Below are 457,500 nucleotides of genomic sequence, written 5' to 3' on the forward strand. Positions count from 1 at the left end.
AGCGTTGTGTAAGCGGTTGAAGGTGTGCCGGGAGGCATGCTGGACGTATCACAAGTGCGAATGCTGACATGAGTAACGATAAAGGGAGTGAGATCCTCCCTCGCCGGAAGACCAAGGGTTCCTGCGCAACGCTAATCGGCGCAGGGTGAGTCGGCCCCTAAGGTGAGGTCGAAAGACGTAATCGATGGGAAACAGGTTAATATTCCTGTACCCCTTTTGACTGCGACGGAGTGACGGAGAAGGCTAGGCCAGCACGGTGATGGTTATCCGTGTTTAAGGTCGTAGGCTGTGGGTTCAGGCAAATCCGGACCCACAAAGCCGAGAACTGATGACGAACCGGCTACGGCCGGGAAGTGGTTGATGCCATGCTTCCAGGAAAAACTTCTAAGCTTCAGGTCAAAAGGGACCGTACCCCAAACCGACACAGGTGGTCAGGTAGAGAATACCAAGGCGCTTGAGAGAACTTGGGTGAAGGAACTAGGCAAAATGGCACCGTAACTTCGGGAGAAGGTGCGCCGGCTGGTGTGAAGGGCTTGCCCCGTAAGCACCGGCTGGTCGAAGATACCAGGTGGCTGCGACTGTTTATTAAAAACACAGCACTGTGCTAACACGTAAGTGGACGTATACGGTGTGACGCCTGCCCGGTGCCGGAAGGTTAATTGATGGGGTTAGCTTAGGCGAAGCTCTTGATCGAAGCCCCGGTAAACGGCGGCCGTAACTATAACGGTCCTAAGGTAGCGAAATTCCTTGTCGGGTAAGTTCCGACCTGCACGAATGGCGTAACGATGGCCACGCTGTCTCCACCCAAGACTCAGTGAAATTGAAATCGCTGTTAAGATGCAGTGTATCCGCGGCTAGACGGAAAGACCCCGTGAACCTTTACTACAGCTTCACAGTGGATCTTGATGTTGCTTGTGTAGGATAGGTGGGAGGCTTTGAAGTGTGGACGCCAGTCTGCATGGAGCCAACCTTGAAATACCACCCTGGCAATATTGAGGTTCTAACCCAGGTCCCTTACCGGGATCGGGGACATTGTGTGGTGGGTAGTTTGACTGGGGCGGTCTCCTCCCAAAGAGTAACGGAGGAGCACGAAGGTTGGCTAAGCACGGTCGGACATCGTGCGGTTAGTGTAAAGGCACAAGCCAGCTTGACTGCGAGACGTACATGTCGAGCAGGTACGAAAGTAGGTCTTAGTGATCCGGTGGTTCTGAATGGAAGGGCCATCGCTCAACGGATAAAAGGTACTCCGGGGATAACAGGCTGATACCGCCCAAGAGTTCACATCGACGGCGGTGTTTGGCACCTCGATGTCGGCTCATCACATCCTGGGGCTGAAGCCGGTCCCAAGGGTATGGCTGTTCGCCATTTAAAGTGGTACGCGAGCTGGGTTTAGAACGTCGTGAGACAGTTCGGTCCCTATCTGCCGTGGACGTTGGAAGTTTGAGGAGAGCTGCTCCTAGTACGAGAGGACCGGAGTGGACGAACCACTGGTGTTCGGGTTGTGTCGCCAGACGCATTGCCCGGTAGCTAAGTTCGGACGGGATAACCGCTGAAAGCATCTAAGCGGGAAGCCCCCTTCAAGATGAGACTTCCCTTGGCCCTAGAGGTCACATAAGAGACGTTGAAGACTACGACGTTGATAGGCTGGGTGTGTAAGCGTTGTGAGGCGTTGAGCTAACCAGTACTAATGACTCGAGAGGCTTGACCATATAACGCCAAAGCGATTTGGTGCCATGCACTAGAGAGTGTAGAGCAAGAAATACAGCTTAAGTTGAAGATTCCAGAGTAACTAGTAACTAGCTTCTAGACACTAGAGACTCAAACCAGTTTTGCCTGGTGACCATAGAGTGTTGGAACCACCCGATCCCATCCCGAACTCGGAAGTGAAACGACACATCGCCGATGGTAGTGTGGGGATTCCCCATGTGAGAGTAGGTCATCGCCAGGCACTTATTAGAGAACCCTGATAGAGAAATCTGTCAGGGTTTTTGCTGTGTGTGGAAAAAAAACGACACATCGCCGATGGCAGTGTGGGCTTTTTATGGAAGAGCCCATGTGAGAGTAGGTCATCGCCAGGCACTCAATTAGAAAACCCCAGTCGAGAAATCGATTGGGGTTTTTGCTATGTGTGGAAAAAATACAACAACAGAAAAAGTATCGCCGGTTTCTGTGTCGTCTGGCACTATTGGTGAGCGTGCAAAATTTCTATTCTGACAAAACTAATAAGAAGTGCAGGTGGTAGGATGAAAAGGGTTTTTGAACCGTTGTGGCTATTGTGTTGTGTATTATTTTTGGCGGGTTGCCAGACAACCTCCCAGTATCGAAACAGTAGTGTTGTTGACTACCTTTATCCAAAGTCGGATCAGCATGTAGTCAGTGAAGAAATACCCCGCTTAGTACTGCCTCTTAAAGTTGGGGTTGCGTTTACCCCGGGAAGCCATGGAACCAGCCTGACAGAAGCTAGCAAAATGGAACTTATGTCTGATGTCAGTAAGCATTTTGAGAGTCTGGATTTTGTTGATTCAATTGAAGTCATCCCTTCGGGTTACTTGCGGCCAGAAGGAAGTTTTGCAAATCTTGAGCAACTGAAGCGAATGTTTGGTATTGATGTCATTGCTTTGATCTCTTACGACCAGACTCGTTTCACCGATGAGGGTTTTGCGTCTATAGCTTACTGGACTCTTGTTGGAGCTTATCTGGTTCCTGGGGAAAAGAATGCAACCCATACGCTGATTGATGCTGTTTTATACGACATCGATAGTCAGAAGTTACTGTTCAGAGCGCCCGGGGTGAGTGTAGTAAAAAGTAAGGCGACACCTGTAAATCTCAAAGAGCAGGTCAGAGAAGATTCTCTGGAAGGGTTTCAGCTGGCTAGCGAAGACCTGGTTGGGAATCTGAAAGTACAGCTTGATAGATTCCAAACACGTGTAGAAAGTACCCCGGAGCAATTTGAGGTAATCAGAAGCGAGGGATACAGGGGAAGCGGCTCGTCCGGCTATGGCTTCTTATTGTTACTTGGACTTCTATTTCTAAGATCCCGCAAAGGATGAAAAGCCCAATTCCGAAGGCGACATTACTGCTGCTGTTGCTGAGCATTGCTATCTATAGACTGGATAGTAATGCTCAGTGGGCTATCTACGACAGAGAAAAACCGGTTGAGATCTGGCGTTATCTGCTGGCTTCATTTGCTCATTATGACTTGAAGCACCTGACGCTTAACCTGATGGTTTTTGCCATTCTGGGAATAAGGCTGGAGCAGCGAACCGGGTCTGACTACTTTTGCGTCTCTGTGTTGCTCACAGCAATTAGCTCAACCTTCATTCTTCATTGTTTTTTTTACGAATACTCAAACTATGCGGGAATTTCTACCATCAATTACGCAATGTTGGGTTTTTTGCTGATATCCATGTTTTACAGACGACGGATTGAGCTCGCTGTCTATGCGCTGTTGATTCTCTGCTATCAGGCACTCAGTGTGCGGTTTGCAATAATGGAAATGCATTCGCTGGTTCAGCCTGTTTGGCAGTTGCATGTGTTAGCTTTAATTTGGGGTATTGTTGCTGGCCTCTATTGTCTACGAAATCGTTCAGGTAATGTTGTATCATGAAAGAAACAGAGTCTCAAAAAATTGCTGTTGTCATTGGGGCAACGGGGCTGGTTGGTTCAGAGCTTATTAATCAGTTAATTTCCAGTAAAGAAATAAAAACGATCATCACCCTGAGTCGCAGGCCATTAAAACAAAGCGCTGACAAGCTGCAAAACCACGTCATTGATTTTGATGATCTTGGCCAATATAAAGACCTGATAAAAGGCGACCTGTTTTTCTCTTGCCTTGGTACTACCAGAAAACAGGCAGGCTCCACAGCAGCTCAGATTAAAGTCGACTTTGAATATCAGCTCAAAGCAGCTCAAATAGCTTCAGAAAATGGCATTCCTCACTATTTGCTGGTCAGTTCCAGCGGAGCCAATGCCAACAGTTCGTTCGCTTATATGAAAATGAAAGGTGCGCTTGAGGAGCAGGTTAAAACACTGCCGTTTAAGCGGGTTAGTATCTTTCAGCCTTCGCTATTGCTGGGCAACAGGACAAAAGCAAGGGTGGGAGAGTTCATGGCAGGAATGGTTATGCCTACGCTATGCAAAATTCCCGGTCTGCATTCTTACCGCCCGATTTCTGGTAAACAGGTTGCCAGCAAAATGACTGAAGTGGCTTTGCGTGAAGGGGCGGCACTTGAATACTTTGTTCTGAATGACGTGTTTCCTGAAAAGGATGACAATTTAAGACGTTAGAGAAAGCCACTCTGTGCATCGGTTTATGCACCTTGGTTTATAAAAGCGGGTTGTATATAGTCCGCAGCCTTAGTTGTTTCCGGAATGTAAAACGATATGCCTCAATCAAAACCTCTGCTGTCTGAATACGATGTCATCGTTATTGGCGCTGGTGCGTCCGGTTTGATGTGCGCCCTGACGGCGGGTGAAAGAGGCAGGCGGGTTCTGGTGCTTGACCATGCCAACAAGATCGGCAAGAAAATTATCCTTTCCGGCGGTGGTCGCTGCAACTTTACCAATCTCTATACCGAGCCGGGAAATTACCTCTCCGTTAACGGTCATTTCTGCAAATCAGCGCTTTCCCGCTATACACAGTGGGACTTTCAGGCACTTGTAGATAAGTACCAGGTGGCCTGGCATGAAAAAACATTAGGCCAGCTTTTTTGCGATGATCGCTCACAGCAAATAGTTGACCTGCTGGTGAACGAGTGCCGGGATGCCGATGTCACTATTCGCGCCAGAACAAAAATAGAAAGTATTGAACACCAGGACAATGGCGAAGCGCCGGTTTATCGTCTGGAGACATCTTCCGGTCACTTCTCCACCCAGTCTCTTGTTGTCGCAACAGGTGGCCTGTCATTCCCAACGATGGGTGCTACGGGTTTTGGCTATCAGGTGGCTGAACAGTTTGGGCATAACATCATTTCGACCCGCCCTGCCCTTGTACCTTTGACCATGTCCAAACAATGGCTGGAGCAGTTTGCCGACTTGTCAGGAGTCAGTGCTGAAGTTATAGCCACCTGCAATGGTCAGTCTTTTAAAGAGAATGTATTGTTTACCCACAGAGGGATGAGTGGCCCTGCAATTCTGCAGGTATCTTCTTACTGGAAAGAAAACGACAGCGTATTTATAAACTGGCTGCCTGCTGTTAATGCTTACGATTTTTTAAAGGAAGCACAACAACGCCGTGCAAAAGCAGAAACCCAGACGATTCTGGCTGAACATCTGACAAAACGCCTGGCAAATGCTCTGTGTGAACACGGTAAACTAAGGCTGCTGACCGGGAGTGGTCGTAAAACCATCAGTCATTACAGTCACTCAGAGTTGGAACAACTGGCAAACGAGTTTGAAAACTGGGAACTGAAACCAACAGGTACCGAGGGTTATAAGAAAGCAGAAGTGACTCTGGGAGGCGTTTGCACCAGCAAAGTGTCGTCTAAAACATTTGAAAGCCGATTACAGCCAGGGCTGTTTTTTATCGGAGAAGTACTGGATGTCACTGGTCATCTGGGAGGCTTTAACTTTCAATGGGCATGGGCATCCGGACATTGCGCCGGACAATTTGTCTGAATAAAACAAATCCGGTTGGCTTGATATTTGTTTCAGCGTTACCCTTGCAGCATCCCATGATTTGTTTCAAGGAACCTTGAATGAAGTTCATTAACCGTTGCGTTGTAAGCCTTAAACCTGCCCAGCCATTTATTGACTGGGTTAAATCCCTTGGTACCGATCTGCCTGAAGACTGGTCTCTGGAAGGTGGCGCTTATCTTCTGGACGAACAGGATACCGAAGAGGCACTGCACATCATCATCGACCAGAACGCTCGCGATATGATGGAAAACGAACTGTCTGCCTGGGAAGAAGACCCGGCTCGCTGGCCGAAAGAGCGAAATGCCGAACAGTTGCGCAGCTGGTTCCAGGTGCATGTTGCAGTGGCGGGCTTTGATCTGGGCAGAGATGACCTGATGCGTGCCGATCTGGCTGATCTTGAAGTCATGTGAATTGGGGAGTAGAGAATGCTTAGACGGGTTGCTTTTCTGTCCCTGTTGTTTCTGATGGCAGGTTGCCAGATGCTGGAACAGCAACAGGCGAAATTTCCTCTTTCAATTGTTGTCAGTGCCTCTCCGTCGGGTGGTGTTAAAGTAGAAAGCTACTACCCGGATGGTTCAAAAGTTATGGCAGGCCGTGTTGTTGTTAAAACGGCTAATAACCTTAAAGTGGCAGATAAAGCCATTGGGAAAGATGGCACAATGCGTTTTTTCTATTCCGTACAGAATATTCAGCTGCATATCCAGGTTCAGTCTGATGATGGTTTACGGGGGCGGAGAACGTTAAACATTGGTCAGGCATTTCCCGGATTTGGCAACCAGGGGGGCTTTGTTCCCAGTCACTAGAGCATCAGCTCCAGTCCTGGTCCGATCTCTCTGAAGCCCTGTCGTTTATAGAATGACAGGGTTCTTTCCCATTTCGGCTGTTCTGGTGAGCCAACTTCCAGAAAAGGCCAACACTTACTTCGGGCAAAATCTTTTGCTGCTGTAATAAGCAATGCCCCGACTCCATCCGGAAGACCATGGAGACAACGGTGACTGCATCAGTATCGGAAGCTGGCCGGACTGTGTATAACTCCGGCACAGGGCGCTTGTCGCCCATGTGTTTGCCTGTGGATAAAAAAGCGAAGTTTACCAGATTTGAAACTTGCTGAATGATCCGTAAATACGTAACGTGCGCTCCTTTGAATGACCAGTGTGTATCAGGCGATGAGTGAAGACGCAGCACAAACCCTTTCCAAAAAGCACGACCTTTCTGAAAAACGCTACTTTTTTGAAAAAAACTATGAGCCCCTGGAGATCCTTTATAAGGATGACTGTCTGGTTGCTGTGAATAAGCCTTCAGGGTTGCTGGTTCACCGCTCCATGATTGACCGGCACGAAACTCGTTTTGCCTTGCAGGAAGTCAGGAATCAGATTGGTCAGCGGGTTTACCCACTGCACAGGCTGGATAAGCCTACATCCGGTGTTCTGTTGTTCGCATTGTCTCCGGAAATAGCGAAGCGGATGGGGCAGCAGTTTGAGTCAAACAGTGTGAAAAAAAACTATCTGGCGGTTGTGCGTGGTTACGCTCCGGAGTCTGGTGTTATAGACCATGCTCTCAAAGAAGAGCTGGATAAAATGACGGACCGTAAAGCTCGGCTGGACAAGCCTGCCCAGGACGCTCTAACGGAGTTCACAAGACTGGCGACGGTTGAGATACCTGTCGCGATTGACCGTTATCCACAGAGTCGCTATTCACTGGTTGAAGCCCAACCGAAAACAGGGCGAAAACATCAGATCCGTCGCCACATGAAGCACATTGCGCACCCGATTATAGGAGACGCAAAACACGGCAAGGGAAACCACAACCGTTATTTTGCTACACACTTTGGTGCAGATCGCCTGTTGCTGGCCTGTATTGAAATGGAAGTTATTCACCCGGTCAGTGGCCAGCCCCTGTTTTTAAGAGCATCGCTGGACAAACGTTTTTCAGATCTTATAAAACACTTTGGCTGGGCTGACAGAGTGGCTGAATATTTGCACAATGAAGAGCAACAGAACAGATAATACCTCTTAATTACACGTTTTTCGTTATTTTAGCTCCAAAGCTAGAGCTAAATGAAGTTATTGGTTATTCTTATGTTTCTGTTATTTTTGCTAAGAGCTGTAAACGATAATTATCCGTTTAGCTCACGTGATTGCTACTGAGTTCGATGTATGAATACTCTGGAACGTTTATCTGAATACCGCTTTACGGCTTCCCAGCTCGCTCGCTTTCGTCGGCTTGGAGAGTTTCTGGGACGTCAGCCGCTGGTGATTCGGCAGCAGCCTGAAGTGCTTGATACCCTGCGTCAGGTGGCAACGCTGGAGTCGGTGGAATATGGCAACAGCCTGGAAAATATCCTTGCGCCGAGAGAAGTCATCCGGAAACTGGTCTTACAGGAAATACGCCCGAGAACGCCGGTTGAACGTCAGGTAGCCGGTTATCATGACGTGCTGGAAATGGTGGTCGATCCAGCAGAGCACACCAACCTCTCGGTCAGTCTGGTCAGCCAGTTGCACGCCCTGCTCTACAGTTATCTGCCCCACGAGGGAGGGCGCTGGAAAGCGACGAACAAGGATATTGTCGAGCGCGATGCTGACGGTACCATCAAGGGGGTGCTTTACCGTACAGTGCCAGCGGCTGAAACGTCCGCCGCCGTGCAAAAAACCATTGAGCTGTATCATGGCGCTCTGGATCGTACGGTTGAGCCGCTGCTGGTGATCAGCTGTGCGGTGCTGGATTTTCTGTGCATTCATCCATTCAGTGACGGCAACGGCCGAATTGCCCGTTTACTGGCCTTAATGATGCTGTCGTTGAACGGTTATCATGCCGGACGTTTTATCAGCCTGGAACGAATCTTCGCTCAGAATCAGCCGGCCTATTTTGATGCGATGCAACGCAGCGTAAAAGGCTGGCATGACGGCACACACGACCCAATGCCGTGGATTAATTTCTTTCTTGATGCTTTGATTCAGGCTTATGAGGAGCTGGAAGTCCGCGTAGAAGCTTTGCAGGGGCAAAGTAGCCGGGCGCCCAAATCACAGTTGATCACCGTAGCGATTGAAGAGCGGGAAGAACCATTTTCTGTGGCGGATATCTGTTTGCAGATTCCCACCGTCAGTCGTGAGTTGGTGAAGAAAGTGATTCAGGGGCTTCGGGAACAGGGACGTCTGAAACCCATCGGCAAGGGTCGGGGTTCGCAATGGAAGAAAGTGAGTTAGTATAAACTTACTTTGCGTTTCAGTGATGAGCCGGACGGCGTTTTTCAAGATAGCTGCTCCGGCTCAGTTCTGTCAGAGCATTTTTTTCAAAACATCGTTTTCCGGAGAATCCATAAAGCGATGCCTCAAAGCACCCAGAATATGCAAACCAATGATTCCAAGAAGGACGAAGGGAATGGTGGTGTGAATACTATGCAGCAGCCCGGCCAGTTCTTTATTGTTTTCGATGACTTCGGGCAGCGTTAGTCCAAAGAATGGGATCGCGTGACCACCAAATTCCGACATAAGCATGCCGCTGACAGGCACCGCGAACATCAGCAGATACATCGAAAAGTGGGCAAATTTTGCCAGCACTGTTTCAAATGCAGGCAAATTTGCAGAGAGTCGGGGAAAGTTGCTTGAAAAACGAATGATGGTACGGGCAATGATCAGCATTAGCGCCAGTACCCCAAACGATTTGTGCCAGAAGTAAATATCGTATTTGTAGGGTGCTGTGTCCGGGTCCAGACCTGTCATAAACCAGCCACTGCCGATTATCCCCAGAATGGTGATGGCCATCAGCCAGTGCATGAAGCGCATTAAGACAGGGTATTTTTGAGTCTCCACGGGCAGTGTTCCTCTTGTTATTGGCAGCTTCACAAATCAGCGACGTTGTTGCCAATTTGTAAGTGCTAAGGGAGTAGAGTAGCAAGGGTATGTAAGAGAAACCAGAATGGTTCTGAAGCGTCACACAATCATTGTTTGCTGAAAGCTGTGTTCTGATAGAGAACACAGCTCAGAGGTGGTGGGGCAGGAGGTATCAAAGCTACTCTGTTTCAGTAACGTCTGAAATTTTATCAACAATGGCGGCTAGAGAACTGTTGTGGAGTGGCTCCAGCTCCTCAGGTGCCGTAACACACATCCCCAGATCCCTGAGCAGGCCATCTTTAAGACCGTAAATCCAGCTGTGTACTGCCAGATCCTGTCCCCGGTCCCAGGCATCCTGGACAACAGTGGTCTGGCACACGTTCACTACCTGTTCCAGAACATTCAGTTCGCACATTCTGTTAAAAAGGGTCTGGTCACTGGTAATCCGATCAAGAGCTTCTTTGTGTTTGTGCTTAACATCCTGAACATGGCGAAGCCAGTTGTCGATCATGCCCAGCTTGCTGTTTCTGGTGGCTTCAACCACGCCGCCACAGCCATAATGACCACAGACAATAATGTGCTTAACCTTCAGGTAGTCCACAGCGTACTGGATAACGGACAGGCAGTTCAGGTCGGTATGAATAACCTGATTAGCAACATTACGGTGAACAAACAGATCGCCGGGGAGCAGGTCGGTAATCTGGTTAGCTGGTACACGGCTATCGGAACAGCCGATCCACAGGTACTCAGGAGCCTGCTGTTGTGACAGCTTCTCAAAGAAGTCCGGCTCTTTCTGGCGGACTGAGGCTGACCACTGTCTGTTGTTATCAAATAAATTTTGCAGTCGACGCATAAACCGAATTCCGTATCTTTTACCTAATTGGAGTTCATCGTAGCAGACAGCCCGGAGCTGAAAGAGTTCCGGACTGTAGCAATTTGTTATCGGTACTGGTTCACCTGATCGCGCAGCTCAATGGCGGCTGCACGGGCAGCTTCAGCGAAATTCTCGTCGTTACCCGCGTAGATAATGCCACGGGATGAGTTAACGATAATGCCTTCACCAGCACTGTTCAGGCCGCTTTTAACCGTCGCTTCAACGTCACCGCCCTGGGCGCCCAGTCCCGGAACCAGGAAAGTCATGTCGCCAGTGATTTCACGGATACGCTTCAGTTCATCCGGGTTGGTGGCTCCTACAACCAGCATGATGTTGTTATTGCTGTTCCAGTCTTTCATGGCGGTTTCAGCAATCACTTCATACAGGAACTGGTCACCAATCTTCAGGTTCTGGATAGCCCCAGCACCCGGGTTAGACGTACGGCACAGCAGAATGGTGCCTTTGTCTTCATAACGGGTGAAGGGCTCTACGGTATCAATGCCCATGTAAGGGTTAATGGTAACGGCGTCGGCACCATAGCGCTCAAAGGCTTCTTTGGCATACTGGTCAGCAGTGCTGCCAATATCACCCCGTTTGGAGTCCAGAATGACCGGAATATCCGGATAGTTATCTTTGATGTACTCAATGGTCATCAAGAGCTGGTCTTCTGCACCACGGGCGTGGTAGTGAGCTGCCTGGGGTTTATAGGCACAGACCAGATCATGAGTTGCATCAATGATGTACTTGTTGAACTCAAAAACAGACTGATCCAGCTCTTGAATATGAGCCGGGAATTTTTCAGGCAGAGGGTCGAGGCCAACGCAAACGAGAGAGTTGTTTTTGCGCACAGCCGCTCGGACTTGATCCAGAAAACGCATAGCAAAGCCTTATTACATAATCTGGGCGCGCAGTTTAACAGAATTTTTTTGTTATCGCCTCTGCTGGCAAAATCAGGTATGGTCTGCGCCTTCTGAATGAACCCCTTTACAGGACGCTGTTGCATGCATGAACTTTTAATACCGGACGTCGCACAGATTGAAGCCTGGCTGAGACAGGCCGGTTATGAGTTCTGGATGTGTGATCGCTGCGACGGCCTGCATATTTCGGCCCTGCAACAGTTGGACGGTGTGCTCGACAGTCGCCTGTTTATTGAGCCTTATGGCATTCTGTTCAGTACAGAAATGGACTTGAAACTGTCCACGGTTATGAAACTGAATGCAGAACTGGGACGGTTTAACGCTTCTCTGCCCACCATGAAACTGTTTATGGAAATCATGGACAACGGCGGTGCGTTACTGGTGTCCAGCGATGCCCTGATTACCACTAAAGGTGTCACTTACGATCAGTTTTACGATTTTCTGGATATGACCGTTGAGGCTAAAAAGTGGCTGCTGAATGAGTGCCATGACCTGCAGGTGATTTTTCAGGGGGAAGCCGGATCAACGGCGCATCAGCCAGAGGTGGCGCCTTCTTTGCATTGATCGTCCCGGGCGAATGAACTTTCCTGACTGCTAACAGTCTTAAGTGCTGTTGAAATCGGTTACAGGAAAAAAAGCATGGAAGCAACAGGTCTGCCGCCACATCAGTTTGATATGGGCGAACCAATGGATATTGATGATCAAGCCACAGGTGTTTCTGACTCTGGTCATCACTCTGTCTTTAACGGCCATAAAGTTTGTCTTAACCCCAATGCGAAGAAAGTGACAGAAAGAGTCAATGATAACTGCGCTATCTGTTGGGAGCCGATGACAGAAGGTATGACCTTTACGGCGCCTTTGACGGTGTTGCCCTGTTACCATGCCTTTCATAAAGATTGTATTGAAACCGCTCTGAAAGAAAGAAGTGTTTGCTCAATCTGTCAGGCTTCTGTTCATGAGGTCAGGACCTTCAGCACCCCGGATGAACTGAATAAAAGCCTGTCTCTGGAGTGTTCCAAAGATGGTTGTGACGTAAAAAATGGAGCAGAGGCGAATCATTTCCATTGCCCTTACCCACTGAGCGCTATGACCCAGATTCAGCCCAGGTGGTTCGTTCAGGAGAATATATTTGTTATTTGCCGCTGGTTAAAAAGTTTCTTTGCGTCAGCGGGTTATGAAGATTGTGTTATAGACTCCACAAGCAGTGATTCATGCATAAACGTTAAAATCAACATCAGTAAGAACGAGCCCGCCCAGAACCTGTATTATCCTTTCGAAGATATCAATAAAGCGGGAACGAAAGAGCAGTGCTTTAATGCCCTCCGGGGCGATGTTCAGAACGATCTGATGTTTTTGGATTTTCAGAAGAAATACCCTGCGTATTTCAAGCCCCCTCAAATGCCAGAGACGGCATACCTGGGTCCAGTGATAAGAAGTTGGGACTTTCACGAGGGTAAAGTTAACTTTCGACAGGGTCTCTCAACCGATTTGAGCAGTATTACTGGGGGTTCATCAGAAATCAGTCTGGAGTTGCTTAATAATGAGCTGAAGAGGCTTGGCTTATATCCCAAAGCTAGCTTAACGCAGTTTTAAAGCTCATTTTATGCTGCCTGTGGCCCGACCCGAAGAGGCGTGGGCAGCTTTAACCATTTTACGCCTCCCCTATCGGAACTTTTCCAACTATACAAAGTCTTTCTGAAGACAAACTTATCCCTGAACATTATGAGATCAGATCATGAACACAGTTTCGCTGTTTTTGCTTTGTTCCCTGATCTGGGGGTCAACCTGGTTCGCCATTACCTTCCAGTTAGGGGTTAACAGTCTATGGTCGGTGTTTTACCGCTTTCTTCTGGCTGGCGTGATGCTGGCGGTGTACTGCTGTCTGCGAACCGGGTTTCCGCGCTTTACGGTTTCCCAGCATATACGGCTGTTTATACAGGGAGCCTGCCTGTGTGGCCTGTCGTACTGGCTGATTTATGAAAGTGAGCGTTATATCACCAGTGGTCTTAGTGCTGTGTTATGCACCAGTGTGTTGTACTTTAACATAATGATCAGGTGCCTGTGGCTGGCAAAGCCTGTTGAAACAAAAGTTGTGGCGGGCGGGGTTCTGGGGAGCCTTGGTGTTTTGCTGGTTATGCTGCCGGAACTGGATGTTCAGTCGGTTGTCGATGCCGCAGGCTGGGGCATGCTGATAGCTGTTTTGGGTTCACTGGTACTGGCCTTTGGTTGTGTCGCCTGTGAGCGCAATGAAGAAGAGAATTTGCCGATACTGCCAACGATCACGCTGAATATGCTCTACGGTTCTGCAACGGTGGCGCTCATTGCTTTAGTGCAGGGGGTTATGCCGGAATTCAATTTCTCTTCAACCTACATAGGTTCTCTAGTCTATCTGGCAGTGTTTGGTTCCGTCGGTGCTTTGTCGTCGTATGTTGTACTGATTCGCAGAATCGGGGCAGACCGGGCTGCCTTTATTGATGTCGTTTACCCGGTCATTGCCCTTTGCCTGTCTTCGCTGGTGGAAGGATATCAGTGGAGTCTTATGGCTCTGTTGGGTGTCACCTTTATAGGTGTAGGCAATACGGTTGCATTAAAACCGTCGAAAACCACTTCCGGGGAGGGACTGTCGGGGAATCAGGGCTAAACTCAATCTGCGCTATTCACCTTTTATAACAGACTGAGTTAAGCCTTATGAGTGAGCATAGCCACTATATTTCCCGGACTATCGAGTTGGCAAACCATGCAATGGATAAAGGCAATCATCCATTTGGTGCCCTGCTGGTACACGACGACAAGGTTCTGTTAGAGGCGGAAAATACCGTCATCTCTGAAAATGATGCGACCCGTCATGCTGAACTGAACCTGGTCAGTCATGCCAGTCATCAGTTAGCACCTGATGTCCTGAAAGAATGTACCCTGTATACCAGCACTGAACCCTGTGCCATGTGTGCCGGAGCTATATACTGGGCAGGCATTCGCAGGGTGGTTTATGGTGGCAGTGCAGAAGTGTTGCAACAGATTGCCGGACCGGGCATTGGTATCTCCGGGCAGGAGGTTTTTTCAACCTGCCATCAACCTGTTGAAATCATCGGACCAGTGGCAGAAGAGCTGTCCAACGAAGTTCATCTGCGTCATTGGCCGCATCCCTCTTAAACCGTCATTTGCAAACAGAACAATACGGGCGGGTCGACCTGCCCATCAATTGCTATGACTGCCACTATGCGGGTTGCCGCATACGTTTTTCCAGCTTTCTGGCCAGAAAAGAAAACAGTAAAACCAGCACCAGATATTCCATCACCAGAAAGGAATAGATTTCCATTGCACGGTATTCAGACACCTGCAATTCATTGGCCCGGCGGGTGAGTTCCTGAACACCAATAACGGAAGCCAGTGAAGACATCTTCAGCATATAGACAAACTGGTTAGCCAGGGGCGGCAGCATATTACGAATGGCCTGCGGTAATACGATGAGCTGCATTTTTCTGGCATACGACAACCCAAGGCTATCCGCCGCTTCAAACTGCCCGGAGTTCACGGCCTGAATGCCACCACGGAAAATTTCGGCATGAAAAGCGCTTTCGCACAGGGCAAGGGCCACAACAGCTGCCGCAAACGCCGGCAACTCAATGCCGGTGACAATAGGCAACCCATAATATATCCACAGAATCATAACCAGAACGGGAATCGAGCGCAGGGTTTCGACATAAATACGATTGATTAACCGAACGCCTTTCAGTTCTGACAGCCCGGGAAGTGCCACCAGGAGCCCGGCAAACATAGCCAGCACAAAAGCCGTCACACTGATTCCAAGAGTGAAAAGAAAACCATCTATCAGGAAGCTGAGATTGGTTCGTCCTGTCTCCGTTTGTGGAGAGAGAATGTACCAGCCCCATTCATAATCGCTGTTGCAACCTGCCAGCAACAGGGCAGTCAGGATGATAATGATCATTTTGAGTTGAAAGGCCACTGGCTTCAAAAGACATCTCCAGTCGTTTATTAGAGTAGTAATGGAGACCAAGGATAAAGCTTTTGTAGGTAAAAACCGAATTTGGCGTTTTATCACAGACTTTGTCATAAATTTACGCTAGGGTGTATGCCATCAGGCAGTCTCCTGAAGCGAAAAAATAACACGAGAAACGCTTTATATGTTCAAGGGAAGAAAGACGTCACGGCTTGCGGTACTGTCCGCTTTTTTGCTTTCGGCAACGGTTATGTGGGCAAACTCGGTATATGCCAGCTCCAGACTTCATACCATTCTTAAACGCGGTGAACTCAGGGTTGGAACCACCGGTGACTGGGATCCAATGACCGTTCGAAATCCTGCAACTAATAAGCATCAGGGCTTTGATATTGATCTTGCCAGAGAACTGGCAAAGGATATGGATGTGAAGCTCAAACTGGTACCTGCCGACTGGAAGACGCTGGTCAATGGTCTGGCCGCTAACAAATACGATATGACCACCAGTGCTTCTAAAAATATGAAGCGGGCCAGAGTGGCGGGTTTTTCAGACAGTTATTTTTCAGTGGGTACCGTACCCATTACGCAAAAGAAACATCTGGATAAATATCAGCGCTGGAGCGATATCAATCGAACCGGCGTGCGTGTTGCCGTCACCCTGGGAACCGTATTTGAGCAGGAAGCCAGAGAGTATTTTCCCAATGCCGACATCCGCACAGTTGAGTCGCCAGCCAGGGACTTTCAGGAGCTGCTGTCCGGTCGCTCTGAAATAGCGGTCACCTCAAACCTTGAAGCCAGAAAGCTGGTGGCGAAATATTCCCACCTTGCGGTTGTGCCAGTGAACAAACCTCGCAAAGCCAAACCGTTGTCCATTATGCTGCCGCAGAATGATCAGGTCTGGATAAATTACATCAATCACTGGATTGAGATGAAACAGGCGCAGGGTTTTTTTGACCAGCTTGAAGCGAAGTGGATGAGGTAATACCAGTTGAACAGGGAAGAATAAAGCAGTGGCTGAAACATAGTTTTCAACCACTGCCAAAGTGGTTCAAGGTACGTGATAGCCAGCCGGTTTGTTGTTGTCGTGTTGCAGCCAGACTTTATTCAGCCAGTCATCTTCGCCCAGCCATTCCAGCACCCATCTTAGACCATTACCCATATTTTCCTTGTTCCAGGCCAGATAGCAGCTGTCGCTCATGGGAATGTCCACCACGTCGCAGCGCACCAGTTGTCCGGCGTCGATATAAGGTTTGGCAAAGTGCGAGGGAAGAATGGTTGAACCCAGACCTTTAATCAGGCACTCAATTGCCATGCGGAAACTGGGAACCGTTAATACCTGCTGGTCATCCAGCAAAAGGTTATAACCGTGCTGGAACACCCGGGAGGTATCCTGAATACAGATCGATGTATGCTCGCGGATAATATCCTGGGTCAGCGGCGCACTGATTTCTGCCAGTGGGTGATCAGGAGAAACCACAAAGTCCCAGTTCAGGCTGCCCATGGGTTTCCATTCAAAACGGTCATTGGCAAGAATGTTATCGGGTATATTTTTAGGCGCTCCCAGTACCAGCTGGCAGCGGTTATGAAACAGTGCGTCCCAGGAACCGTTATGAACCTCGGTATTAATAATCAGGTTGGTTTCCGGGCGCACCTCCTGAAAATCCCTGACCAGGTCGTAGACCATGCCCTGATTCACCACGTTGTCCAGGGCAATGCGCAGTTCCTGCTCCCAGCCGGTGGCCATTTGCCGGGTACTCATTTCCAGCTCTTCCAGCTCCAGCAGCAGGCGGTCAGTGTGTTTGATAAAGTGTTCACCGGCTGGTGTCAGTTCTACCCGTTTGCTGTCTCTCAGAAACAGCTGTACATCAAGGCGCTCCTCCAGCTTACGCACGGTATAACTGATAGCAGATGGCACCTTGTGCAGGTGTTTCGCTGCAGCGGTGAAGTTTCTGAAATGGGCGACAGCCCTGACGATTTCAAGTGAATCCGTTGGGATCATAAGGCGTTACTACTTACTTAAGGGGTAGACTGCCGGCAAGGATATAACTAATCCCATCATTCTGCGAACCCTGACAGGTTAAGACTGGGTGATCAGAAAGCATTCTGATTCAAAAATAAAGAACCAGTATGCAAAACAAGTTAATGTACGTATTGGAACGATTCCCCTAATATACATCCCTCGCTTCGATGCGCAGCGCAACATGCCTGGTTGCCTGACGCAACAGCTATGCAATCTGAACTACACTGTTGCCTGTTCCCGTAGTTCAGAATCCGCAGGCAGAAGCGAATGAGTCTGCACTCAAAAGCAGACTCAGGTGGATGATCAGCAAAAAACCTCTGTAACTTTGGTACAGGGGTTTTTTTGTATGTGCTAAATTCGAGACAGGCTATTTTCCAGACAGATTATTTTCAAAACAGACTAATCTTGCCGGATAACAGCGTCTTTCCCAATCTTTTTCCTCTCTGTTGTCGCGGCTGTAGCCGCAAATCCTGCACTCCACAGGACTCTCAATAGGACCAGACACATGACCGACCTCACCGCTACCAGTCGCCAGGCTCTTCAGCTGATGGACCTGACTTCCCTGAATGAGAACGACACGCCGCAGGTTATTATCGACCTGTGCCACAAGGCGAAAACCGCTGCTGGCAATACGGCCGCTGTGTGTGTTTATCCCCGCTTTGTGCCTGTCGCAAAAAAGACCCTGAAAGCGCTGGGTCTGAATGACGTGACCGTTGCGACAGTGACTAACTTTCCGGAAGGTGGCAATGACATAGACATCGCCGTGACTGAAACCCGTGCTGCTATCGTTTACGGAGCCGACGAAGTAGACGTTGTATTCCCTTACAGAGCATTCATGGACGGTAATGAAACCGTTGGGCGCGAGCTGGTGGCTCAATGCAAGAAAGCCTGTGGCGACAAGGTGATGCTGAAAGTCATCATTGAAACCGGCGAACTGAAAGACCCGGCACTGATTCGCCGTGCCAGCGACATCTGCATCGAAGCAGGCGCTGACTTTATTAAAACTTCTACCGGTAAGGTCGCTGTCAATGCGACGCCGGAATCTGCCCGTATCATGCTCGAAGCGATTCGTGACAGCGGTAAGCAGAACGTTGGCTTCAAGCCTGCCGGTGGTATTCGTACCGCTGAAGATGCTGCTGAGCATCTGGCCATTGCTGCCGACATTATGGGTGCGCAGTGGATCAACCGTGACCACTATCGCTTTGGTGCCAGCAGCCTGCTCGGAAGCCTGCTTACAGCCCTTGGTTTGCAGGAAGCTGAGGAAGATACAGGAGCTTACTGAGATGTTTTTGCCACAGGAAGTGATCCGTCGTAAGCGTGAAGGCGAGGTTCTGGCCGCTGACGAGATCAGACACTTTGTGCGTGGTGTGACAGACAACAGTGTTTCTGAAGGCCAGGTCGCTGCGCTGGCAATGGCCATTTATTTTCAGGGCATGAACATTGACGAGCGAGTGGCGCTGACCTGTGCCATGCGTGATTCCGGAGAAGTTCTGGAATGGGCGTCGGCCAACCTGAACGGCCCTGTTCTGGACAAGCACTCCACAGGAGGGGTAGGCGACGTTGTCAGCCTGATGCTGGGACCCATGATTGCTGCCTGTGGTGGCTATGTCCCCATGATTTCCGGACGTGGCCTCGGGCATACGGGCGGAACTCTGGACAAACTCGACAGTATCCCCGGCTATAACACTCATGCTTCTGAAGAGCTTCTGCGCAAGGTGGTTAAGGAGGCCGGAGTTGCCATTGTTGGCCAGACCAGGGAGCTGGCGCCTGCCGACAAACGCATTTATGGCATTCGAGATGTCACGGCAACCGTTGAATCCATTGATATGATTACCTCATCCATTCTTGCCAAGAAGTTGGCTGAAGGTCTGGATGCCCTGGTGATGGATGTCAAAGTCGGCAGCGGCGCCTTTATGCCTACCTTTGAAAAGTCCGTTGAACTGGCTGAAAGCATTGTTCAGGTGGCTAATGGGGCTGGCGTGAAAACCACGGCACTGTTAACGGATATGAACCAGTGTCTGGCATCCAGTGCCGGTAATGCCGTTGAAGTGCGGGAAGCGGTTCATTTTTTAACGGGTGATTTTCGCAATGAGCGCCTGCTCGAAGTGACCATGGCACAATCGGCGGAACTGCTGGTGTCTGGTGGCCAGGCGTCCGATGCTGCAGAAGCGCGTGACAAATTGCAGGCGGTTCTGGACAACGGCAAGGCGGCAGACATTTTTGGCCGGATGGTGTCCGGGCTTGGCGGGCCTGCTGATTTTGTAGAGAACTGTGATCACTACCTGCCCAAAGCAACCATCAGCAAGCCGGTTTATGCGCAGGCTTCTGGCTTTGTGACAGCAATGAATACCCGTAATGTGGGTATGGCGGTGGTGAAGCTCGGTGGCGGTCGCTCCCACCCTGCAGACACTCTGGATTACAGTGTTGGTATAACGGGTATCTGTCGTCTGGGTGATCAGCTGGATAAGTCAGCGCCGTTAGCGATGTTGCATGCCAGTGATGAGTCATCCTGGCAGGCAGCGGCAGAGATGTTGCGAAGCGCTGTCAGCCTGGGCGACCAGAAGCCTGAATCTCAACCCTGTATTTACAGACAGATTGGCTGAATGTCTTGAAACGCCCGACAGGGATTGTCGGGTAGATTGCCGGGTGAATTGTTCGGCAGTATCAGCTAATGGAAGTATTGACCGCGTCCAGCAGTTCTTCTGCCAGAAACGGTTTGCTCAGGATGGAGGTAAACAGCCTGGGCGGACAGAATGACTTGATGCGGTCTGCATCGCCGATACGCCCTCCTCCGGTCATGCCCAGAACCGGTAGTTTCGGGTTGTCCTGACGTATGGCATGAGCAAGCTGGTTGCCGTCCATTTCAGCCATCATGATATCGGTAATGGCGAGATCAAACGGCTCTTTAATATGAGGCATGGCATAAACGGCATCACTGTATTCCGTTACCTGAAAACCTTCAGATTCAAGAACTTCTCTGACAGACTCCCGAAACGGTTGGTCATCATCAATCAGTAAAATCCTTTTTACCATGGCTTAGCTCCTTGTCAGTGGGATGGAAACGATAAAGCAGGTGCCTTTATTGGCAGCGGTCCTGAAACTGATATCGCCCTCGTTCTCCAGAACCATGCTGTAACACATGGACAGCCCCAGCCCGGTTCCTTTACCGATAGCCTTGGACGTGAAGAATGGCTCGAAAATTTTGCTCTGGTACTCTTCCGGAATGCCTGAACCTGTGTCTTCAATTTCAATGATACCGTTACCCTCTTTGATATAGCTGCGCAGAGTAATGACTTTCTCCTCTGCATCCTCCAGGGCATCCCGGGCATTGGTGAGAAGGTTGGCAACGACCTGCCCCAGCTGAACCGGTGAGGCGTAAATATAAATATCCGGGGACAACTCTTTTTTGAGTTCGATCCTGTTCATTGTCAGGTCTTCTTTTATCAGAACTTCAGCTTTGCGAATCACCCGGTTGAGTTCGATGCTGGTTTTATCTTCGGGCCTGGCGTCACGGCTGATAATACGCAGAGAGTCCATAATTTCCTTGGCTCGTACGGCCTGGTCCCTGATATCTCCGACAAACTTTAAACTCTTCTCATAATCCCTTTGATTCAGGGCTTTTGGAAGCATCTGGCACTTAAGAAGAATGGTGCCAAGAGGCTGACTCAGTTCATGGCCAATGCCAGCAGACATTGCTCCAAGTGATGCCATTTTGTTCATTTCGATCATTTTGTTCTGGAAGTCTTTGCTGGCTTCCTGCGCCTGAATCAGGTCTCTGGTCTGCTCTTTTACTGTGCGATGAATGACGCTGTTACGTTTAATTAACAGCCCTGCATAGAGGGTGATCATGGTAGTGAACACAATCCCGAACAGTAGTACGACGAAGGGAAGCGGCGAGATATTGCTGGAAATATAATGTTGAGACGGGTGAGAGGTTACGCTCCATTGACGCCCCAGCAGGGGAGGAAGGTCTTTTTCGTAGTAAAAAGGCTGCTCATGATGTTCAAGGTGGTCGTGTTCGATTTCAGAAAAATTTTCACTCAGCCTGTCATTGTTCTGGTCGGTTTTATCCACCATGACCATGTGAATATCGGAAATCTGACCTGAAACTCTGGATTGTCTGAACAGGTCGTTCGTTTTGTAAATTCCCAGTACAAAGCCAGCCAGGTTTTTTCTGCGGGCAGCAAGGGTATTGTGCGCCCCTTTGTAGACAGGCATCACGGCCAGAAAGGCTTTTTGTGTGGATTTGTCCTGGATCAGCGTAATACTGGCAGAGGCTTGTGGAAGTCCTGTATCCCGGGCCGTTTCCAGTATTTCACGCCGGGCCTGATTGGTAGAAAGATCAAATCCCAGTGCCATTTCATGGCCTTTATACGGCTCTACGAAGTACACAGGAAAGTGCTCATCTTTAGGTGGAGCCGGAACCATTGCTCCCTGCTGGTACTGGGTAATTTCAAAACCGGGATAATGCTTCCTGATGGTCTGTAACATTTTTTCCTTATTGTCAGAAGTCACTCTGGGAATCCACTCCAGCGCCTGGATGTGTGGCAGATGCTTTAAAATTTCCCTGGCCAGCGCCCTGAATTTGTCGTGATCAGGTAAAAAACCTTCGCCAAAGAAAATACCCAGATCTTGCAATGCCTCAAAGTTTACGGTCAACTCCCGGTGCAGCGATGTCGCCCGCAGGTCAACCTCCCTCTGGAAAGAGATGATCAGGCTTTTCTTTTCCATCTCATAAAGCCAGAAGGCAGTAAAAGCTGAAATTGCTAAACCAATTGCCGTCAGCAAGGGAGTAATGGCCAGTTCTTTTTTCTTTTGCATGCGGTTGTCCTTAACCGGGATGCCTGAAATAACCAGATAAATTATAAAGGCATTAGTTAGTAATCGGTTGGTTTCACGGTCAATAAAGAACAAAAATGGCTACCCTATCCGGTAGCCTATGGGACTGGCTGAGCTATCAGTGGCAGCTATTTTGAAAAACTCCGTAAGCGGTTTTGCTAATGGGTGGGAATGTCTCAGAGTTTAGTGTCCTGATACAAATACCCTGACAGCTTTTTGACGATTTCCTCGAAGGCTTTGGCTAACAATTTATACCTGCCTCCAGTGATTTGAACGACCTTGGGGTGTTGAAGTGATCTATCAATCGTCTCGTTTTTAATCTCTAGCAGGTTGCTCTCATGTTCTGGATCATTGAGTACGGTACTGGTTAACCATTTGGGATTACCGTCGGTTAAATCGAGTGTTGGTAGCTCTGGAACAGACATATTGGCATTACTGTTAATACATTCAATATCTTTCCCTCTTTGAATTTCTGCTGTTGGGCTTGTTGCACCAAGGCTGGCAATTTCCAGGTCAGGTCTGATAAAGGGCAGGTTGGAATGTTTGGAACCCAGCATAAACATTACTGTTTCCTGCTTTAATAAACCGGCCTTTCGTAACATTTCAATGGCTATTCTTAACCCCGTTCCTTCATTGACCAGGTAAAGATTAAACATAATGGAAATGGGTTCCTGAGTGCCAGACTGACTAACTTCATTAAGAGTAACGGCTTGTATTGCTCGTCCAGTTTGCAGACTGGGAATAATTCGATTTTTCCAGTTTCCAATGGTTCGTTCATTAACAAAAACAAAAACTGTCGTTAAATTTGAATTGTAACTGGCTGATTCATGTGTGCCTGGCATGCTATCTTTCAGAAGTTGTGTATACTGCCTTGTTTTTTCAAACAGTATGGTGTTTGTCCTATCAACACTGTGTCTGAGTTCCTCTGTTAGTAGTGAAGAATTTATTTCAAATTTCATACCTGTCTGACTGACAATCAGATGTGGTACAGGTATGCCGTAATGTTTTGGTAGTTCGTCAGATTCTTCACTATCTACTTTTAACATTGTGATGTTCTGGTGAAATGGGGGCTGAGTATTACTCCTGTTTCTAATATTGATTGTATTGTTGAGTATGGAGTTTGGTTCACCTCCTGTTCTGGAAAGAGTGTCAAAGTTGGTAATGTACACGATGATAAAGTTGCTGTTTTCTTCCTTGATGTTATTAAGTGCAACAAGCATATCTTGCTGAGCCTGATGCTCAGCTACAGTTGTAGCCTCAAAAAACAGGGTGTCATGAATACTGGTAACCCATATAAAATTAATGTCTTTATGTCTTTTTAAAATAGCGTCTAATTGATTTATGTGTTCGTTAAATGCTAAATGAGTTTCGTCATTGTTTTTACTTGCTTCTTTATTATGTTTTTTAAATTTGGGTTGCTGTTCCGCCTGATTACTTGTTGTGTGTTCAAATGAATACTTACCGTGTTTTTTACCAAAAAGTCCTGTTTGTAAAAAACCGGCAGGATAATGAGTTTGATAGATGACAGAACCAACCTGATATATGCTCAGAATACTGGCAAATATTAACGACTTGTCGTTAATATTCTCAGAGGGGCTATGCGATTTTGTGTCGCTGCAAAAGAATAGAAACAGCAATAGAACAAATGATTTCTTATGCATTTTAAACAGCTTCTGAAAAATAAATAACAATTCTAAAAAAAGACTGCCCGAGAAGTATAGCTGTCGCCAATGGTTCCTGCGTGATGAGGTTAGCACCCTATCCACAGACCCTTCAGAACACATGCAGAATAGGATATTTCTGCTTTGCATCCTGATACTGGACGATCAGCACAGCCTGACTAATACTGAATTTTTCATAAGAAGTCAGCCCCAAGGCTACCTTAGTCTCTGACCTGTAAATCTTCAGCTTAACCAGACTTTCCAACTATGTTGCTGGATACCAACATGACGATCATTACTGAAGGTGCAAACCGTCTTTACTGCCTCTTATTCAACAGCTGTTCTAACAGCTTTGCTGCGGTTTCTTTGGGGATACTGTTTCTTGCAGCTGCGGAACGAGTCAGGGCTTATGAAGCTGAAAATTTGCACTTTGAGGTGAGACTGATGCCGGCTCCCCAAGGATTCGGTTGTCTGAAAATTTATCCCGAAAATGAGTCAGCCATAAAACTGCAAAATGCCGCTAAAAACTCAGGTTGGTTTATCCGGAAAGGTTTCTACCCTGATGTTGTTTCTACCGTACATATCGGGTTTACGTTTTTATCTACACACATTGGTACAAGTGGCCTGGTTGGGGTCATTAACTTGTCGTACCGATACTGGCACTACAACCCTGCAGCACTCTGGAAGATGATTACACATGCTGTTGGAGCTCACCTTCAGCAGGAGGAAGTGAGGTCCGGCTCTTTACCGGCAGAAAATACTCTGGATGTTGTTCAGCTTGATAATCATATTCGTTTCAAATCCGCAACTGGTCGTATTGAAGGGCAGCGTAAGCGTACCAGCAATCGTAACTTCGGGGGAGCCGCCTCACTGCCTGGACAATTCGTTTCAAATATCGCTTCATCCTCAGGCCATTCCGATAATGGGGGGGATCAACCACCACCCTACGGTCACCATCATACCGGAACGTCAGTTTGCCCTTTATGCTCGGGTCCATGTAAAAAGAAAAATGAGTGTGATGCAGGACAGGCAAGGAGAGAGAAAAAAGCAGCACATGAAAAAGACAAGAGAAGTGACATGGCTACTGCCTTTGATGATCTGGCAAAAGCTATGGGCCGTACGATAATAAAAACGAGTTCGGATACAGGCACTTATATTTCCCGGCTTGAGCTTCTTCGCAGTGTTCGAAGGTTTATCCTGCAAATACCACCGCCAGTTTTAGAGGGCCTTCTGGCAGGACAGCCATCAGCCTCTTCTCCCAGTGCGATTCCCGTTGCAAACCAGAATAGCGTGTCAGAGCCTCATACAATATCTGAGGTAAACACTCTTCGCTCCAGAAACCTTGAATTGGCATTTCAGGTTGTACGTTTACAGGAAACTATCAGAAGTTTAGGTACGCAGCTGAGTGAGTTCAGGAACCAGGCTCACAATCAAAACTGCGCTCTGGCAGAGGAACCAGACAATGCACAGCAGCAATTTGCAAGAAATACTGCTTTAGAGGGTCGAGTTGAAGAATTAACCGCTGGATCGGACGATCTCCTGACATCAAATCTGGATCTGATCGACGAAAATGAAGCACTAACCGCTGAAAATAGAAGGCTGAACGCCCAGATTGAAACACTGAGTGGTGAGGTTATTGAGCTATCCAACCTCCTGGTAGCAAGCCAGGCAGCTCAGCGTCACTGTTTAGAACACCATGGACCTCAACCGGGAAGCTCACAGGCAAACCTGAATGAGAATAATTCTGACCCAGGGAGATTTCCAGATGAAAGTGTCACACCAGGCGGAGGTAGCACAACAGTCTGCTGGAAAAATCAATAATCCGGCTCTACGGCTCTATCTCTGGCGTTGATTAAAGAGGCTCGCAGCGTTCCAGCATTTACATAAATAAATGTGGCCCGAGGAGCCTGCTCTAAAAGGCTGTGAGTGTGGCGACTATCCGGAGAGCTATAGCCACTCACACTGCTGTTTTTTAATCCGTCAGGCAGGTTTCCGTAAATTGAAATGTTGTTACATCAAACAAACCATTAGACGTCAATTTCAGTGTAGGAATCACCGGCAGGCTCATAAACACCAGAGTCATCAACGGCTGAATATCAGCATTGATACCAAACTCATGCTTCGCCATTGCCAGCAGGTCGCCCATGCGGGCAGCCACTTCTTCGGCAGGCTTGTCGGACATCAGACCACCCACCGGCAGAGGCAGGTCACCGATCACCCTGCCATCTTTTACCAGTACAAAACCACCGCCGATGGTTTCAACGTGATTAACGGCAGTGACCATATCCGCGTCGTTATCGCCCACGACCACAATATTGTGGGAATCATGTGATACAGTGGTAGCAATCGCGCCGCCCCTCAGACCGTAGTTAGCCAGAATCGCTACAGACATATTGCCAGAAGCCTTATGGCGCTCAATAACAGCCAGCTTATTCAGGCCCTTGTTCTGGAAAGTGTTCAATCTGGCGTCAAACAGACCTTCCTCATTGGCTTTCACTTCAACTTCTACAGCGTCAGTCAGAACACCGCCGGGACAAACGCCGATGGCACGGGCTTTTTCTGACGTCAGTGGCAGGTCGAAGTGATTTTCAGAAACCGGGGCAATGTTGACGGTATTCAGAACGGAGTCACTGGTGTAATCCTGAATATCGACCAGCATTTCACCGTTGCGGGCCACTTCCTGACCTGCGCAGAACACGCGTCTGGCAGCAAAGGCTTTCAGGTCATTAACAATAACAATATCGGCATCGTAGCCCGGAGCAATGGCTCCCTTGGACTTCAGGCCATAGCATTCTGCTGCATTCAGGGAACCGATGGTGACCGCAGTGACCGGGTCCAGACCTTCTTCAACCGCCACACGCAGGTTCTTGTTTACATGACCGTCTTCAAAGATATCCTTTGGCTCCCGGTCATCGGTGCAGAACAGGCAGCGACGGGCATTATTGGCGTTCACGCCCTGTACCAGAGTCACCAGATCCTTACAGGCAGAGCCTTCACGAATCTGGACGTACATGCCCATGCGAATACGTTCGACCATGGCTTCAACCGTTGAACATTCGTGGTCGGTCTTGATGCCGGACATGGCATAAGCCTGCAGAGCCTGACCCGTCAGACCCGGGCTGTGTCCGTCAGCAACAAACCCGTTATCCAGAGCCAGCTTTACTTTCGCCAGCATATCGTCATCGCCATTAATCACACTCGGGAAGTCCATGACTTCACCGACACCCAGAACGTTAGGATGGTTGATCAGCTCGGCCAGATCATCAGCCAGCAGTCTGGCACCGGCTTCTTCAAACGGCGTTGCCGGTACGCAGGATGGCAGCATCACTTTAACGTTCAGAGGCAGATCTTTAGAGGAATCCAGCATAAAACGGATGCCGTCCAGTCCGCAGACGTTGGCGATTTCGTGAGGATCAGCAATGATGGTGGTGGTGCCGTGAGGCAGCACTACACGGGAAAACTGTGGTGGCGTAATGGAAGACGACTCAATATGAACATGGCTATCGATCAGGCCGGGGATAACCACGCCACCTTCAGCGTCAATCACCTCTCTGGCTTCGTACTCACCAAAACCAATTACCTTGCCATTGCCCAGAGCCAGAGGCCCGTCAACAAGGGTCTGGTTAAAGACGTCAACGACCTTACAGTTGATGATCAGGGTATCTACCGGAGTACGGCCGGCGGCCATGTCGATAAGCTGTTTCATAATGTGTGTTTTGCCAGAATCTGAAAAAGAAAACGTCGATGGATAACCATCGACGTGATCAAAGAGTTACTCAGCCGCACCCAGAACCGGGTTGAATGTATCCTGAGTGTGGAAGTCCACTGCACCCAGATCAGTCATTGCGTAATCAGGAATGGCAGTGATCTGCAGACAGCACATGTAAAATACCGGATCAGGCAGGTCACAACCCAGCTCGCGGGCTACCTCTTTCATTTTGCGTTCTGCTTCAGCCATGGCTTCTGGCTCAATATCAGAAGTGATACCGCAGATTGGCAGATGGATGAAATCCAGGATTTCACCGTCTTTCACGATCACCTGACCGCCGCCTTTTTCAGCGATGTAGTTAATCGCCAGCGCCATGTCTTCGGAGTTGGTACCGATACACATAATATTGTTGTCGTCTGGTGCCTTGGAGCTGGCCATTGCGCCGCCTTTCAGTTTCCAGCCGGAAACAAAGGCAACAGGCTTGTTACCGTTTTTACCAAAGCGCTCAACAACTGTCGCATAAAGAACGTCGTTTTCTACGTCTGGCAGAACCACGCCATTCTCAACGTTCAATTCAACATCACGACGTTTGCGGACGAACGGCACGTCGTAATCCACTTCCATGGACAGAACCTTCACACGATCCGCATCGATATCGGTGCGAACTTTCATGTCTTCAGCCGTGATCGCAGGAATTTTCAGCCTGGAAGACAGGGTTTCGGAACGCGCAGGCGCTTTCAGGTCTACCGCCATTTTGCCATCATCAACCACCAGTTTGCCTTTAGCGATCACCTTGTCGATGCTGAATTCGCGCAGGTCGTCAACGAACAGGATATCTGCGATTTTTCCCGGAGAAATAGAACCGACCAGGTGGTCAATACGATAAGCTTCCGCACTGTTCAGGGAACCCATCTGGATAGCCGTGATCGGGTCAACGCCAGCGGCTATGGTCATGCGGATCAGCTTGTCCATGTGACCGTTTTCCAGAATCTCGGAAGGAATCACATCGTCAGTACAGAAGCTGACACGACGAGCAACACGTGGGTTGATATGGGTAACAACCTTCATATTCTCGTTCAGGAAGTGAGAGATGGAAGACTCACGAATCAGCAGGAACATACCCTTGCGGATTTTTTCCATGGCTTCCTTGTGGTCATAGCTTTCATGGTCCAGACGTACGCCAGCACTCAGAATGCCGTTCAGTCGTTCACCGGTTGTCATAGGAGCGCAGCCGAACACTGGCAGGTTGTTTTCCTGCGCCGTTTCAATAGCACCCATCACACCGTCGTGTTTGTTTTCAACAAATTCAGAAACGGTTTCCCATACGCCAAACACTTCCGGCCACTTCTGAACTTCTTTATGAACCTCTGGGGTTACGTCAAAGCCAACGGTGGATTTTGGCAGTGTGTAAGGTGTGGTGAATGGCAGACCCCAGAACACTTTCAGAGGACCTTCGCTGATTTCGTCCAGCACCTCGCGCACCCCTTCCAGGCCAGCGGTCACCAGATACTGGTCCAGACCGGACACGATGCTGGTGGTACCGCAGGGTACAACTGCCTTGGCAAAGCTGGTCATGGACATCTTGCTGCACTCAATGTGCAGGTGACCGTCGATCAGACCCGGACACAGAAACTTGCCTTCTGCGTCGATGATCCGGGTGTTGTCGCCGATGTAAGCGTCGCACTCTCCAGTTGCTACAATACGGGAGCGATAGATGGCTACGTCCGCAGGGTAGATTTCAGAAGAGGTTACGTTAACCAGCTGGCCGTTTTTGATCACGATATCCGCAGGGATTTTTGCCATGCCGGCATCGATCATGTCGCGCAGGTTTTCTTTGATCATGGGTCAAACTCTCAACAGGCGTTGTCCGTTGCAAAGGAGGACAACGACTTTAAAAACAGATTAAAAGGCGGCAGATAGCCGCAAAAGCATGTACAGGTTCAGAAGGCTTTGAGCCAGATGAAGTACATATCAGGGCAAGGCAGTCACAGGCTTCAGAATGAAGCTGGCTACCCGGAGAGCATGACAGGTGTCAGATCCAGCCGGTCTTTTCAGGCTGGGGGCAGGATGATTCTGTAAGGTGGCGAGTCGCCTGAACAGCAGAATTAGTCATCACAAACTCGAACGAAAAACGAAAGTGTATGTCAGAACACTATATAGAACGCTATGTGCAAGATCATTATATGGTCGTTCGATAAATTTTCACCTCAAAAATACGAAATTTCGGAAAGTCCTTAAGGATTCAAAGTGGCAGACAAGAGTGGTCGATCACTGGCAGACTTTGCCAATATCATTGAGAGCCTGACATCAGACATGACCCCCGGGCAACGTTACCAGACATTGCTGTCCGGGTTGTCCGGCCTGTTTCCCTGCGATGCCACCTGTCTGCTGAAACTCGATACCAACCTGCTCTACCCCGTGGCTTCGGTGGGCCTGTCAGCAGATGCCAGAAGTCGCCGCTTTCCCATTGACAGACATCCCCGCTTTGCAGAAATACTGGCGAGCCCTCTGCCTGTCCAGTTTTCAGTAGACAGCGCCCTGCCAGACCCCTTTGACGGGCTGATGGCGACCGGTAACGAATGCACAAAAATCCATAACTGCATAGGGATAAGGCTTATGGTCGATGGGCGTATATGGGGCGTCCTGTGCCTTGAAGCCCTGAATACCGGGGCATTTTGCCAGATGAAACCGGAGTCTTTCAGGACGGCTGTTGCGATTGTGACAGCGACCATCAAAATGGTGACCCTGATTCATCAGCTTGAAGAAAATGTGGCTTACGAGCATGAGTTGAACCAGCGTCTTTTATCATCCGGCCGAACGTCTGCCCCTTCAGACCTGATCGGGGAAAGCCCGGCGATGAAAGCCTTAAATAAGGATATCGAGGTGGTGGCGGGCTCAGGGTTGGCAGTACTGGTACAGGGAGAAACCGGTACCGGCAAGGAACTGGTCGCCAGAAAGATTCACCGTTTATCTGACCGCAACGGTTCTGCCATGATTCAGGTTAACTGCGCGTCACTGCCTGAACATATTGTTGAAAGCGAACTGTTTGGTCATGTACGGGGAGCTTTTACCGGGGCTGTGAAAGACCGTCAGGGCAAGTTCAGGCTGGCTGACAATGGCACCATTTTTCTGGACGAGATCGGTGAGCTGCCCCTGAATACCCAGGCAAAACTGCTTCGGGTGTTGCAGACCGGAGAGGTTCAGCCCGTGGGTAAGGACCAGTTGCTGAAGGTGAATGTCAGGGTGATTGCCGCCACGAATCGTGACCTGATGACAGAGGTTCGGGAAGGGCGTTTCCGGTCAGACCTGTATCATCGGTTGAATGCCTATCCTCTGGAAGTTCCCCCCTTACGCAGCAGGGAGGGCGATATACTGTTGTTGGCTGGTTTTTTTATGGAGCTGTATACCCATCGCTTTCATTCGGCGGTGTTGCGTCTGGACGAGGCGAGTAAACAATTATTACAGGCATACCAATGGCCGGGTAATGTCCGGGAGCTGGAGCATGCCATTAACCGGGCAGCACTGAAAGCCTGCCATGACCAGAACACTGACAGACTGGTGATTATTACGCCTGAACATCTTGGTCTTGATAGCCCGGCTGAAAGGATCAACCGTCCGGAACAGGTTGTTAATGAGTCCGGTGATTTGCGATCCGCTCTGGACACTTATCAAAAGCAGATGATTACGCGTCTGCTAAATGAAAAAGACAATAACTGGTCTGAAGTTGCAAGATACCTGAATATGGATCGCGCCAACCTGAACCGCTTGGCGAAACGACTTGGCCTGAAGTGATCAGGCATAAAACTCAACATAAAATTCGGCGTAACCCTCTAACTCCAGATGGTGTCTGGCACTGGGTTTAATCACAATGCTGTCAGGTTCAGCGACTTTAATTTTTTCCTGTGTTTCATCGTCACAGAAAATCAGGCTTCCTTTTTGCACCGTTAGCACTCCCCATTTATCTTTCGCCGTTGAGTGCTGTTTCAGAAAAGCATCAGGAACATTGTCGGATGTGAACAGCCCTGTGCGTTTATAAGGGGTGACAGAATCGGGAAGAACTCTCATAACGACACCTGTTGTTTGTATCAGGGGGATTTGTAAACCATCCAGGCCAGCCAGAGCAGGGCAAACAGTTTGAGCAACTCAGTAATAGCAAACCCTGTGTGGCTGTTTGACGGCAACACCGGTTGCCCGGAAATAATCTGCTCTGCACGGCTATTCAGAATGGGAAGCAACCAGAGCGTCTGAACAAGCTGGCAGAGTGCAATAAGGGCAGCTGCACAAAGAATTGCCTTTGTCAGGGGAAGCCCAAACAAGATGCCAGCCAGAATCACCAGAAATACCCATTGCACCTTTTCAAAGACCCCAAAAACATGCCGGCCCACATCGACTCCTGTTGCCAGCGTCAGGCTGGGGGCATGAAATTTAACAGGTGCTTCCAGAAAGGAGATGCCCAGGATCATGCCACTCCAGATCAGTACCAGAAAAAGTGCCAGCGGCTTTAGCATAAGTACTACCGTTGTCAGGGTTGTTGCAGAACGTCCGCCGACTTCTGAACCGCCGCCTTTTCAGGCAAAGCGAGTTTGATCAGAAACAGAGCCAGCGCCAGTACGCCTGCTGAAAAAATGATATCTCCTATCATACGTAACCAGACCAGAGTATGGATAATGGGCTGGTGGATAAATTCCGGTGAGCGGGCATACCAGTAGCCATGATCAATGCTGGCTATGGCCTGTAAAACACCCACCGGCAATAGTGTTGTCAGTGCCATGGCGGCCAGCCCGAGGTTGAAACTCCAGAAAGCCCATTTTAAAAGACGGTTGTCCCATACCCGATTATCAGACAGACCTTTCATGCAGAGAGTTAACAGGCCAATGCCTAACATTCCATAAACACCAAACAGTGCCGTATGACCGTGGAGAGGTGTCGTATTCAATCCCTGTATGTAATAGAGGGAGACAGGTGGATTTATTAAAAATCCAAACACCCCGGCACCCACCAGGTTCCAGAAGGCGGTCGCGACGAAAAATAAAACCGGCCACTGATAGTCTTTCATCCAGCCAGTGACTTTGCGCAAGCGATAATTCTCATAGGCTTCAAACCCGATCAGGCTCAGGGGAACGACTTCCAGCGCAGAGAAGCAGGCTCCCCAGGCAATCACTGACGTGGGAACTCCGCCGAAGTAAAGGTGATGCAGCGTACCTATGATGCCGCCTGCCAGAAAGATGATGGTGGCGAAAAGAACAGCACTGCCAGCGGTTTTAGCCCTGACCAGCCCAAGCCGGACAAACAGTATGGCAATAACCGCCGTTGCGAACACTTCAAAAAATGCTTCCACCCAAAGGTGGACAACCCACCACCGCCAGTATTCTGCTATTGCCAGATGGGTGCGCTGTCCCATAAACAGCCCCGCACCATAAAACAGACCTATGGCGATGGCGGACAGGAAGAACACCCATAACACATGCCTGTCTGCCTTGCGGGCTTTCAGTGCCGGAAGTATGGCGCGGCTGACCAGCAGCAGCCAGATCAGCAGGCCGGAAAACAGTAACAGCTGCCAGAATTTGCCAAGGTCTACAAACTCCATGCCCTGGTGACCAAACCAGAAGTTGTCATTCAGGTTAAAGTACTGCTGAATCCCCAGCCACTCTCCGGTCATGGAACCGGCGACCACGATGACCAGCGCAACATAGAGACAATTGACACCGGTCTTTTGCCATTCTGGCTCAAAGCCGGACAGCAACGGGGCAAAATACAATCCGGTCCCGAGCCAGATGGTGGCTATCCAGAATACGCCGAGCTGAGTATGCCAGGTGCGGGTAAGAGCGTAAGGAATAATTTCGCTGATATTAATGCCGTAAAATTCATGCCCTTCTACGGCGTAATGGGCGGTAATGGCCCCCATGACCACCTGCAACAGAAACAGCGCAACAGCCGTCCAGAAAAATTTACGGGTTGCCAGCATTGATGGCGTTGCGGCTATTTCCCTTAGAGGGTCCCGGTCAGGCAGCTCCGGGGCTGGTGTGTGGCGGGCAGTGGCTGCATGGTACCAGGCCAGTGCGCCGATGCCGGCAATGAGCATGATAATGCTGACGACAGACCAGAACAGAAGCGAGCCGGGAGGCTGGTTATCAATCAGGGGTTCATGGGGCCAGTTGCTGGTGTAGGTAAAGTCTTTGCCCGGACGGTTGGTGGATGTCGCCCAGGTGGTCCAGAACAGGAAAGCACTCAGCCATTGCCGGTGCTGAAGTGTGGGAATGGGGTTGTCGCGGATGGCGTATTGTTCCCTGAGAGCGTGAAATGCCGGATCATCACTGAATAACCGTTGATAGTATTGCGACAGGTGTCTGACAATTTCAGCCCTCTGCCCGTTGAGCTGGATCGAGCCATCTTCCGGATCAAAGGTATTGGTTCTGATTGCCTGTTTTGCCTGTTCCCTGATCGCAGCCTGCTGTGGGGCTGGCAGTTGTTGCCAGGGCTGGTTATGTACCTTCAGGGCCATAGCGTCCAGCAACATTTCTGCTTCCCGGTGCAGCCAGTCGGCATTCCAGTCTGGCGCCACGTAACTGCCATGTCCCCAGATTGAGCCGGTTTCATGACCGCCAATTGAGCGCCAGACCTGCTGACCGTTGCGAATGTCTTCACCGGTGAACAGCACGGCACCTGACTCATCCACGACCTGTGCAGGAATCGGGGGAGCGTGCCGGTATATTTCCTGCCCCATCATCAGCAGCACAAAAAATGAAGCCACAAACATCAGCCCCAGTATCCACCAGGCGGTTTTATTGCTGTCTTTATTGTTCTTGGACATCTTTGCTCTCCAGGTCGTGTTTTGTCGTTTTCGGAGGCAAAGGCAGAAAGCGTGCCAGTTTCTAAAAGGCGATAATTCAGGAGGGATTCTGACAGGAGCTGAAAAAAAGCAGGGAGTGGTATCAGTAACAGAGTCATTCTGACCCGCATCTCTGGTCAGAATGACTACACGACAAACCACTATGAATGGAAAGCCGGGGATCTGGCCGACATCAGCAGGAAATGTTGCGCTCAGCCAATGTGGCACAGGTTATGTATGCTCAATACAAAAAAAGAGGAGCCTGCGATGAATGATCTGTGTAAAAAAGAAGATGTGCGGCTGCTGGTGCATGAATTTTATGCTGCGGTCAGAAAGGACAGTATCCTTGGCCCCATTTTTAATGACGTTGCTCAGGTTGACTGGGACGCTCACCTGCCCATCATGGTGACTTTCTGGGAGTCACTGCTGCTGAAAACAGATCGTTACCGGCGCAACGCCCTTGAGCCTCATTTGAAGCTGTTTAAGGAAATCGCCTTTCGGCAGGAGATGATGGATCGCTGGCTGATGAATTTTGATGCGACCATGGACAGTCATTTTCAGGGGGAAACCGCAGAGAAGGCAAAGGACTGGGCAAGAGGGATTGCTCATAACCTTCAGAGACAGATACGGAAACAGGGAGGGTTGCAGATAAAAGAGCCTGGTGGATAACTCCCCGAAGCGATACTCCGGGGAGTTTGCCGAACGGCTTACAGGAAAGCGTAGCGGAGCAGGAATACAACGGTCAGCAGGGCGCAGACCGGAGATATTTCTTTATAACGACCAGACACGATTTTCATAAACGTGTAAGCGATAAAGCCTGTTGCGATACCTTCTGTCAGGGTGAAGCTGAAAGGAATCATGATGGTAGCGGCAAAGGCCGGTACTGATTCAGTAAAGTCATCCCAGTTCACTTTGGTCAGGTCAGCGGTCATCAGCAGACCCACATAGATCAGGGCGCCTGCTGTCGCATAAGCTGGAATCATGCCTGCCAGTGGCGAGAAGAAAATAGCTAGCAGGAACAGGATACCAACGACAACGGCCATCAAACCGGAACGACCACCATCAACAACACCTGTCGCACTTTCAATGTAAGGGCAGATGGACGATGTACCCATGAAGGCTCCACCGGCAGAACCCAGGCTGTCGATGTACAGGGATTTGGTGGCATTCGGGTAGTTGCCGGTAGAGTCGGTCAGACCCGCTTTATCGGTGACTGCGATAAAAGTACCGGCCGATTCAAACAGGCTGACCAGCATCACCGACAGAATCACACCAAACAGACTCATATCCAGAGCGCCCATGTAATCCAGCTGTCCGACAACCGGTGCAATGCTTGGAGGCATAGAAGCGATTCCGGTGTACTGCACATCACCAATGGCCAGGCCAATCAGGGTGATGGAGGCGATAGAAACGACAACTGCCGCCTTAAAACCCCGGTGTACCAGACCCACCATCATCAGGAAACCCAGACAACCCAGTACAAATTCGGCAGAGCGGGGGTTGCCGATGGTGACCATTGTGGCAGGGTGACCCACAATAATGTGGGCGTTATGCAGGCCAATCAGGGCAATAAACAGGCCGCAACCTGTTGCAATGCCGACGCGCAGACTGGTCGGGATGCTGGTGATAATGTAGGCGCGGAATGGAGCAGCTATAGCAAACAGCAACGAACCCCAGAAGATAACCGCCATGCCGGTTTGCCAGGCCAGCCCCATGCTGCCCACCAGAAAGAAAGCAAAGTAGCTGTTCAGGCCCATCGCCGGTGCCATGGCAATTGGCAGGTTGGCAAAGACACCCATGGCGATACTGCCAATGGCGGCAATCAGACAGGTGGTGACGAACACCGCCTGAGCATCCATACCGGCAGCGGACAGGATTTGAGGGTTTACAAAAATAATATAAGCCATGGTGAGGAAAGTGGTCACGCCTGCCATGCTTTCCTGTTTTATGCTGGTGCCTTTTGCTGACAGGTCGAAGAAGCGTTCAATCCATCCGGTTTTCTCTGGCTGTGGGCAAGACGACTGGGAGAGATGACGGGTTTCCCGAATAGCAGAAGTGGTCATAACAAACTCGGATGGCTGATCAAAAAATGTACGAACTTAGTTCGATCAAAAACATTATATTGTCGTTCAAATATTTTTCACCTTAAAAGTGTATCAGTCACGGAAAGTACTGATGATGAATCGGTGTTTGCTTGGTCGGTTGTGAAAAAGGTTGAAATGAGGAATATAGATTATTTTTTGATCACGAATTACTGCGACGAACAGCACTAATCTGGGTAATAATGAACCATTATGAACACAGATGCTTCAGGTGTCGCAGATGAAACGAGCTATCGTTCTGGTCATGGATTCTTTTGGTGTAGGCGCCACAGAGGATGCTGGTAAATTCGGAGACAAGGGGTCTAACACCATCGGGCATATCGCCAAAGCCTGCGCTGAAGGCAAGGCTGATATTGGTCGTCAGGGACCTTTACAGCTACCTGTACTAGCCAGTCTGGGGCTGGTGCATGCAGCTCAGGAATCGGCAGGTGAATTTCCTGCCGGTATGAACACCGATGTCGACATTGTCGGGGCTTACGGGCATGCGAAAGAGCTGTCCAGCGGCAAGGACACCCCCAGTGGTCACTGGGAGATGATGGGGGTTCCGGTGTTATATGAATGGGGATACTTCAAGGATCTGAAAAACAGTTTTCCTGCGAAACTGCTCAAGGAAATTATGGCAAAGGCAGACATCCCCGGTTATCTGGGTAACTGTCACTCGTCGGGTACCGTGATTCTGGAGCAGCTGGGTGAAGAACACATGCAAACCGGCAAGCCGATTTTCTACACATCGGCCGACAGTGTGTTCCAGATTGCCTGCCATGAAGAAACGTTCGGGCTTGAGCGCCTCTATAAACTCTGTGAACTGGTCAGGGAGATTCTGGAGCCTTACAATATCGGGCGGGTGATTGCCCGTCCCTTTATCGGTGATGATGCCGGTGATTTCCAGCGCACCGGTAATCGTCGTGATTATTCCGTACTGCCTCCTTCACCTACCCTGCTCGATAAACTGGCCGAAACAGGTGGTGAAGTGGTCAGTGTGGGCAAAATTGCCGATATTTTTGCCCATCAGGGCATCACTAAAAAGTTGAAAGCCAACGGAATTGCCGGACTGTTTGAAACCACCATGCAGGCGTTTGAGTCGGCTGGTGATCAGTCCCTGATCTTCACTAATTTTGTTGATTTCGATTCGTCGTTTGGCCATCGTCGTGACGTAGCCGGCTATGCTGGCGCACTTGAACAGCTGGATGCCATGCTGCCCCGCCTGCTGAAAGAGATGGAAGACGATGACCTGTTAATTATCACGGCGGACCACGGTTGTGACCCAACCTGGGTCGGCACTGACCATACCCGTGAACACATTCCTGTGCTGGTGTTTGGCCGTAAGATCAAGCCGGGCTCTCTGGGACGCCGCGAGACTTTTGCGGATATCGGGCAAAGCCTTGCCAGTTATTTTGGACTGGAGCCGATGGAATACGGCACCAGTTTTTTAAAATGAGTTAAAGAGGTAAAAAGAGTGACTCCTCATATTCACGCTAAACCAGGTGCCTTTGCTGACGTTTGTCTGATGCCTGGTGACCCTCTGCGCGCAAAATACATTGCTGAAACCTTCCTCGAAGGCTCTGAGCTGGTTAACGAAGTTCGTAACATGCTGGGTTATACCGGTGAATATAAAGGTCGCAAGGTGTCTGTGATGGGGTCCGGTATGGGCATCCCTTCCGCATCCATCTATTACAAGGAACTGATTACCGAGTACGGTGTGAACAAGCTGATTCGTGTGGGTTCCTGTGGCGCGATTTCTCAGGATGTCAGGCTGCGTGACATTGTTATTGGTATGGGTGCCTGCACCGATTCAAAAGTTAACCGCATGCGTTTCAACGACCATGACTTTGCGGCTATTGCCGACTATGGCCTGCTGGAGAACGCTGTCAGTACCGCCCGTGACAAAAATCTGCCGGTGAAGGTAGGCAACCTGTACTCTGCTGACCTGTTCTACAGTCCCGAGAAAGATATGTTCGATATCATGGAGCGACACGGCATTCTGGGGGTAGAGATGGAAGCAGCGGGTCTTTATGGTGTATGCGCTGAATACGGTGCCAAAGGTCTGGCGATTTGCACAACCAGTGACCATATTCGCCGTGGCGAAGCCCTGTCTCCGGAAGATCGTCAGCTGTCGTTTAATGAAATGATTGAAATTGCACTGGACTCTGTGCTGCTGTAATCAGCCTGAGCCCGATGCAACATCGGGCTCAGCGAGCCATTTGATTGATCACCGGGTCAATATCATAGCTGGCAGCCTGAATAGGCGTATTTTGTTCAATATATGACCATAATGCATCCGCATCGGTTCGCTTCAGGTTGATAAAACCCGGATGGTCAATCAGCTTGGGATAACCGTCTTCACCGGCTGCCAGTGCCGTATTAATGGCCATGCGGTAATTGGCTTTTTCTCTGAGGTCGGTATTGTGAATCCTGATCTTCAGTCCTTCTTCTTCTGTCAGGCTGAAGGTAACGCCGGCAAATTGCGCAAAGCCACTCTGGCCTTTAGGAATCAGGAAAATCTTTCGAAGGTAGTTCTCTACTTCAAAGCCTTTCATCTCAACCAGCCCGATCATATTGTTGTCTGGCTGTACAGAAAGAATATCCTGATAAGTAATATTACCTTCCGGCAGGCTTGCCTTAATGCTGCCTGCATTGACCACGGCAAAATCGGCTCTTGCCATTTCCTGCTGGGCGCAGGCGATAAGGTTGCCGAGGTTCGTATAATCTTCCCGAACTTCGTCAGCTTCACCTTTCAGACGTTTATCTGAAATACCAATCGTCTGCTGCAGACGAAGTTCACCGTCAAGTTTGTAAGGGGCTAACAGCTCCAGCATTTCCGGAGCTTCAGGCCAGATTTTTTCGTCACCTTCATGATTGACCGGAATCAGCTGATAGCCAGTCAGCGACAGTTCGCCATTGTTCAGTTCAAAATCAGCCCTGCCAACATATTGCCCGCGGCTGCCAGCCTGAACAATCCAGGTACCGTTCTGTCGGATGGGTTCAAAAAGGACGCTTTGTGAATGCCCACCAACAATCAGGTCATAGCCTTTTACTTTATCTGCAAAGGCAATATCGCCTGGCGAGTTGAGACTTCCGCTGTTGGTTTCAAAATGCCCAAGATGGGCAAGGGCAATCAGCACATCGACTTCGTCACGAAGAATGTTAGAGGCGACACTGCCTGCCCTGATCGGATCAATAAAATCAATGCCTTTGGTATTTTCCGGATGCCCGGTTCTCAGGGTGTCTGGCGTTGTAATGCCTACGATGGCGACAGAGAGCCCGTCGAAGTTAAAGGTTTTAAATGAGTCAAATCCTGGCTGCCCGGTTTCCGAGTCAAAGATATTGGCAGCCAGCATGGGAAAGCTGGACAGCTCCTGCTGCATTTTGAGGATATTGGGCGGGATATCGAACTCGTGGCTGCCAATGGCCATGGCATCGTAGCCAAGCAGATTCATACCCAGAATATCAGGAATGCCGCTTTGCAGGTCGGATTCCGGTACACCTTTGTTGATGTTGCCGCCGGACAGCAGAAGAACATGCCCGCCTTCGCTTTCGACCTCTTCACGAATGGAGTCTATGAGCGTTTTTCGGGCAGCCATGCCCCACTCACCCTTGTCATTACGCCAGAACTGACCACTGTTGTCGTTTGTATGCAGGACGGTCAGTTTATGGTTTTTGCCTTCGTCATGGCGACTGTTTTCTGCAGCCGGAGAGCATCCAGCCAGCATGGCTGACAGGGAAAGCAAGGCTGTGATCAGAGAAAATCGACGAAGTATGGACATGGATTGTCTTTATCGCGTTGGTTTTAGTGCAGGGTGGAATATATCACTGCCGTTCCAAAGAGAGTGTCGGGGAAAGGAGGGTGCTACGAAAAGTCTGTGTAAAGAACTTTCGATATGAATAATAAATTTATCAATAACAAAGACTTATAAAAGCAGTGTCGCTTTTTGTTCAGTATCAGGATGTCGGGGGGTATTATCCGCCGGTCTTCAACACAGGAGTATGAACCATGCTCAGACAGCGCCTTGTGTCTCTATTTCTGATGGGTATTGCATTATTACTTATCGGTTGTGCGAACGACCAACCTGTCCCTACATCAGAAAAGCTGAAGTCTGTAAAATTTACTGTTGTCCATACCAACGACAATCATGGGAAGTTCTGGAGAAACCGTCACGGTGAAATGGGAATGGCAGCCCGCAAAACCCTGATTGACCGCATTCGCAGGGACGTTGAAAACGAAGGCGGAAAGGTGCTGGTGCTGTCTGCGGGCGATGTGAATACCGGTGTGCCAGAGTCTGATATTCAGCAGGCTAAGCCAGATTTTATTGGTATGAATATGATCGGCTACGACGCCATGGCGCTGGGCAACCATGAGTTTGATAACCCTCTGGATGTGTTACTGGAACAGGAACGCTGGGCTGACTTCCCTTTTCTGGCTGCCAACATTTTCTATAAAAACGACGATAACCTTCTGTTCAGACCCTACATCATGAGAAACCTTAAAGGGGTTCGGGTCGCTATCCTGGGGCTGACCACTGAAGACACCGAAGCTCTGGTGATGCAGGACAATGTGAAAGATATCTATTTCACCAATGCCGTGAGTGCGGCAAAAGAGTGGGTGCCTAAGCTGAAAAGGGACGAAAAAGCGGATGTTGTCATTGCCCTCACGCATATTGGTCATTACCTCAATGCACAATATGGCTCCAATGCGCCCGGTGATGTGACTCTGGCAAAAGACGTCAATGGTATAGATATTATTGTGGGCGGACACTCTCAGAACAAAATGGAAAAGCCGGATATCAAGAACAGCACGTATATCCTGCAGGCATGGGAATGGGGCAAGTATGTAGGGCGAGCTGATTTCGTGTACTACTACGTTGATAACTTTGACGGTAAAGGAAACCGTAGTGGTGTATTGAAAATGGTCAACTACCGGTTGATTCCTGTGAACCTGAAAAGGCAGGTTCTGGTGGACGGCAAAAGTGAGTGGGTTAGCATTGAGCCGGAGATTCCGGAAGACCCTGATGTGTTGAGAGTGCTGAAGGTTTATCAGGATAAAGCGTCAAAAATGCTGCTGCGAAACGTTGGCGAACTGGATAAATCTATGCCCGGAGAGCGTGAACTTGTTCGTAGCCGCCCTGCTGCTATTGGGGTGTTAATTGCCAGGGCGCAAATGGAGAAAACAAAAGCAGACCTGGGCGTTGTAAACGGCGGAGGCATCCGGACCGGCCTGCCTGCTGGCAACATTACTGAAAAGGATGTTCTGAGTGTTCAGCCATTTGGCAATATGGTTTGTTTCCTGGAGATGAATGGCACAGAGCTGAAACACTTTGTAGAAGACATTGCCAGTATTGAACCAGGCAATGGCGGCTTCGCTCATTTCAGCGACAACGTTCGTTTGACTATCGCGGGTGGCGATAATCTGACCCGACTTGAGATCAATGGGAAGCCTGTTCAGAAAGACAAAACCTATCGACTGGCGATCAATGAATTCTCAGCCGGTGGCGGCGATAAATGGCCTGAAATTGATAACAATCCGACATTTATCAATACCGGCTATACCGATGCAGTGGTGCTGAAGGAATACATTCAGAAACATTCACCGTTGAAGCGGGTTAATTTTGAGCCGCAGACGGGGGACATCGTCAGGAAGTGAGTCTGCAGAAAATCGATCTTAAGCGAAGATCGCTGCTATTCAAGGTTTGCAACCATAATCGGGGTAAAGTAGAGCTTATGGGTATCTATATGGCAGACCTGGAAAAAGGAGATCTTATTTTCCAGCATGTGGCAAATGCCAATCTTGAAAGCACTTTTGTATGTCATGCGGCAGTTGTTGCCCAGCAGGTTGTGAGGCTGAAACCCCTGATATTTGATATTGCGAATCCAGCGGGGTTTTGCAAAAGACCCCTTTCTTCTTCTCCGGCGCCTTTTTGGTCAGCTTATCGCGTAAGCGACCTGTTGCTGGCTGCAAAGGCTGCTTTGATAGGCAACTACTGGATTAGCAACTGCCCCCGCGTAGTCTATAGCACTAAAAAAAATCGGCTCACCAGTCACGGGGCGTTCAGTATTTTATCAATGGCGACTGCATTTGCGGGGCGCTCTTATTTTGGTACCCATTCTATGGCCTATGCTAATTACCTCTGTACACAGTGTTTGACGACACTACCACGTGAAATTCATCCGGATAATACCAGTTTATTTTCGGGAGAGGTTTGTACTTACCTTCCCATTGCCTTGTACCAAGCGGCTTCCGGAGCAGAAGTTGTAAAATACATGGCTTTAGATGCAAGGAAGTCTATATCAAGGGATCTGGTAAAGTACCTGAATAAAAATCCTGAGTGGCGATTTTTGGGTACCCTGGATATGACCAGGCCTGAAATGTAGGGTACTTTTTTAGGGTCAACCCATGGTTCAGGCTAAAAAATCACAAAATTGTAATCCAGCCAGACCCGCAGATCATTTTCCTCTTTGTTGATCGCTTTCATCAGCTCCCTGTCATTTCGATAGATGCCGTATTCTAGCTTGAACTCCAGACCTTTCAGCACCTTCTGCGGGAAAATGTATTTGACCCATATATCGTGTTCGTTCTCAGAGACTCCCACCTTTTTGCTGCTTTTTTTGTCAGAAACAATTACGTCCATGCCAGAACCATAGAAATAGCCATAGCCCAGGTGTAAGCCTTTGGCTCCAAGAGAGGAAAAGTCATAGCTGACGCCTGCCATCCAGACGGTTTCGCCATCGTACAGCATATCTTCAGCAAAAGGGCTGGTCGGCATTCCCCAGATACCGTGTGTATTTTTGCCGAGGTCGTAATAATACACGGCTGGCGCAGCATACAATGCGCCGTTGTCTGCCCGGAACTTGTGGGTTTTTGACTCAGCCTTAAATGTGCTGACTGCGGCATCAAAACTCCAGCTGCCAACGGTCAGGGTGGCATTCAGGTTGCCTGCTGTCGCTTTGTCGTCAAATGATTTTTTACCAAATACTTCGCCTGACCACAGGTTGCCGTCTTTCCTGGTGTGGAACACTATTCCTCCTAACCGGAGATTCATGGTTTCGGATAACGGGGTTTTCCAGTTGATTTCGGCATTATGTGCCTGCAGGAAGCTTTTGGAAAAAGCGTTGCGGTATTTCAGCTCCAGACTCTGCTGGTTGGTCAGGTCAGAGGTATGGGCCAGCTCGGCAGCCAGGATATAATCAATTCTTCTTCCGTTGAAGTTTTCGATCCTGTTGAATTTGTCCTCGTTTCGCAGGGATATTTTATTCACCCAGGCAAACTTGAACTGTGTTTCATACAACCGGGTGTTCAGGTTAACCCCTTCCCAGGTACTGGGAACGGTACGTGAACCAGAGCTTGAAACCAGCCCTGTGTATAGCGACTGGCGACCCACTTTCAGCCTGCCGGAGAACGGGTTGCCTTCCTGTTCACATTTCAGTTCAAACCAGGCCTGGCCCAGTTTGGAAAACCCTTCCTGCTTGCCGTTTTTACCGGTTTTTAACAGCTGGTAGGAATCTTTGAACCGGTCTTTGTCGTAATGGAGCTTCGCCGCGCCATAGAATGAGCCACCAACAGCGAACAGGTCACCGAGGTAACCTGAGCGTACATTCAGGTGCAAACCTCCGGTCCAGGCACCTGCCCGGTAGGGTTTGACCCCCTGGTCTTTGCTGTAAGTGTTTTCTACGTCGTAGTACACCGTACGAATTTTGCCGTCTATTGCTCCGTCGTCTATAAACGGCGTACCGGTGACGGCCAGACAACTGCCGGAAGCTATCATACATGAGGCTATCAGGCATGAGGGCAGGGGGAAGAGAGCAGGCTTTAGAGCAGGCACAACGAGCTACCTGTTGTGTGACAAACGTTGACAACTCAGTATAGTGGCTCGTTGTTATATGCCCTCCTCCCTGAGGAAATGAAAAGCTATTGAGCGATTAATTTTCCGCAAACGTTTCTATATAAAGCTTCTCAACCTTTTCCCGCGCCCATGGGGTTCGGCGAAGGAACTTCAGGCTGGATTTAACAGAAGGCTCATGGGTAAAGCACCCGATGTTGATCAATTGCCCGAGGTTTTTCCAGCCAAAATGTGACTGAAGGTCCGTGACTATTTTTTCCAGGGTAATTCCGTGGAGGGGGTTGTTAGGTTGTTGCAACTGCATATCGGGTCAGTCCTGCTTTATGAAATATCAACAGGAGTTTAATGCATATTCTGATCACGGATTAATATTCTGCTGATTCGCTGCCATCTTGTTTCTAACAGGCAAAAAAAATGCTCTCAAGGCGAGAGCATTTTTTGAATCAGTACACTTCTATCAGAGCGCTTTCATCAGAGCGCTTTGATCAGAAATTGTATTTCAGGCTGTAGATGACGCCGTCCTGATAAGTGGCATTACCCAGCTTGTCATCAGCGTAGCGGTACTGCAGACCAGCTGTGATGCTGTCGGTTGCATTCCACCAGAAACCAACACCACCGTTGTGACCCGATTTTTTAGAGGAACCGCTTGCACTGCGCAGGTAGTTGGAGTTGCGACCGAACTCGTATTCGTGCCAGTTAGTCACCATGAAGTCTTCGCCCATGGCTTTAAAGTTGTAACCGGCTACCCAGCCCAGCATGTAACCGTTGTTACCACTGAAATAGGTGGTTTCAGCGTTGTGCAGGGCAAGAACAGGCTTGAAGAAGTAGTTATCACCAGCGAAGTTGTAACCGAAACCGACAAAGCGGTTCTGTTCGTCAAAATCGTGGGTGCTCAGGTCGTAGATTTGAGCAAACAGGTTGAAACCAGAGTCACCCAGATTGATACGGGTGTTTCCTTTCATCGCGACACGGCGGCCACTTTCGCTGCTTTTGTGTGGGTTTTCCAGATCAATGAAACCGTACACTTCACCCCAGGTAAAACCGGCACCACCTTCTACTTCAAGATAAGTGAAATCGTCGTGAGCTGTGTTCTTTTCGGTTTTGTTGGTCCAGTCCAGGCGGTTGATGCTGACGTTACCAAAGCCGTACAGGTAGTCGGCGCTGGCGGTGGCAGCAGCGGTCATTGTTGCCAGGGCAATCGTAGCGTTACGCAGCAGTTTCATGAATGGCCAGTTCCCAGTGTGAAGTGTGTCAGCCACAAGAGGCATTGCCTATGGGCGACAAGTACCTGTTGTGGTCAAAATTCGTTGGGCAGAATTTATAGAGTCTGTAAATAAATAGGCATGGTTGATTTCCGATCAATTCGACTAAAAAGTATACGACCTGGCGAAGCTGTGTAGTGCAAAAGTGTGGCGGATTGAGTGATATTCTCTGGCTTATGGTGGTCAGTTCTTATCTGGATATTGATGATCTTCGTGCGTGTCGAATCTGCGTTCAGTTTTTTTGCATTATTAGCACTTCCATCGGTCAAAATGGAATAACTGGACTATGCTTTTGCGCCTGTGATTACAACTTTCAGCAAAAATGCGATGTTTAACAAAAAAAGATTATTCTGCCATATTTCTGCAGCCTGCCTTGCTATTTTGGCACTTGTTAGTTTGAATCTTCCAGCCAGGGCCGTTGAAGTGAAAAGTCAAACGGTTCACAACCTGGCTCTGATACCTTTCGCAATTGGATTGTCGTGGTTATCGGTTAAAAACAAACCCTGCAATAAGAATAAAAAGCTGTACCCGGTTATTTTTCCTGACTGCGATAGCGCGCCAAAAGCACTGGAGCTAAATAAAAACGCAGTGGTAACAGGTCTTTCTGAACCGTTTCAGGTAATGAGTCTTATCATTCAGCCTGAAAGTGGAAGTCAGAACCTGATGGCCCGGTTACCAGATGTCGCTCTTATTAGTAATGGACATTCAGCGTCTGATTTATTGCTGCTGGTTGATCGGCAGTCACCCTTCTGTAACAGGGAAGACGCTGCTCTGACTCAGCTTCAGCACAACTGGCTGAATTTAAAAGCGGTCTCTTCATCCGGTCGTCAACACTCTGACAAAAGTCACAGGCAGGATAGAGATCTGCCTGATAAGCCAGAGCTGCTGGTCGGTATAAATGAAGAGGGTGTTGTTGTATTCATTATTGTTGAGATTGATGAACGTGGAAAAAGCCATGTTAAACAGCTAAAAACCAATGTTCTGGTGACAGACCCTCATGCTCAGGATTTCATACAGAGGCTGGTTGAGTATCAGAATGTTGCTATTACTCCAGAACTTTCCAGGCGGCTAAATCAAAAGTGGCCTATAACATCCCACGGGAAGAATGATAATTATTACCCAGGATCAGGCTCTGAGGAAAAAACACACACTGTGACCAGCCTTCAACCTGTTCGCCCGCTACTCAGTACGGGGGATAGCGGTTTGATGTCAGGAACAGCTTCTGTCATCCAAAGCCCGGCAGACAGAGGTCGTTCATCGAGGTTCCGCTATGACGAAGAATATTATGAAAGCAACACTGAAGACTGGAGAGCCAGTCAGCCCAGTGGTTCGTTAACCGCTCACGAGTCTTTCAATAATATTGATAGGTATATCGATCACATCAATGAATTGCTGGGAGACTTAAGACTCAAAGTGCTGCTTCCGGAAATTTTAGAGTCTTTGAAAGCCGAGGTTGACTTCACTGGAGGAGATGCACGACAGCAATTAACATTTAGACGACATATGAACTTTATACAGAAAGTTGTTGATGCTGACACTGAAGAGGAGATCAAACAGTTGCTTGATATCGAGCTTAAGGAACTCCAGAAAAGACATCAGCACATCACGCATCTCGAACATTTCTGGTGGTGGGCGGTTTCTATTTTCGAGCAATCTGGTTTAGATTGGGTAGCTGAAGAGTTTATGAGAAAACTGCTGGGTCTCTGGCCTGATAATAGTGACCTTGGTGGTGCTCTTGTCTGGCACCTTATTCACAGAGACAAAGTTAAGTCGGCTAAAAATTTGGTTGAAAAATGGGAGCGAAAACAGCGCTTTAGTAGTGAGTCAATCGACTGGATTAAAAAGATGTTTTCTAAAAACAGCATCAGACGGATAAAATCCACGGCTTACTCCAATTTCAAGCCATTTTCAAAGATAGTAAGAGGCCAGACAACGGTAAATTTATCAGATCCGGGTGGGCGGTAAACTTATAAAGTACTCCACAGCGTATCAAAGATAATTTGCTGGGTACTGGCGATTTCGCCGGAGTCAATCACCACTGCAACCGGGTAGTCCTGAGAGGCCAGTGAAATCATCGCGACTTTCGGCGGGTAGATGGCAATATAGCTGGCATCTATCTTGCCTTTCGCGTCAATCCACTTGCGTTCAGATAATTCTGCATCTTCCCCGCCTTCACCTATTGCAATCACCCTCACGTTTATCTTCTTGCGAATGCGCTGCTGGGTGTAGTTTGGGAATGGCCGGTACAAATGCTGACGAATAGGCTTGGATGAAAATACGGAATACTGTTTGCTGTCCTGCTGTTCGACGGTATTAAGGATATCCTTCAGCACAAATTCAATACCGGCGTCGCCTTCATAAAAACGAACATTTCCCGGATTAAAATCGGGTTTGAGATGGTTCAGCTGTGGAATCAGGGTATGCTTCATCTCTTCAATGCCCTGCTCAAGGGATTGTCGCTTTTCCTCTGCCAGTTCCAGCAACCTTTCCGGCGGCTCGGCACAGAAAACCCGTCGCTTGCCTTTGGGGAAATAACTGACAATGCCTTTGCCTGCCAGGTCTTTCAGGGTTTCATAGGTGGTGCCACGGTTGATACCGGCTTCGGCAGCAATATCCCGAATAGAGGCTGTCCCCATTTTTAACAGGGCCAGGTAGATGCTGATTTCACGGGCGCTCAGCCCCAGCTGTTCCAGTATTTCAAGTTTCATATATTGTCAATTATTTAATGACAAAGACGGTTGTATTTAAGATGCTATAGGATAAGCTAAAAAAGTTACAGTCAGGAAGTGTCACAAAACAAAATGACAAATATTTCTGACGATACTGAATTACTGCTCACGCTGCTTTTAACAGATAGCTTTAACAGATTGCTTCTGACAGATCATTTGCTTTCCTTCCGTATTGCCGGGTAAATAGTGCCGGGTCAATAGTTGTGATGAAGTTTGATGGCTTCGTCAGGCTACTGTTTTCAGTGATGCTGGCGACATATAGAAGCAGCGGAGTGCAAAAGTGCAGCGATGTCCTGTAAACAGGAACGCTGCATTTTTAAAAATGCATTGCAAGGTACCACCATGAGAGCCGACATTGTCATTCTTGCTGCCGGACAGGGCAGCCGCATGAAATCCAGCCTGCCAAAGGTGCTGCACCCGATAGCAGGCAAGCCAATGCTTGAACACGTTATTCTGAGCGCACAGCAAACCCAGAGGCGGATTGGTAAAGGCGAGATTCATGTGGTGATTGGTCACGGGGCAGAAAAAGTTAAAGAGGCTCTGGGGCATTATGACCTGAACTGGGTCGAGCAGACCGAACAGCTAGGTACGGGTCATGCGGTGCAGCAGACCGTTCCGGGATGTAAAGATGCTGATGTGGTTCTGGTACTTTATGGTGACGTCCCCCTGATTCATTCCTCCACGCTTCAATCCCTGCTTGCTGCCAGCAACGGTGAACGACTGGGCCTGTTAACCATTAACCTGCCAAATCCGTCAGGCTACGGTCGTATTGTCCGGGACGGCTTTGGCAATGTGCAGGCTATTGTTGAAGACAAGGATTCAACTCCGGAACAGCTGGCCATTAACGAAGTCAATACAGGCATCATGGCCATTCCCGGCAAAAAGCTGGGTGACTGGGTGATGGGGCTGGATAACAACAATGCCCAGCAGGAATATTACCTGACCGATGTCGTTGCTAAAGCGGTGCAGGAAGAAACCCCGGTCGTTCATGTTCAGCCCCAGAAAGCGACTGAAGTTGAAGGCGTAAACAGCCGCGTTCAGTTGACCGAACTGGAACGATCCCTGCAAAAAGAACTGGCAACCAGCCTGATGACGTCCGGTGTCACCATTGTAGACCCTGCCCGCCTCGATATTCGTGGCAACATCAAAACCGGCCGTGACATTTTCCTTGATATTAACGTGGTACTGGAAGGCGATGTAGAGCTGGCCGACAACGTCATTATCGAGCCTGGCTGCATTATTCGTAACTCCAAAGTGGGTGAAGGTGCAGTTATCAAGGCTCACTCTATTCTGGAAAATGCAGTGGTTGCTGCGGACTGTGAAGTAGGTCCTTTTGCACGACTTCGACCGGGTGCCAACCTGGCGGAAAAAGCCAGAGTGGGTAACTTTGTAGAAATTAAAAAAGCTAATGTTGGTCAAGGCAGTAAAGTAAACCATCTCAGCTATGTGGGCGATGCTGAAATTGGTTCCGGTGTCAACGTCGGTGCCGGTGTAGTGACTTGTAATTACGATGGTGTAAACAAACATCAGACGGTTATCGGTGATGACGCCTTTATCGGTACTAACAGTTCTCTGGTCGCTCCGGTGGCTGTCGGCAGTGGGGCAACCACCGGTGCCGGGTCCGTGATCACAAAAACTGTTGAAGATAACCAGCTGGCTGTTGGACGAGCCAGGCAGCGCAATATTGATGGCTGGGAACGTCCGGTTAAAAAGGCGTAAACAGAAGCTGTAAGAAAGTGGGCAGACCGTCTGCCCTTCTTTTTTTAAATCGAATTCAGGTAAAGAGTTATGTGTGGGATTGTTGGTGCGGTAGCGCAAAGGGATGTGGCGCCTATCCTTTTAGAAGGACTTCGTCGTCTGGAGTACCGGGGCTATGACTCCGCCGGTGTTGCTATTGTTGATAATCAGGGCGAACTGCAACGGGTTCGTCGTACTGGTAAGGTGGCGGAACTGGCTGACGCTATTGCTGAAACGCCGGCTCCGGGTGGTACAGGTATTGCCCACACCCGCTGGGCAACCCATGGTGAACCTAACGAGCGCAATGCCCACCCCCATGTTTCCGGTGAAGACATTGCTGTGGTTCATAACGGTATCATTGAAAACCATGAAGAGCTGCGTGAATTCCTGAAGGGTGAAGGTTATGTCTTCACTTCGGACACTGATACAGAAGTGATTGCCCACCTGGTCAGCCTTGAGCAGAAATCTTCAGACACCCTGCTGGAAGCTGTTCAGAAAGCGGTAGATAAGCTGGAAGGTGCTTATGGCATGGTGGTGATGGATCGTACCGATACTGAACGTCTGATTGTTGCCCGTTCCGGCAGCCCTCTGGTCATTGGTCTGGGTCTGGGTGAAAACTTTATTGCTTCTGACCAGCTGGCGCTGTTCCCGGTCACCCGTCGTTTTATGTTCCTGGAAGAAGGTGATGTGGCTCAGGTCACCCGCACCAGTGTTTCTGTTTTTGATGACAAGGGCAATGCGGTTCAGCGTGCTGCCAAAGAAAGTGACATTGAGCACGATGCCGGTGACAAAGGCCAGTACCGTCACTACATGCTGAAAGAGATTCACGAACAGCCGGATGCCATTGCCAACACGCTGGAAGGTCGTCTGGGTGAAAATAAACTCAATCTGGACAATCTGGGCAAAGAAGGTCTGGATATTCTCAGCAAAACCAAAGCCGTACAAATTGTTGCCTGTGGCACCAGTTATCACGGTGCCATGGTGGCCCGTTACTGGTTCGAGGAACTGGCAGGCATTCCGTGTCGTGTAGAAATTGCTTCCGAGTTCCGTTACAGAAAATTCTTTGTACCGGAAAACTGTCTGTTTGTAACGATCTCCCAGTCTGGTGAAACGGCTGACACTCTCGCAGCCCTGCAACTGGCGAAGGAACAGGGTTACATGGCGTCTCTGAGCATTTGTAACGTACCGGGGTCTTCTATGGTACGTGAATCTGATATGTCACTGATGACCCGTGCGGGGGCAGAGATTGGTGTAGCGTCTACCAAGGCTTTTACCACCCAGCTGACCGCCCTGCTGATGCTGGTTACTGCGGTAGGTCGCCACACCGGTATGACGGAAGCGCAGGAAGCAGACATTGTTAAGGCGCTGCGGGAACTGCCGCATCACATCAAAGATACTCTGGCACTGAGTGACGATATTGAAGCACTGGCAGAAGACTTCGCCCACAAACATCACAGTCTGTTCCTGGGGCGCGGCACTCAGTACCCGATTGCGATGGAAGGTGCGCTGAAACTGAAGGAAATTTCCTACATTCACGCTGAAGCTTACGCTGCCGGTGAACTGAAGCATGGCCCGCTGGCTCTGATTGACGACGATATGCCGGTTATCGTGGTGGCACCAAACAACGATCTGCTGGAAAAACTGAAGTCCAATATGGAAGAGGTTCGCGCCCGTGGTGGTCAGTTGTATGTGTTTGCCGACCGTCACTCCAAGGTCGCAGAGGCAGACGGTATGAAAGTACTGCCTGTCGATGAAGTGCCTGAGATTGTTGCACCGATTCTCTACACGATTCCTTTACAGCTGCTGTCTTACTACGTCGCCATCCTTAAGGGTACCGATGTTGACCAGCCCAGAAATTTAGCGAAAAGCGTGACGGTCGAATAATACTGTTGTCAGTTTTTTGAAAATTGTGGGTGAGTAATAAAGTTGGAAACAAAAACCGTCCAGATTCACTCTTCGCTATAAGGAGTAAATCCGGGCGGTTTTTGTTATAGCAAAAAACAGTGTGGTAACACAGCAGCAAGCCTGCACGAAGATCAGCTAATCTTGTTTGATCTGTCATCAATTGAAAGCGCTCCCCAAAAAACTGTGTTGTTAACAGCCACATGTCGACATGTCATCAATGCCTGAATTTACTGGCTTCGAACACTTCGTCTCGTACATCACTTTATGAAAGTATCCCAGCTAGAAATGTTGCTGTTATGCATTGAGCTTGGCTCTATAGCTGCTGCAGCAAGAAAATTAAACAAAAGCCGGAGTACAGTCAGTACGGCACTGAATGCTCTGGAAGACGACCTTGGCGTGGCATTGCTCGAACGTACGGGCAATCGGGTCAAACCTACCGATATAGGTCTTTCTATTCTGGATGAAAGTGAACACATTATTCACTCCATGCACCAGATAAAGACCAAGTGCGAGCATTATCTCAACGGTTATGAAACCACTTTGCGCATTGTGCGGGACGATACCCTGCCCGAACAGTTCTGGAGAGAGACAACCAATGAGTTAAAAAAACGCTATCCCGGCACCAGCTTTTTTATGTATCTGGCTCCGTCCCCGGAGATAGTTAATTGCATGGAGTCCAATATTGCGGATGTAGCGTTTTGTACGAGTTTTGGCTGGAAAGAGTCTGACAGTTATCAACACGAACAACTGGGCAAGATTCTGTTCCTGTCCGTGGTTCATCACCAACACCCGCTGAATCAGTTGCGTTCAGTGACAGAGCTGGACCTGCGGCGGTATACAGAAATTATTCAGACTTATATGGATCAGGAGCGCCTGACGGCTTTTTCGCCGGTGTCCGGTAATTACCATGGCTTGCCGTTTTTTGAACTGATGCGGGATGTTGCGATGGATCAGATTGGCTGGACCAGCATTCCCTCTCTTCTTTTGGAAAGTGACGAGCATCGAAAGACCCTGAAGGTCATTAAATGTCCGGAAGCCATGACCTGGAGACCTTATCTGGCACTGATGCGCGAGTCTGTTGAGGGCGGCGTAATCATGAAAGAGCTGTGCCAGAAGGTTAAAGACTACCTGTATAGCGCCCAGGTATAACAATGAGCTTGCTGGGTATCGTTTCACTCCACCCAACCTGCACATAAAAACTGGTGACGGTTTTTTCAACGCTCAGAGGTTTTGCACGCTGCTTTCCGTCAAATACCATAACGCCAGTTGGAGCAAGCTCAGCTCCAGATACACAAAAAGAGTAGACGACGATATGAAAGAGTTTGATCTGGCTATTATCGGAGCCGGTGCCGGTGGTTTGAATTCTGCTTATGCCGGTCTGGCTATGGGTAAAAGCGTTCTGTTAATTGACAAACATAAGCCTGGTGGCGAGTGTACATGGTTTGGTTGCATCCCCAGCAAGGCGCTGATTCATATTGCAGATGAAATCCATACCGCTACAAAATACGCTGATGTTACTGTGGATTCAAAAGCCATTCTGGGCAAAGTCCGGGCTTTGACAGAAAGGGCTCATCAGGCAGAACATCCGGATGTTCTGACCAATGCAGGGATTCACTATATCAACGGTTACGCCCGGCTCAAAGATGCCAGAACCCTGGATGTTGACGGTGAAGAATATACGGCAAAAAAAATTATAGTAACGCCGGGTAGCTCTCCAGCCGTGCCACCTGTCAAGGGGCTTGATCAGGTTGAGTACCTGACCAATGTAAACGTATTCCATCAGGACGAACTGCCAGAAACCATGATTGTGCTGGGGGCTGGTGCAATCGGGGTGGAGCTTTCCCAGGCGATGAACCGGCTGGGCGTTCGTGTGACACTGGTTGAGTTAAGCGACACTATCCTTCCAAAAGAAGACAAAGAGTTATCAACCGCCCTGCAGGAAACACTGATTTCGGAAGGTGTGAATATTCTGACCTCCGCTGAAGCCGTTTCCGTCAGCAATAACACCAGGGGCATCAGCCTGACGGTGATGAAAGACGGAGCATCATTAGAAATAGAAGGTGAACGTATATTGCTGGCTCTGGGGCGTAAACCGAATGTCCACGGCATGGGGCTGGAGACCATTGGTGTCGATTTTGACCACAGTGGCATTAAAGTCGATGAATATCTGGAAACCACTGTGAAAGGTGTTTATGCCATCGGGGATGCTGTTGGGTCGTACCAGTTTTCTCATATGGCAGGCTTTCAGGCGAGGCTTGCCATAAGCAACGCCTTCAGCGACAGCAAAGAGGCTGTGGATTACCAGAATAAGGTCTGGAGTACCTTTACTCATCCAGAGCTTGCCCGTTCTGGTATGACAGAGGAAGAAGCAAAAGCGGCTTATGGCAACAAGATTAAAGTGGTTCGCTTCGATTTCAGCGACCTGGACAGGGCGGTGGTTGATGAAGCAACGAATGGCATGATCAAGATTATTGTTGACGAAAACGATCACATACTGGGTGCCAGCATTCTTGGAGAACGGGCCAGCGAGCTAGTGAGTGAGCTGCAGGTGATTAAAACCTTTAATCACAAGTTATCTGACCTGAAAAAAGTAATACATCCTTATCCGTCTTACAGTAGTGTATTGCAGGAGCTGGAAGACTGATACACAACAGACGGCGGAGCATTAGCCTGAGAACCTATCGCCATGCACCCAATGCCGGTTCCAGAAAAAGCTGGACTACCGGTGATGCCACGTCCAGGGCGGTAAGGCTGGCTGATATAGCTATGGCTGATATAGCTATGCGCGGCGAGATGGGAATCCCCGGTGTTCTCAGCGCACCTCAATGGGGCTTCTATGATGTATTTTTTTCCCGCTCTTTTTCATCAAAAGGCAAAGAGTTAAAGCTTAATCAATATAAATCCTGAAAGGATGGACTGGGTTAACGGCAGCCTGCCTGCTCATTCAGCTGGCAGGCAGGTGTGGTGATGGCGTCAGACCTGCTCAGTCAACAATAACCTTAATAAAAATTATATTGTCCTTTATGTATTGCCTGTTTTGCATGTTATCAAGGGGCATAAAAAGCGGGGAACCGCTGGCAATGTTCATATCGTTCTTGGGCCTTTGGAAAGAGGTGCTCTGCGGATCGCTGTGAAAGGCATCAACCATATGGTTGCCACTCCCCTGATCAAGCAGCATAAGGGTTATCTTTTTCTGGAAAGGCCAGGTCTGCAAAGCATCATATTCACCTTTCATGACAACAAAAAAGAGTGACAAATGGCTACCCTTGCCAAAACCATCCCCGTTCATGTAGATTTTTGCACACATCTTGTAGCCATATTGACCTGAATAGAAAACTGGGCTGTACAAAGCTGTCTTAACACCGTTAATCGCGTCCTGTCGACTTCGCTGGTAGTTATCAATTCTCCACAATAGTTGACCGTTGTAACTGTGAACCAGATTTTGAGGGTTGGAGCGAGACTGACCCGGCGATGAGCTGGACAGTTCAACAAGCTGTGCCCTCAACTGCTCAATTGTACCTTCTTGCTCCCGGTTCTGTACCCTCAACTGCTCAATTGTATTTTGTTGATTCAGGCTCTGTTCCTGAAGCCGGTTCAGTCGCACTGTAATCTCTGTGACACTGACAGAATTGGCCCCATTTATTTCAAGATTGTGCAGTCGCGTTGTAATCTCTTCGAGATTGAAAGAAGAGGTACTAACCTGTGTTGCTGGGGGACTGGAAGAGCTCTCACCTTCTTGCAGCCTCTTTAGGTCATTATGAATTATGGTTAACTGTTTATTTAATGCGTTAATAGCTGCATTTACATACCTGCTGCGGGCCTTTATTTGATCGTGTACCAGGCGATAGAATTTCCCGTCTCCAAGTAGCACTTTTAAAGCTTCTGCAACCTCTTTCAGGGAGTCGGGTAAGTCATCAGGAAAGCTGATGTCAATAAATTCTTTGGGAATCCGGTCATCATCGCCTCCACCGTCTCCATCACCTCCGGACGCCCCTCCGCAGGCACCTCCTTCACTGGCACCACCTCCTGATGTACCTGTGCTGCTCGTGCTTTGTGCACCCTGAGAGTTTGAACTTGTGGGATTTTTTTTTGTTTCGGTTTTTTTCTCTCCTGTGTGTGGTACTTCTCTTGGCGCCCATTGGTTAGGCAACGGGGCTGCCAGCTCGTTTTCAGAATGTAAGCCAGGGGAATAGTAAACGACTACGAACTGGTTGTAGGAGTTCTCTGCGGAGTCAGTTTCAGAGTTTACGCCTTCTGCATCATCGGCTTCATCCGTGATTTCGTCGTAAAGCAAAGCCTGCAAAACCAGCCATAATGCCTTTCCCTGGTTCAGCAGCGCCCAGTCAGACAATCCAGAGTAAGCACTCTCCGGTGCGCTCTCTAGGCTGATCAATGAATGCGGTGATGCAGCCTTCTGAATACCAGACAACGCCCTGGCCCGGGAGAACAATTGTAATGGTGTGTGGCTATCGGACAGAACCGGACCATCCCATGCTGGCAGCAGTGGACAGAATACAGAAAGGAAAAAAACGCAGAACAATAAGGGACACTTTGTCAATATCTGCTGAGTTGTTTTTTCAAACATTGTTCGGAGGGGTAAACTTCCTGATTCAGAAAAGGGGGCTATGCAAACGGACATACGATTACCTCTTTTGCTTCTTGTTGTGGAAGAAATCCCTTAAAGCTGGCGTTTGTTCTTTTAGAAAGCCAGCGGAACAATTTGATTCCAGTGCTTCAAATGAGCCGGAGCTTTTTGTAGAGCTTCTTTTGGGCAAGAACCAAAACAAAGCATATTATAAGATGCTGAGTTTTCAATAAATTAACTCCCGCCTTTAGTGCTCTGGGTTATACCTGCGCCGGAGCATCATCAGTAAGAGGCTAGTGCCTGATTCAGGGTTTTGCTGGCTGAAACGACTTCGTCGACTAACTCATTGATTTCCGCCAGACGACCGTGGTCAAGGTCTCCGGGATGAATACGAAGGGTATAATTATGTTGCTGGGTTTCTGAATGTTCCCACAAGACATACGTCATCGAGGTCGGGGAAAGCAAAAAATAACCACTCAGGCAAGAAATTCAGTTACGCTGGTAAGGTGAGCCTCAAGACGAAACGCCGGGGTTCCGAATGTATGCAAAGCCTTACCCAGCTCAAGAATGAAGTCTCGCTTCTGAGCGTAATCGCCATGTCCCACTGACAGTCACTCCAAAAAAAAAGCACATCCTACAGAGATTCCCGGTCAACAAGTAGATGGAACTGGTTGATTACAGAATGTTGCTTTCCCAGCCACAGATAGACACAGGGCAGTACAAACAGCGTAAACAGGGTGCCAATCAACATGCCACCCACAAGAATAATACCGATGCTGTTACGGGCTTCAGCCCCGGCTCCGGTCACCAGAACCAGTGGGAAATGTCCGAGTACTGTCGCCAGTGTTGTCATCAGTACCGGACGAAGCCGCGTCCGGGCTGACTGACGAATAGCGTCCAGTTTGTTAAACCCTTTCTTCTGTAACGTATCGGCAAACTCGGTAATCAGAATGCCGTTTTTAGCCACCAGGGCAACCAGGGTAATCAGGCCAATCTGGGCATAGATGTTCAGTGTCGTTAGTCCCAGAAAACTGAGCATCAGTGCGCCAGACAGTGCCAGAGGCACAGAACCCGCCAGAACAACCAGTGGTGAGCGGAAGTTGTTGAACTGTACTGCCAGCAACAGGTACACCACCATAAGCGACATCAGCAGTACAGACATCATACTGTTGCCTTCTTTCCGGAGCTGTCTGGATATGCCGGCATAATCAAGGCTGTATCCCTGTGGCAGAATGTTTGTTGCGGCTTTTTCCAGGGTAGCCAGAGCCATATCGTTCGTGATGCCGGGAATGACGCCACCCTGGATACGAAAAGCTTTCTGCTGGTTGAATGAACCAAGCGCCTGAGGACTGACTTCTGGTTCCAGATGGGCAATAGCTCTCAGTGGTATCCTGTCCCCTGCTGCATTCATCAGCGTTACATCCATCAGCTTTTCGGGTTCGGAACGGTCTTTGCCCTCCAGCTGGGTAATCACCCGGTACGCTTTGCCATTGGAATTAAACCGGTTAACGTACTGTTCGGAATTCATCGCCTTGAGCTGACTGTTGACCGATTCCATTGTCATACCAAGATCGGCCATACGGTCGCGATCAAACACCAGACGAGCCTGAAGCAGCTCGATCTTCAGGTCTGTGCTGACAAACATAAACTGACCACTGGCATAGGCTGCTTCGATCAGCTGGCGGGCATATTTAACCATTGTCAGGTAATCGTCGGGTCCCTGTACCACCAGTTCAACGTCGAACTGGCCCGCTGTAGGCAGTGCTGGTGGCAGTACCGGAAAGACTTTCAGGCCACTGATTCCCGAGAGTATCTGGAATAATTGTGGCAACAGCTCCTGAACGCTCTGGCGACGGTCGTCGTAATCAACAAACTCGACACCGCCGAAGCCGTTTGACGGAGTGACCACCTGCCAGATCCCTGTTTTCCCCTCCAGACCTTCCAGCGAGTTAACGACGCTATCCATATAGTGGCTGGTGTACTCTATTGATCCGGTGGCGGGCGCTTCCACAATCATCATAATGCCACCTTCATCTTCAACCGGTGCCAGTTCTTTACTGGAAAACAGGTAGAAAGGCACCATCAGCAGAGAAAGCAGACAGGCGGCTGTTAGTAACTGGGCTTTCCAGCCGAACACCCGACACAGGGCATTGTCGTAGACGGTTCGAAGGTGTTCAAAGTAATCGTTGACTCTGCGGGTCAGTTTTCCTTCCCTGCCTTTTTCCGGGTTAACCCGTGCGCTCATAACAGGGGACAGAGTGATGGCTACCAAACCGGAAATCAGTACAGCGACGGCCAGCGTAAAGGCAAACTCCCTGAAAAGACTGCCCGTCAGCCCCGACACAAAGCCAATGGGCGCATAGACGGCGGCCAGGGTGAGCGTCATGGCAATGATCGGGCTGAGCAATTCTCTGGAGCTTTGCAGTGCGGCATCCAGACGGGATTGCCCCTGTTGCATGTGCCGGGCGACGTTTTCCACCACCACAATAGCGTCGTCAACCACCAGACCCACAGACAGAACAATAGCCAGAATGGTCAGCAGGTTAAGGGTAAAACCTATCATCCAGATAACCGCCACCGCACCGAGAATCGACAGTGGAATGGTGACCAGTGGAACCAGTGCCGTACGCAGGGAGCCCATCATTGCCAATACCACAATGCCTACCAGTACAATGGTTTCCAGCAGGGTGGTGAAAATTCCGGTCAGGGCTGCCCGCATGTATTTGGTGCCGTCGTAACCAATGCTGATGTGCATGCCGTCAGGCAGAGTTGCGTTGATGTTTTCCAGCATGGGGTAGAGTTCATCGCCAATCCGGATTTCATTGGCTCCGGGTTGTGGCCAGACGGCAATGAATACCGATTGTTGCAGATCAGTTCGGGCGGTTTCTGTGCCGGTATCTTCACCCAGCTCGACGCTTGCTACATCTTTCAGGCGGATCACGGCATTCTGGTCTTTTCGTATAACCAGTCTGGCAAAGTCGTCTGTTGTTTTAAATGTGGCGTTACTGAGAAGGTTGATCTGCTGCTGGTCGTTTTCCGTTTTTCCAAGTGCTGCAATCACGTTACTGGCTTCCAGTGCCGACCAGATTTCGCTGGCTGGCATATTGAGAGCAGCCAGTTTGACCGGGTCCAGCCAGATTCGCATGGCCGGGTTTCTCTCTCCGTGCAGGCCAATTCGCTGAACACCACTAATGGTGGCTAATCTGGGCGACACCCGTCGTTGCAGATAGTCAGTGACTTCTGACCGGCTTTTTTTGCCACCATCCACACTAAGATAGAAGGCTGCGCCTGAACGATCCGCCCTTTGCAGGGTGACTGACGGGTCTTCTGCCGCAGCGGGAAACTCGGATTTGATCTGGTTGAGCTGGGTGTTCAGTTCCGTTAGTGCCGCGTTGCTGTCTTCATTAAGCTTCAGCCATACGGTTACCAGACTCTGGCCAGCGGTGGTTTTTGAATCGACATAATCAACGCCGGGAACAGTCATAGCTACCCGTTCTATCGGGTCGGTGATAAACCCCTGTACCACCGCCGCAGGAGAGCCTTCAAATCGGGTGTTGATCACCAACGAGGTGCTTTCTACCTGGGGAAACTGTAGCACGGCAATTTTTTTGGTGGCTATGGCACCAGACAGTAAGAGCACCAGGGCAATCACCAGGGCAATCACTGGACGTTTGACAAAAATATCCATGATGTACCTCAGATTCCGGAAACCGTCTGGCTGTTGTCGTTTTTATCCGGGTAAACCAAAAGCCCTGGCTTGAGTTTAAAAGCACCGTCAGCAGCGAGGATTTCACCCTCCTGCAGCCCTTCTGTAATCATCACACGGTTGTTGTCGTGCGTGTCGACCGTTACCCTACGGCGTTCGGCACGAAAACCACCTGCTTTGTTGTCAGGGTGCAATAGATAGACAAATGCACCTGTCTCATCGTACTGGACTGCTTCCAGAGGAACAGCAATGACAGCCTGTGGCTTCCCGTCAGGCAGTGTCACCAGAACAGAGCTGTTGTGGGCAAAGTGGTTATAAGCATGGCTGTTCTCGGCTGTTGAAAAGCCCGCCCGGTATTTATGGGTGCGGGTACCGGGCGAGACGACCGGGTCTCTTGCAATGACTTCAGCTTTAATACCTGCAAACGGGGAGCCGGCTAACTGAACGACAACAGTCGTTCCGTATTCCAGTAGCGCATAAAACTGTGGAACCGAAAACTCTACCCACGACCATGAACTGTCACCGACAAAACTGGCGATATCTGTATTGGGCTGAAGATAACTGCCCTGCTCCAGCTGATGGATACCCATCACACCATCGAAAGGCGCCTTAAGCGTTTTCTTACTGATGGCAACGTTCAGCACTTCCAGCTCAGACTCAATGACCTGCAACTGAACCGTCGCTTTGTCCAGTTCGGCCTGACTGGCACTGTTGCTTTTACGCAGTTTACTCAGCCGCTGGTATTCCAGCTGTGCCAGTTCAAGCCGGGCCTTGGCTGAATTGATTTTTGCCCTTTCCTCGCTGGTGTCCTGTTGCAACAGAACCTGTCCCTGCCTGACCGGTTCTGAAGGCTTTGCCCTGATGGCAACAATACGACCCGACAACTCATTGCGGAGGGTAAGGTGTCCAGGCTGTACCACCTCTCCCATTACCTGAATGGCTGGTTGATGAGTAACGGCACGAGCCCGGGCCGTCTGCACCGTTTCTGAGTATTCAGGAAGGCTTTCGGCAAAGGCAATGGCGGAACGGATCTCAAGAATTTTATAACCGGCAAGACTGCCGGTCAGAAGGGTACACAGTAGCAGGGTCAGTATCCAGCGACCTGATTTCATGGGATGCCTCTTGTCTCATGACTGGCGATATTTTAGTCGCCAGTTCGCGTTTATTTTTATTGTTGCAATACATTGTGCGAGACATGTCGACCCGGCTGCCACCAGTCCCGTTGTTTAACCGTTTAAAAGTTTAACCGTTTAAAAGTTTAACGGGAGCTGGCTTACACCCTGGATTGTGTTTTCAGACAGCTTTTCAGAAAGAAAAGAAAACACAAATTTGACCGGTCAAACTGTCTGGAATGGCCAGAGAAGTTGAACCGGCATTATTACGCTACTCGTACCATCAGTCGCCCAGGTAACTCTTCTTTTAAATAGTCTGGCTAAAAAAACCAGATAGTCAGGATTATAGAACTTCAAGCCATCTGAAGGTCAAGAGTATTTATCTCTCAGACCGGCAGCCAGTCAAATGATCGATGGAAATCATACCACCGCCCCAGAACAGGTTGATCAGCATCATAAGCCCCCATAACTGGTGATCGAGGAATCCTTTCTCCCATAGCACCGGGTAAGACATTACCGTAATGGTATTGAACACGAACAGTGCCAGTGCTGCTGGTCGGGTGAACAGGCCCAGAGCCAGAAAGACTGGCAGGATCAGCTCAGCAGCAGCGCCTGTGTAAGCGGCGATTTTCCAGGGCAGCAGCGGTACCTGATATTCGTACTGGAACAGGTAAAGTGTGCTGTCCCAGCTATTGTATTTCACCATCCCGGACTTGAAGAAGACCCAGGCGACCCAGATTCGGGTGAATAAAAGAAATAACGGGATCAATGGTCCTGTGATGCGCTGGAAAATAATGTCGGTGATTTTGAGAAGGTTCAATCTGCGTACTCTCCTTCAGGCAAGCCGTGGATTCGGGTGAAAAGGTGTTGTTGAACCAGCTCGCTCAGCTGTGTCAGCATGGAATCATCGGCTTCACCCAGTGGCTGACCCTGCTGGCATAGACGCAGAAGTTCGGTCGCGGAAGGGGTTGTTGCGATCACCTTCATCCCCTGTTGACGGTGCTGGATAATGACCGACTCTGGTCGTGTAATATCCATTGATTCAATCTGGTCGCTGGTGATCATCTGCCATAAGCTGGCGACAGGATGTTCCGAGTCGAAGAAATAGACAGGCTCGGCAACCTCAAGTGCCAGTTGGCTGAAATTATCTTCGGTGATCAGGGCCAACTGCTCAAACGGGAAGTGTGACGCATTGGCAACATGCTGGCTGGCTCTGTCGACCAGCCATTCAAGCCGGGCTAAATCGGCAATATAAGGCACAGCTTCAATCACCGGTGTTTGGCTGGAAATCGTCTCGACAAAATGATCACCGTAATCGGTCACGTTCCCTTCCTTCAAAGGCAGGGTCAGGACATGCTGGCGGGCGAGTTGGGCAAAGCACTCGTCTCCCACCACGGCCTTGCAACAAGGATAGGTAGCTTCCAGCACCTCCGACAGGCTGATAATAAAATTATTGCGATATATCTGTATCCGCTGCTCCGGAGCAAGCCGCCCGGCCGCAACCCTCTTACTGACCGGGCTTGGCCGGTAGTGTAAGGCTTCGGCAAAGTCCTGCTGTAGCTGCTGAAGGTTATCCTGTTGTTGGCATCCCATGGACTCTCTCCTCAATAAGAGTTTCCTCAATAAGAGTTCCCTCAAAAAAAGTCTCCTCAACAAGAATTTGCTGCGCTTTGCTGGCTTCGCCGAGCAGGATGTCGAGTTCGGGAATATCCAGATCCCACTCAATCAAGGTAGGAATACTCCCCAATTGGCTCAAATGCTGGCGAACCCAATGTCGATAGAGCTGCCAGACCGGTTCACTGACTGGACGACTATGGGTATCTATCCAGACCTCCCCCTGTTCTAGTTGCCTGACGGTAAACCCTGCCAGATGGATCTCTTTGACTGAGAGCGGGTCAATGGCATCAAGGTAAACCTGGCAATCAAAATCGTGGTTGAAGCTGCTGACATAGATATTGTTGAGATCGAGCAGCAGTCCGCATCCGGTGCGTTTCTGAACTGCGCTCAGAAACGTCCACTCAGGAATTGTTGAATGGTTAAAACTCAGGTAGCTGGACGGATTTTCGACCAGAAGCTGACGGTTCAGGGTTTCCTGTACCTGGTCAACCTTCAGACAAAAGTGGGTCAGCGCCTCCTCGGTATAGGGCAGGGGCAGCAGGTCGTTAAAGAACTGCCCATTGACTGAACTCCAGCTCAGGTGTTCGGAAACGGCTATAGGATTAATTTCATTCACTAGCCGCCTGAGTTGGGCCAGATGTTGTTTATCCAGCTTGTCGGCAGAGCCAAGTGACATCCCGATCCCGTGGCAGCTGACCGGGTAGAGACTGGCGATATCCCTGAGCTGCTGCCGGGCGACCGAGTGGGGAGTAAAGAAGTTCTCGCTGTGAACTTCCAGCCACCCGATCTCCGGCTGCTCAGAAATAAACTGATGGATGTGGGGTGAGCGAAGCCCTAGCCCTACCATCTTGTGAGGGGATAGCTTGCTCACAGGTAAATGATCAGGTTGTGGGGAAATGACTAAGGATTTTTTGGTTTGGCTGAACCGCCCGCAAGACGATCACACAAGCCTTTTGGAACCATAATGAAAGCATCTCCCTGGCCATCGGTTTTCGATGTACCGGAGCAGGAGCTGGTTTTGGTGGCGCAGTCATTCATGCCTGCTTTTGCCACTCCATAGCATTTTTCTTTTTTATCTGATTTGTCTGCGGCTGACGCGGTCGTTACGGCGGTACCGGCTAGCGCGACCAGGCTGGTTATAGCAGCGGCCAGGGCAATGTTGGTGGCCTTTTTCATGCTCATCCCTCCTACGAAACTGTAGAGAATTTTCAGGCAGGTGGACTATGAAAGACAGAAACTACAGTAAAGACTGCTATGGGCAGGATGTCCATGTTCAGTTTTCTCCTGAGCCGGGCATAAGTATTACACCCAGTACGGAGCTTTAGCTTCTGGACCAGGCGCGAATCTGCCTGATCTCTTCTTTATCGATACTCAGGGACTCAAGAAATTCCTGATGAGCTTCCGGCTCCATTTTTTCAAACTGCTTATGCCAGTTCTTCATAGCTTCTTCATCAAAACCTGCCGCTTTCATGATGTCGGTCCAGCGCTCTTTATTAACCATTTGTTGCTCCAGTAAAGTAGGTTGTTCCAGTAACAGCACAATCGCTTTTTGCTGCTGACGCAGTTTTTGAATCTCCTGTTCAAGAGAAGCAAACTGATTTCGCAAAATGCGCTCCTGCTCTATGTCTTCATCACGATCGAGAATCGATGCTATCTCCCGGATTGGCACACCATAGGAGCGATAAGCCAGAATCGTTTCCAGTTTTTTAAGTTCATTGTCTCCATACCAGCGATAGCCATTCTGCGACCGGGAATGGGGCAACAACAGCCCTTCACGCTCGTAGTAAAGAATGGTGGTTCTGGATAGATGATACTTTCTGGCCAACTGGGTAACAGTAAGCATACGACTTCCTTCGTGGACACAGGTGGCTATTGTCAGCCCTGCACTGGTAGACGGGTCAACAGACGATAACAGGTGGCAGGTCTTTTTCCATAAAGCGTTTATCTTCGGGAACTTCTGGAACGGGACAAAGAGCCAAAAGCACGCCTGGTACTTCCTGACGTACCTTCGCCCGACGCTACATCTATAAAGTCAGATTTAAATAAGCAGGCATTCGTATAGTTCATCCCCCTCTCAACTTCTGAAAGGGTATTAAAAAAATATGACAACAAACCCGTATCGAGCCTGCATTCACCGAACTCATGAACGAAAAGCCGCACCTCTCCCTGCTCTTTCCTTACACCAATAGCACCCGTTGATATCGATAGGGGACTTAGTCTGAGTATAATCCCTATAAAATCTGAGCTTCTGTTGATCAGTTTCTCAATATCTTTGATGGGTACAATCTGAACTTGCTTCGGTAAGCGAAGCTGAAAGCCCAGCCCATATCGGGTACATACCTCGCTGATAACAGCACATACCAGATTGACATCATAGGTAGCGCTTTTCGTTGAATAAGTATCCAGACCATAGTGTGCGTTGATACGTCCGGCAAAATCCTGGTCAATCTCATAGGCTTTTTTTACGACACTTCTTGAAGACAGTGCAGCCCAGGTTGAGTCGTCATCCTGATAGAGCTGGCTGTGTTTCAACCACAGAAGCACTATCCCAACGCCTATGTGCTTATAGATCTGCCTTAAATTCGGTATATGCAGAGGATCATCACCTGGAGCATTAGGACGATTTGCGAGCATGTTTTGCTCAATCCTGTGCTTCATGGCCTCATGTTTGCGCTTGTTGTCTGCCACTTCCACTCCGTGAAGCCTGATACTCTCGGCGTAGTTGTACAGCCTGAGTCTTTTGTATCCTATTTTAAGTAGATCTTCTTTGTTCATCAGGGATTTTTCCTGTTGGTCAGCGAACACGAAGCTGGCGTAGAGTGGTCCTGATGGTAGATGGAAATCATCGAAATATTCAGCTTTACAGCTGTTTATATAGAGAGCTGACTCACTTCAACAGACAATTCCTTTCAACAGGCTATTTCTTTCAAAAGGCAATGACACCCTGACCATGAAAATGGAGAACTGCTGTTTGTTGATGAGTCAGCAACCAGGTGGTAAGTGAAATAAATATACGAATTTACATTCATTATTGTCTCTTCAGGCCATTGGCTCAGGCCAGACAAAATCAGGACGTAAGCCTTCATAGACAGGACGACCGTCTTTGGGAGTCTCTGCGCCGGTGGCAGGGTCAAAAAAAGCATGGTAAGTCGCAGGCATCTGTTCAGCGTTGTACCCCATAAGATTAGGAACAATAGCACGAATGCGGCCCAGCTTATCGTTCAGCATAATAGGGGTTCCACAGGTGGAGCAGGTACAGAGTTCCAGAGGGCCGTCCGGATTGTTCTTATTAAAGGGTTGCCGATTTAAGTGATCGAGGTTGTCTGAAACAATATCGCCGTGTTTAAAGAAAACAACGTGAGTGGTGTCCTGTCCGGTGACCTGTTTGCATACCGAGCAATGACAAATGTGATTGTCAATCGGTTCAGCGTTAGCGTGGGTGTGAATGTGATTACAGCCACCAGAATATTTAGCCATATCCCTCTCTCCTGACTACTGAGTTGACAGTCGCCCGATGAGTATAGGTTATATTCAAAGAGCTCATGCCTGTCTCTGATTGTGTTAGCCAATCTTCACACTGCTGTTTCTGTCAGTTCTCAGCCTTACGCTGGCAGCCCTGATTCAGACAACTATATTTGATGCTGGTTCACGAAGGTTTAGTACCTTTGACGGAACTTTGAGGTCAGTTCTTTATCCAATGCCATGCTGGTTTCAGCTCAGTCAGCGGCTGGGACTTTTTTAAATGACCTCTGCGAAAAGAATGTTGAACAATAAAACAGGACAACATCGATGACCCTTGTGCAAATTATCATGGGTTCCCGTTCAGACTGGCCCACAATGCAAAAGGCCGCTGAACTGTTAGATCAGCTTCAGGTTCCCTGGACCGCCAGGGTGGTGTCTGCACATCGTACCCCTGACCGACTATCCAGCTTTGCCAGACAAGCTGCGGATAAAGGTTGCAAAGTCATTATTGCCGGTGCTGGTGGTGCTGCCCATCTCCCCGGTATGGTGGCTGCCATGACACATCTGCCGGTGATTGGTGTGCCGGTCAGAAGCAAGGCCCTGAATGGTCTTGATAGCCTGCTCTCCATTGTTCAGATGCCCAAAGGCGTTGCTGTAGCGACTCAGGCCATTGGTGAAGCCGGTGCAGCCAATGCCGGCCTGATGGCAGCCCAGATTCTTGCCACCTCGGATGAAAGTCTTGCCCGGCGGCTTATTGAGTGGCGTCGACAGCAGACAGAGCAGGTACCGGAGGATGTCGAGTAATGAAGGTTGGAATCTTAGGTTGTGGGCAGCTTTCAAGAATGCTGGCACTGGCAGGCTGGCCTATGGGCTTCCGGTTCAGTTTTCTCGCCGATCCGGACGAGCCGGTTCGCTGTGTAGAGGGGCTTGGGCCTGTTGTCCGGCAGGATGGTTTGATGACTGCCCGCGATGTATATGTGGCGATGGGTAGCCCGGATGTTATTACGGTTGAACGGGAGTCAGTCTGCGTACCGCTGTTAAGACAGTTGAAGACGTTTTGCCCTGTTTACCCGGATCCGGAAATTGTCTGGGCGATACAGAACCGACACCGGGAAAAAACGCTGGTGGCTGATCTTGGCATTCCTTTGTCGCCGTGGGAAGTATTCCGGGAGCATGAACCTGTTCAGGAGGCTATTGCCAGAATTGGCGGATTTCCTGTGGTTATTAAATCCACAGAAGATGGTTACGACGGGCATAATCAGTGGGTTATCGACAACAGTGAACAGTTGGAAGCGTTCGAAAAAGAGCGTGAAACCCTTCTTCAGAAACCAGCCTCTAAAGGCATCCATGAATGGATTGTCGAAAAGAAAATAGTGTTTGATCGTGAGATTTCAGTGATTGGTGCGCGTACGTCTAATGGGAATATCGTGATGTATACGTCGGGTGAAAATCATCACAACAAAGGCATTCTTGTCCATTCAGTGATTCCGGCTCCGGACCTGTCTGAACTACTACATAATAAAGCCCGGGATTATATCAGTCGTTTGTTGCAGGAGACCGGTTATGTAGGCGTGCTGGCAGTAGAGTGTTTTGTTGCAGGTAATGAATTGCTGGTTAACGAGCTGGCACCACGGGTACATAACAGTGGTCACTGGACGATGGATGGCGCTGCCACGAGCCAGTTTGAAAACCATCTTAGGGCAATTGCCAGCTTACCGCTGGGCAGTACTGCTCATCAGGGCGGAGTGGTTGGTATGTATAACCTGCTGGGGCAGAAGCATTCAGACGACAGCCGGGTACCTGATCAGTTCATTGCACAGGGAACCTATCTTCACTGGTACAACAAAATTTCAAGACCAGGGCGCAAGCTGGGACACCTGAATATTCTTGCTGAGAATGAGGAAGAACTGGGCGGCTCTTTTGAGTCTCTGAAAAGTCAGTGGACGTAACCTTGCTCGGAAAACAGGTATTTCGTGAACAGTAGCGGTTCAGATATTATCCCGAACTTTTTGCGAGCCTGTATGCACATTCTTCGAACCAGCCAGCATCCGGATATTAATGACCTGACCGGCGCAATACTGCACAGAAAAGCTGCCCGGGGCATTATTCTGGATGGCAGCAATATTCTGCTGATGTATACCGAAAGGTATCACGATTACAGTTTGCCCGGCGGTGGAATTGATGAAGGTGAGGCGCTCGAAGAAGGACTGGTTCGGGAACTGGAAGAAGAAACCGGCGCCCGAAATATCCGGGATATTGAGCCTCTGGGTATCTACGAAGAGTATCGTCCGTGGCATAAGCCGGAACACGCTGTTATGCACATGTTGTCGTATTGCTATTTCTGCACCATTGATACCGAATTGGGCGAACCCCGGTTTGAAGACTATGAAATAGCCAATGGAATGCAGGTGGTGTGGATCAATATCCACGAGGCCATAGAACACAATAAAGCCATTATTGCGAACAGCGACAAAAAAGGTCTGTCGGTTGAACGGGAAACCTGGCTGCTGGAGAAGGTTGCTGATATACGAAGATTGTAGTCAGAAAAAAATCTGTAATTCATGAGTTGTAACAAAATCCGTTATTTCCAATAAAAATGCTGGAATGCTTCTAATAACTTTGCTGTGAAAGTTTTCTGTAAATAGCGAAATGATTATAGGTTGCCTGACTAATACCAATCAAAGTTATTAGCTTCGTCATGAGCATGATTTTTCACCCCGTTAGGCAATACCCTAAAGGGGATAAAGGCGGCGTGAGGAATCATGGCCATTGCTATGGCGACGATTGCCAACGCAGAATAACGGGCTGAAAAGTCAGCGCAATAGAATAGCTAATCACTGCGATTGGTATAATCACTGGTCGTATGATGATTCTGCTCAGGTCATTAAGCATACGCTTCCTTACAATTTGTAAATTTCATAATTTCACACGATTGATCAATATCAAGGTATAAGTCGCAATATTCTTACATTCTACAGCGCACAATTTGTACTGAAGAAACAACTAGTTATGTCACGTAAGCATTTTTTCTGAAAATGGATTACGTGACATAACTGTGACTGACAACCACTCCCTCAGGTGAATCGCTGTTTTATGAAGCATGCTACGTCTTTGCATTTTGCGCACAATCCCCTTTCCCGCGCACTGAAAGCCTGTCTGCCCATCGGTATGGGCATTATGTTGACCACCAGTGGGCTGGCTTCAGCAAACGCTGAAGTGCCGGCAGAACAGCAACTGGATGGCAGCATTATGCTGACCAGCTGGGAATATAACGGCGACAAAGCGGGAGCAGTCGCTGCGGCACAGGTATCCGGTTTGTACGCTGTAGCCGGTGAAGCGGATAACTCTATTGAAATCCGCAATATCGCCGAGCAGCTGAAATCTGCCATCAGCCATGATGAACTTCTGAAAGTACTGCCGGAAGCTGACCTTGATAAAGGCATTTGCGGTATGACCTTTACCCCATCGGGTCGTTTCCTGTTCTTTGCGGTGTGTGGCAAAGGCAAAGCAGACGACGCAGTGATGGCATTCAACACCAACACGAAAGAGTTGTCTGTATTTGACCGTGTCAGCCTGTCTGACGGTGATGCAGGCATTGGCATGACCTATTTCAAGGATCAGCTGTTTGTTGGCAGTGATAAAGGCATTTATGTTTACGAAGCAGGTCGTAACACGGTCTATGAAGGCGGAGCCAGAGGTCGTACAAGACAGATTTCGTCCAGAACACCGGTAACCGGCATGACCATGGACCTGATGGAAGGTCAGCTGTACGCGACGACGGAAGATGGCATGTACCGTCTTGACGGTCGTAACCTGAAACAGGTAGCTAAAGCTGAAAACCTTCAGTCCGTTACCATGGGGCGTGTGTACGGAGGCGAAGACAACAGCGGTCTTTATCTGCTGCAGAATGATGGTGAAGAAGCTCGTATTCTGACTGTTTCACTGGAAGAACTTCGCAAAGGCAAAAGTGTTGAACTGTCTGTTTACACCGACAAGGTGAGTGCTGAACTGCAGGACATTGCTGCGACCGCTGATGGTCGTATGCTGCTGGCGCAGGAACAGGTGCAGGTCATGTTCGACAGCAGCGACAGCCGCCTCAGCTATGAAGAGTGGTTGCACGACGAACTGGATGAATACCTGAAAGCCATCAAAAGCCTGATTGTTGACGGTGATATTGAAGGTACTAACAATCTGGCAGGTGGACACTCCGGTCAGATCACCCGAATGCTGCTGCGCGATAGCGCCAATGGTACGCCGATTGCTGACAACGTAGGTTGGGCAATGTACCTGCTGATGGCTATTGACCAGGTCAAGAACGATCCGGATATCGAAATCCTGCTGGAGCGAATCATTGAGACCCATGCTGGTTTGTCCGAGCATTTGTACGGCGGTACTCGTACAGTAGATGGCCACTTTGTGCGTGTTTACAACCGTGACGGCCTGCCTAACCCGGGCGTTAACGGCCGTGGCTATCTGAGTTCTCAGCCACAGGTGTATGTCAGCATGAAGTATCTGCCAGCCGCCTATAAGGCTGCTGAGCTGTATCCTGACAACGAGAAATTCAAGGTTTACGCTGAATACCTGCGTCAGCTGGTGAAGCGCTCCAGTGATACCATTCGTGCCGAACAGCGAATCACCTGGACACTGGACGACCATGGTCCACTGGATATTAACAACCTGATGGCCAACGAGACCTGGATCTTCGGTGATATCGGTGCCGCGCAGGACCCTTATGTGTCCACTGACTATGAAGCCTATTCTTATCACCGCGACAGCTTCCGTACTGATGACTGGCTGAAAGGTGAGCCAACCATTATGGCTTCCCATGCGGCGTTTATTGTGAATGGTGCGACCCTGATCCTGAACCACCACTTCGACGGCGAAGGCTGGCTGGAACAGAACCACAACTATTACGCCACCACCATGGCGGCCACTGATGAAATGGGTGCGCCATACTTTGGTGGTTTCTCTGCCGGTAGTCACCCATCCTGTCGTGGTGGCAACAAGAACAAGCTGCCTGCCTGCGGTTACTACAATGACGGCCCTTCCGACCGTCCAAACCAGTTCCTGCACTTCCCGGCAGTACTGGGCTTCGGCCAACACGGATTCTCTGCATCCAGCGTGGGTGGCTACATGGCTTACCGCGACGGTCGTCGTCAGGAAATGTATAACGCTGCCGGTGGTGACCCCATTAACATGCTGAGTCGCTGGTCCATGGACTTCCCTGAATACGGTGCAGACGGCATCGGTATTGCAGACTTCTGGTTTGGTGGCATTGGCCTGGTTGAAACCATCAAGCCGGGAACGGTTGAGAAATTCCGTGGTGACTTCTACCGTCCTTACGTGAAAGAGGAAGACGGTCAGCTGATCTACTCCAACATGACCCCTCGTCGTGTAGTAGGTATTGATGCCGACGGTACCCGGACTGACTACGGCTTCCAGATGGCACCGTACACCCTGCCACAGACCCATGCCGAGTACGACGTGATTGACCCGGAAGGTGACTGGATTGAGCTGGAAGACCTTGTTGCCCAGCTTGACGGAAAGCCTATGCGCTTCACCAACCCGCATTTTGCCCGTGACCTGGATAACTGGACGGTACTGGGTAACGGTAATGCAGAAGTCATTGATGGCATTGGTTCCAAAGCGGTAGCCCTGACCGCTAATGGCGAGACCGCCATCAGCCAGCCGTTGGAACTGGCAATGGACCTGGACGACACACGCTTTGTTGTACGTGCCATGGGTCAGACCCTGAATGCAGATAACGGTGAAGGCTACCTGCGTCTGCGCTGGTCTGAGGATGATGACCTGGCGAATGTTGTGGGTGAGACAGAAATCAGTGACAAGCTGAATGCTGATAACCAGCAACAGTCGTTTATGATCAAGACCCATAAACCTCGTGGTGCCAACTACCTGCACATTGAGTATGTAGCGACAGGCGACAGCGACCAGTTTGCCTTTGAAAACATTGCTGTTATGCGTCGCGGTGCCGATGCCGGTCTGGAAAACGGTGATTTCTCAGAAGGCGATCAGCACTGGACGGTTCGCGGTGGTGCAAAAGTCGAGCGCAACAGAAAGATGGCAACGGCTGGTGACCGTGTACTGAAGTTCTCCCGTCGTGCAGGACAGCAGGGCTGGCAGAACGTAACCCGCGATATCGACATTTCACAGGACCCGCTGGGTACCCGTTACCTGTTCCGTTTCGATGCGAACACTGTGGGTGAAGACTTTAAATTTGAAGTGGTTGCAGAGGCTTTCGACCGTAATGGTCAGCGCATGGTAGAACGTCGTGACATTGGTGACATTCTGCCAGGGCATGAAGGGGAGTACACCTTTACCCTGCGTAAGCGTCCGGACTACGACTATCTGACCCTGACCTTCCGTATGCGTCGCAACGACCGCAACAGCAAAGGCACCGCCGAAGTGTATGTGGATAACTTCCGCATGGATCTTGAGCGGGTGTTTGATGAAGCGGACTGTATTGAAGGCAGTGCGACAGCCTGTATGCCAACTCGTCTGGATCTGTCCAGCCGATAAAAGCATGTGCTGATGAATAAGGGAGAGCCGGGGCTCTCCCTTATTCGTATTTCAGGCCAGTTTTACCAGCATCTTTCCGGTATTCTTGCCAGTAAACAGTCCCATAAAGGCCTCTGGCGCTAACTCAATGCCTTCATAAACGGTTTCCCTGTAGCGAACCTTTTCTTCAAGAATCCATTGACTCATTTGTTGGACAAACGCAGGGTATTCATCCCAGTGTTCAAAGACGATAAAGCCCTGAATCTTTAGTTTCTTTATAATGATCATTGCCAGATTGGTTGGTCCAGGCACCGGTTCTTCGGCATTGTACTGATCAATCATCCCACACACTGCAATACGTCCGTGGTCATTTATAACGTTGAGAGCGGCTTCCAGATGTGCGCCACCAACATTTTCAAAATAAACATCAATTCCATTCGGACAGGCAGCTGCAAGATCAGCAGACAGGTCTTTACTGGTTTTGTAGTTAATGGCTGCGTCAACTCCCAGTTCACTGGTGAGGTACTCTGCCTTGGCATCTGAACCCACGCTACCAACTACATAACAACCTTTCAGTTTGGCAATCTGGCAGACGATCGAGCCCACAGCGCCTGAAGCAGCTGAAACAAATACGTTGTCGTTTTGTTTCAGCTCACCGATTTTCAGCAGGCCGGTGTAAGCAGTCATACCCGGCATGCCCAGAACACCAAGAAATGCCTGATCAGGAACCGGGGACTCCGGCAGAGGCTGAAGGTCTTCACCGTTGCTGATGTAATATTCCCGCCAGCCACTCATATGAGCGACTTTCTGACCAACTGCAAAAGCCGGATTGTCGGACTCGATCACTTCACCAATTGCACCGCCCTCCAGTACGGCACCCAGTGCAAAGGGGGGTATATAACTTTTGCGGTCAATCATTCGACCACGCATGTAGGGATCAACCGACATCCACAGGTTTCTGATCAGCACCTCGCCTTTTTTCACCCCGGCAAGAGGTGTTGACACCAGCTTGAAGTCTTCAGCGACAGGCATGCCTGACGGACGGCGTTGTAAATGAATTTCCCGATTATTTTTAATAGTCATAACGGCCATTCCACTCTGGTTTTTCTGATGTGGGTTGTTCTGATGTGGGTTGTTCAGCTGTGGTTGTTCAGATAGAAACTTACTCTCTTAGGTCGTGTGCTTCAAATACATTTCATATCTGGCACAAACTTTTCAGATCAGTAAAGGTTTCGCAGGCCGGTAAAATAAAGACCGGAGTGAAGCTGACTGGCTTCACTCCGGTCTGGTGGGCTACATCGCTGATATAAACGACAACTAAGCCATATCCATTACAATACGACCAGTAATCTCGTTTTTCTCCATCTGATCAAAAATCTGGTTAATCTCATCCAGACTTCTGACCTCGATATTGGTTTTAACTTTACCCTGGGCGCCAAAATCAAGGCATTCAGCCAGATCCCTTCGGGTTCCTACGATGGAGCCGACAATAGTGACACCGTTCAGAACCGTATCAAAAATGGGGATTGGCAGCTCATCGGGTGGCAGACCAACCAGCACCAGTGTCCCTCCCCTGCGGGTTGAAGCGTAGGCACTGTCAAAACCTGCTTTAGAGACTGCGGTACAGATAGCAGCATGGACACCGGTATTGAGAAGCTTCTGAATCTTTTCTTCCGGCTTTTCCTTCATAAAATCAATAAAATGATCGGCACCCAGATCCAGACAAAGCTTCTCTACGTCGGCTCCGGTATCGACTGCAACCACATTCAGGCCCATAGCCTTGGCATACTGAATGGCCAGATGCCCCAGACCACCGGCACCCACAATAGACACCCAGTCACCTGGCTTGGTGTTGCTGACCTTCAGTGCTTTATAAGAGGTGACCCCTGCACAAAACAGCGGTGCGGCATCAATAAACGACAGGCCATCAGGAATTTCAACGACATAGCGGGCATCGGCAAGACAGTATTCGGCATAACCCCCATTCACCATATATCCACCGTAGACGACATCCGGGCAAAGTGTTTCTTTGCCTTCCAGACAGTAGTCACAATATCCACAGGCTGAGTAGAGAAATGGAACACCCACGCGACTGCCTTTTTTCAGGTGAGTCACCTGACTGCCAACTTCAGTGACAACGCCTACACCTTCATGCCCCGGAATCAGCGGCATGGTAGGTTTTACCGGCCAGTCACCATGGCAGGCATGAAGGTCTGTATGGCAGACACCACATGCCTTGATATTAACCAGAACATTATTAGGACCGACTTCCGGTACAGGTACGTCTTCAATTTTTAACGGTTCTTTAAAGTTATGTGCAACGGCAGCTTTCATAACGAGTTTCCTCTGTGTCCAGTTGACCAGCAGAGATTTGAAAACTGATCAACTCCAATCGTGAAAAACAGACGGGCTTCAGCCAGTGAGTTTGCTTGCATGAAACTCAAGATGGTTGTCGATAAAGCTGGATATGAAATAGTAACTGTGGTCATAGCCAGCCCTCAGGTTCAGCGTTAAGGGAACATTGGCTTTAGCACAGGCTGTTTTGAAATGATCAGGCTGCAGCTGCTCTTCAAGGAATGAGTCACTGCTGCCCTGGTCGATAAGAATTGGGGCACTGGCCTTAGCCTGCTGCACCAGCAGGGTTGCATCGTAGTTGCCCCAAAGGCTTTTATCGTCTCCCAGATAGTTCTGAAAGGCTTTCTGTCCCCAGGGTACGACCGTGGGATGAACAATAGGGGAGAACGCTGATACCGAAGTATAGGCTCCGGGGTTTCGCAGGTAGATCACCAGCGCACCATGCCCACCCATCGAATGCCCACTGATGGCTTTCTTTCCGGAGACCGCAAAAGAGCCCTCAATCAACGCTGGCAACTCCTCGACGACATAACTGTACATCCGGTAATGATCAGACCAGGGAGACTGAGTGGCATCGACATAAAAGCCTGCCCCGGAGCCAAAGTCGTAGCTGTCGTGTTCGCCAGGCAGATCCAGCCCCCGGGGGCTGGTATCAGGGCAGACTATCGCCAGGCCCAGCCGGGCTGCCATTTTGAATGCACCGGCTTTCTGGGTGAAATTTTCATCAGTACAGGTTAATCCCGAAAGCCAGTAAACGACAGGAACTGGATTTTTCTTTGCCTGTGGGGGCAGATAAATAGCAAACACCATGTCCGTTGAAGTCGACGACGATGAATGCTTATATCGATGCAGATCGCCTTCAAAGACTCTGGTGACAGATAACTGTTCCATTGACTGATCCCTGTTAGTAAAGAATCACGGTGCGGATACTTTTACCCTCATGCATCAGGTGGAATGCATCATTTATTCTGTCCAGCGGCATGGTGTGGGTGATCAGTGGATCAATGTCGATCTTGTTCTGCATATACCAGTCAACGATTTTAGGAACATCGGTGCGTCCACGGGCTCCGCCAAAGGCACTGCCTTTCCAGCTGCGGCCAGTGACCAGCTGGAATGGACGTGTTGAAATTTCCTGACCCGCTCCGGCTACCCCAATGACGTAAGACTCACCCCAGCCCTTATGGCAGCATTCAAGTGCCTGGCGCATGACATGTACGTTACCGATACATTCAAAGCTGTAATCCACGCCACCACCGGTGAGGTCGACGATAGCATCGACAATATTGTCAACGTCTTTCGGGTTCAGGAAGTCAGTCATGCCAAAGTCTTTGGCCATGGGAACCTTGTCAGGATTCAGGTCAATACCAATGATTTTGTCAGCACCGACCATCCGGGCTCCCTGAATCACATTCAGTCCAATGCCGCCCAGGCCAAATACGGCAACGGTACTGCCCGGCTCAACCTTGGCATCAAACACCACAGCACCCAGACCGGTGGTGACTCCGCAACCGATATAGCAGACCTTGTCAAAAGGCGCTTCCGGGTCAATTTTTGCCAGTGCTATTTCAGGCAGAACGGTAAAGTTGGAAAACGTTGAGCAACCCATGTAGTGCAGGAGTGGTTTTCCATCAAGAGAAAAACGACTGGTGCCGTCGGGCATCAGCCCCCGTCCCTGAGTCGAACGAATTGACTGACAAAGATTGGTTTTAGGGTTCAGGCAGAAATCACACGTCCGACACTCTGGTGTGTAAAGAGGAATAACATGGTCACCTTTTTTCAGCGAGGTGACACCTTTGCCGACATCGACCACAATGCCCGCACCTTCATGACCAAGAATGACCGGAAATTCCCCTTCCGGGTCATCGCCCGACAATGTGAATGAATCAGTATGGCAAACGCCTGTTGCTTTCAGCTCTACCAGAACTTCTCCATCCTGTGGTCCCTGTAAATCAACATCATGAATTTCCAGTGGCTTGCCTGCGGCAAAGGCGACAGCTGCACGAGTTTTCATCTTGGATCGCTCCTCAGTAGAAACCTGAGCAAGTATAGATGGTGTTTTATATGACACGCTGGTCGTTACTTGTAAGGGCAGTTCCGCAAAATGTACATTTTGCGTCGTTTAAATGCCTGCTGGCTGGCTGTCAGATAGAGGCATTCATTTTTTTTATTGAGAGAACATCATTTATCGCAATGACTTCAGGATTTTTCAGAGGGGCAGACTCACGTATGTATCAGCCTGTTTTCCAGCTATTTCGAGTGTGCCGGGAATTGACTGGTCAGTTTGTACAAAAAACATGTTCGTTCATGAGGGGGCGTTATTCTTGGTCTGTAGCCGTATCATACTATGGTCGAATAGACACTATTTTTCTAGCATGATTTCAAAATGTACCCAGAAACTGCCAGTGTGGGTTGCCATTCAGGTAGTTGACTAAATTTCTTGGCAAAGACCGTCTTGCATCAATGGCCATATAAGCATTCACCAGAGCAATGGAACGACAGGCCGCCTGATAAAGAGCAATAGGTACGTAAGTGCAAATCGTTCCCGCAAACCATCCCGATGCACCTGGCTGAAGTTCTGTAGGTGGTTTATCGGCACATTGTGAACAAAGGTATTCAGCATAAAGCATGGCTTTTGGGCCGAAGGAGGAGCTTCCTAAAAATGATGAGACCGTGGATGAAACACTGTATACACCTTTAACCGATGTCTGGCCGAAGCTTTCGGCATATGTTCCAGAGTCGTGCATGCACACCCAGATATGGCCAATGGAAGCAGCTTTTGCCGCAATCACCTCATCGTTGAGACGATAAGCCGACCAGACATCAGTAAACGCACCTTCTACGGATAACTCACAGGGCAAAGTCCTTTTGGACAACCCCAGGGATCTGACAAGGTCGAAAATAGTAGGAAGCCGCTTCGGCGTCGCCTGGGCAAGGACTGCCACATGGGTTTGAAAGGCTTTGGCAATGTCTTTGTTCTTTCCATGACGAATCAGGATGTCTCCCTTTTGTAAGCTTAATATTTTGTCCAGATTCATAGGTAAATCCACCTTATGATGCGTTAACTATCTGTAGACAGCAGCAGAAAGAACAGCAGTAAAAATCATTATATATGGAATATAGAGTGGTGTTATTTCTATATTTTTAGAAATATAGTTGACATGCTGAGGGTGATGAATAAAATGCACCGCATGAAACAGAGTTTTCAGAACAGCAGTGTGAAGAGCCATGCTGTTGAGTCAATTGAATAACAGGAGTTCATTCGGTGGCCCGTCGCTTTTCTGTTGGAGTGAAAGTGGCTGGCTGGTGTACTCCTGATTTTTTTTGGATTTATATTTCGATATTTCTAGGAGCATTAAATGAATGAGGAAGTACTCGCAAAAGCCGGACAGGCTTTTGATATGTTCCTGTTTCTTGCCGTTGAACTGACCTTATTGTTTCTGGTCATCAGCTTTATTATTGGCGTCATTCTTGACTGTATGCCTGCTAAGCGGATTCAGAAAATCCTTGGCTCGAAAGGTGGTAAAGGCTATGTTTCTGCCGGCTTGCTGGGAGCCATGACACCCTTTTGCAGTTGTTCCACCATTCCCATGCTGGCCGGACTGTTAAAAGCCAGGGCAGGTTTTGGACCAACCATTACCTTCTTGTTTACGTCACCTCTGATGAACCCGATCATCATTGGTCTGTTCCTGGCGACTTTCGGGTTTAAGGTCACTGCCGTGTATTTTGTTATTGCACTCGCAGTGTCTGTTATCGGTGGCTATGTTCTGGAGAAACTTGGTTTTGAACGGTATGTTCGTGAAGATGTGGTTCATGGCAAAACATCCTCAGGTTGCGGCAGCAAAAAAGCCTCCGGGTGTAGTGACAGCAAGCCTGTACAGAAACCTGCTTATAAAGAATCGTCCGGCTGCGGTGCTGATACCGGATGTGGCTCGGCTAAGCCGGTAAAAGACAGCCGTTGGACACGCATCTGGGCTGAAACCTGGAGACAGTTCAAAAAAGTTTTCCCGGCGTTAATGGCAGGTATTGGTATTGGTTCATTCACCTATGGTTTTGTACCGGCTGATTTTATTGCCCAATATGCCGGGCCGGAAAACCCTCTGGCCATTCCATTTGCTGCCGTGATTGGTGTGCCACTGTATATCCGGGCTGAAGCCGTTATCCCTCTGGCTTCTGCACTGGGTGCCAAAGGCATGGGAATGGGCGCACTGATGGCGCTGATTATTGGTAGTGCCGGAGCCAGTCTGACGGAAGTGATACTGTTGAAATCACTGTTCCGTAACCAGATGATTGCAGCATTTCTGGCCGTGATCTTCTCAATGGCTGTAACAGCAGCGCTGGTGTTCACCCTGATTGCATAATGACATAAACAATGCCCGGATCTTTTAAAAAGCTTCGGGCATTTGTCGTTTTAAAGGAGTGGGTTTTACAACGCCCTTTCACTATTTTCGGTATTATCGGAATAATTTTTTTGAGGGTTTTCCACCATGAAACTTGAACTGGAAGATTACGCTAAGGCCCTGAAAGAACTGGGGCATCCATCCCGGTTGAAAGTGTACAAGCGCCTTGCCAAAGCCGGACGGGATGGCTTACCGGTAGGGACTTTGCAGAAAGAGTTGGAGATTCCGGGCTCTACGCTGTCGCACCATATATCTGCGTTGGTGTCGGTGGGGCTGGTAAAGCAGAAAAGGGAAGGACGCATTTTATATTGCATCCCACAGTTTGAACGCTTTGATGCGGTGATTGCGTTTTTATGTGAAGAGTGTTGTGCCGATGAAGGCATCGCTCAGCCTGAATAATCCTGTTAGGGTATGGAAAACAGCTGACTCAAAGGCCATACCCATGAAAAAAATAATAACTGGTGTTGCTCTGCTTCTTACCCCGCTTCTTGTTATTGCAGAAGAGGTGCTTCCTGACATTAAGGTTTATAAATCCCCCACTTGTGGCTGCTGTGCCAAGTGGGTCAGGCATCTTGAAGACAGTGGTTTTTCAGTGGATGCGAAGAATGTTGATAATGTGCACGACTATAAGCGGAAAGCCCACCTTCCCCACAGCCTGAGTTCCTGCCATACCGCCTTTGTTGATGGTTATGCGATAGAAGGCCATGTACCGGCATCAGATATTAAAAAACTGTTAACAGAAAAGCCTGACATTCGCGGTCTGGCGGTTCCGGGTATGCCCGTCGGGTCTCCGGGGATGGAATACGGCAGCCGTAAAGAGGCTTACCAGACGATCAGTTACACCAGAGAAGGCGTAACGGCGGTGTTTACTTCCCACTGAATAACAATCAACGTATGAACTTGCATCGTTGTGCATTTGATAGGTTGTTATCGATTATTTCTGGTATAGAGGAATGAGTCTTTTCGATAATTACCTATGCTTTCTCATTTGAGAATAATTCTTGTTAAGCTTGGAGCGACGCAGCTTCCGGCTTTAACTCTCAAATGAAATGTCGCTTATAGCAACACTTTCAGGGAGTTCGCTGGACAATCTACTTACTTGACAGTAAACAGCCCAAACTAAAAAATCACTGCTATTAAAACGATTTCCCCGTTGGGGAATTTACAGATTTATTGTTAAAAGGCCGGTATGCAGTGAGCAGTCAGACGTTAAAAAAAGCAGGACTCAAGGTCACACTTCCCCGACTAAAAGTACTGGAAGTAATGGAGTCACTGGTTGGAAACCATGTCAGTGCAGAAGATGTTTATAAACTGTTGCTGGAAACAAAGACGGATATTGGCCTGGCTACGATTTACCGCATTCTGAATCAGTTTGAAGAAGTAGGATTATTAACCCGTCATCATTTTGATGGTGCGGTCGCCCGGTTTGAGCTGAAGTCATCCTCACACCACGATCACATGATCTGCACCGACAGTGGCGATATCATAGAGTTTAATGACCCGGTCATTGAGGCGAGACAACAAGAGATTGCCAGAGAAAAAGGGTATGAGTTATTGGGTCATAGTCTTATATTGCGTGTTAAGCCAACAGAAAGAATCGCTTAGCAGTAGCTTTTTTCTCCAGTACGGTCTTCATAAATCAGGCTGTTCAGTTTTGTACTGACTGGTTCTTTTTACTGTAAAACTTTCAAAAAAAAGCAACAAATAGCCATTTGTTGCTTTTTTTTGGGTTAGCCTATTGAAATAAAAGTATAAATAAGAATAATTAGCATTTACAAAATCAGAAGTAATACACGGTAGTACCAATGCTCCGCCCACACACGCAATTCAAGCTCCAGATTCTGTCACTGGCTGTAGCTGCCAGTCTGTCACCGTCCCTTGTCGCTGAAGAAGTTGATGATGCAGGGCTGCAAGACCAGCCCTCTTATATGATGAACCAGGTGGTGGTGACCGCTACAAAAACTGAAAACAACCTGGCCACAGCTCCCGCTTCCATGTCGGTGATCAGTAGTGAAGAAATACAGTCACGCCCGCACACTGCATTAAACGACATTGTTGCAGAAGCTGTAGGTGTTGAGAGTATGAAAACCGGCGGTCGTGCAGGGCGCGAGCTGATCAGTATTCGGGGAATGGACAGCAAGTACACCATGATTCTGGTCAATGGACGTAAGGTGAGTTCTTCCAACGCTATCATCCGTGGTAACGACTTTGACTACGCTTCCATTCCTCAGGATAACATTGAGCAGATTGAAATTATTCGTGGACCTATGTCGGCACTGTATGGCTCGGAAGCCATGGGTGGAGTCATTAACATTATTACAAAGGTTCCTGACAACGAATGGCGCAGCAGCATAAGTGGTGACTACTCCCGCCCCACCAGTGGCGGTGATGGTGGTGCAGAGTTCATGATTGGCCTGAACAGCGGTGGCGCACTGATTGATGATGAGCTGTATATGAACTTTTCCATCAATAAAAGTGCAAGAGATGCCTGGAAACCTTTTGATGGTGATCGCTCCGGGGTTACCGCTCTGGAAGAACGCGACACACTGAGCCTTTCCGGTGGTCTGAACTGGTTGATCAACGACAGACAAACCCTGGATTTTGATGTTTCCTACAGTAATGACGAGCGGGAAGGACTCATTGAGTCAACCATTAACCACAACCCGACCGACCAGAAAGTAAAACGTAACAGTATTGCGATTACCCATGGTGGCGAATGGGATTGGGGTGACAGTCAGTTACGCTACAGTCGTGAAGAGGTTGAAATTGGTGAGTATGATTTTGGCAAGTTCAATCGTGATTATGTGACTGAAACCAACAATGCTGTCGATGGTTCTGTGACAACTGAAATTAATAGCCATCGACTGACACTGGGTGGTGAAGTTCGCAAAATTGAGCTGGACAATAAAAGGGACCTGCTCAGTACCGGTAATGCCAGAATTCAGGAACAGGCTCTGTTTATTCAGGATGAATGGAGCCTGAATGATGACTGGATGCTGACCTACGGTACTCGTGTGGATAACCATGAGGAATTTGGTACCGAGTTCAGTCCCCGGGCGTATCTGGTTAATACGGTAAACGACAAGCTGACAGTAAAAGGCGGGGTTGGTAAAGCGTTCAATGCGCCAACATTGTTGCAGCTGAGTGAGGAATATCGTCTCAGCAGTCGTAAAGGAACAGCTTGGATAATTGGTAACCCTGATTTGAAGCCAGAGACCAGCACGAGTTATGAGTTGGCAATGAATTATCAGGAAGAGAACTGGATGGTTGAAGCTGCCATCTTCCGTAATGACGTTGATGATCTGATTATGCGGGACTTTGACAATTTGCTTGGTATCATTGATGGTCGTGAAGCTTTCACATACAAAAATGTCGACAAAGCCCGAATTGATGGCCTGGAACTGGGCGGTCGCATCAACCTGAGCAGTACCCTGTCGCTTAAAGCCGATTACACCTACATTGATGCAATGGACCGTACCAATAACCAGAAACTGACCAACCGTCCGCAGCAGACCCTTTCATCCACTCTGGACTGGAAGGCCACCAACAAGCTGAACACCTTTGTCAAAGCCTCTTATCAGGGCAAACAGGTAATAAGCCATAGCGATAATGTTGACGTGGATGGCTATACCCTGGTCGATCTTGGTGTGAATTACCGACACAGTGACGACCTGCGTTTCCGCGCAGGTATCAGCAACCTGACCAACAAAAGCCTGAAGCATGAAGCAGAGACCCGCGGTGTTACCGTTGACCCTCGTACATGGTATGTCGGCTTTACCACTGACTTTTAATTCATAAGCAACAGAGCGACAAAAAAACAGGGCATCTCCAGTGTGGCAGGGGGTGTGCCTGTTTTTTCCAGACTAATCACGAGGTATTTTTCAATGGCTGTTACACGTAAACTCCGACAGCTGCTTCCAATAATGGGACTGGCTGCTTTTCTGGTGGGTTGTTCGGGCAGTACACCTGAGCAGATGGACACAGCAGCAGGAATGACCCGTAATGTTACCCATGCTATGGGAGTAACAGAAGTTCCCGAGGCTCCGGAACGCATTGTTGTCCTGTCGGTAGAAGCCACTGAAACACTGCTGGCTTTAGGTCTTAAGCCGGTTGGCGCTGTTCGCTCGAATACCGCTAACCCGGCGGATACCTGGTTTGCCCATATTCGCGACGGTATGGAAGGCGTGGCCGTTGTGGGCAGTGAAGGCCAGGTCAATCTGGAAGCGGTTGCCAGCCTTCAACCGGACCTGATTCTTGGTCTTAAATCCCGGCAGGAAAGTATTTATCCACAGTTAAGTGCCATTGCTCCCACTGTGTATGCTGACCAGTTTAATGGAATGCTGCGTGAGAATCTGGCATTGATAAGCGATGCCGTTAATCGCAAGGATGATGGAATGAAGATTCTTGCTAACCTCGACGACACGATTCGTGACTTGTCTGCCCGCCTTGATGACAGGGACTTATTAGATCAGGAGGTCGCTGTTATCCGCTTTCAGGTAACCGGAGCCCGTTATTACTACAATGAGAGTTTTGCCGCAGGTCTGATTAAGGAGCTGGGTTTTGCCCGGCCTGAACTGCACGACAAGGATGATTTTGCGGAGCCTCTGACCATGGAACGCATCCCTGAGGCCGATGCCGATATTCAGTTCTATTTTACATTTGCTTCTACTGACCCTGAAGCCGGTGCTGAGAATACAAACAACTGGTTGGAACATCCGCTCTGGCAGGAGCTTCGTGCCAGCCAGAAAGGTCAGATCTATCAGGTGGACAATGATATCTGGAACAAGTCTTACGGTATTCTTTCCGGCCAAATGGTTTTGCAGGACATTGAAAATGTCTTGTTAAAACAGCAACCGTTAGCGCAGGAAGGCTGATAATGACGGTTGCTTCCCGACAAATGATGATGTCAGTACAGGTTCCAAGGAGCCTTGTACTGATTACCCTGTTTTTTGCAGTCATTGCACTGGCACTGTGCAGTATGATTTTAGGTTACACCGGCATCACCTGGCAGGATGTGACGGGTGCTTTTACTGCATTCGACGGCAGTCGTGAACATATTGTTGTGCTGGAGATGCGTTTTCCCAGAGCGGTTCTGGCCACACTGGTGGGGGCCAGCCTGGGGGTTGCCGGTCTGTTTATGCAGGGGCTGACCCGCAACCCGCTGGCATCACCCTGTATTTTTGGTATCAATGCCGGTGCGTCGCTGGCGATTGTTGTCGCAACTGCATTCTTTGGTGTTACCAGTCATGAGTTTTTTGCCCTGTTTGCCATGGTGGGGGCCGCAGCTACGGCTTGCGTCGTGTACTTTCTGGGTATGTCCACCGGCAACCTGACGCCACTGAACCTCACGCTGGCGGGCGTTGCTGTTAACGCGTTTCTGGCTTCTGTGACCTCCGGGATACTGGTGTTTAACGAATCGGTTCTGGATGAGGTACTGTTCTGGCTATCCGGTTCAATTGAAGGGCGTCGTCTGGATCTGGTGACTTCCATGATTCCGGCGATGGTCGCTGGCTGGGTGGTTGCTTTCCTGCTGGCTAAGTCCATGAACGCCCAGGCGCTGGGTGATGATATTGCCAGAAGCCTGGGGCAGAAAACCCTGTGGGTGAAACTGGCGGCCTGTCTGGTGATTGTTTCGCTGGCGGGGATGTCTGTAGCGATGGCCGGGCCTATCGGTTTTGCTGGCCTGGTTGCTCCACACTTTGCCCGAGCGGTGCTGGGGCTTGATTATCGCTGGCTGGTTCCCGGCTCCATGCTGATTGGTGCCAGCCTGCTGTTGTCGGCTGATGTGCTGGCCCGATTTATTGTCTGGCCTCAGGAGGTTCCCGTCGGGGTGGCTATGTCGCTGATTGGCGCGCCTTTCTTTATCGCTTACGCACGACGGAGCCTGACAGCATGAGCCAGAACGCTTTATTGAACGAGTTATCAGGCGAGCTGCCGGGCAAGTCTTCTAACTACCTCTTGATCCGTAATGCCTGGGTTTCCCACCTCTTCCCACGCCGGGATGTTCTGATGCTGGGAACCATTGCACTGCTGATGCTGGTGGCGACGCTTGTAGCGCTGGGAACCGGCTCCAGCATGATCAGCCCGTGGCGGGTTGTGCAGACGCTGGCGGGTCAGGGCGATGTGACGGAATCTTTGATTATTAATACGTTCCGTCTGCCCAGAGTCCTGATGGCCATTATGGTGGGTACAGGTCTGGGCATTGCCGGTGTCATTATGCAGGGGCTGGTACGTAACCCTCTGGCATCGCCCGATGTACTGGGTGTGACCGACGGTGCCAGCTTTGTGGCAGTAGCCATTATCACAGTGTTTGCCGGATCGGTCAGTCTGTTCTGGATGCCTGCGTTTGTGTTCGCTGGTGGTGTGGTCACCGTCATGGCCATCTATTTTATTGCCTGGAATGACGGTGTCGCGCCAAGACGGATGATCCTTATCGGTATTGGTATGGGTTCTCTGCTGGTGGCTGCCCGTACGGTGATGATGACCCAGAGTTCCATTGATAAAACCGCAGCGGCACAGGTGTGGCTGAGTGGCAGTCTGAATACGGCGAACTGGCAGCAGGTGCAGATTCTTTCAGTCTGGTATTTGCTGCTGGTGCCGTTTTTAATTCTCGCCATGCGCAGCCTGACGGCTCAGAGTCTGGGTGATGATGTGGCAAGAGGCCTTGGCAGCAGGCTGACCCCGGAACGTTTTGGCCTGATCATGCTCAGCACCGCCCTGGCAACGGGCAGTGTCGCCTTTTGTGGCAGCATTGGTTTTGTTGGCCTGATGGCACCGCATATTACCCGACGACTGTTGGGCAATATGCCGGAGCTGCTGCTGCCTGGTGCCGCCATGGTGGGAGCACTGCTGGTGGTGGTCAGTGATCTTGCTGGTCGTATGGTGCTTGCACCACTGGAAGTGCCGGTGGGTATCTTTACCGCATCCATTGGCGGTCCTTACTTTATTTATTTGTTGGTGACTAAGAAATGAGCCGTCCCGTTCTCCAAAGTCAGAAACTGTCACTGGGTTACGGTGACAAAACCATTATCAACAATATTGATCTGGATATTCCGGAAGGCAAAATCACCACCCTGATTGGCGCCAACGGTTGTGGTAAATCAACCCTGCTGCGCTCCATGGCGCGTCTGCTGAAACCAAAGTCGGGTTGTGTGCTGCTGGATGGCCGGGAAGTATTTACCAGTTCCACTAAAGAGATTGCCAAACGTCTGGCGATTCTGCCCCAGGGACCGGTAGCGCCTGAAGGCATGTCGGTGATGCAGTTGGTTCGTCAGGGGCGTTACCCGCACCAGAGCTGGCTGAAGCAGTGGTCGGAAGAAGACGAACGTTGTGTCATGGAAGCTCTGTCTGCCACCAACATGAGCGAGTTTTCTGAACGTACCGTGGATTCCCTGTCTGGTGGTCAGCGCCAGAGGGCCTGGATTGCCATGACTCTGGCACAGAACACTTCGGTGATTCTGCTGGACGAGCCGACGACCTATCTGGACATGAGCCATCAGATTGAAATCCTTGACCTTCTGTTTGACCTGAATCGAAACTCAGGGCGCACGGTGGTGATGGTGCTGCACGATATGAACCTTGCCAGTCGCTTCAGCGATAATATTGTGGCGGTAAAGGATGGTGAGATTTATGCCAGTGGCGCGCCGGAAACGGTGATGACCGCTGAACTGGTGGAGCAGGTGTTTGGTCTGGATTCACAGATTATTCCCTGTCCGATGTTTGGTACGCCCACTTGTGTGCCTGTGGGTAAAGGACGCCGGGTCAGTAATCCGCTGCATCTGGTTGAGCCGAAGCTGCTGGTAAAAACAGCCTGAATCGTTTAAACGAGTTTCCGGCAATTAACAGCATCACGCTGTCTGAACAGAAGCCCGGAAGATTCCGGGCTTTTTTATCTATTTCAGGTTCCCTCAACTCCCCCCCCCCTCAATCACTTCTTTGTCACCACCTTGCTAGCTAGCTCTAAATAGACTTTACTGACGTCTGACCAGAGAGTACGACCTGCGATTTATCACAACCTGTTCGCCTTGTACTCAGGTTCTTTAACTCTGACCCGCTTTCCAAGAAACAGATTATTAAGGATGAAGGTATTTTAAGGAGGGGTAACCCCGTATAAACAACTGTTGAGCCTACCGCACAAGTCGGATATGAATAACTTCAATTAATAATAATGGTGTTAAGAATTGTGTATAAACTATTTAGCCATGGATCGTTATTGACCACTCTTTTTCTGGTATCAATTCATTGTTCAACAGCATTACATGCACACTCTCCACCGCCTCCAAAATTTTTCGCTATCTTCCCTACCAGTGAATACCTGAAGACAACCTGTACTAATGAATCAGCCCCTGCTTTAAATGACACTACTTCCCTTCAGAAGCCAGACGAGATAAACCATTCAATGACGGTGATGAAAAACTATTTATCACCGCACCCAAAGGGTTTAATAGACTGGAATACCCTGAATCTTAACCGACAACCTTCTGCCCCTGAACTGAAAAAAGCGCAAAAAAAGCTGAAAATTCTGATTCCAGTTCTCACTCTTGCAGCACTGAGCCAGTATGTTTTTGCAGGGGGGTTCATTGATGCGAAAGGCTCCTCGTATTCACAATACTACGATTCAATACTGGTGCTCGGAGGTTCAAACTATCTGGCTGACGGCATGGCAGAACTGTTGAACGATGCGGGTCTTGATCTTATTCACTCGCGTGGAGCAGTATTAATCATCATGCTGGTACCGGCAGAGTCCAGAGCGATTTATAACGACATCACTCTGAATATGAAACAGCTCAGCTTTCATGAAGCACTGAATCATTATGCGATTAAAAGTGCAGCTAACCAGGCCAGTCATGTAGCGGTTGAACTGGCTTTACCCTATGTCAGAAAACATCTTGAAACTGGAAAATACCCCGGCCTTGATAAAATGCTGGCAACGGCTGCAGCTTCCACAGCCCTTTTGGTTCCACCCCTGTTATTACAGATTGCCATTGGGATGGCCAGCGGAGGCAACATTAAGGCAGGAAAAATGTTCATCGACTCCACTATAGGGTTTATGTACACAGCAGCAGTGAATAATGTTAAAAAGATAAGTCAGCAAGCTACCCATGCTTATCTTGATGGTTCGAAAGATAAGCCCTGGTGTAATCCCGAACTTCAGAATTGTAAAAAAACTGATAAAGACGAATTCTACTCTGAGCTATTTGCCGGAGCTTTATGCCTCGCCAGTGCGAAAGTGGTCGATCTGGCTACATCCATGATTCCTTCCGGTATGGCTTTAAAATCTATCCCAATACCAGTGCTTTCGAGACTGATTAATGTCGGAATGGCAAACGGGGCGATAAAGGCAACTCCGAAAATAATGGCAGAAACATCAAAAATTCTCAGGAAAGTATCAGCCTATGCGGTTTCTGATGCTTTTAATAAAAGGCTAAAGCACACTACCCTGCCTTCGTATACTTCCGAACCAGAATCTGTCAGCAACCTGATTACCATCATCACCAACCTGGGGCTGTCTTATGTTGCTTTTTCACACCACTCAGGGGAACCGTACAAAATCGGTTTTGCCGTAAGGAGTATGAATGCCGCTCAGAACCTTGGCATAATGGCAGCGGTTAAAATCGCTTTCTCTACGGGCCTGGACCAGGCTTTTGGTTTATCGGAACCATTAAATATTCCATCGGATTACTATGCAAGGTATCCCGGAACATCTCTGACAAATAAAAAACTACATGGACAAATGGTTCCCACCCCGGTACTGAAATTGTCGGAATCACCCTGAAACCAATGTTTCAGGGCTTCTTCTCAAACCAGCAAACCTGTCCACTTCCACCAGGTGGCAGCAAACAGGGCAAAGGTTAGCAAACTGGCAACTGTCAGCTGCAAACCAATTCGCGCAAAGGTTCTGGTATCAAAATACCCTGTCGAATAGGCCACCATATTTTGCGGTGCATTCACCGGCAGAATCATTCCAAAGCTCACTGCAAACAATTGTAGAAGTACCAGCCCCATTGCATTTTCAGACATTGATGGTGGCAGGGTACTCGAAAATGCCAGAAACACCGGAAGCAAAGCCACCGTCACGCTCATTGCACTGGCAAACCCCAGATGCATGATGATTGAGAAACTGGTCATAGCAACGACCAGAAGAGGAATAGAAAATAATGATATATCCAGCGCCGAGAAGCAGGATTCTGCTAACCAGGCAGCAGCTCCGGTATTAACCAGTTGTTGCCCGAGGCTGATACTGACACCAAACATCACAATCACGCCCCAGGGCAGACATTTTTCAACCTCTTTCCAACTACTGAATACACCAAGTCCCGGAAGTAACAGGCAAACAGCCATAATCAGCATGGTCGCAGGCACAGTGATATGATGCAGGAAACCTTCTGTAACCCAGCTGGTAATCAAAATCAGAGTAAAAAGAGCCAGTCGCTTCTGCTGATGGTTTAAAGGCTCCCGATTACCGGTAAGAGAAATGGTGTCTGAACCAAAGCTGACACCATTCAGTTCACGTCGAAGAATCACAAACAGAATAATAGTCATCAAGGCAGACCAGGGACCGGCATAGAGCAACCATTTTGCCCAGGTGAGAGAATATCCACTATGCTCTGCCATCAGCTCCAGTCCGGCAACATTGTGTCCGGTAGCCGTCATGACCCCGACATTCCAGACCGTACTGACCTGCGCTGCGCCAATCACCAGAATGGCGGCAAACCGGCTTTGGGCCCCCAGCCCAAGCGTCGCAACCACTCCGGCAAGGATCGGGACCTGGACAGCAGTTCTGCCGGTGGGTGAAGGCACCAAAAATGAGAACACTACTCCGATCAGAAGGCATCCGGCAAGAATCGCACCAGGGGAAGGATGAACCCGGGATAAAATAGCCCGGGCAATTCGCCGGTCAAGTTCCGTTGCCTGCATGGCTGCCGCCATAATCAATGCGCCGGAGATGACAATAATGCTGGGCGAGGAAAATCCTTTCATCGCCTGAAGAATGGCTTTACTGGTACCAATAACAGAACCCGTATCCGGGTTTGGGATCAGTCCAAGAAACAGAGTCATTAGCAGGGCAATCAGCAATGCACTGATGGGATAAGCCATTGCCTCTGTCACCCACAGGATAACAGCCATTGCCAGAATACCCAGCATTGCCTGACCGGCAGGCGTAAGCCCCTGCAAGGGTAGAAGGAGAATTGCAACCAGAGCACAAAATGAGACTGGAATCGCAATTCGGCCAACCAGTAATTTGATTGGGCTGCGTTCTATCGGTACGTCTGACACTGAATACCCCTCTCGATTGATAGTTCTCAGGGGGTTCAGTCTAAGCAAGAGTTTGCAGTTCTGTGGGCTTTATTATCAAAAATAAAAAAAATGAGGAGATTTTCCCGAAAAGTGGAGCTATTAATCCATTTGAAAGGTACTGAACGCCTGACTATTCAGTGCCTTTCAACCAGCCTGCCTTCCTCGGCAAAACCACAGCTGTTATAGAGATGAATCGCTTTTTCGTTCTCCTGTGCAACCACAAGATAGATTTTATGCAGGTTCAGGATGTTAGAGGCGTAGTCCAGTGCTGACCGGATCAGGGTTCTGGCGTAGCCCTTGCCCTGATGTTCCGGTGCAATAATGATCTGGAACTCGGCATTGCGGTGGATGTAATCAATTTCAATCAGCTCAACCAGTCCGATAGACTCATTGCTCTGGTCAACCGCTATAAAACGACGTTCCGAGTTGTCATGGACATGCCGGACGTAGAGGTCTTCCAGTTCGCCATAGGATTCAAAAGGTTCCTCAAACCAGTACGACATGATACTGCGATTGTTGTTCAGCTGGTGGACAAACTGCAGGTCGTGTTTTTCCAGTGCTCTCAGATTGATTTGAGTGCTCATACAATCTCTTATGTTGTCTTTACAGGTTTATGCTTTTAGCAGTGAGACAGTGATTGGCCCTGACAAACGACAATGATCTGTTTATTTGGAAGCTGTTGCCGGTCATTCAGCAAAAATGGACACGAATCAGGATGAAATTCTGGATAGTGTGGTTCTATTATATTTTCACCAGGACGATCAGCGCTTGAACCTATGGGAACAGGGAATCGAATCAATGGAGCTGAATGGACGATTGGGGCTGAAGACTCTGTTCCGGCATTACACACTCAAAGTAATCACAACCTGGGGGCTGGTATTGCTGGAGAATGTTCAACTGGCATTAATACCGCTTCTGATTGGACTGGCGATAGATGGCCTGCTGTCCGGAGATGTCCGGGAGCTTGGAATACTGGCAGGTGTTATGGTGGTTTTAACCGTGACATCTGTTATTCGGCGGCGCTATGACACCAGAACCTATGGCACCATCAGGGTTACCCTGAGTAAAACGCTGCAGCAACGCTATGCACAACTGCCCGTATCGGCCCGAAGTGCTCGCATGGATATGGCCCGGGAGCTGGTTGACTTTCTTGAAGATGACGCGCCGGAGCTTCTTACCTCTGTTGTACAGATCATTGTTGTATTTATTGTTCTTCTTACTTTTCATGTCTATCTTGGGTTGGCCGCCCTGGTCACGCTGGCTGCGGTTATGCTTTGCTACGCATTGTTTCATGGTTGTTTTTACCGGTACAACGCAGCCATGAATGAACAGCTTGAAAAGCAGGTGAATGTTCTCGAGGCAGGTCAGCATGCTTCTGTGTTGAAGCATTTCAGCCGGTTAAGAAAATGGGAAATAAAACTGTCGGACGCAGAGGCAACCGTTTACGGCCTGATCTTTTTACTGCAGATTCTATTTATTGTATTCAACCTGTGGCTCAGTTCCGGGATCGCTGATATATCCGCAGGAAAAATTTTCTCTATCGTACATTACTCGTGGGAGTTTATCGGAGCAGTGCTGGTTATACCGACTTCGCTGCAGGGTTTTGCTCGTTTGCATGAGATAACGGAACGAATTAATCCTGAGCCCACATCGACGGATACTGATGCCTGTATTACCGGGGATGAGGTGCTTCGGACGTAAGGAACAACCGCCATGAGTGAAGCAAACAAGGCTCTGGTAAACTGGCAGCACCAGAAGCCGAGTTTGCGGTAAATAATGAACCATAGCCAGCCTTTCAGCCTGATACCTGAAGAACAACTTCTGTCGTCTTTATCGCCACTCTGGAAGAAACGCTTCAGGCGTGCTATTGATTACCTGAAGAGCACCCTTGACCGGCTCCCTCCCCCTTCCTGGGATGAAGTGGCAGCCCATGCTGCGATTTCACCCTACCATTTTCACCGTATGTTCCGAACGGTTTTTCAAGAACCTCCTGGTCAATACCTTCGGCGGCTGCGTCTTCAGGCCGTGCTTTATGATCTCGTCATCTATCCTGACAGGTCTGTGACTGAAATAGCACTAAGCTGTGGCTTTTCTTCTTCCCAGTCCCTGGCAAAAGCATTGCGCAGAGAGCTGGACACATCGGCTAAAACTATCCGGTTCCGGTTTCTGCAGGAGGGGTGGGACGCCATTGAACAATTACTGCTTCCAACAGGGCGAAAGGAGACGGGGCTGGAACAGAGCATAGCCAGGGATATTGAGTTCCATATCCAGTATTACCCAGCCAGAGCTTTATCGGTCAGACATTACCCGCAGACTCGTGACTGGGAAAAGGTTCTGGAAGCTGGTTATGGGTCCGGCACGGATGTGTATGGTCTGTTCCCCATGAAAGACATGGATAAGCCCGAAAAAGAACAAGCCTATCGGATTGGCAGGCTGGCAGACTCTGAGGCAGAGGCTAACCTGATTCTTCCGGCGGCCACTTATCTCTGCTGTCGGGTCAGGTTAAACAGCCTGGTGGCTTATTTTACTCTCTGGGACGCGGTGTATAGCAGGGTGCTGTCTATGGACACTGAACCTGACCCTGCAGGTTATGCAATTGAGGTCTTTCACTATCAGGACGAGTGGCAGAAAGACATTATGGATATAACGATCTGTCTGACAATAAAAAGTGAATGATAAGAATTGGAAAAAAGCCCGGAGCGAATCCGGGCTACTCTTCCATCAAGCTATTCAGATCAGGCAGTATGATGTTGTTGTTTTCTGGAACTGAGGTTAATGGTTTTACCGGTTTTTGACAGACCAAGCTTTTTCCATTCCGCCCCCATCATTAACAATACAACCAGCGACAGGGCAATATTCGACAGAGGCACCGCCAGCCAGATACCTTTGACATCCAGATACATAGGCAGCACCAGCAGGAATGGCAGCTGTATCAGCATGTTTGCCATGGTAACAACGGTGGCCTTGCGACCCAGTCCCAGTGACTGGAAAAATACGCCCGCACTGAAAATCAGACCATCCAGGAACACAGCCGCCAGGTGCAGGCGTAACCCCAGTTTAGTGGCATTGAAGAAGACCGGATCGTCACTGTTAAACATCAGGATAATCGGGTCCGCAAACAGATTGACGACAATGACCGTCAGTACTCCGGAACCCACTGCGACCAGAAGCATCCGGTTTACAAACTGCTTCATTCGGGCATAACGTTCAGCGCCATAGTTGTAGCTGATCAGGGGCTGAGTACCCGCTGCGACGCCTTCCGCAAACATGTAGTAAAGCGTAGCAATGTATCCGACCACTGCAAACGCACCCACATTGACTGCGTCACTGTATTTCATAAACAGATAGTTATGAACTGCTGTTATAAAGCTGAAGTAAGAGTACATCAGCAGGCTCGACAGGCCGATGTTACAGGTGTGCAGTGACAGCTTGAACTCCGGAGTCAGGTCCTTCAGGGACAGGCGAGTGTTCGCTCTGGCAGAGAAGAAATACATAAGCCCCAGAATAACAACCAGCAGCTGGGAAATCGTTGTACCCAGTGCCGCACCCGCCAGCCCCAGCTGCAGATAGACAATAAAGACAGCGTTGAGGATAACGTTGGCAACAGCGCCAACGACAATCAGCCAGGTAGCGACGGTTGGAGCGTCGTCATTTCGTACCATAAACGGTAATGCCAAACTGCCCATGGCGAATGGTGAACCAAATACCACTACCCAGAGGTAGTTGCTTGCATGCTCAAAAGCAGCACCGCTGGCATCCTGCAGCGTCAGTAACCATTGTCCGGAAAGGAACAAAAGAAAGGAGCCCAGCAAGCCGAATAGCAGCAGCAATGTCAGACCGTTTCCAAGGGCGCGTCGGGCTCGATGCAGCTTTTTTTCGCCTCTGGCCATAGAGCTGATGGCACCGGAGCCAACCCCAAGCATCATCCCCAGTCCATACAGTGTGCCTATGATCGGCCAGGCCAGGTTAATCCCCGCCAGACCTTCTGCACCGATATAACGACCGATAAAAATGCCGTCAATGACCTGATACAGGCCGCTGACCAGCATGGCCCCAACCGTTGGCAGAACATAGCTCCAGAACTGACGGTTAACGCTCGGCAATTGTTTTTGTTCCTTTATGGTGGACATTGCTTTCTCAGTATTGGTTAGAAATGCTAACTAAAAAGATAAAAAAATACGCCTGCTCAGTCATCGGCAGGCTTTAGTAAATGCTCATACCAATTCCAGCTTCTAAACATGAATGGCTTGCTCATGATCATACTTAGAAGGCGGAACTGGTATTACCTGTCGCTGATTTAGCCCTGAAAGGCTTTGGCTGCGACCTTGCCCAGCAGTTGTTCCAGCTGCTTCTGATCCTTTGCTGACAGGTTTTTCAGCAGATTTGAAATCAACTCTCCGTAAAAAAGACGATCACTGTCTACCAGTTCCTGCCCTTTTTTGCTTAAGACAACATGAACTGCCCGTCCGTCTTCAGGGCATGGCTGTCGTTTAACCAGCTTTTTTCTCTCCAGTCTTGCGACCATATTGCTGGCAGTGGGCTTGCTGACACGCATTAATTCAGCCAGCTCAGACAGGCGCATCATTCCTGACTCTTCCAGAGTTTCCAGATAATCGTATTCTGTATAGGTCAGGTTACAGTCTCCAAAGCTGGGTTGTTCACGCCAGCAACGACTGATATAGCGCTCTATCACCATTAAAGATTGTTCAACTTTCATAGGTGATATTTTATTAGTAAGGCTAACTAATTTTCAAGGCTGGGATATTGCGTACAGAGCAGCGCTGGCAGTGATGACTGCCAGCGCCTTATGAGAGGTCAGGCTTTTTCAGCTGTAACCGGGGATTTTGCAACAATCTGGCTGTCGTCGCTTGCATCCAGTTTGGCAAGGTACTGGTTGACCAGTTCCTGAAAGGCGATCATCTGCGAGGAATCAAGCTGTTTGCCTTCCGGTAACGAGTAGGTCATGTAGTTGACGGGTGTGCTGTTGGCGTGCAGCTCAAAGTGCAGGTGTGGTCCGGTACTGCGACCTGTATTACCTGTTAAGGCGACAATATCACCGATGTTAACTCTCTGACCTTGTTTCACCAGAATTTTGCTCAAATGCAGGTAGCGGGTGCTGTAAGTTTCGGTGTGCTGGATGGTGATATGAAGGCCGGCTGCAGGATGATTACCAACCCGGGTGACAACACCATCGCTGATAGCCTTGGCCCGGGTACCCGTCGGTGTGGCAAAGTCAGTACCATTGTGTGGAGAAATTCTTTTGGTGATAGGGTGCAGGCGTCTGGGGTTAAAGTGGGAACTGATACGATATCTCTCGGAAACAGGTCTGCGCAGGAAGGCCCGGTTCAGACTTTGCCCTGTTTCATCATAATACTGACCATCGTCGTGCAGGAAAGCAGCCAGTCGTTTACCCCGGTTAACAAAGATGACAGCTTTCAGGGTTGAGCGACCGGTGTGAGTGTCTCCCACATAGATATCGTCATACAGCATCTGGAAGGTGTCACCTGCCCGCAGGTCTCTGGCAAAGTTGATTTTGTCTTCAAACAGGCGGGATATTGACTCGATTTCTGCCGGGCTCAGTCCTACCCTGGAAGCACTCTGGTAGAGGCTGTTGTTAATAACACCATCAACCTGTCGTTCAACAATATTGGTGACATGGGAAAGCATTTCGCCGGTGTAGTCATCACCATCCCGAATAAATTCCAGCGTGTTAATACTGTCGATGACTACCTGCATGCGGGTAACCAGCTGGTTTTCACCTTCTCGTATAAAGAGCAGCTGCTGACCTGGCTTTAAATTATCGAGCTGAAGAAAGTCCAGATCTGCTTCAAGCAGTTTGTACATTGTCGCTTGAGGCAATTGCAGTTTGGCGAAGATGGAACCCAGGGTGTCGTTGGCTTCAATGGTGTAACCAATTCGCTGTATCTGCTCTTCCTGAACGGTCCCCACAGGTCCGGTTTCAGGCTCTTCAATGGCAGGACTGGTTGTTAATGGTAATACAACTTCACGGTAAGGGCTTGAATCACCCGATGGCCAGAGTATTGCTGTTGTGGAAGCCAGTAAAGCCGTTAACACGACAGGTTTACGGTTCTTTAGACAGAAATACTTTATCGATGCCATTCGTTGTTGCTCTTAAGCCCGGGGGAAATATCCAATAAAACTAAATACAGAGGTTGGTCGCCAAGCGGTGTTTACTCGTATTGTTCTCGTACAACTGACCGTCTTTGTCAGTTATTAGTACGATAGTCTACCACTTAGTGGATAATTTTACGCTGCCTGAAACGGTCATTGTCACAGAGTCGGTAGCACTTACTTACTGATAAGGCTTCGACAATGAATTTAAAGAAAATGTTATAATATAACGTTTGGGTTTTGGCAACTGGCTTCCTGCCCTGTTACCTGTTTTTCAGGCAGGGTAGCAAATAATGTTGTGGAAAACGGCGGTGTCTGTTTTTGCCCTGTAGCTGTGGGGCTGGTCAGCATGAAATTTCAGGCTTTCACCTTTTTTCAGAAGGTGGCTGGAATTACCGGTTTCAAGTTCAATCTCACCTTCAATAACACAGCAATGTTCAATGACTCCGGGTGCATGGGGTGAGGACTGCTGGCGGTGAAATTTCATCAGTGTAATTTCAAACATTTCCATGCGGGTATCAGCGCTGAAAGGAAAAAGCGTTTTGATTTGCATGGATGGGTCACAGGGAAACGTTGTTTCACTGTTTCTGAGCGACTCTCTGGTGGCAAAAAACGCAGAGAATGATGTTTCAAGACCGCTGGCAATTTTCCAGAGTGTTGCAATGGTCGGGCTGGATTCCTGACGTTCAATCTGCCCGAGCATTGCTTTGGAAACACCCGTTGCCTGTGCCGTTTTGTCGAGACTCCAGCCTCTGGCTGCCCTTATGGATTTAAGATGACTGGCAATCTGGGACTTGAAGATGTCTGTGCTCATCAGGAGTACCGGTTTGGTTTTTGTGTAAAGTCTTTGTGCGCTATTGTTTTTGTACGCTATTGTTTTTGTGCGTAATAGCGCACAATGCTATTCTTCTTGTGCGTAATAACGCACATATAAGAATAACAGATTTAAGGTCTGGCTTTTATCAGATGGAGCCATGCAGGTGAAAAGACTTCTCAACATACGTCATATCTCGGCGGGTTTAACAGCGGTTGTTATTGGCTATACAGGCTCGGTCATCATTATCATTCAGGCAGCAATGGCTGCAGGTGCAGACAGTGAACAGGTTGCCAGCTGGCTGATGGCCCTGGGCATAGCCATGGGAGTGACTTCTATTGGTTTTTCTCTGCGCTATAAAATTCCGGTGGTTATGGCGTGGTCTACACCGGGCGCTGCGATGTTGATAGGGGTTCTGGATCAATACGACCTGGCTGTTTCTATTGGGGCGTTTGTCATGACGGGCGTCATGATTGCCCTGACCGGATGCCTGAAACCGGTCGCAAGAGCCATTCAGGCAATACCCCAGCCAATGGCGACTGCCATGCTGGCAGCGATTGTTCTGCCGTTCTGTATGAATGCCTTTTTACCGGCGGAGTCGGATTTTGGCATTTTCATGGTGATGTTTACGACATTTCTGATGGCAAAGCGATGGTTGCCACAATATGTGATGGTTTTGTTATTAGTCGCAGGTTTAACCCTTGCCCTGTGGGATGGTGTGTTTGATGATCAGAGCGTTGAGTTCTCACTGGCAGCCCCCGTTTTTGTCGCCCCTGAGTTTACCCTGCAAGGGCTGATTAATATCAGCATCCCTCTGTATCTGGTCACAATGCTCTCGCAGAACCTGCCGGGTATTGCCATGCTGCGTTCTTACAACTATTCCCTGCCTCTGCCCCAGGTCCTGATCGGTTCAGGTATCACGAATGCGGTGCTGGCACCGATTGGCGGTTTCAGCGTTAACCTTGCTGCAATATCTGCGGCGGCCTGTATGAATGAGAATGTCGATGCTGACCCGTCCCTGCGTTATCGCTCAGCCATCTGGGCAGGGATTTTTTACCTTCTGGCCGGAGGGTGGGCGACAGCTGTTGTTGTTCTTTTTGTTGCTCTGCCTGATGCAATAGGGCAAATGATGGCTGGGTTTGCAGTACTTGGAACCTTGTTAATGTGTTTGCAGAACGCTTTCAACGATACCCGTTATCATGAGGCGGCACTGGTTACATTTCTGGTCACGGTGTCGGGAATAACGCTGTTAAACGTTGGCTCGACCCTGTTGGGGTTGATGGCAGGAGGCGTGGTTTTTTTAAACAAAAGTTATCGGTAACAACCAAAGTCATTACCGATAATTTTAGCCATTAGGAACACCGTGATGATTGTTGTCCTACTCCGGTGGAAGAGAGACAAATATTTTACTTGGGAACGGACATGTCGGGATCGTATACCTTCCCTATCATGGCTTCTTCATCATCATCATTAGTACCAGCTGTAAAGCTTGACTGATAAGCTACGTTAGCAGTTGCACTAAAGATGCCCGCAAAAGTAGTCCATATTGCTGCCCGGTATTTATATCCCAAAATAGTTAAGGCGACACCAATCGCAGTGCCTATAGCTATTCCTGCTATTTCTCCACCACTCAAACCAGAATCATCATCACCTTTTCGCCTCTGGACACTTGGGGAGGAGGTGTAGTTGGGAATGAAGGGAGAGTTGGAAGTAGAGACATTAACGGTTGGGCTTATCAAGCCCGGGAAGATGACTTTCAGGTTATAAAATAAATCATCGCCACTGACTATCTGCACTCCCGGTTTATTAGCAATCTGTCGGATGTAATCATTGTCTTCAATAGTCACCTGCCCGGTTATTTTTGTAGTGTCGGCAGGAGAGCCTGCCCTTGTTGACAGGCTCAGGATATGCCGGTTAACAGGCCATTCTTCAGGAACTGTAACATGTTCACGAGTTTTATCTCCTGTGTATACCCCGGGGTGCAGTCCTTTCATTAATGCGTTAACAGCGCTGCCACCAGTCCGTGAATTCTTTTCCATATCACTAAAAGCCAGGCCTATGTAAGCCATATCCTGAGACGACCACCAGTTATTTGTCAGCCCGATAGATATACCGTCAAAATCAATCTCCTCAGGGTTGAGAATATCGATAACATTAAGGACTGCCGAACTGAGAGTAACATCGAATACCCAGACATTCTTTGCCTTGATTTTGGAGCAGTTATGCAGAGTAATTGCACTTTCGTATAAGACAGATGGGTTTGTAAACCTGTTTTCAGGCTCAAAACTGGTTCCAACATTTTCCAGAGTAATTGATTTAGCACTTGTGGCATAAAGCAAGCCTCTACGGGAGTGCGTCGCATGGATATTCCTGAACTCTATCTCTGTATTTTCTCCGGAAACCTGAAAAGCAAGTGAGTGAGCGTTGTTCGTTGTTGGATCAATATTAACATTGGCCAGCATGCAGTTTTGGCAGTTTATCCATTCAAGCATCGTGCTGTCTGTTTTACTTCCTCTGAGGGTTGGGTAATTTCCATCAGCGTCAGCCTCCCCTATAATGGCGACATTTTCAGCATTTGTGATTCTGATGACATCATTAAACCAGATTTCTCCCGGGGGAAGAATATAAACTGTAAAGCTATCATGCTCCCAGAAAAGTTCATTTTTTCCAAGATAACGAACACTATAGCTACCTTTAGAGTCAGTAAAATTTTCGCATAGCGTTCGGGAATCGGGGTTTTTCAACTTACTGCATGAAAAATTGCTTATAGTGTGCGCTTTATTATTATTGTGAATCAAAGTACTGTTTGGGTCTAAAGATTTATCACTGCCATGTGCTGTATTTATAGCTGTACGATTCAGGCATGAACCGGTGCCATCGGCGCATATGTAGCTACCATTGAAGTATATAGGAGGTTCAATATAACCCGTAGAGTTTTTATTGCCGTAGACCTCGGCAATGATGGTAGCTGTATTACCTAAATCTAAACCGCCTATTCCCGAAGTATCTAAGTCACTGGCATTAAATGCTCCACCCAAAAAAGCTGTCGCATAGCTCGGTATTAAGAAAAGAGAAAAAAAAGCGCTACTAAAAAAACCTCTTTTTTTATAAAATTGATTATCGGTACGTTGTTCACTAACAGGAGCATGAAGATAGTTACTTTTTTTTTCAGGTCGTTTATGATTGTTAAAGTTTTTCGACGAATTCTTTTCCTTTCCTATCTTAAAAACAAACATCATTAAAACCTCGGTAATAACTGTATGCCAGTTTATAGCTATTTATGTCGTCTAAGTAGTCATGCTGTTGAAACCGGATATTTTTCTGTCTGTAGCGCAGATTTTATCGGTTACAGATTGGCAAAAGCAATCATCGGACTACTTATAGATTTCCATAATTTTAATACAGCTTAAAAAAGCAAATAAATTCCATTAAACTGTTTCTCAATAAATATGCACTTTATTATTACACTTGATCTCAAATCATAAACAGCTACAAATTGGAACGCTGAAATGCCTTCTTTAGAAGACGACTATTGTTTATTATTTATTAGTACGATAATAAACAACGCTATAATAAAGTAGACTATGTAAAATTAGTTTATCAACTTCTAATTAACTTTTTATCTGTTACCGCACTCCCAAAAGGATCAGGCAGTTTTTGTCAGGCTCAGATGATTGCCGGTATGACGACCTTTGCCATGAGGAGCGCAGGCCGACGTACCTAAGCATAAACTTCACCGTCAGACCGCAAATGCCTTATCCAGTGTGCTGTAACCCAGCCCCACTTCCTTGCTGACATGAATCTGCATGGGAATGCGCTCTTTCAGGGACTCAACATGAGAGATGACTCCGACCATTTTGCCGCTGGCATTCAGGCTGTCCAGGGCGTTCAGGGCGATTTCCAGAGTTTCCTGATCCAGGGTTCCGAACCCTTCATCAAGGAACAGGGAATCAATGCTGGTCTTATGACTGACCAGATCCGATAACGCCAGTGCCAGTGCCAGACTGACCAGAAAACTCTCGCCCCCGGAAAGGGTTTTGATATCTCGCTGAACCCCGGCCTGCCATTCATCGAGAATTTCCAGACTGAGTTCTTCCGATTTTTTACGGTTCAGCTGATAGCGACCATGCAGGCGCTGAAGCTGCTGGTTGGCAAGATAGATCAGGTGATCCAGCGTCAGCCCCTGGGCAAACTTACGGAACTTGTCGCCTTTGGCAGAGCCAATCAACGTATTGAGATGATCCCAGAGTTCAAACTGCTTTTTCTGTGCTGAAATCCGGTTGAACAATTCAGACTGCTGCTGACGTTTGTTTCGATCATCAGTCAGGGCCTGCCGGATCTCTCCCTGGCGCTGGTTAACCAGCCGCTGTTCATTGTCCACATTGTGAATTTTTTCCTGTAATGCGTCGGCTGTTTCTTCCGTTAAAGGGTTGGACTGAAGCATCGTCAGCTTTTCTTTTATCAGCAGCTCCCGTTCTGTCGTACGGGTAATGGCCTCTTCCAGGTTTTGTTTCAGGTTTTGCAGGGTTTCACGCTGCCCGGCTGGCAGGATAGCCTGTTCAAAAGCCTGAGTGTCTGCAAAAGGGCTGCCTTTCAGCTGTGTTTCCCAATGATGGGTCACTTTTTCCAGTTCGTCACCCAGACGCTGTAAAGCCTGTTCCTGCTGTTGTAAAAAACCAGACTGTTCACTGAATGTTTTCTGAGCCGACCGGGTATGGGCTTCTGTCTGTTTTAATGACTGGTCAGCCTCAGCCACTGAAGCTTCCAGACGCTGGCGTTCCTCTGCAACATCCAGATCGCCCAGTAACATGAAACGTTGGGTTCTGAATTCTTCCAGCTGTTCAGTAAGCTGTTTCAGCTCGTTCTGCCGTTCATCAAGCTGCTGTTTACTGTGGTTCTGTTTCTGCGTATTCAGGGCAAGGTCGTTTTCCAGTGCCTGTAGAGACTGTTGCAGGGTTTCTGCCTGTTGTTCCATGGCTTGCCAGGTGGTCTTCATGCTCTCCTGATGACTCAGCCACTGGTTTTGCTGACTCAGATCTGGCAGAGGTTCATTCAGTGACCGGGCAATCTGCTGTTCCAGATGGCTCAGTTCCTTTTGCAGTTTCTCTGTTTCCTGATGTTGTGCGTCCTGCTCTTTCTGTCGCTGTTCATACTGCTGGCTTTGCAGCTCCATTTGATGCTGGAGGCTGGTGGTGTTCTGCTTCTGCTCTGTCTGGATTTGCTGTAGCTGAACGAGGTTGTCGTTAATCTGTTTTAGCTGCCGAGTCATTGTTTTCAGGCTGATGCCCTCTTCTCTGGCATTTTGCAGCCAGATGGCTATGGCGTCGGGCTGTTGAATATCGAGTGTTTCCCCAATCGATGCACAGAGTGTTTCCCATCCAGCCAGACAGGTGGCCTGCTGCTGACTGAGTTCGGTGATGCGTTTTTCTGACGTCTGGCAGAGTGTTTGCAATTCAGCCTGTCGTGCTTTTTTCTCAGAACCTAGCCGTTCCATCTGGCTGAGAAGCTGACGCTTTTCTTCAACCCTTTTCCGGGTTGCGTTGCTGTCGATATGGCTATACACGTCGATGGAAGGATGTTCCCGTGAGCCGCACAACGGACACGCCTCGTCCTTCTTTAAACGATTTCTGTGTTCTGTCAGGCTGGCAATTTTCTGTTCCTGAAACAGCAGGGTTTCCAGATCATTCAGATGTTGTTTTTCCTGTTTGTACTGTTCCCGGTTTGCCTGTAATTCTTTGCTTAGAGGTTCAAGAGCCTGCTGGTTCTGAGAAAAAGCAGCCTGTTCAGCCAGTAAGGTCTGAGTCGTGTCACGATACTGCTTTTCAGTGTTTTTTATTTCCAGATACAGGGGGGCGATGGCATCAAAGCGTTCTTCCTGTTTCAGTAGTTGTTGCTCATTGGTGTCTTTCAGAAGTTCGGCTTTCTGGTTCACTGCCTGTTGATACGATGCCTGTGCCTGTTCACTGTCGTGCAGGCTTTGCTGAACCTTTTTCTGACTCTGTTGCATTGCCCGATGCAGTGTTGTTAATTCTTTTTGCCACTTTTGCAGATCGGTTTGTGTCTGTTGATTTTGCCGGTTGAGTGATTCCCGACGTTCAAACTGAGCGCGCCAGAGAGGCAGTTGTTCAGCCAGAAGCCGGTGATGGGCATTGTCATTCAGATACTGGCTGGTGGCTGCCTGCTGTTCTATAGACGACTGGCGTTGTTGTTGTAGCGAGTTAACTGTTTGCAGATGCTCTGACAGTTCTTTTTCAAGGCTGGCCGCCTGCTGGTTGCCGGTAGCCAGCTCTTCTCTTTTCTGCTGAATCTGCTGGTCGAGGGGAACCACCTGCTCGTTGATCAGGGTTTCTGTTTCAACCTTTTGCTGTTTAACCGTAGCAAGGTTTTCCTGTGCTGCTGTCGCTTCGGATTGAGCCGATGCCAGTCTGTCGGACGCCTGCTGTAACTCCGCCTGAAGCTGCTGGCACTTTGTTTCTGAGTGATTAACCGCTTCTCTGGTGGACTGAAGCTGGTCGAAAGCGGGCTTGAGATCCAGGGCTGGCAGTGCATGGGCAAGGCGTTCAAGTTGTTCAGCCTGTGCCGCTTTATCGTCAATCGCTTTCTGTTTGAGCTGCCCGGCTTCTTCAACGTCAGTTGTCAGCTTATTGACCTGTTGCAGCCATTCAAACTGTTCCTTGAGCGTTTTTTGCAAGGTTTCCGTTTGGTTGGCTTTTTCTGACAGGGTGCTTTGTTCCTGTTCGAGCTGCTTAATGACTTCGTCATCCAGCAGTTGAACCCCTTCGGATTTTGCCTGCAGCAGCTTCAGTGTTTCCTGTTCCTGACGCATCCGTTCGAATACTCGACGGGAAATATCACCGTAAATTTCAGTCCCCGTCAGCTCTTCCAGCAGTTCGGCACGATCGTTGGCAGAGGCTTCCAGAAACGCGGCAAAGCCACCCTGAGCCAGCATCATCGACTTGGTAAAACGGGCAAAGTCCAGCCCGGTAATGTCGCTGACCCGGCTGAGTTTCTCATTGATTTTGTGCGTGATAATGGTGCCATCCAGCTTTGCCAGCTCAACCTGCGGGCTTTGCAGCTTGCCTTCAGCCTTTCCTCTGGCCCGTCTCTGGGACCAGAACGCCCGGTAACCTTCACCTTTGACTTCAAATTCCACTTCCGCCAGCGACTCGGCCGTGTGGCGGGTCATCAGCTCATTGCTGCTCTGGGAGATTGTGCTTAAACGGGGTGTCTGGTGATAAAGCGCCAGGCAGATAGCATCCAGCAGCGTGGTTTTTCCTGCGCCGGTCGGGCCGGTAATGGCAAACAGGCCGTTATCGGCAAAGTCTGTTGAAGTGAAGTCGATTTTCCACTCCCCTTTCAGGGAGTTAAGGTTTTTAAGACGCAGGCTCAGAATTTTCATTGGGCGACTTCCTTTTCAGACACTACTTTTCCGGCGTTCAAATCATCGTTTACATCATTGTGTATAGTATCCAGCACTTCATTAAAAGCACGGGTTAATGCCTGAACTCTGTCGTCTTCCAGAGGTTCGTCTTCAAGGCGTTTTGTGAATACTTCGGAAACGTCCAGTTCTTCAAGGGTTTCACGGGCTTCCCGAACCAGACTGGCTGACTGGGTGTTACGTTGCCGTCTGACCCGGAGTACTTCCAGAGGAAGATCCGCCACCATGTCCTGAACCGGGCTCTGGACATCACTCAGGTAGTCATCGGACGCCACTTCTATTTCCAGCCAGGGTGCCAGGCCGGAGTCTGTGCTGATCTGTTTGATCTGTTGTTCGATCGCTTCGAGTGAACCTTTGATGCTTAACAGTGGGCGAAAGACCGGAACCGGTATTTCTGTGATTTCGGGTTTTGGACTGCCGTTAAACGACACCATAACGACCTGTTTGGCAGTGGCGGTTTCATCAAAACTGAGTGGAATCGGTGAGCCGGAATAACGAACATGTTCCTGTCCGGAGACTTTCTGGGGCTTATGCAGATGCCCCAGTGCAATGTAAGCTGCGGGTGGAAAACCACTGGCAGGGAAGGCGTGCAGTGTGCCGATATAAATCTCCCGGACAGACTCGGACAGTTGACCATTGACAGTGGTCAGGTGTCCGGTGGCGACAACGGGCAGCTTATGTTCAGCGGCTTTGCTGAATACAGTCTGGTAATGCGCTGGCAATGGCATTTTGCAGAGCCAGCTGTTTGTCCGAGTCGCTGTCTCCCGAACGGCTTTCCAGAACATCACGGGGGCGAATATAAGGTATTGCGCACAGGGCAACAGCAGGTTCGCCTCTGGCATTTTTCAACAGTACCACCTCGTCGTCAGGGGTTTCGGATACGCCTCCGACAACCGTGGTGTTCAGGAACGCCAGTAACTCCCGGGATTCATTGAGGGTCGCGACAGAATCATGATTCCCGCCCACAATCACCAGCTGTTGGCAGCAGGTTTGTCGCAGGTTCACAATAAACTGGTTGTACAGGGTTCGTGCATAGCTGGGAGGAGTTCCGGTATCAAACACATCTCCGGCAATAATCAGGGCATCAATGTTGTGTTTATTGACCGTCACCTGTAGCCATTGCAGAAAAGCCCTGTGCTCCGCTTCCCTGCTTTTGCCCATGAAATGCTGTCCAAGATGCCAGTCGGATGTGTGAAGAATACGCATGATCGATTGTAGGTACTGTCTGTTGTGAAGCCTCTGAGAGTACAGCAGATTTTTCAGCGACAGGATAGCTTTGCTGTCAGACCTTCATTAGAAGATTTCTAACAGACTGAGAACCATCATCCTCAATGCCAGCAGGGTAATAATCCAGCGGAAGATCGTTTTAAAGTTAATCTCCGGTATGACGGGCCTTATCCGTGTGCCAAACCATGAGCCAAGGATCACGCTGATGCTCATCAGCAGCATAAGAGGTAGCCACGCCATAAAATCGAACCCAAGCGCCGTAAAAGCGGATACCTTAAGCAAGTGGGAGGTACTCATAAACGCAGCAAAGGTGGCCACCAGGGTGTCCCGGTTAAAACCTTCCCTGGATAAAAAAGCAGCCAGCAACGGTCCTGCTGCTCCACCCAGTGTACTCATCAGGGAGTGAATAATGCCAAAGGAGAAGAATCTGGCGGGCAAATGTTGCAATGATGGGATGGGAGCCCAGGTAATGATAAGAAGAAACAGCCCCAGTACCAGCGGTATGTAATCCATATTGATACTGAGTACAAACTGTGAGGCTAACACAGTGCCAACAATGGCTCCGGGCAGAAAACGCTTCAGGTAATCCCAGCGAATAAACCGACGACCGAACCATGCACGACTGACGTTGCTGGACAACTGAACCAGACCATGTACGGGAATGATTGCCGTTGCAGGTATGGCGCCAGGCATCAGGCCAATCAGCATGACGCCTCCACCAATGCCAAATACGGCGGTCATGGTCGAAGTAAAGAATGCGGCAAAAACCAGCCATAGTTCGGGGATAGATAGCTCGGGGATAGATAGCTCAGGAATAAACAGGTCAGGCACAACTCAGTCCTTTGTATTGTTCTATTTATTGCTCGATAGAAGTCTGTATTGAAGGGGCTCAGGCTCGTCATGGTATCGCTTTCGCTGTCGGTTATGCAAAAAAGCCTCAGGATAAGCAACCCTCACCTTCCGGGATGGTCTATATCTTTTCTTCGCAGGGAGTTTTGCTAATAAGTATTGACCTGTGTGGTAGGTACGTTATTTTTAAACTGGTAATGTGACCGGTTACATAAAGGTGTAAAATGTCATGAGACATGGTCGCCAGCCCGGCCCGGGTAAGAATAAATTTCAAACAAACGGTTCAAGATTGGAAGGTGAAGATATGCGTTTAATTCCTGTTGCCAGTAGAGAAGATGTCGGCAAGTGGTCTGCGAAACACATTGTGGACAGAATTAATGCATTTGAGCCAACCGCAGACCGTCCATTTGTGCTGGGACTGCCTACCGGTGGAACACCTCTCAACACCTACAGGCAACTGATAAGAATGCATCAGGCTGGCAAGGTCAGCTTCCGGCATGTAGTGACCTTCAATATGGATGAATATGTAGGTATTCCGGCGGATCATCCCGAGTCATACCGCACTTTTATGTTTGAGAATTTCTTTGAACACATTGATATTCCGCTGGAAAACATCAACCTGCTCAATGGCAATCCCGATGACCTGGAAGTCGAGTGCGCCCGCTATGAAGCGAAAATAGAAGCCCTGGGAGGGATTGAGCTGTTTATGGGTGGTGTTGGCCATGACGGACATATTGCCTTTAATGAGCCTGGTTCGTCACTGGCGTCCCGTACCCGCCCTAAAACCCTGACTGATAAAACCCGTCAGGCAAACTCACGGTTCTTTGAGGGGGATATTAATCAGGTACCCAAACTGGCTCTGACCATTGGTGTGGGAACTTTGCTGGATGCCCGTGAGGTGATGATTCTGGTAACGGGTTCAGAGAAAGCCCATGCCCTGAAAGCGGCTGTTGAAGGCTCCATCAACCACCTCTGGACGGTTTCCGCTTTGCAGATGCACCCGAAGGCCATGATCGTCTGTGATGAAGACGCAACCATGGAACTGAGGGTTAAAACCCTCAAGTATTTTGCGGAGCTGGAAGCGGAAAATATTCGTAATCTTTAATGGTTAACAATCGAGCATTTTGTTGACCAGTCCTGTGTAAGCCAGGCCAAACCAGAAAGTAAAGGTACCAGCCGCAAGCAAACTTATGCCCACAGGAACCGTGGCAAAGCAAATGAGACCTCCTGCCACGGTTGAGACTCCGCCAAGGACGGTGATTTTTCCACAGTTCCGGTCCATAAATGATGGCTGTTTTTCTTTGGGTTCTGCTTTTGCTTTTTTAGTGGAGCCGTCTGGCCTGTTGGAGTTGCCTGGCCTGCGAGAAAAATCCGGCTGACTTGAAGAACCGGTACGGGTTACCGGTTGCCTTCGCCCCCTTGCAGGTTTGCTGTAAGGGGGTGGGGGATAATATTGGTGAGGAGAATGCCCCGGAGAAACACCATACATAACAGAAATCCTTTTCTTTGCTCTTTGACGGTATTAGATAGACAGAGTCAGGAAAAGTTCCCGCTGATGGTTTCTACCTGGCCTTAAGTGTATTTTTCAGCCAGAGATAGAACTGGTTGACTTTCGGCGTATAAATATCCTTGTTTTTGCAGCTGAAGTAGTAAGAAGGGGCTTTGCTTCTGTCAAAGTCAATTGAGAAAGGGATCTGCAGATGCCCTTTCCGAACCAGCTCTTCTGAGTTATGGCGGTTTGCCAGGGCAACGCCGTGTCCGTGAACCGCAGCGCTTAATGCCTGATGAGTATATTTCACAGAGATAACCCGGCAGGTATCAAGCCAGTTGTATTGACTCAGAATAGCTTTCCAGGAGAAGAAGCGCCGTTCTGTCACAATCAGCGTTAAACCCCTGAGCCTGTCCATTGAATCCAGACGACAGGATTTAACCATTCCGGGGCTGGCTAACGGCACAATATCGTCGTTAAACAGTTTTTCTGAAAAGCGGTCGTGTACGGTATTAAATCGGTACTCTATGCCGCAATCAACATCGTTTTCGCAGTCGGCAATGGTGAGTTTATCAATCAGCTTTATATTCAGCTGTGGCGTATCACGCAGAAAGTCAGAGAGATTGGGCAAAAGCCAGAGCGATGAAAAACTGGGGGGGGATGCAATGACTAATTGTTCTGACTTTCTATTTTCATAAGCGTCCCAGGTGGCGGACTCTATCTGACTAAAAGCCCTTTTCACGTGACCCAGATACTTTTTTCCTGCATCAGACAACAGTAATCGACCATTCACCCGGTGAAACAGGGCGCAGTCCAGAAACTGTTCCAATTTGGCAATCTGGTGACTGACGGCAGAGGGGGAAATACACAACTCTCTGGCAGCTTCACGGATGCTGCCACAGCTGGCGGTTATTTCAAAATAGTGGACGGCATTCAGAGGAGGTAAACGTCGCATACTGTATTGGTTGTTCTAATTATTAGTACAGAAGGTTCAGTTTATATCATTTGACAGAATATGTCGTTCATATGGAGTATATGGAACAAAGAATAACAATCAGACACGCGAGCTGAGGATAATAATAATGATCGAGTATCAGGAAATCCGTAACAGCGTCAGCAAACTATGCGAACGTTTTCCCAATGAATACTGGCGTGAGCTGGAGAAATCGAATGGTTATCCTGATGACTTTATCCGGGTTTTGAACGACGAAGGTTTTTTATCTGTCCTGATTCCTGAAGAGTACGGCGGTGTAGGTCTTGGTATAGAGGCTGCCGGTATTATTCTTGAGGAAATTTCCCGATCCGGCGGTCATCCCGGAGCTTTCCATGCCCAGATGTATACCATGGGGACGGTATTACGGCATGGCTCTGAGGATCAGAAAGCCCGCTACCTGCCAAAAATTGCTTCCGGCGAGTTGCGTCTTCAGGCATTTGGTGTCACGGAACCGGTTGCGGGTACTGATACCACATCTATTCGCACGTTCGCTGAAAACAGGGGCGACCATTACATTATCAATGGCTCTAAAGTCTGGATCAGTCGTGCAGAACACTCTGACCTTATTTTGCTGTTGGCTCGTACCACTCCGGCTGGTGAAGTAAAACGCAAGACCGAAGGGTTGAGTGTATTCCTGATTGATATGCGTGAAATTGTGGGTAATGGCCTGACCATTCATCCCATTGAAACAATGATGAATCATCATACGACAGAGTTATTCTTTGATAATTTGAAAATTCCTGCCGATTGCCTGGTGGGGGAAGAAGGTAAAGGATTCCGCTACATCCTGGACGGAATGAATGCTGAACGTATTTTGATCAGCTACGAATGTATAGGGGACTGCAAATTCTTTATTGAACGAGCAAAGACCTATGCCAGTGAGCGAGAGGTTTTTGGTCGGCCTATTGGCAAGAACCAGGGGGTGCAGTTCCCGATTGCCCGGAGTTATGCCGAGATGCGGGCTGCCGAGCTGATGGTCAATGAAGCAGCAAGAAAGTTTGATGCGGGAGAGCATTGCGGCGAAGAAGCGAATATAGCCAAGCTTCTGGCTTCGGAAGCATCCTGGAAAGCGGGCGATACCTGTCTTCAAACCCATGGCGGTTATGGCTTTGCCAAAGAGTTTGATATTGAGCGGAAGCTGAGAGAAACCCGCCTCTATCAGGTGGCACCCGTATCAACGAACCTTATTCTGTCGTACATCAGTGAACACGTTCTGGGTCTTCCCCGTTCATTCTGATCCACCTTTCAGGGAGTGAAAAGCAATGTCTGATGCAAAGCCTCTGGAAGGTGTGCTGGTGGTTTCTATTGAGCAGGCGGTAGCAGCACCCTTATGCACATCACGGCTGGCTGCCGCCGGGGCCAGGGTGATTAAGGTTGAACGCCCTGAAGGTGATTTTGCCCGGGGATACGACGGGTTTGTTAAGGGAGAAGCCAGCTACTTTGTCTGGATTAACCATGGCAAGGAATCCATTTGTCTCGACCTGAAACAGAATGAAGACAGGCTGTGTCTGGACCGGATACTGGCCGAGGCTGATGTGTTTGTACAAAACCTCTCTGTGGGGGCGGTGGCTCGATTAGGGTTTGGAGAAGAAGAACTCAGAAAAAAATACCCGCGCTTAATCACCTGCTCCATTTCCGGTTATGGCGAACAGAATGAATACCGGGATATGCGTGCCTACGACATGCTGGTTCAGGCTGAATCGGGGCTGTCCGGTATCAGCGGTGATGGTCGAATGGGCATCTCCGTGGCAGATATTGTAACCGGTATGAATGCTCATACAGCCATTGTAGAAGCGCTGCACTACCGGGAGAAAAACGGTAAAGGGTGTTCTCTGTCACTTTCCCTGTTTGGCAGTATGACGGACATTATGGCTGTACCTTTGTTGCAACAGGCTTACTCTGGTTCAGGCCCTGATTACATAGGTATGCGACATCCGTCGATTGTTCCTTATGGAGCCTTTCCAACCTCGGGTAGTGATGTTGTTATTTCGATACAGAATGAACGGGAGTGGCAGCGCTTGTGTTTGGACGTTCTTGAATCAACGGAGCTGGCAAGCCATCCGGATTTTGCCTCAAACAAATTGCGCACTCAGCATCGACAGGATGTTGAAAGTGCCATTGGGGCTATCACACGACAGTTTTCACAGCAGGAATTACTAAACAGGTTACGGCAGGCAAAAATTGCCTGTGGTGTCAGTAATACCCTTGCGGAAGTTCTGGAACACCCTGCTTATCAGTCTGTTCAGACAACGCTGCCTGACGGGCAGGTGGCTGATATTCCCGCCCTGCCCGCGCAGACGCCCTGGCTGACCGATAAAGTGAAAGGTTGCCCGGAACTGGGAGCGGATACGGATCGAATCAAAGCAGAATTTGATAAGGAGGTCAGAGCATGAGCGTGTTACAGCCCTGTGAAGTAGACCTGTCTGCCCTGCAGAAATGGGAGGGACGACAGCAACTGAAAACCGAGGTTATTCATAGCAGACCGGTGGTTGCCATGGCTGCCACGCTTGATAAAGAGCTGTTTTCTTCTGAACAGGGTGCCTGTCTGGCGCCTTTGTGGCACTGGCTTTATTTTCTGCCCGAAACACCCAGCGCAGGTCTTGCAGAAGATGGACATCCGGTGTTGGGAGGCTTCCTTCCGCCAGTACCTCTATCCCGTCGTATGTGGGCGGGAGGAAGGCTCGAAATTGGCTCACCCTTGAGGATTGGGGAATCGGTTGAGCGGCTGTCTGAAATTCGCAGTGTCCGCTATAAGGAAGGACGTTCCGGACCTCTGGTCTTTGTCGAGGTGCATCATCACTTTGAGGGTGAGCATGGCGGCAGTATGCGGGAAGAACACGACATTGTTTACCGACAGCCTGTCAAACCGGGTACACCCGGTACAGCCCCTGCCGCTCAACAGCCTGATCTTCAGGCTCAGTGGTCAGTTACAGTAACCCCTGACCCAAAGCTGCTGTTTCGGTATTCAGCCCTGACATTTAATACACATCGTATTCATTATGACCGGAGTTACTGCAATAATGTCGAGGGCTATTCGGGGCTGGTTGTTCATGGCCCTTTACTGGCGACGTTACTGTTAGTAGAAGCAGGCAGGGCGATTCCTGATATTAAGGTTTTGTCGTTTTCTTTTCGTGCTGTCAGTCCCATTCTGGACATTAACGACTTTACCGTGAACGGTCGCCGTGATGGTCATACCCTGAGCCTGTGGATAGCGAATCACCGTGGTGAGCTGGCCATGCAGGCAGAGGCTCGAATACGGTAACTACCCCGCAATCCAATAACAATAACAACAAGAATGAGAAGGCGATGATAAAAAGAATAATAACCGCAGCAGCTTTGATCCTTTCCACACTGGCAGCGTCTGCCTTTGCCCAGGACCCGATTGTTATCAAGTTTTCCCACGTAGTCGCGGAAAACACGCCCAAAGGCCAGATGGCAAACAAGTTTCGTGACCTGGTGCATGAACGCTTGGGAGACCGGGTAAAAGTTGAGGTCTATCCCAACTCCCAGCTCTACGGGGACAACAAAGTACTGGAAGCCATGCTGCTGGGTGATGTCCAGATGGGGGCTTTGTCGCTGTCCAAGTTCAAGCGTTATACCAAGAAGCTTCAGGTCTTTGACTTGCCCTTCCTGCTGGAAGACCTTGATGCGGTTTATCGTTTTGAAAACAGTGATACCGGTAAAAATCTGCTTCGCTCCATGGAGCGTCGCGGCATTTTAGGTCTTGGTTACCTGCACAGCGGCATGAAACAGTTTTCTGCCAATAAGCCGCTGCGGGTTCCTGAAGACGCTGCTGGTCTGAAGTTCCGGATTATGTCGTCTGATGTGCTGGCATCACAGATGCATGCCCTGAACGCCACCCCTCTCAAAAAGCCCTTCTCGGAAGTGTTCACCCTGTTACAGACCAAGGCGATTGATGGGCAGGAAAATTCCTGGTCCAACATTTACTCCAAGAAATTCTATGAAACCCAGGAATACATTACCCAGACCGACCACGGCATTATCAACTATATGATCGTGACTTCGGATGAGTTCTGGAAAGGGCTGCCAGCCGACCTTCGGGGTGAGCTGCAAAAAGCCATTGATGAATCCATTGATTTCGGTAATGCCGTTGCTAAGGAAAAGGCGACATCCGACCGTGTGGCTGTAGAGCAATCAGGACGGAGCAAGGTACTTGATTTAACACCCGAAGAGCGCAAACAGTGGGTTGAAGCGATGAGACCTGTCTGGAAAGAGTTTGAGCGTGATATTGGTAAGGATGTGATTGAAGCGGCCTTAAAGTCCAACGGATAAACGTCAGTCACGGGTCAGGGCAGGTACCCTGACCTCCTTTTCAGGCTGGAGGTGTTATGGCCACATCAAAGCTCATATCAAAACTAGAGCGATTCGAAGAAAACTGCATCTGTCTGCTGTTTGTCAGTATGGCAGGTTTAACGTTTTATGAAGTACTGATGCGCTTTGCATTTAATACCGGCCTCATGTGGGTGAGTGAACTGACCTTACATGTAGCGGCGTGGTTTGTGCTTTTTGGCGCTGCCTACGGGGTAAAAAAAGGGTCACGCATCAAACACGTTGATACCACGTTCGTGAGATGAACTCCCCGATAACCTTATCATGCAGTTCGTCTGATCGAGAGAAACAGATCGTTCTACGTGTTAACCGCTTCAGCCGAGTGCGAAGCGTTAGGTTTGTTCTCTCGATGCTCTGGGTCAGCTTCTTACTGATAACATGGCTATCTTCCGGCAGTTCTGATCCGTAGGGCTTCCAGTCATCTGTGCAGTAAAATTTGAACTTGTAAGGTTTGACCAGCTTTATCAGTTTCTTCAAGGTCTTTTTCGTTCTTCGACCAAAAACATGAGCGATCACCCTCTGGTAGCGAGGTTCCCACGCATAGAATAGCCAACGCTGATTCTTTTTATTGCCGACATAAGACCATTGCTCATCCATCTGGCAGATGAGCACCAGCTCTTCATTGTCGAAGGGGAGTGATGTCACCTGTCGCGGGACGAGTTTTTTAAGTGGCTGATGACCGTCGTTGGACTGATGCCCAGAACGCGTCCCGTATCTCTGACACCGGAACCATTCATGGCCATATCCACTATGCGCTCGTGAGCACCGGGCTTGTTGGCGTTGTAGACAAATTCAAGCTGGAAGCTTTGCCTGCAATTTCGACACAGATAGCGCTGTATGCCTGAGGGCGCTTTACCATTTTTCACGACACCATCTGTGGTATCACAGTGAGCACAAACGACTTTAATAATTGCCATAGGAAAATCGGCAGGATAACAGCAAGTATTGGTCGTTAGATATACGAGATCAACGCATTTGATTCATGACCAAAAAAAGGGACTCATATTGGCGTGGACCTGCTGATCAGGCAGCTGGCTCCGGCAACCCGAAGAATAGTCAGCCTGTTTGCATTAACCGGATGTCTCGCTTACTGCGCAATGATGGTTTATGGCGCCTGGGTCTATCTGGACAAAATATACGGCATTGGTCTGGGCATGGAGGATGTGCGTCTGCCCTACTGGCTTGCCCGGAGTTTTAGTGATGATTTCGCCTGGGAAGTTTTAAAGCTTGATACTGAAGACCCAATGTTTCCTTTATGGCTTGCCCACAGCGGTTTGCTGCTTGGCTTTCTGTTAATCGGGTGGCGTTTTTTTCAGGCTTTCTGGAAACTGTTAACCGGTGAAATCGAGCAGTTTGAGTTAGCCGATGAAGCCAGGGATGCCCTGAAAGAAGTAGAAGATAAGGGGGCAGAAAAATGACCATTGCTTTTCTATTTATTGGTTTGTTTACCTTCATGCTCATAGGTATTCCCATTGCTGTGTCTCTGGGTTTGTCGAGCATGCTGACCATCTTGCTGTTTTCTCAGGACAGTCTGGCTTCAGTGGCTTTGAAGATGTTTGAAGCCTTGTCTGAGCATTACACGTTGCTGGCAATTCCTTTCTTTATTCTGTCATCCGCTTTTCTTTCAACAGGCGGGGTGGCACAGCGGATGATCAATTTTACGACAGATATTATTGGTCACGTTCGCGGTGGTCTGGCCATGGCTTCCGTGATGGCGTGTATGATTTTTGCGGCGGTTTCTGGTTCTTCGCCTGCCACCGTGGCAGCGATTGGCAGCCTGGTGATTGTCGGTATGGTGCGTGCCGGTTATCCAAAGCCTCTGGCCGCAGGTGTAATAACCAATGCCGGAACCCTGGGCATACTCATTCCGCCGTCTATCGTCATGCTCGTTTATGCAGTGTCTACCGAAGTGTCAGCGTCCCGCATGTTTATGGCTGGATTGATTCCGGGTCTGCTGATGGGCGGCCTGTTAATGGTGGCCATTTATATCTATGCCTGTTTCAAGAAGTTGCCGTCACAACCATTTCCGGGCGTTCGTCAGGTGATGCGCTCAGGACTGTCAGCGTCCGGCGGATTGCTGCTGATTATCCTGATTCTTGGTGCCATTTATGGCGGTGTGGCTTCACCAACAGAAGCTGCTGCCATTGCGGTGTTTTACGCCTTTTTTATTGCCGTATATTTTTATCGGGATATCGGGCCACTGAGTGGTGTGGCGTGGCGCAAAGAGAGTGAATCATTGCCAGTGGCAGCATTGCGCAATGTTCTCTTGTTGCCGGTTGTAACCGTAAAGTCTTTTGCACACCCGGAAGTTCGTAAAACGGTTCTGGATGCGGCTAAAGCCAGTATGATGCTGTTGTTTATTATTGCCAACGCCATGCTGTTTGCTCACATCCTGACCACTGAACGAATACCTCACGCGGTTGCAGAAATCATTACTGATATGGGATTGCCTGTCTGGGGCTTCCTGATTGCGGTTAATATTATTCTGCTGATTGCCGGTAATTTTATGGAGCCGTCAGCCATTATTCTGATCATGGCACCGATTTTGTTCCCGATTGCAACTCAACTGGGAATTGATCCGATTCATCTCGGAATCATCATGGTCGTCAATATGGAGATCGGGCTGTTAACACCTCCTGTCGGACTGAACCTGTTTGTTACCGCAGGCATTACGGGTGAAAGTATCGGCTGGGTGGTCAAGGCGGTTCTGCCATGGTTGCTGCTGATGCTGGGCTTCCTCATGCTGATTACCTATATACCGCAGATTTCACTGTTTTTACCTGAACTGTTTGATCAGCTGAAAGGCTATCGATAACGTGCGAAAGTGCTTCGGCGCTTTCCTTGAAGCAATCCCTGAAACAATAAGAATAAAAAGAGACAGCGTATGCATACACTACATGATGGTCTTAACTGGCGTTCACTGTTGTTTATTCCGGCCAGCAACCGGTCGTTTGTTGAAAAAGCGGCAAGCCGTGGGGCAGATGGCATTATTCTTGATCTTGAAGACAGCATACCCCCTGAACAAAAACACGACGTCCGGTTTGTTGTTGCAGAACACATGCTGATGCTTGCACAGCAGCAGTTGCCAGTGGTGGTTCGGATTAACAATGATTTGCGTAATGCGGTTCGGGATCTTGAAGCGGTGGTATCTCCAAACCTTACCGCCATTATGGTTCCCAAAACGGAGTCGGCCGGTTACCTTCGACAGCTGGATACACTGATCAGGCAACTTGAAGCAGAGCGAGGGCTGGCTCCCGGTCATATTCGCATGCTCGGGCTGATTGAAACCGCTGGCGGTATTGTTAATTTGCCTGATATTGCCAGAGCAACGCCACGTTTGTGTGCTCTGGCTCTGGGTTCTGAAGACCTGATTGCAGAGCTGGGTTGTGTTCCCACTACTGAGCGGTTGCTGGGGTATTCTGAAACTCTGCTGGTGAATGCCAAGGCTAATCATCTGCAGGCGATTGGAATTCCTGGTGCGCTGGCTAATTTTAATAATCTTGAGTTACTGAAGGAGCAAGTGCAGATTGCCCGTGAAATGGGATTTACCGGTGCGTTAGCCATTCATCCCAGACAGATTAGTCTGTTTAACGAAGGGTTTGCAGCTACCGAAGATGAAGTCAGCTGGGCAAAAACTGTCGTTGAACGCTTTGCTGCTGCACAGGCCGAGGGGATTGGGGTTATAGCCATTGATGGCCAAATGATTGATGCGCCCGTTTTACAGAGGGCAAAGGACATACTCACTTACAGTTAATTTTATGGCGTTAACTCAAGCCTTAAACTCAGAAGCAGGCTGATCAGGAGGGATCAGACTGAAAGATACCTCTTCCAAACTCTGTCAGTATGGAAGAGGTATCAAGGGATACCGGTTAGTAAAGCACCCGACAGCGAATGGTTCCTTCAATTTCCCGCAGTTTTTCCTGCGCAATTTCACTGCGCTCCGCATCCACATCAATCACCACGTAACCGACCTGCTCGTTAGTTTGCAGGTACTGACCACTAATGTTGATGTTGTTGTCAGAAAAGACCTGGTTGACAGAGCCCAGAACGCCTGGAATGTTTTTGTGGATGTGCAGTAAACGGTGCTTGCCGGTATGGGTTGGCAGTGCTACTTCCGGGAAGTTAACAGACGACAATGTCGTACCAGTATCACTGTACTTGATAAACTTGTCGACGACTTCACCACCAATATTTTCCTGAGCTTCCTGTGTGCTGCCACCAATGTGCGGTGTCAGAATAACGTTGTTCATACCGCGTAACTGGCTAATGAACTCATCGTTATTGGAGCGAGGTTCTTCAGGAAATACGTCGATGGCTGCCCCAAGCAGTTTGCCGTCTTCAAGAGCTGAAGCCAGTGCCTCAATATCGACTACAGTACCTCTGGAAGCATTGATAAATACACTGCCGTCCTTCATGGCTTCAAGCTGCTCTTTACCCATCATCCATTTAGTTGCAACGGTTTCCGGTACATGCAGGCTGACCACGTCAGACATTGCCAGCAGCTGGTTAAGGTCTGACACGGGTTTGGCATTACCCATGGGCAGTTTGGTGACGGTGTCGTAGAAATAGACGTCCATGCCCAGAGACTCAGCAAGAATGCTCAACTGGCTGCCAATGTTGCCATAGCCGATAATGCCCAGCTTTTTGCCACGGCTTTCGTAAGAGTTGGCAGCGCTTTTCAGCCATCCGCCACGGTGGGCCAGGGCATTCTTTTCGGGAATCCCGCGTAGTAGCAGAATCGCTTCTGCCAGCACCAGTTCGGCCACAGAGCGGGTGTTGGAATAAGGTGCGTTGAAGACCGGGATGCCCCGGGCTGTAGCGGCCCTGAGGTCAACCTGATTAGTGCCAATACAGAAACAGCCTACTGCAATCAGTTTCCGGGCTGATTCGAAAATATCTTCCGTCAGCTGGGTTCGGGAGCGGATGCCAAGAAAGTGAGCGTCTGCTATGCGCGCTTTCAGTTCTTCCGTGGGCAGGGACTTGGTGACATAGTCAATATTGTTGTAACCGGCAGCTTCCAGCACTTCTACGGCTGAAGGGTGTACACCTTCAAGCAGAAGGAATTTGATCTTGCTCTTGTCCAGAGATGTGGATGACATAGTGTTCGCTCAGTTGTTTTATTCTATGGCTCCGTCGGCACAGGCGCTGGTTTTAATGGGGGGCCGTGCATCCGGTTCAGGGCATAATAGCTGGAGTCCGTGCCAGCAGCCTGATGAGAATGTATTTATGGTTGTCCGGGCAGAAAATGATACCACAGCGACAGCCGGAAGCTGCCGTTTTTGCTTATGATTTCAAGGATCAGCTGTCGCTTTGTGGTTTTGCTAATTATGAATTTACTACTTAAGGAGGCTTAAACCTGTGGGCAGGAAAGGTTAACATACCCCGCAGGACTTAAATGCCGATACTGGACAGGGTGGTCATCACCTGCCTGATAGCCTGGGATAGTGCAGGATGTGCTTCGCTGAAGCGTATGGCCTCCTGTTCCAGCTGTTCGTTGTACTCCTGCAGTGGAATGTCACCTTCTGCCTGCGCCAGAGCAATCTGGATTTCGTCGGTGATCTGTTTCAGGGAACCAGCCGTGCAATCATCAACAGGCTGACCTTCCAGCAAGTCGTGCAGATCCTGGATATTGAGATGGAGTTCTTCTGACATGGTTCTCTCCTCCGGCTTGGAAGCCTGATGGAATGATTCAGGGCCGATGGTTATCTTGTTGGGCTCCGGACTGCCGGGAACGTATCGGCCACATTATAATGATAAGATAAAAGGGAAGCCTAGATGAAGTACAGGCACCGCTGGCTTAGTGGCGACCGCATTGATCTTCCAACGGGTAAAATTGTCTGCGTTGGCAGAAACTATGCCGAACACGCTGAAGAACTGAACAACCCGCTGCCGGATGATCCGGTGTTGTTTATTAAACCAACAAGCTCTGTCGTACACCTGGAGCTGCCGTTTAAAATTCCCCGGAACCGGGGCGACGTGCATTTTGAAACAGAGATTGCCCTGCTGATTGATAAACCTCTCTGCAATGCCAGTGAGCATGAAGCGACCGATGCTATCAAGGCGTTAGGGCTGGCTCTGGACCTGACCCTGAGAGACCTGCAGGCGAAAATGAAAAGCCGGGGACTGCCCTGGGAGGTAGCCAAGGCTTTTGATGGCAGCTGCCCGGTTTCATCGTTTGTCGCGAAAGAACATCTGCCTGATCTGGAAAACATAGCCTTCAGTCTGAAAATAAATGGTGAAGTCCGGCAGCAGGACACCAGCGCTAATATGCTGACGTCTATTCCGGGGCTGCTGAGTTACATCAGCCGGCATTTCACTCTGGAACCCGGGGATATTGTGCTTTCCGGTACCCCTAAAGGGGTGGCACCGCTGTATGCCGGTGATCGTCTGGAACTGGCAATAGCGGATGTCTTCTCTGTCGAAACCTCGTGCCGGGCACCCTAAAGATCTGGCTGTGGTGCCAGATAGTTAAATAGGTAGTTAATAGCTAGTTAATAGATAGTTGGATAAGTATTTTCAGGAAAGGGCTATCCATTGTCAGAAACACTGCCTGACTTTAAACTCCATATCCTGGTAGTAGAAGACAATTCGGTCAATCAGATGGTGGCGCAGACACTGCTGGAAAAACTGGGTTGCTCTGTGGTCATCGTGGATAATGGAGAAGCTGCCGTTCAGAAAGTAGCGCAGGAATCATTCGATCTGGTGTTGATGGATTGCATCATGCCGGTTATGGATGGCATGGAAGCCACCCGAACCATCAGGGCATCCGGCCAGCCTTACGACCGGATCCCTATTATTGCTTTTACCGCTAACGCTACGGATGAAGACCAACAGGCTTTTCAACAGGCCGGCATGGATGATTTCATCGACAAGCCCGTGACGGTTGATAAAATGACCGGGCTGTTACAACGCTGGTCTGACAAACTCAACGGTTAATGCGCTGAGTACTGCCTGAGCCATCAACCGCCACAAAGACCATTGAGGTATCTGTCAGCTTTTTCTGCGAAACCGAGTCGCCGTTGTCGTTCTCTATCCAGGCTTCCACAATCACCCGGATGGATGTTTTGCCCACTTCAGTTACCCGGCTGTACAAGCCAATAATGTCACCAATCTGTACCGGCCGCATAAAGCTCATAGCACCAATGCTGACCGTAACGACCCTGCCTCTGGCGACTTTTCTGGCCTGAATTTCCCCAGCCTGGTCGACATTCATCGCTACCCAGCCAGCAAACACATCGCCGGTGTAATTGGTGGACTGGCTATCCGCCAGTACCTTCAGAGTCAGTTCCCCCTGAGGTACAGGATTGTCATCGTTCACGAGATTCATTCATTCTCTCCCGGTCTTCTTCTTATTTTCTGCTGCGGGTTCAGCTTTTGCTCTTTTAACATAAATCGTTTTATGGTGCATCAGCCATAGATTTGTGCTGGCAGCCAGGTGGCCAGCTGTGGCCAGACTGCCAGTGCGATCAGCATGATCAGCTGAATGGCTATAAAAGGCACAACGCCTTTGTAGATATCCGCTGTTGCCACCTCTTCTGGAGCAACCCCTCGCAGGTAAAACAGGGCAAAGCCAAAAGGGGGGGTTAAAAAAGAGGTCTGTAAGTTAACAGCAATCATAATGCCAAGCCAGACCGGGTCTACGCCCATAGCCAGCAGGACGGGTCCCACCATTGGCACGATAACAAAGGTGATTTCAATAAAATCAAGAATAAAGCCGAGCAGGAACATTACCACCATCACCAGCAGTACCGCTGTGAAAACACCGCCGGGCAGGCTTTCAAACAGAGACTGGATCAGTTCTTCACCACCAAAGCCCCGGAATACCAGCGAAAACACCGATGCCCCGATAAGAATCAGGAACACCATACAGGTGATTTTGGTGGTACAGGTCACCACTTCATACAGAATCTCTCGATGAATCTGTCGTCGGGCAGCGGCAAGGGCAATAGCACCTGAAGCGCCGACGCCTGCAGCTTCTGTGGGTGTGGCAATGCCAGTGAGGATAGACCCGAGTACGACGATAATCAGCAGTACCGGAGGCAGCAGCGTCATCAATAATGAGGTCTGGCTGCTTTCATCAAACTGTTTAATCTCCTCATCGGTTAACGCTGGCGCTGATTCAGGCTTCAGCCATGCCACCACCATGACGTACACAGAGTAAGCCAGCACCAGCAGTAACCCCGGAATCAACGCTCCCACAAACAGGTCGCCAACCGATACGGTTTTGGGAGAGAAAATTCCCATATTCAGCTGAGCCTGCTGATAAGCGGTGGACAACACGTCACCTAACAAAACCAGTGCGATGGAAGGAGGGATAATCTGTCCAAGGCTGCCTGTTGCACAGATAGTGCCGGTCGCCAGCTGGGCAGAATAGCCTCTGCGCAGCATGGTCGGTAGCGATAACAGCCCCATGGTGACCACTGTGGCACCGACAATACCGGTACTGGCTGCTAACAACATACCCACCACTGTTACGGAAAGCCCCAGCCCCCCACGCAGCTGACCAAAGAGCCGGGCCATGCTTTCCAGCAGGTTTTCTGCGACTCTGGATTTTTCCAGCATGACACCCATAAAAACAAACAGTGGAACCGCCAGTAACGTCTGGTTGCCAATAATTCCAAATAAACGACTGGGTAAGGCTGTCAGGAAAGAGCCGTCAAAGTATCCTGTCAGTGTACCGATGGCTGCGAAAATCAGGGCGGTTCCTGCCAGGGAAAAAGCGACCGGATAGCCAATCATCAGCACAGCGCAGACACAGGCGAACATAATCAGGGGGATAAACTCAGCCATGCTGCACCTCCTGAACATCAGCCAGTAGCATTAACGAGCGGAGGAGTTCAGCAATGCCCTGTAAAAACAGGGTGAAGGCCAGACACAGGATCAGGCTTTTCAGCAGGAAAACAGCGGGCAAGCCTCCCGGGTCCGTGGAGGTTTCCATAATGCTCCAGGACTGCATGACGTATTCCCAGCTCATAAACCCAATGAACAGGCAAACAGGAATGAGCAGAAATAGCGTACCCATACTGTTCACCAGGGCCTGACCTTTTGGCGACATGCGCCGGTAAAATACATCAACTCTGACGTGTTCCTGGTGTTTAAGGGTGTAACCACTGGCTCCCAGAAAGATCAGCGCATGGAAGTACATGGCAGTTTCCTGCAGGGCAATAGAGCCAACATTAAGAAAGTAACGCAGCAAAACAACAAGACAGACAGATAAAACCAGTAAGAGGTTAAACCAACTGATCAGCTGACCGGTTTTTTCCGTCAACTGATCGATCCCGGCTACAACTCTGTGCAGCATAATCCAGCCGGATTTCATGAGATGCCCCTGATTTATTATTGTTATTGTGGCTTTACCATGACCGTTAGATGGTAAAGTCTTGAAAATTACATTTCTGTCGTTATCTGAATACTGTAATTTTTGCCATTGATTATACCCAGTCACCACCTGAATCTGCAAAACGATGCACAGGTTTGTTAGCTATTGACGGTTCGTTTTTCTGCAGGTCACAATATTGTCATATTCCCTCCCTATGATTTCAGCCATCAGACAATCTTATTTCCATGAACATTTGTCCATGCCTGCAGTGCAGACGAATTCGTTCATGACTGTTGGGTCTGTATCGTCTCTATCGCGGAATGGAACCGCAGCGAATAACAAGAACCCTCTTAGGAGAGACTATCAATGAAACTGAAAGCGCTCATCACTGCTGTGGCTCTGGTAACAGGAGTTGCAGGAATGCAGACCGCAGTGGCCAGCCAGATCGACGCCGATATGCCGGTCTATAAAAAATCCAGTGGCGTATCCGGAAACCTGTCCAGCGTTGGTTCCGACACTCTGGCCAACCTGATGACCCTCTGGGCTGAAGACTTCAAACGCGAATACCCGAACGTCAACGTACAGATTCAGGCTGCCGGTTCTTCGACTGCGCCTCCTGCCCTGACGGAAGGCACTTCCAACATTGGCCCCATGAGCCGCAAGATGAAGGATAAAGAGCTGGAGGCTTTTGAAAAGCGTTACGGTTACAAGCCTACGCCGGTTCCTGTAGCGATTGATGCCCTGGCCGTCTTTGTTAACAAGGACAACCCCATCAAGGGGCTGACCATGGCGCAGGTGGACGCTATCTTCTCCACAACCCGCCGGTGTGGTGGCGACCAGAACATCACCACCTGGGGACAGACAGGTCTGGAAGGTTCCTGGAAAAATCGTTCTATCCAGCTTTACGGACGCAACTCTGTATCCGGAACCTATGGGTACTTCAAGAAAGTGGCACTGTGTAAAGGTGATTTCCGCAACAATGTCAACGAACAGCCCGGTTCGGCATCTGTCGTGCAGTCAGTTTCAGCCTCCATCAACGGACTTGGTTATTCGGGCATCGGTTACAAGACGTCCAGCGTCCGTACTGTGCCTCTGGCGAAGAAAGACGGTGGTGAATTTGTTGATGCAACGCCAGCTAATGCCGTAAACAGCAGTTACCCTCTGGCCCGCTTCCTGTATGTTTACGTGAACAAGCAGCCAAACAGGGCGTTACCTCCGCTGGAGCGTGAATTCCTGAAGATGGTTCTGTCCCGTCAGGGACAGGAAGTAGTGGTTAAGGATGGTTATATTCCACTGCCAACCACTGTCGTTGAAAAATACCTGAGTGAGCTGGAACTCTGATCACTCCAGTTTGCTGAGATAAAAAAAGTCCCCGCATGCCTGAGGCAGTGCGGGGACTTTTTTATTCAGTGTTTTTACAGCACCATTGCCGCAATCCAGCCAAAGATAATCATTGGCAGGTTGTAGTGCAGGAAGGTCGGAAGAACAGAGTCGCGAATGTGGTCGTGCTGTCCATCAGCATTCAGACCTGCTGTTGGGCCAATGGTGGAGTCAGACGCCGGAGAGCCCGCATCACCCAGACCACCTGCAGTACCTACCAGTGCAGCAGTTGCCAGTGGCGAAAAGCCCAGCGCCATAGCCAGAGGGACGTACAGGGTAGCGATGATAGGCACTGTGGAGAAGGAGGAGCCGATACCCATGGTGATCAGCAGACCAACCAGCAGCATCATAAAGGCCGCCAGCGGCTGACTCCCGCCCACAAGATTTTCAACCATGTTCACCAGAACCGGAATGTCACCGGTGGTACGCAATACTTCGGCAAAACCGGCTGCGGAGATCATGATAAAACCACAGGCGGCCATCATCCGCAGACCCTGGGCAAACACGTCATCCGCTTCACGCCAGCACACAACCCGGCCCAGAATCATAATGATGAAGCCGGTAGCGGCACCCAGAGCCATGGAGCCTGTACTGAGTTGAATGCCCAGTGCTGAAGCAACGGCCAGTACGACAGAAACGACACTTGCCTTGTTCAGGGTCACCTCTTCGTCCTGAACCAGCTGGCTTTGTTCAACGTGATAGGAGCGAGGTTTACGATAGCTGACAAACAGCGCAAACAGCAGGCCCAGGAACATACCACTCACTGGGATCATCATGGCAGAAGGCATCAGACTCAGGTCGATATCCAGGCCGTTTTTCTGCAGATTGCCACCCAGAATCTGCATCAGGTAGATATTACCGAAGCCAACGGGTACAAGCATGTAAGTGGCTGTCAAACCAAACGTCAGGAGACAGGCAATCTGACGACGGTCGATGTTCATCGCACTAAAGGCAGACAGCAACGGTGGAATCAGTACCGGAATAAAGGCAATGTGGACAGGCACAAGGTTCTGGGAGGCAAACGCCATCAGAAGAACCATGACGAACACGCCATACTTCAGTGAATTTCTGCCATTTGTCCTGGCGTCACTTTTCACTTTTTTGATAATCTTGCCTGCCATCCACTCGGGTACGCCAGAGCGTGAAATGGCAACGGCAAAAGCACCTAGCATGGCGTAGCTCAGGGCAATGCCAGCACCGCCGCCAAGGCCTTCAGAAAAAGCGGTTATGGTTTCGTGGATATCCAGTCCACCGGACAGTCCACCTGTGAGGGCTCCCAGAAACAGGGCTAACACAACGTTTACGCGCATTAAACTCAGCGCAAGCATTACTGTAACAGCCAGAATTACTGCGTTCATCGAATTTCCTGATTGTCATTTCCAGCTAACTGAATGTTTGTTTATATTATTTATTGCAGTCAGCTTTTACTTAACCACTATCCAATATGGACTAATTTTGTGGCGTTGAATGTTTTAAAGAATGTTGTAACGCAAGGTTTCCCGAAGGGAATCAATGATGGGAGTGATGATGTCGGTGGGAGTGCAGAGAGGTAAGAGCGACAGACATTGCATCAGCGCTGGTATTTAAGCAGGAAAGATATTCCTGATAATATTGCCCACTTTGTGAGCTTAATTGTTTTATTAGCATGGCTTTTATTAACATGAAAAGTCTCGATTAATGTACTGCGTCCTTAGCGCGAGTTACTTAAAATACTGATTTTTCCAATTCTGTGCAAACCTAATATTCGCACCGGTTAAAGTTTGGGCGAATTCAGAATGTTTTGACAATTGGCAACGTGGCTGATCGCTTATTTTCCGGTTGTAACATTTTTGTAATACATTCGTTTTATTGTACGCTCATTAATCCGTGCGACCAGAGCCATGTACCAAAAAATGATAGAAAACAGCCCTGGTGTCGACTTCAACACCCCGGCCCTTAGACGGAAGCGCTCTTTGCGTTTTCTAAAAGACAATTTTGCCCGATGGGCAGTTGCTGTAGGTGGGCTTGGGGTTATTGCCGCCATAACCCTTATATTTTTCTACCTTGTTTACGAAGTAGCGCCATTGTTCAGGGGAGCTGCGGTTACCCCGCAAAGCACATGGACCCAGAGTATTGATCAGGATAATCCTCCGCTCTATCTGAGCATGGAAGAACAGGGTGAGATAGCCCTGAGCATCAACCGCCTTGGTGAGTTTGATTTTCGCTCAACCCGGACTGGCGACAATAATTCGCGGTTTTATCTGCCTCTGCCTGCCGGTACAGAAGTAGCAACCCTGACCAGTGATCCTGCGAATTCAAACCTGATGGCCGCTGGATTAAGCAATGGTCAGGCGATTGTTTTCAAGGTTGGGCATAAAATCAGCTGGCCTGATGATCAGCGTATTATTACGCCTGTTGTTGAGTACCCTTATGGCGAACAGCTTCTGACGCTATCAGACAATAGCCTCAGTGACATCACTCTGGCTGATAATGACAGGCAGTTATTTATCGCTGCGGTCAGCAGTGGCAGGATGGTTGCGACAGCGTTCAGCAAGGAAGAAAACTTTCTGACAGAAGAAGTGACCCTGGAACAACAGGCCGTCACGCTGCCGGCCATTCCCGGTAAGCCTGAACAGTTAAAAATTGACCCTGACCAGCGCTGGCTGTTTGTAAGAATGGCTGGTGATGAAATGGCTGTCATCAATATTGACAGGCTGGGTCAGCTGCATTTGCATTCAGTGACTGACCTGACGGTTGGGGACGCCACTATCACTGAAATTGAGTTTCTGCTAGGTGGAGTCTCGCTCCTTACAGGCGACGATAGTGGTTTAATCAGTCAGTGGTTCATGGTTCGTGATGAGCAGAATGAATGGTCTTTGCAGCGGGTTCGTGACTTCAAACTGCTGGATAGCCCGATTACCTCGATAAAACCTGAACATCGTCGTAAAGGATTTCTTGCGTCTGATACAGAAGGCAATGTTGGGGTGTTTTATACGACCGCCGGTCGAACGCTTATAAGACAACAGTTGTCTGATGGCCCCATTAATCAGATGGCGATTTCACCAAGAAGTAACTACCTGCTGGTCGACGGGCAGGAAGGTGTTGAATTTTTCAGGGTTAAGAATGAACACCCTGAAGTGTCGTTTTCTGCTTTATGGCAAAAGGTCTGGTATGAAGGCTACGAACAACCTGAATACATCTGGCAATCCTCGGCTTCAAACAACGACTTTGAGCCGAAGCTCAGCCTGACCCCACTCTCTTTCGGTACCCTGAAAGCAGCCTTTTATGCCATGTTGCTGGCAACCCCCCTGGCGATAGCGGGTGCCATTTATACCGCTTACTTTATGGCTCCGGGTATGCGCCGAAAGGTGAAGCCAATGATTGAACTGATGGAGGCGTTGCCTACCGTTATCCTTGGCTTCCTGGCGGGTTTATGGCTGGCACCACTGATTGAGAATAATTTGCCGGGCATTTTTGCACTGCTGCTGTTTGTGCCGGTGGGTATTCTTCTGTTTGCTTTTATCTGGGATTCATTACCGGGCAAAATTCGTCATGCCGTTCCGGAAGGCTGGCAGGCGGCGTTGTTGATACCTGTCGTCCTGTTAAGTGGCGCTGTTGCCTTCTCAATGAATGGCATACTGGAAGTCACTTTCTTTGATGGCGATATGCGTACCTGGCTGACATCGGAGCTGGGGATTCCCTACGATCAGCGCAATGCCCTGGTGGTCGGGCTGGCGATGGGCTTTGCGGTGATTCCCACCATTTTTTCCATTGCCGAAGACGCTATTTTCAGTGTTCCCAAACACCTCAGCTACGGCTCTCTTGCACTGGGCGCAACCCCCTGGCAAACCCTGGTTCGGGTGGTTCTGCTGACCGCCAGTCCGGGTATTTTCTCTGCCGTCATGATTGGCATGGGACGAGCGGTGGGTGAAACCATGATTGTGCTGATGGCAACGGGCAATACCCCCATTATGGATGCCAATATCTTTGAAGGTATGCGCACACTGGCGGCCAACATTGCGGTAGAAATGCCGGAATCAGAAGTGGGCAGCAGCCATTACCGCATTCTGTTCCTGGCGGCACTGGTTCTGTTCCTGTTTACCTTTGTCGTTAATACCGCAGCTGAAATTGTCCGTCATCGTCTGCGCAAGAAATACAGCTCACTGTAAAAGGAATCACGTTAATGAAAACAGTGACAAACAAAACGTCGGTGGGAAGGTGGTTCAGCAGTGGTTCTCCCTGGGTCTGGTTAAACGCCGGAGCCGTAGCAATCAGTGTGATTCTTGTGGTGGGTCTGCTGGCATTGATCGCCGTTCGGGGGCTTGGGCATTTCTGGCCGGGCAGTATTATTGTGACGGAATACCAGATTCCCGGGCAGGAGCCCAGAATCGTTGCCGGTGAGATTGTAGAGTCTGAAGTAGTCCCGGCTGCACGTCTGAAAGCAGCGGGCTTACCCATTGAAGATAATGAAGGTGAAGTGGTGCGTGACCTGTTGAAAGTTGGCAACCGGGATATCTATGGTTCCGACTTTGCCTGGGTTGTGGATCGCTGGCTGCTGAAGCGCAAACACCCTGAAGACATTATGGCGCTTGAGCGCCGTGAATGGGGTAACTTCTATGGCTATTTGCAGAGCATCAAGGAAGACGGTGTTGTGGTCGCTACAGGGGCAGAGGCATGGGATGAACTGCAAAACCGTCTGGATAGAGCCCTGGGCATCCACAAAGCCATTTATGCCATTGAGAAACACGATATCGGTTCGGTAAATGCCAGGCTGGAACGGTTACGACTGCAACAACGAAGCCTTGAGTTAAATAACCGGCTGACACCAGAACGGCTGATTGATATAGAGGCTCAGCGTCGTGTTTATCAGGCGGAATACAAAGTCATGGAAGAACGACTGGCGCAGCTTTATACCGCCTTTAACCGCGATAGCTTTGTCGCTACCACGGTTGAAGGGCGCGAAACCGAGCAGTATTTCAGTAAGATTGTCAGGGCATACCGGCCAAATGCCATGTCGGTGTGGCAGAAAATCGGTTTTTACTTCAGCAAGCTGAAAGAGTTCATCACAGAAGATCCCCGTGAAGCCAACACTGAAGGCGGGGTGTTCCCTGCTATCTTCGGTACCGTCATGATGGTGATCCTGATGTCGATCATTGTGACGCCCTTTGGTGTGGTGGCTGCCGTTTATCTGCGTGAGTACGCTTCTCAGGGCTGGCTGACCCGTGCTATTCGTATTGCTGTGAACAACCTTGCCGGTGTGCCATCGATTGTTTATGGCGTATTTGGTCTGGGCTTTTTCATCTATTTCGCAGGTGGCCAGATCGATCAGTTATTCTTCCCGGAAGCTTTGCCGGCCCCAACCTTTGGTACGCCGGGCCTGCTCTGGGCATCCATTACACTGGCACTGCTGACCCTGCCGGTGGTAATTGTGGCAACGGAAGAAGGTTTATCGCGCATTCCGCGCTCGGTACGTGAAGGCAGTCTGGCGCTGGGGGCGACGAAAGCAGAAACCCTGTGGCGCGTTGTACTGCCCATGGCGAGCCCGGCGATGATGACCGGTTTGATTCTGGCGGTGGCCCGTGCGGCTGGTGAGGTGGCGCCATTGATGCTGGTCGGTGTGGTGAAACTGGCTCCCAGCCTGCCGCTGGACGCTAACTATCCTTTCCTGCATCTGGATCAGAAGTTTATGCATCTGGGCTTTCATATTTACGACGTTGGCTTCCAGAGCCCGAACGTTGAAGCGGCAAGACCGCTGGTGTATGCCACAGCGTTGCTGCTGGTCGTTGTGATTGCGGTGCTGAATTTGTCAGCGGTGGCTATCCGCAATCAACTGCGCGAGAAGTACAAGAGTCTGGAAGCATGATGGCCTTGAATAAGAGGGTTGCTTCCAATCACAGAATAAAACTTTTAAATGGTATATGGTGTAGGTAATCACATGCTGAATGAGGCACTGGACGTGAGCACATCATCCCGGACTGGGGAGGGGCAACAGACTGCCCGGACTGCGACAACTGAATCCTCCAGCCCGGCGTTTAATCTGGAAAGCCTGGGGCGCAGCCGTCGCAAGCTGTATCTGGATCAGGAAGATACCTGTTTCAGTGTCGAACAGCTGAACCTGCTGTATGGCAGGAAGCAGGCCTTGTTCGATATTTCCATGAAGATTCCCAAGAAGCGGGTGACTGCTTTTATCGGGCCCTCTGGTTGTGGTAAATCAACCTTGCTGCGGACAATGAACCGCATGAATGACCTGGTTGAAGGTTGCAGTGTCACCGGCAAAATTCTGCTGGATAATCAGGATATCTATGAAAAAAGTGTGAATGCTGCCGACCTGCGCCGACGGGTAGGGATGGTTTTCCAGAAACCCAACCCGTTTCCCAAGAGCATTTATGAAAACGTCGCTTATGGCCTTCGTATTCAGGGGATCAATAAAAAGCGGGTTCTGGATGAGGTGGTTGAGTGGGCGCTGAAAAGTGCTGCGCTCTGGGATGAAGTCAAAGACCGTCTGCATGAAAGCGCTTTAAGTATGTCTGGTGGTCAGCAGCAGCGACTGGTGATTGCCCGTACCATTGCGGTTGAACCTGAGGTGTTGCTGCTGGATGAACCGGCTTCAGCGCTGGATCCGATTTCAACGTTGAAGATCGAAGAGCTTATCAACAAACTGAAATCAAAATTTACTATTGTGATCGTGACGCACAACATGCAACAGGCAGCCCGTGTGTCTGATTACACTGCTTTTATGTACATGGGCAAGTTAATAGAGTTTGGCGATACCGACACGGTATTCACCAACCCGGCCCGGAAGCAGACTGAAGACTATATTACCGGCCGTTACGGCTGAGGCAGAATAAGTATATGGATACGAAAACAGACCTTATGAGTCATCATATTTCCCAGCAGTTCAACACTGAACTGGAGGAACTGCGGAATAACCTGTTATCCATGGGGGGGCAGGTTGAGAAGCAGGTGTCGGATGCCATTGACGCCCTGATCAATGCAGACAGTGAAGGGGCGATTTCGGTGTGTGAAAAAGACACCGATATCAACTCCATGGAACTGACCATTGATGAAGAGTGCAGCCGCATTCTGGCCCGTCGCCAGCCTGCTGCCAGTGACCTGCGACTGGTACTGGCCTGCACCAAGGCTTCGACAGACCTTGAGCGTATTGGTGATGAAGCCGCCAAAATTGCCCGTTTCGCCATTTCCCTGACAGAGCAGGGTGAAGCGCCGAAGGGTTATATTGAAGCCCGCCACATTGGCAATCATGTTCGTCAGATGGTTCAGGACGCCCTGAACGCCTTTGCCCGTTTTGACGCGGACCTGGCTTTAGCGGTGGCTAAAGAAGACAAGTCTGTGGATCGTGAATACAAAAGCGCGACCCGTGAACTGGTGACCTACATGATGGAAGACCCCCGCTCTATCACTCGTGTGCTGAACATTATGTGGGTGCTGCGTTCACTGGAACGTATTGGCGACCATGCCCGTAATATTGCAGAGTACGTGATTTATCTGGTGAAGGGTAAGGATGTTCGGCATATCGGCATCAAGCGCATTCAGGCAGAAGTGTTTGATAAATAATAACCGGGCCTGAATGACCGCACTTTACATGACTGAAAAATCAACTATGGTAACGAGCGACAAAATAACCTGAGATGCCCCCGTCTGCGGAGCTTTAGAGGCACTGCCTCCAGGATCATTTTATGCTTGGGCGTTTGCATGATTTTCTAGCGTGTTGCTGCAAAACAATGTTTCTACCAGCCCTGTTTTTTGCCACGCAGGGACACGGTTTTTCTAGTTACAAAACAGGGGCGCTTCGTGAAGCACCCCTGTTTGTTTTTACGGCCTTCTTTATGGAGTACCACTGGGGGCGGACTCCGACCCCATTGATAAAACCAAAGTGTGAAATCCATATTAAGCCTGGCGATACCCGGGACCTGCGTAAAAAAAACAGTCAATATCAGGGGTGTGTACTGGCACTCTCTGGCTCATACAGCATCAGCCGGCCGCTTGTTCTCAGAAATGTTCTGACTAGTCGCGATACAGGCGTACATGATGGAGCCTCCCGATATATTGGCATTGATGTTGGCCCGAATGAAAGGGAGCAGACCAGACAGTCCGTTGTCGTGAAAACGTTCTTCTCATCTCTTGAAAACTCACCAGTAACGCCTGCCACACTGGTGCTAAAAGGCGATGACGTACCCCCCCTGATATTAGGCGATGAAAGTGCTATCAAAGGGGTTGCCATAGACCCGTCCCATCTTGGTCTGGATGATCAGGGGTGCTGGCCAATAGGGTTTGCATACCGCGACCAGCTTGCCAGGAGATCGCCAGACCTGATTTACCAGGATGTCAACTTTTTAAATACTCAATGCCTGACAAATAATGGCGACGTGCCGGCAAGGCAGGCTCCCTCAAATTCAAGGAAAAAAATCAGAAGTGGGTCAGGAGTATCAGACTCAAGAAAAAGTGGTAATCCCTATAAACCGAAGTCATGTGATAAGGTTCACGGATGTCGCCCAGCTATTGAACCTAACAGAAACTACGATTTAGGCCATGTTGTCTCTTTATCTGCGGGAGGTGGCGGTGATGACAGAGATAACAACAAAAAGAAGGATCGAAAAAAACGTATCCAGGGGCTGATTGCCATCATTGAGAAAATCCACAATGCTCAAGTCAATGGCGATAAGCAATTAGAGGATGAACACAGGGGTGAGTTTTCTCAACTGTGGGGCTCCACTGATGAAATAGTTCAGAATATGTTCCGGCAACAACACCCCGGTATTCTGGATCGATACGGGCTTTAAGCGTACCCATCCGGGTATTTTTGTTGCCAGACCCAGGCATGCCTGACCATTTCCTCCAGACCGTATCGGGCTTTCCAGCCCAGCTCTGCCTCTGCTTTGCTGACATCGGCATAGCAGATATCCACATCCCCTTCCCTTCTGCCTTCTTCCTGAACGGGGATGTTCACATGGTTGTATTCCTGAAAGGCGTTTAATACTTCATAGACACTGTAGCCACGACCAACACCAAGATTCCATGTGTGTACGCCTGAAGAATCCTGAAGCTTTTCTATGGCTTTAACATGACCTCTGGCCAGATCGACAACGTGAATGTAGTCCCTGATGCCGGTGCCATCAGTGGTTTCATAACCTTTATAGACCCGCAGGTAAGGGCGCTTCTTTGCAGAGACCTGTGTGATATAAGGCATGAGATTATTGGGTATGTCTTTAGGGTCTTCCCCTATGTAGCCGGACTGATGGGCTCCAATCGGGTTGAAATATCTCAGTAAAGCGATGTTCCATGAGGAATCGAGACGAAGGGCTGCCTGGTGCTGATACTGGAGCATTTCTTCAATCAACAGTTTGGTGTGGCCATAAGGGCTCGTGTGGGACAGGCTTGCGGTTTCGGAAATAGGCATGGTTTCCTGCTGTCCGTAAACGGTTGCTGAAGAACTGAAGACAATTTTCTTTACGCCTGCTTTTTCCATGGCGGCAAACAGGGTGTTACTGCCATAAACATTATTGTTGTAGTATTCCAGAGGCTTTAACACGGACTCCGCTACCGCCTTAAAACCGGCAAAGTGAATGACGGTTTCTATGGGGTAAGTGGAAAACACATCATCAAGAAGCGTTTGGTTGCGAATGTCACCGTGGATAAATATCAGCTTTTTTCCGGTAATTTCCTCTACTCTGTTCAGCGACTCCCTTGATGCATTACTCAGATTGTCGAGCACAATAATGTCATAACCCGCTTCCAGTAACTCAACACATGTATGACTGCCAATATACCCCGCTCCTCCGGTGACTAGCATCATTGTTCCACATAGAGATGTTCCGCTCCGTAAATCCGGAACATAACGTTTTGCAGAACCGTTGGACAGAGCAGGAAGAAGACTGCCCGCAACAAGAGTGGATGCGGCTTTTAACAGTGACCGTCGTGTCTTTGACTCAGGGGATTTGTTCTGCATTTTGAATCCAGTAAAAAACGTTCTATTGCCAGAGCAATATAGTTCGCCCATTCAGTTATTTGACGGAAACGAACCAAACTTTCTAAAAAGAAAAAGATTGCGACGATCTGTACAAGAGCAGTCTTTTACCGGCTATCGTCATTACTAATAAAGTTGATTCTTTTTCACTTTTGCAGAGAGTCAATTTTGGCAAGCAGTCTGTTTTAATTTCGTATTCATTGGCAGGGATCCATGGATCAGACAATTGCAGCAACCGAGGACTGGGGCGTACCAGAGCAGGACCAACTGGAATTTGATCCTTTACTGGAGTGCCTGGCTTTCCTGACACGTCATTACGGTAAACCTTATTCTCACGACTCTCTCAGGGCAGGACTGCCTCTTGAAGAGGGTTTATTTAATGCCGATCTGTTTATGCGTTCAGCCAACCGTGCCGGTTTGGCCAGTAAGGTACATAAACGGGATCTGGTGGACATTTCCCCGCTGGTCACCCCTGTGGTTCTGTTTCTCAAGAAACGAAAGGCCTGTATTCTGCTGGACATTGATCACGAAGAAGGTCATGCCAGAGTGGTACTGCCTGAAACGGGTGACGGGGTTAAGCGTATTTCTCTGGACGACCTGACTGAGCATTACACAGGCTATGCGATTTACGTTCGGGAAAAACATCGTTACGACAAGCGCAGCCCAACTACTCTGAATGTGAAATCCAGACACTGGTTCTGGGGAACCATTCTGGGTTCCTGGCGCATTTATCGTGATGTATTGCTGGCTTCCCTGATGATTAACCTGTTTGTCGTCGCAAGCCCGCTGTTTGTGATGAACGTGTACGACCGGGTGGTTCCCAATCAGGCTTTTGACACCCTTTGGGTACTGGCCGTGGGGGCGATTATTGTATTCAGCTTCGATTTCATTCTGAAAATGATTCGAAGTTATTTTATTGATCTGGCAGGGAAAAAGTCCGATATCCTGTTGTCGTCCAGAATCATGGAACGGGTTCTGGGGTTGAGCATGTCAGCACGCCCGGCCTCTGTTGGTTCTTTTGCCAAGAACCTTCAGGACTTTGAAAGTATTCGGGAGTTCATTACTTCTTCAACCGTTACGGCTCTGGTGGATCTGCCTTTCACCTTTATCATTCTGATGGTTATTTTCATGCTGGGTGGGCCACTCGCCTTTATCCCGCTGTTCTGTATGTTCCTGATTGGTGTGTACAGTTTTGCCATTCAGGGACCTCTGCGTCGTTCGGTTGAAAAGACCCTGCGTTCTAATTCCCAGAAAAGTGCCACGTTGATTGAGAGTCTGACGGGCATGGAAGCACTGAAAATTGCCCAGGCTGAAAGTGATATTCAGTACAAATGGGAGAAGTCTGTTGGTCATATTGCGACCTGGAGCATACGGACAAAATTACTGAGTTCATCAGCTTCAACCGTCAGTGCCTATGTTCAGCAAATGTGTAATATTGGTCTGGTGGCTACGGGTGTTTTCCTGATTTCAGAAGGTGAGTTGAGTATGGGGGGGCTGATTGCCACCGTCATGCTGGCAGGTCGCTGCCTTGCTCCCATGGCTCAGGTAGCCGGTCTGGCGACACGGTACAATCAGGCAAAGTCTGCGCTTGATGGTTTGAACCAGGTGATGGATATGCCTGTTGAGCGCCATGAAGACCGGGATTATGTCAATCGCCCGGAACTGAAAGGCAGCATTGAATTTGACCAGGTTGACTTCACCTACCCTGAGCAGGAGATTCAGGCTCTTCGTGGCGTTTCCCTCAAGATCAAGGAGGGTGAAAAAGTTGCGATTATTGGTCGTATAGGCTCAGGCAAAACCACCATTGAAAAGCTGATTCTTGGCCTTTACGAGCCAGAAAATGGCGCAATTCGGATTGATGGTATCGACCTGAGACAGCTTAACCCTTCTGACCTGCGCAGCAGTATTGGTTGTGTCTCTCAGGACATCACCCTGTTCTACGGCTCCATCAAAGAGAACATCACTCTGGGTGCCAGCTTCATTGATGATGCGGCTCTGTTGAAAGCAGCTGAAATCGCCGGTGTTACCGAGTTTGCCAACAAACACCCCAATGGTTTGGATATGGTGGTGGGTGAACGTGGACAGAACCTTTCCGGAGGTCAGAGGCAGAGTATCGCCCTGGCAAGAGCCCTGTTGATGGACCCACCGATTCTGGTACTCGATGAGCCCTCCAGCTCGATGGACAATACGACTGAGCAGCACATGAAAGAGCAGCTCAAGACTCGTTGTAAGGATAAAACCATTGTTCTTGTTACTCACAAAGCCTCCATGCTGGATATGGTGGACAGGCTGGTCGTGGTGGATAACGGCAAAGTGGTTGCAGACGGACCCAAGGAACAGGTACATGCTGCTCTGAAACAGGGCAAGCTGAAGATTGAATAACGAATGGTATTCCAATGAGCGATCAAAAGGACACTGATCCAGGCAAGCAGAATGAGCAGGCAGCCCCGCAGGAGCAGGAAGCCTTGCAGGAGCAGGACGTTCTGGAACCTGATGAAACGGCAGCAGAGGCTGATGGGGAAGACACTGCTGAATCTTCTCTGGAAGAGCATGTAAAGCCTGAAGACCTGGAGTACATGTCAGACACCAGCGCCGCTATGCTGATGAAAACCCCAAGAGGTGGCCGTTTGCTGATTTACATGATGCTGCTGGCGGTCTTTTCTGCTGTTATCTGGGCCAGTGTGGCTGAGCTTGACGAAATCACCCGTGGCATGGGTAAAGTGATTCCCTCGTCCCGGCTACAGGTCGTTCAGAATCTTGAAGGTGGCATTCTTCAGGAACTTTATGTTCAGGAAGGTGAACTGGTTAAAGAAGGACAGTTGCTGCTCAGGCTGGACGACACTCGTTTTCGTTCCACTTACCGGGAAAGTGCGGTTGAGTACTACAGTGAACTGGCCAGGGCGGCACGTCTGAAAGCCGAGCTGAGTGGCCAGGACATCTATTTCCCGTCAGAACTCGATGACTATCAAGAGTACATTGATCGTGAAGAAACGATATACGAAAACCGAAAAGATGGTTTAAGGGCAGAGCTGGATATTGCTAACCGCCAGTCCAGCCAGGCAAAGCACGAACTGTCAGCTTCAGAAGCCCAGCTGGAATTTCTTACAACCAGTTTTGAGCTGGGAGAAGAAGAACTGGAGTTAACCAAACCGCTTGCCAAACAGGGTGTGGTGTCTCACGTAGAGATGATTCAGTTGAAACAGCGGGTTAATGACCTTGCTTCCGAGAGGAAAATGACGGAATTGTCTATTCCCAAACTAAAGTCAGCCTATGAAGAAGCACTTGCCCGAAAACGAGAGCTGACGGTTAAATTCAGGGAAGAAGTGGTTCAGGAGCTGAGAGAAACAGAATTAAAGCTCGACCAGATGACGGAGTCTCATACCAGTCTTGAAGATCAGGTTAAGCGGACACTGGTTCGTTCACCGGTTCCCGGTATTGTTAAGAAAATCAATATTAATACCATCGGTGGTGTCATTCAGCCAGGCATGGATTTGCTGGAGATTGTGCCGGTTGAAGATAATTTGCTCATCGAAGCAGAAATCAGCCCTAAGGATATTGGTTTTTTACGAGAGGGTATGACTTCGGTCGTGAAATTAACCGCTTATGATTTTGCTATCTATGGTGGTCTGGAAGGAACACTGGAGCATATTGGTGCCGATACGGTTGAAAACGAAAAAGGTGAAAGCTTTTACGTCGTCCATATTCGTACAGACAAAAACTACCTTGGTAATGAAGAAACACAGTTGGAAATTATTCCCGGAATGAAAACCAATGTTGATATCCTTACCGGAAAGAAAACCTTAATGGATTATTTGCTTAAACCTATCCTGAAAGCCAAGCGAAATGCATTAACTGAGCGATGAAGTCTGTTACCAGTCTGTAAAGCAATCTAAGTTGATCCCTATAGAACTCAATAAATTGTTTCGTGTGGTTTATTTAAAATAAACCACACTGTTGCTATTTATATATCTATTTTAATTTCAATTTACTATATAAATCAGGGCGCAGTACACGCTTATATCTGGCTATTCTGAAATTAATAAACGTTTTATTAATTTTTAATAAAAAGGTGCGAAGGGAATTCGCCCTACCCTGCGTTTAATTTTCCTGCCACAACGCTTAATTCGAATTCCCATTGCTCCTATGGATTGAGAGTGAGCATAAACAATATGAACTCTAACTCAGGAAACTCTACGCCTGTTATCGGTGAAATCACAGAGGCTACAGGCACAGTCATTGTTATTAAACCGGATGGAACTCAAAAAATCCTCGAGAAAGGGGCAAAAGTCTACCTTAATGACCGGCTTGTTACAGAGGATGGTGGTTCCGTTGTTATTACAACCGTCAACAATCAGGTTATGGATCTGGGCTCACAACAGCAGCTTATTCTCACTGATAGCATGCTGTCCACAAAGGGTGATGAATCCGATGAGGATCTGTCTTTTGAGGAAGTTCAGGCCGCTATTGCTGAAGGGGCTGACCCTGCCACTATTGCTCAGGCCGCCTCCGCAGGGGATGAGCCGGGATCATCGGACGAAGGAAGTTCTGATGTAGTAACGATTCAGCGTAAACCCCTTGATATACCGATTATTGAGAATGAAGGGATTTTGCAGAGAGAGTTAAGTCAGGATGATGACCCTTCAGTAGCCGCTTCTGGCTCAGAGGATACGGCTGTTACCAGTCAGCCTGGTGATCAGCTTGAAGAGGAAGTTGAGGAAACTGATCGAATTTCCTACAAGCCAGTAGCCCAAAACTCCGAAATGGTTGCCACCGAAGATGCTGTTGTGCTTAAGGGGCAGTTGTATGCAACGGATGAGAATCCTGATGAGATAATGACGTTCTCGCTGGTTTCGCCGCCAGAAGCAGGTTCTCTTAGAGTGGCTGCTGATGGTTCGTTTGAATTCAGCCCTGAGGGCGATTTTGAATTTCTGGCAGAAGGTGAAAGCCAGACCGTTACTTTTGTTTTTGCAGTAACCGATTCCCAGGGAAACACGAGTCAGTCATCCGTTGATATCAAAATAGAAGGCGTCAATGATACACCTGAGGTAGAGGTGCCGATTATTCTTGATGCCACTCAGAATGATGTCAGCATTAACCTGGATCTCCTGCAGGGTGCCAGTGACAGGGATGTCACAGATGAACTTTCAGTCACCAACCTTCGTCTGGTTTCCGGTAATGAATCTGGTGTCAGCATCGGTGAAAATGGTTCTGAGCTGGTTATCGATCCTGAGGCTTACAAGTATCTTGCTGTTGGAGAGACAGAAACCCTTAGTTATGAATACCGGGTAACGGACCCACAGGGAGATTACACCACTCAAACCGCTACCATTACTCTGGCTGGAAGTAATGACCTTCCGGTGATTGATAATGCCGTTGTACTGAGGACTGACCAGAACTCGGCATTACAGGATATTGATTTACTTTCAGGTGCCAGCGATGTTGATGGTACAGACACGATCAATGTGGTGAACCTGCAGCTGACCGCCGGTGATCCGGTAGGTATCAGTATTTCGGACGATGGCAATAACCTGTCACTGGATGCGTCCAGTTATGACCATCTGGCGGAAGGTGAATCAGAAACACTCGAATACACCTATGACGTTGATGATGGTCATGGTGAGACGGTCAGTCAGACCGCTTCAGTGACGATCGAAGGTCGCAATGATGCCCCTGAAGACATACAGCTGAACAATACTGTCGTTGATGAAAATGCTACAGGCGCTGTTATAGGCACTCTCTCAACTACAGATATTGATGTTTCTGATAATCACACCTACACAGTGGATGATAACCGGTTTGAAATTGTAGATAACGAACTCCGGCTGAAAACCGGTATCTTCCTTGACCATGAAACAGAAGAAACCGTCACTGTTAACGTTACCACGACAGATAACAACGGAGCTGCTTTTACTGAGCCATTTACGGTTAATGTCAATGACATTAATGAAGCACCCGAAACCTTCGCCAGTTCTCAAACCATACCGGAAGACAGCCTGTATCGCTTTAAACTTGCCGATTTTCCCTACAGCGATACGGATGATGGAGACATTCTTGAATCGGTATTCATTGACGCACTGCCCGGCAAAGGCATTATTGAGCTGGATGGCCGTGCAATCAGTGCCGGTGATGAAATCAGCCGTGCAGATATTGAAGCGGGCAAGCTGACCTTCCTGCCTGATGCCCATGAAAGCGCTACGGATTATGCCAGCTTCCAGTTTCGGGTAAACGATGGTGAGCTTTCATCACTCCCTCAGGCATTTACCTTCTCTGTCACCCCGGTTGTTGATGCTGCTGAGCTGTCATTGAATCTTCCAGATACAGCGGCAGTTTACTCAGACCCTGCCTATGACTACAGCATCCGAAGCCTTGAGGATGCCCCCATATCTTTAGAGCTGAGCCAGTCTCTGGCAGACACTGACGGCTCCGAAAGCATCAGTTTAAAACTGTCCGGTTTGCCTGCTGACAGCGTTCTAACAGATGGCACCAACACTGCCACGTCTGACGGAAGTGATCTTGATATCAGTAACTGGCAACTCAACCAGTTGCAAATGACGCCACCGGCTAACAGCAATACTGACTTTACGCTGACGTTCACTTCTACAACCACTGAGTCTGCAACCGGAGAAACAGCTTCCATCGTCAAGAGTCTGCATGTTGACCTGATTCCGGCTAATGATGCTCCGGAAACGGTCAGTGCAGCAGCAACTATTGATGAAGATACGCCCTATATTTTCTCATCCAGTGACTTTGCATTTACCGATATTGATGCCGGTGATGCCTTTGAGGGTATACAGATTGCCAAGCTCCCTGTTGCAGGGAAGCTGTTATACAACGGTTCGGAGGTAGCCGTTGGCCAGGATGTTTCGAAGCTGGATCTTCTTACAGGACGTTTAAAATTTGAGCCGGACCTGCATGAAAATGGTACGAACTATGCCTCGTTTGAATTTAAAGTCAGCGACGGTGAGCTTCTTTCTGAGGCAGTCAGTTTTGGCGTCGATGTTACACCGGTCAACGATGCCGCAGTGATTGGTGGTGTTGATACCGCCTCTGTCACGGAAGACGACGCTGCAACGTTAACGACTTCCGGCATGCTGACGATTGCTGATGTCGACACTGGCGAAGCCGTCTTTGCTGTAGAAACCGTCACAGGCAGTTATGGTTCCCTGACTATCGATGTCAGTGGCAACTGGAGCTATTCTGCGGATAACAGCCAGGCAGCTATTCAGGCACTGGGTGATGGTGACAGCCTGACAGAAACTATCTCGGTTAAGTCCGTAGATAACACCACGCACGATATTGTTATCACCATCAATGGCACCAACGATGCCGCAGAGATTGGTGCCGTTGATACCACTTCAATAACGGAAGACGATGCGGCCACATTAACCACTTTCGGTGCGCTCACTGTCAGCGATACCGATACTGGCGAAGCCAGTTTCGCCGCAGAAACGGTTACCGGCACTTATGGCTCCCTGATCATCCATGCCAGCGGTAACTGGAGTTATTCAGCGGATAACAGCCAGTCAGTCATTCAGGCACTGGGCGATGGTGATAGCCTGACGGAAACGATCACGGTTAAGTCTTCCGATAACACGACGCACAATATTGTCATCACCATCAACGGCACCAATGATACCGCAGTGATTGGTGGCGTTGATACCGTCTCTGTCACAGAAGACGACGCGGCCACATTAACCACTTCCGGTGTACTGACGGTTACTGATACGGATACTGGAGAATCTGTCTTTGCTGCAGAAATAATTAGTGGTAGTTATGGCTCCCTGACCATCGATGCCAGCGGTAACTGGAGCTATTCAGCGGATAACAGCCAGGCAGTTATTCAAGCACTGGGTGACGGCGATAGCCTGACCGAAACGATCACGGTTAAGTCTGCCGATAACACGACGCACAATATTGTTATCACCATTAACGGCACTAACGATGCCGCAGTGATTGGTGGCGTTGACACAGCCTCAGTCACAGAAGACGACACAGCCACATTAACCGCTTCTGGTGCGCTCACTGTCAGCGATACTGATACCGGTGAAGCTGTCTTTGCTGCAGAAACAGTCACAGGCAGTTATGGTTCCCTGACCATCGATGCCAGCGGTAACTGGAGTTATTCAGCAGCGAATACTCAGGCAGCTATTCAGGCACTGGGTAATGGTGACAGCCTGACCGAAACCATCACGGTTAAGTCTGCCGATAACACGACGCACGATATTGTTATTACCATCAATGGCACCAACGATGCCGCAGTGATTGGCGGGGTTGACAAAGCCTCTGTCACAGAAGACGACACAGCCGCATTAACCGCTTCTGGTGCGCTCACTGTCAGCGATACTGATACCGGTGAAGCTGTCTTTGCTGCAGAAACAGTCACAGGCAGTTATGGTTCCCTGACCATCGATGCCAGCGGTAACTGGAGTTATTCAGCGGATAACAGCCAGGCAGTCATTCAGGCACTGGGCGATGGTGACAGCCTGACCGAAACGATCACGGTTAAGTCTGTTGATAACACCACCCAAGATATTGTTATTACCATCAATGGCACCAACGATGCGGCAGTGATTGGTGGCGTTGACACAGCCTCTGTCACGGAAGACGATGCTGCGACCTTAACCGCTTCCGGTGCCCTGACGGTGTCTGATACCGATACCGGCGAAGCCAGCTTCACCGCAGAAACCGTCACAGGCAGTTATGGTTCCCTGACCATCGATGCCAGCGGTAACTGGAGTTATTCAGCAGCGAATACTCAGGCAGCTATTCAGGCACTGGGTAATGGTGACAGCCTGACCGAAACCATCACGGTTAAGTCTGCCGATAACACGACGCACAATATTGTTATCACCATTAACGGCACTAACGATGCCGCAGTGATTGGTGGCGTTGACACAGCCTCAGTCACAGAAGACGACACAGCCACATTAACCGCTTCTGGTGCGCTCACTGTCAGCGATACTGATACCGGTGAAGCTGTCTTTGCTGCAGAAACAGTCACAGGCAGTTATGGTTCCCTGACCATCGATGCCAGCGGTAACTGGAGTTATTCAGCAGCGAATACTCAGGCAGCTATTCAGGCACTGGGTAATGGTGACAGCCTGACCGAAACCATCACGGTTAAGTCTGCCGATAACACGACGCACGATATTGTTATTACCATCAATGGCACCAACGATGCCGCAGTGATTGGCGGGGTTGACAAAGCCTCTGTCACAGAAGACGACACAGCCGCATTAACCGCTTCTGGTGCGCTCACTGTCAGCGATACTGATACCGGTGAAGCTGTCTTTGCTGCAGAAACAGTCACAGGCAGTTATGGTTCCCTGACCATCGATGCCAGCGGTAACTGGAGTTATTCAGCGGATAACAGCCAGGCAGCTATTCAGGCACTGGGTAATGGTGACAGCCTGACTGAAACCATCACGGTTAAGTCCTTCGATAACACCACCCACGATATTGTTATTACCATCAACGGCACCAACGATGCCGCAGTGATTGGCGGGGTTGATACCGCCTCTGTCACAGAAGATGACGCAGCCACATTAACCGCTTCCGGTGCCCTGACAGTGTCTGATACCGATACCGGCGAAGCCAGCTTCACCGCAGAAACCGTTACCGGCAGTTACGGTTCCCTGACTATCGATGCCAGCGGTAACTGGAGTTATTCAGCGGATAACAGCCAGGCAGTCATTCAGGCACTGGGCGACGGCGATAGCCTGACAGAAACGATCACGGTTAAGTCTGCCGATAACACCACCCACGATATTGTTATCACCATTAACGGCACCAACGATGCCGCAGTGATTGGCGGGGTTGACACAGCCTCTGTCACAGAAGACGACACAGCCACATTAACCGCTTCTGGTGCGCTCACTGTCAGCGATACTGATACCGGTGAAGCTGTCTTTGCTGCAGAAACCGTCACAGGCAGTTATGGCTCCCTGACCATTGATGCCAGCGGTAACTGGAGCTATTCAGCAGCGAATACTCAGGCAGCTATTCAGGCACTGGGTAATGGTGACAGCCTGACCGAAACCATCACGGTTAAGTCTGCCGATAACACCACCCACGATATTGTTATCACTATAAATGGCACCAATGATGTGGCAGTGATTGGCGGTGTAGATACAGCCTCAGTCACAGAAGACGACGCAGCCACATTAACCGCTTCTGGTGCGCTCACTGTCAGCGATACTGATACCGGTGAAGCTGTCTTTGCTGCAGAAACAGTCACAGGCAGTTATGGTTCCCTGACCATCGATGCCAGCGGTAACTGGAGTTATTCAGCGGATAACAGCCAGGCAGCTATTCAGGCACTGGGTAATGGTGACAGCCTGACAGAAACGATCACCGTTAAATCCGTTGATAACACTACCCACGATATTGTTATCACCATCAATGGCACTAACGATGCCGCAGTGATTGGCGGCGTTGACACAGCCTCAGTCACAGAAGACGACACAGCCACATTAACCGCTTCTGGTGCGCTCACTGTCAGCGATACTGATACCGGTGAATCTGTCTTTGCTGCAGAAACAATTAGTGGTAGTTATGGTTCCCTGGCCATCGATGCCAGTGGTAACTGGAGTTATTCAGCGGATAACAGCCAGGCAGTCATTCAGGCACTGGGTGATGGTGACAGCCTGACCGAAACCATCACGGTTAAGTCTGCCGATAACACGACGCACAATATTGTTATCACCATTAACGGCACTAACGATGCCGCAGTGATTGGTGGCGTTGATACCTCTGCTATCACGGAAGAGGACGCTGCGACCTTAACCGCTTCCGGTGCCCTGACGGTGTCTGATACCGATACCGGCGAAGCCAGCTTCACCGCAGAAACCGTTAACGGCAGTTACGGTTCCCTGACTATCGATGGCAGCGGTAACTGGAGTTATTCAGCGGATAACAGCCAGGCAGCTATTCAGGCACTGGGTGATGGCGACAGCCTGACAGAAACGATCACCGTTAAGTCTGTTGATAACACCACCCACGATATTGTTATCACCATTAACGGCACCAACGATGCCGCAGTGATTGGTGGTGTTGATACCGCCTCTGTCACAGAAGACGACGCAGCCACATTAACCACTTCTGGTGCGCTCACTGTCAGCGATACTGATACCGGTGAAGCTGTCTTTGCTACAGAAACAGTCGCAGGCAGTTATGGTTCCCTGACCATCGATGCCAGCGGCAACTGGAGTTATTCAGCGGATAACAGCCAAGCAGTCATTCAGGCACTGGGTAATGGTGACAGCCTGACCGAAACCATCACGGTTAAGTCCTTCGATAACACCACCCACGATATTGTTATTACCATCAACGGCACCAACGATGCCGCAGTAATTGGTGGCGTTGATACCGCGACGGTCACGGAAGAGGACGCTGCGACCTTAACCGCTTCCGGTGCTCTGACGGTGTCTGATACCGATACCGGCGAAGCCAACTTTACCGCCGAAACCGTTACCGGCAGTTACGGTTCCCTGACCATCGATGCCAGCGGCAGCTGGAGCTATACCGCGGATAACAGCCAGTCCGTTATCCAGGCCCTGGGGGACGGTGACAGCCTGACAGAAACGATCACCGTTAAATCCGTTGATAACACTACCCACGATATTGTTATTACCATCAATGGCACTAACGATGCCGCAGTGATTGGCGGGGTTGATACCGCCTCTGTCACGGAAGACGATGCAGCCACATTAACCGCTTCCGGTGCCCTGACGGTGTCTGATACCGATACCGGCGAAGCCAGCTTCACCGCAGAAACCGTTACCGGCAGTTACGGTTCCCTGACAATCGATGCCAGCGGTAACTGGAGCTATACCGCGGATAACAGCCAGGCAGTCATTCAGGCACTGGGCGATGGTGACAGCCTGACCGAAACGATCACCGTTAAGTCTGTTGATAACACCACCCAAGATATTGTTATTACCATCAATGGCACCAACGATGCGGCAGTGATCAGTGGCGTTGATACAGGGTCTGTGACAGAGGATGACGCTGCGACGCTCACCGCTACCGGGACGTTAACTGTCACGGATGTCGATAGTGGCGATGCCAGCTTCACCGCAGAAACCGTTACCGGCAGTTACGGTTCCCTGACCATCGATGCCAGCGGTAACTGGAGTTATTCAGCGGATAACAGCCAGTCCGTTATTCAGGCACTGGGTGATGGTGACAGCCTGACCGAAACCATCACGGTTAAGTCTGCCGATAACACCACCCACGATATTGTTATCACTATAAATGGCACCAATGATGCGGCAGTCATTGGCGGTGTAGATACAGCCTCGATAACGGAAGACGACGCGGCCACATTAACCACTTCTGGTGCGCTGACGGTTACTGATACGGATACTGGAGAAGCTGTCTTTGCTGCAGAAACCGTCACAGGCAGTTATGGCTCCCTGACCATCGATGCCAGCGGTAACTGGAGCTATTCAGCGGATAACAGCCAGGCAGTTATTCAAGCACTGGGTGACGGCGATAGCCTGACCGAAACGATCACGGTTAAGTCTGCCGATAACACGACGCACAATATTGTTATCACCATTAACGGCACTAACGATGCCGCAGTGATTGGCGGTGTAAATACAGCCTCGATAACGGAAGACGACGCTGCAACGTTAACCACTTCCGGTGTGCTGACAGTTTCCGATACGGACACTGGCGAAGCCAGTTTCGCCGCAGAAACGGTTACTGGCAGTTACGGTTCCCTGACCATCGATGCCAGCGGTAACTGGAGTTATTCAGCGGATAACAGCCAGTCCGTTATTCAGGCACTGGGTGATGGTGACAGCCTGACCGATACCATCACTGTTCAGTCTGTCGATGGCACAACCAAAGATATTGTAATTACTATTGATGGCACTAACGATGTGGCAGTGATTGGCGGCGTGGATACTGCTTCGTTAACCGAAGATGACGCTGCCACATTAACGGCTTCTGGTGCGCTCACAGTCAGCGATACTGATACCGGCGAAGCCAGCTTCACCGCAGAAACCGTTACTGGCAGTTACGGTTCCCTGACCATCGATGCCAGCGGTAACTGGAGCTATACCGCGGATAATAGCCAGGCAGTCATTCAGGCACTGGGGGATGGTGACAGCCTGACTGAAACCATCACGGTTAAGTCCTTCGATAACACCACCCACGATATTGTTATTACCATCAACGGCACCAACGATGCCGCAGTGGTTAGTGGCGTTGATACCGCTACGGTCACGGAAGAGGACGCTGCGACCTTAACCGCTTCCGGTGTCCTGACGGTGTCTGATACCGATACCGGCGAAGCCAGCTTCACCGCAGAAACCGTTACCGGCACTTACGGTTCCCTGACGGTTGATGCCAGCGGTAACTGGAACTATTCAGCGGACAACAGTCAGGCAGCCATTCAGGCACTGGGCGACGGTGCCAGCCTGACTGAAACAATAACGGTTCAGTCTGTTGATGGTACAACCCATGATGTGACTATTACCATCAATGGCACCAACGATGTACCGGTGGTCAGTGCGGTTGACCTTGGCAGTACCAGCGAAGACACCGCTATCGTCATTACTGAAGCTGACCTGCTGGCCAATGCCAGTGACATTGATGGCGACAGCCTCAGTGTGAACAGCTTGACCCTGAATGATTCCAGTCAGGGGGCACTGGCTGATAACGGCAACGGTACCTGGACATTCACACCGGCACCTGACTTCAATGGCAATGATGTTGCGTTCAGTTACAACGTTAACGATGGAACCGTTGATACCGCAGGCAGTGCCATCATCGATGTGACTGCTGTCAACGATGCGGCTACCACATCACAAGTTGACCTTGGTACCACTAACGAAGACACCGCCATCGTTATCACCAAAGATCAGCTTCTTGCCAATGCGGCAGATGTTGAAGGCGATACGCTAACTGTCAACAGTCTCACACTGACCGACAGCAGCCACGGCACACTGGTGGACAACGGTGACGACACCTGGACGTTCACCCCGGCTGCTGATTTCAACGGTGACGATGTCGCATTCAGTTACAACGTCAATGATGGAGCTGCAGACACCGCAGGTAGTGCAGTGGTTGATGTCACAGCAGTCAATGATGCCCCAATTACCGCCGATCAACCAGTGACACTGCAGGGTATCGAAGACACAGTTCTGGTGATTACCAAAGATCAGCTTCTGGCCGGATCCTCGGATGTTGAAGGCGATACTCTGACCATTAGTGATGTGTCGTACAGTGGTTCAGATGGCACGCTCTCTGAAGTGAATTACATGGTTTTTGGTAGTGATACTGCCAATGACATTCAAGTTGCTGACAAACTTCAAAGCTTTGATGCGTTTTCACTGGAATTTGAGTATACGTCAACAGGCAGCCATACAGGTGGGCTGGACGCACTGGTCAGCATGTCTGTTCCAAATAATTCGAACGCCCTGCTGGTCTGGCACGATAATAATAGTAATGACATTGTTATTGAGTCTGCAGCCGGTGGTACCCGTTTTTCTGGAATTAATTTAAATGACGGGGCAACCCATAACCTGACTCTCACCTGGGATAGTGCGACAGGTGAAATGAAGATGTTTGACAACAACCAGTTGGTCGACACCAGATTGTTAACCCAGGGGAGGACTATCCCGGCAGATGGCTGGCTGGTCATAGGTCAGGAGCAAGACAGCTATGGTGGCGGTTTTGATGCCTCGCAATCATTAACCAACGCCAGGCTGGGTGATATTACCTTGTCTTACGACGCTGTCAGCCAGTCTGATATAGAAGCCGGTATCAGTGTGGCAGACGCCAGCTCAAACCTTGCGGTGAATATCCGGTCAGTCGATGGACAAATTGTAGATTCGGCTAACGGTTATACGCTGACAACCGCGGGCAGTGTCAGCTCCGGGGATAATAATTATTATGAATTTACGCCAGGCAGCAACTTTACCGGCGATGTTACGCTGGATTATGAACTGTTCGACGGTACGGATACGACGGCGACACAGGCAACGCTGAGTTTCTCTGATACGAGTGACGCTGCTGTGATCGGTGGAACCGATGCTGGCAGTGTTACAGAAGACGACGCAGCAACGCTAACAGCTTCCGGTGCGCTGACCATTACCGATGCCGACAGCGGGGAGGCCAGTTTCACGGCCGAAACCGTCTCCGGCACTTATGGCTCTGTCACAATAGAAGCCGATGGTAACTGGACTTATACCGCCGACAACACCCAGACTGCAATTCAATCACTGGGCGATGGTGATACCCTGACCGACACAGTGACGGTTCAGTCCGTTGATGGCACTACCAAAGATATTGCCATCACCATCAGTGGTACCAACGATGCGGCCGTGATCGGCGGCGTTGATACCGGTTCTGTGAAAGAAGATGACGCCGCAACGCTCACAGCTACCGGAACACTAACGGTTACTGACGCTGATACCGGCGAAGCCAGCTTCACTGCAGAAACGATCAATGGTACCTACGGCTCAGTCACTATTGATGCTAACGGTAACTGGGCTTATACCGCCGACAACACCCAGACTGCAATTCAATCACTGGGCGACGGTGACACCCTGACCGACACAGTGACAGTTCAGTCCGCTGATGGCACTACCAAAGATATTGCCATTACCATCAGTGGTACCAACGATGCGGCCGTGATCGGCGGCGTTGATACCGGTTCTGTGACAGAAGATGACGCCGCAACACTCACAGCTACCGGAGCATTAACAGTTACTGACGCTGATACTGGCGAAGCCAGCTTCACCGCAGAAACGATCAACGGCACCTACGGCTCAGTCACCATCGACGCTGACGGTAACTGGACTTATACCGCTGACAACATACAATCAGTCATCCAGTCACTGGACGACGGCGAAAGTCTAACTGAAACCATCACGGTCCAGGCTTTGGACGGTACGCCTCACGATCTGGATTTCACCATCAACGGCGCAAACGACGTAGCGATCACCACTCAGGTTGACCTTGGTGCTACCAATGAAGACACTGCCATCGTTATCACCAAAAATCAGCTGCTGGCGAATGCAACGGATGTCGATGGCGACACACTCAGCGTCAACAGCTTAACGTTGACTGATGCCAGCCACGGCACCCTGACCGACAACGGGGATGACACCTGGACGTTTACACCAGCGGCTGACTTTAACGGCAATGATGTCGGGTTCACTTACAACGTGAATGACGGTACAGCGGATACTGCGGGCAGTGCCGTGATTGACGTGACAGCAACCAGTGACGCTGCTGTTATTGGGGGAGCAGACTCCGGCAGTGTGACAGAAGACAACGCCGCCACACTGAGCACCTCTGGCACCCTGACCATCACCGATGCTGACGCCGGTGAAGCCAGCTTCACGGCGGAAACAGTTAATGGCACTTATGGTTCAGTCACCATCGACGCTGACGGCAGCTGGACTTATACCGCCGACAACACCCAGACTGCAATTCAATCACTGGGCGATGGTGATACCCTGACCGACACAGTGACAGTTCAGTCAGCTGATGGCACCACTAAAGACATTGCGATAACTATCAGTGGTACCAACGATGCAGCGGTGATCGCCGGTGTTGATACCGGTTCTGTGACAGAAGATGACGCCGTAACACTCACAGCTACCGGAACGCTAACGGTTACTGATGCTGATACCGGCGAAGCCAGCTTTACCGCAGAAACAATAAACGGCACCTACGGCTCAGTCACCATTGACGCTAACGGTAACTGGACTTATACCGCCGACAACACACAATCAGTCATCCAGTCACTGGACGACGGCGACAGCCTTACCGAAACCATCACGGTTCAGGCTTTGGATGGTACGCCTCACGATCTGGATTTCACCATCAACGGCGCTAACGACGTAGCGGTCACCACTCAGGTTGATCTTGGCACTACCAACGAAGACACCGCCATCGTCATCACCAAAGACCAGCTGCTGGCCAATGCAACAGATGTCGATGGTGACACCCTCAGCGTCAACAGCTTAACGCTGACGGATGCCAGTCACGGTTCTCTCACCGACAACGGTGATGATACCTGGACGTTTACACCGGCTACTGACTTCAATGGTTCTGTTACGCTGGATTACAATATCTTTGACGGTACTGACACTACATCGACCCGGGCCACATTGGACATTGCTGCGGTAAATGATGCTCCGGTATTTGAGTCTGCTACAAACATCAATGCCCCGGATGACGAAGTTATTCATAGCTCGACTGCAGGGGACCAGAATTCCTCAGACCTTTCCCGTTTGGAGGACGGTGGTTACATTTCAGTGTGGGTATCTGAAACTAATGCAATCAAGGCTCAGAAATTTAATGCTGACATGATACCGGATGGTACAGAATTCCAGATTAATTCGACAACACCAACAGGTGATGATTACCTTAGAAACCCCTCCGTTGCCGTTCTGGATAATGGCAACTATGCCGTCCTCTGGGAGCACCTTGATCCGGGGAACACTCCCGGGTCGCGTATTCGTGTCTTCGATAGTGCTGGCAACGAAGTGAAAGCCGAGAGCAGCTTTGCAGGTGATTACTACTATGACAACAACATTGTTGCTCTGAAAGATAACCGCTTTGTCTCAATTGGTATCGATAGCGCCAACAGCCGGAAGCCAACCATACTCATACTGGATGCCAATGGTGATACGCAAACAACGATTATCCATGAGCAGGGTTTTGGTTCTTATCAATGGGGTGATCCTGATATCACTGCACTGGACAATGGTGGTTTTGCTGCAGTCTGGAGAGATAGCAACAGCAATGATGATAACGCCGTTCTGAAGATTTATGCCGCTGATGGCTCTGATGTATCAGGCACGATCAACTTTGGCAATACAGCACCTGCCAACAGTAAGGATGTAAGCATTACTGAACTCAGCAATGGCAATATCGCCGTTGCTTATCAAAGCGGCGATACAGTCTATATTCAGCAGTGGAGCAGTGATGGAAGCAGTGCAGGCACACCAACGGTTGTCAATAGCTCTGCCGGTGACGAGAGTTCGTTCAGGGTTCAGGCATTGCATAATGGTGAGTTCTTTGTCACCTGGCAGTCTCAGGCTGATGGGCAGACAGACTGGAATATCCTCGGCAGGCATTTTGATGCCAGTGGTAACCCGATTTCTGATGAGCAGATAATCAATTCAAGCACCGGCTCGAATCAAGTTGACCCTCAAATCATTCAGCTTGAGAGTGGTGAACTGAAAGTAGTATGGACATCAAATCACTCTGGCAGTAATGACATCGTGCAAACGACCATTGGCGTACGTCAGGTGATTGAAGGTGCCAGGAACGGAACATTGGTCGGAAAAGCCACTGTTACAGATGCAGAAGGCGATAGCTTAACCTTTTCTTTAAGCGATGATGCCGGGGGACGGTTTACCATTGATAGCAACACAGGTGAGATCACCGTTGCTGATGGCTCCCTGCTGGATCATGAGACGGCAGAAACCCATACCATTACGGTGGAAGTGTCTGATGGCAGTCTCAGCAGCACACAGAACTATACCATCCGGATCATAGACCAAAACGACGCAGCCACCACCACGCAGGTTGACCTTGGCACTACCAACGAAGACACCGCCATCGTCATCACCAAAGACCAGCTGCTGGCGAATGCAACGGATGCCGATGGCGACACGTTAAGTGTCAACAGCTTAACGTTGACGGATGCCAGTCACGGCACCCTGACCGACAATGGCGATGACACCTGGACGTTTACACCGGCGGCTGACTTCAACGGCAATGACATCGAGTTCACTTACAATGTGAATGACGGCACAGCAGACACAGCAGGCAGTGCCGTGATTGACGTGACAGCGACCAGTGACGCTGCTGTTATTGGGGGAGCAGACTCCGGCAGTGTGACAGAAGACAACGCCGCCACACTGACCACTTCCGGCACCCTGACCATCACCGATGCTGACGCCGGTGAAGCCAGCTTCACGGCGGAAACAGTTAATGGCACTTATGGTTCAGTCACCATCGACGCTGACGGTAACTGGACTTACACCGCCGATAATACCCAGACCGTGATTCAGTCACTGGACGACGGCGAGAGCCTGACGGAAACCATTACGGTTCAGGCTTTGGATGGTACGCCTCATGATCTGGATTTCACCATCAACGGTGCAAACGACGTAGCGGTCACCACTCAGGTTGATCTTGGCACTACCAACGAAGATACCGCCGTCGTTATTACCAAAGACCAGCTGCTGGCCAATGCAACGGATGTTGATGGCGATACGTTAAGTGTCAACAGCTTAACGTTGACGGATGCCAGTCACGGCACCCTGACCGACAATGGCGATGACACCTGGACGTTTACACCGGCCGCTGACTTCAACGGCAATGACATCGAATTCACTTACAACGTGAATGACGGCACAGCGGACACTGCAGGCAGTGCCGTGATTGATATCACAGCATTGAATGATGCCGCTGTCATTACAGAAGTACCTGACCCCAATCCTGATGTAGTCGCCGCCTACGATATGAACAGTGCTAATGACATCTCCGGTCATAACCACACCGTCAGCTTTGGCAGTGGGGCGGTTATCGCCGGTGGTGCCGTTGACCTGAATGGTGCCGGGGGTAATCTTGGTGAGATACAAATGGGTGGTGCTATCACCATCGCCACTTCATTTACTTTTGATAGTTACCATGCAAACGCAAGGATCATTGATTTCGGTAATGGTCCCGGAGCTGACAACATATTAATTCACTCCATTAATGAAGGTGACATCTCGCTAACTGCTATTGATGCAGATGGCAACTGGGGTAGAGTGACGGCTAACGACGTTTATACAGTGGGTGAAGAGTTCCACCTTACTGCAACCATTGATGATAATGGTCATATGAGGCTGTATAAAGATGGAGTGTTGATGGGTGAAAACCCAAACGGTGCTGTACCTGAAGATGTAGTCCGTACCAATAGTTACATTGGTGAAAGTAATTGGGGCGAGGCTAACACCGATGGCTCTGTGAGTGACCTGATCCTTCTCAACCACAGTCTGGATGCTGACGGCGTTACTAACCTCTATCAATCAGTCAGCACCAACGATTTAAGCGCTTATGCCGCACTCCCAGCCGATTATACCGTGACGGAAGATGACGGCGTAACGCTGACCACTTCTGGCAAACTGGCTGTCTCTGATGTTGATACCGGCGAAGCCAGCTTTACCGCAGAAACGATCAACGGCACTTACGGCTCAGTCACCATCGACGCTGACGGCAACTGGACTTACACCGCTGATAACACCCAAACAGCTATTCAGGCATTAGGCGACGGCGAGAGCCTGACTGACACCATCACCGTTCAGGCTCTGGACGGTACGCCTCATGATCTGGATTTCACCATTAACGGCACTAACGACGCAGCCGTCACCACACAGGTTGACCTTGGGGCTACCAGCGAAGACACCGCCATCGTTATCACCAAAGCCCAGCTGCTGGCCAATGCAACGGATGCTGATGGCGATACCCTCAGCGTCAACAGCTTAATGCTGACGGATGCCAGCCACGGTACCCTGACCGACAACGGCGATGACACCTGGACGTTTACACCGGCTGCTGACTTTAACGGCAATGATGTCGGGTTCACTTACAACGTGAATGACGGCACAGCGGACACTGCGGGCAGTGCCGTGATTGACGTGACAGCAGCCAGTGACGCAGCCGTTATTGGAGGAGCGGATTCAGGCAGTGTGACAGAAGACAATGCCGCCACACTGACCACTTCCGGCACCCTGACCATCACCGATGCTGATGCCGGTGAAGCCAGCTTCACTGCGGAAACAATTAATGGCACTTATGGTTCAGTCACCATCGACGCTGACGGCAGCTGGACTTACACCGCCGATAATACCCAAACAGCTATTCAGGCTCTGGGCGACGGTGACACCCTGACAGACACAGTAACGGTTCAGTCCGTTGATGGCACCACTAAAGACATTGCTATAACCATCAGTGGTGCCAACGATGCAGCGGTGATCGCCGGTGTTGATACCGGTTCTGTGACAGAAGATGACGCCGCAACACTCACAGCTACCGGAACGCTAACGGTTACTGATGCTGATACCGGCGAAGCCAGCTTCACTGCAGAAACGATCAACGGCACCTACGGCTCAGTGACCATTGATAACAATGGCAGCTGGACTTATACCGCCGACAACACCCAGACTGCTATTCAATCACTGGGCGACGGTGACACCCTGACTGACACAGTAACGGTTCAGTCCGTTGATGGCACCACTAAAGACATTTCTATAACCATCAGTGGTGCCAACGATGCGGCCGTGATCGGCGGCGTTGATACCGGTTCTGTGACAGAAGATGACGCCGCAACACTCACAGCTACCGGAGCATTAACGGTTGCTGACGCTGATACCGGCGAAGCCAGCTTCACTGCAGAAACGATCAACGGCACCTACGGCTCAGTCACTATTGACGCTAACGGTAACTGGACTTACACCGCCGACAACACACAATCAGTCATCCAGTCACTGGACGACGGCGACAGTCTAACTGAAACCATCACCGTTCAAGCTTTGGATGGTACGCCTCACGATCTGGATTTCACCATCAACGGCGCTAACGACGTAGCGGTCACCACTCAGGTTGACCTTGGTGCTACCAACGAAGACACCGCCATCGTTATCACCAAAGACCAGCTGCTGGCCAATGCAACGGATGTCGATGGTGACACGCTCAGCGTTAACAGCCTGACTCTAGCAGACAGCAGCCACGGTACGTTGACCGACAATGGCGATGACACCTGGACGTTCGCACCGGCAGAACATTTCAACGGAGACGATATAGCGTTCAGCTACAACATTAACGACGGCACCGCTGACACGGCTGGCACCGCAGTTATTGATGTGACCGCTGTGAACGATGGGCCTGATGCCGCAGACACACCGGTGACACTGCAAGGTTCTGAAGACACGGTTCTGACGATCAGCAACGACCAGCTGTTGGCGGGAGCGACAGATATCGATGGTGATACCCTGTCCATCAGTGATGTGTCGTACAGTGGCACCGACGGCACCCTGACGGAAGCACACGGCTTTGTGTTTGGGACGGATACTGACAATAAAATTGAACTCACGGAGAGGATGCAAAGTTTTGATGCTTTCTCCCTGGAGTTCGAGTACACATCCACTGGCGCTCATACCGGCAGCATTGATTCACTATTTAGTATGTCTACAAGCAACAGCAGTGATAACGAGATTCTGCTGAGACAAAATAACTCAACCGGAGAGATGTACCTCACGCTTAACAACGGAGCGACAGTAAACTTCTCAGGGCTGAACATTAATGACGGTGACACACACAACATCACCCTGACATGGGACAATACGACGGGCGAGGTGAAGCTGTTTGACAATCATCAATTGGTGAGTACGCATACCCTTTCTCAGGGCACCACTCTGGATGCTAATGGTTGGGTCATACTGGGTCAGGAGCAAGACTCGTACGGAGGTGGCTTGGATTCGAGCCAGTCCCTGACTAATGCGAGGATGGAATATGTCACCCTCTCTTACGATGCTGTCAGTCAAGCCTCTATCGAAAGTGGCATGAGCGTAGCAGATGCCAGCACAAACCTGGCCTTCGACCTGAGGGCTGAAAACGGACAGGTGGTTGATAAGGCTAATGGTCATGGAATCGCCACTGCGGGCAGTATCACGGTCAATGACCACCATTATGAATTTACCCCCAACAGTAACTTTGATGGCAACGCGGTACTGGATTACACCCTGTCCGACGGTACTGATACCACTGCCACCCAGGCGACTCTCCGCTTTAATGGTACCAATGATGCGGCAGTGATCAGCGGAACGGATACCGGGGCCGTTACAGAAGAGGCAGCCGCCACCTTAACAGTCACAGGCAAACTGGATATCACGGACCAGGACGCTGGCGAGGCAGTCTTCTCTGCCGGAACCATGAACGGCACCTTCGGCTCAGTCACCATTGACGCTGACGGTAACTGGACTTACACCGCCGACAACACCCAGAGCGCTATCCAGTCACTGGGCGATGGTGACAGCCTGACGGACACGCTGACAGTTCAGTCCGTTGATGGCACCACCAAAGGCATTACCATAACTATCAATGGTACCAACGATGCGGCGGTGATCAGCGGCACAGATATCGGCAGTGTGACAGAAGATGGCGCAGCCACCTTAACTACAACTGGCAAACTGAATGTTACTGATGCCGACACCGGCGAGGCCAGCTTCACCGCAGAAACGATCAACGGCACCTATGGCTCAGTCACCATTGACGTCAACGGTAACTGGACTTACACCGCCGACAATACCCAGACTGCTATTCAATCACTGGGCGACGGCGACAGCCTCACTGACACCCTGACGGTTCAGTCTGTTGATGGCACAACGCACGATGTCACTATCACCATCGACGGCATTAACGATGCTGCTGTGATCACCGGTACTGCCTCTGCCTCTTTCACCGAAGACGACGCAGCCACCTTAACCGCAACCGGCACGTTGGGTGTTACCGATACTGACACCGGCGAAGCCAGCTTCACTGCAGAAACGATCAACGGCACCTACGGCTCAGTTACTATTGATACTAATGGCAACTGGACTTATACGGCAGACAGCACCCAAACGGCCATCCAGTCTCTGGACGACGGCGACAGTCTAACTGAAACCATCACGGTTCAAGCTTTGGATGGTACGCCTCACGATCTGGATTTCACCATCAACGGTGCAAACGACGTAGCGGTTACCACACAGGTTGACCTTGGTGCTACTAACGAAGACACCGCCATCGTTATCACCAAAAATCAGCTGCTGGCCAATGCAACAGATGTCGATGGCGATACCCTCAGCGTCAACAGCTTAACGCTGATGGATGCCAGCCACGGCACTCTCACCGACAACGGTGATGATACCTGGACGTTTACACCGGCTACTGACTTCAATGGTTCTGTTACGCTGGATTACAATATCTTTGACGGTACTGACACTACATCGACCCGGGCCACATTGGACATTGCTGCGGTAAATGATGCTCCGGTATTTGAGTCTGCTACAAACATCAATGCCCCGGATGACGAAGTTATTCATAGCTCGACTGCAGGGGACCAGAATTCCTCAGACCTTTCCCGTTTGGAGGACGGTGGTTACATTTCAGTGTGGGTATCTGAAACTAATGCAATCAAGGCTCAGAAATTTAATGCTGACATGATACCGGATGGTACAGAATTCCAGATTAATTCGACAACACCAACAGGTGATGATTACCTTAGAAACCCCTCCGTTGCCGTTCTGGATAATGGCAACTATGCCGTCCTCTGGGAGCACCTTGATCCGGGGAACACTCCCGGGTCGCGTATTCGTGTCTTCGATAGTGCTGGCAACGAAGTGAAAGCCGAGAGCAGCTTTGCAGGTGATTACTACTATGACAACAACATTGTTGCTCTGAAAGATAACCGCTTTGTCTCAATTGGTATCGATAGCGCCAACAGCCGGAAGCCAACCATACTCATACTGGATGCCAATGGTGATACGCAAACAACGATTATCCATGAGCAGGGTTTTGGTTCTTATCAATGGGGTGATCCTGATATCACTGCACTGGACAATGGTGGTTTTGCTGCAGTCTGGAGAGATAGCAACAGCAATGATGATAACGCCGTTCTGAAGATTTATGCCGCTGATGGCTCTGATGTATCAGGCACGATCAACTTTGGCAATACAGCACCTGCCAACAGTAAGGATGTAAGCATTACTGAACTCAGCAATGGCAATATCGCCGTTGCTTATCAAAGCGGCGATACAGTCTATATTCAGCAGTGGAGCAGTGATGGAAGCAGTGCAGGCACACCAACGGTTGTCAATAGCTCTGCCGGTGACGAGAGTTCGTTCAGGGTTCAGGCATTGCATAATGGTGAGTTCTTTGTCACCTGGCAGTCTCAGGCTGATGGGCAGACAGACTGGAATATCCTCGGCAGGCATTTTGATGCCAGTGGTAACCCGATTTCTGATGAGCAGATAATTAATTCAAGCACCGGCTCGAATCAAGTTGACCCTCAAATCATTCAGCTTGAGAGCGGTGAACTGAAAGTAGTATGGACATCAAATCACTCTGGCAGTAATGACATCGTGCAAACGACCATTGGCGTACGTCAGGTGATTGAAGGTGCCAGGAACGGAACATTGGTCGGAAAAGCCACTGTTACAGATGCAGAAGGCGATAGCTTAACCTTTTCTTTAAGCGATGATGCCGGGGGACGGTTTACCATTGATAGCAACACAGGTGAGATCACCGTTGCTGATGGCTCTCTGCTGGATCATGAGACGGCAGAAACCCATACCATTACGGTGGAAGTGTCTGATGGCAGTCTCAGCAGCACACAGAACTATACCATCCGGATCACAGACCGAAACGACGCAGCCACCACCACGCAGGTTGACCTTGGTGCTACTAACGAAGATACCGCCATCGTCATCACCAAAGACCAGCTGCTGGCGAATGCAACGGATGCCGATGGCGACACGTTAAGTGTCAACAGCTTAACGTTGACGGATGCCAGTCACGGCACCCTGACCGACAATGGCGATGACACCTGGACGTTTACACCGGCGGCTGACTTCAACGGCAATGATGTCGAGTTCACTTACAACGTGAATGACGGCACTGCAGACACTGCAGGCACTGCCGTGATTGACGTGACAGCGATCAGTGACGCAGCCGTTATTGCGGGAACAGACTCAGGCAGTGTGACAGAAGACAATGCCGCCACACTCACCACTTCCGGCACTCTGACCATCACTGATACTGACGCCGGTGAAGCCAGCTTCACTGCGGAAACAATTAATGGCACTTATGGTTCAGTCACCATCGACGCTGACGGCAGCTGGACTTACACCGCCGATAATACCCAAACAGCTATTCAGGCTCTGGGCGACGGTGACACCCTGACAGACACAGTAACGGTTCAGTCCGTTGATGGCACCACTAAAGACATTGCTATAACCATCAGTGGTGCCAACGATGCGGCAGTGATCGGCGGCGTTGATACCGGTTCTGTGACAGAAGATGACGCCGCAACACTAACAGCTACCGGAACGCTAACGGTTACTGATGCTGACACCGGCGAAGCCAGCTTCACCGCAGAAACGATCAACGGCACCTACGGCTCAGTCACCATCGACGCTGACGGCAACTGGACTTATACCGCCGACAACACCCAGACTGCAATTCAATCACTGGGCGACGGCGACAGTCTGACCGACACAGTGACAGTTCAGTCAGCTGATGGCACCACCAAAGACATCGTCATCACCATCAGTGGTACCAACGATGCCGCGGTAGTTGGTGCCGTAGACCTGGGGAGTATTAATGAGGATGCCAGCATCACTATCACGGCTGCCCAACTGTTAGCCAATGCTTCTGATATTGATGGTGATAACCTGAGTATCTCTGGCCTGACCCTTGATAACGTCGCCCATGGCTCACTGACCGATAACGGTAATGACACCTGGACGTTCAATCCGGTCGCTAACTTTAATGGTGATGATGTCGGCTTTAGCTTTGCAGTATCCGATGGAACAACAACGACCTCCGCCACGGCTGCTGTCGATGTTCTGGCAGTCAATGATGCCCCAGAAGCTCAGGAGCTGACCCTGACAGTCTCAGAAGACGATGCGAGGCAGACGGCTCAGTTGACTGCCACGGATGTAGAAGGAGACAGCTACAGCTTTAATATTCTCAGTCAGCCATCAGAAGGTCAGGTCACTAGCAGCTTTGTAGGCCATTACAAGCTGGCAAATGACAGCTCCGACACTACCGGGCAAGGACCTGATGGAAGCAGTAATGGTGGTGTCAGCTTTGTTCAGGATCCAGACCGCGGGCCAGTCGCTGACTTTGACAACAGTGGAATGATCACCCTTGCCTTGGACAACGATGCCGTAGACGCTTTGCCCGCGCAGTCGTTATCCGTTGGGGGGTGGGTTAAAGTCGACAGTGCTGACTCGTGGGGTGGCTTTATGGGGCTATTCCAGGACAACGGTACTTTTGAAAAAGGTTGGGTTCTGGGTAGCAGTGGGAACAAGTTCAGCTTTGCCCTGAAATCCAGTGATAGCAGTAGTATGACTTATCTCGTTAATAATGAGAGCTTCAATACTGGAGAGTGGTACCACGTTGCTGCAACTTATGACGGCTCGACCATGAAGCTGTTTGTAAATGGCGATCTCAAGGCAAGTTCGACAGCACAAAGTGGTGATATTGATTATCCGACTTCAGGCGTGTACCAGATAGGTGCTTATAAGGATGACAACGAGTTTCATGGTCATGATGGTCAGCTCAGTGACCTCAGGGTATACAGCGAAGCTCTGAGTGAACCGCAGATTCAGCAGGTCATGGGGGGAAATGATCTCGGGAATTTCCAATTTGAGCTGGGAGATGACTTTCAGGATCTGGCAGAAGGAGAAAGCCGGGATGTAAGCTTCACGTATGAAGCCGTCGACAGTCATGGACAAGCCAGTGACCCGAAAGTGGTGACCATTACTGTTACGGGAACTAACGATGCGGCTGTCATCACTGGCACTCAGACAGCCAGCCTCACAGAAGACGACGCAGCCACTTTAACCGCAACCGGCAAACTGGATATCACTGATGTTGATACCGGCGAAGCCAGCTTCACTGCCGAAACGGTCATTGGCACCTACGGCTCAGTCACCATAGATACTAACGGTAACTGGACTTATACCGCCGACAATACCCAGACCGTCATTCAGTCACTGGACGACGGCGAAAGCCTGACGGAAACCATCACCGTTCAGGCTTTGGATGGTACGCCTCATGATCTGGATTTCACCATTAACGGCAGCAATGACGTAGCGGTCACCACGCAGGTTGATCTTGGAACTACCAACGAAGACACCGCCATCGTCATCACCAAAGACCAGTTAATAGCCAATGCAACGGATGTTGATGGTGACACGCTCAGCGTTAACAGCCTGACTCTGGCAGACAGCAGCCACGGTACGTTGACCGACAACGGCGATGACACCTGGACGTTTACACCTGCAGAACATTTCAATGGTGACGATGTTGCGTTCAGCTACAACGTTAACGACGGCACCGCTGACACGGCTGGCACCGCAGTTATTGATGTGACCGCTGTGAACGATGGGCCTGATGCCGCAGATTCTCAGGTTACATTACAGGGAACAGAAGATACGACGCTGGTCATCACTAGAGGCGAGCTCCTTGCCGGAGCATCGGATGTTGAAGGCGATACCTTAACCATCAGTGATGTGTCGTACAGTGGTGCGGATGGTACGCTCACTGAAGTGAGTAATTTTGTCTTTGGCAGTGATACGGATAACAAGATAGAAGTCACCGAGAGTCTGGAGAGCTTTGATGCCTTCTCACTGGAGTTTGAGTACACGTCAACGGGCAATCACTCGGGAAGTGTTGATGCCGTGGTCAGCATGGCAACCTCAAACAATTCGAACTCATTGCTGGTTGAAACTATTAACAGTGATGGTTCGATCAGAGTTTGGGTTAATGGCTCTCACACTAGCTTCTCTGAGATCAATTTTCATGACGGCGCAACGCACAACATCACATTAACCTGGGATAATACAACCGGCGACCTGAAACTGTATGACAACAACCAGCTGCTGGCTACTAAAACAGTGTCGCAGGGCGACACTATTCCTGAGGATGGCTGGTTGATCCTGGGGCAGGAGCAGGACAGTATTGGTGGTGGCTTCCAGTCTGAGCAATCCATGACCAATGCAGAACTTGGTAATGTCACCTTGTCGTATGATCTGGTGAGTCAGACTGATGTAGAGGCGGGTATCAGCGTGGCCGATGCCAGCTCTAATCTGGCTGTGAACCTGCAAGGCCAAAATGGACAGGTGGTTGATACAGCCAATGGTCATGGGATTGCCACTGCTGGCAGCATTCATCACGCGCATGCCCATTATGAATTTGCACCCAACGCACACTTCAACGGCGATATATTACTGGATTATGAGCTGTCTGACGGCACGGATACGACAGCGACGCAGGCAACCCTGACCTTTGCAAACACCAATGATGCTGCAGTAATAAGCGGTACGGACACCGGGGCTGTTACGGAAGACGACGCAGCCACCTTAACCGCAACCGGCAAGCTGGATATCACTGATGTTGATACCGGCGAAGCCAGCTTCACAGCGGAAACGATCAACGGCACCTACGGTTCAGTCATCATTGACGCTGACGGCAGCTGGACTTATACCGCCGACAACACCCAGGCTTCTATTCAGGCATTGGGCGACGGCGACACCCTGACTGACACAGTGACAGTTCAGTCCGCTGATGGCACCACCAAAGATATTGTCGTCACCATCAGTGGTACCAACGATGCGGCAGTGATCGGCGGCGTTGATACCGGTTCTGTGACAGAAGATGACGCCGCAACACTCACAGCTACCGGAACACTAACGGTTAACGACGCTGATACCGGCGAAGCCAGCTTCACTGCAGAAACAATAAACGGCACCTATGGTTCAGTCACCATCGACGCTGACGGCAGCTGGACTTACACCGCCGATAATACCCAAACAGCTATTCAGGCTCTTGGCGACGGTGACACCCTGACAGACACAGTAACGGTTCAGTCCGTTGATGGCACCACCAAAGACATTGCGATAACTATCAGTGGTACCAACGATGCAGCGGTGATCGCCGGTGCTGATACCGGTTCCGTGACAGAAGATGACGCCGCAACGCTCACAGCTACCGGAGCATTAACGGTTACTGACGCTGACACCGGCGAAGCCAGCTTCACCGCAGAAACGATCAATGGCACCTACGGCTCAGTGACCATCGACGCTAACGGTAACTGGACTTACACCGCCGACAACACACAATCAGTCATCCAGTCACTGGACGACGGCGAAAGCCTGACGGAAACCATCACGATCCAGGCTCTGGACGGTACGCCTCATGATCTGGATTTCACCATCAACGGCGCTAACGACGTAGCGGTCACCACTCAGGTTGATCTTGGCACTACCAACGAAGACACCGCCATCGTCATCACCAAAGACCAGCTGCTGGCCAATGCAACAGATGTCGATGGTGACACCCTCAGCGTCAACAGCTTAACGCTGACGGATGCCAGTCACGGTTCTCTCACCGACAACGGTGATGATACCTGGACGTTTACACCGGCTACTGACTTCAATGGTTCTGTTGCGCTGGATTACAATATCTTTGACGGTACTGACACTACATCGACCCGGGCCACATTGGACATTGCTGCGGTAAATGATGCTCCGGTATTTGAGTCTGCTACAAACATCAATGCCCCGGATGACGAAGTTATTCATAGCTCGACTGCAGGGGACCAGAATTCCCCAGACCTTTCCCGTTTGGAGGACGGTGGTTACATTTCAGTGTGGGTATCTGAAACTAATGCAATCAAGGCTCAGAAATTTAATGCTGACATGATACCGGATGGTACAGAATTCCAGATTAATTCGACAACACCAACAGGTGATGATTACCTTAGAAACCCCTCCGTTGCCGTTCTGGATAATGGCAACTATGCCGTCCTCTGGGAGCACCTTGATCCGGGGAACACTCCCGGGTCGCGTATTCGTGTCTTCGATAGTGCTGGCAACGAAGTGAAAGCCGAGAGCAGCTTTGCAGGTGATTACTACTATGACAACAACATTGTTGCTCTGAAAGATAACCGCTTTGTCTCAATTGGTATCGATAGCGCCAACAGCCGGAAGCCAACCATACTCATACTGGATGCCAATGGTGATACGCAAACAACGATTATCCATGAGCAGGGTTTTGGTTCTTATCAATGGGGTGATCCTGATATCACTGCACTGGACAACGGTGGTTTTGCTGCAGTCTGGAGAGATAGCAACAGCAATGATGATAACGCCGTTCTGAAGATTTATGCCGCTGATGGCTCTGATGTATCAGGCACGATCAACTTTGGCAATACAGCATCTGCCAACAGTAGCGATGTAAGCATTACTGAACTCAGCAATGGCAATATCGCCGTTGCTTATCAAAGCGGCGATACAGTCTATATTCAGCAGTGGAGCAGTGATGGAAGCAGTGCAGGCACACCAACGGTTGTCAATAGCTCTGCCGGTGACGAGAGTTCGTTCAGGGTTCAGGCATTGCATAATGGTGAGTTCTTTGTCACCTGGCAGTCTCAGGCTGATGGGCAGACAGACTGGAATATCCTCGGCAGGCATTTTGATGCCAGTGGTAACCCGATTTCTGATGAGCAGATAATTAATTCAAGCACCGGCTCGAATCAAGTTGACCCTCAAATCATTCAGCTTGAGAGCGGTGAACTGAAAGTAGTATGGACATCAAATCACTCTGGCAGTAATGACATCGTGCAAACGACCATTGGCGTACGTCAGGTGATTGAAGGTGCCAGGAACGGAACATTGGTCGGAAAAGCCACTGTTACAGATGCAGAAGGCGATAGCTTAACCTTTTCTTTAAGCGATGATGCCGGGGGACGGTTTACCATTGATAGCAACACAGGTGAGATCACCGTTGCTGATGGCTCTCTGCTGGATCATGAGACGGCAGAAACCCATACCATTACGGTGGAAGTGTCTGATGGCAGTCTCAGCAGCACACAGAACTATACCATCCGGATCACAGACCGAAACGACGCAGCCACCACCACGCAGGTTGACCTTGGTGCTACTAACGAAGATACCGCCATCGTCATCACCAAAGACCAGCTGCTGGCGAATGCAACGGATGCCGATGGCGACACGTTAAGTGTCAACAGCTTAACGTTGACGGATGCCAGTCACGGCACCCTGACCGACAATGGCGATGACACCTGGACGTTTACACCGGCGGCTGACTTCAACGGCAATGACATCGAGTTCACTTACAATGTGAATGACGGCACAGCAGACACAGCAGGCAGTGCCGTGATTGACGTGACAGCGACCAGTGACGCTGCTGTTATTGGGGGAGCAGACTCCGGCAGTGTGACAGAAGACAACGCCGCCACACTGACCACTTCCGGCACCCTGACCATCACCGATGCTGACGCCGGTGAAGCCAGCTTCACTGCAGAAACCATCAACGGCACTTATGGTTCAGTCACCATCGACGCTGACGGTAACTGGACTTACACCGCCGATAATACCCAGACCGTGATTCAGTCACTGGACGACGGTGACACCCTGACAGACACAGTAACGGTTCAGTCCGTTGATGGCACCACTAAAGACATTGCTATAACCATCAGTGGTGCCAACGATGCGGCAGTGATCGGCGGCGTTGATACCGGTTCTGTGACAGAAGATGACGCCGCAACACTAACAGCTACCGGAACATTAACCGTTACTGACGCTGATACCGGCGAAGCCAGCTTCACTGCAGAAACGATCAACGGCACCTACGGCTCAGTGACCATTGATAACAATGGCAGCTGGACTTATACCGCCGACAACACCCAGACTGCTATTCAATCACTGGGCGACGGTGACACCCTGACTGACACAGTAACGGTTCAGTCCGTTGATGGCACCACTAAAGACATTTCTATAACCATCAGTGGTGCCAACGATGCGGCAGTGATCGGCGGCGTTGATACCGGTTCTGTGACAGAAGATGACGCCGCAACACTCACAGCTACCGGAGCATTAACGGTTACTGACGCTGACACCGGCGAAGCCAGCTTCACTGCAGAAACGATCAACGGCACCTACGGCTCAGTCACCATCGATGCTAACGGTAACTGGACTTACACCGCCGACAACACTCAGACAGCTATTCAATCACTGGACGACGGCGACAGTCTAACTGAAACCATCACCGTTCAAGCTTTGGATGGTACGCCTCACGATCTGGATTTCACCATCAGCGGCGCTAATGACGTAGCGGTCACCACTCAGGTTGACCTTGGTGCTACCAACGAAGACACCGCCATCGTTATCACCAAAGACCAGCTGCTGGCGAATGCAACGGATGCTGATGGCGATACGTTAAGTGTCAACAGCTTAACGTTGACGGATGCCAGCCACGGTACCCTGACCGACAACGGCGATGACACCTGGACGTTTACACCGGCAGAACACTTCAACGGAGATGATATAGAGTTCAGTTACAACGTTAACGACGGCACCGCTGACACGGCTGGCACCGCAGTTATTGATGTGACCGCTGTGAACGATGCGCCTGATGCCGCAGATTCTCAGGTTACATTACAGGGAACAGAAGATACGACGCTGGTGATCACTAAAGGCGAGCTCCTTGCCGGAGCGTCGGATGTTGAAGGCGATACCTTAACCATCGGTGATGTGTCTTACAGTGGTGCGAACGGTACGCTCACTGAAGTGAATAATTTTGTCTTTGGCAGTGATACGGATAACAAGATAGAGGTCACTGAGAGTCTGGAGAGCTTTGATGCCTTCTCACTGGAGTTTGAGTACACGTCAACGGGTAGTCACTCAGGAACTATTGATGCTGTGGTCAGCATGGCAACCTCAAGCAATTCGAACTCATTGTTGGTTGAAACTATTAACAGTAATGGTTCGATCACTGTTTGGGTTAATGGCTCTCACACTAACTTCTCTCAGATCAATGTTCATGACGGCGCAACGCACAACATCACATTAACCTGGGATAATACAACCGGCGACCTCAAACTGTATGACAATAACCAGCTGCTGGCTACTAACACAGTGTCGCAGGGCATCACTATTCCTGAGGATGGCTGGTTGATCCTGGGACAGGAGCAGGACAGTATTGGTGGTGGCTTCCAGTCTTCACAGTCCATGACCAATGCAGAAATTGGTCGTGTTACTTTGTCGTATGATCTGGTGAGTCAGACTGATGTAGAGGCAGGTATCAGCGTGGCCGATGCCAGCTCTAATCTGGCTGTGAACCTGCAAGCCCAAAATGGACAGGTGGTTGATACAGCCAATGGTCATGGGATTGCCACTGCTGGCAGCATTCAGGCGAATGACCATTACGAATTTGCACCCAACGCACACTTCAACGGCGATATAGTACTGGATTATGAGCTGTCTGACGGCACGGATACGACAGCGACACAGGCAACCCTGACCTTTGCAAACACCAATGATGCTGCAGTAATAAGCGGTACGGACACCGGGGCTGTTACAGAAGACGACGCAGCCACCTTAACCGCAACCGGCAAGCTGGATATCACTGATGTTGATACCGGCGAAGCCAGCTTCACTGCCGAAACGGTCATTGGCACCTACGGCTCACTCACCATCGATACTAACGGTAACTGGACTTATACCGCCGACAATACCCAGACCGTCATTCAGTCACTGGACGACGGCGAAAGCCTGACGGAAACCATCACCGTTCAGGCTTTGGATGGTACGCCTCATGATCTGGATTTCACCATTAACGGCACCAATGACGTAGCGGTCACCACGCAGGTTGACCTCGGCACTACCAACGAAGACACCGCCATCGTCATCACCAAAGACCAGTTACTAGCCAATGCAACGGATGTTGATGGTGACACGCTCAGCATTAACAGCCTGACTCTGGCAGACAGCAGCCACGGTACGTTGACCGATAATGGCGATGACACCTGGACGTTTACACCGGCAGAGCATTTCAACGGAGACGATATAGCGTTCAGCTACAACATTAACGATGGCACCGCTGACACGGCTGGCAGTGCAGTCATTGATATTACCGCTGTCAATGATGCGCCTGATGCCGCAGACACACCGGTGACACTGCAAGGTTCCGAAGACACGGTTCTGACGATCAGCAACGACCAGCTGCTGGCGGGAGCGACAGATGTCGATGGTGATACCGTGTCCATCAGTGATGTGTCGTACAGTGGCACCGACGGAACCCTGGCGGAAGCACACGGCTTTGTGTTTGGGACGGATACTGACAATAAAATTGAACTCACGGAGAGGATGCAAAGTTTTGATGCTTTCTCCCTGGAGTTTGAGTACACATCCACTGGCGCTCATACCGGCAGCATTGATTCACTATTTAGTATGTCTACAAGCGACAGCAGTGATAACGAGATTCTGCTGAGACAAAATAACTCAACCGGAGAGATGTACCTCACGCTTAACAACGGATCGACAGTAAACTTCTCAGGGCTGAACATTAATGACGGTGACACACACAACATCACCCTGACATGGGACAATACGACGGGCGAGGTAAAGCTGTTTGACAATCATCAATTGGTGAGTACGCATACCCTTTCTCAGGGCACCACTCTGGATGCTAATGGTTGGGTCATACTGGGTCAGGAGCAAGACGATTACGGACGTGGCTTGGATTCGAGCCAGTCCCTGACTAATGCGAGGATGGAATTTGTCACCCTCTCTTACGATGCCGTCAGCCAGACCTCTATTGAAAGTGGCATGAGCGTAGCGGATGCCAGCACAAACCTGGCCTTCGACCTGAGGGCTGAAAACGGACAGGTGGTTGATAAGGCCAATGGTCATGGAATCGCCACTGCGGGCAGTATCACGGTCAATGATCACCATTATGAATTTACGCCTGACAACAACTTTATTGGTGATGTTGCTCTGGACGTTGTCCTGTCCGATGGTACGGAGACCACGCCAACACAGGCAACACTGTCGTTTAGTAATGTGGATAATGACGCACCGGAAGTGGTCACTGCCCTGACAAACCAGTCAGCCACGGAAGATGCATCGTTCAGTTACACATTGCCAGCCAACGCTTTTGCTGATCCTGATAGCGATACCATTACCTTCTCTGCCAGCCTGCCAGATGGCAGCCCGTTACCGGCATGGTTAAGCTTTGATGCAGCCACCCGCACCTTCAGCGGTACGCCTGAACAACAGGATACCGGCTCTCTTGCAGTACAAATTAGCTTGTCGGATGGCACTGAAACCACGGATGTTCTCTGGTCAATTGACGTTACAGAGGTTAATGATGCGCCAGAGCTTGCTTCTCACTCATTGGTTGAAGAGATCGTCGCAGCTTATAGCTTTAACGACAACGAAGATGCCACAGGCAATGGTCATAATCTGACACTGAGCGGCAGTGCTACCACAGGCACCGGATATAACGGTTCCGGAACCGCCTTTGAAATGGATGGCACAGACGGGGCTGGCGAAATTGCCGGGCTGGAAACCGGTGGTGCAATGTCGGTATCGACATGGGTACGATTCGACAGCTTTGACGACAACTGGTCAAGAATCTTTGACTTTGGTGATGGAGCAGGCAATAACAACATCTTGCTGGGGCATGTCGGCAGAACCAATGATCTGGGCTTCCATGTTATCAATGACACGAACGCTGGAACGTACAAGTTTGAAATACCGGACTTCTTTACAGCGGGTGAGTGGGTTCATGTAACGACCACCATTGCCGCTGATGGCACCATGAGTATCTATAAAAATGGAGAGCTGGTCGAGGCAAGGGCGGGGGTTGTTCCCACAGAAACGGTTCGGAGTAACAACTATATCGGCAAGAGCCACTGGAGTGTTGACGGTGAGCTTGACGGAGCCATTGATGAGTTCGCTGTTTACAACAAGGCACTCAGTGCCGCAGAAGTGAAAGCTGTTTTCCAGGCGGGTGATATTGACAGCCAATTGGGCGATGCGTTGCATATTGAAGAAAACAGCGCCAATGCCAGTGTGGTCGGAACCGTGTCAGCCCAGGATGAGGAAGGCGCTGCAGTGAGCTATTCGCTGACAGATGATGCCGGGGGACGCTTTACCATTGATGCGTCAACAGGTGAAATCACGGTAGCGGATAGCTCGCTGCTTGATCATGAGTCCGGAGCCAGTCATACCATTACTGTTGAAGCCAGTGATGGAGGCGTAAGCTCAACGAAGGATTACACCGTTTATGTTACGGATGTAAACGAAGTACCGGTGTCTGCCGATAATGCCCTGTTGCTCAATCAGGGCGACAGCCATAACTTCAGGGAAAGCGACTTCAGTTTCAGTGATGATGATCATGATGACAGTCTGCAGTCGATCACCATTACCGCAGTGCCTGACACCGGCTCACTGCTTCTGAACGGGGTAGCCGTGACAGTCAACCAGACCATCAGTCAGGCTGATATTCAGAACCTGTCTTATACGGCACCTTCTACCGACACAGACAGCAGTAGTAGCTTTAGCTTTACCGTGAGTGATGGCAGCTTATCCAGTGCCACGCAAACCTTCTCTTTAAATGTTCGTGGCACTGTGTCAGACAATTTGTTAACCAACCCCGGTTCTACTAGTGGGTTGTCAGGCTGGACGGTGACTGAAATTAATGATGGTGGCTGGACTGCAGGCACCGGAACCAGCCACGACGGGGATGGTTCCAGCTGGGCGGTGTCTGATAACTGGAACAGAAAAGCCCAGACGGTTGATCTGTTAGCAAAAGGCTTCTCAGCCGAGTTCCTGGATACCGTTCCAACCATTGATATAAGCGACTGGTTCCGTCAGCGCGGCAGCGTTGCTGATGAATATCAGTTGCGTGTTGAGGTACGTGACGCTGACCAGAATGTGATTGCCTCCTACGATTCGGGTGAACTGACTGCTGCCGGAGGCTGGCAGGAAGCGAGCCATTCATTTGCCAATTATGGTGCCGGAGCCCGTTACATTCACTTTGAACATGGTGGTCGTGATGGCGAAGGTGAAGGAGGGCATTCCGGAACCCTTATTGATGACGCCAAAATCATCATCTCCCAGAATGACACTGCCTATCTGGTTGGAACCGATGGCGCAGAAATGATTAAAGGTTCAGGGGGCAGTGATGTTATTGAGGGCAAGGGAGGCGCTGACCTGATTTTCGGTGGAGCAGGCGATGATATTCTGACCGGTGGTGACGGCTCTGATCACTTTATCTGGCATCTTAATGATGTGGGTACGGCTGCTGACCCTGCAGAAGACACGATTACTGATTTCCATACGGGTGAAGGCGGCGACGTTCTGGACTTGAGTGATGTGCTGGTGGATGAAGAAAATCACCAGCTGGATGAGTATCTGCACTTCAATTTCGAAAATGGTGATACTACGGTGGAAATCAGTAGTCAGGCCAATGGCGATGTGACCCAGAAAGTGACACTGAAGGGTGTGGATTTATCGTCTACGGGGGGCTCTGATGCAGAGATTATCAATAACCTTCTGGATGACGGTAACCTTCAGATCGATCAGTGATCGGTCTGATAACCTTTTCTTGTTTGGTACTGTTGCCCCATAGCGATTGAAGAACTATGGGTCGCCCGCTGTATGGAAAGGTTTAGTGGCAGGCAGAAGGTGATGAACCTGCCATTTTCAGACAGGCTCATGGGGTCGTGAGTTATTCGTCTTCCAGTACATGATTCGCCAGATCCAGAACCACATGGCGAATGTGATAATCGTCCAGTTCATACAGCATCTGCTTTCCCTTCCGGGATGATTTAAGAATACGCGCCTCTCGCAAACCTCGCAGGTGGTGGCTGGTGAGGGGCTGGGACATACCTGCAATTTCAGACAGGCAACATACAGGTTGCGGAGCATCAAGGCAGGCCATGACGAGCCGTAATCGTCCTTCATCACCCAGCAGGCGAAACAATGAGGCGAGTCGGGTCAGACGCTCATCGGATAAACCGGGGATTTCTGTAAAGCATGTCTGCTGGGAGTCAGTCATAGGTTACATTTTCTGGGTTTTACTGATTGAGGGCTCCAAGGGAGTCTAACCTCTTCAATCGAATAGAAAAAGTCTTTATTCATTCGGTTTGAAGAGTCGTTGAAATAGACTGTGTACATTAAATCGCAGATGTAATGTCATCTCTGATGTATAAAACGATTGATGACCCGAAGAGGGCAGACCATTAAGGGTAAGCTTTGAAGTAGAAGTAAGAGGAAAAAAACAGGCAGTTTTATTATTCTTATTATTCCGCTGCACGACTGCTATAAGGTAGTTATTATTATTTAGGCTTTTATTGTTTTTATACCTCATTACTATACAAGCAGCGTGCCAGTTTCGAATCATTACAATAAAATCCAAGATGTACGTACTATCCACTAGTAGGCTTGATCGGTACTGCGCAAAAAACAATCTGATGTATGTTACATCACAGCACAAATAGTGTAACTTTGGGTTGCAAGTGTTACGTCGTCGAAACGCTAAAAGTCTTAAGTCGTCTAATAAGGGGCGGTTTTTCTTAAAAACTGACCTTTGCAGGCAGTGAAGAAAATTTGCATAAACAAGTTTATTTCCTGTTCTACTCAAGGCAATGCGGTGCATTCACGCATGACGTTGCGGCATGTCCTGTCTGTTTAATGATCACTGCTAGCCCTAGTATTTACACACAAACTCTTTTCTGAACACGAGTGAGCAATTTCGAAATGAGCCGAGCCGAATCCCACAGCATCCATACAGGTTTATCCGGACGGATGCTGTTAGAAAACCCACTGCTGAACAAAGGTACAGCTTTCACTCTGGAAGAACGGAGTGAGCTGGACCTGCATGGCCTTCTGCCACCTCGTGTTGAAACACTGGAAGAACAGTGTCGTCGTGCTTACAAGTCGTTTTCGATTAAACCCACCCCAATTCTGAAGCACATTTATCTGCGCTCCCTGCAGGACACCAACGAAACGCTGTTTTATGCCCTGGTGCAGCGCCATCTGGAAGAAATGCTGCCCATTATTTATACGCCGGTGGTTGGGCAGGCGTGTCAGCGTTTCAGCGATCTGTATCGTCGCCCACGTGGTCTTTACATCTCCTATCCGGAACGTGCCCGTATGGATGCTATGCTGGCCAACTTCAAACGCAATATTGAAGTGATTGTAGTAACCGACGGTGAACGTATTCTTGGCCTGGGTGACCAGGGTGTGGGTGGTATGGGCATCTGTATCGGTAAACTGTCGCTTTACAGCGCTGTTGGTGGTATTACGCCAAACCAGACTCTGCCGATTATGCTTGATTGCGGCACCAACAACCAGAAGCTGCTGGAAGACCCGAACTACCTGGGTTGGAGACATGAGCGAATTGACGATGAGCAGTACTACGAGTTTGTAGACAGCTTTATTAAGGCTCTGAAGCGTCGCTGGCCAAATGCCCTGCTGCAGTTTGAAGATTTTGCCATTAACCATGCAACTCCGCTGCTGGAAACTTACCGCGACGAGCTGTGCAGCTTTAATGATGACATTCAGGGTACTGCCGGGGTTACTGCCGCAACGCTGCTGGCGGCTGCCAAGGCGGCTGATAAATCCATTGAGGATATGAACGTTGCATTCCTTGGTGCTGGTTCTGCAGGCTGTGGTATTGCGGAACAGATTATCCGCCTGATGATGGCGAAAGGTCTGTCTGAAGAAGAAGCCCGCAAGCGTATCTACATGGTGGATCGTTTTGGTCTGGTACACGATGAAATGTCTGACCTGCGTGCATTCCAGCAGAAGCTGGCGCAAAAGCACGATGATATTCAGCCATGGATGACTGATGGTGCGGTTTCTCTGGCTGACGTTGTGAAGCATGCCAAACCTGATGCCATTATTGGGGTTTCCGGACAGCCGGGTCTGTTCACTCAGGAGATTATCGAACAGATGTCTCAGAACCACGAACGGCCCATTATTTTCCCGCTGTCTAACCCGATCAGTCAGGTTGAAGCCGCTCCTGAAGATATTATCAAGTGGAGTAAGGGTAAGGCTCTGGTTGCTACTGGCAGTCCGTTTGATCCGGTAAGCTTTGAAGGTCGCAGTTACCCAGTCGCCCAGTGCAACAATATCTATATTTTCCCGGGTCTGGGTCTGGGCGCACTGGCTAGCGGCGCACGTCGTATTTCTGATGGCATGCTGGACGCTGCGGTTCAGACTCTGGCACTGTCCTCCCCGGCACTGATCAACCGTAAAGCGCCTCTGCTGCCAACTCTGGACAGCATTCAGCGAGTGACAAACGACATTGCGCTGGCAGTGGCTTTGCAGGCTCAGAAGGAAGAACTGGCTCCGGAAACCGAACGTACGGAAATTGAACAGCGTATTCGTGAAAAGCGCTGGAGCCCGGAATATAGACGTATTCGTATGTCTTATTGCTGATCAAGGCATCTGAACGGGTCGGGCTTTCAGGGTCTGGCTTGTCTTCAGGAGGCTGAAATCAGGAGAGATAAAAAAAAGAAAGTAAGTGGATTGGTTTTCAGACCGTTGTGATCAACCCTGCAAACCAATCCACTTAACACCAGCCTTTATTATTATTTTTATTATTGGCTGATCCACTGCCTTATTATTATTTTTATTGCGGCAATGTTTGCTTTCAGTCATCTATAATCAAACGTTGTGCCAATGTTGTGACAACGTTGTATAAATTGCCCGAAGCCCAGGTTTCATAGGCACTTTTTATAAATCTCATCTTTCTCCTCATTCATCGCTCGCTCATTAGTGGCGGCATAAAGTGTTACCTGTTTCGCTCTTTCGTGTCACTTTGTGGCTTTGTGTAGCACTTTATTTAAAAAAAATGATGTTTTTGAGTTTTTCCGGATAATCTTCCTTGGTTGGGTCAACTGCTTGAATACCATAATAAGCTGCTGAATTCCGATGAAAAAAACTATTATCAATCAAATAGCAGTGCTTGAGTACAGGAGCGTCGACTCCATAAGGCAAGCGGTTTGAGCCAATACTTTCATGAGTCCCATAGTTGCGAACGGGAGCGATTGCTGATGACCATAATCTTGGAAGTGTTGGTGATCGCCATTCAGGAGAGTTCAAAAAACCATATTGACCCAATATATGCATGACCCGAGTGCCCTTCGAAACGGAGATTGGATACATATTTCGATTAAAAATCGGTATCGTTGAAAAAAAATGATCACAGTGAAACATTTTAGTTAGCCACTGACAAATCCGTGTCGGACTGTACGAAGAATCGGTCACTATAAAAGTGTAGTTATCATTTCGAGTCAACGAGAGGTATTGAAACACAATATGATGAAGCGTCGCATAAAGCCCAATCATTCCCGAAGAAGTATTTTCTTTATCAGTAAAGTGGACGATGCATGCATTATTTTCTCCACGATCCAAATTGTTGCACTGGGTTACAGTTAACTTTTCAAGACGGTGTTCATTAACAAAAAGAGTTTCATCCAAATCAAAGAAGAATATTTTCATAGTCATTTCTATAAACTGAAGTGTCAAAAAACATCAGAAGTCTATTCCAAACCATTAACAAACGGAACTGTTCAAAATTCACTGACAGATTCAGAGTAAACGCCTTTACAGCCCGGTAAAAACGTTATGAGGAAGGCTAAAAATGAAAATTGGGAGTAAAAAAATGAGTAGTTATTAACAAACTTAAGCTACTCTCTGGGGGTGGCAAAAATATGGACGTATTTTGAACAGCACAACGGCTTCGAAAACGGTAGAATGAAATCTTTTACATGGTAATAGCTCTGAGACTGGTCAATATGTAATCCTAAATCATGAAATACCTGCGCCTCACCTTTGCAGCGTTTTTCCTGCTTACTGCCTGTCACAGGCACCCTGTACCAGAATCTTCTGTTTCAGCTACATCGAAGACATCGTCAACATTTACAGAAGACAGGTATCGACAATGTGTAAGGGAAAACGACAGTGATAACGCCCCCCTTCCAGCTCTTGCTGATCTTAAATATGGGCAAGCTGATTTAAATGGTGACGGGCGCTTAGAAACACTCGTGCTTATGACTGATATCAACTACTGTGGCAGTGGTGGTTGCACCGCTTTTTTATGCAGTGTCCAGGGGGGGCGAATTAGTCGAATGACGGTGACCCGGGAGCCTGTTCTTCTCTCTGATCATACGAGCAATGGCTGGAAAGACTTTTATGTCTGGAGCAATGGTTCGCTCAGGCTGATGGCTTATGACGGGAAACGCTATCCGGATAACCCATCAGTGGTACCAAAATATGATCAGAGTACCCGGATCAACAAGGCTGAGCAGTTAGTCAGGAACTCTGAGATATTTATTCAGGACGGTTATCAGCTTAAGCGGGTGGAAGATGTACCCATCTTTCAGCCGGCAGACGTTTTTATCTTTTCATTTTTGCACTATGGTGACCCTGACTTTCAGTACCTTATCACTGTAAATGTGAGAACGGGGCATATGGAAATATCGACCCGTCCACTCAGGTGAAAGCAGCGAACGATCAACCAGTGCAGGGAGCCTTGCAGGACATACATCCCTGCCAGAAACTTTAAATAATAAATACTGACCCAATATACAAAACAGACGGGTTCCGATCTTGGAGTAAAGGGTATGACAACAGATACACACTTTGACTATCTGGTAATTGGTGGTGGCAGCGGTGGCATCGGCACAGCAAACCGCGCGGCTATGCACGGTGCGAGAGTGGGCCTGATCGAGGCTAAACACCTTGGCGGCACCTGCGTGAATGTTGGTTGTGTTCCTAAAAAAGCTATGTGGTTTGCCGGTCAGATATCCGATGCGGTGAAGTATGGCCCGGATTATGGCTTTGATCTTGACCATGATTCTGTACTTAAAAACTTCAGTTGGAAAAAACTGGTTGAAAGTCGCGAAGCGTATATCGGGCGCATCCATCAGTCCTATGACCGGGTACTGGGTAACAACAAAGTTACGGTTATTAACGGCTACGGTCGTTTTGTTGATGCAAAAACCGTTGAAGTCAATGGCGTACAGTACACCGCTGATCACATTACTATTGCCACCGGTGGCGAACCAGCCATTCCGCAGATTCCCGGAGCTGAATACGGTATTGATTCTGATGGCTTCTTTGATTTGAACGAGCGGCCTGAACGGGTGGCAGTGCTGGGGGCTGGATATATTGCTGTTGAGCTGGCAGGCGTGCTTCATGCGCTGGGCAGTGAAACGCACCTGCTGGTTCGCAGACATAAGCCTTTGCGCAGTTTTGATGACATGTTGTCTGATACGCTGGTGGACATTATGGAAGCAGAAGGCCCCGCCCTGCATACGCACTCTGTACCAGAAAAAATCACCAAAGAAAGCGACGGCAGCCTGACGGTTCATCTGGAAAATGGCAACAGCCTGAACGTCGACACAGTCATCTGGGCCGTGGGACGGAAACCTCATACCCACAGTATTAATCTTGAATTTGCAGGTGTTGAGACCGATCAGCGTGGTTATATCCCTGTGGATAAATTCCAGAATACCAATGTACCAGGCATTTATGCGGTGGGTGACAACATTGGCAAGATAGAACTGACACCAGTTGCCGTTGCTGCTGGTCGTCGCCTGTCTGAGCGACTGTTTAATAACAAGCCGGAAGAACATCTGGATTACGACAACGTAGCGACGGTGGTCTTCAGCCACCCAACCATCGGAACCGTCGGTTTAACTGAAAAAGAAGCCGTTGAGCGTTACGGTGAAGATAATATCAAAGTGTATAACAGTGGTTTCACCGCGATGTACTCAGCTCTGACCAGTCATCGGCAGCCCAGCAAAATGAAGCTGGTAACAGCAGGCAAGGAAGAGAAAATTGTGGGTATCCACAGTATCGGTCATGGTTCCGATGAAATGCTGCAGGGCTTTGCTGTTGCTTTGAAAATGGGGGCAACCAAGGCAGACTTTGATAATACCGTTGCTATTCATCCGACGTCGGCGGAAGAATTCGTTACCATGAGATAGTTTTTGGATTGGAGAATTAAAAAAGACATATATCCATAGTGGAAAAAAAGTACTAAATGTTGATTTAGCATCTAAAAGGAGTCTTTTTCAGGCTCCTTCCATATTGGAAATGACTGCTGTTTGGAGGTAGTGAAAAGAGCATCAGCTATTCATCAATTGCGTTATCAGATCAAAGGATACAGCCTCATAGAATACCCCACACGCCCCGTATCTGACATCAAAGCTCTTAGTCTGGCACCATAAGCGTTATAGGCTGGCTCAGGATAAAAAGTCACAACAAGAGCCGTTTCAAATCGACTTAAAGAAGGGTTCGTTGGTACAAGAGAGTGATCACTCATTAGAATATTTGATATATCGCAGGCTATACAAATAAGCACCTTGTTTTCGGGCATTATACAAAAAGACATACCACGATCTGTTCTATGATGAGTTAACAGTTCTATCCTGAAATCAAATTTATGGTGCCAGCTGGCATTTCGACATTGTTTTTTGGCTTCGTAAATCATTTGAACAACGCCCTGATGAAGAATTGATGATAATTCTTCTAAATACTGTATAACCCACCTATAACGGGGATCCTTCAGAGCATTAGAAAAGTTTAGCAGGGTCTGTTTAGCGTTACCGAAATCTGTAATTTCTTTTTCGCCAACATAGTATCTTAATCGTGGCAAATCCAGTTTCATATCGGTATTAAGCCTTTCTTCACTGTATGTGAGCCTCAGATCATCTTCTACTATGCTGTGTACTTTAGACATTTCAATATTCAAAATATGAGTGAAATTAGTTAAAAATTCTCTGTCGTAAGAATTCGCCACCTCAATAGCTTCATTGAACGGAAACACTACTATCTAACCTCAATTGCCGAATGGAATGGAGGCAGTTCTTGCATGGTACACAAGCCCAGCTCATCGTCGTACAATATACACCAGAATAATTTGACATTTCTGCAGTTTCTCAAAGTCTGCAAGGCAGGAAGGGATGGTGCTGATAAGAGGGTTAAATCTGTAGAAGGACAGTGATGGACCTCACTGAAAGTTGCCAAACCTTTACTGACAAAGAAAGGTATTAAGGATTCTAAAAAGATATACTGCAGCTCACCCTTAATGGTCTTTTTTTGATCAACTGATAAGTAAGCTGACCGGTTGGTAAAATAATAACCACCTTTCCCATTTACCGACTATTTCTCTGGTACGTGTCCCAAGGTTTTTTATGGTTCCCAGATTGCTATTTTATTGTAGAAGATTCAATACGCTGGTCTGCCTGGCAATTTTTGTTTTTATGTTCTCAGGCTCTCCCCCTGCCCTGGCACACCCGCATTCATGGGTCGATATGAAAACTCATATTGAAGGCAAAGAGGGTGTGATTACTGGTTTTCAAATGGAGTGGACTTTTGATGCCATGTCCTCAGCCTTTATGCTTGAGGGAGAGAAGAAGTCTCCACAGGAGCTACAGAAAGCTCTGGAAGAGCTTGTTGCGTCTGTAATGGAAAACATAAAGAAAGAGCACTATTTCACACATTTCCTTGATGGTGACAGAACTATCGGGCTCAGCACCGCCACTGATGCAAAATTCCATCGTAACCGCGCTCGACTGGTTTTGACTTTTAACCTGCCACTGTTAAAGCCTGAGCCTTTGAAAAAAGACTCACTGAAGTTACAAATTTTCGAGCCAACTCACTATACCGATATGAGCTGGCCTGCCAAAAGCAGCGTCAGCTTATCGGACGAATTAGCAAAACAGTGTGAACTTGAACTGGTTCCCCCCAATCCGACACCACAACAGATGAGTTATGCCCTTACACTGTCTGAAGATGCCGATCCGGATAACACCCTCGGACAAATATTTACCCAAAGCATTCGTTTTCATTGTTCCGTAGAGTCAGGTAAGGAGGTAAGGCCATGATACGAGACACTTATTCAAGCAGTGCCACTCCAACCGGGTTTCACCGGGTTGCTTTAACCAGTCTGATCGTTGTCATGGCTATGATCTGTTACCAATTGTGGCAGGCATGGCCCACATTAGTGTTAAAAAGTACCGAGTGGCAACGCATTGTAAATAACCAACTGGCTGATCTGCTCTATGATGCCAGGGAAAACCCACTGGTATCTGGCGGTTATCTGGCAGGATTCAGTTTTCTGTATGGCATTCTGCATGCACTGGGACCCGGGCACGGTAAAGTGATTGTGACCACCTATCTGGCAACACAGCCAGCCAAGGCAAAAACAAGCCTGATTCTTACCGCTGTTTCAGCCTTTTGTCAGGCGATGGTGGCTGTCGCATTGGTCAGTGTCCTGTTGTGGGGGCTAAGTGGCTCAACCCGGGACGTTAACCGACATGCACTGAGTTTTATGACGTTGAGCAGCTTTCTGATCAGTGTTCTGGGTGTAATGATCTGCTGGCGGGTATTCAGACAACTCTTTCAGAAAAAAGTCACCCGAAAAAAAGCATGCAGCAGTCACCATAAAGAACATGATCACTCATGTGGCTGTGGTCACCAGCATGTAGCATCTCCGGAAGCCGTTAACCAGGCTTCCTCATTGCGTGAATATATCAGTGTGATTATGAGTATCGGCTTGCGCCCCTGCACCGGAGCTATCATGGTGCTGTTCTTTGCGAACATGGTTGGGCTTTACTGGATGGGGGTAATCAGTGCTTTGTTGATGTCCATGGGAACGGCTATCACAACCTCGACTCTGGCACTGATGACACTGTCGGGCAAACAAATTGTCCGTCGTTACCTGTCATCAAAACATGCTCATCAACAACAACGCTGGCAATGGGCTGGATACAGCTTACAACTATTGGGAGGTACCCTGCTGATTTTGCTGGGATTACTGTTAATGAACTCTCAAAGCACAGGGTTATCACCGATGTTGACTATGTGATCCGGTTTTCCGGAAGAGATACTTTGAAAGCCTTCATTAAAGATCGGAGGGGGAAGAGCGAGGAGCTGCTTGCATTAAGTTGCTTCTCACATTTTTTCAGGCTCTGTATGTAGTGGAAGATAAAAGTGATGTGCCGTTTAGTTGCGCTTGATTATCTCTGTTTGCTCTTGTCATTTCCCGATCTTTTTTGTGACGCACTCTGAAGAAATGACCATTTCTTTAAGTACTCGTCCTCTTTGCCCTGGTTAATTACCACTTTTTATGAAAATCACATAGTATGTGCGATCCAGTGGAGATCTTAGACGTTTGTCTAAGTTATCCGGCCGTGATTCATGGAGGGAATGCGGCTAATAAAAAAAAGCCATGGTTGATACGCCAGGCGCATACTAAGAGCTGTTATGTTGGTTGAGCTGCCATGCTGGCTGACGTCTGCTTTTTTTGCGATATAAACGACTGCGGTATAAACGACATTAGTCATTCGATCACACCCCCTGATCATGTCTTTGATAATAACCAGGTGACCGATATGCGAATAGGGATCCCTGAAGAGATTCAGGATAATGAAAACCGGGTGGCGGCAACTCCCGACACCGTCAAGAAGTTAATCAAGCTCGGTTACGACATCGTTATTGAAAGCGGAGCTGGCAGTAAAGCCAGTTTTGACGATACGGCTTATACAGAAGCCGGCGCTGAACTGGCAGAGCGTAGCTCGGTTTGGGCTTCTGACATCGTTATGAAGGTGAATGCGCCAACGAACGATGAAATTGCCCTGCTGAAAGAGGGTGCTACCCTCGCCAGCTTTATCTGGCCCGGCCAGAACGAAGAGCTGATGAAACAGCTCAGCCAGCGCAACATCAATGTGTTGGCTCTGGACAGCGTACCCCGCCTGTCACGTTCCCAGTCTCTTGATGCCCTCAGCTCTATGGCTAACATTGGCGGCTATCGCGCTGTAGTTGAAGCCTCCCATCATTTTGGTCGTTTTTTTAATGGCCAGATTACCGCAGCCGGTAAAATTCCACCCGCAAAGGTTCTGGTCATTGGTGCCGGTGTTGCGGGGCTGGCGGCTCTGGGGGCTGCCGGTAGTATGGGAGCCATTGTTCGTGCCTTCGATACGCGCCCTGAGGTTAAGGAACAGGTTGAAAGCATGGGGGCAGAGTTCCTGGAGCTTGACCTTCCATTGAGCGAGGAAGAAGAGCAGGACTCTTCCGACGGTTATGCAAAGGAAATGAGTCAGGCATTTATTGATGCAGAAATGGCACTGTTTATGGAGCAGGCCAAAGACGTCGACATCATCATCACCACTGCCCTGATTCCCGGTCGCCCGGCACCAAAACTCATCACCGAAGACATGGTTAAAGCCATGAAACCCGGCAGTGTGGTGGTTGATCTGGCGGCACAAACCGGTGGCAACTGCGAATGCACTGAGAAAGACCAGGCCGTGGTAAAACACGGTGTTACGGTGATCGGCTTTACCGATATGCCAAGCCGTTTGCCAACTCAGTCTTCCCAGCTTTATGGTACTAATCTCGTCAACATGCTGAAGCTGATGACTCCGGAAAAAGACGGCAACCTTGTGATCGATTTCGATGATGAAGTGGTTCGTGGTCTGACGGTCATCAAGGAAGGCAACATCACCTGGCCACCTCCGCCAGTGAAAGTCAGTGCGGCACCCGCTGCTAAACCAGAACCGGCTAAAACACCGGAAGTGAAAGAAGAAAAAGCCAGCCGCCCATGGCTCAAACCGGCATTACTGGCGGTCGGTGTCGCTTTGTTTGCGTGGGTTGCTGATGCTGCTCCACACAATTTCCTTGAGAATGTGACGGTCTTTGTGTTGTCGTCGATTGTCGGCTATTACGTAATCTGGAATGTGACTGCAGCACTGCACACACCATTGATGAGTGTGACGAATGCCATCAGTGGCATCGTTGTTGTAGGGGCATTGGTACAGATGGGCAGTGACAGTCCGGTTGTACTGGCACTGTCGGGTATTGCGCTGGTGGTCGCCATGATCAATATCGTCGGCGGCTTTGCCGTTACCCAGCGTATGCTGAAAATGTTCATCAGGGACCAGTAAGGAGTCAGTGGAAATGTCCGAAGGATTACTTGTATCCGCTTATCTGGTAGCAGCCCTGCTGTTCGTTATGAGTCTTGCGGGTCTCAGCCGTCAGGAAAGCGCAAGAAGTGGCAGTCTCTATGGCATGGTGGGTATGGCCGTAGCCGTTCTGGCTACCCTGGCTCATGCTCATGTCACGGGTATTACCCTGGTGACTGTGCTGATGATTGCTGGTGCAGGCATTGGCTTGTACCTGGCGAAGAAAGTGGAAATGACCGAGATGCCTCAGCTGGTCGCCATCCTGAACGGTTTTGGTGGTCTGGCTGCGGTACTGATTGGTTTCTCCACGGCCATTGAAGGCATGAATGTTTCTGTTGTTGAAAGTCTGGTGCCTTCTTCTGAAGCGCTGATACACGACATTCAGGTCGCATTTGGCGTCATTATCGGTTCTATTACCTTCAGTGGTTCTGTGGTGGCCTGTCTGAAGCTGCATGGCAGAATTTCCAGCCGCCCTGCTTCTTTGCCGGGTGGTCACTGGAGCAACCTTGCCATTATCGGTTTTGCGGTACTGATGGCCGTGGTTTATGTACAGCAGAACAGTCTGCTGGCCCTGTTGCTGATGACTGCCTTTGCGCTTGTCTTTGGTATAACGCTGGTTATGGGGATTGGCGGTGCGGATATGCCTGTGGTGGTATCCATGCTGAATGCCTATTCTGGTATTGCTGCCGCAGCCACCGGTTTCATGCTGAATAATAACCTGTTGATTATTACCGGTGCCATGGTCGGTTCTTCCGGTGCGATTCTGTCTTACCTGATGTGTGCTGCTATGAATCGCTCATTTGTCTCTGTGATTCTGGGTGGTTTTGGTGCTGAAGAAGGAGCCATGGCCGAAGGTGGTGAGCAGGGGGAGCATACGGAAGTGAATGTGGAAGATGTGGCTGAAATGCTGAAAAACGCATCCAGCGTCATTATCACTCCCGGCTATGGTATGGCTGTGGCTCAGGCGCAACACCCTTTGCGTGAACTGGTTACTAAACTGCGTGACCAGAACGTTAACGTTCGTTTTGGCATTCACCCGGTTGCGGGACGTTTGCCAGGTCACATGAACGTACTGCTGGCAGAAGCGAAAGTGCCGTATGACATCGTGGAAGAAATGGATGAACTCAACGACGATTTCACCGATACCGATGTGGTACTGGTGATTGGTGCAAATGACACCGTTAACCCGGCTGCAGAGGAAGATCCGGGCAGCCCGATTGCCGGAATGCCGGTCTTGCGCGTCTGGGAAGCAGGTCAGGTCATTGTGTTTAAACGCTCTATGGCGACGGGCTATGCCGGTGTGCAGAATCCGCTGTTCTTCAGGGAAAACTCCAGTATGTTGTTTGGTGATGCCAACGACACGGTACAGGGTATTTTGAAGCAGTTCTGAGTCACTCATTATGACAGGAGCAGATGCCAGTCTGCTCCTTTTTTTCGCACATTCCCCAAAACTCCAGGTTTTTATCTATATTCATTGCGTGACGTTTTTTGCAGATTTTGTGGACTCCGGTCAGATTCATCCTGACCACCTCATCTGCTTTGTGGCAAAAAAGACAAAAGATAAATAGTATGTTTGGGGTTATTTCTGTGTTAGCGCATAGTCAGTGCGGAGCTTGTGGCTGCAGTAACAGGCAGAATAAAAAAAGTTATGAGCCGGTAAGCAAACACAAAATCATTTTGCTTTTTGTTTCATTAACTTTGCTTAGTTTCCAGATTAAGGCTGAAGTTACGCCGGGTTATCTATTATTCCATGGGCCGCTAATCAACAAACCCTTTCTCGAAGAGATAATTCCACCGGAAAAAAATATTCTTGATAGTAATGCTGGCTTTAATAAAAAAAGCAGAGGGGATATGAACTCCTACGATGTCATTCGTAACTTGCCTCCCCCTCCCTGGCAAACTGATTTTTATATATATCCGGTCACGCATGGCCAGGAGCAAACCGTTGATCAGGACAGCACACAGGATGACGACGCTACAGCTACAGTGGTCCAGGAAACAGAAGTCGGGGAAAATGCGCCGGAGGAAGGAGCCACCGCAGTTCTGGAAGAAGAAATATCGTCTGGTCAGTCACTGGCATTAAGCCTGATCGACTTCACACCACAAACTGCGGGTACATATATTGGCATTCTGATAAGCATGATCAGTTCCGGTGCGGAGTTTGCTGATTTGACCACGAGAGTAATAGTTGTTAATGGCGTTGTATATAATTTAGATCCTAGGATTTTTGCTTTTTTATTGTACTGGACGAGGTTTGCCTTGATTCTAAACCGGTACGGAAGAGAGGAGGCATTAAGATACCTTCAGGATTTTCGTGATCGCAGGCTTGGTGTTGAAAGTCCTTCCAGTGCGGCAGAAGAAAGAGTCTGGGTGGAGAGTTCCTACTTTACAGACTTGACTAACGGGGTATTGCCTGCTGGTCAGCCAATATTAGAGATGGCGTTTTTACCCAGACATTTCACGCAGGATTACCGGGAGTATTCGCCATGTTGGGATTGGTTCGCCAAATATCTCAACAGCCACACTGTAGAGGAATCCTTCGAAGAGCTGAGAAAGACCTATCAGGTTATAGCAGGCGCTGATGATAGCCGGCTGCGAAGAGAGTATGGTATGTATTTTACTCCTTCCCTTGAGTGGCTGAGGCCTGTTGTCCGGCAACTTAATAGCTGGGCAACAAGTCGGAATATAACCCTTTCCGGACTTGAGATTTTTTCTGGCAATGCCGCGTTATCGTTTTTTTTACAAAGTCTGGGAATCCCCATGCTGGCCACCACTATGCAGAAGGATACCCACTTTCAAGTCACCAGTAACCGTGTAAACGATAATTTGAACTTTCCTGTTACCATGGAAAGCGCCCAGTCTGCAGTAGTAAATCATCCCGAAGCCAACTTTCTGGTCATAAGCTGGCCAGATGAGAGGTTTGACCCGAGAGTGTTTGATGTAGTTGAGACAGAAGTCGTGGATTTTAATGGAACATGCTGGCGTCAGCCATCTTTCAAGCCGGGACACCCTTTTTGCGATGACAGAATGCTGCCAGAGCTTGATAAATTCTACCCTGTCCTGGCCGCCATCGTTCGTTGGCAACAAAGAGGGCCGATTTTATTTATTGGGTTGCTTAGTGATTCAGGGGATACCCATATGCCACTACTGTTTGATTATCTTGACCATTACTACGAGGCCACATCATTTGAAGAACATTACCAATCCTCAGTCTGGGGAAATGACTACCCGACGCTTTACCTGCCCAGACTCCCCCCTGATGGAGAAGGTTCAGGGCAGTGTTCGGAAGATGAAGTTGGTTTGGTGCTTATTTTTCAATACTTTTACAGACAACTACAAAGATTATTCTTTTTCGCACAACCCTAAAAATTCCCAGTGTTTATTGCTATGAAGGTATTTTGCCAGATCCTTGGGTAATGATTTTCTGGCATCTATCGCCATAAATTCTTCGGAGCCAGTGACACCAAGGATGGTTTGATAAAGAGCAATCGGCAGGTAGGTGCAGGTCACTCCCGAAAACAACCCTGCCTTACTTTTCTGTAATTCATCCGGGGGAAAGTTCCTGTGATTTTCGCATAGCTTCCTGGCATATTCCGCTGCTTTAGGCCCAAAATTTGGGCTACCTAAAAAAGCTGTCACGAGAGATGTGCGACTATATACACCGCGTATAGTCGTTGCCTCCCTTTTCGGGTTTGGCGTAACGACTTCACTATGGCCGAACCACAAATATCCTGTTGTAGCCACCCTGAAGCCGATATCTCTTACTTTTAGCCGGAAGACTGAGTAGGGAAGCTGGCGCGACCTTGGCATTGGTATCTTTTGGAATCCATAGGTACCGATGATATCGAACACTATAGGGATTCCTGCTCCCCCCTCATTCGTCGTGGCCACAACAGCTGCGTGGCTGTGTATCAACTCTCTTGTGGCATCACTGTTCACACCGTGCATGAGGAGGATATCGCCTGGTTCCAGGTCGAATTGACTGATGGGCATACCCAGTACCTGTTTAAACGCAGAGTTAAACGCAGAGTCATCATTGGGTGAGTGCTGTTAAGAAGTATATGACTAAACAGGCCGGACCATTGAAAAAGCGTAATTTTTCAGCTCAGCCAGACATTCATCAGGCTCGAACTGTTCCCCCTGTACCTGTAAACTCCCGTTTCCAACAATTTAAGATCAAAAGTGATTAATTGATTATGCCGTTCAAGCACGTAATCGGACTGGGCGTTGCCGGTAACTTTGCCGGTCATCTGGAGCAGGCGGGTGAGGCTGCAGATTTTGTGGCAGTAAAAACAGAAGAAGCGATAGCTCCTAAAGCTATTTTCCCGTTCTATGTACCGTCTGAAGAAGCTGGCTTTCTGGCTACTTACCCTCTGTGTAATAGTACAATTGTTCCGCCTAATGATGCGGACAACCTGCAGATTGAGCCTGAGGTTGCCCTGCTGTGCGATATTCATTACGACAAAGGCAAAGTAACAGCGCTGACACCGGTTAAGTTTGCAGCCTATAACGACTGTTCTATTCGTAAACCCAATGCTAAAAAAATCAGTGAAAAGAAAAACTGGGGACAGCAGACTAAGGGGGTTTCCGGCACCATGATTGAGCTGGACCATCTGGCGCAGGGTGGTGTTCTGGATCGTTTCCGTATTGCCAGTTTTCATAAGCGTGGTGACCGCGTTGCCCGTTATGGTGAAGACAGTCCGGTGGTGGGTTACAGCTACTTTCATGAGAAGCTGCTTAACTGGATTATCGATCGCATGAATAACCAGAAAGACGTCGGTCCGGCAGAAGATATTTCTGGTTACCTGGCTGATGCAGGTTATCCACATCAGGCGCTGATCAGCATTGGTGCGACCCGCTATACCGAATACGGTGAAACCAACTTCCTGCAATCTGGTGACACCAGCATTGTGGTGGTATACGACGGTGAGCAATATTCTCAGGATCAGATCACTGAAATGGCCCGGAATCAGACCTTTGCAGAAAAAGGTATTTCTACCCTGATTCAGGGCGTCGCGTAATTTTTATTGCGTACTGAAAGTGCCTGCTTTGGTGGCAGGCACTTTCAGAATTACCCTGGCATCATTTTTAATATCAAATTCCAGAACCCAGTCCTGATACCGATACTTTCACACTCATTTCTTTAAAAACCTTCTATTCTTCTATCTCTCAGTCAAACAAACAGCAAAGAGCCTTTACATTATATCTGATTGTAATTTTTAAACTTTCGTACTTATTAAAACTTTTTCAGGAACCCTCTATCAATAATGCCTGATTCAAAACTACACTCAGCTTCGTTTGCTCTGGCCTTGGTTTTAAGGTTTCATGAAAAAAATGTTGATATCAACTCTTTGCAACACGAACTGTCCGGAAAAGACTCGGATATTGAGATACATGATCTCGTGAGGATTTCCCGCCGCCTTGGTTTAAAGGCCAGAAAAGTCAATGTTAAACAACGCAGGTTACATAAATCTCCGGTGCCTTTTATCGCAAAGGGACGTAATAACGATTATTTTATCATTGCTGATATCAGCGCCGAAAAAAACGTTGCCATGGTGCAATTTTTTTGGGCAGGAGCCGTCCATATTACCCCTGAAAGAGCTCTGGGAACTGTGGAGCGGTGAAGCACTCTGGATGACCAGGCGCTTTGATTTAACCTATTCCATGAAACGTTTTGGTATCAGCTGGTTTCTTCCCGTTATTGTCAAATACCGTCGGGTCTTGGGTGAAGTCGTTCTGGCCTCATTCTTTTTACAGCTGTTTGCCCTGATCACACCCATTGGTTTTCAGGTGGTCATGGATACGGTTCTGGTTCATCAGGCGCTTTCCACCCTTAATGTTATAGTCATTGCCCTGCTGGTGATGTCGATGTTTGAAATTGCCCTGGGTACATTGCGACTGTACCTTTTTTCCCACACCAGTTGCAGGGTCGATGTGGAGCTGGGCAGTCGGCTTTTTGAGCATCTTTTGAAAATCCCTATCGCTTATTTCAGCTCCCGTCCGGTGGGGCAGGTGGTGGCCCGGGTTCGGGAGCTGGAAAATATCCGGGAATTTCTCACCAATAACGCCATGACTTTGATCCTGGATCTGTTTTTTACAGTGGTTCTGTTTGCGGTTATGTATTTTTACTCGCCAACCCTGACCTGGGTGGTTATTGGCTCGATTCCTTTTTACATCTTACTCTCGGTCCTTATCAGCCCCGGATTGCATAATCGTGCTAAAGAGCGTTTTGAGCGCAGTGCCATTAACCAGGCTTTTTTGACTGAAACCATCACGGGTATGGAAACCCTGAAGTCAACTGCGGTTGAACCCCGTATGCAGTCCCGCTGGGAGCGTTACCTGTCCAGTTATGCCAAAGCCACTTTCAGCAGCAGTGTTTTGGGTACAGTGGGCAGCCAGCTGGTACAGCTGATTAATAAAGTTGTTACGGTGGCACTGTTGTGGTTCGGGGCTAAAGAGGTGATTAGCGGAAACCTGACCATCGGTGAATTGATTGCGTTTAATATGTTGTCCGGCCAGGTGGCTCAGCCTATCTTAAGATTGTCCCAGTTGTGGCAGGAATTCCAGCAGTTCCGGATCTCTATCGCCCGCCTGGGTGATGTCCTTAATACGCCTCGGGAGCCGCAGCAGAGTCTTGATAAACCCCCCATGGCCGAGCTGCGTGGCGCGATTGAAATGGAACATGTTAATTTCAGCTACAGCAGTGAACTGCAGTACACGCTGACGGATATCAACCTTTATATCCCGGCGGGGCAGAGGATAGGCATTGTTGGCGAGTCAGGTTCAGGGAAGTCGACACTGGCAAAGCTACTGCTCCGACTTTATGTGCCTAACAGCGGCAAAGTCTTAATAGACGACAACGACATTTCATTGCTGGATCCGTCATGGCTGCGCCGACAACTCAGTGTTGTATTGCAGGAGAATACGTTATTTAACGGTACTATCCGTGAGAACATTGCTCATGCCGATCCGCTACTGCCTATGGAAGCGGTGACTGAAGCCGCCAGGCTGGCAGGAGCTCATGAATTTATTACCCGTCTCGCAAGGGGTTACGATACGGAACTCGGGGAACGGGGAATCGGCCTGTCGGGAGGACAACGGCAGCGCATTGCTATCGCCCGGGCCCTGATTAGCAACCCCCGTATTCTTATCTTTGATGAGGCAACATCGGCGCTGGATTATGAATCGGAATATATTCTGCAGCAAAATATGGATGCCATATCGGAGTCCAGAACCGTGATCACCATTGCACACCGGTTGTCGACCATAAGGCGTTGCGATCGAATAATAGTGATGCAAAACGGCAGAATTACAGAAGATGGCCCCCATTACGATTTAATAGAGCGTAATGGCTATTACGCAAAACTCTGGAATATTCAGTCAGGTAACCAGGACAATGGCTAAGTATTTAAAAAAGTGGTTATCTGTTTTTTCATCAAAAGAAGAAAATGATTTTTTGCCTGCGTCTGTGGAGATTCTGGAGACTCCGGCATCCCCCCTTAAACATGTACTGACCGTAGGTATCTGCATGCTATTTGTGATCGCTTTTCTGTGGTCATGGTTTGGTAAAATCGATGTTATCGTCGAAGCGGAGGGCCGAATAATTCCGGACGGATATTCAAAAAAAATAAGCCCGATTCAGGTAGCCCGGGTTGAGAAAGTGTATGTAAAAGAAGGTTCCATTGTTCAAAAAGGCGATACCCTGATTGAACTGATGCCCAACCCGTCTGATATGGAAGCCAATACCCAGCAGCCGACCCAGGATATCATCAGTGCGACCTTATCCGTTTTAAGGCAAGAAACCCTGTTAGCCATCATGAACAATCCTGAGCGACTGGCACTCCCTGTTTCTATAGATCTGAATCAGGAAGCGGTGAAAAAGGGCATTTCTTTTTCTTCTGCTCCTTCGCCGCAACGATGGGCGGCAGAAAACAGCGCATTAAAAAGCGAGCTGGAAGCGTTCCTGTCATCGGATCTGGCCATGGATAAAAACATTGAAGAACTGGCCTCTACCCTGGTAGCCGATAATGAAGAGCTGACCCGGTTAAAACTGCTCAGCCCTATCCACGACAAACTGGCGGCATCCAGCAAAGCATTGTACGACAAAAAGATGATGTCAGAAGTTGACTGGTTGATACGCAGGGAAAAGCAAATTGATACTGCTCAACAACTGAAGGTCATGACGCAGCGTCATAAAGAGCACCAGGCGCGGTACCAGTCGTTGCTGGCCGATAAGCAGCAAAAACGCCAGGCTTTTATATCTCAGCACCTCAGGGAATATCTGGGATCTATCCAGCAAATTGATCACGCATCCCTGATCGTATCAAAAGCACAACAAAGAGAAAAAAACCAGATTTTAACGGCACCCATTGACGGGATCGTGCAACAAATCCAGATCCATTCAACCGGGGATGTTGTACAACCGGGCCAGCCGGTTATGGTCATTGTACCGCTCAATTCCAAACTGATCGTTGAAGCGATGGTGCAAAATAAAGACATTCGCTGGATAGAGCCGCAACAGAAAGTCCAGATAAAACTGGAAAGCTTTCCTTACACTCGTTACGGTTATCTGGATGGCATTGTTGACCAGATATCAGGGGATGCTATTAATGATGAACAGAAAGGCTGGTTTTACCAAGTTTATATCAACCTGGATCGGGACTGGTTTCAAATAGAACATAAAAAAATAAAAGTACAGCCGGGCATGACATTGACGGCTGATGTTATCGTTAGCTATCGACGCTTACTGGAATATTTCCTCTCCCCCCTGTTGCGCTACCAGAAAGAGGTCTTTCGGGAAACCATGTAGTTCACGGCCTTATGACCGGGTTAAAAACGAATCTGTTATTTATACGTTAATCGTTGTTCATTTGGTTTTATGGTGTACCTTAAACTATTCTCATATGTCGAGTGAGGTAGCCAACCTGAAGCTGTTGTTCATCTAAATCCCACCGAGTAAGTTATATGCCAAGCGATAATAGAAAGCGCAAGGGTGATTCTTCTGACGGCTCTGATCAGAACGGAAATAAAAAAGCAAAACCCAGTCAAGCACCCGATCGGCCAGAATTAACGAACCCATCTGCTGAAGATGCAACGAACAAAAAAGCGGTTGAACAGCCCAAGGGGCACTTTGTCGATAATTTCCAGGTCAGGTCTGACCTGACCTTGGAAGAACTGCTTGATGATAAGCCATCATCTTCGTCTTCATCATCTTCGTCTTCATCATCTTCGTCTTCATCATCTTCGTCTTCGTCTTCGTCTTCTGCGTCTTCACCCTCGTTATCCTTATCTGCAGACCTGGACGGCATACCATTGGGTCAGGCATCAAGACTAAATATAGAAACCATGGATCTTAAGTTCTATATCTATGATTATTGGAAAGGGAAAGAAGATCATAAAAAAGTTAGGGCCTATATAGAAAAAAATGCGCCTCCTGAGTACAAGCTTGGTCTTTTAGCTATAGCCGTTGATGATTATTTTGATCTTGATGAAATAACCTATGACTTTTTGCCGAGAGTGAGTGCAGGGGATCGACCAGGTACATCAGGTACATCAGGTACATCAGGCACATCAGGCACATCAGGCACAAACAATATAATGCCTGATAACACTCGAGCCCCTGTTTATATAGATATTACTGATGACGGTAAAGTAGAGATCATTGGCCTTACTAATACAGGATCTCAAACCGAGGATGTGCTATCGCAATCAAAAGGCGGAGGCAAATCAAAAGGGAGAAGTAAATCAAAATCCCAAGCTGAATCCAGTACTCAGGTCAGACCTTTGCTTCAATCAGCCCCACAACCAGTGGCTCAACCGGCAGATCAACCAGCCCCTCAATCAGTGGCTCAACCGGCAGATCAACCAGCCCCTCAATCAGTGGCTCAACCGGCAGATCAACCAGCCCCTCAATCAATGGCTCAACCGGCAGATCAACCAGCCCCTCAATCAGTGGCTCAACCGGCAGATCAACCAGCCCCTCAATCAGTGGCTCAACCGGCAGATCAACCAGCCCCTCAATCAGTGGCTCAACCGGCAGATCAACCAGCCCCTCAATCAGTGGCTCAACCGGCAGATCAACCAGCCCCTCAACCAGTGGTTCAACCGGCAGATCAACCAGCCCCTCAACCTGTGGTTCAACCGGCAGATCAGCCAGCCCCTCAAACGAATAATCAGAACACGGATGACAGCTTGGGGCTGGATGCTTTTTTTCAAAATTGTCGTCAGCAATTAAGCGACGACCTTGGGCTGCCTATTGAGATGTTTAACGCTCCCCTGTCTCCAGACTGCGATAGCAGTAAAAAAAGACGTAAACGTCGATCAAGCTGTAGTCTTAAAGACCGACAAACGAGAGAAGAAATCACCCGGTTTGTCAATGACGTTGAAAAACAAAGCAGAAGTTTCAGAACCAAAATAATACTGTCTGATACTAAGGGAAAAAAGGTAGACATCGCTTTATACGCTTCAAAACCTGGAACGATATTGGCTGAAATACAAAAACAGATTAGTCATTTTCGAAGAAAGAAAGCTGATTTAGTTTTCGATCAACGGGATATCCGGGGTTTCCATAGTATTGTTGTTTTCGATAAGACATCATTAAGTAAGGTGTTGAGTCAGGCAGACAATAAACCTGATACTGAAGTTTTATATTTTGACGCTGAAAGTAACCTTTTATTATCAAAGAATGATGAAGTCATAACACGGGTTCCCGGAGGGGAATACAACAGCCTTTCGTTTATAGGGGCGGAAGGTGACTTGACAAAAGTAGATCCATCCACCGCGACGGGCAAGAGTAAACCAAGCTTACTAGAAGCTTTTATCAATAAGTTCTGCCATAAAAACAGCATCGGAAGTGTCCTGATTCAGCCCACGGACAACACCTCTAAAAGCCTTAAGGCATTGATGCAGAGGTTTGAAGGCATCCGCCATAATACGCTCAATTTTATTGGCAGCATCCGTGTCAGGTCAGCCAGGGGTATCGGTTCAGAATGCCGGCTTTTCCCCGGTGAAACCAACGCATTGCAACAACCCCGGGTATTACCGGGTACAGTCGGTTCAAAAGTAATCAGCGCCGACGCAGTCGCCAGTATAATGAAAAAAAGCAGTCTGCCTGCCAGTGCCTTTAATCCCCCGACTCGTCCGACCGGGGACAACGATCCCGATCTTAACAGAATCTCAGATTTCAGGGCCGAGTTCACCCAGCGCACCCTGGAATTCAATGAAGCCTTCGATACGCTTAAAGCCGCGCACAACCTGCCGGACGATACCCTGCCTAAGTTCGACACACTTGAGAGAAGCGGTGATGGCTGGCGCATGGATTTTATCCGGCCGGACACTGACGTTAAACAGTCCATCACCTTTGATTCCGGTGCCTTTGACCGGTTCAATAGATTCATTCAACGCACCCAGAACAACGGCATTAAGCGATCCGGCCAGGGCAGGTCCAGGGCTTTGGGCGCTATGGAGAATTCACAGTCCCTGGCTGATTTTGGCAGTATGGTCAGCGACCTGGTCAGGGGGGGGCAACTGTCCAAGAAATCCCGTCCAGCCGGTATGACGGACTCGCAGTATAAAATCTACCTGGGTCAGCAATACCTTGGTTATATCGGGATGTCCTTGCAGACCGTCGAAGTGGTGGACCTGGGCATCTCTGGCATAAAAATAATAGCGCCGGGCATTAAAAGTCTGGAATTACCCAAAATCAAGCTACCCAAATCGGTCGATAAGCTTGGACAACTGACGCTCCCGTCTTCCATCAAGAAGTTCTCCAAAATGGCCAGCAAGGCTGGCCGGTATGCGCCCGGCATAGGGACCGGTTTTTCGTTTGCCAACCTGGGCCTGACGATGGCTGCGTACGGCGAGGAAGAAGATGCTGATGTCCGGGAGCTGATGAAGTCCAAAATAGCCTTTGATACAGCGGATGCGTATATATCGCTTATTTCAGAACTTGCCGGTCCCGCTGGCATCTTGATCGACCGCATTATGGATTTTGCCCGGGATCTTTTTGAATCCTGGTATGAAGACGAATATAAAGACCTGTATTTTGAGAGGCTGCTGGACGTCTCAAAAGAACTGGCCAAAAACTTCAATAACCTGCACAAAAACCTTAACCCTGACGACTTTATGTACGATGGCATGTTCCTCAATTTCCTGATGAGCACGCCGGACAAAAAGTTGCTGCCCATTAACATTAAGGATATCGATCTTGCCCAGGGAAAGCTGCGTTACGGCGGCGTTTATGCCGATGAGCAGACGCATGATGCGGGCAAAAAGGACAACTGGGACACCTGCCCCACGCTAAGTTACACCAACCAGGGTGAGTGGTACACGGAAGAGTGCGCCGATGATATCAACGAGATCAAGTACGGCGAACCGTTTGATCTCGTCGGCAATGCACTGAAGACCCTGTGCAAAACGGAAAGCCGGCTTGCACGGTTTAAGTGCGCAGACGGGGTATACAAAAAAATCAATTTTCTCAAGCACTACAACACGATCCTCATGCCCGCAGCCACCGACTGGAAGCTCAAGCCGGAATATTCGGCCTATGACAGGCGCAAGCCATCAACTGAAACACTCTATCAGGATTCCCCCGGCGCGACCTTGCTGGACGCCGTCGATGATGAGTACTTCAAGCGGCACTACGAAGCAAAAATCATCGATTTTAAATCCGTTAAAACAATGGCTTTTAAAAGCTCGACAAAAGAAATTTACAAGCATGTGGGCCAGGTACTGACCAACATTACGGATATCAGCAATCTCGAAACGACCAGTACGCTGCGTATGGGGGATAATGATTACAAAGTCATTTTCCATAGCATCAATGATGAAGCCAGCAAACTCCTGACCTATGATATTCACGCCCTCGCCAGTGCCAGACAAAAAAAATACACGATGGTCTCCGATGCGGCACACACGATCAACTTACACCCTGCCGAAAGAAACGACTCTGTATGGATGCTTTCCTACACAGGGAAAACCCCTTACACCTGTATTGCCGAGAATGACAGCGACGTTAACAATTGCAGTCTCCAGCTGGGGGGAGCCGGACCCCGGGATCCGGCTTATGTCCGGAAAGTTGTGCTGGGTGAGGCAACATTTAATTTCAGGGCTTCCAACACCGGTCATTTTACCCACAAGGTCATGGCCTCGGACAAAAATGCCCTGTTTGAGTTTTTACCGGACGGCGGCAAGCAAATTCACCTCCTCCGGTTTGACGGTGATATCAGTGAAACCAGTCGGAGGGTTGCCCGGTTCAAAAAGCTCAGCGCCCGCTATTCGTTCCCGTCACGCTTTACCCACGTTGCGGTGACAGGATGTACCAATGCCCGGAAGCATAACTACAACTGCCACCCTCTTCCTACGGAGGGGACACCAGCACAGTTGCGTCGGGCTGACAGGCTGATGGTCTGGTTTGACAAGGAGAAACAGACTGAGCTGAAGCTGGTTGTACCTGGAGACCAGATCGAGCCCATCCAGGGTGATCTTGAAACGGGTTACTATTTTTACAACAGAAGGGACGGCCGGGTTTTCTTCAAGAAAGCCGGGTTCCTGATTCGGGACCAGGTTGAGTTCAGACCCTTTAATTACGACAGGGAAGGCTCCCGTTTCGGCAGTGTAACGGATGTAAAAAGAACGGATGTTCCCAATAAACTGGTGGTCTACAGGTATCCCATTCACTACCAGTTAACAGCGGATGATTTCGGAAACATTACGCCCAAAGAGATTGCCGTAGAGACCAGTGACGTTAATATCCAGAGCAGTCTTGGCGATGTGTTTTATAACAAGGGGCTTGTTCCACTGCGGATAGTGAATGATCGCTTCAACAAGAGAAACCTTCTTCGTACCGGTTTTTTTGACCCGAAAACAAAGCGGTATATTGCGTACCGGGTCAGCCTGCTTGATGGTGGCAGCAAAACAGCGACCTCCGGGAACGCCCTGGTGATTGACGACGGTGTACGGAGTCGCCTGAACGACGAACACCTGCCGGTGCATAAAGTCGTACAGGGGCAGACAACCCACTACATTATGTTCAGTAAACACTCGGGCCAGCTGTTTTACCTGACCGCAGAGCCCGGGGGAGAAGCCGAAGCCGAAGCAGAAGTACAAAAGACCTTTCACAGGATCGATTCCGGTTTTAAAGTGATTCGCCCTGTCAGCGTGGGACAGACGGTATCTGAAGTCATTCGTCAGCCAGCCTTTGTTAAAGTGCAGGGGTTCAGGGACAGTGTACTGGCCGAAACCGTTAGCGGTGACCAGTTACGCATACCAGACAGTGCATGGAGTGATAACCGCCTGGTGAAAAGTGGCCTGTCGTTGGAGGCCCAGCCCTTTGAGAACTGGCAGGTCAAAAAGACCGGACAGACCTTCCCGAAATCCAGCGATACCCTGAGCGTGCATACGTTTAAAACCAGCTCCGGCATCATGCTCGAGGGACTGGAGTTCGGGGCAATAGTCAACAGAGCCTATGCCGCAGTTTTCAACAGCGAAACGCCGTCTGACTGGACGGATACCACGGCACAGTCGTTTGTTACCTCCCTGAAAACCTTAATAAAAGACAGGATTCGTACGATACAGGCGAAATATCCGGCCACGGCAAACCGGGTTCGGCTCTCCATAAAAACAGAACTGAACAGCAGCGCGCTGCTGTCGTTTATGAAGCAGCAGGATTTCTGGTACCTGCCCTCTGACAACGCCCTGTTAACCGCAGATTCTCGGGACCATTTCAGGATTGCCGGTAACGATGGCGAGAAACTGGTAGTGGCATCGGACAACCAGCGTGCGTTTTCCAGTGTGTTTTACCCCAGGCCTGAACGTTCTGAAGACGGGCACCCCTTCTGTGGCAGTCAGGCGCTGAACGTGATAAGCGGTTTCCCAACGGAATTTTCAAGCCTGATATCCGTTCCCTGTCAGCTCCCGATGTTCAAAGGTATCCCCCAGAGCGCCCAGTTCCAGTGGGACCGGGACAGCGGGTCGTGGAATATTGAGGCCGATGGACAGAGCTTTAAAGCCCGGGGGAAACAACTGCAGTTAACAGCGGTTGACTTCAGGAAGGCCAAGAGTGACATCATTGGTACCAGGCCGCAATTTAAGGATATGTCCCTGGCGTTTTTCACCCGGGAGTACTGGAAATGTGTTATGGATAACCTGTCAGAGAGACAGTTACTGGGGAAGCTGTACACGACCGACGTTGTTTCGTTAAACCTGCAGACAAAGTACACTCCGGACAGTAAGGTCAGGACAGGCTGGATTAATTATCAAACGAACAAATTTTACCTCGGCCTTCCCGATGAAGACCACGAAACACAGCAGCTGGTTGGGGGGAATAGCAACTGGGTACCGTTTTACATGGTCAACCAGGGCGTCGTCTATAACACGAAAACTAAAACGCTGACGTCCACTAACGGAGATGAGAGGCGTCCTCTGTCCACGGGGCCTTTTGACAGGGTCGAGATGGTCAACAAGGTGCTCATGCTAGTGGGGACCGCCAACAGGGACCAATTTAACCTGGATGGTCTGCACCTTGATACTTTTTTCCGTGGTCCCCGGACGTCCCTTGTGGGTGAAAAGGGTGAATCCCCGGGAGTTATCGGTGTACCTCGAGGGCAATGGCGGGGCAGACCATTTTGACCTGAGAAAAAATGACCTGGCGTTTTTTTCCGGTATCGCGATACATCCGGGACTGCCGGAGGGGGACGACAGACGGGCCAGCAAGATCCGGATAAGACAGCCATCTTACCGGTTTGTTGCGTACCGTGACCCACAGGAGCCTCAGGACCTGGTTCTGTTTGATCGTTTTGCCCCCCGAAACGCCAGCATCCGGATAAAGCGGGCCTGGTCAACACTGCACGACCAGTCCCTGCGACCCACCCGGGTCCAGTTCCAGGACATCAGTTTGCCTCTGGCGGAATTAACACAACAGGTGACGGACAACGGGGGTAAGATTATTTTCCCCCTTGTTATTGCCAGGGAGACCGACCTTCACCCCCACCACAGAATCCCCGCCACCCCGGAAAACCCGTTGTTTGTCCAGCTCAGTGAAGGGTACCGGTTGCTGCCCGTACAGGACCGGCAGGGTGTTACCCATATTTTTTACGGCACCGGTGACAACTCCGGAGAAAAAACCAGGGTGCTGGTTAACAACCAGTCGTTTGCCCCGGGCAGTGTATACCACTGCACCTCCGGACAGTCAGGCTGCCGGAAGGTGTTGCCCCGCTTAATAAAGGTGTCAGGCACGTTCCAGAAGAAAACGGCGACAGGCAACCGGCTGGACAACGTCATCTATATCGATTCACAGTCAAGCCCGAAATTCGAACTGACCCGGGTACAGGGTCGTGGTGGAGATGACCTTATCATCGCGGCAAGCCGGGAGAGGGGGAACGATAAAGCGTCCCGGCTACGGGAGCCTGTCGCGGACAATAATGAGTGTGATAACCGGGTCGTGTTCCTCAAGATGGGGGAGGGCTCTTTTTCCAGGCCGGTGTCCGGGCTGCCGCTTATCCTGGACGGGGGAAAAGGCGACGATGTGTACATCCCCGGGGAGTTCCGTGATGTTTCGGTGGTGGACAACCAGGGCAGTCACTTTGTTTTCCTGCTGCCAGGTTCAACCGCCAACCTCAGGGGGCTGTCCGGAAGAAAAAGTACCACCCTGCTCCTGCCGGAGCTGGCGCCTGACCAGGTGACCTTTTCCCTGTGTAACAAGTCCACGGGAGAAACCGTCACCCCTGAAAATAAAGCCGATATCAGGCCATGCGTCGTGCAGGTGATCAATAAAACGTCCGGGGAGACAATGGCGCTGGTGAACCCTTCGGTATTGAAGAGTCTTTATTTTAAAGGGGGCAAGGTCAGCCACCATCCCCTTGACCATATCCTCGAGAATAACAGGGAACTGGAAGAGAGTGACAACACCAGCGGCGCACTGGCCTTCCTGAATAAAGTCATCCGTAGGAGCAGGAACCTGGTCAGTTATTTCAAAAGGGACAGCGCGCAGAATGACAGCAATCCGATGATCGCGTTGGAACGCCTTGTTAATGGGAATATGGCCCGGGATCACCAAAGACTGGTTCAAAGCATGAGTGCGCTGGGAGGCGATCCGGGTGGTGTAAGCCTGTCGTATACCCCCCGGGCTAACCAGGGCACAGCACAGAACCTGACTTCACCCTCGCCGCTGGCGCATACGATGGTGGGGCTGGGGGTAGGGTAATCGTTACCCGACCGCTTAACCCGTTGGATTAAGGAGCTGTGTCCAGGTTGCGGTTAAACCGGTGTCGAACACTTATGGCTCCTTTTTGACAGCAGGGAAATGAGCTTCCAAAAGCTTGTACACAATTCCTTTATATCGCCATCATCTTCAGTGCTTCAATTTCATCCGCCCAGATCGTGTCATCAATGGTTTCCAGAACCATGGGGACACGGTCAAAGCGAGCATCCTGCATAATATACTGGAACACATCCCAGCCGATTTCACCCTGCCCCAGGCTGTGATGGCGGTCCTTACGGGAGTTCATTTCGGTTTTGGAATCATTCAGGTGCATCCCTTTCAGATATTGGAAGCCTACTATTTTCTCAAATTCAGCAAAGGTGGCTTCACAGGCGTCAGGTGTCCTCAGATCATAACCTGCGGAAAAAGTGTGACAGGTATCCAGACAAACACCTATACGGCTTTTGTCTTCCACCTGGTCAATAATCTCTGCCAGTTCTTCAAAACGCCAGCCAAGGTTGCTGCCCTGCCCGGCAGTATTTTCGATAACGGCTATTACACCTTCTGTCTGATCCAGCGCAAGGTTGATGGACTCAGCGATACGGCTAAGACAGGCTGGAATCTCAATTTTTCGTAAATGGCTGCCCGGGTGAAAATTCAGCCTGTCCAGCCCCAGCTGCATGCACCGGTGCATTTCATCAACGAAGGCTTCTCTGGATTTTTGCAAACCTTCTTGTTCAGGATGACCAAGGTTTATAAGATAGCTATCGTGTGGAAGGATCTGCTCAGGCTTGTAACCGTATTCCTCACAGCGTTCTTTGAACAGTTCAATGTTTTTGTCAGTCAGTGGTTTGGCTTTCCACTGACGTTGATTTTTTGTGAAGAGAGCAAACGCAGTGGCTCCGAGTTTGTGGGCGTTGACCGGGGCATTTTCGACCCCGCCTGCAGCGCTGACATGGGCGCCGATATACTTCATAAACAATCCTTTATAGGTTGATCTGGGTCAAAAAACGTACAGAGGTAATCATAAGAAAATCGTAAATACGATCAATTTTCAGCTCATGATAATAAGGCGATATTAGTGAAAAAAATATTATCCGCATTTTGCTTGATGTTAGCTATGCCTCTGTCAGTGATGGCGGCCAGTTTCTCAGAAGGTACGCACTACAACGTACTGTCCGGTTTCCAGAAGTCAGAAAAGCCAGAGGTTCGTGAAGCCTTTTCTGTTTATTGTCCAGCCTGCTACCAGTGGGATCAGGGTGTTGTGGGTGATCTGGAAAAGCGCCTTGAGTCAAAGGACATTCCTTTCAATCAGTCACACGTTGCCTTTATGGGTAATTACGCTGACAAAATCAGTCAGGCACTGGCGATTACCAAAGGTACTGAGAAATACACGCCTGTGAAGAACGCGATTTTTAAAGCGCTGCAGGAAGACCGTATTGGTGACTGGAAAAATGACGATGACTTTTTCAAGGTGCTGGCTGAGGCTGGCCTGAGCAAACGCGAATGGACGTTTGGTGTGAACGATCCGGTGGTTCGTGAACGTATGAAACGCTGGTCGCATCTGGAAGGCAGTGTACGCAGTGTGCCAAGTTTTATCGTCAATAATAAGTACATTATCAATCTCAGCAGTATCAAATCGTTTGATGAGTTTTACGGTCTGATTGACTACTTGTTGCAAAAATAAGTTACTGGAAAAATAAGTTGTTGGAAAAAGAACGAGCTGCTGGAAAAGTGATGAAAGGTTATAACCATGGCGAATGCAGACGTGCCGGATAGCGCCCGGAAAGGCCCTGTGAAAAAGGTATGGCATGAGTTCCGGGCTCAGCCGCTGGCTACTGTCAGGGCGTGGCAGAACTACCGGCTAACCTGGAGCATTATGCTGGGGTCGGCGGTTTTTCTGGAAGTTTGCGCCCTGTATTTTCAGCACGGGATGGACATGCACCCCTGTGAAATGTGTGTTTATCAACGGCTTGCTGTGCTGATTCTCGGGCTTGCTGCCATGGTTATGCTGGTGGCTCCACGAAACAGGGTTGTCAGAGGGGCGGGTTACGCTCTTTGGATCAGCGGAGCGGTTTATGGGTTACAGTACGCACTTGAACAGATCAAAAATTATGCGGACTTTAATCCGTTCTTCAGTTCATGTAACGCCTTTCCTGTATTTCCTTTTGGGCTGCCCCTGCATGAGTGGTGGCCCGGGATGTTCTTCCCGACAGGCATGTGTGGTGAAGACAGCTGGACTTTCCTGAGCCTGAATATGGCGAACTGGATGACTATTATTTTTGGTATCTATATTCTGGCATTTGCTGTCTGTGTACTCAGTGTGGTTGCTGGTAAGCTGACAGATAAGTAATTTTGCCGTTGGGACAAGCGCTATGCCTTGTCCCAACTTACGATGTTTAAATATACGACGATAGCCATTCTGTATATTTTTCCCGGGTCTCATTTAGCTCATTAGGAAGATGGTGTCGTGCATCTTTCAGCATCAGAACTTCCGGGTCAGTAAACAGCTGTCTCAGTTTTGCGATATTGTATTTCGCATCAACGGTCCGGTCACAGGTACCCTGTATAACCAGAGGTTTGTACGGGCTTTTCTGACGATAACGTTCAATCTTCCGAATCCAGCGATCCATGGCGGATACCCACTGTGTGGGTAACACCTTCGGGGCAAGAGGGTCGTTGTGTGCCTTTTTCAGAAAGTCCGGGTCACGGGAATTATCGGTAAACGTTCGTGGCAACTGTTTGATAAACGGTCTGGCAAGATAGAGCTGAAACCGGCTGAGAGACCACATCCACGGTCGCACCAGAGGGGCCGAGAAAATCACTTTATCCAGTTCGGGCTGTTCACCGGTCAACTGCTCATGGGTCAGAAGATAGTCTGTCAGGATGGCGCAGCCTGTACTTTGTCCATAACCATGCCAGGGTCTGGCTAATCTGTCAGTGCTGGCTTTCATAATATCAGTCAGTATCTGCGTATAAACTGAAAAGTCCGCAATCGTGGCAGGCTCACCGCTCGATAGTCCGTGACCGGGCAGGTCAAAAGCCAGTACGTTGTAACCCTGCTGCAGTAAAAACGTCAGGATATGACCAAACAGCCCCACATGATCGTAGTAACCGTGCAGAACAAAAAACGTTCCTTTGGCGCCGTCCTGCTCGAAGAGATGGCTGGCAATCCGGTAGTTGCCGCTATCAATAACACCAAACCGGTGTTGTACGCCTGTCAGCTGATTCTCAAGGTCGATGCCGTAGTAAGCGAAATACTCTTGCTCAATAGCGGTACACTCCGGCACCTTTCTGACCTGCTCTTTACTGAAAAGAGGCTTCGGCTCCTGTTGTAAAGAGCGTTTTAATGTGTCGAAGTCCATCAGGCCTTTTCCAGATCATCCAGGCGTACTTTCATACGTTGTTTTTTAACAACGGTTTTTTGGGTTGAGCCGTCACTCAGGCGTTGTTCCTGAATATGGCTGATCAGAATCTCACCACGAAAAGAACCCAGATTTTTTTCAAAGGTCATTTCCAGGTGCTTGAACAGCGGATGGTTCATGACCACCTTGTCGCCAGGCTCCAGGGCATCAGGTTTTATACCATCCGCTTTGTTGTTAAGGACTTTGACGATTTTTCGAATCTCATCAATAATCTCGTCACCGTTGGGTATGGGTTTGGGCAATAAATCAGACTTCGCTTTTTCTTCTTCTTTTTTGGACATTCGTCCAGAGCTGACCAGATGGCGAGTGATTCGGTTGAAATGCACCATTTCATGAACGCCGCGACAGGAGCGAATGGTGTGAAATTTTCCCAGATCTTTTTCCAGATCCAGCAGCAGAAACAGATAGCCGGGAAACAGAATTTCTTCCTTAACCGTTCCTTTGCTTTTCTGCCTGAACACAGGGCAATAGGTGTCAAAACCGAGGTTGTTCAGATTTTCCGTGGCTCTCAGTTCCTGACGGACCTTGCTCTTGAGCAGGTACCAGCCTTCTTCTAACAAGCACTCTCTATTAGACATTAAAATTCCCTGAATGCTTTAGGTTTTCATAAAATTGCATGTCCAGCCGCAGGGCAGAACTGAAGGTCATTATAAAGATCCTTGGAGAAATGTGGACACTTTTATCTCGGGATCGAGTGTGTCCGGATTGAGGTATAATAGTTGAAAAATGTAAGTTAGCGGTTACATATTGTAAACGGCGATGCTAGCGTACCATCATTTTTTATTTTTTGTCAGTGCAATCGAATAATTCACAAAGGGCATTGAAAAATGAGATGGGAAGGGCGAAGTAAGAGAGGTATAAGAGCTGGGCTGACGCCCGGAGAACCCGGGCGTCAGCAGGGCTAAGTGCTATAAGAAAGCTATATAGCCCGTTGGACAGAGAGCTTATTTGGAAGCTTCTTCCAGCATAGCAACAGCAGGCAGTTTCTTGCCTTCTACGAACTCCAGGAACGCACCACCACCAGTAGAGATGTAGGATACCTTGTCCTTGATGCCGTACTTGTCGATTGCAGCCAGAGTGTCACCACCGCCAGCGATGGAGAACGCTTCAGATTCAGCGATCGCCAGAGACATGGAACGTGTGCCTTCGCCGAACTGGTCGAATTCGAATACGCCTACCGGGCCGTTCCACAGAATAGTTTTGGAAGACTTCAGTACTTCGTTGAACAGCTTCTGGGTTTCCGGACCAACGTCGAAGATCATGTCGTCGTCTTCTACTTCGGAAACCAGTTTAACCACCGCAGGCTCGTTCTCGTCGAACTTCTTGCCGCAGATCACGTCAACAGGCATTGGCACGTCAACCTTTTCCATCAGCGCCCTGGCGTTAGGGATCAGGTCTGCTTCGTACAGGGACTTACCAACGTTGTGACCAGCAGCGGCCAGGAAGGTGTTGGCGATACCGCCACCAACGATCAGCTGGTCGCAGATGTCAGACAGGGACTCCAGAACGGTCAGCTTGGTAGACACCTTGGAGCCACCTACGATGGCGCACATTGGACGCTCAGGCTTACCCAGAGCTTTGCCCAGCGCGTCCAGTTCACCCGCCAGCAGAGGACCTGCACACGCAACGTCAGCGAATTTGCCAACACCGTGAGTGGAAGCCTGGGCGCGGTGTGCAGTACCGAATGCGTCCATTACGTAAACGTCACACAGAGCGGCCATTTTTTTGGACAGTGCTTCGTCGTCTTTCTTTTCGCCTTTGTTGAAGCGAACGTTTTCCAGAATAACCAGCTCGCCTTCAGCCACTTCAAAGCCGCCTTCAACCCAGTCTTTGATCAGACGAACTTCTTTACCCAGCAGGTTGCCGATGTAGTCCGCTACTGGCTTCAGAGAGAACTGCTCATCGTATTCGCCTTCAGTTGGACGACCCAGGTGGGAAGTCGCCATCACTTTAGCGCCAGCTTCCAGAGCCATTTTGATGGTTGGCAGGGAAGCCAGGATGCGGGCATCGCTGGTGACCTTGCCGTCTTTTACTGGAACGTTCAGGTCTTCACGGATCAGGACGCGTTTACCGGCCAGATCCAGGTCAGTCATTTTCAATACGTTCATGAGGTCTCTCTCTCAATGACGAGTCAGACAAAGTGGCAGGTTTGTGGCTCAACAGGATAACTCCCGTACAATCACCACAACCCTTAAAAATGCGGGGACGATACCATAATCTGCTGAGGGTAGGTACGTAGGTGACTGCCAATACGGTTAGAAAATTGATATGGATCATGGTGGTTATCAAGGGTTAACGACAGGCAACGAAGTTACTCGCAGAGCATCCCCGGATAACACCTTCAGTTCATCTCAACCCCTGATAAAATCAGAGCTTTGAGTGATCCAGCCAGTGACAGGCAACATCCAGCATACGGTTTGAGAACCCCCACTCATTGTCGAACCAGCATAGCAGTTTCAGCAGTTTCCCGGAGGTCACTTTGGTCTGGGTGCCGTCGATCACACAGGAGCGGGCATCGTGATTGAAATCTACAGAAGCATGCGGCTCATGGGAAATGCCCATTATGCCTTCCAGTCGTCCCCAGGTGGCTCTTTCCAGAATAAGGTTGACTTCTTCTTCCGTGGTTTCACGCTGGACGTGAACGGTTAAATCCATGCAGGAAACGTTGATGGTAGGAACCCGCACAGAGTTTGCCTTGAAGCGTCCTTTCAGCTCCGGCAGCAAACGGTCAATACCTTTTGCCAGCCCGGTATCGACCGGAATGATGGAATGCAGGGCGCTGCGGGTCAGGCGCAGGTCGCTCTTGTGATAGGCGTCAATAACTGGCTGGTCATTCATGGCTGAATGAATGGTGGTAATAGTTCCGTAATCAATTCCCAGCGCGTCGTTCAGGGTTTTCAGTACCGGCACAATACAATTGGTGGTACAGGATGCGTTTGAGACCACCCGGTCTGAGGGGCTGATGGATTCTTCGTTGATGCCATAAACAATAGTGGCATCAACATCGGTTTGGGCTGGTTGGGAAAACAGCAGCTTTGGGGAGCCGCTTTCCAGATGCAGCTCGGCGGTATGCCGATCCTTGAATGAACCGGAACATTCCAGCAACAGGTCTATGCCATGGGCTTTCCAGTTGATGCCCTGTGGGTTGGAAGCATTAAGAATGTTGATCCGGTCTCCGTCAACAAACAGATCACTGCCGGAATGTTCCACCCTTGCCGGAAAGCGGCCATGTGTCGTGTCATAACGGGTGAGATACGCCAGGGTTTCAATATCAGATAACTCGTTAACAGCTACCACCTGAAGCTTGTGTCGGTAGCCATTTTCATAGAGAGCCCTGAGAACACACTGGCCTATGCGACCATAACCATTAATAGCAACCTTGTAAGCCATGGCACTTCACCCCCTTGTCCCTGCGACTTTCCCCTGCGAAGGCGGCAATTATAAGCGGGTTTTGCTGAACCTGTCATCGGGCCGGTTTTCTAGCACTATCGGTTTTCTAGCACTATCGGTTTTCTGGCACTATTCATTTTCAGGCGCTATGGCTGACTGCCGGAATCTGAGCCGGGTGACGAAATCAGTACATACACGGTCCAGTCATCCGAAAACAGCCCTTTGGTGTTAACCAGTTGAGTTGAGCCACGAACCTGTCCGTTCAACAGGTATTCTGTTTTTTCACCTTTGTTGTCTGGAAGCTGTTCATGTCGTGTCGCAACGCTGGCAGCTTTGACGCATTGCTGGATGGTGCTGTTGGTTTCATCGTAAATGGCCTGTGCAGACTGAGCGTCGGGCAGGACTTTGCTGCAGACAAAACTATAGCGGTTTGCCCATTGCCAGATTTCACAGCTGGTTTTCAGTGGCTGGTAAGTCGATTTCCAAAGGGTGATTTTGTTCTGGAAGTTTGGCTGTGAACGAATGGCCCGGAAGCCGTTGCTGCTGTTGTCGAACACATAATTAATCTGCCCACAGACATCCTGCTGATCGGGTTGTTGTGCAGTCAGCTGTCTTTCTTTTTCAAGATGAGAGGCGCAGCCTGTCAGCAGTGCAACCGACACGGTAAGGAAGGCAAAGGGTTTAGGGGGTAATCGAACAGACATTGACAACTCCTGAGACCTGATTTTTATAGTGCTCTCTATCAGCTATGCAAACTATCAAGCTATGCAAACGATGCAAGAGTGCAGGAGGAATACCGAACGTACAGTGTCTGGTATTCTAACACAGGCTTGTTTTTTTGCCCGAACGCCCTCTGATCAAAAGCGATAATTCAGCTGTGCCGCCGCAATGTGCGAACTGGTTTTGTATTCACCTGTAATTTTGCCATAGTTTTCGTCAACAGCGTGTGGTGCAGTGCCTTTATATTTAGATTCGGAAATTTTGCCTTTATCCAGCACCACATAGGCGTAAGACACGTCAATGCTCAGACTTTCTGTCGCCTGCCAGTTTACTCCGCAGGTAAACCAGTTCCGGTCAGCATCCGGAGAGCGGACTGTACGGTTTTTGTCGTCAACCGGAGAGTTGTCTCTCATGTAGCCAAAGCGCAGTAGCCATTGTGGCGACACCTGCCAGGATGCTCCAATTGAGTAAGCCCACACGTCTTTCCAGTTCATGGGAATATAGGACGATGGGTTGGTTGTTATTTCAGGAGGCAGGCTGGGAAAGCCTCCTGACAGACTGACCTTCATCTTGTTTTTAGCTTTGACGTAAAACTCCTCAAAATGACTCCAGCGGGTCCAGGTGGCATCGGCCATCAGGGTCCAGCGAGGATCAACTTTGTGGGTAATGCTCAGTGCGGCCCGTTCGGGCATGGTGATATCGAGTTTGGCACCGACCTTGTCATTGACCGTTGCATTAATCAGTGGATTTTCGGGAATCGCCAGCCTGCCATGGGCCTTGATATCGCCATCCAGGGTAAAATCCAGCTTTGAATGGTAAACAGCGCCAACCTTCGTTTGCTCATTCACCTGCCATATCGCACCGATATTCCAGCCAAAGGTATTATCATCGCCCTCTATCGTCGCATCTATGGGCAGAACGTCCGGTACACCAGAGCTTTGTGTCAGTTTGCCATTGACGTGTGAACCAATCAGGCCAATACCGATAGCAAAGTCTTCACGTAATTTAAACGACAAAGTACCTTGTAAATTAATCACTTTAACACTGGTTTTGTCGGCGAAGTATTTACCAGGCCAGTCATTATCGTAGTCCAGTTCAATACCATAGGGACCATAAGCACTCAAACCAAAAGTCAATTGATCGTTGAAAGGCATTGAGAAATGGCCGAAGGGAACCGGCGTCGTTTTTTGATAGTCTGTGGATTTGCCGACAAGAGTTTCCCCGCTGACAATACCCCCAAATCGCGGGGGACGGGTATACTGCCCTTTAAACTCACCCCCTTTAAAGATCACTGCTGAACCGGCAGAGAGTATCGTATGGGTAACAAAGCTGAGTCCGGCAGGGTTGTTTGCCGCTATGGAAGCGTCGACAGGGTTTGAGGCACGACCGGCAAAGGCTGTTCCCATATAGCTGGCAGAGTTTTCATTGATACCGTAGCCTGCTGCCAGACAGTGCGCAGAGTATGCAATAACACAGGATAGTGAGGCTGATCGGTATAAACTGGCGGAGAGGTGATGCATGGTAAACCTCGACATAGAGGACTGACAAAGGAAGCCTGGTCAGGTGAGCGATAGCCGAAATATAAAAAGCATCAGAGTTTTATAGTTTGTCTGGTGGAAAACGCAGAAGAAAATGTTTTGAATGGTTGTTTGAAAAGACGGCCCTGAATGTCTGCAAAGCCGTCTTTTTATGGATTATTTGGAGACTTGCGGCAACTGAAAACGTGGCAGGGAAATATTGTTATACAGCGCGAACAGTCGCATAAACAGAACTAAACTCGCAGAAATAACGGTTGTTGCTGCGTAACCCAGAACTGGATTCAGAAAAACAAATACAGCTCCGCCAGCAATGGCTGCTGAGGCATACACCTCTTTGCGCAGCACGTTAGGCATTTCATCAGCCAGCACATCCCGGATAGCACCACCGCCACAGCCGGTCAGGACGCCCATCATTACCGCAACAACAGGCTCTGCACCATAAGCCAGAGCTTTGCCCACACCAATCACAACGAAGACAGCCAGCCCTAGTGCATCGGCAACCTGAAGTGGCCACTGAGCCTTTTCATGCCAGTTACGCAGTGCAATGGCGAGCAGGGTAGAAGCAAAAATAACCGTTATGTACAGGGTGTCCTGAAACCAGAAGACAGGTGTCGAACCTAACAGCAAATCACGAATGGTTCCGCCGCCCACTGCGGTCACGAAAGCCAATACCATGGCACCAAATATATCCATGTCTTTACGACAGGCGACCCAGGCCCCGCTGATGGCAAAAACAGCGGTACCAAATAAATCCAGGCTATATAACAGCATGTTCAGACTGACTGCGCAGGTTAGAAAACAGACGCGATTATATAGCCGGTAGTTGATGGTCAAATATAGCCGGAAACCGTTGTGTGGTGCGGGGCGCACCTACCTGAAATGATCAGGCAGATATTTTTTCTTTGCTGGTCAGAGTTTCTTTTTGCGGTTCCAACTCTGTTGCAGGAGCGCCGCCATTCGATACCAGCAACAGGCTCATAACAGACAACGTACCACAAGCTGCCATGACCATAGCCATTGGCATGGCCGTACCGTCATGTAGCAGACCAACAATAGCGGTTGTTGCGGCACCAATGCTAAAGCGCAGTGCGCCTGCCATAGCATTGGCGGTACCTGCTGACCTTGGGAAGTGGGCCAGGGCCAAAGCGTTGGAGTTTGGTCCTGTTAAACCAATACAGCCGACATAAACGACAACCGGCAAGACAATACCGGCCAGCCCGGCGCTTCCTGTTTTGGCAGTCAGAAGCAGGGCAAAGGCAGCCACTGCAGCGCTCATGCTGCCGGTTCGGAGGATGTTAAACAGGGGCATACGACCAATCAGGCGGATATTGATCATATTCATAATGCCCATAGCAACCATGTTCAGGCCAAACACCAGCCCATAACTTTCCGGACTAACACCATAAAGTTCGATATAAACAAAAGGCGATCCGGCAATAAAGGCAAACATGCCACCAAAGAAAAAGCCATGGCACAGAATACAGCCCATGGCATTACGGTTTTTAAGGATGCTGATATAGGTTGCAGCCAGTTTTTTTGCCGGAACAATTAAACGGCGATCTTCTGGTAATGTTTCAGGCACTCGCCACAGGGCCAGACACATGGCCAGAAAAGCCAGTGCTGCCAGGAAGATAAACAGGCTTTCCCAACCGAAGAATCTTAAGATCTGCCCACCCAGCAATGGTGCCATAAGCGGAGCAACCGTCATTACCAGCAGGATAGACGACAATGCCTTTGCGCTTTCCTGTCGGGGAAACAGATCCCGAACCATGGCGGGAATGGTCACCATAACAGCAGCCCCCGCCATCGCCTGCAATACCCGCACGACAATCAGCTGGTTGGCATCGGTACACATGGCGGCCAGTATGTTGGTAACGATATAACCAACCAGCCCCGGCAGCATCACTTTCTGGCGGCCAAAGCGGTCCGATAAAGGCCCGTAGAGTAACTGCCCCAATGCAAAGCCGATAGTGTAGGCGCTGAGGGTAAACTGGATTTTACTGAGGGGTTCTCCCATATCGTCGGCAATGGCTGGCAGAGCCGGAAGATAGAGATCAATGGCCATAGGGCCAAGCATGGTGAGAGCACCAAGGGTCAGAATGAAGAGCATCCTTTCATTCTTGTTGTGTATATCGATGGTCATATAACTGCCTGAGATAATCGTTATTTTGACAACTTTGTCGTTATAAGCTCCTTCTGTTTAGGTTAGTTATTTGAATAAACGTCTTATGTCGTAAAACAAGGGTCGTAAAACAGAGGAGGCAGACAATTATAAAATTAATCAGAATATAAATATATCAGCTTAGATAGAAATGATTATTATTTGAAAATTTAGCCTCGTCGTTCCCGCGCAGGCGGGAACCCACCACGAACAGTGGATCCCTGCCTGCGCGGGGATGACGATGGGGATTACATTGCCGCTGCGAAGATAGCAGTGATCTCTTCTGCAGTAGCCTGTTTAGGGTTGGTCAGGCCACACGCGTCTTTCAGGGCGTTTTCTGTCAGGGTCGGGAAGTCTTCTTCCTTAACATTCAGAGCCTTCAGACCGGCCGGGATGTCGATGCGGGCAGACAGTGCCTTGATCGCTTCAACGGCTTTCTGAGCCGCTTCCTCAGCAGTCAGACCTTCGATGTTTTCACCCAGTGCTTTGGCGACATGAGCCAGACGCTCAGGAGCCACCTGCGCATTGAATGCCTGAACGTGTGGCAGCAGGACAGCATTGCAAACACCGTGTGGCAGATCGTAAAAACCACCCAGCTGGTGTGCCATCGCATGAACATAACCCAGGCTGGCGTTGTTGAATGCCATACCAGCCAGCAGCTGTGCATAGGCCATCTGCTCACGGGCTTCCATGTCGTCGCCGTTGTTTACGGCAGTTTCCAGGTGTTCGCTGATCAGCTCAATGGCTTTGATGGCGCAGCAGTCGGTCACTGGTGTCGCAGCAATGGATACATAAGCTTCTACGGCGTGGGTCAGGGCGTCCATACCGGTTGCGGCTGTCAGGGACTTAGGCATACCTGTCATCAGCGCAGGATCGTTAACGGACATCAGTGGGGTGGTGTTTTTGTCAACGATAGCCATTTTTACATGACGTTCTTCATCAGTGATGATGCAGAATCGGGTGATTTCACTGGCGGTACCGGCAGTGGTGTTAATCGCAACCAGCGGGAACTGTGGCTTTTCAGAAACGTCTACACCTTCGTAGTCACGAATATTGCCACCATTAGCTGCAACCAGTGCAACACCTTTGGCACAGTCGTGTGGAGAACCACCGCCCAGGGAGATAACGAAGTCACAGTCGTTTTCCTGCAGTAGTTTCAGGCCGGCTTCTACGTTGCCACAGGTCGGGTTTGGCTGGGTGCCATCAAATACTACGGAGGTGATGCCTTCTTCGGCAAGTTTTTCAACAACAGAGCCAACCAGGCCAATGTCGTTCAGTACCTTGTCAGTAACGATCAGGGCTTTTTTGAAACCCAGCTTGGTGATGTCGGAAATAGAGGCTTCCAGGCAACCATTACCCATCTGGTTAACCTGAGGCATGAAGAATTTCATTGCAGACATGGAAAAACTCCCAAAATAAGAAAACGGGTTCAGCTGAAATCGCAGTAACAGCACTGAAAAATGAATACCTTTTCATCATATTGAGAGGCAAGAGGGGTGATATTGATACAGGTCAATAACTATACAGACTATCAAAGGTACACATTGATTAGCGTCATATGTGTGTTTTTTAGAGGGTGCTTGTCGGGATTTAGCTATTGGTTAACATGTTTGTTAATTTTGTAACAGGTAGCCTGTGTTGAAGATAAAAAGCCATGAGCTCATAAAAAACCATGAGCGGATGAATAGCATGAGTGAATAAAAAAAGAGCTTCTAAACAGAAGCCCTTTTATGCGACGCAAGCTATACGACAAAATGCAGTGGAAATTAATCCAGCATGTCTTCAGCCGCTGCCACAATGTTTTCTACGGTGAACCCAAAGAATGGGAAGAGATCGCCTGCTGGTGCAGACTCACCGAAGGAGGTCATTCCAATGATACGACCGTCCAGACCTACGTACTTGTACCAGAAGTCAGCATGAGCGGCTTCAACAGCGATACGGGCCGGAACTTCCAGAGGCAGAACCTGCTGCTTGTATTCTGCGTCCTGAGCGTCAAACACTTCCGTAGAAGGCATGGATACAACGCGAACCTTACGACCCCGTTCGGTTAGTTTGGCTTCGGCGTTCATAGCCAGTTCGATTTCAGAACCGGTAGCGATCAGGATCAGGTCAGGTGTGCCTGCACAGTCCTTCAGAATGTAACCACCACGGGCAATATTGGCGATTTTCTCTTCATCACGAGCCATGCATGGCAGACCCTGACGGGAGAAGATCAGCGCGCTGGGGCCATCGTTACGCTCAATGGCGTATTTCCATGCCACCGCAGATTCAACGGTGTCACATGGACGCCAGGTGTTCATGTTTGGCGTGGAGCGCAGGTTCGCCAGCTGTTCAATAGGCTGGTGGGTCGGACCGTCTTCGCCCAGACCGATGGAGTCGTGGGTATAAACGAAGATGGAACGCTGCTTCATCAGGGCAGCCATACGAACCGCGTTACGGGCGTATTCCATGAAGACCAGGAAGGTTGCGCCGTAAGGTACGAAACCGCCGTGCAGGGCGATACCGTTCATCATGGCGCTCATGCCAAATTCACGCACGCCGTAGTACAGGTAGTTACCGGCAGCGTCGTCTTTTTCAACGCCCTTGCAACCACTCCACAGAGTCAGGTTGGAACCGGCCAGGTCAGCAGAGCCACCCAGCAGTTCAGGCAGAAGCGGGCCAAAAGCGTTCAGAGTGTTCTGGGACGCTTTACGGCTGGCAACTTTCTCGGCTTTTTCCTGGCACTCACGAATGTAAGCGTCGGCTTTTTCAGAGAAGTCAGCAGGCAGTTCGCCAGTCATACGACGCTTGAATTCAGCAGCCAGCTCCGGGTGAGCCGCAGCGTAAGCTTCGAATTTCTCGTTCCAGCCTGCTTCTTTGGCAGCACCGGCTTCCTTCGCACTCCAGCCTTCGTAAACGTTGGCAGGTACTTCGAATGCACCGTGGTTCCAGCCCAGACGTTCACGAGTCAGTTTGATCTCGTCATCACCCAGAGGCGCACCGTGGCACTCTTCCTTGCCTTCTTTGTTAGGAGAACCAAAACCGATAACGGTCTTGCAGCAGATCAGGGTTGGTCTGTCAGTTTCAGCACGACCGGCTTCAATCGCAGCCTTGATGGCTTCAGAGTCATGACCGTCAACACCTGGAACAACGTGCCAGTTGTAGGACTCAAAACGCTTAACGGTGTCATCGGTGAACCAGCCTTCTACTTCACCGTCGATGGAAATGCCGTTGTCGTCATAGAAGACAATCAGTTTACCCAGACCCAGAGTGCCGGCCAGGGAACAGGATTCGTGGGAAATACCTTCCATCATGCAGCCGTCGCCCATGAATACGTAGGTGTAGTGGTCTACGATGTCATGGCCTTCACGGTTGAACTGGCCTGCCAGTGCTTTTTCAGCAGCAGCAAAACCGACAGCGTTGGCAATACCCTGACCCAGAGGACCAGTGGTAGTTTCGATGCCAGGCGCATAACCGTATTCCGGGTGACCAGCGGTTTTAGAATGCAGCTGGCGGAAGTTTTTCAGGTCTTCGATGGATACATCGTAACCGGAAAGGTGCAGCAGGGAGTACAGGAGCATGGAACCGTGTCCGTTGGACAGGACAAAACGGTCACGGTCTGCCCACTCCGGATTAGCCGGATTGTGGTTCATATAGTCGCGCCACAGCACTTCGGCGATGTCGGCCATACCCATTGGGGCGCCTGGGTGTCCGGATTTGGCTTTTTGGACAGCATCCATGCTCAGAGCACGGATGGCATTGGCTAGCTCACGACGTGAGGACATAGAAATCAGGGCTCCTGATGATCAAGTCATTGCGATGTGTGAGCGTATTCTAATCGGTATCCGGGTAAAGCGGTATTGCAGAATGTACCAAAAATGGTCGATGAGTGATTTTTACTGTGAAATGCCTGTGAAGTACACGGGGGGATCGCCAGCCTTGTCGCTGCGGTTATTTATTTGGCGAGTAAAGTCAAACACATCCAAAGCGACCTGTTTCCATTCTGTATAAGGTATATGGCGACGCATTTGACGCAGTTCCAGAATAACCCCCGGATGCCGCCTGTTTTCGTCGCTTTTTTTGGGTAAACCAACCTGGTCGAAGGTATTGCCGAGCTTGCCTAATGCACTTAACCGGTGAATGCCATCTGCCATGTGCATAGCGGGTGTGTTTGTCCCCCGCTCAGAGAAACGATCAATGGCATTAATGCCCAGGGCCATGTCCCGCAGCCACATTCCGCGTGTGATAGGGATACGTACAGGGTGGTCCAGAGTGTGAACATCAGAAATTCTGGCCTGCACCAGAAATTCCCTGGCGGCCTGATCAGTATTTCCGGCATTGTCCAAGCCGGCAGTCACAAGGGCATAATGAACCCAGCGATCCGGGTTCGCATTGAAATAGCTTCGCTCGGAGTATGGCAGTTGCGCGAACATGCTGGCGAAGTCTGTTCGGGCCATGGCCCAGGTTAGACTCTTGGTATAGCTTCTGGTACCAGATTTTGCACCGCCCAGCAGGTACTGGGTTGTCATTGTCAATAACCCTTTCAGCTTATTGCTTGGCGGTTGCCCCGAATCTGTGGGCAATGGTCCGGCGGCAGCTTTTTCTGCAGCGCGCAGGTATTGATGTGAGTAATACGGTGATTGGCCTGCACCACTGTCGAACAACGAATTGGAGCAAGGCTGCAGCCCCAGACGACCCATTTCCATCACAAATTCCCGGATACGGCCGAGTCTTAAGCCGATGGTAACTTGTGGTTGCGCACTGGTCGGCCTGTTGCCATACGGCATAATCACGACATCCGGTGGAGCGTTCGCTGAAAATACCTGGGGGTGGGAGCTTTTCCTCATTGAACAGTTATAGCTATCCATCATGGCAATGTGGGCCGTTAAATTATCCATGACCTGTATGAGACGAGCGCGCCCACTGTCAGTCTCATCAAACGGAGGCTCAACAACGAATTCTACTTCATTGCTGTCGGTCTCCATGCTATAGCCGGGTATTCCGGTTCTTGATCCGAACAGGGGGGTGGTCTTTGGATATTCTTGCAGACTGGGAGGTGCTCGATGTTCTGTGTTTGCCTCCTGATAAACCTGCCAGTTGGTCTGGAATTCTATACCGATCGCCATACTTCCAGTCCTGCTTTATTCCTGCCATGCCGCAACAGTTAAGCACAGTCATTTTGGAACACAAGAAGGTACAAAATGTCTAATCCAAAGCGTCACCGGCAGTAAACATACCTTTCCTGTTGTCAGCGCGGTATTTCCTTTCCGGGCAAAAAACGACTACCTGAATCTCAGGTTATTTCTACTAAGTTCCTGAATGTTTTTGCAGCCCATCAGTTTCATATCCCTGACCAGTTCTGCGTGCAGGCATGAAAGCGCCTTCTCTACACCGGCCTGCCCGGCTGCTGCCAGCGCATAAAGGTATAGTCGCCCTCCGGAACAGGCTTTAGCTCCAAGGGACAGGGCCTTTAATACATGCGTACCTCTTCGAATGCCACCGTCACAGATGACGTCGATTTTATCACCTGTGGCATCAACGATTTCAGCCAGCTGATCAAAAGGCGAGCGTGATCCGTCCAGCTGACGGCCACCATGGTTGGAAACCATGATACCTGCTGCACCGATATCAACGGCTTTGCGAGCATCCTCCACCGACATAATGCCTTTGATGATAAACGGTTTTCCCCAGTATTTTGCCAGTGCTTCGGCATCCTGCCAGTTCATGGACTGATCCAGCATGGTATTAAAATAATTGGCCACTGATAGCGGAATGCTGGAGCCTTCTTTCACATAAGCCTGTAATTGGGGGAGTTCGAACTTCTGCCGGAAGCAGTAGTTGAAAGCCCAGGCGGGATGCAGGGCAAAGCTGATCAGGCTTTGCAGGGTCGGTTTAGGAGGTACGGTAAAACCGGTCACAAGATCTCTTTCGCGGTTGCCACCAACCGTGGTATCAACCGTCAGTGCCATGACATCGAAGTGAGCGGCTTTGCATCGATCGATCATGTCTCTGGTCAACCCTTTGTCTTTATGGACGTAAAGTTGAAACAGTTTTGGCGTTTTAATCAGCGTGCTGATTTCCTCAATGCTGACGGTACCAAGAGATGATAACCCAAACATGGTTCCAAACTGTTCGGCTGCCCTGCCTACAGCCAGCTCACCCTCGTAATGAAACAGCCGTTGCAGGGCTGTGGGAGAGAGAAACAGCGGCATATCCAGCTGTTGCCCGACAACAGTTGTTGATAGATCCACGTTATCGGCTCCCCTGAGCACATTGGGTACAAGATCGCAGCGATCGAAAGCCCGGGTGTTTTGTCGGCAGGTCTTTTCATCATCAGCAGCGCCATCAATGTAATGAAAGATGGGAGAAGGCAGACGTCGTTTAGCCAGTTGGCGAAAGTCATAAACTGAATGGCAGTGTTTCAGCCGCATGGGTTAGCCAGCCTGAAGGTGCAAAGCAAACGTTATAGAAGGTAGTAGTTATAGAAGGTTTTCAGGAAGCAGGGGGGCTATTTATTGAAGAAGAGTTACTGAAGAAGAGTTGTTGCGGGAAAGCGGTCAGCCTGGGAGCGTTTTTCAAGGTGGTGATAAAACAAAGGCAGCTTAAGAAAGCTGCCTTTGTGAGACTGAATCGAAGTTACAGAACAACGATGTCTTCAGCCTGAGGGCCTTTCTGGCCTTGAGTTACGGTGAACTCAACGCGCTGACCTTCTTTCAGGGTTCTGAAACCTTCGCCCTTGATCTGACGGAAGTGAGCGAAAACGTCTGGTCCGCCATTTTCCTGAGCGATGAAACCAAAACCTTTCTCTTCGTTAAACCACTTAACAGTACCTGTGGAAGTAGACATATTTATATCCTGACAGTTGATAAATTTGTTTTGCCTCACTATTCACTAGAAAAGAGTAAGGCGGTTGAGCTAGAAGTTTTGTTATTGTTTATGAAAAGCAGGATGCGCTACGACACACAGTACATCTGAATTAAACATAAAGAACTAAACACACTTTTAACCCATTCATTGTATAGCACTGTATCGAATGCACAATGAGTATTTCTTTCAATGTTCCTCTGGAATTATCCTATAAGGCACGATTTCAGAGGAAAAATGAGGAGTATACCAGTTAAAATTCTCAGCTTCATCGTGTGTATTGCCGAAAAGAGCCTCTACAGACAGGCAGGCTCTTTCGTCTCAGCAACCATAACGACGATACTGTTTCGATAAAGCATCCACTGATACCAGCCAGACAATGGTAATGACCATAAATATACTGGCCAGCCAGTGCATCGAGGCGGTCAGCGAACCCAGGGTAACGATCAGGAGCTGCTGCACAAGAGCGCTGGACGATTTTCCCGCGCGGCTGACAATCAGTTCGATGGATGCCTTGCCTTTCAGCTTTTGTTCATTATTCAGGGGGATAAAAGCCATCTCCTTGGTGGCATCAAACAGAGTGTATTTTGCCGATTTACTGGTGACATTGCACAGTGCTCCAATGCTGATACCTGCCAGCAGCATTGGGGCTGAAAGTGCTTCAGGCAGCCAGTTGCTGTTCGATAACGCAACAACAAGGAAGAAAGGAATGCCGGTGCATGCCATCAGCAGCGGAGTTCCCAGGGCGGCAACTCGCCAGCCATAGCGGATCAGCCGCGCCGTTATTACTGACATCAGTAAGCAACCCAGACCGGTATAAAACGTTAACTGTCCCATCAGCATGGAGTACTCGGATTCGGTAGGGTACACACGCACGAGCTGGCTCTTCCATGCGACTTCCGCCATGTTAATGGCGATACAGTAGCCCAGCATGATCAGGGCGATATTTCTCAGGTAAGGACACTTTGCCAAATAAAGAAAGCTGTTTTTTAAAGGCAGCCGGGTAGCGGTATTGCCATGTTTTTTTTGTGAGGTAGCGGTAGAAGGGGAAGGGGCCAGCTTCATGCTGTGATAGTAAAGCCAGATAATCGTCAGCCCGCAGACCACAAAAATAATTGAAAGATAGGTCAGGCTTATTTGCCAGCCATCGTCATTGTGTCCGGTCAGCTGGTGAACCAGTAACAGGATCATTGGACCGGAGAGCAATGAGGCGCTGTTTCCAACCAGTGTCAGCAGTGGGTACTCCCTTGATGCTGATTTCACCGTACTTGTGTCGTTGACCGTAGACCAGAACAGTGTGCAGAGAACTCCGGTACTCCAGAGTTCGGCACAGGCAAACAGAATGGTTAAAGGCCAGTTTTCCAGTAGCCCGCTGATCAGGATCAGGTTGCCTGGCAGGTAGCTGGACATCATCTGACATAAAGAGCTGGGGGCGAGTTCAGTCAGATTAGGGTAGAGATACAGCGAAAAAACAGGCATCCACACCAGAAATGGCACAATGGTAAAAACAAACAGATACTGTTTGGAAAGCCGGTTCGCCAGAAAACTGTAACAGAAGACAAAGAGAAAGGCTGATGGCGTAACAACCCACAACTTGATAAATGGAATAACTTCTGCGCCCAGACGGGTGACCAGCAGAGATTCTTTCAGATTACGGAGTATGTCGAAGTTTATGATGCATAAAAACATCATAAAAGCGTGATTAAGGAAAAGAGGGTGTTGTTGCAGGCATCCCGGAAGCATGGATGAACCTCTCGCGTTGAGTGGCATACGTTTTGACACGATCAGAGCTATATCAAAAAATTTTGATATACATCATAGTGCTTGCTAAAATTCGCTATGAAGTAATGGATGCGAAACTAAAAGGCCGCAGTAACCGCAGGTCTTTCTTCGGGCTTTTTTCATGGTATGAGGAGCATAGCTTGTCAGATACTGGAATGGTCGATCAGCTTGCCATTTTCGGCAAAGCCGTTGGTGACGCTCTCAGACTGCAGGTGCTCAGGGTGCTCAGCACCGACTCTTTCGGGGTGCTGGAGCTAAGCCATGTCTTTGGCATGCGTCAACCAGCCATGAGTCACCATCTCAAAGTACTTTCCCAGGCCGGACTGGTTTCGACACGCAAGGAAGGTAATACCGTTTTTTACCGCAGGTCTCTGCCTCCATCTGTCGAAGCTTTTGGTGACGCGGTTCGTTCCCTGTTCAGGGCGGTTGACGGGGTAGTCCTGCCTGCGGAGCTGGAACTCCGGCTTGAAGCCATCAGGGAGCAGCGTGCAGAACAGTCCATGGCGTTTTTTGCCCGGCATGTGGAGGAGTTTCGACAGCATCAGGAACTGATTGCTGACCACGAGCTTTATGCCCGGTGTGTTGCCGATGTACTGAAAAGCACAGAAATACCTGAGCGGGCTCTGGCTCTGGAACTGGGTCCGGGGGAAGGAGAATTTCTGCAAACCCTTAGCCAACGCTTTAATCAGGTCTATGCTGTTGATAATTCTGGAGAGATGCTCGCCAGCAGCCAGCGTTTCGCTGAAAAACACGCTCTGAAAAACATTGAGTTTATTCACGGGGAGCTGAAAACACTGCAACATCTTGAAGAGCAGTTCGACTGTATTGTCGCTAACATGGTGTTGCATCATATACCCAGCCCTTCAGGGATTTTCAAACAGGTGGCCTGCCTGCTAAAGCCCGGTGGCAGTTTTCTGATCAGTGACCTGAGTCAGCACGATCAGGACTGGGTACGGGAATCCTGCGGTGATATCTGGCTGGGTTTCAGTAGCGACGATCTTGATAACTGGGCTCAGGACGCAGGACTGAACTCCGGAGAATCTCAGTATCTGGGGTTACGTAACGGGTTTCAGATTCAGGTTCGCCGCTTTTATCGATAAACGACGATTATCTAATGAATCAGAGGCTGGCTGGGAATAGTTTTAATGATTTTATTCTCAGCCAGCTTCAACGTACTAATTTTCCGTGAGGCTGTTCTATCCCGGTAAAGGATAAACGGAATCATGGTTGTTTAATGAGGCACAAGAAGACAATGGCAGATTATTCTCTGTTTACCTCCGAGTCTGTATCAGAAGGTCATCCGGATAAAATTGCGGATCAGATTTCTGACGCGATTCTGGATGCAATCCTGAAAGACGACCCGGATGCCCGCGTTGCGGTTGAAACCATGGTTAAAACCGGCATGGTGATCGTGGCGGGTGAAGTTCGTACTGAGACTTACGTTGATATTGAAGACCTGGTGCGCAAGGTCGTGACGGGTATCGGCTACAATCATGGCGACCTGGGCTTTGACGGTGAATGCGTTGCTGTACTGAACGCCATTGGTAAACAGTCTCCGGACATTGCTGTTGGTGTTGACGAAACCGAAGAGCACGAAATGGGTGCTGGCGACCAGGGCCTGATGTTCGGTTATGCCACCAACGAAACACCGGTTCTGATGCCTGCACCAATCCACTACTCCCACATGCTGGTGAAGCGTCAGGCAGAGCTGCGCAAGAATGGCACCCTGCCATGGTTGCGTCCGGATGCCAAGAGCCAGGTTACCATGCGTTATGATGCACAGGGCAAGGTTCAGAGCGTTGATGCAGTGGTTCTTTCTACCCAGCACGATCCTGAAATCTCTCAGGAGCAGCTGCAGAAAGATATTCTGGAACACGTTATCAAGCCGGTGCTTCCGGAAGAGTGGCTGCATGAAGATACCCAGTACCACATCAACCCAACAGGCATCTTTGTTATCGGTGGCCCTGTTGGCGACTGTGGCCTGACCGGTCGCAAGATCATTGTTGATACCTACGGTGGCATGGCTCGTCATGGCGGTGGTGCGTTCTCCGGTAAGGATCCGTCCAAGGTTGACCGTTCCGCTGCGTACGCAGGTCGTTACGTAGCTAAAAACGTTGTAGCTGCCGGTCTGGCAGACAAGTGTGAGATTCAGGTGTCTTACGCGATTGGTGTGGCTGAGCCGACTTCTATCTCCATCAATACGTTCGACACCGGCAGGATTGCTGACGAGAAAATTGTTGAGCTGGTGCGTGAACACTTTGACCTGCGTCCTAAAGGTCTGATCAGCATGCTGGACCTGAAGCGTCCGATCTATCAGAAAACGGCTGCTTACGGTCACTTTGGTCGTGAAGACGAAGAGTTTACCTGGGAGCGTACCGACAAGGCTGACGCCCTGCGCGCTGCCGCAGGCCTGTAAACCAGACCTTTGTTCTGATCCCTCTTTGAAGGCTGCCATCTGGCAGCCTTTTTCTTAAGAGCATAAAAAAGCTCAGGCTGATGGTCAGAGTCACTAACTCAGTGGTTAGTGTATTCACCGCTCTCAGGCTTCATTATCTGGCAACACTAAAAAGCATTATTACCAGATAATGAAGACAAGGAGTCGAGCTATGAACAGAACAGGAATGGATTCAGTAAACACAGCCCAGGGTTATCCACAGGTAGCTGAAACGGAAGTAAAGGCTAAAACTGGGCAAAGCAGAAATGGTTATGAGGTGACGGAAACTGCTCCCACCCCGGTTCTGACTTCTCCTGAACTACAGGTACCTTCTTTCAATCCAGCCCCTATAAAAAAAGTAACCATAGGTCAGAGGCTGGCGTGTCCGTTTACTACTGCTGGTAACCTCTTCACCAGAACCCTTTTTAACACTGTTCACCGGGCAGTAGAACTGGCCAGCATTCCGGGACTTCTGGTTGGGGGCATTGCAGGAGCAGCTGTCAGTATTCCTGTCGCAGGAGTGGTTAAACTGGTTGAAATGCTGGCTCGAACCAACACCAACTATGGTCCAAAGGTGATTCTGGGCGGTGCTGTTATGGGAGCCGTTTTAGGTGCTTCGACGACGGGTCGCATTGGAGCCTTTGCTGGGGCTTTAGCTGGCGCAGGTCTGGGTATTGTGGGCGGCCTTATTGGGTTTGGCAAAGGTGTTCGTGATGCTGTTACAGGAGACGTTCAGCGCCTGAAGCGTGAAAAGTTAACGCTCAATGACTTCTTTGAACAACTCCGGGAAAATGAAAAAAAGACAGACAAAGAGTTTGAAGCACATCTGAATAGGTTTTTCGCATCAGGACATGATGATATGGCAAATCAGTCAGGCTCTCCGGCAGTTGCTCTGGAGTCCCCCTCCAGGGTTTTAACGAATGGTCAGGATCAATTTGATTTTTCTACTGCCAATCTTGGGCTCCTGCAGGAAAATGAGGCAAATAGCGCAGTGTAATGATTGGTTCGTGCATCCGTTCAGGCGGGTGCATCCTTATCACAATCGACCTGTACAGCTCCCGCTATGTTCTAAACTTTCGCAAACCGTTAAAATACGAGTGCCTGATGGCACACACCTGTCAAAAAAGAGAGGCACAGTTTATGGAACTGAATCACCCTGAACGCCTTGAACCTCATATCCTGCTTGGAATCGCTAACGAACGGTTGCGTCATGACTGCAAAAACCTCCAGCAACTGTCTGATGATCTGGATGTTCCGGTCAAACAGCTGGAACGGCTGATGAAACAGATTCATTACCACTACCAGATCAAAAATAACCAGTTTACCCACGATTGACGGCCTCCTGCATACAGTAAACCCTGAAACCTATATCAAATTTCATTGATATAGGTTTTTTGCACTGCTAGACTCCTCTGTATCCTTCGGAAAATACGCAGACAGGTTCTACCTATGAGCGCCATTCTTGAAACACAGGCAACGTTTACTGACTATCGTGTGGCTGATATCAGCCTGGCAGACTGGGGACGACGTGAAATTCAGATCGCTGAAGGTGAAATGCCTGCCCTTATGGCGATCCGCAATAAGTACCGTGATCAGCAACCACTGAAAGGCGCCCGCATCATGGGCTGTATTCACATGACTATTCAGACCGCCGTATTGATTGAAACACTGGCGGAACTGGGCGCTGAGGTTCGCTGGTCATCCTGTAATATTTTCTCGACACAGGATCATGCCGCTGCTGCTGTTGCTGCCGCTGGCATTCCTGTCTTTGCCTGGAAAGGCGAAACCGAAGAAGAGTTCTGGTGGTGTATTGAGCAAACCATTCTGAATCAGGATGGCACACCCTGGGATTCCAATATGATTCTGGACGACGGTGGCGACCTGACTCTGTTGTTGCACGACAAGTATCCTGAGTTACTGGATAACATTCACGGTATTTCTGAAGAAACCACCACCGGTGTTCACCGTCTGCTGGAAATGCTGGAGAAAGGCACCCTGAAGGTGCCAGCCATCAATGTAAACGATGCGGTTACCAAGAGTAAGAACGATAACAAATATGGCTGTCGCCACTCCCTTAACGATGCCATCAAGCGTGGTACTGACCATCTGCTGGCTGGTAAGAAAGCCCTGGTTATTGGTTACGGAGATGTTGGCAAAGGGTCTGCCGCTTCCCTGCGTCAGGAAGGCATGATTGTTAAAGTCACCGAGGTCGATCCAATCTGTGCCATGCAGGCCTGCATGGACGGCTTCGAGGTCGTATCGCCCTACATCAACGGTGAAAACGACGGCACTGAAAACAGTATTAACAAAGGGCTGCTGGCGACAACGGATCTGCTGGTCACGACCACCGGTAACGTACACGTGTGCGACCGCAATATGCTGAAAGCCCTGAAGAGCAGCTGTGTGGTTTGCAATATTGGTCACTTTGATACCGAAATAGATACTGCCTTTATGCGTGAACACTGGGAGTGGGAAGAGATTAAACCTCAGGTGCATAAAATATGGCGCAATAAAAACGACAATGATCATTTGATTCTGTTGTCAGAAGGCCGGCTGGTTAATCTGGGTAATGCTACAGGACACCCGTCGCGTATTATGGACGGCTCCTTTGCTAACCAGGTACTGGCTCAGATTCATCTCTATGAAGCGGGTTTTGCCAGTCTGCCGGCTGAAGACAAGGCAGCGAACCTTTACGTCAGTCTGCTGCCCAAGAAGCTGGATGAAGAAGTGGCCAGTTACATGGTCGAAGGTTTTGGCGGTGTCGTGACACGACTGACGCAGGAACAGGCGGATTACATAAACGTGCCGGTTGAAGGCCCGTTTAAAGGTGATGACTACAAATACTGAGTCGTCACACCTGCCACGGAAGGCGGGTTATGCGTGATGGCTGCTGACTGCCAGTCAGTCTCAGCCCACGGTTAATAACAAAAGCATACAGCTGTAAAGAAGATGACAATGACAACAAGCACGCTGCCCATCAGTTTTGAGTTTTTTCCTGCCAAGACCGCAGAGGGGGCGAAAAAACTCGAAATCACAGCCAGCCAGCTGGCCGAAAACAAGCCGGAATTTTTTTCGGTGACCTACGGGGCCGGTGGTTCAACCCGGGACCGTACCCTTGAGACGGTTACAGGGTTAAGTCAGGTGACGGGTGTCAGTACGGTGCCTCACCTCTCCTGTATTGGAGACACCCGACAGGAACTGAGAGCATTGCTCAAACAGTACCAGCAACTGGGTATTAACCGGCTCGTTGCCCTTCGTGGTGACCGGCCTTCCGGTATGGGAGGGTTTCACGGTGAGCTTCAGTATGCCAACGAGCTGGTCAGCTTTATTCGTGAAGAGACCGGTGACCACTTTATTCTTGAAGTAGCCGCTTATCCTGAATCACACCCTCAGGCACAGAACTTTGAGCAGGATCTGCTGAACTTTAAACGTAAAGTTGACGCTGGCGCCAACTCGGCGATTACCCAGTATTTCTTCAGTGCCGAAGCCTATTTTTATTTCCGCGACCGCGCAACGGCCCTGGGTATCGAAATCCCTATTGTTCCCGGCATTATGCCGATTACCAATTACACCAGGCTGGCCCGGTTCTCGGATGCCTGTGGCGCTGAAATTCCGCGCTGGATTCGTAAACAGCTGGAGGCTTATGGTGATGATGTACAGAGCATCAGGCAGTTTGGTGAAGAAGTCATTACTAAACTGTGCGAACGACTGGTTGCTGATGGTGTGCCGGGGTTACACTTCTATACCCTGAATCAGGCAGCTGCCACACAGACGATTTGCCAGAACCTCAAGCTCTAAATCGCTCTCGAAAACAGCTATTCGTGATTCCGTATACGGGGTGTATGGAATCCATTGTTTGTGAGTACGCAGACACTGCTGACTTGAGGACGCTTTATGCTATCTTTTTGTGGTGTTGCCAGCAGTGTTTGAAAAGTTACAGTAGAAGGCTTCGATAATATTAGCGGTTGCCGCTTACCTTCTGTTTAGGCTGGCGAATGCTTTTTCAGGTTTCCTTATGTCTCTGTTTGCTGCTCAAGAACTGGTGAAGTTAACTCGTCTTTTCTATAAAGGGTCTCTGAAATCCTCAAACAAACGCTATTCCTGCGCTTATGGAACAGCTCCCTTAGATCGAAAAAACCGACGCAACATCAACTGCGATAAAGCAAATAAAGCATTGGCAGCCATGAAATCACCGGGAGAGATATACAAAATTTTAGAAGGATGTGATCCACAAAACCGATTTGGCAACTGCACTCAATATTCAATGATTGCTGCTAAATATGGTCTTATGAAAAAAGTTCCAAATATCTGGATAGCAGCTCATGAGGACAGAGTGCATGTTTTTTTGGTGCTGACACAGGAATCGTTTCAATTTAAAAGTCTGACCATCGCAGACTTCAGCAAAGTGGGCGACAAAGCATTTTTTATATGCGACCCATGGTTTAACGTCGCCTGCGAAGTGGGTCTTTACAAAGCCATGATCATGACGAAATCATCTCAGTGGGCACAGCAGGGTAAGGAAATATTTTCAAACCTTGTTCCCGATCCTGAACCCGTTCTTGAATGGGTTAACAGGTTATTTGTTGGTCGTATATGGTTTCAGCAATTGACTGATAAGGACGGAAAACCCACCCAGTTTTATACGGAGCGCTTTTTAAATTTCTGATTTCAAATATTTACTCCAGTCGTAGCATTTTCTAATCCTGAAATGATCCTGAAGGTTAGTAGTGATACCTATGTCTCAGCTCTGCCGTTCATGAACTGACTTAAACAGTTTTTCTCTGGCCAATTGCAGTTGTCTGGCCGCTTCATTATCGGTCATAAATGTCGCTTTTTCCTCCAGCTGTTTAATCGCTCATAACGCTGGTCGCCTTGTTGAGAGGATCGTTCGCAGATTTTCTTGATCGCTACCCCATTGAGATCGCAGTGTAATTGATCCGTTTCAACAAGTAGCCTGATGTCCGCTTTGGTAAATGGAGTGTGGAAACCGTTGGAGGTACACTGTCGTCGTTTGACGCTGGCGCTTGATGTATTGCCGAATCAGGCGGGTTATCTGTGCCCTTGAGTAGCCGCTGGCTACCATCAGGTAGCGACGGGTGAGGCCTTTATCCTTTTTACTCAACGATTGGTACTTGAAGTAGCTGAGGGTTTGCTCAATCCAACGGTAGCATTCATCCTTTGATTCCCAACCCGGCTCAAGGCCGGGAGTGTTTGGGAGGAGTGTTTCCACATCCTCCAGCGTTTTGATAAAGGCGGTGTTCATGATGATTTTCATCTCCTCATCATGAACGACTGTGCTGGAACTGCAGGCTCATTTCACGTTGGAAATAGGGGGTACCTTCAGGCTCATTTCATAATGGAAGAGACTGGTTGAGGCAAAAATCTCAATATACGGCTATTCTCTTAAATCTGCATTTCCCTTTCCCACTGTGGATGACCAGCAGTATGGTCTCATCGATAATTGGCTTGTCAGGTTTCTTTATGTCTTTGTCTGCTGCTCAAGAACTGGTGAAGTTAACTCGCCTTTTCTATAAAGGGTCTTTGAAGTCATCAAACAAACGCTATTCTTATAATTTATGGAACAACTCCCTTTGATCGAAAAATCCAACGCAACATCAACTGCGAAAAAGCAAATAAAGCATTGGCAGCCCTGAGCAAATTACCGGGAAAAGAATACAAAGTTTTAGAAGGATGTGAACCACAAAGCCGGTTTGGTAACTGCTCTCAATATTCATTAATTGCAGCTAAATATGGCCTTATAAAAAAAATCCCAAATATTTGGATAGCCGTTCATGAGGACGGAGTACATGCTTTTCTGGTACTGGCACGGGCGTCGTTTCGATTTGAAAGTCTGACTTTTGAAGACTTTAGCGAAGTGGGTGACAGAGCATTTTTTATATGCGATCCGTGGTTTAACATTGCCTGCGAAGTGGGTCTTTACAAAGTCATGGTCATGATGAAGTCATCCCAGTGGACACAACAGGGTAAGGAAATATTTTCAGACATTTTGCCCGACCCTGAGCCCGCTCTTGAATGGGTCCAGAGGTTATTTGTTGGCCGTATAAAGTTTTATCAATTGACCGATAATAGTGGAAAGCCTACCCGTTTTTATGCGGAGGAGTTTTTAGGCTTGTGATTCCAAATATTTGTTCCTGTTGTTGTACCATCACTTTTCCGCTCAGTTATAATTCAGCCTGTTACTGAATAAACCACTGTCATACGAATGCGTAATCCCCGAATTTATTTTCCCTGTTCTATGAGTGCTGGCGCAACGGTTGAGTTGACCGACAGCGCGGCAAACCATGTAGGCAAAGTTCTGCGAATGAAACCTCAGGACTCCCTGATATTGTTTGACGGCGACGGTTCTGCTTATCAGGGGAAGGTTGAGTCCGTCAGTAAAAAAAGCGTGGTGGTGATGCTTGAGCATCCCATTGAAAAGACGGTTGAATCGCCACTGTCAATTCACCTGGGCCAGAGCCTGAGTCGTGGCGAACGCATGGATTATGCGATTCAGAAAGCGACAGAGGTAGGCGTTACGGAAATAACACCGCTGTTCAGTGAGCGCTGTGAAGTCAAACTGAACAAGGAGCGGCTGGAAAAACGTTTACGACACTGGCAACAGGTAGCCATCAGTGCCTGTGAACAATGCGGCAGAAATCGTGTGCCTGTGATACATCCGGCTGTTTCTGTGGATGAATGGGTCACGCAGCAGACTTCGGATTTGAAGTTTGTGCTGCATCACCGCACAGAGCGCAGGCTGGAAGGCTATGACCAGCCTGCATCGGTTTCCCTTCTGATTGGTCCTGAAGGTGGGCTGACGGCTGATGAAATAGAGCGTGCGGAGCAAAATGGTTTTAATGCGCTGGCCCTGGGACCAAGGGTATTGCGCACTGAAACCGCACCGGTTTCAGCCATTACACTGATGCAGTATCTGTGGGGTGATGTTCGGGGAGATCTCCGGGGGGAGAATGCGTAAGCGTCTTAAGCTTTTCATCAACCAGCTCAAGATTCGGAATGCAGGAGGGTAGCCGGTTAACGATGACCTGTGCCTTTTCTGCAACGCCTGTTTCTGCTTCAGCCGTTTGAACATCGGAAAACTGCAATTCAATCGACTGCGGCAACCCCTGGATAACCATTCCGTAGAAAGAAGTTTCTGACCCTTCTGTCATGGTATTGAAAATAGCCAGTCTGGCACTGGGTGAAAACTCAGCAAACCGCCGCTGATTAAGACGCTCAAAAGCAATCAGGGGAATCTGCTGCCCACGCCAGACGATATCGCCCAGATACCAGTCTTCAGGGTGGTTTTTACCGGTGGGTCGGGAATAGTCGATGATATCCACCACACACACCGCAGGCACCAGTAATGGCTTTTGCTGCATGGGAATCAGCAGTGACGAAAGGGTTCTGGTTTCCATCATGGTTTAAACCTCTTGTTTTGTCATTGCCGGTCAAGCGTGTGATGGTTGATGATCATAGTACTGATTGACTCTGAACTTACGAATCAGTGCCGCCGGGTCAATAATAATCACAACCCGGCCATCGCCCAGAATTGTGGCACCATTAACACCGGACAAGGATGCAAACTGAGGGCCAAGGTTTTTGGTAACAATATCCCTGCTGCCAATCAGTCCATCTACATGCAGGGCGTATTTCTGCCCACCCCGGTCAAGCAGAACTATGGGACAACGGTCTTCCTGAATCCCTGGCTCTGTATTACCTGTCAGTTGTCCCAGGAATAGCACCTGATACTTCTCCCCTCCGAACTCAAGGGGAAGTGTGTCATGAAAGCAGCGTAACAGGGTGTCTGGTGTAATGGTGGTGACACCATCAATAGACTGCAGTGGCAGGGCGTACAGGCTTTCACCGACCTGCACCATAAGGGCGCGGTTCATCGACAGGGTGAAGGGCAGTCTGAGCCTGAAGCAACAGCCTTTACCACGGGTGCTTTCAATCTGCATACTGCCGCCCATCTGCCTGATTTCAGTGTTGACCACATCCAGCCCAACGCCACGGCCTGAGATCTGAGTGACGGTGTCAGCGGTTGAAAAACCGGACTCAAGAATTAACTGAATCAGGTCGGTATCAGACAGCTGGTCATCAGGTGCAATCAGATGTTTTTCCAGAGCTTTTGTCCGGATGGCATCGACATCAATACCCTCACCATCGTCGTGCAATTCCAGAACAATATCGGCTCCTTCCCTTTTAACCACCAGTTCCAGCTGTCCGACTTCAGGTTTTCCTGTGGCCCTGCGATCATCAGCGTTTTCAATGCCATGACTGACTGCATTACGGATCAGATGCTCAAGCGGTGAAAGAATCCGGTCCAGCATGGTTCGGTCCATTTCACCTTCTGCATTTTGAACGTTCAGGTTTACAGGTTTTCCTAACTCCTCAGAAACCTGGGTTGTTATTTTTTTCAGCCTAGGCAACAAGCGGGCAAACGACACCATTCGTGCCTGTATCAGTTTGTCCTGCAGCTGAATTTGTGTTCTGGACTGCTGCATAAGCAGGGATTCGGTTTCACTGCTCTTGTCTGAAATGGCCAGCCGGAGGTCGGCAAGGTCTGTGGCTGATTCCATCAGGGAGTGTGACAGCTGTGGGTCCAGCCGCCTTAACTGTTCCGTGACCCGGGTGATGGTGTTTTCCATTTCATCCAGGGTATGACGAATGTTAGTCACTTCCTGCTCAATACGGGAGCGGTTAATGCTGGACTCACCTGAGAGGTTTATAAGGTGTTCAAACAACTCTGCAGAGACCCGAACCATCTCCCGGTTCTGTTTTAGCTTCCGGGATACGGGGGTTGATAGTGGTATTGATAGTGGTGTGGCTCGTTCTTCAGCTTGTTCTGGGGATAGCTGTGTAGCGGTTGGCAATCTGGCTTCAATCCGAATATCAGGTGCCTGTTGTACTTGACCGGAGTCTTCAGTACCGACTTCTGTCTGTAACTCAACAACGTGTGAATCCTGTTGTATATCACTGGCTGGCTCGCCAGCCGATGGTCGGGCAAGATAATCTGGCAGATGATGAGCTTCATCTGTCGTCGAAAGTTCAGGTTTAACGGTTAACGCCTCAGGCTCATTGTTCGACGCATTTTGATGTTCTGCCTGCCATTCATTCAGTTTTTGTATGTAGATTGAGGCCGCCGGAACAGGCTGGTCAGACTTAAGGGCCTGAAGCATCTGGTCAATATGGTCGTGGGAAGCCTGCATTAAGCCCAGGGGGATATCGCCTGTCCATGTTTGTCTGGTGAACAGCTGGGAAACAATTAACTCGTAGACGCCCTCCAGAGCATGGCTGAGGTCTGCCAGATCAGGCTGCTCTGACATTCGCGCACCGCCTTTTAATGAATGCAGCAGACGCTGAAGTTCTTTGACGGGTTCCTGACTGGATGTTTCCTTAACCCAGTCTTCCAGAGCCTGGTGGGCATCTTCGCTGATCTCAAAGGCTTCATCGAGGAAAAGGTCCAGCAGTTCTATTTCTTCAACTTCGATGCTGTGTTGAACATGGCTGACCGATGTTGTTTTTACCGGTTCTTCATGCCCTTCCCCTTCATGCAGAAGCAGTGCTTCCAGGGCATGACGGAGTTCCGTGAAAACGGCCTGAGAGGGTTCGGGGGGCTGCTGTCCTGCCGTGTGGTTAAGCATATTCAGTAATGCGTCAAAACCGTTTGTCAGTGGCTTTACCAGTGGCTCCGGAAGGGTATTTGTATGCAAGTCCAGGTAGTTGCAGATGTCTTTTAAAATATCACTCAGTTCGGCAACGGGTTGCAGCTGTTGTTCCCGGCAGCGCTGACCCAGTGTGTCCAGTTCTTCCTGCAACTGCTTCAACTGAGGGTGGTCAATACCCTGCTGCCAGAGTTCAGGCAAGGTATCTGCCAACAGCAGATACTCAAGCCCTTCAGCAGGCAGGAGGCGTGGCTCAGGCTGGGCTTCGGGTTGCTGGACAGGTTGTGGGATAAGCTGCTGGTGCAGTATATCCAGCCATGAAAGATAACCGTCGCTATCCAGATATAATTCTGTTGGGTTGTCACTGAGCTGGTTAAGCGCGTCAGCGATCAGAAGGCAGCCTTCCTGCAGTGTCCGGGTGACTTCCTCATCAGCGAGGACCTGGTGGCTTCTGAACTCTTTGACATGGTATTCCAGAGCATCAACCAGCTGTGCCAGCGTATCAAAACCGGACATTCTGGTAATACCCTTGAGAGTATGCAAAGCCCTCTGAACGCTGTCACTGACCTGCAGGGGACTGCCGGTGTTCTGGACGTTGTTAATGAACGTTTGAACGGTCTCCAGATGATCTCTGGCTTCTGTCTGGAATACCGTCAGGAGTTGATCTTCGGCTGAGGTAATGTCAGCCGTTTCAGCCTGCTGTGGCAGTATTGATTCCACAGGTGCAGGCTGGTCGTTGATCACTTCTCCGAACTGGACTGCAATACTGTCATCGTCGTCTTCATCTGGCGCATCGGGGTGTTCTGGAGCCAGATACTGTTCACCGTTAGCCAGGGCATCTGCCATTTCCATGCAGACCAGTACATCAGGAGTCAGAAGCTGGTTATCCTGGATGTAATCGTCCAGTAATGCCGGAAGCATGTTATTGGCCCGGGCAACCAGGTTCTGCATATCCGGGTTAAAGGCCGTGGTACCCTCAATCAGACGGTTGAGCATATTTTCAACTGACCAGGCCAGTTCGCCAATGACATTGGCTTCAACCATACGTCCACTGCCTTTCAGGGTATGAAAGGAACGTCGTATATCAGACAGTATCGCCGGTTGTAGGTCCGATGATGACTGCCACTGGGGGATAAGACTGGCCAGTTGCGCCTGAACATCACTCGCTTCTTCTCTGAAAACCTCCAGCAAATCTTCATCGATCAGGCCCGTTGTTGTTGCAGGCTCTGTCTCGTGCTTTTCAGGGGTGAACGCTATAGCCCTATCCAGAATAGCGCTATCCAGATCCTCAGGTAATTCAGGTAAAGGCTCTGGCTGTTCCTCCAGTGGGTCATCAATCTGAAAAACAGCTCTTGATGAATGTTCAGGTTCAGTTGTGTCCTGTTCAATTTCAACCAGCGTAAGCTTGCCGGAAGTAAAAGCGGAGAGATCATTCTCTACAGGTTCCGGGGTATAAGTTGCTATTCCGGCCGGATCTGGAGTGACTGGAACTTCCAGCAGTTTCGACAGACTCTCCTGAGCCATTTCCAGAATCGCGTCCGAATGTTCGGTGTCAGGATCGGCGAGTCGATCCAGATAATATTCGATGGCAGTAACAACATCTGCAGTATTCTCAAGCGCCTGCTTGTCAGGCAGATTCCCCGGGTTGTCTATCCACTGGCTATTTATAAAGTCTGCACATTGACGAATAACGTCGGCAGCCCTGGTAAAAGGGGTCATCCCCAGACCACCATAAGCGATTCGCAGAAGATCGCAGGCACTTTGCAGATAGCTCTGATCGAACTGATGGTCTACATACTCAGTAATGGCGTCTTTGGTTTGCTTCAGGTTCTCACGTGTTTGTTCAATGATGCTGGTAAATACTTCATTCAGCAGCGGTGTGGAATCAGCCGGTTGTCCGCTGGCAAACTGATGAACAACGGCCTCCAGTTTCAACAGTCCTGTTGCGATCGCCACAAGTGCCATTTCGGCATCGTTGCCCCGGGAGCTGTGTCTGGTTTCAATAACATCATGAAGCTGTTGTTTAAATTGCAGAACCTGCTGCCCCTGCTCTTCCAGCCCAAGCGCCAACAGGGTGTCGCTCACCTGCTGAATAATCGGGAGCTGGTTCTGGAGGATCAGTGGATCTGGCTCTGTAGCCAGCAGGTACAGGTCAAAGGCATCCTTGATGCCTGCCAGTTCATCATTCAAAGCCTGTATGACGGGGGTGGCTGCCTCGTTTCCAACAAAGGTACTGGCTTCACTGTTTTTCAGTGCCTCATGGAGTTTGTAGCGAGCTTTCATGGCGCTGCCAAAGCTTCCATCGTCATCAGACAGGGCAATAAAATACAGTAACCCCCTGAATAACTGGTCGTCGGGTGTTGTGTTGATAAACGACGACCCTTTGACGACAAAAGCCCGAAGTTGCAGATCTACGGATCGCAGAAGATTGGTGATGTGCAGGGTTTGCTTAATGCTGTCGTTCTGTAAACCTTCGACCAGGGCAATACAGGCTTCCCATAATGGGCTCAGGGGAGCATCCCAGCACAGATTCTGCAGTTTGGCGAAGATACGAGCCATCACCTGCAACTGTTGTTCTCTGTGCTGCTCACGCAGATAGGCTGCCAGTACAACCTGATATTTCTGGCGTATTTTAGGCAGCAGGCTGGTGAGGCCGGACTGTTCCAGCTTCTGAATCTGTTCATCACTGAGAGAAGGGGGAAAGCCGGGTATCTGTGGATAGAAAAAGGCAGCTCTGGATAATGCGTCTGCGCCGCGCAGGCTGCGCATTTCATTAATTAATGGCAGCAGGGGCATTGGACGGTCCATGCCGGAATGAACCACCTGTTCTATATAGGCGGGGAGCTGCAGAATCGAGTGCATCAGGCATTCATGGACAGCATCCAGGTCCTGAACCGCTTTTCGGCTTAACGCCTCCAGCAGTTTTTTCAGCTCTTCTGCAAGCAGCGTTGCACCACCCTGCTGCAGCATTTTCAGAGTATTGTGAACCTGTCCGGCAGAGTTCAGGCAGGCTTCAAGGTGAGCCGGATTACCAGGATCGCCCAGATGCTTTTCCAGTGCCTGACGGGTTTCTGTCAGGACTTTGTTTATTTCCCCACTGACCCAGCCAAGCTCTGCATGCTTCTCGATAGTGCTCTTATCAGGAAGGCTCTTATCAAGATGGTTATTATCGGCATAGCCCTGTTGTTCTGCCATGAACGGCTCCGTTAAAAGCAACCCTGTTTTCAGCGTATTGTTGTCAACGCATCGTTTTCAGCATTTTTATATCAGGCGGTCGCGCTGAACTCATCGTCGTCAATGTCCGGGTTGATTTCAGCTCCAACGGACTGCCCTATAAAGGCTTCAGTGGATGAATCCAGTCCCGGGTCAGGGAGCCGGAAGCCGGAGACGGACTGACGCATTTCTACCGCCATTTCAGCCAGAGTTCCTACCGAATTCGCGGTTGCTGTGGTTCCGGAGGCTGTCTGGTTTGTGATGTCGCGAATCGTTAACATGCGCTGGGAAATCTGTACAGCGGATTCTGTCTGGTTTCTTGCTGTGGCAGAGATATCTCTGACCAGCGTTGCCAGATTACCAGACACCTGTTCAATTTCTGCCAGCGCTATACCAGCGTCCTGAGCCAGTTGAGCACCGCTGACTACCTGAGAAGTCGTCTGTTCCATGGACGTAACGGCTTCGTTGGTATCGTTCTGGATGGCGGTGACCAGCGTTTCCACCTGTCGGGTTGCACCGGACACTCGCTCAGCCAGACGCTGCACTTCGTCTGCCACTACCGCAAAACCCCGGCCCGCTTCACCCGCCATGGAGGCCTGAATGGCTGCGTTCAGGGACAGGATGTTGGTCTGGTCAGCGATGTCGTTGATCAGTGAGATGATGTCACCAATTTCCCGGGAAGACTCACCCAGTCGTTTAATTCGCCTGGAAGTATCCTGAATCTGTTCCCGGATAATGTTCATACCGTTGATGGTGTTACGAACCACCTGAGCACCGTTGGTGGCAATATCCACAGAGCGGCTTGCCACTTCGGCGGATTGAGCCGCGTCCCTTGATACCAGACGCATGGATTCGGACATATCGTTAACGGATTGTGTGGTAATGCTGATTTCCTGGGCCTGGTTTTCAGCAGCCTGTGCCATCTCGATAGCGGTGCTCTGGGTTTTCTGGGCGGAGTTGTCCACCTCAACCGCAGACTGGTTAATGGTTTTGACCAGGGCGCGAAGCTGCTCAATGGAGAAGTTGATCGAGTCTGCAATGGCACCGGTAAAGTCTTCTGTCACAGTGGCGGATACAGTCAGGTCACCGTCTGCAAGGTTTTCCATTTCATTCAGCAGACGCATGATGGCTTTCTGGTTGGCTTCATTCTGAGCCCGGGTTTCAGCCAGTCGCAGCTGGGTGGCGCGGTTAATGCTCATGGCAACCAGCACCAGTGCAATAAAGGCCAGTACTCCAATAACAATCGCAAAGGTTTCGTTAACAAAGCGGGATCGGGCTGTTTCTTCAAAGGTGTCCTGCAGGATGGAAGTCTGTTGCAGCAATTGCTGGGCATCGGTGAAAATCATGTTGGATGCCGCACGCACCTGAAACAGCTCCGGCGAGATTTCCAGAATGTCGTCCACGCTGCTCTCTACAAAACTGAACAGGTCGGCAATTTCTGCCAGCCTGTCCAGCGCTTCATCATCGGTGATCTGGTTGATGCGCATGGCCTGGTTTCCATACAGCATACCCTCAAGAACCCGACCAAAAAGTTTAGCGTCACGGCCAAAGGTATCTGCAGCCATAATCGCATCTTCGCCACCGCGCAGTACTTTGGAAACGTTGGCCACAATTCTTTCAGCCAGCCACGGCTGGCGTTGTGCCAGGGCAACCTGGTCTGCCGGGGTACCGTTTTCCAGAAGAATATCGATGACTTCGTCGTATTCCACCTGCAGTTGCGGAATGGTATCGCTGAGAGTGCCTGCCATATCGTGCAGGTTCAGAACCGTTTCTTCGGCAGCCAGAATATAGTCGGCTCCGGCTCGCAACTCTGCCCATGAGGCTTCAATGGATTTAAGCTGGCTCAGGGCTGAGATATCGCCGGGCTGCATGTAGGGAGAGACGGTTACATCAGAGCCGTTCAGCGAATTGAATGTTTTGTCGAATTCATTGCGGGCCTCCCTCAGCAGGGTAAAGGCTTCTTCCTTTCCCTCGGCAGCTTCAGAGGAATTGGTGGATATTCTCTGGGACAGTACCCGCAATTCACCGGAGCTGGAAATCAGTTGCTGGCTGAGGCTGTTTTCCTGGCTTATATAAACAAACGCTGCCGACATAACCACAAGCGATACGATTAACAGTGTAATAGCCCCGGCAGTTGCGCGATTGCCTGATCTCCTCTGGGCGCTGTCTGCATTGATGCCTTTCATTATTATTATTCCCGGTTATGTTATTCGCTGGCCGCCATCAGAAAGTCGGAATGGCTGACCAGTTTGTCGATGCTGAAAACTGGGTGGCTTTTTTCCAGGTTGTAACAGCCTTCAATGAAATAGTTAACAGCTTCTGTATTGTCAGCAGTGGTTGCCTGAGCTTCTTCAGTAAAACGCTCTGACGGAAACTGTACCATCCCCTGCACCTCGTCAACGATCAGGCCGACAACCAGCTGTTTCCGGTCAACCACCATAATTCGTCGTGTGGTTCTGTCTGATGGTGCCGGTAAGCCAAGAAATTCTGGCAGGTCGATAATGGGAACCAGACGTCCACGAACGTTAGATACACCTTTTGCCCAGCTCTTTGTTCCGGGCAGCGGTGTTATATTCGGGACAGGCAGAATTTCGGTGACGTCCCCAATACCTGTGACGTAGTGCTGCTGGTTCATTCTGAAGCCAATACCCACCCATGGTGCCTTTTGCTCCCTGTATTCCGGAGGCTCTTTGGCATGCAGAATCACCTGGGTTTGTATCTGCTGAAGCAAATCAAACGGCTTTAAAACCGTTGCTTTGTTATTGTTTGCAGGCGCCTTTTCGTCTGTTGGCATGGCTGTTTTTTCGCTCATGGCTGCTTTTTTTTGGGGCTCATGACTGCTTTTTTTGGGCTCATGGCTGTTGATCAGACAGCTACCGGGCTGGTGACTCTTGTCAGTGTATTCAGCAGCACTTTTTCATCAATGGGTTTGGTCAGGTAGTCTTTTGCTCCCTGTCGAAGCCCCCATACTTTGTCGGTTTCCTGATCTTTAGTTGTGATGATGATAATGGGAATTTGATGAGTTTCTGAGTCTTTAGACAGTTGTCGTGTTGCCTGAAAACCGTTTAATCCTGGCATGACAATGTCCATCAGGACCGCATCCGGTTTTTCCTGTCTGCACAGCGCCACCCCATCGGCACCATTCTCTGCGGTAATGACGTTGTAACCATTTTTTTCCAGTATGGCTTTTAGTCGATACAGCTCTGTGGGCGAGTCATCAACGATTAAGACATTGGCCATTTTGCCCCCTTGCTCAGGTTTACCTTATGTTTTTTTAATCATTCCTTCAGCTCTGGAGCCGGTCGGCAACAGAGTATTTTTATACGCAGGGTTGTTTTTAATCTGTGTGCAGGTCTGGTAGCCATCGGTAGTCTTGCTGTCATCGATAACTATTCTTTTGAGATGCTTTCTGGATTCATCCATGGATTTCCCCCGGATTCCGCCGTATACAGAGTACGGCTTCAGGCTATTACCTGCCCTTCTGTTCTGGAATTCAGCTTTGGTCCCCAGCTGTACCAGCATCTGCATTTTTTAGCACATAAGTATTACCTGTGACCAGAGAAAACCAGAGGTTTATTCACTGACCAACGGTCAGGATTAAAGGTTTCTGTAAGCCGGTCGATGCTGCCAGTATTCAAATCCAAACAAAAACGCAGGGAATGCTAATGAAAATGAGAGTGTCGCTGGCAGCTGGGGTATTCCTGGGTTGCCTTTCAATAAGTGCTGCCAGTTCTGCTGAAACCCTTCAGGATGTGCTGAATAAAGCGTTGAAAACAAATCCTCAGGCTCTTGCCAGCCTGAACCGTTACCGTGCTGAAATGGAGAATGCGGATGCGGTCTGGGGAAGGTATTTCCCTACAGTGGATGTAACAACAGGGGTTGGCAAGCAAAAGAGGTACGTTGATAACCTTGATAACAATGACAAAATTGTTACTCGTAGAGAGGCCTCCTTTTCTGTAAAGCAAAACCTGTTTTCAGGGTTCAATACCCAAAACAGCGTTGATCAGGCCCGTCATCAGGCTAAAGCCGAATTTCTGCGCTTGAAGAATACTCTGCAGGATGTAAGCCTGAAGATTGTCGATGCCTATCTAAAGGTGCTTGAACGCAGGGATATGATTAATCTGGCTATTGAAAACCTGAAAACGCACGATGTTATTTTCCAACAGATTCAGCAGCGTGCTCAGCAGGGAGTTGCCAGAAGTTCTGACCTCGCCCAGATAGAAGGACGTCGCGCCCGTGCCAATGCCAATGTCATCAATGCCCGTAACAATCTGGCAGATGCCGAAAGCGAGTTTATGGCCCTGGTTGGCTCAATGCCTGCCGATCTCGAACAACCGGGTTCATGGAAGCTCAAAATGCCAGAGTCGCTGGAAGTCGCCTTGCAGAGCGCCATTGACTCTCATCCTAATGCTCTGGCATCAGCCCATGAAATCAAGTCTTCGCAATCCCAGTATGAATCGTTGAAAAGCAGTTTCTATCCAACACTGGATATTGAACTGGATCAAAGCTGGAAGAAAAATGCAGACGGTCAGGCAGGCAGGGTTCGCGATGGTACCGCAGTGATGAAATTAAGGTATAACCTGTTCAAAGGGGGGGCTGACAAGGCCCGCCTTGATGAAAGTGCCTACCGTGCTGAAGAAAGTCGGGCCCAGCGTGACAGAGTGTTGCGTACCCTCGAAGAAACCCTTCGGATAGCCTGGGCTGCATACGAATTTAATATGCAGCAGCAGAAGTTTCTCCGCCTGCACGAAGAATCCAGCCGCGAGAGTGTCGAGGCTTATCGGGAGCAGTTCAATATTGGGAAAAGGACCCTGCTGGATCTGCTGGACAGTGAAAATGAACTGTTTCAGTCCAGTCGCAGCCTGACTTCAGCCATCTATCAGGAAGCCTTTGCCCGTTACCGGGTCTTTGCGGCCACCGGAGAGTTGATGGATGTTCTTGAAATCAATATGCCGGCAGGTTGGGAGTAAAATCTGCCACGATCAGCCATCATCACTTTGCGAGAGCCGGATCAATTGATCCGGCTTTTTCTTTTCATAGTGTCCAATCTTCTACTAGCCTTATCCTCCGAAGGAAAACAGCAGTAGGGCTGCCTGTTATCGGTCAGACTCTATCTGTTCACCGTTTAAAGAATAAATTCCAGACAGGTAATTATGAGAACTGATAACGCTGGCTTTATCTCAATTGCCTTGAAGCTGATTGCACGTCAGATACAAATTTTTGAAGGCTCGCAATACTTTTGTGGCTTGCAATACTTTGATGGGCTGCAATGCAAGAGGGCTGTTTTATGAAAGTGGTTGTAGTAACCGCCTGTCCCACAGGTATTGCGCACACCTATATGGCAGCGGAAAAGCTGACAGAAGCTGCTTTATCACAGGGACATGATGTAAAGGTTGAAACTCAGGGGGCGATGGGGATTGAGAATGAAATCACACCTCTCGATATTGAAGAGGCCGACATCGCCCTGTTTGCCGTTGATATTGCCGTTGAGGGCGAGGATCGCTTTGGCGATCTGAAGGTTGTCAAAGTACCTGTTGCTGAAGCTATTCGAAACCCGGACGCTGTGATGACCCAGCTGGGGCGAAGTGTGTCTGTATCCTGAGTGGAGGGGTGCGGTATTTTACTTTTCTGCTCACTGTTGCAGAGGTTTAGGGACGATTGTCAATTATTAAAACAGAACAACAGGAGATGCCGGGGGTAATGAGCAGTAAGGAACTAGTGTTTACCTGTGAGTTGATTAATGGGCTGCATGCCCGACCAGCCAGTGCTTTCGTTAAGGAAATTCAGGCGTTCAACGTTGAAGTGGTACTCGAAAACCAGCGAAATGGCAGGACTGCAAACGGCAATAGTGCTCTCTCTTTAATTTCTGCAGACATTTCTCACCGTGACGTGTGTAAGCTGATCATTACGGGGGTGGATGCCAAGCGGGCATTAGCCCGCCTGCGGTATTTTATTCAAAAAGAACTCCCCGGAAGCGACATTCCCGCCACCTCCGCCCAGGGTACTTCCTATCTGCCCCCTTCGTTGCGAGTCCTGAAAATGAATGTTGCGAAAGGACATGCAACGGGGGAAGGCTGGGCCAGAGGGGCTCCGGTCTGTCTGAAAGAATACCGTTTTCTACCCGCCCAGGACCATGCCGTTTATGCTGGAGTGACCGGGGAACGGTTGCGGCTGATGGGGGCTCTGGAACAGGTACAGAAAAATCTCTTTCAGACAATCGAAAATACTGAGCTGGTTGCAGAGCGTGAAGTACTTGGGGCTCACTACACGCTTGCCTGTGACCCGGACTTTAAAAGACGAATGCTTGATCATGTGAATAATGGTCTGTCGGTCGTAGAAAGTATTGAAGCCACCCTGGAACATTTTTCCCATGCATTGAAAAGCGGCGACAGCACTTATCTGCAGGACAGGGTGATTGATATCCGGGACCTGTGTGATCAGCTGATGCATTTTTCCTACGGCAGTGGTTGCTTGTATACCCCTGACGTTCTCAGCCAGCACAGTATTTGTCTTGCCGACAACCTGACTCCCAGCCAGTTTCTGGCCCTTGATCACCGTTATCTTAATGGCCTGGTGCTGGAATCAGGTGGCAAGGCGTCGCACACGGTACTGATTGCGCAGGCGAGAGGTATTCCTGTTGTCGTGGGAGCGGAAGGAGCCAGAGAGCTAATGAATGCGTCCAGCGAAGTCATTCTGGATGCCGGGCTGGGCATACTGATTGGCGACCCTTCCAGAGAGGTTGGGCGGTATTATCAGCAGGAGCGTCGAAAGCAGCAAAGGATGAATGAGCGCTATCACCCTTTTATTGACAGGCTGGCCGAAACCCGTGATCGTCAAAGGCTGGAAATAGGAGCCAATATTGTCGGGGTAGAGGATGCAGAGCAGGCTTTTGGGCAGGGGGCTGAGAGCATAGGGCTGTTTCGCACTGAAATGATTTACATGCAGAGAGAACAGGCTCCGGATGAAAAAGAACAGGTGACTACCTACAGCAAAATCCTGACGCTGGCTGAAGAACGTCCCGTTATTATTCGCACAATGGATGTTGGGGCGGATAAACCTGTTGATTATTTTGAGCTGGAAGAAGAAGAGAACCCTTTTCTGGGTTACCGCGCTATCCGTTTATATCCGGAATTTCTTGATCTCTTTCGCATACAGGTTCGTGCCATTCTGATAGCTGCCCGTCAAAAGTCTGTACTGGTTATGATTCCGATGGTCAGCTGTCTGGACGAGGTACTGTGGGTCAGGGATGTTATCCACACTATTCAGGAAGAGATGGGTCAGGACAATGAAGTCTATGGAAGCATCCGCCTGGGTATTATGCTGGAGGTTCCTTCAGCCTGCCTGATCATTGACCAGCTGGCACCCTGGGTCGATTTTTTCAGCATCGGCAGCAACGATCTTGCACAGTACTTTCTGGCAGCAGACCGGGACAATGAAAAAGTTGGAGATTTATACAGCTATCTGCACCCGTCTTTCCTGCGACTTCTGAAAATGGTAACGCATGAAACCCGGCAACATCAGCGCTGGACAGGGCTTTGTGGCGAGATGGCTGCTGATCTTGAAGCCTTACCTCTTCTGGTCGGTCTGGGGTTGGATGAAATCAGTCTGCCAGGCACTTTTATCCCCGCGATTAAAGAGAAACTCAGCCATCTGGACTCTTCAGAGTGCCGGAAACTGCTGGATCAGGCGATAGCCTGCAACAGTATTCAGGCGGTGCAGGCTTTACTGCGGGCATTTCGCAGCGATGTGACTTCCAGGACCGTATTTGATACGGCCATCGTCAACCTTGATTATGAAGCGCTCAGCAGGGAGGAAGCGGTTAAAGAGCTGGTTGATATGATGTTGATGGATGGACGTTTATCGGATGGTTGCCATGTGGAAGAAGCTGTCTGGGCTCGTGAAGCGCTATATTCAACAGGGATGGGAAGTGGAATTGCGATTCCCCACTTACAGTCCGAACATGTGTTGTGTCATTCCGTGGGCATTTTGCGGTTACGGGAGCCTTTGCACTGGCAGGAGGGCAGTGAAGAAGGTGTGAAAACGGTATTTTTACTGGCTGTTCCGGACTCTGGCGCGAAAGATCAGCACATGAAAGTGTTTTCCCGGCTGGCGAGAAAACTGGTTAAACCTGAGTTTATTGAGCGTTTTGACCAGTGTGACGATAGGCAGCAGGTCATTTGGTTGCTGGAAAAAGAAATCGAGTTGTCAGACTGACCCCGGTGGTCTCTCAGAGTTGTGCCAGTTGTTTCAGGAAGCGGAGTTGTCCGTCGCTGTTCAGCTGTTCCAGGTGTTTGGCATAGGGGTTATGGTCTTCTTCGATCGGCTCCCGCTTGTTTCCATCGTCTTCTGGCTGATAGTCAGCAGTGAGGGGCGTTATGCTCTCTGCCCGGTTTATCAGGCGGGCAGCCTTATTCAGTTCGCCTTCATTTGCCAGCAGCTTCCGCCATTGATCACAAAACCGGGTCGCCAGTTTTTTTTGTGCGGCGGGAACCGGATACCCTCTGTTGCTTTCAAGGCTGTCGATATCAAAGTCATCTGAAAAACGCATTTCCTCAAGACGAATGACATCGCGCATAACTTTTGCTGCAAGGCTGTCCCGATGTTGGGTTCCTGCAACAATATCAGCAACAAAAGCGGCAACGGGAGGGGTTACATTCTCTGCCTGCAGAAGGAAACTCAGACACTCCTCTCTGACCAAGGGGTCTGCTTTCCTGTTCAGAAGGTTTTGCTCCGAAGCGGCAGTAGCCATAATACCCAGCTGGATAAGCCGGATTATATCGGTATTTAAATATTTGGCTTCATCGTGATCAGAGAAGCGATGCAGGCTCATAAGCAGTTCAAACAGCAGTGCTTTTCGAGTGGTATGGGCGTGGCGGTAACGAATACCTGCTGAAACTTTGTGCGATGGGTCAACAGCCTGCAGGGCAAACGGAGCGGAGTTGACAACGGAGTCAGGCTGTTTGGCAGGGTCTGTAAATATTCGACATTTATTTATTTCCGCCAGATAAGGTGGTTGTCCTGTCAGATTACCGGGGGAAACATCAGTATTCGTATAATCCGGCGGGGGCGGAAATGGTTCATCGTCATCTTCCGGTATGGGGTGAGAAGACGGGGGATGAGAAGACGGAGGGGGGGGCATGGTTATATCTGAAGCGGATGGCGACTCAGAAGGCCCTGAGGGGTTAGTTCTTCCAAAAACAGGCTCACCGGCTTCAGGCTTATGGACGGGTTTTGGCTGGTAGTGAAAGTGATCCTTTACTCGGGCAGGAGCAGGCTGAGGAGGTGTTGCAGGCTGCCTCTCAGGGGTCGTGTCTGGTACACGGGTTCGAAGAAATTCAATGATCGAGGTGGGCGCAAAGCCTTTGGGGATTGGAGGTGCTGTCACGCCAGCAGCCTGAAGTTGCGCTCCCAGCCCTATGAGAGTTGCTTCTTCTTTACCAAGTTCCTGCCTGAATTTGCTGGTTCGTTCCCGGTTATAGTGACTATCAATGGTTCTCATGCTCTCAATCAGTTGATTCCTGGCGTTTTCAGCTTTGCTGGCCTGCTGTTGAAAGGCGTTGTCATCAGCAGGCACCAGACGATTCATGTTTCCGTTGTCATCAATGTGGATAATGATAAACGGGAGAGCATTCCGGGGTGACTCAGGCGCATTGAGACTGTGGATTATGGCATCAAGATACTCAAGCATGTGGTTTTGGGTACGCATGGCCTGAACGGTTTTCCACTGCCCGGCAAACGTATTTTTTAAAAGCTCAGTGTGCGCGGCTTCATTAACGACTGATGTTGTTGCGTGAGGGGAAACGGTTCTTTCCCTGACCGGGTTAGTAACAGGCTGTTCCGATGGCAGAGTCGGGAGAGAGGGAATATGCCGTGTTCCTTCTGCCGGGGATACCCCGCCTGTGTCAGGAGGTGTGGTTGCTGGACGTTTGCTGTCGTGAGTCGACGGTGTGTAGGAGTGAGCCGGTACTCCTCTGGAGGGTTTTCCTGGTGGAGAGCTCATAATTATTAGTCCTTTTTACCTTTCACCCGCTGCACATTGCGGAAATGCTGGTCTGCTGTTTCTTCGTACTGAATTTCTGAAATGGCGACTTTTTCAATATGAGCCAGTGCTTCATCAAATCCAGCCTGAATAGCAGCGGCCAGCTCGTTTTTATCAGCCTTTGGATGTTTAAAAAAACCGCCTCCCACCATAGGCGATCTTAGAACGGGTAAAACAGGAAGGTATTTTTTTTCAGCATGAAGATTCCAGGTATTCTGTACTGCCAGAATATTGCCGCTGAATGTTTTCATATCCAGAAGCCATTGTCGTTTACCATCCTCCGTATCAGGGTAGGAGCCATCGGTACCATTGGGGGCAATAGCATAGATCATGGCACCGTTTGCCTGGTCTCCTCCCGGAGGCTTATTAAAGACATCAATGAAAATGGTTCCCGTATTATCCGTGGCGTCTTCGGGTCTGTAGATCGCAGCGCCTACTAATGCTGAATTGTTGTCAGGAAAATGATTCGGGCCAAAGGTTATAAAACCGCCACCTGCAGCATCCGCTTTCTCGACCATGCGTTCGTGAACTTTCTGGTAGGACGCAGCTTTGTGGATCTGGTCAGAAAACTCTCTGTTGATTCCTCCATGTCCGACAGCCAGATTCGGATTGCCGGAGTTGACCGATGCAATCTTACCCTTGGCATGGGGTTCAGAGGGGGTATGGTAAATATTGGCAAAGCCTGTTGATGGAGAAGGCTGCAGGAATGTTGTCTGAACTTTTTGCAGTCCCTGACCGGTTGGGCGAATCTCTTCAGCTACCTCCCCGGGTGAAACAGGGTTGGGCGGTTCTGCCTTTGAACGTTTTCTCAGCCTGTGCTGTGACAGTTCTGCCGGGTCAACATCGTCCGGCAAGACTCTTGTTGCTGGCTGACCTGTTGGAGGGCGGGGTGGGGCAGGTCGTGCAGGTGGATCAGGGAGCAGTACAAACTCACCGTCCTCGATCGTGGAGCTGTCAGTCACCGCGCTTGCCGGTTGTGTGGAGGGTGTTGCGTTCAGTAGCGAACTGAAGGCAAACAGGATGGGGGTGTAGGGGATTGCAGGTTCCGGGATTCCGGCCTGATCTAATTCATTACGACAGGCTTCCAGTCTGGCTTCTGCTCTCAGGGCTTTTTCCCCAAGCGCTGTTCCTTCCGAGCCTTGGTAATGCTGATTGATCGCGTTTAACTGTTCTGCAAGCTTTGCTTTGAGAGCCTGATATTTTTCTTTGTTTCTTACCAGTTCCGGATCGGGAGGAATAAGCCGGACCTGTTTGCCGCCGTCATTCACAAGAATGAAGAACGGGGTGTTAACAAAGGCTTGCTCCGGTTTTTCCAATTGTTGCAGCAGCATCGGAATCGAGGACACAAAGTTCACCTGAGCCTTAAGCTCCCGGACTTCCTGTGTCTGGCTTGTGAAGTTCTGTATGGCTCGTTGTGGTGTGTTAACGTTGATTGCAGGTGTAACGGTAGATAGGGCGCGGTCTGCAATGGGCTTCCGGGGTGGCTGTAAAGCACTGGGTGGTGGCGGAGGAAATGAGGACTTTGCCGGTACTGTGGTCACTTCGTCACCATTCTTTACTCCGGGCGAAGGTGGTGGTGATGGGGGAGGTGTTAACAGGCCGTCGATAGAGTACGGAGAGCCTCCAACTGAAGAAGAGTCGTTAGAACTCATAAAGTCATCCCGAAGAGAGGGGTTATGGACAGGTTATCGGTCAGTAGAAGCAACAAATGAGAATCAAAAAGCGAGTCGCTATAATCTCCTGATCCAAAATTCTTTTTAAGAAAACAACAGAGGCTGTAAGCCTGAATGATGAGTAAAAACTCCGCTCAACGCTTTTTGTTTGAAAACGCCGATATTCGTGGCGAAATCATTTCCATGGACAGCTGCTTTACCGATGCGCTGGCTGCCCATGACTACCCACAGAACGTGCGTGAACTGCTGGGCGAGCTGGCAACCGCTGCTCTGCTGCTGAGTTCCACGCTGAAGTTTGAAGGCATTCTCAGTCTGCAGGCAAAGGGTGAAGGCCCTCTGTCCCTGCTGATGGTGGAATGTACTGATCAGAAAACCTTCCGGGCGCTGGCTCGCTGGGAGGAAGGTGCCGACCTGTCTGGTCACGGGCTGAAAGCCTTGCTGGGCAAAGGTACGCTGGTGATGACTATTGATCCTCACAAAGGCAACCGTTATCAGGGGATTGTGCCTCTGCATCATGAGTCCCTCGCAGACAGCCTGAAAGACTATTTCCAGCAGTCAGAGCAGTTGCCGACCGAGTTCTGGATTGCCAGTAATGGCGACCAGTGTGCGGGTATGCTGCTGCAGGCTCTGCCAGCGGGTGTCGAGGCGTCCGGTGATGTCCGTGAAGAGTCGTGGAATCGACTGTCTATCCTGGCGAACACGGTGACCAGCGATGAACTGCTGTCTCTGGATCATGAAACGTTGTTGAACCGTCTTTACCACGAAGAAGACGTTCGTCTGTTTGATGAAGAACCGGTTGCTTTCAGCTGTAACTGTTCCCGCCCAAGAAGTGCCAAAATTCTGCACAGTCTGGGGCGTGCAGAAATTGACGCGATTCTTGCAGAAAGTGGTGAAGTGGCTATGGACTGTCAGTTCTGCAACCAGAAATACGTTTTCTCGGAAACCGATGTTGCGGAAATCTTTGCGGGTCAGGAGCCCAAAACGCACTGATCCGGCTTGTTTCTGATCTATCTGTAGCAGCCTGATGCAATGTCAGGCTGCTGTTATTACTTTGCATACCAGGAAGTACCAAAAAACAACGCCAAAATGCTCACCTATTGTTCTATTAGTGCCTTCGATTAACAAGCTTTGACTTCAGACAACGTTTTCTAACCTGATAACAGTTAGCTTATTAACTAAATGGAGTGGTCAGGAAATAAGCTAAGCCTTTTAGATAACATTTGTAGAGTCAATATAACGAACAATAAGTTTAAGTTGGCGTATTTATAACTTAAGATATGCGCAGCCACACAGAATAACAAAGTTTTTCACAATAGAGCATATATAACTACTACAAGCCTGGGAGAGCTATTGCTATGAGTGAAGTCAATGTAAATGTCGTGCTGGACCCCGAAGCCCTGGCAGAGGTCGGTATCAGAGATGTTCAGGAAATCGTTTACAACCCGTCGTATGATGCCCTGTTTGAAGAAGAAACCAGGCCGGAGCTGGAAGGTTACGAAAAAGGGGTTGTTACTGAACTCGGTGCTGTAGCCGTGGATACCGGCATTTTCACTGGACGCTCTCCCAAAGATAAATGGATCGTTAAGGACGAGACCACCAAAGAGAACATGTGGTGGACTACGGAAGAATCCAGAAACGACAACAAGCCAATTAATCAGGAAGTATGGACGCACCTGAAGGGTCTGGTAACCAGTCAGCTGTCTGGCAAGCGTCTGTTTGTTATCGATGGCTTCTGTGGCGCTAACCCGGATACCCGCCTGAGCATCAGGATTGTGACAGAAGTGGCCTGGCAGGCTCACTTTGTGAAGAACATGTTTATCCGTCCAACAGAGGAAGAACTGAAGGTATTCGAGCCTGACTTTGTTGTAATGAACGGTGCCAGAACGACGAACCCGCTATGGAAAGATCAGGGTTTGAATTCTGAAAACTTTGTTGCTTTCAACCTGACAGAAAAACTGCAGGTTATTGGTGGTACCTGGTACGGTGGTGAGATGAAGAAAGGGATGTTCGCCCTGATGAATTATCTGTTACCTCTGCGCGGCATTGCTTCCATGCACTGCTCTGCCAACGTAGGTGAGAAAGGCGATGTTGCCGTGTTCTTTGGTTTGTCCGGTACGGGTAAGACGACACTGTCTGCCGATCCTAAACGGGCATTGATTGGTGATGATGAACACGGTTGGGATGATGACGGTATCTTTAACTTTGAAGGCGGCTGCTATGCCAAGACCATCAAGCTGACCGAAGAAAACGAACCCGATATCTATCGTGCTATCCGTCGTGACGCTTTGCTGGAAAACGTGACCGTCAGTGCTGACGGAAAAATTGATTTTGATGACGGTTCCAAGACTGAAAACACCCGGGTGTCCTATCCACTGGATCATATCGAGAATATTGTAAAACCTGTTTCTAAAGCGGGGCATGCCAAACGGGTTATCTTCCTGACAGCTGACGCCTTTGGTGTCTTACCGCCTGTGGCTAAGTTGACGCCGGAACAGACCAAGTATCATTTCCTGTCTGGCTTTACCGCTAAACTGGCTGGCACCGAGCGTGGTATTACCGAGCCTACACCCACCTTTTCTTCCTGCTTCGGTGCAGCCTTCCTGACTCTGCATCCTACCAAGTATGCTGAAGAGCTGGTGAAGAAGATGGAAGAGCATGGCGCTACGGCGTATCTGGTGAATACGGGCTGGAATGGCACCGGCAAGCGTATTTCCATCCAGGCCACCCGCGCTATCATTGATGCCATTATGGATGGCTCTATTGATGAAGCTGAAACAAAGACTATGCCGTATTTTGGTTTGCATGTACCTCAGAGCGTCAACGGGGTGGACGATGCCATCCTGAATCCTCAGGACACCTATGAAGATAAGGCAGACTGGAAGCGCAAGACCCAGGATCTGGCGGATCGCTTTATTACTAATTTCAACAAGTTTACTGACAATGAGGAGGGGAAGGCTCTGGTGGCTGCCGGTCCAAAGCTGGATTGATTAACCGCCTTTAGAAAAGAGTTTCAACGTCTTTTATACCTTTAGTACCTGAATAAAAACGGGAGCCCTGGCTCCCGTTTTTATTGGTAGGGGTCTTGGTAATCATCAAGAGCATCTAGTTGGTCTTCATAGGCGGATTTCATGCGGTTTTGTAGTATTTTGAAAGCGTGCAGGGCAGGTTCCAGACGATTCTGAAAGTCAGGATAATCTCCAGTCATTTGGATTAACTCAGACAAGGAGGTTGTTAACTGTATAGCAATAGGTGTTAAACCATCGACGGTTTGTGGTGGTTTATCCATATCCCTGATATGTGCTACGAGTTCTCGAATTTTAGATTCCCATTTGCTGGACATGGTGTATTTCGAGGGTAATGATTCTAAGGTTTTGCATATATAACTTAAAGAGAATTCAGGCTCATTTGGAACTGCATAACGTTTGATCGCTTTATTTAACCCGTCAACAGTCGAATTTAGTTTATCCAGTGTTTCTAGTAGCCTGATTGAATATTTCTCCAGGTCGCCTTGTGTTGTGACGAATGAAGTGGAAAGAGTGTTGTAAAGCTCTGAACCTCCTGCTTTCAGAAGTGATAAGCACATGCCTGAACAGTTATGCGTTTTGCTGAGAGTTTTATAGAAGTTATCAGGGTGGTCTGGATCCTGAACTTCTTCCCAGCGCTGGCGCATTTTGTCCAGATCAAGACCAAACATAGTGAACTTTTCCTGACCGGTTTGCTGGTGCTTGTCAAAACCGACACACGGTAAATAATGCTTTTCTGCCCGCCTTTGCCATTCAGAATCGTCTTTGCTGGATGTTTTTTGGAACGGTAAGGGGCGGAAATTGGATTCTTTGATTGTTTTGTCCGTTATTTCCGGTATATCACCTTGATGGGTTTCGGACTGAGTTAATAAGGTTTGGGAAGGTGCTCTTTCAACATTACGGCTCTCTAGAGAGTTTTCTGTTTCGCTACTGTTCGATTTGGCCATCAACTTGCGGGCATTCGCGCCAGCTTGAAGCTTGAACTTTGTATCAGTACGAACATACATAGCCTTTTCCTGCCGATAGCTCGAAGGGGCTAGAGGAAAGTCCTTTGCAAGGAAGTTATCTATCTTCATTCGAACCGGGGCTAGTAGCCGTTTAAGTGGGTTTTTAGACCGACTCCAGTTAATCAGTCGGATTTCTTGTGGTGTCCAGCTAACATAATCATTAAATCCAGCTATCAGATCTTTCATCGATAGACCTGTATGTCGGCTGGAATTTTTTTTACCGGGCGTTGTCCAGTGCCTGACAACAATATGCCGTGACATACTTTTTGCATCCCCACGACTCCAGCGAAAATCAGGGGGAATATCAAAAACTGAAGCTTTTCGAGCGCAGAGTTTCCTTTGTTCCAGATCCTGCAAATCAGAAACCACCGGTTTCATGGCATTGAGTTCCGCCACCGTGGTTGATGAAGGAATCTTGACCTGACGCGTTATACCGCTTTTCAACTTTGCCCAGCCAACGGATAAAAAGCCTGCTTTTTTGCCCCGCGCCTTATTTTGTGCATTTGAGACCTGTGCGGCAAAGCTGGCAGCATCAGCCCTGCTCTTGAAAACATAGGTAGTAAAGCCTGCTTTGCTCATGCCTTTAGCCTTGTGGATAGAATTAACCTGCTAGTTGCATCGGCTATGGCATAAAATTATGAAGATTTACTGGTGATCTGTATGTTCAGTCAGGCTGAATAAGACACTTGCTTACCAGATGTTGCAGGGATTTAAAAATTTTGCCACTCAGGGTATGGCTGATCATCAGGCGTTCTTCGTTACCATCTTCCTTTGTTTCTTTATCTGGAATAAGGTAGCCCATACTATCGTGAGTCAGCCCAAGCACTGCCACGGGATTATGTTCGACCAGTCTCATAAGCAGTCTTCCCATTGAAGTGACGGGTTCTCCGGGTGTTGTCAGGAATACAACCTTACCCAGTGCGATGACCGATGCCCGGGTGCGGTAGGATTTGCTGAACGGGTCATTCCAGTCCACAGTGCCGTTTCGAAGCGCCTTGGTCGCCATGATTAATGAGTAGTTGTCAGCTTTGTCTTCAATGGTTTCAGTACAGTATTTCAGGGAGGATTCAAGTGGTTCGCTGTTCTTGAGGCTATTAATAATAAGACCGGCAATTTCTGTCCCATACGTTTCTGCATAGGCAAAGGTTCTGGGATTATCCTGTCCCGGAAGTACGTCGCCCAATGTCCCGTTTATAAACATGGCAGGAGAGCCCTGCTGTTCTGTGAGTTTTGTCCTTGCGTAATGCACCCAGTCGGATGAAAGCCTGGTATTGTCTTTGCCCAGAACAACCGGGTGGGAGCCCAGGGTAAAAACAGTGACAAACGGTTTATTCTGATCATTCAGTAATTGAATGGTCAGAATCTGTGGGATGATATCGTTGTTTTTTGTACGACGATTGAAGCCTTTTAAGCCATTGCTGGTAGCAGTATGCAGCGACACTTTTTGTGTTTTGCCCCAGGCATTTTTTGCCGTTTCAACAATGGCTTCGGCAATGGCTTGCTCCTGTTGTTCATTCAGACCACCCCACAAACCCTGCAAATCAATGCTGCTGTGGGTGTGAGTGGCTGTGAGAAGAATGTTTTCTTTTGCCAGCAGGGTTTCTGTTGACAGTCGTTCGCGTACAGTTTTTGCCAGTGTCTGGCTGAAACCAATGGCGTCCAGTGAAATAAATACCAGCGAGTCGTTTACTTCATCGGTCAGGAACAGTGCCTGTACGCCAACGGAATCATGGGAACCAGTGGCATGACGCCAGCAGAGCATGCCATAACCAGCCATACAGGCAGCCTTGTCGCTGGTTTCAGGGTGTTCAGTATACGGAAAAGACTGGTTGCTGAAGCCTGCCCGCCAGGCATGTGCATTCTGGCAGATAACCTGACAGATCAGCAGAAAGGCAATACACGAACTCAGGACTTTTGTTTTACTCATAACCATCTGAATACATTTCTGACCGCTAACTCTAAAACTTCCCATAGCAATTGATCCAGCCCTGCACACAGGAGCCCGACCGAGAATAGCACCTATAGCGAAAACCATTTAAAATTAAGACCGAAAGCCTGGTTTTGGGAAGCATATAGCAGAAGAGTATAAAAACGCCGCAGGAACAATTGCCAGCAGGGCAGACAATTCCTAACCACTACTCAACTGCTAATCCTCAATCGCTACTCGTAAGCCACTATAGAAGCCGTATAACCTGTTATCAGTGCATATGTTCAGAAGGTGCTCGGGAGGTGTGGCTTGCAATGTTATCACTTGAAGAAGTTTTGGAAGCCCGTAGAGATCTGTGGGAGCTGGATTGTCTTGATCCGGGGCTGGACAAAGTTGCACCCAAACGTCTTTTGTTCGAATTATGTCGATCTGGAGAAGTTTATTATTTAAAGAGAACGTTTGATGAAAAAATAGTTCATGTTCACGTCTGGCAAGTGTTTATTTTCGTGGTTCTCGTGTCACGTCCCACTCAAGTCTTCTGCGTTCCCTTATATAACCGAAGTACTACAGAAGAGATCAATTTCTGGAATTTTCCACCTACTTTTGAATTGGCTCACACATCAATCACTCGTACCAGCCAGGTTTATTATGCAGGAGAGCTTGTCCTTGAGAAGGACAGTTTGTTTGGCTGGGATAATCATAGTGGTCATTACAAACCAGGTACCTTTATGCATCGTGAAAATTTTCTCCCTCCTGTGAAGCATCTTTTGCCTGTGAGCAAATATAAGCTTGGGGCTGGGGCTGAGGGCGCTTATTTGTTCGAGCATGGCATAAAAAATTATGACCCTTATGCGTAAATAAGGTAAAAAAAGAGGTAATTAGTGCGCCCTGTACAGACAAAGCGTTATGAACCGTTATAATTCTCCATCCAAATTCAAAGCGTTATAAATAACGAGTAAGGTTTTATGGAGATCATCTTTCAGCGTATAGCAGAAGAGCTGAATGTTCGGACAGCGCAAGTGGTTAGTGCTGTTAATTTGCTGGACGATGGTGCGACCGTGCCGTTTGTCGCCCGTTATCGTAAAGAGGCTACCGGTGGTCTGGACGACACCCAGCTTCGGGTTCTGGAAGAAAGGCTGCGCTACCTGCGTGAGCTGGAAGACAGAAGAGCGACCATCCTCAACAGTATTCGCGAGCAGGACAAGCTGACTCCGGAACTGGAAAAAGACATTCTGGACGCAGACACCAAAACGCGCCTTGAAGATCTCTACCTGCCTTACAAGCCGAAGCGCCGCACCAAAGGTCAGATTGCGGTTGAAGCCGGTCTGGAGCCTCTGGCAGACAAACTGTTTGAACAGCCGGACACCGATCCGGAGACCGAAGCCGCTGGCTATGTAAGCGCCGACAAAGGTATTGCGGATACGAAGGCTGCCCTGGAAGGAGCCCGCTACATCCTGATGGAGCGCTTCAGTGAAAACGCTGAACTGCTGGGCAAACTGCGTAACATGCTGTGGGAAGAAGGCATTCTTTCCAGCCGTGGCATTGAAGGCAAGGAAGAAGAAGGCGCCAAGTTCCGTGACTACTTTGAACACGACGAAGCGATTAAAAACGTTCCTTCCCATCGTATGCTGGCGATCCTGCGTGGTCGCAACGAAGGCGTTCTGCAATCCAGCCTGAAGCTGGCGAATGAACCGGAATCCCGTCTGGAAACCCATCCGTGTGAAGGTGTGGTCGCTGATTTCTACGACATCGTTCATCAGGGGCGTGCTGCCGACAAATGGCTGAAAGATGTTGTGCGCTGGACCTGGCGCATCAAGCTGCTGCCACAGCTGGAAACGGAACTGATGGGGACTGTGCGTGAAAGTGCAGAGGAAGAAGCCATCAAGGTCTTTGCGAAAAACCTGAAAGATCTGCTGCTGGCAGCCCCTGCAGGTTTGCGCCCGACCCTGGGGCTGGACCCGGGTCTGCGTACAGGCACCAAAGTGGCTGTGGTTGACGGTACCGGCAAGCTGGTGGAACACACAACGATTTTTCCTCACGCCCCTCAGCGCCAGTGGAAAGAGGCTCTGGGTACGCTGGCAACCCTGTGCCTGACTCATGGCGTCGAGCTGGTGAGTATTGGTAACGGTACGGCTTCCCGCGAAACTGACCGTCTGGTGGCCGAACTGATGCGCGCCTATCCAAAACTGGGTCTGACCAAAATTGTTGTCAGCGAAGCGGGTGCCTCGGTTTACTCGGCTTCTGAACTGGCTGCCCGTGAATTCCCGGACCTGGACGTTTCCATTCGTGGTGCCGTATCCATCGCCCGTCGTCTGCAGGACCCACTGGCAGAACTGGTAAAGATTGAGCCAAAAGCCATTGGTGTTGGTCAGTACCAGCACGATGTCAGCCAGACCCAGCTGTCACGCTCTCTGGAGGCGGTTGTTGAAGACTGTGTAAACGCCGTGGGTGTTGACGTGAACAGCGCTTCCAGCGCATTGCTGACCCGTGTATCCGGCCTGAACCGTACGCTGGCAGACAACATTGTTGCTTTCCGTGACCGCAACGGTGCGTTCAAAAGTCGTGAACAATTGAAAGACGTTGAACGTATGGGTGCCAAGACCTTCGAACAGGCGGCAGGCTTCTTGCGTATTATGAACGGTGACAACCCGCTGGACGCTTCTGCGGTTCACCCGGAAACCTATTCTGTGGTGGAAAAAATCGGTGGCAGGTTTGAACGTGATGTTCGCAGCCTGATTGGCGACAGTGGTTTCCTGAAAGCCCTTGACCCGAAAGAGTATACCGATGAAGCCTTTGGTGTTCCGACGGTAACCGACATCATTGCAGAACTGGACAAGCCGGGCCGTGACCCACGCCCTGAGTTCAAGGCACCGGAATTTGACGACAGTGTTGTAAAAATCAGTGACCTGAAGCTGAATATGGAGCTGGAAGGTGTGGTGACGAACGTAACGAATTTTGGTGCGTTTGTTGATGTGGGCGTTCATCAGGATGGCCTGGTGCATATTTCTGCGCTGTCTGAAAACTTTGTCAAAGACCCGGCTGAAGTAGTTAAGGCGGGTGACATTGTTAAAGTGAAGGTCATGGAAGTCGACGTTTCCCGCAAGCGTATTGGCCTGTCCATGCGTATGAAGGACAAGGCGGAAGAGGTAGCTGAAGCCCGTCAGCAACCACGTCGTGAACGTTCTGCGGGTGGTGCCGGAAAACCACAGCAAAAGCAGCAGGCCCGGGGCGGTAATCGTCAGAAAGAAAAGGCAGCAGGTTCTTTTGCAGACTTGTTTGCTAATGCTAAAAAGCTTAGAAAGTAAAACTTAGCAAAGTGATAAAAGCTGCGTAAATAAACGGATGTGAGTCCTGCTATCTGAGCCTGTTTAAATAACGGGCTCAGATATTCCATTGAGAAATCTGTGGAAAACAAGGCGTTATCAGGATTAACGGTTACTGATATCGTAACTGATTAGATAAGGATCATACCGGGGCGACCCTGTGAGAAAAGCCATGGGGTTCGGAAGTAATGTGGCTGGCTCGCTGTCGTCTATTAATAACCAGCCTTCTGGTATTTTCTCAAGCGTTACATAATGCCCGCTTCTCAGGTCGGTTCCCGTATGCAACAGAATACAGCAGGGAGAAGCGTCTACCTGTGTAATCTCAGTCGTGTCCGGGTCTTCGACGGGAATAGAAACCGGTTGAAAAACCTGCTGTATCAATTTCTTACAGGCTTTGTGGTTTTTTTTCTGGGTATTACCTTCCAGAAGTTGCAATTCAAGACGCACATTTAACCGGGTTAAAGGTCCAGAGAGTCTAAGTCGGTTGATTTTGCTGCTGGCATAGTAGCCGGGAGGTAATCGTTCTCCTGATACTGCTGGACGAATGTCGTCCGATGCCCTCCATTCAACCTGGTTGTTTTTATCCGGTGGCATAGTGGCAAAATAATCGTTGATTGACTGCTGTACAGAACCTTCTCTGCTGAGCTGCAAGTTAAGGAAGGGAGCTGACTCACCTGCTTGCAGACTTTTTTTAACAAACTCGATTCCATTCAGGATAGTACGAGACTCTGTATGAATCTGCAGTTTTGCCTGGGAAGGCAAAAGTGCAGTCAGTATTAACCAGATATCCATCAGGAACAGGCTGGCATCATTATGCTCCAGTAATTTCAGGGTTTGGGATTCTGGCGGTTGTTTAACGGATTTTTTTAATCTTGCGGTTTTAAACTGAATACTGTGCCTAAAGCCTTCACTTTCTCTACAGGCCGTAATCAGATGTTGCAGGGCTTCAGTCACCTGATAGTGCGCTCCCTCACTGCCCTTCTCAAACTGCTTTATCTGATCAATGAGTTTTGACAGAGGCGTCAGTACCTCTGGGTAACCAGTACGTAAGCTGATATCCCTGCTATGAAAACCAGCCAGTGCCTCAAGTTCCTCTGTTGCCAGAGTAGCATTCAAGAAGTGAATGACGGCGTTAACAAAACAGCAGTTTTTATGAGGGTTGGTTAAGATTGCCCGTGAACTTTTGAGGGAACTCACGGATTTTTGGCGTGGCGATTTGGCGGGCTTCTTACCAGATTCTGAAACAATGGACAGTGGTGATGATATAGATAGCGAGGATGTTTCGGAACTATAGCCTGTATCGGTTGAGGAACTGAGGGCTGGAGAAAGAGGTGAGCTGGAGTGTGTTGTTATTTTTTCAGTCGCAGAATCGTCAAATTCAAGGGATATCTGTTTTTTATTTAGCATGATCCGTCTGTATCTGACTTTGTTCAGAAGGGCAAGCAGGTCATTTTGCTTTGAAAGAGACGTTTTTTCCAGGGTCTGCGGATCCAGATATTTACCGGCAGCTGTGGCGGGACCGTAATTAGAAATTTCCCAAAGCTCTCTGGCTGAAATAGGTTTATTGAAAGTGGAGCTCATAGTGGCCGCCCAGTTTTCAAACTCGGTGCGATACGTTGTCGGCTGTCCTCTCGCTACTTGTTTACGGACGACATGTTTCGGTGGCCAGACTGGAATGTCGGTTTGTTTTTTGTCGTTACCGTTTGATGATTTCATGCGTTTTGCAGGAGGGGGGAATAGAGGCTGAGGAGGAGTGTATAGAGACTGAGAAGGGGGCGTAAAAGGGATGCTGTATGGAATTACTGATCCCATTTGATCAAAAAAACGGGGCTTTATTTTATAGTCAGGCAGGTCGGGCAGACTTTTCAGAAGTTCATCCTCGTAGTCTTCATCATCAATGGATAGGGAAACGGGTTGCTGGGTGTTTTTTGAGGATGGTTTCGGGCTGAGTGTCGCAGAGTACCCGCTATCAACTGGCTGATGTGCTTCCAGACGTTCAGTGACCCACGCGCTGTCACATTGCAACCAGTTTGTGGCTGAATCTGTTCTTGCCACCTTTCTTGCAGGCAGCTCTTTGTTACTGGCGAGTCGTTTGCTTCCCGCTTCAGGCAGTTGCGACTCCAGTCCTGGCAGGGCATGAGTGCCTGTCCGGGTCTTTTCGGTATCCGTATCCTGACTGGAGTCTTTGTCCAGAGGTGTGGGGTTGGATAGAGGATTCGCTGCTGAACCAGGTCCTTCCGGTCTCATTATTGGCTCTTTTAAATCTGGACTCTTAAGAGCTATCGGCAATAGGTCGGCTGATTTTTGTTTTCACAGGGGTGCAATTAAAAGTGTTCCCCGGTCAGCAATTTCCCAGAACTTGGCCATAATGCTAAGAGTTCATTTTTCACCCGATGCGTTCCATGTCTACTTCCAAAACCCTTGCGGAAAAACTTGCTGCCCATCCAGAGCTTGAAAAAAGAGTATCTGAATTGATCAGTCTGGTAGAAGCCAAGTCCGGTCATCTTGACCGGGCTGATGAAGCAGAGGAAGCTGTCATTGAAAACCTTAAAGAACTGGGGAATGAGCTTCTGACGGACTGGGGAGCCCATAAAGAGAAGCAAAAGTTTGAAGAGGCCCACGATCTTCACTCTGAATCAAATACTAAAAAAAAGACCTCCACTGGATGACCACTTACGGCAAAGTTCGTCTCTGTGAGCGATGCTTGACCGTTGCAGGGCATCGTATACGCCCTTTTTCCGAGAATGCCCATATCCACTGTCGTGACTACTCTTTACCGTTACAACGGCGATTGGTGGATTTTGCATCAGACAGTTCTTTTGCAACAGCTTCACAGAAAATGGAAGAGCATTATGGCGTTATCGTACCTGAGTCATCAGTACGAGCCATTACCCTGGGTCACGCCCGCTGCATGAGTGAGCAATCTAAAGCTTCCCTGAAAAATTGTCAGGAATGTGTAGGAGAAGGCAAGCAGCTGATTGGTGAAATGGACGGCAGCATGATTCCAGTGGTTCTTTTTGATGAAGAAGCTGAAGGCGACAAGCGCAAGGCCAGAAAAGTTGACTGGCAAGAGGCCAAGCTTTGCTTGGTTTATGAACAAGGAAGTTGCGATAAGCGACATCGTGTAGTTATGGGAGAGCCCGGTGAAGCAGGCGATCAGTGGTTGAGTTGCGCTATTGAGCAAGGTTTGAATCGGCAGTCATCTATTCATTGTGTAAGTGATGGGGCTAAGTGGATTGCCAGCCAGGCAGACCGCGTATTCGCATCTCAGGGAAGTTTTCTGGTGGATTACTATCACCTTTGTGAGTACATCGCAGATGCTGCTAAAGAGTGCATTGGAAAAGATGAAAAAGCCCGTAAAAAATGGACTGATGAACAAAAAACAAGAATGAAAGCAGGTGAGTCAGAGAGAGTTCTGGCAGAGCTTGAGCCTTATCGTAACGGTAAGGTTGGAAAGGAAGCCAACAAATCGGAAGAGTGTCATCGCTATATCAGGAATCGTCCCGGACAATTTGATTATCAGGCGGCAGAAGCTGCCAATTTGCCTATCGGTTCAGGTGAAATAGAGAGCTCCAATCGTTCTGTTGTTCAAACCCGGTTGAAACTTCCCGGAGCATGGTGGAAACCAGAGCATGCTCACGATATGTTGAACCTTAGAACTTTAAGGGCTAATGGTGACTGGAATAAGTACTGGAAAGCCACTGGATAGAACACTTTTAATTGCACCCTTTTCACAGTGAACACTGGATAAGAGAGTATGGCAGGGGTATGATCCCCACATTTTGCGAAATGTTTCTAAAATAATTATTCCAGTTTCATTACCCATGATCAGTATTGTGTACCATGGTCGCCCCTGTAAACAGCGCTTCTCATTACTTCAGGTCATCAGAAGCTCTTTGTGCTGCCTGTTTGCCTGGGGATGGGTTACCGGTAGCGCAGTGGCTGATCCGATTTATCATCTGTCCGGGCAGGTGTCTTCTGATCGGGCTGACCAGACAGAAGACAATGCAGAGCCGGACTATGGTGTGCCGATTTTAAGGATTGATGATTCCCGCTGGTTTGACATTACCATCGACCTGCCCGACCACCCGGAAACCGCCCAGGAGGTAGAAGAGCAGAGAAACCGCAATGCTCAATCCCGTAAATCGGGCAAACCTGAAACTCCAACCTTTTTCCCTGATGCCAACGACATAACCGAAGGCATTCGCCTTCGTTTTCATTACCGGTTCAACTGATTTCTTCCCCTGTGTCTTGAAAACACAATAATCGATACCATTTATCAGTGAATGACTCTTTGAAGTGCATGCTTCATCGTGTTTTCACAGACTGCTGGCTCATTCCTGCAGGTGCATATTAAGCGTGAACGCTATATAGTCCGCCTGGTAGCATAAGTACTTTCATTGAGAACCTAAGTCGTGTTGCTGCTGTTTCCGGCTCAGGCTGTTTCGCTCACGATACGCTGGAGTTTCCGGAGTCATTGCAATCGCAGCAGGACAGTCTTAAGTCCGACAGGCTCCCGGTATAAACAGAATTGGAACTGATCTTGACTACTCTTTACGAGCGTCGCCTGAAGCTTTTGCAGCGACCTGAACATCACAAGTTATTCAGCGGTATACGACATGGGATTGAGAGAGAAGGTCTGCGGGTCAGTCCGGATGCCCGACTGGCGCAAACGTCGCATCCGGAGGCTCTGGGCAGGACTCTGACCCACCCCTATATCACCACCGATTACTCAGAAGCGCTGCTGGAATTTATCACACCGGTCCATAACCGGATTGATGATACTCTGGACTTCCTGAATGAGCTGCATATATTCACCAGCAAAGTGATGGATAGTGAACTTTTATGGGCAGGGAGCATGCCATCCATTCTGGAAGGTGAGGCTCGCATTCCTATTGCCCGCTATGGTCATTCCAATCCGGGCATCATGAAGTCGGTTTACCGGGAAGGGCTTGCACATCGCTACGGCAAGGCAATGCAGACTATAGCCGGTTTGCATTACAACTTTTCCCTGCCTGCTGAGTTCTGGCACCTTCTTGGTCGGGAAGAATCTGGCAATGGCAGTGAACAGGCTTTTCAGTCTGGATTTTATCTGGGGCTGATCCGCAACTTCCGCCGTTATTCCTGGCTGCTGATGTATCTGTTCGGTGCCTCGCCTGCTGTCAGCAAAAGTTTTTTTGCTGAGTCAAAGGAGGCTCACAGTCTTCAGAGTCTTGATGAGGACTCTTTCTTTCTTCCCTACGCCACCTCTTTGCGTATGAGCGACATGGGTTATACCAATAATGCCCAGTCATCGCTGAACATCTGTTACAACACAGTGGAAGAGTACGTTGCGAGCCTGTCAGAGGCCATCAGGACACCGTATCCGCCTTATGAGGAAATAGGTGTTAAGCAGGGAGACAAGTATTTGCAGTTAAACGCTAACCTGCTGCAAATAGAAAACGAGTACTACAGTAATATCCGACCCAAGCGCATTGCCCGTCGTGGCGAAAAGCCTCTGACAGCGCTGGGCAGCAGAGGTATTGAATATATCGAAGTGCGATGTCTGGATATCAACCCGTTTGAGCCGCTGGGGATTTCCTCAGCCGATGCGCATTTTCTGGATGTTTTTCTCGTTTACAGTGGCTTAAAAGATAGCCCGGCTACGACCACAGACCAGGAGTGCCGTCGTACCACTGAGAACTTCCGCAAAACCGTTGAAGAAGGTCGCCGTCCGGGTTTGATGCTGGAGTCTGAACATGGGGAGATGTCTCTGCAGAGTTGGGGGCTGGCGTTGCTGGAAGAGATGCTTCCTGTTGCTCAAATGCTGGATAAAGCCAATGAAACCAGCGGCTTTACTGACAGCATAAGGCAGCAGCAGGACAAGCTTAACAATGTAAATCTGACGCCATCAGCTAAGCTGATGGATGCTCTGCAAAAGGATTCGCAAAGCTATACGGATGCCATCCTGAATCTTTCCAGGCTCCATCAGGCACATTTCATGAACAATGAAATAAGCCAGGAGAGGCAGAAGTATTTCGAATTGCTGGCTGAGGAGTCCGTCGAGAATCAGAGGCAGCTGGAAGCGGCTGATATCCTGAACTTTGATGAGTTTCTGAAGCAGTACCACGAGTCCGATTAAGACTTTCATTATTGAATGGCAGGGCTCTTGTAACGTTTGTAAATAATGAAGTTAAGGTCGGATTATGAACACCTGATCCGGCTTTACTAACAAAACAGCAACGCAGGCCCAACAATAATGACCACTCCCCCCCATTCAAGGCTGATCTTTTTATTCGTGTCAGCCGTCTGTGCGGCGCTGATGGCGTTTTCATTTTACCTTCAGTTCGCTTTAGAGCTGGAACCCTGTCCGCTGTGCATTTCGCAGAGAATCGTTATCACGGGACTTGGAATCGTTGCGCTGGTGGCAGCCCTGCATAACCCGGTCAACAGAGGCTATCGCCGGTATGGAGGTTTTCTGGCCCTGTTCAGCCTGGCTGGCGCATTACTGGCGGGCAGACAGATATGGATACAGAACCTGCCACCGGAAAAGGTGCCTGCCTGTATGCCCGGTATTGAGTATCTTGTCGATATTCTTCCTGTTACAGACCTTCTGAGAATCATGCTGACAGGGACAGGCGATTGTGCAGACGTTCAATGGGTTTTTCTTGGACTGACAATACCTGGCTGGACTTTGATTCTTTTTATTGGCTTTATCGTTGCAGGTTTATTTGAATGCCTGAGAAAAAGAGACAGTGTTGTTTAATATTCTGTGCAGCTTGCTTTTGCTTTCTGCACTGGCTGTTAATGAATAAATGGCATCGTCTAAATGGAACTAACGACTCAACTGCAAATAATTTTTTATAATTAAAGATTTTTTTTATATTTTGAATTGCAAGTTGAAAACGAAATGAGCCCTAAAATACAAGGGTTTCACCGTGGTGATTTTGTTTTAGGGAAAAAAACGTTTGGATATTTTGCAATTTGCCTCTTGCCGCAAAAATTTCACTGTCATAATCTAGCAACTGAATCATCAAATAACCGGTGACTAAGTGATGCCGTTTCCATATCGATGATAAGATCCAACCGTCAAGAGGAACTGCCATGCTGGAGGGTTGCAAATCGGCCAAAGAGCGTTGGGGAGGCGTATCGCATATTATTGATCGCTGGCTCGGCGAACGTCAGGAATTGATTGTTCTTTTCTGTTCAGTTAATGGAATGGATCAATTTCACGATGACAAGCGCCCTGTCGCCAATAAATTAGAAGAAATGTGCCAGATTCTGGTTGACTATGCATCATCCGGGCATTTCGAAGTCTATGAGCAGCTTGTACGGGAGGGTATGGAGTTTGATGATGGTGGTATTGAAGTTGCCCAGTCCATCATCCCAAAGCTGGAAACAAATACGCAGGTTTGCCTCAGGTTTAATGATACCTGTGAAAGTATCAGCAGTGTTCAGATGCTGCATAACTCGCTGTCTGAACTTGGGGAAGCACTGGAAGAACGTTTCGCACTTGAAGATAAACTGATCGAAGTTCTGCACGAATCCCACCGGGATCTGGTTACATAGGCTGACAGAGTTTACAGTGCGCGTTACGGTTAGTCAGTTTAATGCAATATCTCAGGGACAGTATGAAAAGACCGGACTTATAAGTCCGGTCTTTTCATACTGGAACGCTATTTTTTCTCGTCTTTTTTAGCGTTGTCCTTTTTCACTTCAATTAGCTCCACTTTGAAGGTAAGTACTTCATTGGGGCCAATTCTGCCCGGAATTCCTCCAGGGCCATACGCCAGGTCAGCAGGAATAAATAACTCCCAGGTTGAGCCTTCAGGCATAGCCTTCAGGGCTTCTGTCCAACCACGAATCACCTGATTGAGTTTAAACGTCGCAGGTTGTTTTCGTTCATAAGAGCTGTCAAAGACGGTGCCGTCCAGCAGTTTACCCTCGTAATGAACAGTGACTTCACTGGTTTCAAGAGGCTTTTCGCCTTTACCTTCTTTAATAATTCTGTATTGGAGGCCGCTTTCCATGGTTGAAATGCCGGGCTTTTTGCCATTTTCTTTCAGGAAAGCCTGCCCTTTTTCAAGGTTTTTAGCGGCTTCTTCCTGCAGTTTCTTCTGTTGTTTTTCTTCCTGTTCTTTACGGGCTTTTTCAATAAGCTGGAACATCTCCTGCTTTTCCAGCTCCAGAGGCTTGCCTTCCAGAGTATCTTTTATGCCTTTGGAAAGGGCATCAGCATTGACTCCTTCAAACTGCTTAAGCTGCTCAGCAAGAATCGACCCCAGACTATAGCTGACTTTATCAGCTTCCGATTCCAGTGCAGCAGAAGACTGTAGGGTATATGACATCAATGCGATGCCGACCAAAGCTTTTAATCTCATGGAGTGTCTCTTTATGTAGGTTGTCCGGGATGCAAAAATAGCTTTTTTTGTCCTTGCATCGTAATTTTTCCATCTTTGTGCATATATTAAAAGATATCAAGCGGTCTGTATCATTTTTTTGTAAAAAACCCTTCTTTTATAGTGTTATTGTTATTTTAATGCTACGTGCATAACTCAATTTTTAAAAAGTTACGAATGTTTTTTTGGAATTTAATTAAGAAAAAATTTGCAGTCCTGTAATAAGCGCTCTATGTTTTTACTTAAAACTGGGTATTAATTATTCAGATTTTTTATATGCAGTAATTTACGAAGTAATGGAGTACTTAATAAAGGCAATGACGAGGGACGACAAATGCCTGTAGCCAAGAGAAAACCAGTAGCTAAAAAAGCTGCTAAAAAACCAGCTGCCAGGAAGACAGTTAAAAAAGTAGTTAAAAAGGCAGCTACCCGTAAAGTTGATCCGGTTAAAAAGCTTGAGAAAGAAATTGATGCTCTCAAGAAAAAACTGGATAAAGCCAAGGAGTCTTTGAAAAAGGCCAAGGCTAAAGCAAAAGCTTCTACCAAGAAGACTGCTGCTAAAAAGTCTACCGCCAAAAAGACGACCAAAAAAGCCGCTACCAGAAAGAAAGCTGCTACGAAAAAGACGGTAGCCAGAAAAAAGCCTGCGGCTAAAAAGGCTGCTGCCAAGAAAACCACAAGAAAGGCTGCTACCAAGAAAAAGGCACCAGCTCGTAAGACGGCTGCCAAGAAAAAGGCACCAGCCAAAAAGGCCGCTAAAAAGACAGTAGCGAAGAAAAAAGCGCCTGCCAAAAAAGCTACCCGTAAAGTAGCTGCCAAGAAGAAAGCTCCTGCTAGAAAAGCTGCCAGCAGAAAGAGAGCGACTAAAAAGCGTTAAGCCTTTTTGCCTGTAGGCTTATCCGGCAGGGGGGCTTCCCCCCTGCGTTTTTCCTATAACGATTTTCATTCCCTCTCGCTTGCATTTTGCGAGTGCTTCCTTAGTGGTGGTATAGCGGCGATATCGTAGCGATACCAGCCACTCTTTTTATTGAGCGGGTTTTATTGAACGAGTTTTATTCCCCAGCCTTCCTCCCTCCGGTAAATTCCTTATAATGCGCGGCATGATCACATTGAATTCAGTCAGCTTACAGCGCTCTGGAAAAGTCCTGCTTGAAGACACCAGTGCAACAATTCATCACGGCCAGCATGTCGGGCTGGTGGGAGCCAACGGTTGCGGAAAGTCCAGCCTGTTAGCCCTGCTCATGGGAGAGCTGCAGCCAGACCAGGGCGATGTATCCATTGATCCGGGGCGGGGCATTGCCCACATGGCTCAGGAAATCAAGGCGCTTGAGCGCAAGGCGGTCGAATACGTTCTTGACGGGGATGAGCAGCTCCGTGCCATTGAGCAGAAGATCAATGACGCTGAAACCGCAGGTCAGCACGAAAAACTGGCCGAGCTTCATGAGCAGCTGCTGCAGGCCGACGGTTATACGGCTCGCTCCAGGGCTGAACAGATGCTGCATGGCCTGGGGTTTGGTAATGACCAGATTGAAAACAGTGTCAAAGACTTCTCCGGTGGTTGGCGTATGCGCCTGAATCTGGCACGTACCCTGATGAGCCCGTCTGACGTTCTGTTCCTTGACGAGCCGACCAACCACCTGGACCTTGATGCCATTGTCTGGCTGGAAGGTTTCCTGCAACGCTACCAGGGAACACTGGTGGTCATTTCCCACGACCGGGATTTTCTCGATGCGGTCACCGATATCACCATTCATATTGAACACCAGAAAACCAACGCTTACCGGGGCAATTACTCTGCCTTTGAACGAATGCGTGCTGAACGGCTGCAACAGCAGCAGGCTGCGTTTGAGAGACAGCAGAAGCAACGGGAGCACATGGAAAAGTTCGTAGAACGTTTCCGCGCCAAGGCCACTAAAGCCAAACAGGCCCAGAGCCGTTTAAAAGCGCTGGCCCGGCTGGAAGACATTGCTCCGGCACATGTGGATTCGCCTTTTACCTTCCGTTTTCCTGAACCGGATAAAATGTCTTCCCCCCTGCTATCGATTGACCAGGGAGAGCTGGGTTATGGGGATAAGGCACTGCTGAAGCTTAAACTCAGTGTTTTGCCAGGTTCCCGTATCGGTCTGCTGGGGGCCAATGGTGCCGGTAAATCCACCCTGATTCGCACACTGGCGCAGGAGCTGCCACTGATTGCCGGTAAACGACAGGACGGTGAGCATTTGAAAGTGGGCTATTTTGCCCAGCACCAGCTGGAAAGTCTGGACTCTCATGCCAGTCCTGCCCTGCATCTGCAGAGGATCAGCCCGGATGCAAGAGAACAGGAACTGAGAAACTTTCTGGGTGGTTTTGGCTTTCATGGCGATAAAGCGACAGAAACCATTGAAGGCTTCTCCGGTGGCGAGCAGGCACGGTTGGCTCTGGCGATCGTTGCCTGGCAGAAACCTAACCTTTTGTTGCTGGACGAACCAACCAACCACCTTGATCTGGAAATGCGCCATGCGCTGACTATGGCGTTACAGGAATTCGAAGGGGCGATGATTCTGGTTTCTCACGACAGAAACCTTTTACGCAGCACGACGGATGAACTGCTGCTGGTGCATGATGGCTCAGTGGATGTGTTTGCAGGTGATCTGGACGATTACAGCGACTGGCTGACAAAACATCGTACGCAGGCTACTGAGCAGCAGAACGAAGGTTCTGAAGAAGTGACAGCGCATTCAGCCCAGGGAAGAAAAGACCAGAAACGCCTTGCTGCTGAGCGCCGTAACGCCATGCGACCATTGAAGAAACAGGCAGAAAAGCTGGAGTCACAACTGGACAAACTGCAAACCCGTTTGGCGGCAGTGGAAGATGAGCTGGCGGATTCATCGATTTACGATGCTGCGGAAAAAGACCGACTCAAAAACCTGCTGGCAGAGCAGACAGACCTGACCAGAGGTATCAATAACACCGAAGAAGAGTGGATGATGGCTCTTGAAGAGCTTGAGGCACTTGAGCGGGAACTGTCGTAGATAGGCGGTACCATGCTCACCCGACAAGGTTCACCCGACAAGCATTTTTCCGGGTGAACCTTGTCGGGTGAGCAAGAGCATCAGGCTTCGTAAGCCGCTTCTTCTTCCGCAACGTCTTCAGAAACGTTGTCCAGTTTACCCAGTAAAGCACCAACGCGCTCACCCCAGGCACTTAATTCCTGCTTCAGCTCAGCGTTTTCCTGCTCCATACGGGTATTGGCAGTGCGCAGCTCTTCCAGTTCCATACGGGTCAGTTCGAGCTTGTCGATCAGGTTTTGCAGCTTGGATTCCAGATGGCCTAAGGATTCAATGGACATATGTGTTTCTAGCACCAGCATTTTGTCAGTTAACAGGGCTCTCTGCGGATACGCATACAGGCGGGTATAGCAGCAGAGTTTCGTACTCAGCCATACGATAGCACATAGTTTTAATAAGTACCTCGTTGCAGAGCCGGTTTGCTTATCCGTACTTTTACCTTTTTACTTTATGCACCGTGAAAAAGGTATTTCGTAAGGGAATGGTAAGTTCTGGTGATCTGGAATTTATGGTGGATTTAGCAACTATACTTTGCGAAATTGAATAGCGAAAATAATCGCTATCTGACATGTAAATGGGCCATATTTGTCAGGTGTCTTGTTATTTGCATCACCATACACGCTGTCACTGATGCTGGCAGTTTCTTCTCGATCAGGCAGCAGCATGTCTGAACGCTGTATTTCCGGAAGAGAGATGGCGGTGTACCCGGGGGCTTTTGCCTCAAGGAGTATTGCATGAGCGAGACGACACAGCCCTGTGCCAGAATCGTTTCTGTGCTCAATGTTGAAGATGAAGCCATGCGCGCTTTTTACAACTCTCTCACACACGACCAGAGTGTCGAAGATTACATCTCTGCACGGCATCTGCATTTTGCTTCACAGGTTGTCGAAGGTGTGTTTCTTAATCATTTGTTGGCTCTGACCGAGCTGGCTCTGGATCATTGCAGTTCTGCCAGCTGACAACCATCGCCATTGCCGATAAACTGCAACGTCCTGTTCCTGTGATGTCTGCTGACTCTGGTAGATGCAGGAGCGGGAGGGGGCGGAATACTTCGAATAAAACCTGGCTCCGTAAACAGCTTTAAAAAAAGCTCCGGGAATGGAGCGCATAAGACCAGATAAGACTAAATAGAACGACAGGAAGTATTATGCCAGAAGTCATACCTGCCCATTCGGTAGGGCTGGTTACACCTCAGACCCTCCATTTTGATGAACCTCTCGAACTGAGTTGTGGTCGTAGTTTGCCCGGTTTTGATCTGGTGATCGAAACTTATGGAACCCTTAATGCCGATCACAGCAATGCTGTGCTGATCTGTCATGCCCTGAGTGGACATCACCATGCTGCCGGTTACCATTCCATGGACGATCGTAAGCCCGGGTGGTGGGATAACTGCATTGGTCCCGGCAAGCCCATTGATACTGACCGTTTTTTTGTGGTCAGCCTGAATAACCTTGGTGGCTGTCATGGCAGTACAGGACCGGTCAGTATCAACCCGGATACCGACAAACCCTATGGTCCGGACTTCCCGATCGTCACGGTAGAAGACTGGGTACAGAGCCAGGCTCGTTTATCTGATCGCCTTGGTATTGAACAATGGGCTGCTATTGTGGGCGGCAGCCTCGGAGGTATGCAGGCTCTGCAATGGTCTGTCGCTTATCCGGATCGTTTGCGACATGCAGTTGTGATTGCTTCTGCGCCCAAGTTGTCAGCACAGAATATCGCCTTTAACGAGGTGGCACGTCAGGCGATTATGTCCGATGAACAGTTCCGTGAAGGTCGTTATCTGGAACATGAAACCATTCCGCGCAGCGGGCTTGGGCTGGCTCGAATGGTGGGTCACATCACCTATCTTTCAGATGATGCCATGGGCGCTAAATTTGGTCGGGAACTCAAGAACGATGTGTTCAGTTTTGATTATGACGTTCAGTTTCAGATTGAGAGCTATCTGCGTTATCAGGGTGAAAATTTCTCCGGCCACTTCGATGCCAATACTTACCTGTTGATGACCCGGGCGCTGGATTACTTCGACCCTGCCAGCCAGCATAACGATAACCTTGCCAAAGCCCTGTCAGCGGCCAACGCTCAATTTATGCTGGTGTCGTTTACAACCGACTGGCGTTTTTCTCCTGAGCGTTCCAGGGAAATTGTGGATGCGTTGCTGGATGCCGGGAAAGAGGTCTCCTATCTCGAAATTGATGCGCCCCAGGGGCATGATGCCTTCCTGATGGATATACCCCGCTATATGCAGGCGATTTCGGCGTATATGAACCGTGTTGCGGTTGATTGTGGTGCGGTGAGTAGTGGTGCGGTCAATACTGATACGGTCAATACTGGCGCGATCAATAGTGGTGCTTCGGTTAAAGCGAGTCAGAGCAGGGAGGAGCTGGCATGAGCAGACGTAATGATTTCGATATAATACGACAGTGGATAAAACCGCAGAGTCGGGTTCTGGATCTTGCCTGTGGCAATGGCGAACTGTTGAAATCTCTGAAGCAGGAAAAGCAGGTAAAAGGCTACGGTCTGGAGATCAACCCCCAGAATATTGAACGCTGTATTGTTAATGGCATCAATGTCCTTGAGCAGGATATTGACCAGGGGCTGGGGAATTTCCGTGATGGCAGTTTCGATACCGTCATCATGACTCAGGCATTGCAGGTTCTTCGCCACCCTCACCTCGTTCTGGATGAAATGCTCAGGGTGGGCAGGGAGTGCATTGTGACCTTTCCAAACTTTGGGCATTGGCGCTGTCGCTGGTACTTATCCACACAAGGTAAAATGCCGGTATCCAGATTTATGCCCTATACCTGGTATGACACGCCAAATATTCACTTCTGTACGTTCAGGGATTTTGAAGAACTCTGTCGGCAGAAGCAATTAACTGTCATTGAGCGGCTGGTAGTGGATAATGCTCACAAAGGGGACTGGAAAACTAAATGGTTCCCAAACCTGATGGGCGAGATTGCGATTTATCATCTAACCAGGTGATCAGGAATTAACCCTGTGATCTGGGAGTAACTCTGTGACCTGGAAATAAAGAGGTGCAGCATGAAAATAATAAACACCAAAAAATCGTTTTTAGTACTTCTGGCCGGTTTGCTGATACTTGGCAGCGCATGGGCTGCCCCTGTTCCTGAGGCGAGGGTGTTGAAAAATGAGCCCCTGCGCTTCGGTGATTACGAGGTGTATTTTTCCGCATTCAACAGTACGTTCATAACACCGGAAATTGCCAGAGTTTACCAACTGGAGCGGGGCCCGAAACACGGTCTTGTGAATATTGCGATTCGCAATGTTAAAGACAGTGAGGTCGGCAAAGCAGTGACTGCACAGTTGGAAGGTCAGCAGAAAAACCTTCTGCAACAGTCAGTGTCCCTGCAGTTTAAGGAAGTAAAGGAAGGCTCTGCAGTCTATTATCTGGCAAGTTTCCGGTTCAGTAATGAAGAGCTGCTGGAATTCAGCATCGACGTAAAGCCTGAAGGTTCGGACACCAGCTATCTGGTTAAATTCAGGCAGACTTTTTATCAGGACGGTAAATAACCGCCCTAAATCAAGAGAAGATAATATCGTGAGTGGTGAACATCGCCAGGTTGTTCTGGCCAGTGGTAATCAGGGTAAACTGCGGGAATTCCAGCATCTGCTGGCTAACCTGAACATCGACATGCTGCCACAAAGTCAGTTCAATGTGGATTCTGTGGAAGAGACGGGACTGACCTTTGTGGAGAATGCGATCCTCAAAGCCCGCCATGCCGCTAAAATTTCCGGGCTGCCAGCCATTGCCGATGACTCTGGCATTGAAGTGGACGCACTCAACGGTCAGCCAGGCATTTACTCTGCCCGCTATGCCGGTGAAGACGCTTCTGACACTGAGAACAACGCCAAACTGCTGAAGAACCTTGAAGGCTTGCAGGAGACACAGCGAACCGCCCGTTTCCATTGTGTACTGGTTTACCTGCGCCATGCGGATGATCCGACACCTCTGGTGTGTCACGGTGCCTGGGAAGGACGAATTCTTGAAGCCCCCAGCGGTGACCATGGGTTTGGTTACGACCCGTTGTTTTATGTGCCGTCTGAAGGCTGTTCCGCAGCGGATCTGCCAAAGGAAGTGAAGAATAGTATCAGCCATCGTGCCGTTGCCATGGCAAAACTGGCAGAGCAACTTCAGGCGTAATTGATAATGTTGCAACTGCCCCCCCTGAGTCTTTATGTACACATCCCCTGGTGTGTCAAAAAATGCCCTTACTGCGATTTCAATTCCCACGCCCTGAAAGGCGGGCTGCCTGAACAGACTTATGTGGATGCCCTGCTGCAAGACTTTGATCAGGAGCTGGAAGCCATTCAGGATCGGCCTCTGCAAAGTATCTTCTTTGGTGGAGGAACGCCCAGCCTGATGTCGGCGGAGGGTTTTGACCGGTTGTTGCAGGGCTTGCAGCAACGGATAGCCTTCGCTGACGATATTGAAATAACGATGGAAGCCAATCCGGGTACCTATGAGCACGATCGCTTCAGGCGTTACCGGGATGTGGGCATCAACCGTCTGTCTCTGGGGGTGCAGAGTTTTCAGGATGAAAAGCTGAAAGCCCTGGGGCGAATACACTGCGCTGCAGAGGCGCGGGAAGCCATTGCCTCTTTGCAGGCCATTGGCTTTGATAACTTCAATATCGACCTGATGCATGGCCTGCCGGGGCAAACCACAGAGGATGCGCTGTTCGACCTGAAAACGGCGATCGACCTGAAGCCGACTCATCTGTCGTGGTACCAGCTGACCATTGAACCGAACACGATTTTCTATTCAAAGACGCCGGTATTGCCGGAAGATGATGAACTCTGGTCTATTCAGGAAAAAGGCTGGGAACTGTTGGATCAGGCCGGTTTTGAGCAGTATGAAATTTCGGCATACAGTCAGGCTGGACGACAGGCGCGCCATAACCTGAACTACTGGCAGTTTGGCGATTACATCGGTATTGGTGCAGGTGCTCACGGCAAGCTGACCGACCGTGACGCCGGCAGGATTTATCGCAACTGGAAAACCCGTATGCCCGCCGACTACCTGAACGTTGAAAAGCCTTTTGAGGCCGGTCGCAGGGTGCTGGAAGCGGATGAGCTGCCGATTGAATTTATGATGAATGCCCTGAGGCTGAATGCTGGTGTTCATGAGCAACTGTTTGCAGAACACACAGGTATGAACCTGAACGTACTGGCAGAACAACGAGGCTTTGCCATTAAACAGGGATTGCTGGAAAATAGCGACAGGCTGCAACCTACACGACAGGGGCGGCTGTTTTTGAATAATCTGTTAGAAATGTTTGCCTGAGCCAGGCTCTTGCAGGGGTAACAACCAACGTACAGGTAACCACCATGGACGGGATTGCACAAATTATTATAACTGTGTCGCAGTTTTGCCGTAACAACCTGACTCTGATCGCCATTGCGTTAACGGCAGTGGCCGTCGTGTTTGGTGGCAGGACATTGTCAGCCTTATGCAGTAACTGGACTTCACGGATGCACGGTGTGTTGAGGGTACCGGTTCGGGCGGCGTTCAATCTTGCCCTGTTTGGCGCGGTTTTTTCTTTTGTGCCTTACTGGCTGGCGAGCCTGCTGGCATATTTCAACAACTATACGCTGGCGCCGGTATTGCTGGTCCTGTTCATTCTGGTGGGGCTGGCCTCAGATCGGTACGCCCGCTGAATGTTGATCATTTTGCGTCTATTCTGGAGAGATTGAACTGATTTATGCAAGCAGCTTCAAATGACGATGTATGATCTGGTCAGGCAATTCAAGGGCGTTACAGTTTGGACATTCTCTCAGAGCAGAGGAGAGATGTCCCTGATATCAGGACATACTGGCGTATGTGGAGCTCTAAGTGCCAGCTGGATAAATTATCATGCCCATAACGACTGTCTGGCTAACCATTTACAGCCAGATGAGAATGGAGCACTGGATGCTCTTACACTACAGAGTGTGCTGCATTTGCAACACTCCTTTGTGAATTCGGGAAACGAATTTTCTGCCGTTGAGACATGGCTGGAAATGCATGGCATGGTCTCCTTAAAGATGAACATCAAATCTTCTGTTGATAAGGACACTGAATTCCATATTATCACCTCACTTGGGAAAAATTTTAACTGCTATGCCTATGTTATTTTTTGCAGGAGCAGGAGGGGGGCGAATCATGCTGTCGCTATCTGGATTGGAGGCTCCAATTATATCAATGGAGACATCTGTTTTTTTGATCCGAATTATGGTGAAGCCTGGTTCGTCATAACTTTTGCGCTGTCGAACAGAGCATTATAACGCGCTATTTCATACGACAGCGGTTTGTATTTCCAATGTCGTTTTTCTCCATAGATTCATTTTCGTTAAATGAACCATCTTTCTAATTGTGCTATTTTAAGACTCCCGGTCAAAGTAATGAGACACGCCTGGTTTGAGGGGTGCAAACTGATTAGCGCAGGTAGTTCCGATGGATTTGTATGAGTTGGTCAGACAATACAATGGCGTTGTTAGTTGGAAGTTCTCCCAAAGCAACATAAAAGCAGTAAGGCTTGGGGGGGCTGGCATATGCTCTGCCCTGAGTGCCAGCTGGATAAATTATCACGCTCACAACGACAGCCTTGCTAATCATTTCAGGACAGGGGGGGTCGGTCGCGCGGATATTCTTGCAATACATAACATGGTGTTTTTGCAGGACAGTTTCGATAGCCACAAGACTCAACTTACCAAAGCACAGACTCAGCAACTGACTAACGCACAGGATCATCAACTGGCTGCCGTACAGGAATGGTTTAAAATGCACGGCATGATATTCTTGACGATAGCCAGAGGGCATTCTGCCCATCAGGACGTTGAGTACAGTATTATCACCTCTCTTGCAAAAAGTTATGCCTGCTACGCCTATGTTGTTTTTGGCGATATATTTGATTGCCATTCTGTTGCAATCTGGCTTGGAGGCTCCAACTATATCAACGGAGATATCTGTTTTTTTGAACCGAATTACGGTGAGTTCTGGTTCGAAAGCAAACAGGATTTTTTCCGGTTTTTTCCCGCTGCTTTTTGTCAGCTCCGGAACTCAGACCGTAAGTGGAATGAAGGCTGGATCGTCATGACTTATGCCCTGTCGAACAGGGCATTTTAGTACCTCAGGTTAGCAAGGCATCAACTAATCAGCTGGTTACGCAATAGCAGTTTGTCCAACCATCGCAGTGCTTTTCCATTGATTCAGCTTTTGCTTTAGCAGAATAATACCCACCATAAAGGTTGCTATCTCGCTGACGGGGGCAACGACCCAGATACCCTCAGAACCCATCATTACTGGTAGAGCCATCAGCAATATAAAGCTCAGTACCCCCCCTCTCATTAACGACAGCGTTCCGGCAAGGCGTGGCTGTTCCAGTGCCGTAAAGAAGCCGGAAATCACAATGTTGGCACCCATCAGGATAAACGCCAGGCAGAAGACCTTCATAAACTGGTGCGACAGGCTGATCAGTTCCGCATCATTCAGGAACAGTGCTGCCAGATAGTGACCAAAGAAGAAAATACCTGCGTAAGCTGCCGTACATATCACCAGAGCTGTTCGAAGAGTCAGGTTAATGGCTTCAGTGATACGAATATAATCCTGTCTGCCACGCAGAAAGGTGACGATAGGTTGCATGCCCTGAGTCAGGCCAATCATAGTCAGAAGCATCAGGTTGTTGGCGTAGCCAATGACACTGAATGCCGAAAGCTCAGACGTTCCCAGGTAAGCCAGAATCATGTTGTTGAACAGGAGCAGAATTAGTCCTGCAGACATTTCGGTAATGCAGTCCGGCCCGCCAATTTTCACAAAGCGGAATAGCTCTCTGAGTTTAGGCATGACCCTGACAAATTTCAGAGTTCCGGTTTTTCCGAGATAACCAGTGAAGTGCAGCAACAGCAGGGTAGCCTGTGTCATCTGGGCGCACCCTGTGGCGATGGCTGCTCCACGCAGACCCATACCCAGCCGGATCACCAGTATATAATCCAGAACAATGTTCATCACTGCCGCCATGCAGATCACCATGAGTTCCAGTCTGGGGAAACCGTCGACCTTAACGAACACTTCCATGGAATAGGCAACAAGATAAAAAGTATTGAATAGCAGTAGGGTTTGCAGGTATTCCACCACCATGGGAATCAGCTCATCCTTTGCACCCAGCAAAACAGCAATCTCTTCAATAAAGATATAACTGAGCGTACAAACCAGAGCACCGAAAATCAGCAATGCATAAATGGTGCTGGAGAACAGACGACTCGCGTCTTCGTGTTTGCCTTCACCGCGCTTGGCACCCACAATCGTGGCTGAACCAATGGTGACCAGAATGGAAATGGCGAACATGATGCTGATATACGGCATCGACAGATTAACAGCCGCCAGGGCATCAGCGCCGACACCCCGCCCTACAAACATGCCATCGACCATGGTGTAGAGTGCAAAAATCCATACGGCCATCGTGGATGGAACCGCGTATCGAAAGAGGGTTTTTCCTATGCTGCCTGATTGCAGGTCAATGGTTTGAGACATGTTTAAATAAGCTTTTGGTGGAGTTATGGCTTTCAGCCAACCTGCTATTAGCTTAAAGTCTTGAACGGTTCCAGAGTCAAGCGATTGCCTAAGTGATGTTATTTTAAGAAGCCTGAACTGTATGAAGTTATATCGAATCGGAGAAATCAGTCAGCTGTACGGCATCAGTGTCGATACCCTGCGCCATTACGAAAAGCTGGGCATTCTTATGCCTGAGCAGGTGAGCGACAGTGGTTATCGTTATTACTCCAACCGGCAGATCTGGCAGCTGAATATCATCCGTACCCTGCGGCAGCTCGGCATTGGGCTGATGGACATTCGCGACTACCTGAGCCATCGGACTCTGGAGAAAAGTCAGGCACTGGTGGAATTTCAGCTGGATACCATTGACCAGAAACTGCGGGAACTGAGCCGTTTGAAGCAGGAGCTGGAAGACCGGCACTATTACTTTCAGGAGTCGCAACAGGTGAAGGTTAGTGAGATAAAGCTCAAAACACTGCCTGCACGAAAAGTCTGGATTGAGATGTGTGAAGCTCAAACGATCTGGGAGATCGATCGTCTGCACAAAGAGATAGAGCTGAATACCGAAGACTCAAGACTGAGCTATTTTGCCTGGGGACGTGCCGGTGCTTTTATCAGTGAAGGCGATTTTCACAAGGGCAATCATGCTCACTACAGCGGCTCATTTATTATCGACAAACTGGCTGATAAAGAGATTCCAGCAGGTGACTACCTGTGTATGCATTTTCAGGGTGAATACAGTCGGCAGAATATTGATGAACAGTATTTTCGAATAAAAGATTACATGCAGTTCCATTCACTGACGCTGGCTGGTCCTGTAGTGGAAATCTACAAATTAGATATCCACGAAACTGATGATGAACGGGAATATCTGACCGAGATACAAATCCCTGTCAGTCTCTGAAAATGTTGCGAAAGTGTTCTTGCTGACATTCAGCACACCCGTTCTTATACCAATTGCACCCTCTAAACATGAATTGCGCAGCCATTTTGAACCGCTGGATCTGCGTTGGCTCTCGTTGTGAAAAGCCTCGCAATAGCTCGCTATTACTCGTCATTCCGCCTTTATGCCCTTCAGGGTATTGCTCAGCAGTCCAAAATGACTTGCTCATGGTCACATTTAGAAGGCGGAATTGGTATTAGTCTGTGTTCACAGTCTGAGTGAGTACCAGTTCGAATTTCTGAACTATACTGCGTTGCGGTTTACGAACTAAAAATGTGAATAATGATAACTCTTAACGAACTTCTGACTGGCCTGTCAACCTCGATGTTCGTCCTTATATTTCTAACGATTCGTTGGCGAACACCAGCTTTCATAGCACTTCTTCTGGCATGTTATGTGGCTGGTTTTGGATTTGGAATGGCACCTGGCTCTATTCTGTTGCTCGTAACAACAGGCTTTGGAGATACTTTGGGTGCAATAGGGCTGACTATTGCCCTGGGAGCCTTTCTTGGTGTTGTTCTGGAGCATTGCGGTGCAACCACCATCATTGCTAATGGAATCATCTTACTATTTAAAGATCGTTTTCCCGGTCTGGTTCTGGCTGTTACCGGGTATATTGTCTCAATACCTATATACTGTGAATCAGGATTTATTATCCTGGACTCTGTAAGAAAACAGCTGGCTCGTTCCCACAAAGTTTCTCCTGTCTTTCTGAGTACCGTACTGGGCTGTTCGTTATATGCGTCCCACACTCTGGTGCCTCCTACTCCGGGGCCTCTGGCAGCCATTACGAACCTGAATCTGAATGACCATATTTCACGGGTCATGCCACTGAGCCTGCTCTTCTCAATGGTTGCGGTATTTGCGGGTTATGCTTGGAGCATGCGTTTCTGTAACACGCCAGTTTCAATGGCAGTGAATGAAAAAGAGAGTAGCGTCGCGGCTTCACCTTCTTTCAGCTATCCATTCTTTCTGGCCATACTGCCCATTGTAATTCCAATCGTTCTTATTACCCTTGGTGGTATTGCAGCTGGTTTTCCAGAACTTTCATGGCTTACATTTACGGGCCATCCTGTGAATGCTTTATTGGCTGGTCTTATTTGCTGCTGGCCTTTACAGCGAGCTGCGGGATTACAGCCTGACTGGAATCTTGCAGTAAAAAAAGCGTTGGAAACTGGTGGGCGAATCCTGCTCGTTGTCGGTTCTGGAGGAGCGTTTGGTTATGTGCTTCGACACGGCGGTATGAGCGAGTTTATTTCCGGGCTTCCTGATCTGGGTCATTTGGGGCTGCTGCTTCCTTTCTTGATGGCTGCATTGATAAAAACAGCCGAAGGCTCCGCGACAGTTGCCATGATCACCTCCAGTGCCATGGTAATGCCTTTGCTGACGACTTTGGGACTCGAAAGTAACGAAGGGCGAATTCTGGCATTTTTAGCCTGTGGGGCTGGCGCTATGACGGTTGCTCATGTCAACGATAGCTTTTTATGGGTGATTTCAGAATTTACCGGAATGGACACAGCAACCGCTCTCAAGTCTGTGACGGTCGCCACTTTTTTTCAGGGCATTTCGGTATTAATAGCCCTGGAGTTTTTTGCACTGTGGATACTTTAGGCACACTGTTGGGGGATATCGCCGAAGGGCAGAGACACCCTGAATAATAGGAACTGTTGTTTCGTTCAAAGACGAGACAACAGTTCTTCCATACAGCTTTCAGGCAGTTCGCTCAAACAACAGATCCCAGACACCATGACCAAGACGGTGACCACGTTTCTCGAACTTGGTCAGAGGGCGGTAATCTGGACGTGGAGAATATTCCTGATCTCCAGCCATGTTTGTGAATCCTTCTGCGCCACTCATGACTTCCATCATCTGCTCAGCGTAGTTTTCCCAGTCAGTTGCCAGATGAATCACGCCGCCGACTTTGAGTTTCGGACGCAGCAGTTCAATAAATTTTGACTGAACCAGGCGACGCTTGTTGTGGCGCTTTTTGTGCCACGGGTCAGGGAAATAAATCTGTACCCGGGACAGGCTGGCGTCTGGAATACACTGTTTCAGCACCTCTACAGCATCGTCATTGTAAGTGCGAACGTTTGTGAGCCCGGCGGTACTGGCTTCATTCAGCAGGCTGCCAACGCCGGGACGATGCACTTCAACACCGATAAAGTTTTTGTCGGTTTCTGCACCGGCCATGGCAGCCAGAGACAACCCCATGCCGTAGCCGATTTCAAACACAACGGGAGCTTCCCGACCGAAGGTGGCAGCCATATCCAGAGTGCCGTCTTTCAGCTCCAGACCCCATTTGTCCCAGCATTCATCCATGCCACGTTGCTGACCCGTGGTCATACGACCCTGACGCAGCACAAAGCTTTTGATTTCCCGGCGCTTGCCGGGCTCGACGGTTTGTTCGGTCTCTTTTACAGAGTCCAGAGCATCGCTGGAGTTGATAGAATCACTCATGAGGCATTCATAGTTCTAGGTGGAAAAAATCTAAATGGAAAAACCGGCGTAAGATACCGGTCAAAGGATCATTTGAAAATAGCAAATAGTGCCAATGCCAGCCAGCCCAGCAGGAACGCCACTCCGCCCAGGGGCGTAATCATTCCCAGCCAGCCGATACCCGTTAAGGCCAGTGCATAGAGACTGCCGGAAAACAGAATAATGCCTGCCAGAAAACTGTTGGCACTCCAGCGCAGAAGTTTTGAGTCAGTAAAGTGCAGGCCAAGCAGGGCAATAAGGATCAGGGCAAGGCTGTGATAAAACTGATATTCAGTACCGGTTATCCAGACATTAAACAGTCGCTCGGGTAGCTGTTGTTTCAGGCCATGAGCACCGAAAGCCCCCAGGCTGACAGCAATGAAACCACTGATCGCACCGGACAGAAGATAAGGGTTAGCCATAGTGTTGAGTATTTTTGTTGTTGAGTCGTATCAAAGCCACCCACTTCTATTAGCTATAAAAGTATTAACTATAAAAAGTGGATGACCAAAGTGATCAGATCTTGAATGACTGTATTGATTTGCCAGTGTCTGGCAAATCAATCACGGTATCTGCTGCCAGTAGTAAGCCGTCCTGAAAATAACGGTTGCTGGTTTCATGCTCACCCAGATGTGCCAGAAGCCTGCCCAGTTCATTGTAGGTATCAGCGCGTTTGCTGAATCTCAGGCTGGCTTCAAAGTACTCACGGGCTTTCCCCCAGAGTTCGTTACGAAGTGCCAGACGACCGGCGCTTAATAAAAGATCCGGATCGTTTGTACGTTCTTTCAGTAATGACTCCGTGAACAGAAGTTGTCGCTTCAGGTCATTGCTGCGAATTTTACCGTACAGAAGAATCAGGTCTGCGCTATAACATTTGGGCAGGTATTCCCGCAGGATAGGTGCTGCTTTTTCTTCCAGTCCGAGCTGAACCAGACTGCTGGCATAGCGATACAGAATAACCGGGTCTTTGCGCTGGGCGGAACTCAGGTCGTTCCAGATACGTTGCAGAGGTTTTGCCCGTTCATCGTCAGACATCGCCCCACGGCTGTTACTGCAGGCCTGTTCAAACAGGGCTTCAAACGATTGCAGTTCCAGTTCCCGGTACTCATTATCATCCACGACTTTGAGCCGTTTCAGTTTCGGCAGCAGAGCGGCCAGCGACTGCCAGTCATTTAAACGACAATAAACCTGTTTCAGGAGTTTAAGCACAAAGGCGTGACGGGGCTCTTTTTTGTGCAACCGTTTAATGGTGGCCAGAGCCTGCTCCAGCTGTCCGGCAGACAGCTGGATCTGTGCCTGGGTAATACCAATTGCCAGGTCCGCACCGGGTGCTTTGTGGTCAGCCCGGCGAAGGTAGTCGGAGCAGGCATCGTGATTACCGGCTTCATGGGCAGCACGGGCTGCAGCCAGATAGGTCAGCAGAGGTGTTTCACCGGCTTCTGCCGCCTGAACCAGCAGCTTTTCTGCTTTCTTCCAGTGACCATGGGTGAACTCGGCAAAGCCACGAATGCTCAGCTTGCGGGCCTGTCGCTGTTTAGCATCGGCAGTGAACGGGTAGATAAAACTGGTGGCACCAAACATCATGCGTACCAGCCCGGACACCAGCCAGACGACACCTGTTAACAGCAGTATCATCAGGCACAGACCCCAGAGTGTGCTTTCAAAGGTCATGTTTTCATAGGCGATTAGCACATAGCCTGTGTCGTTTACCATGATGTTGGCTAACAACAGACAGCCGAAGAGCAGAAGCAGGAACAGGGCAAACGCTTTCATGAGTTTTGTACCCCGCTGCCAGCCTCTTGTTTATTGTTGAGAAGCGCTTCGTTATCAGGAGCCGTTTCGGGTGATTCCGGAGAGTCTGACGGCTTTTCTGAAGACTGGAACTGCTTGATGGCATCCAGAGCCCGGTTAACATTCGGCAGGTTTGGATTGACCGTGACAGACGACAGGGATTGCAGTTCTTCCAGCATACCCAGGGAAGCATCGCCTGACATTTCAAAATAACGTTCCACCCAGTGTTGCGCCTGCTGCAGGGATTCATTGTAGATCCCCTGCTCTCTTGCCAGCAGTGCCAGCTTTGCCTGTTCGATAAGGAGCCTCAGGTTCTGGCGCATCAACACATTGTCTTCAGCCGTCAGCAGAGGCGTTACAGGGGAGGTCCGGTCGGTTGTGAAACGGAACAGGCTGGTAAAACTGTCCCAGGTGTTTTTGAGCATGCCAAGCAGAACGGTTTGCCAACCACTACTTTCTGTTTCTGTCGCGCTAGCTTCCGTCGAGACCGCAGTGGTCTGGCTGACAGGCTCTGATTTATTAAAGCCCTCATGTTGCAACAGGGGCAATCCTGCAACCTGACGGCTCAGGGCGGAGAGACGCAGGTAAATACCTTCCTGATCCAGATGCGGCACCATGCGCAATACCGCAAGGTCTTCGGCCAGTGCTTCACGAATCGGGAACAGACTGTAGTCGTCCAGCTCCAGAAGAATAGTGTCGGCATCCTGCAACAATGCCTTGGCACTGATAACGTCGGAGGTCATTAACAGCTTCTGGTTGGCAAGACGCAGCAGGTATTCCACTTCTGCCAGCTGCCAGCCATCGCGGTTGCTGCCTGCCAGCTCGCGGACATGACGGGAAAGAACGTCAATACGGTTTAGCAAACGGTCATTACGCTTTTGCAGGGCTTCTATCTGCTGGTCTACGGGAGAGAGGTTTTGAATGGTTTCCGTCAGCCTTGCCTGCTGGCGGGCTATCTGGGACTGCAACTGTTCCTGTCCGCTTTGCAGAGCAGGCTGACTGTCTTCCAGTGTTTTGCCCCGCCAGCCAATGTAAGCCGTGGATGCCAGTGCTGTCAGCGCAATCAGTAACGCCAGCAGTGCGACCAGCAGTGGGAACCGGGAAGGTCTGGCAGTAGTGGTTGCAGCCGTTTTACTGCTTTTTTTGTTTTTACCTGAAGAGTCCGGTTTTGCATCCGTCACTTCAGGGTTTTTGGCTTGTTCGGAGTCTTTAGACTGTTTGCTCACATTATTATTGCTCACAAGATTGCTCACAAAAAAGTTTCATCGTTGATCTTCTCGAGAACCGATAGCATGGCGGCATGGTCGGCACCTGTTGCTGTATAAACCTGCCTGAATCCCAGTGTTTCTGCCAGCCGGGCGACTCGCTGGCCGGGAATCACCAGCCGACAGTGTTCAAGTATGGTTTGAGGCAGATACTGGCACAGGTTCCGGACGGTTTCGCCACTGCCCGCAAGAATGACATTAATACCATGATCTGCCAGCTGTTGTCGCACTTCATCGGGCTGATAGTCCGGGCAAAGGCGTTGATAGACCTCAAGAGTATCCACCTGTGCGCCCTGCTGGCGCAATGTCTTTTCCAGAAAGTCTCTGCCGCTTTTTCCCTTGATCAGTAACACGCGCTGCCCCGTGATGTCCTGAAAACCGTTCAGGGCCAGCAGGCTTTCGCTGTCGTTGCCTTGTCGGGAGCAGACGGCGGGTACATCCAGTTGAGCCAGAGTGTGGCGGGTTGTTTCGCCAATGGCAAACCATTGCTGATGAATGGGTCGTTGTGGCCAGTAATTTTCGATCAGCTCCAGCCCGAAGCGTGCGGCGTGCTGGCTGATGACGACCACCTTTTCGTAACGATCCAGCTGCAGCACACGGTCGCGAACCTCCTGAGTCTCAGCTAATGCAACAATGCTCAGCATGGGCAGGACAAAAGCCCTGCCGCCCTGCTGGTGGATACGTTCAGCCAGCCTGCCGCCCTCTGGTTGAGGACGGGTAACCAGGGCGCGAATCTGGTTGAGTGTTGCGTCAAAAAGGCAATCAGTCATGCATTAATTCACTGAGGATTCTGTCGGCACCTTGTTGTAGCAGTTTTTCCGCTACCTGAATACCTGCCGTCTCGCCTTCACTGCGGTGACAACGGGTCTGAGCTTCCAGCAGTACACGGCCATCGGGTTGACCGACCAGTCCCCGAATAAACAGTTCATCGCCCTGCAATTCGGAATAGCAGGCAATCGGCACCTGACAACCTCCGTTCAGGCGACGGTTCATGGCACGTTCAGCCAGTACCCGGTCGGCAGTGTCCTGATCGTGCAAAGGGGCAAGCAGTTGTCGGATGACGTTATCGGCAGTGCGAATCTCAATGCCAACAGCGCCCTGCCCGGCCGCTGGCAGACACTGTTCGGTGGTCAGGCAGTTGCGGATTCGATCGGCCATGTCCAGACGAATAAGACCGGCGGCAGCCAGAATGATGGCGTCGTATTCGCCATTATCAAGTTTGGCGAGTCGGGTGTTGACGTTACCACGCAGAAAACGAATGGCCAGATCCGGGCGGAGCTTCAGTAACTGGCACTGACGACGCAGGCTGGAGGTTCCCACGACAGCGCCTTCCGGTAATTCGTCAAGACGGCTGTAGTGGTTGGAAACAAAAGCATCCAGCGGGTTTTCCCGTGGACAGATGGTGGATAGCCCCAGACCATCAGGAAACGACATGGGAACGTCTTTCATCGAGTGTACGGCAATATCAGCACGCCCTTCCAGCAACGCGTTTTCCAGCTCTTTGACAAATAGCCCTTTGCCACCAATCTTTGCCAGGGGAGCATCAAGGATACGGTCGCCTTTGCTGGTCATTTTCACCAGTTCTACAGTGAGTCCCGGATGGAAATGCTCCAGACGTTCTTTGACGTATTCGGCCTGCCAAAGAGCCAGAGCGCTTTTTCGGGTAGCGATTCGGACGGTCTTCATGAATGGTTTTACTGCCTGTCTGACCGGCAGTGTGCCGGACTTGTTATTAATAATGGTTATTAGTAATGGTTTTTTGAATGGTTCAGATAATACGACAGGAAGGTGGCAGACCCCAACCGCTCTACATGGACTGCATGACTTTTTTCATCAGGGGAACATGACGTCGGCTGACAGAGAGTGGTTTATCGACGTGGGTCAGCTGGAGGCTGTAATGCCCGTTTTCATCCCGCAGCATGCGTTCGATCAGGCTTTTGCGCACCAGGGCGTTGCGGTGAATCCGAACAAACGTGGAACTGAACTCCACCTCCAGCTCTTTTAGCGGGTCGTCAATCAATGTTTCGCCATTTTCATGGTAAACGGTCACGTATTTGCTGTCGGCCATAAAGTAATAGACGGAATCCAGCGGTACCAGTTCGATACCTTTCAGGGTTTTGGCTGAAATATGGCTGCGCATACTGCTGTCCGACAGCGAACCCTGCAGCTGGTTCAGCTGAGCCCGGTTAATGCTGCCGGCACGATTGAGAGACTGATGCAGGTCTTCTGCCTTCACGGGTTTGAGCAGGTAGCCCACAGCCTGCACGTTAAAGGCTTCAATGGCGTGGTTGTCATAAGCGGTGCAGAAAATAATGGCAGGAGGTTGTTCCATTTCGGTCAGAAGACCTGCGGCTTCCAGTCCGTCCATGACCGGCATGCGAATATCCATCAGTACAATATCGGGCTGATATTCCCGGGCGAGCTCTATGGCTTCGTAACCGTTGCTGGCATCTTTTTCCAGCGGCTGAAATCCTTCCAGGCGGTTGAGCAGATGGCGAACCCGTTCACGGGCGAGAGGTTCATCATCGGTAATCAGTATTTTCATGCTGTGGATAACTTATTTTCCGGGTAGCTGATAATGGTTTCGTAAATCTCTGCTCCGTTGTTCAGGGTCAGATGCGTGTCTACGCTGGCATGGTTGCCATAGAGCAGCTGCAACCGTGACCTGATGTTTTCCAGTGCCAGCCGGTTACCCTGTTCTACCGCCTGCTCGCTGTTTTCCGGCACCGGGTTCTGCACCCTGATAGTTACTTTATCGTTATCCAGCGCAATATCTACACTCACCGTGCCGCCCTGCTGCCTTGGCTGGATGCCGTGGTAAACGGCGTTCTCGACAACAGGCTGCAATGTCAGGGGGGGAATGGACAGAGTGGCTGGCAGGGTTTCAGGTAAATTGTGAAACCGCCACTCACTGTCGAGACGGTCGCCCAGCCGGTGCTTTTCAATTCTCAGATAACCTTTGCACAGTTCGATTTCCCGGCTCAGGGAGATCAGGTTTCCGGCTTCCTGAAGGCTGGAACGAAACAGGTCAGACAGGTCTTCCACCGCTTCTTCGGCTTTGTCCTGATTGATATGAATCAGGCTGGCAATGCTGTTCATGCTATTAAACAGAAAGTGCGGGCGAATACGTGCCTGCAATGCTTGGAAGCGTGCGTTGGCGTTGGCGATTTCCTGTCGGGAGGCTTCGTGCTGAATATAGAAATAGCGCAGCAGCATGGCAGTCATGATGAGAGCGATAACGCCGTGGCGTAACAGCTGAGCCCAGTCAGGGTAGGTCAGCAGAAAAGCATCTCTCCACAGAAACCACTGTGCCAGCAAGGTAACGACAAGGGTGATGGTCAGAACGGTCACCAGTACCGCAGAAACAATCACAGCCGTTGGCGAGTTGCGCAATAACAGCCGAAGCCGGCAGAGTACCGCCGCACTGCACAGTACAATCCATTGCACAAACAGCGAGGTGGTGGCCAGCCGGTTCCAGTCAAAGCCGTTGCTGCCGGGAAAAGCCAGTACCTGGGTTAAAACAAACAGTTCGGCAACCAGTACCAGTATAAAAACCGCCGAGGTGTGACAAAGGTCGGGAATAAACAGGCTGTCTCTGTTTTTGTTATTAAGGGTGGAGTCCGGCATGGGCTGATTAAATTGTTCTTATTGAAGCCTGTTCTTATAATGCCGTAGCCGGAGCTGTAAGTACAAAGCTCACAGAAGAAAGAAAAGAGGTTAGACATGTCTGATAACAGTAATCAGCAGTGGGGCGGACGGTTCAGTGAGGGGGTGGATGCGTTTGTAGCACGATTCACGGCATCCATTGATTTTGACCGTCGCCTGTATCAACACGATATTGCTGGTTCCATGGCTCACGCCCGCATGCTGCATAAGGCAGGCATTCTGACCCGTGAAGAACAGGACGCTATCATCAGCGGCCTGAAAGGCATTCTGGCGGACATTAAACAGGGCAGTATCGACTGGTCCGTTGAGCTGGAAGATATTCACATGAATATCGAGGCGCGCCTGACGGATCGTATCGGGGATGCCGGTAAAAAGCTGCACACAGGACGTTCCAGAAACGATCAGGTGGCCACGGATATACGTCTCTGGCTGCGTGATGAGATCGACACTATTGATCAGGAGCTGAACCGTTTTCAGCATGGTTTGCTGGATCTGGCGGAGCGTGAAGCTGAAACCATTATGCCCGGTTTTACTCATCTGCAAACGGCCCAGCCTGTTACCTTTGGTCACCACCTGATGGCCTGGTATGAAATGCTGACACGGGATCGTGAGCGTTTGCAGGATTGTCGTAAGCGTGTGAATGTTTCTCCCCTGGGCGCAGCGGCACTGGCGGGTACCACTTATCCGATTGACCGTGAATTTACTGCACAGCAACTGGGCTTTGACCGTCCGACCCGTAATTCGCTGGATTCTGTCAGTGACCGGGACTTTGCCATTGAGTTCTGTTCTGCAGGAGCCTTGATCATGACGCACCTGTCCAGAATGTCGGAGGAGCTGGTGTTGTGGACTTCCGCCCAGTTCAATTTTATTGACCTGCCAGACCGTTTCTGTACCGGGTCATCCATTATGCCGCAGAAGAAAAATCCGGATGTTCCTGAACTGGTGCGGGGCAAAACAGGCCGGGTTAATGGTCATCTGATCTCGTTGCTGACCCTGATGAAATCCCAGCCCCTGGCTTACAACAAGGATAATCAGGAAGATAAAGAGCCACTGTTTGATACGGTAGACACACTGAAGGATTGTCTGCGGGCATTCGCTGACATGGTTCCACATATTGAGGCGAAAAAAGAGCCGATGGCAGACGCCGCCCGTCGTGGTTTCAGTACTGCGACCGATCTGGCGGATTATCTGGTGAGAAAGGGTATGCCTTTCCGTAATGCCCATGAAGTGGTGGGTAAGTCGGTGGCTTATGGTATTGAGCAGGGCAGAGACCTGTCGGAAATGACCCTTGAGGAATTACAGGTATTTTCCGGCACCATTGAGGCCGATGTGTTTGATGTGCTGACTCTGGAAGGTTCGGTCAGCGCCCGTAATCATATTGGCGGCACTGCGCCGGAGCAGGTACGGCAGGCGGTTCGTCATGCCCGTGAGTTGTTGAAAGTCTGAGGTTGTCTATCCGGCTGGATTCGAAACGGTATTTGCATCCAGCCTTCCTTTCAGGTCAGATTGCAGCTTGCCCTTTTGCCTTTAATCAGCACGAAGGGGGTGTTACTTATGCGCTCACTGCTATTATGTCTTTTTCTTTTTTTACCCACTTACGTATCTGCCTTTGGTTATATTATTCTGAATCCATTCAATAAGCAGGGTTATGCGTATTTAGAACAGGTTGATAGTTATCAGTGGGTTATTATATTGCCAGCTAATATCACACACTTATATTATCTTTCAGAGATCTCATTTTCAGAAAATTCTGTAACTTATACTTTCAACCATGGAACGTATACCTCAACTGTTGTTTATTCTTATAGTGATTGCTTAACAAATACGTCATGCGGCCAAACCTTTGAATATTGCTTGTAAAGCCTATTCATCAACTATCAGTATCCGGGCAACATTCACGACGTATATGTAATAAAGTCCTGGAAAAAGAGTACAAGTCTTGCGATTGCTTGCGTTTACTAAAACAGGGTGTTGGCGAAACAGACTGATGTTGATGTACGTCAGCCAAAGTGCTGAACGATATTTTTCTTTGTCCGGCAGGGCATTAGAGTACGTGACTGAAACGAATTGGTTGAAACGCACGCAATACTCTGACGAAGACACACGAATGCACAAGATAAAGAAGTTAGCCCTCGCTATGACGGTCTCTGCTGCTGCGGTAAGCGCAGTGGCCAAACCTGTTGCACTCCCTGAGCCTGTAACGGGTGAACAGCCCAATGTCGTTATTATTTATACCGACGACATGGGTTGGGGGGATGTGGGCTACCATGGTGTTGAAGACATTCGTACCCCAAACATCGATAAGCTGGCAGCTAACGGTGTGCATTTTCCTCAGGCTTATGTATCGGCTTCGGTATGCGGCCCTTCCCGCTCCGGTATGTTGACGGGGGTTTACCAGCAGCGCATGGGGGTTTACGGCAACTTCAAGGAAAACACCATTCCCCGGGACCAGCCCCTGGTCATGGAAATCATGAAGGACCAGGGTTACACCACGGGTGTGATTGGTAAGTGGCATCTGGGTGATGGAACCGGTAAGCCTAACGACCGGGGCGCAGACTTCTTTTATGGATTCCTTGGTGGAACCACACGACTATTTCCGCTCTCAAACTGAAGACGATGGTCGTGTGATGTTCGCGCCCATTTTCCGTAACGATCAGGTTGAGTCTCCGATTCAGGAACAGGATGGCTACCTGACGGATATGTTTACAGATGAAGCGGTATCCTTCATTAAGCAGGCCACCGATAAAGATGAACCGTTCTTCCTGTACCTGGCCCACCTGGCGGTACACCACCCGTGGCAGGTGCCTGACAGCTATCTGAAAAGACTGGAAGACCTGCCTGTTAAAGAAGGTTCAGCAGGTGATGAACGTCGTGTATTTGCCGGTATGACTCTGGCGCTGGATGATGGCATTGGCGCTGTAATGGATACTTTGAAAGAGCAGGGAGTGTACGACAATACTCTGGTGTTCTTTATGAGCGACAATGGTACCCCTGCTGGTCAGGGCTTTGAGCGCCCACGTCGTAAACAGCGTGGTGAAACCACCATGTCCAGCCCGGGGCCATTTAACGGCTTTAAAGGAACCACTTATGAAGGCGGTGTCCGTGTTCCCTTTGTTATGCACTGGCCTGGTAATGTTCCGGAAGGGCTGAAGTATGAGAACAAGGTGAGTTCACTGGATATTGTGCCAACGATTGCTTCGCTGTTTAAAGGTACCAATACTGGTCAGTTCCCATTCGATGGCACTAACCTGCTGCCCTACCTGAGAGGTGAAGTGGCTGAGGGTGCGAAGCCCCACGAAACACTGTACTGGCGTCGTGATGAAGACTACGCCATTCGTGATGGTGACTGGAAACTGACCCAGAACCGCAACCATGGCCCACAAACCATTCGACTGTTTGATATGGCGAATGACCCGGGTGAGTGGAAAGACCTGGCCGCTGAAAAACCGGAAAAGGCTCAGGAGCTGAAAGACAAGTTTGATGCCTGGGAAGCAACCCTGCCCATTAACCAGTTCAGCCCCAAGCCAACCAACCGTAACTTTGATTACAACAAGGGTAACCGGGTGGATGTTCAGGACAATAACAAGGCGGTTTTGTCCCGGGCTAAATAATAAGGCAGGGAGGCCAGACTCAGTGTCTGGCCATGTGCGCCCTGACCGGGTTGTGTTTCCAGGATAACCCGGAATCAATTTGAGTGATTTCAAACGACAGAGCGCATACGATCTCACCTCTGGCATTAACGGGCTCCAGCCAGTCAAGCAGGAGCCTGTTGATGTCCTCTCCACTTTGCTTGAGCTGCTCTGACGTTCTGCCTGCTCCGATTCTGAAGTTGACATGAACATAAGCGTATCTGGGATCACCGCTGGTGACATGAAAACAGTCACTGGCAAATGCACGACAACGCAGACCTGTTATCGGAAACAGTGAAGACTGTTCAATATAACCCTGGAACTGTTCAAACAGTTTGTCAAAATCTGCGTGAGGTTTAAGATTATCGGAATAGTCGATGATTAAATGTGGCATAGTTTTTAAATCACTCCGTTGGTTGACTTTCCTGCGAATTTTATACAGCTATACTGCGCAAGACGACGCAGCGACTTCAGTTTGAGGTAGACGACAAGGCATACCTTTTAGATTATCTTTTTTGCGACGTAAGACCTCCCGGGATGGCGCTTTAAGAAAATATCATGAGCCATACGAAGGTGTTCATCGTATTCAAAGGGGCTTAATAAATATCGGTTAGATAAATTCAAATACTCAAGTTTCCAGGAATGGAAGCAAGAATAACTGGTTAATAAATCAACAGCCCTGCTGGAAACCGGAGGGAAGAGTATTAAACCTCTTTTTTGACAAAAAAAATCAAGGTTTTCGTAGAAAACAGGTGATGAAAAGACTGTTATAGGCAAATACTCACATAAAATAAAGCTGTACCTTTCGTACATTTCTGTGTGCATAAGGCAACTTTCAGTAATATCACCTAAAATGCCCGGCTTCATTGCGCTATCAATATCCAGCGTGTCACAACCTAAATGGGAACCAGGGTGGTGAAGCCCGGAACCACAACCAATGACCAGCTTATTGCTATTGCATATTTTATTAAAAATCAGCATGACAGAATCCACCGCTTGGCAGGCTATTTATCTGACGGGCATCAGCAAAGACATACTGGCATGATAGTCCAGACGCTTCTACCCGTTTCAGATTAAATGACCAGAAAGCACTAACCCTTACCCATACAACAGCTGTGGCAAGAACAGGGAAATCTGGGCAACCAGCACAATAATCGCAAGACGAATAAGGTCGGCTATCCAGAACGGTGTTACCCCACGGAAAATGACACCGGTATTGATGTCTTTTAATATGGCGCTGAGAACAAACACATTCATGCCGACGGGGGGCGTTACCAGACTGATTTCAGTGACCACCACGACCACTATCCCGAACCACACCAGGTCGAATCCAAGGCTGGCGACCAGTGGAAAAAACACTGGAACCGTCAGAAGCAGCATGGACAGCGACTCAAACACCATGCCCAGCAGCATGTAAATCACCAGAATGGCAAGGATCACCAGCATCGGTTGCAGATCCATATCGATTACAAACTGCAACAGGTCGTCAGGCAGGCCGGCCCGGTTGATGAAGTTCGAAAAGATCAGAGCGCCAATCAGAACACCAAACAGCATGGTCGTTGTGCGGGTAGAGTCGGTGATGACTTCAAACAGGGTTTGTAGCGTCAGGCTTTTACGGAACAGGGCGATCAGAAACGCGCCACCGGCACCGATGCCCGCGGCTTCGGTCGGTGTAAAGATACCACCATAGATACCCCCCATTACCAGTGCGAACAGAGCAACAATGCCACGCACTTCCTGCATGCTGTGCCAGCGCTCTTTCCAACTCAGCTTCTCACCACGCGGACCGGCTTTCGGGTTTCTCCAGACAACGTACTGAACTGCAGCAAGATAGAACAGAACCCCCAGCAGACCTGGGATAAAGCCTGCTGCGAACAGTTCCCGGATACTGGTTTCGGTCAGCAGACCGTACATCACCAGAATAACACTGGGAGGAATCAGGATACCCAAAGTGCCACCGGCAGCGATAGAAGCGGTCGCGAGTCCGTCGGAATAACCAAACTTGCGCATGGGTGGCATGGCAACTTTTGCCATGGTGGCAGAGGTCGCCAGACTGGAACCACAGATGGCCGAAAAACCACCACAGGAGACGATGGTTGACATTGCCAGTCCACCCCGTCGATGTCCCAGGAATGCATAGGCGGCGTTGTATAGCTGCTGCGACATGCCTGAATGGGTGATCAGGTTACCCATCAATACAAACAGGGGAATGACTGACAGATGATAATCCTGTGCGGTGTCAATCACCCGTCGTGAAGCCATGGTCAGAACCGGACGCCAGTTAAAGTCGGCAATATTGCCCGGGCTCAGCCCCTGCATGGCGGCAAAACCGAAGAAACCCACCAGACCCATTGCCAGGGCAATGGGCATCCGGACGACGATGATCAGGATCAGCAGGACGGCAAAACCAATTAATGCTGCTTCCATAAATAAGTCTCCTTTACCGGCCGGGTTCGCTGACCTGGTGATCAGAATGGTGAGGTTTATTCAGCCATAGACGCCAGATTCCCCACAGCAACATACCTGCGGCGGTTGCCCAGCTCATAATGGCGATGTACTGAACGACAATGCCCACAGGAAACGTGAGAAACTCGGTCACTTCATTGCGTCGTATAGAACGGGCTGCCAGCTCCCAGATGCGATTGGCCAGGGCGTAGAACGCGAAGCTGATCAACAGGCCGGAAAGGGTTCCCAGTACTTTAATCAGTAACGGTGGCAGGAAACGATCAAGGATATCAACCACCACATGACCGCCGCGCCAGGTAATCACGGGCATTTGCGCGAACACCAGCAGGGCAATGCCGATTTCAGTCATTTCCGTGGCACCGTTGAGCGGGTTGCTGAAGAAATAGCGACCCACCACGTCGATACAGGTCACCAGCATAAGAATCAACAGTGCCAGTCCCGCCAGAGCTTCAAGCAGCAGAGCAACCCAGCGCAGTGCGCCGGGCTCCTCGTAGTTTATTGTTAGCCATTTACTAAAACTCATACGGGCTTACTCGCTGGTTTCAGAGGTATAACCGGTGGCAAGGGCCAGATATTCGTCGAGAACTTTCTGACCATCGACACCACGGGATGTGGCTTTTTTAACCCAGTCACTGCGGACTTCACTGGTGATACGATCCATGGTCTGATAGATCGGTGTTGCCTGATCCGCTTCGGTGTAGGTCACGCCGGATTCTGAAGCCACCGCAAAGCCATCAATATTCGCCTGCTCCCAGACCTTTCCCGCCATGGCTGAGAACTTCTCGCCGGATACGGACAGAATGGCGTTGCGGTCTCTGGCACTGAGACCATCAAGAAAATCTTCACCGGCAAAGAATGAGAAGCTGCCCCGGAAAACACCACCGGGGACGCTTATCATCTGATTAATCACTTCATTCAGGCGTAGCGATTTTTGTGTCATTGGTGAAATCATGACTCCGTCCACAACGCCCTGTTGCAGAAGCTCGTAGACCTTGGGGGCAGGTGCGCTGACATTGGTCACGCCCAGCTCATGCCCGATTTGAGAGGCAATGCCTCCGGGCGCACGTATTTTCAGACCCTTCAGGTCATCCAGTGTTTCAACCGGCCTTCTCAGTTGCAGGGCTGCGGCACCTTCAGTAAACAGACCCAGCAGGGTTATGCCTTCGTGTTCACCGGCTTTTGCCAGATACTGTTCATTAATGCGCCAGTAAGCGACCGAGGTGCCTTCAGCGGTTGCGTCGGTCATGGGCATTTCCGACAGTTCAGTCAGTACAAAACGACCAGGGACGTAAGCATGCAAAGACCAGCCTGCATCGGCTACGCCGTCTTCTACCAGGTCAAAGTAACTTCTTGGATGACCAAGGTCGTATTCCAGCTTGACCTCAACCCTGCCTTCCGTAGCTTCTTCAACCCATTGCGCCCAGGTTGGCAGGACTTCTGCGTTCATAGGGTGTGTAGGTGCCAGCCAGGTGGCGATCCTGAGTGTGGTGGCTGCGCTGGCAGACAGGGAGAATAAGGCAGAGGCAACCGCTATAGTTGCCAGTGCAAAGACGCGTAATAATGATTTCATGCAGGGCCTCGTTATTCTTGTTGTATAAGGTCACTTTATGAAGGTCACAGATGAGACCTTCATCGGGCTGTCATGGTTAAAACGGGTGGGTCAGGCTCCCCATTTTGGGATGTGATGGGAGCCAAGAGAAATGCAGACATTTTTGGGTTCTGCAAATACCTCGTAGCTGTATGTTCCGCCTTCCCGGCCTGTGCCGGATGCTTTGACACCACCAAAGGGCGTACGCAGATCGCGAACATTCTGGCTGTTGACGAACATCATTCCGGTATCAACGGCTTTGGCAATTCTATGTACACGACTGCTGTCATTAGTCCACAGATAGGAGGCGAGGCCGTAGTCATTATCATTGGCCTGTCTGATCACGTCTTGTTCGTCTTTAAATGGAATCAATACCGCAACAGGGCCAAAGATTTCTTCCCTGGCGATACGCATGTCATTGGTGACATTGGAGAAAACGGTTGGGGCGACAAAATGCCCGTTCTTCAGGCTGTCTGGCAGATAGTCTGGCTTTTCCGGGCCGCCAGCCAGCAGGGTTGCGCCTTCTTCGAGACCGATACGGATGTAACCCGTGACTTTGTCGAAATGCTGTTTTGAGATCAGCGAGCCAACTTTCGTGTTGGTATCCATGGGGTCGCCGCAGCGAATGTTGCGGGCTCTCTTGGCAAACTCGTCACAGAATTTGTTGTAGACCGTTTCCTGAACAAAGATTCTGGAGCCTGCTGTACAACGCTCGCCGTTAATGGAGAAGATACCAAATACAGCGGCATCCATGGCGCGGTCCCAGTCACAGTCGTCAAATATCATGACGGGTGACTTGCCGCCCAGCTCCATGGAAAATTTCTTTAGTCCCGCGTTGGCAATAATGTGTTCACCTGTTGAGGTACCGCCTGTAAAGGAGATCGCATTAACTTCCTTATTGGTAATCAGGGCCTGGCCGGTGGTGGAACCATAACCGTGAACGATGTTGTATACGCCTTTGGGGACACCGGCTTCTTCCATGATTTTACCGAGTAAGTCGGTGGTCAGTGGTGACAGTTCAGACTGCTTCATCACCGCAGTATTACCCAGTGCCAGACAGGGGGCAGATTTCCAGGTACCGGTCATAAATGGCACGTTCCATGGTGAAATCAGGGCGCAGACACCGGTTGGCTGGTACAGGGTATAGTTCAACAGCTGGTCATCCATTGGGTAGGTATGGCCATTCATCTGTTTGGACATTTCAGCGAAAAAATAGAAGTTATTCGATGCTCTGGGAATCAGTGCATTGCGGGTCTGGTAAAGTGGTAGGCCAGTGTCTTTTGTTTCCAGTTCTGACAGGGTTTCGACATTGTCAGCAATTAAATCACCGATACGGTTAATGATTTTTGCCCGTTTCTGTACCGGCATGTTGGCCCATGCCGGAAAAGCCGCCCTGGCTGACTCACACGCAAGAGCGACCTGTTCCGGTGAAGCCTGTGCGACAGTTGCCAGGTGTTCACCTGTCGCCGGATTGACGGTTTCAAAGGTTTCTGAACTCTCTACCCATTGACCATTGATATAGTTTTTAATCATGACATTCGGCCTTGCATTTACGGTTTTATTTTTTTTATGCCGTTTGACTATCCCTGCTCAGGCATAGAATGTTCTGGAGTCCACCAGTGTATTGGTGACGGAGCCAATTCCGCTGATTTCGACAGTCACCTCATCGCCCGCTTCGACATTAACCAGTCCGCCGATGGTTCCCATGGTGATCAGGGAGCCGGGTGCCAGCGTCATAAAATCGCTGATGTAGGCAATGGCGTCCGCAACACTGTGAATGTAATCAGCGGTAGAGCCGGAGCTGACCACTTTGCCATTGACGGTAGTGGTAACAGACAGAGAATCGGGATTTTCAATGTCATCGGCACTGACAATCCAGGGTCCCAGTACACCCGATCCGTCGTAATTCTTTGCTTTCACCGGTGGGCGGTAATAGCCTTTGACAAAATCCTGAGCCGTAAAGTTATTCAGTATGGTGTAACCAGAAACATACTTGAGTGCGTCTTCTTTCCTGACCCGGTGGGCGGCCTTGCCAATTTCGACAACCAGTTCAGACTGAGGCGTATAAAAGCTGACATTGTCTGGACGCTGTACAGAGGATTTATCCCCCGTCAGGCTGTTGGGTAGTTTGAAGTAAAGAATTGGGTTGTCTGGAATATTGACTTGGCATTCATCCCCATGGCGGGCGCTGTTCACAGCCAGACCAAGAATTTGTGCGGATTTTGGTGGCAGCCATTCGACAGAGTTTGCATCAATTACAGAACTATCGTCAGTCAGCCAGAGTTTGCCGTTTTCGCTGGTTACGTTGACGACGGTATTATTGAGCAGAATTCGAGCGCGTTTCATTATTGTTTTACCCCTGGTCAGCCTTAGATTGTTTTTATTGTTGTCGCGTTGTTTGTTGCAGCTTTTTTATAGCAACAAGCAGACAGTGGAGTTTTGCAGAAATAGCTTGAAAATTTACTTGTTAATTAAATTGTTAAGAAATTTATTCTGATCATCGATTAATGTCAATATTTACTTGTGAATGTTTGTTGTTAAAAGATAAATCGAAAAGCAAGAAAGATATAAAATATACTTAATATTCAATAAGATAAGTTAGAGTGTAATGATGAGTTCAACATGAATATTTTGTGACTGTTGTTTGTTACGACAAACAGAACAACATGCAACAAAGCTTGACATAGCTCGAAAAACTCAAAGATAATTAATATAGTAATTAATGTAGCAAGCAGTGTAGATAATAAATAGTCAATAAGCCCGATCAATGTTTAAGCAGACATTGGCAATAATGTTAATAAGAAAAAGGGTTTTTCCATGCTATCACCACAAGTCATAGAACAGTCCGCCCGCAGTTTGCATCAGGCGGAAACCAAACGTGAACAGATTCGACAGCTGTCCCTGCAGCACCCCGGGATTACGATTGATGACGCTTATGCGATCCAGAGATGCTGGGTTGATATCAAGCTGGAAGAAGGTCGTTCGGTCATTGGGCATAAAATTGGGCTGACGTCCAAAGCCATGCAGTATTCGTCACAGATTGATGAACCGGATTACGGTGTTCTGCTGGACGATATGCTGTTTGAGGACGGCGCGGAAATACCCACCGATCGCTTTATTGTGCCGCGTATTGAGGTGGAGCTGGCTTTTATTCTTGGTAACCCATTGAAAGGGCCGAACTGTACAATATTCGACGTTTATAAAGCGACCGATTATATCGTCCCTGCTCTGGAGCTGATTGATGCTCGCAGCCACTCTCTTGATCCTGACAGTGGCCGCCCACGAAAGGTGTTTGACACCATTGCAGATAATGCCGCAAACGGTGGAATTATTATGGGTGGGCGCATCATCAAACCTGAAGAGGTTGATCTGCGCTGGGTGTCTGCACTGCTGTATCGCAATGGTGTGATAGAAGAGTCCGGGGTGGCCGCTGCTGTCCTGAATCATCCAGCGAATGGTGTCGCCTGGCTGGCGAATAAACTAGCGCCTTATGATGTTGAGTTAAAGCCCGGCCAGATTATTCTGGGTGGTTCGTTTACCCGTCCGGTGCCTGCCCGAAAAGGCGACACGTTTACAGTGGACTATGGCGAAATGGGCTCTGTCAGCTGTCGTTTTGTTTGAGCCTTCAGAGGGAAAAATAATGACTAATCCTTTTAAGCAGGCACTGTCTGATGGCTCACCGCAGCTGGGCATGTGGCTGGGGCTGGCGAACAGTTACAGCGCTGAACTGATTGCAGGCAGTGGTTTTGACTGGTTGTTGATTGATGGTGAGCATGCACCCAATGATATTAATACGATTTTATCCCAGCTTCAGGCCGTGGCATCGTATCCATCTGAACCCGTGGTTCGTGCGGTCTGGAAAGACAGCGTATTAATCAAACAACTGCTGGATATAGGCGCCAGAAACCTGCTGATTCCCATGATTGAAACCATTGAGGAAGCCCGTGAAATGGTCGCTGCGACCCGTTACCCGCCCGAAGGGATAAGAGGTGTAGGCAGTGCGCTGGCAAGAGCTTCACAATGGAACCGTAAAACGGATTATCTGCACAATGCCAACAATGAAATCTGTCTGTTACTACAGATTGAAACGCTGAAAGGGCTGGAGAATCTTGACGCTATTGTGGATGTCGAAGGAGTTGATGGTGTGTTTATTGGTCCCGCAGACTTGTCAGCGGCATTAGGGCATCTTGGTAATCCGGGGCATCCGGATGTGCAGGCTGCTATTGAGCAGGCCATTACCAAAATTGTGCAATCCGGCAAAGCGGCGGGCATTCTCAGTGCCGATGAGACTCTGGCCCGAAAATATCTGGAACTGGGAGCAACCTTTGTTGCCGTTGGTGTTGATACAACGCTTTTGGCAAGAACTTCAGAAGCCCTTCTGGAAAAGTACAGAGCCTCAAGCAAGAAAAAAGCAGGTAAGGCATCAGGTCCTTCTGTTTACTGACCGACCTCTTAGGGCTGCGATAAATATAAATAAGAGATTCGATTCAGGATGAGAAAGTTTGATGATTCCGTTGCACTGAAGCTGCTAAAAGCCAGAGATGGTGTTATGAGCTTCTTCCGGCCGTTGTTGCAGGAGCATGGCTTAACTGAACAGCAGTGGAGAATACTGCGAGCGTTGTATGAATTTGACGAGTTGGAACCCAACCAGCTGTCACAGAAATGCTGCATCCTTGCCCCTAGCCTGACGGGGATGATCAGTCGGCTGGAACAGAAAGGCTATGTTGTACGCCGTCGTCCAATGGAAGATCAGCGACGTACATTGATTCGTATGACCAGAAAAGCTAGGGATTTATTCGCTGAACTCAGTCCTGAAGTGGAGAAGCAGTATCGGCGAATGCGCAAACGGTTGAGCCCTCAACTGGTCGATCAGTTAATTGAGCTGTGTTCTGAAGTAGAAGACCGCATGAAGCTGTAAACAAAAACAATAAATAAGCATTTAAAAGGCGTAAAAGAATTATGAAGCATGCTCGTGTTGAAATTAACGCTGTGGTTGAACAGGTCACCTGTGATGATGCTAATCCGGATAGTTATCAGGTGATGACCCGGGATGGCCGAACCTATTCAGAAACTGAAGTTACCTGGTTGCCCCCCAAAAGTGGCGTGATTATTGGTTTAGCGCTGAACTATGCAGATCATGCTGCAGAGCTGGACTTTGATAAACCGGAAAGCCCGATTCTGTTTGTAAAGTCTCCATCCAGCAGCAATGCGCACAACAAAAAAGCCTACCGTCCGGATAATGTTAATTACATGCACTATGAATCTGAACTGGTGGTGGTAATCGGTAAGACCGCCAGCAAGGTAAAGGCTGAAGAAGCTATGGACTATGTGGGTGGCTATACCGTTTGTAATGAACTGACGGTGCGGGATTACCTTGAAGATTTCTCCCGTCCACCCATTAAGGTTAAGAATGTCGACAGCTTTGGCCCACTGGGTCCCTGGGTGGTGGATCGTGATGATATTGATGACCCCCATAATCTGGCGGTCAGAACCTGGGTAAATGGTGAACTGCGGCAGGAAGGCAATACCAGGGATTTGATTTTTAATATCCCCGAACTGATTGAGTACATCAGCAGTTTTATGACCCTGCAACCCGGAGACATGATTGCAACCGGCACACCCAAAGGGTTGTCTGATGTAAAACCGGGCGATGAAATTATTGTCGAAGTGGAAAGCGTTGGGCGGCTCAGAACCTGGCTGGTGTCAGAGGAAGAGTATTACAGTCAGGCGAGCTAAAAAAACAGATAACAATAAAAGCGAGGAGTCAGGCATGGGCGAAATCGTACTTGCTGCCAAAATTACTCATGTGCCTTCCATGATCATTTCTGAACAGCCCGGCCCTCATAATGGCTGCAGGGATGCTGCGATCAATGGGCTGAAAAAGCTGGGGGATATGGCCAGAGAGCTGGATGTAGACACATTTGTTGTTCTTGATACTCACTGGCTGGTCAATGCGGCTTTCCATATCAATGGCAATCGGCGTAATGAAGGGGTGTATACCAGCCATGAGTTTCCGCACTTCATTCAGAATCTTGGCTACGACTATACCGGTAATCCGGAACTCTCCCATGCTATCGCTGAAAAGGCTGTAGCCAGGGGCATTAATGCTATGTCCCATGAAGTGCCGAGCCTGGATCTGGAGTACGGTACGATTGTCCCGATGCGCTATATGAATGAGCCGGGCGATATTAAAGTCGTCTCTGTTGCTGCCTGGTGTACACGACATGAGCTGAAAGACTCCCGTCGTATTGGTGAAGCCATTGCTGAAGCTGTAAAAGAGAGTGACAGTCGTGTGGCTTTGCTGGCCTCAGGTTCTCTGTCTCACCTGATCTGGGAAAACCGGCTGGTAGACAAAGGACTCTTTACCATTTCCAGTGAATTTAACAAGCAGATGGATTTGCGGGGTGCTTGACCTCTGGAAGCAGGGAGACTTTAAAACGTTTCTGAAAATACTGCCTGAATACGCTGAGAAGTGTGATGGTGAAGGAGGAATGCACGACACAGCCATGCTGTTTGGCGCGCTGGGGTGGGATCAGTATGAGGGAAGAATTGAAATGATCACGCCTTACTTTGAAAGCTCGGGTACAGGACAGGTGAATGTTTTGTTCGAAGTGTGAGCCTATAAAAAGTGTAAGCCTGTAAATTTTATATTACGACAGTCTCCTGAAATTGGCTGTCGTATGTTATTCAGGAGTGGCTATGATTCCAGACGTTAATAACATTGTTTACGCCTCTGACCTGCAACCCGGGTCACGTCCGGCTTTCAGAATGGCTGTCAGGCTGGCGCTGAGTAATAATGCCCGATTGCTTTTTATAACGGTGATTGAAGACAGTAACGAATACGCCAAAAGGCGAGTCAGCCTTGCGGTGACCGATAAAATGCTGAAAGAAATGGAAACGGAAAGCATGGACCGGTTGCAATCTAAAATGATAAACAGGCTGGAGCGCTTTATAGAAGAGGAAATGGAACAGGGCATTGAATTTCCTCAGGGCAAACCGGAGCTTCATGTCATTGAAGGGACGCATGCCGGGCAGGCGATCGTTGGGTTTGCTGACCGGGTCGATGCTGACCTGATTGTGATGGGCAAGCGAAGAAAGCATGGAATGGATAAGCTGTTGGTGGGTTCAGTGGCTAACAAGGTGCTTAAGTCCAGCCATATTCCTGTGTTGATGGTGCCGTTGCGGTAATCGTTTCTTTCAGGGGCGGTTATCCGCCCTGCTATAGATTCTTTTCCTGCCTGAACTGATTAGGTGATACCCCGGTCATTCGCTTGAAGAAACGGGAAAAGTACGCAGGATCTTTAAACCCCAGCTCATAGCTGATCTGGTTAATGGTCTGACCAGTAAACAACATCAGCCGTCTGGCTTCTACATACAGGCGGTCATGAATAAGTTGTTTGCAGGACTTGCCGGACAAACGCTGACAGATAGTATTCAGGTGAGTGGTCGAGATTCCCAGCTCAACAGCGTAATCTGTGATTGCCCAGTGCCGGGTATAATGGGATTCAATCAGTATATTAAATCGGGTAAAGGTGCGGCTGTCGGCGGTTCGGGTATTCAGGACCGGTGTATCACTCCCAGTCATTCTCAGAAGATTTATCAATAACAGCTTTGCCCAGGCGGCCTGTGTGTGGTGCTGGTATATTTCTTCGTGTTCAAACTCATACTGAAACAGTCGGCACAACTCCAGAAAATGTTGTGCTGTAGCATTGTTGTGTTTTAGTGAGAAACATTTTGGCTGGTCATATAAAAGACCAGAATCTTTTAATAACTGCCAGACTGTCTCCTGTTTAACTGTCAGAACATAGCCGGGTGCATCGTCGTCCGTCACAAAGGCGTGTGGCGTGGCGGGCGGTGTATAGATGCACATGGGAGCATTCACCCTGTAGTAGCGGTCATCGAGTTGAACTCTTGCTGTACCCTGTAGAATAACATGAACCTGAAAGTATCGGTCATGGTGGTGTACAGGCATATTACGCCCAAAGAATAACGCCATTTTTTCGTGGCGTTCATAGTGAATATCAGCGTTTTCATACCGCTGGTCATAGGCCTGACCAATGTTGATATTGGGAATGGACTGTATGTTGTTGTCGATTTTCAGATCTGGCACTGACTGTTTCTCTCAGAGGCTCTGCCAGAGGACAGAGCCTTACGTCATTATTATCCCTGGGGCGTATAATTTTCAGCGTATTTGCGATAAGCCTGAAGCGCGGCGTTACCATCCACTCCCCGTTTTTTAGCATTGTCGAGCCATTTATTTTCAACCAGGGGAAGAATTCGGATCAACTCTTTTGACATGTCATCGTCTTCCGTCAGGTTAATAATTTCAACACCATTGGCTAAGGCAACATTGATTCCGTCAGCGTCGGCTTCCTGCCAGACCTGACCAATACGGGCTGAGAGTTTTTCCCCGGACAGGGCCCGAATAGCTTGCTGGTCCCTGGCAGACAGGCCTGCCATAAAATCTTCACCGATAAAGAAAGAGAAGCTTGCCCGGTACAGACCTCCGGGGAAACAGATAACCTGTTTAGTGACTTCACTCAGGCGCAGGGCCTTCAGGTCCTGCAGTGAGATAATGGTACCATCAACCACGCCCTGCTGTTGCAGCTCGTAGATTTTGCTGGCTGGAGCACTGATGCCGGTAACACCGATCAGTTCGCCCAGTCGTGAGGCAATACCTCCGGTGACACGGATTTTCCGACCTTTGATGTCGTTAAAGTTGTTGGCTGGACGGGTCAGGTACAGGCAGTTGCCGCCATTGGTAAACAACGCCAGCAGTTCAATGCCGTCGTGTTCGTTCTGTCTGGCAAAGAACTCTTCATTGACCTTCCAGAAAGCGGCTGAAGAGGCTCGGGCATCGGCTTTGACATAAGGCATCTCTGCGACTTCAGTCATCACAAAACGACCAGGTATGTAACCGTGAACCGACCAGCTGGCATCGGCAACGCCATCTTCCACAAGGTCAAAGTAACTCTTCGGATGACCAAGGTCGTATTCCAGCTTGACCTTTACACGACCTTCTGTCGTCTGTTCAATCTGGTCTGCCCATTCAGGGAACACCGTTGCGTTCATGGGGTGTGACGCTGGAAGCCAGGTGGCCAGTATCATTTCTTTCGATGCCTGGCTGACGCTGGCAACAGCGGTTAAAGCCAGGGCGGACAATAATTTCAGGCCTTGTTTTGCAATGGAGAGTTTTACAATGGGGAGCTTTACCTTGAAAAGTTTAATCATGCAGAGTTCCTGATCTTATTCTTGTTGTGGAACAGTATGGTTTAGTTGTTCGAATACTTAAACAGAAAAAGGCTGTCAACAGACAGCCTTTATGGGTATTACATGAAGCCTTTTTTCAAGTCTTCGCCGTTGTTGTAGGCAGGGTCATTCCAGCCTTCAATGTCGTAGTCGCTCATGCATTTTTCAACCAGTGCGCTCATTTCCGCCATAGCTCCAGTGTTGCGCGCCCAGCGCAGGCATTGCATACGGACTTCTTCAGCGCTACCGGCATAGTTGATTTCATACAACTCATGACGTCCACCAAATTCGGTACCTACAGCGTCCCACAGCAGCTTCATGATTTTGATGCGATCAACATGATCTATGCCCCGGGAACCGCGACAATATTGCGCAAGGTATTTATCCAGTTCCGGATTCTTTAAGTCCTTCGCACCACTGGGCATATAGATCAGGCCGCTGGCGGCAGTCTGCTGAATGATATTCATGATCTTCGGATAAGCCGTTGGCGCGAATACCCGGTAGGACTGCAAAGCGGCTACGTTGGGCAGGTAAGCGTCTTCTTGCCAGGGTTCCGCTTCGGCGTACATTGAGTCCGTTAATGACCAGAACATGTTTCGCCATGCCACAACTTCGCCAAGGTCAGCAGAGACACCACGGAAATCAACGACACCGGTACACTCCAGCGCCTTTTCCAGAAGACCGGCAAGGAAGTCCAGCTTGACGCACAACCTGACGCAACCCTGCATGGGGAATAGACGACCAAAGCCTGCGACCGGGAACCAGGAGCGTAGTTTGTCGAAATCCCGGTAAACCAGCACGTTTTCCCAGGGAACAAAGACGTTATCAAAAATCAGGATGGCGTCGTTTTCATCAAACCGGCTGGAGAGTGGGTAATCAAAGGGTTCACCCACCCGGCTTGAGTTCATTTCATAAGAACCACGGGAAATCAGTTTAACGCCTTTGGTGTTCATTGGAGTCAGGAACATCAGGGCAAAATCGGTGTCATTACCAATCACCTGGGCAGAACCCTGAGCAATAAAGTTGTAGTGGGTGAGTGCAGAATTGGTGGCAACCACTTTGGCACCGCTGACATAAATGCCTTCATCGGTCTCACGTTCAACGTGTACATAAACGTCACGCACCTGGTCAGCTGATTTGTCCCGGTCAATGGGTGGGTTAACAATCGCATGGTTCAGATAGAGGCAGGATTCCTGAATACGTTTGTACCAGCGCCGGGCGTTGTCTTCAAACTTGCCGTAAAATTCTGGAAATGCCCCCAGTGAGCTACCGAACGCGGCTTTGTAATCGGGGGTGCGACCCATCCAGCCGTAGGATATTCTGGCCCATTCTGCGATAGCGTCCCGTTGTTCCCTGAGCTCATCTTTGCTGCGGGCATAGCGGAAGAATTTGTGAGTGTAACCGCCATTGCCTGTATCGGTTTCACAGCAGAGTTTCTCTTTGGTTTCGGGGTCATGGAGGGCATCGTAGAGTTTGGCGACAGTGGCGGCAGAGTTGCGGAATGCCGGGTGTGTGGTAACGTCTTCAATCCGTTGTCCGTCGATATATATTTCCCGACCGTCTCTGAGAGAGGCAAGATATTCTTCTCCGGTAAGAGGGCGGTTGGATTCAGCACGATAGTCTTCGGGGCGATAGTCCTGAGGGCGTATACTCATTATTTCCTACCTTGGTTATTGTTGTTCTGGATCAGGCGGTATGAGTAGATTATTTCCGTTGTGGAAAGTACATGGAATGGCTTTTTGGAGGGGTGTCTTGTACTTTTGGCAAGTAGCTTTAGGTTTTGAGTAATTCTACTTATCAGAGAATAGTTTTTTATAGATGGCTAAATATTGGACTATAGTACCTTAAAATTGAATAGACTGTAGATTAGGAACACGCACTGATTACAAGTGCTCTGTTTGTTACAATACTCCGTTATTTCTCCTTTAGTTGGATCGATGTATGAGTCAGCTTCTCCACCAGTTGCTTCTGGATCAGGCAGAGAAAACACCTGATGCCCGGGCGTTAGGTGTCAAAACACAATGGTATGATTATGCATCTGTTGCCAATCATGTGAAACGTGTTGCCACTGGTTTGCAGCAGCTTGGGCTGGCTCGTCATGAGAGGGTTGCCATTTATCTGCCTAAAACGCCAGAAGCCGTATTCAGTTTTTTTGGTGCAACCGCTGCGGGCGGTGTCATGGTTCCGGTGAATCCGGTGCTGAAGGCTCCACAGGTCGTACATATTTTAAAAGACTGCAATGTTCGTATTCTGGTGACAAATAAAGCCAGATATAAACAGCTTCAGCCGTTGCTCAATGAATGTCATGATCTGGTTCAGGTCATTGTAGTCGATCCTGTTGATGTCGATGGTTCGACACTGGCCTGGAATGATTTTCTGGGAAGGGCTGAACAATGGTTGCCTCCATCCAGTATTGACGCTGACATGGCTGCCATCCTCTACACTTCGGGCAGCACTGGTAAACCCAAAGGTGTCGTATTATCCCATCGTAATATGGTGACAGGTGCTCACAGTGTGGCAGAGTACCTGCATAATACGGCTGACGACCGTTTGCTGTGTGTGCTGCCATTCAGCTTTGATTACGGCTTCAGTCAGCTGACCACGGCTTTTTCTGTGGGGGCGGGTTGTTATCTGCTCGAATACCTGCTGCCAAGGGATATTGTAAAAGCGGTTGAAAAGCAGGGCATTACCGGTTTGGCGCTGGTTCCGCCACTGTGGGTTCAGCTGGCTGACCTGGAGTGGCAGGAAGCGGGTCATGGTTTGCGCTACTTTACTAATTCCGGTGGCGCTATGCCGACCGCAACCTTGTCTGCTCTAAGAGAAAGATTACCCAATGCCTCTCCGTATTTGATGTATGGCCTGACCGAAGCATTCCGTTCGAGTTACCTTGATCCATCTGAAGTAGACCATCGTCCGACGTCTATGGGCAAAGCGATTCCGAATGCCGAATTGTTGGTGGTTAATGAAGCGGGGGAGGAGTGCCAGCCCAATGAGCCCGGCGAACTGGTTCATCGGGGTGGTCTGGTGTCAATGGGGTACTGGAATGATACAGAGCGTACTGCTGAACGCTTCAAACCTGCACCCATGGCTTTTAAGGAAATTCCGACGCAGGAACTGGCAGTCTGGTCGGGTGATGTTGTGAAGCGGGACGACGATGGTTTTCTGTATTTTATTGGGCGTCGTGACGATATGATCAAAACGTCTGGTTATCGTGTCAGCCCCAGCGAGCTAGAAGAGGTGGTTTACGCTTCTGGTCTGATTTCAGAAGTGGCTGCCATTGGCCTTGCCCATGCGCGTCTGGGACAGGCGGTTGTTCTGGTGGTCGTGTGCGGTGACGAACAGGTGTTCGATGAAAAAGCCATTACCAAATATTGTCAGCAGCATTTACCCGCCTATATGGTGCCTGCAAAGGTGATCGAAAAGCAGAGCCTTGCCCGCAACCCGAATGGCAAAATTGACCGTAAAGTATTGACTGAAGAGTACAAAAGCCTGTTCAGTGCAACAGGAGTGAAGCAATGAGTAAAAAACATGACCGGCTTGAGCGAATCAATGTTAATAACAATGAACTGCTGATAGCTGACAGGAAAGCTTCAGAGCTGGTTGACATTGTTGGGGGGACACCGGTTTATGTTTACAGCCGGACAGAACTAAGTGACAGGGTTAAAGCATTGCGTGCCGCCATGCCGGAAGCTCTGAAGCTGCATTATGCGATTAAGGCAAATCCTATGCCAGCGGTTGTGCAACACATGTCTTCCATGCTGGATGGTCTGGACGTTGCCTCACACAAAGAGATGCTGGTGGCTCTGAGTACTGGTATAGCACCGGAAACGATAAGCTTTGCAGGCCCTGCCAAGCAACCTGGCGAGCTGTGGGCTGCGGTTGTGGCAGGAATTGTTGTGAATGTTGAATCAGTTCTAGAGCTGGAAAGGCTTTATGTCATCAGTGAAGATCTGGGCATCCGGCCCAAAGTGGCATTCCGTGTGAACCCGGATTTTGAACTGAAATCTTCTGGCATGAAAATGGCCGGAGGACCTAAGCAGTTTGGTATTGATGCGGAATTAATGCCGGATATTCTGTCAGGTCTGGATACGGCAAAAATTGATTTTAAGGGTTTTCATATTTTCTCAGGTTCACAGAACCTGAAAGCTGATGCACTGATAGAAGCCCATGACAAGACATTTGAGCTGGCTGCCAGGCTAACAGCTATTGCACCCGCTAAAGTGGAGCACGTCAATATCGGTGGTGGTCTTGGTATCCCCTATTTCCCGGGTGAAAAGGCGCTGGATGTGACACCTGTCGCTGAAAACCTTCAACGTTTGCTGGATTCCCGTAGTGGTGATTTTCGTGACACTGAAATTGTCATGGAGCTGGGACGTTACTTCGTCGGAGAAGCCGGTTATTACATCTGCAAGGTGACTGACAAGAAAGTGTCGAGAGGTCAGGCCTACCTGATGACAGATGGTGGTTTACATCACCATCTGTCTAATTCGGGTAATTTTGGTCAGGTCATTCGGAAGAACTATCCTGTCTTGATCGCTAACCGTGTCGATGGTGATAAAACAGAAAAAGTCGAAATAGTTGGCCCTTTGTGTACGCCACTGGATATTGTCGGCGCTAAACTTGAACTTCCTGAAGCGGAACTTGGCGATCTGGTGGTTGTATTCCAGTCTGGTGCTTACGGCGCAACAGCCAGTCCGCAGGACTTTTTGAGTCATCCACATGTCCGGGAGTTACTGATCTGATGTCTGCACCTGCATTGCCTAAAGCAAAGGTCAGGGCTGCAACGGCTGAAGACTTTGATGCAGTTTATCCATTATTACAGGAACTGAACAGCACGCGCTTTACCCGTGAAATCTGGCAGAGACTGTTTACCAACCTCTGGCATCAGGAAGACTGGAGTCCGGGCTATGTGCTGGATAATGGTGAGAAAGTGGTCGGTTTTCTGGGTGGGCTGAACTCGACGACTGTACTGGATGGGGAAACCCACATCGTTTGCAATCTGACGGCGTGGATTGTTAAGGATGAATACCGTAACAACTCTATCATGCTGCTTATGCCGTTTCTTAAGCGCAAGAATACCAGCCTGACCAGCCTGACCTCTTCTCCTGAAGCTTATAAGGTGTATAAAAAGCTGGGGTTTAAGGATGTAGAAACAGATTGCCGGATTATTTATCCACTGCCGTCTTTTAGCAGACAGTACAAAGTGCTTTCAGCAAAAGATGAAGTGCAGGAAATATTAAGAGAGAAGGAAAAGAAGGTATTTATTGATCATGAAGGGCTGGATGTAAAGCAGATAGTGATCAGTGATGGACAAGAGCATTGCTATCTTTTAATGACCCGTCGTTTGGGGCGTGGGCATATTCAGATGATTAGCAATGTTAGCTTGTTCAGGAAGGCAGTTGGGGCAACGTGTGGATCAATCTGTAAGAGTATTGATGTTAAGTCGTTGCAGGTCGATGAGCGTTTTTTGGCGGGGCAAAAAATACTGCTGTCTCGTAGAAAGGTGTTTCCACAGCCTAAGCAGGTTCGGGGTAAGCTGCCTGCTTCTGAGGTAAATGCTGCTTATTCTGAGCTTTCAGTACTGGCTACACCCTGAGGTGTAGCCAGTCTGGTATGTTGATCAGGAATGGGCCTGATTCACATACTCCAGCAGACTGCCAACGGTTTCGAAAATAGTCGCGTCGATATCATCGTCTGCAACGTCAATTCCGAAAGACTCTTCCAGAGCAGTGATAACGCCGACAACTGCCATGGAATCGAATTCAGGGAGTGCGCCGAGAAGTTCTGTGTCTTCGTTAAATTCACTGGCATCCAGTTCGAGAACAGTTTCCAGTAGGGATTTAATTTCATCAATTTTGGGCATTTATATTACCTGATGCCGTTCAAAGTCAGCTTTGATTACTTGTTAAATATTATTTAAAGAGATGGCTGTGTGCAGTTAGCCGAAAATGTCTTTATCAAAAAAAGGCTAGCGTACTTTAATAGGTTTGAAAATTTGGTTCAAGTGTTGATTTGTATGAGAAAATTATTTGCCATATTTTAGAGTGTCATAAAAAATTTCCCATTCTGATTTTGTTAGTTTTCCAGTATCGAGAAGATCTTTTTTGAGGACTTTAACCTTAACTCTTAGTTTATCTTCAATTTTATGGTAGGATCTTATGTATTTCAATGCAGTATCGATCCAGCAAATCTCCCCTAACTCAGTTGACATGACATTTTGGAAGTGAAGATCTCTATATATAGCTCCATTTTCAGCCATCAGATTGATATCATTTGCTATATCGATAAGAATTTTTTCAATAACTTTGTTTTCTCGAAATAGTTTTGTATGGTGTTCAATAGGTAAGTAAGATTCAAGCTTTTCTGTTATGAGAAGCTCGTTAACATCGCGACTTAGTGGCGCAACTCCCCAGAATTGAATATTATGTACTCTTATTCCTAACTTACTAAGAAAGATATTACCTTTAATCTCGTCATACGATTTTGATCGATAAGTTAGCAATCTGAAGTTGTCTCGAATGAAATTACTTACTTTAACTGTTTTGTAAACACTGCGTTCGTGCATGTAAACTCTTGAATACATGCTCTCATAAATTTTGTTGTCTGAGTGTATGTTTTCTTTACCAGTATAGGGCTTGATTTTTTTACTGTAGAATTTTTTATTTCGAAATGTTACTGAGTCAATTGGCATGATGAAGGATTCTCTATAAATCCAGCTAACATATTAGCAATTTTTTGGGCTGGTGGCTGAAATAGTTACTTTATAAAAGTAGCACTCAGTTTTTAAAAGGTGGAAATGGAAGTAAGTTTATTTGGATAAAGAATGCTGACTGCGGGACAAAAAGTTCAAAGCCTGTTTAAATCCACGTTTCAATTTATCAGGATTCAGAAGTAGTTCCTGTAGATACTCCAAGCCTTGATGGAAAATGCTTTCTGCTGGCCATGATGCACCAAAGCGCGTTTTCGCAATTCTTGATGGAGAAATTGCTTGCCTCTTCAACCCTTCGGTGTAGCTCCAGCAGAATGCCAAAGCCAGCAAAGCCGTCAGCTTGTCCGTCCTCTCTGGTGCGGTCAGCCTGCAAGCTTCCATGTCAAACCCTCTGGTTTTAAGGCAACTGAACAGAGACTCGATTTCCCAGCGGCAATGGTAGTCGGGAATAATCGTATCAGGCTTATCCTGGCTGACAACAAAGCAGTAGCCTTTATGGGACAAACTCCCTGCAACATAAAGCTTCAAGCCCCAGATTTTGCAAGGCTTCGAGATTGCATCCCAAGTGCCAGTCTTCAATGAACGAAACTGCAACCGCACGGAGATGGCAGAGCTTCCGGGCTTAGCTACTTGTGTATTCTTCTTGATACGTATCCTGAACAGTATTCCTTGTTCCATGAGCCAGCTTAGCCAGCTGTGTCCATGAAACTCCCGGTCTGCGGTCAGGCAGGCAACTGGCTGATCCGGAAAAGTTGCCAAAAAGCGTTTCATGAGGGCAATTCTCTGATTCGACTCGGAGCAACCAGCTTTATCAAGGTTGCTCCAGAACAAAGGAATGGCAACACCCTGACAACAAACAGCCAGAACCAGATGGTTAATGTCCTGACTTCCGAGTTTCCAGTTGGTTCTGTCGAGACAGAGAGTCCACTTAGGCTCAAGAGGCACTAACGTGACAATCAAGCGAGCAATAGCGGAGTAGTCCAGTGAGTAGCTTCTGAAAAAACGTTGAATCCGTTTGTAGCTTGAGTCGGGGGAGGCCTCTCTGACAAAGGCGACACGGAGTCTGTATAGAGAGCTGGTTCTGAGTTTGATCAGACCAAGGATAAATTGAGCAATAAATTCACAACGAGCCTTGTTCCAATCGAGATGAACACTAAGCTTGTTCTGGAGTGCTGTGACAGGGTTCATTGGCATCAAAGAAAGTTTGTGTGAGAACTACTCTCTTAGCTCATGCTGCTGACCTTGCCAGCACTCTCCTCAAAAAATGTCCCGTAGTCAGTAAAGAATGATATTGTATAAAATACTTTATTTGATTGGTTCTACAAAAAAAAGCTCATTGCTTCTAACAGCTTTACGGAAATATGGATCAGCACCATAAGAAGTGATTTTCCGATTGATAATGAGTGACTGAATTATAGCACGTATTTTTTTCTTAAATTTTATTGGTCGACGTAAATCGTGCATCATTTCCAAAGAAATTGCTTTATCTGTTTGAACTTTCTTGTCAAGAGGAACAGAAAACAGACTGTTAACTTTAGTCATTTCGAATGATGGTGGGAGCGAAGCATTACTGTGAGCAGGACCATAAGGATGCATGTCAGTTGTCGTCAAATGGTTTGCATAGAGCAAAAGATGATCAGGCTGATGCTTTGTTTTGGACAGCGCCTCTTTTAAGGCTCTCGTTGCAAAAATATGGTCTGAGTGAGCATCAATCTGGTCATGAGGAGTGACGATTGAAGTAGGCTTTATCTGCTCAATAAGATCAGCCAGATCCTGAACCAGGTTTTTCCAGGTTGATTTACCATCCTGATCTGAAGTCAAGGTTTTCGTGTTAAAGATTCTGAATGTACGGGTGTCATTAATGGGGGATGTAAGGGACTGCACGGGCAGGTCTGGTGAGTCATGCATCTTCGCAAGTTGCTTACAGAAATAACCCAATTGAATGGAGTTGGTGTATGGCTGATTACCCCATAAAGGAACTGCCAGACTGTCCCAAGCCCTGACAAGGCCTTTTAGCTTTGAAGCTTTTTCTAAGTCATTAGAAAAGTGCTTAAAAGTTTCTGGTTCAATTTCCCCGGCGGTAAGCGTGATTATGTGGCTGTTTGTACGGCTATACAGACCATAAGCCGCAATTTCAGCATCATCTGCATGAGGGGCAATGACCATTAGTTTATCAATGCTGATTCGAGAGTTATCAAAGGTATGTAGTATGCATGAGCTAGAGATAGTGCAATGCGATATTTTCAGATTAAGAGTTAACGATCCCCCGTGATCATTGCATAAAGAAGAAATATTTAAATAGCGTTTGCCACTAACACTTCTTTCAAAGTACTGCTTTACTTCATTTCCTTGGGAAGTGATTGTTATATAAGGGTCTAGAAAATTCCCGCTAAAAGAAGAAGTTACATTAGCTTCAATGATATAAGTAGACTGCTTAGAAGAAGCTTCAAGCAATATTGTATTATCTTGAATAACTATTGTTTTTTTTCGGGATGATTGGAGATTATACTGGTAATTTTTTTTAGGGTTGTATAAAATGTGGTCAGAAAAAAATGACTGATAAACCAACCAAGCAATAAATATTGATGGAATCAGTGCAGATAAGCCAAAAGCAAACATAAAAAGAATAGGAATGGTTATTAAAATATATTTAGGAATCTTATGCATTAAATGACTCTGTTTTTATGTTTGTATTAATATTTTTAGGTACTATTTAAAATAGTATTTTGTTAATTTAGTCAGGTTGTTGATGTCGATAGATAACCCCCCCCTAGTAATATATTTTACACTTTTGCTGAGTTTTGACTTGTTCCCTTTGTTCCAGCTACCATCGAACAGGTGTTCTGCGTAAATCGTTTCTGGTTTTACGAGCTGTTTATTTGCAGACCCAAAACTACCTATTGGTAGCTTGACTTGGTTGCTGATCGTCTCTATGTGGTTGTCTGGTTTAAAACCAGCTTCTAGTAGCAAATTACTCACCATTGTAACATTGACCATTTTTTTTAAATCTGACGCATCAAACTCTAAGGAGTCATATAGATTTAGCATTTTTTCAGGAAGCCAATGTTTGGCTCTGCATCCAATCGTTGAGGTGCCGAAACGACCAATGTTTTCTAACCCTATAAAAAAATCAGATGTTAATAGTGGATTAAAACTTTTGAATACTTCAACATCAGTATCCAAATAAATTCCACCTTCCTGGTGGAGTGCCAACATCCGAACATAGTCTGAAACAAAGGCATATTTTTTGTTTTTGTAAGCAGACTCTACGAATTTATTAGAACTAATATCAAAGGTATCTTCATTCCATAGGCATAGTTCATAGTCTGGAAGGTTATGATTCCATGAGGCGATACATCGCCTTATAGTTAAGTTGAATTTTGATTCACCAAACCAGCAATAGTGTATCTTTTTTGGTATTTTATTCAATGTCCTTGCACCCAATATAGGAAATAAGAGCAGCTCTTCATAGAAGAGCTGCTAAAAATCAATCTTGTGTTATTTGTTTTTTCTTTGCTTCGACTTCGTAAGAGTATTCTAACTCAGATTTGACTTGTCTGGATGAACTACTATCGTCTGCGTTCATAACTCTTTCACGTTTAGCGGCAAGAATTAAGCCTACAGGTAACCAGAGGAAAACCCAATATTCATGAGGGCGTGTGACAACTTTATGTACATCCGTCAGCATTGCTATAAAGGAGAAAGCTAGCAATCCAAGCGCTATTTTTACATGTTGTACATTCAATAGCTTAAAACTTGCAATAATTACTGAACCCATTGAAAGAACATAAAGAAACAATCCAGCTAAGCCTGTTTCATAAGTAACAAGAACAAAGCCACTATGAGGATGGTAGTAAGTGAAATTAATAAGGGGGTTATAGAATGCCATATGAGCATCAGCACCAAAACCAATAACTGGCCGCTCTGCTAGAACATTAGCTATTGCTTTTTCCCAAACAAACCATCGATCGCTGGTCACTGACGCCATAACGCTATCAAAATTTTCAGGATTTATATTAAGAGAAGATACATCGGTTGTAAGTACAATAAGAGCTATTATACTTGTAATCGAAATAAGGCAAGCAGGTAAAATTAGCTTGGGACGAAGAGTTAGCAGACAAGCAATAATAGCAAAGACTACACCGACAAGTGGGCCTCTTGAACCAGTTAAGAATACATAGGAGAAAAAAATAAATGTTAATAAAGAAAAAATAACTACTTTTACTTTATTATTTTCATTTAGCAATCTACCAAACGCCAGAATAGTGAATGCTCCAAAATAGTTAGCTGACTGGAGAGGAGTGCTGAACTTACCAAACTCACCAATCCCCATTTCATGTATTCGTGTCTCTCTGTATGAAAGGCTTGCTTCAGCACCAAATACTTGAAGATAAAAAGTAATAATTGCTCCTATTGCAACGACCAGCATGGCAACATCAATAGAGTGCAATAGGTACTTAGGTTTTTTTAGATAAATTAAAGTGATTCCGGCCAGATAAACCAGGACGTATGCTCCATATCGAACGTACTTGTTGAAGACACCAGATTTGTCAGAGGTTGTCCATAACGCACTAATAACAAACCAGAGTATAAACAAGACGATAAATAATTCTTCTCTTGTTTTGATTACATCTGTGAACCTGTTTGCGTATGTTGCAAGCAGCAAAAGACAGGGGAGCATAAACCACAAGTTAATTTGTGCTGCATGGCTACTCCCTGATGGGAGCCACATATTGCCTGATAATTGTACAAAAAGACCTATGGATAACCAGACAAGCAGAATTGCTCTAAAGCGCTGCAAGAGCGGCCGCTGGTCAGTTTGAGGATATGACATGAAAAAGTACTACAACTTACTGTTAAGGGGATAGGAATTAATCGTGGATTGCTTGCTGATAATATTATGTATCAGTTTGGTTGAGATATTTAAGCCATTGCATCCGTGTTTTAAGTGGAAGCTGGAAAAATCATCAGTTTTTTCTATAAACTGAATATAGCTGTTTGAATACTCCGCAATTTTCTTAGTGAATGAGTTTTTATCACTTACTCGATTTCCAAAAAAAGATTCCAATGAAAAAATATCTTCAGAATCTAACGCATTCAAGAATAGGATTGGACGTTTTGCCAAGGATGCTTCCAGTACTGCATTAGACTCAATAGATATGACAATTCCCGATGTTTCAAGTGCTTGTGCGAGAGAGCTTTTCTTGGATACTAGATCAATATTATTATACTTTTTAGCAGCATCATCCCAAAATGTAGATGTGCTTCTTGGATGCCGTTTAATAAATAATTTATGTTCTTTGTGTTGGATTGCCCAGTCCAGTAGTATCTGATAATTCAACTGCGCCAACTTGGTTTTTTCTCTGTCTGGCCCCATTCCAAGTAACAAAAGCTTATTATTATATGCCTTCATAGGCTTTAAGTTATAACTGTTGTCAACCATATGGGAACCGCTCAAAACAACTTTAGAGTCTCCGAAAATAAGATTCCTTTGCTTTAGTTTCTCATAAGAACTCTGTCCAAACAGAAAATAATAATCATAATCATTCATAGAGAACTGCCAGTTATCTTCTACTGTAGTAGCATGGGCAAGTTGTATCAATTTTGCATTTCTACGATTTAAAGACTCTCTTAGAAATGGACTCAACAGCATGCCGTTTCGATCATTAAGCATTAGTTTTGGGTTATATGTTGAAACAAGATATTCGGCGTAAGCTGCTAGGTAAAGGTATTTAAAACTGACAGGGTAAGAAGGCTTTTTTACTAACCCTTTGTTTAGTACTTTTTGGCCCTTGTAAAAAGGTATTTCAGCTAAGGAATAATTGATTTTTTGTAATTCAGCTTTCAGTGCTTTTTTTCGGTTTAGCCTTATAACTTTTTCTGAGTGCTGAAAGAGTAGTATGTCAACGTTTTCAGCTCGAATTGGACTCGACTGAAAGGTTATTTTCAACCAGGTAAGAATACTTAAAAAGTATAAATTTAGTGTTTCAAGCCAGTATTTGGTTGTTTTTTTTATTCCCTTTTTTCGCTCGGCTGCAAGAGCCTGCCTATAACGATCTAGTGCTTTAAGTTTTGTTACTTGCATTTTGGCTGTTGACTCAAAGGTATTGTTCTGACTACGGGACATTTTTTGAGGAGAGTGCTGGCAAGGTCAGCAGCATGAGCTAAGAGAGTAGTTCTCACACAAACTTTCTTTGATGCCAATGAACCCTGTCACAGCACTCCAGAACAAGCTTAGTGTTCATCTCGATTGGAACAAGGCTCGTTGTGAATTTATTGCTCAATTTATCCTTGGTCTGATCAAACTCAGAACCAGCTCTCTATACAGACTCCGTGTCGCCTTTGTCAGAGAGGCCTCCCCCGACTCAAGCTACAAACGGATTCAACGTTTTTTCAGAAGCTACTCACTGGACTACTCCGCTATTGCTCGCTTGATTGTCACGTTAGTGCCTCTTGAGCCTAAGTGGACTCTCTGTCTCGACAGAACCAACTGGAAACTCGGAAGTCAGGACATTAACCATCTGGTTCTGGCTGTTTGTTGTCAGGGTGTTGCCATTCCTTTGTTCTGGAGCAACCTTGATAAAGCTGGTTGCTCCGAGTCGAATCAGAGAATTGCCCTCATGAAACGCTTTTTGGCAACTTTTCCGGATCAGCCAGTTGCCTGCCTGTCTGCAGACCGGGAGTTTCATGGACATGGCTGGCTAAGCTGGCTCATGGAGCAAGGAATACTGTTCAGAGTACGCATCAAGAAGAATACACAAGTGGCGAAGCCCGGAAGCTCTGCCATCTCCGTGCGGTTGCAGTTTCGTTCACTGAAGGCTGGCACTTGGGACGCAATTTCGAAGCCTTGCAAAATCTGGGGCTTGAAGCTTTATGTTGCAGGGAGTTTGTCCCATAAAGGCTACTGCTTTGTTGTCAGCCAGGATAAGCCTGATACGATTATTCCCGACTACCATTGCCGCTGGGAAATCGAGTCTCTGTTCAGTTGCCTTAAAACCAGAGGGTTTGACATGGAAGCTTGCAGGCTGACCGCACCAGAGAGGACGGACAAGCTGACGGCTTTGCTGGCTTTGGCATTCTGCTGGAGCTACACCGAATGGTTGAAGAGGCAAGCAATTTCTCCATCAAGAATTGCGAAAACGCGCTTTGGTGCATCATGGCCAGCAGAAAGCATTTTCCATCAAGGCTTGGAGTACCTGCAGGAACTACTTCTGAATCCTGATAAATTGAAACGTGGATTTAAACAGGCTTTGAACTTTTTTGTCCCGTAGTCAGGGTATTGTTTTAAGAATTGACTCAAACTGATGAACAACAGCTTCATCGGTGAAATATTGTCGAATTCGCTTTTGCATTTCTTGTGCTTTTGCTGTTATTTGTAAGCTGTTCAGCGCCTGAAGTTTAAGCATTAATTCCGATAGCTGCAAATCGTTTCCAAACTGAAATTTTAAAGCTGTATTTCCCGTTACTTCCGGTGCCCCACCACAATCAGCAATGGCAATTGGCAGACCTGCAACCATGGCTTCCAGCAAAACCATCCCAAAAGGCTCACGATCGGAGGTAAGAATAAAGCTATCAAAAGCTTTGAAGTACTGACAGGCTTTTGGAACCATTCCAAGAAAGAGAACCTTGCTCTCAACTGATAGTCTTTTGCTCAGCTCTTGAAGTTCTACCTGAAGTTCACCTTCTCCCAGAATAACCAACAGCGAATTTGGTACTTGATGACAAATCTCTGCAAATGCTTTAATCAGTGTTTTTTGATCTTTGTCTTTATGAAGGCGGCCTACATTAACAAATATATAAGCATTCTCTGGTAGCTGAAGAAAATTTCTTGCTTCCCTCTTCGATTTTTGGCTTGCTGCGAGTGATTGATAATCCACTCTATTATAGAGAGTGTGTATTTTATCATCTTCTAGTTTACTCAGTGATTTACGCATATCGTCTCTAATGGCGTTAGAGACACCTAGCAATGTGATGTTTTTCTTGTTTCTATAGATATGCCAGCGTCTGGAAAAACGCTTATAATCACCAAAGCAATGATTAACTCCAATAACGTGAAGATCTTTAATATGAGTAGCAATGTAGATAGATTTAAAGCGGTGCGCCACTGCAAAACTAAAAGAATCTTTTTTACAAATTTCTCTAAGCTGAGCAATTTGTTTAAGCTTTAGCCCTCTTATGTCTTTTGTACTGTTATTCAGAAAAATTACTCTGTCAGAAGCTGAACCTCTAATAACTTCTTCGGATTTAGCGCCTTTTACGTATACAGTAGTTACTGAAAATCCTAATGAACAAAGCGTCGTTGCATATTGCCTAGCAACATCCAGAAAAGGCGCTCCATAGCTATGACAAATTTGTATAACTTTTTTCATGTTTATTTATCTAAAAATGATTTTCGCAATATTTTAGTTTTACTAAGGACCGCCTCTTTATAAGGGTGGTTTTCCCAATCTCTTTCAAATCTCTCTATGTCTTTCTGTATGTGTTTTTTTAGTTTTTTTGGGGACTTATGGATACGAACAACATCTAGATCGATAATACAAACATCTTGATCTTTTATCATGAAGTTTGGTACTTTGGTATCGCCATGTGTGATGTTGTTTTTGAATAATGTGGCAAGTATTTCTATTACTTTGTCTACAAATTCTGTGATAATTTTTTGCGAAAAACGTTCTGGGTGATCAATAAGCTGTTTGGCATTCTGACCTGTGTAAAACTCGGTAATAACATAGCTTTCCGTAGTGAGAGGACCGGTTTTTATTTTTACTATACCTAATGCCTTAGGTGTATTTATGCCTAAAGCAGATATGAGTTGAGAACCTTCCCAGAATATTTCAGATCTTGGCTTGTTTAAGCTTCTAATAATGCTATGAAGCCAACCTTTAAATTTAAATTTTTTGATAATTACAGGATTTTCAAAGTAAGGCCTAAAAGCATAGGTGATTCTTGTGGATTTATCATCTTTTATTAAAGTACCTGCTTTCAGAATCTCTATCATTTTTTCGGATTTGGCAAAATTGCATGGAATATTTTCAGAATGATAATATTTAAAGTTGAGCCATTTTTGGTTTTTAAACATGCTATGAGTTTATGATTAAATATCATTTCGTTGGCTAGGTTTCTTTTTGTTATAGTTCATAACATGGTTGATTATTTTTTTCTTTGGTATGAATGGGCTCCATATGCGTTGCCCAAAAAACTTCAATGTTATTATTGGTGTGACAATGTATGATTTTCGCCAGCCTGGCTTCCATTTGAACGAGTTGTTTTTCTTGTGTATGGTAACAGTTGGTATATTTAGTAAGGATGCTAAATGCCCTCCTCCTGAATCGTTGGCAATAACAAAACCAGACTCATAGATGTAAATTGCAAGTTCAAAAATTGATTCAAAACTTATAAATGGAATTGTGCATGTATTCCTATTCTCTCTAAACTTAGTTAGCTGTTTCTTTGTTCCTATAAAAACAGGGTCAGCTGCATTTTTTTTTAGCTCGAGTGCTATTTTTTCAAATCCACATATGTGATAAGTTTTTTCTTTTTCAGGTGTGTATGGGAATATACATACCCTATTTTTGTTTCTTTGAAATTTATAGTTTTTTAATATTTCTATATTTGGTGTACTTTTTATTTCGCTAAGATTCCAGCTGTTTTTGCAAAAATTTACAGCATGTTGAACCATGTTGCACCCACTATGTTCTTTATTGTATAAAGCACCACTTGCAAATTTGAAGTTATGTAAGTGTACTTTTTTTTCTAAATACTTTTCTGGGCATCTAGTGCAGGTGACCCATACAGTTTTTTTAAGAAAATTTTCCTTTGTAGAAAGCAGACTGTTTATTTCTGCGTTGTGTGGGTCGCAGATGATTAAATCACATGATTCTAAAAAAAAATCTATCTTTTCAAGTTGATCACAATCCTTTGTATTAAAGTCTTTGAGAATTGAGCCAAGTTCTGAAAGAGTGCTGCTAAATAGCGTTGTCTCGAATCCTGAGTTAGATAGGCCTTGTGCTAATATTGTGAAGATTAAGCCGTCGCCTAAGGTAGATATAGGAAAGATTGCTGCTTTCATTATTTCGTCTTATCGAAAAAGTGTATAATAGTATTAATTAGCTTTTTATCTTTTTTACTTAATGTTCTTGAGTTACAGTATCTGAAGAAAAAGCTTAGTCGATCTGTTGAGCTAAGTATAGTTTTTGCCACTTTGTCTAGGCATGCCAAATCTTTCACTCTACCTCTTTCAAAAAGTAAGGCACTAACAATCGTACCAGATGGACAATCAATTAAAAATACTTCCGGATGATCTGTTTGTGTCACCAAAATATTACGCCATTTGAAATCAATATGGACAAACTTTTTATCATGTAGTTTTCTTGCAATAGTTGCCACTTGGTTAATGACTTGCTTCATCCACGCTCTGTCTGAAAGCTTCGGAGAGGATTCATTAACCATTGTTTTTAGGTCTTTTGAGTTTTTTACTTCTTCTGTAATTAACACCCCTCTGGTCATTACTCCGAATTTTTTTTCTTCTCCATAAGCTACAACTTTTGCAGCGGGTACTCCCAACTCATGAAAAAAGAGCATGTTTTCCCATTCGGCTCTAATGCGACTCCTTCCTAAATAGCGCCTTATTCCTTTACCTGCTTTAATGTATCTCTTAACGTAGTAGCCAACGCCATCGATTTCTACACGGTGAACACTACTAAGCTTGTCATCATTTATTTGCTTACCACGCAAATTAAATACATGGTCAATGGATGCAAATGCTTTGAGTCTATTACCAGTCTGGTATTCTGGGGTAATGGTCCATGTGGACGAATTAAACATGAATATCCTGTTTACTAATAATTCGGATGCCCAACTTTACGCTTCATACGATCATTCAGTTTTATTGCTTTTTTCTCGATTTTTTTCCACATCCAGTCATGCCGCTTTAATGCATCTCTGAGTGGCAAACCGGTATAAGTCTTGATAAAACGATAAATATCGCGCTGCGTTAAGTTATAGCCCATAGCTGAATAATACAGACCTGAGATATCTTTAAGCCGCCAACGCTCAGGAACCTTTTTCCTTACCTGTGCACGGTGAAGGTCAATTAAATAGAAGCGGAGATTGCCGGGTTCAGGTTTTTTTACTTTAGATAGCATGAAATGACAAAGATAGTAATCTCTATGATTAACTCCGCTGTCATGAAGCTTCCGACTTATTTCTGCAAGCTTTCTGATGATGGCCGCTTTTAAAACAAATGAAGGAGGCTTTTCTTTCCAAGTGTCACAGAAGTCTTCAAGAGTATACATATCCTCCAGTTCTTCTGTTATCAGAAATGATTCTTGCTTGGCCGGATTACAGCCTTTTTTTCCATAGGCGACCATAGTCATAGTATCAATGCCGACAGATTTAAGGGTGCTTAATGCTGTCCATTCATTCTTCGCTCCTAGCACAGGCTTCCTAAGTCGAATGAGGTTTTCTGCAATTTCTAACCAGCCAACGCCTTTGTGTATTTTGGCAAAGTAACCTTTGCCATCATGCTCGAACCGAAAAGTGCGTCTTGCTTCCAGTTCACGGAAAACCTCCCCATTCATACTTATAAGGAGTTGGAATGGGTCTTTTCCCTGCCAAGCTTCCTTGAAGTCATCTCTTAAATAAAGCATTTAGCTACGCCTTCCTTAGTGCTTGCTGCATGATTATTTCAGCTGCTTTCTGCGGCATGCTATAAAGGTCTTCTGAACGACTGTATTTAACAGCATTTTTCTGCCATGTTTCCTTTTTGTTTGATGACAACATGCGGCAAGTCAGGTCATTAAGTCGCTCCTGCCGAAATGGCGATTGTACGACATAACCAGCATCTGCATCTTTTATATAGTGGGCATACCCACACACATCGGTCGTTAGCACAGGCAATCCAGAAACTAAAGCTTCTAGCAACACTGTTCCTGTGTTTTCATTGTATGCTGGGTGAATGAGTAAATCGGCACCTAATAAAAAACGTGGTATATCATCACGACCGGATAAAAACTTTACCTGTTGTTCCGTGTTTAATTGCTTTGCCAATCTTATGAAAGGCTTTTGCTTATCCTGACCAACAACAAAAAGCTGTGTTTGAGATTTTAATGGTTCCGGTAATGACGCTAAAGCTTTTATAGCCCGATCAAGCCCTTTGGTTTTGAAGCCTGAACCGACTAAAAGGATAAGCTTTTCATCATTCTTTAAACCGAACTCATGACGGAATTTACGTCGAATCTCATTATGATTTTTAGAGCGACACCTGTCTTTAGATATACCTGGTGGAAGCAGTATGATCCGTTCGTCTGGTGTTTGGTAATGTTTCTGAAATACAGGTTTTTGCAATGGTGAAATCAGCAGTGACAATGTCTTGCTGTCCGAAGAAAAAACCGCACTCTCAAAAGCCGAATACTGTTTGAAACGGGATGTTAACGGATACCACCAACCACGACTGGTGAATGCTTTTTCTTTAAAACAAGTATCTGCTGCATAATAAACATCGAGACCTGCCATCTTGTTAAAGCCTGTTAGCAAATCTACGGGATCGTCTGCAATATCTTTCTGTATTTGTTCCTGAAAATCCAGCATTCTTTTGTGATTGCTACTTCCTCTCACAGGCAAAGTCTTTACATTAAAGCCTTCTGGGTAATCACCTTGCCAGCTCGTCGTATAAACCCGAATCTCACACCCACGCTTCTGACATTCAAGAGCAATCCGCAGGAAGTCCCGTTGCAGACCACCAAACGGGAAGTATTTAAACAGCGCAAATGCCAGAATCATTGGTTCTCCCGGTTTGGTGTTTCATTAATCAATTGTTGTAAAGATGACCAGACAAAATCCGGTGTCATTGGGATGAACATCTCTGGCTCAATATTCTGGTTAGCGACTGAAGCTTTATCCATTTCCGGGCAATCGTTCAGGGTAAGGTGGACTTGAGACTGTCCATAAGCGCCAACCTCTTCAGGGCTGGTTGGGCCATAAAGAGACACTGCTGGCACCTCTAAAGCGGCGGTTAAATGTCCCAGACCGGTATCTACAGCTGTTACGGCTGTTGCTCTGGCAATAACGCCTGCCACGCCGCAAATATTCATTCTGGGCAAAACAATCGCTGATTTTGAACTGTGGGCAATAATGTCTGCACGCTCTTTTTCTTTTTCGTTACCCCATGGCAGTACCACGTCATAGCCAGCGCCATTAACCCGATGAGCCAGTTCGCACCAGTATTTTTCCGGCCAGTGTTTGGTGGGCCAGGTAGTCCCATGGATAAATACAACGTAAGGCTTTCCGGTAACCGCTTCACAAGTAAAGTGGCTTTTGTCCAGATGAAAATGCCCGGTTGTTTCTGGCAATGGGTAGCCAAGAGACTGGGCAAACAGTTGTCTTACCCGTTCAACGGCATGCTGGTTCCACCCAACAGCCTGGGGATGTTTATAAAATGCAGAGGCCAGCGGCTCCCGGGCTGAATGTTTATCCAGACCAAATCCCGGACCTTTGGCAATACGTGTGAGAAAGGCACTTTTTACCAGCCCCTGAGCATCAATAACCGCATCATAACGACGGGACTTAAGCAGAGCCTTGAAGCGTTTCCACTCTCCGGATTGAAGCGTTTCCAGCAGTGACTTTCGCCAGCGCCTGATCGCCACGGGAATCACTTTATCCACGGCAGGGTGCCAGCTGGGAATTTCTGCAAAGCCTTCTTCTACCACCCAGTCAAAACGAATGCCCGGAATCGCATTGGCTGCATCTGTCAGGGCTGGCAGGGTGTGGATGACATCTCCCATTGAGGAGGTTTTAATAATAAGAACCTTCACTCACGGATCTCCAGCAGCTCTTCGCCCGTCAGGTCGTTCAGGGCTTTAAGAACCATTTCGGGGCCAAGCTTTCTCATACAGTCCATGTGGCCCAGCGGGCATTCGCGCTTGAAGCACGGGCTGCATTCCAGTCCCAGCCAGAGGGTTTTGCTGTTTTGATTCATGGGGGGGGTGTGGGCTGCAGTGGTTGAGCCATAAACAGCAACCAGAGGGCGCGATAGCGCCGCTGCAATGTGCATCAGCCCGGAATCATTGCTGACAACCGCATCAGCCTGTGACAACAGGTCAACTGCATCGGCCAGGGTAGTCTCTCCTGCCAGATTGCAGCAATGATCCTGTAATGTTTTGGGGAGGTAGCTGACGATCTCAGACGTCACCTGACGGTCTTTGGCGGAACCAAACAGCCACACCTGCCAGCCTTGTCGGGCCATGATCAATGCAACTTCGCCATAATAACCGGCAGGCCACTGTTTGGAATGGCCAAACTCAGCGCCCGGGCAAAGTGCCAGAACCGGGGCTCCGCTGTTCAGGCGGTAGCGCCCCAGCGCACTGTCCAGATTAGCTTTGTTCACCTCAAGCGCAGGAACTGGCAGAGGCTTTGGAAGCGCTTGCTTATCTGGATAGGCCAGCGCCACGAAGCGCTCAATCATCAGCGGGTACTGCTTCTTGTCCAGTGTTCTCAGGTCATTCAGAAGCCCGTAGCGCATCTCGCCACGCCAGCCCGTTCGAACAGGAATGCCTGCCAGAAAGGGGATAAGGGCTGATTTCAGAGAGTTTGGCAGCAGTATTGCGTGATCATAACTTTCCGCCTTCAGAGAACGGGCGACCTTTCTACGCAGTTTCAGGTTCAGATTACCATGCCCAACAGGCATATCGATCGCCTGCCTGACTTCGGGCATGCGTTCCAGTATAGGGCTGCTCCAGCCAGGTGCCAGCACGTCGATGATGGCATTTGGGTACTGTCGTTTCAGGGCGATGAACAGTGTTTGTGCCATCACCATGTCCCCTACCCATGAGGGGCCAACAATCAGGTACTTCACGGCTTGGACGGTTCCTTGATTCATTGTATTCGTTATTCACAGCTTTCAGGCACGCTACCGCCAGACAAAGCAGTCGTAACCAGTTCGTCAGGGATCGTTCAGCTTGTCTGTTTATGTGCAAATACTGTTTTTCCAGCAGACTCTGATGAAACAGCTCAGAAACAAATCGTATCGAAAGGACTCTGCTAACGAGCCAGAATAAATGCAACATAAAAAAAGTGGTGTAGGATTGTACTACACCACTTTTATAGTTAAAAACTCAGTAATCGTCGCAAGACTTTAACAGGGGGGGGGTCAACAGAGCCTGGCCACATAGTCAAGCCATTCAGGGAATAACTCGCTTTTGCCTGTCACCTGGTCAAAATACATTTTTTGCAGTTTTTCGGTAACGGGGCCGCGCCTGCCACTGCCGATCACCCGGCCATCGTGCTCCCGAATGGGCAGAACCTCTGCAGCAGTGCCGGTAAAAAAGGCTTCTTCTGCCACATAAACCTCATCACGGGTAATGCGCTTTTCACGAACTTCCAGACCCAGATGTTGAGCAAACCGGATGATCGTATCCCGGGTAATGCCTTCCAGGCAGGACGTTAGTTCAGGTGTGTAGAGAATACCATCGTCTTTAACAATGAAGATATTTTCTCCACTCCCTTCCGCAACATAGCCTTCATTATCCAGCAGCAATGCCTCTTCACAACCGCTGTCCAGAGCTTCGCGCAGCGCCAGCATGGAGTTCATGTAGTTACCGTTAGCCTTGGCTTTGCACATGGTAATGTTGACATGATGACGGGTGTACGATGAGGTGCGAATCCGGATGCCCTGTTCCAGTGCATCCGGTGACATGTAGGAAGGCCAGTCCCAGGCGGCAACAATCGTATGGACTTTCAGCCCTTCAGCCCTTAAACCCATGCCTTCTGAGCCGAGGAAACTCATGGGACGCAGGTAAGCGGAATCAAGACCGTTTTCACGCACCACCTGTTTCTGGGCTTCGAGCAGTTCTTCCCTGCTGTACTGAATGTTCATGCCCAGAATATGGGCGCTGCGGAACAGTCGGTCGGTGTGTTCTTTAAGGCGAAAAATTGCCGCCCCCCTGTCGGTACTATAAGCGCGCACGCCTTCAAAAACGCCCATGCCATAGTGCAAAGTGTGTGTAAGAACGTGGGTTTTAGCTTCGCGCCAGGGAACCAGTTCTCCGTCAAACCAGATAACGCCATCTTTATCGGCGAAGGACATACTTAAACTCCCGCCTGTTATTCATTTTGATTGGTTCTGTTAATCCGGCAGTATGCCGGCATCCGTACTGTTCTAACATGTTTTTGCCAGACGGCTATGTGTTAGCTACGCGTTAGCTATGCATTAACCGCCCTTGCTGCCTGACCATCTGTATCATGGGTAGTGTGTGATGGTCGTGACCACGGGTATTGCTGTGGTCGGGTGTGTTGCTGCAAGCGTTTCGGTTTGTCGCGGGCAGGTAAGGTATTTGAGCATAAAATCGCTGCGATTTCCAAGCTGCCCGGAAGAATGAAGGCTTACGTCATCGTTTATTGAAAAACTTTTCGTTTCCAGCCCATTCTTTATGCCAGTTAATAGAGTAGCTATTCCATCCAATGTTGCCAGAGACTACAGACCTGTGACCGGAAAGGTTCAACAAAGGCAGGGCTACCAAACGAACGCTCGTTTAGAAAAGCCCTTGAATGGATGGCTTTTCGCAGAAACTTGTAAGCTTCCCGAAGCTGTTTGCCCTGCTCATGGGTGATTATATTGCTCTGTTCCAGTGATTCTGAAATACGAATATTGTCGGTATAACGGGTAATGTCCGGATGATTACTGGCATACGCCAGCACGGCGTATTGCATCAGGAACTCAATATCTACAATACCGCCTTTGTCGTGTTTCAGATGGAAAAGGGGGTTGCCGCTGTCATCATTCTTTTTAGAGCCAAGGTGGTCACGCATCTTGATGCGCATATCCACTACATCGTTTTGCAACGTTGTTTTGTCCCTGGTCTGGCAGAGAATCTGTTTGCGCAAGGTTTCAAAGCGGGCAGTCAGCTGTTTATCGCCTGCCACTGCCCTGGCCCTGACCAGTGCCTGATGCTCCCAGGTCCAGGCATCATTCTTCTGGTATTTTTCAAAAGCAGTTATGGAGCTGACAAGAAGGCCTGAAGAGCCAGACGGCCGTAGTCGCATATCAGCCTCATACAGCGAGCCGGAAGCGGTATGGGTCGTCAGAATATGAATAATACGCTGCCCCAGTCGGGTAAAGAACGTGCCGCTGTCCAGAGGACGGTCGCCGTCTGTTTCCCGGTTAGCGGCACCATCATGAACAAATACAAGGTCCAGGTCAGAGCCGGGACCCAGTTCAATACCACCCAGCTTGCCATAACCAATGACGATGAAGCCGGGATTACAGGGGTTGCCTTCCTGACCAACCGGGCGACCATGGCGTTCTGTCAGGTTGCGCCAGGCAATGTCGACCACCTGCTCCAGCACAACCTCGGCAATCCAGGTCAGGTAATCGCTCTCTTTCATCAGTGGCAGAGTGCCAGCAGTCTGTGCGGCTGCGACCTTGAGTACATGCGCCATTTTGAAATGGCGTAACACTTCCATCTGAGATTCCAGGTCGTCTTCCGGAATGTGTGCCAGTTGCTGTCGCAGGTCGTCTGCCAGCTCTGCCCGTTTGGGTGGGTTGTAGAGGGTACCGACATTAAGAAACTCGTCCAGCAGTGCCGGGTGACGGTTAATCTGTTCGGCAATCCACGGGCTGGCGGTACACAGTCGGCAAAGATGATCCAGGGCGCCCGGGTTTTCCATCAGCAGCACCAGATAGGCGGTTCGACGCAATACGCTCTCTACCAGCGGGATCAGCCGGATCAGACAGACGTCAGGCGCTTCCGTGGTGATGACCTGTTCCATAAGAACCGGAATAAAGGCATCAAGGCGTTCACGACTCTGCCTTCTGACCCGGGTGATGGCTTTACCGTCACGCAGGGCGCGCAGACGGTTGTGCGATGTGTTGACATCGGTAAAGCCTTTTTCTTCCAGCAGTTTGATTTCATCTTCTTCTGACAGCTCCCTGTCCCAGAGCATTTTCCAGCTTTCAGAAGGCATCGGCTGATCATCATCCTGTTCATCAGGGTCGGCAATAACATGGTCAAAGTGATGTACGACACGATCTTTATGCATATCCAGGGTCGTCATCAGTGTCTGCCAGTCCGGATGACCCATGCTGTAGGCGACGCGGTTCCGGGGTTCGTCAAAGTCAGGCAGGTTCTGGGTCTGCTGATCCTTGAGTGCCTGAATGGCATGCTCAAGGTTGCGCAAATAAATGTAAGCCTCGCGAAGCTCCTCAGTCGCCTGTTCTGGCATATAGCCGGACTCTTTCAGCACGTCCAGAACATCCAGCAGGGCTTTGCACTGCAGGCTGCGATCCCGGCCACCATGAATCAGCTGAAACGACTGGGCAATAAACTCAATCTCCCGAATACCGCCATGCCCCAGCTTGATATTGGTTTCCATGCCCTTGCGCTTTACTTCTCGCTGGATCAGCTTTTTCATATCCCGCAGGGCGGTGATGGCGCCAAAGTCGATATAACGCCTGAACGTGAAGGGCTTCAGGGTTTGCAATAACTGCTCCCCTGCCGACACATCACCAGCCACCGGGCGAGCCTTGATCATCGCGTAACGTTCCCAGTCCCGTCCCTGATCCTGATAGTACTGCTCCATTGCAGAAAAACTCATGGCCAGCGAACCACTGGAACCATAAGGCCGAAGTCGCATATCAACCCGGAACACAAAACCATCAGCTGTTTTGCTGTCGATTACTTTAATTAGTCGCTGTCCCAGCCGGGTAAAAAACTCCTGATTATCAAACGACCTGCGACCACCTACCGTTTCGCCTTTATGGGGGTAAGTGAATATCAGGTCGATATCAGACGACAGGTTTAGCTCATGAGCGCCATGCTTGCCCATGCCAAGAATCACCATATGCTGTGGTTCCGGCTCCTGGCCGGGGTCGCAGCCCATGGGTGTACCAAATCCTTTGCAGCAATCCTGGTACAGCCAGTGCAGGGCCTGATCCACACAGGCGTCAGCCATGGCAGACAGGTCTGCTGTCGTTTGTTGCAGAGTGGCCATTCGATTCAGGTCCCGCCAGATGATGCGAACCATTTCCCGGTTACGATACACACGCAGAACGTTCATCAGCTCCGCTTCAGAGTGGATGGCCTGAACCCGTTCCGACAGCTGGACATGATGCAACTCCGGATCAAAGTGCAGTAACAGTTCGGGATTTTCCAGCCATTGAAACACCAGCTCCGGGTGACGAATGCACTGTTCTGCCGCAAAGTCACTGCCTGCCCAGGTGTTGGCCAGTTGCTGCAGGAAGTGATGGTTTGACGGATCGTTCAGGCTGTCTGGAGAAGAAATAGCAGAAGAAAGGGTTTCAGAAGAAAATTGAGGTGCGAGTTGTTCGCAATTTGCACAAAACGCTTGCCAGTGTCTGTTAATCACAGGGGCAACGGCTGGTGAAATCTTAATCGGGAAGGACATGGAGCCAATACTCTGCTGCTGAACTGGTACTGTGATTCTAACGAAAACGGGCTGTAGCGAGAACATGAATCCTGTTAAGGTGCATTCTGTATGAATTTAACACAAGTTAACATGCAAACTGTTTGAATGATGGTCAGAATCGGTAGAAAAATTATAAAGATGTTGTAATTTTGTAAATTTACTACACGTTAGTACTGGTACTAATGGTGGAAATTGCTTATCTTGTAGTTATATTACATTTGATCGATATCATTGTTTTAGAAGTTTACCGCTACAGAATCTCATCGAGCCCCATAATTCCTCAAGAGTTGATCATTTTTGAGATAAATTCGATGGAAAGCACTTTGCTGACAGCAAGCGCTTTTTGGAAGGATTCTGTGGCATGGATGTTAACAACGGCGATGAAGGTTAACCACAGTGAACGTCTGTGGCATGGCTGACCGGGGGGGAAATCTGAACTATTCTGTCTTGCTCAAACAATTGCTGGCTGGGCGGACAGGCTCTCGATAGCTCAGAAGAAACAGTTCAGACAGGATCAGGAATGATCATAAGTCATAACCTTTTTCGCCAAACGCTCTTTATTTTCGGAGCCGACATTTTCGGAATTTAGTATGCACGACATCGATCCTATCGAGACCCGGGAGTGGCTGGACTCCCTGGATTCCGTTCTGGAGAAAGAGGGGGAGGACAGGGCGCATTACCTGATGACCCGCCTGTCCCAGCATGCAAGAGCCAAGGGTACGCAGTTGCCCTACGCAATAACAACACCTTACCGCAACACCATTCCTCCGGAAAAAGAAGCCCGGATGCCTGGCGACCTGTTTATGGAGCGCCGAATCCGTTCTCTGGTGCGCTGGAATGCTCTGGCAATGGTGATGCGTGCCAACCAGAAAGACAGCTCTCTGGGGGGACACATTTCGTCGTTTGCGTCCAGTGCGACGCTGTACGACATTGGTTACAACTATTTCTTCCATGGTCATGAAAACGATCGTGAGGGCGACCTGGTTTATTACCAGGGACACACAGCTCCCGGTATTTATGCCCGTGCTTTCCTGGAAGGCCGACTCTCAGAAGACCAGCTCAACAGTTTCCGTCAGGAGGTGGATGGCAAAGGTCTGTCGTCTTATCCGCACCCCTGGCTGATGCCTGACTTCTGGCAGTTCCCGACCGTATCCATGGGGCTTGGGCCGCTACAGGCGATCTATCAGGCACACTTTATGAAGTACCTGATCAACCGTGGTCTGGCACCGGATCAGAACCGCAAGGTCTGGGCTTTCCTGGGTGACGGTGAGATGGATGAGCCGGAATCCCTGGGTGCTATCTCTCTGGCGGGGCGTGAAAACCTCGACAACCTGATCTTCGTTGTGAACTGCAACCTGCAACGTCTGGATGGGCCGGTCAGGGGCAATGGCAAGATTATGCAGGAGCTGGAGGGTGTATTCCGTGGTGCTGGCTGGAATGTCCTGAAAGTCACCTGGGGCCGTCACTGGGATCAACTCTTTGCCAAAGACAAAGACGGCATGCTGCAACAGTTGATGGATGAAGCCGTTGATGGTGATTATCAGAACTGCAAGGCAAAAGGCGGTGCCTGGACCCGTGAAAACTTCTTTGGTCGCTATCCGGAAACCCTGAAGCTGGTTGAGCATCTGTCTGATGACGACATCTGGCGTCTGAACCGTGGTGGTCACGATCCTTACAAGGTGTACGCTGCTTACCATGCCGCTGTGAACCATACCGGACAGCCAACTGTGATTCTGGCAAAGACCGTTAAGGGTTACGGTACAGGTACCACGGGCGAAGCCTCCAACATCAGTCACAATGTTAAGAAACTGCCGATTGATGACCTGAAACAATTCCGTGATCGCTTTGACCTGCCTATCAGGGATGAAGACCTGCCCAGTCTGCCTTACTTCAAACCGGCGGAAGACAGTCCGGAAATGATCTACATGCGCAAGCATCGTGAGAAGTTGGGCGGTTTTATTCCTTCCCGTCGGGTTCAGTCGGATGTGAAGCTGACCGTTCCCGAACTGTCGTCACTGGATGCGGTCCTCAAAGGCAGTGGCGAACGTGAAATCTCCACAACCATGGCGTATGTCAGGGTTCTGGGCGCTCTGGCAAAAGACAAGAATATTGGCAAGAATATCGTTCCCATTATTCCGGACGAAGCCCGAACCTTTGGTATGGAAGGCATGTTCCGTCAGCTGGGTATCTACTCTGCAAAAGGCCAGAAGTACGATCCGGTGGACTCTGACCAGGTGATGTTCTACAAGGAATCCAAAACCGGACAGATTCTGGAGGAAGGCATTAACGAGGCCGGTGCGCATGCGGCGTGGATTGCGGCTGCCACTTCTTACAGCAGCAATAATGTCCCCATGATTCCGTTCTATGCGTTCTACTCCATGTTCGGGTTCCAGCGTACAGGCGATCTGGCATGGGCAGCGGGCGATATTCAGGCCAGAGGCTTCCTGATCGGTGCGACTTCCGGTCGAACTTCCCTGAATGGTGAAGGTTTGCAGCATCAGGACGGCCATAGCCATATACTGGCTTCCACTGTGCCGAACTGCATCAGTTACGACCCGACTTATGGCTACGAACTGGCCGTGATTATCCAGGACGGCTTGCGTCGTATGTATGGTGAGAATGAGAGTGTCTGGTACTACATCACCACCATGAACGACAGTTACAAGATGCCTGCTCTGCCTGAAGGCGACGATGTACTGGAAGGCATTGTCAAAGGTCTGTACTGCTTTGAAGAAGGCAATAAGACCGAAGGACAGCGTGTTCAGTTGATCGGTTGTGGCACGATTCTGGAAGAAGTTCGTGCGGCAGCGCAACTGCTGCGTGATGACTTTAACATTGAGTCCGATATCTGGAGCGCAACCAGCTTCAACGAACTGCGTCGTGACGGACTGAACGTTGCCCGTCATAACATGCTGAATCCTGAAGCCGAGCCTCAGGTGAGCTGGGTTGAGAAACAGCTGGCGGACCGAAAAGGCCCTGTCATTGCCGCCAGTGATTACATGAAGGTGTACTCTGACCAGATTCGCGATTTTGTTCCGGGTACTTACATCACTCTGGGTACCGATGGTTTTGGTCGTTCCGATACGCGTTCAAAACTGCGTGAATTCTTCGAGGTCGACCGTTACTTTGTGGTGATTGCCGCGCTGACCGGGCTGGTAAAAGAGGGTGAAATTGAACGCTCAGTAGTGACCGAAGCCCTGAAGAAATATAACATCGACGGCGAAAAAGCTAACCCTGTGTACTGCTGATAAAGTGATGCCCTGTCTCTCTTGTTCAAGGATAAGAAGAGCCAGGGTTTCATGCTGGAAGGTATAACGAATGAGTGATGAAATTATCAAGGTTCCTGACATCGGCAGTGGCAGCGCAGAAGTCATTGAAGTCTGCGTTGCAGCGGGTGATTCAGTAGCCGCAGAGGACTCCCTGATTGTTCTGGAGTCCGATAAAGCCACCATGGAAGTACCCGCCCCGAAAGATGGCCAGGTGGTTGAATTATTACTGAAAGTGGGGGATACCGTTTCAGAAGGGGATGACCTGCTGAAACTGGCGACATCGAAAGCGGAGCCTGAAGCTGAAAATGCCCCGGTTCCGGAAGCCGTACCTGCGAAGGCAGCGCCTGAACCTGAGCAGGTTAAGCCAGCTCCTGCTGTAACGAGTGTTGCAGCCAGTTCAGTTGAAGATGTCCTTGTGCCGGATCTGGGGGCAGAAAATGTACCGGTCGTCGAGATCTGCGTTGCCGTTGGTGACACCATCGCAGAAGATGATTCACTGGTCGTTCTCGAATCTGATAAAGCCACTATGGAAGTCCCTTCGCCTGTCAGCGGTGTGGTAAAAGACATCCTGGTCAAAGAAGGCGACGTGATGAATCAGGGTGACCTGATTCTGAAGGTTGAGGTCGCTGGTGGCACGCCTGCTGAAACACCCGCTGTTGCCGCCACTCCTGCTGAAACTGATACGCCTGCAAAGGCGGCTCCCGAAGCTTCCGGAGCTGTTCCCGCAGCCACTGTTCCAGCGGAAGCTCCGACACAGAATCTGGCAGAGCTGGAAAAAGGCAACAAGCATTTCCATGCGGGTCCGGCTGTGCGCAAACTGGCCCGGGAGTTTGGTGTCAATCTTGAGTTTGTGAAAGGCTCAGGCCCACGCAAACGGATTCTGAAAGAAGACGTACAGGCTTATGTTAAAACCAAGCTGAAAGAAGCGAGCCAGCCTCAGGGTGTTTCCGGCGGCATGGGCATTCCACCGGTACCTGCCCAGGATTATGGGAAGTGGGGTGACATTGAAGAGGTTGCCCTGAACCGCCTGCGTAAAGTAGCGGCTCAGAACTTCCAGCGTTCCTGGCTGAACGTGCCTCATGTTACCCAGTTCGACGAAGCAGATATCACCGATCTGGAAGCTTTCCGCAAAGCGAAAAAAGCGCTGGCGGAAGCTCGTGGCACCAAGCTGACTCCGCTGCCATTCTTCCTGAAAGCCTGTGCTTACGTGCTGAAGGAAATGCCGCAGTTCTGTTCTTCCCTGAGCGCCGATGGCGAATCAGTGATTTACAAGAAATACATCAATATCGGTGTGGCTGTGGATACGCCGGACGGTTTGCTGGTACCGGTTATCAAGAATGTGGATAAGAAGAGCATCTGGGAGCTGTCGGCAGAGTGTATTGAACTGGCTGGAAAAGCTCGTGACAAGAAGCTCAAGCCTGATGAGATGCAGGGTGGCTGCTTTACCATTTCCAGTCTGGGTTCCATTGGCGGTACTGCCTTTACGCCCATTGTGAATGCGCCGGAAGTCGCTATTCTGGGCATTTCCAAAGCGGCCATGAAACCGGTATGGAATGGCAGTGACTTTGAGCCGAAGCTGATGTGTCCTCTGTCACTGTCTTATGATCACCGTGTCATTAACGGGGCGGACGCTGCCCGGTTTACGACAATGTTAGGGCAGTTGCTGGCGGATATTCGTATGCTGCTGCTTTAACGCCTTTCTGTTAAACCCGTAGGTTGGGACGAGCGGAACGCGACTCCCAACACGGTGACTATTCTGAAGCCGACCCTGAAGTAAATGATTCCCGAACCAGCCCCATAATACTTTTGCGCATCAGTATTAACTGTTCAGCAGACAGACTTTCCTGAGCCTTTTCCCATTCATCGGGTATGGCATTACGCAGTTTCTCAGCAAGCTCCCTGGCGTCGATGTTGTTTTTTGACTGAGCATCCAGCCATTGCAGCCAGCGCAAGTCGATTGTAGCTTCATGCAAATCCAGCAGGCGCTTGTGGATGTCCATGGTGTCCGGGCAACTTCCCTGCCATGGGTACATATAAATAACATCCCCTTCGCGGCCATCGGTCGGATCAAAAGGGTCTGCGGTAGGCATACGACCATGCCATTGCACATAACCATCCGGGTTACTTTTCCACAGGTAAAATCCGGCAGCCAGTCGGGGGGCGGGCATATTGTAGAGCCAGACCTTACTGCTTTTTTTCAAGTTCTCTATAACGGCTTTACTGACACCAAAACCATGGTTAATAATCGCCAGGTCGGTAACACTCAGCAGCTCATCCTGCCTGGGGTTGTTAAGGTGTCCGGCGGTTTTCATGTCCAGAGACTGGCTGTGTAGCTTAATGGCCGTATCTTTGATGGCAGCGAACTTATCCGGATGAGGTTCGTCGAAAATCGACCAGTAAGGTGTTTCCAGCTGGGCAACAGCGGCATCGTCCCGAACTCTGGAAAGAGACTGCATAGCCTCACTCTGAGGCTGGACAGACAATAAACGCTTGAGTGGAGTGTAAGCCAGTGTGGGTCCCTGAAAACCAAACATCCGCAACTGCTTCAGCTGGTTAATCAGTTTTTTTCGGTGATCCAGGTCAATAGGTACTTCCAGAGCGGGGGCAACATTAGTAAAGCCCATGGAAGTCAGCAGAGAGAAATCACAAGCGGTGACAAAGGGTTTGAGACTGCGATTGTCCGGAAACCATTCGTAATACGGTGCAGGCTCCAGATAAAGCCCGACAGAACGGTTCATATCAGGCAGGTCGACTGGTATCACATCGACGGCAAACTCAACCATTTTCAATGCCCCTTTGCTTAACAGTTGCAGGTTGCCTTTGTAGATACCCGGTTCCGTGTCAGCAGGGACTTCCACCTGCAGGTAAAGGTTGCGTGGTAGTTCCGGCGAGAGCGTCATGCTGGACAGGTCGGCACGAAGGTAACTGTCTGCGGCCACCAGTTCATTAGCATTGGGTTGAGGACGTTCAAAGCGCCAGTGACCGTAACGGGATTTAAGAGCCAGCTTTTGTCCCGCACTGTTGCGGGGGTTGGCAATAGCAACAATCGGGTTGCTGTCAGGCTCCGGGCTGTTGATCCGGAAGTTAAGGTTTAACAATGAGTTTCTGGCCGTCGGATAGACCTTGTACTTTTCCAGACTCGTTGATGGCTGGGCTGATTTATCGCTGATGCTGAGTTTGTGGGAACGTGGGAACGTGGGGACTGTGGCGGGCCAGCTTTCCATAAAACGCGCTTTCCGCTGTTTCTCAGCGTCCGCAGCAAACTGGCCATCCAGAGGTTCAAGCACCAGACCAGCTGCATAGCGGGCGGCGCGGTCTCCGATCCACTCGATTGTAAAGGTGTTGTCGGTAATCGTGACGGTAGACGTTACGGGCCTGGTTCTGCGTTCTCCGATCAGTTGCCACTGGTCCCCATCAATCACGGCTTCCTTTTTAGTCCCTGCAAAATAAACGTCGGATAGCCACTGACTGGTGTTATAACTTTCGTCGACGACCGTTTGTCCTTCAACCCGTACTTTTCTTTGCAGAAAGTGTGGCAGGTACTCCCATTCTCCCTGCTCCTGCAACCAGATGGTCAGTTTCCACTGTCCGTTCTCCCAGGGAGCAGAAAAGTTATCAATGCCCTCCAGCCCATCCTGCATTAATGCGTCGCCCGAAGGACGAAAGCGCTGTAGCAGTGTTCCGCTGAGTCGTTTGTCCTTTGCTGTCACCGGTTCAAATCCGGGAAACACCGGGCTGTCCTCTTTACCAAAATCCAGGGCCAGAACCTGTTGGGGGCGAGGTGGCGGAGGGGTTATACGGGCTTGTGTCAGAACCATATCGTCACTGCTTCCGGCAGTGAATATGATCATTTTGGTGTAAGGGAGAGTCAGTGGCTGCTTGCCAGAGGTCTTCAGACCCGTTATGGGAAGGGTCAGGGAAAATGGCCCCGGTTTAATACTGAATTGTCGGTTAAAACGGGTGTAATAATTCTCTGAGTGGTCATTGTCGATGCGGACAATCAGTATCAGAACGGCGTCACTGTTGTTCTGGCCTTTAATTTGTAGTTCGTAACCGAGTTTGATCTCCAGCCCGTCGAGATCATGTCTGTAAGGCATGTCAGTTTCTGAGTCGACCAGTATTTCACTACTGGCCCATGCCATGCTCGGGGTGACAAGGTTCGGGGCAGCAATAAAGCAGACAGTCAGCCATAAAACCGTAATACCCTGAAACACAGGTAGAGAAAAGCGGCGGAAAGACGTGTCCGATGCCATGAGTTATCCACAAGTTGATCAACTACTAATAGCATCGGAACAGCAGGGCAAGATTAAAGAGCGGCGATAAAGTTTTTCAGGGTAATAATGATCAGAACCAGCACCATCAGGGAGAAGTCCAGGCCACCCAACGGTGGAATCACCTTGCGAATACGGCTGGACAGGGGCTCGGTAATCTGGTGCAACAACATCAGTCCGGGGTTATAACTGCCCGGGGCTACCCAGCTGGCTATGGCAATAATAATCAGGCTGAACATGTAGATGTTCAGAACTTCAGTCGCCAGTTCTTTCAGACTCAGCAGCAGAACAGCAGGGAGCGGGATGCCAGCGAGGGCAAAACCTTTCAGCATGAACAGCACATAGAACAGACCAATCTGCAGCGCCAGAGCCAGAACCAGCGACGCAATGTCCAACCCACCAACACCGGGGATGATTTTGCGTAATGGGTTCAGCAGCGGTGCGGTGATTTTAACAATGGCCTGAGAAATCGGGTTGTAAAAATCGGCACGAACCAGCTGCAGAATAAACCGCAGCAACACCGCCATGATGTACAGGCCACCCAGTGCCTGAATCAGGAATACCAGGCTGGAAGAGAGTGCTGACATAGATATCCTTCAAATAAATAGCAAATCACAAATAATAGTTATGTTGTTACAGGCAGTTATTCAACCCCCGGAGGTATTAATCTGCCAGCTGCCGGGTCATTTCAGCGGCCCGGTCAACGGCAGCCTGCATCGCCTGCTCAACCAGTTGCTCCAGACCGCCTGCCTGAAACGCCCTGATGGCCTGCTCGGTGGTGCCGCCGGGTGAGGTGACCCGTCTGCGCAGTTCACTGGCATCAACATCACTACAAACTGCCATCTTCGCAGCCCCGAGCGCTGTCTGCAAGGTAAGCTGTTCAGCGGTTTTCTGATCAAGCCCCAGCTTGACGCCCATTTCGGTCATGGCTTCCATAAACAGAAAGTAGTAAGCAGGACCACTGCCGGAAACGGCAATAACAGAATCAATCAGGGCTTCATTGTCTACCCACAGCGTCACCCCAACGGCTTTAAAAATAGTGTCGGTAATGACTTTCTGTTCTGCATTAACCTGTTCACTGGCAAACAGTCCGCTGGCGCCACAGCGCAGCAGGGAAGGCGTGTTGGGCATACTGCGCACAACCGGCAGGCTGGAGCCGCACCATGCCTGAAGGCTGTCGAGACTGATGCCTGCGGCAACCGAAATCAACAGAGGCTTTGTCTCTTTCAGGGTTGGGGCAAGGTCCTGCAACACGGCTTTCATCATTTGTGGCTTTACACAGAGCACAACAATCTCTGACTGGCGAACCGCCTGATGATTGTCCAGGGTCACCTGAACGCCAAACTGTTTTTTAACGTTTTCCAGTGTTGCTTCACTTCGGGCAGTTGCCCATATTTTGCCCTTTGGCCAGCCACCTTCAATCAGGCCCCCGAAAATACTGCTGGCCATATTGCCAGCACCGATAAAGGCAATGCTCTGGTCTGTTTTTATGGATTGGCTCATTGTTCTTGTCATCAAGGGTCACCCATTAGCTGTTTAACGATTGGAATATTCTCTTGCACCAAACAGGGCTGTGCCGATTCGAACCATGGTTGACCCTTCTTCAACGGCAGCTTCCAGATCATCGGTCATGCCCATGGAGAGCGTGTCCATGTTCAGGCCAAGGTTTTTATTCAGGTTATCCAGTGCCTGCTTCAGGGCTCGAAATGGAAGGCGCTGCTGTTCTTTGTTTTCAGCCGGCGCAGGAATGGCCATCAGGCCCCGCAGTGAAAGACTGGGCAGTTCTGAAACGGCTTTTACCAGCTCTTCCAGTCCGTCCACGGAAACTCCGGACTTGGAGGCTTCGCCACTGATATTCACCTGCAGGCAAATGTTTAGTGGTGGCAGGTCGGCTGGTCGCTGATCATTCAGGCGTCTGGCAATTTTCAGACGGTCAACACTGTGAACCCAGTGGAAATGGCTGGCGATATCCCGGGTTTTGTTGGACTGGATTGGGCCTATAAAGTGCCAGACAATGTTTTCAATGTCTGACAGCGCCTGAACTTTTACCAGGGCTTCCTGTAGATAACTTTCTCCAAACTCACGCTGTCCCAGTGTGCAGGCTTCCCGTACCAGATCGGCAGGTTTGGTTTTACTGACGGCCAGTAATCTGACCTCGCCTTCACGCTGGCAGGCTTTCTCTGCTTTATGGATTTGGTCAAAAACCTGTTCAAAGCGGCTTTTTAATAATGTCATCTGGCTGTACAGTATTGCGTATCAGGAAAAAATAAAAACAGTATTTTACTGTTTCCGGGGTTCAGGGGGAACTTCATGGATATCACCGAGCTGCTGGCATTCAGCTTCAAGCAGGGGGCATCGGATTTGCATCTCTCCGCGGGTCTGCCACCTATGATTCGTATGGATGGCGATGTGCGGCGTATTAACCTGCCTCCCATGGATCATAAACAGGTACACGGCCTGATTTATGACATTATGAACGATAAACAGCGACGTGATTTCGAAGAGTGCATGCAAACGGACTTTTCTTTTGAGGTGCCGGGTGTTGCACGTTTTCGGGTGAATGCGTTCAACCAGTCCCGGGGGGCTGGTGCGGTGTTTCGTACCATTCCCAGCAAAGTTCTGTCGATGAATGATCTGGGTATGGGGCAGGTGTTCAAGGATATCTCTACGATGCCCAGAGGGCTGGTTCTGGTCACAGGGCCTACCGGTTCCGGTAAGTCAACGACGCTGGCAGCCATGCTCGACTACATAAACGACACCCGTTATGACCATATTTTGACCATTGAAGACCCCATTGAATTTGTACACGAATCAAAGAAGTGTCTGGTCAACCAGAGAGAGGTCCACCGGGATACCCGCAGTTTCAGCGATGCATTACGAGCCGCACTGCGTGAAGACCCGGATATTATTCTGGTAGGGGAAATGCGCGATCTGGAAACCATTCGCCTTGCCCTTACTGCAGCTGAAACGGGTCATATGGTGTTTGGCACCTTGCATACGACATCTGCCGCCAAAACTGTTGACCGGATTATTGATGTGTTTCCTGCTGAAGAAAAGTCGATGGTACGTTCAATGCTGTCCGAGTCTCTGCAAGCCGTGGTTTCCCAGACCCTGCTTAAGAAAAACGGCGGTGGACGTGTGGCTGCCCATGAAATCATGATAGGCACTTCTGCCATCCGCAACCTGATTCGTGAAGACAAAGTGGCGCAGATGTATTCTGCGATACAGACAGGCAGTTCCATCGGTATGCAGACACTTGACCAGTGTCTGAAAAAGCTGGTCAATAAAGGTTTGATTTCTCACGACACCGCCCGGGAAAAAGCCAAGGACCCGGAGAGTTTTTAAAAGCAGTCGGTTCTATATGATGCTTGAAGGTCTTCCAGCTGTTTGCGATTCAGTATCAGGTTTTTATTTCCTGCACCAATTAAACCGGCCAGGCAGGCCTGTTGCTCTGACCGGTCTGTGCCCTGCTCCAGACGGGTACCTGTCAGGCGCACTTCCAGAAGCTCGGATTGTCCGTTGAGATCAATGATTTCTGTAAATTCTCCAATGCAGCACCGGGCGCAGTCTGGCAGGTCACCATAGCGTTTAGTCCGTTGATTGTCCGGAACGCCCAGAGAGACCAGCTTATAGGGCGTCATATTGCGTGTCACGCTGACTTTATCCGGAGCCTCTATACGCATATCGGTGATGCCGCCAAAGCACCGGTCACCGCCACTGAAGTTCTTAATCAGCTCCAGGTTGGCAGAGCGTTTTTTTCCGGCAAGGGCATCATCCAGGTTCGGAAAGGTGTCGAGGCTTAATCCTTTGAACAGGAAGCCAAAGGAAAAAGTGCCTGAACCGCCATAACTGACGGCATAGTTGACCAGAACCTGTTCGTTTTCCATTTGCCCGATGATGTGGTAAGCGGCAAAGACCGGGAGTGTTTCGCTCTCTTCCTGACTGGTCTCGGTGTTGGTTCTGGTTGCGTTAAACGAAGCCAGCCATGGGCTCTTCTGGTCAAAATTCAGATGAGCGTACTGCTTCTGGCAGGCGCGCAGATCCAGCGAAGTCATGGTGCTTGTACTGGTGCCAGCACTGCTGCTTTTTTCAGGATCAGTAAAACGATCAAGACAGAGTGGATGCAGCGCACCGGCAGCAACCGTATTTGAAAATAGAAATAACAGGCTAAAGAACCGGGTTATTCTCATCATTCATCCAGCCTTCCAGAATGATCTGGGCCGCCATCCCGTCGACAGGGTTTGAACCATAATGTTTGCTGTGTCCCAGTTTATCAGCCCAGTCTTTGGCTTCAAATGACGACAGGCGTTCATCAGCCTCAAAAAAGGGCAGGTTAAAACGTCCATGCAGGCGTTTGCCGAATTTGCGGGCCCGAAGTGACATTTGTGACTCGGAGCCGTCCATGTTCAGGGGAATGCCTACCACGACAGCATCTGGCTGCCATTCGTTGATCAGTGCTTCGACTTTGTTCCAGTCAGGAATGCCGTCGCGGGCTTTCAGCTGTGGCAGGGCAGTAGCTGTTCGGGTAATGGCCTGACCGACAGCAACACCAATATTTTTGGTGCCAAAATCGAAGCCAAGAATGGTTTTTACAGAAGAAACAGAAGATACAGAAGAAGTTGTCATAGATTTTAATGGTGTTATCAGGCGTGTCCAACCTGGCCAGACAGTAAATGCAAATCAACTCCCAGGGATGCTGCTGCTGCGGTCAGGCGTTGCTCGTAGGGGATTGTGAAGATAATGGCAGGGGTGGCTGCACAGGTCAGCCAGGTATTTTCAGCCATCTCCTGTTCCAGCTGACCCGCTCCCCAGCCAGCGTATCCCAGGGCGACAAGAGTGTGAGAAGGTCCTTCATTGTTCGCCATGGCGACCAGAATGTCTTTGGAGGTGGTAAGGTTAATATCTTCCCCCACATTGAGGCTGGACTCCCAGAGCCGGTCGTTGGAATGAAGCACAAAGCCTCTTTCTGATGCAACCGGTCCTCCGGCGTAAACGGCGCTCTGGCTTTGCGCCCAGGTGTCGGAATATTCGATACCGACCTGTCGGAAAATTTCCCCCAGCATCAGCTCGGTTGGTCGGTTGATGACTACTCCGAGGGCTCCATCCTTACTGTGTTCACAGATAAGTGTCAGCGTTTCAGCAAAGGATGGGTCTGCCATCTGGGGCGTGGCAATCAGAAAGTGGTTTTTGAGACTTTGAAAGCTTGACGTTCTCATGTGCGCAGTATCGGGCGAAACTTGTCAGTTAGCAACTTTTACGTAGTAATTCGATTTTCAGTTGCTAAATAACCGATCTCCCCGTTCGAAGCGCCAGGTTCGTATAATCTCTACACGGTCATAGTCTCTCAGGTCATTGCCAAAAGGGGCGTAGGGAGCTGCCAGTTTGACAATACGAATGGCAGCATCGTCGAGAATGGTGGAACCGGACGACTCCATCAGTTCAACGTCGTGTAATGTACCGTCCCGGTTAATAGAGACCATCAGGCGCAGCTCGCCATAGAGTTTTTCTTTTCTGGCCTGTGGTGGGTAATTCATATTACCAATCCGTTCAACCTTTCGACGCCAGGTTTCTTTGTAGTAGGCACCGGGCTCCTGCATGGTAGAGGCGGCAGTCAGGCGTTTGATCCTTGGGCGTTTGGCGTATTCCTGGCGCTGCTGGCTGAACTGAGCTTCGAGGCTGGAAATTTCCTGCCTGAGATCGATGCGTTTACGGGGCTTAACCTGTTCAGGTGTATCCGGTGTGGGCTTTTTGTTTTCCACCTTGTCGGGCGTTTTGCGTTCGACCTCAGCCCGGGTAGAAATCTGCGCGGTCTGGGGCTGCTCCTGTTTGGGGGAGGCTTCTTCCTGGGTTTCCAGTACAACCTCATTAATCTGGTTGGACTGAAATTCCGCTTCCTGATCGGTTTGCGGTCTGGCTTTTTCTTCCAGTGTCCCGCTGCCCTGCTGGTGGAACTGGGCCAGGTAATCCGCTTCTTCAGGCTGTTCCTGACTTTTGTAGGTCGCCAGGGTCACCTCAAGGGTTTTGGGAGGCGCGGGCATTTCCTGCAGTCCAAAGGAAACGCCCAGCAGAATAACAGCATGAATGGCTGTTGCCATGAAAACGGTGAAGCTGAAACGGTCGATTGAAGAAACGCTGGTCATTGTGGACATTGACAGGGGCAGGCCTCTTAAGTCATTCCTGAAGATGAACATTCATGACATTGTCATGAATGTGGGGGAAGCTGGCAAGAGGAGAGGATCTTTGTCTGTTTGTTTTTGATGTACACTGGGTCGAAACTGACCTGATACGCAACCAATTACTTATAATGCTTCATAAAAAACGATACACTTCAGGTGGCAATTAATAAGAAAAAGAGACAAGCATGGATACTCGCCTTATTGCCGTACTGGTAAGCTTTCTTTCCCCTTCGATTCTTATGGCTTCACAAACTGCCAGCTGGCAACCCGGCTTCAGTGGAGAAGCCTCACTGTTAGCCGGTTATTCTCAATCAAAGTCACAATTCAATGCCGAGTACGAACAAACCGATTCACTGGATAAAGCCTCAAAACGAAAGGGGAAGGCACTGATCATGCCGTTGGTTTCTCTTCAGTACACGCTGAGTGATGCACAAGGACAGTTTTACCTCGGATCCGACCGGGCCGACGTTGCACTGGGGCGTTTTCATACCGAAATAGGCTATCGCCACTCGCTACAAAAAAATGGTGTCATCTCTGCCAGTGTTATCCCTGGTGTTTTTCCAAATAAAACCTGGCAGGACCCTTTTGCGACTGGTCAGAAAAGAAAAGAAACTGATATCAGCATTCAGGCACTGCGCGTCCAGTTTAACAACATTATGAGCTCTGGTTTCTCTCTGGAAGTAGCCGGAGGAAAGCAGACATTGGAGAGAGAGCGCAGTGGACAGGCCACTTTTGATACCGAAACCCGGAAACTGCTGAACAGGGAGGGGACTATATTTTTCGCTGAAGGTGCGTACCGTTTTCCTGTCAGCAGAACCCTGTTTCTTCGCACCGGTCTGAATCATACACGACTGGATGCCGATGGCGATGCTATGTCTTATCATGCCAATGCTGTTGAGCTTGGTTTATTCACTCGATGGCAGCAGTCGTCTATGGCCTTTAATCTCAGTTATCAGATTAATCGCCATGACAAGAGCAACCCGGTGTTTAGCAAAAAACAAAAAGACAACCAGTGGGGAGCTTTTCTGGCTTACTCTTACGACGAGCCTTTTGGCTGGACCAACTGGGAACTGGCTTCCCTCTCTGGTTACAGCAAAAAGGACTCAAACATCGACTTTTATGATGAAGACTCTTTGATGGTGAGTGTAGGTATGACCTATAACTTCTGACGGTTCATGATACAGAATTGCCAGTCAGGTGAGCGACCCTGACCATGGCAATTAGAGCATAACGCTGAACGCTGAGTTTTCTTGTATCCGCCAACGAAATTAAGACAGCTTCTCTTCAATCTTATCCATCAGCCTATCGCCAATGCTGATACCAAACTGCTCATCCAGCTGGCGGATACAGGTTGGCGAGGTGACATTAATCTCGGTCAGGTAATCACCGATAATATCCAGCCCGACAAACAGCAGACCTTTTTCTTTCAGCACCGGTGCCACCTGTTCGGCGATCCAGCGGTCACGGTCACTTAATTCCTGTCCTACACCTTTGCCGCCTGCTGCCAGGTTGCCACGCAACTCGCCTTCGGCCGGGATACGTGCCAGTGAATAAGGTACAGGCTCACCGTCAATCAGCAGGACACGTTTGTCGCCCTTTGCGATCTCGGGGATGTATTTCTGGATCATTGTCTGCGAGGTGCCGTGTTGCGTCAGGGTTTCCAGAATCACACTGAAGTTGGGGTCTTTCGAATGGGTGCGAAAAATAGAAGAACCGCCCATTCCGTCCAGAGGCTTCAGCACTACATCACCATGTTCTTCAGCAAACTCCCTTAACAGGCGTGCGCTGCGTGCCACCATGACCGGAGGCGTACATTGTGGGAACAGGGTGGCAAACATCTTTTCGTTGCAGTCACGAATGCTCTGGGGTTTGTTGACAATCAGGGAGCCGGCGGCTTCAGCCTGTTCCAGCAAATAGGTGCTGTAGATAAACTCCATATCAAACGGCGGGTCCTTACGCATCAGGATCACATTCAGTGACTCCAGAGGCAGCTCCTGACGCTCACCAAGGGTGAACCAGTCATTGGCATCATAACGTACCTGCAGTGGACGCATACTGCCCCTGGCTACGCCTTCTTTCTGATAGAGGTCATGCTGCTCCATGTAAAACAGTTGCCAGCCCCGCTTCTGCGCAGCCAGCAGCATCGCCAGAGAACTGTCTTTTTTAAATTCGATGGACTCAATCGGGTCCATGACTATGCCGAGCTTAATGGTCATGTTTTTACCGGGGTTAACGCACAGAATTGGTATTAGCTCATTCAGGAGCTTGCAAGACTATATGGGGGAATCGCGCTGGATTTCAAGAAAAGCCCTTCGGGATATTTTAATTCAGTTTCTTGTCAATCCAGTACTTTGTACCCTGTAGCGTTGCCTGGGCAACCAGTCCGTTCTCGGTGAACTGGTAAACGGTAATACCCAGATCTGTGTTGACCGTTCCGCTCAGGAGTTCGCCGCCTTTGTCGCCTGATTTGGCGGCTGCGTCAGCCTGACCGGTGAAATCCCAGCCGTTTTCTATAAAACTATCCAGAGTTCTCCGGTTGTCGAAAACAATGACGGCCCGGAAGTCCTTGATGCCTAATCCAATGCCGATACCGGCGCTGGCCATGCGCATGTAGGTGTCTTCACCGGATTGATTGTCGTGGACAACTCCATAACCGGAACCGGTACTGAGCAGGAGCAGGTTGCTGTTGATGTTGCTGAAAACCGCATAGCCAACGGCTTCACTCAGTTGAGCGGAGGCACTGGGTTTATAGTCATACAGCATTTTCAGGGTTTCTGAACGCATGTCGTTTACATAACCCTGTCGTTCCGCTTTTGCTTTTCCCCTGAATACCGGAGCAGCCTGAAAACAGGCTGAAGAGAACAATAAGAGTGAGCTGGCCCAGGACAGAACTGGCTGAAAGGTGTGGACACTCAGTGAAAGATCGCTTCATGAGGGAACTCCGATAGAAAACATGCAGGCCCGATGCCTGCATGTTTTATCAGAGCTTTTGTTTACAAGAGCTATTCTGCAGGAGTTGCCAGAGCCTGACCCATCTTGATTGTAGACTCGGCCTGCCATTGCTCAAGCCAGTTCACTTTGTCTTCGCCGAACAGAACAATAGCCGTGGAGCCCAGTTTGAAACGACCCATCTCTTCACCACGTTCCAGCATTATACTGGCCGTTGTCGACTCTTCGTATTCTGTGGTTCTTACCTGCTTGCGGTGAGGTGTCACCAGGCCGGACCAGACGGTCTCAATACTGGCAACATTAATGGCACCCACCATGATCACCGCCATCGGGCCATGCTCAGTATCAAAGATACTGACAACCCGCTCGTTACGGGCAAACAGCCCCGGCACGTTTTCTACAGTGCCTTTGTTGACGGAGAACAAACGACCGGGGACGTGAATCATCTTGCGCAGGGTACCTGCCGCAGGTGTATGGATACGATGATAATCTCTTGGGGAGAGATAAATAGTGGCAAACTTGCCGCCCATAAATTCAGTAGCCAGGTCGGTATCACCCCCCAGTAGTTCTATCAGGCTGTAATCATGGCCCTTGGCCTGAAAGATGCGGCCATATTCAATGTCGCCAATCTGGCTGATAGCACCGTCGGCAGGGCTGACGATGGTTTCTTCCTGTTCAGGCAGAGGCCGGGCTCCCTCTTTCAAAGGACGAGTGAAGAAATCGTTGAAGTGTTTATAAGACTCCGCATGCTCAGCCTGAGCTTCGCTCATATCTACGTCGTAATGCTTGATGATCCAGTTAATCAGGGCATTTTTGAAAGCTGGGATTTCACACTCGACAAAATAATGCACCGCTCTGGAAATCAGGTGGTGAGGCAGAATGTACTGGGTCAACGCGAACAGTTTTTCTTTCACTAAGGCTGTCCTGTTATAGGGGATGATATTTTGAAGGACGATTGTAAAGGAAGCGTTTTGTTAAAGACAGGCTGGTTTGTACCAGCCTATTGGGAGATCGGCGTATCGGTCAGATTGCCCCATTCTGACCATGAACCATCGTAGGCTCTTACCGAATTGAATCCAAGCGCTCTGGCTACCAGATAAGTAAAGCCGGAACGGTGGTGAGTCTGGCAATGGGTGATAATGTCTTTTTCCCGGGGCATACCCAGCTCAGAAAGGACTTCGGGCAGGTCTTCCCGGATACGATAATTTCTGGCCGGGTCCATGGCTGATGTCCATTCAAAATTAATGGCACCGGGAATATGTCCGCCACGCTTGGCCAGCACTTTTATACCCGCAAATTCTGCAGGGGAGCGCGCGTCCCAGATAGCCGTACTGGCATTTTCCAGATGCGTCAGGATGTAATCTTTGGAAGCAATCACAGACGGGTCGATTGACAGGGAGACACGGGTTGGCTCTACCTGTCTGGGTTCACTTTCCGCTGTGTGGTCTTCTTTCAGCCAGGCATGAATACCGCCGTTCAGGTAGGAGTAGTTTTTATGCCCGATAACATCCAGGGTCCAGATAAAGCGCCCCGCCCAGCCACCACCTTCGTCGTCATAGACCACGATATGCTCATTGCCGGTGTAACCAAGCAGTGAAAACAGGTTTTCCAGCTGCTGTAACGGTGGCAGCTTGCCAGTGGCCGGCGGCGTGCCTGCCACAAGGTGTTGGGGAGCTATGTTAACGGCACCGGGAACATGCACCTGGGCGTATAGCTGAGGGTTGCACAGGTCGACGATCAACAGGTTGCTGTCATGAAGATGATGTTCAAGCTCAGCAGGTTCGAGAATCAGTGGAAGTGATGTTTGACTCATTGTACTTCTGTTTGTTTGTCGTGGATGAACGCATTATAGGTATTTGTCGCAAGTAGGAGAAGGAAGTCTGAACTAATATGCCCCAAAAGAAAATTCAATAACCAGCCTCTAATAACCAGAAAGCCACTAAAAATGAAAAAAGCAGACTATCTCATTTTCTTTGTTTTTTTATTCATCGTTTTTACCGCAGTGAGTCAGGCAAGGGCTGCTGATGATAAACCTACGGATAAAAACCAGCCAGAAGGAGCGACAGCGCTGGATCCGGAAGAAGTGACACTCTATTGTGATGCTCTCAGTCAGGAACCGGTAATCACCTGTCTGTTTGCCAATCTGGATTACTTCAGCCAGCGAACCTTTCTGCAAGTTGTATCCCACAATAGTCAGCTGACGAAGCATTCTGAGATTCTGGAAAAACTGCATAAGAATCTTTACGGCTTAAGTTTTCATGAGTTAGCAGAGGGACAAAATGGCCTCTACTTGCTGAATCATAATCAGAGCGAGATCGAGATTAAGGGCGTTTCGCTTTTGCCGGATTTCGGGGCTTTTGAATATACTTTACCTCCAGAGGCCACTATCCATATTCGCGTTGTGTCAATAGACCAGGATGACGACGATGACAATAAAAGCGTGGGTTCGGATGAAGTGTCTGACAGCGCTTCCTTCGAAATGTTCGTAGCTATAAGTGATCAGCCAGACCAATCTGCTACACACTCTGGAAATGTCGCAGTGGGGTTTCTTCAGGGAGCGCCAGTCGATGACAGTATTGACCCTAGTGGTAAAGAGGGAAGCCTCTTGGTGGCTCCGGATTGGGAGTCATTGATAGCTAGCCTGCAGGACTGGCAGATTGACTCCCTGATTCGTCATCTGAATGCTAACAACTCTGCTATACAGAGTCTTCTCAGTTTATTTGGCAGCGATAAAGAAGCATGCAAAGAGCTGCTTATAGTGCTTTTAAACAGTTTGATGGAACGTTTTTTTGAACCTTCGCATGATACCACAGAAGCAGCTTCAGCATCTGAAACTGCCTCTGAAATAACCGATGAACAAGCGACAGATTGTCACTGTGATAATGACTTATCCGAAAATCCGGCCAACCAGCAGGACAGGTGAGACGCTATTGATTCGGCTGCTGGGACGCAAGAATCTGCCGGTAACTGAACAGGCGTTCTTCCGTAATTTCGCCGTCTTCCAGGGCTTTGTGAATGGCACAGCCCGGTTCCTGTTCGTGTTTGCAGTCCCTGAATTTGCAATACCCGAGAAACGGCCTGAACTCCCGGAATCCCTGGATGACTTCTTCCGGAGTGATATGCCACAAACCGAACTCACGAATGCCCGGAGAGTCGATAAGCGTTCCCCCTGCCGGAAAATGGAAGAGCTTGGCAGCGGTTGTTGTGTGCATGCCTTTGCCGGTGGCTTCTGACAGTTCTCCAACCAGAGTATCAATGCCGGGCAGCAGGGCATTGACCAGTGAAGACTTACCTACACCGCTTTGCCCCACGAATACACTGGTATGCTCATCCAGCATATCTTTCAGTTCATCCAGGCCATGGTCGGACCGGGTGGAAGCCGTGAGGATGCGATAACCGATCTGATGGTAGACCGACAGCATGTCGATCATCATTTCCATGCCTTCATCATCCAGCAGGTCGATCTTGTTCAGGAGGATAACGGGTTCGATCCCGACGGTTTCTGCAGCGATCAGGTAGCGATCAATCAGGTTCAGGTGAGGAATCGGTACGGGAGCAATCACCAGTACAATGTAATCGATATTGGCTGCTACCGGCTTGATACGGCCGTGGTTATCCGGACGGGTAAGCAGGCTGGAGCGTTCGTCCAGCGCGACAACCACGCCGGTTTCGTCTTTGGTTGAAGGTCGCCAGATGACCCTGTCGCCCGTGACAAGAGGGGGAAGGTTGCGGCGAAGGTGACAGCGGCGGGGCTTTCCGGGGGTGGCAGGAGACTCGATATCCAGTGTGGCACCATAATGAGCTGTCACCAGCCCCTCCTGCTCCGGTCCCAGATCTTCGCTCTGCAGCTCTTCTTCAATCTGGCTTTCCCGCTTGCGAGCCCGGGCTATGCGCTCTTCCTGAATTTTCTGAATGCGCCAGCTCTGTCTGCGCGTTAGTTTGCGCTTACTCATGTTATCTCTTAAAGTTCATAATGAAAGGATGGTCTGGTCAAGTCTCAGTCGAGCAGAGAACAATAGATTCAATCAACTCGTGGATTTTACCGATACGATCTTAATGACATAGTTTTTAACGACATAGTTTTTAATGACATAGTATGAAGGTGTAGACTTAATATGCCAGCCAAAGTGTACAATTGCTGTACTTTTTTTAGCGTAGAAGCCTTATCATACAGGCATTCGTAACTCTACTTAACTACCAGGTGTTTGATGGCAAAAGCGGATAATCTGATCTGGATTGATCTGGAAATGACAGGCCTGGAGCCTGATACCGACCGAATCCTTGAGATCGCCACAATTGTAACCGACGGGCAGCTCAATCAGATTGCTGAAGGCCCTGTTATTGCAATTCATGAGAGTGATGATGTACTCAGCAACATGAACGAGTGGTGCATCAAAACCCATGGTCAGACCGGACTGACTGAGCGTGTGCGGCAGAGTACCATTTCTCTGGCTGAAGCTGAGCGAATGACCCTGGATTTTCTGAAAGATCATATTGAGCCGGGCATCTCTCCGATGTGTGGCAACAGCATTGGTCAGGATCGTCGCTTCCTGCACCGTTACATGCCTGAGCTACATGATTTCTTCCATTACCGTAATATCGATGTCAGCACCCTGAAAGAGCTGGCGCGCCGCTGGAAGCCAGCCATTATGGACGGCTTCAACAAGAAGGGAACGCATCTGGCTCTGGAAGATATTCGTGAGTCTATTGAGGAGCTGCGCTACTATCGTCAGTTCTTTATCACAAGTTAGTACGACTATTGTCCCGACCTATGCGCTAGCCTCAGGGTGCATGGCCTGATTGAGTGGTATAGGTTTGGGTTGTTTCAGGCGTAAAAGTTGCTCACTTGCCTGCTGAATCGTGAGTCGCTCCACTGGGTTGCGTCTTAGCAGACCAGCGGCAAGTTCCATCAGTTCCGGGGCAGGCCTTTCTCCTACGACCCATAACTTACTTGTTCCTTTCTTCATCAGCTTTATTTTTTGTTCATCGTCCAGTTCTGCAAAGCTGTCGGTGTTTTTTTTCCATTCTCTAATGGTAGGTTGGCGATGTTGCAAGATAACTTCATTATTCCTACTAACGCAGTAAGAGGGGGGAAAATCTGTAATAAATTCAAAGATAAGGCTGCCAAGAGCCCAGCTATCAACTGAGTAACTATAATTGAAATCTTCATGGAGCTTGCACTGCCAAACCTCTGGAGCTATGTATTCATAGGTTCCCCTAAACGAGCGGGTTCTGCTGAGACCTATTTTTTTTGATAAGCCAAAGTCGACCAGAATTGCGATGCGTTCTTCAGCTTCGGTGCTAATCAGTACGTTTTCAGGCTTGAGGTCACGAAAAACTACGCCATGCTGTTGAATATGATTCAGAGCCTCAGCGATATCTGATGTCCAGTCAATGACCATCTTGTTTTCGCGCCGGATTCGTGGCGGTGTATTGAGGAGATCAAATAACTCGGTTCCGGATACTTTATCAGAGATAACGGCAGCCAGTTGATACCCCTGCTTAATCTCATCGGTTATTTCGGTAGTGTGATCAATCAGGGCATAAGAATTGCCGTCAGTTTTTTTCAGAAGAATAGCGTGGGTGTGAGCAATATTTGGGTGGGAGCTTATTCTTAATGCTTCGATTTCTCCTTTTTCAAACTCGCCTTGTGCTTTTTTTGTGATGATTTTGACCGCAAGGGAATGGTCATGATGCTTATACTCCTCTACGGTAGCGAACGCCCCTTTTCCAAGTACTTTCCCTACGGGTTCCAGGCCTGACTGTTTCAGAGCCTCTGTAAGGTTGTTAGCCTGAAAGGGCTTAAACGCCTTTTGACTGGGAAAAACAGGCCTGGACGTCAGTGGGTAATCTTCTGTTGATACCCTGGCTGAAGCCAGTGGTTGCAACGCCTGACCACTATAGGAAGTGCTTCCCTGTAACCCCGCTAAGGCAGGTGCTACCGGCGTAGTGGCAACGGATAAGTGCTGGAACTTTGGTAGCACTTCATTATCAGAGGAGAGCTGGCTGCCGGTATTTTTAGCAGGCTGTGCTGCTGGCTGGGATAAATTCGCTATTGGGGTAGAAGGTTGCATATACCTGTCCTTTGGTTTTAAAACAGGTATGATCTGTCCATACCCTTTCTATCCCTTAGAACAGCCTAAGATGCAAAAATTCCGAACAGAAGTGTTAGTATCTCTGACACTTAATGGCATTATTGGTCTGGAAAATGTACTCACCGCTTTAAGTGTTGCTCCAGAGCCCAAAGCACATGCTCCTTTACCAGCTCCGATGGATAGTCTTTTCGGGATTTTAATGCCTGAATGACCTTATCGCTGGTGGGAGCATTACCCAGCCCAACCGCAATATTACGCAACCAGCACTCAAAGCCTGCCCGTCGGATGGCTGAACCTGCGGTACGTTCCAGAAACTCTTCTTCTGTCCACAGAAACAGTTCAGCAAGATTCACAGAATCCAGTGAATGCCTTGGTCGAAAATCACTTTCCTGAGTCGGTTTGGCAAAGCGGTTCCAGGGGCAGACAAGCTGGCAGTCATCACAGCCAAAAATCCGGTTGCCCATTTTGCTGCGCAGCTCTACGGGAATTGGGCCACTGTTTTCGATGGTGAGATAGGAAATGCATTTGCGAGCGTCAATGCGATAGGGTTCAACAATGGCACCGGTCGGGCATTTGTCCATGCAGGATGAACAGCGTCCGCAATGGTTTTTATCGTAAGGCTCATCCACCGGCAACGGAAGATTGGTGAATAGCTCGCCCAGAAAAAAGAACGACCCTGCCTGCCGGTTGATAATCAATGAATGCTTCCCCATCCAGCCGAGTCCCGCCTGCTGCGCCAGAGGGCGTTCCATCACCGGGGCGCTGTCGACAAAAGCCCGGTAACCGTGTTCGCCAACAGCCGCTTCAATCATCTTGCCCAGCTGGGTCAGGCGTTTGCGGATCAGCTTGTGATAATCACGTCCAAGGGCATAGCGGGACACGTAGGCTTTTTCTGGCTCGCCAAGGATTTTTACGGTCTCTGTGTCCGCAGGCAGATAATCCATCCGGGCAGAAATGATGCGAGTCATACCCGGATGCAGGGATTCGGGATTGAAGCGAAGATCCTGATTCCGTTCCATATAATCCAGATCACCATTGAATCCCATGGCCAGCCACTCCTTGAAGTGCTGCTGATCCTGTTCGGGTACTTTGCCTTCCGAAATGCCGATCGCCTGAAAGCCAAGCTCCCGCCCCCACTGCCGAATCTGTTCGGCCAGCTGAGCAAAATCAATCTCTGCTGAAGAGGTTTGAGGGTCTCGCCGGGTAAATCGTTGGCTGGATTGCTTGGTAAATTCTGGGTTAGCTGGGTTCTTTGACACGGATTCTTAAGGATATAATCGATTTAATACTAGTTAGTGAACCGGAGTCAGCCGGTTCAGATCAAGTGCGGGGATGTCCGTATGCGCAGTTTACCACAAGAACTTTACACCGCTGATCAGGTTCGTCAACTGGACAGGCTGGCAATTGCTGGTGTTGCTGATCATCCGGGGATTGACGGTTTTGAGCTGATGGGGCGAGCAGCTGATGCGGTATTCAGCCGCCTTCTGCAGCATTACCCGCAACTTAATCATGGTGCCAGCCTGCAGGTGTTCTGCGGCGCAGGAAACAACGGTGGGGATGGTTATCTTGTCGCGGCACTGGCTTCTGAGCGCAATATCCCTGTTTCTGTCACCGCGTTGAAAAATCCGGATGAACTCACAGGCGATGCCCGAAAGGCGTTTGAGCATTGCACCATCAAGGGTGTCAGTAGTGTTCTGTGGCGTGATGATTCGGCGGTCACTGGCGAGATTCTGGTGGATGCCATGCTTGGCACAGGGCTGAATGGTGAGGTTCGTGGTGATTATAAGCAGGCGATTGAAGCCTTGAATGGTTCCGGTAGCCCGGTTGTTGCTGTTGATATTCCGTCCGGGCTGTGTGCTGACACTGGCGCTGTTCTGGGAGCTGCGGTGCAGGCTGAACTGACAGTGACGTTTATTGGCACGAAACAGGGATTGCTGACTGGTGAAGGCCCTCAGTTGTGTGGAACGTTGCACTTTACTGATCTGGATGTTCCCGCTGTCGCTTATAACTCGCTGAAACCGTCTTCTATACGGTTGGATGAATCTACTCTCAGGAGCCTGCTGGCCCCAAGAAAGCGAACGGCTCATAAAGGCAATTATGGTCATGTTCTTATTGTTGGCGGCAATCATGGGATGCCGGGGGCGGTGATTATGGCGGCAGAGGCTGCCATAAACTGCGGGGCTGGCAAAGTGACGGTAGCGACCCGGGCAGAACACCTTCTGGCTCTTGCTATTCGCAGACCTGAGGTAATGGCTGCCGGGGTAAACAGCAGGACAGAACTACAGTTCTTACTACATGATAAAACAGTTATTGTTGCGGGACCGGGTATTGGTACCGACCCCTGGGCGTTTGACCTTGTGGATGAGGCTCTGAACGCTGATGTTCCCATTGTGCTGGATGCTGATGCACTGAACCTGTTATCGGGGCATCCCCAATTGCGTCGGACGCGAAAGTTTCCGATGATTCTTACTCCCCATCCGGGCGAAGCTGCCCGGTTGTTGCAAACTGATACGGGGTCCGTACAAAAGGATCGTTTTACCACTGTCGCCAGTTTGTCTGAAACATATAATGCGTGTGTCGTTTTAAAAGGTGCTGGCAGCCTGATCCGGCATGAGCAGCAGACCAGCCTTTGCTCTGCCGGAAATCCGGGCATGGCTGTGGCAGGAATGGGTGACGTATTAAGTGGTGTTATTGGTGCGCTACTGGCGCAGGGTATAGACGTTTATGACGCAGCCAGACTGGGTGTCTGGCTGCATGCTAGCGGTGCAGATACGCTGGCGAAGCAACAGGGTGAAACCGGTTTGCTGGCTACGGATACGATTCCTTTTATCCGGCAGCAGTTAAATAATTTAACCGGTCATCCAGTACAAAATTGAGGAAGTATTGTCGCGGACGATGCGCAAATCTACGCAAGATAAAGCTATGCAAGAAAAAGCGATGCAGAAAAATGTACACAAGGAGCAGGTAGACCTGCTGATTGATGATGAGGATGCCATGGTTAAGCTGGGGACTTCCCTGGCAGAGGCTACTGAGGGTGAGGCAATTATTTATCTGCAGGGTGATCTGGGGGCTGGAAAAACAACACTCTGCCGGGGCATTCTGAGACATTTTGGGCATCAGGGTGCGGTTAAGAGCCCAACTTACACACTGGTTGAGCCCTATAATGTTAATGGTCAGCTCGTTTATCATTTTGACCTGTACCGTCTGGCAGACCCTGAAGAGCTGGAGTTTATTGGCGGGCGGGATTATTTTTCCGAAGCAGGTGTCTGCCTGATTGAATGGCCATGCCGGGGTGCAGGCGCTCTGCCTGACGCCGATCTGGAAGTAAGGCTGGATTATAATTTACCGGGGCGTAAGGCGACCATCGTTGCTGGCACGACCAGAGGAGTAACGATGCTGGCAAGGATGCAGGAGGGTAAATGTCAATAAAGCCAGGGATCTTTGGGCTATTACTCAACCGCTTCCATCGGTCAGACTCAAAACAGAAGACATTGAAAAATGGTCGTCGCCAGTTTGTTGCCACAGGTGCGAAGCTGGCGTTGGGCCTGTCGTTGCTGAAAGCAGAAATTGTTCTGGCGGCCAGCAGGGTGATCAGAGACGTACGACTCTGGCGCTCCCCTGATAAAACACGGCTGGTGTTTGATGTATCGGGAGAAGTCTCTCACAAAACTTTTACCCTGAGTAACCCGAACCGGCTGGTGATCGACATCAAGGGAGCCACTCGTGGCTCCTCTGTTTCTACGCCGGGCCTGAACGATACGCCGGTGAAAAGCATACGCTATGGTGTTCAGAACAAAGACGACCTGCGAGTGGTTCTGGACCTGAACGCCAGAGTAAAGCCGGAAAGCTTTTTGCTGAAGCCTTATGCCACTTATGGTCATCGTCTGGTGATTGACCTGTTTGATACCGGAACAGCTGTACCCAAGCCCGTTGTACCACCACCTGTTTCAAAAGATCGGGATATCATTATTGCCATTGATCCCGGTCATGGCGGCGAAGACCCGGGAGCCATTGCCCATGGCGGCGGCTATGAAAAGGATATTGTTCTGAATATTTCCCGTGAGCTGGCAAAGCTCATTGACCGTGAACAGGGCTTTAAAGCAGTTCTGGTCCGAACCGGGGATTATTACATCCCGTTACGCCGGCGGACGGAAATTGCCCGTAATGCCGGAGCAGACCTGTTTGTGTCTGTGCATGCTGATGGCTTTACGGATCGTCGGGCTCATGGTGCCTCGGTATTTGCCTTGTCCCGTACTGGTGCCACTTCGGAAACGGCACGCTGGCTGGCACAGAAGGAGAACTCTTCTGACCAGATAGGCGGCGAAGGTGGTATATCCCTGAATGATAAAGACGATATGCTGGCCAGCGTGCTGCTGGATCTGTCGATGACGTCAACACTGTCTGCAAGTCTTGAGGTGGGTGATAAAGTACTGAGGAACATTGGTGGCATTAACCGGTTGCACAAGGATCAGGTAGAACAGGCTGGCTTTGTGGTGCTGAAGTCTCCGGATATTCCATCCATTCTTGTGGAAACAGGGTTTATCACCAACCCGGAAGAGAGCCGCAAGCTGAAAACCCGCAGCCATCAGCGCGCCATGGCCCTGAAGATTCATAAGGGACTAAGGGCCTACTTCTACAAAAAACCTCCAGTGGATACGTTGGTGGCTCGGTTAAAACGCGAAGGACGCATTAATACCCGACCCGATCAGTATGTCATTCAGGCAGGCGATACGCTGTCAGAAATTGCCCAGCGTTTTGATGTAAGCCTGAATTCTCTCAGGCAGGCTAACCAGATCAGCAGTGCCAGCCGTATCCGAACCGGTCAGGTGCTGGTGATTCCCAATTAACAGTTGCCGGTTACACCGTTACTGTCAATCATGTCCGGGATTAGCCCGGACAGGCATTTTATTCATCAACTCATCACATTAACCACTGCCACCAGATAAACAGGAAGGAAAAACCAAACAGAAACGCTAAACCGGCCTGACTCCAGATGTTTAATACTTTGCCAATGCGATGTTCATCCGGAATGTGGCTGGCACGAATCAGACGATAGTTCATCAGCGCAAAGACAGGGGTCGTCAAAAAAGCCGCAATCATGGCAAATTTCAACATGGCTAACATCGTGCCGGGAAACATCAATACCAACCCCAGCGCCCCGGATGTAACCAGCAACACTAACAGCGGGCTTTCTGTATCGGGATTATCTTCGCCACGCAAGTTGTCGATGGCACTTTTGTTAACCCTGTTGTAGCCATCGATGCATGTTAACGTTGAGCTATAAATACAGCACAGTGCTGCTGTGATCACCAACCAACGACTCCAGTCCCCTATAACGGCACCGTACATATCCGCCAGTTGTCGGCTGAAAGCTGCCCCGCTGGTTGCCAGTTCTACACCGGAACCATGCAGAATACGCGCTCCCAATGCCACAAAGAACAAAGCCAGGAGTGCTGTACCAATAAAGCCAACGTTTAAATCAAACAACGCTACCCGCATATCAGGACGACCACGATTCATAAATTTGTTGCGACTCCAGACAGAGTTCATCGCTGACACTTCCACCGGGGCAGGCATCCAGCCCATCAGGGAAATAAGCACTCCAAGGGAGGCCAGCGTCCATGGCGTCGGGGCTACAAAGCCGGGGGCAGCTGCAGCGGGCTGACTGAACGCCAGCAGGGTTGCCAATACGGTTACTACAGCAAGTAACAACACGATCCACTTGGAAACGACATCGACCATTCGATAATGCCCACGCAAAACAATCATCAAACTAATGACTGCTGCCACCCCGGCCAGAACCGGAGGTGTAACGCCCGGCACAATAAAAGTAGCCAGGGCACCGGTCAGTCCAAGTAATGCTGCGATATTGACCACTCCGGCAAACACATTCAAAACCAGAAACAACACTAACCAGGGCTTTCCAAGGCGAGCATAACCAGCCAGAAGACTTTCCCCGGTAGCGGCACTGTAGCGTGCTCCGAACTGGAAAAACGGATACTTAAAAAAGTTAACAAGAATAATCAACCCTACCAGTTGCCAACCATAGACGGCACCCGCCTGTGTTGAAGCAACAAGATGTGACCCGCCAATGGCAGCAGCGGCCACCATAATGCCGGGACCAAGTGCAGAAAAAGATAAGCGGGGTGAAGCAGCGGGTGATGAAGAGCTGGACATCGCAGGCGTAGACATATCAGGCGGCTCCGGGTTTAGCGCTGTTGGTGGTATTCATGGAATTATTATTGCATAACCAGGCTCCCAGCGGCCGGTTGAGTCGTTGCAAAAGGAGGGTACTCATGGAACTAACTTCATTTATTGTTCTGGATGCCAGTGTGACCGAAGATCTGGCCGATCAGGAGCACGCCCCCACGACTTATACCACCGTACTGCTGGCGATTGGCGATTGGCGATTGGCGATTGGCGACTTGCTGGCGGAAGCACTGCACCGCTTTCAGGCAAGTGACCTGGAAGGTTTGAAGAAAGACTAGAAAATTACCTGGGTACGCAACATAATGAGTGCCGACAACTATGGCTGCATTAAACCTGACAGTAAAATCAGAGATGTGATGCAGGCGATGACCGCAACCGGTTTCAAGATTTGCCTGGTCATGGACGGGGAAGACCTGGCCGGTGTGATAACGGATGGAGATTTACGACGCTGATTGTCTGGCGTTGACAGTCTGAGTGGCATGAAAGCCCGTAATATTATGAACGGCACACCCATCAGCATCAGGAAAGAATCCAAGGCTGGCTGGCCATTTTATTGAAGAGGTGTCAACCGGCATCTACACTGTTCTTCCTGAAATCAGTCCTCTGGGTAAAACATGCAGAGCGCCATGTACGTTTTTCGGTTTGTTGCACTGGCTGTCTTTTTCATTTTGCTGTCAAAACCAGCGACTGCCATTATTTCACCATTAGGCTTTGAGCTGGAAGAGCTGAACGGTGCCGGTGAAAAAAAGACCTCTGCCTACCTGCAGGATACAGAAGAGTGGGTTACTGCGACTGGAGCAGAGGGTCTTCAGCAGTGGATAAATACAAGGCTGGCTCTGAATACCCGAAGTTTTTACCCTTTAGATTTACTTGGCCGAAATGCCGTTGCCATCTGGTGGTTCATTCAGCGGGCTTTTCCTCACATAGCCCAGCCCCAAAGCAGTGTGTTGCCCCTAAGCACTGAAAGTGATGCATTAAGTGAAGTTGTGTCGAACCTGCTTTACCGGCGCAGCCCGCAGGAGCAATATCAACTGCTGGATGCTGCTGTTCGTATGACGGAAGACAACGCATTGTTTGCAGAGATTATTATTGAAAGACTTGGAACTTCCAGCTTTTTTCAGTCTTCCCATGAATATGGTTCTCTCCTTTTTGCGGCACTGGACAGCAGGAATTACCAACTGGTTATCAGTTTGATTGATGCCGGGATACCTGCTACGTCAGTGAACGCATCCGGGTTAAATGTTTTACAAGTAATCGCCAGCACCTCCTCGCACTGGCATGAAGTGCCATCAGTCAACCTCGAGTCTGGTCCACTGCCTTCTCGTTCCAATCCAGCTCCGGCATTTACTGAGTTGCGCCGTCTGCTGGTGATATGGATGTCATATTATCCCGATGAATTCACTTATGCGCTTGAACACGCCAGATCGGCAGGGAATGAAAGGGCTATTGAGTGGTTGAACAGTGTGCAACATAGCTTGCAAACAAACTTTTATATGACAAACCTGGTGTATTTATTTTCCCTTTTTATTACTAGTTATCAGGGGCAAAGTGCTCACAGAAATTGAAATGAAGTGAGAAAAACGGGGCAGAATCAGGGGCTGCCCCGTTTTCTCAATCAGAAGTCGTACTCGACCCTGAGATAATAGCGGTCACTCCTGTAACCAGACTGATGCCCAAGATCATAGCTCAACACCACATAGTTATTTCTGTATTTCATTCGTTTTTTTAGGTCAAAGTCTTGATTTAGACGACAACATGATTACATCTTAACGGAAGCCTGACCAGTTGAAATTCGTTACTCAAGATCGTTTAGACGCAGACGCTGCTGCAGGTCAGAGCATTATTTTCCAGTTCAATATCACCAATGGAGACCCCTTCCACTTATAATCCTGAATTGAGCCTGAAAAATTAACAGAACAGGCTATATTCTGACGATTGTCAGAATAGTTCACCCATCACAGGTTGTTATTAATGCAAAGATGCCTGTCATCAGTTCTGCTTTCCCGGGGCGTCTTGCTTTATTTTATTTTTTTCTTTACCTGCTCTGACACATTGTTCGCAAGTTATTACAGAATTTTCCCTGAAGGCTGTGAATCTGATAACGCTAAGGTCGTTTTTATCCGGACAGGTAAACAACTCGATGCAAACTGGCTGCTGGAAAATGCACATCTTAATGTGCAGGAAGTTTCGTTCCATGCCATAGAAGCCAGCAATGCGGCCTATTTCATTTTTAATGGTGGTATCGGGCATAGAGGGTTAAATTTCGCTGAATACAGCAGCCATCTGGTTTCTGCTATTCGGGCTGTTTTTCTGATCATGGCTGACAGTCGCTTTCACCCACCGGCAAGATCTGTCGCCAGTGAGCCCCCGAGAGTGGATCAGCGGGATTTTTTTATTGCGGTTGATCAGCTGGAGCAACTGGCGTGGCTGTTAAATTCTATAGGACAGTTGGCGGACAGACTGCAGGGCGAGGGGGCAATAGCTGACTGGCACTTCATTAGGCTTGTTTTCCATGATGAAGGCAGGGTTGCTGTTAGAATCAGGGTTTCATCGCAGGATCATGAATTGGTTCTTCAGCGGTTCAGAGAGCATTTCCCTTTTAGGACGATAGCTATCCAGCGCCCACAAATAGACTCAGCCTCTGGTACACAGAGCTTTCCACCAATAAACACAAACCAGAGGCGTAATCGCTTTGATATTTTGGAGGTTGGTGTTGAAAGCGTTAATCTCATTCGAGGTCTTTTGGCGGCTAATAATCTGCTTTCATTTGAAACGATTAATATACCTGACAGGACGACCTACCAGTCTTTTATTGTTCGCTTTAATGTTAGAAGAGAAGACTTGCAAAGGATTGCAGATCCTGAATGGCTTGATAATGTTCGAAGTTTTTTAAGGTGGCTTGATGTAGACACCAGTACAGGAAACGTACGACCTTTTTCCGGTTATCTGGCCCGGATAGATGGAAGTCATTACCAGGCAAATGGTATTGCCCTGACATTATCCTTTCGTTTTATAATTTATACAGGCCGCAATAATCAGGAGTCTGTCACCCCGTCGGATCTTTTGGGTCAGACTGGTGTTTCTGACGCAAGACCCTGGGATTCTCTGCAAATTCGCTGGCATTACCCAGTCAGGCAAACAGTAGTCCAGCCCGTCTGTTTTGCTGGAATTCTACTGAGAGTCTTGCGATTATTGAGCAGACGAAACCATGCAGAAAATGGTAATCCTGCTGAAACAGTCCGACTGTTGACCAATCCGAACAGAGATGCCTCCCACACGCATTTCATTCAGTTGCCGGGAAGCAGTCGAACGAATTAACCTCTTTTACCATGATCGTCGGTCATTTTCTGAAGACTTTGAACTCACCCGGAATAACACTGCAATATGAAGCCAATCCGCCTGCTGGACAACCGCCTTGCTAACCAGATCGCTGCCGGTGAAGTGGTTGAACGCCCTGCCTCCGTTGTAAAAGAGCTGTTGGAAAACAGTCTGGATGCGGGCGCAGGACGGGTAACGGTAGAGGTGGAAAATGGTGGTGTGAAACTGATTCGCATTCGTGATGATGGTCACGGTATTGGTAAAAACGAACTCGCGCTGGCATTGTCCCGACATGCCACCAGTAAAATCTCTGAGCTTGAAGACCTTGAGGGCGTGGCAACGCTGGGTTTTCGTGGTGAAGCCCTGGCTTCCATCAGTTCGGTGTCACGACTGACACTGACATCAAACTCCGAGGGACAGGAATCCGGCTGGCAGGTTCGTACCGAAGGGCGGGATATGGATGCGGTTGTGAACCCGGCTCCGCATCCAATTGGTACCACGCTGGAAGTCAAAGACCTCTTTTTCAATACACCAGCAAGGCGTAAATTTCTGCGCACGGAAAAAACCGAGTTCTCTCATCTGGAAGAAGTGGTAAAACGTCTGGCGCTCTCCCGCTTTGATGTGGGGTTTACCCTGAGGCATAACCAGCGCAGCATTCACCAGTTACGACCGGCGACTACTCAGGCAGAAAAAGATCGTCGGGTAGCTTCGTTGTGCAGTCCTAAATTCATTGAAAATGCCGTTATTGTGGATGTTGAAGCCTCTGGTTTGAAACTGTGGGGCTGGGTTGGACTGCCAACCTTTTCCCGCTCCAGTGCTGACCTGCAGTACTTCTTCGTTAATGGTCGTGTGATTCGGGATAAGCTGGTTGCTCATGCCGTTCGGCAGGCTTACCGCGATGTACTGTACAGTGGTCGTCACCCGACATTTGTGCTCTACCTTGAGCTGGATCCATCCATGGTCGATGTCAATGTACACCCGACCAAGCACGAAGTTCGCTTCCGTGACGGGCGAACGGTGCACAACTTTCTGTTTAGTACTTTGCATCGGGCTTTGGGAGAAGTGACGCCTGATGCGCAACTGCCTCCTTCTACCCTGACCCAGACTCAGCCGCTGGCGACTGGCGTCGAAGCAGGAGAGTTTCAGGGACAGGAAAATATTTCGCTGACAGCAACCCCCAAACCTGCCGGGCAGACTGCCTTTGCTTCAGCTGGCTCATCGGCAGTGACTGGAAGCTTTAACCGGACTGTTGAGCGTGCGCCGGAACCGGCGCAAATCCAGAAACATCTGCAAGCTTACAGCGAGTTGTATTCTGCTGCTGCAAGCCCTGCGGAAGTGGCTACATCACCCCGACCCGCTGCGGTAGTAGGAGAGTCAGCGGCACCGAATTATGTGCCTGCTGCAGCAAACCCAGCCACAACAAATCCAGCCGCTACCAGTGTGAATGACCCACTGCCTGCGTCTGATGCCTCTGGTATGCCGCCACTCGGTTTTGCCGTGGCGCAGCTGAAAGGCATTTATATCCTCTCTGAAAATGAGCAGGGCATGGTGCTGGTGGATATGCACGCTGCCCATGAACGCATCACTTATGAGCGCATGAAAGTTGCCTGGCATGCTGATGGCATAAAAGCCCAGCCACTGCTGGTGCCAAAGTCTATAGCGGTCAGTGACCGGGAAGCCAATATTGCTGAAGAGTTTGCTGGTTATTTTGAAAAACTGGGGTTAGCGCTTGAGCGCATGGGGCCTGAAACACTGCTGGTGCGTCAGGTTCCGGTGATGCTGCAGAGTGCTGACGTAGAAAAGTTGGTGCGTGATGTGCTGGCTGACCTGTCACAGCATGGCGACAGTGACCGGGTTGAATCCCAGATCAATGAAATCCTTGCCACCATGGCCTGCCATGGCTCGGTAAGGGCGAATCGTCGTTTATCTATTGAAGAAATGAATGCGCTGCTGCGAGACATGGAGCAGACGGAACGCAGTGGCCAGTGCAATCATGGACGCCCAACCTGGACTATGCTGACAATGGATCAGCTGGATAAGCTGTTTTTACGGGGGCGATAGCGTTTAACAGCCAGAGGGACTCAAGGGATGAAAAAGGCTTGTGCGTTTTTTTTACTCATTGTGATGTTGTTATTAATGGAAGTCCCGCAGAACAATCCCCGTATCCGGCTACAGTCCCAGTCGTTGATACATCAACCTGTGACAGAAGTCTGGGAACAGCTGTCAGACCTGTCACAGGTGCAGAATTATGTACCGTTTGTTAGCGGCAGTAACATCAATACTGATCAGAAAAAGGGAGAGGGTGTTCAACGTACTGTCTGGCTGAAAAAACGGCGGACAGTACAGGAAGAAGTGATTGAGTGGGATGATGGTCAGGGATATGTGCTGCGGCTTAACGACGCTTCGTTTTTTCTCCCGTTCCACGATATGGAAACGCGTTATCATATTGACCCGGACGATGAGCTGGGACTTCAATCGGACCTGACGATTACTCTTACCGTTCGTCCCCGCTTCGGGTTGTTGGGAAGGTGGTTTATGACGCCATGGATAACTACCCGGCTTCAACGACAACTGGATGAGCTGGCTGACGGGATAAAATACCATTTTGAAACAGGGTTGCAGGTTTCTGAAGACGTACAGGTAGTTTTTCCTCACCCCGAATAGGTTACTTCAGGAGTGAAAACACTGTTTATTTTCTTCTTAAGGGAGTGATATACAATGTCAATATTACCTTTCCACAGCTTGTGGGACCTTATCAATTCAAACTTGTCTTGAAATTGCAACCCAGCATCCGGGTCTTCGAGATTGTCCAGAGCTACCCAGTAATTTCTGGACACGTTTTCCGGGGCAGGGTGAAAACCAAACTGAAGATAAAACCCGTAAGCCTTATAGATCGGGGAGACCACATACAGATATCTTCCACCATTTACCACGACCTCGCAGGTTAAGATTAACATCAATAATGTTCCAAGTGAGGTATTGCGATACCCGGCATTAACAAAAATAAATTTAATAGTGAAATAGTCCAGATCATTCCGTCGTTCGAAAACCAGAGTACGACTAAATTTGCAAGATGCGCTTATATGGCCTGCTTTTATTTCTGAGCCATTAGCTTTTTGGTGGTATAGGGTTAGTATTAATTTTTTAACACTGCAAGTTCGCTTTAAAACAAAAAGATTTCCTGAAGGGGTATGTTTAAACATGGAGTTATCAGGAACAGCAATGCAGTTAAATGGCATAATAAACGTCCTCATTCGTCGCGCAGGAAAGACTTCGAGGTTGAAAGCCCGGAACCTGACATTAGTTCAGGTACCCTGGTCATCAAGCTTAAATCATTTGGTACGCCCGGCATGGGCATGAACTTATTCCAACAGTGATGGGAACCTCCGAGCTGTCTATTGGTCAAAGCCACAACTGCCGCTAAGAGACGCTTTCGGGTAGACTCTGGCCTCTTTTGTAAACGACTGACCCCTGACTTCCAGAGATTTATGGCAACTGATATCAATAATTCAGCTGAACTGCCCCCGGCTATTTGCCTGATGGGGCCAACAGCGTCTGGCAAAACGGATCTGGCGATCCGTTTATCCGAGGTTCTGCCCTGCGAACTGATCAGCGTCGATTCTGCACTGGTCTACAAAGGGATGGATATCGGAACCGCCAAGCCGACTGCTGAAGAACAGGCCCGCGCACCCCATCGGCTGATTGATATCAAAGACCCGTCCGAACCCTATTCTGCGGCCATGTTTCGTGAAGATGCCCTGCGTGAAATGGCTGAGATTACAGCCCGGGGCAAAATTCCGTTGCTGGTCGGTGGCACCATGCTGTATTTCAAAATTTTGCGGGATGGCATTGCTGAATTGCCTTCAGCAGCCCCTGAAGTACGGGAGCGCATCCTTCAGGAAGCCGCAGAGAAAGGCTGGCCAGAACTGCACAGGCGTTTGCAGGAGGTTGATCCGGTAACGGCAGAGCGCTTAAAGCCCCGTGATGCCCAGCGCATTCAGCGGGCGCTGGAAGTTTATGAAACAACTGGCAAGCCGCTTTCAGTCTGGCACCAGGAGCAGGAAGACCAGCGTTTACCTTATCGACTGGTCAATCTCGCTATTGCTCCACAGGAGCGTTCTGTCCTGCATGAACGCATAAAAATTCGTTTTGAGCAGATGATTCAGAACAAATTTGAGGAAGAGGTTCGTGGATTATACGGACGGGATGACCTTGACCCGACCCTGCCAGCGATTCGTGCCGTGGGGTATCGCCAGATGTGGAGTTACCTTGAAGGTGAAATGGACTTCGATGAAATGATTGAACGGGGAATCATTGCGACCCGTCAGCTGGCAAAAAGACAGCTGACATGGCTGCGAGGCTGGTCAGACGTTGACTGGCTGGACAGTCTGTCACCAAGTCTGTTGGATGACGCCTTGAAAGTACTGAAAACTACCCGTATATATTAGATAATTAACGAATTCCTTGTTCGCACTGATGACGCGATTGGTTACAGAATGAACCGTTCCGTGACGGATTGGCACGTAAGAACCTGCAATACTTTCTGCAGGTCCGGTTTGAGTAGCTAGTATTACCTATTGAAGGCAGTGTGGGGCATCGCTTACTGTTGCTCAGCATTTTTCTGGGCTGTACACAGATTGAACAATTAGGTACTGCCACTGCCGGTCAAGCGAATGGCTCACCTAAAAGTGAAACAAGGCTATTCAAAATCCGAGAATTAATAAGGAGTACAGAAATGTCAAAAGGGCATTCTCTACAAGACCCTTACCTTAATGTGCTGCGTAAAGAGCGCGTGCCGGTTTCCATTTACCTGGTAAATGGTATCAAGCTCCAGGGACAGATCGAATCTTTCGATCAGTTCGTGATCCTTCTGAAGAACACTGTAAGCCAGATGGTTTACAAGCATGCTGTATCCACAGTAGTGCCGAGCCGTCCGGTTCGCCTGCCGATGCAAGGTTCTGATATGCCAGAGCATGAGCAGGAATAATTGACCTCAGTTGTCTGCTTGTTTGTCCCCTTCCCGGGATGATCAATAAGCTTGAGGTACAAACTGCTTCCTACACCAAAAGGCGCCTAGTGCGCCTTTTGGTGTTTCTGTATCAGGTAAATAACGATCGCCGGGCTTCTGGTGGAGCATCTCAGGTGGTTGAAAATAGTAATTGATATTACTATGCACATCGGATTAAACCGACTTCAGGAGATAATCATTGTTTTTTGAACGCCATGAAGGTGGTGAAAATGCGATTCTTGTCCATCTGGATATGACTGATGACAAGGAGCGTGAGGACCCTCACGAATTCAGGGAGCTTGCCCGCTCTGCAGGCATTTCTGAGATTGATTTTGTGACGGTCAGCAGTAACAAACCTTCGCCACGCTATTTTATCGGGCAGGGAAAAGTAGAAGAAATTCAGCAGCTGGTTACACTGCACAAAGCCGACGTGGTGCTTTTCAACCACGCACTCTCCCCCAGTCAGGAACGTAACCTTGAAAAAGAATTTGAGTGCAAGGTCGTTGACCGCACGGGCCTGATTCTGGATATCTTTGCCCAGCGGGCAAGAACCTTTGAAGGTAAACTGCAGGTCGAGCTGGCGCAGCTGCAGCACCTGAGCACCCGACTGGTACGGGGCTGGACTCACCTTGAACGCCAGAAAGGTGGTATTGGTCTCAGAGGGCCGGGTGAAACCCAGTTGGAAACTGACCGCCGACTGCTGCGGGTTCGTATCAAAAGCATCACCAAACGACTGGATAAAGTTCGCAAACAGCGTGATCAGGGACGGCGTTACCGCAAGCGTGCGGAGGTGCCGCTGATCTCTCTGGTAGGCTACACCAACGCCGGTAAATCCACGCTGTTTAATGCCCTGACTGAATCCGATGTGTATGCGCAGGACCAGTTGTTTGCAACGCTGGACCCGACTCTGCGCCGTCTGGATTTGCCGGACGTGGGAGAATCCGTACTGGCCGATACCGTTGGTTTTATCCGTCATTTGCCGCATAAACTGGTGGAAGCGTTCAGGGCAACGCTGGAAGAAACGGCTCAGGCTGACCTGCTTTTACACGTTATTGACGCACATGACCCTGAAAGGCTTGATAATATCAAGCAGGTACATGACGTGCTGGGAGAGATCAACGCAGACGAAGTGCCAAGACTTCAGGTTTACAACAAGATCGACCTGCTGGAAAACGTAGAACCGAAAATTCAGCGTGATGATCAGGGAAACCCCGTCAGAGTCTGGGTGTCTGCGATGCAGGGTGAAGGCCTGGAGCTGGTTCTTCAGGCAGTGGCAGAGCTGCTGGGTGAAGACCTGGTACAGGGTACACTGCGACTGGAGCCACATCAGGGCAAAGTCAGGTCTCGACTTTATCAGCTAGGTGCGATTCAATCAGAAGAGTATGCCGATACGGGGGAGTTGCTGTTGGACATTCGTTTACCACGACATGATTTCGACAGAATTTCCAAACAGGAAGGATTGCAAGAGGGCTGTCTGGTTGAGCGTTAAGTGCTCAGATTGTGTAAATTGAGATCAATATGTTGATCTGTGTAGTGGACAATACCGATTCGGCTTGCGCTTTTTGCTACACAAACTCTACAATCTGGCTCAGAACGATAAACAGCCATGAGCAAAGAAAAGCTGCTTTTATCACCTGTGATGAAAATAGCCTGTTCTCAGGTAGGCAGCTCCGACCTTATAACTTATTGCACGCTGAATGACCGTTCTTTTTTGTGAGAAAACTGGTGCTGATCACTTGCTCAAGTCGCTTGCTCAAGTCGCTTGCTCAAGTCGCTTGCTCAAATCGATAGGTAAGCTGGTTTTCCCGCGCAATGACGTGGTTTCAACAGACGTTGCAGCCGATTAGATACTGACTCTACGGAGACATATATGGCCTGGAACGAGCCGGGTGGAAATAACCAGGATCCTTGGGGTGGTGGTAACAAAGGGAAGAATCAGGGACCCCCTGATTTGGACGACGCTTTACGTAAGCTTCAGGATAAACTGAACTCACTCTTTGGTGGTGGTAAAAGTGGAGGAAACTCCGGAGGAGGCAGTTCGGCTTCTTCGGGCTCTTCATCAGGGATGTTTATCGGTGTTCTGATACTGGCCGCTGTGGCTTATATCTGGAATGCCGTTTATACCGTTGACGAAAAAGAGCGCGCCGTTATTTTGCGCTTTGGTCAATATCATCAGACCGTTGAGCCGGGCCTGCATATCTATTTCCCGCCTTTTGAAACCAAATATCAGGAAAAGGTTACCGAACTTCGTACCTACAACCTGCGCCAGCAGATGCTGACGGAAGACGAAAACATTGTTGAAGTGTCGATGTCCGTTCAGTACAACATTGGTGATGTTAAGTCCTACGTTCTTAACGTAGCCAAGCCTATGGTCAGTCTGGAAGAAGCCTCTCAAAGTGCCTTGCGTCACGTTGTCGGCAGCTCCGAGATGTATCAGGTGCTGACTGAAGGTCGTGAAACCATGGGCGTAGAGGTGCGTAAGCGCCTGCAGGACTACCAGGATGCTTATGGTACTGGTCTGAAGGTTAACAAGGTGAACATCGAGAGCGCCCAGCCTCCGAAAGAGGTACAGGCTGCATTTGATGATGTAATCCGTGCCCGGGAAGACGAGCAGCGTGCGAAAAACCGTGCCGACGCTTATGCCAACAAAGTGGTTCCGGAAGCCCGTGGTCAGGCCCAGCGTGAGCTGGAAGAAGCCAACGCTTATCGTGACGAACTGGTGGCCAGGGCAGAAGGTGAGGCAGACCGTTTTGTGAAGCTGCTGAACGAATATCGTCGTGAGCCCGATGTCACCCGCGAACGTCTGTATCTGGAAACCATGGAAAGCGTTCTGGGGACAACCAGCAAGGTTCTGGTGGATGTTGAAGGTGGTAATAACATGATGTACCTGCCGCTGGATCGTCTGAATCAGCCCAAGTCCGCAAATCAGGGTTCTGATGGCTCATCTGCCCTGTCACAGCAGGATTTAAGCAATATCGCTAATCAGGTAACAGAGGAGCTGAATCGGCGAGTGAGTAGTGCGCGCAGCAGCACCGGGAGGACTGTACGATGAGTCAGAAAGGTTTCAGCGCTCTGGTCATTGGTCTGGTTGCCCTGATCGTTGCATGGAGCAGCCTGTTTGTAATCAACGAACGTGAGCGTGCGGTACAGTTACGTTTTGGTCAGCTGGTTAAAGATGATATCCAGCCCGGCCTGCATATCAAGATCCCGTTTGTGGATAATGTGCGGATATTTGATGCCCGTCTGCAGAATCTGGAAGTGCCTTCCGAGCGTTTCCTGACTCTGGAACAGAAAGCGGTTATCGTGGACTCCTACATCAAGTGGCGTGTTGACGACGTTAGTCGTTTCTACCGTGCCACTGCTGGTGACCTGTTCCGTGCCAACACTCTGTTGTCTCAGCGTGCGGAATCCCGTATGCGGAACAAGTTTGGTGCTCTGACCCTGAACGAAGTGGTATCTGGTCAGCGTGACCGTCTGATGAACGAGATCACCGACGAACTGAACTCTGTGGCTCGTGATGAGCTGGGTGTGAGCGTGGTGGATGTCCGGGTTAAGAAAATTGACCTGCCTCCTCAGGTGAGTGACTCGGTTTATGAGCGTATGTCTTCCGAGCGGGATAAAGAAGCCCAGGAATATCGCTCTAAAGGTCTGGAGATGGCGGAAGGTATCCGTGCGAATGCAGACCGTGAACAGCGGGTCATTCTGGCGAACGCTTACCGGGATGCGGAAATGATCCGGGGTGACGGCGACGCGAAAGCCGCAGAGATTTATGCCAAGGCATTCCGTCAGGACCCTGAGTTCTACGCCTTTACCCGTAGTCTGGAAGCCTATCGGAAGTCCTTTAACAGTACTGGCGACATTATGCTGCTGGAGCCTGACAGTGACTTCTTTAACTATCTGAACAGTAAATCAGGTAATTAATCAATCACCGGCAGTGAAACCTTGCGCTGCCGGTGGTAATATACCACAAACCGGGTTTCGCCCGGTTTTTTCGTGTATGAGGTTTACACGTGGAATTTGGCAAGCAATTGCTCATTGCCATCAGCCTGATGCTGGTGCTGGAAGGTATTCTTCCTTTCCTTTATCCACAGCGCTGGCGCAACCTGGTCGCAAAGCTCTCAGAGATTGATGATCGGCAGCTGCGTATAGCGGGTTTTATCAGCATGCTGGCTGGTGTGGTTCTGTTGACCCTCGTTAGCTAGTTTCCAGACATTGTCCGTAAATAGCCTGTACCTGCAGACAGATTATTTACGAACACTGCCTGAAATAAGCTAACAAGAGAGGCTGTTATGACCGTCGCCGATCGCTGGCTGTTGCCAGATGGGATTGAAGAAATTTTGCCGCCCCGGGCTCGCAGAGCAGAAGCTTTGCGCCGGGAAATGCTGGATTTATTTGATTGCTGGGGTTATGACCTGGTCATTCCTCCGCATCTGGAGTTTCTTGAATCACTGACTGCCGGCGTTGGTCACGACCTCGAGCTGCAGATATTCAAGGTGACGGACCTGATGACCGGCCGCACCATGGGATTGCGGGCAGACACCACGCCTGCGGTAGCCCGCATTGATGCGCATAACCTGACGGATGATGGTCCGGTAAGGCTTTGCTACGCAGGCAGTGTCTTTCATGCCCGGCCTGCGTCGTTGGGTGCGTCCCGTTCACCGATTCAGCTGGGTGCTGAGTTGTATGGTCATACGGGGCCGGAAAGCGATATTGAAGTGATTTCCCTGATGCTGGAAACCCTCAGTGTCGTGGGCATGGATTCCCCCAACCTGGATCTTGGTCATGTACAGATCTACCGTGCGCTGGTAGCCAGTGCCGGACTGGACAAGGATCAGGAACAGCTGTTGTTTGATGCCTTGCAGCGCAAGGCAACCTGTGAAGTTGAAGAACTGCTGGCACACTGGCATGTAGACGCGGATGTTGTGCCAATGTTCAGGGCTTTAACCGGGCTTTCAGGTAAGGTGGATGTCATCGCAAAAGCCAGGGATGTTCTGGCCAATGCACCTCTGGAAGTGTTCGCAGCACTGGATGCGCTGGAAAATATTGCGCAAACCATTACCCGGCAGTACCCGAAAGTGAACCTTTATCTGGATCTGGGAGAACTGCGTGGTTATCACTACCACACAGGGGTTGTGTTTGCTGCTTATGTTCCCGGACATGGACAGGCGATTGCCAAAGGCGGTCGTTATGATGGCGTGGGCAGGATGTTTGGTCGTGCTCGTCCGGCAACAGGCTTCAGTACCGATCTGAAAGCCCTGCTGGATTTTAAACCGTGTGACGTTGAATCACGGGCAATCATTTTTGCACCGGCTGATGCGGATTCCGCCGTTGTTCGGAAGCTGCGTCAGCAGGGCCTGCGGGTAATCATCGAGTTACCGGGGCAAAAGACAGACGCGGTAAGCTCTGGCTGCAATCAGCAGCTGGTTTGCCGTGACGGAGACTGGCAGGTTGAATCCTTATAGATCACCACAGTCACTATTTGCTGTATACAGCTAACACTTGTCGTACGACAGTATAGCTGTTTTGTTATGAATTAAAGAGACCGTATCATGGGTAAGACTGTTGTCGTACTGGGCACCCAGTGGGGTGATGAAGGCAAAGGTAAAATCGTGGATCTGCTCACCGAGCAGGCTGAAGCGGTAGTACGCTTTCAGGGTGGACATAATGCTGGCCACACCCTGGTGATTGATGGCGAGAAAACCGTTCTGCACCTGATTCCATCCGGAATCCTGCGTGAAGGCGTTGTGTGCTACATCGGTAACGGTGTTGTACTGTCCCCTGAAGCTCTGCTGAAAGAAATTCACATGCTGGAAGACGGCGGCGTACCTGTACGTGAGCGCATGAAGATCAGTCCTTCCTGCCCTCTGATCCTGCCTTATCACGTTGCACTGGATCAGGCTCGTGAAGCTGCGCGTGGTAAAGCCAAAATCGGTACCACGGGTCGTGGTATTGGTCCGGCTTACGAAGACAAAGTTGCTCGTCGCGGTCTGCGTGTCGCTGACCTGCTGCACCCTGAGCGTTTTGCCCAGAAGCTGAAAGAAGTGATGGAATACCACAACTTCGCTCTGCAGCACTACTACAAGGCTGAGCCGGTTGACTATCAGAAAGTGCTGGACGAAGCACTGGCCATGGGCAAGGACATTGCGCCAATGGTAGACCGTGTGGTTGACCGTATTCACGAACACCATGGCAAAGGCGATAACATCCTGTTCGAAGGTGCGCAGGGTTCCCTGCTGGATATCGACCACGGTACCTACCCGTTCGTAACTTCTTCCAACACCACTGCGGGTGGCGTTTCTACGGGTAGTGGCTTTGGTCCTCTGTACCTGGACTACGTGCTGGGTATCACCAAGGCTTACACCACACGTGTAGGTTCCGGTCCATTCCCGACCGAACTGTTCGATGAAGTGGGTGCGCACCTGGCCAAACAGGGTAACGAGTTTGGTGCAACCACTGGTCGTCCACGTCGTTGTGGCTGGTTCGACGCGGTAGCACTGCGTCAGTCTGTACAGATCAACTCTGTATCTGGTCTGTGTCTGACCAAGCTGGACGTACTGGACGGTCTGGAAACCATCAAGATCTGTACCGGTTACAAGAACGCTGAAGGCGAGTCTATCACGACTCCGGTTGATGCCGACGAGTACGAAGCGCTGGAGCCAGTGTACGAAGAAGTACCGGGCTGGTCTGAGTCCACTTTCGGCGCGAAGAACCTGGATGATCTGCCTGAAAACGCCCGTGCTTATATCCGTCGTCTGGAAGAAGTGGTTGGCACACCAATCGACATCGTTTCTACCGGCCCTGATCGTGTAGAAACCATCATTCTGAACCAGCCATTCGGTTGATCGTTTGATGCATCACCCATCACCTGATCCACTCAGGTGGTGGGTGCCGCCCGGCGTGAGAGTGCCAGTCTTTCAATCCCGTTGATCCTTCCTGTAAGCTTTAAACATCCTGCCGAAAAAGCTTACTAACAGCATCTGACTGTTGACATAAACCTGCAATTTCTATCGTCACAGGAGGGCTTCAGGTTACACTAAACCTATGCTCAAACATCAATTCCGGAAAAGACACCCAGCCACTATAGCAACGACTATGTTCTGTTCCCAATGCCAAGAGGTTAAATAACCGCATGTCCAAAGGGTGGAAAGACACCGACCCACAGGCGGCTCAAGAGGCATCCCGCTATGCCACGCCGATTCCCAGCAGACTTTTTATCATGGAGCTCCTTGATCAGCGGGGTGCTCCTGCCAGCCATAAGGCATTGTGCGCAGAGCTGAAAATTACCGAACCGGAACAGCGTGAAGCCCTGCTGTTTCGCCTCAAGGCTATGATTCGTGACGGGCAACTGCACGAAACCCGCAAAGGTACCTTTGGCCTGCTCAGTAAAATGGACCTGGTTAAAGGTCGGGTGCAGGGCAATAAAGACGGCTTTGGCTTCCTGATTCCTGATGACGGGTCTGAAGACCTGTACCTGTCCTGGCGAGAAATGCGTCAGTTGTTTGATGGTGATCGTGCGGTTGTGCGGGAAACAGGCGTTGACCGTCGTGGTCGTCGGGAAGGGCAGGTCATTGAAGTTCTTGAGCGTAACACCACCCAGCTGGTGGGAAGGTATTACGAAGAATCCGGTTCCAGTATTGTTGTGCCTGAAAATTCCCGTATTGGTCGTGAGATTCTGGTTAAGCCCGGCCCCATTATGCCTTCCCAGGGGCAGTATGTTCTGCTGGAAATCATTGAGCAACCGGGTCGGCGAACGCAGCCGATGGGTCTGGTCAAACAGATTCTGGGAGAGCGTCAGGATGCAGGCATGGAAGTGGATGTGGCCGTTCACACCCACGGTATTCCCCGGGAATGGCCGCCGGAAGTCGACGAACAGATTGCGGACTTTAAATCTGAAGTAGCTCAAAGGGATAAACAACACCGGGTTGATCTGCGCGAGGTGCCGTTTGTCACTATTGATGGCGAAGATGCCCGCGATTTTGACGATGCGGTGTTCTGCGAAACCAAAAAAAGCGGGGGCTGGCGTCTTTATGTGGCCATTGCGGATGTGTCCTATTATGTAAGACCCGGTTCGGCGCTTGATAAAGAAGCTCATAACCGGGGTACATCGGTGTACTTTCCCGGTACGGTTATTCCGATGTTGCCGGAAATTTTATCCAACGGCTTATGTTCTCTGAACCCGGAGGTCGATCGACTGGCAATGGTCTGTGAAATGACCATCAGTGCCAGAGGTAAAATTTCAGGCTACAAATTCTACGAAGGTTTGATCCGATCCCATGCCCGACTGACTTACAATCAGGTCTGGTCGATGCTCGACAGACCGCTGTCTGATGACGGTAAAGAGAATCGTCGGCAGCGTAAGGCGCTGGTTCCCCATATTGAAGAGTTGTACAACCTGTTCAAAGTGTTTAAACAGGTGCGGGCGAGTCGTGGAACCATTGATTTTGAAACCGTTGAAACCCAGATTATTTTTGGTCGCAACCGCAAGATCGATAAAATTGTGCCTGCGGTTCGCAATGATGCGCACAAAATTATTGAAGAGTGCATGCTGAGTGCCAATGTGTGCGCAGCCCGTTTTCTTGAAAAGCATGGTGTACCGGGGTTGTACCGGGTTCATGAAGGTCCAACGCTGGAAAAACGACTGAACCTGAATATGTTTCTGGGCAGCCTTGGGTTGTCGGTTCCACAGGGTAAAATTCAACCCGCCGATTTGCAGGCTTTGCTGGAAGAAGTTCGGGATCGCCCTGATTTTCAGGTGATCCAGACCATGGTGCTGCGTTCCATGAGTCAGGCAGTTTACACATCGGACAACCAGGGGCATTTTGGTCTGGCGTTTAATGCCTATGCCCACTTTACGTCTCCGATTCGCCGTTATCCGGACCTGCTGGTGCATCGTGCCATTCGTCATATTGTTCGTTCACCCGTTCCCAGTCGTCATGTGACCCGTGTCGGTGCCAGGGATATGAATCGCAAGACGATTTACCCTTACGACGATGCACAGGTTGAAGCCATGGGTGAGCACTGCTCAACCACCGAACGCCGGGCGGATGAGGCAACCCGTGATGCCATGGACTGGCTGAAGTGTGAGTACATGCAACAGCACATTGGCCAGACTTACACGGGCGTTGTTTCAGCCGTTACCGGCTTTGGTCTGTTTGTGGCGCTGGAAGATATCTTTGTTGAAGGTCTGGTACACGTCACCAGTCTTCCCGGCGACTATTACCATTACGACAATGTTCACCAATGTCTGCGTGGTGAGCGTACAGGCCGGCGCTTTGGTCTAGGGGATGAGCTGGAAATCATCGTCAGCAATGTCAACATGGAAGATAAAAAGGTGGACTTTGAACTGGCAGACGGCGCACCACTAAAGCCTCGGAAGCCTCGCAGCAGCCGCAAAACCGGATCAAAAAAAGCAGGTGGTAAACAGTTAGCCAGTGTCGCCAAAAGCCGTGCTGCCAAGAAAGCACTGATGGAAGCGGCAAAAGATGATGAGAAGGGAAAAAGGGGTGGCAAGAGACGTAAGCCACCCAAAGGGCAGAAGAACAAGGCTAAAAATGTAAGCAGCCCCAAATCTTCCAGAAAGAATACAGGTAAGGCAAAAGCTGATACAAACCAGTCTCAAGCCAGGCCGAAAGGGCGTCAGCCGAGAAAGCGTAAAGCTTCCTCGTGATGGCTAGCCTACCCCTCACTTTCACATTTTGTGAAAATGAGGGGTCAGCAGATATAGTGGCTTGTTATTTTATGTTCCGAAATTTCCCTTACGCCATGAATAGAAGCCCTTGCTAATAATACCGATCCAGGTAAAGGCAAATGCCCCCCAGCCTGAGAATGTTCCAATCTTATAGTCGTTGACATCAGATTTCAGTTGTTTGATTTTTGCCATTAAGTAGCTGTAATTATCGCCCTCATAGTCATAGGTCAGACCAAAATCATGATCTTTTATGCCCTGGCCACAGAGTTCCTGCCAGGCGTCGTTGCCTGTATCCGTCATAGTTTGGTTGAGGTCAGTTACAGCAAACAGTGGTGTGAAACAAGTGCCACCTCTTGGCCACATGGTTATATCATTGGTTTCATCAAAAAATTTCTCCCAGCTTGGGGTTGTTTTTAATGGGTGCATCCGATAATTCTCCTCGCGGAGAACAAGCTTGCCAGCGTTAGGGCTGTTATCGCTGGTAATAAGCATATTATTGGTGATGCCGTTGGCAAAAATATGGACATTTAAGTGATGATCCGAACTCTGGAGAAGTTGTAAAGCGCTATCGTTTTGAGTTAAATCTTTGTTTTTGGAGTAAAAGTAATTTTCGGCGACAGTTGGCTGTTTACCTTTAGTTGGGTCTGTCAGTCCATCCAGCGCCAGAAAGGTTCTTTTCTGACTGCCGGTACTGGCGGGCATGAAGAGATAGTTGTGCTCAACTTCGCCCTTCACATTTTTCAACCACAGCCCATACTGGTGATCAGAGTTGGTGGGGGTTCCCGATGTGATGGCCATCAGATGTTTCAAATTCACTTCCTGTGGGCTTTCTGATGCTCCAGCTCCGGCTCCAGCGAAAATAGCGATATTTTCGGCACCATTGGAATCAAGCCAGCTTCGGCCTATTTTGTGTACACCACTTTCAGCGCTGCTACTCCCTTCATTGTCTGCCCATACCGTTGACTTTAAGCCTGCGCGTCCAAAGAGACTGGACCAGGTCAGAGTGAATTGCTTAATACCTTTAGCATGGACCAGGGTTTTCTCAACTGACAGATTCTTGAGTGTTTTAATTTCTGTAGAGCTGAACCTTCTGGCATCAATCCCCAGGCCTGTAACGGTGCTGCCCTCTGCCATTTTCATCAGACTGTAGACCGTGTCGTCACCAATGCTGAAATGCAAACCCGGTGCAATATGGAAGAAGCCCTGGCTTCCCTTGCCTGTAGATAGAAGTCCCATGCCTTCTTTAAGGGTCAGGGGCGCTGTCAGAAGATAAGGGTTATTTGTATCGCGAGCTGGAATGATAAGCAGCTCACCTTCTTTGGCGCTATTGACTGTTGCGCTCAGGTCAGTAATACCTGATAACACTTTTACTTTATCTTTGTCGTATGCTTTACAGGTTTTATAGTGTTCGGATAAATGGTTGTATTTTGAGCATTCAGGGCTTATCGCAGCATGCAGCAGGGATGTCGAAAGGAATGACATTGCCGCAATGAATAAGTGGGGTTTGCGTAGTCGCATTGGCATCTCCAAAAAAAATTGTGTTTTGCAGGCTCATTCAAGATAGATATAAAACCAAATAACAATAATTATCATTTGCAATAATGAGATGGGATTTTTCCCTATAATCGCTATAACCTTTTTCACGCTGGGTTTTTCTGAAGCGTACTGCGACAGACCTGGAGCGGGTTGCCGTGTTAATATCCCTGCTTCCCTTTTTATCGCCGTTACTGGCTGCATGATTTTTCCTTCCTGGTTCAGGTTATTCAAATCGCATTGGCAGAGTGTCAAAACCATCTGAGCAGTAAGGTTTTTTACAGGATTGAACGACTCCCATGAATGATGATGTTGTTTTTGGCCTGCACGCTGTGCAGAGCCTGTTTGAGCACTCACCGGAAAAAGTGCTGGAACTTATGATTCAGAAAGGCCGGACAGACAAGCGGATCAATCAGTTGGTTGACGACGCTCGTCGTTTTGGTGTGACGGTACGTTTTGTAGAACGTAACCGGTTGGATGGCAGAGTGGATAGCGGTGTGCATCAGGGGATTGTTGCCCGTGTCGCGCAGGCAAAAGTCTATCGTGAAGGTGACCTTGAAGACCTGCTGGACAATCTGGAGGAGCCACCTTTTCTGTTGATTCTGGATGGCGTCACTGATCCTCATAATCTGGGTGCGTGCCTGCGCACTGCTGACGCTGCCGGTGTGCATGCCATGATTACCCCAAGAGACAAATCAGCGAGCCTGAACGCTACCGCCAGAAAGGTAGCCTGCGGTGCAGCCGACCATGTTCCACTGGTTCAGGTAACTAACCTGTCCCGTACCATGGAGTGGCTGAAAGAGCGTGGCGTCTGGATGATTGGTACTGCCGGAGAAAGTGCTGGCAATGTCTATGAGGCCGACCTGAAAGGTCCTATGGCACTGGTGATGGGTGCTGAAGGGAAAGGGATGCGTCGCCTGACCCGGGATAAATGCGACTCTCTGGTGTTTATTCCGATGGCGGGTACCGTCAGCAGCCTGAACGTGTCGGTTGCTACCGGCGTTTGCCTGTTTGAAGCCGTACGGCAGCGGTCGTAATTATCGGGTGTTTGAGGCGCAGTACAGGCAGCTGCGCCTGAGTCTCATCGGTTTGGCTCGGAAATAACTGCCGCCAGCTGTTCATTATCCTGAATCATTATGTCTGCTGTGTAGAATGGTTTTCCCGCAACCGATACAACGGTAGCTGATGTGTCAGGGAAAGGCAGGAAGTCACCCTCATTCATGGACAGCAGTTTTTCAAGTGATATCTGGTCCATTGCAATACTGGCTGTCAGCACCAGAGGCACAAAGGAAAGCGAGCGCTTTAGCTGATCTGCCATCGATTCTGCATTATTCTTTTTTGAACTGCGTTCTATAGCCTGTTTGAGAACCATGGTCGGGTATTCAATTTTGATAAAGCCGGACGCTCCATCAATATTTACCTGAAAGATATCCGAGGCTATGTGATCAGTTTTTTTATTGTGTATTCTGTAAGCATCAGAAGCCTCCCGGGCATCTCTCAGCATTTCTATATTGAACTCACCCACTGAAGACATGGACTCTTTCATGTGGCTAAGTAGAAGATTGACAATGCGACCATATAAGCGCCATTCCGCAGAAGTCGGCTGTCTTGCTTCATCTTGTGAGAAAGATTTATCTAAACGTCCTCCGAAAATTTTTTCGATGAGCGTTTTGAACAACTGTTTCTGAATTACGATCAGGCAATAGGCGTTTTTATAATTGTTGATCGATGCCCAGCTTTTGAAACACAGCTTATCACTGTCTTCATTGAGGGATTTCCACTCTACTATTGAAGATGCCTCAACCTGAACCAGGCTTTGTGTAAACTCTGCAAGGTCTCTTTCGAGCATTGTCCCGCAGGAGTTTACGGCTCTGCTGAATATTCTTTCATATTTCTGCAGGCTATTGCCTGCCAGATGCAGATCATAGGGGGTTACTGGTGTCACTCAAAAAGCTCCATGCTGACAGGAGATAGTACTGAATAGTAATGCATAATCATTATGGAATCTGCACCCCATACTGCTTTTCAGTTGGCTCTGCAAATAAAATCATGCGCGTGATTCTATGCGCGCCGAAAAGGTTATGGTTTTAGTGCTGAGGCAGTTTATTGAGCTAACTGGTTGAATGACATAAAAAAAGTGTCAGCATTCCTGACACCTGAAGCCGCCAGAAAGTGGGGAGCCGGTTGAATGCCCTGAGCAGGTAGCGAATGCACGTACCTTCCGGTGACCGATCCTGCTTGCAACGATGGTCACAGTTCTCTAAAATTCCGGCTCTTTGTATGCTGGGCTAAGTGTGCAGGGTTCTGGTGGCTCTCGGGTTGTCAGTACTTGGTACATTTGTCCAACTCCTTGCCTTACCGCACTTTCTGCTGGCTACTGGCTAGCTGAAACGTGAGCGGGAGGCTGTTTAACCCGTAAGGAGCAAATAATGCGTCATTACGAAATTGTTTTCCTGGTTCACCCAGACCAGAGCGAGCAAGTACCAGCGATGGTAGAGCGTTACACCCGCGCTATCTCCGAAAATGGCGGTCAGGTACACCGTCTGGAAGATTGGGGCCGTCGTCAGCTGGCTTACCCAATCAACAAAATCCACAAAGCTCACTATGTTCTGATGAACATTGAGTGTGGCAACGAAGTCCTGAGCGAGCTGACTGATAACTTCCGTTACAACGATGCCGTTATCCGTAACATGGTTATCCGTCGTGACGAAGCGATCACTGAAGCTTCCATCATGATGCAGGCTGAAGAGAAGCGTGATCGTCGTGACGACCGTCGCGAAGATCGTCGTGAAGAGCGTCGTGAAGAAGCTCCAGCTGCTGAAGCTGCTCCAGCAGAAGAAGCTGCTGAATAATCATTACTCGCTTAATTTAAGGAGACGTTGTCATGGCACGTTTTTTCCGTCGCAGGAAGTTTTGCCGTTTCACCGCTGAAGGCGTGAAAGAGATCGATTACAAAGATCTGAACACCCTGAAAGCCTACATTTCTGAAACTGGTAAGATCGTACCTAGCCGTATTACCGGTACTAAGGCTCGTTACCAGCGTCAGCTGGCTACTGCTATCAAACGCGCTCGTTACGTGGCACTGCTGCCATTCACCGATCGTCACTGATATCCGGTAATTGGAACTAAGGTATAGCTAATGCGTGGACTGGCAAATTATGCAATGCGTGGCCCCGGACAGGCACTGTTTTTGGCCGTGTTGTTTGCCAGCATCCCAATGTTGTTCTGGCTCAGTTCAGCCGTTATTGCCCTGGTGATACTGCGACGCGGTATTGACCATGGTCTGAAACTGCTGATGTGGGCTCTGCTTCCGGCGATAGGCTGGGCAGCCGCTGGTCAGTTCAACGTAATAACAGGTCTGGTATCGACTACGATACTGGCCTGTACATTACGCCAGACGGTTTCCTGGCCGAAGACACTCCTGGCGCTGGTTCCGGTTGGGGGAGCAATGGCTCTTTCACTGTTCCAGCTGGCACCGCAGCAAATCGCCCTGCTCACCGAGGCAGTGATGGGTCTTCTTGTGAAGATTCTGCCGGGGCAGGGTGCAGAGAGCACGGTCGACATAGGAACTCAGCTGAAACCGTTAGTTGAGTACGGCGTGGTAGGAATGCTTGCCTGGTTTACCCTGGCAAGCAGTGTGTTGTCGCTGGTCCTGGCGCGAGCCTGGCAGTCAGCGTTATACAACCCTGGCGGGTTCGGTAAAGAGTTCCGCCAGCTGATACTGCCACCTGTTGCCAGCATTGCTTTGCTGGCCCTGACTCTGGGAGGAACAACCCTGTCACCTGTGTTGACAGCGTTGATTCCAATAGCTTCGCTGCCACTGTTTATTGCAGGTGTTGCCCTCGTTCACGGGCTGGTAAACCTGAAACAGTTGGGAAGCTTCTGGCTGGTAGGCATGTATATGTTGCTGATTTTCGTCACGCAACTGGCATACCCGGTTATTGTTTTGACAGCCTGTTTTGACAGCGTGTTTGATTTCCGCCGAAGGGCGGCAAACCGAATTGCACAGAACGGGCCAAAATAAAGGTAAGAGGTTAGCGATGGACGTTATCCTGCTTGAGAAAATCGCCAATCTGGGCGATCTGGGCGACAAGGTAACCGTTAAAGCTGGTTACGGTCGTAACTTCCTGATCCCATTCAGCAAAGCTGTTCCAGCTACTAAAGACAACGTAGCTGCTTTCGAAGCTCGTCGTGCTGAACTGGAAAAAGCAGCTTCCGAGAAGCTGGTTGGTGCTGAGAAGCGCGCTGCTGAAATGGCAGAAATCGAACTGACCCTGACTGCTAAGGCAGGCGACGAAGGTAAGCTGTTCGGTTCTATCGGTCCTCGCGACCTGGCTGAAGCCATCACCTCTGCTGGTGTTGCTGTAGCCAAGAGCGAAATCCGTATGCCAGAAGGTCCTATTCGCGCAACTGGCGAATACGACGTGGCTATCCAGCTGCACACTGACGTTGCTGCTGCTATCAAGGTATTCATTGAAGCTGAGTAATTTCAGACTCAATACGCCCTGATGAAAAATGCCCGCAGGTTTCTGCGGGCATTTTTTTTGCCTGGTAAAAATGAGGGGTTAATTAAAATATTTCTTTCATTTATTAGTCACCTGTCTGACACATTGCTGCCGTTTAATTAACCCGACCCACTACAGCCTGATCTGAATAATAAGAACCTCAAACCAACTCTTCATACAAAAAAATAATAGCTATAAACACAATAAGGGTGAAAAACAATGAGCCGGGAAACCTCTGATCCAACGATTTATAACAACAGCAAGAACCGACCAATGTCAGCGGTGCTGGATACTGAGCTGAGCCGGCGTGGTATTTTGCGTGGTGGAATCGGTCTGGCGGCACTGGGCTTTTTATCGGGTATGGGGCTGGCAGGCTGTGAGCTGAATTCTTCCAATTCCTCAGATGCCGATGATGTGACACCCGAACCCGAATTAAAGCTGGGCTTTGAATCCATCCCCGGTGCCAGGCTGAACGCAGTGGCGGTTGCTGCTGGTTACAGCGCACAGGTTCTGGCTCCGTGGGGAACACCGTTAAACAGTCAGGCGAATTCCTGGAAAGACGACGGAAGTAATACGTCACAAGACCAGCTGAACGCAGTGGGCATGCATCATGATGGCATGCACTTTTTTCCACTGAACGGTAGCGATACAGAAGGTTTGCTGTGTATTAACCATGAATATATTGACCAGAGTGCGTTGCATCCTGCCGGTGCTACAGAGGTCGCAGGTAAACGTCCGGCCGAAGAAGTTCGTAAGGAAATCAATGCTCACGGTGTTTCAGTGGTGCATATCAGACGGGTAGACGGCGTCTGGGATGTAGTGACGGACAGTTCTTATAATCGTCGAATCACCTCTGCGACTGAAATGGATGTAACCGGACCGGTTGCAGGCAGTGGTTTGCTGGTCACTAAATACACGACAGGCCGGGGCGTTGAGAATATTGCCAGAGGCACCAATAACAACTGTGGTAACGGTTATACGCCCTGGGGAACCTATCTTACCTGTGAAGAGAACTGGCCTTTTATCTTTGTGAATAGTGGCACACAGGACGCAGGTCAGGTAAGAATGGGCATTCCGGCATCAGGTACTCGTTATAGCTGGGAGACAGCTGAAGACGGTTTATACGACGAGTTTACCCAGTTCAATGTAACGCCTTCAGGTACCGATGCCACACAAGACTTCCGCAACGAAGCCAATGGCCATGGTTATGTTGTCGAAATTGATCCTTACAACCCTGCTTCCCGTGCCGTTAAGCGCACAGCTCTTGGGCGTTTCCGCCACGAGGACGTCACTTTTGGCAAGCTGGAAACAGGGAAGCCCGTGGTTTTTTACACCGGACATGACGGACGCTTCGAGTATATCTATAAGTATGTGTCGACTAAGCTGTGGAACCCTGCTGATGCCAGCCGGATTGACCGGCTCAGTGTTGGCTCAGAATATATGGACGATGGTATTTTGTTCGTTGCCCGGTTTAATGAAGAGGGTAAAGGTGAATGGATTCCTTTGCTGGAAAGCACGGTAACGACGTCGGGACAGACTCTGGGAGAAGTGGTTGGTTCTCAGGCAGAAATTATTCTTAACTGTCCATGGGCAGGGGATGCTGTTGGGGCAACGCCAATGGATCGCCCGGAATGGACAGCAGTGGACCCTGATACCGGCCTGGTTTATGTCACTTTGACGAATAACACCAGTCGTACAGAAGTTAATGCGGCAAACCCGAGAACCAACAACAAATTTGGTCATATCATTCGCTGGCAGGAAGGTGCAGCAGCGACAGAGTTTGCCTGGGATTTCTTTGTCTTTGGATCGCCAGCCAGTGGCGACAGTGCAACCAATCTGTCAGGTTTAACGGAACGGAATGAATTTGCCAGCCCGGACGGTTTGATCTTTGATAGTCGCGGTATCCTCTGGGTTCAGACCGACAACGGTGCTGATGAAGTAACAGAAAACACTAACGACCAGATGCTGGCTGTGATTCCATCCAGGCTCGGTAGTGCCGACTCCGGCGAGCCTGTGGTTGATGGTGGTAATCAGGATCAACTGCGGCGGTTTTTTGTTGGTCCTAATGGTTGTGAAGTGACCGGCCTTGCCTTCACAGGGGACAATAAAAACTTCTTTGTTAATATTCAGCATCCGTCAAACTGGCCTTACAGCAGAAATGCTGCTGAAGAGACACCTGTCGGGGTCTCTGTAAGACCAAGAGCGTCAACTGTGGTTATTATGAAGGACGATGGTGGTGAAATTGGTGTTTAGATTGAGTTACCTGGCCTGTTCAGTCTGTCTACAAAAGCCGAGTTGCGGTATTCTGTAGAGTCAACTGACAACCTGTTTATTGTGGCCATGCAAAGCACCCTGCAAGAAGCTGAATTACCCATTGATGAAGCGACTGTAAACCTGAAGACTCCGCCCCATTCCATCGAGGCGGAACAGTCTGTACTGGGTGGTCTGCTGTTGGACAATGAAGCCTGGGACAAGGTGGGGGATAAGGTAACGAGTGATGATTTCTACCATCCCCGCCATCGAATCATCTATTCGGCCATGGCAAAATCTGCCAATGAAAGCCTGCCTTTTGATCCTCTGACGCTGGCTGACACCCTGGACCGTCAGGGTGATCTGGACGATGCCGGTGGCATGCTCTACATCACTGAGCTGGTGTCCAGTGTGGCAGGTATCGCCAATATTGAAGCCTATGCCACGATCATTCAGGAACGCTCTGTGCTTCGCAAGCTGATTCAAATCAGCCAGAAAATTACTGAAAGAGCCTATAACCCGGAAGGCCTGAACAGCCAGGATGTACTGGACGAAGCGGAGCGTCTGGTTTTTAACATTGCTGAAGAGCGTCCTAAAACCGGTGGCCCCCAAGGGGTTCGTGAAATTCTTGATAACACCGTCAAGAAGATTGATGAACTGTTTAATGCCGGAGATGCCATTACTGGTATCACCACCGGTTTTGCCGATCTGGATAATATGACGTCAGGTATGCAGCCGTCTGATATGGTGATTGTTGCAGCGCGTCCATCGATGGGTAAGTGCATCGTTTCTGGTAGCCGCGTGCTTGATCCTGAATCCGGTGAGCTGGTTAAGATTGATGATATTGTTGCCCGGCAGTCTGGTTCACTGCTGTCACTAGGGGATGATTTTCGCCTCAGCCCTGCAACACCATCAGCTTTTGTTGATGATGGATTGAAACCTGTCTTTAAAGTGAAGACCGCTTTAGGGCGAACCATCGAAACGACACTGACCCACCCATTCCTGTCTGGTGATGGCTGGCAGCCACTGGGCAATCTTAAGGTCGGTGATGCCGTTGCTGTACCAAGAGTTTTACCGGTTTTTGGTCATAAATATTTGTCTGGTCATGAAATCAGGTTAATGGCTTATTTTATTGGTGACGGCGGAACAACGCAGACCTCTCTGCGCTTTACCAATGGCAATGAAGCGGTGCTGGATGATTTTATTGCAGCAGTTAACGCATTCGGAGGCGTAAAATGCGCTCGTATAGAAGGCAATGAAGGCACCACTCCGTCTGTGAGAGTAAGCAGTGATCTGGGCCAGGTTTCTGAGGCTCGTCAGCAGTTTGCGCAGAAACTCTCTTCCCTGATGCTGAAGCGGGGCATTACCGGGAAGATGCTTGCCAGCAAACTGAATGTCGCTGAATCGACAATCAGTTACTGGAAAAATGGTGAGGCGACTCCTGTTGAAGGGCGAGTGTTGCCACTTTGCCAGGTTCTTAACGTTGGCACTGAAGAGTTATTTCCCGGTGGTTATGAACAGGCAGTCTGGAATGACCAAAACCCGTTAACGAAATGGCTGGATGCAATTGGCCTGAACAACAGGCTGGCACACGAAAAGACAATTCCAGAGGTTGTTTATCAGCTGGAAAAAGATGGACTGGCCATGTTCCTGAGCCATCTTTTTACTTGTGATGGTAGTGCTTTTGTCCAGGGAAATGGTCAGTGCCGCATATCCTACTCATCCTCAAGCTACGAACTGATCAAAGGGCTGCAACATCTGCTTCTGCGCTTTGGTGTTAATGCCAAAATAAGGGAGAAGGTAACCCGCTACCCGGGGGCGCAGGTCCCTTATGAACTGGAGGTGCTGAGCCAGTCTTCGATTCAGGCATTTATTGACAGTATTGGTATTTTTGCCAAAGAAGATCGTATTGAAGCCGTTCGGAAGGAGCTGGCAGGAAAAGTTCCTCATGACAACAGCGATATCCTGCCAGAGTCGGTTTGTGAGTATATTTTAAAACTCAAAGGTGACCGGAGCTGGAGAGAGATCTACACCAGCGCCGGGAAAATCTATCCGGAAAATTATAACCCTCACCTGACCGGGGCCAGCCGCCGTGGAGTCAGTAGAAGACGGGCAGCCTTGTTTGCTGAGCTTTTTGCTGATGATTATTTGCGTCACCTTGCAAGCTCGGATCTCTACTGGGACAAAATTGTTTCTATAGAGCCTCAGGGCGACAGGCAGGTATACGATCTGACAGTGCCGGACACCCATAACTTTGTTGCGGAAGACTTTTGTGTTCATAACACCACGTTCGCGATGAACCTGGTAGAAAACGCATTGCTGAATACCGACAAGGGCATCATGGTTTTCAGTCTGGAAATGCCCAGTGAACAGTTGATGATGCGTATGCTGTCGTCTCTGGGGAGGATCAATCAGTCCAAGGTACGTTCCGGTAATCTGGAAGAGGAGGACTGGCCCAAGCTGGTGTCGGCGGTTGAGCGAATCAAGGACAAGAAACTGTTTATTGATGATACTGCCGGTATCAGCCCTTCGGAAATGCGTTCCCGCGCCCGCCGGATTGTAAGGGAGCATGGCGAACTGGGTATGATCATGATCGACTATCTGCAGCTGATGCAGATACCGGGTTACGACCAGGGACGAACCAACGAGATTTCTGAAATTTCCCGTTCCCTGAAAGCCATTGCCAAAGAGTTTAATGTGCCGGTCATTGCGTTGTCGCAGTTGAACCGATCCCTTGAGCAACGCCCCAACAAACGTCCGGTTAACTCAGACCTGCGTGAATCCGGAGCGATTGAGCAGGATGCCGACGTCATTATGTTTATTTATCGTGACGAAGTGTACAACCCGGATACCGAGTACAAAGGTGTGGGCGAGATTATAATTGGTAAACAGCGTAATGGCCCTATCGGTTCTGTCAGGCTGGCATTTATTGGTCAGTACACCCGGTTTGAAAATCTGGCTCCTGATGCCTACAACTTTGATGACGATGAGTAATCGTCATCAACCCTTTCAGCGCACCGGTCTTTTCTGAATCATAAACAGGGTTCGACTCAGGTTATCCAGTACTTCATTGGTTGGGATTTGTGTGGATGCCCCGAGTGCAGTAATAGAAACCTTTATTCTGGTTGAATGAAGGTTGAGTAAATTTTCTTCGACAGCTTGCAGTACAGCTACTTGTTGGTAGTGGGCATTGGGTTGATTGCTGACGGTTAAAATATTGCACTTGCTCAAACTCATACAGGGAGCGTGTGCCTTGACCCATTCCCGTACGGTCTGTTTGGTGGTAGGGCGAATTTTTTCGGAAACACCAGAGGTTCTTTCAGGGGTCATATAGGTAACCGGATGGCTCGGATATTCTTCAAAAAAGCTGCATGAAGCCCTGCGGAAATCATCAGTTAACTCGTAATCGTATTCGTTCTTTTGATACAGGTAGTTGGCAACTCCACGTTCAGGCAAATGTCCCTGAGGGTGGAAGCCGAGTCTTGATCGTCTGTGGTTATTAAAAAAAATATGGTCTCTGCACATACGTTTTACAGCGTATACGATCGCTTTATAGGCTGTATCTTCGGTCAAATCAGAAACGTGGAGTTTCTCATTATTTGAAATATACACCATGTCTTCTTTATCAATTTCGAACCAGATTGTGCTGTGCCTTTTATCCACTTCAAGTTCGTAATCCTTCTGACCGCCCGAGTTAACAACCCTGTCGCAGGTAAGTGCTGTGACTTCACCCATTCCTCTTGAGATTTCCTGGTAGGGTTTTACGCCATCGAGTTCTTTGGGAATAGAGTAGTTATCGTAGAAAGCAACCAGCCCTAAAAACCGCATTTGCATTTGTTGAATGCTGCCTCCAAGCAAAAGGGTGTGGTCAAAAGGATCGTTATCAGAGCTGGAAGGTACAAGTGTCTGATACATGCTCAGGCTGTGCAGTATTTCAACCACCTGATGCTTCATGCCTCTGACATTGTCGTGGGTTTCCTCGACGACCTGTCCTTCAGGCCGTAGCCAGTTCTGAACTTCCTGCTGCTGAGCCGGGGTTAATCGGTTGTGACCTTTGTTCTGGGTAAGGAGAACGATGGTAAATAAGTCAAAGCGATGCCTGGTTATTCCAAGTAACTGCAGTAGCTCAATAAGCCTTACATGCTGTGGAACAGAAAAGACGTTGTGGTCAAGATCTCTGATTAATCCAACCGGGCAGGCAGGGCAGGAATTTTTCAGGTCTATGTCTTGATATTGAGCAATCAGTGATTTTTCATAAGTTGTATACCAGCCTCCATTTGCTTTTAAAATTTGCAGGTACGGGTAGCTGGTGACAGACCGGGAAATTTGATTGTATTCGTCGCCACCAAAGTGTTGAGCCCAGCGCTTTACATAGGTATCGGGATGAATGGCGGATTCCGACGACATAGCATAGGTAGAGTGGTACTTTAATATTAAAAAAGTGAGAAATATCCCAAAGCTCTTGTGCCTGTACGATAAAAGATAACTGATATAGAAAACCCCTGCCGTAGAAGCGCAATAAATAAGTGCCTGGAATAACTTCATCTGTTCGGTGATACCTGTGTTCTTAGGGTAGACATTAAGCACAAGAAAGCAGTATTCCCACAACGGCAAAACTCACCTCGATCAGCCAAAATAAATTTGAACAAAAGTATCAAAGCCAAACAAGTTGAGCACTGCAAATAGTAGATTAGTTGAAAAAAACTGCTGACCTGTTTCGATCAGGCAGAATTCCTCAAGATGGTTGAACAACTGGGCTTCACTATACGACAGCGGAATGTACACCCTCTGGACTTTATTCTGTCGCTCATTGCCGCCCTTGGTGGCGACGGAAACTCTGACACTCAAGCTGACCTACACCGTAAGTTTAATGAACTGACTGGCCTGAATGTGTCCTATCGCTCTTGGGCAAATCAGGCTAAAAAAGAGGCTCTGCCCACTCTCATCTTATGGATATGGTTGCAATGCCTGGAAATATTTTCTCGCAAGGCCATGGCATTTGACGAGAGCAGTCCGTTTTCAGTGTTTGAACATATTCTTATTCAGGATGGTTCCTCACAGGCTGTCTATAGTGCACTGAAGGAAGCATTCCCCGGGTGCTTTTCAGCGGTCAGTCCGGCGGCTGTCGAACTTTATACGACAATGGATCTTCTCACTAATAACTTGGTACGGGTACAGCTCACTGAAGATACCCGCCCAGAAAGGGACTGCCTGCCGCCACTGCCAACGTCAATGGCTTACGTGCTAATACTCATGGATGCCGGCTACATTGAGTTGGGCCTTTTTTCGGCTATAGATGATCGGGAAGGCTCCTTTATCTGTAAGGCACCACAAAGCATCAATCCGTCGGTACTCAGTGCAGTGAGAGAAGACGGGAAAAACCTTAACCGTTACAAAGGTCAAAAGCTGAAGGGTGTCCTGTCTGGTTTCCCTAAAGATCAATGTCTTGACCTCGATGTGGAATGGTCTGGCTACCAACGCTGGACATACCGCTTGGTTGTTCGCTGGAATGAGAAGAAACAGAAGTGGACTTTTATTGTGACGAACCTGAATCGTGCGGAGTTTACCCTGAGCGAAGTACTTCAGGCCTATCGGCTCCGGTGGCAAATAGAGCTGATCTTCAAAGAGATCAAATCCTACTCAGGATGGCATCGCTTCAATACAAAATCAGCCACACTGGTGTTCAGCCTGATCCTGATGTCTTTGTGTTAGTCTAGTACCTGTGCTCGGCTTCTGGCTGTTTGTACTTGTTTTCAGTTTTCTATCCAGTGTCGAAGAGCGTTGAGGCTGTCTGCAATGACAACCATGCTCGGGTAGTCAGCTTGGGTTTCTGTGTAAAAATCCAGGCAGGAGTGATAGAAGGAGTAATTGTGTTTCAGCTTATTGGTAACAATAATTTTAGCTTCTTCACAATAGGGCTGAAAAGTGGCGAGAATGATACGTGAATAGACTTCGTAGTTTTGAGTCTGGCTTAAGAATTTTTCCAGCTCATGGCTGAAATGCTGGGAGCTATCAAACGGAATGGTATCGATTACGGGCCAGCTGAAGAACTTTCCGAACAGTCCCTTAGCCAGATCAGACTGTGATATTAGTTTTTTACCTCGTAGTAAAATTTTGAAGTGTTCAGAAAGGTCGGAGCTTGATTCTAGCTTTAATAATTCATCAAATCTGTAATAAGTTGTTGAAGAGACCAGTAAAACATTTGCAGTAAAAAAATCGTTATTTGCAATATGTTTTTTGATTTCCTTAAGCTTGTTTAAGTTTTTAAGCATGGGCTGGATATGAGATGAGAAGAAAATAACCAGTGACTGATGGGGTTCTGAATAAGGAATGAGTCCTTCATTGTTATCTTTTTCTGGATGATGGACACCTCTTACCGGGGTGTTGAGCAGGAGTTTTTTGATCTCTACTTTCTGTTGATCTGTTATTTTACTGGAAAGCACAGTCTCTTTTTTCCAGTTGGTATCCAGTGCCGATAACATAGAGCTGTAGTCGGTATAGTTCAGTGAGAGCTGGGTGATTGAAAACAGTTTATAGAGCGGCTCACTGAAACTCGTAATTTTACTGCTCACACCCATATCTTGAAGGTTGCTTTTAAAAGAGGTGTGGTCTGCAGATGGATAATCATCAGCACCAGGAGTTGCAAGAGCAATCCTGTGAACTGCCGATAATAAAACCAGCATTCCAAAAAGATAGCCCAACCACACCGTTCGTAGCATCAGCAAACTCATCTGTTTTGTATTATGAAAATGTAGTTAGACAAGATAGACCAAATTCAAACTGTTCAAACAACCAATTAGTAAAAAAGAACTAACTGATTATTCCTGAAAGCATTTAAAGCCTTGACCACATAAATACAGTTGCTGAGTGTTTTTTGAACACATCCTGAACCACGCATGAATGTGATATATCAAGCGTCTGCTAGTTGATATTACGGGGCTTTTTTATCCGATATACTTTGCGACTCACTGACAACTTCTTTACGTACGATGTTCAACAAAAAGGAATTTCTCTGGCGCTGGCAGCAGTTAGTGCCGGTATGGTTTTGTCTGGAAATGCTCAGGCTGATGCCCGTGGATTTGCCATGGGTGGTGCAGGCGTTGCAACGGGTAGCTATCTGGCTGCTCCTATGTACAATCCGGCACTGGCTGCAGAATACGAAGACCGTGATAATTTCGGCATGTTATTACCAATGGCTGGTTTGGGGGTTCATGATGGTGATGACCTCTATAACAAAGTTGAAGATTTTGAGGACATAAATAATCAGATTAAGAGGTTAGAGCCAGGCGAGATTACCGATGAGCTGCGTGATGAATGGCGACGTTCATTGAAAGCGCTTGATAACGGTCGCGCGACGATTGAAGGTGATCTGGGTCTGGTTATTGCTATCCCTAATCGCTACATGAGTATCAACTTTTTTACAAAAGGCAATCTGACGCTGTTGGCAACTGCCAATGTGGACGATGACGACCTGACTGGTACTCCCGATCCGGATGATATGAAATCGACCGTTCAGGGACTTGCCGGTGGCACCATGGATATTGGTTTTACCTTTGCCAAAAGTTTCGGAAAGTGGTCTGTGGGTCTGGCACCCAAATTCCAGCGCCTCTATACCCTGAATTACCATGAAAGTGCCGGTGACTTTGACGACGATGAGTTTAAAAAAATCAGCGATGATTATGTTGAGGACTCAACGTTCAACCTCGATTTTGGTATGACCTACAATCCGGGTGAACGCACCCGTATTGGTTTTGCCGCAAAAAACCTGTTCAAACGCGAACTGGAAACCAATGTTCAGCGTGGAGGAACCGATACTTATCTGGTTGAGCCTCATTACACATTAGGTGTTGGGTACAGTCGTGGCTGGTTTACTGCGACTATGGACGCTGATTTGAATAAACGCCGTCACTTTGCAGGGTCTGACTATGAAACCCAGTTTCTTAGCGTTGGTACTGAATTGAACGCTTTCCGCTGGGCTCAGATTCGGGCCGGTTACCGCCACAGCATGACCGATTACAGTGAAGACGTGATCACTGCGGGCCTGGGTTTCAGCCCGTTTGGTCGCTTTGGGCTTGACCTGTCCGCCCAGTACGGGTCGGATAGCCGCTATGGTGTGGCTACCCAACTGTCCTTTACTTTCTAAGGCATAACAGACAATGGCGGTTCATCCAGAACCGCCATTTGTTCCCGCAGCTCAAGAATATGTTCAGACCAGTAGCGCTCGGTATTAAACCATGGAAATGCCATGGGAAACGCCGGGTCGCTCCAGCGCTTTGCCAGCCAGCCGCTGTAGTTGATCAGACGCAGGGTTCGGAAATATTCCACCAGATTCAGCTCAACCGGGCTGAAGTCATAGAACTCATTGTAGCCTTCCAGCAGTTCAGACAGCTGTGCCGTCTGGTTAGCGCGATCACCCGATAGAAACATCCATAAATCCTGAATAGCCGGTGCCATACAGGTGTCGTCAAAATCGACAAAATGGGCATTATCATCGCGCCAGAGGATGTTTCCACAGTGAGCATCGCCGTGTACCCGAATGGCTTTGGGCTGATAATGCTGTTCGATGTTTTCCAGTTTTTCCAGAATGTCTCTGCTCAGGGTTTCGTAGGCTGGCAGAAGAGGAACAGGGATAAAGTCGTTTTCCAGCAACCATTGCACGTTGTCTGTGCCATAACGCTGCAGGTTGATGGCAGGACGGTGTTCGAAAGGTTTGGCGGCTCCCAGCTGATGCAGCCGGCCTATGCAACGCCCCAGGGTGAGCAGGTGGTCAAAGTTGTCCAGTTCCGGTGGATAGCCTCCTTTGCGTTCAAAAAGAGCAAACTGAAAGCCTTCGAACTCATGCAGGGTTTCACCCTGCTCGTTCTTTAATGGAGGAACAATGGGAAATTCCATGTCATGGAGTTCAAGGCTGAATTCGTGTTCTTCCAGAATTTGTTCTTTTGTCCAGCGCTGAGGTCGGTAAAACTTGGCAATGACGGGTAGGCTTTCTTCAATGCCCACCTGGTACACGCGGTTCTCATAACTGTTTAGCGCCATAATGCGGGCATCGGAAAGATAACCCTGGCTTTCAATGGCGTCCAGCACCCGATCCGGAGTGAGTTGATCGTAGGGGTGTTGAGAGCTTGGGGTCATACTGGTGTCCGCATGCAGGTTAAATAAAACGATATTCTATGGAGCGGGATCGAGGTTGTCGAATAAGGAGCAGGCGCTTAACAAGGATAAGGAAATGAACTTCTATAAAAAAGCAGAGTCTGAATGCTGAGGAGAAATTATAGGGAAACTTGCTTCTACTGGTTCAGGGAGAACTTTAAGATGTTGAAAGAAATAACACTCTTGTTTTTTATAATACTTAATTCACTTTTTTCTTCAGCCTACGCGAATGAGCTTCCGGCTCACTTTCAGTATTTAGCGGAAGGCATAGACAGGGATGAGTACGAACGGGTTTATGGACAAAAACATGGCATTGTAAATACCGGAAATCAACGGCAGTACCATCGATATGCAGATAATATCGAGAAACAGTTGTCTGCTATCTGCAGTGCCTATAAACGCTTGGGTCGAGGCTGTGAATCCGGAGTGGCTGAACAGCATTTTGCCTTATTGTCCTGGATATCGGTTCTCCCTGAAAGTCAGACTTCTGGCTCGGGGAAATGGGTGTCTCTGTACTCACTGCAAACACTGGATAACAGCGGTACTGTCGTGTCTGAAGCGGTGCAGTTTGAAGATATCTATCAGGCCGATGCTCTAAGTCTTCCAAAAGAATGGAGATCTTCGTTACCTGATTTTTTAAGCAGGGACGACTACGACAGACCGGAAGACCGGTTTTGTGGTGAATTTTGTGCAGAGCGTGACAGTTGGTTGCTGGAGGAGAAAAAAAGCAGGTTTAAGGCTGCCAATAAGGCGAGGGCATCGGAAAACCGTCTTCAACTACATTATGCACTTGAAGGACTGGATGCTGAAGCGGTCAAACAGATACAACATCAGTTGAGTCAAATCTTTCCCGAAAGCGCAGTTCATGACCTTGATCCATCGAAAGCCTACACGTTGTTACTGCAAGCTGCGGAACCTTTCACCTATTGGTCCGATCTACCAAAATGCGGAAGTTTTTTCACTTTGGATTCAAACGGACACTTTGTTCGTACCACTCAGAAGAGTGATGAGGCTCTGGAATCTACAGGGTGCCTTGATGAAGAAAATAGCCGTCATGCAGAGTCAGTGAATCAAAAACGCATTAATTATATGAAAACGCAGTTGGTGAGAGGAAGCTTTCTAGTGGAAACCCTCATAGTGAGTCTTGTGTTCTTGTACAAAGCCAGACCTCAAGCACAGTTCATTTTGCCGTTTTAATACGTTTCTTATTTTCAGGGCAGGTTGGCAGGGGTTCTTGCCAGACACCATACGTCAATGGTTTTTACCCCCTGCTTTTTCAACGTTCTGGACAGCTCTGAAACGGTCTCCCCCGTCGTGACGACATCATCAACAACAGCAACATGTTGATAGGCAGTTGTTTTATTGCAGGCGAAGGCTCCCCGAATATTTCTACGACGTTCACTGGCTTTAAGCTGTTGCTGGGCTTGTGTCGCACGAATCCGTTTTACCAGTCCTCTGTCCAATACCATGCTTTTATCTTTGAGTAGTCGGTTCAGTGCTTTTGCCAGCAGGAGTGCCTGATTATATCCTCGCTGTTGTAATCGTTTTTTGTGAAGTGGTACCGGAATAATGGCTTCAGGCCAGGGCTGCTGGTGGTAGCGTTCCCGCAGAACCTCTGCCAGCGAAGCCGTCAGTGGTTTAATCAGGGCTATCTGACGGCTGTATTTTATTCGGTGGATGATGTGGTTCACTGGAAAACGGTACTGAAAAGCCGAGTAGCAGTGTTGATAAACCGGTGGCTGGTTCAGACACTGACCACACATCAGCCGGGTTGAAACCATCATGGGTAAACCGCAGCACTGGCAGGCCTGCTGATTATCAGGGCAGACGGCAAGGCATAACTGGCAAAGTGGCTGCCTGAACGGAGTAGCTCCACGGCACAGCAGGCAACTGATTTGCAATAAATTGATTAGTATTTGTTCAATTGTAAACATTCTTATGCATTAACGATTGACGTTGAATTTTAATTGATTATTATCAGCCATGTTTTAATTTCAATAATCAATATTAATGGCTGTGCTCAGCATTACTGCCACGGGCGCTCCGGGGAATTTTTGAACAACATGACTGCACCTGTAGGCACTTCTCATCCTGACGCGACCCTCCTTAACACGACTCACCCTGACGCGAGGCTTCGTCATGACTGGACGGTAGAAGAAGTTGAGGCATTGTTTCAGCTGCCTTTCAATGACCTGATCTTTCAGGCTCAGCTGGCTCACCGCGAACACTTCAACCCAAATCAGGTGCAGGTCAGTACACTGTTGTCGATCAAGACCGGAGCCTGCCCGGAAGACTGTAAATACTGTCCTCAGAGTGGTCACTACAACACCGGACTCAGTAAAGAAAAACTAATGGAAGTGCGCAAGGTGTTGGAAGAAGCCCGTGCAGCAAAAGCGTCTGGTGCGACCCGTTTCTGCATGGGCGCAGCCTGGAAAAATCCGCCGGAAAAAGACCTGCCTTACATCATGGAGATGGTAAAGGGGGTTAAGGAAATGGGGCTGGAAACCTGCATGACGCTAGGCATGCTGAATGCTGACCAGGCGAGCCGGCTGGCGGACGCTGGTCTGGATTATTACAACCATAATCTGGACACCTCTCCGGAGTTTTACGGCAGCATCATTACCACCCGTACTTTCTCTGACCGTCTGGACACCCTGCAGCATGTTCGTGATGCCGGTATGAATATCTGCAGTGGCGGTATTGTCGGTCTGGGTGAAACCGAGCGTGATCGTGCTGGCATGCTGGTAGCGCTCGCTAACCTGCCTAAGCATCCGGAAAGTGTGCCTGTGAATATGCTGGTGCGTGTGGAAGGTACTCCGCTGGAAGATGTTGAAGCCGTGGACGGTATCGAATTTGTTCGCACCATTGCCGTTGCCAAGATTATGATGCCAGCTTCCAGTGTTCGACTTTCTGCCGGTCGTGAAAACATGAGCGACGAATTGCAGGCTCTGGCATTCCTGGCGGGTGCTAACTCTGTTTTCCTGGGTGATAAACTGCTGACCACTCCGAACCCTAAAGAGAGCAGCGATCGTCAGCTGTTCGATAAGCTGGGCATTAATATGGACGACAGTGCAATGATTTCTTCGGAAGAGGCCGCCGAAGAGTTTGCCCGAACCTGCCCTCTGCGTGAGCACGACAATGATCATTATTACGATGCCATGAAAGCCTCCTGAGGTTCGCTATGGATCGGTCGCACATGGATAAAGAGCTGCAGCAGGATTTGCAGTCACGTCGGGAAGCCAACCTGTATCGGTCACGCAAAACCCTCGATACTGCTCAGGGGCCTGAAGTGGTCATTGATGGTAAGAAGTATCTGGCTTTTTGTAATAACGATTATCTGGGGTTAGCCAGTCATCCCGACGTTGTTGCCAGTCTGAAAAAGGCGACAACTGACTATGGTGTGGGCGGTGGCGCTTCCCATCTGGTCATTGGTCACAGCAGGGCGCATCACCAACTGGAAGAAGAGCTGGCTGAGTTTACCGGCCGTGACCGGGTACTGCTGTTTTCCAATGGTTATATGGCGAATCTTGGCGTGATTTCTGCCTTGCTGAATAAACACGACGCTGTGTTTCAGGATCGTCTGAACCATGCTTCCCTGCTGGATGCGGGTCTGCTGTCAGGGGCTCGTTTTCAGCGTTATCTGCATAATGATGTGGATAACCTGACCACCCGTTTAGAGCGTACCGAAGCCCGTCGCCGGTTAATTGTCACCGATGGTGTTTTCAGCATGGATGGTGATGTGGCGCCACTGCCAGAACTGGCACAACTGGCAAAACAGAAAAACGCCTGGCTGATGGTCGATGACGCCCATGGTTTTGGCTGTCTGGGTAAGATGGGCGGTGGAGTTGCAGAATACTTTGATCTGCCTCAGGATGACTTGCCAGTTTTGGTTGGTACACTGGGCAAAGCCTTTGGCACAGCCGGTGCGTTTGTGGCAGGTAGCGAAGCATTAATTGAGACACTTATCCAGTTTGCCCGCACCTATATTTACACCACCTCCATGCCTCCGGCTGTAGCGGCTGCCACCCGAACCAGCCTGAAACTATTGCGGGATGAAAGCTGGCGACGCGACCACTTGCAGGATCTGGTTCAGTATTTTCGCAAGGGTTGTGAACAACTGGGGTTGCAGCTGATGGATTCGGCTTCGCCGATTCAGCCGATTATGGTCGGCAGTGCCAGCAATGCCATGGCTCTGAGTGATTCACTGGCTCAGCAGGGTATTCTGGTGACAGCCATTCGACCGCCTACCGTTCCCGGGGGAACGTCGAGGCTACGTATTACTTTCAGCGCTGCCCACAGCAAAGAGCATGTGGATCAGTTGCTGACCGCACTTGAGCGCACGGTAAGCCCGTTGCAGGAGGAAGTTGCATGAGTCTGCCCATCGTATTAATCAGTGGTTGGGGCATGCCGGCAACCGTGCTGGAGCCACTGGCACAGGAACTGGATGGAGATGGTCGTGCCTGTGTGGTACAGCTGCCGGGACTGGTATCGGAACCCGGTACCCGATATGACTGGCAGGAACTGTTGAACTATCTTGACCTGCATCTGCTGGAAACGCCGGTGGTTCTGGTTGGCTGGTCTCTGGGTGGCACGCTGGCAGCACTTTATGCGAGCCAGAACCCGGACAAAGTGGCAGGCGTGGTGACCCTGGGGACAAACCCGTGTTTTGTTCGCAATGATGACTGGCCACAAGCCATGTTGCCCGCTACCTTTTCAAGCTTTTATGCGGGAATGGAAGAAGATCCTCAGGCGACTATCCAGCAGTTTTCCATGCTTTGCTCAATGGGCAACAGCAATCAGAAAACCCTGATGCGTGAGCTGGATGTATTGACCGGGGATGTCGATCTGGAACCTGCTATTTTGTTAGGTATGTTGAAGTTGCTTGGTGAAAGTAATGTGCGTTCCCAGTTTTCCGATTTACGCTGTCCGGTGATTCACTGTTTTGGCCGACAGGACGCACTGGTTCCGGTCGATGTTGCTGAGCGTATTGAACAGGACTTCCCTGCCCATGCGGTTAATGTGTTTAATGGCGGACATACTTTCTTTCTTGATAACGAAACCGGCATTACCCGGCAGGTGGCAGAACTGGTGACCCGTCTATGCACCAGAGGGTAACGTCATCGGTGGCTGAAGCCTGCCCGCCGGTTCGGGCTGATAAACGACGAATTGCCGTCAACTTCAGCCGTGCCGCCAGTACATACGATTACGCTGCTGCGCTTCAGGACCGGGTGGCTGCCCGTGCGATGTTGGGATTACCTTCAGACCGCAAGCCTGAGTTTGTGTTGGACCTTGGGTCAGGAACGGGCCGTCAGACGATTCAGGTGGCCGGTCATTATCCACAGGCAACCGTACTGGGAATGGATCTGGCAATAGGCATGGCTTCTCATGCCAGAAACTGTTTCCCAAATCTGGACTGGTGTTCCGGAGATATTGAACTGTTGCCGTTCAAAGATAATCGTCTTGATGTGGTCTTTTCCAGCCTTGCTATCCAGTGGTGTACCCTGAACAGGGTACTTGAAGAGGTTCACCGGGTTTTAAAACCCGGTGGCCTGTTTGTCTTTTCGACCCTGGCGGCTGGTACTATGCACGAACTGAAACAGGCGTGGAGTCAGGTTGACCGGCATGTGCATGTTAATGGCTTTGATGCTCACAGTACCCAAAAACACTGTGTTCAGCAGTCTGACTTCCAGTTGCATTCTTTCAAGTTGCAAACCGAAACGATCTACTATCCTACTGTCATGCAGTTGCTCCGGGATATGAAAGCCCTTGGAGTGAACACTGTGCCATCGCGGCAGAATGGACTGATGTCCCGTCATCGACTCCTGAAGCTTCAGGATGCTTATGACGTATTTCGTACCGAAAAAGGACTGCCCCTTTCTTACGAGGTCATCTACGGAATACTGCACAAGCCGCTTCTCATAGCTTGAAAATAGCTTAAAAAAATAGTTTGAAAAAACAATCGGTCAAAAAGGCCGGAGTAATAAACACTGATGGCTAACACGTATTTTGTTACCGGCACCGATACGGATGCCGGTAAAACAGTGGTTTCCTGCGGCCTGCTTGAAGCAGCCCGTCAGAAGCAACTGCAAACCATTGCCCTTAAACCGGTGTCAGCAGGTTGTGATACCACTCCGGAAGGTTTGCGCAATGGAGACGCCCTGAACCTGATTGAGGCAATGACGCTTGAATTGCCTTATGCACAGGTCAACCCTGTTGCGTTTGAACCACCTGTTGCTCCTCATATTGCCGCAGAAAAAGAGGGTCGTCGTACAACGGTGGATCGGCTGGCGGGTATCTGCCGTGGCGCATTGATGCGTAAACATGATCTGTCGTTGATTGAAGGGGCTGGTGGCTGGCGGGTTCCTCTTAATAACCGGGAAATGCTGTCAGGGCTGGCGCTTGAAATGAATACACCGGTTATTCTGGTGGTAGGTATGAAACTGGGTTGCCTGAATCATGCATTGCTCAGTGCTGAATCCATTCTTCGTGATGGTGGCAGACTGGTTGGCTGGGTGGCAAACCAGATTGATCCGGACATGAACCACTATGAAGAAAATGTTCAGACCCTGAAAGACAGCCTGCCCGCCCCCTGCCTTGGTGTTGTACCCTGGCTGGAAACACTCGATAACAGGGCTGTTGCGGAACATTTGGATATCCAGCCCTTGCTGTAAAATAGCCTGAATTTTCAGCCTGCTTTCAGATAAGCAGGCTGGGAATGGCTTTGCTCGTCCCAACCTTGCTTTCCTCTTTCTATATACGATTTCAGTGAACTGCCTCTGTGGATGATAAAGCTCTGTGATGTTGTTGCCTTTTCACAGCAGGTTTGGAGCAGTTGACATTGAATTCGTTCATACGTAAGTTTAAAACAACTGTTTGAATTGCTGCTAGACTGTACTTATAAAAAGAAAAGAACCAGTGAGGTCGTTGCAATGCCAGAATATAAGGCACCTCTGAGAGATATTCGTTTCGTCCGGGACGAGTTACTGTCTTACCCTGAACACTACGCCAGCCTGCCAGGCGCAGAAGAAGCCACGCCTGATATGGTGGATGCCATTTTGCAGGAAGGGGCGAAATTCTGTGAACAGGTTCTGTCGCCCCTGAATCAGTCGGGTGATCAGGAAGGTTGCACCTGGAGTGAAGAGGGCGTTAAAACCCCGGCCGGCTTCAGGGAAGCTTATCAACAATATATTGAAGGTGGCTGGCCTTCTCTTGCCAGTGATGAAGCCTATGGCGGGCAGGGGCTGCCTCATTCGCTTGGCTTGTCCATCAGTGAAATGGTTGGACAGGCGAACTGGTCCTGGGGAATGTATCCGGGACTGAGCCATGGGGCTATGAATACTCTGGAAGCTCACGGCACCGAAGAGCAGAAGCAAGCGTATCTCACCAAACTGGTTTCCGGCGAATGGACAGGAACCATGTGCCTCACAGAACCTCACTGTGGTACAGACCTGGGCATGCTTCGCACCAAAGCTGAACCTGATGGCAACGGCTCCTACCGGATTACCGGCACCAAGATATTCATTTCTGCCGGTGAACACGATATGGCAGAAAATATCGTTCATATCGTTCTGGCTCGTTTACCGGGCGCTCCGGAAGGAACGAAAGGTATCTCGCTGTTTATTGTTCCCAAATATCTGCCCGGGAGCATTGGTGAAAGCAATGGTGTCAGTTGTGGTTCTATCGAGCATAAAATGGGTATTCATGCTAATGCGACCTGTGTGATGAATTTCGATGAAGCCACCGGCTTCCTGATTGGGCCTGAGAACAAAGGGCTTAACTGCATGTTCACGTTTATGAACTTTGCACGTCTCGGAACCGGGTTGCAGGGGCTGGCTCATTCGGAAGTGGCCATGCAGGGAGCTTTACGTTATGCCCGCGAGCGTTTGCAGAGCCGTTCTTTGAGTGGGGTAAAAAATCCTGATGGTCCGGCTGACCCGATTATTGTTCATCCTGATGTACGACGAATGTTGTTGACTATCAAGGCTCTCACTGAGGGTAACCGGGCTCTGGCTTACTACACCGCTAAACTGGCTGACCTGATGCATCATCCGGATGAAGAGGTGCGCAGTCAGGCGGATCTGACCATGGGGTTCCTGACGCCGATTCTTAAAGCCTTCCTGACCGAAACCGGCTTTGAAGCGGCTAATCTTGGACTTCAGTGCTATGGAGGACATGGTTACATCGCGGAATGGGGTATGGAACAGAATGTCCGGGATGCCCGCATTGCCATGCTCTATGAAGGCACAACCGGTATTCAGGCTCTGGATTTACTGGGTCGTAAAATTCTGCTGACCCAGGGCGAATCAATGAAGGCCTTTACCAAAGTGGTTCATCGCTTCTGCAAGGAGCATGAGGAAAACAGCCAGCTCAAAGAGTTTATTGAACCGCTGGCAGCCCTGAATAAAGAGTGGGGCGAAATGACCATGCAGATTGGCATGAAAGCCATGCAGAACAAGGATGAAGTAGGAGCGGCATCTGTCGACTTTCTGATGTATTCAGGCTATGCCTGTCTGGCTTACTTCTGGGCTGATATGGCACATACTGCCCAGCAGGCGCTGGCAGCGGGTACCACCGAAGAAGGCTTCTATAATGCCAAGATTCAGACAGCCCGGTTCTACTTCCAGAGACTATTACCCAGAACGCTGATGCACAAAGCGGCTATTGAGTCAGGCGTTGATAATCTGCTGGATATTGCTGAAGAGGACTTTGGCGAGATCTGAGGTTTTTTATCCTGTCAGGAGGTCGCCAGAGGGCGGCACTTTTTACAAGAAACATTTTTTCGTCACTCGGTGATGAAAAAATGTTTCTTGCGCTCATGGCTGTTTATGGCGTTTCATCAAGGATCATAAAGCTCAGCAACGTCGCAGGCAGAGCGATAATAAGTATCACTGGTAATACTGGATTGATCAGCATCAGGGAGCAGGCGGCAATCCAGACATTGCGCACCAGAGCTTTTTTTGCCTTGTACTGCCGGGTTAAGCGGCGACGGGAAAAATGTTCAGGCTCGGGAAGCGGATCGAGCTTTTGAGCCTGCCCAAGGTTTATTTGCAACATTGTCTTCACAAGCGATAAAAAATAACGCATAGCCAGTCCTTTAACCTGCGTACTCACCTACTGTAATCAACTATCATTGGAGTTTCATTCTTTCTGTGTTGATGCTTTTTTGCACAACTTTAAACGTTGGTCTATACAATAAGATTCCAAAAAAACTTTTCTAAATCTCCCGGAGTCATATCAGCTGCTTTGGCTGTATCAGGCAGACTATGAGCTATCTAACCCGATTGAGAAAAACAATAGTGGTTGCTGTTATGGCCACTCTTTTTTTTGTGTCAGATTTTGCTGTGTCAGAAAGTGTTTTATCGGAGGAAACGCAGGAGACTGAAGGCGTGGTCTCTGAGCTTCCTGACCTGTCAGTAAAGCCAGCGGATTCAAAAACTTCTCTGGATCTGTCACTGCCCTACAACAGCTTTGATAAAGAAAAAGGCTGGCTGAAACAGCTCTGGGGGCGTCCATTCAGAGATCAGCTTCTTCTTGGTATGTGGACCCTGCATCTTGAACCCGGAGAAGATCAGGAAAGCAATAACAGATTGATTGGTGCCGTCTATAAAGGGTTTTACGGCGGAACGTTTATCAATACCCATGGTGACCGTGTCTGGTCAGGGGGCTGGCAGCGTACCCTGTTTCAACAGAAGTACGGCGAAATCGAAGTCGAAGCCGGGTATCGTACTGGCATTATGTATGGTTACAAGCGTTACCTGAAACTGGGTAACACGCGTTTGTTTCCTCTGTTTCAGGCATTGCTGGATGTTGACTATAAAAACTTCGGTGTGCAGCTTTCCTGGGCGGGTGTCGTCTTGACGGCTGGTTTTTATTATCGTTTCTGATAGTTATCACTGGCTCTTTTAGCCTCTTTTGCTATTTTGGTCTGTCTTAGACAGAGAGATGCTTTTGATCAGGCAGGATATATAACCACTTAACTTTGGGGATTATCAGTGAATGCAAATTGGCAAAGCTTTAAAAAAATTTTTCTTATCCCTCTTCTCATTATCTCAACCTATAGCTCTGCCAGATTACCACCTCCGTTTGAAGTGGAGGGTGTGGACTGGAATAATATTCTTGAAGAGCTTACTGATCAGGTTGGTTCCCTGCGTGGTGCCGCCCCTGAGTCAGCTCCTCCCCTGAATGCTGCTGTTACTATTTACACTTTGGATATACCAGACTTTGTAGAGATTCCCCACCCGGTCTTCGGCAACGTTTCCCGCATTCAGGTCATCAAGCATTCTGCTGATTTTTCTCTGGTCACAGATAGTGATAAACGTTCGGAGTTGTTAAAAACTCATATACTCTGCACGTTTTCCAGTGGAAAAGAGAAGTTGTTTTACTACTCTGAAAAGAATCTGCGCTGGTGGGAAAGCATGATCCGTAAGTTTCCAAAATATGGTGGAACGGTTGATGATGTCCATAGCTATAAGGGGATACACAAAGAATTATTAAGACCAGATGACCTGATGGAAAGATTCCGTAAAAGTCTGAAAGCCAGACCTGGCTCCGTACCGCAAAGCCCGGATGAGATAAAGCAGGCATTCAAGACATTTTCAGAGCCTTTTGAAATCATCAAATATGAATCCATTTACAACGAGAATGAGAAGAAATTTTACCCCAGGCTAAGAGCGCTTATTCCTAAGCTGTTGATGTCTGCCCTGCGGCATCATTTTGATGATTCCCGTTTAATGTCTGATGAGGCTCCTTTGCTTGTGAGTATCGGGTCTGGTTCCGGAGACGATCTGGCAGCAGCTAAGCGTTATCTGGAAGAGCAGGGTATCAAGCCACAGACTCTGGGAATTGAAATATCCCCTGAACTTGTCAGGAAGGGAAATGAACGTTTTCCTGACTACAACATTATCGAGGGGGATGCCTTGCAGTCAGCTGCGCTTATCAGGGATCACAAAGGTTCCGCTAACGCTGTGACCCTTGTTATTGCAGAAGGGTTATTGAACCGGCAAGCTCTTCTGGGAGGAACCTATGCAGCCTTAAGGGTTCTGCATCAACTTATGCAGGATGGAGTAGCCGATATGGTTGTTATTGCAGGTTTAACCAACCTTCTGGTTAATGCTGAAACAGCAAGTGCGTCTGGATGGACTGCTTATCAGGTTATGCTTCCAGTTGAGCTGGAGGAAGACAAAGCTCCTTTTGTGCCTGATTTTTACCTGGATACTGAAGGTAACTACGGAAAGTATGCATATATTGGCTCTAACAAAAAGACCGTACTCGTTCCATCACTTGTATTGATACGGCCAGACTTTGAGAACCAAATGAATGCTCTGGAAGCTCGCAGCCTCAAGCGAAGCCAGAGCGGTAAGTTTACGACGCTTGACCTGAGTATGTTCGGACTGCCTCTGAAAGCGATTGAGTATTTTTCCCAAAATCCAAAATTAGCTGGCATTACACAAATTGATCTTAGCTGGAGTTATCTGGAAGACAATCAAATAGACTTGCTGATAGACCAGCTACAAAATTATCCCGAACTTGTACACATAGCAGCTTCCGGATTTGAGCCATGGTATGAAAATATGCTGGAAAGAGTAAAAAAACTCAATAAGTACAAGTTTATCAAACGGCTGGATAGTCAATACCCCGAAGAGCTACCTTCGTTATCACCCCATCTGGCAAGGCAAATTAAGCAATATGGCAATATGCCGAATACAAGGATTTTTACTCCAACTGGCCATAAAGTCAGGTTTGAGCTTGATAATCCTCCTGAACCTGCCCAGTGGCAGCAAGATGCAGGCGTGTCTGAGCTTAATGATTTGGAACAGCAAGGTTATACAAAAAATCTTCTGTCGCTTCTCAATAATGCCAAATTAAAATTACTGCCAACCCGGGGGGATGGATCATGCCTGTATCATGCTCTGGCTATGCAAATGGAAACCGGTGACGGATACGATCTTCGACAGCAATTATCCAGCTATCTCACCAGTAATGAAGAGACTTTTGTTAGAAATAACCCTGTATTTTCCGGTGATCAGTTTTCACTCCTGCTGGAAGAAGTAAGAAGCCAGAATGCATGGGGTGATATAAGAATTGCACTTGCAGTAGCCCAAATGAGTGGAAGGCGTGTGATCGTTGTTTATCCCCAAACGCAAGGGAGTGAAGTCAGAACTATGGTATTTAGCCCAGGTGGTCAAGGCATTGATTCATTACCAGAAGACATAAGCAGTCAGGATATATTTCTGGTTCACAACGGTCAGGGACACTGGCTGGCTGCTATTTATGGTGAGAGTGACGAGCTTCAGGCCGTTAATGAGGAGGTTTTATCAGGCGCATCCGGGATGCAAGTGAGTAATGACGGAAGTTTGTTGACGTTAACAGGTCTTTTTCTACTGAAGATTAATACAAACAGCGATTTGTAGTCGTTTAAGGAAGTCGGGCAGGACATGCACACGATGATCAGAAACGCTATTTCAAAATTCGTGTTTCAGGCGTAATTCGCAGGTAATATAGCAACGGGTCTACTGCAAAAGAGTTTTAGACAGAGAAGTTTACTCTGTACTACTCACATAACAATAACAGGAGTACCGTAGCTATGATCGATTATCAGGCTCCCCTGCGTGATATGCGTTTTGTGTTGTATGAAGTGTTTGATGTCGCTGCTGACTGGGCTCGCTGGGAATCACTCAGCGAACTGGTTGACCAGGAAACCGCTGATGCCATTCTGGAAGAAGGTGCCAAACTGGTTTCCAAAACTCTGTCTCCTCTCTATCGAACGGGTGATGAACAGGGCTGTCACTGGCAGGACGGCAAGGTTGCCACACCGAATGGCTTTAAAGAAGCCTATCAGATTTATTCCGAAGGTGGCTGGACCGGCCTGAGTGGTAATCCCGATTTTGGTGGCATGGGTATGCCCAAAGCGCTGGGCGCTCAGTTTGATGAAATGAGCTGCGGTGCCAACCTTGCCTTTATGCTTTACCCCAGCCTCACTTCAGGAGCGGCACTGGCTATCAACGCCCATGCTTCTGAAGCCATTAAATCCTTGTATCTTCCCAGAATGTATTCCGGAGAATGGGCTGGCACTATGTGCCTGACCGAGCCTCATGCCGGAACAGACCTTGGTATTATTCGTACCAGAGCCGTTCCTGCGGACGACGGCAGTTACCGGATTACCGGAACGAAAATTTTTATTACCGGTGGTGAGCATGATCTGTCAGACAACATTGTTCACCTGGTTCTGGCGAAACTGCCTGACGCACCGGCAGGTCCGAAAGGTATCTCTCTTTTTCTGGTACCAAAGATTCAGGTAAATGAGGATGGCTCTCTGGCTGAAGCTAACGCTGTCAGTTGTGGTTCTCTTGAACACAAGATGGGCATTAAGGGGGCTTCAACCTGCGTCATGAATTTTGACGGGGCAACAGGGTATCTGGTGGGTGACCTGAATAAGGGTTTGAACTGCATGTTTACCATGATGAACTATGAACGTCTGTTTGTAGGTATTCAGGGACTGGGCAGTGCTGAACGCTCTTACCAGAATGCTCTGGCTTATGCCAAAGATCGTCTGCAGGGGCGGGCTGCCACCGGAGCTGCGCAACCGGAAAAAGAAGCCGATCCATTGATGGTTCACGGTGATATCCGTCGTACCCTGATGAACATGAAAGCGCTCAATGAAGGGGGCAGGGCTTTTTCAACGTACGTTGGGCAACAGCTGGATAAAACCAGGTTTGGCCAGGATTGCGAAAAGCAAAAGGCTGCCGGTCTGGTGGCACTGTTAACACCGGTAGCAAAAGCCTTCTTCACCGATATGGGGCTGGAATGCTGTGTTGCCGGTCAACAGGTGTTGGGTGGTCATGGTTATATTGCAGAGTGGGGACAGGAACAGTTAGTTCGTGATGTGCGTATCACGCAGATTTATGAAGGCACCAATGGCATTCAGTCGCTGGACTTGTTGGGTCGTAAAATAGCGGCTAACAACGGTGCTTATTTCCGGCTGTTTGCTGATGAAGTCAGGGCATTCATCAACAACGCTGAAAGCAGTGAGTTCGCCTCTGCTCTTGAAAACGCCCTGATTCAGTTGGAACAGTCTACGGAAACACTGATAAAACAAACCGCAGATAATCCCAATACGATCAATGCCGCCTGTGTTGAATATCTGCACGGTTTTGCTTATGTCGCTTACGGATGGGTGTGGGCTCGAATGGCTGAGGTTGCTCAGGCTCAGTTACAAACTGGCACTGTAGACCAGGACTTTTATAAAGCCAAAATAGCCACTGCCCGTTATTTCTATAAACGACTGCTACCGAGGAGTTCAGCGTTGCTGGCGGCAGCCACTTCCGGAGTTGAAGAGCTGTACAGTATGGAGGATGAGCAATTTTGACCAGCCCGGAGAGTTGACTGATAGATCAGTTCTGAGTCTATAGTTAAATAACTGGATGAGTAAAATCTACAAGGACTGTAGAGGCAAGGATGCACAATAAAAAGGCAGGATGCCAAAAGGAGTACGTCCAGTGTTCTTCAGCCCCGCAAATGCGGGGTTTTCTTTTAAATCAGCTGTCGATAGGCTTCCAGTGTTTGATTCATTGCCTGCTCAAGCCCCGGGATTAAGCCGGATGCTTCCTGCAGCTTGCCCTCTTTCCCCAGCACTTCAATATTGCCAGCAATTTCAGAGAGAAGGTTTGCCCCAAGATTACCGCTGCTGGATTTAAGCGTATGGGCGGCGCGAATCACCACTTCCAGGTCTGCGGCCCTGGCAGCCTGTTTCAGTTCATCCAGCAAGGTCGGGGCGTTTTCAAAATAACTGTCCAGGAGGCTACTGAACTCATCTTCCATGATTTCCCTGAGGGTATTGAAAGTATCCTGATCAATCACCGGCTCATTATTATCGATCGCCACGGCTTCGACTTCTTCCGTCGTATCCTGAGGCAAGGCTTCGGCGGTTTGTTCAGTCTGGTCTTCATCGTATATAAGCCACTGAGTCAGCATATCGCACAGGGTTTCTGACTTTATGGGTTTGGACAGATAATCATCCATACCCGCTGCCAGACATTTTTCCCTGTCGCCCTGCATTGCATTGGCGGTCATGGCAATAATCGGTATTCTCGGCTGACGATGTGACTGCTCTCTTTTGCGGATCAATCCCGTGGCTTCGTAGCCGGACATACCGGGCATCTGGCAATCCATCAGAATCAGGTCATACTCCTTGCTTTGCGACATGCTGACCGCTTCCTTGCCGTCAATGGCAATATCCGGTTCAGACAGACCTATTTTTTTCAGCATACTGACCGCAACTTTCTGGTTGACGATATTGTCTTCAACCAGCAGCAGCCTGATTGAAGATGAAAAGGCGGGATGGCTGCTTTCTATCGGGTGTTGATCGTTCTGGCCTGTCTGGTGTTCGTGCATAATCTGCATGACTGAATCGAGCAGGCGTGATTGCCGGTAAGGCTTGCTGAGACAGGCGGAAATGCCGACTTCCTGTTGTCTGGCGCGGGTGATAAAACCGGCAGAACTCAACATAATCCTTCGGGATTTTGCCAGCTCCGGGTCATTTTCTATTTCTCTGGACAGCATTAAACCGTCCATGTAGGGCATATCCATGTCGAGCAGAACCAGCTCATAAGGTTGCTCGTCTTTTAAGGCCTGTTGCATCATGTCCAGGGCTTTTTGTCCGCTGTCGCACTCTGAATGGTCAATGCCCCAGGCCGTCAGGTAGTGGCGAAGAATTTCCCGGTTTGTGGTGTTGTCATCAACAATCAGGGCTTTTATTCCATCAAGGGCATGGTTGACGTTCCGTGATGACCAGGGCTCAGACTCTGATATTTCCATGTCCAGCACAAATGAAAAGGTTGAGCCAAGCCCTTCAGCCGTGGTGACCTGAATGGTACCACCCATCAGTTCAACGAGCTGCTTCGATATAGTCAGCCCGAGGCCGGTTCCACCAAACCGACGGGTTGTACTACCGTCTGCCTGGGTGAAGGCACTGAACAGGTTGGTGAGTACATCTTCTGCAATACCAATACCGGTGTCTTCAACCATAAACTCGACACTGACAGTGTCAGCTGTTCTTTCTGCCATATTCAGGCGTACGACCACTTCACCGGTTTCTGTGAACTTCACAGCATTGCCTACCAGATTAGTGAGTACCTGGCGTAAACGAACGGAATCGCCTTTCAGAATATTTGGCAGGTCGACATCGGTAAAGCAACTGATTTCCAGATGTTTTTCTCTCGCTTTACCAGCCAGTAGTGCGCAAACATCTTCTGCTATTTCAGCAATATTGGTATCAATGCTCTCTATCTCCATTTTTCCCGCTTCGATTTTGGAGAAATCGAGAATGTCATTGATTATTTGCAGAAGAGCGTCCGCTGAACTGTATGCTGTTTCCAGAAAATCCCGCTGGGTTCTGTCAAGTTGGGTGTCTTTCAACAGTTCAAGCATGCCCAGAACACCGTTCATCGGGGTTCGGATCTCATGGCTCATATTGGCGAGAAAAGAGCTTTTTGCTTTGGCGGCTCCAAAAGCGGCTTCCTTGGCTTCGCGAAGTTCGGAAATATTCTCTTTCAGGTCCCGGTTGGCATCATGCAGTTCCCGGGTTCTTTCTGCGACGGAGGCTTCCAGTGTTTCCCGTTGCTGCTGCAGGCGCTGGTCGCGCTCTTTGATGCACATGAGCATCTCGTTGAAGTCATCGTAGAGCTGCCCGATTTCATCGTCATCAAATCGATGAACTTTTTGATCATACTGCTGTTTTGCGGTCATTGAACTGATGGTTTCTGCCAGCTCAATAATGGGCCGACCTAATAGTTTCTGCAGTTTCGAAGCCAGTATTGAAGCTAGGATAACGGAGACCAGTGCGGCAATCAGGGCCAGCAGAAGATTCTGGGTCAGTTGCAGGTAAAGCTGGTTCAGGTTTGACTGGATGTAAATAGCTCCAATCAATTGCCCGTCCATAAAAATTGGACGATACAGATGCAGGCGTGTATTGCTGAATACCGTTAAAGAGTGTTCCATGTCATCAAAGGTAATGGACCAGGGGTGTCCATCATGGCGGTTATAGGTAGCCATGACATTGCCTTCCGGCGTTAGCAGGAAAGCTGACTGAATATTGGTGGCGGAGGCAAAGCCTTTCAGCAGGGTGGTTGCTGACTCCCTGTCTTCAAAAACCAGTGCAGCTTCAGCGTTGGCGCCAATCACTTCGGCAAGAACTTCCAGATTGTTGACAAGGGCTGACCGGGATTTGATCAGGTCGCTGACCGTCTGTATCGACAGCGTTACCAGCAACACGGCATAAGCCGTGATCAGCATGGCATAACGAAGCTTCTTTTTTATTGGCAGATTTTTGAAGGTAATCATCGTTACTTCACAGTTTTAGCCAGCTTCAGTAATTTGGAGCTGATGCTTAAGTCGGCGTCTGTTGCGGAAGTATTGTTAATTGAAAAGTTAATTTTTTTACCACTGCGTTTCAGGCCGATCATGCCCCCATAGTCAACGAAAGATCTTATATCACTGATGGTGAGAACGGGTTTGCCTTCCAGACGTTTCAGAACCGATTTAACCGTGATGTTGTCGATGTTGTGCATAAACAGGGCATCACACAGCTTGTCAAACGGTGCGTTGGCGTTTCTGTGGGTGACGGACAATCGCCTTCCCATCGTGTTCTTGCGATTGATTTTATGGAGTTCATTGTTAATGGAACCCTCACCCAGAACGCAGATGGTCAGGTTTTGAGTCTTTTTTGGCCAGCTGATGAACTTGGTGATTTTAAAAATAATGGCGGTTTTAATTTTATCTTCTGGTGACGCAGAGGCTTTAACAGTAGCTACCTGAAAGCTGAACAGAGCAGCAGTTATTAAACCGAGAACGGCTGTTTTGGTTGAAGCGTTTTTGAAAATCGACATGAAGTAGTCCTCCTTCATCCGACTTAAAATGACCAGCGGATTTGTGCATACCAGGATTCTTCAATCTCTGTGGCACCTAACCCGCTGAAAATTTCGGTGAATTCGGCTCTTTGTTTGTCAAAGAGGTTTTGAGCAACCAGTGAGAACTCAAGGTTCTCATTTACTTTTTTAGCCAGCCTTACATCCAGTGCTGTATAACCAGGGATATTAGAATTTTTCAGGTTGCTGATGCCTCTTACCCAGATATCAAAGTACCATTGTCTGGGCAGGTTCATGGTGGAGCGAAGGTTTGCTGTATGCTTGGCGCTGAGGTCTTCAATCAGCACCTCATTGCCTTTGAGGGCAAATTGCAGGTTTGGGTTGCTGGTATTAGGTGAGGCGTCTATTTGTAACCAGCTGTAAGTCAGCTGCAGTTTCCACCAGTCCTGTACTTGCCAGTCTAAAATCGCTTCGAGTCCGTAAGTCGTCGCATCTACTCCGTTGATTAATGTTGAGGGCAGTCTGTAAAAATGAGGTCTCGATGTTTTACACAGGAAACCGAATTCCAGAGAAGAACCATCTGGGCAGCTCGTTTGGGTGACGTAAGCCACTATATCCTCATACTTGTTGTAGAATCCGGTGACATCCAAACGTAGGGATGATCCAAACTGCTCCCTGTAACCCAGCTCAAACGCTGTGACTTTTTCAGACTTAAGATCTCTATTGTCAGAGATTGAGAGAACCTTTCTAACTTCTTCTCCCTCATAAAGATTGAAGTCACTATTGAAAAAACTGATATTGTCTGTGTAGACCGATGTTTCACTGACGGAGGGGGTTTTTACCGCTTTAGACACAGATGCCCAGAGGGTTCTGTCTTCAGTTGCCTTCCATGTCAGCTTGGCATTGGGTTGAAATTCTTTTCCGGTAAAGGTGTTGTGCTCATAACGGGCGCTGAATGACAGGTTCCACTGGTCATTCAGTGTGATTTCATCCTGAGCAAACAAACTGTATAAATTATCCTGGCGGGTATCTTTTGGTTGACCCTCTTTATCCAGGTGAATGATATTTCTCATATCACTCATTTGGTACCAGGTTCTGCGAAAGCTCAGTCCCCACACTAAGTCATGATTTTCGAACGGCTGGCAATAGTGTTGAAGTTCCAGATCGAAGGATTGTCTTTTTTCTGTGACTCTGTAATCGAAATTCTGATAGTCATCAAAGACTGCTTTCAATGAAAAATCTTCAGCATCACTCACTGTTTTTTTCCAGTGGGCGATTAAATTTCCGCCTCTTTGGTCACGACTGATGTTTTCAAGCGACTGCTTGCCGTTATCTCCTGCAAAAGGCTCATCTTTTTTGAAAACGGTCAGGGTCGGCCGGGTTGTACCTTCATAGAGCCCACCTGACAGAGTCAGGTCAGTATCTGTTGTTGGCTTCCATTCTGCTTTAAATCCGGCTCTTTTCATCTTCCAGTCATCATTAGCATCGGCACCATCAACTTTAGCCAGACCATCCCGCTCAAAAGCCTTGAAATAAACCCTGTAAGAACCGGTTTCCCCAAACTCACCGCCATGGCGATAGGAGCCAAAAGCCTTTTCTTCATTACCGGCTCCCATAGAGACCAAACTGCCCTGAGTGTCAGCTGCTTTTTTGGTGATAACATTAATAACACCGTTAACCGCATTTGCTCCCCACAGTGCCGCCCCCGGGCCTCTGATCACTTCGATACGATCAATATCTTCCATCAGGGTGTCCTGAACATCCCAGTTCACACCTGAAAAGAGTGGTGAGTAAACGGTTCTGCCATCAATCAGTACCAACAGTTTATTGGCAAAGATGTAATTGAACCCCCGGGTACTGATGGACCAGGTGTTACCGTTCAGCCGGGCGACCTGCATGCCGGGTACCATGCGCAGGGCTTCAGGAATCGAAGTGACACCGCTGCGCAGGATATCTTCGGAAGTGATGACGTAAATAGCGGCTGCAGAGTCCATTAACCGCTGCTTTTTGCGAGAGACTGATGTGACATCGGGAATATCCAGTGAGATCAGTTCTTCAAGACTGAAATCCAGAAAGTCATCATCCGACTCCTGTTCCGGGTAGTCAGCATGAGTATTCAGGGCAAATAACAGAGAAGAAGCCAGAAATGTAGGTAGCAGTTGTGTTTTCAAAATTCCACTCCATGGAATAACTTAAGCCTGACGGCACTGCTGAAGCGGTCAGGCTGATTTCGTTACCTTTTAACTAAAACCTAGTAAAAGAAACTCTGTTCGTCACTTGCTTTGCTCTGCTTTGAGTACAGCGGCTCCGGCATCAAGCAGTCCTGCGCCGCAAAGACTGGTATTGCAGGTTCCTGTCGGGAATGCCCTGACTGTGTTCAGAATAATCTGGTTAGCCTGGGCAGCCGTGAGCAATTTATTGACTGCATACATTAATGCCAGCACACCTGCGGCATGAGGAGTCGCCATACTGGTTCCCTGATAGTACTCATAGTTATCGAGGTTGGGTGAAGTTGTTCCGCTGTTTGATGTGGATAAAATGCCGTTGGCAAGATTCAGGGTTTCGCCTCCGGGGGCGGCTATATCAACTTTTTCGCCATAATTGGAATACCAGCTGCGGTTGCCTTCTCTGTCTATAGCGGCCACTGTGATGACATTGTCACAGTTCGCGGGTGTTGCCAGTGATGCATCCCTGTTTTCATTACCAGCGGCAACTACAACGGAAATATTGGCTGCAGCCAGTTTATCGAATACATTTTGATAAATTCTGGGGCAGGTACTTGCACTGCCACCAAGGCTGAGGTTCAGGACTTTAACCGGTTTTGGATTTTTGGGCAGACCAAAGACTTCGAACCCTGCTGCCCAGAGCATGGCGTCGACAATATCGGAGGAGTAGCCACCACAACGGCCCAATGCTCGCAGGGGCATGATTTTGGTTTTCCAGGCAACACCGCTGACCCCCTTGTTATTATTGGATAATGCCGCGATAGTGCCGGCAACATGGGTACCATGCCAGCTGCTGTCCATCGGACGACTTGGAATAGGAACACCATTTACGGAGCCGCAGGCACCAATCTGGGTAATACCGTCACCCGGATCTTTGGGGTGATTGTCTCTGCCATCGCCATCGTTGGCAATCCATGGATGGCTGACAAAGTCATAACCGTCCACCAGGTTAGTCACAAGATCGGTGTGCCTTATAACACCTGTATCGACAACGCCGACGATAATCTCCTCGTCACCGGTTGTGATATTCCAGGCTGCTGGTGCGTTGATTCCGGACACCGTGTTTTTGAGGTTCCACTGTTCGTTGAAGCGTGAATCAGTTGGGATTTGCATGACCTGCATGATGTAATCCGGCTCGGCAAAGTCCACCTGAGGATCAATATTAAGGCTGTTTGCCAGTATTACGGCGTCGTCAATGTTAACACTTGAGCCCAGATCCAGAATGTCCTTCTGCTTACCGGCGGCAACACCAAAGGCGCCGCTGGTAATACCCTGTTTGATAAATGCTATGGCATTGCCGTAGGTGGGCGTAGGGTGATACTGAACAATAATCCGGTCAGTAACCTGGCGGGGAGGAATGGTGCCATCAATTTGTTGAGCCACAGAGAAGCTGTTGAATCCTGCTAACAATAAAAATAAAGCAATCCTTGCTGTCATCATGTTTATTCCTGAGAAGAAAGACGTTGTAAAAATCAGTATGGTTTAGCGGCTGACGGATAACATTTTGCCAATTCGAATTGAATCTGCGGCAACCCTCGTTATAACCTGATTATCTGTGGCGAAAAATTGACAGCCATTTTAAACGGGAAAGCGTGATGTCGTTTCTCTATGAACAACTATTGAACGTTGCACATAGCCCAGTGTTACTGGCGTTGTTCATTCTTATTGGCACTTATATTCTGGAAGATGCTGCCATTCTTACCGCAGCCCTGCTGGGGGCAGACGGGCTGATCAGCACACAACTGGCGTTCGGCGCCCTGTTTCTGGGTATTTTTACCGGTGACATTGGCTTGTATGTGTTGGGACGTTACCTGAACCGCATCCCCGGGCTTACTGCCTTTCTTGATATAGATGCGGTCCATCGAGCCCATGGCTGGCTTCAGCAAAAAATGACGGCAACGATTTTACTGGTGCGTGTCATCCCTGGCCTGAGGCTTCCGGTTTACACGGCCTGTGGTTTTTTCAAACTCCCCTGGAAACATTTCGCTGCACTGGTCTTTCTGGCTTCATTACTTTGGACTGCTGTCGTGTTTTACGGTGTGTTCAGTATCGGGACTCTGTTCTGGTCTGGTCTTGGTCTCTGGAAATGGCTCTTAATCCCTGTGCTGGCAGGGCTTTTTGTGTTTGGGCATAAAAGAATAAAAATAAATAAAGGTTTTCTTAATTAATATGAACATGACTGAAAGCGACCGCCAGATAGAGGCATTTATCCGGCCAACCGCTCAGGATAAGAAAATTCATCCCGGTATGCCGGAGCTGGAAAAGCGGGAACGGCCGATTTCTTTTTTTGAGTTCTGGCCGGGTTTTGTAATTTATATCCCCGTTATTTTGCAGGCGCTGTGGTTAGCCGTTCGTTACCGTGGCCTTACCCTGCCACTGAACAGTAATCCTGGCATTCACCTCAGTGGTATGGTGGGGGAATCCAAAAATGATATCTTTTCCATGGCGAAAGGAAAGGCCAGAGAAAAGATACCAGACTGGTGCGTATTGTCTGAATGGGTATCGCCGGAAGATGCTGAGTTTCAGGCCCGGCAACGAATGGAGTCGGTTGGTCTGAATTACCCCCTGGTTGCAAAACCCGACATTGGTTGCCGGGGAGCTGGTGTCAGAATTGTTCGCTCTGCCCGGGAGTTAAAAGATTATATTGCTGCGTTTCCCAGAGAAGGGAAGGTCATATTGCAGCAATTGGTGCCTTACGAAGCTGAAGCCGGCATTTTTTATATTCGTCAGCCAGGGGAGAAAAAAGGCAGGATTTTTTCCATTACCCTGAAATACCCGCCTTACGTGATTGGTAATGGTAAAGATACTCTGCGGCAATTAATTCAGAATGATGACCGCGCAGGACAGCTGACGCCATTATATTTCAAGCGTCATTACCAACTGCTGGAACAGGTTCTTCCAGAGGGACAACCTTTCAGACTGACGTTTGCTGGCAGCCATTCCCGGGGATGTATTTTCAGAGATGGCAGGGAATTTATAACACCTGCACTGGAAGCTTCCTTTGATAAGGTCGCCAACGGCTTACCAGAATATCACTATGGCCGAATTGATATTCGATTTAGAGATATAAATTCTCTTATGGATGGCGAAAACTACTATATACTTGAAATTAATGGTGCCAGCAGTGAAGCCGCCCATATCTGGGACAGTCGCAGTACGTTGAAAGAAGTGTATCGGGTTCTGTTTTATCAGTACCGGACACTGTTTCAACTGGGGTGGATGAACCGGCGCCGGGGATTTCGTCCTCCTTCCCTGAAACAGTTGTTGCATGCATGGAAGCACGAACGAAAACTGGTTCGAAGGTATCCGGATACGGAATAACCTTGTGATACAAGGAGCGTAAACATTATGGCACGACTCATTGGTGTGATCATGCTGCTGTTTCTCGGCTCAACCGCCTGGGCTGGCAATGATATCTATACGGGCTGGTTCAGCAACAAGGCCGTGAGTGGTTACGACACGGTTGCTTATTTCACAGAAAGCAAAGCTGTGAAAGGTAATGCCAAATTCAAATTCAAATACCTGGATGCTGAGTGGTATTTTAATTCGGATGAAAACCTGGAACTCTTCAAAAATAACCCGGATAAATACCGACCACAGTATGGTGGTTTTTGTGCCTGGGCGGTGGCTACCAAAAAGCAGAGAGCCCCCGGAGATCCTAACTACTGGAAAATTGTCGATGGCAAGCTTTATCTGAATTACGACAACAGCGTTCAGAAACAATGGCTTGAAGACATTCCCGGTTTTATCCGTAAAGCCGATGAAAACTGGCCTAAAATGCTTGATCAATAAAGGAGGATTGATCTATGAAAAATGCAGTCAAATGGATTTTGTGCATTTATGTGGCATTTGTCTTTATTCAGTCGCTGTTCTTCAAATTTACTGATGCCTATGAAACGATCCATATCTTCAGCACCCTGGGGGCCTGGGCTGGTTTTGAGTGGTTTGCTGATTATGGCGCTTATGGGGTAGGTACTGTTGAGCTGATTGCAGCCATTATGCTGTTTTTTGCCTCCTCACGTCTCTATGGTGCGGCGATTGCCAGTGGTGTGATGATGGGAGCCGTATTTTTCCACCTGTTTACGCCGCTGGGCATTGCCATGCCGGAGTTTGACGAAATGGGTAATGTAACTGGCGATGATGGAGGTTTGCTTTTTTACAACGCCTGCGGTGTTCTGGTGGCATCATTAATTGTTACAGCCATGGAGTTTTTTGGTACTGACAATGCTGTTAAGCGAATACTGTTTCGCACATCTCAATGATCATTGTCTGAAAATGGTCAAAAGATTTTCTAAAGATTGCCTAAAGCCGGGCAGGTTTTGTGTTTTGTTCGGCTTTAATGAGAGCTTCATCCCCCCTTAACCATCCTGTCATTTTCCCTGCCTACGCTTGTCCATGTAAACGAGCTTGTTCATTATAGGGACTAGGAGCCTGTCGGACTTAAGACTGTCCTACTGCGCTTAAGCCCGACAGGCTCCTGGCATTTCACAAGCCGGACTACAACCACACTAACAAGGAAATCCGGATGGCTAGCAAACAATCTCCTTTTCGTCTTCCGCGCAAAACCAGGTCGGGCATTCCGGAATTGGCAGCAGAATGGCTACTGGGTTTAAAAACACTCGACAGCCTTTACAGGAGAAAGAGTGCCAGTGAGTACGATAGCCACCGTTTCCTGAAGTGGGTTCTAAGGATTTTTCAGGTTCAGCATGAGGTTGTTTCTGGCAGCCTGGAAAGGATTCCTGCTGAAGGTCCGTCGGTTGTGGTGGCAAACCATCCTTACGGTGGCATTGAAGGCATTGCACTGGCAGAGTTACTGCTACAGAGACGCAGTGATGTGAAGGTACTGACCAACGAGATTCTCTGTCAGATTCCCGAGTTGCGAGAGTTGTTTATTGGTGTCGATGTCCTCAGCAAAAATGCCCGTCAAAAAAACAGGGCAGCCATTGCTGAGGCTCAACAATGGGTATCTGATGGGCATTTGTTGCTGATGTTTCCATCAGGGGAAGTGTCCAGCTTTAACAGGCATCTTAAACGGGTGACCGACCCGACCTGGCGCATTACTGCGGCAAAAATTGCCAGACAAACCCGGGCCAGAGTGACTCCGGTCTTTGTTGAAGGTCGCAATGGCTGGCTGTTTCAGGCACTGGGTATGATCCACTCAAGGCTGAGAACGGCCAGACTAATACGAGAGCTGATCAATAAAAAAGGCCAAACCATAGGTTTTCGGGTTGGCAAAACCCTTGAGCCTGGCAGTTATGAATCTCTGGATTCAGACAGCGCTGTCACCAATTATCTGCGGCTACACACTTATGCCATGTCGGCTCATAGCTCGGACACTAATGGTTCGGGTGGCATGAAGCTGAATAAACCTGAAAGGAAAAAAGAACGACAGGTTGAAGTTATAGCCAGCCCTGTTGATAAAGCCCTGCTACAGAAAAACATTGAACAGCTGCCCGAAGATACCCTGCTGCTGGAAAAGAACGAAATGGCGGTGTTCTGTGCCACCAGACAGCAGTTGCCCCATATTTTGCCCGAAATTGGCAGGCTGCGCGAAGTGACGTTCAGAGAAGTCGGTGAAGGGACTGGGCAGGAGGCAGATATTGATCGCTATGATGACCACTATCGGCATCTGTTTCTCTGGAACAGGGAGCAGCGGGAAGTGGTTGGAGCCTATCGTATCGGGCAGGTGGACCAGATTTTACGAACGCAGGGACTGCATGGTATTTACTCCCGCAGCCTGTTTCGTTATCACGCCGGCTTTCTGCATAAACTTGGGTGCAGCCTGGAAATGGGACGATCTTTTGTCCGGCCTGAATATCAGAAAAGCCTGACTGCACTGATGCTGCTCTGGAAGGGAATTGGTGCTTATGTTGCGGCTAATCCCCGTTACAAGGTGCTGTTTGGGCCGGTGAGTATCAGCAGTCATTACAGCGAAGTCTCCCGGCAGTTGATGGCAGGGTGCCTGTCGGTAAATAACTCTGATGAAGTGTTGCAGTCACTGGTACAGCCAACCACTCCATTGAAATCACATAAAGGGCAGTTTTGGAGCATGGATCACCTTCAGGGACTGAGTGATGTGGACAAGTTATCAACACTGGTGCAGCAGATTGAAAAAGACAACAAAGGCATTCCTGTCCTGCTTAAACAATACCTGAAGCTGAGCGGTGAACTGGCAGCCTTTAACGTTGACCCTGACTTTAACAATGCGCTGGATGGTCTGATTATTGTCAACCTGACCCGGGTTGATCACCGAACCCTGAGCAAATACCTGGGAACTGCCGGAGCAAAAAGTTTTCTGGATTTCCATCGCCCTGCCGCTTAGTCGGCCAGGGCTTTATCCTGCTGAAAAACCCTGGTGGCCAGCGCCAGTCCAAATGCATCAGGCATCTTAAAGCCGGTCGGCTCAAGCAGCAGAGAGATAATGGCTTTGTGATGGGCAGTATGATTGTGAAGGAATAGCAGCTCTCTGTGCATATTGCTGGTGGTGGAAAGAGTCTGGTTAGAACCGCCACAAGCCTGAAAATCCAGGGCTTCATACTGATCGTCAAGCAGAGCCAGATGTCGGCAGATGATACCAATCTGTTCCAGAGCTTCATCGCAGGATGTTTCAAGGCTGGGGTTTCTAGGGCGGTCATCATAATTGACGGTTCCCAGCTCCAGTCCATGAAGAAAGCCTTTATAAAACTCAATAATATGTCTGATCTGAGTACCAACCGGCCCGCAATAGTCTGACAGCCTGGCCATGAAATATTTGTCAGGGAGTTGCTTAAGCAGTTCAGAAAGCTCGGTCAGAGTTTCTATATTCAGTTGGCAAGCACGATGTACCGTCATTTTTGATTGGCTGATAGGTAGTTATTTAGTCAGTTTGCATAGAATAGTCGCAAATGTATAGATGGGCAGGCAAAGCTTACTGTTTATTACACATTGGCTGTAGCCCTGAATTCCCGTTAGAATGCTTCAATTTCATTATCCAAGAACAATATAAAATCTGGATTGCTCGCAGTAGTCAGGATTGAAGATGGCTGTGAGATGCAATCCAGGCGACCAGAGGAAAAATTGATGAGTAACATTCCTTCCGATTTGCGTTTTGTGAACTCTCATGAGTGGATTCGGCTTGAAGACGATGGTACCGCGACCATCGGAATTACCGATCATGCCCAGGAATCACTCGGAGATGTGGTGTTTGTGGAGTTACCGGAAGTCGGCACGACTCTGGCCGCTGATGATGAGGCTGGTGTTGTTGAATCAGTCAAAGCCGCTTCTGAAATATACGCGCCATTGTCCGGCGAAGTGGTTGCTGTCAATGACGCACTGGAAGAAGCTCCGGAAACGGTTAACAGCAACCCTTATGATGATGGCTGGTTTTTCAGGATAAAACTGTCTGATCAGGGGGAACTGTCCGAATTGATGGATGCTGAAGCGTACGCTGAGTTTGTCGAATCTGAAGCCTGATAAATATCTGTCTTCTCCGGTGCAAGGTACATATGTGCCGGAGAAGTACTCCCTGCTCGATTTCCCTTGTTTGATTAAAGCTTGTTAAGAAGGTTCCACTGTTTTCATGATGAATGACGATCAGTTGTTGCGTTACAGCCGACAGATTATGTTGCCTCAGGTTGATATCGAAGGGCAGGAAAAACTGCTGGATTCCCATGTGTTAATTGTGGGTATGGGTGGACTCGGTTGCCCTGCGGCTATTTATCTGGCAGCGGCAGGTGTCGGGCAACTGACCATTGTCGATCCGGATGTTGTTGATCAGACCAACCTGCAACGTCAGATTGCCTTTTCAACGGACGATATCGGGCAGTTCAAGGTTCATGCTGCTGCTGCGAGAATCAGTGCCATTAATCCCGGTATTCAGGTGAATACTGTTACGGCAAAGCTGAGTGAGGCAGGGTTGACGGAGATAATGGAAAAATCTGACGTAGTACTGGATGCTACCGACAATTTCGACAGCCGTTTTGCTATCAACCGTTGCAGCGTTCAAGCCGGTGTACCCCTGGTGTCTGGTGCCGCTATTCGCCTGAATGGACAGCTGACAGTCTTTGACCGCTGGCAGGATAACGCCCCCTGTTATCGCTGCCTTTATTCTGAGCAGGTGGCTGAAGAACTGACCTGTTCAGAATCCGGTATCCTGGGTCCGGTTGTAGGAACCATTGGCACTCTGCAAGCTCTCGAAACCATTAAACTGATTACCGGTTTCGGTGAAAGTCTCAGCGGACGCTTAATGATGTTTGATGCTCAAACCATGCAATGGCAGACCATGTCTCTGGAAGCTGACCCGGAATGTCCGGTGTGTTCTGGAGGAAAGGGGGATTAACCGGAGGGGAATGCTTCTACCTGTTTCAGCAGGCGCTGCTTGTAGTTTTCATCAAGATCGTTCCAGTGCTTGCCGATCAGGGCACCTTCCATAGCGTAGAGCAGGACTTTGGAAACCTTGAAGCCTCTGTCTCTGACTTTACAGTATGCCGCAACGGAACCCACTTCATGGAGTTGTTCAAGTGTTCGGATGCCCACAGCATTCAGCCACTGAACCGAAGTTTTACCTAAATTTTTTAATTCAATCAGGTCGGTAGCCATATTGGTTCCCTGGGTCAAACTCTTTAAGTCCGATATTAAGTCCGATATGAAAATTTTTTGATATTACTGAATGTCAGAAATGATTCTTCTCTAATACCCTGTAACTATAGATGTAACTATAGACGAGTCTGCCTGACTGCCCAGAATTTGATTATTTTTCTGACAAAAGTCGCTATGAAATATAGCGGTAAATGCGCTGAAGCAGTGTTTCCTGCCAATTTTTTTCTTCTGTGAAGACTTTTATGCACGTTTGTAACTCATCTGAGGTCAGAGCTTCCTGCCATTGTTTTTGTTTGTGAATCAGGTCTTCACTGGCTTCCGAAGGGTCGTTGCCAAGGTGTTGGCGCGTCCTTATGCGGTCGATCATTATCTGTTGTCCAGCCTGACATTTAACGATCAGAAAAAGCGCTCCGGTGTCCCGGGCCAGTTGCTGCATCCGCAGCCGTTCATGATGTCTCAGGAAAGCAGCATCCACCAGAACAGACTGTTGTGCCGAGAGTTCCTCAAAAGCCAGTTCATACAGCTTCTGAAACGTTCGTATAGTTGCTTCCTTTGTGTAGATATCAAGATTGGCGAGAGAACTGTTTTCTGTGGGGCTGAGTCCAAACAGTTTTTTACGCTCAACGTCAGAGTGGTAAACCGGAATATTGAGGGTTGAGGCCAGAAAGTTTGCGACGGTTGTTTTTCCTGAACCTGACAAACCCTGAAGACAGATGAGGCATGTATTTCGTTTTTTCAATTCCTGACTCTTTGTTTACATGCTCCGGTTTTAGTCAATACGTTATGTAGTAAGTAAGCAATAGTTTGGAAAGACATCTTGCCCTCGCCCATTTTTACCATTCCTTTTTCTCTCAGGTAATGGAACTTAATATACAGGAGGTCAGTTTTAGCCTTCTTTTTCCGGTAGTGCCGGGAAATATCCACACCGGTACTGATCTGGTCACCAATTGCCCCTCCAAGGTCGGTAATAACAGAACCCGGTACAAAACCCAACCCGCTTTTGCTAAAACTACTAACCCCCTCCTGCAGAGGATAAAGCCCCTGATATTCCTTTTTCGGAGCATAAGGCTCAATCTTCATATAAATATTCGGCAACTCCTGAATAGTATTGTTTATGGCATTCTTTTTACTATTGAAGTAGCCAATCAGCGTCGCACAATTACCAACAACAACCAGAGGGCGTAAGCCAGCCCCTTTCTTCGAGAACAGAAAGTCCCCATAGCTATTTGGTATTGCAACCCCGGGCCGACCATTGACCTGAAGAACACTGCCATATTTGCCTGATATCACAACCGACTTTGTCTGCCGGTACAGTTGGGTGACGGGAACCTGTTGCCTGGAAAATGAAACGGGAGAAAACACTGTTAAAAATGATATTGCTAATATAGCAGACCAAAGATGCATCGTACTTTCCTTGGAGAGGAAACCTGCCGGCTGATTCTGATTAGAAACCGCCGCAGCATCTATCGACAGGCAGTATGATTGCTGGGCGATACTCACACAATAGATTAGCAGCCTCAGGGATTTTTTTTAAACATCGGGAGAAAGGCTGCTTCAGCTACTCGTCATTCCGCTTTAGAAGGTGAAATTGGCATCACTTCGGTTTTATCGGCTTTGTCTGTTCCGTCGATCACGTATAATGCGGAACCATGGTAGCAAGTAATAAAGAGACGCCACAGAAAAAGACCAAACGTTCTGGGCATAAGAAAAACCGTTCAACCAGCCAGCGTAAACCCTCTGATCGTTTTCGACGATGGGGCATGCTGCTGCTCAAACTGGGTATTTGCGGTTTTGCCGTATTTATGGCGTTTGTCGTATACCTTGATGCGGTGGTTGTTCAAAAATTTGAAGGAAAAAAGTGGGCAATTCCGGCTAAGGTTTACGCGCGCCCGGTTGAATTGTACGAGGGACGCCTTCTAAAACCGGACGAACTGCAGGCACAGTTGCGACGTCAGGGCTACCAGCCGGTCAATACAGTTCGTCGTCCGGGGACCTTTGCCCGGACGGGTGATGAGTTCATTATTTACAGCCGGGGGTTTCATTTCCCCGACGGTACAGAATCTTCCCGCTACGCCCATGTTCACTTTAACAGCAATAAGGTCGTCAGCCTGACCAACAGGCAACAGCAGCCGCTACCACTGCTGCGACTTGACCCACAACCGGTTGGGGGAATTTACCCGGCCAGTTATGAAGATCGCCTTCTCATTCAGCTGGAGCAGGCTCCAAAATATCTTGTACCCGCCCTGATGGCGATTGAGGACAGGGACTTTTATGAACACTGGGGTATATCTCTGTCGTCTATTGCCCGGGCTCTGCTGGTCAATGTCCGGGCTGGAGGTGTTGTTCAGGGTGGCAGCACACTGACGCAACAGCTGGTTAAGAACTTCTATCTGAGTAATGAACGTACCCTGACCCGAAAGGCTCAGGAAGCGATCATGTCTCTTCTGCTTGAGCTGCATTACTCAAAAGATGAAATTCTGGAGACATATCTTAATGAAGTTTACCTGGGGCAGCAGGGGCGACGGGCAATACACGGCTTTGGTCTTGCCAGCCAATTTTATTTTGCCCAGCCGATTCAGGAGTTGAGCCTTGCCAGAACCGCTTTGCTGGTGGGTATCGTCAGGGGACCTTCGTTTTACGATCCAAGACGTTTTCCGGAGCGAGCCATGCAGCGCCGTAACCTGGTGCTGGATGTCATGGCAAGCGAAGGACTGGTTTCGAAGGCTGAGGCGGAACGCTCAAAGAAATTACCGCTGGGCATTGTCAGCCGTGAGCAGATGCGTACCAATGCCTTCCCCGCTTATCTTGATGTGGTGAAAGACCAGTTGCGGCAGGATTATGCCGAACGGGACCTGACTTCCGAAGGGTTGCGTATCTTCACCAACATGGACCCGATTATCCAGCGTCATGCCCAGAGCAGCCTGACCCGAACGGTTAATGCCATTAACAAGGAGAAGTTACAGGGAGCAATGGTCGTCACTTCGGCACAGACTGGCGATCTGCTGGCTGTCGTCGGTGATAAAAATCCCGGCTACGTTGGCTTTAACCGGGCTGTAGACGCGCGTCGTCCAGTGGGTTCGATTCTGAAACCGGCTATTTATCTGACCGCTCTCGAACAACCTAATCGCTATACATTAACGACACCGGTAAAAGACCTTCCCATTAAGGTAAAAGATGGTCGGGGTGGTTTCTGGGAACCGGGTAATTATGATGGCGAGTCCCGTGGAGAAGTTCCATTGTATGAAGCTCTGGCAAGGTCTTTCAATCAGGCGGCTACACACACCGGGATGGAGGTAGGCGTACCGAATGTTTTAAAAACCATTCGTCGTCTTGGCGTTGAGCGGTCACTGCCCAATTATCCCTCGGTGCTGCTTGGGGCTGCTTCCCTGACCCCTATGGATATTGCTGCCATGTATCAGACCTTTGCCAGCGGCGGTTTCCGGATGCCGTTAAGGGCGATTGATGCGGTGGTTGATGCCAGTGGCAGACCGTTGCGACGGTACAGTCTTTCGGTTGAACGGGTGGTTGAACCGGCTCCTATGGAGCTGTTAAGACGATCCATGGTGAGTGTGATGAGGGAAGGCACAGGGCGCAGGGCTTACTGGAGTATCAGTCAGGAGCTTGACCTGGCAGGTAAAAGTGGTACGACCAATGATTCCAGAGACAGCTGGTTTGCAGGTTTCTCGGGTAACCTGATGGCAGTTACCTGGCTGGGGAATGACGACAACAGCCCCACCGGACTCACGGGGAGCAATGGCGCCCTGCGGGTTTGGACTGACCTGATGCAGCGAACGCCCATCAGTGGTGTTCAGCCTCTGTCCAGTGATCGGCTTGAGTATGTCTGGGTGCAGCCACAATCAAACCTGCGCAGTAGCCAGGATTGTGAGGGAGCCCAGTTGTTCCCTTATATTACCGGTTCAGCGCCTGTCGTAACGGACAGCTGTGGTGAATCCGCCCGGCAGGATGCTGGTTTCCTCGATACAATTAAATCCTGGTTCGACTAACCCATGAATAGTTGTTGTAAAGGTCTGTTTCAGACGTTAATGCGACCAGCCATCCTTGTTTTGTTTGCTGCGATTCTGGTTGGCTGTGGAGGCCGTGTTTCTTATTCACCATCAGAACCTGTTATGGTGGGTTCCCCTTACGCTGACCGTGAAGATGCCGTGGGTGTTTTGCTTAATAACGCTTATCAGGCGATAGAGGCGGGTCTTCTGGAAGAAGCGGTCGGGTGGTTGTCGCGGGCTATGCGCATCAACCCGGTGGAACCCGCCATTTATTATCACATGGCAGAAATTCGTATAGAGCAGGGTGATCCGGATCAGGCACGACAGCTGCTTGGAAGAGCCCTGAGCCTTGGGCCGGATCAGCAAATGACCCATAAGCTGGAAGCCCTGCTAAGTTCCCTTAAGAGTTGAGAATATGAGTGTACAAATCATCCGGTTGCTGGAAGAAATGGAAGCGGAACTGAAAGTTCTTGGATGCTGGCAGGCTATGCCACCAACGGCGGAAGCCATGTCCAGTGAAGTCCCCTTTTGCATGGATACCATGGCATTCAGCCAGTGGCTGCAGTGGCTGTTTATTCCAAGGGTAAGAGCCATTGTTGAACAGGGTGGGGCTTTGCCAAAAGGTGCCAATATCAAGCCTTATGCCGAAGAGGCGTTAATGGTTGAAAAGGTGTCTTCAGAAAAGCTGTTAAATCTGGTTGAGCAGTTTGACTTGCTGATGAAATAGACAACGTTGATGTAAGTTGGGTCGAATGGTAGACGCCCATGCCCTTCAGAGTGACACCCGGCACTGGAGTTAGAATTTATACTGCTATGAGTTATGCGTCCCTCTCTCCTCGACAGGATATTTTTTATCTGCACTTTTTGCGTTGCATTGCCGCAATCGCCGTGATTGCCATTCACGTCCTTGGGCCATATCGATCGATGTATGACGCAATTCCATACGACGCATGGTTCAGTGCCGTCGCTATCAACGCCTTGAGTCGATGGGCGGTGCCTGTGTTTATAATGATCAGCGGTGCTTTGCTGCTCACCAGCGCCATCGAAGAGCTCAAACCCTTTGATGCCCGCCACTACCTGACCCGGCGAATGGGCAAGGTGCTGATACCCTTTTTATCCTGGAGCCTGATCTATGCCGCCACTAGTGGAATGCTGGCCGGGGACCTGGACAAGGCAACAGAGGCTATCGTTGGGTTTCCCTCGCAGCCTGTCTGGTATCACCTGTGGTTTTTCTATGACTTTATTCCATTGTATTTTGTCATTCCATTGCTGGCACCAGTGCTGCGGCTGATGAACAGGGAGCAGGTGAAGATTGTGCTTGCTGCGTGGTTCACCCTGACACTAATGCATTTTTTGAAGGTACCCACCTGTCTGCGTCAATCGTTGGTACTCTACTCCGGCTATCTTGTGCTGGGCTGGTATCTGCATAACCGGAATAATCGACCGCAACTGAAACTGTGGTTGGTGGCCGGGGCAGGATCTGCATTGCTGAACCTGTTGGGCAGTGCCTATGCTTCCAAGCTCACAGGCGGCTATTCATCGCTGTTTATGGGATATAAATCCCTTAATACCGTACTTATTGCCGGGATGCTGTTTGTGCTGGCTCAGGTCTGTGCCGACCGAATCGGCACTCGCCTCAAGCGTGTTCTGGTGTCGCTCTCTACCTGCAGTTTGGGGGTCTACCTGCTGCATCCATTGCTGCTGATCCCTGTACGCGCCACCATTAAGCAACAATACGATGCCTTTGGCCATCCGGCTTTGACGATTCCGTTGATTGTCCTTGTCACTCTCCTGCTGGCGTGGGGCCTGGCGGCTCTTCTGGCACGAGTGCCGGTTGTCCGCCATCTGGTACCCTGACCCCGGCGTTTTCATTCTGACCTCACCAATTGCGATTACTGGACTGTCCCGCTGTCCGGCGGGGTCTGGTGCAACGCTATGCTCGAGGCGAACTGCGAATAAACAGCTGAGGTTTGAAGGTTGAGTGAGTTTAATAACTCAGATTATATTTTTTGAAGAGAAAACTCACGCACCAGATCGGCCCGACGAGCAGAAATTTCAAATCCTCAAAAAACGACGGTTTCTTTCCTTCAATGTTGTGTCCGACAAACTGAAAAATCCATGCCACGACGAAAATAACGACACTGGTCACCAGCAGGTAACTTCCCAGTGCGGTTGCAACAGACGTCATCAGGGCATAAATCACCATCATCACCAGTGACAGTTTCATGGACAGTGGAAAATAAAACAGCAGTGAAACCGCCATCGTTCCCCAGGTAAGCAATGGGCTTACCGTCCACAGCAGTCCGATAATGCTGAACAGGATGGAAGGAACACAGATCCAGTGGATCAGTTTGTTGGTTGGGTTCTGGTGGCTTTCGCTGTAGGCGTCGAACCACTCATCGGCAGTTTTCATGGCTGGGCTCCCGAATTGTAATTATTATCTCTGGGTGCGTTCACTCTACCAATGGGCTTTTCAACCTGGCAAGTTTCTCAAGACTGATCTGAGAACTATTTTTGCCTGAGTGCTGTGTTTACCTGAGAGTTTTTTTACCTTAGCGCTACTTGCAGTGCTGCTTCATCATGCCCATCAGTCTTTGCTTTTCCTGCTCCTTCCCGGCATCGTCGAGAATTTCTTCCCGACCATCTTCATGGGTAAGCCGAATCCGTCCCTTGGCCTGCAGTGCGTTAAGGTTGCCCTTAAGCTTGTTACAGAAGGCAATGGTTTCAGGAGCCGAAGGACCTGGAAGGGAGGCTGGTTGCCCGGAAGTTTCTTTGGGAACCTCAGCGGTTGAGTCGCTTGATGGCTCGCTTAATGAATCGTCTGGCAAATGTTCATGCATGTTTTCAGAGCCATCAGGAGAAACAACAAAGTCTGTATCCATCCCGTCCGGACCCGGCCGGTCAGAGTAATGTGTCACGCCTTTGTCGTCTTTCCAGATAAACACTTTTTCAGCGTGAACGGTTTCAACATTTACTGCGCCGGAAAAAGCCAGAGGCAGCAGGAGCAAAAAGGTTTTTATCAGTCCGTTCATCTCAGGGTCCCTGTTTCGTGTCTCTTTATTATTAAATGTAAGCAATTTCCGTAATTCTGCTTCGCTGAACTATTGACTCAAATGAACAGACGGTAAAGAATGGCAGCAACTGGAACTATATAACCAATTGTTTCAGCTGATTATGCGACCATCAGGAACATCAACAGTGGAACTGGTGATAGCATTCCTTGGAGCCAGACAGCCATACCTTGCCGGGTCAGCTGCCAGCGCTCCACTGCCCCTATCCGCACAGGAATGTTGAGGTCTTGTTAAGCAGAGGCCTGAAGTCCCAGCTGTCGTAAGTGACTGTTGTAGCTGTTACAACCAATAAAAATCTTCGGTAAAAAAGGTCTGCACCCGTCTGGTGACAAAGATCAGGTGACAAGGACCGGCCGAACTCATTTCTAATAATTAAGCCGAGGAGAAGCACACGTGGAGCTTTTATCCGGTGCGGACATGGTGGTTCGCTCGCTGGCTGACGAAGGGGTCAAGCATATTTACGGGTATCCGGGGGGCGCGCTTCTACACGTCTATGATGCCATTTTCCGACAGAAAGAAGTCTCACATATCCTTGTACGTCATGAGCAGGCAGCTGCTCACATGGCCGATGGTTATGCCAGGGCGACAGGGAAGCCGGGGGTTGCACTGGTCACATCAGGACCTGGTGCCACTAACACCATTACCGGCATCGCCACCGCCTATATGGACTCCATTCCAATGGTGATTATTTCCGGACAGGTGCCTTCAGCGGCTATCGGTTCGGATATGTTCCAGGAAGTGGATATGGTGGGTATTTCCCGTCCGATCGTTAAGCACAGCTTTCTGGTAAAACGGGCCGAAGATATTCCGGAAATCATCAAAAAGGCTTTTTATCTTGCACAGACCGGCCGCCCCGGGCCGGTGGTGGTGGATATTCCGAAAGACATTACCGACCCGAACCTGAAGTTTGAATACCAGTACCCTGAAACCATAAAACTTCGCTCTTATACACCGCCCAGCAAAGGCCATAACGGTCAGATTCGTAAAGCTGTTGACCTGCTGATGCAGGCAAGACGTCCCATCATTTATGCGGGTGGTGGCGTTATTATGGGCAATGCCTCCACCCAGCTTACCCAGCTGGCGAAAGACCTGAATGTTCCAGTGACCAATACGCTCAACGGTCTTGGTGGTTTTCCCGGGTCAGACTGTCAGTTTGTCGGCATGCTGGGAATGCACGGTAGTTATTGTGCCAACATGGCGATGCATCATGCCGACATTATTCTGGCGGTGGGCGCCCGTTTTGATGATCGGGTGACGAACAACACGGCAAAATTCTGTCCGGACGCAAAGATTATTCATATTGATATTGATCCGGCGAGTATCTCCAAAACCATTACAGCGGATGTCCCCATTGTTGGTCCGGTGGGTGCAGTGCTGGACGGTTTCCTGCGTCATATCACCGATTATTCCGGTTCAAGGGATCAGGAAGCCATTGACGCCTGGTGGCGCCAGATCGATGAATGGCGTGACAGTCGTGGCGGTCTGTTCCCTTACGATAAAGGCGACGGGACCATTCTGAAGCCCCAGCAGGTCATTGAAGCCCTGTATGAAGTGACAGGTGGGGATGCCTTTGTCACGTCCGATGTGGGCCAGCACCAGATGTTTGCGGCTCAGTATTATCGTTTTGACAAGCCCAACCGCTGGATCAACTCGGGTGGCCTCGGCACCATGGGTTTTGGTTTGCCCGCAGCCATGGGCGTTAAGCTGACTCACCCTGATGCCACCGTTGCCTGTGTGACCGGTGAAGGCAGTATCCAGATGAATATTCAGGAACTGTCGACCTGTCTCCAGTATGACCTTGGTGTGAAAATCATCAACGTTAACAACCAGGCTTTGGGTATGGTACGACAGTGGCAGGATATGATGTACGACAGCCGTTACTCCCATTCCTACATGGAGTCCCTGCCCAGCTTTGTGAAACTGGCAGAATCCTACGGCCATGTTGGTATTCAGGTCACTACGCCGTCAGACCTGCGTCCGGCGATGGAAGAGGCGTTCTCGCTGAAAGATCGCCTGGTGTTTATGGATATCCGGGTGGATGCCAATGAGCATGTTTATCCCATGCAGATCAAGGATGGTTCCATGCGTGATCTGTGGCTCAGTAAAACGGAGAGAACCTGATGCGGCGAATTATCTCTGTACTGGTTGAAAACGAGCCGGGGGCTCTGTCACGTATTGTCGGCCTGTTTTCCCAGCGAAACTACAACATTGAAACGTTAACTGTGGCTCCCACGGAAGACAGCACCCTGTCCCGCCTGACAGTCACAACCCGTGGTAATCCACAGGTGGTTGAACAGATTACCAAACAGCTGAACAAGCTGATTGATGTGGTAAAACTGGTGGATCTGACGGAAGGTTCCCACGTTGAGAGGGAGCTGATGCTGGTGAAGGTAAGGGCCAGTGGGCCTTTGCGTGCCGAGGTGAAGCGCACGGTGGATATTTTCCGTGGGCATATCGTTGATGTCACCAGCTCGGTCTACACCATTCAGTTGGTAGGTACACAGGAGAAGCTGGATGCGTTTATCGAAGCGGTGGGTCACGCCCAAGTGCTGGAAGTCGTGCGCAGTGGCATAACGGGCATTGCCCGGGGGGAAAAAGTGCTGACGCTCTGATGCATCAGACCCTGATAGTCCCATGCGCTTTTCATTATCTGAGGTGATGAAAAGTGCATGGTTATGCTACCAGACAGGCTTTTATACAGCAGCAGGTGTCATGGTTGTTGCCGGAATGAGCTTGCTGCGAACAAAACTCAGCCAGCGCCCATAGGGAGCCCCCAGAACGACCAGAGCTACCGTCTGACTGATGGAGGCTGTGATAATCCCGTTTACATCCATACCAACGATTACAAGAATTCCAATATAGGGGGGGAGCTGGAACGTCAGGTAAGCGATAATATCTCCCAGTGTCGCTTTAATGACGGACTGTCGATCGCCACATAGCTTGCGGATAATAAAATCACGATACATCCCGTAAAGCCTGCCCAGGCTGATATTTAATGGCTGACACATTAAGCGGGAGATAATCGACTGCCTCAAAGTCATTCCAACAATCGCTATCTCAATAAACATGCCGGTGACAACGGTAAATGAAATTAATGCCAGAGTATCTGCCAACCATTGACGACCTGGTTTCATAGCAGTAAACCTTCAAATAAAAAATCGAGTGACAGGAAAACACCGGGTAAAGGTATCTTTCCACTAAAAACAACAGTTGTTTTTTGAAGCACATTTTTTCAGGCACGACAAAACCTTTGCAGACTCCAATCGTTGCAAAACGAATTGTTTTGAAAAATGTGAAAAGCTTAATTAGCCCGTGAAGAGATATTCGTAATAAACAGACAGGCACCGGCCGCCAAACAAGCCAAGCATTGCTCGCAGGCTGCTTAAGGAAAGCTGTTGGTAAATGTCAGTTTTCATTGTTGAGAATGGGGCAAACGTTAAATGAAATTCAGGGTTGATTTTAAACTATTCTGATGACTGGTTAAATTAAGCGCTATTGGAATAAATTGACAGACATCAAATGTTGACCAGATAAACTCTGGCTGGCCTGAGCCTGCCAGAGTCTTATTTCCGGAAGGGTATTTTACCCTTCCATTTCGGCAAAGGCCGGACGAGTCAGGTTTTCATAACCGTCTTCAGTAATCAGGATATTATCTTCAATACGGATGCCGCCGTATGGACGCAGTTCGTCGATCAGTTCCCAGTTAAAGTCTTCATTGCCTTCCTGTTCTTCCAGCAGGGTTTCAATAAAGTACAGGCCGGGTTCTACAGTAAACATCATGCCCGGCTCAAGAACACGCTGCAGGCGCAGGAATGGATAGACCGGATGCTGACCGGTGCTGTCACCTTCCTTATTGAGTTGCCAGCCCGCCACATCATGACAGTTGACACCAATAAAATGTCCCAGACCATGAGGGAAGAACGTGTGGGTGTATTTCTTCTCGAAGATGGCTTCAGCAGTACCCCTGACGATACCAAAGTCACTCAGCATGGAGGCAATACGACGGTGCATGTCTTCATGAACGTCGGTGTAATTGACCCCTGGTTTCAGCGTGCTGATGATCTCAAGCAGCTCTTTGTCCATGCGTGCAACCAGGTCGGCAAAAATGCCTGGTTTAGCGGCGTAAGTACGGGTGATGTCGGCAACGTAATGACGATAAGTGGTGCCGGCATCAATCAGAAAGGATCGGGACTCTTCATCCGGTACACGCTTGTAACCACTACAGTGTAGGGTGGATGCACGTTCATTCAGCACCACGGTAGCGGGGAAAGGCAGTTCACATTCCCGGTGGTCTGCGGCCTGCAGGTATTTCAGTAGAATCTGCAGTTCGGTGTCGCCGTTGCGGAAAGCCTTTTCGGCAGCACAGTGAGCTTTGGCAGCAATCCGGTTGGCCTCACGAATGGTTTCCACTTCATAAGGTGTTTTATAGGCGCGGAACCAGTCCAGTCGCGCCATCAGGGCTTCAGGGTTAACGTCTGCGACACCCCAGCTGTTAAGAAGGGCTTCATCTTCAGCGAGAGCTGCGATTTTCAACTCACCCTCCGGAAGCAGGTTCTGCAACTGGTCGGGAGTGCGGATCACTTCGATATCAAAAGAGTCAACCCAGTACTCCTCGGGAATTTGTGCCGGTGCATGCCAGTAGTCTCTTGGCTGATACCAGCCCAGAACTGGCTTTTTGCCAGGGCGAATCAACAGCAGGGAATGCGTGTTAGGAACACCGGCTACCCATTGGCGGAAATGGGTGTGTCCCCAGAAAGGGTAAACCTTATTATCCAGATAACGTACTTTCTCAGCGCCGGAGTGAATGACAACCGCATCAAAGCCGGTGTCTTCAAGGGCTTCTGCGTAGCGGGTTTGCAGTTGCTGAATATGGTCAATATAGAGTGCGTGCCAGTTTACGGACATGATATTTTTTACTTCTAAACAAAAAAGAAAAATAAAGCGTTCAGACCTGACCGCTACTGGTCAGGTCTGCTGTTCAATCAGATAAGAACCCGCATCAGCAGCATGGCTATAAAACCATTCAAGGTCACCAGCCCAAACATAATCGGGTAAAAACGGGCTTCAATGCTCACTACACCCAGAAGGCGGCCTGCGTACTGTACAGTAGAGCCCATCAGGTAGTTGGCCGGAGCCAGAATCGCCAGATGTTCACCGGAGAGCACACCATCTGCAAACAGGCTCATCATCACGCCGACACCACCGCCAGCGGACATAAAGGAAGCCATCAGTACCGCAGCTCCTTCACCCGGTACACCAAACAGTCCCATCAATGGAGCAAACAGGTTGCCGAAAAGCTCCATAGCACCTGTGATGCTCAAAGCCTTGATAACAATGAATGCCATCATGACGTTAGGGATAATACTCCCCACACCCATGTTCCAGCCTTCACGCGCGCCGCCCACGAAAATATCAGTGAGCATCTGCTTTTGTGCTTTCTCAGCCATGAGCCACCTCCATGTTTTTGTTGTTTGCTTGAGATTGGAAAGCACCTTTGCGTTCCAGGTGATTCAGATAGAAGCGAAGGATGTTGGCACCCAGAACTTTGCAGATCATGATGACACCCAGGATCATGCCGATTGAGGAAGGTACAGCCATCGAACCATCAGCGTTGGTCAGGGTCAGCAGCACGGCACCAGAGCCCATGAAGTTGACAATAGTGGCTCCGCAGGAGAACTGGAATGCCGTGAATATATGCATTTCTTTATTGTTCAGTTCGCCTTTTTCGTGAAGCAGTTTGGTCATGGAAGCAGCTGTATCGGTGTTCTGCAAACTGGCGATCATGGTCAGGCCGCAGACTCCGGGGATACCCATAACGGCTCGCAGTATTGGGGTAAGAAGACTGCGGGCGCCTTCAAGCGCACCAAAGTGTTCAAAAATCCGAACCATGCCCAGTGCAAACATACAGGTTGGTACCAGACCCAGAGCAAAGAGAAAACCGTCACGAGCACCGCTACCGCCGGTGCCACGGAATGCCACACCGTCAATAATGCTGCCAAAAGCACCGTTCATGGTTGTAAAGTCAAGGACTCCCCACCACTGGTCACTTTGCAAAACACCAGAAAAAAAGACAATAGCGGTGAAGAGAGATATATAACCGCCTATGCCTCCCGTTCTCTCATCGGTATGAGAATGTTGATTAGCCATACATGTTTCCGAAAAGGATGAAAATAAACTGTTTTCGCTGAGAAAGTTACACAAAGATCACATCAATCTTTTTCACTATCTTTTCCCACCATCTTTTTCCGCAATGACAAAAAAACAGGGTATGCAATGATAAGTTATGCTCAGCCTTTTAAAGACTGAACCCTGACTTCTTTTAGTCGGGAAGGTAATTAGATTGCTTACTGATTTTATTCAATTAAATAAGGGTGAATAAAAATATTGGCAGGTGGATACACTTTCAATAAACAGCGATGTTTAATTAAGATACACATCTGCTTTAGGTTAAGTTTTGATCTTGATCAATATTTAACTTGCTAACAATAATCAGAGAGTTAATCCAGGGTTGAAATGTTGTCATTAAAGTCCTGATAGAAGGCTGCCTGATAAAGCGTATGAGCAGGCTAAGTAGTATATCTTTTTGTTGAATGAAGTTTTGTCTTTAGTACCTGACCGAGCCTTTCTCCATTAATCAAGCAGTGACCAGAAAGCCCTGATCAAAGGGTTTCTGAGTTTTTTCTCCAGAACGCACAGTCCTACGTCGTAAGCAGGCAGCCAGGGTTTTACATCAATGACCTGAACCCGGTCTGACAATGGACTGTTGTCGACTACGATCCGGGGAACGACGCCAATACCAAACCCCAGGCTAACCATGCTGACAATAGCCTCGTTGCCTGCCACCTGTGAATAGATTCTGGGCTTGATGTTTTTGTTGGCGAACCAGCGGTTAGTGCGGTTTCGGCTGATGCCTTTTTCAGGAAGGATCATCGGGGTATCTGCCCAGTCCTGATCGCTGACCGGATGTTTAACGCTGCCATCAGCGGGAGCAATAAAGACCAGGGGTGACAGACCAATGCTACAAAACGACAGTTCAGCAGGCAGCTGGTCGGGACGAGCTGCGATGGCAATGTCTTCCTGCCCTGACAATACATACTGGATGGCAGGTTCCGGGTCGCCGGTATGCAATTTGATTTCAATGCCGGGATAGCTTTGACGAAACTGACTGAGAATGTCGTACAGAAAACTGTAGCTGGCAGTGACTGAGCAGTAGACACTGATTTCACCACTGAGCTGTTCAGCAGCAGTCATTAACCGGTTACGGATTCCGTCCCACTGTTGCAGGGTGTCTCTGGCGTATTCCTGAAACAGTAAGCCTTCCCGGGTGAGCTGCACGCTGCGGTTGTCTCGCTCAAACAGCAAAACGCCAAGGGTTTCTTCAAGATGCTGAATGCTCCGGCTCAGGGTGGAAGGGCTGACATGGCAGGCCTGGCTCGCGCGACCAAAATGCAGGCTGTCGGCAAGGCCGAGAAAGTGTTTCAGCAGTCGGGTATCCATAAGCAGTTATCTGGTATTTCATAATTCGGGATACTGTTTTTCAAATATATCATTTTACGAAATATGTTGTCTGACTTATCTTACGCCTATCGAATTTGCACTGACATAAGAACAACATTTTCATAATAAAGTCATAATAAAGAGGAGCCTTCACATGCAGGTTTATTACGATAAGGATTGTGATCTTTCCATTATTCGCGGCAAAAAAGTATCCATCATCGGTTATGGCTCTCAGGGACACGCCCATGCCAACAACCTGAAAGACTCAGGTGTGGATGTAACAGTCGGTCTGCGCAAAGGCTCGGCTTCCTGGGAAAAAGCTGCTTCTGCCGGTCTGGCAGTGCAGGAAGTGTCGGCCGCCGTTGAGCAGGCTGACGTCGTGATGATCCTGACACCTGATGAGTTCCAGTCCCAGCTTTACAAAGAACAGATTGAACCGAATCTGCGTGAAGGCGCTACCCTTGCGTTCGCCCACGGTTTCTCGATTCATTACAACCAGATTGTGCCGCGTAAAGATCTGGACGTGATCATGATTGCGCCTAAGGCTCCTGGCCATACGGTGCGTTCTGAATTTGTTAAAGGTGGCGGTATCCCTGACCTGGTGGCGGTGTTCCAGGACGCTTCCGGTAAGGCTAAAGAAGTGGCTTTATCTTATGCTTCCGGCGTTGGTGGCGGTCGTACCGGTATTATTGAAACCACTTTCAAGGACGAAACCGAAACCGACCTGTTTGGTGAACAGGCTGTTCTTTGTGGTGGTGCGGTTGAACTGGTGAAGGCTGGTTTTGAAACCCTGACCGAAGCCGGTTACTCCCCGGAAATGGCTTACTTCGAATGCCTGCACGAACTGAAGCTGATCGTTGACCTGATGTACGAAGGTGGCATTGCCAATATGAACTATTCCATCTCCAACAATGCGGAGTATGGTGAGTATGTAACGGGGCCGAAGGTCATTAACGAACAATCCCGTCAGGCTATGCGCGACTGCCTGAAGGATATTCAGAACGGCGAATACGCCAGGAAATTTATTGTTGAAGGGGCGACTAACTATCCGTCCATGACTGCTTATCGTCGCAACAATGCAGCACACCCTATTGAACAGGTAGGTGGCAAGCTGCGTGAAATGATGCCCTGGATTACTGCGAACCAACTGGTAGACAAGACGAAAAACTAAGCATTCAGGATTGGTTTGAGGCTCTCCCCCCTTGAGGCTCTCCCCTCAAGGGGGGAGAGCCTTATCAGAGCTGGGTACCCGGCCGGAGATAATGTTTTGTATATATCCACGATTGGGGAAGCTCGAAATCAAAAAGTACTGGCTGCTTTGGGCTTGATACTGGCTACTTTATGCTGGGGGGGCAATAGCGTCGCAGCTCGCCTTAGTATTGGGGAAATTCAGCCGCTTTCCCTTTCTTTCTGGCGCTGGACTCTGGTTTTTTGTTTGATGCTTCCGTTTACTGCCAGTCAGGTGTGGCAGGAAAAAGAGGTTATTTTTCAGAACAAAGGCAAGCTGGTGGTACTGGCATTGACCAGTATTTCTTCCTTTAACACGCTATTGTATCTGGCAGCGCAGACCACTCAGGCCGTCAATGTCGCTTTGATCCAGGTGGGACTGCCATTTATCTGCATTCTTTTAAGTATTCCCATTCTCAGAGTTTATCCCCGGAAAGCACAGTGCGCCGGTTTAATGGTGGCTGCCATTGGACTCTTAGCCATTTTTTCTAAAGGCAGTCTGGATGTACTGCTGGCTCTGGATTTTGGCAGAGGCGATATGATAATGCTGGTGGCGGTAGTTACCTGGGCGCTTTATACGGTGTTTCTGAAACGTTTTGACCTCCCGCTAAGTGGCCATGTTCTTCTAACGGTTTGTGTCGGCATTGGTGTTTTATTTATTGCCCCTTTTTATCTGTGGGAGTTCCTGACCCGGGGCGGCTTTGAAATCAATACCTCGACGGTTCTGCTGCTGGTTTATGTGACGATATTTGCTTCTATTGTGGCTTTTCTGTCGTGGAATTTCGGGGTCAGTGTGTTAGGTGCTAACCAGGCGTCTATGTTCAATTTTCTGATACCAGTATTTTCGGCACTGATTGCGATACCCGTTCTGGGCGAAGGCTTGCAAACCTATCACCTCGCGGGGGCAGGGTTTATTTTTACTGGTCTATGGTTGTCTAACAAATACTGAAATACATTCATCAGGATGCAATGGCACTAATTAAAGTTTTTCTCTGGAGTGTTATCGTAACCAGCCTTTGATTGCTTTTAATCGGCTTTTTATCACAGGTCGCATTTCTATCGCAGAATATAAATGACCATCATCGTCGGATACATTACCCAACTCGACACGGGACATGATCCGCTGCTCCAGGACTCTTTCTCTGGAGTTTATGCCTTCACCAACTTCAACTGCAAATTTATGACCAGCTTGCAGGGCATTGTGAATATTCGCCTTGCCATAATCGACTTCCATGCCAAATGGGAAACTGACAAAGTCACCACTTTTGCCATGCTGCATCATGATTTCCCGCGCCAACGTGATTTCACGTTCGACATGTTCGACCTTTGAAAAAGCGTTTAAGGGATGATGCTGATGTGTGTGTGAATAAAAGCCTGCACCATACTGGCTCATTTCATCGACTTGCTGCCAGGTAAGGTACATTTGCTGTTCTTGAGCAATGGCTGTTTCATTTAAGTTGAAATGCCTGAAAAGAGAGTCTAAAAGTTTATTTTCATATATATACTCATAATGCTGACGGCACCATGTTTCAATACCTTTGGCGCTTGAAGGCGCTTCTTCTATGTTGTTTTTAATATACTTGTTAAATGCTTTCGATGTTTCAGTCGCCCCAAAGTTGCTTAGCAAATAATTCAGTTTGTGCAACCATAAAAGCTGGTTGTTATCGACTGCTGCTGTATTTAGGAATACATCAAACAAAATGCCTTTTTGCTTGAGTATGGGGAATGCTTTTGTGTAAACAGACTTTAGGCCATCATCAAAAGATATTGTACATACAGGCTTACCCTGATGTAGTTCATTCTTTTCAATAAGCATTGTTGCTTCTTTTAATGATAAGATCGTGTAGTGACGAGTTAAATAATCCAACTGATGTGTAAATGTCTGTTCTGTAATTTCATCATTTAAATATTTCATACACGGCGTTGCTTTCATACCAATGCCATGATAAAAAACCAATCGCATATCATTATGTTTTCGTATATGAGGGCTGAGATTCAATTTACATAGTATTGTGCTAAATAAATCAGTGGAAAAAATGATAGATTGATTTATCACTGCGTTATTCCCCACTGATATTGAAGTCATTAAAAGGAAGTGACTTATGTTTAGTGCTCTGGAGAGTCCTTTTTAGTCCGCCGCTAAAAATATAGGCAAGCAATTTTATATCATGTAATATCGTTCGGTGTTTAAATTGATACTCTTTACCAATACTTGTGTCTTGCCTGATGGTCTTTATTGCTTCATCCTCAAGCAATTTTTTTGCCACCGCTGCATATAACCTTGCCCCAACTTTTACTGATTTTGCGAACGCGATATGATGATCATCCTGCTCAGTGATATTTACGCTACATCTACCGTAGATATCCCCACCATCCACTTCTAAGGAACATTGGTGTACTGTCGCTCCGACCATGTGAGGTTCCCTGTTATATAAAGGCCAGAATGCACATGAGCAACCGCGATAATATGGCGAAATCCCAGTATGTAAATTCAGTATTGACGACTTCGCCAAACTAATGACCTGTTGTTTAATAATGCCGGTACCATAAACAAAGATATAGTCGGGTGCTATATCTTTAATAAAAACAATACTCTCTGAACCATTTGCCGAATATGGCGTACAAACAGGCAGGTCGGCTGGAATATAGTCTTCCTTATTGATCGAGCCAAGATGTAGCTTTAAAGCAGACAGCTGCTTCTGTTCTGTCCGCATCAGTGAGCGCAATGACTTGGTGACTATTCTTTCACAAAACACCAATGGGCTATAACGTTTCATTCCATGCTTTAATGACGCAAGAACACTTCTTTTCTTTTTGTGTTGCTCAACAATAATGCCGCATACTTGATCGCCCAGCGCAAGCATTAATTGCCTGGTGACATATTGCTGCTCAATCCCTTCAGCAGTAATAATTAGCGCTTTCATAAGGTTATTTGGTTCTCATATTTAGGTGGATATACCTTGATCCTAACCAGAAAAGAGGAAATGAGACGGTTTTATATAAAAATATAGCCACTAAAAAAGCATAATCAAAGTTTCTTAGTCAATTTTTAAGATAAACAAATACGCTGAATTCGGGGGGTGCAATTACGTTGAAAGGCTTCTATAGCTAAAAACTGTAAGCTCACTCATATAATGCTGACACTCCTCCTACGGCATAGATCTGCACTGAGCCACTGTCCTGCGATCAAGCCAGGGCCGAGACTCCGGGCAGGAGGCGTTCAGGCTATCTAACGGCCATTTTTCCTGAATTTTCAACAGATTTTGAGATTCTTGATGTGTATACCTCTGGAACTGCTCCCTGCCTGATGGAAAAAGCGGGAGCAGCCACGATCCAGACGTTTTAAGCAGCAGATTTTGCTTCGTTGCTCAGCGCGTCCAGCAGTTTGAAAACATTCTGTTGCAATAGTTCAGAAGCCCTGGCCAGATTAGCCAGAAACTGCTCAGCCGTCGTACATTCTTCATCAACCAGGTCGGTGACGGATTTAACAGCAAGTAGTGGTGTTTTATACATTTTTGCAACCGCAGCAATGGCAGCCGCTTCCATCTCTTTAGCCACCAGAGGTTCCTGACGCAAAATGGCTTCGTCGGTCGGGCTCATGTCCAGAGAGTTGCCGGTGCATACAACAGCTCCCTTCAGTCCAAGCCTGGTTGCATAATCCTGAGCCAGTTTTGATTCATAGCTGCCATCACCGTAGGCAAAATAGTCTTCTCCCAGTGGGATTCGACGGTCGAAGTAACGGATTTTTTCACCCATATAAACGTCACCAATTGCACTACCTTTGTCTTTAAAAGCACCGCAGGTTCCCGCGTTAATCAGCAGGTCAGGCTTGAACTGGCGAATGGCTTCCAGAGTGGTAATGGTCGCTGGCTGAGTTCCTACAGACTCTACGTTATATTCACGATCAGTGCCGTTAACCACGAGGGAAATATCCAGGTCTTTATACTTTCCCTGAAATGCCTGACAGGTGAGCATTGGGTCGTGCATTTCCACTTCAGACAGGTTCAGGTGTTCGATGATAGGAGCCGCTTCCTGCCTCATGGCGACGATCATGGTAATACGCTGCATAGGATTCCTTAAGCTGTTTTCATCACTCATTCGGAATGAGTGTCGTTTAATCCGGGCAAGCTTATATTTTCAAGTTATATAAAAAATATTGAACTACGTATTTCTATTGTTATTGCTTAGCAGTCTCATCCTGATTGTTTGATGCTTGATCAATGACAGCTAAGCAGCGTAATCTCTGCGTACTTTTTATTCGCTCAAGGCTATTTGTTCACTCAAGGCTGTTTATTCGTAGGCGCTTAAAACGGTAAGGGCTCTTTTCAGATTGACCGGCATGGAAAAGTGCCGACTGTTATTGGTTGACGGAGGATCACAGAATAATGGAGAACATCCAGAACGTACTGGCATCTCTGCCAGAGGTTGTTGCTGACACTTTTGGTCAGGGTCAACCGGCAGGCTATATACCTGCACTGTCGCAGGTTGATCCCGGAAAGTTTGGAATGGCGATCAGTACGGTTGATGGTGATGACTTTGTGATCGGCGATGCCGATGAATTTTTCTCAATCCAAAGTATTTCCAAGGTTTTTAACCTGAGTCTTGCCATGCATTATGCCGGTGAAGACCTGTTCAGGCGTGTCGGTGTGGAGCCTTCGGGTACCACGTTCAACTCGTTATCCCAGCTTGAGTATGAAAACGGTATTCCCCGGAATCCTTTTATTAATGCGGGTGCTCTGGTGGTGACTGATGCATTGCTGGAATTTGTAAAATCCCCCAAACGGGACTTCCTTGATTTTGTACGAGGTCTGTCCAATAACATAGACGTGCATTACGATGAAGAAGTATTTCGCTCTGAATACGACAATGGTCAGCGTAATGCGGCGCTGGCTAACTATCTGAAAAGCTTTGGCAACCTTGATAACCATATTTCCCGTGTACTGGATTTCTATTTTTATCAGTGTTCTGTGTCTATGAGTTGTCGTGATCTTGCCCGGGCTTTCCGTTTCCTGGCTCAGGATGGCAAGCACCCTTACAAGGATGAACAGGTAGTTTCCAAACTTCAGGCACGCAGAATCAATTCCCTGATGATGACCTGCGGCACCTATGACGAAGCCGGCGAGTTTGCGTTCAAAGTAGGACTTCCATGCAAGAGTGGAGTAGGGGGAGGCATTGTTGCGATCATTCCGGGTGAAATGTCGATCTGTGTCTGGAGTCCGGAACTGGGACCGAAGGGTAATTCGATTGTCGGTATGGAAGCACTTAAATATTTTGCCCGGAAGGCAGGACGCTCAATATTTTAATGTCCATTTCAAATGGCTCATGGTTGTTTAAGTCGCCCAGGGCTATTTAAAATCGCTCAAGGCTGCTTCAACTTGCTCATGGCTGTTTGCTTGATCTGTGCTAAATACAGCATAGTGGCAAATCGTGGTAAAGTGATGCCTTTGTTAGATGAGCAGATTTCGCAATGACCGATAGACCGGAACGACCCGAAGATAGCGGTAATGCGGTTGATGGGATGTTTCCTGTCGACGAGCATTTTGAAGAAGTGGTCGAAGGCGGACAGACCGTTCGCCACAAAGGCATTTATATTCTTCCAAACCTGTTTACCACAGGTAACCTGTTTTGTGGTTTTTACGCCATCATCAGTGCTCAGGCGGGCTTCTATGCCGCTGCCTGTATCTCTGTATTAGTGGCAATGGTGCTGGACGGGCTGGATGGCCGTGTTGCCCGTATGACCAACACCCAGAGTAAATTTGGTGAACAGTACGACAGCCTTGCTGATATGGTGACCTTTGGTGTGGCCCCTGGCATGGTGGCGTACAGCTGGGCATTAAGTGACATGGGCAAGGTCGGCTGGATGGTAGCCTTTATCTATGCAGCTTGTGCCGCTCTGCGTCTGGCTCGTTTCAACGCTCAGATTGAAGAGACTGACAGCCGTTACTTTACCGGCCTTGCCAGCCCGGCGGCAGCCGCACTGGTGATTGGCATGGTCTGGGCGCTGAGTGATTTTGGTATTGATGGTGATACGACAGTACTGGTGCCATTCCTCGGAGCCCTGATTACAGGTGGTGCAGGAATTCTGATGGTCAGCAATATCCAGTATCAGAGCTTCAAGAAAATCGACCTGCGTGGACGGGTACACTTTATCTTCCTGCTGGTCATGGTACTTGGGTTTGCTGTCGTATTTACTGACCCTCCCCGTGTACTGATGTTGATTTTCCTTGCATATGCCTGCTCCGGGCCTGTGACTGCGATTATGCGCATGGGTAAGAGAAAACAGCAGGAAAACAGCTGATGCCAGACTATAAAAACGCTGTCAAATGATGGCGTTTTTTTTAGCTTATCATTTGCTATTCATTGATCCATTTTTTCAGACTCTATTTACCAACGTGCCTCATCCAGACCTTAACCTGTTACGTATTTTTGATATGGTCATTTCCACCGGGGCTGTGAGTCAGGCGGCAGAGCAGCTTGGTATGACACCTCCTGCTGTTAGTCAGGCATTGTCGCGACTTTCCCGGCAAATGGGTCAGCCCCTTTTTGTTCGTCAGGGGCGAGGCATAAAGCCTACTGCCGCAGCGATATCTTTAAGGCAACAGATCACCCCCCATCTGAGTATTCTGGAGCAAAGTATTACTCTGGATGCAGACTTTGATCCTGCCCTGAGCCACAGGGTATTTTGTATTGGCAGTGACCAGAATTATGATCTGCTTTACATCAGGCACACCTATTCCCTGTTGAGCGAAGAGGCTCCGAAGGCGAGTTTCGAATGGGTACCCTGTTTATATCAGGAAGAAGAAAGACATGATGCGCTGCGCTCTCGCAGGGTGGATGTGATTATTACTTCTTTACCTCTCAAATCTCCGGGTTTTTATGATGAGGAGGTCGCTCAGGATCATATCGTGGCCGCCTGTGCCAGAAACCATCCAAGAATCGGGACGGTTGGTGAATTTGATGGTTTTTTTGCCGAGTCTCATACTGCCCTGAGCCGTTACAGGATGAATGACCTGTTCATGGATTCTCTGGCGCTGGAAACCCTGCCGGCCAGAAAAATTGTTTACCGGAATGATTCACTGCTGACGCTTATGGCGATGGCTGCCAGTACCGACTGGCTATGTATTTGCCCGAAAAAAATTGCAGAAGAGTATACCGGCGCATTGGGACTGCATGTATTTACCCTGCCTTTTAAAATTCAACCATTCCCGGTTTATCTGAGCTGGCACAGTTCCCGTGAAGGGGATGCTGGCTTGCTATGGTTGCGGGATAAAATCAAAGCAGGTTTTACTCTGGATTAAGTAGTGCTTAATCCACTTTGTCTGTGTACTGCAATGATGAAGTAGAACGTTTTTTTTACAGTGTCCAGGAAATAAAAGAGTCGCTCCCTGCTCTTTTGACATAGTTTCCGAGGTCTCGAATGAAACGTTCAATCCTGTCTACAGTTATCGCCGGTCTGATTGTAAGTGGGTCAGCCATAGCTTATGAAGGTAAGCCAGCCACTGCCGTCACTGAAGCTGCAAATGCCAGCGTTCAGGCATCGTTACCCTTTTCCGACAAAACCGACTTTGACGAAGCAACCCGGGGCTTTATTGCCGATTTGCAGGAAGGTCAGATCGTGCGCGATGACGGCAAACCTGCCTATTCCATGGAAGATTTCCGCTTTCTGAAGGGTGACGCACCGACTACCGCCAACCCAAGCCTGTGGCGGCAAAGTGTTCTGAATGCCAACAGCGGTCTGTTTGAAGTCACTGAAGGTGTTTATCAGGTTCGTTCCTGGGATCTGGCGAACATCAGTTTTATTCGTGGTACGTCTGGCTGGATTGTTATAGATCCACTGACTTCTACTGAAACCTCTGCCGCAGCCATTAAGCTGTTGCGTGAAAAAGTGGAAGACCTGCCAGTGTCAGCCGTTATTCTTACGCACAGTCATGGTGATCACTTTGGCGGCGTGAAAGGTATTGTGACTCAGGAGCAGATTGACTCTGGTGATGTTGAAGTCATTGCTCCGGTTCACTTCTTCGAGGAATCTGTGAACGAAAACCTGATGGCTGGTAACCAGATGAGCCGTCGAGCCAGTTATATGTACGGCAACCTGTTGCCTAAAAGCCCGACAGGTACTCTGGGTTCCGGGTTGGGAACAACAACATCGGCCGGTGAATTCACAATTGTTGAACCCACCATTGAAATCAGCAAGACGCCAACCAGCCTGACGGTTGATGGCATCGATATGGAATTTATGTACACCCCGGGTGCCGAGGCTCCTGCTGAACTTATGTTCTACATCCCCAGGTTCAAGGCTCTGATGCAGGCTGAAGAGATCAATAAAACTCAGCACAACCTTTATACCCTGCGAGGCGCAAAGGTTCGAAGTGGTCTTGACTGGTCGAAATATATTCAGCAAACCATTGAACAGTATGGTGACGAGGTGGAAATCTCCTTTGGCAGCCATCACTGGCCAACCTGGGGTAATGAACGGATTGTGGACTTCTGGGAAGGGCAGCGTGACACCTATCGTTATATTCACGACGAAACCCTGCGACTGGCTAACAAAGGCATGACCATGCTGGAAGTCGCTGAGGCTGTAAAACTGCCTGAAAGTCTTTCCAGTGGGTTTGCTAACCGAGGGTACTATGGCTCAGTCAGCCATAATGCCAAGGCACAGTACCAGCTGTACTACGGTTGGTTCAGTGGAAATCCCGCAGAACTTCATGAATTACCGCCAGTGGAAGAGGGGCGGAAGTTTATTGAGTACATGGGTGGAGCTGACAATGTGATTGAAAAAGCCCGTGTCGACTTTGCCAGAGGGGAATACCGCTGGGTAGCGACCGCATTGAACCATGTGGTGTTTGCAGAACCTGAAAATACTGAAGCCAAAGAGCTTCTGGCAGACTCTCTTGAACAGATGGGCTATCAGGCAGAAAGTGGTCCATGGCGTAACTTCTACCTTTCAGGTGCAAGGGAGCTGCGTACTGGCGTCATGTCTGCTGTCACACCAAACACCAGCTCTCCGGATATTATCAAAAGCCTGAGTCTGGAAACCTATCTGGATTATCTGGGTGTTCGGCTCAATCATCCTGAAGCGGCTAAAACCGAGCTGGCCTTCAATGTGGTCATGCCGGATGTGAACGAAAAATTCATGATGAAGGTCGAAAACGGTGTGTTGAATTACACCATGAGTAAGCAGATGGAGGAACCACAGGCGACCATTACTCTGGATCGTGACATTCTGGATGCGATCAATCTGCGGCAAATCAGCACTGAAGATGCTATCAGAGGGGGCGAAATCCGAATCAAAGGCGAAAAGGCCCGGGTTGATGAATTTATTGCACTACTTGATGTATTCCCATTCTGGTTCAACATCGTAACTCCCTGAGTTCTATTCAGACCAATCTTTCATTCAATGATTGTTTACCTGCCCGGTATGCCGGGCAGGTTGCACTGTTCTATACCGAAAAAATCAGAGCATCGCCCAATGACCGTAAAAACCAATCTTGCAGCAGGTATGCTGTCAGTGACTTTTATTGCAGTATCGTCTCCATTGTTAGCCGACGATGTGCAGGATATGTCTGATCCGCTGGCTGTTTATACCCAGGCAGGAGTGGGAGTTACCAATAAGGGGTTGAATATTAAGTTAGGTAACACTTATGACACTGGCAATGTCGATACCATGGCCATGAACATCATTGAGATTAAAGGCTTTGGTGCTGATTCTCTTGGGCTGGAAGGCAATGATTCCATCAACTCAGCGCGGTTTCGAAACTTTAAGCTGGATACCACCAATGGTCGTGGCAGCCAGATAGATGCTAACTGGGACTTCAACACTAATACCGGTAATGTTTCCTACAGCTTTATCCAGGCACTGCCTGCTATTGGGCCGGTACAGTTCTACCCTCTGGCTGGTGTCGGCCTGACGGTGACGGACTCGGCTGAGATCAGAGGGCAAAAATCCGAGATAGGCAGTGTGGGTTATGCCATTCCATCCAGTTTTGCGGTTATCGGCACATACAGCAAGATAACCCTGACAGATAATATATGGCTGAACTACAACCCGATGTATTTTACTACATTTAACGACAATGAGTTTATGTCTGATGTGATGGATGGCTTGTATCATGAACTTGCAGCCAGCTATCAGCTGAACCCACGTCAGAATATTCGGGTATTTGCAAACTACGCTGCAACCGAGATGAATGACGACTGGGATTGGCGACTGGAGTTTAATCACCAGTTCTAAAGAGTGTCGCTATAAACTGGACAGTCACTACTGTTAGCGGATAGCTTAATTATCTGTCCCGATGAAATATAAAGTCCCGGGCGAAGGCAATGCCTGACTTAAACACAGGTGGTTCGGGCAAATAATATTAAGACAGAGCTTTCGGAAACTGACAATGCTAATAAAAATGAAAAGAGCCAGCGATGTCTGCAGTAGTGAAATCACTTCAGAATCCATTTACCAGCAGCGTCGGGAGTTTCTTAAAAAGTCAGGACAGTATGCCTTCGCTGGCCTGGGGCTGGCGCTGACGGGCTGCTCGGATGCTTCTGATAAAACCGTTGTCTCAGCTGGCAGTGACTATCAGGGCATTCCCCAGCTACCTGCGCCACAATGGTTAAAAGAAAAAGTTGCCACCTACAAACGCAGTGATTTTGTCACCGATGAAAAACTTACGCCTTATGCCAATGTGACTCAATACAATAATTTTTATGAGTTTGGCTATGAGAAAACCGATCCGGCGGAACATGCAAAAGACTTTGTCACTGATCCATGGTCGGTGGTGATTGAAGGCGCGGTGGAAAAGCCCGGAACCTACCATCTTGAGGACTTGCTCCGGACGGAAGCGATGGAAGAGCGCATTTACCGGCTACGCTGTGTCGAGGCATGGTCAATGGTTATTCCCTGGGTGGGTTTTTCTCTGGCGGATATGATTAAACGCTTTCAACCAACTTCAAAAGCAAAGTTTGTTGAATTCACTACCTTGTACGACCCGAAACAGATGCCCGGGCAGAAGTCCCGTTTCAGTTCCATTCAGTACCCTTATATAGAAGGTTTGAGAATGGATGAAGCCATGAATCCATTGTCGTTTATGGCAGTTGGCGTTTATGGCAAAACTCTGCCACCACAGAACGGTGCGCCAGTCAGGCTGGTGGTGCCCTGGAAATACGGTTTCAAAAGCATCAAGTCCATCGTTAAAATCCGTTTTACTGAAACAATACCGGACACCACCTGGGCGCTGTCTGCACCCGGAGAGTATGGCTTTTATGCCAATGTGAATCCGAATGTCAGCCATCCCCGCTGGAGTCAGGCGTCAGAGCGACGCCTGCCCGCAACCCTGTTAAGCCCGAACCGTAGGGATACGCTGATGTTTAATGGTTACGGGGATGAAGTGGCTCATTTATATAAAGGTATGGATTTACAGCGGTTTTACTGATGCTTCACCCCTGCCATAAATAGATGGCTGCATAAGCGCGCCATGGCCGCCAGTCTTCAGCCATGGCTTCAATTTGTCTGGGTTTCAACACATCATCACCGGTTGAAAGCATCTTGATAATTCCAAGGTCACTGGCTGGAAAGGCGTCGGGCTGGCTGAGCCCACGCATGGCAAGATAATGAGCCGTCCATGGTCCAATGCCCGGTTCCCTGCAGATTCTCTGGACAAAGTCGTCTAATCCCTCATTGCAATGCAACTCAAGCGCGCCGCTGGCCACCTGTCGGGTAAGGTTAATCAGGGTCGCTTTACGGGTTCGGGTTAAGCCGATCTGATCGAAACTGGCTTGTGCCAGCACAGAGGAGTCTGGAAAGCCGTGAGTAATGCCTTCAGGCGCACCAGAAGGCAAAAGTGAACCATATTGCTGGACAATTCGCCCTGCCAGAGTCGTTGCTGCCTTAACACTGATCTGTTGACCGAGAATGGCACGAACCGCAAATTCAAAAGGATCCCAGCAGCCGGGCAGGCGTGTACCCTTATGCTTTTCGATCAGTCTGGCAAACAGATCATGCTGTGACAGGCAGAATTCTATCTGATCCATGGGAGCATCCAGATCCATAATTTTTCGCACTCGGCCTACGACTTCCTGTTCAAGCAGCTTCTGGCTGAACGGCAGCTCGATATCCAGTTGTAAAGCATTGGGCTGGCTGGATGGCGTCAGTCGTAACCAGCCCTGCCTGTCATTGAGGGCAATGCTTCGTGTATAAGCGTTATCGGTGACGCACTCAACACCGGGAATGGCGCGATGACGAAAAAAGTTCAGCATGTTGGCCCAGTTAAAGGGCGGCTTATAAGACAGGGTGAATGTAAACACGGTTGATCCTGATAATGTTGAACTGGCAGAAGCCCGATAATATCTGGCTGAAAACGCACTGTTTTCTCTGCGCAAATTCATTTAAAACAACAGTCGTTGCCAATCGACCAATCGTTTTAAGGATTTCTATCCAACCATGTATGCCGTTATTTTTGAAGTGCAAATAAAGAAAGGTTGTCAGGACAAGTACCTCAGGCGAGGTGCAATGTTGCGTGAAGAGCTAGTGAAATATGAAGGATTTTTGTCTGCCGAACGTTTCTCAAGTGTCGTGAAAGAAGGCAAAATCTGCAGCCTGTCATTCTGGGAGAGTGAAGAGGCTATCCGCAACTGGAAAGCCGCTATGAAACATGAAATGTGTCAGAACGAAGGTAAGTCGGCGTTGTTTGACGACTACCGTATTCGCATTGCTAAAGTAGAGCGCGACTACACCATGCGTTAACTTGATGAATAGCCTCTTTGTGGAGGCTTAATCAGCGGTGCGAGCGAAAATATCGTCCCGTAGCAGGCCGGATACGGTGAAAGCGGTTTGCAGGCTCAGGCGCAGGTTAAGGCTGATAGCACAGACCATGGACAGATAAATAGCGACCATAATGGCTATCTGATATTTCGCTGCCGTAAGAGGGAGTGCGCCACCAAGAATCTGACCTGTCATCATACCCGGCAATGACACAATACCCAGTGTTGCCATGGTGCCGACGATGGGTGTCATTGATACTCTGACCGCCCTGCGGAAGAAAGGTTGTACGGCTTCAGAAACGGTCGCGCCCAGCAGCAGGTCGGAATGATAGCAGGCTTCTTCCCGGCGCAGGTCGGTGTAAAAGGTTTCCAGTGCGCGAATGTTGCCCTGTAAACAGTTACCCAGCAACATACCGGCGATAGGAATCAGGTAGCGGGCATCGTAAAAAGGTTCTGGCTGAACCAGGATCAGCAGGAACAGGAAACAGACCGATACAATCGCAATCATCAAACTGACCTGAGTCACCCAGAAAAAACGCGCCAGCTTTAGCCCTGCACCTTTCACAATGCTGATATTGGCAACAGTGATCATTACCAGTAACCAGACGATATTCAGCCACAGATGGTTCAGCTCGAACAGGTATTTCAGATATAAGCCAACCAGCATCAGTTGTGCCGTCATTCGTACGACACTGACAAGCGTATTGCGGCTCAGCTCAATCAACTTCCAGCGATAGAGAAGGAACGCAGGAATCAGCAAAAAGGTACTAAAGAGCAGCAGACTGTTCAGGTTGATATCAATGACAGACGACATTTTGCTTATCTCCGATAATCTGACCATTGTCCATCATGACAATCCGTTCGCATCGGTCAAGCCAGTGTTGATCGTGAGAGGTTGAAATAACCGTACGCCCCCTGCCTAGCAGCTCTTCGATGACATTATTCCGGCTTTCAGCATCCAGGGCTGAAGTCGGTTCGTCGGCAATGATCAATTCGGGCTCAAGCAGTAGCACCCGAATAATGGCGAACCTCTGCTTCTGCCCACCAGACAGTTCCGATGGGTGATGCTCCAGCAAGCTTCTGGATAGTAGAAATTGATCCATTAATCGATAAAGAGTGTGTTCTGGAAATGATTTGGCCCGAAAAACTTTGAATGAAAAGGGGCGTTGGAGGGCCTCAAGAACTGTTGAACCTGACAAGGCGCTTTCCTGTCCGATATAACCAGCTTTCAGTCGTACAATATGAATAGAGTCTGGTGTAACCGGCTGGTGGTTAAACAGGTAATGACCTGCCTGCCATTCACAGCCACCTACCAGAGTTTTCAGCAATGTGCTTTTGCCACAGCCGGACGGTCCCTGCAGCGCAACGGATTCTCCCTTATGAACGGTGATGCTACTGTCTCTGATCACAGTATTGCCACCCCGGACTACTTGTAAACCTTCCAGCTTGATCATGGTGTTATCGTTCTTGACAGACGATCCTCACTGCATAAAAATCAATATCGATTAACGATATCGGTTTACGATAATGAGTTCTGAAAGAAAAAACAAGGTCATTAGTAAACTCTTTTCAGGGTTTATCCAGATTCACATTCTCCGGCATGCCAGCAAAGGCGAACTATATGGGTCGTGGTTAATTGAGCATCTGCAAAGTCATGGCTATACGCTGAGCCCGGGGACGTTATACCCTATGCTCAAACGAATGGTGTCGGATGAATTGCTGACGTTTACTGAAAAAAACGTCGATGGGCGTATACGTAAAATGTACCAGACTACCCCGTTGGGTGATGAAGTGCTTGGAGAAGCTGAGGTGAAAATAAAAGAGCTGGGTAAACGTCACATATAAAGCTTCTTGTTTTTTTGCCTTGTCCCTTTATATTAGTTCTTATGGCTTGAATTCAGATGAGATGTATCTGGTTTTGACAGGGAATAGAAACTAACAGGGAGACAGGGAATGCATCTCATTATTTATACCAGTCGTTATACCGGAGAAGCTTCACAGATAACTGACGATCTGCGAACGATTACCCAGACGGCCAAAAACAATAACCCGGCGCTCAACATCACCGGGTTACTTTTTTATCACAACCAGCAATTCATGCAGATTATTGAAGGTGAAAAGCCTGACCTGGAAGGATTAATGAAGGTTGTGACAGCAGACCCCAGGCATAAGGAAGTGATTCGTATTGTGGACCAGGAAGTGCCGGAACGTGGCTTCAGCGACTGGAATATGGACAGCTTCAACCTGGCAGAACAGCAGCAGCTTACGCCTGATCAGTTGAAAGCGATTAAAGAACTGTATAGCCAGAACTTTGCTATGCAATCGAATTCCGTCGTCGACTTTTATCGATCAATGTTAAGTGATGATAAAGCTGATTATTGCTGATGCAGTTCTTATCAGTGCGAGCCTTACTCTCTTCGAATAATAAAATGCTCTATTCTGATATTTTGTGCATTAGCTCTTGTCTGCTGAATAATCCAGTCAGCAGCAAGTCGCAGGCTGGGCCATCTACGTTCCCTGAATGGATTCATCTGTAGAGTGATGACCTCGTCAGACTCAATTCTCTGGTATAAAACAAGAGGGTTAGATGATGAGTCGAGGTATATCAACGAAAGTGATGCCCTGATCCGCAGCTCAGCGGCGTTGCCTTGAAGCAGTCTTCTTGAGTACATAGCCCAGAGAGAAAAAATATTACGAAAGTAATTGTCGTCTGCACTGCTACCAAAAACATCAACGGTTTCTCCCCTTCTAATGACTCTTACTGCCCTGTGGCTATCGAAAGAGGCGATTTCGCAGCGCTGCCTGTTGCAAAGGAGTATCCAAAGATAGGCTAATTCAAAATGTGTGAAGCCAAATTGATGTGAATCTCTCATTGTACAAAATAGCGACTCCATATTTTCATACATTCCATACTCCGCGCCGAACAAACGGTTGAGGATGGAAGGGATGGGGAGATCTGTTTCTTCTCCATCCATTGCAACGGCAGCAATACTGAAAATACTAAAAAAAACGACATAGAGGCTTGATGTTTTTTGAACAAAAATAAAGGCGTTGATTGGCAGCATGTACTTACTTATTAAGAAAGATTATTCTGAACTACACTGGCTGCAGCCAGTAGCTTTATGGGAAATGTAGATAACAGACCGGTGTAAGGGGGTTAAATATTTTCGTCACCCTCTGAGGTGAAAAATATTTCACGGTAAAAAATACAATGGACTGGATAGCCAGATCGAAGCTTATTGTCTTACCCATTTGCCTGGTCCCGCTGGGTTTGATCGTATATTTTGCGTTTACCAATCAGCTGGGACCGGACCCTGGTAATGCCCTGACTAAAGATCTGGGCGAGTGGGCCTTGCGCTTCCTTTGTCTGACGTTATTGATAACGCCCCTCAGAAAGGTGACAGGGGTTTCGAAACTGATTCGTTTTCGTCGTATGCTCGGCCTGTTTACCCTGTTTTATGGCCTGTTGCATACCGTTTCCTATCTGGCTTTTATGCTTGGCTGGCAATGGCTGACCTTGCTGGAAGACCTTTACCAGCGACCTTATATTATTGTTGGAGCCCTTGCGGTTATTATTCTTGTCATTCTGGGCATCACTTCAACAAAGGGGATGATGCGCAGACTGGGGAGAAACTGGTCAAGGCTGCATCGTCTTGTATATATGGCTGCCATTCTGGCCGTGGTCCATTATCTCTGGCTGGTTAAAAGTGATTACTCCAAACCGGCCTTTTATCTGGTTGTTGTGTTTGTTTTGCTGTGTTTTCGCATACCCTGGAAGCGAATACGTTCCTGACTCATACCATTGAGCAGCAAAATTCATCCTGTTCAGCCAACGAATGGTTTGCACTAAATAACCAGGCTGTTCAGGATGAGTTTTGCACCAGCTTCCAAAAGCTAATCGGATTTAATGGTTCTCATGCGCTGTCACAGTCCCAATGACGCTACCTAGTGGTGTAGGTTTGGGATCATTCCGGTGTTTTGCTGCATTGACCGCCCACTCCGCAAGCTTAACTTTGTCTCGCTGAAAGACCATTATGTACGTTGATCCTCCAAGTTCGAAGTGTCCAATGTCAGTACCGCGCGAAATGTTGACTGGCCTGGAGCCTTCATCGACGACCATGTCAGGTTCAATAACAGTCGTTGATACTTCGACCATTCCAATAGGAATGAGAGCAATGTAACCAGCCGTTTTGTGTTTGAATATAAAAATGGCACGGGCAGCAACGTGTCCAAGATAGGGCTGTGCCCCTATGCTGTTCCAGGTAGCAGGTCCTTGTTTTTGTTTGATCCGTTGAGCGTAGTATGTTCCGGGTTGCACCCATGACCGTACAAGCTCTCCATCAAGTGGTGCATTCCAGCGGTGGTAGTGTTTGGCAGATAAGAAACCTTGATAAAGTTGCCCACCTTCAAACAGCTCAGCCCACTGTTTTTGACCTCCGAAGAGATCAAGCAGGGAATAGTCTGCATCCTTAATCCAGAATTTGGTTTCGAGTGCCAGATTGTCCTGGTACCGCCATGGCACTGTTTCACAACCGATGTTGATATCAATAGCCGGATTACCCATAAATGGACGCGCACCGGTTACAAATTTGCGTGTAAAAAATGAGTTCCATGAGTCATAGCCGTACCCTTGTCTGGTCTTGTCATGTTCCATTTGATCCCAAACGCCAGCTTTCCAGGCTGCCCTGGAAATCCAGGAACCCTCTTTTTCAGGGTTGTATATGTCTAACTTATCAAGTGACTCGCTGCTTTTAAGGTAGGCATTCCAGGCATTTAACACTTTCTTCAATTGTTGATTGAACACTGCATCGTGGAATAAGGCTACGCCGGACTCCGTAGCCATTGGGACAGCCAGAAAACTATGGAGTGGCATCCCCTTCATTGAGGTATCGTAAAAAGATGGGGT

General features: G+C 49.0%; 373 protein-coding genes, 2 rRNA genes and 1 pseudogene (2 of these 376 cut by a window edge). 202 read left to right on the forward strand and 174 right to left on the reverse strand.

Annotated elements, in window-relative coordinates; translation table 11 throughout:
- From V5J35_RS12730 to V5J35_RS12775, 10 genes are all read left to right on the forward strand, one after another.
- Positions 1–1,709 (forward strand): 23S ribosomal RNA (locus V5J35_RS12730) (it extends 1,184 nt beyond the left edge of the window).
- 123 nt (positions 1,710–1,832) lie between these two features.
- Positions 1,833–1,948 (forward strand): 5S ribosomal RNA (rrf, locus tag V5J35_RS12735).
- Between the two features lie 295 nt (positions 1,949–2,243).
- On the forward strand, positions 2,244–3,050 hold the full coding sequence (rhlP, locus tag V5J35_RS12740) for a rhombotarget lipoprotein (protein ID WP_354007494.1): 807 nt from the start codon (positions 2,244–2,246) through the stop codon (positions 3,048–3,050).
- Entirely contained in the window at positions 3,047–3,607 is a 561-nt protein-coding gene (locus V5J35_RS12745) for a rhomboid family intramembrane serine protease (RefSeq protein ID WP_354007495.1), read from the forward strand. Before rhlP ends, V5J35_RS12745 begins: the two co-directional genes overlap by 4 nt.
- A complete protein-coding gene (locus V5J35_RS12750; protein ID WP_354007496.1) occupies positions 3,604–4,287 on the forward strand; it encodes an NAD-dependent epimerase/dehydratase family protein in 684 nt (227 codons plus the stop codon). The genes V5J35_RS12745 and V5J35_RS12750 overlap by 4 nt, the downstream gene beginning before the upstream one ends.
- Positions 4,288–4,383: 96 nt before the next feature.
- On the forward strand, positions 4,384–5,616 hold the full coding sequence (locus V5J35_RS12755) for a BaiN/RdsA family NAD(P)/FAD-dependent oxidoreductase (protein WP_354007497.1): 1,233 nt from the start codon (positions 4,384–4,386) through the stop codon (positions 5,614–5,616).
- A gap of 80 nt (positions 5,617–5,696) precedes the next feature.
- Complete coding sequence (locus V5J35_RS12760; protein ID WP_354007498.1) at positions 5,697–6,047, forward strand: hypothetical protein; 351 nt, start codon at positions 5,697–5,699, stop codon at positions 6,045–6,047.
- A 15-nt stretch (positions 6,048–6,062) separates the two neighbouring features.
- Positions 6,063–6,440 carry a hypothetical protein gene (locus V5J35_RS12765; RefSeq protein WP_354007499.1) on the forward strand — a complete coding sequence of 126 codons (378 nt, stop codon included), beginning with the start codon at positions 6,063–6,065 and terminating at the stop codon, positions 6,438–6,440.
- A gap of 342 nt (positions 6,441–6,782) precedes the next feature.
- Positions 6,783–7,643 carry a tRNA pseudouridine(65) synthase TruC gene (truC, locus tag V5J35_RS12770; protein ID WP_354007500.1) on the forward strand — a complete coding sequence of 287 codons (861 nt, stop codon included), beginning with the start codon at positions 6,783–6,785 and terminating at the stop codon, positions 7,641–7,643.
- Between the two features lie 150 nt (positions 7,644–7,793).
- Positions 7,794–8,840 carry a Fic family protein gene (locus V5J35_RS12775; protein WP_354007501.1) on the forward strand — a complete coding sequence of 349 codons (1,047 nt, stop codon included), beginning with the start codon at positions 7,794–7,796 and terminating at the stop codon, positions 8,838–8,840.
- A 72-nt stretch (positions 8,841–8,912) separates the two neighbouring features.
- On the opposite strand, the gene V5J35_RS12780 is transcribed toward V5J35_RS12775, so the two are convergent.
- The 3 genes from V5J35_RS12780 to pyrF form a co-directional block, all read right to left on the reverse strand.
- Positions 8,913–9,446 carry a cytochrome b gene (locus tag V5J35_RS12780; protein ID WP_354007502.1) on the reverse strand — a complete coding sequence of 178 codons (534 nt, stop codon included), beginning with the start codon at positions 9,444–9,446 and terminating at the stop codon, positions 8,913–8,915.
- A 199-nt stretch (positions 9,447–9,645) separates the two neighbouring features.
- Positions 9,646–10,320, reverse strand: coding sequence for a carbonate dehydratase (gene can, locus V5J35_RS12785; RefSeq protein ID WP_354007503.1), 675 nt, complete (start codon positions 10,318–10,320; stop codon positions 9,646–9,648).
- A gap of 86 nt (positions 10,321–10,406) precedes the next feature.
- The gene (gene pyrF / locus V5J35_RS12790) at positions 10,407–11,219 is read right to left on the reverse strand and encodes an orotidine-5'-phosphate decarboxylase (RefSeq protein ID WP_354007504.1); all 813 of its coding nucleotides are present in this window, start codon (positions 11,217–11,219) and stop codon (positions 10,407–10,409) included.
- A 123-nt stretch (positions 11,220–11,342) separates the two neighbouring features.
- On the opposite strand from pyrF, the gene V5J35_RS12795 reads away from it, so the two are divergent.
- The 4 genes from V5J35_RS12795 to V5J35_RS12810 all read left to right on the forward strand — a co-directional run bounded on the left by V5J35_RS12795 (position 11,343) and on the right by V5J35_RS12810 (position 14,408).
- Positions 11,343–11,822, forward strand: a complete 480-nt coding sequence (locus V5J35_RS12795; protein ID WP_354007505.1) for a YbjN domain-containing protein — start codon at positions 11,343–11,345, stop codon at positions 11,820–11,822.
- A 75-nt stretch (positions 11,823–11,897) separates the two neighbouring features.
- A complete protein-coding gene (locus V5J35_RS12800; RefSeq protein WP_354007506.1) occupies positions 11,898–12,851 on the forward strand; it encodes an RING finger domain-containing protein in 954 nt (317 codons plus the stop codon).
- Between the two features lie 142 nt (positions 12,852–12,993).
- The gene (locus V5J35_RS12805; RefSeq protein WP_354007507.1) at positions 12,994–13,899 is read left to right on the forward strand and encodes a DMT family transporter; all 906 of its coding nucleotides are present in this window, start codon (positions 12,994–12,996) and stop codon (positions 13,897–13,899) included.
- A 47-nt stretch (positions 13,900–13,946) separates the two neighbouring features.
- Positions 13,947–14,408, forward strand: a complete 462-nt coding sequence (locus V5J35_RS12810) for a nucleoside deaminase (protein WP_354007508.1) — start codon at positions 13,947–13,949, stop codon at positions 14,406–14,408.
- 64 nt (positions 14,409–14,472) lie between these two features.
- On the opposite strand, the gene V5J35_RS12815 is transcribed toward V5J35_RS12810, so the two are convergent.
- Positions 14,473–15,222, reverse strand: a complete 750-nt coding sequence (locus V5J35_RS12815; protein WP_354011293.1) for an amino acid ABC transporter permease — start codon at positions 15,220–15,222, stop codon at positions 14,473–14,475.
- Between the two features lie 178 nt (positions 15,223–15,400).
- Here V5J35_RS12815 and V5J35_RS12820 point away from each other — a divergent pair, with 178 nt between their 5' ends.
- Positions 15,401–16,195: a transporter substrate-binding domain-containing protein gene (locus tag V5J35_RS12820; protein WP_354007509.1), complete on the forward strand. Its 795-nt coding sequence runs from the start codon at positions 15,401–15,403 to the stop codon at positions 16,193–16,195.
- A gap of 66 nt (positions 16,196–16,261) precedes the next feature.
- On the opposite strand, the gene V5J35_RS12825 is transcribed toward V5J35_RS12820, so the two are convergent.
- Positions 16,262–17,212, reverse strand: a complete 951-nt coding sequence (locus V5J35_RS12825; RefSeq protein WP_354007510.1) for a LysR substrate-binding domain-containing protein — start codon at positions 17,210–17,212, stop codon at positions 16,262–16,264.
- 526 nt (positions 17,213–17,738) lie between these two features.
- On the opposite strand from V5J35_RS12825, the gene deoC reads away from it, so the two are divergent.
- On the forward strand, positions 17,739–18,515 hold the full coding sequence (deoC, locus tag V5J35_RS12830; RefSeq protein WP_354007511.1) for a deoxyribose-phosphate aldolase: 777 nt from the start codon (positions 17,739–17,741) through the stop codon (positions 18,513–18,515).
- Between the two features lies 1 nt (position 18,516).
- Positions 18,517–19,836, forward strand: coding sequence for a thymidine phosphorylase (deoA, locus tag V5J35_RS12835; RefSeq protein WP_354007512.1), 1,320 nt, complete (start codon positions 18,517–18,519; stop codon positions 19,834–19,836).
- Between the two features lie 61 nt (positions 19,837–19,897).
- Here deoA and V5J35_RS12840 read toward each other — a convergent pair whose 3' ends face one another.
- From V5J35_RS12840 to V5J35_RS12850, 3 genes are all read right to left on the reverse strand, one after another.
- Entirely contained in the window at positions 19,898–20,266 is a 369-nt protein-coding gene (locus tag V5J35_RS12840) for a response regulator (protein WP_354007513.1), read from the reverse strand.
- A 3-nt stretch (positions 20,267–20,269) separates the two neighbouring features.
- Positions 20,270–22,054, reverse strand: a complete 1,785-nt coding sequence (locus V5J35_RS12845) for a CHASE domain-containing protein (protein ID WP_354007514.1) — start codon at positions 22,052–22,054, stop codon at positions 20,270–20,272.
- Positions 22,055–22,248: 194 nt separating this feature from the next.
- On the reverse strand, positions 22,249–23,733 hold the full coding sequence (locus V5J35_RS12850) for a hypothetical protein (RefSeq protein ID WP_354007515.1): 1,485 nt from the start codon (positions 23,731–23,733) through the stop codon (positions 22,249–22,251).
- 285 nt (positions 23,734–24,018) lie between these two features.
- On the opposite strand from V5J35_RS12850, the gene V5J35_RS12855 reads away from it, so the two are divergent.
- Positions 24,019–25,554, forward strand: a complete 1,536-nt coding sequence (locus tag V5J35_RS12855; protein ID WP_354007516.1) for a hypothetical protein — start codon at positions 24,019–24,021, stop codon at positions 25,552–25,554.
- 151 nt (positions 25,555–25,705) lie between these two features.
- Here V5J35_RS12855 and ade read toward each other — a convergent pair whose 3' ends face one another.
- Both ade and V5J35_RS12865 read right to left on the reverse strand, forming a co-directional pair.
- Positions 25,706–27,439, reverse strand: a complete 1,734-nt coding sequence (gene ade / locus V5J35_RS12860; RefSeq protein ID WP_354007517.1) for an adenine deaminase — start codon at positions 27,437–27,439, stop codon at positions 25,706–25,708.
- A gap of 66 nt (positions 27,440–27,505) precedes the next feature.
- Positions 27,506–29,284 (reverse strand): adenine deaminase, encoded by a 1,779-nt coding sequence (locus V5J35_RS12865; protein WP_354007518.1) that lies wholly within the window; start codon positions 29,282–29,284, stop codon positions 27,506–27,508.
- A gap of 405 nt (positions 29,285–29,689) precedes the next feature.
- Here V5J35_RS12865 and norR point away from each other — a divergent pair, with 405 nt between their 5' ends.
- Entirely contained in the window at positions 29,690–31,234 is a 1,545-nt protein-coding gene (gene norR, locus V5J35_RS12870) for a nitric oxide reductase transcriptional regulator NorR (protein WP_354007519.1), read from the forward strand.
- Here norR and V5J35_RS12875 read toward each other — a convergent pair whose 3' ends face one another.
- From V5J35_RS12875 to V5J35_RS12885, 3 genes are read right to left on the reverse strand one after another with little or no spacing between them, the layout of a single operon-like run.
- Complete coding sequence (locus tag V5J35_RS12875) at positions 31,235–31,507, reverse strand: TehB-like domain-containing protein (protein WP_354007520.1); 273 nt, start codon at positions 31,505–31,507, stop codon at positions 31,235–31,237.
- Positions 31,508–31,527: 20 nt separating this feature from the next.
- Entirely contained in the window at positions 31,528–31,950 is a 423-nt protein-coding gene (locus V5J35_RS12880; protein WP_354007521.1) for a hypothetical protein, read from the reverse strand.
- A gap of 14 nt (positions 31,951–31,964) precedes the next feature.
- Complete coding sequence (locus V5J35_RS12885) at positions 31,965–34,253, reverse strand: nitric-oxide reductase large subunit (RefSeq protein ID WP_354007522.1); 2,289 nt, start codon at positions 34,251–34,253, stop codon at positions 31,965–31,967.
- 255 nt (positions 34,254–34,508) lie between these two features.
- Between V5J35_RS12885 and V5J35_RS12890 the strand changes: the two genes are divergently transcribed.
- Positions 34,509–34,940 (forward strand): group III truncated hemoglobin, encoded by a 432-nt coding sequence (locus V5J35_RS12890; protein ID WP_354007523.1) that lies wholly within the window; start codon positions 34,509–34,511, stop codon positions 34,938–34,940.
- A 38-nt stretch (positions 34,941–34,978) separates the two neighbouring features.
- Here V5J35_RS12890 and V5J35_RS12895 read toward each other — a convergent pair whose 3' ends face one another.
- Positions 34,979–36,334: an NCS2 family permease gene (locus tag V5J35_RS12895; protein WP_354016400.1), complete on the reverse strand. Its 1,356-nt coding sequence runs from the start codon at positions 36,332–36,334 to the stop codon at positions 34,979–34,981.
- 259 nt (positions 36,335–36,593) lie between these two features.
- Here V5J35_RS12895 and V5J35_RS12900 point away from each other — a divergent pair, with 259 nt between their 5' ends.
- Complete coding sequence (locus V5J35_RS12900) at positions 36,594–37,811, forward strand: phosphopentomutase (protein ID WP_354007524.1); 1,218 nt, start codon at positions 36,594–36,596, stop codon at positions 37,809–37,811.
- A gap of 18 nt (positions 37,812–37,829) precedes the next feature.
- Positions 37,830–38,534 carry a purine-nucleoside phosphorylase gene (gene deoD / locus V5J35_RS12905; RefSeq protein ID WP_354007525.1) on the forward strand — a complete coding sequence of 235 codons (705 nt, stop codon included), beginning with the start codon at positions 37,830–37,832 and terminating at the stop codon, positions 38,532–38,534.
- Between the two features lie 28 nt (positions 38,535–38,562).
- On the opposite strand, the gene V5J35_RS12910 is transcribed toward deoD, so the two are convergent.
- On the reverse strand, positions 38,563–40,137 hold the full coding sequence (locus V5J35_RS12910) for a 5'-nucleotidase C-terminal domain-containing protein (RefSeq protein ID WP_354007526.1): 1,575 nt from the start codon (positions 40,135–40,137) through the stop codon (positions 38,563–38,565).
- Between the two features lie 227 nt (positions 40,138–40,364).
- Here V5J35_RS12910 and ushA point away from each other — a divergent pair, with 227 nt between their 5' ends.
- Positions 40,365–42,011 (forward strand): bifunctional UDP-sugar hydrolase/5'-nucleotidase UshA, encoded by a 1,647-nt coding sequence (gene ushA, locus V5J35_RS12915; protein ID WP_354007527.1) that lies wholly within the window; start codon positions 40,365–40,367, stop codon positions 42,009–42,011.
- 89 nt (positions 42,012–42,100) lie between these two features.
- Complete coding sequence (locus V5J35_RS12920) at positions 42,101–42,739, forward strand: hypothetical protein (RefSeq protein ID WP_354007528.1); 639 nt, start codon at positions 42,101–42,103, stop codon at positions 42,737–42,739.
- A gap of 32 nt (positions 42,740–42,771) precedes the next feature.
- On the opposite strand, the gene V5J35_RS12925 is transcribed toward V5J35_RS12920, so the two are convergent.
- The 3 genes from V5J35_RS12925 to V5J35_RS12935 form a co-directional block, all read right to left on the reverse strand.
- Entirely contained in the window at positions 42,772–44,130 is a 1,359-nt protein-coding gene (locus V5J35_RS12925; protein ID WP_354007529.1) for an OprD family outer membrane porin, read from the reverse strand.
- A gap of 154 nt (positions 44,131–44,284) precedes the next feature.
- Positions 44,285–44,509 (reverse strand): VF530 family protein, encoded by a 225-nt coding sequence (locus V5J35_RS12930; RefSeq protein ID WP_354007530.1) that lies wholly within the window; start codon positions 44,507–44,509, stop codon positions 44,285–44,287.
- A gap of 181 nt (positions 44,510–44,690) precedes the next feature.
- Complete coding sequence (locus V5J35_RS12935; RefSeq protein ID WP_354007531.1) at positions 44,691–45,428, reverse strand: outer membrane protein OmpK; 738 nt, start codon at positions 45,426–45,428, stop codon at positions 44,691–44,693.
- Positions 45,429–45,890: 462 nt separating this feature from the next.
- Between V5J35_RS12935 and V5J35_RS12940 the strand changes: the two genes are divergently transcribed.
- Entirely contained in the window at positions 45,891–47,432 is a 1,542-nt protein-coding gene (locus V5J35_RS12940; RefSeq protein ID WP_354007532.1) for a tetratricopeptide repeat protein, read from the forward strand.
- 2 nt (positions 47,433–47,434) lie between these two features.
- On the opposite strand, the gene V5J35_RS12945 is transcribed toward V5J35_RS12940, so the two are convergent.
- On the reverse strand, positions 47,435–48,175 hold the full coding sequence (locus tag V5J35_RS12945) for a TrmB family transcriptional regulator (RefSeq protein WP_354007533.1): 741 nt from the start codon (positions 48,173–48,175) through the stop codon (positions 47,435–47,437).
- 363 nt (positions 48,176–48,538) lie between these two features.
- On the opposite strand from V5J35_RS12945, the gene glmU reads away from it, so the two are divergent.
- The 5 genes and pseudogenes from glmU to V5J35_RS12970 all read left to right on the forward strand — a co-directional run.
- The gene (gene glmU, locus V5J35_RS12950; protein ID WP_354007534.1) at positions 48,539–49,915 is read left to right on the forward strand and encodes a bifunctional UDP-N-acetylglucosamine diphosphorylase/glucosamine-1-phosphate N-acetyltransferase GlmU; all 1,377 of its coding nucleotides are present in this window, start codon (positions 48,539–48,541) and stop codon (positions 49,913–49,915) included.
- 69 nt (positions 49,916–49,984) lie between these two features.
- A complete protein-coding gene (gene glmS, locus V5J35_RS12955) occupies positions 49,985–51,817 on the forward strand; it encodes a glutamine--fructose-6-phosphate transaminase (isomerizing) (protein ID WP_354007535.1) in 1,833 nt (610 codons plus the stop codon).
- 306 nt (positions 51,818–52,123) lie between these two features.
- Positions 52,124–52,987 carry a LysR family transcriptional regulator gene (locus tag V5J35_RS12960; protein ID WP_354007536.1) on the forward strand — a complete coding sequence of 288 codons (864 nt, stop codon included), beginning with the start codon at positions 52,124–52,126 and terminating at the stop codon, positions 52,985–52,987.
- A gap of 163 nt (positions 52,988–53,150) precedes the next feature.
- A complete protein-coding gene (locus V5J35_RS12965) occupies positions 53,151–54,482 on the forward strand; it encodes a dihydrolipoyl dehydrogenase family protein (protein WP_354007537.1) in 1,332 nt (443 codons plus the stop codon).
- A 23-nt stretch (positions 54,483–54,505) separates the two neighbouring features.
- Positions 54,506–54,688: pseudogene (locus V5J35_RS12970) on the forward strand (MmgE/PrpD family protein); the annotation flags it as partial.
- A 133-nt stretch (positions 54,689–54,821) separates the two neighbouring features.
- Here the strand turns inward: V5J35_RS12970 and V5J35_RS12975 are convergent.
- Positions 54,822–56,267 carry an MATH domain-containing protein gene (locus V5J35_RS12975; protein ID WP_354007538.1) on the reverse strand — a complete coding sequence of 482 codons (1,446 nt, stop codon included), beginning with the start codon at positions 56,265–56,267 and terminating at the stop codon, positions 54,822–54,824.
- A 62-nt stretch (positions 56,268–56,329) separates the two neighbouring features.
- Between V5J35_RS12975 and V5J35_RS12980 the strand changes: the two genes are divergently transcribed.
- Positions 56,330–56,656, forward strand: coding sequence for a hypothetical protein (locus V5J35_RS12980; protein ID WP_354007539.1), 327 nt, complete (start codon positions 56,330–56,332; stop codon positions 56,654–56,656).
- A 49-nt stretch (positions 56,657–56,705) separates the two neighbouring features.
- Here the strand turns inward: V5J35_RS12980 and V5J35_RS12985 are convergent, their stop codons facing one another.
- From V5J35_RS12985 to V5J35_RS13030, 10 genes are all read right to left on the reverse strand, one after another.
- Positions 56,706–56,888: a hypothetical protein gene (locus V5J35_RS12985; protein ID WP_354007540.1), complete on the reverse strand. Its 183-nt coding sequence runs from the start codon at positions 56,886–56,888 to the stop codon at positions 56,706–56,708.
- A 169-nt stretch (positions 56,889–57,057) separates the two neighbouring features.
- Positions 57,058–60,111 (reverse strand): efflux RND transporter permease subunit, encoded by a 3,054-nt coding sequence (locus tag V5J35_RS12990; protein WP_354016401.1) that lies wholly within the window; start codon positions 60,109–60,111, stop codon positions 57,058–57,060.
- Positions 60,112–60,119: 8 nt separating this feature from the next.
- On the reverse strand, positions 60,120–61,241 hold the full coding sequence (locus V5J35_RS12995) for an efflux RND transporter periplasmic adaptor subunit (RefSeq protein ID WP_354007543.1): 1,122 nt from the start codon (positions 61,239–61,241) through the stop codon (positions 60,120–60,122).
- Between the two features lie 379 nt (positions 61,242–61,620).
- Positions 61,621–62,061 carry a DoxX family protein gene (locus V5J35_RS13000; protein WP_354007544.1) on the reverse strand — a complete coding sequence of 147 codons (441 nt, stop codon included), beginning with the start codon at positions 62,059–62,061 and terminating at the stop codon, positions 61,621–61,623.
- Positions 62,058–62,834, reverse strand: a complete 777-nt coding sequence (locus V5J35_RS13005) for a DNA-binding domain-containing protein (protein WP_354007545.1) — start codon at positions 62,832–62,834, stop codon at positions 62,058–62,060. Before V5J35_RS13005 ends, V5J35_RS13000 begins: the two co-directional genes overlap by 4 nt.
- The gene (gene bufB / locus V5J35_RS13010; protein ID WP_354007546.1) at positions 62,812–63,729 is read right to left on the reverse strand and encodes an MNIO family bufferin maturase; all 918 of its coding nucleotides are present in this window, start codon (positions 63,727–63,729) and stop codon (positions 62,812–62,814) included. Before bufB ends, V5J35_RS13005 begins: the two co-directional genes overlap by 23 nt.
- A 29-nt stretch (positions 63,730–63,758) precedes the next feature.
- On the reverse strand, positions 63,759–64,034 hold the full coding sequence (locus V5J35_RS13015; protein WP_354007547.1) for a BufA1 family periplasmic bufferin-type metallophore: 276 nt from the start codon (positions 64,032–64,034) through the stop codon (positions 63,759–63,761).
- Between the two features lie 145 nt (positions 64,035–64,179).
- Positions 64,180–64,701 (reverse strand): MerR family transcriptional regulator, encoded by a 522-nt coding sequence (locus V5J35_RS13020; RefSeq protein WP_354007548.1) that lies wholly within the window; start codon positions 64,699–64,701, stop codon positions 64,180–64,182.
- 98 nt (positions 64,702–64,799) lie between these two features.
- On the reverse strand, positions 64,800–65,633 hold the full coding sequence (locus V5J35_RS13025) for a hypothetical protein (protein ID WP_354007549.1): 834 nt from the start codon (positions 65,631–65,633) through the stop codon (positions 64,800–64,802).
- Positions 65,634–65,897: 264 nt separating this feature from the next.
- Complete coding sequence (locus V5J35_RS13030) at positions 65,898–66,335, reverse strand: GFA family protein (RefSeq protein WP_354007550.1); 438 nt, start codon at positions 66,333–66,335, stop codon at positions 65,898–65,900.
- A 312-nt stretch (positions 66,336–66,647) separates the two neighbouring features.
- Here V5J35_RS13030 and purE point away from each other — a divergent pair, with 312 nt between their 5' ends.
- From purE to V5J35_RS13050, 4 genes are all read left to right on the forward strand, one after another.
- Positions 66,648–67,124, forward strand: coding sequence for a 5-(carboxyamino)imidazole ribonucleotide mutase (gene purE, locus V5J35_RS13035; protein ID WP_354007551.1), 477 nt, complete (start codon positions 66,648–66,650; stop codon positions 67,122–67,124).
- A complete protein-coding gene (locus V5J35_RS13040; protein WP_354007552.1) occupies positions 67,124–68,269 on the forward strand; it encodes a 5-(carboxyamino)imidazole ribonucleotide synthase in 1,146 nt (381 codons plus the stop codon). Before purE ends, V5J35_RS13040 begins: the two co-directional genes overlap by 1 nt.
- 24 nt (positions 68,270–68,293) lie before the next feature.
- Complete coding sequence (locus V5J35_RS13045) at positions 68,294–68,860, forward strand: NUDIX hydrolase (protein WP_354007553.1); 567 nt, start codon at positions 68,294–68,296, stop codon at positions 68,858–68,860.
- Between the two features lie 553 nt (positions 68,861–69,413).
- Positions 69,414–72,857: a hypothetical protein gene (locus tag V5J35_RS13050; protein ID WP_354007554.1), complete on the forward strand. Its 3,444-nt coding sequence runs from the start codon at positions 69,414–69,416 to the stop codon at positions 72,855–72,857.
- Between the two features lie 51 nt (positions 72,858–72,908).
- Here the strand turns inward: V5J35_RS13050 and V5J35_RS13055 are convergent, their stop codons facing one another.
- From V5J35_RS13055 to V5J35_RS13075, 5 genes are all read right to left on the reverse strand, one after another.
- Positions 72,909–73,919, reverse strand: a complete 1,011-nt coding sequence (locus V5J35_RS13055; RefSeq protein WP_354007555.1) for an NADP-dependent oxidoreductase — start codon at positions 73,917–73,919, stop codon at positions 72,909–72,911.
- A 234-nt stretch (positions 73,920–74,153) separates the two neighbouring features.
- Positions 74,154–75,170 carry an alcohol dehydrogenase AdhP gene (gene adhP, locus V5J35_RS13060; RefSeq protein WP_354007556.1) on the reverse strand — a complete coding sequence of 339 codons (1,017 nt, stop codon included), beginning with the start codon at positions 75,168–75,170 and terminating at the stop codon, positions 74,154–74,156.
- 78 nt (positions 75,171–75,248) lie between these two features.
- Positions 75,249–76,082, reverse strand: a complete 834-nt coding sequence (gene fghA, locus V5J35_RS13065) for an S-formylglutathione hydrolase (RefSeq protein WP_354007557.1) — start codon at positions 76,080–76,082, stop codon at positions 75,249–75,251.
- Between the two features lie 13 nt (positions 76,083–76,095).
- The gene (locus tag V5J35_RS13070) at positions 76,096–77,202 is read right to left on the reverse strand and encodes an S-(hydroxymethyl)glutathione dehydrogenase/class III alcohol dehydrogenase (protein ID WP_354007558.1); all 1,107 of its coding nucleotides are present in this window, start codon (positions 77,200–77,202) and stop codon (positions 76,096–76,098) included.
- 367 nt (positions 77,203–77,569) lie between these two features.
- A complete protein-coding gene (locus tag V5J35_RS13075; protein WP_354007559.1) occupies positions 77,570–78,226 on the reverse strand; it encodes a hypothetical protein in 657 nt (218 codons plus the stop codon).
- Positions 78,227–78,547: 321 nt separating this feature from the next.
- On the opposite strand from V5J35_RS13075, the gene V5J35_RS13080 reads away from it, so the two are divergent.
- The 10 genes from V5J35_RS13080 (at position 78,548) to V5J35_RS13125 (ending at position 89,363) form a co-directional block, all read left to right on the forward strand.
- Positions 78,548–79,549, forward strand: a complete 1,002-nt coding sequence (locus V5J35_RS13080) for a permease (protein ID WP_354007560.1) — start codon at positions 78,548–78,550, stop codon at positions 79,547–79,549.
- Between the two features lie 126 nt (positions 79,550–79,675).
- Positions 79,676–79,987 (forward strand): ArsR/SmtB family transcription factor, encoded by a 312-nt coding sequence (locus V5J35_RS13085; RefSeq protein WP_354007561.1) that lies wholly within the window; start codon positions 79,676–79,678, stop codon positions 79,985–79,987.
- A 43-nt stretch (positions 79,988–80,030) separates the two neighbouring features.
- A complete protein-coding gene (locus V5J35_RS13090; RefSeq protein WP_354007562.1) occupies positions 80,031–80,468 on the forward strand; it encodes a DUF411 domain-containing protein in 438 nt (145 codons plus the stop codon).
- A 314-nt stretch (positions 80,469–80,782) separates the two neighbouring features.
- Positions 80,783–81,193 carry a ferric iron uptake transcriptional regulator gene (gene fur, locus V5J35_RS13095; protein ID WP_354016402.1) on the forward strand — a complete coding sequence of 137 codons (411 nt, stop codon included), beginning with the start codon at positions 80,783–80,785 and terminating at the stop codon, positions 81,191–81,193.
- Positions 81,194–81,393: 200 nt separating this feature from the next.
- The gene (locus tag V5J35_RS13100) at positions 81,394–83,379 is read left to right on the forward strand and encodes a TonB-dependent receptor domain-containing protein (protein ID WP_354007563.1); all 1,986 of its coding nucleotides are present in this window, start codon (positions 81,394–81,396) and stop codon (positions 83,377–83,379) included.
- Between the two features lie 93 nt (positions 83,380–83,472).
- Positions 83,473–84,462, forward strand: coding sequence for an ABC transporter substrate-binding protein (locus tag V5J35_RS13105; protein WP_354007564.1), 990 nt, complete (start codon positions 83,473–83,475; stop codon positions 84,460–84,462).
- 2 nt (positions 84,463–84,464) lie between these two features.
- Positions 84,465–85,484 carry a FecCD family ABC transporter permease gene (locus tag V5J35_RS13110; protein ID WP_354007565.1) on the forward strand — a complete coding sequence of 340 codons (1,020 nt, stop codon included), beginning with the start codon at positions 84,465–84,467 and terminating at the stop codon, positions 85,482–85,484.
- Positions 85,481–86,560 (forward strand): FecCD family ABC transporter permease, encoded by a 1,080-nt coding sequence (locus tag V5J35_RS13115; protein ID WP_354007566.1) that lies wholly within the window; start codon positions 85,481–85,483, stop codon positions 86,558–86,560. The genes V5J35_RS13110 and V5J35_RS13115 overlap by 4 nt, the downstream gene beginning before the upstream one ends.
- On the forward strand, positions 86,557–87,402 hold the full coding sequence (locus V5J35_RS13120; protein ID WP_354007567.1) for an ABC transporter ATP-binding protein: 846 nt from the start codon (positions 86,557–86,559) through the stop codon (positions 87,400–87,402). The genes V5J35_RS13115 and V5J35_RS13120 overlap by 4 nt, the downstream gene beginning before the upstream one ends.
- 398 nt (positions 87,403–87,800) lie before the next feature.
- Positions 87,801–89,363 (forward strand): hypothetical protein, encoded by a 1,563-nt coding sequence (locus V5J35_RS13125; protein ID WP_354007568.1) that lies wholly within the window; start codon positions 87,801–87,803, stop codon positions 89,361–89,363.
- Between the two features lie 23 nt (positions 89,364–89,386).
- Here V5J35_RS13125 and V5J35_RS13130 read toward each other — a convergent pair whose 3' ends face one another.
- Positions 89,387–90,865, reverse strand: a complete 1,479-nt coding sequence (locus V5J35_RS13130; protein WP_354007569.1) for an SLC13 family permease — start codon at positions 90,863–90,865, stop codon at positions 89,387–89,389.
- 155 nt (positions 90,866–91,020) lie between these two features.
- Entirely contained in the window at positions 91,021–91,470 is a 450-nt protein-coding gene (locus tag V5J35_RS13135; RefSeq protein ID WP_354007570.1) for a GNAT family N-acetyltransferase, read from the reverse strand.
- A 115-nt stretch (positions 91,471–91,585) separates the two neighbouring features.
- Between V5J35_RS13135 and V5J35_RS13140 the strand changes: the two genes are divergently transcribed.
- Together V5J35_RS13140 and V5J35_RS13145 are read left to right on the forward strand one after the other, a co-directional pair.
- The gene (locus tag V5J35_RS13140) at positions 91,586–92,587 is read left to right on the forward strand and encodes an ABC transporter six-transmembrane domain-containing protein (RefSeq protein ID WP_354007571.1); all 1,002 of its coding nucleotides are present in this window, start codon (positions 91,586–91,588) and stop codon (positions 92,585–92,587) included.
- 75 nt (positions 92,588–92,662) lie between these two features.
- Positions 92,663–93,562 carry a helix-turn-helix transcriptional regulator gene (locus tag V5J35_RS13145; RefSeq protein ID WP_354007572.1) on the forward strand — a complete coding sequence of 300 codons (900 nt, stop codon included), beginning with the start codon at positions 92,663–92,665 and terminating at the stop codon, positions 93,560–93,562.
- Between the two features lie 59 nt (positions 93,563–93,621).
- Here the strand turns inward: V5J35_RS13145 and V5J35_RS13150 are convergent, their stop codons facing one another.
- The 4 genes from V5J35_RS13150 to V5J35_RS13165 all read right to left on the reverse strand — a co-directional run bounded on the left by V5J35_RS13150 (position 93,622) and on the right by V5J35_RS13165 (position 97,832).
- Complete coding sequence (locus V5J35_RS13150) at positions 93,622–95,016, reverse strand: MATE family efflux transporter (RefSeq protein ID WP_354007573.1); 1,395 nt, start codon at positions 95,014–95,016, stop codon at positions 93,622–93,624.
- A gap of 167 nt (positions 95,017–95,183) precedes the next feature.
- Positions 95,184–95,603, reverse strand: a complete 420-nt coding sequence (locus V5J35_RS13155) for a MarR family winged helix-turn-helix transcriptional regulator (RefSeq protein ID WP_354016403.1) — start codon at positions 95,601–95,603, stop codon at positions 95,184–95,186.
- Positions 95,604–95,701: 98 nt separating this feature from the next.
- Positions 95,702–97,006 carry a peptidoglycan DD-metalloendopeptidase family protein gene (locus V5J35_RS13160; RefSeq protein WP_354007576.1) on the reverse strand — a complete coding sequence of 435 codons (1,305 nt, stop codon included), beginning with the start codon at positions 97,004–97,006 and terminating at the stop codon, positions 95,702–95,704.
- Positions 97,007–97,292: 286 nt separating this feature from the next.
- Positions 97,293–97,832 (reverse strand): helix-turn-helix domain-containing protein, encoded by a 540-nt coding sequence (locus V5J35_RS13165; RefSeq protein WP_354007577.1) that lies wholly within the window; start codon positions 97,830–97,832, stop codon positions 97,293–97,295.
- Between the two features lie 166 nt (positions 97,833–97,998).
- Here V5J35_RS13165 and V5J35_RS13170 point away from each other — a divergent pair, with 166 nt between their 5' ends.
- Complete coding sequence (locus tag V5J35_RS13170; RefSeq protein WP_354007578.1) at positions 97,999–99,153, forward strand: benzoate/H(+) symporter BenE family transporter; 1,155 nt, start codon at positions 97,999–98,001, stop codon at positions 99,151–99,153.
- A gap of 85 nt (positions 99,154–99,238) precedes the next feature.
- On the opposite strand, the gene V5J35_RS13175 is transcribed toward V5J35_RS13170, so the two are convergent.
- From V5J35_RS13175 to V5J35_RS13195, 5 genes are all read right to left on the reverse strand, one after another.
- On the reverse strand, positions 99,239–101,071 hold the full coding sequence (locus V5J35_RS13175) for a hypothetical protein (RefSeq protein ID WP_354007579.1): 1,833 nt from the start codon (positions 101,069–101,071) through the stop codon (positions 99,239–99,241).
- Between the two features lie 500 nt (positions 101,072–101,571).
- Positions 101,572–105,231, reverse strand: coding sequence for an AAA family ATPase (locus V5J35_RS13180; protein ID WP_354007580.1), 3,660 nt, complete (start codon positions 105,229–105,231; stop codon positions 101,572–101,574).
- Positions 105,228–105,998, reverse strand: coding sequence for an exonuclease SbcCD subunit D C-terminal domain-containing protein (locus tag V5J35_RS13185; RefSeq protein ID WP_354016404.1), 771 nt, complete (start codon positions 105,996–105,998; stop codon positions 105,228–105,230). Before V5J35_RS13185 ends, V5J35_RS13180 begins: the two co-directional genes overlap by 4 nt.
- On the reverse strand, positions 105,952–106,476 hold the full coding sequence (gene sbcD, locus V5J35_RS13190) for an exonuclease subunit SbcD (protein WP_354016405.1): 525 nt from the start codon (positions 106,474–106,476) through the stop codon (positions 105,952–105,954). Before sbcD ends, V5J35_RS13185 begins: the two co-directional genes overlap by 47 nt.
- A gap of 87 nt (positions 106,477–106,563) precedes the next feature.
- The gene (locus V5J35_RS13195; RefSeq protein ID WP_354007582.1) at positions 106,564–107,328 is read right to left on the reverse strand and encodes a sulfite exporter TauE/SafE family protein; all 765 of its coding nucleotides are present in this window, start codon (positions 107,326–107,328) and stop codon (positions 106,564–106,566) included.
- A 322-nt stretch (positions 107,329–107,650) separates the two neighbouring features.
- On the opposite strand from V5J35_RS13195, the gene nagB reads away from it, so the two are divergent.
- The gene (gene nagB / locus V5J35_RS13200; RefSeq protein WP_354007583.1) at positions 107,651–108,451 is read left to right on the forward strand and encodes a glucosamine-6-phosphate deaminase; all 801 of its coding nucleotides are present in this window, start codon (positions 107,651–107,653) and stop codon (positions 108,449–108,451) included.
- A 3-nt stretch (positions 108,452–108,454) separates the two neighbouring features.
- Here nagB and V5J35_RS13205 read toward each other — a convergent pair whose 3' ends face one another.
- Both V5J35_RS13205 and V5J35_RS13210 read right to left on the reverse strand, forming a co-directional pair.
- Entirely contained in the window at positions 108,455–108,835 is a 381-nt protein-coding gene (locus tag V5J35_RS13205; RefSeq protein WP_354007584.1) for a hypothetical protein, read from the reverse strand.
- A 73-nt stretch (positions 108,836–108,908) separates the two neighbouring features.
- On the reverse strand, positions 108,909–109,790 hold the full coding sequence (locus V5J35_RS13210; RefSeq protein ID WP_354007585.1) for a LysR family transcriptional regulator: 882 nt from the start codon (positions 109,788–109,790) through the stop codon (positions 108,909–108,911).
- Between the two features lie 127 nt (positions 109,791–109,917).
- Here V5J35_RS13210 and V5J35_RS13215 point away from each other — a divergent pair, with 127 nt between their 5' ends.
- From V5J35_RS13215 to V5J35_RS13235, 5 genes are read left to right on the forward strand one after another with little or no spacing between them, the layout of a single operon-like run.
- The gene (locus V5J35_RS13215) at positions 109,918–111,066 is read left to right on the forward strand and encodes an acyl-CoA dehydrogenase family protein (RefSeq protein ID WP_354007586.1); all 1,149 of its coding nucleotides are present in this window, start codon (positions 109,918–109,920) and stop codon (positions 111,064–111,066) included.
- Between the two features lie 25 nt (positions 111,067–111,091).
- Positions 111,092–112,222: a CaiB/BaiF CoA transferase family protein gene (locus tag V5J35_RS13220; RefSeq protein WP_354007587.1), complete on the forward strand. Its 1,131-nt coding sequence runs from the start codon at positions 111,092–111,094 to the stop codon at positions 112,220–112,222.
- Positions 112,219–113,091: an HTD2 family dehydratase gene (locus tag V5J35_RS13225; RefSeq protein WP_354007588.1), complete on the forward strand. Its 873-nt coding sequence runs from the start codon at positions 112,219–112,221 to the stop codon at positions 113,089–113,091. The genes V5J35_RS13220 and V5J35_RS13225 overlap by 4 nt, the downstream gene beginning before the upstream one ends.
- Positions 113,092–113,135: 44 nt before the next feature.
- Entirely contained in the window at positions 113,136–114,122 is a 987-nt protein-coding gene (locus V5J35_RS13230; RefSeq protein ID WP_354007589.1) for a TRAP transporter substrate-binding protein, read from the forward strand.
- Between the two features lie 56 nt (positions 114,123–114,178).
- Positions 114,179–114,424 carry a TRAP transporter small permease gene (locus tag V5J35_RS13235; RefSeq protein ID WP_354007590.1) on the forward strand — a complete coding sequence of 82 codons (246 nt, stop codon included), beginning with the start codon at positions 114,179–114,181 and terminating at the stop codon, positions 114,422–114,424.
- Here V5J35_RS13235 and V5J35_RS13240 read toward each other — a convergent pair.
- Positions 114,393–115,096, reverse strand: a protein-coding gene (locus V5J35_RS13240; RefSeq protein ID WP_354007591.1) for an IS1 family transposase whose coding sequence is annotated in 2 segments (ribosomal slippage) — positions 114,393–114,853 and positions 114,853–115,096 — 705 coding nt in all. Because the reading frame shifts where the segments join, the coding sequence is not laid out codon by codon here. The two genes, V5J35_RS13235 and V5J35_RS13240, sit on opposite strands and share 32 nt — an antisense overlap.
- An 87-nt stretch (positions 115,097–115,183) precedes the next feature.
- Here V5J35_RS13240 and V5J35_RS13245 point away from each other — a divergent pair.
- The 3 genes from V5J35_RS13245 to V5J35_RS13255 all read left to right on the forward strand — a co-directional run bounded on the left by V5J35_RS13245 (position 115,184) and on the right by V5J35_RS13255 (position 117,933).
- Positions 115,184–115,597: a TRAP transporter small permease gene (locus V5J35_RS13245; protein ID WP_354011294.1), complete on the forward strand. Its 414-nt coding sequence runs from the start codon at positions 115,184–115,186 to the stop codon at positions 115,595–115,597.
- Positions 115,594–116,994 carry a TRAP transporter large permease gene (locus tag V5J35_RS13250; RefSeq protein ID WP_354007592.1) on the forward strand — a complete coding sequence of 467 codons (1,401 nt, stop codon included), beginning with the start codon at positions 115,594–115,596 and terminating at the stop codon, positions 116,992–116,994. The genes V5J35_RS13245 and V5J35_RS13250 overlap by 4 nt, the downstream gene beginning before the upstream one ends.
- A 69-nt stretch (positions 116,995–117,063) precedes the next feature.
- Entirely contained in the window at positions 117,064–117,933 is an 870-nt protein-coding gene (locus V5J35_RS13255) for an HpcH/HpaI aldolase/citrate lyase family protein (protein WP_354007593.1), read from the forward strand.
- 115 nt (positions 117,934–118,048) lie between these two features.
- On the opposite strand, the gene serA is transcribed toward V5J35_RS13255, so the two are convergent.
- Both serA and V5J35_RS13265 read right to left on the reverse strand, forming a co-directional pair.
- Positions 118,049–119,278, reverse strand: coding sequence for a phosphoglycerate dehydrogenase (gene serA, locus V5J35_RS13260; RefSeq protein ID WP_354007594.1), 1,230 nt, complete (start codon positions 119,276–119,278; stop codon positions 118,049–118,051).
- A gap of 292 nt (positions 119,279–119,570) precedes the next feature.
- Positions 119,571–119,831, reverse strand: coding sequence for a DUF4404 family protein (locus V5J35_RS13265; RefSeq protein ID WP_354007595.1), 261 nt, complete (start codon positions 119,829–119,831; stop codon positions 119,571–119,573).
- A gap of 123 nt (positions 119,832–119,954) precedes the next feature.
- Between V5J35_RS13265 and V5J35_RS13270 the strand changes: the two genes are divergently transcribed.
- Both V5J35_RS13270 and V5J35_RS13275 read left to right on the forward strand, forming a co-directional pair.
- On the forward strand, positions 119,955–120,623 hold the full coding sequence (locus V5J35_RS13270) for a fumarylacetoacetate hydrolase family protein (protein ID WP_354007596.1): 669 nt from the start codon (positions 119,955–119,957) through the stop codon (positions 120,621–120,623).
- Between the two features lie 90 nt (positions 120,624–120,713).
- Entirely contained in the window at positions 120,714–121,115 is a 402-nt protein-coding gene (locus V5J35_RS13275) for a response regulator (RefSeq protein ID WP_354007597.1), read from the forward strand.
- Here the strand turns inward: V5J35_RS13275 and V5J35_RS13280 are convergent.
- The 3 genes from V5J35_RS13280 to V5J35_RS13290 form a co-directional block, all read right to left on the reverse strand.
- On the reverse strand, positions 121,105–121,506 hold the full coding sequence (locus V5J35_RS13280) for an acyl-CoA thioesterase (protein ID WP_354007598.1): 402 nt from the start codon (positions 121,504–121,506) through the stop codon (positions 121,105–121,107). The genes V5J35_RS13275 and V5J35_RS13280 overlap by 11 nt on opposite strands.
- Positions 121,507–121,586: 80 nt before the next feature.
- Entirely contained in the window at positions 121,587–122,969 is a 1,383-nt protein-coding gene (locus V5J35_RS13285; RefSeq protein WP_354007599.1) for a TRAP transporter large permease, read from the reverse strand.
- Positions 122,962–123,498, reverse strand: a complete 537-nt coding sequence (locus tag V5J35_RS13290) for a TRAP transporter small permease subunit (protein WP_354007600.1) — start codon at positions 123,496–123,498, stop codon at positions 122,962–122,964. The genes V5J35_RS13285 and V5J35_RS13290 overlap by 8 nt, the downstream gene beginning before the upstream one ends.
- A gap of 366 nt (positions 123,499–123,864) precedes the next feature.
- Here V5J35_RS13290 and V5J35_RS13295 point away from each other — a divergent pair, with 366 nt between their 5' ends.
- Complete coding sequence (locus V5J35_RS13295; RefSeq protein WP_354007601.1) at positions 123,865–124,839, forward strand: PstS family phosphate ABC transporter substrate-binding protein; 975 nt, start codon at positions 123,865–123,867, stop codon at positions 124,837–124,839.
- 74 nt (positions 124,840–124,913) lie between these two features.
- Here the strand turns inward: V5J35_RS13295 and V5J35_RS13300 are convergent, their stop codons facing one another.
- Positions 124,914–126,236, reverse strand: a complete 1,323-nt coding sequence (locus V5J35_RS13300; protein ID WP_354007602.1) for a Na+/H+ antiporter family protein — start codon at positions 126,234–126,236, stop codon at positions 124,914–124,916.
- Positions 126,237–126,770: 534 nt separating this feature from the next.
- Between V5J35_RS13300 and V5J35_RS13305 the strand changes: the two genes are divergently transcribed.
- From V5J35_RS13305 to V5J35_RS13325, 5 genes are all read left to right on the forward strand, one after another.
- On the forward strand, positions 126,771–129,026 hold the full coding sequence (locus V5J35_RS13305; RefSeq protein ID WP_354007603.1) for an ABC transporter permease subunit: 2,256 nt from the start codon (positions 126,771–126,773) through the stop codon (positions 129,024–129,026).
- 14 nt (positions 129,027–129,040) lie between these two features.
- Complete coding sequence (gene pstA / locus V5J35_RS13310) at positions 129,041–130,720, forward strand: phosphate ABC transporter permease PstA (RefSeq protein WP_354007604.1); 1,680 nt, start codon at positions 129,041–129,043, stop codon at positions 130,718–130,720.
- A 48-nt stretch (positions 130,721–130,768) separates the two neighbouring features.
- Positions 130,769–131,695 (forward strand): phosphate ABC transporter ATP-binding protein PstB, encoded by a 927-nt coding sequence (gene pstB / locus V5J35_RS13315; protein ID WP_354007605.1) that lies wholly within the window; start codon positions 130,769–130,771, stop codon positions 131,693–131,695.
- A gap of 14 nt (positions 131,696–131,709) precedes the next feature.
- Positions 131,710–132,432 carry a phosphate signaling complex protein PhoU gene (gene phoU, locus V5J35_RS13320; RefSeq protein ID WP_354007606.1) on the forward strand — a complete coding sequence of 241 codons (723 nt, stop codon included), beginning with the start codon at positions 131,710–131,712 and terminating at the stop codon, positions 132,430–132,432.
- Positions 132,433–132,599: 167 nt separating this feature from the next.
- Positions 132,600–133,658, forward strand: coding sequence for a hypothetical protein (locus tag V5J35_RS13325; RefSeq protein ID WP_354007607.1), 1,059 nt, complete (start codon positions 132,600–132,602; stop codon positions 133,656–133,658).
- Here V5J35_RS13325 and galE read toward each other — a convergent pair.
- Positions 133,655–134,824 (reverse strand): UDP-glucose 4-epimerase GalE, encoded by a 1,170-nt coding sequence (galE, locus tag V5J35_RS13330; RefSeq protein WP_472924776.1) that lies wholly within the window; start codon positions 134,822–134,824, stop codon positions 133,655–133,657. The genes V5J35_RS13325 and galE overlap by 4 nt on opposite strands.
- Before the next feature lie 231 nt (positions 134,825–135,055).
- On the opposite strand from galE, the gene V5J35_RS13335 reads away from it, so the two are divergent.
- The 3 genes from V5J35_RS13335 to V5J35_RS13345 all read left to right on the forward strand — a co-directional run bounded on the left by V5J35_RS13335 (position 135,056) and on the right by V5J35_RS13345 (position 173,028).
- Complete coding sequence (locus V5J35_RS13335; RefSeq protein WP_354007608.1) at positions 135,056–137,224, forward strand: type I secretion system permease/ATPase; 2,169 nt, start codon at positions 135,056–135,058, stop codon at positions 137,222–137,224.
- A 14-nt stretch (positions 137,225–137,238) separates the two neighbouring features.
- Positions 137,239–138,705 (forward strand): HlyD family type I secretion periplasmic adaptor subunit, encoded by a 1,467-nt coding sequence (locus tag V5J35_RS13340; protein ID WP_354007609.1) that lies wholly within the window; start codon positions 137,239–137,241, stop codon positions 138,703–138,705.
- Between the two features lie 291 nt (positions 138,706–138,996).
- Positions 138,997–173,028 carry a VCBS domain-containing protein gene (locus V5J35_RS13345; RefSeq protein WP_354016406.1) on the forward strand — a complete coding sequence of 11,344 codons (34,032 nt, stop codon included), beginning with the start codon at positions 138,997–138,999 and terminating at the stop codon, positions 173,026–173,028.
- Positions 173,029–173,170: 142 nt separating this feature from the next.
- Here the strand turns inward: V5J35_RS13345 and V5J35_RS13350 are convergent, their stop codons facing one another.
- A complete protein-coding gene (locus tag V5J35_RS13350) occupies positions 173,171–173,500 on the reverse strand; it encodes an ArsR/SmtB family transcription factor (protein WP_354007611.1) in 330 nt (109 codons plus the stop codon).
- A gap of 701 nt (positions 173,501–174,201) precedes the next feature.
- Here V5J35_RS13350 and V5J35_RS13355 point away from each other — a divergent pair.
- Positions 174,202–175,887, forward strand: coding sequence for an NAD-dependent malic enzyme (locus V5J35_RS13355; RefSeq protein WP_354007612.1), 1,686 nt, complete (start codon positions 174,202–174,204; stop codon positions 175,885–175,887).
- Between the two features lie 402 nt (positions 175,888–176,289).
- Here V5J35_RS13355 and V5J35_RS13360 read toward each other — a convergent pair whose 3' ends face one another.
- On the reverse strand, positions 176,290–176,958 hold the full coding sequence (locus V5J35_RS13360; protein WP_354007613.1) for a hypothetical protein: 669 nt from the start codon (positions 176,956–176,958) through the stop codon (positions 176,290–176,292).
- Positions 176,959–177,503: 545 nt separating this feature from the next.
- Between V5J35_RS13360 and V5J35_RS13365 the strand changes: the two genes are divergently transcribed.
- Positions 177,504–177,953 (forward strand): hypothetical protein, encoded by a 450-nt coding sequence (locus tag V5J35_RS13365; protein ID WP_354007614.1) that lies wholly within the window; start codon positions 177,504–177,506, stop codon positions 177,951–177,953.
- A gap of 123 nt (positions 177,954–178,076) precedes the next feature.
- Complete coding sequence (gorA, locus tag V5J35_RS13370) at positions 178,077–179,444, forward strand: glutathione-disulfide reductase (protein WP_354007615.1); 1,368 nt, start codon at positions 178,077–178,079, stop codon at positions 179,442–179,444.
- A gap of 164 nt (positions 179,445–179,608) precedes the next feature.
- Here the strand turns inward: gorA and V5J35_RS13375 are convergent, their stop codons facing one another.
- Positions 179,609–180,286 carry a hypothetical protein gene (locus V5J35_RS13375; protein ID WP_354007616.1) on the reverse strand — a complete coding sequence of 226 codons (678 nt, stop codon included), beginning with the start codon at positions 180,284–180,286 and terminating at the stop codon, positions 179,609–179,611.
- A gap of 436 nt (positions 180,287–180,722) precedes the next feature.
- Here V5J35_RS13375 and V5J35_RS13380 point away from each other — a divergent pair, with 436 nt between their 5' ends.
- The 5 genes from V5J35_RS13380 (at position 180,723) to V5J35_RS13400 (ending at position 187,787) form a co-directional block, all read left to right on the forward strand.
- Complete coding sequence (locus V5J35_RS13380) at positions 180,723–181,346, forward strand: DUF1007 family protein (RefSeq protein WP_354007617.1); 624 nt, start codon at positions 180,723–180,725, stop codon at positions 181,344–181,346.
- Entirely contained in the window at positions 181,343–182,329 is a 987-nt protein-coding gene (locus tag V5J35_RS13385; RefSeq protein WP_354007618.1) for a nickel/cobalt transporter, read from the forward strand. Before V5J35_RS13380 ends, V5J35_RS13385 begins: the two co-directional genes overlap by 4 nt.
- A gap of 526 nt (positions 182,330–182,855) precedes the next feature.
- A complete protein-coding gene (locus tag V5J35_RS13390; protein ID WP_354007619.1) occupies positions 182,856–184,403 on the forward strand; it encodes a Re/Si-specific NAD(P)(+) transhydrogenase subunit alpha in 1,548 nt (515 codons plus the stop codon).
- 13 nt (positions 184,404–184,416) lie between these two features.
- Positions 184,417–185,811, forward strand: coding sequence for a Re/Si-specific NAD(P)(+) transhydrogenase subunit beta (gene pntB / locus V5J35_RS13395; RefSeq protein WP_354007620.1), 1,395 nt, complete (start codon positions 184,417–184,419; stop codon positions 185,809–185,811).
- 179 nt (positions 185,812–185,990) lie between these two features.
- The gene (locus V5J35_RS13400) at positions 185,991–187,787 is read left to right on the forward strand and encodes a hypothetical protein (RefSeq protein WP_354007621.1); all 1,797 of its coding nucleotides are present in this window, start codon (positions 185,991–185,993) and stop codon (positions 187,785–187,787) included.
- On the opposite strand, the gene V5J35_RS13405 is transcribed toward V5J35_RS13400, so the two are convergent.
- Positions 187,764–188,414 carry a hypothetical protein gene (locus tag V5J35_RS13405; protein WP_354007622.1) on the reverse strand — a complete coding sequence of 217 codons (651 nt, stop codon included), beginning with the start codon at positions 188,412–188,414 and terminating at the stop codon, positions 187,764–187,766. The two genes, V5J35_RS13400 and V5J35_RS13405, sit on opposite strands and share 24 nt — an antisense overlap.
- 203 nt (positions 188,415–188,617) lie before the next feature.
- Here V5J35_RS13405 and V5J35_RS13410 point away from each other — a divergent pair, with 203 nt between their 5' ends.
- The 4 genes from V5J35_RS13410 to V5J35_RS13425 all read left to right on the forward strand — a co-directional run bounded on the left by V5J35_RS13410 (position 188,618) and on the right by V5J35_RS13425 (position 193,230).
- Positions 188,618–189,442, forward strand: a complete 825-nt coding sequence (locus V5J35_RS13410) for a DUF5718 family protein (RefSeq protein WP_354007623.1) — start codon at positions 188,618–188,620, stop codon at positions 189,440–189,442.
- 246 nt (positions 189,443–189,688) lie between these two features.
- Positions 189,689–190,045 carry a cysteine peptidase family C39 domain-containing protein gene (locus V5J35_RS13415; protein WP_354016407.1) on the forward strand — a complete coding sequence of 119 codons (357 nt, stop codon included), beginning with the start codon at positions 189,689–189,691 and terminating at the stop codon, positions 190,043–190,045.
- Positions 189,969–191,825 (forward strand): type I secretion system permease/ATPase, encoded by a 1,857-nt coding sequence (locus V5J35_RS13420; RefSeq protein WP_354016408.1) that lies wholly within the window; start codon positions 189,969–189,971, stop codon positions 191,823–191,825. The genes V5J35_RS13415 and V5J35_RS13420 overlap by 77 nt, the downstream gene beginning before the upstream one ends.
- Positions 191,818–193,230, forward strand: coding sequence for an HlyD family type I secretion periplasmic adaptor subunit (locus V5J35_RS13425; protein WP_354007625.1), 1,413 nt, complete (start codon positions 191,818–191,820; stop codon positions 193,228–193,230). Before V5J35_RS13420 ends, V5J35_RS13425 begins: the two co-directional genes overlap by 8 nt.
- Positions 193,231–193,465: 235 nt before the next feature.
- Here the strand turns inward: V5J35_RS13425 and V5J35_RS13430 are convergent, their stop codons facing one another.
- Entirely contained in the window at positions 193,466–193,729 is a 264-nt protein-coding gene (locus tag V5J35_RS13430; RefSeq protein WP_354007626.1) for a hypothetical protein, read from the reverse strand.
- A 386-nt stretch (positions 193,730–194,115) separates the two neighbouring features.
- Here V5J35_RS13430 and V5J35_RS13435 point away from each other — a divergent pair, with 386 nt between their 5' ends.
- The 3 genes from V5J35_RS13435 (at position 194,116) to V5J35_RS13445 (ending at position 201,621) form a co-directional block, all read left to right on the forward strand.
- The gene (locus V5J35_RS13435) at positions 194,116–194,655 is read left to right on the forward strand and encodes a hypothetical protein (protein ID WP_354007627.1); all 540 of its coding nucleotides are present in this window, start codon (positions 194,116–194,118) and stop codon (positions 194,653–194,655) included.
- A gap of 248 nt (positions 194,656–194,903) precedes the next feature.
- A complete protein-coding gene (locus tag V5J35_RS13440) occupies positions 194,904–200,048 on the forward strand; it encodes a hypothetical protein (RefSeq protein WP_354016409.1) in 5,145 nt (1,714 codons plus the stop codon).
- The gene (locus V5J35_RS13445) at positions 200,011–201,621 is read left to right on the forward strand and encodes a hypothetical protein (protein ID WP_354016410.1); all 1,611 of its coding nucleotides are present in this window, start codon (positions 200,011–200,013) and stop codon (positions 201,619–201,621) included. The genes V5J35_RS13440 and V5J35_RS13445 overlap by 38 nt, the downstream gene beginning before the upstream one ends.
- 130 nt (positions 201,622–201,751) lie before the next feature.
- Here the strand turns inward: V5J35_RS13445 and nfo are convergent, their stop codons facing one another.
- Complete coding sequence (gene nfo / locus V5J35_RS13450; protein ID WP_354007629.1) at positions 201,752–202,594, reverse strand: deoxyribonuclease IV; 843 nt, start codon at positions 202,592–202,594, stop codon at positions 201,752–201,754.
- A gap of 105 nt (positions 202,595–202,699) precedes the next feature.
- On the opposite strand from nfo, the gene V5J35_RS13455 reads away from it, so the two are divergent.
- Both V5J35_RS13455 and dsbB read left to right on the forward strand, forming a co-directional pair.
- Entirely contained in the window at positions 202,700–203,305 is a 606-nt protein-coding gene (locus V5J35_RS13455) for a thiol:disulfide interchange protein DsbA/DsbL (RefSeq protein WP_354007630.1), read from the forward strand.
- Positions 203,306–203,371: 66 nt separating this feature from the next.
- Complete coding sequence (dsbB, locus tag V5J35_RS13460; RefSeq protein WP_354007631.1) at positions 203,372–203,971, forward strand: disulfide bond formation protein DsbB; 600 nt, start codon at positions 203,372–203,374, stop codon at positions 203,969–203,971.
- Between the two features lie 46 nt (positions 203,972–204,017).
- Here dsbB and V5J35_RS13465 read toward each other — a convergent pair whose 3' ends face one another.
- The 14 genes from V5J35_RS13465 to V5J35_RS13530 form a co-directional block, all read right to left on the reverse strand.
- Positions 204,018–204,983 carry an alpha/beta hydrolase gene (locus V5J35_RS13465; protein ID WP_354007632.1) on the reverse strand — a complete coding sequence of 322 codons (966 nt, stop codon included), beginning with the start codon at positions 204,981–204,983 and terminating at the stop codon, positions 204,018–204,020.
- Positions 204,983–205,621: a transcription termination/antitermination NusG family protein gene (locus tag V5J35_RS13470; RefSeq protein WP_354007633.1), complete on the reverse strand. Its 639-nt coding sequence runs from the start codon at positions 205,619–205,621 to the stop codon at positions 204,983–204,985. The genes V5J35_RS13465 and V5J35_RS13470 overlap by 1 nt, the downstream gene beginning before the upstream one ends.
- A 366-nt stretch (positions 205,622–205,987) precedes the next feature.
- Complete coding sequence (locus tag V5J35_RS13475) at positions 205,988–207,151, reverse strand: phosphoglycerate kinase (protein ID WP_354007634.1); 1,164 nt, start codon at positions 207,149–207,151, stop codon at positions 205,988–205,990.
- Positions 207,152–207,410: 259 nt separating this feature from the next.
- On the reverse strand, positions 207,411–208,433 hold the full coding sequence (locus V5J35_RS13480; RefSeq protein WP_354007635.1) for a type I glyceraldehyde-3-phosphate dehydrogenase: 1,023 nt from the start codon (positions 208,431–208,433) through the stop codon (positions 207,411–207,413).
- A gap of 146 nt (positions 208,434–208,579) precedes the next feature.
- Positions 208,580–209,137: a hypothetical protein gene (locus V5J35_RS13485; protein ID WP_354007636.1), complete on the reverse strand. Its 558-nt coding sequence runs from the start codon at positions 209,135–209,137 to the stop codon at positions 208,580–208,582.
- A 153-nt stretch (positions 209,138–209,290) separates the two neighbouring features.
- Entirely contained in the window at positions 209,291–210,673 is a 1,383-nt protein-coding gene (locus tag V5J35_RS13490) for an OmpP1/FadL family transporter (RefSeq protein WP_354007637.1), read from the reverse strand.
- A gap of 174 nt (positions 210,674–210,847) precedes the next feature.
- Positions 210,848–211,462 carry a trimeric intracellular cation channel family protein gene (locus V5J35_RS13495; RefSeq protein ID WP_354007638.1) on the reverse strand — a complete coding sequence of 205 codons (615 nt, stop codon included), beginning with the start codon at positions 211,460–211,462 and terminating at the stop codon, positions 210,848–210,850.
- A gap of 112 nt (positions 211,463–211,574) precedes the next feature.
- The gene (locus V5J35_RS13500; RefSeq protein WP_354007639.1) at positions 211,575–212,834 is read right to left on the reverse strand and encodes a Bcr/CflA family multidrug efflux MFS transporter; all 1,260 of its coding nucleotides are present in this window, start codon (positions 212,832–212,834) and stop codon (positions 211,575–211,577) included.
- 266 nt (positions 212,835–213,100) lie between these two features.
- Complete coding sequence (yiaY, locus tag V5J35_RS13505; protein ID WP_354007640.1) at positions 213,101–214,252, reverse strand: L-threonine dehydrogenase; 1,152 nt, start codon at positions 214,250–214,252, stop codon at positions 213,101–213,103.
- A 366-nt stretch (positions 214,253–214,618) separates the two neighbouring features.
- Complete coding sequence (gene tkt, locus V5J35_RS13510) at positions 214,619–216,616, reverse strand: transketolase (protein ID WP_354007641.1); 1,998 nt, start codon at positions 216,614–216,616, stop codon at positions 214,619–214,621.
- 111 nt (positions 216,617–216,727) lie between these two features.
- Positions 216,728–217,957: a hypothetical protein gene (locus V5J35_RS13515; protein WP_354007642.1), complete on the reverse strand. Its 1,230-nt coding sequence runs from the start codon at positions 217,955–217,957 to the stop codon at positions 216,728–216,730.
- 156 nt (positions 217,958–218,113) lie between these two features.
- Positions 218,114–219,262, reverse strand: coding sequence for an alpha-hydroxy acid oxidase (locus tag V5J35_RS13520; RefSeq protein ID WP_354007643.1), 1,149 nt, complete (start codon positions 219,260–219,262; stop codon positions 218,114–218,116).
- Between the two features lie 205 nt (positions 219,263–219,467).
- Positions 219,468–219,677 carry a transcription antiterminator/RNA stability regulator CspE gene (gene cspE, locus V5J35_RS13525; RefSeq protein ID WP_262600802.1) on the reverse strand — a complete coding sequence of 70 codons (210 nt, stop codon included), beginning with the start codon at positions 219,675–219,677 and terminating at the stop codon, positions 219,468–219,470.
- 339 nt (positions 219,678–220,016) lie between these two features.
- Entirely contained in the window at positions 220,017–221,438 is a 1,422-nt protein-coding gene (locus V5J35_RS13530; protein WP_354007644.1) for an Npt1/Npt2 family nucleotide transporter, read from the reverse strand.
- 179 nt (positions 221,439–221,617) lie between these two features.
- Here V5J35_RS13530 and V5J35_RS13535 point away from each other — a divergent pair, with 179 nt between their 5' ends.
- From V5J35_RS13535 to V5J35_RS13565, 7 genes are all read left to right on the forward strand, one after another.
- Positions 221,618–222,577 carry a metalloregulator ArsR/SmtB family transcription factor gene (locus V5J35_RS13535; RefSeq protein WP_354007645.1) on the forward strand — a complete coding sequence of 320 codons (960 nt, stop codon included), beginning with the start codon at positions 221,618–221,620 and terminating at the stop codon, positions 222,575–222,577.
- A gap of 152 nt (positions 222,578–222,729) precedes the next feature.
- The gene (gene metK / locus V5J35_RS13540) at positions 222,730–223,893 is read left to right on the forward strand and encodes a methionine adenosyltransferase (protein ID WP_354007646.1); all 1,164 of its coding nucleotides are present in this window, start codon (positions 222,730–222,732) and stop codon (positions 223,891–223,893) included.
- 190 nt (positions 223,894–224,083) lie between these two features.
- On the forward strand, positions 224,084–224,908 hold the full coding sequence (locus V5J35_RS13545; RefSeq protein WP_354007647.1) for a hypothetical protein: 825 nt from the start codon (positions 224,084–224,086) through the stop codon (positions 224,906–224,908).
- A 143-nt stretch (positions 224,909–225,051) separates the two neighbouring features.
- Positions 225,052–225,246, forward strand: a complete 195-nt coding sequence (locus V5J35_RS13550) for a DUF4250 domain-containing protein (RefSeq protein ID WP_354007648.1) — start codon at positions 225,052–225,054, stop codon at positions 225,244–225,246.
- Positions 225,247–225,360: 114 nt separating this feature from the next.
- Positions 225,361–226,758 (forward strand): adenosylhomocysteinase, encoded by a 1,398-nt coding sequence (ahcY, locus tag V5J35_RS13555; protein WP_354007649.1) that lies wholly within the window; start codon positions 225,361–225,363, stop codon positions 226,756–226,758.
- Positions 226,759–226,860: 102 nt separating this feature from the next.
- Entirely contained in the window at positions 226,861–227,709 is an 849-nt protein-coding gene (gene metF, locus V5J35_RS13560; protein WP_419095759.1) for a methylenetetrahydrofolate reductase [NAD(P)H], read from the forward strand.
- A gap of 217 nt (positions 227,710–227,926) precedes the next feature.
- Complete coding sequence (locus V5J35_RS13565; RefSeq protein WP_354007651.1) at positions 227,927–228,577, forward strand: hypothetical protein; 651 nt, start codon at positions 227,927–227,929, stop codon at positions 228,575–228,577.
- Between the two features lie 276 nt (positions 228,578–228,853).
- On the opposite strand, the gene V5J35_RS13570 is transcribed toward V5J35_RS13565, so the two are convergent.
- Complete coding sequence (locus tag V5J35_RS13570; protein WP_354007652.1) at positions 228,854–229,174, reverse strand: hypothetical protein; 321 nt, start codon at positions 229,172–229,174, stop codon at positions 228,854–228,856.
- Between the two features lie 378 nt (positions 229,175–229,552).
- Here V5J35_RS13570 and V5J35_RS13575 point away from each other — a divergent pair, with 378 nt between their 5' ends.
- Positions 229,553–230,047, forward strand: a complete 495-nt coding sequence (locus V5J35_RS13575; protein ID WP_354016411.1) for a hypothetical protein — start codon at positions 229,553–229,555, stop codon at positions 230,045–230,047.
- Positions 230,048–230,134: 87 nt separating this feature from the next.
- On the forward strand, positions 230,135–230,887 hold the full coding sequence (locus V5J35_RS13580) for a 16S rRNA (uracil(1498)-N(3))-methyltransferase (RefSeq protein ID WP_354007654.1): 753 nt from the start codon (positions 230,135–230,137) through the stop codon (positions 230,885–230,887).
- Here the strand turns inward: V5J35_RS13580 and V5J35_RS13585 are convergent.
- The 6 genes from V5J35_RS13585 to V5J35_RS13610 form a co-directional block, all read right to left on the reverse strand.
- On the reverse strand, positions 230,826–231,329 hold the full coding sequence (locus V5J35_RS13585; RefSeq protein WP_354007655.1) for a chemotaxis protein CheW: 504 nt from the start codon (positions 231,327–231,329) through the stop codon (positions 230,826–230,828). The genes V5J35_RS13580 and V5J35_RS13585 overlap by 62 nt on opposite strands.
- Positions 231,330–231,359: 30 nt before the next feature.
- Entirely contained in the window at positions 231,360–236,771 is a 5,412-nt protein-coding gene (locus V5J35_RS13590; protein WP_354007656.1) for a chemotaxis protein CheA, read from the reverse strand.
- 71 nt (positions 236,772–236,842) lie between these two features.
- Positions 236,843–238,975, reverse strand: coding sequence for a methyl-accepting chemotaxis protein (locus V5J35_RS13595; protein ID WP_354007657.1), 2,133 nt, complete (start codon positions 238,973–238,975; stop codon positions 236,843–236,845).
- 20 nt (positions 238,976–238,995) lie between these two features.
- Positions 238,996–239,601, reverse strand: coding sequence for a chemotaxis protein CheW (locus V5J35_RS13600; RefSeq protein WP_354007658.1), 606 nt, complete (start codon positions 239,599–239,601; stop codon positions 238,996–238,998).
- Between the two features lie 53 nt (positions 239,602–239,654).
- Entirely contained in the window at positions 239,655–240,029 is a 375-nt protein-coding gene (gene pilH / locus V5J35_RS13605) for a twitching motility response regulator PilH (protein WP_354007659.1), read from the reverse strand.
- A 24-nt stretch (positions 240,030–240,053) separates the two neighbouring features.
- The gene (locus tag V5J35_RS13610) at positions 240,054–240,212 is read right to left on the reverse strand and encodes a response regulator (RefSeq protein ID WP_354007660.1); all 159 of its coding nucleotides are present in this window, start codon (positions 240,210–240,212) and stop codon (positions 240,054–240,056) included.
- 242 nt (positions 240,213–240,454) lie between these two features.
- Between V5J35_RS13610 and V5J35_RS13615 the strand changes: the two genes are divergently transcribed.
- The 3 genes from V5J35_RS13615 (at position 240,455) to ptsP (ending at position 245,003) form a co-directional block, all read left to right on the forward strand.
- Positions 240,455–241,759, forward strand: coding sequence for a TolC family outer membrane protein (locus V5J35_RS13615; RefSeq protein ID WP_354007661.1), 1,305 nt, complete (start codon positions 240,455–240,457; stop codon positions 241,757–241,759).
- Positions 241,760–242,076: 317 nt separating this feature from the next.
- Positions 242,077–242,391 carry a PTS fructose transporter subunit IIB gene (locus tag V5J35_RS13620; protein WP_354007662.1) on the forward strand — a complete coding sequence of 105 codons (315 nt, stop codon included), beginning with the start codon at positions 242,077–242,079 and terminating at the stop codon, positions 242,389–242,391.
- 98 nt (positions 242,392–242,489) lie between these two features.
- Positions 242,490–245,003: a phosphoenolpyruvate--protein phosphotransferase gene (ptsP, locus tag V5J35_RS13625; protein WP_354007663.1), complete on the forward strand. Its 2,514-nt coding sequence runs from the start codon at positions 242,490–242,492 to the stop codon at positions 245,001–245,003.
- Between the two features lie 13 nt (positions 245,004–245,016).
- Here ptsP and V5J35_RS13630 read toward each other — a convergent pair whose 3' ends face one another.
- Entirely contained in the window at positions 245,017–246,789 is a 1,773-nt protein-coding gene (locus V5J35_RS13630) for a hypothetical protein (protein ID WP_354007664.1), read from the reverse strand.
- A gap of 5 nt (positions 246,790–246,794) precedes the next feature.
- On the reverse strand, positions 246,795–248,480 hold the full coding sequence (locus V5J35_RS13635; RefSeq protein WP_354007665.1) for a hypothetical protein: 1,686 nt from the start codon (positions 248,478–248,480) through the stop codon (positions 246,795–246,797).
- A 135-nt stretch (positions 248,481–248,615) separates the two neighbouring features.
- Between V5J35_RS13635 and hslO the strand changes: the two genes are divergently transcribed.
- Both hslO and pckA read left to right on the forward strand, forming a co-directional pair.
- Complete coding sequence (gene hslO, locus V5J35_RS13640; protein ID WP_354016412.1) at positions 248,616–249,491, forward strand: Hsp33 family molecular chaperone HslO; 876 nt, start codon at positions 248,616–248,618, stop codon at positions 249,489–249,491.
- 365 nt (positions 249,492–249,856) lie between these two features.
- Positions 249,857–251,488, forward strand: a complete 1,632-nt coding sequence (gene pckA, locus V5J35_RS13645) for a phosphoenolpyruvate carboxykinase (ATP) (protein ID WP_354007667.1) — start codon at positions 249,857–249,859, stop codon at positions 251,486–251,488.
- A gap of 80 nt (positions 251,489–251,568) precedes the next feature.
- Here the strand turns inward: pckA and V5J35_RS13650 are convergent, their stop codons facing one another.
- Positions 251,569–253,110, reverse strand: a complete 1,542-nt coding sequence (locus tag V5J35_RS13650) for a hypothetical protein (protein WP_354007668.1) — start codon at positions 253,108–253,110, stop codon at positions 251,569–251,571.
- 85 nt (positions 253,111–253,195) lie between these two features.
- On the reverse strand, positions 253,196–254,458 hold the full coding sequence (locus V5J35_RS13655) for a neutral/alkaline non-lysosomal ceramidase N-terminal domain-containing protein (RefSeq protein ID WP_354007669.1): 1,263 nt from the start codon (positions 254,456–254,458) through the stop codon (positions 253,196–253,198).
- Between the two features lie 314 nt (positions 254,459–254,772).
- Here V5J35_RS13655 and V5J35_RS13660 point away from each other — a divergent pair, with 314 nt between their 5' ends.
- Both V5J35_RS13660 and V5J35_RS13665 read left to right on the forward strand, forming a co-directional pair.
- Entirely contained in the window at positions 254,773–255,315 is a 543-nt protein-coding gene (locus V5J35_RS13660; protein ID WP_354007670.1) for a hypothetical protein, read from the forward strand.
- Between the two features lie 108 nt (positions 255,316–255,423).
- Complete coding sequence (locus V5J35_RS13665; protein WP_354007671.1) at positions 255,424–257,763, forward strand: Tex family protein; 2,340 nt, start codon at positions 255,424–255,426, stop codon at positions 257,761–257,763.
- A gap of 123 nt (positions 257,764–257,886) precedes the next feature.
- Here V5J35_RS13665 and V5J35_RS13670 read toward each other — a convergent pair whose 3' ends face one another.
- Positions 257,887–260,028 (reverse strand): ubiquitin carboxyl-terminal hydrolase family protein, encoded by a 2,142-nt coding sequence (locus V5J35_RS13670; RefSeq protein ID WP_354007672.1) that lies wholly within the window; start codon positions 260,026–260,028, stop codon positions 257,887–257,889.
- Positions 260,029–260,183: 155 nt separating this feature from the next.
- Between V5J35_RS13670 and V5J35_RS13675 the strand changes: the two genes are divergently transcribed.
- The 6 genes from V5J35_RS13675 to rsd all read left to right on the forward strand — a co-directional run bounded on the left by V5J35_RS13675 (position 260,184) and on the right by rsd (position 265,329).
- The gene (locus V5J35_RS13675) at positions 260,184–260,450 is read left to right on the forward strand and encodes a hypothetical protein (RefSeq protein WP_354007673.1); all 267 of its coding nucleotides are present in this window, start codon (positions 260,184–260,186) and stop codon (positions 260,448–260,450) included.
- On the forward strand, positions 260,447–261,490 hold the full coding sequence (locus V5J35_RS13680; protein WP_354007956.1) for a UPF0236 family transposase-like protein: 1,044 nt from the start codon (positions 260,447–260,449) through the stop codon (positions 261,488–261,490). The genes V5J35_RS13675 and V5J35_RS13680 overlap by 4 nt, the downstream gene beginning before the upstream one ends.
- 115 nt (positions 261,491–261,605) lie before the next feature.
- Positions 261,606–262,016 (forward strand): hypothetical protein, encoded by a 411-nt coding sequence (locus V5J35_RS13685; RefSeq protein ID WP_354007675.1) that lies wholly within the window; start codon positions 261,606–261,608, stop codon positions 262,014–262,016.
- 308 nt (positions 262,017–262,324) lie between these two features.
- Positions 262,325–263,902, forward strand: a complete 1,578-nt coding sequence (gshA, locus tag V5J35_RS13690; protein ID WP_354007676.1) for a glutamate--cysteine ligase — start codon at positions 262,325–262,327, stop codon at positions 263,900–263,902.
- A gap of 117 nt (positions 263,903–264,019) precedes the next feature.
- The gene (locus tag V5J35_RS13695) at positions 264,020–264,526 is read left to right on the forward strand and encodes a disulfide bond formation protein B (protein WP_354007677.1); all 507 of its coding nucleotides are present in this window, start codon (positions 264,020–264,022) and stop codon (positions 264,524–264,526) included.
- Positions 264,527–264,864: 338 nt separating this feature from the next.
- Positions 264,865–265,329 carry a sigma D regulator gene (gene rsd, locus V5J35_RS13700; protein WP_354007678.1) on the forward strand — a complete coding sequence of 155 codons (465 nt, stop codon included), beginning with the start codon at positions 264,865–264,867 and terminating at the stop codon, positions 265,327–265,329.
- Positions 265,330–265,436: 107 nt separating this feature from the next.
- On the opposite strand, the gene V5J35_RS13705 is transcribed toward rsd, so the two are convergent.
- Entirely contained in the window at positions 265,437–266,141 is a 705-nt protein-coding gene (locus V5J35_RS13705; protein ID WP_354007679.1) for a BamJ family beta-barrel-assembly machinery protein, read from the reverse strand.
- A gap of 352 nt (positions 266,142–266,493) precedes the next feature.
- Here V5J35_RS13705 and V5J35_RS13710 point away from each other — a divergent pair, with 352 nt between their 5' ends.
- Together V5J35_RS13710 and V5J35_RS13715 are read left to right on the forward strand one after the other, a co-directional pair.
- A complete protein-coding gene (locus V5J35_RS13710; protein WP_354007680.1) occupies positions 266,494–267,036 on the forward strand; it encodes a hypothetical protein in 543 nt (180 codons plus the stop codon).
- A 214-nt stretch (positions 267,037–267,250) separates the two neighbouring features.
- Positions 267,251–269,170 carry an ATP-binding cassette domain-containing protein gene (locus tag V5J35_RS13715; RefSeq protein ID WP_354007681.1) on the forward strand — a complete coding sequence of 640 codons (1,920 nt, stop codon included), beginning with the start codon at positions 267,251–267,253 and terminating at the stop codon, positions 269,168–269,170.
- 80 nt (positions 269,171–269,250) lie between these two features.
- Here V5J35_RS13715 and V5J35_RS13720 read toward each other — a convergent pair whose 3' ends face one another.
- Complete coding sequence (locus V5J35_RS13720; protein WP_354007682.1) at positions 269,251–269,487, reverse strand: cell division protein ZapB; 237 nt, start codon at positions 269,485–269,487, stop codon at positions 269,251–269,253.
- Between the two features lie 453 nt (positions 269,488–269,940).
- Here V5J35_RS13720 and V5J35_RS13725 point away from each other — a divergent pair, with 453 nt between their 5' ends.
- From V5J35_RS13725 to V5J35_RS13765, 9 genes are all read left to right on the forward strand, one after another.
- Positions 269,941–270,165 carry a hypothetical protein gene (locus V5J35_RS13725; protein WP_354007683.1) on the forward strand — a complete coding sequence of 75 codons (225 nt, stop codon included), beginning with the start codon at positions 269,941–269,943 and terminating at the stop codon, positions 270,163–270,165.
- Positions 270,166–270,353: 188 nt separating this feature from the next.
- Positions 270,354–271,598: a homoserine O-succinyltransferase MetX gene (metX, locus tag V5J35_RS13730; protein WP_354007684.1), complete on the forward strand. Its 1,245-nt coding sequence runs from the start codon at positions 270,354–270,356 to the stop codon at positions 271,596–271,598.
- The gene (metW, locus tag V5J35_RS13735; protein WP_354007685.1) at positions 271,595–272,191 is read left to right on the forward strand and encodes a methionine biosynthesis protein MetW; all 597 of its coding nucleotides are present in this window, start codon (positions 271,595–271,597) and stop codon (positions 272,189–272,191) included. The genes metX and metW overlap by 4 nt, the downstream gene beginning before the upstream one ends.
- A gap of 60 nt (positions 272,192–272,251) precedes the next feature.
- Positions 272,252–272,740 carry a DUF4426 domain-containing protein gene (locus tag V5J35_RS13740; protein ID WP_354007686.1) on the forward strand — a complete coding sequence of 163 codons (489 nt, stop codon included), beginning with the start codon at positions 272,252–272,254 and terminating at the stop codon, positions 272,738–272,740.
- Between the two features lie 25 nt (positions 272,741–272,765).
- The gene (locus tag V5J35_RS13745) at positions 272,766–273,371 is read left to right on the forward strand and encodes an XTP/dITP diphosphatase (RefSeq protein WP_354011296.1); all 606 of its coding nucleotides are present in this window, start codon (positions 272,766–272,768) and stop codon (positions 273,369–273,371) included.
- Between the two features lie 6 nt (positions 273,372–273,377).
- Positions 273,378–274,514 carry a radical SAM family heme chaperone HemW gene (hemW, locus tag V5J35_RS13750; protein WP_354007687.1) on the forward strand — a complete coding sequence of 379 codons (1,137 nt, stop codon included), beginning with the start codon at positions 273,378–273,380 and terminating at the stop codon, positions 274,512–274,514.
- Positions 274,515–274,558: 44 nt separating this feature from the next.
- Positions 274,559–274,888, forward strand: a complete 330-nt coding sequence (locus V5J35_RS13755; RefSeq protein ID WP_354007688.1) for a DUF3392 family protein — start codon at positions 274,559–274,561, stop codon at positions 274,886–274,888.
- 60 nt (positions 274,889–274,948) lie between these two features.
- Positions 274,949–275,494: a YopT-type cysteine protease domain-containing protein gene (locus V5J35_RS13760; RefSeq protein ID WP_354007689.1), complete on the forward strand. Its 546-nt coding sequence runs from the start codon at positions 274,949–274,951 to the stop codon at positions 275,492–275,494.
- A 169-nt stretch (positions 275,495–275,663) separates the two neighbouring features.
- Positions 275,664–276,335, forward strand: a complete 672-nt coding sequence (locus V5J35_RS13765) for a YopT-type cysteine protease domain-containing protein (protein WP_354007690.1) — start codon at positions 275,664–275,666, stop codon at positions 276,333–276,335.
- Between the two features lie 36 nt (positions 276,336–276,371).
- On the opposite strand, the gene V5J35_RS13770 is transcribed toward V5J35_RS13765, so the two are convergent.
- Positions 276,372–277,739, reverse strand: coding sequence for an MATE family efflux transporter (locus V5J35_RS13770; protein WP_354007691.1), 1,368 nt, complete (start codon positions 277,737–277,739; stop codon positions 276,372–276,374).
- A gap of 121 nt (positions 277,740–277,860) precedes the next feature.
- On the opposite strand from V5J35_RS13770, the gene V5J35_RS13775 reads away from it, so the two are divergent.
- A complete protein-coding gene (locus tag V5J35_RS13775) occupies positions 277,861–278,664 on the forward strand; it encodes a MerR family transcriptional regulator (RefSeq protein WP_354007692.1) in 804 nt (267 codons plus the stop codon).
- 363 nt (positions 278,665–279,027) lie between these two features.
- Complete coding sequence (locus tag V5J35_RS13780; protein WP_354011297.1) at positions 279,028–280,314, forward strand: GntP family permease; 1,287 nt, start codon at positions 279,028–279,030, stop codon at positions 280,312–280,314.
- A 99-nt stretch (positions 280,315–280,413) separates the two neighbouring features.
- On the opposite strand, the gene trmB is transcribed toward V5J35_RS13780, so the two are convergent.
- The 8 genes from trmB to V5J35_RS13820 form a co-directional block, all read right to left on the reverse strand.
- The gene (gene trmB / locus V5J35_RS13785) at positions 280,414–281,160 is read right to left on the reverse strand and encodes a tRNA (guanosine(46)-N7)-methyltransferase TrmB (protein WP_354007693.1); all 747 of its coding nucleotides are present in this window, start codon (positions 281,158–281,160) and stop codon (positions 280,414–280,416) included.
- A 68-nt stretch (positions 281,161–281,228) separates the two neighbouring features.
- A complete protein-coding gene (locus V5J35_RS13790) occupies positions 281,229–281,600 on the reverse strand; it encodes a DUF423 domain-containing protein (RefSeq protein WP_354007694.1) in 372 nt (123 codons plus the stop codon).
- 94 nt (positions 281,601–281,694) lie between these two features.
- Entirely contained in the window at positions 281,695–282,951 is a 1,257-nt protein-coding gene (locus tag V5J35_RS13795) for a heme biosynthesis HemY N-terminal domain-containing protein (RefSeq protein ID WP_354007695.1), read from the reverse strand.
- Positions 282,948–284,195 carry a uroporphyrinogen-III C-methyltransferase gene (locus tag V5J35_RS13800; RefSeq protein WP_354016413.1) on the reverse strand — a complete coding sequence of 416 codons (1,248 nt, stop codon included), beginning with the start codon at positions 284,193–284,195 and terminating at the stop codon, positions 282,948–282,950. Before V5J35_RS13800 ends, V5J35_RS13795 begins: the two co-directional genes overlap by 4 nt.
- Positions 284,196–284,218: 23 nt before the next feature.
- On the reverse strand, positions 284,219–285,004 hold the full coding sequence (locus tag V5J35_RS13805) for a uroporphyrinogen-III synthase (protein WP_354007697.1): 786 nt from the start codon (positions 285,002–285,004) through the stop codon (positions 284,219–284,221).
- Positions 284,997–285,920: a hydroxymethylbilane synthase gene (gene hemC / locus V5J35_RS13810; protein ID WP_354007698.1), complete on the reverse strand. Its 924-nt coding sequence runs from the start codon at positions 285,918–285,920 to the stop codon at positions 284,997–284,999. Before hemC ends, V5J35_RS13805 begins: the two co-directional genes overlap by 8 nt.
- Positions 285,921–286,041: 121 nt before the next feature.
- Positions 286,042–286,779, reverse strand: a complete 738-nt coding sequence (locus V5J35_RS13815) for a LytR/AlgR family response regulator transcription factor (protein ID WP_354007699.1) — start codon at positions 286,777–286,779, stop codon at positions 286,042–286,044.
- Positions 286,776–287,861 carry a sensor histidine kinase gene (locus V5J35_RS13820; protein ID WP_354007700.1) on the reverse strand — a complete coding sequence of 362 codons (1,086 nt, stop codon included), beginning with the start codon at positions 287,859–287,861 and terminating at the stop codon, positions 286,776–286,778. Before V5J35_RS13820 ends, V5J35_RS13815 begins: the two co-directional genes overlap by 4 nt.
- Positions 287,862–287,957: 96 nt before the next feature.
- On the opposite strand from V5J35_RS13820, the gene argH reads away from it, so the two are divergent.
- From argH to V5J35_RS13835, 3 genes are all read left to right on the forward strand, one after another.
- A complete protein-coding gene (gene argH / locus V5J35_RS13825) occupies positions 287,958–289,346 on the forward strand; it encodes an argininosuccinate lyase (protein ID WP_354007701.1) in 1,389 nt (462 codons plus the stop codon).
- A gap of 661 nt (positions 289,347–290,007) precedes the next feature.
- Positions 290,008–290,511 (forward strand): sulfatase-like hydrolase/transferase, encoded by a 504-nt coding sequence (locus tag V5J35_RS13830; RefSeq protein ID WP_354016414.1) that lies wholly within the window; start codon positions 290,008–290,010, stop codon positions 290,509–290,511.
- A complete protein-coding gene (locus tag V5J35_RS13835; protein WP_354016415.1) occupies positions 290,465–291,511 on the forward strand; it encodes a sulfatase family protein in 1,047 nt (348 codons plus the stop codon). Before V5J35_RS13830 ends, V5J35_RS13835 begins: the two co-directional genes overlap by 47 nt.
- Positions 291,512–291,530: 19 nt before the next feature.
- On the opposite strand, the gene V5J35_RS13840 is transcribed toward V5J35_RS13835, so the two are convergent.
- The 7 genes from V5J35_RS13840 to V5J35_RS13870 form a co-directional block, all read right to left on the reverse strand.
- Positions 291,531–291,923 carry a hypothetical protein gene (locus tag V5J35_RS13840; RefSeq protein WP_354007703.1) on the reverse strand — a complete coding sequence of 131 codons (393 nt, stop codon included), beginning with the start codon at positions 291,921–291,923 and terminating at the stop codon, positions 291,531–291,533.
- 107 nt (positions 291,924–292,030) lie between these two features.
- Complete coding sequence (locus tag V5J35_RS13845) at positions 292,031–292,510, reverse strand: hypothetical protein (protein ID WP_354007704.1); 480 nt, start codon at positions 292,508–292,510, stop codon at positions 292,031–292,033.
- Positions 292,511–292,627: 117 nt separating this feature from the next.
- On the reverse strand, positions 292,628–293,956 hold the full coding sequence (locus tag V5J35_RS13850) for a TRAP transporter large permease (RefSeq protein WP_354007705.1): 1,329 nt from the start codon (positions 293,954–293,956) through the stop codon (positions 292,628–292,630).
- 13 nt (positions 293,957–293,969) lie between these two features.
- Positions 293,970–294,518 (reverse strand): TRAP transporter small permease, encoded by a 549-nt coding sequence (locus V5J35_RS13855; RefSeq protein WP_354007706.1) that lies wholly within the window; start codon positions 294,516–294,518, stop codon positions 293,970–293,972.
- A 6-nt stretch (positions 294,519–294,524) separates the two neighbouring features.
- Complete coding sequence (locus V5J35_RS13860) at positions 294,525–295,565, reverse strand: TRAP transporter substrate-binding protein (RefSeq protein ID WP_354007707.1); 1,041 nt, start codon at positions 295,563–295,565, stop codon at positions 294,525–294,527.
- A 90-nt stretch (positions 295,566–295,655) separates the two neighbouring features.
- Complete coding sequence (hpaE, locus tag V5J35_RS13865; RefSeq protein ID WP_354007708.1) at positions 295,656–297,116, reverse strand: 5-carboxymethyl-2-hydroxymuconate semialdehyde dehydrogenase; 1,461 nt, start codon at positions 297,114–297,116, stop codon at positions 295,656–295,658.
- Positions 297,117–297,173: 57 nt separating this feature from the next.
- Entirely contained in the window at positions 297,174–297,929 is a 756-nt protein-coding gene (locus V5J35_RS13870) for a fumarylacetoacetate hydrolase family protein (RefSeq protein ID WP_354007709.1), read from the reverse strand.
- A gap of 471 nt (positions 297,930–298,400) precedes the next feature.
- Here V5J35_RS13870 and hpaH point away from each other — a divergent pair, with 471 nt between their 5' ends.
- The 7 genes from hpaH (at position 298,401) to V5J35_RS13905 (ending at position 302,771) form a co-directional block, all read left to right on the forward strand.
- A complete protein-coding gene (hpaH, locus tag V5J35_RS13875) occupies positions 298,401–299,204 on the forward strand; it encodes a 2-oxo-hept-4-ene-1,7-dioate hydratase (protein WP_354007710.1) in 804 nt (267 codons plus the stop codon).
- 19 nt (positions 299,205–299,223) lie between these two features.
- Positions 299,224–300,027 (forward strand): 4-hydroxy-2-oxoheptanedioate aldolase, encoded by an 804-nt coding sequence (gene hpaI / locus V5J35_RS13880; protein WP_354007711.1) that lies wholly within the window; start codon positions 299,224–299,226, stop codon positions 300,025–300,027.
- Between the two features lie 48 nt (positions 300,028–300,075).
- Positions 300,076–300,501, forward strand: a complete 426-nt coding sequence (gene hpaR / locus V5J35_RS13885; protein WP_354007712.1) for a homoprotocatechuate degradation operon regulator HpaR — start codon at positions 300,076–300,078, stop codon at positions 300,499–300,501.
- A gap of 41 nt (positions 300,502–300,542) precedes the next feature.
- A complete protein-coding gene (locus V5J35_RS13890; protein WP_354007713.1) occupies positions 300,543–301,319 on the forward strand; it encodes a fumarylacetoacetate hydrolase family protein in 777 nt (258 codons plus the stop codon).
- A 34-nt stretch (positions 301,320–301,353) separates the two neighbouring features.
- Positions 301,354–301,995 (forward strand): 3,4-dihydroxyphenylacetate 2,3-dioxygenase, encoded by a 642-nt coding sequence (gene hpaD, locus V5J35_RS13895; RefSeq protein WP_354016416.1) that lies wholly within the window; start codon positions 301,354–301,356, stop codon positions 301,993–301,995.
- Positions 301,988–302,200 carry a DODA-type extradiol aromatic ring-opening family dioxygenase gene (locus V5J35_RS13900; RefSeq protein WP_354016417.1) on the forward strand — a complete coding sequence of 71 codons (213 nt, stop codon included), beginning with the start codon at positions 301,988–301,990 and terminating at the stop codon, positions 302,198–302,200. Before hpaD ends, V5J35_RS13900 begins: the two co-directional genes overlap by 8 nt.
- A gap of 82 nt (positions 302,201–302,282) precedes the next feature.
- Entirely contained in the window at positions 302,283–302,771 is a 489-nt protein-coding gene (locus V5J35_RS13905) for a universal stress protein (protein ID WP_354007715.1), read from the forward strand.
- Positions 302,772–302,802: 31 nt separating this feature from the next.
- Here the strand turns inward: V5J35_RS13905 and hpaA are convergent, their stop codons facing one another.
- The 3 genes from hpaA to hpaB form a co-directional block, all read right to left on the reverse strand.
- On the reverse strand, positions 302,803–303,693 hold the full coding sequence (gene hpaA / locus V5J35_RS13910) for a 4-hydroxyphenylacetate catabolism regulatory protein HpaA (RefSeq protein WP_354007716.1): 891 nt from the start codon (positions 303,691–303,693) through the stop codon (positions 302,803–302,805).
- Between the two features lie 50 nt (positions 303,694–303,743).
- On the reverse strand, positions 303,744–304,814 hold the full coding sequence (locus tag V5J35_RS13915; RefSeq protein WP_354007717.1) for a TRAP transporter substrate-binding protein: 1,071 nt from the start codon (positions 304,812–304,814) through the stop codon (positions 303,744–303,746).
- 98 nt (positions 304,815–304,912) lie between these two features.
- Positions 304,913–306,487: a 4-hydroxyphenylacetate 3-monooxygenase, oxygenase component gene (gene hpaB, locus V5J35_RS13920; protein WP_354007718.1), complete on the reverse strand. Its 1,575-nt coding sequence runs from the start codon at positions 306,485–306,487 to the stop codon at positions 304,913–304,915.
- A gap of 286 nt (positions 306,488–306,773) precedes the next feature.
- Here hpaB and V5J35_RS13925 point away from each other — a divergent pair, with 286 nt between their 5' ends.
- From V5J35_RS13925 to V5J35_RS13935, 3 genes are read left to right on the forward strand one after another with little or no spacing between them, the layout of a single operon-like run.
- A complete protein-coding gene (locus V5J35_RS13925) occupies positions 306,774–308,351 on the forward strand; it encodes an acyl-CoA ligase (AMP-forming), exosortase A system-associated (protein WP_354007719.1) in 1,578 nt (525 codons plus the stop codon).
- Positions 308,348–309,574 (forward strand): pyridoxal-dependent decarboxylase, exosortase A system-associated, encoded by a 1,227-nt coding sequence (locus tag V5J35_RS13930; protein ID WP_354007720.1) that lies wholly within the window; start codon positions 308,348–308,350, stop codon positions 309,572–309,574. The genes V5J35_RS13925 and V5J35_RS13930 overlap by 4 nt, the downstream gene beginning before the upstream one ends.
- On the forward strand, positions 309,574–310,428 hold the full coding sequence (locus tag V5J35_RS13935) for a GNAT family protein (RefSeq protein ID WP_354007721.1): 855 nt from the start codon (positions 309,574–309,576) through the stop codon (positions 310,426–310,428). Before V5J35_RS13930 ends, V5J35_RS13935 begins: the two co-directional genes overlap by 1 nt.
- 24 nt (positions 310,429–310,452) lie before the next feature.
- On the opposite strand, the gene V5J35_RS13940 is transcribed toward V5J35_RS13935, so the two are convergent.
- The 7 genes from V5J35_RS13940 to V5J35_RS13970 all read right to left on the reverse strand — a co-directional run bounded on the left by V5J35_RS13940 (position 310,453) and on the right by V5J35_RS13970 (position 317,626).
- A complete protein-coding gene (locus V5J35_RS13940; RefSeq protein WP_354007722.1) occupies positions 310,453–310,695 on the reverse strand; it encodes an acyl carrier protein in 243 nt (80 codons plus the stop codon).
- Between the two features lie 162 nt (positions 310,696–310,857).
- Positions 310,858–311,523, reverse strand: a complete 666-nt coding sequence (locus V5J35_RS13945) for a hypothetical protein (protein ID WP_354007723.1) — start codon at positions 311,521–311,523, stop codon at positions 310,858–310,860.
- 117 nt (positions 311,524–311,640) lie between these two features.
- Positions 311,641–312,729 (reverse strand): IS4 family transposase, encoded by a 1,089-nt coding sequence (locus V5J35_RS13950; RefSeq protein WP_354007724.1) that lies wholly within the window; start codon positions 312,727–312,729, stop codon positions 311,641–311,643.
- A gap of 117 nt (positions 312,730–312,846) precedes the next feature.
- Positions 312,847–314,208: a PIG-L deacetylase family protein gene (locus V5J35_RS13955; RefSeq protein ID WP_354007725.1), complete on the reverse strand. Its 1,362-nt coding sequence runs from the start codon at positions 314,206–314,208 to the stop codon at positions 312,847–312,849.
- Between the two features lie 42 nt (positions 314,209–314,250).
- The gene (locus V5J35_RS13960; protein ID WP_354007726.1) at positions 314,251–314,970 is read right to left on the reverse strand and encodes a glycosyltransferase family 32 protein; all 720 of its coding nucleotides are present in this window, start codon (positions 314,968–314,970) and stop codon (positions 314,251–314,253) included.
- Positions 314,971–315,028: 58 nt separating this feature from the next.
- On the reverse strand, positions 315,029–316,342 hold the full coding sequence (locus V5J35_RS13965) for an O-antigen ligase family protein (protein WP_354007727.1): 1,314 nt from the start codon (positions 316,340–316,342) through the stop codon (positions 315,029–315,031).
- A gap of 42 nt (positions 316,343–316,384) precedes the next feature.
- Positions 316,385–317,626: a hypothetical protein gene (locus V5J35_RS13970; RefSeq protein ID WP_354007728.1), complete on the reverse strand. Its 1,242-nt coding sequence runs from the start codon at positions 317,624–317,626 to the stop codon at positions 316,385–316,387.
- 118 nt (positions 317,627–317,744) lie between these two features.
- Here V5J35_RS13970 and V5J35_RS13975 point away from each other — a divergent pair, with 118 nt between their 5' ends.
- Positions 317,745–318,812, forward strand: coding sequence for an IS4 family transposase (locus V5J35_RS13975; protein WP_354007729.1), 1,068 nt, complete (start codon positions 317,745–317,747; stop codon positions 318,810–318,812).
- On the opposite strand, the gene V5J35_RS13980 is transcribed toward V5J35_RS13975, so the two are convergent.
- From V5J35_RS13980 to glnE, 10 genes are all read right to left on the reverse strand, one after another.
- A complete protein-coding gene (locus V5J35_RS13980; protein WP_354007730.1) occupies positions 318,813–319,910 on the reverse strand; it encodes a glycosyltransferase in 1,098 nt (365 codons plus the stop codon). It abuts the gene before it with no gap.
- Positions 319,911–319,912: 2 nt separating this feature from the next.
- A complete protein-coding gene (locus V5J35_RS13985; protein WP_354007731.1) occupies positions 319,913–320,617 on the reverse strand; it encodes a protein kinase domain-containing protein in 705 nt (234 codons plus the stop codon).
- 15 nt (positions 320,618–320,632) lie between these two features.
- Positions 320,633–321,607 carry a glycosyltransferase family 9 protein gene (locus tag V5J35_RS13990; RefSeq protein WP_354007732.1) on the reverse strand — a complete coding sequence of 325 codons (975 nt, stop codon included), beginning with the start codon at positions 321,605–321,607 and terminating at the stop codon, positions 320,633–320,635.
- Positions 321,607–322,362: a lipopolysaccharide kinase InaA family protein gene (locus V5J35_RS13995; RefSeq protein ID WP_354007733.1), complete on the reverse strand. Its 756-nt coding sequence runs from the start codon at positions 322,360–322,362 to the stop codon at positions 321,607–321,609. The genes V5J35_RS13990 and V5J35_RS13995 overlap by 1 nt, the downstream gene beginning before the upstream one ends.
- Positions 322,363–322,376: 14 nt before the next feature.
- Positions 322,377–323,186, reverse strand: coding sequence for a lipopolysaccharide core heptose(I) kinase RfaP (gene rfaP, locus V5J35_RS14000; protein ID WP_354007734.1), 810 nt, complete (start codon positions 323,184–323,186; stop codon positions 322,377–322,379).
- A 4-nt stretch (positions 323,187–323,190) separates the two neighbouring features.
- On the reverse strand, positions 323,191–324,318 hold the full coding sequence (locus tag V5J35_RS14005; RefSeq protein WP_354007735.1) for a glycosyltransferase family 4 protein: 1,128 nt from the start codon (positions 324,316–324,318) through the stop codon (positions 323,191–323,193).
- On the reverse strand, positions 324,315–325,349 hold the full coding sequence (gene waaC, locus V5J35_RS14010; RefSeq protein WP_354007736.1) for a lipopolysaccharide heptosyltransferase I: 1,035 nt from the start codon (positions 325,347–325,349) through the stop codon (positions 324,315–324,317). Before waaC ends, V5J35_RS14005 begins: the two co-directional genes overlap by 4 nt.
- Positions 325,346–326,389: a lipopolysaccharide heptosyltransferase II gene (gene waaF, locus V5J35_RS14015; RefSeq protein WP_354007737.1), complete on the reverse strand. Its 1,044-nt coding sequence runs from the start codon at positions 326,387–326,389 to the stop codon at positions 325,346–325,348. Before waaF ends, waaC begins: the two co-directional genes overlap by 4 nt.
- A gap of 294 nt (positions 326,390–326,683) precedes the next feature.
- Positions 326,684–327,619, reverse strand: a complete 936-nt coding sequence (locus tag V5J35_RS14020; protein ID WP_354007738.1) for a branched-chain amino acid transaminase — start codon at positions 327,617–327,619, stop codon at positions 326,684–326,686.
- A gap of 362 nt (positions 327,620–327,981) precedes the next feature.
- Positions 327,982–330,936, reverse strand: coding sequence for a bifunctional [glutamate--ammonia ligase]-adenylyl-L-tyrosine phosphorylase/[glutamate--ammonia-ligase] adenylyltransferase (gene glnE / locus V5J35_RS14025; RefSeq protein WP_354007739.1), 2,955 nt, complete (start codon positions 330,934–330,936; stop codon positions 327,982–327,984).
- Between the two features lie 611 nt (positions 330,937–331,547).
- On the opposite strand from glnE, the gene aceE reads away from it, so the two are divergent.
- Both aceE and aceF read left to right on the forward strand, forming a co-directional pair.
- Positions 331,548–334,205 (forward strand): pyruvate dehydrogenase (acetyl-transferring), homodimeric type, encoded by a 2,658-nt coding sequence (gene aceE, locus V5J35_RS14030; protein ID WP_354007740.1) that lies wholly within the window; start codon positions 331,548–331,550, stop codon positions 334,203–334,205.
- 70 nt (positions 334,206–334,275) lie between these two features.
- Positions 334,276–335,919, forward strand: a complete 1,644-nt coding sequence (gene aceF, locus V5J35_RS14035; protein ID WP_354007741.1) for a dihydrolipoyllysine-residue acetyltransferase — start codon at positions 334,276–334,278, stop codon at positions 335,917–335,919.
- A 58-nt stretch (positions 335,920–335,977) separates the two neighbouring features.
- Here the strand turns inward: aceF and V5J35_RS14040 are convergent, their stop codons facing one another.
- The 4 genes from V5J35_RS14040 to V5J35_RS14055 all read right to left on the reverse strand — a co-directional run bounded on the left by V5J35_RS14040 (position 335,978) and on the right by V5J35_RS14055 (position 340,732).
- Positions 335,978–338,479 carry a hypothetical protein gene (locus V5J35_RS14040; RefSeq protein ID WP_354007742.1) on the reverse strand — a complete coding sequence of 834 codons (2,502 nt, stop codon included), beginning with the start codon at positions 338,477–338,479 and terminating at the stop codon, positions 335,978–335,980.
- Between the two features lie 53 nt (positions 338,480–338,532).
- Positions 338,533–339,084, reverse strand: a complete 552-nt coding sequence (locus V5J35_RS14045) for a YggT family protein (protein ID WP_354007743.1) — start codon at positions 339,082–339,084, stop codon at positions 338,533–338,535.
- A 76-nt stretch (positions 339,085–339,160) separates the two neighbouring features.
- Positions 339,161–340,000 carry a pyrroline-5-carboxylate reductase gene (proC, locus tag V5J35_RS14050; protein WP_354007744.1) on the reverse strand — a complete coding sequence of 280 codons (840 nt, stop codon included), beginning with the start codon at positions 339,998–340,000 and terminating at the stop codon, positions 339,161–339,163.
- A 33-nt stretch (positions 340,001–340,033) separates the two neighbouring features.
- Positions 340,034–340,732, reverse strand: coding sequence for a YggS family pyridoxal phosphate-dependent enzyme (locus V5J35_RS14055; protein ID WP_354007745.1), 699 nt, complete (start codon positions 340,730–340,732; stop codon positions 340,034–340,036).
- 75 nt (positions 340,733–340,807) lie between these two features.
- Between V5J35_RS14055 and V5J35_RS14060 the strand changes: the two genes are divergently transcribed.
- Positions 340,808–341,842 (forward strand): type IV pilus twitching motility protein PilT, encoded by a 1,035-nt coding sequence (locus tag V5J35_RS14060; protein ID WP_354007746.1) that lies wholly within the window; start codon positions 340,808–340,810, stop codon positions 341,840–341,842.
- Here the strand turns inward: V5J35_RS14060 and V5J35_RS14065 are convergent.
- The 4 genes from V5J35_RS14065 to V5J35_RS14080 are packed head-to-tail and all read right to left on the reverse strand — an operon-like array spanning position 341,839 to position 344,646.
- Positions 341,839–342,690, reverse strand: coding sequence for a hypothetical protein (locus tag V5J35_RS14065; protein ID WP_354007747.1), 852 nt, complete (start codon positions 342,688–342,690; stop codon positions 341,839–341,841). The two genes, V5J35_RS14060 and V5J35_RS14065, sit on opposite strands and share 4 nt — an antisense overlap.
- A complete protein-coding gene (gene ruvX, locus V5J35_RS14070; RefSeq protein WP_354007748.1) occupies positions 342,665–343,123 on the reverse strand; it encodes a Holliday junction resolvase RuvX in 459 nt (152 codons plus the stop codon). Before ruvX ends, V5J35_RS14065 begins: the two co-directional genes overlap by 26 nt.
- 17 nt (positions 343,124–343,140) lie before the next feature.
- Entirely contained in the window at positions 343,141–343,713 is a 573-nt protein-coding gene (locus tag V5J35_RS14075; protein WP_354007749.1) for a YqgE/AlgH family protein, read from the reverse strand.
- A 57-nt stretch (positions 343,714–343,770) separates the two neighbouring features.
- Entirely contained in the window at positions 343,771–344,646 is an 876-nt protein-coding gene (locus tag V5J35_RS14080; RefSeq protein ID WP_354007750.1) for an energy transducer TonB, read from the reverse strand.
- A 212-nt stretch (positions 344,647–344,858) separates the two neighbouring features.
- Here V5J35_RS14080 and V5J35_RS14085 point away from each other — a divergent pair, with 212 nt between their 5' ends.
- Positions 344,859–345,842 (forward strand): DUF2860 domain-containing protein, encoded by a 984-nt coding sequence (locus tag V5J35_RS14085; RefSeq protein ID WP_354007751.1) that lies wholly within the window; start codon positions 344,859–344,861, stop codon positions 345,840–345,842.
- Between the two features lie 99 nt (positions 345,843–345,941).
- Here V5J35_RS14085 and gshB read toward each other — a convergent pair whose 3' ends face one another.
- The 4 genes from gshB to V5J35_RS14105 all read right to left on the reverse strand — a co-directional run bounded on the left by gshB (position 345,942) and on the right by V5J35_RS14105 (position 349,435).
- Positions 345,942–346,889 (reverse strand): glutathione synthase, encoded by a 948-nt coding sequence (gshB, locus tag V5J35_RS14090; RefSeq protein ID WP_354007752.1) that lies wholly within the window; start codon positions 346,887–346,889, stop codon positions 345,942–345,944.
- Positions 346,890–346,995: 106 nt separating this feature from the next.
- A complete protein-coding gene (locus tag V5J35_RS14095) occupies positions 346,996–347,538 on the reverse strand; it encodes a lipid-binding SYLF domain-containing protein (RefSeq protein ID WP_354016418.1) in 543 nt (180 codons plus the stop codon).
- A gap of 137 nt (positions 347,539–347,675) precedes the next feature.
- Positions 347,676–348,536 (reverse strand): archaetidylserine decarboxylase, encoded by an 861-nt coding sequence (gene asd, locus V5J35_RS14100; protein WP_354007754.1) that lies wholly within the window; start codon positions 348,534–348,536, stop codon positions 347,676–347,678.
- Between the two features lie 86 nt (positions 348,537–348,622).
- Positions 348,623–349,435, reverse strand: a complete 813-nt coding sequence (locus tag V5J35_RS14105) for a sulfurtransferase (protein ID WP_354007755.1) — start codon at positions 349,433–349,435, stop codon at positions 348,623–348,625.
- A gap of 132 nt (positions 349,436–349,567) precedes the next feature.
- Here V5J35_RS14105 and V5J35_RS14110 point away from each other — a divergent pair, with 132 nt between their 5' ends.
- Positions 349,568–350,545, forward strand: coding sequence for a hypothetical protein (locus V5J35_RS14110; RefSeq protein ID WP_354007756.1), 978 nt, complete (start codon positions 349,568–349,570; stop codon positions 350,543–350,545).
- A 4-nt stretch (positions 350,546–350,549) separates the two neighbouring features.
- Here the strand turns inward: V5J35_RS14110 and rsgA are convergent, their stop codons facing one another.
- Positions 350,550–351,575 (reverse strand): small ribosomal subunit biogenesis GTPase RsgA, encoded by a 1,026-nt coding sequence (rsgA, locus tag V5J35_RS14115; RefSeq protein WP_354007757.1) that lies wholly within the window; start codon positions 351,573–351,575, stop codon positions 350,550–350,552.
- A 255-nt stretch (positions 351,576–351,830) separates the two neighbouring features.
- On the opposite strand from rsgA, the gene orn reads away from it, so the two are divergent.
- Entirely contained in the window at positions 351,831–352,373 is a 543-nt protein-coding gene (orn, locus tag V5J35_RS14120; RefSeq protein WP_354007758.1) for an oligoribonuclease, read from the forward strand.
- An 18-nt stretch (positions 352,374–352,391) separates the two neighbouring features.
- On the opposite strand, the gene V5J35_RS14125 is transcribed toward orn, so the two are convergent.
- Both V5J35_RS14125 and queG read right to left on the reverse strand, forming a co-directional pair.
- Complete coding sequence (locus V5J35_RS14125; protein ID WP_354007759.1) at positions 352,392–353,510, reverse strand: protein kinase domain-containing protein; 1,119 nt, start codon at positions 353,508–353,510, stop codon at positions 352,392–352,394.
- Positions 353,511–353,836: 326 nt separating this feature from the next.
- Complete coding sequence (gene queG / locus V5J35_RS14130; protein ID WP_354011298.1) at positions 353,837–354,889, reverse strand: tRNA epoxyqueuosine(34) reductase QueG; 1,053 nt, start codon at positions 354,887–354,889, stop codon at positions 353,837–353,839.
- 168 nt (positions 354,890–355,057) lie between these two features.
- On the opposite strand from queG, the gene V5J35_RS14135 reads away from it, so the two are divergent.
- From V5J35_RS14135 to V5J35_RS14145, 3 genes are read left to right on the forward strand one after another with little or no spacing between them, the layout of a single operon-like run.
- Positions 355,058–356,593 (forward strand): NAD(P)H-hydrate dehydratase, encoded by a 1,536-nt coding sequence (locus V5J35_RS14135; protein ID WP_354007760.1) that lies wholly within the window; start codon positions 355,058–355,060, stop codon positions 356,591–356,593.
- 46 nt (positions 356,594–356,639) lie between these two features.
- Positions 356,640–357,146 carry a tRNA (adenosine(37)-N6)-threonylcarbamoyltransferase complex ATPase subunit type 1 TsaE gene (gene tsaE / locus V5J35_RS14140; RefSeq protein WP_354007761.1) on the forward strand — a complete coding sequence of 169 codons (507 nt, stop codon included), beginning with the start codon at positions 356,640–356,642 and terminating at the stop codon, positions 357,144–357,146.
- Entirely contained in the window at positions 357,137–358,564 is a 1,428-nt protein-coding gene (locus V5J35_RS14145) for an N-acetylmuramoyl-L-alanine amidase (protein WP_354007762.1), read from the forward strand. Before tsaE ends, V5J35_RS14145 begins: the two co-directional genes overlap by 10 nt.
- Positions 358,565–358,637: 73 nt before the next feature.
- Here V5J35_RS14145 and V5J35_RS14150 read toward each other — a convergent pair whose 3' ends face one another.
- On the reverse strand, positions 358,638–359,909 hold the full coding sequence (locus V5J35_RS14150; protein ID WP_354007763.1) for an NRAMP family divalent metal transporter: 1,272 nt from the start codon (positions 359,907–359,909) through the stop codon (positions 358,638–358,640).
- A gap of 104 nt (positions 359,910–360,013) precedes the next feature.
- Here V5J35_RS14150 and V5J35_RS14155 point away from each other — a divergent pair, with 104 nt between their 5' ends.
- The 6 genes from V5J35_RS14155 to V5J35_RS14180 all read left to right on the forward strand — a co-directional run bounded on the left by V5J35_RS14155 (position 360,014) and on the right by V5J35_RS14180 (position 365,909).
- Positions 360,014–360,205, forward strand: a complete 192-nt coding sequence (locus V5J35_RS14155) for a phosphoheptose isomerase family protein (RefSeq protein ID WP_354007764.1) — start codon at positions 360,014–360,016, stop codon at positions 360,203–360,205.
- A 24-nt stretch (positions 360,206–360,229) separates the two neighbouring features.
- Positions 360,230–360,379, forward strand: a complete 150-nt coding sequence (locus tag V5J35_RS14160) for a CBS domain-containing protein (protein ID WP_354007765.1) — start codon at positions 360,230–360,232, stop codon at positions 360,377–360,379.
- Positions 360,380–360,553: 174 nt separating this feature from the next.
- On the forward strand, positions 360,554–361,492 hold the full coding sequence (locus tag V5J35_RS14165) for a hypothetical protein (protein WP_354007766.1): 939 nt from the start codon (positions 360,554–360,556) through the stop codon (positions 361,490–361,492).
- A 406-nt stretch (positions 361,493–361,898) separates the two neighbouring features.
- Positions 361,899–363,245, forward strand: a complete 1,347-nt coding sequence (locus V5J35_RS14170) for a hypothetical protein (protein ID WP_354007767.1) — start codon at positions 361,899–361,901, stop codon at positions 363,243–363,245.
- A gap of 66 nt (positions 363,246–363,311) precedes the next feature.
- Positions 363,312–365,306, forward strand: a complete 1,995-nt coding sequence (gene mutL / locus V5J35_RS14175) for a DNA mismatch repair endonuclease MutL (RefSeq protein WP_354007768.1) — start codon at positions 363,312–363,314, stop codon at positions 365,304–365,306.
- A gap of 27 nt (positions 365,307–365,333) precedes the next feature.
- Positions 365,334–365,909, forward strand: a complete 576-nt coding sequence (locus tag V5J35_RS14180; protein ID WP_354007769.1) for an SRPBCC family protein — start codon at positions 365,334–365,336, stop codon at positions 365,907–365,909.
- Here the strand turns inward: V5J35_RS14180 and V5J35_RS14185 are convergent.
- Positions 365,897–366,484: a GNAT family N-acetyltransferase gene (locus V5J35_RS14185; protein ID WP_354007770.1), complete on the reverse strand. Its 588-nt coding sequence runs from the start codon at positions 366,482–366,484 to the stop codon at positions 365,897–365,899. The genes V5J35_RS14180 and V5J35_RS14185 overlap by 13 nt on opposite strands.
- A 249-nt stretch (positions 366,485–366,733) precedes the next feature.
- Between V5J35_RS14185 and miaA the strand changes: the two genes are divergently transcribed.
- The 9 genes from miaA to rnr all read left to right on the forward strand — a co-directional run bounded on the left by miaA (position 366,734) and on the right by rnr (position 377,920).
- Complete coding sequence (gene miaA / locus V5J35_RS14190; RefSeq protein ID WP_354016419.1) at positions 366,734–367,693, forward strand: tRNA (adenosine(37)-N6)-dimethylallyltransferase MiaA; 960 nt, start codon at positions 366,734–366,736, stop codon at positions 367,691–367,693.
- 287 nt (positions 367,694–367,980) lie between these two features.
- On the forward strand, positions 367,981–368,232 hold the full coding sequence (gene hfq, locus V5J35_RS14195) for an RNA chaperone Hfq (RefSeq protein ID WP_034879339.1): 252 nt from the start codon (positions 367,981–367,983) through the stop codon (positions 368,230–368,232).
- Between the two features lie 220 nt (positions 368,233–368,452).
- Positions 368,453–369,742, forward strand: coding sequence for a ribosome rescue GTPase HflX (gene hflX, locus V5J35_RS14200; protein ID WP_354007771.1), 1,290 nt, complete (start codon positions 368,453–368,455; stop codon positions 369,740–369,742).
- Positions 369,743–370,123: 381 nt separating this feature from the next.
- Positions 370,124–371,305 (forward strand): FtsH protease activity modulator HflK, encoded by a 1,182-nt coding sequence (gene hflK / locus V5J35_RS14205; protein ID WP_354007772.1) that lies wholly within the window; start codon positions 370,124–370,126, stop codon positions 371,303–371,305.
- Positions 371,302–372,174 carry a protease modulator HflC gene (gene hflC, locus V5J35_RS14210; RefSeq protein WP_354007773.1) on the forward strand — a complete coding sequence of 291 codons (873 nt, stop codon included), beginning with the start codon at positions 371,302–371,304 and terminating at the stop codon, positions 372,172–372,174. Before hflK ends, hflC begins: the two co-directional genes overlap by 4 nt.
- Before the next feature lie 89 nt (positions 372,175–372,263).
- Complete coding sequence (locus tag V5J35_RS14215) at positions 372,264–372,455, forward strand: DUF2065 domain-containing protein (RefSeq protein ID WP_354007774.1); 192 nt, start codon at positions 372,264–372,266, stop codon at positions 372,453–372,455.
- Between the two features lie 87 nt (positions 372,456–372,542).
- Positions 372,543–373,715, forward strand: a complete 1,173-nt coding sequence (locus V5J35_RS14220) for an ATP phosphoribosyltransferase regulatory subunit (protein WP_354007775.1) — start codon at positions 372,543–372,545, stop codon at positions 373,713–373,715.
- An 87-nt stretch (positions 373,716–373,802) separates the two neighbouring features.
- The gene (locus V5J35_RS14225) at positions 373,803–375,095 is read left to right on the forward strand and encodes an adenylosuccinate synthase (RefSeq protein ID WP_354007776.1); all 1,293 of its coding nucleotides are present in this window, start codon (positions 373,803–373,805) and stop codon (positions 375,093–375,095) included.
- Positions 375,096–375,382: 287 nt separating this feature from the next.
- The gene (gene rnr / locus V5J35_RS14230; protein WP_354007777.1) at positions 375,383–377,920 is read left to right on the forward strand and encodes a ribonuclease R; all 2,538 of its coding nucleotides are present in this window, start codon (positions 375,383–375,385) and stop codon (positions 377,918–377,920) included.
- 69 nt (positions 377,921–377,989) lie between these two features.
- Here the strand turns inward: rnr and V5J35_RS14235 are convergent, their stop codons facing one another.
- On the reverse strand, positions 377,990–379,459 hold the full coding sequence (locus tag V5J35_RS14235; RefSeq protein WP_354007778.1) for a hypothetical protein: 1,470 nt from the start codon (positions 379,457–379,459) through the stop codon (positions 377,990–377,992).
- A 33-nt stretch (positions 379,460–379,492) separates the two neighbouring features.
- Positions 379,493–379,678, reverse strand: a complete 186-nt coding sequence (locus V5J35_RS14240; RefSeq protein ID WP_354007779.1) for a hypothetical protein — start codon at positions 379,676–379,678, stop codon at positions 379,493–379,495.
- Between the two features lie 95 nt (positions 379,679–379,773).
- Here V5J35_RS14240 and rlmB point away from each other — a divergent pair, with 95 nt between their 5' ends.
- Positions 379,774–380,511, forward strand: a complete 738-nt coding sequence (gene rlmB, locus V5J35_RS14245) for a 23S rRNA (guanosine(2251)-2'-O)-methyltransferase RlmB (RefSeq protein ID WP_354007780.1) — start codon at positions 379,774–379,776, stop codon at positions 380,509–380,511.
- A gap of 44 nt (positions 380,512–380,555) precedes the next feature.
- Here the strand turns inward: rlmB and V5J35_RS14250 are convergent, their stop codons facing one another.
- A complete protein-coding gene (locus V5J35_RS14250) occupies positions 380,556–381,419 on the reverse strand; it encodes a FliM/FliN family flagellar motor switch protein (RefSeq protein ID WP_354007781.1) in 864 nt (287 codons plus the stop codon).
- Between the two features lie 484 nt (positions 381,420–381,903).
- Here V5J35_RS14250 and rpsF point away from each other — a divergent pair, with 484 nt between their 5' ends.
- The 6 genes from rpsF (at position 381,904) to dnaB (ending at position 389,223) form a co-directional block, all read left to right on the forward strand.
- Entirely contained in the window at positions 381,904–382,326 is a 423-nt protein-coding gene (gene rpsF / locus V5J35_RS14255) for a 30S ribosomal protein S6 (RefSeq protein WP_354007782.1), read from the forward strand.
- A 32-nt stretch (positions 382,327–382,358) separates the two neighbouring features.
- Positions 382,359–382,583 carry a 30S ribosomal protein S18 gene (gene rpsR, locus V5J35_RS14260; RefSeq protein ID WP_262564899.1) on the forward strand — a complete coding sequence of 75 codons (225 nt, stop codon included), beginning with the start codon at positions 382,359–382,361 and terminating at the stop codon, positions 382,581–382,583.
- A gap of 30 nt (positions 382,584–382,613) precedes the next feature.
- Positions 382,614–383,498: a YybS family protein gene (locus V5J35_RS14265; RefSeq protein ID WP_354007783.1), complete on the forward strand. Its 885-nt coding sequence runs from the start codon at positions 382,614–382,616 to the stop codon at positions 383,496–383,498.
- 16 nt (positions 383,499–383,514) lie between these two features.
- Positions 383,515–383,961 carry a 50S ribosomal protein L9 gene (gene rplI, locus V5J35_RS14270; protein ID WP_354007784.1) on the forward strand — a complete coding sequence of 149 codons (447 nt, stop codon included), beginning with the start codon at positions 383,515–383,517 and terminating at the stop codon, positions 383,959–383,961.
- Between the two features lie 237 nt (positions 383,962–384,198).
- A complete protein-coding gene (locus tag V5J35_RS14275) occupies positions 384,199–386,232 on the forward strand; it encodes a PhoX family protein (protein ID WP_354007785.1) in 2,034 nt (677 codons plus the stop codon).
- 87 nt (positions 386,233–386,319) lie between these two features.
- Complete coding sequence (gene dnaB / locus V5J35_RS14280; protein ID WP_354011299.1) at positions 386,320–389,223, forward strand: replicative DNA helicase; 2,904 nt, start codon at positions 386,320–386,322, stop codon at positions 389,221–389,223.
- A gap of 15 nt (positions 389,224–389,238) precedes the next feature.
- On the opposite strand, the gene V5J35_RS14285 is transcribed toward dnaB, so the two are convergent.
- The gene (locus V5J35_RS14285; RefSeq protein ID WP_354007786.1) at positions 389,239–390,636 is read right to left on the reverse strand and encodes a hypothetical protein; all 1,398 of its coding nucleotides are present in this window, start codon (positions 390,634–390,636) and stop codon (positions 389,239–389,241) included.
- Positions 390,637–390,936: 300 nt separating this feature from the next.
- On the opposite strand from V5J35_RS14285, the gene V5J35_RS14290 reads away from it, so the two are divergent.
- The gene (locus tag V5J35_RS14290) at positions 390,937–391,941 is read left to right on the forward strand and encodes an IS4 family transposase (protein WP_354011300.1); all 1,005 of its coding nucleotides are present in this window, start codon (positions 390,937–390,939) and stop codon (positions 391,939–391,941) included.
- Positions 391,942–391,982: 41 nt separating this feature from the next.
- Here the strand turns inward: V5J35_RS14290 and V5J35_RS14295 are convergent, their stop codons facing one another.
- Positions 391,983–392,948 (reverse strand): hypothetical protein, encoded by a 966-nt coding sequence (locus V5J35_RS14295; protein ID WP_354016420.1) that lies wholly within the window; start codon positions 392,946–392,948, stop codon positions 391,983–391,985.
- Positions 392,949–393,274: 326 nt separating this feature from the next.
- Here V5J35_RS14295 and V5J35_RS14300 point away from each other — a divergent pair, with 326 nt between their 5' ends.
- Complete coding sequence (locus tag V5J35_RS14300; protein WP_354007788.1) at positions 393,275–394,372, forward strand: conjugal transfer protein TraF; 1,098 nt, start codon at positions 393,275–393,277, stop codon at positions 394,370–394,372.
- On the opposite strand, the gene V5J35_RS14305 is transcribed toward V5J35_RS14300, so the two are convergent.
- Positions 394,369–395,361: a serine/threonine protein kinase gene (locus V5J35_RS14305; RefSeq protein ID WP_354007789.1), complete on the reverse strand. Its 993-nt coding sequence runs from the start codon at positions 395,359–395,361 to the stop codon at positions 394,369–394,371. The two genes, V5J35_RS14300 and V5J35_RS14305, sit on opposite strands and share 4 nt — an antisense overlap.
- Positions 395,362–395,541: 180 nt before the next feature.
- Here V5J35_RS14305 and V5J35_RS14310 point away from each other — a divergent pair, with 180 nt between their 5' ends.
- A complete protein-coding gene (locus V5J35_RS14310; protein ID WP_354007790.1) occupies positions 395,542–396,576 on the forward strand; it encodes a hypothetical protein in 1,035 nt (344 codons plus the stop codon).
- Positions 396,577–396,590: 14 nt separating this feature from the next.
- Here the strand turns inward: V5J35_RS14310 and V5J35_RS14315 are convergent, their stop codons facing one another.
- Positions 396,591–397,163: a ComF family protein gene (locus V5J35_RS14315; RefSeq protein WP_354007791.1), complete on the reverse strand. Its 573-nt coding sequence runs from the start codon at positions 397,161–397,163 to the stop codon at positions 396,591–396,593.
- 279 nt (positions 397,164–397,442) lie between these two features.
- Here V5J35_RS14315 and bioB point away from each other — a divergent pair, with 279 nt between their 5' ends.
- The 6 genes from bioB to V5J35_RS14345 all read left to right on the forward strand — a co-directional run bounded on the left by bioB (position 397,443) and on the right by V5J35_RS14345 (position 404,099).
- Entirely contained in the window at positions 397,443–398,552 is a 1,110-nt protein-coding gene (bioB, locus tag V5J35_RS14320; protein WP_354007792.1) for a biotin synthase BioB, read from the forward strand.
- Positions 398,553–398,560: 8 nt separating this feature from the next.
- Entirely contained in the window at positions 398,561–399,751 is a 1,191-nt protein-coding gene (gene bioF / locus V5J35_RS14325; protein ID WP_354007793.1) for an 8-amino-7-oxononanoate synthase, read from the forward strand.
- On the forward strand, positions 399,748–400,494 hold the full coding sequence (locus V5J35_RS14330; RefSeq protein WP_354007794.1) for an alpha/beta fold hydrolase: 747 nt from the start codon (positions 399,748–399,750) through the stop codon (positions 400,492–400,494). The genes bioF and V5J35_RS14330 overlap by 4 nt, the downstream gene beginning before the upstream one ends.
- A complete protein-coding gene (gene bioC / locus V5J35_RS14335) occupies positions 400,479–401,306 on the forward strand; it encodes a malonyl-ACP O-methyltransferase BioC (RefSeq protein ID WP_354007795.1) in 828 nt (275 codons plus the stop codon). Before V5J35_RS14330 ends, bioC begins: the two co-directional genes overlap by 16 nt.
- Positions 401,307–401,369: 63 nt before the next feature.
- On the forward strand, positions 401,370–402,050 hold the full coding sequence (gene bioD / locus V5J35_RS14340) for a dethiobiotin synthase (RefSeq protein WP_354007796.1): 681 nt from the start codon (positions 401,370–401,372) through the stop codon (positions 402,048–402,050).
- A 258-nt stretch (positions 402,051–402,308) separates the two neighbouring features.
- The gene (locus V5J35_RS14345; protein WP_354007797.1) at positions 402,309–404,099 is read left to right on the forward strand and encodes an acyl-CoA dehydrogenase C-terminal domain-containing protein; all 1,791 of its coding nucleotides are present in this window, start codon (positions 402,309–402,311) and stop codon (positions 404,097–404,099) included.
- 103 nt (positions 404,100–404,202) lie between these two features.
- Here the strand turns inward: V5J35_RS14345 and V5J35_RS14350 are convergent, their stop codons facing one another.
- A complete protein-coding gene (locus tag V5J35_RS14350; RefSeq protein WP_354016421.1) occupies positions 404,203–404,433 on the reverse strand; it encodes a hypothetical protein in 231 nt (76 codons plus the stop codon).
- Between the two features lie 254 nt (positions 404,434–404,687).
- Between V5J35_RS14350 and V5J35_RS14355 the strand changes: the two genes are divergently transcribed.
- The 3 genes from V5J35_RS14355 to V5J35_RS14365 all read left to right on the forward strand — a co-directional run bounded on the left by V5J35_RS14355 (position 404,688) and on the right by V5J35_RS14365 (position 409,744).
- Entirely contained in the window at positions 404,688–405,263 is a 576-nt protein-coding gene (locus V5J35_RS14355) for a hypothetical protein (protein WP_354007799.1), read from the forward strand.
- 213 nt (positions 405,264–405,476) lie between these two features.
- Positions 405,477–407,789 (forward strand): hypothetical protein, encoded by a 2,313-nt coding sequence (locus tag V5J35_RS14360; RefSeq protein ID WP_354007800.1) that lies wholly within the window; start codon positions 405,477–405,479, stop codon positions 407,787–407,789.
- Positions 407,790–407,962: 173 nt separating this feature from the next.
- Positions 407,963–409,744 carry an acyl-CoA dehydrogenase C-terminal domain-containing protein gene (locus V5J35_RS14365; protein ID WP_354007801.1) on the forward strand — a complete coding sequence of 594 codons (1,782 nt, stop codon included), beginning with the start codon at positions 407,963–407,965 and terminating at the stop codon, positions 409,742–409,744.
- A 164-nt stretch (positions 409,745–409,908) separates the two neighbouring features.
- On the opposite strand, the gene V5J35_RS14370 is transcribed toward V5J35_RS14365, so the two are convergent.
- The 4 genes from V5J35_RS14370 to V5J35_RS14385 form a co-directional block, all read right to left on the reverse strand.
- Positions 409,909–412,716, reverse strand: a complete 2,808-nt coding sequence (locus V5J35_RS14370) for a response regulator (protein ID WP_354007802.1) — start codon at positions 412,714–412,716, stop codon at positions 409,909–409,911.
- A 2-nt stretch (positions 412,717–412,718) separates the two neighbouring features.
- Positions 412,719–413,261: a YfiR family protein gene (locus V5J35_RS14375; RefSeq protein ID WP_354007803.1), complete on the reverse strand. Its 543-nt coding sequence runs from the start codon at positions 413,259–413,261 to the stop codon at positions 412,719–412,721.
- 23 nt (positions 413,262–413,284) lie between these two features.
- Positions 413,285–415,411: a TonB-dependent receptor plug domain-containing protein gene (locus V5J35_RS14380; protein ID WP_354007804.1), complete on the reverse strand. Its 2,127-nt coding sequence runs from the start codon at positions 415,409–415,411 to the stop codon at positions 413,285–413,287.
- 102 nt (positions 415,412–415,513) lie between these two features.
- Positions 415,514–416,905 (reverse strand): S8 family peptidase, encoded by a 1,392-nt coding sequence (locus tag V5J35_RS14385; protein WP_354007805.1) that lies wholly within the window; start codon positions 416,903–416,905, stop codon positions 415,514–415,516.
- A gap of 155 nt (positions 416,906–417,060) precedes the next feature.
- On the opposite strand from V5J35_RS14385, the gene V5J35_RS14390 reads away from it, so the two are divergent.
- The 5 genes from V5J35_RS14390 to V5J35_RS14410 all read left to right on the forward strand — a co-directional run bounded on the left by V5J35_RS14390 (position 417,061) and on the right by V5J35_RS14410 (position 421,787).
- Positions 417,061–417,633: a DedA family protein gene (locus V5J35_RS14390; protein ID WP_354007806.1), complete on the forward strand. Its 573-nt coding sequence runs from the start codon at positions 417,061–417,063 to the stop codon at positions 417,631–417,633.
- Position 417,634: 1 nt separating this feature from the next.
- Positions 417,635–418,786, forward strand: a complete 1,152-nt coding sequence (locus tag V5J35_RS14395; RefSeq protein ID WP_354007807.1) for an ATP-grasp domain-containing protein — start codon at positions 417,635–417,637, stop codon at positions 418,784–418,786.
- A 27-nt stretch (positions 418,787–418,813) separates the two neighbouring features.
- Positions 418,814–419,257 (forward strand): YHS domain-containing (seleno)protein, encoded by a 444-nt coding sequence (locus V5J35_RS14400; RefSeq protein ID WP_354007808.1) that lies wholly within the window; start codon positions 418,814–418,816, stop codon positions 419,255–419,257.
- A 14-nt stretch (positions 419,258–419,271) separates the two neighbouring features.
- A complete protein-coding gene (locus tag V5J35_RS14405; protein WP_354007809.1) occupies positions 419,272–419,727 on the forward strand; it encodes a MauE/DoxX family redox-associated membrane protein in 456 nt (151 codons plus the stop codon).
- Positions 419,728–419,990: 263 nt separating this feature from the next.
- Positions 419,991–421,787, forward strand: coding sequence for a lysophospholipid acyltransferase family protein (locus V5J35_RS14410; protein ID WP_354007810.1), 1,797 nt, complete (start codon positions 419,991–419,993; stop codon positions 421,785–421,787).
- Here the strand turns inward: V5J35_RS14410 and V5J35_RS14415 are convergent.
- On the reverse strand, positions 421,784–422,296 hold the full coding sequence (locus V5J35_RS14415) for a hypothetical protein (RefSeq protein WP_354007811.1): 513 nt from the start codon (positions 422,294–422,296) through the stop codon (positions 421,784–421,786). The genes V5J35_RS14410 and V5J35_RS14415 overlap by 4 nt on opposite strands.
- A gap of 228 nt (positions 422,297–422,524) precedes the next feature.
- On the opposite strand from V5J35_RS14415, the gene gcvH reads away from it, so the two are divergent.
- Positions 422,525–422,917, forward strand: coding sequence for a glycine cleavage system protein GcvH (gcvH, locus tag V5J35_RS14420; RefSeq protein ID WP_354007812.1), 393 nt, complete (start codon positions 422,525–422,527; stop codon positions 422,915–422,917).
- 106 nt (positions 422,918–423,023) lie between these two features.
- Positions 423,024–423,782 carry a HesA/MoeB/ThiF family protein gene (locus V5J35_RS14425; RefSeq protein ID WP_354007813.1) on the forward strand — a complete coding sequence of 253 codons (759 nt, stop codon included), beginning with the start codon at positions 423,024–423,026 and terminating at the stop codon, positions 423,780–423,782.
- Here the strand turns inward: V5J35_RS14425 and V5J35_RS14430 are convergent.
- From V5J35_RS14430 to V5J35_RS14440, 3 genes are all read right to left on the reverse strand, one after another.
- A complete protein-coding gene (locus tag V5J35_RS14430) occupies positions 423,779–424,042 on the reverse strand; it encodes a TfoX/Sxy family protein (protein ID WP_354007814.1) in 264 nt (87 codons plus the stop codon). The two genes, V5J35_RS14425 and V5J35_RS14430, sit on opposite strands and share 4 nt — an antisense overlap.
- 172 nt (positions 424,043–424,214) lie before the next feature.
- Positions 424,215–424,781: a P-loop nucleotide/nucleoside kinase family protein gene (locus tag V5J35_RS14435; protein WP_354007815.1), complete on the reverse strand. Its 567-nt coding sequence runs from the start codon at positions 424,779–424,781 to the stop codon at positions 424,215–424,217.
- On the reverse strand, positions 424,778–425,542 hold the full coding sequence (locus tag V5J35_RS14440) for a hypothetical protein (protein WP_354007816.1): 765 nt from the start codon (positions 425,540–425,542) through the stop codon (positions 424,778–424,780). Before V5J35_RS14440 ends, V5J35_RS14435 begins: the two co-directional genes overlap by 4 nt.
- Before the next feature lie 149 nt (positions 425,543–425,691).
- On the opposite strand from V5J35_RS14440, the gene mrcB reads away from it, so the two are divergent.
- From mrcB to V5J35_RS14460, 4 genes are all read left to right on the forward strand, one after another.
- The gene (gene mrcB, locus V5J35_RS14445) at positions 425,692–428,046 is read left to right on the forward strand and encodes a penicillin-binding protein 1B (protein ID WP_354007817.1); all 2,355 of its coding nucleotides are present in this window, start codon (positions 425,692–425,694) and stop codon (positions 428,044–428,046) included.
- Between the two features lie 3 nt (positions 428,047–428,049).
- On the forward strand, positions 428,050–428,457 hold the full coding sequence (locus V5J35_RS14450; RefSeq protein ID WP_354007818.1) for a tetratricopeptide repeat protein: 408 nt from the start codon (positions 428,050–428,052) through the stop codon (positions 428,455–428,457).
- A gap of 4 nt (positions 428,458–428,461) precedes the next feature.
- The gene (locus V5J35_RS14455) at positions 428,462–428,773 is read left to right on the forward strand and encodes a YqcC family protein (RefSeq protein WP_354007819.1); all 312 of its coding nucleotides are present in this window, start codon (positions 428,462–428,464) and stop codon (positions 428,771–428,773) included.
- Positions 428,774–428,859: 86 nt separating this feature from the next.
- Complete coding sequence (locus tag V5J35_RS14460; RefSeq protein ID WP_354016422.1) at positions 428,860–429,903, forward strand: acyltransferase; 1,044 nt, start codon at positions 428,860–428,862, stop codon at positions 429,901–429,903.
- 130 nt (positions 429,904–430,033) lie between these two features.
- On the opposite strand, the gene V5J35_RS14465 is transcribed toward V5J35_RS14460, so the two are convergent.
- A complete protein-coding gene (locus V5J35_RS14465) occupies positions 430,034–430,459 on the reverse strand; it encodes an Mpo1 family 2-hydroxy fatty acid dioxygenase (protein ID WP_354007822.1) in 426 nt (141 codons plus the stop codon).
- Positions 430,460–430,604: 145 nt separating this feature from the next.
- On the reverse strand, positions 430,605–431,078 hold the full coding sequence (locus V5J35_RS14470) for a DUF4124 domain-containing protein (RefSeq protein WP_354007823.1): 474 nt from the start codon (positions 431,076–431,078) through the stop codon (positions 430,605–430,607).
- 432 nt (positions 431,079–431,510) lie between these two features.
- Between V5J35_RS14470 and V5J35_RS14475 the strand changes: the two genes are divergently transcribed.
- The gene (locus tag V5J35_RS14475) at positions 431,511–433,238 is read left to right on the forward strand and encodes an acetolactate synthase 3 large subunit (protein ID WP_354016423.1); all 1,728 of its coding nucleotides are present in this window, start codon (positions 431,511–431,513) and stop codon (positions 433,236–433,238) included.
- A complete protein-coding gene (ilvN, locus tag V5J35_RS14480) occupies positions 433,238–433,729 on the forward strand; it encodes an acetolactate synthase small subunit (protein WP_354007824.1) in 492 nt (163 codons plus the stop codon). Before V5J35_RS14475 ends, ilvN begins: the two co-directional genes overlap by 1 nt.
- An 81-nt stretch (positions 433,730–433,810) precedes the next feature.
- Here ilvN and alaE read toward each other — a convergent pair whose 3' ends face one another.
- The 5 genes from alaE to ilvY all read right to left on the reverse strand — a co-directional run bounded on the left by alaE (position 433,811) and on the right by ilvY (position 438,614).
- Positions 433,811–434,251, reverse strand: coding sequence for an L-alanine exporter AlaE (gene alaE, locus V5J35_RS14485; protein ID WP_354007825.1), 441 nt, complete (start codon positions 434,249–434,251; stop codon positions 433,811–433,813).
- Positions 434,252–434,699: 448 nt separating this feature from the next.
- Entirely contained in the window at positions 434,700–436,022 is a 1,323-nt protein-coding gene (gene pepQ / locus V5J35_RS14490; protein WP_354007826.1) for a Xaa-Pro dipeptidase, read from the reverse strand.
- Between the two features lie 77 nt (positions 436,023–436,099).
- Positions 436,100–436,564, reverse strand: a complete 465-nt coding sequence (locus V5J35_RS14495; RefSeq protein WP_354007827.1) for a YjiG family protein — start codon at positions 436,562–436,564, stop codon at positions 436,100–436,102.
- Positions 436,557–437,264, reverse strand: coding sequence for a nucleoside recognition domain-containing protein (locus V5J35_RS14500; RefSeq protein ID WP_354007828.1), 708 nt, complete (start codon positions 437,262–437,264; stop codon positions 436,557–436,559). Before V5J35_RS14500 ends, V5J35_RS14495 begins: the two co-directional genes overlap by 8 nt.
- A gap of 483 nt (positions 437,265–437,747) precedes the next feature.
- Complete coding sequence (gene ilvY / locus V5J35_RS14505) at positions 437,748–438,614, reverse strand: HTH-type transcriptional activator IlvY (protein WP_354007829.1); 867 nt, start codon at positions 438,612–438,614, stop codon at positions 437,748–437,750.
- Between the two features lie 154 nt (positions 438,615–438,768).
- On the opposite strand from ilvY, the gene ilvC reads away from it, so the two are divergent.
- Together ilvC and V5J35_RS14515 are read left to right on the forward strand one after the other, a co-directional pair.
- On the forward strand, positions 438,769–439,785 hold the full coding sequence (gene ilvC, locus V5J35_RS14510; RefSeq protein WP_354007830.1) for a ketol-acid reductoisomerase: 1,017 nt from the start codon (positions 438,769–438,771) through the stop codon (positions 439,783–439,785).
- A gap of 153 nt (positions 439,786–439,938) precedes the next feature.
- Positions 439,939–440,790: a DMT family transporter gene (locus V5J35_RS14515; RefSeq protein WP_354011301.1), complete on the forward strand. Its 852-nt coding sequence runs from the start codon at positions 439,939–439,941 to the stop codon at positions 440,788–440,790.
- Positions 440,791–440,841: 51 nt separating this feature from the next.
- Here V5J35_RS14515 and V5J35_RS14520 read toward each other — a convergent pair whose 3' ends face one another.
- The 3 genes from V5J35_RS14520 to V5J35_RS14530 form a co-directional block, all read right to left on the reverse strand.
- The gene (locus tag V5J35_RS14520) at positions 440,842–441,774 is read right to left on the reverse strand and encodes a polysaccharide deacetylase family protein (RefSeq protein ID WP_354007831.1); all 933 of its coding nucleotides are present in this window, start codon (positions 441,772–441,774) and stop codon (positions 440,842–440,844) included.
- A 127-nt stretch (positions 441,775–441,901) separates the two neighbouring features.
- Positions 441,902–442,765, reverse strand: coding sequence for a formyl transferase (locus V5J35_RS14525; protein WP_354007832.1), 864 nt, complete (start codon positions 442,763–442,765; stop codon positions 441,902–441,904).
- Between the two features lie 418 nt (positions 442,766–443,183).
- Positions 443,184–443,909: a phosphorylase family protein gene (locus V5J35_RS14530; protein WP_354007833.1), complete on the reverse strand. Its 726-nt coding sequence runs from the start codon at positions 443,907–443,909 to the stop codon at positions 443,184–443,186.
- Positions 443,910–444,226: 317 nt separating this feature from the next.
- On the opposite strand from V5J35_RS14530, the gene V5J35_RS14535 reads away from it, so the two are divergent.
- From V5J35_RS14535 to msrP, 6 genes are all read left to right on the forward strand, one after another.
- Positions 444,227–445,144 (forward strand): glutaminase, encoded by a 918-nt coding sequence (locus V5J35_RS14535; RefSeq protein WP_354007834.1) that lies wholly within the window; start codon positions 444,227–444,229, stop codon positions 445,142–445,144.
- A gap of 164 nt (positions 445,145–445,308) precedes the next feature.
- Positions 445,309–446,139 carry a CDP-diacylglycerol--serine O-phosphatidyltransferase gene (gene pssA, locus V5J35_RS14540; protein ID WP_354007835.1) on the forward strand — a complete coding sequence of 277 codons (831 nt, stop codon included), beginning with the start codon at positions 445,309–445,311 and terminating at the stop codon, positions 446,137–446,139.
- Positions 446,140–446,167: 28 nt separating this feature from the next.
- On the forward strand, positions 446,168–447,139 hold the full coding sequence (locus V5J35_RS14545) for a LysR family transcriptional regulator (protein ID WP_354011302.1): 972 nt from the start codon (positions 446,168–446,170) through the stop codon (positions 447,137–447,139).
- Positions 447,140–447,258: 119 nt separating this feature from the next.
- Positions 447,259–449,214, forward strand: a complete 1,956-nt coding sequence (locus V5J35_RS14550; protein WP_354007836.1) for an alkyl/aryl-sulfatase — start codon at positions 447,259–447,261, stop codon at positions 449,212–449,214.
- Between the two features lie 99 nt (positions 449,215–449,313).
- Positions 449,314–450,075: a hypothetical protein gene (locus V5J35_RS14555; RefSeq protein ID WP_354007837.1), complete on the forward strand. Its 762-nt coding sequence runs from the start codon at positions 449,314–449,316 to the stop codon at positions 450,073–450,075.
- Between the two features lie 154 nt (positions 450,076–450,229).
- The gene (gene msrP / locus V5J35_RS14560) at positions 450,230–451,267 is read left to right on the forward strand and encodes a protein-methionine-sulfoxide reductase catalytic subunit MsrP (RefSeq protein WP_354007838.1); all 1,038 of its coding nucleotides are present in this window, start codon (positions 450,230–450,232) and stop codon (positions 451,265–451,267) included.
- Positions 451,268–451,271: 4 nt separating this feature from the next.
- On the opposite strand, the gene V5J35_RS14565 is transcribed toward msrP, so the two are convergent.
- Complete coding sequence (locus V5J35_RS14565) at positions 451,272–452,138, reverse strand: DNA-3-methyladenine glycosylase family protein (protein ID WP_354007839.1); 867 nt, start codon at positions 452,136–452,138, stop codon at positions 451,272–451,274.
- Positions 452,139–452,274: 136 nt separating this feature from the next.
- Between V5J35_RS14565 and V5J35_RS14570 the strand changes: the two genes are divergently transcribed.
- On the forward strand, positions 452,275–452,577 hold the full coding sequence (locus V5J35_RS14570) for an antibiotic biosynthesis monooxygenase family protein (protein WP_354007840.1): 303 nt from the start codon (positions 452,275–452,277) through the stop codon (positions 452,575–452,577).
- A gap of 27 nt (positions 452,578–452,604) precedes the next feature.
- Here V5J35_RS14570 and V5J35_RS14575 read toward each other — a convergent pair whose 3' ends face one another.
- Together V5J35_RS14575 and V5J35_RS14580 are read right to left on the reverse strand one after the other, a co-directional pair.
- Positions 452,605–453,408: an ABC transporter permease gene (locus V5J35_RS14575; protein ID WP_354007841.1), complete on the reverse strand. Its 804-nt coding sequence runs from the start codon at positions 453,406–453,408 to the stop codon at positions 452,605–452,607.
- Positions 453,392–454,048 (reverse strand): ABC transporter ATP-binding protein, encoded by a 657-nt coding sequence (locus V5J35_RS14580; RefSeq protein WP_354007842.1) that lies wholly within the window; start codon positions 454,046–454,048, stop codon positions 453,392–453,394. The genes V5J35_RS14575 and V5J35_RS14580 overlap by 17 nt, the downstream gene beginning before the upstream one ends.
- A 73-nt stretch (positions 454,049–454,121) precedes the next feature.
- On the opposite strand from V5J35_RS14580, the gene V5J35_RS14585 reads away from it, so the two are divergent.
- Both V5J35_RS14585 and V5J35_RS14590 read left to right on the forward strand, forming a co-directional pair.
- Entirely contained in the window at positions 454,122–454,439 is a 318-nt protein-coding gene (locus V5J35_RS14585) for a PadR family transcriptional regulator (protein ID WP_354007843.1), read from the forward strand.
- A 108-nt stretch (positions 454,440–454,547) separates the two neighbouring features.
- Complete coding sequence (locus tag V5J35_RS14590) at positions 454,548–454,979, forward strand: BLUF domain-containing protein (protein WP_354007844.1); 432 nt, start codon at positions 454,548–454,550, stop codon at positions 454,977–454,979.
- Positions 454,980–455,002: 23 nt separating this feature from the next.
- Here V5J35_RS14590 and V5J35_RS14595 read toward each other — a convergent pair whose 3' ends face one another.
- Positions 455,003–455,659, reverse strand: coding sequence for a hypothetical protein (locus tag V5J35_RS14595; RefSeq protein ID WP_354007845.1), 657 nt, complete (start codon positions 455,657–455,659; stop codon positions 455,003–455,005).
- A 206-nt stretch (positions 455,660–455,865) separates the two neighbouring features.
- Between V5J35_RS14595 and V5J35_RS14600 the strand changes: the two genes are divergently transcribed.
- Positions 455,866–456,387, forward strand: a complete 522-nt coding sequence (locus tag V5J35_RS14600; RefSeq protein ID WP_354007846.1) for a protein-methionine-sulfoxide reductase heme-binding subunit MsrQ — start codon at positions 455,866–455,868, stop codon at positions 456,385–456,387.
- 111 nt (positions 456,388–456,498) lie between these two features.
- Here V5J35_RS14600 and V5J35_RS14605 read toward each other — a convergent pair whose 3' ends face one another.
- Positions 456,499–457,500: the 3' portion of a phophatidylserine decarboxylase associated domain-containing protein gene (locus V5J35_RS14605; protein ID WP_354007847.1), read on the reverse strand. 471 nt of this gene lie beyond the right edge of the window; only the last 1,002 of its 1,473 coding nucleotides appear in the window; its start codon lies off the right edge, out of view — the gene reads right to left on this strand; the stop codon is at positions 456,499–456,501.

It is taken from the genome of Endozoicomonas sp. NE40 (assembly GCF_040549045.1).
GTDB lineage: Bacteria > Pseudomonadota > Gammaproteobacteria > Pseudomonadales > Endozoicomonadaceae > Endozoicomonas_A > Endozoicomonas_A lisbonensis.

What these genes read in the sequence shown, in the direction of transcription:
- V5J35_RS14550 (WP_354007836.1), top strand. Translation starts at nt 447,259, where the DNA reads ATGAAACGTTCAATCCTGTCTACAGTTATCGCCGGTCTGATTGTAAGT.
- V5J35_RS13590 (WP_354007656.1), bottom strand. Translation starts at nt 236,771, where the DNA reads ATGGCAGAACAACAGGGCTATGCCGATAATAACCATCTTGATAAGAGC.
- V5J35_RS14110 (WP_354007756.1), top strand. Translation starts at nt 349,568, where the DNA reads ATGAAAAAAGCAGACTATCTCATTTTCTTTGTTTTTTTATTCATCGTT.
- V5J35_RS12990 (WP_354016401.1), bottom strand. Translation starts at nt 60,111, where the DNA reads ATGGATATTTTTGTCAAACGTCCAGTGATTGCCCTGGTGATTGCCCTG.
- V5J35_RS14585 (WP_354007843.1), top strand. Translation starts at nt 454,122, where the DNA reads ATGAGTTCTGAAAGAAAAAACAAGGTCATTAGTAAACTCTTTTCAGGG.
- V5J35_RS13585 (WP_354007655.1), bottom strand. Translation starts at nt 231,329, where the DNA reads ATGATGGAAACCAGAACCCTTTCGTCACTGCTGATTCCCATGCAGCAA.
- V5J35_RS13435 (WP_354007627.1), top strand. Translation starts at nt 194,116, where the DNA reads ATGTGCTATCGCAATCAAAAGGCGGAGGCAAATCAAAAGGGAGAAGTA.
- glnE (WP_354007739.1), bottom strand. Translation starts at nt 330,936, where the DNA reads ATGTCCTTCCCGATTAAGATTTCACCAGCCGTTGCCCCTGTGATTAAC.
- V5J35_RS13890 (WP_354007713.1), top strand. Translation starts at nt 300,543, where the DNA reads ATGAAGCATGCTCGTGTTGAAATTAACGCTGTGGTTGAACAGGTCACC.
- V5J35_RS13470 (WP_354007633.1), bottom strand. Translation starts at nt 205,621, where the DNA reads ATGTCTAATAGAGAGTGCTTGTTAGAAGAAGGCTGGTACCTGCTCAAG.
- V5J35_RS13110 (WP_354007565.1), top strand. Translation starts at nt 84,465, where the DNA reads ATGACGGTTGCTTCCCGACAAATGATGATGTCAGTACAGGTTCCAAGG.
- bioF (WP_354007793.1), top strand. Translation starts at nt 398,561, where the DNA reads ATGGATCGGTCGCACATGGATAAAGAGCTGCAGCAGGATTTGCAGTCA.
- V5J35_RS13490 (WP_354007637.1), bottom strand. Translation starts at nt 210,673, where the DNA reads ATGCATCACCTCTCCGCCAGTTTATACCGATCAGCCTCACTATCCTGT.
- fghA (WP_354007557.1), bottom strand. Translation starts at nt 76,082, where the DNA reads ATGGAACAGTTATCTGTCACCAGAGTCTTTGAAGGCGATCTGCATCGA.
- V5J35_RS14170 (WP_354007767.1), top strand. Translation starts at nt 361,899, where the DNA reads ATGCAAAGATGCCTGTCATCAGTTCTGCTTTCCCGGGGCGTCTTGCTT.
- hpaR (WP_354007712.1), top strand. Translation starts at nt 300,076, where the DNA reads ATGAGAAAGTTTGATGATTCCGTTGCACTGAAGCTGCTAAAAGCCAGA.
- hpaB (WP_354007718.1), bottom strand. Translation starts at nt 306,487, where the DNA reads ATGAGTATACGCCCTCAGGACTATCGCCCCGAAGACTATCGTGCTGAA.
- glmU (WP_354007534.1), top strand. Translation starts at nt 48,539, where the DNA reads ATGAGAGCCGACATTGTCATTCTTGCTGCCGGACAGGGCAGCCGCATG.
- V5J35_RS12965 (WP_354007537.1), top strand. Translation starts at nt 53,151, where the DNA reads ATGAAAGAGTTTGATCTGGCTATTATCGGAGCCGGTGCCGGTGGTTTG.
- V5J35_RS13205 (WP_354007584.1), bottom strand. Translation starts at nt 108,835, where the DNA reads ATGTATGGTGTTTCTCCGGGGCATTCTCCTCACCAATATTATCCCCCA.
- pyrF (WP_354007504.1), bottom strand. Translation starts at nt 11,219, where the DNA reads ATGCGTTTTCTGGATCAAGTCCGAGCGGCTGTGCGCAAAAACAACTCT.
- V5J35_RS13355 (WP_354007612.1), top strand. Translation starts at nt 174,202, where the DNA reads ATGAGCCGAGCCGAATCCCACAGCATCCATACAGGTTTATCCGGACGG.
- V5J35_RS12750 (WP_354007496.1), top strand. Translation starts at nt 3,604, where the DNA reads ATGAAAGAAACAGAGTCTCAAAAAATTGCTGTTGTCATTGGGGCAACG.
- V5J35_RS13545 (WP_354007647.1), top strand. Translation starts at nt 224,084, where the DNA reads ATGAACAGAACAGGAATGGATTCAGTAAACACAGCCCAGGGTTATCCA.
- metK (WP_354007646.1), top strand. Translation starts at nt 222,730, where the DNA reads ATGGCAGATTATTCTCTGTTTACCTCCGAGTCTGTATCAGAAGGTCAT.
- rplI (WP_354007784.1), top strand. Translation starts at nt 383,515, where the DNA reads ATGGACGTTATCCTGCTTGAGAAAATCGCCAATCTGGGCGATCTGGGC.
- V5J35_RS14235 (WP_354007778.1), bottom strand. Translation starts at nt 379,459, where the DNA reads ATGCGACTACGCAAACCCCACTTATTCATTGCGGCAATGTCATTCCTT.
- hflK (WP_354007772.1), top strand. Translation starts at nt 370,124, where the DNA reads ATGGCCTGGAACGAGCCGGGTGGAAATAACCAGGATCCTTGGGGTGGT.
- V5J35_RS14275 (WP_354007785.1), top strand. Translation starts at nt 384,199, where the DNA reads ATGAGCCGGGAAACCTCTGATCCAACGATTTATAACAACAGCAAGAAC.
- V5J35_RS13675 (WP_354007673.1), top strand. Translation starts at nt 260,184, where the DNA reads ATGTCTACTTCCAAAACCCTTGCGGAAAAACTTGCTGCCCATCCAGAG.
- V5J35_RS14530 (WP_354007833.1), bottom strand. Translation starts at nt 443,909, where the DNA reads ATGCAGCGTATTACCATGATCGTCGCCATGAGGCAGGAAGCGGCTCCT.
- ilvY (WP_354007829.1), bottom strand. Translation starts at nt 438,614, where the DNA reads ATGGATACCCGACTGCTGAAACACTTTCTCGGCCTTGCCGACAGCCTG.
- truC (WP_354007500.1), top strand. Translation starts at nt 6,783, where the DNA reads ATGACCAGTGTGTATCAGGCGATGAGTGAAGACGCAGCACAAACCCTT.
- V5J35_RS13415 (WP_354016407.1), top strand. Translation starts at nt 189,689, where the DNA reads ATGCCTGATTCAAAACTACACTCAGCTTCGTTTGCTCTGGCCTTGGTT.
- aceF (WP_354007741.1), top strand. Translation starts at nt 334,276, where the DNA reads ATGAGTGATGAAATTATCAAGGTTCCTGACATCGGCAGTGGCAGCGCA.
- V5J35_RS13230 (WP_354007589.1), top strand. Translation starts at nt 113,136, where the DNA reads ATGATAAAAAGAATAATAACCGCAGCAGCTTTGATCCTTTCCACACTG.
- V5J35_RS13380 (WP_354007617.1), top strand. Translation starts at nt 180,723, where the DNA reads ATGTTCTCAGGCTCTCCCCCTGCCCTGGCACACCCGCATTCATGGGTC.
- V5J35_RS12755 (WP_354007497.1), top strand. Translation starts at nt 4,384, where the DNA reads ATGCCTCAATCAAAACCTCTGCTGTCTGAATACGATGTCATCGTTATT.
- V5J35_RS12995 (WP_354007543.1), bottom strand. Translation starts at nt 61,241, where the DNA reads ATGAAATCAGGTCGCTGGATACTGACCCTGCTACTGTGTACCCTTCTG.
- V5J35_RS12945 (WP_354007533.1), bottom strand. Translation starts at nt 48,175, where the DNA reads ATGAAACTTGAAATACTGGAACAGCTGGGGCTGAGCGCCCGTGAAATC.
- V5J35_RS13215 (WP_354007586.1), top strand. Translation starts at nt 109,918, where the DNA reads ATGATCGAGTATCAGGAAATCCGTAACAGCGTCAGCAAACTATGCGAA.
- V5J35_RS13385 (WP_354007618.1), top strand. Translation starts at nt 181,343, where the DNA reads ATGATACGAGACACTTATTCAAGCAGTGCCACTCCAACCGGGTTTCAC.
- ptsP (WP_354007663.1), top strand. Translation starts at nt 242,490, where the DNA reads ATGAGCAGTAAGGAACTAGTGTTTACCTGTGAGTTGATTAATGGGCTG.
- hslO (WP_354016412.1), top strand. Translation starts at nt 248,616, where the DNA reads ATGATGAGTAAAAACTCCGCTCAACGCTTTTTGTTTGAAAACGCCGAT.
- V5J35_RS13425 (WP_354007625.1), top strand. Translation starts at nt 191,818, where the DNA reads ATGGCTAAGTATTTAAAAAAGTGGTTATCTGTTTTTTCATCAAAAGAA.
- V5J35_RS13650 (WP_354007668.1), bottom strand. Translation starts at nt 253,110, where the DNA reads ATGAGCAAAGCAGGCTTTACTACCTATGTTTTCAAGAGCAGGGCTGAT.
- pssA (WP_354007835.1), top strand. Translation starts at nt 445,309, where the DNA reads ATGACCGATAGACCGGAACGACCCGAAGATAGCGGTAATGCGGTTGAT.
- V5J35_RS13830 (WP_354016414.1), top strand. Translation starts at nt 290,008, where the DNA reads ATGCACAAGATAAAGAAGTTAGCCCTCGCTATGACGGTCTCTGCTGCT.
- V5J35_RS13265 (WP_354007595.1), bottom strand. Translation starts at nt 119,831, where the DNA reads ATGTCAGAAGAACTCCATCTCAATATCCAGGATCTGCACGACTTGCTG.
- V5J35_RS14370 (WP_354007802.1), bottom strand. Translation starts at nt 412,716, where the DNA reads ATGATTACCTTCAAAAATCTGCCAATAAAAAAGAAGCTTCGTTATGCC.
- V5J35_RS13695 (WP_354007677.1), top strand. Translation starts at nt 264,020, where the DNA reads ATGACCACTCCCCCCCATTCAAGGCTGATCTTTTTATTCGTGTCAGCC.
- rfaP (WP_354007734.1), bottom strand. Translation starts at nt 323,186, where the DNA reads ATGCTTTATTTAAGAGATGACTTCAAGGAAGCTTGGCAGGGAAAAGAC.
- V5J35_RS13050 (WP_354007554.1), top strand. Translation starts at nt 69,414, where the DNA reads ATGAAGCATGCTACGTCTTTGCATTTTGCGCACAATCCCCTTTCCCGC.
- V5J35_RS14315 (WP_354007791.1), bottom strand. Translation starts at nt 397,163, where the DNA reads ATGATGGTTTCAACCCGGCTGATGTGTGGTCAGTGTCTGAACCAGCCA.
- V5J35_RS13620 (WP_354007662.1), top strand. Translation starts at nt 242,077, where the DNA reads ATGAAAGTGGTTGTAGTAACCGCCTGTCCCACAGGTATTGCGCACACC.
- V5J35_RS13820 (WP_354007700.1), bottom strand. Translation starts at nt 287,861, where the DNA reads ATGCCGGACTCCACCCTTAATAACAAAAACAGAGACAGCCTGTTTATT.
- bioC (WP_354007795.1), top strand. Translation starts at nt 400,479, where the DNA reads ATGCACCAGAGGGTAACGTCATCGGTGGCTGAAGCCTGCCCGCCGGTT.
- rnr (WP_354007777.1), top strand. Translation starts at nt 375,383, where the DNA reads ATGTCCAAAGGGTGGAAAGACACCGACCCACAGGCGGCTCAAGAGGCA.
- V5J35_RS13040 (WP_354007552.1), top strand. Translation starts at nt 67,124, where the DNA reads ATGAAGGTTGGAATCTTAGGTTGTGGGCAGCTTTCAAGAATGCTGGCA.
- V5J35_RS12800 (WP_354007506.1), top strand. Translation starts at nt 11,898, where the DNA reads ATGGAAGCAACAGGTCTGCCGCCACATCAGTTTGATATGGGCGAACCA.
- galE (WP_472924776.1), bottom strand. Translation starts at nt 134,824, where the DNA reads ATGCAGAACAAATCCCCTGAGTCAAAGACACGACGGTCACTGTTAAAA.
- V5J35_RS14570 (WP_354007840.1), top strand. Translation starts at nt 452,275, where the DNA reads ATGTATGCCGTTATTTTTGAAGTGCAAATAAAGAAAGGTTGTCAGGAC.
- V5J35_RS14285 (WP_354007786.1), bottom strand. Translation starts at nt 390,636, where the DNA reads ATGTCGTCGGAATCCGCCATTCATCCCGATACCTATGTAAAGCGCTGG.
- V5J35_RS13405 (WP_354007622.1), bottom strand. Translation starts at nt 188,414, where the DNA reads ATGCCCATCAGTCAATTCGACCTGGAACCAGGCGATATCCTCCTCATG.
- ushA (WP_354007527.1), top strand. Translation starts at nt 40,365, where the DNA reads ATGCTCAGACAGCGCCTTGTGTCTCTATTTCTGATGGGTATTGCATTA.
- V5J35_RS14085 (WP_354007751.1), top strand. Translation starts at nt 344,859, where the DNA reads ATGGATACTCGCCTTATTGCCGTACTGGTAAGCTTTCTTTCCCCTTCG.
- V5J35_RS14375 (WP_354007803.1), bottom strand. Translation starts at nt 413,261, where the DNA reads ATGTCGATTTTCAAAAACGCTTCAACCAAAACAGCCGTTCTCGGTTTA.
- V5J35_RS13335 (WP_354007608.1), top strand. Translation starts at nt 135,056, where the DNA reads ATGGATCAGACAATTGCAGCAACCGAGGACTGGGGCGTACCAGAGCAG.
- V5J35_RS12850 (WP_354007515.1), bottom strand. Translation starts at nt 23,733, where the DNA reads ATGCATAAGAAATCATTTGTTCTATTGCTGTTTCTATTCTTTTGCAGC.
- V5J35_RS13070 (WP_354007558.1), bottom strand. Translation starts at nt 77,202, where the DNA reads ATGAAAACTCGTGCAGCTGTCGCCTTTGCCGCAGGCAAGCCACTGGAA.
- V5J35_RS13350 (WP_354007611.1), bottom strand. Translation starts at nt 173,500, where the DNA reads ATGACTGACTCCCAGCAGACATGCTTTACAGAAATCCCCGGTTTATCC.
- V5J35_RS13770 (WP_354007691.1), bottom strand. Translation starts at nt 277,739, where the DNA reads ATGTCTCAAACCATTGACCTGCAATCAGGCAGCATAGGAAAAACCCTC.
- V5J35_RS13970 (WP_354007728.1), bottom strand. Translation starts at nt 317,626, where the DNA reads ATGCAAGTAACAAAACTTAAAGCACTAGATCGTTATAGGCAGGCTCTT.
- V5J35_RS13365 (WP_354007614.1), top strand. Translation starts at nt 177,504, where the DNA reads ATGACTGATATCAACTACTGTGGCAGTGGTGGTTGCACCGCTTTTTTA.
- V5J35_RS14405 (WP_354007809.1), top strand. Translation starts at nt 419,272, where the DNA reads ATGAAAAATGCAGTCAAATGGATTTTGTGCATTTATGTGGCATTTGTC.
- trmB (WP_354007693.1), bottom strand. Translation starts at nt 281,160, where the DNA reads ATGAGTGATTCTATCAACTCCAGCGATGCTCTGGACTCTGTAAAAGAG.
- V5J35_RS12820 (WP_354007509.1), top strand. Translation starts at nt 15,401, where the DNA reads ATGTTCAAGGGAAGAAAGACGTCACGGCTTGCGGTACTGTCCGCTTTT.
- V5J35_RS13600 (WP_354007658.1), bottom strand. Translation starts at nt 239,601, where the DNA reads ATGAGCGAAAAAACAGCCATGCCAACAGACGAAAAGGCGCCTGCAAAC.
- V5J35_RS13925 (WP_354007719.1), top strand. Translation starts at nt 306,774, where the DNA reads ATGAGTCAGCTTCTCCACCAGTTGCTTCTGGATCAGGCAGAGAAAACA.
- V5J35_RS13655 (WP_354007669.1), bottom strand. Translation starts at nt 254,458, where the DNA reads ATGAGTAAAACAAAAGTCCTGAGTTCGTGTATTGCCTTTCTGCTGATC.
- V5J35_RS12910 (WP_354007526.1), bottom strand. Translation starts at nt 40,137, where the DNA reads ATGTCCATACTTCGTCGATTTTCTCTGATCACAGCCTTGCTTTCCCTG.
- V5J35_RS13610 (WP_354007660.1), bottom strand. Translation starts at nt 240,212, where the DNA reads ATGGATGAATCCAGAAAGCATCTCAAAAGAATAGTTATCGATGACAGC.
- V5J35_RS13680 (WP_354007956.1), top strand. Translation starts at nt 260,447, where the DNA reads ATGACCACTTACGGCAAAGTTCGTCTCTGTGAGCGATGCTTGACCGTT.
- hpaI (WP_354007711.1), top strand. Translation starts at nt 299,224, where the DNA reads ATGACTAATCCTTTTAAGCAGGCACTGTCTGATGGCTCACCGCAGCTG.
- V5J35_RS14330 (WP_354007794.1), top strand. Translation starts at nt 399,748, where the DNA reads ATGAGTCTGCCCATCGTATTAATCAGTGGTTGGGGCATGCCGGCAACC.
- V5J35_RS14455 (WP_354007819.1), top strand. Translation starts at nt 428,462, where the DNA reads ATGAGTGTACAAATCATCCGGTTGCTGGAAGAAATGGAAGCGGAACTG.
- V5J35_RS14430 (WP_354007814.1), bottom strand. Translation starts at nt 424,042, where the DNA reads ATGGCTACCGACCTGATTGAATTAAAAAATTTAGGTAAAACTTCGGTT.
- V5J35_RS13635 (WP_354007665.1), bottom strand. Translation starts at nt 248,480, where the DNA reads ATGAGTTCTAACGACTCTTCTTCAGTTGGAGGCTCTCCGTACTCTATC.
- yiaY (WP_354007640.1), bottom strand. Translation starts at nt 214,252, where the DNA reads ATGTCTGCAATGAAATTCTTCATGCCTCAGGTTAACCAGATGGGTAAT.
- V5J35_RS12865 (WP_354007518.1), bottom strand. Translation starts at nt 29,284, where the DNA reads ATGATCAAAGAAAACCTGCGCGACATGATCGATGCCGGCATGGCAAAA.
- V5J35_RS13390 (WP_354007619.1), top strand. Translation starts at nt 182,856, where the DNA reads ATGCGAATAGGGATCCCTGAAGAGATTCAGGATAATGAAAACCGGGTG.
- V5J35_RS13085 (WP_354007561.1), top strand. Translation starts at nt 79,676, where the DNA reads ATGAAACTTGAACTGGAAGATTACGCTAAGGCCCTGAAAGAACTGGGG.
- bioB (WP_354007792.1), top strand. Translation starts at nt 397,443, where the DNA reads ATGACTGCACCTGTAGGCACTTCTCATCCTGACGCGACCCTCCTTAAC.
- rpsR (WP_262564899.1), top strand. Translation starts at nt 382,359, where the DNA reads ATGGCACGTTTTTTCCGTCGCAGGAAGTTTTGCCGTTTCACCGCTGAA.
- V5J35_RS14145 (WP_354007762.1), top strand. Translation starts at nt 357,137, where the DNA reads ATGTCAATAAAGCCAGGGATCTTTGGGCTATTACTCAACCGCTTCCAT.
- proC (WP_354007744.1), bottom strand. Translation starts at nt 340,000, where the DNA reads ATGAGCCAATCCATAAAAACAGACCAGAGCATTGCCTTTATCGGTGCT.
- V5J35_RS13615 (WP_354007661.1), top strand. Translation starts at nt 240,455, where the DNA reads ATGAAAATGAGAGTGTCGCTGGCAGCTGGGGTATTCCTGGGTTGCCTT.
- V5J35_RS12805 (WP_354007507.1), top strand. Translation starts at nt 12,994, where the DNA reads ATGAACACAGTTTCGCTGTTTTTGCTTTGTTCCCTGATCTGGGGGTCA.
- metW (WP_354007685.1), top strand. Translation starts at nt 271,595, where the DNA reads ATGAGCAGACGTAATGATTTCGATATAATACGACAGTGGATAAAACCG.
- V5J35_RS13775 (WP_354007692.1), top strand. Translation starts at nt 277,861, where the DNA reads ATGAAGTTATATCGAATCGGAGAAATCAGTCAGCTGTACGGCATCAGT.
- nagB (WP_354007583.1), top strand. Translation starts at nt 107,651, where the DNA reads ATGCGTTTAATTCCTGTTGCCAGTAGAGAAGATGTCGGCAAGTGGTCT.
- V5J35_RS14075 (WP_354007749.1), bottom strand. Translation starts at nt 343,713, where the DNA reads ATGAGAACGTCAAGCTTTCAAAGTCTCAAAAACCACTTTCTGATTGCC.
- V5J35_RS13845 (WP_354007704.1), bottom strand. Translation starts at nt 292,510, where the DNA reads ATGCTGATTTTTAATAAAATATGCAATAGCAATAAGCTGGTCATTGGT.
- V5J35_RS13210 (WP_354007585.1), bottom strand. Translation starts at nt 109,790, where the DNA reads ATGCGACGTTTACCTCCTCTGAATGCCGTCCACTATTTTGAAATAACC.
- ilvC (WP_354007830.1), top strand. Translation starts at nt 438,769, where the DNA reads ATGCAGGTTTATTACGATAAGGATTGTGATCTTTCCATTATTCGCGGC.
- V5J35_RS13340 (WP_354007609.1), top strand. Translation starts at nt 137,239, where the DNA reads ATGAGCGATCAAAAGGACACTGATCCAGGCAAGCAGAATGAGCAGGCA.
- V5J35_RS14080 (WP_354007750.1), bottom strand. Translation starts at nt 344,646, where the DNA reads ATGTCCACAATGACCAGCGTTTCTTCAATCGACCGTTTCAGCTTCACC.
- V5J35_RS13115 (WP_354007566.1), top strand. Translation starts at nt 85,481, where the DNA reads ATGAGCCAGAACGCTTTATTGAACGAGTTATCAGGCGAGCTGCCGGGC.
- V5J35_RS13025 (WP_354007549.1), bottom strand. Translation starts at nt 65,633, where the DNA reads ATGAACAAAGAAGATCTACTTAAAATAGGATACAAAAGACTCAGGCTG.
- V5J35_RS14305 (WP_354007789.1), bottom strand. Translation starts at nt 395,361, where the DNA reads ATGACCCCAAGCTCTCAACACCCCTACGATCAACTCACTCCGGATCGG.
- mutL (WP_354007768.1), top strand. Translation starts at nt 363,312, where the DNA reads ATGAAGCCAATCCGCCTGCTGGACAACCGCCTTGCTAACCAGATCGCT.
- V5J35_RS13080 (WP_354007560.1), top strand. Translation starts at nt 78,548, where the DNA reads ATGAATGAGGAAGTACTCGCAAAAGCCGGACAGGCTTTTGATATGTTC.
- V5J35_RS12895 (WP_354016400.1), bottom strand. Translation starts at nt 36,334, where the DNA reads ATGACCACTTCTGCTATTCGGGAAACCCGTCATCTCTCCCAGTCGTCT.
- V5J35_RS14535 (WP_354007834.1), top strand. Translation starts at nt 444,227, where the DNA reads ATGGAGAACATCCAGAACGTACTGGCATCTCTGCCAGAGGTTGTTGCT.
- V5J35_RS13790 (WP_354007694.1), bottom strand. Translation starts at nt 281,600, where the DNA reads ATGGCTAACCCTTATCTTCTGTCCGGTGCGATCAGTGGTTTCATTGCT.
- serA (WP_354007594.1), bottom strand. Translation starts at nt 119,278, where the DNA reads ATGTCATCCACATCTCTGGACAAGAGCAAGATCAAATTCCTTCTGCTT.
- V5J35_RS13145 (WP_354007572.1), top strand. Translation starts at nt 92,663, where the DNA reads ATGAACCATAGCCAGCCTTTCAGCCTGATACCTGAAGAACAACTTCTG.
- V5J35_RS13270 (WP_354007596.1), top strand. Translation starts at nt 119,955, where the DNA reads ATGAAGTACAGGCACCGCTGGCTTAGTGGCGACCGCATTGATCTTCCA.
- V5J35_RS12810 (WP_354007508.1), top strand. Translation starts at nt 13,947, where the DNA reads ATGAGTGAGCATAGCCACTATATTTCCCGGACTATCGAGTTGGCAAAC.
- V5J35_RS12775 (WP_354007501.1), top strand. Translation starts at nt 7,794, where the DNA reads ATGAATACTCTGGAACGTTTATCTGAATACCGCTTTACGGCTTCCCAG.
- V5J35_RS14060 (WP_354007746.1), top strand. Translation starts at nt 340,808, where the DNA reads ATGGATATCACCGAGCTGCTGGCATTCAGCTTCAAGCAGGGGGCATCG.
- V5J35_RS13850 (WP_354007705.1), bottom strand. Translation starts at nt 293,956, where the DNA reads ATGGAAGCAGCATTAATTGGTTTTGCCGTCCTGCTGATCCTGATCATC.
- deoA (WP_354007512.1), top strand. Translation starts at nt 18,517, where the DNA reads ATGTTTTTGCCACAGGAAGTGATCCGTCGTAAGCGTGAAGGCGAGGTT.
- V5J35_RS14165 (WP_354007766.1), top strand. Translation starts at nt 360,554, where the DNA reads ATGTACGTTTTTCGGTTTGTTGCACTGGCTGTCTTTTTCATTTTGCTG.
- V5J35_RS13570 (WP_354007652.1), bottom strand. Translation starts at nt 229,174, where the DNA reads ATGAACACCGCCTTTATCAAAACGCTGGAGGATGTGGAAACACTCCTC.
- V5J35_RS13530 (WP_354007644.1), bottom strand. Translation starts at nt 221,438, where the DNA reads ATGCTTCCGGGATGCCTGCAACAACACCCTCTTTTCCTTAATCACGCT.
- V5J35_RS13015 (WP_354007547.1), bottom strand. Translation starts at nt 64,034, where the DNA reads ATGAAAAAGGCCACCAACATTGCCCTGGCCGCTGCTATAACCAGCCTG.
- V5J35_RS13465 (WP_354007632.1), bottom strand. Translation starts at nt 204,983, where the DNA reads ATGGACTTCGACACATTAAAACGCTCTTTACAACAGGAGCCGAAGCCT.
- V5J35_RS13685 (WP_354007675.1), top strand. Translation starts at nt 261,606, where the DNA reads ATGATCAGTATTGTGTACCATGGTCGCCCCTGTAAACAGCGCTTCTCA.
- V5J35_RS12980 (WP_354007539.1), top strand. Translation starts at nt 56,330, where the DNA reads ATGCTGGCAGCAGTGGACAGAATACAGAAAGGAAAAAAACGCAGAACA.
- nfo (WP_354007629.1), bottom strand. Translation starts at nt 202,594, where the DNA reads ATGAAGTATATCGGCGCCCATGTCAGCGCTGCAGGCGGGGTCGAAAAT.
- V5J35_RS13155 (WP_354016403.1), bottom strand. Translation starts at nt 95,603, where the DNA reads ATGAAAGTTGAACAATCTTTAATGGTGATAGAGCGCTATATCAGTCGT.
- V5J35_RS14495 (WP_354007827.1), bottom strand. Translation starts at nt 436,564, where the DNA reads ATGGCTGAGAAAGCACAAAAGCAGATGCTCACTGATATTTTCGTGGGC.
- V5J35_RS13705 (WP_354007679.1), bottom strand. Translation starts at nt 266,141, where the DNA reads ATGAGATTAAAAGCTTTGGTCGGCATCGCATTGATGTCATATACCCTA.
- V5J35_RS13090 (WP_354007562.1), top strand. Translation starts at nt 80,031, where the DNA reads ATGAAAAAAATAATAACTGGTGTTGCTCTGCTTCTTACCCCGCTTCTT.
- V5J35_RS13755 (WP_354007688.1), top strand. Translation starts at nt 274,559, where the DNA reads ATGGACGGGATTGCACAAATTATTATAACTGTGTCGCAGTTTTGCCGT.
- V5J35_RS13140 (WP_354007571.1), top strand. Translation starts at nt 91,586, where the DNA reads ATGGACACGAATCAGGATGAAATTCTGGATAGTGTGGTTCTATTATAT.
- pstB (WP_354007605.1), top strand. Translation starts at nt 130,769, where the DNA reads ATGGTATATGGTGTAGGTAATCACATGCTGAATGAGGCACTGGACGTG.
- V5J35_RS13235 (WP_354007590.1), top strand. Translation starts at nt 114,179, where the DNA reads ATGGCCACATCAAAGCTCATATCAAAACTAGAGCGATTCGAAGAAAAC.
- phoU (WP_354007606.1), top strand. Translation starts at nt 131,710, where the DNA reads ATGGATACGAAAACAGACCTTATGAGTCATCATATTTCCCAGCAGTTC.
- V5J35_RS13520 (WP_354007643.1), bottom strand. Translation starts at nt 219,262, where the DNA reads ATGCGGCTGAAACACTGCCATTCAGTTTATGACTTTCGCCAACTGGCT.
- V5J35_RS13855 (WP_354007706.1), bottom strand. Translation starts at nt 294,518, where the DNA reads ATGAGTTTTAGTAAATGGCTAACAATAAACTACGAGGAGCCCGGCGCA.
- tkt (WP_354007641.1), bottom strand. Translation starts at nt 216,616, where the DNA reads ATGTCCTCACGTCGTGAGCTAGCCAATGCCATCCGTGCTCTGAGCATG.
- V5J35_RS13550 (WP_354007648.1), top strand. Translation starts at nt 225,052, where the DNA reads ATGGAACTGAATCACCCTGAACGCCTTGAACCTCATATCCTGCTTGGA.
- V5J35_RS14065 (WP_354007747.1), bottom strand. Translation starts at nt 342,690, where the DNA reads ATGATGAGAATAACCCGGTTCTTTAGCCTGTTATTTCTATTTTCAAAT.
- V5J35_RS13285 (WP_354007599.1), bottom strand. Translation starts at nt 122,969, where the DNA reads ATGGCTGAGTTTATCCCCCTGATTATGTTCGCCTGTGTCTGCGCTGTG.
- V5J35_RS13485 (WP_354007636.1), bottom strand. Translation starts at nt 209,137, where the DNA reads ATGTCTGTTCGATTACCCCCTAAACCCTTTGCCTTCCTTACCGTGTCG.
- V5J35_RS14355 (WP_354007799.1), top strand. Translation starts at nt 404,688, where the DNA reads ATGGCCACTCTTTTTTTTGTGTCAGATTTTGCTGTGTCAGAAAGTGTT.
- V5J35_RS13795 (WP_354007695.1), bottom strand. Translation starts at nt 282,951, where the DNA reads ATGAAAGCGTTTGCCCTGTTCCTGCTTCTGCTCTTCGGCTGTCTGTTG.
- gcvH (WP_354007812.1), top strand. Translation starts at nt 422,525, where the DNA reads ATGAGTAACATTCCTTCCGATTTGCGTTTTGTGAACTCTCATGAGTGG.
- hpaE (WP_354007708.1), bottom strand. Translation starts at nt 297,116, where the DNA reads ATGATTAAAAACTATATCAATGGTCAATGGGTAGAGAGTTCAGAAACC.
- pepQ (WP_354007826.1), bottom strand. Translation starts at nt 436,022, where the DNA reads ATGTCCGTAAACTGGCACGCACTCTATATTGACCATATTCAGCAACTG.
- rsd (WP_354007678.1), top strand. Translation starts at nt 264,865, where the DNA reads ATGCTGGAGGGTTGCAAATCGGCCAAAGAGCGTTGGGGAGGCGTATCG.
- V5J35_RS13915 (WP_354007717.1), bottom strand. Translation starts at nt 304,814, where the DNA reads ATGATTAAACTTTTCAAGGTAAAGCTCCCCATTGTAAAACTCTCCATT.
- V5J35_RS13165 (WP_354007577.1), bottom strand. Translation starts at nt 97,832, where the DNA reads ATGAGCACAGACATCTTCAAGTCCCAGATTGCCAGTCATCTTAAATCC.
- V5J35_RS14500 (WP_354007828.1), bottom strand. Translation starts at nt 437,264, where the DNA reads ATGGCTAATCAACATTCTCATACCGATGAGAGAACGGGAGGCATAGGC.
- alaE (WP_354007825.1), bottom strand. Translation starts at nt 434,251, where the DNA reads ATGAAACCAGGTCGTCAATGGTTGGCAGATACTCTGGCATTAATTTCA.
- V5J35_RS14395 (WP_354007807.1), top strand. Translation starts at nt 417,635, where the DNA reads ATGAACATGACTGAAAGCGACCGCCAGATAGAGGCATTTATCCGGCCA.
- V5J35_RS12925 (WP_354007529.1), bottom strand. Translation starts at nt 44,130, where the DNA reads ATGATAGCTTCCGGCAGTTGTCTGGCCGTCACCGGTACGCCGTTTATA.
- V5J35_RS12765 (WP_354007499.1), top strand. Translation starts at nt 6,063, where the DNA reads ATGCTTAGACGGGTTGCTTTTCTGTCCCTGTTGTTTCTGATGGCAGGT.
- V5J35_RS13180 (WP_354007580.1), bottom strand. Translation starts at nt 105,231, where the DNA reads ATGAAAATTCTGAGCCTGCGTCTTAAAAACCTTAACTCCCTGAAAGGG.
- V5J35_RS13325 (WP_354007607.1), top strand. Translation starts at nt 132,600, where the DNA reads ATGTTTCTACCAGCCCTGTTTTTTGCCACGCAGGGACACGGTTTTTCT.
- V5J35_RS14180 (WP_354007769.1), top strand. Translation starts at nt 365,334, where the DNA reads ATGAAAAAGGCTTGTGCGTTTTTTTTACTCATTGTGATGTTGTTATTA.
- V5J35_RS12795 (WP_354007505.1), top strand. Translation starts at nt 11,343, where the DNA reads ATGCATGAACTTTTAATACCGGACGTCGCACAGATTGAAGCCTGGCTG.
- V5J35_RS13995 (WP_354007733.1), bottom strand. Translation starts at nt 322,362, where the DNA reads ATGTTTAATTCGTCCACATGGACCATTACCCCAGAATACCAGACTGGT.
- V5J35_RS13055 (WP_354007555.1), bottom strand. Translation starts at nt 73,919, where the DNA reads ATGACTATTAAAAATAATCGGGAAATTCATTTACAACGCCGTCCGTCA.
- V5J35_RS14400 (WP_354007808.1), top strand. Translation starts at nt 418,814, where the DNA reads ATGGCACGACTCATTGGTGTGATCATGCTGCTGTTTCTCGGCTCAACC.
- ahcY (WP_354007649.1), top strand. Translation starts at nt 225,361, where the DNA reads ATGAGCGCCATTCTTGAAACACAGGCAACGTTTACTGACTATCGTGTG.
- dsbB (WP_354007631.1), top strand. Translation starts at nt 203,372, where the DNA reads ATGGCGAATGCAGACGTGCCGGATAGCGCCCGGAAAGGCCCTGTGAAA.
- pilH (WP_354007659.1), bottom strand. Translation starts at nt 240,029, where the DNA reads ATGGCCAATGTCTTAATCGTTGATGACTCGCCCACAGAGCTGTATCGA.
- pckA (WP_354007667.1), top strand. Translation starts at nt 249,857, where the DNA reads ATGAGTGAAGTCAATGTAAATGTCGTGCTGGACCCCGAAGCCCTGGCA.
- V5J35_RS13295 (WP_354007601.1), top strand. Translation starts at nt 123,865, where the DNA reads ATGAAACTGAAAGCGCTCATCACTGCTGTGGCTCTGGTAACAGGAGTT.
- V5J35_RS12930 (WP_354007530.1), bottom strand. Translation starts at nt 44,509, where the DNA reads ATGCAGTTGCAACAACCTAACAACCCCCTCCACGGAATTACCCTGGAA.
- pntB (WP_354007620.1), top strand. Translation starts at nt 184,417, where the DNA reads ATGTCCGAAGGATTACTTGTATCCGCTTATCTGGTAGCAGCCCTGCTG.
- V5J35_RS13185 (WP_354016404.1), bottom strand. Translation starts at nt 105,998, where the DNA reads ATGCCATTGCCAGCGCATTACCAGACTGTATTCAGCAAAGCCGCTGAA.
- V5J35_RS13280 (WP_354007598.1), bottom strand. Translation starts at nt 121,506, where the DNA reads ATGAATCTCGTGAACGATGACAATCCTGTACCTCAGGGGGAACTGACT.
- V5J35_RS12845 (WP_354007514.1), bottom strand. Translation starts at nt 22,054, where the DNA reads ATGCAAAAGAAAAAAGAACTGGCCATTACTCCCTTGCTGACGGCAATT.
- V5J35_RS14525 (WP_354007832.1), bottom strand. Translation starts at nt 442,765, where the DNA reads ATGAAAGCGCTAATTATTACTGCTGAAGGGATTGAGCAGCAATATGTC.
- hemC (WP_354007698.1), bottom strand. Translation starts at nt 285,920, where the DNA reads ATGAAGACCGTCCGAATCGCTACCCGAAAAAGCGCTCTGGCTCTTTGG.
- V5J35_RS13905 (WP_354007715.1), top strand. Translation starts at nt 302,283, where the DNA reads ATGATTCCAGACGTTAATAACATTGTTTACGCCTCTGACCTGCAACCC.
- V5J35_RS14185 (WP_354007770.1), bottom strand. Translation starts at nt 366,484, where the DNA reads ATGCCATTTAACTGCATTGCTGTTCCTGATAACTCCATGTTTAAACAT.
- V5J35_RS14460 (WP_354016422.1), top strand. Translation starts at nt 428,860, where the DNA reads ATGAGTTATGCGTCCCTCTCTCCTCGACAGGATATTTTTTATCTGCAC.
- V5J35_RS14310 (WP_354007790.1), top strand. Translation starts at nt 395,542, where the DNA reads ATGTTGAAAGAAATAACACTCTTGTTTTTTATAATACTTAATTCACTT.
- V5J35_RS14055 (WP_354007745.1), bottom strand. Translation starts at nt 340,732, where the DNA reads ATGACATTATTAAAAAGCCGCTTTGAACAGGTTTTTGACCAAATCCAT.
- V5J35_RS13765 (WP_354007690.1), top strand. Translation starts at nt 275,664, where the DNA reads ATGGATTTGTATGAGTTGGTCAGACAATACAATGGCGTTGTTAGTTGG.
- V5J35_RS13595 (WP_354007657.1), bottom strand. Translation starts at nt 238,975, where the DNA reads ATGAAAGGCATCAATGCAGACAGCGCCCAGAGGAGATCAGGCAATCGC.
- V5J35_RS13250 (WP_354007592.1), top strand. Translation starts at nt 115,594, where the DNA reads ATGACCATTGCTTTTCTATTTATTGGTTTGTTTACCTTCATGCTCATA.
- V5J35_RS14365 (WP_354007801.1), top strand. Translation starts at nt 407,963, where the DNA reads ATGATCGATTATCAGGCTCCCCTGCGTGATATGCGTTTTGTGTTGTAT.
- V5J35_RS14390 (WP_354007806.1), top strand. Translation starts at nt 417,061, where the DNA reads ATGTCGTTTCTCTATGAACAACTATTGAACGTTGCACATAGCCCAGTG.
- deoC (WP_354007511.1), top strand. Translation starts at nt 17,739, where the DNA reads ATGACCGACCTCACCGCTACCAGTCGCCAGGCTCTTCAGCTGATGGAC.
- V5J35_RS12855 (WP_354007516.1), top strand. Translation starts at nt 24,019, where the DNA reads ATGACGATCATTACTGAAGGTGCAAACCGTCTTTACTGCCTCTTATTC.
- V5J35_RS14150 (WP_354007763.1), bottom strand. Translation starts at nt 359,909, where the DNA reads ATGTCTACGCCTGCGATGTCCAGCTCTTCATCACCCGCTGCTTCACCC.
- V5J35_RS14295 (WP_354016420.1), bottom strand. Translation starts at nt 392,948, where the DNA reads ATGCTACGAACGGTGTGGTTGGGCTATCTTTTTGGAATGCTGGTTTTA.
- V5J35_RS14580 (WP_354007842.1), bottom strand. Translation starts at nt 454,048, where the DNA reads ATGATCAAGCTGGAAGGTTTACAAGTAGTCCGGGGTGGCAATACTGTG.
- V5J35_RS13930 (WP_354007720.1), top strand. Translation starts at nt 308,348, where the DNA reads ATGAGTAAAAAACATGACCGGCTTGAGCGAATCAATGTTAATAACAAT.
- V5J35_RS13565 (WP_354007651.1), top strand. Translation starts at nt 227,927, where the DNA reads ATGTCTCTGTTTGCTGCTCAAGAACTGGTGAAGTTAACTCGTCTTTTC.
- V5J35_RS14005 (WP_354007735.1), bottom strand. Translation starts at nt 324,318, where the DNA reads ATGATTCTGGCATTTGCGCTGTTTAAATACTTCCCGTTTGGTGGTCTG.
- V5J35_RS13135 (WP_354007570.1), bottom strand. Translation starts at nt 91,470, where the DNA reads ATGAGCACTCAAATCAATCTGAGAGCACTGGAAAAACACGACCTGCAG.
- V5J35_RS13720 (WP_354007682.1), bottom strand. Translation starts at nt 269,487, where the DNA reads ATGTCCATTGAATCCTTAGGCCATCTGGAATCCAAGCTGCAAAACCTG.
- V5J35_RS14590 (WP_354007844.1), top strand. Translation starts at nt 454,548, where the DNA reads ATGCATCTCATTATTTATACCAGTCGTTATACCGGAGAAGCTTCACAG.
- V5J35_RS13005 (WP_354007545.1), bottom strand. Translation starts at nt 62,834, where the DNA reads ATGGGATGCCAACAACAGGATAACCTTCAGCAGCTACAGCAGGACTTT.
- V5J35_RS12760 (WP_354007498.1), top strand. Translation starts at nt 5,697, where the DNA reads ATGAAGTTCATTAACCGTTGCGTTGTAAGCCTTAAACCTGCCCAGCCA.
- V5J35_RS13660 (WP_354007670.1), top strand. Translation starts at nt 254,773, where the DNA reads ATGTTATCACTTGAAGAAGTTTTGGAAGCCCGTAGAGATCTGTGGGAG.
- V5J35_RS13780 (WP_354011297.1), top strand. Translation starts at nt 279,028, where the DNA reads ATGTTCGTCCTTATATTTCTAACGATTCGTTGGCGAACACCAGCTTTC.
- V5J35_RS13670 (WP_354007672.1), bottom strand. Translation starts at nt 260,028, where the DNA reads ATGAGACCGGAAGGACCTGGTTCAGCAGCGAATCCTCTATCCAACCCC.
- V5J35_RS13710 (WP_354007680.1), top strand. Translation starts at nt 266,494, where the DNA reads ATGCCTGTAGCCAAGAGAAAACCAGTAGCTAAAAAAGCTGCTAAAAAA.
- V5J35_RS14520 (WP_354007831.1), bottom strand. Translation starts at nt 441,774, where the DNA reads ATGAAAGCAACGCCGTGTATGAAATATTTAAATGATGAAATTACAGAA.
- V5J35_RS14410 (WP_354007810.1), top strand. Translation starts at nt 419,991, where the DNA reads ATGGCTAGCAAACAATCTCCTTTTCGTCTTCCGCGCAAAACCAGGTCG.
- V5J35_RS12880 (WP_354007521.1), bottom strand. Translation starts at nt 31,950, where the DNA reads ATGCTAAAGCCGCTGGCACTTTTTCTGGTACTGATCTGGAGTGGCATG.
- V5J35_RS13300 (WP_354007602.1), bottom strand. Translation starts at nt 126,236, where the DNA reads ATGAACGCAGTAATTCTGGCTGTTACAGTAATGCTTGCGCTGAGTTTA.
- V5J35_RS13805 (WP_354007697.1), bottom strand. Translation starts at nt 285,004, where the DNA reads ATGACTGATTGCCTTTTTGACGCAACACTCAACCAGATTCGCGCCCTG.
- V5J35_RS13305 (WP_354007603.1), top strand. Translation starts at nt 126,771, where the DNA reads ATGATAGAAAACAGCCCTGGTGTCGACTTCAACACCCCGGCCCTTAGA.
- V5J35_RS13120 (WP_354007567.1), top strand. Translation starts at nt 86,557, where the DNA reads ATGAGCCGTCCCGTTCTCCAAAGTCAGAAACTGTCACTGGGTTACGGT.
- V5J35_RS13495 (WP_354007638.1), bottom strand. Translation starts at nt 211,462, where the DNA reads ATGCTGTTATATAGCCTGGATTTATTTGGTACCGCTGTTTTTGCCATC.
- V5J35_RS13160 (WP_354007576.1), bottom strand. Translation starts at nt 97,006, where the DNA reads ATGGCATCGATAAAGTATTTCTGTCTAAAGAACCGTAAACCTGTCGTG.
- V5J35_RS14240 (WP_354007779.1), bottom strand. Translation starts at nt 379,678, where the DNA reads ATGCAGCCAGTAACGGCGATAAAAAGGGAAGCAGGGATATTAACACGG.
- purE (WP_354007551.1), top strand. Translation starts at nt 66,648, where the DNA reads ATGACCCTTGTGCAAATTATCATGGGTTCCCGTTCAGACTGGCCCACA.
- V5J35_RS13815 (WP_354007699.1), bottom strand. Translation starts at nt 286,779, where the DNA reads ATGAAAATACTGATTACCGATGATGAACCTCTCGCCCGTGAACGGGTT.
- hflC (WP_354007773.1), top strand. Translation starts at nt 371,302, where the DNA reads ATGAGTCAGAAAGGTTTCAGCGCTCTGGTCATTGGTCTGGTTGCCCTG.
- V5J35_RS14220 (WP_354007775.1), top strand. Translation starts at nt 372,543, where the DNA reads ATGACCGTCGCCGATCGCTGGCTGTTGCCAGATGGGATTGAAGAAATT.
- mrcB (WP_354007817.1), top strand. Translation starts at nt 425,692, where the DNA reads ATGGTAGCAAGTAATAAAGAGACGCCACAGAAAAAGACCAAACGTTCT.
- V5J35_RS13760 (WP_354007689.1), top strand. Translation starts at nt 274,949, where the DNA reads ATGACGATGTATGATCTGGTCAGGCAATTCAAGGGCGTTACAGTTTGG.
- V5J35_RS13500 (WP_354007639.1), bottom strand. Translation starts at nt 212,834, where the DNA reads ATGACCATCGATATACACAACAAGAATGAAAGGATGCTCTTCATTCTG.
- V5J35_RS13105 (WP_354007564.1), top strand. Translation starts at nt 83,473, where the DNA reads ATGGCTGTTACACGTAAACTCCGACAGCTGCTTCCAATAATGGGACTG.
- V5J35_RS14105 (WP_354007755.1), bottom strand. Translation starts at nt 349,435, where the DNA reads ATGAGTCAAACATCACTTCCACTGATTCTCGAACCTGCTGAGCTTGAA.
- V5J35_RS13290 (WP_354007600.1), bottom strand. Translation starts at nt 123,498, where the DNA reads ATGAAATCCGGCTGGATTATGCTGCACAGAGTTGTAGCCGGGATCGAT.
- argH (WP_354007701.1), top strand. Translation starts at nt 287,958, where the DNA reads ATGTCTGATAACAGTAATCAGCAGTGGGGCGGACGGTTCAGTGAGGGG.
- V5J35_RS13835 (WP_354016415.1), top strand. Translation starts at nt 290,465, where the DNA reads ATGGATTCCTTGGTGGAACCACACGACTATTTCCGCTCTCAAACTGAA.
- V5J35_RS14470 (WP_354007823.1), bottom strand. Translation starts at nt 431,078, where the DNA reads ATGAACGGACTGATAAAAACCTTTTTGCTCCTGCTGCCTCTGGCTTTT.
- gshB (WP_354007752.1), bottom strand. Translation starts at nt 346,889, where the DNA reads ATGACCATTAAGCTCGGCATAGTCATGGACCCGATTGAGTCCATCGAA.
- V5J35_RS13935 (WP_354007721.1), top strand. Translation starts at nt 309,574, where the DNA reads ATGTCTGCACCTGCATTGCCTAAAGCAAAGGTCAGGGCTGCAACGGCT.
- V5J35_RS13020 (WP_354007548.1), bottom strand. Translation starts at nt 64,701, where the DNA reads ATGCTTACTGTTACCCAGTTGGCCAGAAAGTATCATCTATCCAGAACC.
- V5J35_RS14135 (WP_354007760.1), top strand. Translation starts at nt 355,058, where the DNA reads ATGCGCAGTTTACCACAAGAACTTTACACCGCTGATCAGGTTCGTCAA.
- V5J35_RS13175 (WP_354007579.1), bottom strand. Translation starts at nt 101,071, where the DNA reads ATGATGTTTGTTTTTAAGATAGGAAAGGAAAAGAATTCGTCGAAAAAC.
- hpaD (WP_354016416.1), top strand. Translation starts at nt 301,354, where the DNA reads ATGGGCGAAATCGTACTTGCTGCCAAAATTACTCATGTGCCTTCCATG.
- V5J35_RS14415 (WP_354007811.1), bottom strand. Translation starts at nt 422,296, where the DNA reads ATGACGGTACATCGTGCTTGCCAACTGAATATAGAAACTCTGACCGAG.
- V5J35_RS13255 (WP_354007593.1), top strand. Translation starts at nt 117,064, where the DNA reads ATGCATACACTACATGATGGTCTTAACTGGCGTTCACTGTTGTTTATT.
- V5J35_RS13860 (WP_354007707.1), bottom strand. Translation starts at nt 295,565, where the DNA reads ATGAAATCATTATTACGCGTCTTTGCACTGGCAACTATAGCGGTTGCC.
- ilvN (WP_354007824.1), top strand. Translation starts at nt 433,238, where the DNA reads ATGCGGCGAATTATCTCTGTACTGGTTGAAAACGAGCCGGGGGCTCTG.
- hemW (WP_354007687.1), top strand. Translation starts at nt 273,378, where the DNA reads ATGTTGCAACTGCCCCCCCTGAGTCTTTATGTACACATCCCCTGGTGT.
- V5J35_RS12900 (WP_354007524.1), top strand. Translation starts at nt 36,594, where the DNA reads ATGAAACGAGCTATCGTTCTGGTCATGGATTCTTTTGGTGTAGGCGCC.
- V5J35_RS13150 (WP_354007573.1), bottom strand. Translation starts at nt 95,016, where the DNA reads ATGTCCACCATAAAGGAACAAAAACAATTGCCGAGCGTTAACCGTCAG.
- V5J35_RS14345 (WP_354007797.1), top strand. Translation starts at nt 402,309, where the DNA reads ATGCCAGAATATAAGGCACCTCTGAGAGATATTCGTTTCGTCCGGGAC.
- V5J35_RS14160 (WP_354007765.1), top strand. Translation starts at nt 360,230, where the DNA reads ATGAGTGCCGACAACTATGGCTGCATTAAACCTGACAGTAAAATCAGA.
- V5J35_RS13945 (WP_354007723.1), bottom strand. Translation starts at nt 311,523, where the DNA reads ATGCCAATTGACTCAGTAACATTTCGAAATAAAAAATTCTACAGTAAA.
- V5J35_RS12745 (WP_354007495.1), top strand. Translation starts at nt 3,047, where the DNA reads ATGAAAAGCCCAATTCCGAAGGCGACATTACTGCTGCTGTTGCTGAGC.
- V5J35_RS13940 (WP_354007722.1), bottom strand. Translation starts at nt 310,695, where the DNA reads ATGCCCAAAATTGATGAAATTAAATCCCTACTGGAAACTGTTCTCGAA.
- sbcD (WP_354016405.1), bottom strand. Translation starts at nt 106,476, where the DNA reads ATGCGTATTCTTCACACATCCGACTGGCATCTTGGACAGCATTTCATG.
- glmS (WP_354007535.1), top strand. Translation starts at nt 49,985, where the DNA reads ATGTGTGGGATTGTTGGTGCGGTAGCGCAAAGGGATGTGGCGCCTATC.
- V5J35_RS13740 (WP_354007686.1), top strand. Translation starts at nt 272,252, where the DNA reads ATGAAAATAATAAACACCAAAAAATCGTTTTTAGTACTTCTGGCCGGT.
- rpsF (WP_354007782.1), top strand. Translation starts at nt 381,904, where the DNA reads ATGCGTCATTACGAAATTGTTTTCCTGGTTCACCCAGACCAGAGCGAG.
- V5J35_RS14350 (WP_354016421.1), bottom strand. Translation starts at nt 404,433, where the DNA reads ATGTTGCAAATAAACCTTGGGCAGGCTCAAAAGCTCGATCCGCTTCCC.
- V5J35_RS13985 (WP_354007731.1), bottom strand. Translation starts at nt 320,617, where the DNA reads ATGTTTAAAAACCAAAAATGGCTCAACTTTAAATATTATCATTCTGAA.
- V5J35_RS13400 (WP_354007621.1), top strand. Translation starts at nt 185,991, where the DNA reads ATGTTTGGGGTTATTTCTGTGTTAGCGCATAGTCAGTGCGGAGCTTGT.
- metX (WP_354007684.1), top strand. Translation starts at nt 270,354, where the DNA reads ATGCCAGAAGTCATACCTGCCCATTCGGTAGGGCTGGTTACACCTCAG.
- V5J35_RS13950 (WP_354007724.1), bottom strand. Translation starts at nt 312,729, where the DNA reads ATGAACCCTGTCACAGCACTCCAGAACAAGCTTAGTGTTCATCTCGAT.
- V5J35_RS13030 (WP_354007550.1), bottom strand. Translation starts at nt 66,335, where the DNA reads ATGGCTAAATATTCTGGTGGCTGTAATCACATTCACACCCACGCTAAC.
- orn (WP_354007758.1), top strand. Translation starts at nt 351,831, where the DNA reads ATGGCAAAAGCGGATAATCTGATCTGGATTGATCTGGAAATGACAGGC.
- can (WP_354007503.1), bottom strand. Translation starts at nt 10,320, where the DNA reads ATGCGTCGACTGCAAAATTTATTTGATAACAACAGACAGTGGTCAGCC.
- V5J35_RS13225 (WP_354007588.1), top strand. Translation starts at nt 112,219, where the DNA reads ATGAGCGTGTTACAGCCCTGTGAAGTAGACCTGTCTGCCCTGCAGAAA.
- V5J35_RS13840 (WP_354007703.1), bottom strand. Translation starts at nt 291,923, where the DNA reads ATGCCACATTTAATCATCGACTATTCCGATAATCTTAAACCTCACGCA.
- V5J35_RS13515 (WP_354007642.1), bottom strand. Translation starts at nt 217,957, where the DNA reads ATGGCGATCGGTATAGAATTCCAGACCAACTGGCAGGTTTATCAGGAG.
- V5J35_RS13075 (WP_354007559.1), bottom strand. Translation starts at nt 78,226, where the DNA reads ATGAATCTGGACAAAATATTAAGCTTACAAAAGGGAGACATCCTGATT.
- miaA (WP_354016419.1), top strand. Translation starts at nt 366,734, where the DNA reads ATGGCAACTGATATCAATAATTCAGCTGAACTGCCCCCGGCTATTTGC.
- V5J35_RS13430 (WP_354007626.1), bottom strand. Translation starts at nt 193,729, where the DNA reads ATGCCGTCCAGGTCTGCAGATAAGGATAACGAGGGTGAAGACGCAGAA.
- V5J35_RS14020 (WP_354007738.1), bottom strand. Translation starts at nt 327,619, where the DNA reads ATGTCCTTCGCCGATAAAGATGGCGTTATCTGGTTTGACGGAGAACTG.
- V5J35_RS12825 (WP_354007510.1), bottom strand. Translation starts at nt 17,212, where the DNA reads ATGATCCCAACGGATTCACTTGAAATCGTCAGGGCTGTCGCCCATTTC.
- V5J35_RS13580 (WP_354007654.1), top strand. Translation starts at nt 230,135, where the DNA reads ATGCGTAATCCCCGAATTTATTTTCCCTGTTCTATGAGTGCTGGCGCA.
- V5J35_RS14545 (WP_354011302.1), top strand. Translation starts at nt 446,168, where the DNA reads ATGGCGTTTTTTTTAGCTTATCATTTGCTATTCATTGATCCATTTTTT.
- V5J35_RS14425 (WP_354007813.1), top strand. Translation starts at nt 423,024, where the DNA reads ATGATGAATGACGATCAGTTGTTGCGTTACAGCCGACAGATTATGTTG.
- metF (WP_419095759.1), top strand. Translation starts at nt 226,861, where the DNA reads ATGACAATGACAACAAGCACGCTGCCCATCAGTTTTGAGTTTTTTCCT.
- V5J35_RS14555 (WP_354007837.1), top strand. Translation starts at nt 449,314, where the DNA reads ATGACCGTAAAAACCAATCTTGCAGCAGGTATGCTGTCAGTGACTTTT.
- V5J35_RS12890 (WP_354007523.1), top strand. Translation starts at nt 34,509, where the DNA reads ATGCTCAATACAAAAAAAGAGGAGCCTGCGATGAATGATCTGTGTAAA.
- V5J35_RS14595 (WP_354007845.1), bottom strand. Translation starts at nt 455,659, where the DNA reads ATGCTGCCAATCAACGCCTTTATTTTTGTTCAAAAAACATCAAGCCTC.
- V5J35_RS13220 (WP_354007587.1), top strand. Translation starts at nt 111,092, where the DNA reads ATGTCTGATGCAAAGCCTCTGGAAGGTGTGCTGGTGGTTTCTATTGAG.
- hpaH (WP_354007710.1), top strand. Translation starts at nt 298,401, where the DNA reads ATGCTATCACCACAAGTCATAGAACAGTCCGCCCGCAGTTTGCATCAG.
- V5J35_RS13975 (WP_354007729.1), top strand. Translation starts at nt 317,745, where the DNA reads ATGAACCCTGTCACAGCACTCCAGAACAAGCTTAGTGTTCATCTCGAT.
- V5J35_RS14385 (WP_354007805.1), bottom strand. Translation starts at nt 416,905, where the DNA reads ATGATGACAGCAAGGATTGCTTTATTTTTATTGTTAGCAGGATTCAAC.
- V5J35_RS13475 (WP_354007634.1), bottom strand. Translation starts at nt 207,151, where the DNA reads ATGAACGTATTGAAAATGACTGACCTGGATCTGGCCGGTAAACGCGTC.
- aceE (WP_354007740.1), top strand. Translation starts at nt 331,548, where the DNA reads ATGCACGACATCGATCCTATCGAGACCCGGGAGTGGCTGGACTCCCTG.
- pstA (WP_354007604.1), top strand. Translation starts at nt 129,041, where the DNA reads ATGAAAACAGTGACAAACAAAACGTCGGTGGGAAGGTGGTTCAGCAGT.
- gorA (WP_354007615.1), top strand. Translation starts at nt 178,077, where the DNA reads ATGACAACAGATACACACTTTGACTATCTGGTAATTGGTGGTGGCAGC.
- V5J35_RS13990 (WP_354007732.1), bottom strand. Translation starts at nt 321,607, where the DNA reads ATGAAAGCAGCAATCTTTCCTATATCTACCTTAGGCGACGGCTTAATC.
- V5J35_RS13870 (WP_354007709.1), bottom strand. Translation starts at nt 297,929, where the DNA reads ATGAAACGCGCTCGAATTCTGCTCAATAATACCGTCGTCAACGTAACC.
- V5J35_RS13480 (WP_354007635.1), bottom strand. Translation starts at nt 208,433, where the DNA reads ATGGCTTACAAGGTTGCTATTAATGGTTATGGTCGCATAGGCCAGTGT.
- V5J35_RS14155 (WP_354007764.1), top strand. Translation starts at nt 360,014, where the DNA reads ATGGAACTAACTTCATTTATTGTTCTGGATGCCAGTGTGACCGAAGAT.
- cspE (WP_262600802.1), bottom strand. Translation starts at nt 219,677, where the DNA reads ATGTCTACTTCCACAGGTACTGTTAAGTGGTTTAACGAAGAGAAAGGT.
- V5J35_RS12885 (WP_354007522.1), bottom strand. Translation starts at nt 34,253, where the DNA reads ATGTCCAAGAACAATAAAGACAGCAATAAAACCGCCTGGTGGATACTG.
- V5J35_RS13630 (WP_354007664.1), bottom strand. Translation starts at nt 246,789, where the DNA reads ATGAGCTCTCCACCAGGAAAACCCTCCAGAGGAGTACCGGCTCACTCC.
- V5J35_RS13360 (WP_354007613.1), bottom strand. Translation starts at nt 176,958, where the DNA reads ATGACTATGAAAATATTCTTCTTTGATTTGGATGAAACTCTTTTTGTT.
- V5J35_RS14575 (WP_354007841.1), bottom strand. Translation starts at nt 453,408, where the DNA reads ATGTCGTCTGTCATTGATATCAACCTGAACAGTCTGCTGCTCTTTAGT.
- V5J35_RS14045 (WP_354007743.1), bottom strand. Translation starts at nt 339,084, where the DNA reads ATGTCAGCACTCTCTTCCAGCCTGGTATTCCTGATTCAGGCACTGGGT.
- tsaE (WP_354007761.1), top strand. Translation starts at nt 356,640, where the DNA reads ATGCAAGAAAAAGCGATGCAGAAAAATGTACACAAGGAGCAGGTAGAC.
- V5J35_RS13100 (WP_354007563.1), top strand. Translation starts at nt 81,394, where the DNA reads ATGCTCCGCCCACACACGCAATTCAAGCTCCAGATTCTGTCACTGGCT.
- V5J35_RS14265 (WP_354007783.1), top strand. Translation starts at nt 382,614, where the DNA reads ATGCGTGGACTGGCAAATTATGCAATGCGTGGCCCCGGACAGGCACTG.
- V5J35_RS12935 (WP_354007531.1), bottom strand. Translation starts at nt 45,428, where the DNA reads ATGAAACTGCTGCGTAACGCTACGATTGCCCTGGCAACAATGACCGCT.
- V5J35_RS12960 (WP_354007536.1), top strand. Translation starts at nt 52,124, where the DNA reads ATGTTGCTGTTATGCATTGAGCTTGGCTCTATAGCTGCTGCAGCAAGA.
- V5J35_RS13410 (WP_354007623.1), top strand. Translation starts at nt 188,618, where the DNA reads ATGCCGTTCAAGCACGTAATCGGACTGGGCGTTGCCGGTAACTTTGCC.
- bioD (WP_354007796.1), top strand. Translation starts at nt 401,370, where the DNA reads ATGGCTAACACGTATTTTGTTACCGGCACCGATACGGATGCCGGTAAA.
- V5J35_RS12840 (WP_354007513.1), bottom strand. Translation starts at nt 20,266, where the DNA reads ATGGTAAAAAGGATTTTACTGATTGATGATGACCAACCGTTTCGGGAG.
- V5J35_RS13665 (WP_354007671.1), top strand. Translation starts at nt 255,424, where the DNA reads ATGGAGATCATCTTTCAGCGTATAGCAGAAGAGCTGAATGTTCGGACA.
- ade (WP_354007517.1), bottom strand. Translation starts at nt 27,439, where the DNA reads ATGAAACAGCTTATCGACATGGCCGCCGGCCGTACTCCGGTAGATACC.
- msrP (WP_354007838.1), top strand. Translation starts at nt 450,230, where the DNA reads ATGCTAATAAAAATGAAAAGAGCCAGCGATGTCTGCAGTAGTGAAATC.
- rhlP (WP_354007494.1), top strand. Translation starts at nt 2,244, where the DNA reads ATGAAAAGGGTTTTTGAACCGTTGTGGCTATTGTGTTGTGTATTATTT.
- rlmB (WP_354007780.1), top strand. Translation starts at nt 379,774, where the DNA reads ATGAATGATGATGTTGTTTTTGGCCTGCACGCTGTGCAGAGCCTGTTT.
- adhP (WP_354007556.1), bottom strand. Translation starts at nt 75,170, where the DNA reads ATGAAAGCTGCCGTTGCACATAACTTTAAAGAACCGTTAAAAATTGAA.
- V5J35_RS12875 (WP_354007520.1), bottom strand. Translation starts at nt 31,507, where the DNA reads ATGAGAGTTCTTCCCGATTCTGTCACCCCTTATAAACGCACAGGGCTG.
- V5J35_RS13715 (WP_354007681.1), top strand. Translation starts at nt 267,251, where the DNA reads ATGCGCGGCATGATCACATTGAATTCAGTCAGCTTACAGCGCTCTGGA.
- V5J35_RS12920 (WP_354007528.1), top strand. Translation starts at nt 42,101, where the DNA reads ATGGCAGACCTGGAAAAAGGAGATCTTATTTTCCAGCATGTGGCAAAT.
- V5J35_RS14225 (WP_354007776.1), top strand. Translation starts at nt 373,803, where the DNA reads ATGGGTAAGACTGTTGTCGTACTGGGCACCCAGTGGGGTGATGAAGGC.
- hfq (WP_034879339.1), top strand. Translation starts at nt 367,981, where the DNA reads ATGTCAAAAGGGCATTCTCTACAAGACCCTTACCTTAATGTGCTGCGT.
- V5J35_RS14450 (WP_354007818.1), top strand. Translation starts at nt 428,050, where the DNA reads ATGAATAGTTGTTGTAAAGGTCTGTTTCAGACGTTAATGCGACCAGCC.
- dnaB (WP_354011299.1), top strand. Translation starts at nt 386,320, where the DNA reads ATGCAAAGCACCCTGCAAGAAGCTGAATTACCCATTGATGAAGCGACT.
- rsgA (WP_354007757.1), bottom strand. Translation starts at nt 351,575, where the DNA reads ATGAGTAAGCGCAAACTAACGCGCAGACAGAGCTGGCGCATTCAGAAA.
- V5J35_RS14040 (WP_354007742.1), bottom strand. Translation starts at nt 338,479, where the DNA reads ATGGCATCGGACACGTCTTTCCGCCGCTTTTCTCTACCTGTGTTTCAG.
- V5J35_RS13955 (WP_354007725.1), bottom strand. Translation starts at nt 314,208, where the DNA reads ATGCATAAGATTCCTAAATATATTTTAATAACCATTCCTATTCTTTTT.
- ruvX (WP_354007748.1), bottom strand. Translation starts at nt 343,123, where the DNA reads ATGACAACTTCTTCTGTATCTTCTGTTTCTTCTGTAAAAACCATTCTT.
- V5J35_RS13980 (WP_354007730.1), bottom strand. Translation starts at nt 319,910, where the DNA reads ATGAAAAAAGTTATACAAATTTGTCATAGCTATGGAGCGCCTTTTCTG.
- V5J35_RS14465 (WP_354007822.1), bottom strand. Translation starts at nt 430,459, where the DNA reads ATGAAAACTGCCGATGAGTGGTTCGACGCCTACAGCGAAAGCCACCAG.
- V5J35_RS13725 (WP_354007683.1), top strand. Translation starts at nt 269,941, where the DNA reads ATGAGCGAGACGACACAGCCCTGTGCCAGAATCGTTTCTGTGCTCAAT.